The 458,308-nt window shown below is 70.5% G+C and carries 412 protein-coding genes, 5 tRNA genes, 3 rRNA genes, 1 other RNA gene, 2 pseudogenes and 3 riboswitches (1 of these 426 cut by a window edge); of the genes and pseudogenes, 202 read left to right on the top strand and 221 right to left on the bottom strand.

Annotated elements, in window-relative coordinates; all coding sequences use genetic code 11:
- Positions 1-77: 77 nt before the first annotated feature.
- The 4 genes from OG413_RS17090 to OG413_RS17075 all read right to left on the bottom strand — a co-directional run bounded on the left by OG413_RS17090 (position 78) and on the right by OG413_RS17075 (position 3,934).
- The gene (locus OG413_RS17090; protein WP_266806510.1) at positions 78-842 is read right to left on the bottom strand and encodes a GntR family transcriptional regulator; all 765 of its coding nucleotides are present in this window, start codon (positions 840-842) and stop codon (positions 78-80) included.
- Between the two features lie 129 nt (positions 843-971).
- On the bottom strand, positions 972-1,964 hold the full coding sequence (locus OG413_RS17085; protein WP_266806508.1) for a hypothetical protein: 993 nt from the start codon (positions 1,962-1,964) through the stop codon (positions 972-974).
- 131 nt (positions 1,965-2,095) lie between these two features.
- Positions 2,096-2,578 carry a hypothetical protein gene (locus tag OG413_RS17080; RefSeq protein WP_266806506.1) on the bottom strand — a complete coding sequence of 161 codons (483 nt, stop codon included), beginning with the start codon at positions 2,576-2,578 and terminating at the stop codon, positions 2,096-2,098.
- Positions 2,579-2,632: 54 nt separating this feature from the next.
- On the bottom strand, positions 2,633-3,934 hold the full coding sequence (locus OG413_RS17075; protein ID WP_266806504.1) for an ROK family transcriptional regulator: 1,302 nt from the start codon (positions 3,932-3,934) through the stop codon (positions 2,633-2,635).
- A 56-nt stretch (positions 3,935-3,990) separates the two neighbouring features.
- Here OG413_RS17075 and OG413_RS17070 point away from each other — a divergent pair, with 56 nt between their 5' ends.
- On the top strand, positions 3,991-5,115 hold the full coding sequence (locus OG413_RS17070; protein ID WP_266806502.1) for a Gfo/Idh/MocA family oxidoreductase: 1,125 nt from the start codon (positions 3,991-3,993) through the stop codon (positions 5,113-5,115).
- Positions 5,112-5,591, top strand: a complete 480-nt coding sequence (locus OG413_RS17065) for a heme-degrading domain-containing protein (RefSeq protein ID WP_266806500.1) — start codon at positions 5,112-5,114, stop codon at positions 5,589-5,591. The genes OG413_RS17070 and OG413_RS17065 overlap by 4 nt, the downstream gene beginning before the upstream one ends.
- Positions 5,592-5,719: 128 nt before the next feature.
- Here the strand turns inward: OG413_RS17065 and OG413_RS17060 are convergent, their stop codons facing one another.
- The 6 genes from OG413_RS17060 to OG413_RS17035 all read right to left on the bottom strand — a co-directional run bounded on the left by OG413_RS17060 (position 5,720) and on the right by OG413_RS17035 (position 10,649).
- Positions 5,720-6,580: a fumarylacetoacetate hydrolase family protein gene (locus OG413_RS17060; RefSeq protein WP_266806498.1), complete on the bottom strand. Its 861-nt coding sequence runs from the start codon at positions 6,578-6,580 to the stop codon at positions 5,720-5,722.
- A gap of 136 nt (positions 6,581-6,716) precedes the next feature.
- Positions 6,717-7,487 carry a YidC/Oxa1 family membrane protein insertase gene (locus OG413_RS17055; RefSeq protein ID WP_266806496.1) on the bottom strand — a complete coding sequence of 257 codons (771 nt, stop codon included), beginning with the start codon at positions 7,485-7,487 and terminating at the stop codon, positions 6,717-6,719.
- 100 nt (positions 7,488-7,587) lie between these two features.
- Complete coding sequence (locus OG413_RS17050; RefSeq protein WP_266806494.1) at positions 7,588-7,920, bottom strand: DUF6412 domain-containing protein; 333 nt, start codon at positions 7,918-7,920, stop codon at positions 7,588-7,590.
- Between the two features lie 163 nt (positions 7,921-8,083).
- Positions 8,084-9,586 carry a sodium:solute symporter gene (locus tag OG413_RS17045; protein WP_266806492.1) on the bottom strand — a complete coding sequence of 501 codons (1,503 nt, stop codon included), beginning with the start codon at positions 9,584-9,586 and terminating at the stop codon, positions 8,084-8,086.
- The gene (locus OG413_RS17040; protein WP_198953281.1) at positions 9,583-9,780 is read right to left on the bottom strand and encodes a DUF3311 domain-containing protein; all 198 of its coding nucleotides are present in this window, start codon (positions 9,778-9,780) and stop codon (positions 9,583-9,585) included. Before OG413_RS17040 ends, OG413_RS17045 begins: the two co-directional genes overlap by 4 nt.
- 134 nt (positions 9,781-9,914) lie before the next feature.
- The gene (locus OG413_RS17035) at positions 9,915-10,649 is read right to left on the bottom strand and encodes a class E sortase (RefSeq protein ID WP_266806490.1); all 735 of its coding nucleotides are present in this window, start codon (positions 10,647-10,649) and stop codon (positions 9,915-9,917) included.
- A 211-nt stretch (positions 10,650-10,860) separates the two neighbouring features.
- On the opposite strand from OG413_RS17035, the gene OG413_RS17030 reads away from it, so the two are divergent.
- Positions 10,861-11,868 (top strand): SEC-C domain-containing protein, encoded by a 1,008-nt coding sequence (locus OG413_RS17030; RefSeq protein ID WP_266806488.1) that lies wholly within the window; start codon positions 10,861-10,863, stop codon positions 11,866-11,868.
- 66 nt (positions 11,869-11,934) lie between these two features.
- Here OG413_RS17030 and OG413_RS17025 read toward each other — a convergent pair whose 3' ends face one another.
- Genes OG413_RS17025 through OG413_RS17015 form a run of 3 tightly spaced genes read right to left on the bottom strand, consistent with a single transcriptional unit; the run spans position 11,935 to position 16,813 of the window.
- A complete protein-coding gene (locus OG413_RS17025) occupies positions 11,935-13,539 on the bottom strand; it encodes an extracellular solute-binding protein (protein WP_266806486.1) in 1,605 nt (534 codons plus the stop codon).
- On the bottom strand, positions 13,536-16,307 hold the full coding sequence (locus OG413_RS17020; protein ID WP_266806485.1) for a VWA domain-containing protein: 2,772 nt from the start codon (positions 16,305-16,307) through the stop codon (positions 13,536-13,538). Before OG413_RS17020 ends, OG413_RS17025 begins: the two co-directional genes overlap by 4 nt.
- Before the next feature lie 5 nt (positions 16,308-16,312).
- A complete protein-coding gene (locus tag OG413_RS17015; protein WP_266806483.1) occupies positions 16,313-16,813 on the bottom strand; it encodes a hypothetical protein in 501 nt (166 codons plus the stop codon).
- Positions 16,814-17,095: 282 nt separating this feature from the next.
- Here OG413_RS17015 and OG413_RS17010 point away from each other — a divergent pair, with 282 nt between their 5' ends.
- From OG413_RS17010 to OG413_RS16990, 5 genes are all read left to right on the top strand, one after another.
- Positions 17,096-18,625 (top strand): ATP-binding protein, encoded by a 1,530-nt coding sequence (locus tag OG413_RS17010; RefSeq protein ID WP_266806481.1) that lies wholly within the window; start codon positions 17,096-17,098, stop codon positions 18,623-18,625.
- Between the two features lie 43 nt (positions 18,626-18,668).
- Complete coding sequence (locus tag OG413_RS17005; RefSeq protein WP_266806480.1) at positions 18,669-21,611, top strand: Z1 domain-containing protein; 2,943 nt, start codon at positions 18,669-18,671, stop codon at positions 21,609-21,611.
- Between the two features lie 13 nt (positions 21,612-21,624).
- Positions 21,625-22,077, top strand: a complete 453-nt coding sequence (locus OG413_RS17000; protein WP_266806479.1) for a very short patch repair endonuclease — start codon at positions 21,625-21,627, stop codon at positions 22,075-22,077.
- Complete coding sequence (locus tag OG413_RS16995; RefSeq protein ID WP_266806477.1) at positions 22,074-23,027, top strand: DNA cytosine methyltransferase; 954 nt, start codon at positions 22,074-22,076, stop codon at positions 23,025-23,027. The genes OG413_RS17000 and OG413_RS16995 overlap by 4 nt, the downstream gene beginning before the upstream one ends.
- 68 nt (positions 23,028-23,095) lie before the next feature.
- Positions 23,096-24,361, top strand: a complete 1,266-nt coding sequence (locus tag OG413_RS16990; protein WP_266806475.1) for a DNA cytosine methyltransferase — start codon at positions 23,096-23,098, stop codon at positions 24,359-24,361.
- Positions 24,362-24,380: 19 nt separating this feature from the next.
- Here the strand turns inward: OG413_RS16990 and OG413_RS16985 are convergent, their stop codons facing one another.
- The 3 genes from OG413_RS16985 to OG413_RS16975 are packed head-to-tail and all read right to left on the bottom strand — an operon-like array spanning position 24,381 to position 28,353.
- A complete protein-coding gene (locus OG413_RS16985; RefSeq protein ID WP_266806473.1) occupies positions 24,381-25,271 on the bottom strand; it encodes a DUF6339 family protein in 891 nt (296 codons plus the stop codon).
- Positions 25,268-26,260, bottom strand: coding sequence for a hypothetical protein (locus OG413_RS16980; protein ID WP_266806472.1), 993 nt, complete (start codon positions 26,258-26,260; stop codon positions 25,268-25,270). Before OG413_RS16980 ends, OG413_RS16985 begins: the two co-directional genes overlap by 4 nt.
- Positions 26,257-28,353 (bottom strand): helix-turn-helix transcriptional regulator, encoded by a 2,097-nt coding sequence (locus OG413_RS16975; RefSeq protein WP_266810202.1) that lies wholly within the window; start codon positions 28,351-28,353, stop codon positions 26,257-26,259. Before OG413_RS16975 ends, OG413_RS16980 begins: the two co-directional genes overlap by 4 nt.
- 640 nt (positions 28,354-28,993) lie before the next feature.
- Here OG413_RS16975 and OG413_RS16970 point away from each other — a divergent pair.
- The 5 genes from OG413_RS16970 (at position 28,994) to drmB (ending at position 41,200) form a co-directional block, all read left to right on the top strand.
- Entirely contained in the window at positions 28,994-29,341 is a 348-nt protein-coding gene (locus OG413_RS16970) for a hypothetical protein (protein ID WP_266806471.1), read from the top strand.
- 117 nt (positions 29,342-29,458) lie between these two features.
- The gene (locus OG413_RS16965) at positions 29,459-34,228 is read left to right on the top strand and encodes a DEAD/DEAH box helicase (protein ID WP_266806469.1); all 4,770 of its coding nucleotides are present in this window, start codon (positions 29,459-29,461) and stop codon (positions 34,226-34,228) included.
- Positions 34,225-36,138, top strand: a complete 1,914-nt coding sequence (locus tag OG413_RS16960) for a UvrD-helicase domain-containing protein (protein ID WP_266806468.1) — start codon at positions 34,225-34,227, stop codon at positions 36,136-36,138. The genes OG413_RS16965 and OG413_RS16960 overlap by 4 nt, the downstream gene beginning before the upstream one ends.
- Complete coding sequence (locus tag OG413_RS16955) at positions 36,135-39,359, top strand: helicase-related protein (RefSeq protein ID WP_266806466.1); 3,225 nt, start codon at positions 36,135-36,137, stop codon at positions 39,357-39,359. The genes OG413_RS16960 and OG413_RS16955 overlap by 4 nt, the downstream gene beginning before the upstream one ends.
- A complete protein-coding gene (gene drmB, locus OG413_RS16950; protein WP_266806464.1) occupies positions 39,356-41,200 on the top strand; it encodes a DUF1998 domain-containing protein in 1,845 nt (614 codons plus the stop codon). Before OG413_RS16955 ends, drmB begins: the two co-directional genes overlap by 4 nt.
- 8 nt (positions 41,201-41,208) lie before the next feature.
- Here the strand turns inward: drmB and OG413_RS16945 are convergent, their stop codons facing one another.
- Positions 41,209-41,865 carry an ATP-binding protein gene (locus OG413_RS16945; RefSeq protein WP_266806462.1) on the bottom strand — a complete coding sequence of 219 codons (657 nt, stop codon included), beginning with the start codon at positions 41,863-41,865 and terminating at the stop codon, positions 41,209-41,211.
- Positions 41,866-42,159: 294 nt separating this feature from the next.
- Positions 42,160-43,401: a helix-turn-helix domain-containing protein gene (locus tag OG413_RS16940; RefSeq protein ID WP_266806461.1), complete on the bottom strand. Its 1,242-nt coding sequence runs from the start codon at positions 43,399-43,401 to the stop codon at positions 42,160-42,162.
- Between the two features lie 252 nt (positions 43,402-43,653).
- Here OG413_RS16940 and OG413_RS16935 point away from each other — a divergent pair, with 252 nt between their 5' ends.
- From OG413_RS16935 to OG413_RS16925, 3 genes are all read left to right on the top strand, one after another.
- Complete coding sequence (locus OG413_RS16935; RefSeq protein ID WP_266806459.1) at positions 43,654-44,202, top strand: AAA family ATPase; 549 nt, start codon at positions 43,654-43,656, stop codon at positions 44,200-44,202.
- A gap of 71 nt (positions 44,203-44,273) precedes the next feature.
- Positions 44,274-44,801, top strand: coding sequence for a GNAT family N-acetyltransferase (locus tag OG413_RS16930; RefSeq protein WP_266806457.1), 528 nt, complete (start codon positions 44,274-44,276; stop codon positions 44,799-44,801).
- A gap of 164 nt (positions 44,802-44,965) precedes the next feature.
- On the top strand, positions 44,966-45,502 hold the full coding sequence (locus tag OG413_RS16925; protein WP_266806456.1) for a DUF6879 family protein: 537 nt from the start codon (positions 44,966-44,968) through the stop codon (positions 45,500-45,502).
- A 72-nt stretch (positions 45,503-45,574) separates the two neighbouring features.
- Here OG413_RS16925 and OG413_RS16920 read toward each other — a convergent pair whose 3' ends face one another.
- Positions 45,575-46,915 (bottom strand): tetratricopeptide repeat protein, encoded by a 1,341-nt coding sequence (locus tag OG413_RS16920; RefSeq protein WP_266806454.1) that lies wholly within the window; start codon positions 46,913-46,915, stop codon positions 45,575-45,577.
- A 592-nt stretch (positions 46,916-47,507) separates the two neighbouring features.
- Here OG413_RS16920 and OG413_RS16915 point away from each other — a divergent pair.
- Positions 47,508-48,005: a hypothetical protein gene (locus OG413_RS16915; protein ID WP_266806453.1), complete on the top strand. Its 498-nt coding sequence runs from the start codon at positions 47,508-47,510 to the stop codon at positions 48,003-48,005.
- Here OG413_RS16915 and OG413_RS16910 read toward each other — a convergent pair.
- The gene (locus tag OG413_RS16910) at positions 48,002-48,403 is read right to left on the bottom strand and encodes a hypothetical protein (protein ID WP_266806452.1); all 402 of its coding nucleotides are present in this window, start codon (positions 48,401-48,403) and stop codon (positions 48,002-48,004) included. The genes OG413_RS16915 and OG413_RS16910 overlap by 4 nt on opposite strands.
- A 98-nt stretch (positions 48,404-48,501) precedes the next feature.
- Here OG413_RS16910 and tgmC point away from each other — a divergent pair, with 98 nt between their 5' ends.
- From tgmC to OG413_RS16895, 3 genes are all read left to right on the top strand, one after another.
- Positions 48,502-49,638 (top strand): ATP-grasp peptide maturase system methyltransferase, encoded by a 1,137-nt coding sequence (tgmC, locus tag OG413_RS16905; RefSeq protein WP_266806450.1) that lies wholly within the window; start codon positions 48,502-48,504, stop codon positions 49,636-49,638.
- 161 nt (positions 49,639-49,799) lie between these two features.
- Positions 49,800-50,147 carry a DUF6879 family protein gene (locus OG413_RS16900; protein ID WP_266806449.1) on the top strand — a complete coding sequence of 116 codons (348 nt, stop codon included), beginning with the start codon at positions 49,800-49,802 and terminating at the stop codon, positions 50,145-50,147.
- A gap of 123 nt (positions 50,148-50,270) precedes the next feature.
- Positions 50,271-50,345: transfer RNA gene (locus OG413_RS16895), tRNA-Asp, on the top strand.
- Positions 50,346-50,683: 338 nt separating this feature from the next.
- Here the strand turns inward: OG413_RS16895 and OG413_RS16890 are convergent.
- The 3 genes from OG413_RS16890 to OG413_RS16880 all read right to left on the bottom strand — a co-directional run bounded on the left by OG413_RS16890 (position 50,684) and on the right by OG413_RS16880 (position 52,141).
- A complete protein-coding gene (locus OG413_RS16890; protein WP_266806447.1) occupies positions 50,684-51,082 on the bottom strand; it encodes a hypothetical protein in 399 nt (132 codons plus the stop codon).
- A 117-nt stretch (positions 51,083-51,199) separates the two neighbouring features.
- Positions 51,200-51,463, bottom strand: a complete 264-nt coding sequence (locus OG413_RS16885) for a hypothetical protein (protein WP_266806445.1) — start codon at positions 51,461-51,463, stop codon at positions 51,200-51,202.
- A gap of 54 nt (positions 51,464-51,517) precedes the next feature.
- On the bottom strand, positions 51,518-52,141 hold the full coding sequence (locus tag OG413_RS16880) for an RraA family protein (protein ID WP_266806444.1): 624 nt from the start codon (positions 52,139-52,141) through the stop codon (positions 51,518-51,520).
- A 234-nt stretch (positions 52,142-52,375) separates the two neighbouring features.
- On the opposite strand from OG413_RS16880, the gene OG413_RS16875 reads away from it, so the two are divergent.
- The 3 genes from OG413_RS16875 (at position 52,376) to OG413_RS16865 (ending at position 54,643) form a co-directional block, all read left to right on the top strand.
- Positions 52,376-52,687, top strand: a complete 312-nt coding sequence (locus OG413_RS16875) for a helix-turn-helix transcriptional regulator (RefSeq protein WP_073723648.1) — start codon at positions 52,376-52,378, stop codon at positions 52,685-52,687.
- Positions 52,688-52,785: 98 nt separating this feature from the next.
- A complete protein-coding gene (locus tag OG413_RS16870; protein WP_266806442.1) occupies positions 52,786-54,033 on the top strand; it encodes an MFS transporter in 1,248 nt (415 codons plus the stop codon).
- A gap of 61 nt (positions 54,034-54,094) precedes the next feature.
- Complete coding sequence (locus tag OG413_RS16865; RefSeq protein WP_266806440.1) at positions 54,095-54,643, top strand: NADPH-dependent FMN reductase; 549 nt, start codon at positions 54,095-54,097, stop codon at positions 54,641-54,643.
- A gap of 34 nt (positions 54,644-54,677) precedes the next feature.
- Here OG413_RS16865 and OG413_RS16860 read toward each other — a convergent pair whose 3' ends face one another.
- Both OG413_RS16860 and OG413_RS16855 read right to left on the bottom strand, forming a co-directional pair.
- Complete coding sequence (locus tag OG413_RS16860; RefSeq protein ID WP_266806438.1) at positions 54,678-55,646, bottom strand: serine hydrolase; 969 nt, start codon at positions 55,644-55,646, stop codon at positions 54,678-54,680.
- On the bottom strand, positions 55,643-56,599 hold the full coding sequence (locus OG413_RS16855) for a LysR family transcriptional regulator (protein WP_266806436.1): 957 nt from the start codon (positions 56,597-56,599) through the stop codon (positions 55,643-55,645). The genes OG413_RS16860 and OG413_RS16855 overlap by 4 nt, the downstream gene beginning before the upstream one ends.
- A gap of 222 nt (positions 56,600-56,821) precedes the next feature.
- Here OG413_RS16855 and bla point away from each other — a divergent pair, with 222 nt between their 5' ends.
- A complete protein-coding gene (gene bla, locus OG413_RS16850) occupies positions 56,822-57,796 on the top strand; it encodes a class A beta-lactamase (protein ID WP_266806434.1) in 975 nt (324 codons plus the stop codon).
- Between the two features lie 107 nt (positions 57,797-57,903).
- On the opposite strand, the gene OG413_RS16845 is transcribed toward bla, so the two are convergent.
- Positions 57,904-58,530, bottom strand: a complete 627-nt coding sequence (locus tag OG413_RS16845) for a TetR family transcriptional regulator (protein WP_266806433.1) — start codon at positions 58,528-58,530, stop codon at positions 57,904-57,906.
- 98 nt (positions 58,531-58,628) lie between these two features.
- Between OG413_RS16845 and OG413_RS16840 the strand changes: the two genes are divergently transcribed.
- Complete coding sequence (locus OG413_RS16840; protein ID WP_266806431.1) at positions 58,629-59,978, top strand: FAD-dependent monooxygenase; 1,350 nt, start codon at positions 58,629-58,631, stop codon at positions 59,976-59,978.
- A gap of 114 nt (positions 59,979-60,092) precedes the next feature.
- Here the strand turns inward: OG413_RS16840 and OG413_RS16835 are convergent, their stop codons facing one another.
- Positions 60,093-61,094: a phosphotransferase gene (locus tag OG413_RS16835; RefSeq protein ID WP_266806430.1), complete on the bottom strand. Its 1,002-nt coding sequence runs from the start codon at positions 61,092-61,094 to the stop codon at positions 60,093-60,095.
- 192 nt (positions 61,095-61,286) lie between these two features.
- Here OG413_RS16835 and OG413_RS16830 point away from each other — a divergent pair, with 192 nt between their 5' ends.
- Positions 61,287-61,589 carry a hypothetical protein gene (locus OG413_RS16830; RefSeq protein WP_266806428.1) on the top strand — a complete coding sequence of 101 codons (303 nt, stop codon included), beginning with the start codon at positions 61,287-61,289 and terminating at the stop codon, positions 61,587-61,589.
- A 76-nt stretch (positions 61,590-61,665) separates the two neighbouring features.
- On the opposite strand, the gene OG413_RS16825 is transcribed toward OG413_RS16830, so the two are convergent.
- Entirely contained in the window at positions 61,666-63,183 is a 1,518-nt protein-coding gene (locus tag OG413_RS16825) for a DUF445 domain-containing protein (RefSeq protein ID WP_266806426.1), read from the bottom strand.
- Positions 63,184-63,280: 97 nt separating this feature from the next.
- Between OG413_RS16825 and OG413_RS16820 the strand changes: the two genes are divergently transcribed.
- Complete coding sequence (locus OG413_RS16820; protein WP_266806424.1) at positions 63,281-64,543, top strand: SGNH/GDSL hydrolase family protein; 1,263 nt, start codon at positions 63,281-63,283, stop codon at positions 64,541-64,543.
- Positions 64,544-64,668: 125 nt separating this feature from the next.
- Here OG413_RS16820 and OG413_RS16815 read toward each other — a convergent pair whose 3' ends face one another.
- From OG413_RS16815 to OG413_RS16800, 4 genes are all read right to left on the bottom strand, one after another.
- A complete protein-coding gene (locus OG413_RS16815) occupies positions 64,669-65,367 on the bottom strand; it encodes a DUF1707 domain-containing protein (protein WP_266810200.1) in 699 nt (232 codons plus the stop codon).
- Positions 65,368-65,474: 107 nt separating this feature from the next.
- Positions 65,475-66,542 (bottom strand): ATP-binding cassette domain-containing protein, encoded by a 1,068-nt coding sequence (locus OG413_RS16810; protein WP_266810198.1) that lies wholly within the window; start codon positions 66,540-66,542, stop codon positions 65,475-65,477.
- Between the two features lie 68 nt (positions 66,543-66,610).
- The gene (locus OG413_RS16805) at positions 66,611-67,459 is read right to left on the bottom strand and encodes an ABC transporter permease (RefSeq protein ID WP_266810196.1); all 849 of its coding nucleotides are present in this window, start codon (positions 67,457-67,459) and stop codon (positions 66,611-66,613) included.
- A 112-nt stretch (positions 67,460-67,571) separates the two neighbouring features.
- On the bottom strand, positions 67,572-68,372 hold the full coding sequence (locus OG413_RS16800; RefSeq protein WP_266806422.1) for an ABC-2 family transporter protein: 801 nt from the start codon (positions 68,370-68,372) through the stop codon (positions 67,572-67,574).
- A 188-nt stretch (positions 68,373-68,560) separates the two neighbouring features.
- On the opposite strand from OG413_RS16800, the gene OG413_RS16795 reads away from it, so the two are divergent.
- Positions 68,561-70,951 carry a transglycosylase domain-containing protein gene (locus tag OG413_RS16795; protein WP_266806420.1) on the top strand — a complete coding sequence of 797 codons (2,391 nt, stop codon included), beginning with the start codon at positions 68,561-68,563 and terminating at the stop codon, positions 70,949-70,951.
- Between the two features lie 72 nt (positions 70,952-71,023).
- On the opposite strand, the gene OG413_RS16790 is transcribed toward OG413_RS16795, so the two are convergent.
- The 3 genes from OG413_RS16790 to OG413_RS16780 all read right to left on the bottom strand — a co-directional run bounded on the left by OG413_RS16790 (position 71,024) and on the right by OG413_RS16780 (position 72,261).
- Entirely contained in the window at positions 71,024-71,344 is a 321-nt protein-coding gene (locus OG413_RS16790) for a multidrug efflux SMR transporter (protein ID WP_266806418.1), read from the bottom strand.
- A 36-nt stretch (positions 71,345-71,380) separates the two neighbouring features.
- Positions 71,381-71,449, bottom strand: a riboswitch (guanidine-III (ykkC-III) riboswitch).
- A gap of 95 nt (positions 71,450-71,544) precedes the next feature.
- Positions 71,545-71,886 (bottom strand): co-chaperone GroES, encoded by a 342-nt coding sequence (locus tag OG413_RS16785; RefSeq protein WP_266806416.1) that lies wholly within the window; start codon positions 71,884-71,886, stop codon positions 71,545-71,547.
- 54 nt (positions 71,887-71,940) lie between these two features.
- Positions 71,941-72,261: a DUF3618 domain-containing protein gene (locus tag OG413_RS16780; RefSeq protein ID WP_266806414.1), complete on the bottom strand. Its 321-nt coding sequence runs from the start codon at positions 72,259-72,261 to the stop codon at positions 71,941-71,943.
- 128 nt (positions 72,262-72,389) lie between these two features.
- Here OG413_RS16780 and bcp point away from each other — a divergent pair, with 128 nt between their 5' ends.
- From bcp to OG413_RS16765, 3 genes are all read left to right on the top strand, one after another.
- Positions 72,390-72,857: a thioredoxin-dependent thiol peroxidase gene (gene bcp / locus OG413_RS16775; RefSeq protein WP_266806412.1), complete on the top strand. Its 468-nt coding sequence runs from the start codon at positions 72,390-72,392 to the stop codon at positions 72,855-72,857.
- A gap of 214 nt (positions 72,858-73,071) precedes the next feature.
- Entirely contained in the window at positions 73,072-74,568 is a 1,497-nt protein-coding gene (proP, locus tag OG413_RS16770; RefSeq protein WP_266806410.1) for a glycine betaine/L-proline transporter ProP, read from the top strand.
- A 34-nt stretch (positions 74,569-74,602) separates the two neighbouring features.
- Positions 74,603-74,686: transfer RNA gene (locus tag OG413_RS16765), tRNA-Leu, on the top strand.
- A 60-nt stretch (positions 74,687-74,746) separates the two neighbouring features.
- On the opposite strand, the gene rdgB is transcribed toward OG413_RS16765, so the two are convergent.
- From rdgB to OG413_RS16745, 4 genes are all read right to left on the bottom strand, one after another.
- Positions 74,747-75,349 (bottom strand): RdgB/HAM1 family non-canonical purine NTP pyrophosphatase, encoded by a 603-nt coding sequence (gene rdgB, locus OG413_RS16760; protein WP_266806408.1) that lies wholly within the window; start codon positions 75,347-75,349, stop codon positions 74,747-74,749.
- 51 nt (positions 75,350-75,400) lie between these two features.
- Entirely contained in the window at positions 75,401-75,790 is a 390-nt protein-coding gene (locus OG413_RS16755; RefSeq protein WP_266806407.1) for a hypothetical protein, read from the bottom strand.
- A gap of 128 nt (positions 75,791-75,918) precedes the next feature.
- Complete coding sequence (rph, locus tag OG413_RS16750) at positions 75,919-76,656, bottom strand: ribonuclease PH (protein ID WP_266806405.1); 738 nt, start codon at positions 76,654-76,656, stop codon at positions 75,919-75,921.
- A gap of 276 nt (positions 76,657-76,932) precedes the next feature.
- A complete protein-coding gene (locus OG413_RS16745; RefSeq protein WP_266806404.1) occupies positions 76,933-77,205 on the bottom strand; it encodes a PTS glucose/sucrose transporter subunit IIB in 273 nt (90 codons plus the stop codon).
- Between the two features lie 183 nt (positions 77,206-77,388).
- Between OG413_RS16745 and OG413_RS16740 the strand changes: the two genes are divergently transcribed.
- Together OG413_RS16740 and OG413_RS16735 are read left to right on the top strand one after the other, a co-directional pair.
- A complete protein-coding gene (locus OG413_RS16740) occupies positions 77,389-78,648 on the top strand; it encodes a PTS transporter subunit EIIC (RefSeq protein ID WP_266806402.1) in 1,260 nt (419 codons plus the stop codon).
- 264 nt (positions 78,649-78,912) lie between these two features.
- Positions 78,913-80,178 (top strand): PTS transporter subunit EIIC, encoded by a 1,266-nt coding sequence (locus tag OG413_RS16735; protein ID WP_266806401.1) that lies wholly within the window; start codon positions 78,913-78,915, stop codon positions 80,176-80,178.
- Between the two features lie 150 nt (positions 80,179-80,328).
- On the opposite strand, the pseudogene OG413_RS16730 reads toward OG413_RS16735, so the two are convergent.
- Positions 80,329-80,669: pseudogene (locus tag OG413_RS16730) on the bottom strand (GNAT family N-acetyltransferase).
- A 43-nt stretch (positions 80,670-80,712) separates the two neighbouring features.
- Positions 80,713-81,465, bottom strand: a complete 753-nt coding sequence (locus OG413_RS16725) for an MBL fold metallo-hydrolase (RefSeq protein ID WP_266806399.1) — start codon at positions 81,463-81,465, stop codon at positions 80,713-80,715.
- 200 nt (positions 81,466-81,665) lie between these two features.
- Here OG413_RS16725 and OG413_RS16720 point away from each other — a divergent pair, with 200 nt between their 5' ends.
- The gene (locus OG413_RS16720; protein WP_266806398.1) at positions 81,666-82,190 is read left to right on the top strand and encodes a type II toxin-antitoxin system PemK/MazF family toxin; all 525 of its coding nucleotides are present in this window, start codon (positions 81,666-81,668) and stop codon (positions 82,188-82,190) included.
- 184 nt (positions 82,191-82,374) lie between these two features.
- On the opposite strand, the gene OG413_RS16715 is transcribed toward OG413_RS16720, so the two are convergent.
- The 10 genes from OG413_RS16715 to clpS form a co-directional block, all read right to left on the bottom strand.
- Positions 82,375-83,325 (bottom strand): PLP-dependent cysteine synthase family protein, encoded by a 951-nt coding sequence (locus tag OG413_RS16715; protein ID WP_266806396.1) that lies wholly within the window; start codon positions 83,323-83,325, stop codon positions 82,375-82,377.
- Complete coding sequence (locus tag OG413_RS16710) at positions 83,325-83,603, bottom strand: MoaD/ThiS family protein (protein WP_266806394.1); 279 nt, start codon at positions 83,601-83,603, stop codon at positions 83,325-83,327. Before OG413_RS16710 ends, OG413_RS16715 begins: the two co-directional genes overlap by 1 nt.
- Positions 83,604-83,728: 125 nt before the next feature.
- A complete protein-coding gene (locus OG413_RS46935) occupies positions 83,729-83,830 on the bottom strand; it encodes a putative leader peptide (RefSeq protein ID WP_323137869.1) in 102 nt (33 codons plus the stop codon).
- A 44-nt stretch (positions 83,831-83,874) separates the two neighbouring features.
- Entirely contained in the window at positions 83,875-84,687 is an 813-nt protein-coding gene (locus OG413_RS16705) for an ABC transporter ATP-binding protein (protein ID WP_266806393.1), read from the bottom strand.
- On the bottom strand, positions 84,684-85,727 hold the full coding sequence (locus OG413_RS16700; protein WP_266806392.1) for an iron ABC transporter permease: 1,044 nt from the start codon (positions 85,725-85,727) through the stop codon (positions 84,684-84,686). The genes OG413_RS16705 and OG413_RS16700 overlap by 4 nt, the downstream gene beginning before the upstream one ends.
- Positions 85,724-86,752 carry an ABC transporter substrate-binding protein gene (locus tag OG413_RS16695; RefSeq protein ID WP_266806390.1) on the bottom strand — a complete coding sequence of 343 codons (1,029 nt, stop codon included), beginning with the start codon at positions 86,750-86,752 and terminating at the stop codon, positions 85,724-85,726. The genes OG413_RS16700 and OG413_RS16695 overlap by 4 nt, the downstream gene beginning before the upstream one ends.
- A 58-nt stretch (positions 86,753-86,810) precedes the next feature.
- Positions 86,811-86,895, bottom strand: a riboswitch (cobalamin riboswitch).
- Between the two features lie 162 nt (positions 86,896-87,057).
- Positions 87,058-87,480, bottom strand: coding sequence for a M67 family metallopeptidase (locus tag OG413_RS16690; RefSeq protein WP_266806388.1), 423 nt, complete (start codon positions 87,478-87,480; stop codon positions 87,058-87,060).
- Between the two features lie 95 nt (positions 87,481-87,575).
- A complete protein-coding gene (locus OG413_RS16685) occupies positions 87,576-89,006 on the bottom strand; it encodes an amino acid permease (RefSeq protein WP_266806386.1) in 1,431 nt (476 codons plus the stop codon).
- 365 nt (positions 89,007-89,371) lie between these two features.
- Positions 89,372-89,956, bottom strand: coding sequence for a DUF2017 domain-containing protein (locus tag OG413_RS16680; protein ID WP_266806384.1), 585 nt, complete (start codon positions 89,954-89,956; stop codon positions 89,372-89,374).
- A 70-nt stretch (positions 89,957-90,026) separates the two neighbouring features.
- Positions 90,027-90,335 (bottom strand): ATP-dependent Clp protease adapter ClpS, encoded by a 309-nt coding sequence (gene clpS / locus OG413_RS16675; RefSeq protein WP_266806382.1) that lies wholly within the window; start codon positions 90,333-90,335, stop codon positions 90,027-90,029.
- 89 nt (positions 90,336-90,424) lie between these two features.
- Here clpS and OG413_RS16670 point away from each other — a divergent pair, with 89 nt between their 5' ends.
- Both OG413_RS16670 and OG413_RS16665 read left to right on the top strand, forming a co-directional pair.
- On the top strand, positions 90,425-91,753 hold the full coding sequence (locus OG413_RS16670) for a nicotinate phosphoribosyltransferase (protein WP_266806380.1): 1,329 nt from the start codon (positions 90,425-90,427) through the stop codon (positions 91,751-91,753).
- A 210-nt stretch (positions 91,754-91,963) separates the two neighbouring features.
- Positions 91,964-92,560, top strand: a complete 597-nt coding sequence (locus OG413_RS16665) for an isochorismatase family protein (RefSeq protein WP_266806379.1) — start codon at positions 91,964-91,966, stop codon at positions 92,558-92,560.
- Between the two features lie 25 nt (positions 92,561-92,585).
- On the opposite strand, the gene OG413_RS16660 is transcribed toward OG413_RS16665, so the two are convergent.
- Together OG413_RS16660 and OG413_RS16655 are read right to left on the bottom strand one after the other, a co-directional pair.
- Positions 92,586-92,930 carry a hypothetical protein gene (locus OG413_RS16660; RefSeq protein ID WP_266806378.1) on the bottom strand — a complete coding sequence of 115 codons (345 nt, stop codon included), beginning with the start codon at positions 92,928-92,930 and terminating at the stop codon, positions 92,586-92,588.
- 124 nt (positions 92,931-93,054) lie between these two features.
- Entirely contained in the window at positions 93,055-95,454 is a 2,400-nt protein-coding gene (locus tag OG413_RS16655) for an immune inhibitor A domain-containing protein (protein WP_266806377.1), read from the bottom strand.
- A 393-nt stretch (positions 95,455-95,847) separates the two neighbouring features.
- Here OG413_RS16655 and OG413_RS16650 point away from each other — a divergent pair, with 393 nt between their 5' ends.
- Positions 95,848-96,162: a hypothetical protein gene (locus tag OG413_RS16650; protein ID WP_266806375.1), complete on the top strand. Its 315-nt coding sequence runs from the start codon at positions 95,848-95,850 to the stop codon at positions 96,160-96,162.
- A 65-nt stretch (positions 96,163-96,227) separates the two neighbouring features.
- On the opposite strand, the gene OG413_RS16645 is transcribed toward OG413_RS16650, so the two are convergent.
- Together OG413_RS16645 and OG413_RS16640 are read right to left on the bottom strand one after the other, a co-directional pair.
- Positions 96,228-96,893 (bottom strand): RDD family protein, encoded by a 666-nt coding sequence (locus tag OG413_RS16645; RefSeq protein WP_266806373.1) that lies wholly within the window; start codon positions 96,891-96,893, stop codon positions 96,228-96,230.
- Positions 96,894-97,063: 170 nt separating this feature from the next.
- Positions 97,064-98,830: an RDD family protein gene (locus OG413_RS16640; protein ID WP_266806371.1), complete on the bottom strand. Its 1,767-nt coding sequence runs from the start codon at positions 98,828-98,830 to the stop codon at positions 97,064-97,066.
- A gap of 248 nt (positions 98,831-99,078) precedes the next feature.
- Between OG413_RS16640 and OG413_RS16635 the strand changes: the two genes are divergently transcribed.
- Positions 99,079-99,561, top strand: a complete 483-nt coding sequence (locus OG413_RS16635) for an SsgA family sporulation/cell division regulator (protein WP_266806369.1) — start codon at positions 99,079-99,081, stop codon at positions 99,559-99,561.
- Between the two features lie 86 nt (positions 99,562-99,647).
- On the opposite strand, the gene OG413_RS16630 is transcribed toward OG413_RS16635, so the two are convergent.
- Positions 99,648-101,015: an FAD-binding oxidoreductase gene (locus OG413_RS16630; RefSeq protein WP_266806367.1), complete on the bottom strand. Its 1,368-nt coding sequence runs from the start codon at positions 101,013-101,015 to the stop codon at positions 99,648-99,650.
- Positions 101,016-101,112: 97 nt separating this feature from the next.
- Here OG413_RS16630 and OG413_RS16625 point away from each other — a divergent pair, with 97 nt between their 5' ends.
- Positions 101,113-102,828 (top strand): tetratricopeptide repeat protein, encoded by a 1,716-nt coding sequence (locus OG413_RS16625; RefSeq protein WP_266806365.1) that lies wholly within the window; start codon positions 101,113-101,115, stop codon positions 102,826-102,828.
- 78 nt (positions 102,829-102,906) lie between these two features.
- On the opposite strand, the gene OG413_RS16620 is transcribed toward OG413_RS16625, so the two are convergent.
- Both OG413_RS16620 and hppD read right to left on the bottom strand, forming a co-directional pair.
- Positions 102,907-104,307 carry an Nramp family divalent metal transporter gene (locus OG413_RS16620; RefSeq protein ID WP_266806364.1) on the bottom strand — a complete coding sequence of 467 codons (1,401 nt, stop codon included), beginning with the start codon at positions 104,305-104,307 and terminating at the stop codon, positions 102,907-102,909.
- 151 nt (positions 104,308-104,458) lie between these two features.
- Complete coding sequence (hppD, locus tag OG413_RS16615) at positions 104,459-105,604, bottom strand: 4-hydroxyphenylpyruvate dioxygenase (RefSeq protein WP_266806362.1); 1,146 nt, start codon at positions 105,602-105,604, stop codon at positions 104,459-104,461.
- 122 nt (positions 105,605-105,726) lie between these two features.
- Between hppD and OG413_RS16610 the strand changes: the two genes are divergently transcribed.
- The 8 genes from OG413_RS16610 to OG413_RS16575 all read left to right on the top strand — a co-directional run bounded on the left by OG413_RS16610 (position 105,727) and on the right by OG413_RS16575 (position 112,604).
- Positions 105,727-106,212 (top strand): Lrp/AsnC family transcriptional regulator, encoded by a 486-nt coding sequence (locus tag OG413_RS16610; protein WP_266806360.1) that lies wholly within the window; start codon positions 105,727-105,729, stop codon positions 106,210-106,212.
- Positions 106,213-106,215: 3 nt separating this feature from the next.
- Complete coding sequence (locus OG413_RS16605) at positions 106,216-106,863, top strand: ABC transporter permease (RefSeq protein ID WP_266806358.1); 648 nt, start codon at positions 106,216-106,218, stop codon at positions 106,861-106,863.
- Positions 106,864-106,984: 121 nt separating this feature from the next.
- The gene (locus tag OG413_RS16600; protein WP_266810194.1) at positions 106,985-108,184 is read left to right on the top strand and encodes an ABC transporter ATP-binding protein; all 1,200 of its coding nucleotides are present in this window, start codon (positions 106,985-106,987) and stop codon (positions 108,182-108,184) included.
- Positions 108,181-109,047 carry an ABC transporter permease gene (locus tag OG413_RS16595; RefSeq protein WP_266806357.1) on the top strand — a complete coding sequence of 289 codons (867 nt, stop codon included), beginning with the start codon at positions 108,181-108,183 and terminating at the stop codon, positions 109,045-109,047. Before OG413_RS16600 ends, OG413_RS16595 begins: the two co-directional genes overlap by 4 nt.
- Positions 109,047-110,021: a glycine betaine ABC transporter substrate-binding protein gene (locus tag OG413_RS16590; RefSeq protein WP_266810192.1), complete on the top strand. Its 975-nt coding sequence runs from the start codon at positions 109,047-109,049 to the stop codon at positions 110,019-110,021. Before OG413_RS16595 ends, OG413_RS16590 begins: the two co-directional genes overlap by 1 nt.
- Positions 110,022-110,123: 102 nt before the next feature.
- On the top strand, positions 110,124-110,738 hold the full coding sequence (locus OG413_RS16585) for a winged helix-turn-helix domain-containing protein (RefSeq protein ID WP_266806355.1): 615 nt from the start codon (positions 110,124-110,126) through the stop codon (positions 110,736-110,738).
- Between the two features lie 156 nt (positions 110,739-110,894).
- Positions 110,895-111,086 carry a hypothetical protein gene (locus OG413_RS16580; RefSeq protein ID WP_266806353.1) on the top strand — a complete coding sequence of 64 codons (192 nt, stop codon included), beginning with the start codon at positions 110,895-110,897 and terminating at the stop codon, positions 111,084-111,086.
- 21 nt (positions 111,087-111,107) lie between these two features.
- On the top strand, positions 111,108-112,604 hold the full coding sequence (locus tag OG413_RS16575) for an MFS transporter (protein ID WP_266806351.1): 1,497 nt from the start codon (positions 111,108-111,110) through the stop codon (positions 112,602-112,604).
- Here OG413_RS16575 and OG413_RS16570 read toward each other — a convergent pair.
- The 4 genes from OG413_RS16570 to OG413_RS16555 form a co-directional block, all read right to left on the bottom strand.
- Positions 112,543-113,331 carry a S16 family serine protease gene (locus OG413_RS16570; protein ID WP_266806349.1) on the bottom strand — a complete coding sequence of 263 codons (789 nt, stop codon included), beginning with the start codon at positions 113,329-113,331 and terminating at the stop codon, positions 112,543-112,545. The two genes, OG413_RS16575 and OG413_RS16570, sit on opposite strands and share 62 nt — an antisense overlap.
- Positions 113,332-113,391: 60 nt before the next feature.
- On the bottom strand, positions 113,392-114,036 hold the full coding sequence (locus OG413_RS16565) for an IclR family transcriptional regulator (protein ID WP_266806348.1): 645 nt from the start codon (positions 114,034-114,036) through the stop codon (positions 113,392-113,394).
- A 337-nt stretch (positions 114,037-114,373) separates the two neighbouring features.
- Positions 114,374-116,389: a hypothetical protein gene (locus tag OG413_RS16560; protein ID WP_266806346.1), complete on the bottom strand. Its 2,016-nt coding sequence runs from the start codon at positions 116,387-116,389 to the stop codon at positions 114,374-114,376.
- A gap of 215 nt (positions 116,390-116,604) precedes the next feature.
- Positions 116,605-118,149, bottom strand: coding sequence for a WxL domain-containing protein (locus OG413_RS16555; protein WP_266806344.1), 1,545 nt, complete (start codon positions 118,147-118,149; stop codon positions 116,605-116,607).
- Between the two features lie 427 nt (positions 118,150-118,576).
- Between OG413_RS16555 and OG413_RS16550 the strand changes: the two genes are divergently transcribed.
- Complete coding sequence (locus tag OG413_RS16550) at positions 118,577-119,143, top strand: hypothetical protein (protein WP_266806342.1); 567 nt, start codon at positions 118,577-118,579, stop codon at positions 119,141-119,143.
- Between the two features lie 169 nt (positions 119,144-119,312).
- On the opposite strand, the gene OG413_RS16545 is transcribed toward OG413_RS16550, so the two are convergent.
- From OG413_RS16545 to OG413_RS16530, 4 genes are all read right to left on the bottom strand, one after another.
- Positions 119,313-121,094 carry a DEAD/DEAH box helicase gene (locus tag OG413_RS16545; RefSeq protein ID WP_266806340.1) on the bottom strand — a complete coding sequence of 594 codons (1,782 nt, stop codon included), beginning with the start codon at positions 121,092-121,094 and terminating at the stop codon, positions 119,313-119,315.
- A 164-nt stretch (positions 121,095-121,258) separates the two neighbouring features.
- Positions 121,259-121,627, bottom strand: coding sequence for a type II toxin-antitoxin system death-on-curing family toxin (locus OG413_RS16540; RefSeq protein ID WP_266806338.1), 369 nt, complete (start codon positions 121,625-121,627; stop codon positions 121,259-121,261).
- Positions 121,627-121,824 carry an Arc family DNA-binding protein gene (locus OG413_RS16535; RefSeq protein ID WP_266806336.1) on the bottom strand — a complete coding sequence of 66 codons (198 nt, stop codon included), beginning with the start codon at positions 121,822-121,824 and terminating at the stop codon, positions 121,627-121,629. The genes OG413_RS16540 and OG413_RS16535 overlap by 1 nt, the downstream gene beginning before the upstream one ends.
- 35 nt (positions 121,825-121,859) lie before the next feature.
- Positions 121,860-123,365, bottom strand: coding sequence for an MFS transporter (locus OG413_RS16530; RefSeq protein ID WP_266806334.1), 1,506 nt, complete (start codon positions 123,363-123,365; stop codon positions 121,860-121,862).
- 210 nt (positions 123,366-123,575) lie between these two features.
- On the opposite strand from OG413_RS16530, the gene OG413_RS16525 reads away from it, so the two are divergent.
- Positions 123,576-123,650: transfer RNA gene (locus tag OG413_RS16525), tRNA-Cys, on the top strand.
- A 131-nt stretch (positions 123,651-123,781) separates the two neighbouring features.
- Here OG413_RS16525 and OG413_RS16520 read toward each other — a convergent pair.
- The 3 genes from OG413_RS16520 to OG413_RS16510 all read right to left on the bottom strand — a co-directional run bounded on the left by OG413_RS16520 (position 123,782) and on the right by OG413_RS16510 (position 127,303).
- A complete protein-coding gene (locus OG413_RS16520; protein ID WP_266806332.1) occupies positions 123,782-124,441 on the bottom strand; it encodes a hypothetical protein in 660 nt (219 codons plus the stop codon).
- A 67-nt stretch (positions 124,442-124,508) separates the two neighbouring features.
- On the bottom strand, positions 124,509-126,851 hold the full coding sequence (locus tag OG413_RS16515; protein ID WP_266806330.1) for a hypothetical protein: 2,343 nt from the start codon (positions 126,849-126,851) through the stop codon (positions 124,509-124,511).
- Between the two features lie 17 nt (positions 126,852-126,868).
- A complete protein-coding gene (locus OG413_RS16510; protein ID WP_266806328.1) occupies positions 126,869-127,303 on the bottom strand; it encodes a hypothetical protein in 435 nt (144 codons plus the stop codon).
- Between the two features lie 873 nt (positions 127,304-128,176).
- On the opposite strand from OG413_RS16510, the gene OG413_RS16505 reads away from it, so the two are divergent.
- Genes OG413_RS16505 through OG413_RS16495 form a run of 3 tightly spaced genes read left to right on the top strand, consistent with a single transcriptional unit; the run spans position 128,177 to position 129,822 of the window.
- Positions 128,177-128,416, top strand: a complete 240-nt coding sequence (locus tag OG413_RS16505; RefSeq protein ID WP_266806326.1) for a hypothetical protein — start codon at positions 128,177-128,179, stop codon at positions 128,414-128,416.
- Entirely contained in the window at positions 128,413-129,357 is a 945-nt protein-coding gene (locus tag OG413_RS16500; RefSeq protein ID WP_266806324.1) for a helix-turn-helix domain-containing protein, read from the top strand. The genes OG413_RS16505 and OG413_RS16500 overlap by 4 nt, the downstream gene beginning before the upstream one ends.
- Positions 129,358-129,384: 27 nt before the next feature.
- Positions 129,385-129,822 (top strand): SgcJ/EcaC family oxidoreductase, encoded by a 438-nt coding sequence (locus OG413_RS16495; RefSeq protein ID WP_266806322.1) that lies wholly within the window; start codon positions 129,385-129,387, stop codon positions 129,820-129,822.
- 437 nt (positions 129,823-130,259) lie between these two features.
- Here OG413_RS16495 and OG413_RS16490 read toward each other — a convergent pair whose 3' ends face one another.
- From OG413_RS16490 to OG413_RS16425, 14 genes are all read right to left on the bottom strand, one after another.
- Positions 130,260-130,580: a hypothetical protein gene (locus OG413_RS16490; RefSeq protein ID WP_266806320.1), complete on the bottom strand. Its 321-nt coding sequence runs from the start codon at positions 130,578-130,580 to the stop codon at positions 130,260-130,262.
- A 281-nt stretch (positions 130,581-130,861) separates the two neighbouring features.
- Entirely contained in the window at positions 130,862-131,005 is a 144-nt protein-coding gene (locus OG413_RS16485) for a hypothetical protein (RefSeq protein WP_266806318.1), read from the bottom strand.
- Between the two features lie 53 nt (positions 131,006-131,058).
- Entirely contained in the window at positions 131,059-132,366 is a 1,308-nt protein-coding gene (gene mycP, locus OG413_RS16480; protein ID WP_323137867.1) for a type VII secretion-associated serine protease mycosin, read from the bottom strand.
- A 135-nt stretch (positions 132,367-132,501) separates the two neighbouring features.
- Entirely contained in the window at positions 132,502-133,947 is a 1,446-nt protein-coding gene (locus tag OG413_RS16475; RefSeq protein ID WP_266806314.1) for a WXG100 family type VII secretion target, read from the bottom strand.
- Positions 133,948-133,994: 47 nt separating this feature from the next.
- Complete coding sequence (locus tag OG413_RS16470; protein WP_266806312.1) at positions 133,995-134,498, bottom strand: hypothetical protein; 504 nt, start codon at positions 134,496-134,498, stop codon at positions 133,995-133,997.
- A 117-nt stretch (positions 134,499-134,615) separates the two neighbouring features.
- Positions 134,616-136,964: a xanthine dehydrogenase family protein molybdopterin-binding subunit gene (locus OG413_RS16465; protein WP_266806310.1), complete on the bottom strand. Its 2,349-nt coding sequence runs from the start codon at positions 136,962-136,964 to the stop codon at positions 134,616-134,618.
- 97 nt (positions 136,965-137,061) lie between these two features.
- Positions 137,062-138,798 (bottom strand): (2Fe-2S)-binding protein, encoded by a 1,737-nt coding sequence (locus tag OG413_RS16460; protein ID WP_266806308.1) that lies wholly within the window; start codon positions 138,796-138,798, stop codon positions 137,062-137,064.
- The gene (locus OG413_RS16455) at positions 138,795-139,691 is read right to left on the bottom strand and encodes a xanthine dehydrogenase family protein subunit M (protein ID WP_266806306.1); all 897 of its coding nucleotides are present in this window, start codon (positions 139,689-139,691) and stop codon (positions 138,795-138,797) included. Before OG413_RS16455 ends, OG413_RS16460 begins: the two co-directional genes overlap by 4 nt.
- Before the next feature lie 407 nt (positions 139,692-140,098).
- On the bottom strand, positions 140,099-141,808 hold the full coding sequence (locus OG413_RS16450; RefSeq protein WP_266806304.1) for a beta-N-acetylhexosaminidase: 1,710 nt from the start codon (positions 141,806-141,808) through the stop codon (positions 140,099-140,101).
- 4 nt (positions 141,809-141,812) lie between these two features.
- Positions 141,813-142,700, bottom strand: a complete 888-nt coding sequence (locus tag OG413_RS16445; protein ID WP_266806302.1) for a carbohydrate ABC transporter permease — start codon at positions 142,698-142,700, stop codon at positions 141,813-141,815.
- Positions 142,697-143,683, bottom strand: coding sequence for a carbohydrate ABC transporter permease (locus OG413_RS16440; RefSeq protein ID WP_266806300.1), 987 nt, complete (start codon positions 143,681-143,683; stop codon positions 142,697-142,699). The genes OG413_RS16445 and OG413_RS16440 overlap by 4 nt, the downstream gene beginning before the upstream one ends.
- A 2-nt stretch (positions 143,684-143,685) precedes the next feature.
- The gene (locus OG413_RS16435; protein WP_266806298.1) at positions 143,686-144,990 is read right to left on the bottom strand and encodes an extracellular solute-binding protein; all 1,305 of its coding nucleotides are present in this window, start codon (positions 144,988-144,990) and stop codon (positions 143,686-143,688) included.
- A 256-nt stretch (positions 144,991-145,246) separates the two neighbouring features.
- Positions 145,247-145,540 (bottom strand): DUF3039 domain-containing protein, encoded by a 294-nt coding sequence (locus tag OG413_RS16430; RefSeq protein ID WP_073723799.1) that lies wholly within the window; start codon positions 145,538-145,540, stop codon positions 145,247-145,249.
- 30 nt (positions 145,541-145,570) lie between these two features.
- Positions 145,571-146,131: a YqgE/AlgH family protein gene (locus tag OG413_RS16425; RefSeq protein WP_266806295.1), complete on the bottom strand. Its 561-nt coding sequence runs from the start codon at positions 146,129-146,131 to the stop codon at positions 145,571-145,573.
- Between the two features lie 276 nt (positions 146,132-146,407).
- Between OG413_RS16425 and murA the strand changes: the two genes are divergently transcribed.
- Complete coding sequence (gene murA, locus OG413_RS16420; RefSeq protein WP_266806293.1) at positions 146,408-147,748, top strand: UDP-N-acetylglucosamine 1-carboxyvinyltransferase; 1,341 nt, start codon at positions 146,408-146,410, stop codon at positions 147,746-147,748.
- A gap of 436 nt (positions 147,749-148,184) precedes the next feature.
- Here the strand turns inward: murA and OG413_RS16415 are convergent, their stop codons facing one another.
- From OG413_RS16415 to OG413_RS16385, 7 genes are all read right to left on the bottom strand, one after another.
- Positions 148,185-148,466: an HU family DNA-binding protein gene (locus tag OG413_RS16415; RefSeq protein WP_003968811.1), complete on the bottom strand. Its 282-nt coding sequence runs from the start codon at positions 148,464-148,466 to the stop codon at positions 148,185-148,187.
- 376 nt (positions 148,467-148,842) lie between these two features.
- A complete protein-coding gene (locus OG413_RS16410; RefSeq protein ID WP_266806291.1) occupies positions 148,843-150,279 on the bottom strand; it encodes an NAD-dependent malic enzyme in 1,437 nt (478 codons plus the stop codon).
- Between the two features lie 450 nt (positions 150,280-150,729).
- On the bottom strand, positions 150,730-153,123 hold the full coding sequence (locus OG413_RS16405) for a UvrD-helicase domain-containing protein (RefSeq protein ID WP_266806289.1): 2,394 nt from the start codon (positions 153,121-153,123) through the stop codon (positions 150,730-150,732).
- A 280-nt stretch (positions 153,124-153,403) separates the two neighbouring features.
- Complete coding sequence (locus tag OG413_RS16400; protein WP_266806287.1) at positions 153,404-154,003, bottom strand: CGNR zinc finger domain-containing protein; 600 nt, start codon at positions 154,001-154,003, stop codon at positions 153,404-153,406.
- 108 nt (positions 154,004-154,111) lie between these two features.
- Positions 154,112-154,675, bottom strand: a complete 564-nt coding sequence (locus OG413_RS16395) for a GNAT family N-acetyltransferase (RefSeq protein ID WP_266806285.1) — start codon at positions 154,673-154,675, stop codon at positions 154,112-154,114.
- Positions 154,676-154,728: 53 nt separating this feature from the next.
- Positions 154,729-155,871 carry a uroporphyrinogen-III synthase gene (locus OG413_RS16390; protein ID WP_266806284.1) on the bottom strand — a complete coding sequence of 381 codons (1,143 nt, stop codon included), beginning with the start codon at positions 155,869-155,871 and terminating at the stop codon, positions 154,729-154,731.
- A 218-nt stretch (positions 155,872-156,089) separates the two neighbouring features.
- Positions 156,090-157,076, bottom strand: a complete 987-nt coding sequence (locus OG413_RS16385; RefSeq protein WP_266806282.1) for a LysR family transcriptional regulator — start codon at positions 157,074-157,076, stop codon at positions 156,090-156,092.
- Between the two features lie 84 nt (positions 157,077-157,160).
- Here OG413_RS16385 and OG413_RS16380 point away from each other — a divergent pair, with 84 nt between their 5' ends.
- Positions 157,161-158,540 (top strand): MFS transporter, encoded by a 1,380-nt coding sequence (locus OG413_RS16380; protein ID WP_266806280.1) that lies wholly within the window; start codon positions 157,161-157,163, stop codon positions 158,538-158,540.
- Between the two features lie 133 nt (positions 158,541-158,673).
- On the opposite strand, the gene ssrA is transcribed toward OG413_RS16380, so the two are convergent.
- The 5 genes from ssrA to ftsE all read right to left on the bottom strand — a co-directional run bounded on the left by ssrA (position 158,674) and on the right by ftsE (position 162,558).
- Positions 158,674-159,060, bottom strand: a transfer-messenger RNA (tmRNA) gene (gene ssrA, locus OG413_RS16375).
- Between the two features lie 86 nt (positions 159,061-159,146).
- Entirely contained in the window at positions 159,147-159,635 is a 489-nt protein-coding gene (smpB, locus tag OG413_RS16370) for an SsrA-binding protein SmpB (RefSeq protein WP_073723819.1), read from the bottom strand.
- An 18-nt stretch (positions 159,636-159,653) separates the two neighbouring features.
- Entirely contained in the window at positions 159,654-160,841 is a 1,188-nt protein-coding gene (locus tag OG413_RS16365; protein WP_266806276.1) for a S41 family peptidase, read from the bottom strand.
- Positions 160,842-160,909: 68 nt separating this feature from the next.
- Positions 160,910-161,827, bottom strand: a complete 918-nt coding sequence (gene ftsX, locus OG413_RS16360; RefSeq protein WP_266806275.1) for a permease-like cell division protein FtsX — start codon at positions 161,825-161,827, stop codon at positions 160,910-160,912.
- 41 nt (positions 161,828-161,868) lie between these two features.
- Positions 161,869-162,558, bottom strand: a complete 690-nt coding sequence (gene ftsE / locus OG413_RS16355) for a cell division ATP-binding protein FtsE (RefSeq protein WP_003968787.1) — start codon at positions 162,556-162,558, stop codon at positions 161,869-161,871.
- Between the two features lie 259 nt (positions 162,559-162,817).
- Here ftsE and OG413_RS16350 point away from each other — a divergent pair, with 259 nt between their 5' ends.
- Entirely contained in the window at positions 162,818-163,018 is a 201-nt protein-coding gene (locus tag OG413_RS16350) for a hypothetical protein (RefSeq protein ID WP_266806273.1), read from the top strand.
- Positions 163,019-163,180: 162 nt separating this feature from the next.
- On the opposite strand, the gene OG413_RS16345 is transcribed toward OG413_RS16350, so the two are convergent.
- From OG413_RS16345 to OG413_RS16330, 4 genes are all read right to left on the bottom strand, one after another.
- Positions 163,181-164,149, bottom strand: a complete 969-nt coding sequence (locus OG413_RS16345) for a hypothetical protein (RefSeq protein ID WP_266806271.1) — start codon at positions 164,147-164,149, stop codon at positions 163,181-163,183.
- A 352-nt stretch (positions 164,150-164,501) separates the two neighbouring features.
- Positions 164,502-165,608 carry a peptide chain release factor 2 gene (gene prfB, locus OG413_RS16340; protein WP_266806269.1) on the bottom strand — a complete coding sequence of 369 codons (1,107 nt, stop codon included), beginning with the start codon at positions 165,606-165,608 and terminating at the stop codon, positions 164,502-164,504.
- Positions 165,609-165,843: 235 nt separating this feature from the next.
- Positions 165,844-167,088 carry a serine/threonine-protein kinase gene (locus OG413_RS16335; RefSeq protein WP_266806267.1) on the bottom strand — a complete coding sequence of 415 codons (1,245 nt, stop codon included), beginning with the start codon at positions 167,086-167,088 and terminating at the stop codon, positions 165,844-165,846.
- Between the two features lie 146 nt (positions 167,089-167,234).
- Positions 167,235-168,932 carry a serine/threonine-protein kinase gene (locus tag OG413_RS16330; RefSeq protein ID WP_266806265.1) on the bottom strand — a complete coding sequence of 566 codons (1,698 nt, stop codon included), beginning with the start codon at positions 168,930-168,932 and terminating at the stop codon, positions 167,235-167,237.
- A 502-nt stretch (positions 168,933-169,434) separates the two neighbouring features.
- On the opposite strand from OG413_RS16330, the gene OG413_RS16325 reads away from it, so the two are divergent.
- From OG413_RS16325 to OG413_RS16305, 5 genes are all read left to right on the top strand, one after another.
- A complete protein-coding gene (locus OG413_RS16325; protein ID WP_266806264.1) occupies positions 169,435-173,145 on the top strand; it encodes an FHA domain-containing protein in 3,711 nt (1,236 codons plus the stop codon).
- A gap of 182 nt (positions 173,146-173,327) precedes the next feature.
- Complete coding sequence (locus OG413_RS16320) at positions 173,328-174,692, top strand: ABC transporter substrate-binding protein (protein ID WP_266806263.1); 1,365 nt, start codon at positions 173,328-173,330, stop codon at positions 174,690-174,692.
- A gap of 4 nt (positions 174,693-174,696) precedes the next feature.
- The gene (locus tag OG413_RS16315; protein ID WP_266810190.1) at positions 174,697-176,070 is read left to right on the top strand and encodes a carbohydrate ABC transporter permease; all 1,374 of its coding nucleotides are present in this window, start codon (positions 174,697-174,699) and stop codon (positions 176,068-176,070) included.
- Positions 176,071-176,170: 100 nt separating this feature from the next.
- Positions 176,171-177,052 carry a carbohydrate ABC transporter permease gene (locus tag OG413_RS16310; RefSeq protein ID WP_266806262.1) on the top strand — a complete coding sequence of 294 codons (882 nt, stop codon included), beginning with the start codon at positions 176,171-176,173 and terminating at the stop codon, positions 177,050-177,052.
- Positions 177,053-177,214: 162 nt separating this feature from the next.
- Positions 177,215-179,452, top strand: coding sequence for a bifunctional glycosyltransferase family 2 protein/CDP-glycerol:glycerophosphate glycerophosphotransferase (locus tag OG413_RS16305; protein ID WP_266806260.1), 2,238 nt, complete (start codon positions 177,215-177,217; stop codon positions 179,450-179,452).
- A 99-nt stretch (positions 179,453-179,551) separates the two neighbouring features.
- Here the strand turns inward: OG413_RS16305 and OG413_RS16300 are convergent, their stop codons facing one another.
- From OG413_RS16300 to OG413_RS16275, 6 genes are all read right to left on the bottom strand, one after another.
- Complete coding sequence (locus tag OG413_RS16300; protein WP_266806258.1) at positions 179,552-180,694, bottom strand: glycosyltransferase; 1,143 nt, start codon at positions 180,692-180,694, stop codon at positions 179,552-179,554.
- Complete coding sequence (locus OG413_RS16295) at positions 180,691-183,582, bottom strand: CDP-glycerol:glycerophosphate glycerophosphotransferase (RefSeq protein WP_266806256.1); 2,892 nt, start codon at positions 183,580-183,582, stop codon at positions 180,691-180,693. The genes OG413_RS16300 and OG413_RS16295 overlap by 4 nt, the downstream gene beginning before the upstream one ends.
- A complete protein-coding gene (locus tag OG413_RS16290) occupies positions 183,579-187,061 on the bottom strand; it encodes a bifunctional glycosyltransferase/CDP-glycerol:glycerophosphate glycerophosphotransferase (RefSeq protein WP_266806254.1) in 3,483 nt (1,160 codons plus the stop codon). Before OG413_RS16290 ends, OG413_RS16295 begins: the two co-directional genes overlap by 4 nt.
- 237 nt (positions 187,062-187,298) lie before the next feature.
- Positions 187,299-188,165: a TylF/MycF/NovP-related O-methyltransferase gene (locus tag OG413_RS16285; RefSeq protein WP_266806252.1), complete on the bottom strand. Its 867-nt coding sequence runs from the start codon at positions 188,163-188,165 to the stop codon at positions 187,299-187,301.
- A gap of 19 nt (positions 188,166-188,184) precedes the next feature.
- Entirely contained in the window at positions 188,185-189,027 is an 843-nt protein-coding gene (locus OG413_RS16280; RefSeq protein ID WP_266806250.1) for a class I SAM-dependent methyltransferase, read from the bottom strand.
- 182 nt (positions 189,028-189,209) lie between these two features.
- On the bottom strand, positions 189,210-191,318 hold the full coding sequence (locus OG413_RS16275; protein ID WP_266806248.1) for a CDP-glycerol:glycerophosphate glycerophosphotransferase: 2,109 nt from the start codon (positions 191,316-191,318) through the stop codon (positions 189,210-189,212).
- A gap of 102 nt (positions 191,319-191,420) precedes the next feature.
- Between OG413_RS16275 and OG413_RS16270 the strand changes: the two genes are divergently transcribed.
- On the top strand, positions 191,421-195,002 hold the full coding sequence (locus OG413_RS16270) for a CDP-glycerol glycerophosphotransferase family protein (RefSeq protein WP_266806246.1): 3,582 nt from the start codon (positions 191,421-191,423) through the stop codon (positions 195,000-195,002).
- A gap of 78 nt (positions 195,003-195,080) precedes the next feature.
- Here OG413_RS16270 and OG413_RS16265 read toward each other — a convergent pair whose 3' ends face one another.
- Positions 195,081-195,689 (bottom strand): TetR/AcrR family transcriptional regulator, encoded by a 609-nt coding sequence (locus OG413_RS16265; RefSeq protein WP_266806244.1) that lies wholly within the window; start codon positions 195,687-195,689, stop codon positions 195,081-195,083.
- A gap of 338 nt (positions 195,690-196,027) precedes the next feature.
- Between OG413_RS16265 and OG413_RS16260 the strand changes: the two genes are divergently transcribed.
- Positions 196,028-196,888: an ABC transporter permease gene (locus OG413_RS16260; protein WP_266810188.1), complete on the top strand. Its 861-nt coding sequence runs from the start codon at positions 196,028-196,030 to the stop codon at positions 196,886-196,888.
- 163 nt (positions 196,889-197,051) lie between these two features.
- Positions 197,052-197,777, top strand: coding sequence for an ABC transporter ATP-binding protein (locus OG413_RS16255; protein ID WP_266810187.1), 726 nt, complete (start codon positions 197,052-197,054; stop codon positions 197,775-197,777).
- Between the two features lie 70 nt (positions 197,778-197,847).
- On the opposite strand, the gene OG413_RS16250 is transcribed toward OG413_RS16255, so the two are convergent.
- From OG413_RS16250 to OG413_RS16240, 3 genes are all read right to left on the bottom strand, one after another.
- Positions 197,848-202,869, bottom strand: coding sequence for an NAD-glutamate dehydrogenase (locus OG413_RS16250; RefSeq protein ID WP_266806242.1), 5,022 nt, complete (start codon positions 202,867-202,869; stop codon positions 197,848-197,850).
- A gap of 549 nt (positions 202,870-203,418) precedes the next feature.
- Complete coding sequence (locus OG413_RS16245) at positions 203,419-204,090, bottom strand: HAD family hydrolase (RefSeq protein WP_266806240.1); 672 nt, start codon at positions 204,088-204,090, stop codon at positions 203,419-203,421.
- A 30-nt stretch (positions 204,091-204,120) separates the two neighbouring features.
- Positions 204,121-204,627: a hypothetical protein gene (locus OG413_RS16240; protein ID WP_266806239.1), complete on the bottom strand. Its 507-nt coding sequence runs from the start codon at positions 204,625-204,627 to the stop codon at positions 204,121-204,123.
- 275 nt (positions 204,628-204,902) lie between these two features.
- On the opposite strand from OG413_RS16240, the gene OG413_RS16235 reads away from it, so the two are divergent.
- The gene (locus tag OG413_RS16235) at positions 204,903-205,331 is read left to right on the top strand and encodes an Rv3235 family protein (RefSeq protein ID WP_266806237.1); all 429 of its coding nucleotides are present in this window, start codon (positions 204,903-204,905) and stop codon (positions 205,329-205,331) included.
- Positions 205,332-205,450: 119 nt separating this feature from the next.
- On the opposite strand, the gene secA is transcribed toward OG413_RS16235, so the two are convergent.
- The gene (gene secA / locus OG413_RS16230; RefSeq protein WP_266806236.1) at positions 205,451-208,282 is read right to left on the bottom strand and encodes a preprotein translocase subunit SecA; all 2,832 of its coding nucleotides are present in this window, start codon (positions 208,280-208,282) and stop codon (positions 205,451-205,453) included.
- A 240-nt stretch (positions 208,283-208,522) separates the two neighbouring features.
- On the opposite strand from secA, the gene OG413_RS16225 reads away from it, so the two are divergent.
- Entirely contained in the window at positions 208,523-209,098 is a 576-nt protein-coding gene (locus tag OG413_RS16225) for a GNAT family N-acetyltransferase (RefSeq protein WP_266806235.1), read from the top strand.
- Between the two features lie 181 nt (positions 209,099-209,279).
- Complete coding sequence (locus OG413_RS16220) at positions 209,280-210,470, top strand: winged helix-turn-helix domain-containing protein (RefSeq protein ID WP_266806234.1); 1,191 nt, start codon at positions 209,280-209,282, stop codon at positions 210,468-210,470.
- A 30-nt stretch (positions 210,471-210,500) separates the two neighbouring features.
- Here the strand turns inward: OG413_RS16220 and OG413_RS16215 are convergent, their stop codons facing one another.
- The 7 genes from OG413_RS16215 to mtnA form a co-directional block, all read right to left on the bottom strand.
- Complete coding sequence (locus OG413_RS16215) at positions 210,501-211,253, bottom strand: response regulator transcription factor (RefSeq protein ID WP_266806232.1); 753 nt, start codon at positions 211,251-211,253, stop codon at positions 210,501-210,503.
- 184 nt (positions 211,254-211,437) lie between these two features.
- Positions 211,438-212,127 (bottom strand): ribosome-associated translation inhibitor RaiA, encoded by a 690-nt coding sequence (raiA, locus tag OG413_RS16210; RefSeq protein ID WP_266806230.1) that lies wholly within the window; start codon positions 212,125-212,127, stop codon positions 211,438-211,440.
- A gap of 329 nt (positions 212,128-212,456) precedes the next feature.
- Positions 212,457-213,209, bottom strand: a complete 753-nt coding sequence (locus tag OG413_RS16205) for a ComF family protein (RefSeq protein WP_266806229.1) — start codon at positions 213,207-213,209, stop codon at positions 212,457-212,459.
- A gap of 110 nt (positions 213,210-213,319) precedes the next feature.
- Positions 213,320-215,140, bottom strand: coding sequence for an LpqB family beta-propeller domain-containing protein (locus OG413_RS16200; RefSeq protein ID WP_266810186.1), 1,821 nt, complete (start codon positions 215,138-215,140; stop codon positions 213,320-213,322).
- A 34-nt stretch (positions 215,141-215,174) separates the two neighbouring features.
- Positions 215,175-217,214: an MtrAB system histidine kinase MtrB gene (mtrB, locus tag OG413_RS16195; protein WP_266806227.1), complete on the bottom strand. Its 2,040-nt coding sequence runs from the start codon at positions 217,212-217,214 to the stop codon at positions 215,175-215,177.
- Position 217,215: 1 nt separating this feature from the next.
- Positions 217,216-217,905 (bottom strand): two-component system response regulator MtrA, encoded by a 690-nt coding sequence (mtrA, locus tag OG413_RS16190; protein ID WP_007448372.1) that lies wholly within the window; start codon positions 217,903-217,905, stop codon positions 217,216-217,218.
- Between the two features lie 4 nt (positions 217,906-217,909).
- Positions 217,910-219,055: an S-methyl-5-thioribose-1-phosphate isomerase gene (gene mtnA / locus OG413_RS16185; protein ID WP_266806226.1), complete on the bottom strand. Its 1,146-nt coding sequence runs from the start codon at positions 219,053-219,055 to the stop codon at positions 217,910-217,912.
- Between the two features lie 140 nt (positions 219,056-219,195).
- Here mtnA and OG413_RS16180 point away from each other — a divergent pair, with 140 nt between their 5' ends.
- From OG413_RS16180 to OG413_RS16160, 5 genes are read left to right on the top strand one after another with little or no spacing between them, the layout of a single operon-like run.
- On the top strand, positions 219,196-220,407 hold the full coding sequence (locus tag OG413_RS16180; protein WP_266806224.1) for a glycerophosphoryl diester phosphodiesterase membrane domain-containing protein: 1,212 nt from the start codon (positions 219,196-219,198) through the stop codon (positions 220,405-220,407).
- Between the two features lie 4 nt (positions 220,408-220,411).
- Positions 220,412-221,101 (top strand): DUF4129 domain-containing protein, encoded by a 690-nt coding sequence (locus OG413_RS16175; RefSeq protein WP_266806223.1) that lies wholly within the window; start codon positions 220,412-220,414, stop codon positions 221,099-221,101.
- Complete coding sequence (locus OG413_RS16170; RefSeq protein ID WP_266806222.1) at positions 221,098-222,345, top strand: DUF4350 domain-containing protein; 1,248 nt, start codon at positions 221,098-221,100, stop codon at positions 222,343-222,345. Before OG413_RS16175 ends, OG413_RS16170 begins: the two co-directional genes overlap by 4 nt.
- The gene (locus OG413_RS16165; protein WP_266806221.1) at positions 222,342-223,361 is read left to right on the top strand and encodes a MoxR family ATPase; all 1,020 of its coding nucleotides are present in this window, start codon (positions 222,342-222,344) and stop codon (positions 223,359-223,361) included. Before OG413_RS16170 ends, OG413_RS16165 begins: the two co-directional genes overlap by 4 nt.
- 13 nt (positions 223,362-223,374) lie before the next feature.
- The gene (locus OG413_RS16160) at positions 223,375-224,688 is read left to right on the top strand and encodes a DUF58 domain-containing protein (protein ID WP_266810184.1); all 1,314 of its coding nucleotides are present in this window, start codon (positions 223,375-223,377) and stop codon (positions 224,686-224,688) included.
- 112 nt (positions 224,689-224,800) lie between these two features.
- Here the strand turns inward: OG413_RS16160 and rrf are convergent.
- The 4 genes from rrf to OG413_RS16140 all read right to left on the bottom strand — a co-directional run bounded on the left by rrf (position 224,801) and on the right by OG413_RS16140 (position 231,668).
- A 5S ribosomal RNA gene (gene rrf, locus OG413_RS16155) occupies positions 224,801-224,917 on the bottom strand.
- Between the two features lie 79 nt (positions 224,918-224,996).
- Positions 224,997-228,121, bottom strand: a 23S ribosomal RNA gene (locus tag OG413_RS16150).
- 305 nt (positions 228,122-228,426) lie between these two features.
- Positions 228,427-229,952 (bottom strand): 16S ribosomal RNA (locus tag OG413_RS16145).
- The 16S, 23S and 5S rRNA genes sit together here, the layout of an rRNA operon.
- A gap of 708 nt (positions 229,953-230,660) precedes the next feature.
- Complete coding sequence (locus OG413_RS16140) at positions 230,661-231,668, bottom strand: stage II sporulation protein M (protein WP_266806220.1); 1,008 nt, start codon at positions 231,666-231,668, stop codon at positions 230,661-230,663.
- A gap of 117 nt (positions 231,669-231,785) precedes the next feature.
- On the opposite strand from OG413_RS16140, the gene OG413_RS16135 reads away from it, so the two are divergent.
- On the top strand, positions 231,786-232,730 hold the full coding sequence (locus OG413_RS16135; protein ID WP_266806219.1) for an RDD family protein: 945 nt from the start codon (positions 231,786-231,788) through the stop codon (positions 232,728-232,730).
- Between the two features lie 23 nt (positions 232,731-232,753).
- Here OG413_RS16135 and OG413_RS16130 read toward each other — a convergent pair whose 3' ends face one another.
- The 8 genes from OG413_RS16130 to OG413_RS16095 all read right to left on the bottom strand — a co-directional run bounded on the left by OG413_RS16130 (position 232,754) and on the right by OG413_RS16095 (position 241,285).
- On the bottom strand, positions 232,754-233,371 hold the full coding sequence (locus OG413_RS16130; protein WP_266806217.1) for a hypothetical protein: 618 nt from the start codon (positions 233,369-233,371) through the stop codon (positions 232,754-232,756).
- Positions 233,372-233,522: 151 nt separating this feature from the next.
- A complete protein-coding gene (gene ahcY, locus OG413_RS16125) occupies positions 233,523-234,980 on the bottom strand; it encodes an adenosylhomocysteinase (RefSeq protein WP_266806215.1) in 1,458 nt (485 codons plus the stop codon).
- Positions 234,981-235,242: 262 nt separating this feature from the next.
- Complete coding sequence (locus tag OG413_RS16120; RefSeq protein WP_266806214.1) at positions 235,243-236,229, bottom strand: cation diffusion facilitator family transporter; 987 nt, start codon at positions 236,227-236,229, stop codon at positions 235,243-235,245.
- A gap of 123 nt (positions 236,230-236,352) precedes the next feature.
- Complete coding sequence (manA, locus tag OG413_RS16115; protein WP_266806213.1) at positions 236,353-237,537, bottom strand: mannose-6-phosphate isomerase, class I; 1,185 nt, start codon at positions 237,535-237,537, stop codon at positions 236,353-236,355.
- Positions 237,538-237,629: 92 nt separating this feature from the next.
- Entirely contained in the window at positions 237,630-238,766 is a 1,137-nt protein-coding gene (locus OG413_RS16110) for an SIS domain-containing protein (protein ID WP_266806211.1), read from the bottom strand.
- 113 nt (positions 238,767-238,879) lie between these two features.
- The gene (locus tag OG413_RS16105; protein ID WP_030927015.1) at positions 238,880-239,062 is read right to left on the bottom strand and encodes a Trm112 family protein; all 183 of its coding nucleotides are present in this window, start codon (positions 239,060-239,062) and stop codon (positions 238,880-238,882) included.
- Positions 239,063-239,422: 360 nt separating this feature from the next.
- The gene (locus OG413_RS16100; RefSeq protein WP_266806208.1) at positions 239,423-240,793 is read right to left on the bottom strand and encodes a phosphomannomutase/phosphoglucomutase; all 1,371 of its coding nucleotides are present in this window, start codon (positions 240,791-240,793) and stop codon (positions 239,423-239,425) included.
- A gap of 57 nt (positions 240,794-240,850) precedes the next feature.
- Complete coding sequence (locus OG413_RS16095; RefSeq protein ID WP_266810182.1) at positions 240,851-241,285, bottom strand: DUF3499 domain-containing protein; 435 nt, start codon at positions 241,283-241,285, stop codon at positions 240,851-240,853.
- 269 nt (positions 241,286-241,554) lie between these two features.
- Between OG413_RS16095 and OG413_RS16090 the strand changes: the two genes are divergently transcribed.
- The gene (locus tag OG413_RS16090; RefSeq protein WP_266810180.1) at positions 241,555-241,983 is read left to right on the top strand and encodes a metallopeptidase family protein; all 429 of its coding nucleotides are present in this window, start codon (positions 241,555-241,557) and stop codon (positions 241,981-241,983) included.
- 118 nt (positions 241,984-242,101) lie between these two features.
- On the opposite strand, the gene OG413_RS16085 is transcribed toward OG413_RS16090, so the two are convergent.
- From OG413_RS16085 to OG413_RS16075, 3 genes are all read right to left on the bottom strand, one after another.
- Positions 242,102-243,661: a DUF5719 family protein gene (locus tag OG413_RS16085; protein WP_266806207.1), complete on the bottom strand. Its 1,560-nt coding sequence runs from the start codon at positions 243,659-243,661 to the stop codon at positions 242,102-242,104.
- Positions 243,658-247,584 carry a glycosyltransferase gene (locus OG413_RS16080; RefSeq protein WP_266806205.1) on the bottom strand — a complete coding sequence of 1,309 codons (3,927 nt, stop codon included), beginning with the start codon at positions 247,582-247,584 and terminating at the stop codon, positions 243,658-243,660. Before OG413_RS16080 ends, OG413_RS16085 begins: the two co-directional genes overlap by 4 nt.
- A 441-nt stretch (positions 247,585-248,025) precedes the next feature.
- Entirely contained in the window at positions 248,026-248,289 is a 264-nt protein-coding gene (locus tag OG413_RS16075) for a WhiB family transcriptional regulator (protein ID WP_014046372.1), read from the bottom strand.
- Between the two features lie 694 nt (positions 248,290-248,983).
- Here OG413_RS16075 and OG413_RS16070 point away from each other — a divergent pair.
- The 3 genes from OG413_RS16070 to OG413_RS16060 are packed head-to-tail and all read left to right on the top strand — an operon-like array spanning position 248,984 to position 251,773.
- A complete protein-coding gene (locus OG413_RS16070) occupies positions 248,984-249,484 on the top strand; it encodes a cysteine dioxygenase family protein (protein WP_266806200.1) in 501 nt (166 codons plus the stop codon).
- A 13-nt stretch (positions 249,485-249,497) separates the two neighbouring features.
- A complete protein-coding gene (gene cofD, locus OG413_RS16065) occupies positions 249,498-250,454 on the top strand; it encodes a 2-phospho-L-lactate transferase (RefSeq protein WP_266806198.1) in 957 nt (318 codons plus the stop codon).
- Positions 250,451-251,773, top strand: coding sequence for a coenzyme F420-0:L-glutamate ligase (locus tag OG413_RS16060; RefSeq protein WP_266806197.1), 1,323 nt, complete (start codon positions 250,451-250,453; stop codon positions 251,771-251,773). The genes cofD and OG413_RS16060 overlap by 4 nt, the downstream gene beginning before the upstream one ends.
- Before the next feature lie 454 nt (positions 251,774-252,227).
- Here the strand turns inward: OG413_RS16060 and OG413_RS16055 are convergent, their stop codons facing one another.
- From OG413_RS16055 to OG413_RS16045, 3 genes are all read right to left on the bottom strand, one after another.
- Positions 252,228-253,244: a DNA-3-methyladenine glycosylase gene (locus OG413_RS16055; RefSeq protein ID WP_266806196.1), complete on the bottom strand. Its 1,017-nt coding sequence runs from the start codon at positions 253,242-253,244 to the stop codon at positions 252,228-252,230.
- A gap of 61 nt (positions 253,245-253,305) precedes the next feature.
- On the bottom strand, positions 253,306-254,397 hold the full coding sequence (locus OG413_RS16050; protein WP_266806194.1) for an NDP-sugar synthase: 1,092 nt from the start codon (positions 254,395-254,397) through the stop codon (positions 253,306-253,308).
- 80 nt (positions 254,398-254,477) lie between these two features.
- On the bottom strand, positions 254,478-255,803 hold the full coding sequence (locus tag OG413_RS16045; RefSeq protein ID WP_266806192.1) for an N-acetylmuramoyl-L-alanine amidase: 1,326 nt from the start codon (positions 255,801-255,803) through the stop codon (positions 254,478-254,480).
- Between the two features lie 137 nt (positions 255,804-255,940).
- On the opposite strand from OG413_RS16045, the gene OG413_RS16040 reads away from it, so the two are divergent.
- The 4 genes from OG413_RS16040 to OG413_RS16025 all read left to right on the top strand — a co-directional run bounded on the left by OG413_RS16040 (position 255,941) and on the right by OG413_RS16025 (position 262,149).
- Complete coding sequence (locus OG413_RS16040) at positions 255,941-256,693, top strand: TIGR03089 family protein (protein WP_266806190.1); 753 nt, start codon at positions 255,941-255,943, stop codon at positions 256,691-256,693.
- Positions 256,694-256,868: 175 nt separating this feature from the next.
- On the top strand, positions 256,869-258,308 hold the full coding sequence (locus OG413_RS16035; protein ID WP_266806189.1) for an LCP family protein: 1,440 nt from the start codon (positions 256,869-256,871) through the stop codon (positions 258,306-258,308).
- 223 nt (positions 258,309-258,531) lie between these two features.
- The gene (locus tag OG413_RS16030; protein ID WP_266806188.1) at positions 258,532-260,319 is read left to right on the top strand and encodes an LCP family protein; all 1,788 of its coding nucleotides are present in this window, start codon (positions 258,532-258,534) and stop codon (positions 260,317-260,319) included.
- Between the two features lie 360 nt (positions 260,320-260,679).
- Positions 260,680-262,149 carry an LCP family protein gene (locus OG413_RS16025; RefSeq protein WP_323137915.1) on the top strand — a complete coding sequence of 490 codons (1,470 nt, stop codon included), beginning with the start codon at positions 260,680-260,682 and terminating at the stop codon, positions 262,147-262,149.
- Between the two features lie 180 nt (positions 262,150-262,329).
- On the opposite strand, the gene OG413_RS16020 is transcribed toward OG413_RS16025, so the two are convergent.
- Positions 262,330-263,352, bottom strand: a complete 1,023-nt coding sequence (locus tag OG413_RS16020; protein ID WP_266806185.1) for a glycosyltransferase family 2 protein — start codon at positions 263,350-263,352, stop codon at positions 262,330-262,332.
- Between the two features lie 295 nt (positions 263,353-263,647).
- Here OG413_RS16020 and OG413_RS16015 point away from each other — a divergent pair, with 295 nt between their 5' ends.
- Positions 263,648-265,021: an LCP family protein gene (locus tag OG413_RS16015; RefSeq protein ID WP_266810178.1), complete on the top strand. Its 1,374-nt coding sequence runs from the start codon at positions 263,648-263,650 to the stop codon at positions 265,019-265,021.
- 117 nt (positions 265,022-265,138) lie between these two features.
- Here the strand turns inward: OG413_RS16015 and OG413_RS16010 are convergent, their stop codons facing one another.
- The gene (locus OG413_RS16010) at positions 265,139-265,687 is read right to left on the bottom strand and encodes an acyl-CoA thioesterase (protein WP_266806183.1); all 549 of its coding nucleotides are present in this window, start codon (positions 265,685-265,687) and stop codon (positions 265,139-265,141) included.
- 118 nt (positions 265,688-265,805) lie between these two features.
- Between OG413_RS16010 and OG413_RS16005 the strand changes: the two genes are divergently transcribed.
- The gene (locus tag OG413_RS16005; RefSeq protein WP_266806181.1) at positions 265,806-267,098 is read left to right on the top strand and encodes an LCP family protein; all 1,293 of its coding nucleotides are present in this window, start codon (positions 265,806-265,808) and stop codon (positions 267,096-267,098) included.
- A gap of 160 nt (positions 267,099-267,258) precedes the next feature.
- On the opposite strand, the gene OG413_RS16000 is transcribed toward OG413_RS16005, so the two are convergent.
- Positions 267,259-268,416, bottom strand: coding sequence for an acyl-CoA dehydrogenase family protein (locus OG413_RS16000; protein ID WP_266806179.1), 1,158 nt, complete (start codon positions 268,414-268,416; stop codon positions 267,259-267,261).
- A 210-nt stretch (positions 268,417-268,626) separates the two neighbouring features.
- Between OG413_RS16000 and OG413_RS15995 the strand changes: the two genes are divergently transcribed.
- A complete protein-coding gene (locus tag OG413_RS15995; protein ID WP_266806178.1) occupies positions 268,627-269,970 on the top strand; it encodes a UDP-glucose/GDP-mannose dehydrogenase family protein in 1,344 nt (447 codons plus the stop codon).
- A 15-nt stretch (positions 269,971-269,985) separates the two neighbouring features.
- Here OG413_RS15995 and OG413_RS15990 read toward each other — a convergent pair whose 3' ends face one another.
- Positions 269,986-270,519: a CGNR zinc finger domain-containing protein gene (locus tag OG413_RS15990; protein WP_266806176.1), complete on the bottom strand. Its 534-nt coding sequence runs from the start codon at positions 270,517-270,519 to the stop codon at positions 269,986-269,988.
- Positions 270,520-270,615: 96 nt separating this feature from the next.
- Between OG413_RS15990 and OG413_RS15985 the strand changes: the two genes are divergently transcribed.
- Positions 270,616-270,987 (top strand): VOC family protein, encoded by a 372-nt coding sequence (locus OG413_RS15985; RefSeq protein WP_266806174.1) that lies wholly within the window; start codon positions 270,616-270,618, stop codon positions 270,985-270,987.
- A gap of 91 nt (positions 270,988-271,078) precedes the next feature.
- On the opposite strand, the gene OG413_RS15980 is transcribed toward OG413_RS15985, so the two are convergent.
- Genes OG413_RS15980 through OG413_RS15970 form a run of 3 tightly spaced genes read right to left on the bottom strand, consistent with a single transcriptional unit; the run spans position 271,079 to position 274,006 of the window.
- Positions 271,079-272,272: a dipeptidase gene (locus OG413_RS15980; protein WP_266806172.1), complete on the bottom strand. Its 1,194-nt coding sequence runs from the start codon at positions 272,270-272,272 to the stop codon at positions 271,079-271,081.
- A 7-nt stretch (positions 272,273-272,279) separates the two neighbouring features.
- A complete protein-coding gene (gene purE / locus OG413_RS15975) occupies positions 272,280-272,834 on the bottom strand; it encodes a 5-(carboxyamino)imidazole ribonucleotide mutase (RefSeq protein WP_266806170.1) in 555 nt (184 codons plus the stop codon).
- A complete protein-coding gene (locus tag OG413_RS15970) occupies positions 272,831-274,006 on the bottom strand; it encodes a 5-(carboxyamino)imidazole ribonucleotide synthase (RefSeq protein ID WP_266810177.1) in 1,176 nt (391 codons plus the stop codon). The genes purE and OG413_RS15970 overlap by 4 nt, the downstream gene beginning before the upstream one ends.
- A gap of 120 nt (positions 274,007-274,126) precedes the next feature.
- On the opposite strand from OG413_RS15970, the pseudogene OG413_RS15965 reads away from it, so the two are divergent.
- Positions 274,127-274,627, top strand: a pseudogene (locus tag OG413_RS15965) (GtrA family protein); the annotation flags it as partial.
- Positions 274,628-274,815: 188 nt separating this feature from the next.
- Here the strand turns inward: OG413_RS15965 and OG413_RS15960 are convergent.
- On the bottom strand, positions 274,816-276,081 hold the full coding sequence (locus OG413_RS15960; RefSeq protein ID WP_266806168.1) for an ATP-binding protein: 1,266 nt from the start codon (positions 276,079-276,081) through the stop codon (positions 274,816-274,818).
- 35 nt (positions 276,082-276,116) lie between these two features.
- On the bottom strand, positions 276,117-276,794 hold the full coding sequence (locus OG413_RS15955) for a response regulator transcription factor (protein WP_073726400.1): 678 nt from the start codon (positions 276,792-276,794) through the stop codon (positions 276,117-276,119).
- A gap of 495 nt (positions 276,795-277,289) precedes the next feature.
- On the opposite strand from OG413_RS15955, the gene OG413_RS15950 reads away from it, so the two are divergent.
- Positions 277,290-278,777: a peptide MFS transporter gene (locus OG413_RS15950; protein ID WP_266806165.1), complete on the top strand. Its 1,488-nt coding sequence runs from the start codon at positions 277,290-277,292 to the stop codon at positions 278,775-278,777.
- Between the two features lie 186 nt (positions 278,778-278,963).
- Here the strand turns inward: OG413_RS15950 and OG413_RS15945 are convergent, their stop codons facing one another.
- The 6 genes from OG413_RS15945 to OG413_RS15920 all read right to left on the bottom strand — a co-directional run bounded on the left by OG413_RS15945 (position 278,964) and on the right by OG413_RS15920 (position 284,590).
- Positions 278,964-280,340 (bottom strand): hypothetical protein, encoded by a 1,377-nt coding sequence (locus OG413_RS15945; protein ID WP_266810176.1) that lies wholly within the window; start codon positions 280,338-280,340, stop codon positions 278,964-278,966.
- Between the two features lie 14 nt (positions 280,341-280,354).
- Positions 280,355-281,428, bottom strand: coding sequence for a hypothetical protein (locus tag OG413_RS15940; RefSeq protein ID WP_266810174.1), 1,074 nt, complete (start codon positions 281,426-281,428; stop codon positions 280,355-280,357).
- A gap of 104 nt (positions 281,429-281,532) precedes the next feature.
- Positions 281,533-282,525: a hypothetical protein gene (locus tag OG413_RS15935; protein WP_266806163.1), complete on the bottom strand. Its 993-nt coding sequence runs from the start codon at positions 282,523-282,525 to the stop codon at positions 281,533-281,535.
- Positions 282,526-282,645: 120 nt separating this feature from the next.
- Complete coding sequence (locus OG413_RS15930) at positions 282,646-283,335, bottom strand: peptidase (RefSeq protein WP_266806161.1); 690 nt, start codon at positions 283,333-283,335, stop codon at positions 282,646-282,648.
- A 204-nt stretch (positions 283,336-283,539) separates the two neighbouring features.
- Complete coding sequence (locus OG413_RS15925; protein WP_266806159.1) at positions 283,540-284,031, bottom strand: ATP-binding protein; 492 nt, start codon at positions 284,029-284,031, stop codon at positions 283,540-283,542.
- Positions 284,032-284,221: 190 nt separating this feature from the next.
- Positions 284,222-284,590 carry an STAS domain-containing protein gene (locus OG413_RS15920; protein WP_266806157.1) on the bottom strand — a complete coding sequence of 123 codons (369 nt, stop codon included), beginning with the start codon at positions 284,588-284,590 and terminating at the stop codon, positions 284,222-284,224.
- A 285-nt stretch (positions 284,591-284,875) separates the two neighbouring features.
- Between OG413_RS15920 and OG413_RS15915 the strand changes: the two genes are divergently transcribed.
- On the top strand, positions 284,876-285,883 hold the full coding sequence (locus OG413_RS15915) for an RNA polymerase sigma factor SigF (RefSeq protein ID WP_266806155.1): 1,008 nt from the start codon (positions 284,876-284,878) through the stop codon (positions 285,881-285,883).
- Positions 285,884-286,039: 156 nt separating this feature from the next.
- Here the strand turns inward: OG413_RS15915 and hutI are convergent, their stop codons facing one another.
- From hutI to hutU, 4 genes are all read right to left on the bottom strand, one after another.
- Positions 286,040-287,212, bottom strand: a complete 1,173-nt coding sequence (gene hutI, locus OG413_RS15910) for an imidazolonepropionase (protein ID WP_266806154.1) — start codon at positions 287,210-287,212, stop codon at positions 286,040-286,042.
- A gap of 62 nt (positions 287,213-287,274) precedes the next feature.
- Complete coding sequence (locus OG413_RS15905) at positions 287,275-288,642, bottom strand: formimidoylglutamate deiminase (protein ID WP_266806152.1); 1,368 nt, start codon at positions 288,640-288,642, stop codon at positions 287,275-287,277.
- Entirely contained in the window at positions 288,633-289,862 is a 1,230-nt protein-coding gene (locus tag OG413_RS15900; protein WP_266806150.1) for an allantoate amidohydrolase, read from the bottom strand. The genes OG413_RS15905 and OG413_RS15900 overlap by 10 nt, the downstream gene beginning before the upstream one ends.
- Positions 289,863-289,990: 128 nt before the next feature.
- Positions 289,991-291,661, bottom strand: a complete 1,671-nt coding sequence (gene hutU, locus OG413_RS15895; protein WP_266806148.1) for a urocanate hydratase — start codon at positions 291,659-291,661, stop codon at positions 289,991-289,993.
- Positions 291,662-292,156: 495 nt separating this feature from the next.
- Here hutU and OG413_RS15890 point away from each other — a divergent pair, with 495 nt between their 5' ends.
- From OG413_RS15890 to OG413_RS15875, 4 genes are all read left to right on the top strand, one after another.
- Entirely contained in the window at positions 292,157-292,570 is a 414-nt protein-coding gene (locus OG413_RS15890) for a hypothetical protein (protein WP_266806146.1), read from the top strand.
- Positions 292,571-292,650: 80 nt separating this feature from the next.
- A complete protein-coding gene (locus tag OG413_RS15885) occupies positions 292,651-293,394 on the top strand; it encodes a transcriptional regulator (protein WP_266810172.1) in 744 nt (247 codons plus the stop codon).
- Positions 293,395-293,432: 38 nt separating this feature from the next.
- Positions 293,433-293,903: a roadblock/LC7 domain-containing protein gene (locus OG413_RS15880; protein ID WP_266806144.1), complete on the top strand. Its 471-nt coding sequence runs from the start codon at positions 293,433-293,435 to the stop codon at positions 293,901-293,903.
- 139 nt (positions 293,904-294,042) lie between these two features.
- Entirely contained in the window at positions 294,043-294,417 is a 375-nt protein-coding gene (locus OG413_RS15875; RefSeq protein WP_266806143.1) for a hypothetical protein, read from the top strand.
- A 25-nt stretch (positions 294,418-294,442) separates the two neighbouring features.
- Here the strand turns inward: OG413_RS15875 and OG413_RS15870 are convergent, their stop codons facing one another.
- Together OG413_RS15870 and OG413_RS15865 are read right to left on the bottom strand one after the other, a co-directional pair.
- Positions 294,443-295,009 (bottom strand): hypothetical protein, encoded by a 567-nt coding sequence (locus OG413_RS15870; RefSeq protein WP_266806141.1) that lies wholly within the window; start codon positions 295,007-295,009, stop codon positions 294,443-294,445.
- A 159-nt stretch (positions 295,010-295,168) separates the two neighbouring features.
- Positions 295,169-296,014 carry a MurR/RpiR family transcriptional regulator gene (locus tag OG413_RS15865; protein WP_266806139.1) on the bottom strand — a complete coding sequence of 282 codons (846 nt, stop codon included), beginning with the start codon at positions 296,012-296,014 and terminating at the stop codon, positions 295,169-295,171.
- A gap of 186 nt (positions 296,015-296,200) precedes the next feature.
- On the opposite strand from OG413_RS15865, the gene OG413_RS15860 reads away from it, so the two are divergent.
- The gene (locus OG413_RS15860; protein WP_266806137.1) at positions 296,201-296,620 is read left to right on the top strand and encodes a hypothetical protein; all 420 of its coding nucleotides are present in this window, start codon (positions 296,201-296,203) and stop codon (positions 296,618-296,620) included.
- 431 nt (positions 296,621-297,051) lie between these two features.
- Here the strand turns inward: OG413_RS15860 and OG413_RS15855 are convergent, their stop codons facing one another.
- The gene (locus tag OG413_RS15855; RefSeq protein WP_266806135.1) at positions 297,052-298,455 is read right to left on the bottom strand and encodes a cystathionine beta-synthase; all 1,404 of its coding nucleotides are present in this window, start codon (positions 298,453-298,455) and stop codon (positions 297,052-297,054) included.
- Positions 298,456-298,611: 156 nt separating this feature from the next.
- Here OG413_RS15855 and OG413_RS15850 point away from each other — a divergent pair, with 156 nt between their 5' ends.
- The 3 genes from OG413_RS15850 (at position 298,612) to OG413_RS15840 (ending at position 302,341) form a co-directional block, all read left to right on the top strand.
- Positions 298,612-299,619, top strand: a complete 1,008-nt coding sequence (locus OG413_RS15850; protein WP_266810170.1) for an SGNH/GDSL hydrolase family protein — start codon at positions 298,612-298,614, stop codon at positions 299,617-299,619.
- 184 nt (positions 299,620-299,803) lie between these two features.
- A complete protein-coding gene (locus OG413_RS15845; protein ID WP_266806134.1) occupies positions 299,804-301,024 on the top strand; it encodes an acetyl-CoA C-acetyltransferase in 1,221 nt (406 codons plus the stop codon).
- 429 nt (positions 301,025-301,453) lie between these two features.
- Positions 301,454-302,341: a hypothetical protein gene (locus OG413_RS15840; protein ID WP_266810168.1), complete on the top strand. Its 888-nt coding sequence runs from the start codon at positions 301,454-301,456 to the stop codon at positions 302,339-302,341.
- A 38-nt stretch (positions 302,342-302,379) separates the two neighbouring features.
- Here OG413_RS15840 and OG413_RS15835 read toward each other — a convergent pair whose 3' ends face one another.
- Positions 302,380-302,697, bottom strand: a complete 318-nt coding sequence (locus tag OG413_RS15835) for a hypothetical protein (RefSeq protein WP_266806133.1) — start codon at positions 302,695-302,697, stop codon at positions 302,380-302,382.
- A gap of 101 nt (positions 302,698-302,798) precedes the next feature.
- Here OG413_RS15835 and OG413_RS15830 point away from each other — a divergent pair, with 101 nt between their 5' ends.
- Complete coding sequence (locus tag OG413_RS15830; protein WP_266806132.1) at positions 302,799-303,029, top strand: DUF4287 domain-containing protein; 231 nt, start codon at positions 302,799-302,801, stop codon at positions 303,027-303,029.
- Positions 303,030-303,172: 143 nt separating this feature from the next.
- Here the strand turns inward: OG413_RS15830 and OG413_RS15825 are convergent, their stop codons facing one another.
- Together OG413_RS15825 and OG413_RS15820 are read right to left on the bottom strand one after the other, a co-directional pair.
- Positions 303,173-304,060, bottom strand: a complete 888-nt coding sequence (locus OG413_RS15825) for a Bax inhibitor-1/YccA family protein (protein ID WP_266806130.1) — start codon at positions 304,058-304,060, stop codon at positions 303,173-303,175.
- Between the two features lie 323 nt (positions 304,061-304,383).
- Positions 304,384-304,770, bottom strand: a complete 387-nt coding sequence (locus OG413_RS15820; RefSeq protein WP_266806128.1) for a helix-turn-helix transcriptional regulator — start codon at positions 304,768-304,770, stop codon at positions 304,384-304,386.
- Positions 304,771-304,945: 175 nt separating this feature from the next.
- Here OG413_RS15820 and OG413_RS15815 point away from each other — a divergent pair, with 175 nt between their 5' ends.
- The 22 genes from OG413_RS15815 (at position 304,946) to OG413_RS15715 (ending at position 314,998) form a co-directional block, all read left to right on the top strand.
- A complete protein-coding gene (locus tag OG413_RS15815; RefSeq protein WP_266806126.1) occupies positions 304,946-305,179 on the top strand; it encodes a helix-turn-helix domain-containing protein in 234 nt (77 codons plus the stop codon).
- Positions 305,176-305,430, top strand: coding sequence for a helix-turn-helix domain-containing protein (locus OG413_RS15810; protein WP_266806125.1), 255 nt, complete (start codon positions 305,176-305,178; stop codon positions 305,428-305,430). Before OG413_RS15815 ends, OG413_RS15810 begins: the two co-directional genes overlap by 4 nt.
- 92 nt (positions 305,431-305,522) lie before the next feature.
- The gene (locus tag OG413_RS15805; RefSeq protein ID WP_266806123.1) at positions 305,523-305,873 is read left to right on the top strand and encodes a hypothetical protein; all 351 of its coding nucleotides are present in this window, start codon (positions 305,523-305,525) and stop codon (positions 305,871-305,873) included.
- On the top strand, positions 305,870-306,472 hold the full coding sequence (locus OG413_RS15800) for a hypothetical protein (protein WP_266806121.1): 603 nt from the start codon (positions 305,870-305,872) through the stop codon (positions 306,470-306,472). The genes OG413_RS15805 and OG413_RS15800 overlap by 4 nt, the downstream gene beginning before the upstream one ends.
- Entirely contained in the window at positions 306,469-306,801 is a 333-nt protein-coding gene (locus OG413_RS15795) for a phiSA1p31-related protein (protein WP_266806119.1), read from the top strand. The genes OG413_RS15800 and OG413_RS15795 overlap by 4 nt, the downstream gene beginning before the upstream one ends.
- On the top strand, positions 306,798-307,472 hold the full coding sequence (locus OG413_RS15790) for a hypothetical protein (protein WP_266806118.1): 675 nt from the start codon (positions 306,798-306,800) through the stop codon (positions 307,470-307,472). The genes OG413_RS15795 and OG413_RS15790 overlap by 4 nt, the downstream gene beginning before the upstream one ends.
- Positions 307,472-307,813, top strand: a complete 342-nt coding sequence (locus OG413_RS15785) for a hypothetical protein (RefSeq protein WP_266806117.1) — start codon at positions 307,472-307,474, stop codon at positions 307,811-307,813. The genes OG413_RS15790 and OG413_RS15785 overlap by 1 nt, the downstream gene beginning before the upstream one ends.
- On the top strand, positions 307,806-308,048 hold the full coding sequence (locus OG413_RS15780) for a hypothetical protein (protein ID WP_266806116.1): 243 nt from the start codon (positions 307,806-307,808) through the stop codon (positions 308,046-308,048). The genes OG413_RS15785 and OG413_RS15780 overlap by 8 nt, the downstream gene beginning before the upstream one ends.
- Complete coding sequence (locus OG413_RS15775) at positions 308,045-308,260, top strand: hypothetical protein (RefSeq protein WP_266806115.1); 216 nt, start codon at positions 308,045-308,047, stop codon at positions 308,258-308,260. Before OG413_RS15780 ends, OG413_RS15775 begins: the two co-directional genes overlap by 4 nt.
- Positions 308,257-308,685 carry a hypothetical protein gene (locus OG413_RS15770; protein ID WP_266806113.1) on the top strand — a complete coding sequence of 143 codons (429 nt, stop codon included), beginning with the start codon at positions 308,257-308,259 and terminating at the stop codon, positions 308,683-308,685. Before OG413_RS15775 ends, OG413_RS15770 begins: the two co-directional genes overlap by 4 nt.
- On the top strand, positions 308,678-309,403 hold the full coding sequence (locus tag OG413_RS15765; RefSeq protein WP_266806112.1) for a hypothetical protein: 726 nt from the start codon (positions 308,678-308,680) through the stop codon (positions 309,401-309,403). Before OG413_RS15770 ends, OG413_RS15765 begins: the two co-directional genes overlap by 8 nt.
- A 24-nt stretch (positions 309,404-309,427) precedes the next feature.
- Positions 309,428-311,032, top strand: a complete 1,605-nt coding sequence (locus OG413_RS15760) for a hypothetical protein (RefSeq protein ID WP_266806110.1) — start codon at positions 309,428-309,430, stop codon at positions 311,030-311,032.
- A complete protein-coding gene (locus OG413_RS15755; RefSeq protein ID WP_266806109.1) occupies positions 311,029-311,343 on the top strand; it encodes a hypothetical protein in 315 nt (104 codons plus the stop codon). The genes OG413_RS15760 and OG413_RS15755 overlap by 4 nt, the downstream gene beginning before the upstream one ends.
- Positions 311,331-311,588, top strand: a complete 258-nt coding sequence (locus tag OG413_RS15750; protein WP_266806107.1) for a hypothetical protein — start codon at positions 311,331-311,333, stop codon at positions 311,586-311,588. Before OG413_RS15755 ends, OG413_RS15750 begins: the two co-directional genes overlap by 13 nt.
- Positions 311,585-311,980 carry a hypothetical protein gene (locus OG413_RS15745; protein WP_266806106.1) on the top strand — a complete coding sequence of 132 codons (396 nt, stop codon included), beginning with the start codon at positions 311,585-311,587 and terminating at the stop codon, positions 311,978-311,980. The genes OG413_RS15750 and OG413_RS15745 overlap by 4 nt, the downstream gene beginning before the upstream one ends.
- A complete protein-coding gene (locus tag OG413_RS15740; protein ID WP_266806104.1) occupies positions 311,977-312,213 on the top strand; it encodes a hypothetical protein in 237 nt (78 codons plus the stop codon). Before OG413_RS15745 ends, OG413_RS15740 begins: the two co-directional genes overlap by 4 nt.
- Entirely contained in the window at positions 312,210-312,344 is a 135-nt protein-coding gene (locus OG413_RS15735) for a hypothetical protein (RefSeq protein ID WP_266806103.1), read from the top strand. The genes OG413_RS15740 and OG413_RS15735 overlap by 4 nt, the downstream gene beginning before the upstream one ends.
- Positions 312,341-312,691, top strand: coding sequence for a hypothetical protein (locus OG413_RS15730; protein WP_266806101.1), 351 nt, complete (start codon positions 312,341-312,343; stop codon positions 312,689-312,691). The genes OG413_RS15735 and OG413_RS15730 overlap by 4 nt, the downstream gene beginning before the upstream one ends.
- Positions 312,684-312,869 (top strand): DUF6011 domain-containing protein, encoded by a 186-nt coding sequence (locus OG413_RS47120; RefSeq protein ID WP_353962289.1) that lies wholly within the window; start codon positions 312,684-312,686, stop codon positions 312,867-312,869. Before OG413_RS15730 ends, OG413_RS47120 begins: the two co-directional genes overlap by 8 nt.
- A gap of 25 nt (positions 312,870-312,894) precedes the next feature.
- The gene (locus OG413_RS15725) at positions 312,895-313,641 is read left to right on the top strand and encodes a hypothetical protein (RefSeq protein WP_266806099.1); all 747 of its coding nucleotides are present in this window, start codon (positions 312,895-312,897) and stop codon (positions 313,639-313,641) included.
- Positions 313,642-313,772: 131 nt separating this feature from the next.
- Complete coding sequence (locus OG413_RS15720; RefSeq protein ID WP_266806097.1) at positions 313,773-314,489, top strand: site-specific DNA-methyltransferase; 717 nt, start codon at positions 313,773-313,775, stop codon at positions 314,487-314,489.
- Positions 314,490-314,695: 206 nt separating this feature from the next.
- Positions 314,696-314,998, top strand: coding sequence for a hypothetical protein (locus OG413_RS15715; RefSeq protein WP_266806095.1), 303 nt, complete (start codon positions 314,696-314,698; stop codon positions 314,996-314,998).
- A gap of 276 nt (positions 314,999-315,274) precedes the next feature.
- Here OG413_RS15715 and OG413_RS15710 read toward each other — a convergent pair whose 3' ends face one another.
- The 5 genes from OG413_RS15710 to OG413_RS15690 all read right to left on the bottom strand — a co-directional run bounded on the left by OG413_RS15710 (position 315,275) and on the right by OG413_RS15690 (position 319,173).
- On the bottom strand, positions 315,275-316,282 hold the full coding sequence (locus tag OG413_RS15710; RefSeq protein ID WP_266806093.1) for a protein-L-isoaspartate O-methyltransferase: 1,008 nt from the start codon (positions 316,280-316,282) through the stop codon (positions 315,275-315,277).
- 84 nt (positions 316,283-316,366) lie between these two features.
- Positions 316,367-316,789 (bottom strand): lasso peptide biosynthesis B2 protein, encoded by a 423-nt coding sequence (locus tag OG413_RS15705; RefSeq protein WP_266806091.1) that lies wholly within the window; start codon positions 316,787-316,789, stop codon positions 316,367-316,369.
- Positions 316,786-317,076 (bottom strand): PqqD family peptide modification chaperone, encoded by a 291-nt coding sequence (locus OG413_RS15700; protein ID WP_266806089.1) that lies wholly within the window; start codon positions 317,074-317,076, stop codon positions 316,786-316,788. The genes OG413_RS15705 and OG413_RS15700 overlap by 4 nt, the downstream gene beginning before the upstream one ends.
- On the bottom strand, positions 317,060-318,892 hold the full coding sequence (locus tag OG413_RS15695) for an albusnodin/ikarugamycin family macrolactam cyclase (protein ID WP_266806087.1): 1,833 nt from the start codon (positions 318,890-318,892) through the stop codon (positions 317,060-317,062). The genes OG413_RS15700 and OG413_RS15695 overlap by 17 nt, the downstream gene beginning before the upstream one ends.
- Before the next feature lie 155 nt (positions 318,893-319,047).
- Positions 319,048-319,173, bottom strand: a complete 126-nt coding sequence (locus OG413_RS15690) for a hypothetical protein (protein WP_266806085.1) — start codon at positions 319,171-319,173, stop codon at positions 319,048-319,050.
- Between the two features lie 196 nt (positions 319,174-319,369).
- On the opposite strand from OG413_RS15690, the gene OG413_RS15685 reads away from it, so the two are divergent.
- Positions 319,370-320,740 (top strand): hypothetical protein, encoded by a 1,371-nt coding sequence (locus tag OG413_RS15685; RefSeq protein ID WP_266806084.1) that lies wholly within the window; start codon positions 319,370-319,372, stop codon positions 320,738-320,740.
- 252 nt (positions 320,741-320,992) lie between these two features.
- Here OG413_RS15685 and OG413_RS15680 read toward each other — a convergent pair whose 3' ends face one another.
- The gene (locus OG413_RS15680) at positions 320,993-321,448 is read right to left on the bottom strand and encodes a hypothetical protein (protein WP_266806082.1); all 456 of its coding nucleotides are present in this window, start codon (positions 321,446-321,448) and stop codon (positions 320,993-320,995) included.
- Positions 321,449-322,504: 1,056 nt separating this feature from the next.
- On the bottom strand, positions 322,505-322,813 hold the full coding sequence (locus OG413_RS15675) for a hypothetical protein (protein WP_266806080.1): 309 nt from the start codon (positions 322,811-322,813) through the stop codon (positions 322,505-322,507).
- Between the two features lie 190 nt (positions 322,814-323,003).
- On the opposite strand from OG413_RS15675, the gene OG413_RS15670 reads away from it, so the two are divergent.
- The 46 genes from OG413_RS15670 (at position 323,004) to OG413_RS15440 (ending at position 356,942) form a co-directional block, all read left to right on the top strand.
- Positions 323,004-323,348: a hypothetical protein gene (locus OG413_RS15670; protein ID WP_266806078.1), complete on the top strand. Its 345-nt coding sequence runs from the start codon at positions 323,004-323,006 to the stop codon at positions 323,346-323,348.
- Positions 323,348-323,632 carry a hypothetical protein gene (locus OG413_RS15665; RefSeq protein WP_266806076.1) on the top strand — a complete coding sequence of 95 codons (285 nt, stop codon included), beginning with the start codon at positions 323,348-323,350 and terminating at the stop codon, positions 323,630-323,632. Before OG413_RS15670 ends, OG413_RS15665 begins: the two co-directional genes overlap by 1 nt.
- Positions 323,632-323,790: a hypothetical protein gene (locus OG413_RS15660; RefSeq protein ID WP_266806074.1), complete on the top strand. Its 159-nt coding sequence runs from the start codon at positions 323,632-323,634 to the stop codon at positions 323,788-323,790. The genes OG413_RS15665 and OG413_RS15660 overlap by 1 nt, the downstream gene beginning before the upstream one ends.
- 60 nt (positions 323,791-323,850) lie before the next feature.
- The gene (locus tag OG413_RS15655; protein ID WP_266806072.1) at positions 323,851-325,254 is read left to right on the top strand and encodes a hypothetical protein; all 1,404 of its coding nucleotides are present in this window, start codon (positions 323,851-323,853) and stop codon (positions 325,252-325,254) included.
- Positions 325,251-325,889 carry a hypothetical protein gene (locus OG413_RS15650; RefSeq protein ID WP_266806071.1) on the top strand — a complete coding sequence of 213 codons (639 nt, stop codon included), beginning with the start codon at positions 325,251-325,253 and terminating at the stop codon, positions 325,887-325,889. The genes OG413_RS15655 and OG413_RS15650 overlap by 4 nt, the downstream gene beginning before the upstream one ends.
- A 12-nt stretch (positions 325,890-325,901) precedes the next feature.
- Entirely contained in the window at positions 325,902-326,351 is a 450-nt protein-coding gene (locus OG413_RS15645; RefSeq protein WP_266806070.1) for a hypothetical protein, read from the top strand.
- A 3-nt stretch (positions 326,352-326,354) separates the two neighbouring features.
- Positions 326,355-327,323 (top strand): hypothetical protein, encoded by a 969-nt coding sequence (locus OG413_RS15640; protein WP_266806068.1) that lies wholly within the window; start codon positions 326,355-326,357, stop codon positions 327,321-327,323.
- Positions 327,316-327,498, top strand: a complete 183-nt coding sequence (locus OG413_RS15635) for a hypothetical protein (protein WP_266806066.1) — start codon at positions 327,316-327,318, stop codon at positions 327,496-327,498. The genes OG413_RS15640 and OG413_RS15635 overlap by 8 nt, the downstream gene beginning before the upstream one ends.
- Before the next feature lies 1 nt (position 327,499).
- On the top strand, positions 327,500-327,712 hold the full coding sequence (locus tag OG413_RS15630; RefSeq protein ID WP_266806064.1) for a hypothetical protein: 213 nt from the start codon (positions 327,500-327,502) through the stop codon (positions 327,710-327,712).
- A 79-nt stretch (positions 327,713-327,791) separates the two neighbouring features.
- The gene (locus OG413_RS15625; RefSeq protein ID WP_266806063.1) at positions 327,792-327,914 is read left to right on the top strand and encodes a hypothetical protein; all 123 of its coding nucleotides are present in this window, start codon (positions 327,792-327,794) and stop codon (positions 327,912-327,914) included.
- Positions 327,915-327,919: 5 nt separating this feature from the next.
- Positions 327,920-328,621 (top strand): PP2C family serine/threonine-protein phosphatase, encoded by a 702-nt coding sequence (locus OG413_RS15620; RefSeq protein ID WP_266806061.1) that lies wholly within the window; start codon positions 327,920-327,922, stop codon positions 328,619-328,621.
- A 347-nt stretch (positions 328,622-328,968) separates the two neighbouring features.
- Positions 328,969-329,544 (top strand): DUF4352 domain-containing protein, encoded by a 576-nt coding sequence (locus tag OG413_RS15615; RefSeq protein WP_266806059.1) that lies wholly within the window; start codon positions 328,969-328,971, stop codon positions 329,542-329,544.
- Between the two features lie 176 nt (positions 329,545-329,720).
- Complete coding sequence (locus tag OG413_RS15610) at positions 329,721-330,254, top strand: hypothetical protein (RefSeq protein WP_266806057.1); 534 nt, start codon at positions 329,721-329,723, stop codon at positions 330,252-330,254.
- Positions 330,255-330,436: 182 nt separating this feature from the next.
- On the top strand, positions 330,437-330,745 hold the full coding sequence (locus OG413_RS15605) for a MerR family transcriptional regulator (protein ID WP_266806055.1): 309 nt from the start codon (positions 330,437-330,439) through the stop codon (positions 330,743-330,745).
- A 39-nt stretch (positions 330,746-330,784) separates the two neighbouring features.
- A complete protein-coding gene (locus OG413_RS15600; RefSeq protein ID WP_266806054.1) occupies positions 330,785-331,180 on the top strand; it encodes an HNH endonuclease in 396 nt (131 codons plus the stop codon).
- A 363-nt stretch (positions 331,181-331,543) separates the two neighbouring features.
- Positions 331,544-332,023, top strand: coding sequence for a phage terminase small subunit P27 family (locus OG413_RS15595; protein WP_266806053.1), 480 nt, complete (start codon positions 331,544-331,546; stop codon positions 332,021-332,023).
- Positions 331,995-333,752 carry a terminase large subunit gene (locus tag OG413_RS15590; RefSeq protein WP_266806051.1) on the top strand — a complete coding sequence of 586 codons (1,758 nt, stop codon included), beginning with the start codon at positions 331,995-331,997 and terminating at the stop codon, positions 333,750-333,752. The genes OG413_RS15595 and OG413_RS15590 overlap by 29 nt, the downstream gene beginning before the upstream one ends.
- A 26-nt stretch (positions 333,753-333,778) precedes the next feature.
- A complete protein-coding gene (locus OG413_RS15585; RefSeq protein WP_266806049.1) occupies positions 333,779-334,012 on the top strand; it encodes a hypothetical protein in 234 nt (77 codons plus the stop codon).
- Entirely contained in the window at positions 334,012-335,931 is a 1,920-nt protein-coding gene (locus OG413_RS15580) for a phage portal protein (RefSeq protein ID WP_266806047.1), read from the top strand. Before OG413_RS15585 ends, OG413_RS15580 begins: the two co-directional genes overlap by 1 nt.
- Positions 335,928-336,878: an HK97 family phage prohead protease gene (locus OG413_RS15575; RefSeq protein ID WP_266806045.1), complete on the top strand. Its 951-nt coding sequence runs from the start codon at positions 335,928-335,930 to the stop codon at positions 336,876-336,878. The genes OG413_RS15580 and OG413_RS15575 overlap by 4 nt, the downstream gene beginning before the upstream one ends.
- A gap of 9 nt (positions 336,879-336,887) precedes the next feature.
- A complete protein-coding gene (locus OG413_RS15570; RefSeq protein WP_266806043.1) occupies positions 336,888-338,216 on the top strand; it encodes a phage major capsid protein in 1,329 nt (442 codons plus the stop codon).
- A gap of 15 nt (positions 338,217-338,231) precedes the next feature.
- Positions 338,232-338,444 carry a hypothetical protein gene (locus OG413_RS15565; protein WP_266806042.1) on the top strand — a complete coding sequence of 71 codons (213 nt, stop codon included), beginning with the start codon at positions 338,232-338,234 and terminating at the stop codon, positions 338,442-338,444.
- Between the two features lie 116 nt (positions 338,445-338,560).
- A complete protein-coding gene (locus tag OG413_RS15560; protein WP_266806040.1) occupies positions 338,561-338,959 on the top strand; it encodes a hypothetical protein in 399 nt (132 codons plus the stop codon).
- The gene (locus tag OG413_RS15555) at positions 338,949-339,503 is read left to right on the top strand and encodes a mobile element protein (RefSeq protein WP_266806038.1); all 555 of its coding nucleotides are present in this window, start codon (positions 338,949-338,951) and stop codon (positions 339,501-339,503) included. The genes OG413_RS15560 and OG413_RS15555 overlap by 11 nt, the downstream gene beginning before the upstream one ends.
- Positions 339,503-339,853 carry a hypothetical protein gene (locus tag OG413_RS15550; protein WP_266806036.1) on the top strand — a complete coding sequence of 117 codons (351 nt, stop codon included), beginning with the start codon at positions 339,503-339,505 and terminating at the stop codon, positions 339,851-339,853. Before OG413_RS15555 ends, OG413_RS15550 begins: the two co-directional genes overlap by 1 nt.
- A gap of 13 nt (positions 339,854-339,866) precedes the next feature.
- Positions 339,867-340,151: a hypothetical protein gene (locus tag OG413_RS15545; protein WP_266806034.1), complete on the top strand. Its 285-nt coding sequence runs from the start codon at positions 339,867-339,869 to the stop codon at positions 340,149-340,151.
- Entirely contained in the window at positions 340,148-340,567 is a 420-nt protein-coding gene (locus tag OG413_RS15540; RefSeq protein ID WP_266806032.1) for a hypothetical protein, read from the top strand. The genes OG413_RS15545 and OG413_RS15540 overlap by 4 nt, the downstream gene beginning before the upstream one ends.
- 62 nt (positions 340,568-340,629) lie before the next feature.
- A complete protein-coding gene (locus OG413_RS15535; protein ID WP_266806030.1) occupies positions 340,630-341,400 on the top strand; it encodes a hypothetical protein in 771 nt (256 codons plus the stop codon).
- Between the two features lie 85 nt (positions 341,401-341,485).
- Positions 341,486-341,827 (top strand): hypothetical protein, encoded by a 342-nt coding sequence (locus OG413_RS15530; RefSeq protein ID WP_266806029.1) that lies wholly within the window; start codon positions 341,486-341,488, stop codon positions 341,825-341,827.
- Positions 341,824-342,183 (top strand): hypothetical protein, encoded by a 360-nt coding sequence (locus OG413_RS15525; RefSeq protein ID WP_266806028.1) that lies wholly within the window; start codon positions 341,824-341,826, stop codon positions 342,181-342,183. Before OG413_RS15530 ends, OG413_RS15525 begins: the two co-directional genes overlap by 4 nt.
- Positions 342,184-342,275: 92 nt before the next feature.
- Positions 342,276-342,608 carry a hypothetical protein gene (locus tag OG413_RS15520; RefSeq protein ID WP_266806026.1) on the top strand — a complete coding sequence of 111 codons (333 nt, stop codon included), beginning with the start codon at positions 342,276-342,278 and terminating at the stop codon, positions 342,606-342,608.
- 21 nt (positions 342,609-342,629) lie between these two features.
- Positions 342,630-347,015 carry a phage tail tape measure protein gene (locus OG413_RS15515; protein ID WP_266806025.1) on the top strand — a complete coding sequence of 1,462 codons (4,386 nt, stop codon included), beginning with the start codon at positions 342,630-342,632 and terminating at the stop codon, positions 347,013-347,015.
- Positions 347,015-349,246, top strand: coding sequence for a hypothetical protein (locus OG413_RS15510; protein ID WP_266806023.1), 2,232 nt, complete (start codon positions 347,015-347,017; stop codon positions 349,244-349,246). Before OG413_RS15515 ends, OG413_RS15510 begins: the two co-directional genes overlap by 1 nt.
- Before the next feature lie 12 nt (positions 349,247-349,258).
- On the top strand, positions 349,259-350,350 hold the full coding sequence (locus OG413_RS15505; RefSeq protein WP_266806021.1) for a DUF5047 domain-containing protein: 1,092 nt from the start codon (positions 349,259-349,261) through the stop codon (positions 350,348-350,350).
- The gene (locus tag OG413_RS15500; protein WP_266806019.1) at positions 350,347-350,892 is read left to right on the top strand and encodes an H-type lectin domain-containing protein; all 546 of its coding nucleotides are present in this window, start codon (positions 350,347-350,349) and stop codon (positions 350,890-350,892) included. Before OG413_RS15505 ends, OG413_RS15500 begins: the two co-directional genes overlap by 4 nt.
- Positions 350,893-350,935: 43 nt before the next feature.
- Positions 350,936-351,445, top strand: coding sequence for an H-type lectin domain-containing protein (locus OG413_RS15495; RefSeq protein WP_266806017.1), 510 nt, complete (start codon positions 350,936-350,938; stop codon positions 351,443-351,445).
- Between the two features lie 16 nt (positions 351,446-351,461).
- Positions 351,462-351,632 carry a hypothetical protein gene (locus tag OG413_RS15490; protein WP_266806015.1) on the top strand — a complete coding sequence of 57 codons (171 nt, stop codon included), beginning with the start codon at positions 351,462-351,464 and terminating at the stop codon, positions 351,630-351,632.
- Between the two features lie 64 nt (positions 351,633-351,696).
- Entirely contained in the window at positions 351,697-352,581 is an 885-nt protein-coding gene (locus tag OG413_RS15485; RefSeq protein ID WP_266806014.1) for a peptidoglycan-binding protein, read from the top strand.
- A 73-nt stretch (positions 352,582-352,654) separates the two neighbouring features.
- Complete coding sequence (locus OG413_RS15480) at positions 352,655-352,900, top strand: hypothetical protein (protein WP_266806012.1); 246 nt, start codon at positions 352,655-352,657, stop codon at positions 352,898-352,900.
- A 2-nt stretch (positions 352,901-352,902) separates the two neighbouring features.
- A complete protein-coding gene (locus OG413_RS15475) occupies positions 352,903-353,103 on the top strand; it encodes a hypothetical protein (protein ID WP_266806010.1) in 201 nt (66 codons plus the stop codon).
- A gap of 29 nt (positions 353,104-353,132) precedes the next feature.
- Positions 353,133-353,399 (top strand): hypothetical protein, encoded by a 267-nt coding sequence (locus OG413_RS15470; RefSeq protein ID WP_266806009.1) that lies wholly within the window; start codon positions 353,133-353,135, stop codon positions 353,397-353,399.
- 949 nt (positions 353,400-354,348) lie between these two features.
- The gene (locus OG413_RS15460; RefSeq protein WP_266806008.1) at positions 354,349-355,575 is read left to right on the top strand and encodes a helix-turn-helix domain-containing protein; all 1,227 of its coding nucleotides are present in this window, start codon (positions 354,349-354,351) and stop codon (positions 355,573-355,575) included.
- Positions 355,576-355,680: 105 nt separating this feature from the next.
- Positions 355,681-356,100: a hypothetical protein gene (locus OG413_RS15455; protein ID WP_266806006.1), complete on the top strand. Its 420-nt coding sequence runs from the start codon at positions 355,681-355,683 to the stop codon at positions 356,098-356,100.
- Positions 356,097-356,324 (top strand): hypothetical protein, encoded by a 228-nt coding sequence (locus tag OG413_RS15450; protein ID WP_266806004.1) that lies wholly within the window; start codon positions 356,097-356,099, stop codon positions 356,322-356,324. The genes OG413_RS15455 and OG413_RS15450 overlap by 4 nt, the downstream gene beginning before the upstream one ends.
- Before the next feature lie 151 nt (positions 356,325-356,475).
- Positions 356,476-356,643 (top strand): hypothetical protein, encoded by a 168-nt coding sequence (locus OG413_RS15445; RefSeq protein ID WP_266806002.1) that lies wholly within the window; start codon positions 356,476-356,478, stop codon positions 356,641-356,643.
- Entirely contained in the window at positions 356,640-356,942 is a 303-nt protein-coding gene (locus tag OG413_RS15440; protein WP_266806001.1) for a hypothetical protein, read from the top strand. Before OG413_RS15445 ends, OG413_RS15440 begins: the two co-directional genes overlap by 4 nt.
- 134 nt (positions 356,943-357,076) lie before the next feature.
- Here OG413_RS15440 and OG413_RS15435 read toward each other — a convergent pair whose 3' ends face one another.
- Together OG413_RS15435 and OG413_RS15430 are read right to left on the bottom strand one after the other, a co-directional pair.
- A complete protein-coding gene (locus OG413_RS15435; protein WP_266806000.1) occupies positions 357,077-357,316 on the bottom strand; it encodes a helix-turn-helix domain-containing protein in 240 nt (79 codons plus the stop codon).
- A gap of 307 nt (positions 357,317-357,623) precedes the next feature.
- Positions 357,624-358,577 carry a hypothetical protein gene (locus OG413_RS15430; RefSeq protein WP_266805998.1) on the bottom strand — a complete coding sequence of 318 codons (954 nt, stop codon included), beginning with the start codon at positions 358,575-358,577 and terminating at the stop codon, positions 357,624-357,626.
- Positions 358,578-358,731: 154 nt separating this feature from the next.
- Between OG413_RS15430 and OG413_RS15425 the strand changes: the two genes are divergently transcribed.
- Positions 358,732-358,920, top strand: a complete 189-nt coding sequence (locus OG413_RS15425; protein WP_266805997.1) for a hypothetical protein — start codon at positions 358,732-358,734, stop codon at positions 358,918-358,920.
- A 128-nt stretch (positions 358,921-359,048) separates the two neighbouring features.
- Positions 359,049-359,201 (top strand): hypothetical protein, encoded by a 153-nt coding sequence (locus OG413_RS15420; protein ID WP_266805995.1) that lies wholly within the window; start codon positions 359,049-359,051, stop codon positions 359,199-359,201.
- A 2-nt stretch (positions 359,202-359,203) separates the two neighbouring features.
- Here the strand turns inward: OG413_RS15420 and OG413_RS15415 are convergent, their stop codons facing one another.
- Complete coding sequence (locus OG413_RS15415; RefSeq protein WP_266805993.1) at positions 359,204-360,460, bottom strand: site-specific integrase; 1,257 nt, start codon at positions 360,458-360,460, stop codon at positions 359,204-359,206.
- A 101-nt stretch (positions 360,461-360,561) separates the two neighbouring features.
- A tRNA-Leu gene (locus OG413_RS15410) sits at positions 360,562-360,644 on the bottom strand.
- A 500-nt stretch (positions 360,645-361,144) separates the two neighbouring features.
- Between OG413_RS15410 and OG413_RS15405 the strand changes: the two genes are divergently transcribed.
- Both OG413_RS15405 and OG413_RS15400 read left to right on the top strand, forming a co-directional pair.
- Positions 361,145-361,915, top strand: coding sequence for an ABC transporter ATP-binding protein (locus OG413_RS15405; RefSeq protein WP_266805991.1), 771 nt, complete (start codon positions 361,145-361,147; stop codon positions 361,913-361,915).
- Positions 361,916-361,971: 56 nt separating this feature from the next.
- Positions 361,972-364,500 carry an ABC transporter permease gene (locus OG413_RS15400; RefSeq protein WP_266805989.1) on the top strand — a complete coding sequence of 843 codons (2,529 nt, stop codon included), beginning with the start codon at positions 361,972-361,974 and terminating at the stop codon, positions 364,498-364,500.
- Positions 364,501-364,595: 95 nt separating this feature from the next.
- Here OG413_RS15400 and OG413_RS15395 read toward each other — a convergent pair whose 3' ends face one another.
- From OG413_RS15395 to OG413_RS15330, 14 genes are all read right to left on the bottom strand, one after another.
- The gene (locus tag OG413_RS15395) at positions 364,596-365,900 is read right to left on the bottom strand and encodes a cyclopropane-fatty-acyl-phospholipid synthase family protein (protein ID WP_266805988.1); all 1,305 of its coding nucleotides are present in this window, start codon (positions 365,898-365,900) and stop codon (positions 364,596-364,598) included.
- Positions 365,901-366,275: 375 nt separating this feature from the next.
- Positions 366,276-367,667 (bottom strand): NAD(P)/FAD-dependent oxidoreductase, encoded by a 1,392-nt coding sequence (locus OG413_RS15390; RefSeq protein WP_266805987.1) that lies wholly within the window; start codon positions 367,665-367,667, stop codon positions 366,276-366,278.
- A 448-nt stretch (positions 367,668-368,115) separates the two neighbouring features.
- Positions 368,116-369,069, bottom strand: a complete 954-nt coding sequence (locus tag OG413_RS15385) for a Ppx/GppA phosphatase family protein (RefSeq protein WP_266805985.1) — start codon at positions 369,067-369,069, stop codon at positions 368,116-368,118.
- Positions 369,066-369,653 carry a DUF501 domain-containing protein gene (locus tag OG413_RS15380; RefSeq protein ID WP_266805983.1) on the bottom strand — a complete coding sequence of 196 codons (588 nt, stop codon included), beginning with the start codon at positions 369,651-369,653 and terminating at the stop codon, positions 369,066-369,068. The genes OG413_RS15385 and OG413_RS15380 overlap by 4 nt, the downstream gene beginning before the upstream one ends.
- 111 nt (positions 369,654-369,764) lie before the next feature.
- The gene (locus tag OG413_RS15375) at positions 369,765-370,235 is read right to left on the bottom strand and encodes a septum formation initiator family protein (protein WP_266805981.1); all 471 of its coding nucleotides are present in this window, start codon (positions 370,233-370,235) and stop codon (positions 369,765-369,767) included.
- Between the two features lie 125 nt (positions 370,236-370,360).
- Positions 370,361-371,641: a phosphopyruvate hydratase gene (gene eno / locus OG413_RS15370; protein WP_266805980.1), complete on the bottom strand. Its 1,281-nt coding sequence runs from the start codon at positions 371,639-371,641 to the stop codon at positions 370,361-370,363.
- Positions 371,642-371,962: 321 nt separating this feature from the next.
- Positions 371,963-372,694 (bottom strand): transglycosylase family protein, encoded by a 732-nt coding sequence (locus tag OG413_RS15365; protein WP_266805979.1) that lies wholly within the window; start codon positions 372,692-372,694, stop codon positions 371,963-371,965.
- A 3-nt stretch (positions 372,695-372,697) separates the two neighbouring features.
- Positions 372,698-372,877: riboswitch (cyclic di-AMP (ydaO/yuaA leader) on the bottom strand.
- Between the two features lie 290 nt (positions 372,878-373,167).
- Complete coding sequence (locus OG413_RS15360; protein ID WP_266805978.1) at positions 373,168-374,124, bottom strand: transglycosylase family protein; 957 nt, start codon at positions 374,122-374,124, stop codon at positions 373,168-373,170.
- 140 nt (positions 374,125-374,264) lie between these two features.
- Positions 374,265-375,734: a cytochrome P450 gene (locus OG413_RS15355; RefSeq protein WP_266805976.1), complete on the bottom strand. Its 1,470-nt coding sequence runs from the start codon at positions 375,732-375,734 to the stop codon at positions 374,265-374,267.
- Positions 375,731-378,199 carry a lipopolysaccharide assembly protein LapB gene (locus OG413_RS15350; RefSeq protein WP_266805974.1) on the bottom strand — a complete coding sequence of 823 codons (2,469 nt, stop codon included), beginning with the start codon at positions 378,197-378,199 and terminating at the stop codon, positions 375,731-375,733. The genes OG413_RS15355 and OG413_RS15350 overlap by 4 nt, the downstream gene beginning before the upstream one ends.
- 41 nt (positions 378,200-378,240) lie before the next feature.
- Complete coding sequence (locus tag OG413_RS15345; RefSeq protein WP_266805973.1) at positions 378,241-379,215, bottom strand: nucleoside triphosphate pyrophosphohydrolase; 975 nt, start codon at positions 379,213-379,215, stop codon at positions 378,241-378,243.
- A gap of 30 nt (positions 379,216-379,245) precedes the next feature.
- Complete coding sequence (locus OG413_RS15340; protein ID WP_266805972.1) at positions 379,246-379,902, bottom strand: SurA N-terminal domain-containing protein; 657 nt, start codon at positions 379,900-379,902, stop codon at positions 379,246-379,248.
- A 174-nt stretch (positions 379,903-380,076) separates the two neighbouring features.
- On the bottom strand, positions 380,077-380,460 hold the full coding sequence (locus OG413_RS15335; RefSeq protein ID WP_266810166.1) for a GtrA family protein: 384 nt from the start codon (positions 380,458-380,460) through the stop codon (positions 380,077-380,079).
- Positions 380,461-380,549: 89 nt separating this feature from the next.
- Entirely contained in the window at positions 380,550-381,530 is a 981-nt protein-coding gene (locus tag OG413_RS15330) for a glycosyltransferase family 2 protein (RefSeq protein WP_266805970.1), read from the bottom strand.
- Positions 381,531-381,653: 123 nt separating this feature from the next.
- Here OG413_RS15330 and OG413_RS15325 point away from each other — a divergent pair, with 123 nt between their 5' ends.
- The gene (locus OG413_RS15325; protein ID WP_266805968.1) at positions 381,654-384,347 is read left to right on the top strand and encodes a YfhO family protein; all 2,694 of its coding nucleotides are present in this window, start codon (positions 381,654-381,656) and stop codon (positions 384,345-384,347) included.
- Between the two features lie 56 nt (positions 384,348-384,403).
- Here the strand turns inward: OG413_RS15325 and OG413_RS15320 are convergent, their stop codons facing one another.
- Both OG413_RS15320 and OG413_RS15315 read right to left on the bottom strand, forming a co-directional pair.
- A complete protein-coding gene (locus OG413_RS15320; RefSeq protein ID WP_266805966.1) occupies positions 384,404-385,183 on the bottom strand; it encodes an HNH endonuclease family protein in 780 nt (259 codons plus the stop codon).
- A gap of 141 nt (positions 385,184-385,324) precedes the next feature.
- Complete coding sequence (locus tag OG413_RS15315) at positions 385,325-386,191, bottom strand: hypothetical protein (RefSeq protein WP_266805964.1); 867 nt, start codon at positions 386,189-386,191, stop codon at positions 385,325-385,327.
- 132 nt (positions 386,192-386,323) lie between these two features.
- Here OG413_RS15315 and OG413_RS15310 point away from each other — a divergent pair, with 132 nt between their 5' ends.
- Positions 386,324-386,905: a TetR/AcrR family transcriptional regulator gene (locus tag OG413_RS15310; RefSeq protein WP_266805962.1), complete on the top strand. Its 582-nt coding sequence runs from the start codon at positions 386,324-386,326 to the stop codon at positions 386,903-386,905.
- A gap of 16 nt (positions 386,906-386,921) precedes the next feature.
- On the opposite strand, the gene OG413_RS15305 is transcribed toward OG413_RS15310, so the two are convergent.
- Complete coding sequence (locus tag OG413_RS15305) at positions 386,922-387,701, bottom strand: GntR family transcriptional regulator (protein WP_266805961.1); 780 nt, start codon at positions 387,699-387,701, stop codon at positions 386,922-386,924.
- Positions 387,698-388,240, bottom strand: a complete 543-nt coding sequence (locus OG413_RS15300; protein WP_266805959.1) for a GntR family transcriptional regulator — start codon at positions 388,238-388,240, stop codon at positions 387,698-387,700. Before OG413_RS15300 ends, OG413_RS15305 begins: the two co-directional genes overlap by 4 nt.
- Positions 388,241-388,387: 147 nt before the next feature.
- Here OG413_RS15300 and OG413_RS15295 point away from each other — a divergent pair, with 147 nt between their 5' ends.
- A complete protein-coding gene (locus OG413_RS15295; protein ID WP_266805957.1) occupies positions 388,388-388,789 on the top strand; it encodes an ATP-binding protein in 402 nt (133 codons plus the stop codon).
- Positions 388,790-388,847: 58 nt separating this feature from the next.
- Here OG413_RS15295 and mfd read toward each other — a convergent pair whose 3' ends face one another.
- Entirely contained in the window at positions 388,848-392,378 is a 3,531-nt protein-coding gene (mfd, locus tag OG413_RS15290) for a transcription-repair coupling factor (RefSeq protein ID WP_266805955.1), read from the bottom strand.
- Positions 392,379-392,860: 482 nt separating this feature from the next.
- Here mfd and OG413_RS15285 point away from each other — a divergent pair, with 482 nt between their 5' ends.
- Positions 392,861-393,859 carry a helix-turn-helix transcriptional regulator gene (locus OG413_RS15285; RefSeq protein ID WP_266805954.1) on the top strand — a complete coding sequence of 333 codons (999 nt, stop codon included), beginning with the start codon at positions 392,861-392,863 and terminating at the stop codon, positions 393,857-393,859.
- Between the two features lie 72 nt (positions 393,860-393,931).
- Here the strand turns inward: OG413_RS15285 and OG413_RS15280 are convergent, their stop codons facing one another.
- Together OG413_RS15280 and OG413_RS15275 are read right to left on the bottom strand one after the other, a co-directional pair.
- Positions 393,932-394,180 carry a hypothetical protein gene (locus OG413_RS15280; protein WP_266805953.1) on the bottom strand — a complete coding sequence of 83 codons (249 nt, stop codon included), beginning with the start codon at positions 394,178-394,180 and terminating at the stop codon, positions 393,932-393,934.
- Positions 394,177-395,427 carry an amidohydrolase gene (locus tag OG413_RS15275; protein ID WP_266805952.1) on the bottom strand — a complete coding sequence of 417 codons (1,251 nt, stop codon included), beginning with the start codon at positions 395,425-395,427 and terminating at the stop codon, positions 394,177-394,179. The genes OG413_RS15280 and OG413_RS15275 overlap by 4 nt, the downstream gene beginning before the upstream one ends.
- A gap of 246 nt (positions 395,428-395,673) precedes the next feature.
- On the opposite strand from OG413_RS15275, the gene OG413_RS15270 reads away from it, so the two are divergent.
- Complete coding sequence (locus OG413_RS15270) at positions 395,674-395,850, top strand: thiazolylpeptide-type bacteriocin (RefSeq protein WP_073726004.1); 177 nt, start codon at positions 395,674-395,676, stop codon at positions 395,848-395,850.
- A gap of 101 nt (positions 395,851-395,951) precedes the next feature.
- Here the strand turns inward: OG413_RS15270 and OG413_RS15265 are convergent, their stop codons facing one another.
- The 13 genes from OG413_RS15265 to OG413_RS15205 form a co-directional block, all read right to left on the bottom strand.
- Positions 395,952-398,066, bottom strand: coding sequence for a TOMM precursor leader peptide-binding protein (locus OG413_RS15265; protein ID WP_266805950.1), 2,115 nt, complete (start codon positions 398,064-398,066; stop codon positions 395,952-395,954).
- Positions 398,063-398,818 (bottom strand): ABC transporter permease, encoded by a 756-nt coding sequence (locus OG413_RS15260; protein ID WP_266805948.1) that lies wholly within the window; start codon positions 398,816-398,818, stop codon positions 398,063-398,065. The genes OG413_RS15265 and OG413_RS15260 overlap by 4 nt, the downstream gene beginning before the upstream one ends.
- Before the next feature lie 108 nt (positions 398,819-398,926).
- Positions 398,927-399,916 (bottom strand): ABC transporter ATP-binding protein, encoded by a 990-nt coding sequence (locus tag OG413_RS15255; protein WP_266805947.1) that lies wholly within the window; start codon positions 399,914-399,916, stop codon positions 398,927-398,929.
- A 23-nt stretch (positions 399,917-399,939) separates the two neighbouring features.
- On the bottom strand, positions 399,940-401,064 hold the full coding sequence (locus OG413_RS15250) for a site-2 protease family protein (RefSeq protein ID WP_266805945.1): 1,125 nt from the start codon (positions 401,062-401,064) through the stop codon (positions 399,940-399,942).
- The gene (locus OG413_RS15245) at positions 401,061-402,071 is read right to left on the bottom strand and encodes a lantibiotic dehydratase C-terminal domain-containing protein (RefSeq protein ID WP_266810164.1); all 1,011 of its coding nucleotides are present in this window, start codon (positions 402,069-402,071) and stop codon (positions 401,061-401,063) included. Before OG413_RS15245 ends, OG413_RS15250 begins: the two co-directional genes overlap by 4 nt.
- A 113-nt stretch (positions 402,072-402,184) precedes the next feature.
- Positions 402,185-404,965, bottom strand: a complete 2,781-nt coding sequence (locus tag OG413_RS15240) for a lantibiotic dehydratase (RefSeq protein ID WP_266805943.1) — start codon at positions 404,963-404,965, stop codon at positions 402,185-402,187.
- 16 nt (positions 404,966-404,981) lie between these two features.
- Positions 404,982-406,574, bottom strand: coding sequence for a SagB family peptide dehydrogenase (locus OG413_RS15235; protein ID WP_266805941.1), 1,593 nt, complete (start codon positions 406,572-406,574; stop codon positions 404,982-404,984).
- A 14-nt stretch (positions 406,575-406,588) separates the two neighbouring features.
- Positions 406,589-408,796 (bottom strand): TOMM precursor leader peptide-binding protein, encoded by a 2,208-nt coding sequence (locus OG413_RS15230; RefSeq protein WP_266805939.1) that lies wholly within the window; start codon positions 408,794-408,796, stop codon positions 406,589-406,591.
- On the bottom strand, positions 408,786-411,143 hold the full coding sequence (locus OG413_RS15225) for a TOMM precursor leader peptide-binding protein (RefSeq protein WP_266805937.1): 2,358 nt from the start codon (positions 411,141-411,143) through the stop codon (positions 408,786-408,788). The genes OG413_RS15230 and OG413_RS15225 overlap by 11 nt, the downstream gene beginning before the upstream one ends.
- A 4-nt stretch (positions 411,144-411,147) precedes the next feature.
- On the bottom strand, positions 411,148-412,953 hold the full coding sequence (locus tag OG413_RS15220) for an AfsR/SARP family transcriptional regulator (protein ID WP_266805935.1): 1,806 nt from the start codon (positions 412,951-412,953) through the stop codon (positions 411,148-411,150).
- Between the two features lie 15 nt (positions 412,954-412,968).
- Positions 412,969-413,223: a hypothetical protein gene (locus tag OG413_RS15215; RefSeq protein WP_266805934.1), complete on the bottom strand. Its 255-nt coding sequence runs from the start codon at positions 413,221-413,223 to the stop codon at positions 412,969-412,971.
- Between the two features lie 356 nt (positions 413,224-413,579).
- Positions 413,580-416,162 (bottom strand): ABC transporter permease, encoded by a 2,583-nt coding sequence (locus tag OG413_RS15210; protein WP_266805933.1) that lies wholly within the window; start codon positions 416,160-416,162, stop codon positions 413,580-413,582.
- Positions 416,159-416,947 carry an ABC transporter ATP-binding protein gene (locus OG413_RS15205; protein ID WP_266805932.1) on the bottom strand — a complete coding sequence of 263 codons (789 nt, stop codon included), beginning with the start codon at positions 416,945-416,947 and terminating at the stop codon, positions 416,159-416,161. Before OG413_RS15205 ends, OG413_RS15210 begins: the two co-directional genes overlap by 4 nt.
- 689 nt (positions 416,948-417,636) lie before the next feature.
- On the opposite strand from OG413_RS15205, the gene OG413_RS15200 reads away from it, so the two are divergent.
- The 4 genes from OG413_RS15200 (at position 417,637) to OG413_RS15185 (ending at position 422,649) form a co-directional block, all read left to right on the top strand.
- Positions 417,637-419,103 (top strand): MFS transporter, encoded by a 1,467-nt coding sequence (locus OG413_RS15200; protein WP_266810162.1) that lies wholly within the window; start codon positions 417,637-417,639, stop codon positions 419,101-419,103.
- Between the two features lie 172 nt (positions 419,104-419,275).
- A complete protein-coding gene (locus OG413_RS15195) occupies positions 419,276-419,767 on the top strand; it encodes a DUF485 domain-containing protein (RefSeq protein ID WP_266805931.1) in 492 nt (163 codons plus the stop codon).
- Positions 419,764-421,401 carry a cation acetate symporter gene (locus OG413_RS15190; RefSeq protein ID WP_266805930.1) on the top strand — a complete coding sequence of 546 codons (1,638 nt, stop codon included), beginning with the start codon at positions 419,764-419,766 and terminating at the stop codon, positions 421,399-421,401. The genes OG413_RS15195 and OG413_RS15190 overlap by 4 nt, the downstream gene beginning before the upstream one ends.
- Before the next feature lie 429 nt (positions 421,402-421,830).
- A complete protein-coding gene (locus OG413_RS15185) occupies positions 421,831-422,649 on the top strand; it encodes an aminoglycoside phosphotransferase (RefSeq protein WP_266805929.1) in 819 nt (272 codons plus the stop codon).
- A gap of 188 nt (positions 422,650-422,837) precedes the next feature.
- On the opposite strand, the gene OG413_RS15180 is transcribed toward OG413_RS15185, so the two are convergent.
- Positions 422,838-423,047, bottom strand: coding sequence for a DUF397 domain-containing protein (locus tag OG413_RS15180; protein WP_266805928.1), 210 nt, complete (start codon positions 423,045-423,047; stop codon positions 422,838-422,840).
- A gap of 35 nt (positions 423,048-423,082) precedes the next feature.
- Positions 423,083-423,475, bottom strand: a complete 393-nt coding sequence (locus tag OG413_RS15175) for a hypothetical protein (protein ID WP_266805926.1) — start codon at positions 423,473-423,475, stop codon at positions 423,083-423,085.
- 329 nt (positions 423,476-423,804) lie between these two features.
- Here OG413_RS15175 and OG413_RS15170 point away from each other — a divergent pair, with 329 nt between their 5' ends.
- The 5 genes from OG413_RS15170 to OG413_RS15150 all read left to right on the top strand — a co-directional run bounded on the left by OG413_RS15170 (position 423,805) and on the right by OG413_RS15150 (position 427,010).
- Entirely contained in the window at positions 423,805-424,053 is a 249-nt protein-coding gene (locus OG413_RS15170; protein ID WP_266805924.1) for a hypothetical protein, read from the top strand.
- Positions 424,019-424,549, top strand: coding sequence for a DUF6879 family protein (locus tag OG413_RS15165; protein WP_266805923.1), 531 nt, complete (start codon positions 424,019-424,021; stop codon positions 424,547-424,549). Before OG413_RS15170 ends, OG413_RS15165 begins: the two co-directional genes overlap by 35 nt.
- Positions 424,550-424,580: 31 nt before the next feature.
- Positions 424,581-425,429: a helix-turn-helix transcriptional regulator gene (locus OG413_RS15160; protein WP_266805921.1), complete on the top strand. Its 849-nt coding sequence runs from the start codon at positions 424,581-424,583 to the stop codon at positions 425,427-425,429.
- A gap of 264 nt (positions 425,430-425,693) precedes the next feature.
- On the top strand, positions 425,694-425,837 hold the full coding sequence (locus tag OG413_RS15155) for a hypothetical protein (RefSeq protein WP_266805920.1): 144 nt from the start codon (positions 425,694-425,696) through the stop codon (positions 425,835-425,837).
- Positions 425,838-425,843: 6 nt separating this feature from the next.
- Positions 425,844-427,010, top strand: coding sequence for a protein-L-isoaspartate(D-aspartate) O-methyltransferase (locus OG413_RS15150; RefSeq protein WP_266805919.1), 1,167 nt, complete (start codon positions 425,844-425,846; stop codon positions 427,008-427,010).
- A gap of 343 nt (positions 427,011-427,353) precedes the next feature.
- Here the strand turns inward: OG413_RS15150 and OG413_RS15145 are convergent, their stop codons facing one another.
- The 3 genes from OG413_RS15145 to OG413_RS15135 form a co-directional block, all read right to left on the bottom strand.
- Positions 427,354-427,563, bottom strand: coding sequence for a DUF397 domain-containing protein (locus tag OG413_RS15145; RefSeq protein ID WP_266805918.1), 210 nt, complete (start codon positions 427,561-427,563; stop codon positions 427,354-427,356).
- A 235-nt stretch (positions 427,564-427,798) separates the two neighbouring features.
- The gene (locus OG413_RS15140; protein ID WP_266805917.1) at positions 427,799-428,008 is read right to left on the bottom strand and encodes a DUF397 domain-containing protein; all 210 of its coding nucleotides are present in this window, start codon (positions 428,006-428,008) and stop codon (positions 427,799-427,801) included.
- On the bottom strand, positions 428,005-428,847 hold the full coding sequence (locus tag OG413_RS15135) for a helix-turn-helix transcriptional regulator (RefSeq protein WP_266810160.1): 843 nt from the start codon (positions 428,845-428,847) through the stop codon (positions 428,005-428,007). Before OG413_RS15135 ends, OG413_RS15140 begins: the two co-directional genes overlap by 4 nt.
- 92 nt (positions 428,848-428,939) lie before the next feature.
- Between OG413_RS15135 and OG413_RS15130 the strand changes: the two genes are divergently transcribed.
- From OG413_RS15130 to OG413_RS15105, 6 genes are all read left to right on the top strand, one after another.
- Positions 428,940-429,173 (top strand): hypothetical protein, encoded by a 234-nt coding sequence (locus OG413_RS15130; RefSeq protein ID WP_266805916.1) that lies wholly within the window; start codon positions 428,940-428,942, stop codon positions 429,171-429,173.
- Entirely contained in the window at positions 429,170-429,862 is a 693-nt protein-coding gene (locus OG413_RS46930) for a hypothetical protein (RefSeq protein ID WP_323137861.1), read from the top strand. Before OG413_RS15130 ends, OG413_RS46930 begins: the two co-directional genes overlap by 4 nt.
- 34 nt (positions 429,863-429,896) lie before the next feature.
- Positions 429,897-430,505 (top strand): hypothetical protein, encoded by a 609-nt coding sequence (locus tag OG413_RS15120; protein WP_266805915.1) that lies wholly within the window; start codon positions 429,897-429,899, stop codon positions 430,503-430,505.
- A 289-nt stretch (positions 430,506-430,794) separates the two neighbouring features.
- Positions 430,795-431,490: a DUF433 domain-containing protein gene (locus OG413_RS15115; RefSeq protein ID WP_323137860.1), complete on the top strand. Its 696-nt coding sequence runs from the start codon at positions 430,795-430,797 to the stop codon at positions 431,488-431,490.
- Complete coding sequence (locus tag OG413_RS15110) at positions 431,480-431,875, top strand: toxin-antitoxin system, toxin component, PIN family protein (RefSeq protein WP_266805913.1); 396 nt, start codon at positions 431,480-431,482, stop codon at positions 431,873-431,875. Before OG413_RS15115 ends, OG413_RS15110 begins: the two co-directional genes overlap by 11 nt.
- A gap of 289 nt (positions 431,876-432,164) precedes the next feature.
- Entirely contained in the window at positions 432,165-433,235 is a 1,071-nt protein-coding gene (locus OG413_RS15105; RefSeq protein ID WP_266805912.1) for a hypothetical protein, read from the top strand.
- Positions 433,236-433,270: 35 nt separating this feature from the next.
- On the opposite strand, the gene OG413_RS15100 is transcribed toward OG413_RS15105, so the two are convergent.
- The 3 genes from OG413_RS15100 to OG413_RS15090 all read right to left on the bottom strand — a co-directional run bounded on the left by OG413_RS15100 (position 433,271) and on the right by OG413_RS15090 (position 437,937).
- Positions 433,271-434,185, bottom strand: a complete 915-nt coding sequence (locus tag OG413_RS15100; RefSeq protein ID WP_266805911.1) for a cellulose-binding protein — start codon at positions 434,183-434,185, stop codon at positions 433,271-433,273.
- Positions 434,186-434,377: 192 nt separating this feature from the next.
- The gene (locus tag OG413_RS15095) at positions 434,378-436,954 is read right to left on the bottom strand and encodes an SUKH-4 family immunity protein (protein WP_266805910.1); all 2,577 of its coding nucleotides are present in this window, start codon (positions 436,952-436,954) and stop codon (positions 434,378-434,380) included.
- A 5-nt stretch (positions 436,955-436,959) separates the two neighbouring features.
- On the bottom strand, positions 436,960-437,937 hold the full coding sequence (locus OG413_RS15090; RefSeq protein ID WP_266805909.1) for an SMI1/KNR4 family protein: 978 nt from the start codon (positions 437,935-437,937) through the stop codon (positions 436,960-436,962).
- Between the two features lie 247 nt (positions 437,938-438,184).
- Here OG413_RS15090 and OG413_RS15085 point away from each other — a divergent pair, with 247 nt between their 5' ends.
- Together OG413_RS15085 and OG413_RS15080 are read left to right on the top strand one after the other, a co-directional pair.
- A complete protein-coding gene (locus tag OG413_RS15085; RefSeq protein WP_266805908.1) occupies positions 438,185-438,709 on the top strand; it encodes a YwqJ-related putative deaminase in 525 nt (174 codons plus the stop codon).
- A gap of 10 nt (positions 438,710-438,719) precedes the next feature.
- Positions 438,720-439,217 carry an SUKH-3 domain-containing protein gene (locus OG413_RS15080; protein ID WP_266805907.1) on the top strand — a complete coding sequence of 166 codons (498 nt, stop codon included), beginning with the start codon at positions 438,720-438,722 and terminating at the stop codon, positions 439,215-439,217.
- A 302-nt stretch (positions 439,218-439,519) separates the two neighbouring features.
- Here OG413_RS15080 and OG413_RS15075 read toward each other — a convergent pair whose 3' ends face one another.
- Positions 439,520-440,836, bottom strand: coding sequence for a sensor histidine kinase (locus OG413_RS15075; protein WP_266805906.1), 1,317 nt, complete (start codon positions 440,834-440,836; stop codon positions 439,520-439,522).
- A gap of 228 nt (positions 440,837-441,064) precedes the next feature.
- Here OG413_RS15075 and OG413_RS15070 point away from each other — a divergent pair.
- The 6 genes from OG413_RS15070 (at position 441,065) to OG413_RS15045 (ending at position 445,914) form a co-directional block, all read left to right on the top strand.
- Positions 441,065-441,137 (top strand) — tRNA-Gln (locus OG413_RS15070).
- Positions 441,138-441,246: 109 nt separating this feature from the next.
- Positions 441,247-442,695, top strand: coding sequence for a bifunctional UDP-N-acetylglucosamine diphosphorylase/glucosamine-1-phosphate N-acetyltransferase GlmU (gene glmU / locus OG413_RS15065; protein WP_266805905.1), 1,449 nt, complete (start codon positions 441,247-441,249; stop codon positions 442,693-442,695).
- Between the two features lie 119 nt (positions 442,696-442,814).
- The gene (locus OG413_RS15060) at positions 442,815-443,792 is read left to right on the top strand and encodes a ribose-phosphate diphosphokinase (RefSeq protein WP_266805904.1); all 978 of its coding nucleotides are present in this window, start codon (positions 442,815-442,817) and stop codon (positions 443,790-443,792) included.
- A 200-nt stretch (positions 443,793-443,992) separates the two neighbouring features.
- The gene (locus OG413_RS15055; RefSeq protein WP_266805903.1) at positions 443,993-444,577 is read left to right on the top strand and encodes a 50S ribosomal protein L25/general stress protein Ctc; all 585 of its coding nucleotides are present in this window, start codon (positions 443,993-443,995) and stop codon (positions 444,575-444,577) included.
- Between the two features lie 153 nt (positions 444,578-444,730).
- Positions 444,731-445,324 (top strand): aminoacyl-tRNA hydrolase, encoded by a 594-nt coding sequence (pth, locus tag OG413_RS15050; protein WP_266805902.1) that lies wholly within the window; start codon positions 444,731-444,733, stop codon positions 445,322-445,324.
- Positions 445,325-445,443: 119 nt separating this feature from the next.
- Complete coding sequence (locus OG413_RS15045) at positions 445,444-445,914, top strand: hypothetical protein (RefSeq protein WP_266805901.1); 471 nt, start codon at positions 445,444-445,446, stop codon at positions 445,912-445,914.
- Between the two features lie 33 nt (positions 445,915-445,947).
- Here the strand turns inward: OG413_RS15045 and ppc are convergent, their stop codons facing one another.
- Positions 445,948-448,677: a phosphoenolpyruvate carboxylase gene (ppc, locus tag OG413_RS15040; RefSeq protein WP_266805900.1), complete on the bottom strand. Its 2,730-nt coding sequence runs from the start codon at positions 448,675-448,677 to the stop codon at positions 445,948-445,950.
- 337 nt (positions 448,678-449,014) lie between these two features.
- Here ppc and OG413_RS15035 point away from each other — a divergent pair, with 337 nt between their 5' ends.
- From OG413_RS15035 to OG413_RS15025, 3 genes are all read left to right on the top strand, one after another.
- On the top strand, positions 449,015-449,998 hold the full coding sequence (locus OG413_RS15035; protein WP_266805898.1) for a fatty acid desaturase: 984 nt from the start codon (positions 449,015-449,017) through the stop codon (positions 449,996-449,998).
- Entirely contained in the window at positions 449,995-450,681 is a 687-nt protein-coding gene (locus OG413_RS15030; RefSeq protein ID WP_266805896.1) for a TetR/AcrR family transcriptional regulator, read from the top strand. The genes OG413_RS15035 and OG413_RS15030 overlap by 4 nt, the downstream gene beginning before the upstream one ends.
- A gap of 89 nt (positions 450,682-450,770) precedes the next feature.
- Complete coding sequence (locus tag OG413_RS15025; protein WP_266810157.1) at positions 450,771-451,376, top strand: Uma2 family endonuclease; 606 nt, start codon at positions 450,771-450,773, stop codon at positions 451,374-451,376.
- Between the two features lie 25 nt (positions 451,377-451,401).
- Here the strand turns inward: OG413_RS15025 and OG413_RS15020 are convergent, their stop codons facing one another.
- Positions 451,402-452,298 carry a trans-aconitate 2-methyltransferase gene (locus OG413_RS15020; protein ID WP_266805895.1) on the bottom strand — a complete coding sequence of 299 codons (897 nt, stop codon included), beginning with the start codon at positions 452,296-452,298 and terminating at the stop codon, positions 451,402-451,404.
- Positions 452,299-452,386: 88 nt separating this feature from the next.
- Between OG413_RS15020 and OG413_RS15015 the strand changes: the two genes are divergently transcribed.
- Entirely contained in the window at positions 452,387-452,884 is a 498-nt protein-coding gene (locus OG413_RS15015) for a MarR family winged helix-turn-helix transcriptional regulator (RefSeq protein WP_266805894.1), read from the top strand.
- Here OG413_RS15015 and OG413_RS15010 read toward each other — a convergent pair.
- Complete coding sequence (locus tag OG413_RS15010; RefSeq protein ID WP_266805893.1) at positions 452,843-453,652, bottom strand: response regulator transcription factor; 810 nt, start codon at positions 453,650-453,652, stop codon at positions 452,843-452,845. The two genes, OG413_RS15015 and OG413_RS15010, sit on opposite strands and share 42 nt — an antisense overlap.
- A 306-nt stretch (positions 453,653-453,958) precedes the next feature.
- Here OG413_RS15010 and OG413_RS15005 point away from each other — a divergent pair, with 306 nt between their 5' ends.
- Positions 453,959-454,435 carry a GNAT family N-acetyltransferase gene (locus OG413_RS15005; protein ID WP_266805891.1) on the top strand — a complete coding sequence of 159 codons (477 nt, stop codon included), beginning with the start codon at positions 453,959-453,961 and terminating at the stop codon, positions 454,433-454,435.
- Here OG413_RS15005 and galK read toward each other — a convergent pair.
- From galK to OG413_RS14985, 4 genes are all read right to left on the bottom strand, one after another.
- A complete protein-coding gene (gene galK / locus OG413_RS15000; RefSeq protein ID WP_266805890.1) occupies positions 454,377-455,657 on the bottom strand; it encodes a galactokinase in 1,281 nt (426 codons plus the stop codon). The two genes, OG413_RS15005 and galK, sit on opposite strands and share 59 nt — an antisense overlap.
- The gene (gene galE / locus OG413_RS14995; protein ID WP_073725920.1) at positions 455,654-456,634 is read right to left on the bottom strand and encodes a UDP-glucose 4-epimerase GalE; all 981 of its coding nucleotides are present in this window, start codon (positions 456,632-456,634) and stop codon (positions 455,654-455,656) included. The genes galK and galE overlap by 4 nt, the downstream gene beginning before the upstream one ends.
- Positions 456,631-457,674 (bottom strand): galactose-1-phosphate uridylyltransferase, encoded by a 1,044-nt coding sequence (gene galT / locus OG413_RS14990; RefSeq protein WP_266805887.1) that lies wholly within the window; start codon positions 457,672-457,674, stop codon positions 456,631-456,633. The genes galE and galT overlap by 4 nt, the downstream gene beginning before the upstream one ends.
- Positions 457,675-457,912: 238 nt before the next feature.
- On the bottom strand, positions 457,913-458,308 hold the 3' portion of the coding sequence (locus OG413_RS14985; RefSeq protein ID WP_266805885.1) for a LuxR C-terminal-related transcriptional regulator. 303 nt of this gene lie beyond the right edge of the window; only the last 396 of its 699 coding nucleotides appear in the window; its start codon lies beyond the right edge, outside the window; it ends in the stop codon at positions 457,913-457,915.

The following is a 458,308-nucleotide window of genomic DNA, read 5'->3' as shown; positions in this document are numbered from 1 at the left end:
CAAGCTTGGCCTAGACCCGTTACGTTCCCGTTATCGATGTGAGTCGATCGCGTCGATCGCCGCTCGCGTGCGGCAGTTCAGCCGCGGCGGCCCAGGTGGGCGGTGAAGGAGAACCGGTCGCCGCGGAACAGGGTCCGCACCCGCTCCAGGGGGCGGCCGTCCGTGTCCCGCGAGAGCCGGTGGAGCAGCAGCATCGGCAGGGCGGGCGGCGTACCGATCAGCAGCGCCTCGCGCGGGGTCGCCAGCACCGTCTCGATCCGCTCGTCCGCGTCCCCGAAGGAGACCCCGAGCCGGTCGTGGAGGTAGGCGTAGAAGGAGGAGTCCGGGTCGAACCCCGTGTCCAGTTCCGGGGCGCGGGCGACGGAGACGTACGTGCTCTCCAGGCCGACCCGCTCGTCGTCGGCGAGCAGCACGCGCTCCAGGTGCCAGACGGGTTCGCCGCGCGGGACCCCGATCTCGGCCGCTATGGCCTCGGGGCAGGGGAAGCGGTCGAGGCCGATGAGGTGACGGCCGGGCTGCCGTCCCTGGCGGCGGACGCCCTCGGTGTAGCTGGCCAGCGAGAGGGGCTGCTCCAGCTTGGGACCGGCGACGACGGTGCCCCGGCCCTGCCGTCGCAGCCGCCCCTCCAGCAGGAGTTCGCGCAGCGCCTGACGCACGGTCTCGCGCGACACCTCGTGGCGCAGGGCGAGTTCCCGCTCCGTGGGCAGCAGGCCGCCCTCGCCCAACTCGTCCACCAGGAGGGAGATATGAGCCTTGACGGCGTAGTACTTGGGGATACGGCCGTGCTCCGGAATGCCGGAACGGATCGGTGCGCCAGGTGCCTGGTCGTTCAGGTAGTCCACGGCCCGATGGTGGCAGACACAGATGAACATCTCGGTGCCGGACCGCGCGCGGCGCGGGCTGTGGACCTGCGGATGTGTGGATGCACGGACCTGCGGACGCGGGGGTACGCGGCGCGGCGCCGTACGTCCTCAGCTCTGGTCGCGGCGCAGCCGGCGGACCCGGACGACCATGGCCGACCCGCCGACGAACAGCGCACCGGCGGTGATCCCGGCCCAGGCCGTCAGGTCCTGCCCGGTGCGGGCGAGCTCGGGCAGGGGGTTCCCGGCGGCGTCACGCAGCGGGGCGTCGGTGCCGGTCTCCGGGTCCGTACCCGTACCGGTACCGGTGCCCGCGTCGGCGTCCACGTCCACGTCCCCGTCCCCGTCCCCGCCGGAGTCTCGCGGTTCGCCGCCGTCGAGGTCGCCCTCGACGATGCGGAAGGGGTAGTCCTCCGACTCCCCCACCCAGCCCCCGTCGCCCTTGTCCCTGCCCGCGCCCTTGCCGGTGACCTTGCCCGTATGGCGCTGGACGACGGCGGCGTTGGCGGTGACCCTGCCGGGCCGGGTGTCGGAGGTGAAGGCCATCCGGACCTGGACGGTGACGGTACGTCCGGCGGGGACGGTGAAGCCGACGAACGCCTCGTCCGACTCACCGCCGCCGAAGACCCCGATCTGCTCGTCCCGGTCCGTGGTCTCCCAGGTGACCCGGTGTTCCGTGCCGGGGCCGGTGCCCTCGGAGAACTCCAGCTGGATCTGGTCCGCGGTCAGTTTCCGGTCCTGGTCGGTGAGGACCAGGACCGGGTGGATGGCGCGGCACGACTCGGAGGTGGTGTTGGTGAGATCGAGGTACCAGGTGCCGTAGCCGCCGCCGGAGGCGTAGGTGTCGGGGCCGCCGTGGATCCGGGTGTCGATGGGGAAGTCCTTGGCGTCCGGCGCGCCGCAGGTGGGCTGCTGGTCGGCGGCGAAGGCCGGGACGGCGGCGGGGGCGGTGACGGGCGCGGTGACTGGGACGGCCGCCGGGACCGGCTGGGCGGCGGCCGGAGTGCCGCCGAGGAGGGCGGCGGGCACGGCGAGACCCGCGGCCAGTCCGAAGGTGGTGAAGGCGCGGCCGTCGCGCAGCCGTGCGGGGGGATTGGGGGGCATAGGGGGACACCCTTTGCTGCTCGCGAACGACCGGGGCGGGGGCCACCGGCTGTGGACGGCGACGTTGCCACGCGCGCGCGGATGGTAGGGCGGCGACATGCCGGGCCGTCGCCCGTACGGCCCCGTGGCGGTCAGGCGAAGGCCGGGTCGGCGAGATCGAGGATGAGCAGGTTGCACCAGTCGTTGGTGAAGACGGCGGTCGTCCCTTCGTGGCGCACGCCGATGAAGGGGTTGGAACTCCACATGACGGCCACCCACCGCAAGGAGCGGTCGGCGTCGAGACGGGCGAGGTAGCCGACGTTGCCCATCCCGCTGCCACCGCCGGACAGCCATCCCGATCCGTCCGGCAACGGGCTCTCGAAGTAGGGGTCCGCCTCGGTGATGCCCTCCTCCTCGATGACCCGCGCCAGGTCGACCGGCTCCCCGAGGCGAAAGGGGATCGGCTGCCCGGCGTCCGGGTGGTAGGCGCCGGGACCCTCCACACGCACCTCCAGGGCGGTGTCGTCCGGCCGGTACAGCGCGTCGCCGTACGGCATCTCCCCGGCCGCCCACAGCCGCTCGATCACTCCCACAACCCCACCCCTCGGCCCGCTGTCGCTTCCGTCGTCCGTCATACGCCGTCCATCGGTCATCGGCCATCGGTCACCGGTCCGGTGACCGGTCGTCCGTCATGCGTCGCGCGTCCCGGACAGGTCCTGGCCGCCGGACGCCGGACCCATTCTCCCCACCCGCCCGAACAGCGGCGCGAGCACCAGTTGGGCGGCGCCCTCCGCGACCGGCCGGTCGCCTCCCCCGGCGACGGTGACCGGTACGGGCCGCCCGGTCCCCTCGCGCCGGGCGCGCTCCTCGATCACGGCACGCACCCCCCGTACGTACGCGTCCTCGTCGGCGGCCACGATGCGCCCGCCCAGCACCACCCGGTCGATGTCGAGCAGCCCGACCAGATTGGCGGCGCCGGTCCCCAGCACCCGTACGGCCTCCGCCCGGTCGCCCCGGGCCTCGGCGGCGAGGCAGAGCACCTCGACGCAGCCGCGCCCCCCGCAGCCGCACACGGGCCCGTCGAGCTGGAGGGTCTGGTGCCCGAACTCCCCTGCCCCGGTACGTGTCCCCCGGTGCAGCTCCCCGCCCAGGACGAGCCCCGCGCCGAGCCCGGTCCCCAGGTGCAGGTAGGCGAAGTCGCCCGCGTCGGGCGCTCTCAGGGCGAGGCCGAGGGCGGCGGCGTTGGTGTCCTTGTCCACGACCACGGGCAGCCCGGTCCGCGCGGCCAGGGCGTCCCGCAGCGGGTACCCGTCCCACTGCGGGAACCCCGTGACGCGGTGCAGCACCCCGTCGCGGTGGTCCAGGGGGCCGGGCAGGGCCACGCCCACCCCGAGCACCCGCCGCTCCGGCTCGACGGCGCCCGTCTCCCGTACGGCACCCGTCTCCCGTACCGCGTCCGCCCCTCCCCGTACCTCTTCCGACTTTCCCCGTACCTCTTCCGACTTTCCCCGTACCGCTTCCGCCCCTCGGACCGTGCGCGCCTCCCGTACCGCGCACACCTCCCGTACCGCGTCCGCCGCGTCCGTGAGCACCTGCTCGGCCGGGGCGCCGAGGTCCAGCGGCGCCTTCCGGGCGGCCACCGCCGTGCCGGTGAGGTCGACCAGGACGGCGGTCAGTTCGTCGCGGTCCAGGTGCAGCCCGACCGCGAATCCCGCCTCCGGGACCAGGCGCAGCAGGGTGCGGGGCTTGCCGCCCGTGGAGGCGCGGTGGCCCGCCCCGGTGACGAGGCCCTCCGCCCGCAGCCGGGCGGTGATCTTGCTGACGGCCTGCGGGGTGAGCCCGGTGCGCTCGGCGAGTTCGAGGCGGCTGATGCCGTCCCCGCCCGCCGCCCGCAGCAGGTCCAGCACCAGCGCGGCGTTGTGGTGGCGCAGCGTCGGTAGGTTGGCCCCGGCTCCGTTCCTGGCGTCGTTCCTGGTATCGCTCCTGTTCACCACCCCATTGTCCCAGTCGCTTGCACTTTGGCAACAGCGTTGCTTAAGTGGAATGCATGACTGCCCACGCTCCCCTTCGCGTCGCACTCGTCGGCTACGGTCTGGCCGGCTCCGTCTTCCACGCCCCGCTGATCGCCGCGACCGAGGGCCTGGTCCTCGACACGGTCGTCACGTCGAACGAGGAGCGGCAGGCGCAGGCCCGCGCCGAGTTCCCCGGGGTCCGGTTCGCCGCCTCGCCCGAGGAGCTCTGGGCGCGCGCGGACGAGCTGGACCTGATCGTGATCGCCACCCCGAACAAGACCCATGTCCCGATCGCGACGGCCGCGCTCACGGCCGGTCTGCCGGTGGTCGTGGACAAGCCGCTGGCCGGCAGCGCCGTCGAGGCACGGGAGCTGGCCGCGCTGGCGGAGGAGCGCGGACTGCTGCTCTCGGTCTTCCAGAACCGCCGCTGGGACAACGACTTCCGTACGCTCACGGCGCTGATCGCCGACGGCGAGCTGGGCGAGGTGCAGCGCTTCGAGTCACGCTTCGAGCGGTGGCGTCCGCATCCCAAGGGCGGCTGGCGCGAGTCGGGCGATCCGGAGGAGATCGGCGGGCTGCTGTACGACCTGGGCAGCCATGTGGTCGACCAGGCCCTCTTCCTGTTCGGCCCGGCCGTGCAGGTGTACGCGGAGGCCGACGTACGCCGTCCGGGTGCGTCCGCCGACGACGACACGTTCCTGGCGATCACGCATGCGAACGGGGTCCGCTCGCATCTGTACGTCAGTGCCACCGCGGCCCAGCTCGGCCCGCGGTTCCGGGTGCTCGGCTCGGACGCCGGTTATGTGAAGTACGGGCTGGACCCGCAGGAGGCGGCCCTGCGCGCGGGCCTGCGCCCGGCCGCCGGGGAACCCTGGGGCGAGGAGCCCGAGGAGCTGTGGGGCCGCGTCGGCTCCGGTGAGTCCCCGCTGACGGGCGGCGGCGCCCCGGTCCGTACGCTGCCGGGCGACTACCCCGCGTACTACGCCGCCGTGGCCGCCGCCGTACGCGGCACGGGCCCGAACCCGGTGACCGCGCTCCAGGCCGCCGCCGCGCTGGACGTCCTGGAGGCCGCCCGCCGTTCGGCCCGCGAGGGCGTCTCCGTGACCCTGCTGCCGCACCACGCCGAGAACGCGTTCACCGACGAGGGGCAACGCTCATGACCCACAGCGCTCCGACCATTTCGGAACTCATCTCCCAGGAACGCAGCCTGACGCTACCGCACTTCGGGTACGACGACGCGTACGCGCTCGGCGGCCTCCTGGTCTCCCTGGCACGCGAGCGGCACGCCCCGGTCGCGATCGACATCCGGCGCGGCGCCCAGCAGCTCTTCCATGCGGCGCTGCCCGGTTCCAGCGCGGACAACGACGCGTGGATCGACCGCAAGCGCAGGGTTGTCGAGCGGTACGGCGAGAGCTCCTACCTGGTCGGCACGCGGTTCCGGGCGAAGGGAACGACGTTCGAGGAGTCCTCGCGGCTGGACCCGGACGCGTACGCCGCGCACGGCGGTTCGTTCCCGATCTCGGTCGAGGGCGCGGGCGTGATCGGCTCGGTGACGGTCTCCGGCCTGCCCCAGGCCGAGGACCACGCGCTGGTGGTCGAGGCGCTGGAGCAGTTCGCCGCGACGCTGGGGTCCTGAATCCGCGGAGGCGCGAAAGCGGGCTCGGATACGCGCACGGGCGGAGACGGAGGAAGCGGGGGCGGGACGCCGCGATGCGCGGTGCCCCGCCCCCGCCGTACTCACCGGCCGATCAGTGGATCAGCGGATCAGGCGTCCTTCAGCTCCTGCCGCTGCCGTCCGAGCCCCTCGATCTCCAGCTCCACGACGTCACCCGCCCTGAGGTAGGGCTTCGGGTCGGGCTGCCCCAGGGCGACCCCGGCCGGCGTACCGGTGTTGATCACATCGCCCGGGTACAGCGTCATGAACTGGCTGAGATAGCGGACCACCTCGCCGACCGGGAAGATCTGGTCGGCGGTGGTGCCGTTCTGCTTCAGCTCGCCGTTGACCCAGAGACGCAGCAAAAGCGCCTGCGGGTCGGGCACCTCGTCGGCCGTCACCAGCCAGGGGCCCAGCGGGTTGAACGTCTCGCAGTTCTTGCCCTTGTCCCAGGTGCCGCCGCGCTCGATCTGGAACTCGCGCTCGGAGACGTCGTGCGCCGTGGCGTATCCGGCGACGTGCCCGAGCGCCTCCTCGGCGGAGTCCAGGTAGCGGGCGGTGCGCCCGATGACGACGGCGAGCTCGACCTCCCAGTCCGTCTTGCGGCTGCCGCGCGGCACCAGCACGGTGTCCTCGGGCCCCACGACGGTGTCCGGCGCCTTGAAGAACAGGATCGGTTCGGCGGGGATCGCCGCGCCGGTCTCGGTGGCGTGGTCGTGGTAGTTCAGCCCGATGCACACGATCTTGCCGATCCGGCCGAGCGGCGGGCCGACCCGCAGCCCTTCCGCGTCCAGTGCGGGCAGCCCGTCGGGGGCCGCCGCGGCGGCCCGTACCCGGGCGAGTGCCGACTCGTCGGCGAGCAGGTCGCCGTCGATGTCGGGGACGAGCCCCGACAGGTCGCGCAGGGTCCCGTCACGGTCAAGAAGCGCGGGGCGTTCCGCGCCCGCCGTACCGACTCGAAGCAGCTTCAACGGTCCAACTCCCCTTGGTCGAGATCGAGCCCGTCGGTGGGTTGCGGCCAGCGAAAGGCTTGGCCGATCCTCCAAGACATCGGATCACCCCGCAAGACCCTGTTCACACACTGGACCGGCGCATTCGCCCGGCGCCTCACGCCGCGGTGGCCACGGCGGCACCGGCGGCCGGCATGTCGCGGTAGAGGTAGGCCCTCTCCAGCGCGGTCCAGGTGGTGCTCGTGACCACGTACAGGGCGGCGGCGAGCGGGACGACCGCCACGGTGAAGAGCGTCGCGAAGGACATCAGCGGCATCAGCTTGGTCATCGCCCCCATGCCGGGTACCGGCTGTCCGTCGGGGCCGGTGGCGGGCGTCATCGGGTTCGCGGCCATCTGGCGCTTCGTCCGGCCGTAGTTGAAGGTGGCGACGGCCGCGACGATCGCGAAGAGCCCCAGGTAGACCAGGCCCCGCCCGCCGAACACCCCGCCGTCCGCGAGCGCGTCGTGCCAGCGGTCGCCCAGGGGCGCCCCGAGGAGGTTGTGGCCGAGGAGCGCGTTGGGGTCGCCGCCGATGCTCCTGCTGGAGAACAGGTGGTACAGCAGGAAGAACGCGGGCATCTGGAGCAGGCTCGGCAGGCAGCCGGAGAGCGGCGAGACCTTCTCCTTGGCGTGCAGCTCCATCAGGGCCTTCTGCATGCGCTCGGGGTTCTTGCCGTGCTTCTTGCGCAGGGCGGCGATCTGCGGCTGGAGCTTGGTCCGCGCCTTCTGCCCGCGCGCCGCGGCCCGCGACAGGGGGTGCACGGCGAGCCGTACGAGGGCGGTGAACAGGACGATCGCGGCGGCGGTGGCCGCGCCCTGGAAGAACGGCTGGAGCAGATCGGCCAGCGAGCCGACCAGGCTCGCGAAGGCGGACATGAAGGCGGACATGGGTGAGCCCTCCGGGGGTCTCGTCGTGCCGGGAAGAGAACGAACTCGGCATGACGACCCGCGCGGGGTGCGTGCTTTACGGAAAAGAGGAGAGCAAGCCCTACGCGGCGGCCGTCAGGAGGGCGCGGCCCGGAGCTCGGGGCCGGGTGCGGCCCCTGGCGTCGGGGTCCCGTTGGGGCAGGAACGCGGTGCGTTTCTCGCGGTCCCTGATGGCGGTACGGACCCTGGTGCGGGGCACCGGGGCGGCACATCGGGCGCTGATGACGGAGCAGGCGAGGAGCGCGGAGCCCGCCGCGGCGGTGGCGGCGAGCGCGACGGCTGCGGAGAGGCTGCCGCCCTCGGCGAGGAGGATCTCGGTGAGGAAGAGGACCACGAGCCCGACGGGCCGGAGCAGCCGGGCGAAGGCGCCGCTCAGACGGTTCGCGTCACGCATGGCCCCTCCTCGCTCGGCTCGACCGACCGGGTGTCCGGCCGGTGTCCGTCCTGTCGTTCCGCGCATCGGTCTCAGCGGACTCGTCGGACTCAATCGGTCTCACATCGGTTCGGACGCGCGTGCGCGCGTCCGGCCCTCCGTTCGTTATACACGATGGCCCCCGTCACACCGGAGCCGTACGGGGGACCGGCTCCTCGATCTCGTCCTTCGCCAGCACCTCGTCATCGGGCCGCTCGTCCTCGTCGCGCACCCCCGCGAACGTCACGGCCAGCGCGACGACGAGGTTCGCGGCGAGCGCGACCAGCCCGGCGTTCACCCCCCACACCGGATCGTTCCCGCTGAAGACGAGCACGCAGACCACGGCCACGCCGACGACCAGCCCGCTGAACGCCCCCCGGAAGGTCAGCCTCCGCCACACCAGCGCCAGCAGCACCATGGGGAGCAGCTGCGCCATCCCCTCGTAGGAGATGAGCGAGAGCCGTACGAGCGTGTTCGGCGCGGTGTACGTGAGCAGCAGCGCCAGGCCGCCCGCCACCACGACGACCACCTGCGCGGCGCCCTTCTGCCGTTGCTCCCAGCGGGGCACGAGCGAGAGCACGCTGCGCCCCCACATCGTGCCGATGACCAGCATGAAGACGGCCATGGGCACGATCGAGGACAGTGCGGCCGCGACCCCGATGATCCCGACCGCCCAGGCGGGCAGGGAGTCCACGACCAGCTTGAAGAGCGCGAGGTTCGATTCCGCGCCGACGAGCCCCGGCACCACGAACAGGGCGGCCATGCCGAGCAGCATCGGGACGAACAGGAGGATGTTGTAGGCGGGCAGATACATCGCGTTGCGGCGCAGGGCGTCCGCGTTGCGGGCGCCGAGGTACCCGGCGACGGTGGTCGGGAAGATGACCACGGTCAGCGAGTTCAGGAACGACGTGCTGATGAACCAGGCCTGTCCCAGTCCGCTGTCCCCGTGGCCGGGGAAGGTCAGCCACTCGCTCTTCTCGGTGACGAGCCGGTCGAGGAAGGGCCCGTAGCCGTCGAAGTAGTGCATCGGGACGTAGAGGGCGAGGAACCCCAGCGTGGCGATGACGAGGACGTCCTTCAGCACGGACACCCACGCGCTGCCGCGCAGCCCGCTGACCACGACGAAGCCGGTGGTGACGGCGAAGGCGACGAAGTAGGCCCAGTTCAGGCTGATCGCCCCGTACGAGATGGTCGAGACGACGACCCCCATGCCGGTGATCTGGAGCTGGATGTACGGCAGCAGGAAGGCGGTGGCCAGCACCGCGACCACCGCGCCGAGCCAGGGCCGCCCGAAGCGGTGCGCCACCATGTCGGTGATCCCGACGAGACCGTGCTTGCGCGCGTACGCCCAGAGCATCGGGCCGACGACGTAGCCGATGGCGTATCCGCAGGACATGTACGCGACGACGTACAGGACGGGTGCCCCGTAGTTGTATCCCCAGCCCGCGGCGCCCAGGTAGCTGAAGCTGGTGTAGCCCTCGCCCGCCATCAGCACCCAGATGAAGACGGGGCCGAGGCTGCGTCCGCCGACCGACCACTCGGCGAGTCCGCCCGTGCCGCCGCCGCGCCCGCGCATGGCGAGCAGTCCGAGGGCGACGGTCGCGACCATGAAGACGGCGAAGACGGAGGTCGCCACGGCGGCGTTCACCGGCGGTCCCCCCGCCTGGTCAGCCACACCGCGACGGGTGTCAGCAGGGTCGCCCCGAGCAGCCACACGAAGAGGAACGGCAGCCCGAACACCACGGGGCTGACCCGGTTCACGAAGGGCAGCGCCCCCAGGTACAGCACATAGGGGACCAGTAGCCACAACAACTGGGGACGTGTCTTGAGCACTCTGAGCACTCCGGGACCCTACCCCCGGCCCCCGCCGCTACCCCCGGCCCTCGCCGCTACCGCCGTCCTACCGCTGCCCGCGGCCCCCGGAGCGACTTCGGGTGCGCCGCTGCTTCGGGTGCGCCGCCATTTCGGGCTCGTCGCTACTTCGGGCTCGTCGCGGTGAGCTTGCCCCACACGATGAGCCGGTAGCGGGAGGTGAACTCGGGCGTGCACGTCGTCAGCGTCAGGTAGTAGCCCGGCGCGCTGTACCCGGCCGAGGTGCGCACATTGCTGCGTGGCACGGTGGCGATGACCCCGCTGTCCGACGGCGTCGTCCGCGCGAGGCTCTTGTCGACGGTGTACGTGTAGACGGCTTCGCGGGTCTCGACGGTGATCCGGTCGCCGCGGCGCAGCCGGTCGATGCGGCGGAAGGGTTCACCGTGGGTGTTGCGGTGCCCGGCGAGCGCGAAGTTGCCGGCCTGTCCGGGCTGCGCGGTGCGCGGGTAGTGCCCGACGTATCCCTTGTCGAGGACGCCGTACTTGCTGATGCCCTGGGCGACGGGTGCGGTGAGGCCGATGCGCGGGATGCGCAGGACGGCGTACGCCTGGTCCCAGCGCGGGGCGGAGGACGCGGAGTCGCGCGGGGTCCGTTCCGGCCGCGCGTCCGGGGAGGTGCCGGGTGAGGTGCCCGTCGACATGTCCGGCGCGGGCGGGGTCCCGGGGTCCGTGCCCGCACCGTCCGATGTTCCGCCCCAGCCCCGCTGGAGGGCCCGCACCTCACTCTCGGCACTCTCTCGGGCCTGCCGGTTGGTCCACCACAGCTGATGCGCGACGAGGAGCAGCAGGACGACACCGAGGGTGATCACCAACTCGGCGCCGGTCCACAGGCCACGCACAGCGGCCCGCCGCGCGCTCTTCCGCCCGTTTCCCCGCAGGCTCCGCCGCCCGTTCCACCGCGCGGCGACCCGTGGCCGTCCCCGCGCTTTTCCCTGCACCACGACCGGTATCCGCTCCCGCACGGGCCGCACGATAAGGGCAATCCCCGTAACCCACCAGGGTTCTCCCCGCCCTCCCTCCCGTTTGCCGCGCGGCAGTACCGTGTGGTTCATGCGCCCCGACACGCCTGCCGACCACACCACCGAAGCCGAGCGCCTGCTGCGCACCGCGGCGCAGTACCCCGAGGACCACGAACCGCTGATCCTCCAGGCCGCCGCCCACCTGGAGCTCGCCGGTGACCGCGCCCGCGCCAGCACCCTCTACGACGAACTGCTCGCCTCCCCCGACGCCACCGTCGACAACCCGCACCTGGTGAAGGCCCTCAAGGCGGCCAACCTCTGGGAGTACGGACACGAGGCCGAGGCCCGCGCGATCATCGCCGGCATCCGTGCCGCGAGCCCCCCGGACGCGGCCCCGTGGGACATCGCCGCCCAGACCCTGGAGGCCCACGACGAGCTGGAATCGGCCCACGACCTCTTCTCGACCGCGCTGACGCTGCTGCTGTCGCCGGGCGAGGAAGTCCCTTACGCCACCCAGTCCCTGCTGACCGGACGCCATCGCGTCCGCAGGCTGATGGGGGTCGAGCACGACCCCTGGGACGAACTGGCCGACGCCCTGCACACGGCCACCGTGCCGCTCGACGAACTCCACGACCCCAAGCGCCTGTGGGCTCTCGGCTCCTCCGACCCGGGCGAGCTGAAGGCCGAGATCACCCGGCTCCGCTCCGAACTGGGCACCCACCGGGCGGCGTTGTCACGCCCGTTCCCGGTCGCGGTCCTGCACTGGACCGAGAGCGAACTGCGTGAACTGCTCACCGCGTACCCGGTGTTGACGATCGAGTACGTCACCCATGCCGACCATCTGGACCAGCTGGAAGCCGCGTTGCGCGATCTGCACGCGACGGGCACCCCGAATCTGGGCATCGTCACGGGCACGGTTCCCTCGTACGAGGCGTTCGCCGCGTCGGAGGCCGCGTCCCCCGCCGATCCGGATCTGCTCCCCCAGTACGCCACGGTCCTCGCCGCACGCGGCCGTGCCGTGCCCTGGCCGCCGGCCCGCAGCGCGGCGTGCTGGTGCGGCTCGGGGAACGCGTACCGGGAGTGCCACGGGCGCGCCTGACCTGCGGCGTCCGACCTGCGGCGCGTCGGCACGGGCCCGCATCACGCGGCCCGCGTCACGCGGTCTCTACCGGCCCTCGAAGGCGACTTCGAGGGCCGCGTCGAGCTTTTCGGCCATCGCGTCGATGTCGGGCGAACCGTCGGCCAGCAGATCGTGCACCGTCGACTGGAGCACCTGCGTGAATGCCCCGTAGTACGGAGTACGAGGCCGCTGCACCGCCGTTTCCAGCGCCTCGCTCAGGGTCCGGGTGAACGCCGCCCGGTCGGACTCCGAAGGGATCTGCGCGCTGCCCTCCCCCGTCGCGGGCGCCCCCGGTGCGCTCCCGGCGGGCCGCAGGGCGGCGGCGACACCCGGCCAGCAGGGCCGGGACACCGCGGTGGGCTCGTAGGCCGAGGTGCGGGTCGCGGCGAACCCCGCGTCGAGCAGGCAGCGTTCGCTCTCCGGCGAGGTCAGGAACTTGATCAGCTCGCGGGCGTTGTCCGCCCGGGGCGAGTCGACGGTGACGGCGAGATTCTGGCCGCCGAGCACGGCGTGGCCGGGCAGGGCCGTGACGGAGTACTGCTCGGGCTTCAGCAGGCTCTGCAACGACCCGTAGGCGTACGGCCAGTGGCGCAGGTACGCGACATGACCGGCGGCGAAGTCGGCCAGCGTGGCGTTCTCGTCCGAGGAGAGCGCGGCGGGCAGCAGACGGTCGCTGTCGGTGTGCCGGAGCAGTTCGTTGAGCCCCTTCTTCAGCTCCTTCGGGTCGGAGCGGTAGCTGCCGTCCTCCTTCACGAGTTCGACGCCGACGGCGGCGAACGCCTCGATGGTGTTGACGGTCAGCCCCTCGTACTGCCGCAGCTGGGTGGTCCAGCCCGCCTGGCCTCTCTCCCGGTCGAGGATGCCGTTGTCGAGGGTGGTGATGGAGGAGTAGAGGCTGTCCCAGGTCCAGTCGCCGTTGGGCATCCGGTCCTCGGTGATCCCGCCGCTCTTGAGCAGGTCGCGGCGGTAGTAGAGCAGCCCGACATCGCTGTTGAAGGGCCGGGCGTAGGTACGGCCCTCCCACACGGTGGTGCCCCGCACCCGGGGGAGGAAGTCGGGGTCGGCGGCCTCGTCGTCGGGCAGAGCCTGGATGAGGCCCGCCTCTGCGAACTCGGGAATCCAGGTGATGTCGAGGTTGACCACGTCGTACGCGGCGCTGCCGGACTGGAGGGCGCCGAGGAGCTGGCTGCGCTGCTGGTCGGCACCGCCCGGCAGTTCGACGAGCTTGGCCCGCAGGTTCGGTTCGTCCCGGTGCTGCCGGTTCCACTCCTCGATGAGCTGTTGCCGTACGCCGCCGGAACCGGTCACGTCGAGCCCGCTGGCCACCACGATGGGCCCGACGGCCGTCGTACCGTCCGTCTTCCCGTTCGTGTCCGGGCCGGGGTCCGCGTCACCGGATCCCCCGGAGCAGGCCGGCGCGACGAGCGCGAGCAGAGCACCGAGGGCGAGGGCGCGCAGGCGGCGCCGGTGGCGGGAATGGCGTGCGCGCGGGCGCACGGCGGTGGGCGGGCGCGCGGTTGCGGCCGGGCGCACGACGGCGGGCGGGCCGAACGCGCTCGCCGTCCGCGTCGCGCTCCCCGCTCCGTTCCGCGCCGTGCACTCCGTCCCCTTGTCCGCCCCGCTCCCCGCCCCTGTGTCCATCGCGCTCATTCCGCGTCCCCCGTACCGGTCTTGGCGACCTCGGCCGTCAGCTCCGTGGCGATTCCGTCCGACGGGTCCAGGCAGCGTCCCCCGGTCGCCTCGGCGAGCCGCTGATTCAGCTGCCCCGGCGCACAGCCCCCGTTGCGCAGGGAAACCGCGACCACACGGACGGGCGGCCCCTGCCCCGCGGCCCTCACCACCGCGTCGATGTCCTTCCGCCGCAGCCCGGAGGAGTCCTCGTCATCGGTGACGAGGACGATGAGCCGGGGATCGGGGCCCGACGCACCCTCGCGGAGCTCGGCGAGCGCGTCGGTCAGCCCGGTGGCGATGTCCGCGTCCGCGTCCACGACCTTCGCGGCTCCCACGGCCTTCTGCGCGGTGGGCAGTCCGTGCCGCCCGAACGGAACCACGTCCGGATGGTCGTCCTTCTTCACCGGGGCGAGCGTCCACACCCCGTAGCGGTCCAGCGTGCCGAGCGAACGCATCGACCGGGTGACCAGCTCCTTGGCGCGGCCGGGCCCGGACCAGACCTGCTTGTCGGCCATGGACGTCGAGTTGTCCAGCAGATAGAGCACCCGGCCGGGTCCGAGGGCCTGCCGGTAGTCGCGCAGGGCGTCGGCGACCGAAGCCGCGGACGCGGCAGGGGCCGAGTCCGGGACCTCGATGCTCACCGCCCCCTCGTTGGCGGGCGCGCGCAGCGGCGAGGCCGTGCCGGGCGGCACCGGCTTGCCGTCCTCGACCCCGCGGAAACCGTCCTGCACGAAGAGCGCCTGGGCGGCGTCGTCCTTCACCAGCCAGTCGTGGAAGTCCCGCACCGCCCGCTCGCGCGCCTTCTCGTCCCGGTCGGCATCCGCCCAGGTGACCCGGACGAACGGCAGATCCAGCACCGGTACGTCGGTGGGGTAGCGGGCGGTACGGCGCTGAAGGGTGTCGCTCGCGCAGGAGGGGCGGGTCCCCTGCCCCGAGACCTTGGACGGCAGGTTGAACAGGGCCATGGTCTGCTCGGGCACCAGCACGGCGGCCCGGTCCTCCAGCTCGTTGCGGGTCCCGTCGGACAGCGCGCACATCAGTTCCTGCGCCGTGGTGGGCATCGGCCGGAGTTCGTCGGCCATCCCCGCCTCGATGACGGAGGGCTGCCCGGCTGAGGGCGAGGCGTAGAGGGCGGCCGTGGACAACAGGGCCCCGTCCGCCCCCTCCGGATCGGGCCGCAGCACCTGGATCGGCTTCTCTCCGTCCGGCCGGCCGTCCCGTAACCCGGCGATGAGCGTGCCGAGCGGGGCGGGAGTCCGCGCACCGGTCGCCGCGGGCTTGCCGTCGGGGACGGCGAGCACCATCGGGGTGAAGGCCAGCGGTCCCATCGGATCGAGCGACACCGTCTCGCGCGCGGACCCGGTCTGCCCGGCCTCCGCCCGCACCGGGGTGCTCCCGGCCGCCGGGATCCAGATGTCGGGCTGTGCGCCGAGGTCGCGCTGGGGCCGCGGGCAGTCGCCGGACGCGGGGCACGACGGGAGCGGCGACTGCCACAGGGAGGCGGACTGGAACGCGGCCACGGCGTCGGTGGACTTACCCGCGTAGACACCGATCCCGACGGTGCGGCAGCCCTCCGCGTCACGGTTCACATAGGCGTCGGCGGCCTTCTGCACGGTGGGCCGGAGGTCGGGATCGACGAGGACGCGCAGCTCCATGGGCGGGGCGCAGCCGCCGGTTTCGCCTCCCGGCAGTCCGTCCAGGGCGAGCCAGAGGACCGCTCCGGCACCGACCGCGAGGGCGAGAGCGACGGCGGCGACGCGATTCCGGCCGAGGGCGCGCAGCCGCTGACGTACCCGACCACGTCCCCCGGCCGGCTCGGTCACCACCGGCTCGACCGGCTCAACGGGCCCAGGCTCACCCGGTTCGTCCGGCGCCCCCGGCCCGTCGTCCTCGCGCACCACGGGGGACGGTGGCCGGGGCTGCGGCGGTTCAGGCTTCGCGCGCTCGCTCGCCGGTGTCAGGGCGAGCAGGACGTCACCGCCCTGCCGGCATTCCTTGGGAACCCACCGGTGACCGTCGACGGCTTTGAACGGCGCCATCTCCTTCCGTATCGCGGAGACGATCCGGGTGAAGCCGGCCGGTTCGCCGGCCACGGCCCAACCGGTCAGCAGCTTGTGGAGGGCGATGGTGAAGTCGGTGCCGTAGCTCGCGGCACCGGGCGGAATCTCCACCCCCTGTTCCGCCGCCATGAGAACGGCGAAGTTCTGCTGGGCTTCCGGATTGAAGTCCTGCGACGCGTTGCCCGCGAAGCAGCAGTCGAGGATCACGACGACCCGGTCGGCCTTCGCGTGCCGTAGCTCGGCCATCACTTCGTGCCAGGACAGGGCATCCACGAAGGGATGCTCCAGGTCCTGGGTGACGCGCGAGGTGCTGAACAGCAGATGCAGATCGCTGCCGTTGGTACGGACGATGCCGTGCCCGGCGAAGTACACGACGAGCAGCCCGGTCACGTCCTTCCGGGCAGCCCGCAGCGCGGCGTGCGCTTTGAGCGGATCCACCGACCGCGCCGCCCCCGAACGCCCCTCCCCATCCCTCTCGCCCTCCCCCTCGCCGAGGGCGGGAAAGGTGACGAGATCGGCCGTGTTGAACACCCCGGAGGACGGGTCGGTGAGCGCCTCGGCCATGAGCCGGAGGCTCTGCGCCACCGCGGGCAGGTCGATCTCGTGCTCGTACGAGTCCACGCCGATGAGCACCGCGCGATGCTCTTTGTCGCGGTTCTCCGCACCGCGGGTGTTGTACGGCGACACGACGCCTATACCCCCTCGGGCCGATCGTCGCCGCGCCCGGGTTGCCTCCCGCCGGGGGCCGGATCGCCGCCGGACTCCGGTGGTGTGTCCGTGTCCCGGTGCAGCGCGGGATCGCCCTCGAAGCCCTCCGCGTCGAGTCTGACGCGGGGCTCCTCCTCGGGGTTGGCGAGCCTGCGCCGGTTGCGGTGCCAGGTCCTGACCGAGTTCCAGGCGATCTCGGCGAGCGGCCGGGCGGACTCGGCGGCCACGATGAGCAGGATGTCCTGGACCGGGTCCCCGCCCATCGACTCGCTCTGAGTGCGCGAGACCCCACGCTCCACCCGAAGCTCGGCCCGCCCCCGCGCCTCGTTCAGCGCGGGCGCGCTCTTCAGCCAGGCGCACAACGCGGCAAGGTCCTCCTTGCGCTTGTGCGTACCGCTGACGGTGATCCGCAACGCCACGGTCGCGTCCCCGTCCGCGTCCCCGTCCTCCGTGGCCTGCCCGCCGACCCGCCCACTGTCCGCCATTCGCCCGCCCCCATCGGCCCCATTGCCGCCCGCAGTTCCGAGCCCCATCGAACAAGCCATTATTTCACGGCAGTTGACACAAGACACTCGTTTGTCCCGCACGGCGAAGGGCGGAGACGAGCCACCATCCGTCGCTCAAGGTGCACTTCCAGCCACCCGTCGCCGATTCAACGACAGGGATTCCCGGATGTCCGACCTTTGCCATACGATCACAATTCACCAATCGACCCAGGGCCGCATGCCTCCCACGCGGCCCCGCTCCGTGCGCGCGAGGAAGTCTTCATGCCGCCCTATCAGCCGTCCTCGGACTGGCAGTACGAGATCCCCACGGCAGGCAGCAAGCGGCTCCCGCCCGCCGCCCGTTACGTCGAATCGCTGACTCACCAGGGGTACGGATTCGAGGCGGCCATCGCCGACCTGGTCGACAACTCGATCGACGCGGGCGCCCGCAACGTCGTCATCAGCTTCCTCCGCGACGAGGACCGGCTCGTCGGCCTGCTCGTCGTCGACGACGGCTCCGGCATGAACGACGAGGCGCTCGACACCGCGATGACGGTCGGCGGCCGGCAGGAGTACGGGGACAACGCGCTCGGCCACTTCGGCGCGGGCCTCAAGGCCGCCTCCCTCTCGCACGCCGACTCGCTCACCGTGATCAGCCGCACCAAGCGCAGCCCGTCGGCCGGCCGCCGCTGGCTGACCGCCCGCGCCCGCGCCGACTTCACGTGCGACATCGTCGACCCCGGCTACTGCCAGGACCTCGTCGACCGGTACGACGGCCTGATCGAGTGGCACGGCACGATCGTCCGCTGGGACCGGGTCCGCGCCTTCGAGACGGTCACCACCGGCCAGGCCGACCGTTTCCTCAACGACGCGATCGAGAAGCTGGAGACCCATCTCGGACTCCACCTCCACCGCTTCCTCGCCCGCGAGGACTTCAACGTCGACATCGTCGTCGAGGACGTACGGACCACGGACGAACTGGACCACCGGGGGGTCGAGCCGATCGACCCGTTCGGCTACCGCGTCCCAGGCCGGCCCGGCTACCCCCGTACGTACACCGCTCCCGTCGAGGGCGCCGGCGAGGTGGCGCTGACCGCGCACATCTGGCCGCCGAAGTCCCCGCTGGTCAGCTACCGGGGCATCGGCCCGCTCGCCGAACGCCAGGGCTTCTACGTCTACCGCAACGACCGGCTCGTCCAGGCGGGCGGCTGGAACAGCACCCGCAGCGCCGAGGGACACCTCGCCCTGGCCCGTATCGCCGTCGATCTGCCGACCGAGCCGAACGACGTCTTCAGCCTCACCGTCAAGAAGGACGGGGTGACGGTCACCCCCGCCTTCGCGCGCGGCCTCGAACAGGCCGTCGACGGGACGGGCCGGAGCTTCGCCACGTACCTCCAGGAGGCGGAGACGACGTACCGGGAAGCGGCCCGGCGCGCCACGGAGCCGCAGCGCAAGGCGGTCCTCCCGGCCGGCAAGGGCCTGGATCCCCGGCTGAGGCGCACGCTGCGCGACGAGCTGCCGGAGCTGGAGGGCGAGGACCCGATCACGTTCCGCTGGGACGCGCTGCCCCCGGACGTGTTCTTCGAACTCGACCGCGAGAAGCGGGAGGTCAGGCTCAACAAGGAGTACCGGCAGGTGTTCAACGGCGGGCGGCGCGGCGGCCTGAACGACGCCCCGGTGGTGAAGAGCATGCTCTATCTGATGGTCAACGAGATCTTCCAGAAGGAGCGGGTCCGGGCCGTCCACACCGACAACGTGGCCCTGTGGAACAGCGTCCTGGTGACGGCCGCGCGCTGCGAACTCGCGCGCTGACCCGTCGCGTCCGGCCGTCCCCACCCGAGGAAGCGTCCCCACCATGACCGACCACCTGTTCAACCTGCACGGCGATGTCCTGGGCGCGATGCGCCGGGGCCCCAAGCACTTCGCCAAGCTGGCGTTCGTCCTCGCCGAGGCCGACGAACCCGCAGACACGGAGCTGAGCCACTTCAGGGACCGCCTCGTCGGCGCGGGCCCCGGCGACGAGCTCACCGCGCTCTGGCACCGCACCCTGACCGGCTGGGACCTGGCGGAACACGCCGACTGGTCGGCCTCCCCGGCCCGGACCGACGAGCGCCGCGCGGACACGTACACCCGGCTCGGCTTCGGCGCCGACCTGCGCAAGGCACTCGACCACGCGGTCCCGGTCTTCAAGGAGCCCGGCCCGACCGTCATCAGCACGACCCCCACGTCCTGGTACTCCCGCGACACCGCTGCCGCCCGTTCCTTCTACTGGGACACGTACGAGCAACTGCTTCGCCGCAAGGGCTGGCCGGACGCGGCGGTCGCCGGCCTGGACGAGGCGAGCCACGCCGTGGTCGAGCGCCTCGCCGACCCCACGCGCACCGACGCGTACGGCGCCCGCGGTCTGGTCGTCGGCTACGTGCAGTCGGGCAAGACCGCCAACTTCACCGGCGTCACGGCGAAGGCCATCGACGCGGGCTACCGCCTGGTCATCGTTCTCGGCGGCACCCTGAACCTGCTCCGCGGCCAGACCCAGCGCCGCCTGGACATGGAGCTGATCGGCCGGGAGAACATCCTGCGCGGCGCCGACCCCGCGGACACGGACGCCCTGATCGGCGTCGACTACCAGGACGACGAGGACTGGCCGGACAAGTTCGTCAGCCACGACGGTCGCCCGTCCACGCGGGGGTCCTTCGACATCGAGCGCCTCACCACGCGCGACGACGACTACAAGAGCCTGGCGACCGGAATCCGGGCCCTGGAGTTCGACAAGCAGAACCGCACGCAGCCGCTGTACGCGCCCGACAACCTGCACCGGGCGGCCGCCCGCGTGATGGTCGTCAAGAAGAACAAGTCCGTGCTGGCCAAGCTCATCACGGACCTCAAGAAGATCGGCCCGATGATCCTCTCCGAGATCCCGGCGCTGATCATCGACGACGAGTCCGACCAGGCCTCGGTCAACACGACGGACCCGAAGAAGTGGGAGGAGGGCAAGGTCGCCCGTACGGCCATCAACGGCCAGATCTCCCAGCTGCTCGGCCTGCTCCCCCGCGCCCAGTACGTCGGCTACACGGCGACCCCCTTCGCCAACGTCTTCGTCGACCCGGGCGACGGCGAGGACATCTTCCCGCGCGACTTCCTGATCTCGCTGCCGCGCCCGACCGGCTACATGGGCGTGCAGGACTTCCACGACCTGGACCGGACCGACGACTCCACCACCGGCCCCGCCGAGGAGTCCCACATCCGGGGCATCCGCGACGACGCCAGGGGCGACCGCCTCCAGGAAGCACTGGACGCCTTCCTCCTCACCGGAGCCCTGAAGTTGTACCGCGCGGCCAACGGCGTCCCCGAAGGCCCGTTCCGCCACCACACGATGCTGGTCCACGAGTCCGTACGCATGGCCGAGCACGCGGCCCTCGCCCTGCGCATCAGCACGCTGTGGCACAAGGCGGCCTACACCGGCCAGGAGGGCCACGACCGCCTCGCCGCCCTCCTCGCCTCCGACTTCCAACGCTTCGCCGCCGACGAACTGCCCACCCCCACGACATACGAGGAACTGAAACCGCACGTCTTCCGGGCCCGCCAGCTGATCAACTCCGGCGGCACCCCGGTGCTCGTCGTCAACGGCGACACCGAACGCGACTACGCCCAGCCCGACCTCGACTTCGACCGCACCCCGCACGTATGGAAGATCCTGGTCGGCGGCACGAAGCTGTCCCGGGGCTTCACAGTCGAGGGCCTGACGGTGACGTACTACCGCCGCAGGACCCAGCAGGCGGACACCCTGATGCAGATGGGCCGCTGGTTCGGCTTCCGCCCCGGCTACCGCGACCTGGTCCGGCTCTACATCGGCCGCGAGGAACCGATGGGCCGGACAAAGACGGTCGACCTGTACGAGGCGTTCGAGGCGATCTGCCGCGACGAGGAAACGTTCCGCGCCCAGCTCACCCGCTACGCCACCCTGATCGACGGCAAGCCCCAGGTAACCCCCGCCCAGATCCCGCCCCTGGTCTCCCAGCACCTCTCCTGGATCAAGCCGTCCGCCCGCAACAAGATGTTCAACGCGGAACTGGTGGAGATCCGCTCCCCCGGCGAATGGGTCGAACCGACGGCCTACCCGACGGTCCCCGCGGACCTGAGGCACAACGCGGAGGTGTGGCGGCCGGTGCTGGATGTCCTCGACCCCACACCCGTCACCATGGCCCACGGCCACCGTGACACCTTCGAGGCTCTGCACGGCACCCTCGACCACGAAGCCCTGCTCAAGGTCCTGTGCGATCTGCGGTGGTCCGCCCCCTCCCAGTTCTCGCCGCACCTGGAATCCCTCCTCACGGCCGGGGAACACGGTCCGGGTATCGACGACTGGCTGGTGATCACTCCGCAACAGACGTCGTCCCGTCGCGTCGCGGCCACGCTCCTCGGCTCCCGTCCCCTTTCCCTGGCACACCGCGTACGGCGTCGGGGCGACCTCTTCGGTGCCATCAGCGAACCGAAGCACCGTGGAACCGCGCTGCGGATCGCTCGCGCGAGGGACACGGAGAAGGGAACGGGGAACGAGATCGTGGAATCGCTCGTACGCGATCGACGCGGCGTGCTCGTCCTGTACCCCGTGGTGGAGGACAGGGCACCCCGTATCTCCGCCGCCGGAGCGATCGACCCCGAGCACCTCGTCATGGCCTTCTCCCTGGTCGCTCCGAGGTCGTCGACCGGCCCGCAGAGGAGTCTGGTGCGCTTCCGGACCGTCGACTCGACCCGAAGAGATTCCGCGATCATCGAACGCGGGACGGGCGGGGCGTAGGAGACTGGTGGTGATGAGCACGGCCAAACCTTCGTCCCCCGGCGTCTCCGCCCGGATGAGCCGCCAGGCGAGCCGCGACACCGCGCCCGAGGTCGCGGTGCGGAAGCTGCTGCACGCGGCGGGCTATCGCTTCCGGGTCAACGCGCGGGTGCCGGACATGCCCCGGCGGACCATGGACATCGCGTTCACCCGGGCCAAGGTGGCCGTGATGATCGACGGTTGCTTCTGGCACGGCTGCCCCGTGCACGCGACGCAGCCGAAGTCGAACGCCCAGTGGTGGCGGGACAAGCTCGACCGGAACATGGCGCGGGACCTGGAGACGACCGAGCATCTGACGGCGGCGGGCTGGACGGTGCTCCGATTCTGGGAGCACGAGCCTCCGTCCGGTGCCGCCGAGAAGGTGGCGACGGTCGTCGAGCGAGAACGACAGGCGCGGCAGACACGACACAAGGGTGGGGACCTATGAGCAAACTGCGATTCGTCGACGTGTGTGCGGGCGCGGGCGGATTGGCGCTGGGGCTGGAGGCAGCGGGCTTCGACCCCGTACTGCTTCTCGACCGGAAGGCGTTGGCCTGCGAGACCCTTCGTATGAATCGGCCGACGTGGAACGTCCAGGAGATGGACCTGCTGGACTTCGTCCCGGACGAGCATCAGCTGACCTACGACGTCGATCTGCTGTCGGCCGGACTGCCGCGCGTGAAGTCCAGCGCGACCGTGGCGAGGGCGGAGACGGAGGAGGAGCTGCGCCTGCTGGAGGCCGCGGTACTGCTCGCCCACTCCATCCAGCCGCGGGCCCTGCTCATCGAGAACGTGCCCGGCCTGGTCGATTCCCCGTCCTTCGAGACCATCCGGGAATTCATCCGCAAGGAACTGGAACACCTCGGGTACCGGTTCCGCTGGTTCGTCCTGAACGCGGCCGACTTCGGCGTGCCGCAGGACCGCAAGCAGGGCGTGCTCGTCGCGCTCAAGGAGCCGTACTTCGACGCGTTCCACCCGCCGACACCCACGGTCGACAGTCATGTCCCGGTCGGCAGCGCGCTGCACCGTTCCATGGCCGCTCGTGGTTGGTCCGGCGCGGACGCGTGGGCGGCACAGGCGCTGAGCGTCGCTCCCACCCTGGTGGGGGGATCGGACAAGCGGGGAGGCGCGGATCTGGGGCCCACGGGTACGAAGAAGGCCTGGGCCCGTATGGGGGTCAACGGTGGGGCGCTGGCCGACGAGGTACCCGGACCGGACGACGATGCCACAGGAATGATCAAGCTCACGGTCGAGCAGGCGGCCCTTCTGCAGGCGTTTCCCCCGAAATGGGAATTCGCCGGAAAGAAGACCGCGCGCTACCGGCAGATCGGCCACGCCTCTCCGCCACCCGTCGGGAACGCGCTGGGGCGGGCCATCGCGGCCGCCCTGGCCCCATGATCTCGACGGACAGCCAAACGTGAAGCACTGGGAAGAGTGATCTTGAACGCCGGCTACACTTTCACACCATGACCCGCCCAGCACACCCCTCACTTCCGCCTGCGAAATTCGGGATCGTCGATCTCTTCGCCGGGCCCGGTGGTCTCGACATCGCCGCCACGATCATGGAGGGCGAGGATGTGGCGAGCATCGGCGTCGAGTGGGACGACGCCACGCGCCGGACACGTGACGCGGCCGGTCTGCTGACCACCGAGATCAAGGACGTCGCCGCGCTGGGCCCGTGCCACCCCTCGGTCGTCGAGGCGACGGTGCTCACCGGCGGGCCGCCCTGCCAGTCCTTCTCCGTCGCGGGCAGCCGGAAGGGTCACGAGGCACTGGACGAAGTACTGAGCCTGGCCACGCGGTTGGCCGGCCACGAGGACTTCGCTTCTTTCGAGGCGGAGTGGAAAGCGGTCAAGGCCGAGACCGACCTCATGTCGGACGAGCGCACAGGGTTCGTGCTCCAGCCCCTGCGCTGGATCATGGAGGCCAAGCTCAAGCGCGGCCGACCGTACGAAGTGGTCGTTCTGGAGCAGGTACCCACCGTCCTGCCGGTGTGGAAGCACTACGTCGAGATCCTCAAGCGGACCGGATACGCGGCCGACGCCCTCGTCCTGCGCTCCGAAGAATTCGGTGTGCCGCAGGCCCGTCGACGGGCTGTACTGATCGCGCAGTACGACCCTGGGAACGAGCACCGGAAGGTGTGGTTCCCGGAGGCGACCCACCAGCGGTATGTGAAGGGCGCCCAGAGGCTGACGCCAACAGAAGGCCAGGAGGACGGCCATGACCTCACCCCCCAGGACAACGCTCTGTTCCAGGTCCGGACCGGCCCGCAAGTGGCCAAGTCCGTCAAGGCATGGGTGTCTATGGGAGACGCCCTCAAGGCGACACGTCCCGACGACTTCGTCATGGTCTCCAACTACGGCTCCGGCGGCGACCCCAAGAACCGAGGACTGCGCACCTCCGACGAACCTGCGCCGACGATCACCGGCAAGGTGCGACGCAACCGTCTCTATCTACTCAAGGGCGAGACGGGTGCGAAGGAGGTCGGTGAGGAACTGGAACGGCTGTCGTTCGAAGAGGCCGGGCTCCTCCAGTCCTTCCCCGCCGCGTACCCCTGGCGGTCCACCGATGTGGCCCAGCAGATCGGCAACGCCATCCCGCCCCGCCTCTCCCTCCACATCCTGAGCATGGCTCTCCTGCGCAAGGAGCCCAAGACGGACTGGTACGGCCAGCTCAAGAACTGGAAGCCGGAGGCCCCGTCCCCGGTCGAGGACCAGGCCGACAACTCCTGAGACCTTCGGCCCGTCCGTGTCAGGTCTCGTCGACGGTGGCCTTGCCGCGTACGGGGGCCTCGACGAAGAGGCTCGCGAACAGGTCGGCGAGTGCGGCCACGGACGCCTCGGGTGCTTTCTCCTCGGCGGGACCTTCCGGGAGCGTCCTGCGCGGCACGGCTGCCGCCCACTCGCCCGCCTCGATCCATGCCCGTAGCGGCCAGCCGTCCCGATCGGCGTCCGGGGCGATGAGGTCGTACATGAGTGTGGCCGCAGACGCGTTGATCGCCTTCCCCAACGCGTTGATCTCCCGCCCCGTCCCCACTGTGGCGCGCTCGATCAGGCGCACCATCGCCTGTGCCGTCGGCCGGTGATCGATCACGTCGAGCCTCAGGACGGTGTTGAACACATCCTGGTGCGCACAGACGGTCTCGACCGGTGCGTAGTCGGAACCGTCGCGGAACAGTTCGGCCGCCCACCACAGCCGGGCGAACGCCTGCGTGTACGCCGGTCCGCTGAACCGGGCGGCGGTGGCCTTCGGAAGCTCGCCGTCCTTCTTCGACTCGGACATGTGGCGCCAGACGACGTAGTCGGGGGCCACACCCAGCGCCAGGTAGTTCCAGAACCTCCGGTCGGCGGCCTCGCGACGGCTGAGCCGCAGCGTCGCATGGAGCCGAGGGGCCAGCCAGGCGTCGGCCGCCGTCGGCTTTCCGTCACCGAAGACGTGCATGGCGTCGTCGACCAGATCACGGACCGGCTCCAGCTCGGCACGGCTCGCCTCCGCGTACGGCAGGGGTTCGGTGACCTTGTTGAGCCCGATGGAGGGGACATCCTCCTTGCCGGTGAGCAGTCCTTCACCGATGTACCGCGCCGCGTTGAGATCGGCGAGCAGGGCCAACCGCTCGGGCAGGTAGTTCGGCTTCTCGGTCATGCGTCGGTCCCCCGGTGGATGCGTTCGAGGCCACGGATGGTGGCGGTCAGGGCCCTGGGCACTTCCGCCCTGCACGTCGCCGCGTAGTGGATGCGGGGTTGGAGGTCGGTCCAGCCGTCAGTTCCGGTGCGTCGCCGGTGGACCTCCCGCAGGGATTCCTCAAGGGGGCGGTCGGGCACGACATCGGGCAGCATCTCGCGGAGCACCTCACCCCGCCAGTCGCGCGGGAAGAGCGGCGTTCCGTCGTCCTCGATCTCCAGATCACCGATGGCGGTGTGGAAGACGGCTGTCCACACGTCCGTGCACATCTGCGCGATCAGAAGATCGCGGACCAGATTGTCGACCGAGGTGCCGTTTCCACCGACGAGTTCGGTGATGCCTTCGAAGTCGGTGTTCACGTGTACAGCGGGGAGGTCGCCGGATGTGTCGACGATCCACGGCACCTCCCGGAAGCGGCGCAGCCATTCCGGCCCTTCCCGGAATCCGACCGCATGGACTTCGAGTTCCCGCTCGCGCAGGGGCGCATCGGCCTTCAGGTCGATGATCCAGTCCTTGTCCGAGGTCGCGATCTCCCGTCCCGGCACACCGTCGACCGTGGCGACCACGTGGAGAGACATCGTGGCCCGGTCCAGATGGTCCTCACGCCACAGGTCCAGATGCCCCGTCCACCGACGACCTTCCTCGGTCACCGGCTTCAGGGACGCCGTGATCCTCGTGTTGGTCGCACCCTCGCTCAGCACGGCGACGACCGCCACATCGGACCAGGGGCCGCCGGGCTCGGTCGCCCTGCCGGGCACGGTGGCGGAGAGCTTCAGTCGGGCGCTCTCCCAGTCGTCCCGCCCGGCCACTCCCGGCGCGACCACCTGATCGACGGTCGAGAACGCGCTGGTGTCCAACGGTTCCCGGATCTCGCCCGGCCCACGCAGTTCGACAGCCTCGACCCGGAGCGACACGACACCGGGAAGTCGCTTGTACGGATAGACCCTCATGCCTGGCCCCCCTTGTCGGTACGCAGCTCCACGACGAGTCCGCTGAACACGGCCCGTACCGGATGGGTGGATACGTCGGTGGTTCCCCGGAAGGTCGCGCTGCGTGCGCCGGGCGCGATGTGGATCGCCCCGTCGATCACCTCGCAGTTGTGTACGGCGACGAGTTCGGACCAGCCCAGAACCGGTCGCGGCCCGGAGCGCACTTCCAGCTTCGCCACCGGGACGGGGCGCCAGGAGTCTCCTCCGAGAGGAACCTTGATCTCCCCCGTGACGCACCACGCGCCGTCGCCGTCGATCTGCGCGTCGAGCTCCTCCAGTGTCGGCGGACCCGCCGCCGACACGGGCCGGGCGGCCTTGCGGCCTCCCACGGCGAGCCGTTTGCGCAGCCTCTCCGAACCGCCCTTGCGCTTCTTGGTGGGAAGCGCAACCAGATCGCGCACGGCCTTGTTCGTCTCGGTGGTGAGAGCGCCAATGCGTCGGTACGCGGACGGCGAGTAAAGCATCCGCAGCTCTTCCGTCTGTCCCCACTTGTCGTGCTCGGGCGGTTCCGCGGCACGAAGGAACGCCTCCGCCTCGTCCGCGAAGGGCGCGTCGTCGCCCGCCGCCCGGCCCGCGAGCAGCACGGCCTGGAAGAGATTCGTTCCTACCGGCAGGTTGGGCACCCACCCGATCCTGACCGTCATGCGGTTGCCCCGCATGGTCGTCACCCGGTTCGACTTCCCGTCGCCGTCCTCGGCCTCGGTCACCAGAACGACGGCCCGGTGCTCCCCGTCGCTCCGTCCCCCGCGCCCCGGCACCACCAGGGGCACGGTGGTCATGGCCACCTGTCCGGACTCCGTCATCCGCTCCACGGTCGTGCCGTCCAGGAACGCCTGCAGCGCACGGGTCCGCGAAGGTTGGGTGTCACGGGGGTCGACGCGTGTCTCCGCGATGATCTCCTCCCCGTTGCGGAGCGTCCGGACGGAGGCCTCCAGCAACGGTCGCCCGGCTTCTCCACCGGTCATGGCCGCCCAGAAGTTCCGGCCGAGTGCCGCCCGGAGACGGTGGTGCATTCGATGCACGCTGTCGCTGTCCTCGACGTCGCTGTTCTCTGTTTCCTCGGCGAGGCTCGCCACGTCGTGGGCCCCGACGATCAGGAACGACGTGCCGGGTTCGGTGCTCTCCCTGGAGAGATGGAGCCGCTCGGCTCCGCCCTCGTCGGCCCACCATGAACGGGCGACGTTCGCATCGTCGGCGTCGGGATCGGGTCGACCGAACCAGGCCGGGCCGGCCCAGGGTGTTCCGTCGACCTCGCGCCAGGGCAGATCGAGTCGGCCGATGAGCCGCCGCTCGGTACGTCCCTCGTGCGGTTCCGACAGGGTGGAGTTCATGAGCACCAGGCCGAGTCGGCTGGTCGCCCAGAGCGTCGCCTTGCCCAGTCCGTACGAGCCACCGGCACCGCGCACGGACTTGTGGCTGTCGAGCTGACGACGCACGACTGCGGCGAAGCGTCCGGTCTCGTAGTCGTCGCCGGTCAGACCGGAGGCGTTGTAGTCGTCGATACGCAGGAGAACCAGTCGGTCGCGCTCGTGCATGTCACGCAGCCCGGCGGCGATCGTCCGGCCGACCTTCTGGTCCTGTGCGGAAGCCGCCCGGTAGTGCGGAAGGAGGTCGTCCCAGCGAATCTCGTCCTTGAACCGGGCCAGGGACTCTCCGGTCAGTTCGTGCAGCGTGTAGCGCACCCGCACGGGCCGGTCGAGATCCAGGCGTTCGTCCAAGCTGTTCTGGGTGGCCTCGCGGGCCAGCACTCCGACATCGGCCCGGAACGCGAAGGCCGCCGCGTTGCCGAACTCGCGTCCCCCGTCCGCGTATCCGGGACGGTGGTACCAGGAGACCGGCAGGCCGGCCAGGGTGTCGGTGGTGCGGGTGTGGATCGTCCCCAGGTCCGTCCCCAGCGCTTCGGCGATCTTGGCGATCGTCTCCTCGCGGGGAGTCGCCCGCCCGGTGATCCAGGCCGAGACGGCCGCTCGGGTCAGTCCGATCTCCTGAGCGAGATCGGCCTGGCTCATGTTCGACTGCTTCAGCTGTCGTGCGAGCCAGGGACCGAAGTCCATGCCGGTGTCCAACGTCACCACTCCTCAGCTCCTGCGCTGCCCAGGGAACCAACCGTACACCCTCATTTGACAACGACACGCGGGCGACAATCTTGTTTGACATCACTCGCGAGGCCCAGGAAGGTTCTCACCGCCCCATCGTTCAAATGCACCGATGCGTCACGTAGTCGAACTAATGCAAGGAATGCACCCCGAGGCCGATATGCGTCTCACGCCCGAAACGCACCACTCCTGATGCGCGACAAACGTACGACGAACACTCTTGCGGTAGACGGGAATAGCCCTGTAGCGTCGATGCGGGCGAAGCCTTGCCAGCCTCGATCGGCACCGAAAAGGCAGGTGCCTATTTTTGCGTACCCGGACACCAAAATCATGTCCGATCCGTAATTTCGGCCGAATCTTCGAAAACCCTTGCTCGATTCGGTGGAACGGGGTTTGATTCACGCAACATCCGCCACGGCGACGGCAACACCCTTCAACCGTTCGGCAGTTCCATAACCCCATTCCTTCGTTCCGCAGAATTCACGCCTCTCTCCTCTCGTGTGTATTCAGCCTCTCTGCACGTGCGCCATCTTCGATACCGTCCGACTTCGATCACGTACAAAGAAAAAAGAACCACGAGAGCAGGGGTAAAACAGCCATGTCCGAGGAAGAAATCCACCTTCTCAGCACGTACGAATCCATTCAGGACCCGCAGCTCCGGTCCGACTTCCTCGATGCCATCGGCACGACGCGCCCCCGCATCGAGCACCTTCGGCGCCTCCGTGACGCCGAGGCCGCCCGTAACGCGGCGAAGGACGCCCAGGAGTCGGAGTCGAACGGCTCCTCGACGCACGAACGCCGTCGGCAGTCGCGGCGTCGCCTTCGCCGCACGCCCCGTCACTCCGAGGTGAACGTCACCCGCCCGCCGAACAAGGGCGATATCCGGCGCATGCCCCCGCGTCGGCGTCGGCGCATCGTGCTCGTCATCATCATCGAACTGGACTGACCGAACACACCGTCGGACTCCGCGTCTATCGTTCATCTGACGGCCGGCCGCACCCCCGCAGCGGCCGGCCCCGGCTCCTCCCGGTGTTTCAGCTCACGGCCATGAAATGGGATCATTTTGAACCACCCAAACGTGACGGGCAGTTCGGGCGACTCGTCCGTCATCCAGACAATCATCGAGCAGTCGACGCGCGTCCTGGAGACGTACCGAGTCGATCCGGGACTGATTCTGGAACACGCCAACGGTGAGCGGCGGATCACTCAGGGCGGATACGGCGACCGGCAGTTGTTCGAACTCGTCCAGAATGCGGCCGACGAGATCGCCGACTCCCCGGGTGGGAAGGTGCATGTCGTTCTCACGAACACGCACCTCTACTGCGCGAACGAAGGAACAGCGGTCACGTCGCAGGGCGCGGAGACCATTCTCCGGATGGGTGTGTCGAAGAAGCGCGGGGGCCAGATCGGCCGATTCGGGGTCGGCGTGAAGTCGATTCTGGCCGTCACCGATACTCCTCAATTCTTCAGCACGTCCGGCTCGTTCGGATTCGACCGGGGATGGTCGTACGAGGAGATCAGGAAAGCGCGTGGCGGCACGGCCGGCGAGGAGTTCGAGGCGCCGGTCCTGCGGATGGCCCGTCCGCTGGACGTCGAGAGGGAGGGGGCGTCGGACTCGGTGCTGGCCGGACTGCTGAACTGGGCCACCACCGTGGTGCGACTTCCCCTGCTGCCGGGGGCCGCGGAACGACTCGGCCACGACATCCACACCTCCGCGAACAAGCCCGAGGTCCAGCGGGAGTTCCCCGCCCGGTTCCAGCTCTTCTCCCACCATGTGGGGACGGTGGTCCTGGAGGACCGTCGGTCCATGCCGCAGGTCCGCCGTGAGATCACGGTCGAGCACGAGGGCTTCGTCCACACCATCCACGAGACGCGGACCGGCAAGCCGGATGCGCAGTCCATCTGGAAGGTCTTCGCCCACGCCCACCGCCCCACCGAGGTGGCCAGGGCCAGCGCGGGCGAGATGCACGACCGGGGGACGATCGACATCGCGTGGGCCGTTCCCGAGTACACCGGTGACACCGTGCTCACCACTCCCAAGGGGCGTGGCCAGTTCTGGTCGTTCTTCCCGACCAAGTACCCGATGACCCTGGGCGGAATTCTCAACGGCGCCTGGAAGACGAACGAGGACAGACAGAACCTTCTGGACTCCAGCCCCTTCAACCAGGAGATCATCCAGGTCGCGGCACGACTGGTGGTCGAATCGCTTCCGCAGTTGGCTCCCGCCGAGGACCCGGGTGCCTATCTGCCACTCCTGCCCGGCCGGCCCAGGGATTCGGAGACCCTGAACTGGGCGGACAAGTATCTGACCGAACAGATCTGGAAGTTGACGGCCCAGCTTCCCTCCCTCCCCGATCAGGACGGTGTCCTGCGGGTCCCCCGGGATCTGCGGATCCACCCGGCCCCGATGAGGAAAGTCCCGCTCAAGCTCGACTGGCTCCGCATGTGGAACGCCCACCCGGGGCGCCCCTCGGATTGGATCCACCCCTCGGTGGAGGCCGCCGAGTTCCGCCCCGGCAAGGTGGGACACATCCTCGACGAGACCCGCCAGGTCCGGGCCACCGTCCGGGAATGGCTGGAGGCTCTGGTCACCGACGGCACGGCCGAGGCCTCCGCCGTCGCGATCCGTATCCTCGCCGCGATGATCCGTGAGGCGTCCCCGTTCGCGGCCGAGGCCCGAGCCGCGCGCATCGTGCTCACCGAGGAGAGCGGGATGGTGCCCGCCGTCGTGGGCAAGGTCTTCCATCGGGCCGTTCAGGACGGACTTCGGGACGGGACGACGTACGTCGATCAGAAGCTGTCCGAGGATCAGTCCCTGATCAGCGATCTCAACGAGATCGGCATCCGCGAGGCGGACTCCCGAGGTCGCTTCATCGGCGTCCTCGAACAGGGTTTTGACAATTACGGTCCGCAGGACTGGGCACGTTTCTGGGAGCTGTTCCACAGCGCCGGCGGCAGTCAGGTCAGTGGAGAGGTCAGCGCCCGCGTCCCCGACCCGATGGCGACCCTGTACGTACGGACGGTCGACGGTCGTTTCCACCCCATGCGGGACTGCCTGCTCCCGGGGGACGTGGTGCCCGGTGACGGAAGCCGGGACGGGTCGGTAGCCGTGGACCTGCGGTTCCATTCCGACGACAAGACGGTCTTCCACGAGTTCGGCCTGCGCGCACTGCCGACGACCGGTCACCGTCCGACGGACGAGCAGTGGTACGACGAGTACCGCACAGCCATGTACGAGAGCTACTGCCGGACGTTGAGCAGCAGCGCCGGCCGCCCTTCCCTCAGCCGACTCAAGGTGGAGGGCTCGCCCATAGGAGGGCCGCTGCACCTCTTGGAGCGACTGTCGGAGGAGGGCAGGGGTGCCTTCGTGAAGGCGCTGCCCGACGCGGGTGTCATCGACACCTGGACCATGCAGTTCGGCGTCCAGGTCTCCACACGCAAGACCGTCTACTCCCCCTTGCGGTGGATGCTCGCCCGACACGGCAGGGTCCCCACCTCGCAGGGTGTCGTGCCGCTCGCCGGCGCGGTGGGCCCGCAGCTCCGCGGCTACGCGGATGTCCTTCCCGTCGCGGACATCAGTGCGGAGAAGGCACGGAAGTTGCACCTCCCGACCGTGGTGGAGGACGTCCCCGCGAAGCAGTGGGCCCGTCTGCTCGAACAGCTCGGCACCAGCGACGACGACACTTTCGTCGGCCGTACGTACGTGATGCTGACCCGCCTCGAAGTCGACTTCCCCGAAGGGGAGCTGACCCGTTGCCGGGTCGGATCGGAGTGGTCCGCACGCGAGGACCACGAGATCGCGGTCGCGGCCACCGACGCGGAGTATCGCGCGCTTCGCGCGGAGCAGCTGCCCGCCCTGTTCGCCGGGAGCCCGGAGGACGCCGCTCTCCTGGTCAAGACCTGGGGCATGCTGCGCTACGCCGACGTGATCAGCAAGGAGATCCGTCATGTGGGAAGCGGAGAGCCCACGCTCCTGCAGGACGAATTCCCCACGCTACGTCAGCGCATGGGCAACTCGACAAGCAACTACAGGCTGCAGCCGTGCTCCGAGCTGGAGGAGCTGATCCGTACGCCGCAGGGCACCCGGCCCACCCCTCTGAAGAGTGCCCTCCAGGGCACCACCGTGCTCGTCCTGGAACCCGCGAACCGACTGGCCGCCCTGGTGGCGGTGGATCGTGAACTGCGCTGGGGGCTGAAGGAAGCGGGGTGCCGAGCGGTTCTCGACGCGCAGGAACGGCAGGAGGCCGATCAGCAGCTCCAGGCCGCCCTCCGCCGGGTCCGGGAGGCGGAGAGCGTCGAGGAGAAGCTGGAACTGCTCATCGGGGCGAACGCGTTGCGCGCGGGCCTGCCGCCGGGTCTGATGGACAGCGAGCGCGCCGAGCTGGGCGACGTCGAGCCCTCGGCCCGTCGCATCGCTCGGATGGCATACAACGCCCACGGCGACGGTGTCCTTCAGATGCACACCCGCGATCTCCAGGCCGCCTATCCGAGTCACGCCCCGTCGGGCTTCACCGGCTCCTCGTCCGCGGTGAGGTTCGTCTCGGAGTTCGGCTTCCCCGACTCCTTCGCCGGCACCAGAACCCCCTCTTTGCCTCCGAGGGTCGAGGTTCCGGGCCCCACGGAGTTCCCCCGTCTGCACGACTACCAGGAACGCCTGGCCACGAAGGTCTTCGCGATGCTGGACCGGTTCACCCCGCAGCGCGGGATGCTGTCGCTGCCCACCGGCGCGGGCAAGACCCGGGTGGCGGCCGAAGCGGTCATTCGTTGGGTCAAGCAGATGGGCGAACTGGAAGGTCCCATTCTCTGGATCGCCCAGACCGAGGAACTCTGTGAACAGGCCGTTCAGAGCTGGAGTTTCGTCTGGTCGAAGGTGGGAGCCGAATCCCCGCTGACGATCAGCAGGCTGTGGACGACCAACGAGGCGGGGCCGGTCGGCGACCGACCTCATCTCGTGGTCGCGACGGACGCGAAGCTCCGCAACTGCTTGGGCGAGGACACGTACGCCTGGCTCCGGCAGGCGTGTCTCGTGATCGTCGACGAGGCGCACGTGGCGATCTCTCCGCAGTACACGGAGATCCTCACGCACCTCGGTCTCACTTCGCGCGAGACACGGCGCCACCTGCTCGGACTCACCGCCACCCCGTTCCGCAACACCAACGACGAGGAGACCCGGCGCCTGGTCCAGCGTTTCGGTGCCCAGCGACTCGACGACGGGATCTTCGCCTCGGACGACGCGTACGCGGAGCTTCAGGAGCTCGGCATGCTGGCGAGGGTCACCCACCGCGAACTCCTGGGCGGCACCATCGTGTTGACCAACGACGAGAAGGAGCGGGCCGACCAGATGAGCCTGCTGTCGAAGGCCGCCGAACAGCGTCTCGCCGACGACCAAGACCGCAACAAGCGCATCCTCGAAGAGATCGAGGCCATGCCCGCCGACTGGCCGGTGCTGGTCTTCGCCACGTCCGTCGCTCACGCCAAGTTCCTCGCCGCGAAGCTCAAGGACCGAGGCATCACCGCCGCTTCGGTGGACTCCGCCACGGCGACGGGCGAACGCAGGAAGAGCATCGACGACTTCCGCCGGGGCCGTGTGCGGGTTCTCACCAACTACGGTGTCCTGACCCAGGGGTTCGACGCGCCGGCCACCCGCGCCGTCGTCATCACCCGCCCCACGTACAGCCCGAACGTGTACCAGCAGATGATCGGTCGTGGTCTGCGCGGTCCCGGTAACGGAGGCAAGGAGACCTGCCTCATCCTCAACGTCCGGGACAACATCACCAACTACGACAGGGCGCTCGCTTTCACGCAGTTCGAGCACCTGTGGAGGGCCAAGTGACCGACGCCTACCTCGACAGCCCGCCCCTCACCGAGGAGCAGCAGGCGGTGGTCGACCACCCCTGGGACACCAGGTTGTTGGTCACGGCGGGCGCCGGCGCCGGTAAGACACACACCCTGATTCGCCGTCTCGACGCCCTCATGAGTGACGAGGACGAGGCGCTGGAGGCCGGTGAGATCCTGGTCCTCAGCTTCTCCAGGGCGGCGGTCCGGGAGCTGCGCGAGCGGATCGCCGCGCACGCCACCGAGGCTCGTCGGGTCCGGGTCCAGACCTTCGACTCATGGGCGTACAGCGTGCTGCGGAGCGAGCAGCCGGACCGTGACTGGGGTGCTCTCCGTTTCGACGAGCGGATCAGGGAGACCACCGAGGCCATTCTGCGAGGAGCGGTGGAGGCGGGCGAACAGGGCGCACCCGCCCACGTGGTGATCGACGAGGTCCAGGACCTCGTCGGTGATCGGCGGGACATGGTGGAGTCCCTGCTGGACCGCTTCCAGGAGAGCTGCGGCTTCACCGTGGTGGGCGACGGGGCTCAGGCGATCTTCGGCTTCCAGGTGTCGGACGAGGATGCCCGTGCCGCCGAGACGAATTACTTCTTCGACTGGTTGCGCGCCTCCTATCCGGACGACCTGGTGGAGCTGCATCTCTCCACCAACTTCCGGGCGCGTACGGACGAGGCCCGCACCGCGCTGGCTCTCGGTGGCGCGCTCCGGCAGCTGCCCTCGGAGTCGACGGAGTCCGATGCCGCCGGTGAGGACTATCACCGGAAGCTGACCGACCTGCTTCGTTCGTGCCCCGATTTCGGTGATCCGGGGGCCCCGTTCACCGTCGAGTCGCTGCAGTCGTACCCGGGCACCTGCGCGATCCTCTGCAGGGACAATCGGCAGGCGCTCGTGCTGTCGGACAAGCTGTTCTCGCTCGGGGTCCGCCACCGTGTGCAGCGGGCCCTCCAGGATCGGCCCGTTCCCGCCTGGGTCGCCTCCGTCCTGCGCGGAACGGGCACCACCACGTTGACCGAGGAACGCTTCCTGGCGCTGCTCTCCGCGAGCCCGGTGGCGCCGGTCGGGGACCCTGCGAGGATCTGGCGTTCCCTGCGGGGCGCCGCCCGTGCCCCCAGGGGGCTGATGGATGTGTCGGCCGTGCGACGGCTGGTCGCCGAGGGGCGGTTCCCCGACGATCTGGCAGCCGTCGAACCCGCAGGCCTGATCGTGTCGACCGTGCACCGTGCCAAGGGTCTGGAATTCGATCGGGTGATCGTGCTCGACCCCGCCCCGATGGCAGAGCTGCGCAGGCAGCACACCCATGTCGACCCTGCGGCCGAGGCGCGTTCGCTCTACGTCGCGATGACCCGCCCTCGGGACGACCTGTTCCGTATCGAGGCGCCGGACACGGCGCTGATCCGTCGTGACAGGTCGACCGACCGTTGGTACCTGGGGGGCTGGAAGTCGTACGTCCGTGACGGCATCGCCGCCTCGGGGCGCGACGTGTGCCGGGAGCACCCGCCCGGAACGGACGGATTCTCCGACGACGCGGCGGCCGTGCAGGACTATGTGACGTCGGCGGTGTCCCCCGGAGACGCGCTGGTTCTCCGGGCCCAGCACGAGCTGCCCGTGGCCGCCGACCAGAGCCCCCCGTACACCGTCTTCCACCGGGACCGTCCGATCGCGGTCGTTTCGGAGCAGTTCCGCAGGGATCTCCACGCCTCCCTGAAGATCAGCAGGACTTGGGACGTCAACTGGCCGGTGGAGATCGAGGGGTTCACGGTGGACTGCCTGGAGAGTGTCGCCGGAAGCGTCGCCTCCGGCGCCCGCGCGGGACTGGGGGATCACGGCATCTGGACGGTGCCCCGTATGACAGGACTCGGTCGGTACAGGCGAGCCGGGAAGACCGTGCAGGAAGGCAACGACGTATGACCGACAACACGAACCCGCACTCCATGCACTACGAGCTGCGTGACGGCCTTGTCGCACAGCTCCGCAGGGACCTGCTCGGCCCCGGATCACCCGACGAGGTCCTGACGCAGGACCCGCCGATCACCACCTATCCGATCGGGGTGTTGTTCCCGCGCGCCTCGGACGACGACGCCGAGCGGGCCCTCGGCGAGGACACGGCCGAGAACGAGGGCCTGGACGACGCGCCGCTCGCGAGGAGGGGCAGGGACATCGAGGAGTCCGCGCCGGACCTCGATGTCGCGCACGTGGGCGACCGGCGCCCCTCGTCCATGGGTCTGACGTTCGCCGTCGACCCCTCCGTCTCGCGACGCCTCGTCGTGCGCACGGAAGCCGCCGTCTACGATCCGGTCGACGCCGACGGACGTCCTGTCGCCGCCGAGCGCGCCCAGGCCCGGACCGTCTCGGAGCAGAAGGAGCACTGGCGCAGGCGCCTGCTGACCCTGCGCCCGGAGACCATCGACGTGTCCGTGCCCCGTCGGTATCGGATCGACGATCTGCACGCCGGTGTCGCCATCGACGTCGTGGTCCGCCCCGTGGCTCCCGCGAGCGGGACCGTCACGGTGACGGTGACGTTGATCAACTCGCACCTGGTGGGGAAGAGGGCGCTGCAGGACGCCTTCTGTCTGTACCAGCCCCGCCTCACCGTCACGACGGAGTCCGGCGCCCGGGGCTTCGTCGAGCGCCCCTCCGAGCGGCGGGTGATCGACTCGGAGGTGGCGACGAGCAGGCTGCTGCACCGGCACGCCCCGACCTTCGCCGTGGGACACGGCTGCTCGGCCGAATGGGAATGGACGCCCCCGCCCATCGGCGAGCCCACCACGGAGCGCGCCGCCATCGACACCGTACGGACCGAGTTCGTCCCCGCGCACGATGTGCTGCTGACCGATTCCAACCCCGACATCGACGACTCCGCCCTCACGATGCAGGGGCTGGCGACCCGGCCCGAGAGCGAGATCCTGGCAGCGTTCAACGATCTGATGGCCGGATACGCCGAGTGGATCGACCGCAAGGAGGTGGAGGCGGAGGCTTTCCGCGACACACCGCACGAGGCACCGGCGCGGGCACAGATCGAGCACTGCCGTACGGCGCTGGCTCGGATGCGTCGGGGCGTCCGGGTCCTCGGCACCGACAACGAGGCGATGCGAGCGTTCCGGCTGGCCAATCGCGCGATGGCCCAGCAGCGCTCCCGCAGCGAGTGGGTGAAGAAGGGACGGGAGGGTGCCCCCGACGAGTCCGTCGGGCGATGGCGTCCGTTCCAGATCTCCTTCGTGCTTCTGTGCCTCGAAGGGATCGTGGACCCCGGTCACAGCGATCGCGCCGTCGCCGACCTTCTCTGGTTCCCCACCGGTGGTGGCAAGACCGAGGCGTACCTCGGTCTGATCGCCTTCACGACCTTCCTGCGGCGCATGCGGCTGAAGGAGCACGGAGGGGGTGTCACGGTCCTCATGCGCTACACGCTGCGGCTGCTCACCCTGCAGCAGTTCGAACGAGCCGCGGCTCTGATCTGTGCCATGGAGCGCATCCGCCTCGGCGACGAGAGGACGCTGGGGACGGAGCCCATCTCCATCGGCATGTGGGTCGGCCAGTCCGCCACCCCCAACAAACTGTCGGTGGCCGAGGAGAGCCTCACCGAGCTGCGGAAGGAGAAGGAACTCCAGGAGAAGAACCCCGTGCAGCTGCACGCGTGCCCGTGGTGCGGTACTCGCATCGACGCGCATCAGTACGAGGTCGACGAGCCGGCGAAGCGCATGCACGTGCGCTGCCCCGACACCTGGTGCGACTTCCACAACGGCCTTCCGGTCCATCTCATCGACGAAGCGGTCTACGACGCGCGCCCCACGCTCGTGATCGCCACGGTCGACAAGTTCGCCGCCATGCCGTGGCGGGAGCAGACGGCCGCGCTGTTCAATCGCGACCGGTCGGACGGGACCCCGCCCCCGGAGCTGATAGTCCAGGACGAGCTGCACCTCATCTCGGGCCCGCTCGGCACACTCACCGGCCTGTACGAGACGGCGGTGGATCTGTTGGCCGACGCGCCGAAGGTCATCGCGTCCACCGCGACGATCCGCCGCGCCTCGGACCAGGGCAAGAAGTTGTTCGCCCGCGAGGTCGCCCAGTTTCCGCCGGCGGGACTCGACGCCCGTGACTCCTGGTTCGCCGTGGAGACGCCCAAGGAGCGCAAGGCGAGTCGTCAGTACGTCGGCCTGCTCACTCCGAGTACGAGCCAGTCCACTCTCCTGATCCGTACCTACGCCAACCTGATGCACCGGGCGGCGCGGGCCGGGACCACCGACGAGGTGCGTGACGCCTACTGGACGCTCGTCGGCTATTTCAACAGCCTTCGGCTGTTGGCCGCCGCCGAGCTCCAGGTCCATGACGACGTCGACGCCTATCTCGGTTACCTGGCGGAGCGTGACGGCTGCGAGCGGCGAAAAATCCTGGAACAGACCGAGTTGACCAGCCGGGCGAACTCCAGCGAGGTGCCCAAGCGGCTCAAGCAGGTCGAGCGACGGCTGCCACACCCCGATGCCGTGGATGTCCTCCTGGCGACCAACATGATCTCGGTCGGCGTCGACGTGGACCGGCTCGGGCTGATGGCGGTCATGGGTCAGCCCCAGACCACGGCCGAGTACATTCAGGCGACGAGCCGCGTCGGCCGCCGCCATCCGGGGCTGGTGGCCGTGATGCTCAACTCGAATCGCTCTCGCGACCGTTCGCACTACGAGAGCTTCCAGCACTTCCACTCGGCTCTGTACCGCGAGGTCGAGTCGACCAGTGTCACGCCGTTCTCCTCCCGCGCCCGCGATCGGGGCCTGCACGCGGTGGTCGTCGCGCTCGCCCGGATCCTGATCCCGGCGGCCCGGCCCAACGACGGCGCCGGACGGATCGACGAGTTCCGCGACGAGCTGGACCGGATCGTCAGGACGGCGCTCCTGGACCGGGTCCAGGCGGTCGACCCGGACGAGTACACGGCGACGGCCGACGCGTTCGACGAGTTCGTCGAGTGGTGGTCCGAGGAGGCCGAGCTCCATGGCGGGCTCACCTACGAGCCCAGGCGGGGCCGGAGGACACCGTCCCTGCTGTGCGCGTTCGACGACGACAACGAGGGTGCGTGGCCCACCCTGTGGAGCCTGCGCGATGTCGACGCCGAGTCCGCTCTCTTCATGGAGGCAACCCGATGACCCCTCCCCCCTCCCGGCGCCGCCGGGCCGGTGCGCCCGAGCGCGGCTATCCCCGTCGGGGCTCCGTCCGCCGGGCGCAGATGATCACGACGTACGGTGTCGGTTCGCTCGTCGCCGTCGACAACGAGTCGTTCATAGTGACCGGCATCGACTCGTGGAACATCAGCGAGGCACCGACGATCTACGAGCACCGCCTGGCCCGGGTGCTCGGCGTGAAGTCGTTCCGCCTGCCTCCCGCATCGGACGACACGAGCAGGGACGGCGTGCACGTCCGCCGTTTTCCCCTGTGGCACTCGTGCCCGACCTGCCACACCTTGCAGCATGTGCGACTGTTCAACTCCCCGCCGGGCAAGAACGAATGCGGTGACTGCGAGGAGGACCTCGTCCCCTCGCGTTTCGTCATGGCGTGCGCGAAGGGCCACATCGACGATTTTCCGTACTGGAAGTGGGCGCACCGCAAGAACAGGCAGGAAGGCGCATCCGGCCTCTGCGGCGGCCGGATGCGGCTGCGGACCACCGGCGGGACGGCTTCGCTCCGCTCGATCCTGATCTCCTGCACCTGCGGGATCCCGGAGGTGTCCATGGAGGGCGCCTTCCGGAGCACCGCGTTGTCCGACCTGAAGGTGTTCTGCAGCGGTAAGCGCCCCTGGTTGAAGGACGCTCCGACGGATTCCTGCTCCGAGCGGCCGCGGACGCTCCAGCGCGGTTCGTCCGTCGCCTGGCAGCCCATCGTGCGAACGGCGCTGTCGATCCCCCCGTGGAGCGACGGGCACTTCACCCGGCTCGCCCCGCACATGGACGACCTGCGCAGCATGTACGAGGACGGAGACACATCCGGAATCAGGGGCTTCCTCAAGGCATTCACGCTCAGGGAGCCGTACGAGTTCTCGGCCGAGAAGGTCATCGCCCTCCTCGAAGCGGAGAACCACGGGGATGTGGCACCCGACCAGGAACAGGTCAAGGACGACGCCTACACGGCGCTTCGGAAGCAGGAGTACGAACGGCTGATCGCGGGCCGTGCCGAGAGCGAGACCGACCACGAGGACCAGTTCGTCTGCGAACCTCCCCGATCGTCCGCGTCCGCCCTGGCTCCCTACGGGCTGGAAGGTCCGATGCTGGTCAAGCGTCTGCGGGAGGTCCGTGCGCTCAAGGCGTTCTCGCGGGTCGACACACCCGAGACACGCACGGACGTCCAGGAGGCCGCGCTGTCCCTCGTCGGCATGGACTGGCTGCCCGCCATGGAGGTCCAGGGCGAAGGCGTCTTCCTGCGGCTCGACGAGCAGCGGCTGGATTCCTGGGCACGGAGCGTCGCGGTCGCGGCCAGAGTGGACCGAATCCACGCCAACCACCTGCGCATGATGCGGGAACGCGCCCAGGCCCCGGCAGATGTTCCCGAGTCGCCGGCCACCCCGCGCATGGTTCTCCTGCACACGTTGGCGCACGCGCTGATCAACGAGTGGAGCCTGGACGGCGGCTACCCCGCCGCGTCCCTGCGCGAGCGTCTGTACGCGGACGACGCCATGGCGGGATTCCTCGTCGCCACGGCGACGAGCGATTCCGCCGGAAGCCTCGGCGGCCTGGTCGCCCAGGGCGAACCGGACCACCTGGCCCTCTCCCTGCGGTCGGCACTCGTCCGGGCCCAGTGGTGTTCGGCCGATCCGCTCTGCGTGGAATCCGAGGCGAGCGGCGTCGGAGGCATCAACCTGGCGGCCTGCCACGCCTGCGTCCTCCTGCCCGAAACCAGCTGCGAACACAACAACGGCCTGCTCGACCGGGCGTTGTTGATCGGTACCCCGGAGGATCCGTCCATCGGATTCTTCAGCGAGGCGCTACGGTCCTGACCGCGCACTCACACGGCCTCACCCAGTTCGGCCTCGAAGTGCGTCTGCGCACGGTCCAGGGCGCTGTCCGGGTCGCAGCCGTGGGCGCGCAGCCAGTGGAGGAGGTCCGCGATGAGATCGATCGCGGACTCCTCCGCGGCTGCCACGCCGAGCCGCCCGTACGACAGGCCGTCCGGCCTCACGGCCATGCCCATCAGCCCGAGCAATGCCTCGGCCTTGGCGACGCGCGGCCCGTCGGCATGATCGATCGACGAACGCAGGCCGGTGGCCAGCTCGCACCAGGTGATCTTGGAGTCGTCGCGGAGGAGAACGCCCCATCGCTCGGCGACGGCGTCGATCAAGGTCAGCCCCCGCCCCCGCACCGCTCCGTCCCCCGCTGAGCAGAGGACGGGGAGCACCCGCGTATCGGGGTCGCTCACTTCGATACGCAAGCGGCTGCCGTTCATCGAGACAGTCAGGCACGCCGGGGTTCCCGGGCCCACATGCTTGATGACGTTCGCCGCCAGTTCCGAAACGCAGAGTTGCGCGTCCCTGATCACCGGGACCAGGCCCCACAGCCCCAAGTGCAGGCGAATCACTCGGCGCAGGCCGGCCAGTTCTTCGGGTTCCGCCAAGAAGGGCAGATCCCACGCCTTACGAACCACACCGAAGCGACAGCCATCCATCCCGATCACTACTCCCGTGACACCGCGGGCACCTGAGGTGTCCCGCCCAAAAGAGGGATTTCGACACGCCCCGAAGAGGCCGTATCTCCTTCGGGCACAGCGTCCGGTCCGGGTTCGTAGCGGCCCCGAGTCGCGAGGACGTGTACCGGCCGATGGAGAGCCTCACGTTCCGGGATGTGAATCCCCCGGATGCTCCCCACGCACACAACGCTAGGGTCACCAAGAGTGATCGACCAGACACGCAACGATGCACTTCCGTCGATGTATCGTCAGAAGTGCATCGTGGTCGTGCAGTTAGGCGAAGACGCCCAGGTGGGCGCCTACCTCCCGCATCTCCGTCGTGAGCGTCCGGCGCTTCTTCGTGATCTCCTCGAAGGTGATCGCGGCCGACGACTGGTGACGGAACCACTCGGGCGCCACGGCGTCGAGTCGGGCCAGCTCCTCCATGGCACCTGTCGGGTCGCCGGTGCGGACCTGAGCACGAGCCAGGTCGAGGTAGTACCGATTCCCGTCGTTGCTGCTCGGCTTCCCGAGCCGCTTCCAGCTCTTGGGCTGAAGGCTCTCCTCCTCGCCCGACTTACGGACGACCGATCGCGCGTCCCCGGCGATCATGAAGTCCTCAAGTTCCTTCATCGACGCCGTGACAGGACCGAACATCGACCAGTGCCGGAGCAGGTTCCTGTGCGTCACGCCGACGGCCTTGGCCGCCGTACCGGCAGCCCGGCGCAGCGTCCTGGCCTCCTCGGGACGGTTGTTCCGAGCAGCCGCCGCCGCAGCCTCCATGGCCAGACCTCCCCACGTCGCGTACTCGTCGGGCGAGGCTCCTTTGATCTTCGGCTCCACCAGATCCATGGTCGCGACGGCGATGTCCTCGGCCTCGTCGTAGCGCTCGGTACGCATGAGCATCCAGCACATACCGCCGACCCCGGACGCGGCCGTCAGCGGGGCCTCGGCCTCCCGTGCGTCCGCGATGGATTCCCGAATGGCGCTGTGCGCAAGGTCGTACTGGCGGATCTGCGTCAGGTAGCGGCCGACCAGTTGCAGCGCCTCCGATCGAGCCACCAGGGCATCGATGCGATCCTGGCCCGAGTCGTAGTACGCGACGGCATCGCTCACCGCGCGAATCAGGGCGGGCAGATCGGCTGCGATGCTCCTGTAGCTGTCGCCGAAGTACAGCACCGCCTGGTCGTGTGTCATGCGTCGCAGACGACGGAGGTCCGGTTCCTCACCGGTCGGCGCACGCATGGGAAGAAGGCCCATCGCGGGTGTGAGCGCGATGCGCAACTCCCGAAGATTCAAGCTGTTCGGATCGTCGTGCTTGACGGGTTCCGGTGTTCCGGCCGCCATCAGGTCCGACGTCTTGATCCCCAAGGTTCTGGCGATCTGGTGAAGCGTCTCCATCCGCACGCCGTCGGCGCCCTGCTCGATCCGTCGGATGGGACCGACCGAGAGTCCCGACCGATGCGCGAGCTGCTCTTGGCTGAGGCCGCTCGCCCGCCGGTATTTCCTCAGGTTGTCCGCGAGTTCGTCCGACATACGACACCACCCTTCGCCAACCAGCGTACGACTCGGGCCCGGACGCAACGGTCGCTCCAATCCCCCAGAGGCGCCCGGTGGCAGCTGGGTAGCGCGGCAGTCGGACATGCGCATGACTCAAAAAGGTGAGCCGAATGCGCCCAAGGACGACTACGGGGCGGCAGGGGTGTTCTGGTGTGGTGGGATCGGCCGCACGCTGCCTCCGAAGGTAGCCCCGTAACCTGCCGCCCTCCCCCTGAGCGAAAGGTCCGCATGGGCACCGAACTGAGTTCCGCAGTCGTCCTGATCACCGGTGTGATGGCTTCGGGGAAGTCGACCGTGGCCGGCCTCCTGGCCGAGCGGCTGCCTCGGGCCGCGCATGTGCGCGGTGACGTCTTCCGCCGGATGCTCACCTCCGGGCGGGAGGAAGTGATGCCGGAAGAGACCGCGGAGGCCAAGGCCCAACTGGAGCTCCGCTATCGCCTTTCCGCGCTCGTGGCCGACGAGTACGCGCGCGACGGGTGGACCGCGATCGTCCAGGACATCGTCCTCGGGAAAGACCTGGACCACTACATCGCCCGGGTGCGCACGCGTCCCCTGTACGTCATCGTGCTGGCCCCCTCCACCACGGCCGTGCGGAGCAGGGAGACCGGGCGCGAAAAGACCGGATACGGCCCCTGGACGGTCGACGCCCTCGACAGCATCCTCCGTGCGGAGACACCACGCATCGGTCTCTGGCTGGACACGTCGGAACAGACCCCGGAACAGACGGTCTCGGAGATCCTCGACAACTTGCCCGCCGCCCGCATCCAGACCGACTGACTGGCTCGCTCTGTGCGATGTGCCGCGGAATCCAATAGTGCGACGCGGCTCCGGGGGTCGAGAATCACCCAATGCATGAAGTGAAGTTGTCCGACGGGTTCATCACGCTGTCCGCCTTGCGCCTGGACGACGTGGAGGCACACCTCGGCGGGGAGGACGAACTGCTCGTTCGTTGGCTCAACGGCGGTCCCGGGACGCGCGAGGGCATCGAGGCGTACGTCCGGCACTGCCGGGACCAGTGGGACACCGCCGGGCCACTGCGCGCCTTCGGCATCCGGGTGGGCCCCGGTGAGGAACTCGCGGGAACGGTCGACTTGCGCTTCACGGGCGAGGGTCTGGCTCCCGGGCAGGTGAACATCGCGTACGGCCTCTATCCGTCCTGGAGAGGACGCGGCCTGGCCACCCGCGCCGTCCTCCTGGTGACCCAGTACGCGGCGGCTGAGGGCGGGGCGGAAGTGGTGATCCAGGTGGAGCCGGAGAACCCCGGATCTGCGGCGGTCGCCCGGCGGGCGGGGTTCACCCCCGACGGGGAGGTACTCACGAAGGACGGCACAACGCTCGACCGGTACGTCCGGGCCCTGCGCGCCGAGACCGAGTGACACCCGTCCCTGAACTGCGCGTACCCCGCCAGATCCATGGAAGTACGCGACTGAACTCCAGTCCCCTCTTGCAGCCGGTCAACACCCTCCGTAGCTTGCTGATCACAGCGACGGGAGAGGATCACACGCAATGATCCCGAAGAAGACCGTGAAGGAGGCCGCTCGTGTCCGTGAATGGCTCTAGTCCCGTGTTGCTCGAAGGCGAGGAGTGGCAAGCGTACTTCCGCGATTTCCAGCACTCCGCTTTCCGTCTCGAAGTTCAGCAGACCTACACCATGCCCGCCGAGGCCGAATCGGTCCGCGGCTTCCTCTCCGGGGAGCCCATTCCTCCAGGGTTCAACGCGTCGTGGCACGAGACCGTCCGGGGCCACGCGGCTGCCGGTCGCACCATGACGCGGGCGAAGGTGGTCCGGAGGCCGCTGACGGGCTACAGCCGCTACCTGTTCGAGTGGTGCATCCCCGGCAATGTCGCGGCAGGTGAGGACTACCGCATGGTTGACCTCACCGACTGTCCTGACCTTGGCCTACCGGATCAGGACTTCTGGCTGTTCGACGAATCGATCGTCGTCCACCTCAACTATCGAGCGGACGGGACCCAGTCAGGTCGTGAGCTGATCTCCGACCCGGACATCGGCGCGTATCAGGCTTGGCGCGATCTTGCTCTGGAACACGCTGTTCCCTTCCGCGATTTCTCGGTCTGAACACCGGGCACCCCTCTCGCATCGGGCTCAGGCGGGAGGTCCGGGAGCGTCATCCCCCTCATCGGCGGTCAATCAGCCGACGAGAGAGGGCGGTGCGATCCCGCGCGCCCGGTCATACAGGTCTCGGGCTGTCGGATTCTTCAGGTGCGGTCGCAGGAGACCGAACATCGTCCTGACGCGGTCGTCCGCACGCCCGGACTGAACCATGGGGTAGTCGTCCAGCGCCTGGCTCCAGGTGGCACAGGCCGCTTCCAGGTGGCCGATCTCCAGTTGTCGCTCGGCGAGGGTCGCCCTGTGCCGAACCCTCGCCCGGCGGTAGACGCCGAAGCGGAGCCTGTCGGACTGTTGCATGGCTTCGACGGCGCCGGAGACGTCGCCGAGCTCGTAACGTACCTGACTGATGTGGTAGTTGAGCGAGGACGGATCGTACGAGCCGAACGGTGCGCTGCGGGACTCGGCACGGTCCATGGCCGCCTCCGCTTCGCGGATGTACCGCATCGCGCCGACGCGGTCGCCGGTCTGAGCAGCGGTGTGGGCCTGCTGTCCGGCGAGGAAGGCACGCATACGCGGGCCGGCCTGGGGAGACGCGGCGGCAGCCGCATCGGCCAGCTGCATGGCTTTGGCGCCGTGGCCGAGGTCAACGGCTTGCACGCTCATTCCGCGCAGGGTGGTGCAGTACGTGAGGTGGTCCTCGGCCGCGCCCGCCAGTTCGAGAGCCTTGACGTAGTAGCGCTGCGCGAGCCCGTGGAGCCCCTCGTCAACGGCCATGTAGCCGGTCAGATAGAGGAGGTCCGAGGCGGCGGAGAGCATCGCTTGCCGAACCGGCTCGGGCGCGTCCGCGCGTAGATAGGCCGCCACCGTGTTGACCATGAACGATGCGGCCATGGGCCGCGCGTGACGACCGCCGAACTGGTCGTCGAGGTCCGATACCCGCTCGGTCATCGCAATGACCATGTCGACTTCGTTCATCCCTATCCGGGAGATCCGCCCGGCCTGGACCGCCTCCGCGCGCCCGATCACATCGGGCCATCCGGGAATCGTCAGGGCCACGGAGAAGAGACCGGCGCCCAGGACTCGGCGGCGAGAGGGGTCCATGTCCTGCCTGCCCAGGTCAATCATCCCTTCCACGGTATCCGCGGACCCGGGTGACACCGAGCGAGGGGCGGGGATGCCTGCTTCCGAAGAGGTCACCGGTCGGGCCAGCCTCCGCGAGAGCGCTTCGAGGATGCAGGCCCTGACGGGTTCACGCGGGACGGTGCCTCCGAGCCAGTGGCTCACCCCTGATTCGTCGTACCGCAATGGGGTGCCAGTCTCCGTACCGACACGGTTCACCGCACGTGCGAACTGGCTGTGCGTCCATCGAGTTTCCGCGAGCAGTCGGGCAAGCCCGGAGTTGGGCCCCTTTTTCGCCATGGTCCCCAACTCACCTCTCCATGAAGAACTTTCAAGGGTTTCAAGTCCCGCCCCAGTTCCCACGCTACCGCTGTGCGTGGTCAGACGGTTGCGTAGAGACAGGAAGGCCCGGCGAATCAGGTCGCTGAGCCTGTCTCCAAGGGGTCGAGCGACGAGAAGTGAAGCACGGGCGCTGCTTGCCCAGTTGACCGCAGAGCAAGGTGGCGACGGCGTCTTGCGAGTGGATACGGCGGAGGGCATCGACCTTGCGCCGGGTTCTATGGCCTACCCGCCGTGCCAATGTCCCCGACACCGTGACGACTCGGCCGAAGCGGATCCTGCGACATGGACGAACGCCGACGTCCGCTCCACGAACGACCGGGGCGAGGGCGACCCGTTGTGAGGCAGTCGCCGGTCTGCCCACATCACTGATGTCCCTTCCTGGCCCGACGGTTCCGGACGGCACCTCAGGCAGCCGGGTAGGACCGGCACCGCCCGCACCCACACAACAGAAGGAGAGTGCAGTGATGTCCGAATCCCTGGTACGTCCGGCCCCCGAGAAGGCTGCGACACGAGCCCGAGCGATTCTGTCCACTGTGGAAGCGGACCCGGAATGCCCCGGCTCCGTATCGCGTGCGCGAAGTACGACGAGGACTGGACCAGCTTCATGGGCTACGCCCTCGTGGAGAGCTTCGACATCGCGACCGACACGGAGCCGCTGTTTCCCGGGGCCTTGCACGCCATGGCCATCAAGTCCGCCGTGTATGAGCTCACGGGCGGCGACGAGTACGCCGCCGAGGTTCCAGTGGCCGTCCCGGTGGACGAAATGATCCACGCCCTGGCTGCGCAGTTCACCGTGCTCAGCCGTATTCAGAGCCGCACCGGCATCACGTTCGTCCATGCCACCGACCGGGAGTCGATCGGTGCCTGGGATCACGGCGACTACACCCACCAGGTCTATCGGGCCGCCTGGGGTCCGATGAACGAGCGCTACTGGTTCGGCAAGGCGGAGACCGAGAGGCGCCGGGCCGCCGTCATGGCGGTCTACGAGCCGATGGGCATCCTCGACGGCGGCAGGCGCTTCGTACCGGGCTCCATCAGCGTCGGCTAGTTGAGCGCGCGGCGCAGCGCCTTGGTCACGTCCGTCTCCGGGAAGGCTCGCGGAATCTCCCGGATGGCTTGGTCGATCAGCAGTTCCAGCATGCCCGGCGCTGCGCTGTGCATCAGTTCGCGAAGGTACGGGTCCAGGTCGGCCACATCGGCCGGCAGGACCAGCTCGGTCACCGCGGAGACTCCGTCGGTCTTGTACCGCCGGGGTGGCAGCCCAACCTTTTCGGGATGCACGCATACGGGCACGCCACTGACGGTGTAGCGGTGGCCGTCATCGGGGTCGAAGGGAAACTCCGGCGACGGCCGCTCCGCCACATCGAACTCTCCCCACGCGAAGTTCCGCGAGGGGCAGATACCGCACGCCCGGTGACCGTCTCCCGTGACGAAAGCCTCAACCATGGACGGAGGTTACTGAACTTGATGAGAGATGTCGCATTGGTCCCTGACAGGGTGTGAGTCCGGTTCGATTGCCACCGGACTCCGGAGAGGAAGAGGGCGTGAGCGACGACGACATGCTGAGGCGGCGGCTTGCCGGCCGGTTGGTGAACGGCGGGCATCTGCGTACGCGGCCCTGGCGTGAGGCCGTTGAGGCGGTTCCCCGGCATGAGTTTCTGCGGGGCGGCTTCTTCGAGCGCATCGACGGCAGGGGTCCCACCGCCTGGGCGCCGGTGATGTCGTACGAGCCCGGCTGGCTGGAGCGATGCTACGAGGACGAATCCCTGGTCACGCAGATCGCGGGCACCATCGCGCCGGAAGACCTGCGGGGCGAGATCATGCGGGCCCCGACGTCCTCCAGCACCATGCCCAGCCTGGTCGTGCGGATGCTCGAAGACCTCGATGTCTCAGAAGGTCAGCGCGTACTGGAAATCGGCACCGGTACCGGCTACTCCTCCGCTCTGCTCTGCCATCGGCTCGGAGACAGTCTGGTGACCACGGTCGAGGTCGACGAAGGTGTGTCCGCTCGCGCCGGGGCCGCACTCGGGGACTGTGGCCTGTTCCCGTACCGGGTTGTCGGTGACGGCCTCGAAGGGCACATGGGGTGCGCTCCCTACGACCGGGTGATCGCCACGTGTGGCGTGGTCACCCTGCCGTACAGCTGGATCGAGCAGACCCGGCCGGGAGGATCGGTCCTCGCCACTGTGGGCGGATGGATGTACTCCTCCGAACTCGCACGGCTCACCGTGCACGATGACGGCACCGCCTCCGGCCGTTTCCTCGGCGGCGGGGTCTCCTTCATGCTCGCCCGCCCCCAGACTCCGCCTCCGCTCGGGGTGCTCCCCGATCTCGACCGGGGAGACGAGCGACGGACGCTCATCGGGGCCGACATCCTCGGCAGCTGGAACGAGCGCTTTGTCGCCCAACTCGCCGCCGCTCGCGCCCAGTACGTCCGCCTCGACCGCAACGGCCGTACGGAGCATGTGCTGCTCGATGCCGAGGCGGGTTCGTGGGCTGTCCTGTGGGCGGACGGCAGCGACGGCTGGGCTGTGCGCCAGGGCGGGCCGGACCGTCTCTGGGACGCGGTGGAGGATCACGTCAGTCGCTGGTGTGCCGATGGCTCGCCGTCGTTGGAGCGGTTCGAGATCAACGTGACACCGAGTCGGCAGTCGATTACCTGGCCAGGTCGACAGAATTGAGGGGTACTCAGAGACTCGGAAGTGACGCGTTCGGACAGCTCTGCCGTCTACGACGTATCTGAGGAGCGGGAGGAGTCCGAGCGCTTCCTCGTGGGCGAGGAAATGGTGCCGGACTGGGATGACAACCCATGGGTCCGCTCGATGACGGACAAGGGCAAAAAGTGTCCCGCGTTCATGTGCTGCGCTCACCCCTGACCGACTATCTGCGCTACCAACTGGCCGCCTATCTCGGCAACACCAAGCCCGGCGAGTCCATCGGCATCATCGACTTGGCGGAACAGCCCCCACCGGGACTGCCCGACCACGACTTCTGGCTGTTCGGCAACCGGGAGGCGTACCGAATGCCCTGCACCGCCAACGGCGCCTTCATCGGGGGCGAACAGGCTCCCGCCCGCGATCTCGTCCAGTACCAGAGCTACCGTGAGCGCGCCCTTGCCGCCCCGCTGTGCCGTTCGTGGCCTACTGGGAGCGGCAGCACTGACCACGGGTTCGGTCGGGAAACTCTGTGACGCTTCGGCACGCATCCGGACTCACAGGCGACCTCATGGCCCGCCTGGCTTCCGTGTCCGCGCACCGGCCCCTCGAAAATCACTGGCCCAGTGGCGGGGCAGGCTGCATATGATCACTGCAAGGCGGGGTCGTAGCACAGAGGTAGTGCGCCTACACATCATGGAGGAGGACGCCGGTTCGAATCCGGTCGCCCCGCCCCTTCAACCTTTGGGAGCCGCGGTTCATCCGCCCGCCTTCGAGAGAGCCGACGAAGCCGCATCCCGCTGCCGCAGTCGCGCGGCTGCCAGCAAGGGCAGCACCAGCATTCCGGCTACTCGGAGTTCCCGCAGACCTCACACGAGTGGTCCCGGTGGCAGGCCCTCGGCGGCTCTGACCGTGGCGAAGCGTTCGCGCCAGGGGGTGCCCTCTGGGAAGTGGTGTGTGTCCGTGTCCTGGAGCCAGTTCTCGTACGCCGTCGCGCGGCGGCATTCGGGGCAGGACGTCTCGTCGCCCAGTGGCCGGAAGAGGTGTTCGTCTCCGTGGCCCTCGCAGGCGATCAGCTCGCGCGGACCGGTGCGGGTGCCGTGGCAGGCGATGCGGGCGGTGTGGGTGGTGCGAGTGGTGTCTGCGGGGGTTCCGGGCACTTCTGGGCCAGGCGGTAGCGCAGGAAGCCGACCGCGGAACGTACGCCGCCCTCCGGGCGCTCGGCCAGTAACGCCTGGCGCAGGTCGGCCTCGCCCAGGCCCCGTTCCAGCCACTTCACCGCCTCCACCGCCAGGGCACGCGCCTCGCGTACCCCCAGGTGCAGTTCCCGGCGGGTGTGGCGCAGCGAGAGCAGGATCTGCTCCGCGCGGGCCAGTTGAGCCGGGCTGGAGGAAGGCAGGCCCGGTGCGTGTGCGGCGGGCTGCGGCTCCGCCGCCTTCGCTTCGGAGGCCCGAAGAGGGCGCGATAACATGAAGCAGCATTACCCGGTGGTCCTGTTCCACTGGTCGGTGTAGGCCCTCGGTCGGTGTTGTCGCACCGTCGGGGGCCGCCCCATGCGCCCATTTGCGCACGGAGGGTGATTGCCCCGTCACCGTACCGCACCCGTCCCATCTCCCACCACACGAACGGGACTTACGCCAGCCAGAGCGAGCTGTGCCGGTGGTTCGCCGGTGGGGATCTCCACCACCTCAGCCGCTTCGACGCTGATGCCGCCGCCCACGTCCGCGTTCATCAGACCCAGGAGCCGCCCCACCTGCGTACGGAGCCGTTGCCTGGCCCGGCGTTCCTCCTGCGCCGACCACCGGGCCACCCCGCCGTCCCGGTTGTGCCGGGGGAAGCAGTAGACCCGCACCTCGCGGCGTACCGCGTGGGGTGTTGTCGCCGCGCTGTACGGGTGCTGGTTGCCTCAGGCCGTATAGCCGTTCTCCGAGAGGATCTTGTCGATACGGGCGCGGTGCGCCGCCTCCCACTCGTCCAGGGATTCGGCCGCCTCCTTCGCCAGCTTCGCCCGCGCGTCGCGCAGCACCTCGTCCCGGCGGGCGTGAGGGGTCACCACGACGCCCTCCTCGTCGGCCACCACGATGTCGCCGGGGTTCACGGTCGTGCCGCCGCAGCGCACCGGGGTGTTGAGCGGTTCCACCGCCTTCTTGGTGCCGGGAATGGGGATGACGCCCAACGCGAATACCGGGAAGCCCAGTTCGCGCACCTCGGACAGGTCGCGGATCACGCCGTCGAGCACGAACGCCGCGATCCCCCGGCGGTGCGCGACCGCGCACACGTTCCCGCCGGCCAGCGCATAGTCCATGTCGCCCGACTCCACGACGATGACCGAGCCCGGCTCCGCGCGGTGGATCGCCGCGTGCAGCATCAGGTTGTCGCCGGGAGGGCAGCGCACGGTGAAGGCCGGGCCCGCCACGCGCGGCACCGGCGACCACAGTGGGCGCATGTCGGCGTCCATGACCTGCCCGCGACCCAACAGGTCGGCGAGGGTGGTCGTGGGGATGTCCTTGAAGCCGGAGTCCTCGCGCATGCGCTTCCTTCGTCCGGGCCCTCCGCGTCAACGCGGGGGCCTGTAGTCGTCAGCCAGTTGGCAGCCCGCTGTCAGCCTGTTTCGTCAGCTCATTGTGCTTGCGGAACCTCGCGCGACGACAGAGCTGTACCTCAGCCCTCCCTTCCACCCGGCGCCGGAGCCGGTGATTTGACTTGCCCCTACATATCGAGAAAGCTAGATGTGTATCTCAGAGGGATTCACAGAGAGGCCCCCATGGACCCGCTGGCCGTGCACAAGGCCCTCGCCAACCCCGCCCGTCTGCAGTTCATGCAGTGGCTGCGCGACCCCGAGAAGTACTTCGACGAGGACTCCTACACGCAGCAGGGGCTGGGCTTCCACATCGGCGTATGCGTGGGTGACATCCAGAAGCGGGCCGGGCTCGCGCAGTCCGTCGTGTCCGGTTACCTCCAGACCCTCAGGGACGCGGGCCTCCTCACCTCGGAGCGCGTCGGCAAGTGGACGTACTACCGCCGCAACGAGCCGGTGATCGCCGAGTTCGCCGCCCATGTGCGTGACGAGCTGTAGCCGCCCCGCCCCCCGGGCTTGACCGCAGAGAACCGCGCCCCTCACAGGACACCCACGACTCAACGTATCTACTTTTCTAGATTTAAAGAAAGATCACCATGAGAAAAACCTCCGCCGCCGTCCTGGTGCTCGCCCTGGGCGTATTCGGGATCATCACCACCGAGATGGGCATCGTCGGGGTACTCCCCCGGCTCTCCGCCGAACTCGGCGTCCCGCCCTCCACCGTCGGCTGGCTCGTCGGGGCGTTCGCCCTGGTGATCGCCGTGACTGGACCCTTCACCACGCTGCTCGCCTCCGGGATCGACCGCAAGAAGGTCCTCGCCGCCTCGATCGCGGTGTTCGCCCTCTCCAACGCCGTCTACGCGCTCACCACCCAGTACGAGGTGATGCTCGCCTTCCGCATCATTCCGGCCGTCTTCCACCCGGTGTTCTTCTCGGTCGCGCTGGCCACGGCCGCGCGCATGGTCGTGACGAAGGACGGCGAGGACGGTGAGGACGGTAAGAACGCGAAGGCCGCCACCCGGGCGACGACGACCGTCTTCGCCGGTGTCACCGTCGGGTTCGCCTTCGGGGTGCCGCTGACCTCGTACCTCGCCGAACACCTCTCGCTCCCCGCCGCGTTCTGGTTCGGCGCGCTCGTCAATCTGATCGCGTTCCTGGGAATCCTGCGCCTGCTTCCGAACCTGCCGGTCGGGCAACGCGTCTCGTACGGAACCCAGTTGAGCGTGCTCAGGCAGCCCCGGATGTGGCTGACCATCGCGTCCGTCGTCCTGGTCTTCGCGGCGATGTTCTCCGTCTACGGCTACTTCGCCGAGTACCTGGGCCAGGTCACCGGCATGGACGGCTCCTGGGTCAGCGCCATGCTGATGGCGTTCGGCGTCGTGATGATCCTCGGCAACTTCGCCTTCGGCGGCCTGCTCCAGAGGAACCCCATCCGTACCGCCCTCGCCTATCCGGCCCTCTGCCTGCTGGTCTACGTACTCGTGTACGCGATCGGGCCACGGTTCGTCCCGATGGTTCTGGGCGTCCTGGTCTGGGGAGCCGTGCACTCCGGCGGGCTCATCGTCAGCCAGAGCTGGCTGGGACGGGACGCGCGGGACGCGCCCGAGTTCGGCAACAGCCTCTTCATCTCCTTCTCCAATCTTGGCATCACCCTCGGCACCGCGGTCGGCGGGTGGGTCCTGTCCGCCGCGGGAGCCCGCCGGCTGCCGTGGGTCGGAGCCGGGTTCGCCGTCGCCGCGCTGGTCGTCATGCTGGTCCGGCTGAGCCTGGACCATGCCGGACGGCGGACCCCGCAGTCCGGGGAGGTGGCCGCCTCTCACGCTGCCGTTCGCGCGGCCCCCTGACGGGGCACGCACCTGTCGGGGCGGAGCGGAACAGTCCGGTGCCGCTCGGAGTTGAGCGGTTATGCCAACACCACGCGTGATTCTCCTGCTGTCCGGAAGCGTGCGGGCCGGGTCCTCCAACGAGACCGTGCTGCGCACCGCCCAGGACGTGGCGCCCGCCTCCGTACGTACCGTCCTCTACGACGGACTCGGGGATCTGCCGCACTTCAACCCCGACGACGACACCGACCCGCTGCCGAAGCCGGTGGCCGAGCTCCGGGCCGCGATCGACGCCGCCGACGCCCTGCTGATCTGCTCCCCGGAGTACGCGGGGACGCTCCCCGGATCGTTCAAGAACCTGCTGGACTGGACCGTCGGCGGCACCGAGACCGGTGACAAGCCCGCCGCCTGGCTGAACGCCGCCGCACCCGGTCGCGGGGAGGGCGCCTCGGCGACGCTCCGTACCGTCCTCAGCTACACCGGCGCGACCATCGTGGACGCCGCCTGTGTACGGGTCGCGCTCGACCGGAACACCGTCGGCGCGGACGGGGTCAGCACCGATCCGGAGCTCCGCCGACAGCTGGGGGCGTCGCTCGACGCCCTGGTGGACGCGGCCGGTCCGGCGTCGTAGGTCCGGTCCCTCCGGCTGCCGGGGCGTCGGCTCCCTATGCGGCGCCCCGGCCGGTGGCGCGCGGACCGGGGGTGCGCAGGGTGTCCACGGCGATGCGGGCCGCTGTGCCGATGACGGCGTCGGCCGCCGGGAGGGTGGCGGCGGGGCTCGCGGCGCGGGTGAAGACCCCGACGGCGTAGCGGCCCCCGTCGGGGTACTCGACGACGCCGACCTCGTTGCGGACGGTGGGCGCGCTGCCGGTCTTTCCGGCGACCAGTACGTCGTCGAAGGGGAAGCCCGACGCCAGGCGGTGGGGCCACACCTGGAGGCCGAGCAGGCGGCGGATGGCGGCGCCGTGCTCGGGGGTGCATGCCTCGTCGCGCCAGATCGCGCCGAGCAGGCGGGTCATGTCGCGGGGGGTGCTGCGGTTGGTGCGCGCGGGGTCCACGGCGCGCAGGCGGGCGACGACCTGGGGGTCGGCCAGTGCCTGCGGGCCGCCGTTCCCGGCGTCCTCCCTGATGGTCGCGAGGAACTCCCGGAAGGTCTGGGTGGCGTGGGTACGGGTGAGGCCCAGCCGCCGCGTGGTGTCGTTGACTGCGTCCAGGCCGACGCGTTCCAGCAGGAGGTCGGCCGCCGTGTTGTCGCTGACGGCCACCATCAGGTAGGCCGCGTCGCGCAGGGAGAGCCGGGCCGCGTCGAGCATGGCGGCGAGACCGGTGGGCCCCGCCGTACGGCCGTCCGGCGGGCACTCGGTCTGCTCGGTCAGAACCAGCCGCCCGGCCTCCGCCTCCTGGTGGAGCGCGACGAGCAGGCAGAGCTTGTGGACGCTGGCCGTGACGACCGGCCGGTCCGCGCCCACGTCGATCTGGGCGCCGGAGTCGATGTCCACAGCGTGCAGCCAGCCGGTGACCCCGGCTTCGGCGAAAGCGGCGCGGATACGGTCGCGGGCCTGCGGGTGGGAGTAGGGGTGGGGGTTGGGATGGGATAGGGGGCTGGGGTGGTGTCTCGTGCGGGGATCGGTCATATCCAGTACTCCGCCGCCGGGCGCAGGTGCAGCGGGCCGGAGGTCAGGTCGGGGCCGGGAGCGGCCGTACGGGCCAGGGCATCGGTGACCGTATCGGCGAAGGCGCGGACGGCGGCGTCGCCGCGCCCCCGGGACCAGGCCGCGGAGTGGCGCAGGGCCAGCGGGGCGCCGCTCAGCGGGCGCCAGGTGAGGTCGGGGTCCCGGGCGTGGTGGGCGTCGCGCGTGCTGAAGGTGATGGCGCGCCAGGACAGGAGCAGGCCCCGCGTGAAGCTGGGGCCCTGGCCGTACCGGACGGCGGTGGGGGTGTAGCCGTGGCGGGCGCAGGTGGTCAGGAGGTCGTCGTGTACGGCCGGGGCCTGGGCACGGGGGAAGAGGACCAGGTCGTATCCGGCGAGCGCGGAGAGGGGAACCGTCTCGCGCCGCGCCACCGGGGCGTCGTGCGGCAGCAGGACGCCCAGTTCGTGGCGCAGGACGGGGCCCAGTTCCAGCCCGGACACATCGCTGGGGTGGCGGATGAGCCCGACGTCCAGGTCGTGCGAGGCGAGCCGGGCGAGCTGCTCGGCGGTCGACAGTTCGTGCAGCTCCAGCTCCACACCGGCCTGGCGCTCCTGGAAACCGGCCAGGGCGCCCGCCACGGTCTCGCCGGTGATGTCGGGCGGCAGCGCGGCGCGCAGGAGCCCGCTGTGGCCGTCCTGGATGCGGCGGGCCGTGGCCATCAACGCCTCGGACTGGTCCAGCAGCCGGCGGGCCTCGTCCAGCAGGAGCGTGCCGCCCTTGGTGATCGTCACCTGGCGGCTGGAGCGCTCGAAGAGGCGGACGCCCAGTTCCCGTTCCAGCCGCTGGATGCGCTGGGACAGCGGTGGCTGGGCCATGTCGAGACGCTGGGCGGCGCGGCCGAAATGTAACTCTTCCGCTACAGCGACGAAGCACCGCAAGTGCCGTATCAGGTCCACGACCAGCGACGATATCGCAAATCAATCGATCTGAGATCGATATCGGTCTTGGACCTCGTGGCAGCGGTGCTGTTTTTCTCCGGTCATGCCCGTCGTAGTTCATGACCGTCGTGCGTTTCTGCCGATGTGCTCCACGAACGACACGACGAGCGACATCGCGAACGACCCGACGAACGACTGTCGAACAACCCGACGAACGAACGAACGGAGAGCCGCCCACCCATGCGTACCCGTATCTCCCGCCGCGCCGCACTCACCGGACTGACCGGCCTTGCCGCCACCTTCCCCCTCATCGGCTGCGGAACGGCGACGTCCGATGCCTCTCTGGACGCCACGCCACGGTCCCCGTCCGGCTCCGGCTCCGGCTCGGGCACCCGTTCCGGCTCCCCGGCCCCGTCCGCCGCCCCCGACAAGCGCCGGACGGACCGCGCGTTCGCCGAACTGGAGCGGAAGTTCGACGCCCGGCTGGGCGTCTACGCGCTCGACACCGGCAACGGCCTGTTCGTCACCCACCGGCCCGACGAACGCTTCGCCTACGCGTCCACCTTCAAGGCGCTGCTCGCCGGCGCCGTACTCGACAGGAATTCCCTGAAGGAACTCGGTCGGCGGGTACGGATCGGCCGCGACGTCCCCGTCGGACACTCCCCCGTCACCGAACGGGCCGTCGGCTCCGAGCTGACCCTGCGGGAACTGTGCGACGCCGCCGTCCGCTACAGCGACAACGGCGCGGCCAACCTCCTCTTCCGCGAACTCGGCGGCCCCAGGGGCCTGCAGAGCGCCCTCGTCGCCATCGGTGACCGCGTCACCCGGTGCGACCGCTACGAGGTCGAGCTCAACGAAGCCGTCCCCGGCGACGTCCGCGACACCAGCACGGCGCGCGCCCTCGCCACCGACCTGCGCGCCTACGTCCTGGACGACGCGCTCCCCGCCGACAAGCAGGCCGTGCTGACCGACTGGCTCAAGCGCAACACCACCGGCGACACGACCATCCGCGCCGGTGCCCCGGCCGGCTGGCAGGTCGGCGACAAGACCGGCAGCGGCGGCTACGGCACACGCAACGACATCGCGATCGTCTGGCCCCCGGACGCCGCGCCGATCACCATCGCCGTCCTCTCCCGCCGCGACACCCGCGACGCCAAGACCGACGACGCCCTCATCGCCGGAGCCGCCGAGGTCGCCCTCAACGCCCTGGCCTGAGACCGGCCGGGGCGCGCTCCGGTGTCCCTGACTGCCCAGCTCCCCGGCCGCTCACGGCCCCACGGCCCACGGCCCACGGCCCACGCGGATGTGCGTGCGCGGTTACGTCATCGCGCGACCGGTGACGACGCGTACGGCCCCTCGGCGGTCAAGTAGCGCTGGACCGTGGGGGCCAGCCAGTCCATGACCTCCTCGCGGGTCATCGCGACGGCGACCGGGAACCGCAGCACGTAGCGGGTCAGCGCCATTCCGAGCATCTGGGAGGCGACCAGGGCGGCGCGGGCGGGGGCCGTGGTCGGGGCCGGGCAGATCCGGGCGGCCAGCGGCAGCAGCTGCTGCTTGAAGATCTCCTGCATGCGCTCCGCGCCCGCCGGGTTGGTCACCCCGACCCTGAGCAGTGCGGTCAGGACGCCGTTCTGCTCCCAGAGATCGACGAAGTGGCCCACGAGCGTGCGTCCTATCTCCGCCGTGGGGACCGCCGTCAGGTCGGGGATGCGCAGATCGACCGCGCAGGCCGCCGCGAAGAGCTTCTCCTTGTTGCCGTAGTAGCGCATCACCATCGAGGGGTCGATACGGGCGTCCTTGGCGATCGCCCTGATGGTGGCCCGCTCGTAACCGTCGGCCGCGAAACGTTCGAGCGCCGCGGTGAGGATGGTCGCGCGGGTGCTGTCGGAACGGCGGGACTGCGGCTCCTGCGGCTCCCGCGTCGGGTCCTGCTTCACGTCTCGGGTCATGCCAACAAACGTAGGCCAACACGCGTTGACAGTCCAGAGCGGCAGTTCTACGTTGACCACAAGCGTTGACCAACAAGCGTTGACTCCCGGAGGCCATCATGAACGGCACCGTCACCATCGTTGGATCAGGACCCACCGGACTACTGCTCGCGGGCGATCTCGCCGCCGCCGGTGTGTCCGTCACCGTCATCGAGAAGCGCCCGGCGGGCATCAGCAACCTGACCCGCGCCTTCGGCGTGCACGCCCGCACCATGGAACAGCTCGACGCGCGGGGCCTCGCCGACGCACTCGTCCCGACCGGCCGCAAGGTCACCGAACTCCGGTTCTTCGACTCGCTCGCCCTCGACTTCTCCGGACTCCACACCCGTTTCCCGTACTTGCTGGCCACGCCGCAGTTCGAGGTGGAGAAGCTCCTGCTGCGCCGCGCGGTCGAGCACGGCGTCACCTTCCGGCACGGGGCGCGGGTCACCGGTCTCTCGCAGGACGACGAGGGCGTCACGGTCGAGTTCGCCGGTCAGGACGGAACCACCGAAACCCTTTGCTCCGCCTACGTAGTGGGCACGGACGGCACCCACAGCGCCGTCCGGGAGGCGATCGGGCTGCCCTTCCCAGGCCACTCCGTGATCAAGTCGATCGTCCTCGCCGACGTCAGGCTGACCGAGGAGCCGGACCGCGCGGTGGCGGTCAACGGTTCGGAGCGGGCCATCGCCTTCGCCGCCCCCTTCAGCGACGGCTACTGGCGCGTGGGCGGCTGGCAGCGTACCCACGCCGATGTCGCCGACGACGAGCCCCTCGACCTGGCAGAGGTGCGCGCCGTCGTCGAGCAGGTCTTCGGCACCGACTTCGGCATGCACGACGCCCGTTGGACGTCCCGGTTCCACAGCGACGAGCGACAGGTCCCGACGTACCGGGTCGGCCGCGTGCTGCTCGCGGGGGACGCCGCGCACACCCACTCACCCGTGGGCGGCCAGGGCATGAACACCGGCCTCCAGGACGCGGCGAACCTGGGCTGGAAGCTCGCCGCCGTCGTCAACGGCCAGGAGGGAGAAGAGCTGTTGGACACCTATCAGGCGGAACGGCACCCGATCGGCCGGGACGTGATCCGCAGCAGCGGCGGCATGCTGCGCTTCGCGATGGCGCACACACCCGCCTGGCGCGCGCTGCGTACTGTCGCCTCCCTCACCGTCGGCCGACTGCCCGCCGCCGCCACCCGCCGCCTGCTCGGCAGGCTGAGCGGGATCGGCTACGCGTACGGACCGGGGGTCAGGCGCGTGCCCGACATCAGGCTCCAGGAGGGACGGCTGTACGAGGCGCTGCGCGCCGGGACGTTCGTACGTGTCGTGCCGCGCGGCCAGGAGGAGCCGGGCGACGAGCGCACCACCATCGTCCACTGGGCGAGCGACCGGCAGGACACGCTCCTGGTCCGCCCGGACGGCTACACCGCCTGAGGAAGCACCCCTGGACGATGGTGGGGCTGATGGCGCTGGTGGGGCTGGTGGGGCTGGTGGCGCCGATGGTGCTGGTGCTGGTGCGGCCACACTCTCCGTGAACCCCATGGGTCCTCAGACGTTCAGCCGTGCCACGGCTCCCGTCAGCCCCTCCCATGCCTGTTCGGTGTCCGGTGTCGCGGCGTGCGGTGCGCGGAACACGTCGAGGCAGGCGGCCACGTCGTCGAAGGCCCAGCGGAGCGCGTAGTAGGAGAGCCGGTCCCGGTCGGGGCGGTGGCCGGTCAACTCCTCGTAGCGGGCGAGGTCGTCCGGGTCCGGGGAGCAGAGCCAGAGGTCACGCTCGGGCACCGCGAGGGCGACCGTGTCCCAGTCGACCAGCAGATTCCGCCCGCCCGGGTCCAGGACGTTCCCCGGATGCGGTTCGCCGTGCGTCACGACCGGGGTGGGTGCCTGCCGGATCAGGCGCGCGGTCCGCTCGTCGAACTCCCCGAGCCGGTGGCGCAGACCGCGGGCGCTGTCCGTCAGCAGCGCGCGGCAGCGTTCGGCGTACGGACCGCTGTCCGGCGCGAAGGCGTCCGACGGCTCGCGCAGAGCCTCTTCCAGCGGGGCGCGGTCCGGAAGTCCCGGCCGGTGCACCGGCGTCACGGCGGGCGCGGGAGTGCGGTGCAGCACGGCCAGCCGTTCCACGAGCAGACGGCGGTGCTCCGGCGGCAGCTCCTGCCCGAAGTGACCCGCGGACGCGTCCAGGTACGGGAAGACGCTCACCGCGTACCGGTCCCCGAGCCGGCGCACGGTGGCGGCGGAGACGGCAGTGGAGGAGACGGTCCGCAGAGGCGCGACGACGAAGTCCAGACCGGCGTCCGCGTTCAGTGAGGCGGCCGTGTCCATCGCACGCCGCAGGCCCTCCCGGGCCGCGTCCACACCCGCACCGCAGTACGGCTTGTGCGCCAGGTCGGCCACCGTCACGAACCAGCGCCGCCCGTCGGCGGTCCGCGCGGTCCAGTGGTGATCGCCGAAGCCGACGGGCGCGTACGTCAGCGACGCGGGGGCCACCTCCCAGGCGGCGAGGGTGTCAGCGAGGGCGGACAAGTCGAGATCTGTGGGCTGATCCTTCATGCCGGCACCCTAACGATCCGCCGGATGCCCCCTTCCGGCCGTCGCGGGACCGGCCCCGCCCCTCGCCGACCCGCGTCCGAGGCGGCGCGTAGCCTCGGTGGCGAGACAGGACAACGAGCGTCCGGGCCTCCGGGCAACCGGACAACCGGACAACCGGGCAACCGGGCAACCGAACGAGCGAAGGTGGCGGCAATGGCGAAGGTTCCGGCAGCGGCAGTGGCTGCGAGCGGACTTGTCGGGGGTTACGGCGTCGCCCGGTGGACCAAGAAGCGGCCGCTGGGCGGGGTCGCGCTCGCCGCCGCCGGGTCCCTCGCCGCGTACGAGTGGAACCGGCAGGCGGGTCCGCGCGCCGCCGTCGGGCTGACTGTCGCGTATGTCGCCGCGTTCGCCGGATCGCACCCGCTCGCCAAGAAGGTCGGCGCCTGGCCCGCCGTGTTCGCCGTCGCGGGCGGCGTGGCCGCCGCGTCCTGGGCGGTCACCCGCCGCGCCGCCTGAGCGCCGCCTGAGGGACGCACCCCCCGAAGGGCCTCTCACGTCCGGACGTGAGAGGCCCTGATCCGGGCGGCGCCCCCTATGCCCCCACCGCCCGCGACACCGTATAGATGACCAGCCCCGCCAGCGCGCCGACCACCGTGCCGTTGATCCGGATGAACTGCAGGTCACGGCCGATGTGCGCCTCGATCTTCTTCGAGGTCTGGTCCGCGTCCCAGCCCGCCACCGTGTCGCTGATCAGTGACGTGATCTCCGCGCGGTACGTCGTGACGACATACGCCGCCGCGTCCTCCAGCCAACCGTCCAGCTTGGCCTGGAGACGCTCGTCCGTCGCCAGCCGGGCGCCCAGCGACATCAACGAGGCGCGGGCCCGCAGCCGCAGTTCGCTCTGCTCGTCCTCCGCCGCCGCCATGATCATCGTGCGTACGGAGGACCAGGCCGACGCGATGACGTCCTGGACCTCACGGCGGCCCAGCACCTCCGACTTCAGCCGCTCCACCCTGGCCCGGGTGTCGGAGTCCGTCTGGAGATCCGCCGCGAAATCGGTCAGGAACGTGTCGATCGAGCCGCGCGCCGGGTGCTCCGGCATGTCGCGCATCTCCGTGATGAAGCGCAGCAGCTCCTTGTAGACCCGCTCCCCCACCCGCTTGTCCACGAAGCGCGGTGTCCACCCCGGAGCCCCGCCCTGCACCGCGTCCATCACCGAGTCGCCGTGCTCCACCAGCCAGTCGTGCGCCCGTACGCAGACGAGGTCCACGACCCTGCGGTGCCCACCGTCCGCGACGACCTTCTCCAGCATCTTGCCGAGTCCGGGGCCGACCTCCACCGCGTCCGCCCGCCGGGTGATCGCCTCGCCGACCACCGCCTGGACGTCGGAGTCCCGCAGAACCGTCAGCGCACCGCGCAGCGCGGTCGCCAGCTCGGCGGTGACCCGGTCGGCGTGATCCGGCTCCGCGAGCCAGGCACCCACCCGCCGACCGACTCCCAGAGCGTGAATTCGGTCACGAACGACCCCTGAGGAGAGAAAGTTTTCCCCCACGAAGGAACCAAGTGACGCTCCGAGCTGATCCTTCTTGGTGGGAATGATGGCGGTGTGCGGAATGGGCAGGCCGAGCGGGCGCCGGAAGAGCGCCGTGACGGCGAACCAGTCCGCCAGCGCGCCCACCATTCCCGCTTCGGCAGCCGCCGCGACGTAGCCCGGCCAGCCGTCCACACCCGCGTTCTTCGCCCAGGTGGCGAGGACGTACACGAGCGCGACGAGCAGAAGGAGACCGGTGGCGGTGGTCTTCATACGGCGTACTCCGCGCCGCTTCTCCTCGTCGGCGGCGGTGTACGCGAACGAGGCGAGCGGCGACGCCGCCCGGCGCCCTGAACCGGACCCGGAACCGGAACCGTCGTCCGGGTCCGGCGGCGTGCCGGACCCGCCCTCCGCGGGCCCCTGCCCCTCGGGGACCTGCCCCTCGGGGACCTGCCCCTCCGGGACCTGCCGGCCCTGTGGGCCCTCCACTGACTTCTGCACCGCGTCCTGCTCTCCGGCTCCGGCCCGTTCCATCCGCTCCACCCGTCCGCGTACGCATCGCCCCCGCGCCGTACGCATTGTCCTTACCTCACCTACTCCCGGGCCGCACGTCGAGTTCCCCGCGGCCTGTCGCATCATGGGACCAGCCGGATCAGCACAAGGAGAAACACCGCACATGCCCAGGCGCCAGGGGTATGCCCTGCTCATCGCCCTTGTGGCGGGCACCGCCGCACTCGCCGCCGTCGTGGCCTTCGGTACGACGCTGCTCTCCGGCTCCCGGCCGTCGGCACCGGTCACCGGCCCCGAGGCGCACGCGGCGGCCCGTCATCCCGCCGCCCCGGCCAACTCCACCGGCAACTGGGTCGCCACCTGGACCAGCGCACCCGTCAGCGCCGAGCCGCGCACCGCGCGTGGCTTCCCCGGACGTACCATCCGCAACACCGTGCACACCAGCGTCGGCGGTGACGCGGCCCGCATCACCCTGTCCAACCTCTTCGGCGCGGCCCCCCTGGTCGTCGACCAGGCCACGGTCAACACCCGTCCGGTGACCTTCAAGGGCGTGTCCCGTGTCACCATCGCCGCGGGCGGACAGGTCGTCAGCGACCCCGTCGTGGTGCCCGTCGCCGCCGACGCCGACCTGCTGGTCACGCTGCGCACCCCGCACGGTGGCGGGCCCGTCACCTTCCACCCGAACGCGCACCAGACGTCCTACCTGGCCGACGAGCACGGCACCTGGAGCACCACCCGGTGGCGCTACCTCACCGCCGTGGACGTCCGCAACGAGCGCGCACCCGGCACGGTCGTCGTCCTCGGTGACTCGATCACCGCGGGCAGCGGCTCCACCACCGACGCCAACGCCCGCTGGACCGACGTCCTCGCCGACCGGCTGCGCGGCGACCGGCCGCGCGGCACGTACGGCGTCGCCAACCAGGGCATAGCCGGGAACCGGCTCCTGCGCGACGGCCTCACCGGCATCAGCGGCCAGGGCGGAACCGGCCGCTTCGAGCGCGACGTCCTGTCGGTCGCCGGAGCGAAGACCGTGTTCGTGGCGCTCGGCATCAACGACGTACAGCAGGCCCCGCAGGAGACGGACCCGCAGCGCATCCTGGACGGCTTCCGCACCCTCACCGAGCGGGCGCACGCCCGCGGGCTACGGGTCGTCGGGGCGACGCTGACCCCGTACGAGGGATACGCCACCTGGACGTCCGCGCGCAACGCCGTACGGCTGGCCGTCAACGAGCGGATCAGGGCGGGCGGGATCTTCGACGCGTACGTCGACTTCGACCGGGCCGTACGCGACCCGTACGCGCCCAACCGGCTCCTCCCGTCGTACGACTCCGGCGATCACCTGCACCTCAACGACGACGGCTACCGCACCCTCGGCCGGCACATCGACCTCAAGTCCCTGGTCGACGCCCCCAAGTCCGACACGTTCTGACCCGGCCCCGGCACGGGGCGGCCCCGCTCCCGGTACCAACACCCCCGGCACAGGCGTTCTCGGTCCGGGCGCCCCGGTGCCGGACGGCTCCGCTTCGGCGGGACCGTCCGGCACCGGGGACGGGCTCAGCCCAGTTCCTTGCGCCCGTCGCCCGCGTCCGGCTTCCCCAGCGCGTCCCGCTCCCGATCCCGCGCCAGCTCCGCGTCCCTGAGCCGCTGCCGGTCCGCCTTGGTCCGCTTGCGCTCCACGCCGACGCCACCCATCAGCGCGAAGCCGGTGATCCGCACCCGCGGGGCGTCCGGTGCGGGTGGACCCTCCTCGTTCGAGCTCTCGCCGAAGCCGCCCATGATGCCGATGCCCTTGACCTCGACGTTCAGCTCCGGCGGCGCCGTCACATGCATTCCGCCCATGACCGTGAAGCAGCGGATGACCACCTCGCGGTCCTCGAAGTTCGCCTCGCGCAGATCGATCTCACCGCCGCCCCACATCGCGAACGCCGTGAACTTCCGGCCCACCGTCCAGTGGCCCTTCCGGGTGAACCCGCTCCAGAACGCGAAGGCCCCGGTCGACGTGGCAGGGCCGCCGATCCGTGACGGCCAGCTCCCCGACCTGCCCGGCACCGAGGGTGTCGGCGCACCGGGCGGCGCGACCACGGTGCCCGGTGCCGGGAGATCCCGGACGATCGGTGCCAACTCCCCATGCGTACGGGCCTTGTAGGTCGCGTCGAGGCGCTGCTCGAACTCGTCCATGTCCAGCCGGCCCTCGGCCACCGCCTCACGCAGCAGCTCGGCGATGCGCTCACGCTCGGCGTCGGAGGCACGCATTTCCGGAAGTTCACTTGTCATACCGCGCAGCCTATTGAACGCACCGGCTCCCGTCACAGACGAGCAAGCCCACGCCCGCGCGCCGCGACCGGAACGCGTCGGCTCCGCTACGGGGCCGACGCGTACATCTTCGCGATCACGGCCTCGATGTCCGGCTCCCGCACCGACAGGTCGACCAGCGGATACTCCGCCGCGATCCGTGCCACCAGCGGGGCGGCCGACACCGAGGCCGGGAAGGACAGCCACTGCCGGGGCCCCTCCACCTTCACCACCCGGACCCCCGACCCCGGCCCCCCGGCCGCCGCAGCCGATCCGGGGTCCGTGCCCGAGTCCAGGTCGATCGGCGGGAGTTCACGTTCCAGATCGACCACCAGCGTGCGCTCGCTCTCCCCCACCTCGTGGAGCCCGGCGAGCGCCCCGTCATACATCAGCCGCCCGTGGTCGATCACCATGACCCGCTTGCACAGCTGCTCGATATCGGTCAGATCGTGCGTGGTGAGCAGAACGGTCGTGGACCGCTCCTCGTTCAGGTCCCGCAGGAACTGCCGGACCTTGGCCTTCGAGATCACGTCGAGCCCGATCGTCGGCTCGTCCAGATACAGCACCTCCGGATCGTGCAGCAGCGCCGCCGCGATGTCCCCGCGCATCCGCTGCCCCAGCGAGAGCTGACGTACCGGGACCTCCAACAGCTCGCCCAGGTCCAGCAGTTCGACACAGCGGTCCAGGTTCTCCCGGAAGCGGCGGTCGGGAATCCGGTACATCCGGTGCATCAGCCGGTACGAGTCCCGCAACGGCAGGTCCCACCACAGCGTCGTCCGCTGCCCGAACACCACCCCGATCCGGTGCGCCAGCCGCGTACGCTCCCGGGACGGATCGATGCCCGCGACCCGCAGACTGCCGCCGCTCGGAGTGAGAATCCCCGTCAGCATCTTGATCGTGGTCGACTTACCGGCCCCGTTCGGACCGATGTACCCGACCATCTCGCCGCGCGGCACCCGGAAGCTGATCCCGTCGACCGCCCGCACCTCGCGCCGCTCCCGGCGCAGGAAGCCCGTTCTGCGGCGTACGTCGAAGACCTTCTCGATGCCGTCGAGCACGATGAAATCCTCGTCCGCGCCGGTGCCGGTGCCGGTGGCTGTGCCCTTACCGATTCCGGTCCCCGTGTCCGTACACATATCCGTACCCGTGTCCGTGTCCGTGCCCATGTGCCGCGTCACCCTCTCCCTGTCCTCACGTCCGCCGGTCAATTTCCCGTGCTCCGGTAGGCGCGCAGCCCCGCCCGCCACGCCAGACCCGCCAGCACCCAGCACAGCGCCGCCACCACCGGCGGCAGGAACGCCACCCACTGCGGCAGGTCCAACGGGTAGTCCCGGCCCAGCACATACAGCGCGGGCAGCCAGCTGACGAAGGCCAGCGGCACCACGAACGTCACCCCGCGCACGAGATCCTTCGCGAAGATCGACGGCGGGTACTGGAGCAGCGTGGTCCCTCCGTACGTGAAGGAGTTCTGCACCTCGGAGGCGTCCTGCGCGAAGAACTGGAACGCCGCCCCCGCCACGAACACCGCACCGAAGATCGCCGCCCCGCTCAGCACCATCAGCGGCAGCATCAGCACCTTCAGCGGCGTCCACGCGATGTCCAGCGACGCCAGTGCGTACCCGAGCACCAGCAGCCCCTGCGTGACCCGCCCCAGCCTGCGCAGCGCGAACCGGTCCGCCGCCACCTGCGCCAGCACCGGAACCGGGCGTACCAGCAGGGTGTCCAGCGTCCCGTCCCGCACCCGCCTGCCCAGCCGGTCCATCGACCCCAGCACCAGATCGGACAGCCCGAACGCGGTCCCCGACACCCCGTACAGCAGGGCGATCTCGGGCAGCGAATAGCCGCCCAGCGAGTCGACGTGCGAGAACATCAGCATGATCGCGACGAAGTCGAAGGCCGTCGCCGCGAAGTTCCCGAACGTCGTCATGACGAACGAGGCCCGGTACGCCATCGTCGAGCGCAGCCACATCGCCACGATCAGCCCGTACGCCCGGAGCCCCTCGACCACCCGGGACCGCTCCCCGAACGCGATCGGGGGCGACTCCCACGGCACTTCCCCCGACGCCTCCCCCGACGCCTTGTCCAGCCCCTTGCCCGGTCCCTCCCCGGGTCCCCCGGCCAGTCCCCTGTCCGGCTCTCCCCCGGCATCCGCGGCCACCGTCGTCTCAACCACCCTGAACCACCACTCTTCTGGTCGCCACGCCCTGCAGGAGCCGCCCCGCCAGCAGCAGCGCCACCGCCCAGCCCGCCTGGAAGGCGTACGCCCGCACCAGCCCCCACCCCGTGTGCTTCCCGAGGAACACATCGGCCGGCACCTGGAGCAGCGACGACCACGGCAGTGCCCGCGCCACCTCGCCCAGTGCCCCGGGGAACAGATTCAGCGGCAGCAGCATCCCGGAGAAGAACAGCCCCGCCAGCCAGGTGATCTGCATCGCGCCCGCCCCGTCCATCAGCCAGAACGCCGACAGCGCGACCACGTAACGCACCGCGAAACTGACCACCACACCGAGCGCCACCGAGACGAGGAACGCCAGCCAGGTCCACGCCGAGCCGGGCAGCGCCAGATCGAAGGCGAACGCGCCGAGCGCCATCGGGACGATGCCGCGCCCCAGCAGGTGGAACGCCGCCCGGCCCAGATCCCCCGCCAGCCACCACAGCTGAAGGTCGGCGGGCCGGTACAGATCCACGGCGATGTCGCCGGTACGGATGCGCTCCATCAGCTCGTCCTCGAAGCCGCCGCCCATCATGGCGCAGGTCATCAGCAACGCCTGACCCAGCCACACATAGGTCAACGCCTGCGAGGTGTCGTAGCCGCCGAGCTGCGGGCGCTCGTCCCACAGCGCCGTATAGGTGTACGCCATGATGAAGCCGAAGACGGTGTTGGTGAACACGCCCGCCGCCGTCGCCATCCGGTACGTGGCATGGCGCCGGAACCCACCGGCCGCCACCACTGCGTAGAGCCGCACGTCGCCCTCTTCCCCCCGCCCCGGCAGGGACCCGGCCTGGCCCCGACACCAAAGCGCACGACCCTAGTGCACGCCGGTCGCCCACCGCGAGCGGTTATCCGGGACCGCCATTGAAGGATGATCCGAAGATTTCCTGGCGAAACGGGCACTATGGGAGAACTGACCGCGGCCGAGGAGTCTCCACCGACATGAGCGACGACCCACAGAACTGGGCCCCGCGGGACCACACGGACGCCGCGGCCACCCCCGACGACGGAAGTGGTGCGCCGGGCGCGAAGGGGAAGAAGGGGCGCAAGAAGCGCCCCAAGCGAACCGGACTGCGCCGCCTCATCCCTACGTGGCGCATGATCCTCGGCACCGTACTCGGCATCGCCCTGCTGCTCGTCGGCGGCTTCATCGCCGGGTACCAGCTCGTCGACATCCCGGCCGCCAACGCCAACGCCAACGCGCAGTCCAACGTCTACCTCTACCAGGACGGCAGCGTCATCGCGCGTGACGGCGAGGTCAACCGGGAGAAGGTCCAGCTCTCCCAGGTCCCCCTCACCGTCCAGCACGCCGTGCTCGCCGCCGAGGACCGCGACTTCTACTCCGAGCGCGCCGTGGACGTGAAGGCCATGGTCCGCGCCGCCTGGAACACCCTGACCGGCAAGGGCAAACAGGGCGGCTCGACCATCACCCAGCAGTACGTCAAGAACTACTACCTCGGCCAGGAACAGACCGTCGTCCGCAAGGCCAAGGAGTTCTTCATCGCGGTCAAGCTCAATCGCGAGGAGAGCAAGGACCAGATCTTCGAGGGCTACCTCAACACCAGCTACTTCGGCCGCAACGCCTACGGCATCCAGGCCGCCGCGCAGGCGTACTACAGCAAGAACGTCGAGGACCTCACCACCGGCGAGGGCGCCTACCTCGCCTCGCTGCTGAACGCGCCCAGCGCGTACGACGTCGTCGTCCACCCCGAGAACAAGGCCGCCGCCCTCGGCCGCTGGAACTACGTCCTGGACGGCATGGTGAAGGAGCAGTGGCTCGGCGCCGCCGAACGCGCCGCGACGAAGTTCCCCGTACCCGGCAAGGCCAAGCCCGCCACCGGGCTCTCCGGGCAGCGCGGCTATCTGGTCCAGGCCGTCGAGGACTACCTCACCGGCAACGGGATCATCGACGAGACGACCCTCGCCACCGGCGGCTACCGGATCACCACCACGCTGGAGAAGAAGAAGCAGAACGCCCTCGTCAAGGCCGTCGACACCCAGGTGATGTCCAGGACCAGCGGCGATCGGGAGGCCGACCGCAACGTGCGCGTCGGCGGCGCCTCCATCACGCCCGGCACCGGCGAGGTCGTCGCCATGTACGGCGGCATCGACTACACGAAGCAGTACGTCAACAACGCCACCCGACGCGACTACCAGGTCGGCTCCACCTTCAAGCCGTTCGTCTTCACCTCCGCCGTCGCCAACGACTCCACCACGCGGGACGGCCGGCGCATCACCCCCAACACGATCTACGACGGCACCAACAAGCGCACCGTCCAGGGCCCCGGCGGCTCCACCGGATACGCCCCGGCCAACGAGGACGACGTCAGCTACGGCCCCGTCACCGTCCGCACCGCCACCGACAAATCCATCAACGCCGTCTACGCGCAGATGGCCCAGGACGTCGGCCCCGGCAAGGTCAAGGACACCGCCATCGCCCTCGGCATCCCCGGGAACACCCCCGACCTCACCGCGTCACCCTCGATCGCGCTCGGCCCCGCGACCGCCAGCGTCCTCGACATGACCGAGGCGTACGCCACCCTCGCCAACCACGGGCGACACGGCGCGTACACCCTCGTCGAGAAGGTCAGCAAGGACGGCGCGGACGTCACCCTCCCCGGCCGGAACACCAAGCAGACCGTCATCCGCCAGGCCGCCGACACCACCACCTCGATCCTGCGCAGCGTCGTCGACGGCGGCACCGGCACCGCCGCCCAGGCCGCGGGCCGCCCCGCCGCGGGCAAGACCGGCACCGCCGAGGAGGACAAGGCCGCCTGGTTCGCCGGGTACACCCCCGACCTCGCGACCGTCATCGCGGTCATGGGCCAGGACCCCGACACCGGCGTACAGAAACCGCTCTACGGAGCGCTCGGGCTGCCCCGCGTCAACGGGGGCGGCGTTCCCGCCCAGACCTGGGCCGCCTACACGGCCGCCGCCCTGCGCTCCTCCGACGTACAGAACTTCGATCTCGAACTGGCGGACGGCGCCGACGAATCCGCACCGCCCACCACAGGCGCACCCGAATCCAGCGCACCGGCGGAGCCGAGCGACACCCCCTCCAGTCCGCCCCCGTCCAGCCCCTCCAGCCCGGCCCCCACCACCCCCGGCCCGACCGAAGGCGCGACGGACACCGGCGGGCAGACCAACGGCGGTACGGACACGGGCGGCACCGACGGCGGCACCACAGGGGGAACGGACGGCGGCACGGACACCGGCGGCGGCATTGGAGGCAATGGCGGCGGGACGGACGGGGGCGCCGGCACAGGCGGCGACGGGGGCGGCGACGGCGGCTTCACCGAAGGCGCCCGCGGCCCCCGCCCACGTGACCAGTGACCGGATCAGTGTCCGGTAACCGAGTCGCGCGACCGGTGACCCAGTCGCGCGACCAATGACCCGGTGACCGGATCAGTGTCCGGAGGTCGCCTTCAGTCCCACCACGGCGATCAGCAGCAGACACACGAAGAAGATCCGTGCGGCGGTCGCCGGTTCGTTCAGGACCAGCATGCCGACCACCGCGGCTCCGGCCGCACCGATACCGACCCACACGCCGTACGCCGTACCGATCGGGAGCGTCTTCGCCGCCTGGGACAGCAGCACCATGCTCGCCGCGATCCCGAGGCCGGTGAACACACTCGGCCACAGCCGGGTGAACCCGTCGGTGTACTTCATCCCGATCGCCCAGCCCACTTCCAGCAGACCGGCGATAATCAACAGAACCCAGGCCATGACGGCACCTCCGACGAATAACTCGCGAACAACACGGGTGCGTCGTCTTTGCCAGCCCGGTACGGCGCGTCTCGTCGGGGTCCCCCCACCGTAGCAAAGAACCGGCAAAGGGCCTGGTGACACCGGTCACCAGGCCCTTACCCACACCTCACACCACAGCGCGGGACGAAACACGGAACGAAACGCGCGACGGGACGCGGCTACAGATACAACCCTGTCGAATCCACCGAGCCCTCGAACCGGTCCGCGGCCACCGCGTGCAGATCACGCTCCCGCATCAGCACGTACGCCACGCCCCGCACCTCGACCTCTGCGCGGTCCTCGGGGTCGTACAGCACCCGGTCCCGCGGCTCGACCGTCCGCACGTTCTGACCGACGGCGACCACCACGGCCCACGCGAGCCGCCGGCCCACCGCGGCCGTCGCCGGAATCAGGATGCCGCCGCCGGAACGCCGCTCGCCCTCGGGCGTATCGCTCCGTACCAGCACGCGATCGTGCAGCATACGGATGGGCAGCTTGTCGTCGTGGGTGTTGTCGCTCACGACCCGAAACCTACCTGCCCCGCCCGGATCCGTACGCCTCCGGGGTGCGCCCGGTTACTTCTTCCCCCGCCGCGCCGACAGGGTGAGCAGGCCCACCACGCCGACCACCAGCAGCGCCGCCGGGATCACCCGCTCCAGACGCGGAGCACCGTCCTCCGACACGAACTGGGCCTTCACTTCCGACACCGAACGGTTCACCGCGACGAACGCACGGCCGGCCGTCCGGTCCACCGTCTGGGCGACCTTGGCCTTCGCGTCGCCGACGATCGTCTTCGGGTGCACCCGCACCCCGATCTCATCGAGCACCACCGCGAGCTGCTCGCGCCTGCTGATGATGTCCGCCTCGATCTGCGCAGGGCTCCTGGCATCCGACACTGCGCCGCCTCCGTGGTCCTCGTCCGGTAAACCGTCATCGACAGTCTGTCAGCTCGACCGCCCACATACCCGGCGGCACCCCTATTACGCTCGGTCCCATACACCCCACGTGCCACCTGAGGAGAACCATGAGCGAGCGACTCCAGCCCGGCGACACCGCCCCCGCCTTCACCCTCCCCGACGCCGACGGCAACGAGATCTCGCTCGCGGACCACAAGGGCCGCAAGGTCATCGTGTACTTCTACCCGGCCGCCCTCACGCCCGGCTGCACCAAGCAGGCCTGCGACTTCACCGACAACCTGGACCTCCTGGCCACTGCCGGATACGACGTCATCGGCGTCTCCCCCGACAAGCCGGAGAAGCTCGCCAAGTTCCGCGAGAAGGAGAACCTGAAGGTCACGCTGGTCGGCGACCCGTCCAAGGAGACCCTTGAGGCGTACGGCGCCTTCGGCGAGAAGAAGCTCTACGGCAAAGTGGTGACGGGCGTCATCCGTTCGACGATCGTCGTCGACGAAGAGGGCAAGGTGGAACACGCCTTCTACAACGTCAAGGCGACCGGCCATGTCGCCAAGATCATCAAGGACCTCGGTATCTGAACCGGGCGTCCCGACGGCCCCGGCAGCCCGGCACCGACGGCCCGCCCACCGACGGCCCCGGCAGCCCGATCACCGGCCGGCCGGGGCCGTTCCGGGTCTTCGCCGTGGCCGAAAATATGTGAGGGACATCGCAATCGGCCACTGAACCGGTTTGCAGCCGCCATGCCCGCGCAGAAGCCTTTCCTGGAACACCCTCCGAGGAAAGGACCCGGCCATGGCGGCCTCCGACCCCCACCAGGCGGCCGACCCCGAAGCGGTCAAACGTCACCCCGCGCTCTTCAGGGCCATCCGGAAGCGCCAGAATCCCAAGCTGCGCCGGACCGACATCACCGTCACCGACGACCAAGCGGTCAAGCGCGCGGTGAAGGCGGCCTCGCTCGGGAACGCCATGGAGTGGTTCGACTTCGGCATCTATTCCTACCTGGCCGTCACCATCGGGCATGTCTTCTTCCCGTCCGGGAACGACACCACCCAGCTGCTTTCCTCGTTCGCGACCTTCGCCGTGGCCTTCCTCGTTCGGCCACTCGGGGGAATGTTCTTCGGGCCCATGGGCGACAAGGTCGGCCGGAAAAAGGTTCTCGCCCTCACCATGATCCTGATGGCGGTCGGCACCTTCGCGATCGGCCTGATCCCCTCCCACGGCACGATCGGCGTCTGGGCCCCCGTCCTGCTGATCTTCTTCCGGATGCTCCAGGGCTTCTCCACGGGCGGTGAGTACGGCGGCGCGTCCACCTTCATCGCCGAGTACGCCCCCGACAAGCGCCGCGGCTTCTTCGGCAGCTTCCTGGAGTTCGGCACCCTCGCCGGATACGTCGGCGCCGCGGGTCTGGTGACCGCGCTCTACGCGCTCCTGGACACCGGTCAGATGGAGTCCTGGGGCTGGCGCATCCCGTTCCTGGTCGCGGGCCCCCTCGGCCTGGTCGGCCTCTACCTGCGACTGCGTCTCGACGAGACCCCGGCCTTCCAGAAGCTGGAGGGCGGCACCGCCCACGCGAGCGAGGCCGCGGACGGCGTCGAGTCCACCGCCAAGGGCGACCTCGCCAAGATCTTCCGGGAGTACTGGCCGACGCTGATTCTCTGCATCTGCCTGGTCGGCGCGTACAACATCACCGACTACATGCTGCTGTCCTACATGCCGACGTACCTCTCCGACGAGCTCGGCTACAGCGAGACCCATGGCCTGCTGATCCTGCTCGCCGTCATGGTCTTCCTGATGCTGATCATCAGCCAGGTCGGCAAGCTCTCCGACCGCTTCGGCCGCAAGCCGCTGCTGATGGCGGGCATGCTCGGCTTCCTCTTCCTCTCGCTGCCGGCGTTCCTGCTGATCCGCCAGGGCGGAATCCCCGCCATCACGATCGGCATGCTGATGCTGGGCCTTTCCCTGGTCTGCATGCTCGGCACGATGTCCGCCGCGCTGCCCGCGCTCTTCCCCACCAACGTCCGCTACGGCTCCCTGTCGGTGGGCTACAACCTCTCCGCGTCGATCTTCGGCGGCACCACCCCCCTGGTGATCACCGCGCTGATCAGCTGGAGCGGCTCGAACCTGATGCCCGCGTACTACGCGATGGCGGCCGCCCTGGTCGGCGTGATCGCCGTGGCCTGCATGAAGGAAACGGCCAACCAGCCCCTGGCCGGCTCCCCGCCCTCGGTGGAGACGGACGAGGAGGCCGCGGAAATCTGCGCGGCCCAGACACCGGAACCGAAGTTCTGATCGGTTCCGCGCCGAGTACGATGGCAGGCGGCCAGCGGCGGTGGTGCAGAGGTGACACAGCAGACTTAGGATCTGTGGCCCGTGAAACGGCTTGAGGGTTCGAATCCCTTCCGCCGCACCGAACGGACGGCCTGCGCGTCGATGGATCGACGCGCAGGCCGTTTCCGTGTCGGCGGGCTCAGCCCACCAACTCCCGTACCACCGGCACCAGCGCCCGGAACGCCTTGCCCCGATGGCTGATGGCGTTCTTCTCCGCCGGAGTGAGCTCGGCGCAGGTACGCCTCTCGCCCTCGGGCTGGAGGATCGGGTCGTAGCCGAAGCCGTTCGTCCCCGACGGGGTGTGGCGCAGGGTGCCCAGGAGACGGCCCTCGACCACGCGTTCCGTGCCGTCGGGGAGGGCCAGGGCCGCGGCGCAGGCGAAGTGGGCGGCACGGTGTTCGCCGTCGATGTCGGCGAGCTGGGCCAGGAGCAGGTCCAGGTTGGCCCGGTCGTCGCCGTGGGTGCCGGACCAGCGGGCCGAGAAGATGCCGGGGGCGCCGCCGAGGACGTCGACGCAGAGGCCGGAGTCGTCGGCGACGGCCGGGTGGCCGGTGGCCCTGGCCAGGGCATGGGCCTTCAGGAGGGCGTTCTCGGCGAAGGTGACGCCGGTTTCCTTGACGTCGGGGATGTCGGGGTACGCGTCCGCGCCGACGAGGTCGTGGGCCAGGCCCGCGTCGGCGAGGATCGCGTGGAGTTCGGTGATTTTCCCGGCGTTGCGGGTGGCGAGGATCAGGCGGGTCATGCCCCGATTATCGCCGTGCGCGGCCGGGAGCCCCGGCGGGGGCGCGGACGCCTACGGAGTGCAGACCTTGCCGATCTCGGTGGCGGCGTCGGTGACCGGGGCGATGTCCGGGGTGGCGTCGCCCTTCTCGATGGAGGCGCGGACGTTGCCGACGCCGGCCTGGAGGTCGTCGACGGCCTTTCCGAGGTCGGCGTTGTCGGTGGTGTCGCCGAGGTTCTTCAGTTCCTTGTCGATCTCGTCCAGCGCCTCGGACGCCTGCGTCGGGTCCTCGGAGGCGTTGGAGATGGCCTGCTGGAGGTTGTTCACGCTGGTGGCGATGGCGTCGGCGGTACGGACGCAGTCGATGGCCTTGTCGACGGCGCCGCAGCCGACCGCTGCGGTGAGGGTCAGCAGGGCGGCGGTGACGGCTATTGCGGTGCGGTGGTGGCGGCGCGAGGCCATGGTGCGGTCCCTCCCCGGGGGTCGATACGTGGACGGGCGCACGGTTCGACCCGTGCGCCCGTATACGTAACGACGCTGTGTGGTGCGTACTTGGTTGCTTCTTTACCCGGCGAGGGTGCCGGCCGGTCCTACCCGGGGAGGGTGCTGGCCAGTGCCTCGTTCTGGAGTGCGGCGAGGTCCACGCAGCCCGCGGTGGCGAGGTCGAGGAGGGCGCCCAGTTCCTTGCGGTCGAACGGTGCGGCCTCCGCCGTGCCCTGGACCTCGACGAAGCGGCCGTCGCCGGTGCAGACGACGTTCATGTCGGTGTCGGCGCGGACGTCCTCCTCGTAACAGAGGTCGAGGAGCGGGATGCCGTCGACAATGCCGACGCTGATCGCGGCGACGGTGTCGGTGAGCGGCTTCCGGCCGTTCTTGACGATCTTCTTGCCCTGGGCCCAGGCGACGGCGTCGGCGAGGGCGACATAGGCACCGGTGATCGCGGCGGTGCGGGTGCCGCCGTCGGCCTGGAGGACGTCGCAGTCCAGGACGATGGTGTTCTCGCCGAGGGCCTTGTAGTCGATGACCGCGCGCAGCGAGCGGCCGATGAGGCGGCTGATCTCGTGGGTGCGGCCGCCGATCTTGCCGCGGACCGCTTCGCGGTCGCCGCGGGTGTTGGTGGAGCGGGGCAGCATGGAGTACTCGGCGGTGACCCAGCCTTCGCCGCTGCCCTTGCGCCAGCGCGGGACGCCTTCGGTGACGGAGGCGGTGCAGAAGACTTTGGTGTCGCCGAAGGAGATGAGGACTGAGCCTTCGGCGTGCTTGCTCCAGCCGCGTTCGATGGTGACGGGGCGGAGCTGTTCGGGGGTGCGGCCGTCGATGCGAGACATGGCGTCGACTTTATCCGCTGGCGGCGGGGCTCCGTTCGGGTGGGAAGGAGCGGGGCGGGCGGGGACGGGCGGGCGGTGACGGGCCGGGACGGAGCCTTGTGCGGGAACGGCGCAGGCCCCGCTCCCTGGGAAGCGGGGCCTGCGGGCCGCGGACCCGGGTGGTCAGGGGTGGGGCCGTCGCGCGGTCGTGCTGTGGGCCGTTGGGCCCGATGAACTGTGAGCCGTTGGGCCGATGAACTGTGAGCTGTGAGCCGTCGGGTCAGCGGGTCACAGCGGTCACATCATGTCTTCGATGTCGGCGGCGATCGGGTCCGCGTCGGTCCCGATGACGACCTGGATCGCGGTGCCCATCTTCACGACGCCGTGGGCACCGGCCGCCTTGAGAGCCGCCTCGTCCACCTTGCTGGGGTCGTGGACCTCGGTGCGAAGGCGAGTGATGCAGCCTTCGATCTCGTCGATGTTCTCGATACCGCCGAGCCCGGCGACGATCTTCTCAGCCTTGCTGGCCATGTCCTTCTCCCTGGATTTCGCGTGCTTCGCGGCGCCCACCAATAGGTCCGCTTCGTCACGTTAACGCACGGTTGGCCCATCTTCGCGGGCGAGTAACCGAACTATCCCAAAGGATGACGATCACCGGCGCCCTGTCCTCCGGGCGGGCCCCGCACCGTGACGCAACTGGTCTACACCAGTTTGCAACGACCGCCAAACGTGGCTTGTTCCGGGAGGATGCCGATGAGTGCGAGCGCGGCTGCGGTACCGCAGCGAAAGTGGTGGAACGGACCGGTCCAGGGCCTCCAGAAGGTAGGGCGGAGCCTCCAGCTGCCGGTGGCCGTCCTCCCTGCCGCGGGCCTGCTGGTCAGCCTCGGCAACCTGTTCAGCTCGTATCTGCACGGCGCCTTCTGGGACAAGACCTCCAAGGTCCTGCTCAACGGCGGCAACTCCATCCTGGACGGCACCACCGGCCTGCCCCTGCTCTTCTGCATCGGTGTGGCCATCGGCTTCGCGAAGAAGGCGGACGGCTCGACGGCACTGGCCGCCGTGGTCGGCTTCCTCGTCTACCGGGGTGTGCTCGGCGCCTTCCCCGTCGACAACTCGGTGACCGACGTGCTGCCCAACGGCACTCCGCAGAACCCGGGCGTACTCGGCGGCATCCTCATCGGTCTGCTCACCGCCGTGGTCTGGCAGCGGTACCACCGCACCAAGCTGGTGGACTGGCTGGGCTTCTTCAACGGCCGCCGCCTGGTGCCGATCCTGATGGCGTTCCTCTGCGTGATCCTGGGCGTGCTGTTCGGCCTGCTGTGGCAGCCGGTCGGCGATGCGCTGACTTCATTCTCCAAGCAGCTGATCAACCTCGGCGCATGGGGCGCGGCCATCTTCGGCTTCGCGAACCGCCTGCTGATCCCGATCGGCATGCACCAGTTCCTGAACACCTTCTTCTGGTTCCAGGCGGGCGACTTCACCGCCGCGGACGGCGCGACGGTGCAGGGCGACATCTCCCGCTTCTTCGCCGGGGACCCGACGGCGGGACAGTTCACCTCCGGCTTCTTCCCGATCATGATGTTCGGCCTCCCCGCGGCGGCACTGGCCATCGCGCACACCGCGCGGCCGGAGCGGCGCAAGGAGGTGGCGGGCCTGATGCTGTCCGTGGCGCTGACCTCTTTCGTCACGGGTGTCACCGAGCCTCTGGAGTTCTCCTTCATGTTCGTCGCGCCGTTGCTGTACGGCGTGCACGCGGTCCTCACCGGTGTCTCGATGGGCGTCACCTGGGTGCTGGGGGTCCATGCGGGATTCAGCTTCTCGGCGGGCTTGATCGACTACGTGGTCAACTGGCATCTGGACACGAAACCGTGGCTGATCATCCCGATCGGACTGTGCTTCGCGGTGATCTACTACGTCATCTTCCGGTTCGCGATCACCAAGTTCAACCTTCAGACCCCCGGGCGCGAACCCAAGGAGCTGGAGAAGGAGATCGAGGAAGATCTCACCAAGTAGCAGCCCTACAACGGGACTTCGGTCCCGGTCACGCAAGGCCCTCGGACCATCCGGTTCGGGGGCCTTCGTCATGTCACCGAAAGTGCCTGATCTGCTACTGCGAAGAATTGGTTAATCGCAGGTTCCTTATCTAACCCTCACCATGCTAAAACTGGTCTACACCACTGAGTGGTCCAGACCACGTGGCCATCTGCCGCGTTGCTTCGAGTCGCCGCCTCCCTTCATCAATGACCCGGGCGGCACTGTGCCCCATGGAGGAAGTTGATGTCGACGGCTGACACCGCACCCGCGGTCACCAAGAAGAAGGGCGCAGGCGTGATGGCCGTCATGCAGCGCATCGGCCGCAGCCTCATGCTGCCGGTCGCGGTGCTGCCGGCGGGCGCGCTCCTGGTCCGGCTCGGCAACCCCGACATGCTCGGGCGGGACTCCTTCCCGGACTTCGTCGTCAAGTTCGCCGGCTTCATGGCGGCGGGCGGCAACGCGATCATCGACAACATGGCGCTGCTGTTCGCCGTCGGTATCGCGATCGGCTTCGCCAAGAAGTCGGACGGCTCGACCGCGCTCGCCGCGGTCACCGGCTATCTGGTCTTCAAGAACGTGCTCGCCACCTTCACCGACAGCAACCTGACCAAGGTCGCGACCGTCGTGGACAACAAGATCGTCATGGCCGACAAGCCGGTCGACGCCGGTGTGCTGGGCGGCGTGGTGATGGGCATAGTCGTCGCCCTGCTGTACCAGAAGTTCCACCGGACAAAGCTGCCCGACTGGGCGGGCTTCTTCAGCGGCCGCCGTCTGATCCCGATCCTCTCCTCCTTCGCGGGTCTGCTGATCGGCATCGTCTTCGGCTACATCTGGCCGGTGCTCGGTGCCGGGCTGCACAACTTCGGTGAGTGGCTGGTCGGTTCGGGCGCGGTGGGCGCGGGCATCTTCGGTGTCGCCAACCGCGCGCTGATCCCGGTCGGCATGCACCACCTGCTGAACTCGTACCCGTGGCTCCAGGCCGGTTCGTACGAGGGCAAGAGCGGCGACATCAGCCGCTTCCTGGCCGGTGACCCGACGGCCGGACAGTTCATGACCGGCTTCTTCCCGATCATGATGTTCGCCCTCCCGGCGGCCTGTCTCGCGATCGTCCACTGTGCCCGTCCGGAGCGCCGCAAGATCGTCGGCGGGATGATGTTCTCGCTGGCACTCACCGCCTTCGTGACGGGTGTGACCGAGCCGATCGAGTTCACGTTCATGTTCATCGCGCCGGTGCTGTACGCGATCCACGCGGTGCTGACCGGTGTCTCGATGGCCCTGACCTGGGGCCTGGGCATGAAGGACGGCTTCGGGTTCTCGGCAGGCTTGATCGACTTCCTCCTGAACCTCGGCATCGCGACGAAGCCCTGGCTGCTGGTGCTGGTCGGGCTCTGCTTCGCGGTCGTCTACTACGTGGTCTTCCGCTTCGCGATCACCAAGTTCAACCTGCCGACTCCGGGCCGTGAGTCGGACGAGGAGCTCGCCGAGATCCTCAAGGCCGAGGCGAAGTAGACCTCAGCCGTACGCCGACGTCGAAGCCCCCGCCCTCCCCTTGCTCGGGAGGGCGGGGGCTTCGCCACGTTCGCCCGCCGCCCCAGGTGGTAGGGCGGGGACGTCGGGCGGGGCCGGTCAGGTCGGGGACGGTCGGGCTGGGACAGCCGGTCAGGCGGGGACGGTCAGGCGGTAGATCTGCCGGGAGCCGCCCTCCGGGCCCGGGTCGGTGGCCTCACCGGCGCGGAACCCGAGGCTCTCGTAGAAGGCGCGGGCCCCGCTGTCGACGGCACCGGGGTGATCGGCCCCGAAGGTGACCACTTCGACGGTGCCGGGGCCCAGGTCAGTGGTGGCGTAGCGGTGGCGACGAGGGCCGCCGATGCACGGATGTGCCGCTCCACCGCGGTCCGGAATCCGGCGTCCTGGACCATCGGGCCGAACCAGTGTTCTACCTGTGACGCCAGGCCGAGGAATCCGTCGAGGTCCTGTTCCCGCGCGATTCCGACGATCATCCCGGCAGTCCGGCAGTCACCCGGCCGGGCGCGCCCACCGCTCTCAGATCTCGTAGACCGCACCGGGTACGGCCAGCTCCACGGGGCCCCGGTAGACGGCGCGGGCGTCGGCCATGTTGCGCGCGGCGTCGGTCCACGGCGGGATGTGCGTGAGGACGAGGCGTCCCGCCCGTGCGCGTGCGGCGCACTCTCCGGCCTCGCGGCCATTGAGGTGGAGGTCCGGGATGTCCTCCTTGCCGTGGACGAACGACGCCTCGCAGAGGAACAGGTCCGCGCCCTCGGCGAGTTCGTCCAGGGCCTCGCAGGTGCCCGTGTCACCGGAGTAGGTGAGGGTGCGGCCGCCGTGCTCGACGCGGATGCCGAAGGTCTCGACGGGGTGGCAGACCTTCTCCGTACGAATCGAGAAGGGGCCGATCTCGAAGGTGCCCGACTTGAGCGTGTGGAAGTCGAACACCTCGCTCATCGCCCGGTCGGACGGGGTGTCCGCATGGGCGGTGATCAGGCGTTGTTCGGTGCCGTCGGGGCCGTAGACCGGGATCGGGGCGGGGCGGCCGCCGTCGTGCCGGTAGTAGCGCACGACGAAGTAGGCGCACATGTCGATGCAGTGATCGGCATGGAGGTGACTGAGGAAGATCGCGTCGAGGTCGTACAGACCGACGTGGCGCTGGAGCTCGCCGAGGGCGCCGTTGCCCATGTCGAGGAGCAGCCGGAAGCCGTCGGCCTCTACGAGGTAGCTGGAGCACGCCGAACCCGCGGACGGGAAGGAGCCTGAGCAGCCGACGACGGTGAGCTTCATGGAACGTGAACCTCCGAGACGTGGGAACGGGGAGGGTTCGTGCGGTTCGTACGGTTCGTTGAGCGTAAGGCGCGAAACAGCTGGTCGCTCCTCTGCGGCCTGCCGTTGTGGGGGAACTCACCTGCTCTGTCACCGGTTCGATGGAAGGCCGCCGCGGGCCGGGGCCGGGCGTGCCGCGCGGGCGCCGGTACGGTCGGGGGATGAACACGACCTGGTGGGTGGCGCTGGTCGCCGTGGTTCTGCTCGCGCTCGTCGCCGCGGTGGTGGACGGGCGGGGCCGGTCGGGTCGTCGGCCGCGGCGGCGGGACCGCGGGGCCGGTCGCGGGGGCGGTCGCGCCGTCGGCCGTGGGGCGGAGCGGCCCGGTGGGCGGACCCGGCCGCCGGGGAAACCCTCGACGCCGGCTCGCGGGGGCGGTGGTACGCCGCGGCCGGGCGAGATCTGGTGGGCCGAGGTGCCGTACGAGGACGGGCCCGGGGCGAAGGACCGGCCGTGCCTGGTGCTGTCGGTACGGGGTGACCGGGCCGTCGTCGCCAAGATCACCAGCAAGCATCACGTCGAGCGGCCCGGGGTGATCGCGCTGCCGCCGGGGACGGTGGGCGATGTGCGGGGGCGGCAGAGCTTCCTGGAGACGGATGAGTTGCGGGATGTGGCGGTGCGGGGGTTCCGGCGGCGGGTGGGTGGGGTTGATCCGGGGGTGTGGGAGCGGGTGCGGGGGCTGGGGTGACGGGGGTGGGCGGGTGGGGGCGCCTGCGGCGGGCCTGTCCCCTACCCGCCCCTTCCCGAAACCGGGGGCGGAGCCCCCGGGCCCCCCTTTTTGTCCTCAATCGCCGGACGGGCTTGAGATGGTTGCCGGACGGGCTTGAGATGGTTGCCCGACGGGCTTGAGATGGCCCGACGGGCTGAAAACCTCAGGCCCAGAGTTGGCCGTGCAGGGTTTCGATGGCGGCTTCTGTGGTGGGGGCCGTGTAGACGCCCGTGGACAGGTACTTCCAGCCGCCGTCCGCGACGACGAACACGATGTCCGCGCTCCGGCCGGCCTTGACCGCCTTGAGGCCGACGCCGATCGCCGCGTGGAGGGCGGCGCCGGTGGAGACGCCCGCGAAGATGCCCTCCTGCTGGAGGAGTTCCCGGGTGCGGGTGACCGCGTCGGCCGAGCCGACCGAGAAGCGGGTGGTCAGCACCGAGGCGTCGTACAGCTCGGGGACGAAGCCCTCGTCCAGGTTGCGGAGGCCGTAGACGACATCGTCGTACCGCGGCTCGGCGGCGACGATCGTGATGTCCGGCTTGTGTTCGCGCAGGTAGCGGCCGACGCCCATGAGGGTGCCGGTGGTGCCGAGGCCCGCGACGAAGTGGGTGATGGACGGGAGGTCGGTGAGGATCTCCGGGCCGGTGGTGGCGTAGTGGGCGCCCGCGTTGTCCGGGTTGCCGTACTGGTAGAGCATGACCCAGTCGGGGTGCTCGGCCGACAGTTCCTTGGCGACGCGGACGGCGGTGTTGGAGCCGCCCGCGGCCGGGGAGGAGACGATCTCGGCGCCCCACATGGCCAGCAGGTCGCGCCGCTCCTGCGAGGTGTTCTCCGGCATGACGCACACGATGCGGTAGCCCTTGAGCTTGGCCGCCATGGCGAGCGAGATGCCGGTGTTGCCGCTGGTCGGTTCGAGGATCGTGCAACCGGGTGTCAGGCGGCCGTCCTTCTCCGCCTGTTCGACCATGTGGAGCGCGGGGCGGTCCTTGATCGAGCCGGTGGGGTTGCGGTCCTCCAGCTTGGCCCAGATGCGGACGTCGTCGGACGGCGACAGCCGGGGCAGACGCACCAGTGGTGTGTTGCCCACGGCCGCCAGCGGGGAGTCGTACCGCATCAGCGCATGCCACCGGCGACGGCCGGGAGGATGGTGACGTTGTCGCCGTCGCTGAGCTTGGTGCCGATGCCGTCGAGGAAGCGGACGTCCTCGTCGTTGAGGTAGACGTTCACGAAGCGGCGGAGCTCGCCGCCGTCGACGATGCGCTCACGGATGCCGTTGTGGCGGCTCTCCAGGTCGACGAAGAGGTCTGCGAGGGTCTCCCCGCTGCCCTCGACCGCCTTGGCGCCGTCGGTGTAGGTGCGAAGGATGGTGGGGATGCGGACCTCGATGGCCATGGCGTGGGCTCCTGTCGAATGCGGAGAGGTGGCGTGGGGCGCGCGTTTCTGCCCCCGCGCAGGGGGTGGGGCGTGTGGGTGGGCGCTCGGACCGCGGCTCAGGCCGTGCGGCTCACGGGCAGGCTTCAGCCCGGACAGATCGCGCTGGCAAGCCTGCACAGGTCGACGTGCAGCCGCGCGACGAGCAGCGTGCCCGGCGTCTTGATGCTCACGTCATGGGGAACCATGCGGTCATCGTATCGATTCCCGGCCGGGAATCCCGAGTGTGATCTCACATGGTGGAAGACAAGCGTTCACCATGCGGAACGCCGGGGCCGCCGGGGAGGTAGACGACCGTCGGGGCGCCCGTCGTGGGGTGGGTCGTGACCTCGGCCGTCACTCCGTAGACGTCGGCCAGCAGCTCGGGCGTGAGGACCTCGGCCGGGGTGCCCGAGGCGACGACCCGGCCGGCCTGGAGCACGTAGAGCCGGTCGCAGTAATACGCGGCGAGGTTCAGGTCGTGCAGGGCGAGGAGGTTCGTCGTGCCGAGTTCGCGGACCAGGGAGAGGATCTCCAGCTGGTAGCGGATGTCCAGGTGGTTGGTGGGCTCGTCCAGGACGATGAGCGACGGCTCCTGGACGAGGGTCCGGGCGACCAGTGCGCGCTGGCGTTCGCCGCCGGAGAGGGAGACGAAGGCACGGGGCGCGAGGCCGGCGATCCCCACCCGGTCGAGGGCCCGGGTGACCAGCTCGGCGTCGGCGGCGGTGTCCGCTTCCCAGAAGCGTTTGTGCGGGGCCCGGCCCATGGCCACGACCTGGGAGACGGTCAGTTCGAAGCCGGCCTGGCCGTCCTGCGGGACGGTGGCGATGCGGCGGGCGCGGGCCTTGACGGGGAGGGTGGCGAGGTCGTCGCCGTCGAGCAGCACCCGGCCGTGGGTGGGGCGGAGGGTTCCGTACACGCAGCGCAGGAGGGTCGTCTTGCCGCTGCCGTTCGGGCCGACGAGGCCGACCGTCTCACCGTCGGCGGCGGTCAGGTCGACGGCGTCGACGAGGTGGCGGCCGGCGCCGGTCCCGTACGAGAGGCCCTCGGTGCGCAGGGTGGTCATGCGGGTGCTCCTTCGGGGCGGCGGCGGAGCATCCAGAGGAAGAACGGGCCGCCGGTCAGGGCGGTGAGGACGCCGACCGGGATGTCCTGGGGTGCGGCGATCGTGCGCGCCGCCAGGTCGGCCAGGACCAGGAAGAGCGCGCCGCCGAGCGCGGCCACCGGGAGCAGGGCGCGGTGTCCGGCGCCGACGGCCATCCGGGCCATGTGCGGGACCATCAGGCCGACGAAGCCGATCGCTCCGCTGTACGCGACGAGGGCGCCGGTGAGCAGCGAGGCGAGGACGAAGACGCCGGCCCGGAAGCGTGCGGTGTCGAGGCCGAGGACGGTGGCGCCCTCCTCGCCGACGAGCAGCAGGTCGAGCGGGCGGGCGAGGGTGAGGAGCAGGGCCGTACCGGCGACGAGGACGGCCGACGGGAGCGCGAGCATGTCCCAGCGGGCGGCGCCGAGGCCGCCGAGGGTCCAGTAGAGGACTTCCTGGAGGTGGTCGGCGCGGGCCGAGGTGACCAGGATGAGGCTGGTGAGGGCGGACAGGATGTAGGAGACGGCGACTCCGGCGAGGACGAGCCGGTTGGTGGTGAGGCCGGATCCGCCGCGGGCCAGGGTGTAGACGAGCAGCAGTGAGGCGAGTGCGCCCACGAAGGCGGCGGCGGGGATGGTGACGGTGGTGGCGATGCCCGCGCCGACGCCGAGGACGATCACGAGGACCGCTCCGGTGGAGGCGCCGGAGGAGACGCCGAGGAGGAACGGGTCGGCGAGCGGGTTGCGTACGAGCGCCTGGAGGACGGTGCCGATCACGGCGAGTCCGGCGCCGACGACGATGCCGAGCAGGACCCGGGGCAGCCGGACGTCGAGGACGATCGTGCGGAACGGGCCCGGTCCGGCCCGCCCGGTCAGGATGTCCAGTACCTGGCCGGGCGGGATGCGGACGGAGCCGAGGGCGAGCGCGGCGAGTACGGCTGCGCCGAGGACGACGGCGAGGACGCCGGTGACCAGGGTGTAGCGCAGCAGCCGCCGCGGGGCGGCTGGAGTGCGGCAGCTCACGGCGCGGTGGTCGCCTCGCCGGGCGTGCCCTCGGGTATCTCCGGGTGCAGCTGTGCGGCGAGCTTGCCGACCGCCGCGGGGGCGCGGACACCGAGGACCGCGTCGGAGAGCGGGAGGACGGCGAACCGCTTGTTCTTGATCGCGGGGACGTCGGCGAGTGCCGGGTCCTCCAGGAGGCGCTTCTTCTTCTGGGCGACGGTGGTGGCGCCGTAGTCGTAGATGACGATGACGTCGGGATTGCGGGCGACGACGTTCTCCCAGGAGGCGTCGCCGAATGCCTTGTCGAGGTCGGCGAAGACGTTGCGGCCGCCGGCCCGGGTGATCAGCTCGTTGCCGATGCCCTTGCCGCCCGCGGTGAAGGCCGTCTTGTCGCCGCTGTCGTAGACGAAGACGGAGACCGGCTGGACGGACTTGAGCTTCTTCGCCGTGGCGGCGTTGGTGGCCTTGGCCTCGTCGATCCAGGTTTCGGCGCGGCGGGTGACGCCGAAGGTGTGGCCGACCTCGCGGACCTCCTCGTAGAGGGCGTCCATCGCGGTGTCGCCCTTGGAGCAGTACTCGGTGTTGAGCCGGGTGTCGATGCCGGACTTCTTGAGCGCCTCGCGGCTGCGGCCGTCGCCCGCGGCGAACGCGGTGGCGTATCCGCCGTAGACGAAGTCGGGGGTGGCGGCGAGGAGCTGCTCGTACGAGGGGTACTCCTTGGCGAGTACGGGGACGGCCCTGTACTGGTTCTCGTACTTCGGCAGGACCTTGTCGTCGAGGTAGGCGGTGCCGACCAGGGACTTGGCGAGGCCCAGTTCCAGCATCACTTCGGTGACGTGCTGGTTCATGGTGACGGCGCGCTTCGGCGGTGCCTTGTACGTCGTGGTGACACCGCAGTTGGTGACGGTGTACGGGAAGCCCGCGGACGACGCGGCTCCGTCGGCCGGGTCCTTGGAGCCGTTGTCGGCGTCCGTGGCGGAACAGGCGGTGAGGGCGAGCGGGAGCAGCACGGCGGCGGCTATGAGCGCGGGGGTGCGCCGGAACATGGCGGGGCCTCTCCGGGGGATTTCCGCGTCCCCTGGTCGGTGCGAGAAGGCGGCAGGCCAGTTCCTGACTGCCGAGCCCCGGTCCTCGTGGACGGGGTTCGGTCACAGTGGCGGGACCGTGCCGGACTCGCACCGGCTTCCTGGGTCCTGCCGCCTCGTTGGGTCTGGGTGCAGTGTGCCAGACCCGGCCGCGGCGCCGGTAAGGCGACCCTCAGTGGTCTCAGCGGCTCGCGGGCGCCGACAGCTCGCGGGCACCGGCAGATCGCATGTGCCGATAGGCCGCCGGCGTCAGCAGCTCGCGGGCGTCAGTAGGTCGCGATGACCTTGACGTCCTCCTCCGTGATCTCGCCGTCCACGATGCGGTACGAGCGGAACTGGAACGGGCCCGCCTCGTCGGTGTCCGCGGTGGAGACGAGGACGTAGTGGGCGCCGGGTTCGTTGGCGTACGTGACGTCGGTGCGGGAGGGGTACGCCTCGGTCGCCGTGTGCGAGTGGTAGACGATCACGGGCTCCTCGTCGCGGTCGTCCATCTCGCGGTAGAGCTTGAGGAGGTCGGCCGAGTCGAACTCGTAGAACGTGGGCGAGCGGGCGGCGTTGAGCATGGGGATGAACCGTTCGGCGCGCCCCGTTCCGGCCGGTCCCGCGACGACTCCGCACGCCTCGTCGGGGTGGTCGGCGCGGGAGTGGGCGACGATCTGGTCGAACAGGGCCTGGGTGATGGTCAGCATGGCGTCCAGGATAAGCAGCGGGCCCGTCCGTACCGAGGAGTGGTACGGACGGGCCCGCATGCTGGACGTTCCGGCCGTTGGGGCGGCCGGGCAGGTCACTTCTTGGCGAAGGCCGTGTTCTCCGGGTCGCGGGCCTTGAGCATCAGGTAGGAGACGCCGAGGATCAGGGCCCAGACCGGTGCGCAGTACAGCGAGACCCGGGCTTCCTTGTCGATGGCCATCATCACGATGACCATGCCGATGAAGGCGAGCGCGAACACGCTGGTGTACGGGGATCCGGGGGCCTTGAACGTGGACTGCGGGAGCACGCCCCGGTCGGCCAGGAAGCGGAAGCGGAGCTGGCTGAACAGGATCATGATCCAGGCCCACATGCCGGAGATGGTCGCGAAGGAGACGACGTAGTTGAACGCCTGCCCCGGCCACTGGTAGTTGATCCACACGCCGACGAGCATCAGCGCGGCCGAGAAGGTGGTGCCGATGAACGGCAGGCCGTTCCTCGTGAGCTTGGTGAAGGCCCGCGGGCCCTGCCCGTTGAGGGCGAGGTCACGCAGCATGCGGCCGGTGGAGTACATGCCGGAGTTGCAGGAGGAGAGCGCCGCGGTCAGGACGACGAAGTTGACGATCGCCGCCCCGACGCCGAGGCCCATCTCCTCGAACGCCTTCACGAACGGCGAGACGCCGGGCTTGAACGTGCTCCACGGCACCACCGAAAGGATCATGATCAGCGCGCCGACGTAGAAGACGGCGATGCGCCACGGCACGGTGTTGATCGCCTTGGGCAGGACGGTCTTGGGGTCCTTGGACTCGCCCGCGGTCACGCCGACGAGTTCGACGGCCAGGAAGGCGAACATCACGATCTGGAGGGTCATCAGCGTGCCGGTGATGCCCTGGGGGAAGAAGCCACCGTCGTTCCACAGATTGGCGACGGTCGCGGTGTCGGCGGCGTCGGAGAAGCCGATCGTGAGGACTCCGGCGCAGATGAGAATCATGCCGATGATCGCGGTGACCTTGACCATCGAGAACCAGAACTCCAGCTCACCGAAGAGCTTCACGGAGATCAGGTTGGCGCCGTACAGAATAATCGTGAAGACCAGTGCGGACAGCCACTGCGGAATGTTCCACCAGTACGTCATATAGGTGGCGGCGGCGGTGACCTCGGTGATTCCGGTGACGACCCAGAAGAGCCAGTACGTCCAGCCGGTGACGAATCCGAAGAACGGCCCGAGGAATTCACGGGCGTACTCCGAGAAGGAGCCGGACACCGGGCGGTACATGAGGAGTTCGCCGAGGGCCCGCATGATGAAGAAGATGACCAGGCCCGCGATCGCATAGGCCAGGATGAGGCTGGGACCGGCCCGGTCGATGGCCTTGCCCGCACCGAGGAAGAGCCCGGTCCCGATGGCGCCGCCGATGGCGATCATCTGGATCTGGCGGGCGCCCAGAGCGCGCTGGTATCCCTCGCCGCTGTTTCCGGCAGCTTCGGCCTCCTGGCCGGCGTGCCCCTTGTCGACCTCAGCCGATGTCATGGTGATGCGCCTTTCTCCACGCCGATCCGCGCCTTCGCAGGCTGCGGATCAGGTCCTGATCCCCCCGGATATGGATGGAGTGCCGCCGGCGTTCGGCCGACTTGTAGCGCCCCCGGGAACAGGGGTGGCGTCCCCGGGTGGTCGTGAAGATTTATCACGGGCCCCCGGGCGATCCACCGGACATTCTGTGGCGCACACCACAGGAAAAAGCGGACAAGAGTTTCCAGCCGCTGCAAAAAAGGCCGTTCAGGTGACGGGATCGTTATCCGGATTTGAGCGTCCGCTGAGCGAAGCCCCGCATCCGGCCGAAGGATGGCCCGCCATATCCGGCCAAGGGTGGCCAGCCATGGATTACGGGACGCCCGTCAGGACATCAGCGTCTCGACGAGCGTCTCCTGGAGCGCGCCCAGCCAGAGGTAGGCCATCACCATCGGCTTGCGCGGGTCGCTGTCGGGGAGGCGGTAGAGCGAGCCCTCCTGGCCCTCGTCCTCGTCGGACACCTCCAGACGGGTGCCGATGGTGAGCCGCAGGTCGTTGAGGGCGCCGAGCCAGTTGCGGCACTCCTCGGCGGTGAGCGCGAGGACGGCACCGCCGTTCCCGGAGGGCGTCAGCGCGTCCAGGGTCCGTACGACGGCGAGGGCGTCCTCGCGCTTGCGGGTGCGCAGGTCGTTCTCGGTGAAGCGGCGGAATTCGGCGGACGCCTCGCGCAGCTCCTTGTCCTCGTCCCCGTACGCCTCGGGGAAGAGCCGGGCCAGGGCGGGGTCGGCGGGCGGTTCGCTCGGACCCTCGGCGAAGAGGGCGGCGAGCGGGTCCTCACCCTCGGCGGGCTCGTTGCCCGGACCGATCAGTTCCAGCAGCTGGACGGCGAGGGAGCGCAGGATGGAGATCTCGACCTCGTCGAGCGCGACGGCCGCGCCGCCGCCGGGGGTGGCCTCGAAGTGGCCGGCCATGGATTCTCCGATGGTGGGTCGGGCGGGGCAGGGGCGGTACGGAAGCGGTGGTGGACGCGTGGCGCGGGGCCTAGTTGCGGTCCTGGGTCAGGGTGGCCCAGAGGCCGTAGCCGTGCATGGCCTGGACATCGCGCTCCATCTCCTCGCGGCTTCCGCTGGAGACGACGGCGCGGCCCTTCTGGTGCACGTCGAGCATGAGCTTGTGGGCCTTGTCCTTCGGATAGCCGAAGTACGCCTGGAAGACATAGGCCACATAGCTCATGAGGTTCACCGGGTCGTTGTGCACCAGCGTCACCCAGGGGACGTCCGGCTCGGGGACCGCGAAGGTCTCCTCGGCCGACTCTGGACGTTCGATCTCTACGGGGGCAGCAACGCTCACCTACCCCATGCTGCCACCCGGAGGGGGTCGGCGCACAAACGGACCCCACATCTCGTCACTTTGACGAAATAGGGGGTAGCATCCCAGCCATGAACTCAGCGGACCTTGGGCGACGGGTCGGTGTGCCGTCGACCGCACTCTTCACCGACCAGTACGAGCTGACCATGGTGCAGGCCGCCCTGAAGGCCGGCACCGCGGACCGGCGCTCCGTTTTCGAGGCCTTCACGCGGCGGCTGCCGGAGGGTCGGCGCTACGGCGTCGTCGCGGGCACCGGCCGGGTGCTCGACGCGGTGGAGAACTTCCACTTCGACGACGAGATGATCGCCTTCCTGCGCCAGCAGAAGATCGTCGACGAGCCCACACTCGAATGGCTGGCCGGTTACCGCTTCAGCGGCGACATCTGGGGCTACCCCGAGGGCGAGGTGTACTTCCCCGGCTCGCCGATCCTGCGGGTGGAGGGCTCCTTCGCCGAGTGCGTGCTGCTGGAGACGGTGATCCTGTCGATCCTCAACCACGACTCGGCGATCGCCGCCGCCGCCTCCCGGATGTCGGCCGCCGCGGGTGGCCGCGGGCTGATCGAGATGGGGGCCCGCCGAACGCACGAGCTGTCGGCCGTCGCCTCGGCGCGCGCCGCGTACGTGGGCGGCTTCGACACCACCTCGGACCTGGCCGCGGGCTTCCGCTACGGCATCCCGACCGTGGGGACGAGCGCGCACGCCTTCACCCTGCTCCACGACAGCGAGCGCGACGCGTTCCGGGCGCAGGTGGACTCGCTGGGCCGGAGCACGACGCTGCTGGTCGACACGTACGACGTGGCCGAGGCGGTCCGTACGGCGGTCGAGGTCGCCGGGCCCGAGCTCGGTGCGGTACGGATCGACTCCGGGGACCTGCTGCTGGTCGCGCACCGGGTACGGCAGCAGCTGGACGAGCTGGGCGCCACCGGGACGAAGATCGTGGTGACCTCGGACCTGGACGAGTACGCCATCGCCTCGCTGGCCGCAGCGCCGGTCGACGCCTACGGGGTGGGCACGCAGCTGGTCACCGGGAGCGGGCAGCCGACCTGTTCCATGGTCTACAAGCTGGTCGCCCGCGCCCGGTCCGCCGATCCCGCGGAGACGATGCGGCCGGTCGCGAAGAAGTCGCTCGGCGCGAAGTCGTCGGTGGGCGGACGCAAGTGGGCCGCGCGCCGGCTCGACGAGCACGGCGTGGCCGAGGCGGAGGTGGTCGGCACCGGCCCCGTGCCCGAGGAGCTGGCCGCACGGCAGCTGCTGGTGGAGCTGGTGCGGGGCGGCGAGGTCGTCGCCCGCGAACCGCTGGAGGCGGCCCGGGAGCGGCACGTCACGGCGCTCAAGGGGCTGCCGATGTCGGCGATCCAGCTGTCACGTGGCGAGCCGGTGCTTCCGACCGAATACGTGTGAGGCCGAATACGTGTGGGGGAACGGGGGCGGGGCAGTGGCGAGATGCGGCCGGAGCGTCCGGCGTGACAGGCAATGCCCGCGATCGCCGGGTGGGCTTGATTGTGCGGGCCAAGTCTCTACGCTCGGTGGCGTCCCGCTCCATGACATCCCCGTGAACCCCGTACGCTCACCGCCGAAGCGCCGCCTCTCCCCCACCTAAGGACACCCGCCATGCACCGCGCCTTGATCGTCGTGGACGTTCAGAACGACTTCTGCGAGGGCGGCAGCCTCGCGGTGGCGGGCGGCGCCGATGTCGCCGCCGCCATCACCGACCTGATCGGCGAGGCCCAGGCCGGCTACCGCCATGTGGTGGCCACCCGTGACCACCATGTCGACCCGGGTGACCACTTCTCCTCGCAGCCCGACTTCGAGCACTCCTGGCCGGTGCACTGCGTAGCCGGTACGGAGGGGGTGGGCTTCCACCCCAACTTCGCCCCCGCCGTCGCCTCGGGCGCCATCGACGCCGTCTTCGACAAGGGGGCGTACGCCGCGGCGTACAGCGGCTTCGAGGGGCTCGACGAGAACGGGGTCGGCCTCACCCAGTGGCTGCGCGACCGCTCCGTCACCGAGGTCGACGTGGTCGGCATCGCGACCGACCACTGCGTCCGGGCCACCGCCCTGGACGCCGCCCGCGAGGGCTTCACCACGCACGTACTCCTGGAGCTGACCGCCGGGGTCGCCGGGGCGACCACGGAGCGGGCGCTGGAGGAGCTCCGTACCGCGGGCGTGAAGCTCTCCGGCAAGCCGGTCGTCGCCGGTACCCCGTAGGGCGGGGCCACGCGCGCGGGCTGGGCTACGCGGCCGGGCGGGCCGGGCCCGCGTATCCGGCGGGGCCCAGCAGGGCCCGTATGGGGTGCCAGAGCTCCTGGCCGGTCTGGGGCGCCGCCCGCCACAGCAGGCCGTCCGGGTGGTGCAGTACCGCCGTGATCTCGTCCGGCGTGGGCGGCTGGGCATTGCCCCGGAGATAGACCGCGCGCAGCCCCAGGTTGCGCAGCCGGGTCAGGGCGCGCGCCCGGTTGGCGGCGTGCACGAGCACCCGTACCGGGGCTCCGGGCCCGGCTCCGTCCGCCGGACGGGTGAGGGTGAGTGCCACCACCACCGTGCCGTTGGGCAATCTGCAAAAACCTCCGCCGGCCATGCTCCGCGCTCCCCCATGAGACGTCGTGTCAATAAGGATATGAACAAGACGCACCTAAACACGAACGGCCGCCGCCCGCTAGAGGGCGACGGCCGATCATGCTTTGACCTGCGGTGATACCGGATTACTTGGTCGACGGACCAACCTTGACGGTCATCGTGGAGCCGCTGAGCGGCTCGCTGACGATCGAGATCCGGGTGTTGGTGTCAGAAACCTTGACGCTGCCCGTCGGGTTCTCCTCGTACCAGTACGTCCCCTTGCGGTCGTCGAAGACCGGGACGCCCAGCGACGGCTTGATCCGCAGCGGCACGTCGGCGTTGTGCAGCGTGAAGCCCTGGTTCGGCCACCAGCTGAACGGCGCGTCGAACGGCTGGATCTTGTTGCGCAGGACCGTGCCGTCCTTCCACTTCAGCGGCTTGGCGTGCGAGTCGATCGGCAGGATCAGACCCTGGCCCGGGTGGACGGAGGTGTTGTTGTCCTTCTGGGAGGTGTCCCAGAGCCACACCATCAGACCGTTCTGGTAGGCGTAGTGCTCCACCCAGTCCGGACGGGACTTCGAGAAGCCGAAGTTGTACGGGCCGACCTTGAGGGTCTTGTCGAACGACACGTACTGGCGGTTCTCGGCGATGTAGTACTGCGGGTAGTCGTTGGTGAACGACTCACCGATCCGCGAGAAGCCCTTGGCGGTCCAGCCGTTGTCGTCGGCCTCGGCGTTGTCCGTGAACAGCGCGGCACCGTCGGCGGTGACCGTGATGGCGTCGGCCGTGAAGCCCTTGCCGCCCGCGCCGCCGTCCGTCTGGTAGCGGAAGCGGAGGTCGATCTTCTTGCCCGCGTAGGCGTTCAGCGGGAAGGAGAGCTTCTTGATGGCGCCCGAGACACCGGTCAGGGCCGGCTTGTCGCTGGCGTCGCGCGGGAGCGCCTTGCCGTCGGCCGTGCCGTCGAGCGCGGTCCAGCTGGTGCCGCCGTTGTCCGACACCTCGGTGTAGAGGTAGTCGTAGTCGGCCTCGATGTCGTACCAGCCCGAAAGGTCCAGCGACGCGGCGGACTTGCCGGTCAGGTCGACCGAGCGGGTCAGGGTGTTCGCCAGGTTGTCACCCATGTCGCTCCACCACTGCTTCGAGCCCTCGGCGGGCTTGGTGACAGTCGTGGTGACGGCCTTCTCGGGCAGCTCGACGACGAGCGCCTGCTTGTTCTTGGTGTTGTACTCCGAGACGCCCAGCTTGTGGGTCGACTTCGTACCGGCCTTGGCCTTGTCGTAGTCGAGCCAGCCCAGCTGGAGCTTGTCCCACGAGGTCATGTCGCCCGGCAGGTTGCCGATCTCGCCGGTGCCGGTGCCGAGCCAGGAGCCCGCCGACATCAGGGACCAGAAGCCGACCGAGTTCTCGCCGTTGTTGGTGGTGTCGTAGAGGTCCGGCAGACCGAGGTCGTGGGCGTACTCGTGGGCGAAGACGCCCAGGCCGCCGTTCTCGGGCTGCGCGGTGTAGTCACCGACCCAGATGCCCGTGTCGCCGATCTCGGCGCCACCGGCCTTGTTGCCCGTCGGGCCCGTGGCCCCGGCGTTGGTGCCGTACGCGTACCAGCGGTGCGCCCAGATGGCGTTGGTGCCCTCGGCGCCGCCGCCCGCGGACTCGTCCTCACCGGCGTGGACCAGCTGGAAGTGGTCGATGTAGCCGTCGGGCTCGTTGAAGTTGCCGTCACCGTCGAAGTCGTAACGGTCCCACTGGTCGTACTCCGCCAGGTCGGCCTTGATCTGCTCCAGGGTGCGGCCCTTGGCCTTCTGGTCGGCGACCCAGGCGTTGACGCCGTCGCGCACGGTGTCCCAGACGTTGGCGCAGTTGCTCGCACCGCAGTAGTTGGAGCCGTAACGGGCCTCGTTGTACGGGACCTTCACCCAGTCCGAGACCTCGCCGTCGACCGAGTAGCGCCCGGAGGACGTCTTCTCGTAGTAGGTCTTGAGCGAGTTGACGCCCTTGCCCTCACCGAAGTAGAGCTCCTGGAAGTGCTTCTGGTTGTAGTCGGCCTTCCAGGCGGTGCTGTTGTCCTTCGCCGGGTCCGGCTTGGCTATCTTGTTGTGCGCCGGGCCGGGCGTGCCGCCGTACTTCGGGACGGGCGGCTTGGGGCCGTCACCGTCCGGGTCGACCATGGTCGTGTTGTCGACCTTGTCGCCGAACTCCACCAGGATGGTGAAGATCTTGTCGGTCTTCTCGCGGCCGAGCTCGACGTACTTGTTCTTGCCGAGCTTGACGACCTTGGAGCCGCCGCGGGTCGACACCTTCTTGTCGCCGGAGAGGACCTGCTCCAGCGCGGCCTGACGCTGGGCGTCCTGCTTCTCGCTGAAGGGGCCTTCCAGGTTGTGCTCCTGCCCCTTCGCCGACCCCGGATCGCGGCGGTCGACGATGGATGCGCCCGAGCCTGACGTCTTGTCATCTGCCTGGGCCGTGGCGAAGGCCGACGCGGTCGCGGCCGTCGCGGCCATGGCCACGACAACAGCGGTGGCGCGAAGCGCCCGTCTCTTAGTGGTCACTTGATGCAGTCCTCCCCGGCGTCCGCGACCGCGGCCAAGGGGGGTGAAGAAGGGCCGCGCGCGTTCAACGCGTCACAAGTGACGACATTTGATCGGAGTTACGAGAGAAAAGACAGACCTTGACTTGAACAGACCAAGTGCACTATGCAGGAGCACCTTTCCGGTATCCGGACGATCCACAACGGCAACGGGCGCGCCGACCCGTCCGGTTGGCGGGGCGCGTGACTCCGTGCGCCCCCTGTGCACCGACGCCGCGGGTTAGGCCGTGCTTACTACCGGCCCGGCTCGGGCATCCACCGTCGTAGAGTCGCTTGACCGGACGACCGTGCGACCGTGCCGGGCGATTCCGATTGAGCGACCGCCCCATCCGATGTCCCTAGGACGGATACCGCCATGCCGCGTCCGACTGCCGCACAGCTCGTCTACGGTTCGGTCACCGTCGTCTTCACGACCCTCGCCACGCTGCTGCTGTCCCGGACGGACACGGGCGTCGGCGTGGCCGTCATCTGCGCCGCCGCGCTCGCGCTCGGTCTGCTGGTGGCGGTGACCGTACCCGCCCCGCAGCGCGGGAAAACGGTGCGCGGGGCCCGGACGGCAGAAGCGCGCGCCACCGCCGCCCGTACGCGACAGGCCCTGGACGGGATCGGCGCGGGGATTCCCGCGGCCCACTCCTCCGAGAGCGCGGGGCAGCACTCGCTGCGCCGCTGAACCACCGCCGGGCGCCGGCCACCCGCTGCCGACCGCCGACGGCCCGTATCCGCGGCCGGGCCGCGTCACGGGACACTGACGACCACGGTCTTCGCCGCCTTGTCCTGGAGCCCCTGCCGGTAGGGCTTGTCGGTGAACATCAGCACGATGTTGATCAGCCACCACAGACACGGGCAGCACAGCAGCGCCGGGAGCCACAGCACCACGGCCCGCATCAGCGCCGAGTTGATGTCCGGCACCCGCCCGTCGTTGAGCATCGCGACGCGCAGCTTGAGCAGACGTTTGCCGAGGGTCCGGCCGTCCTTATGGGTGAAGTACGTGTCGTACGCGACGTAGACCACCAGCGCGATCAGCGACCACACCAGCTGATGCCCGCTGTACGAGTTGCTGACCGCGTCGCCGAATCCGTCGTCGCCGTTGTCCGACGTGACGTCGATCGCGCCGCCCCAGGGCAGCGAGATCAGATACAGCGGGATCGAGATGATGAGGAAGTCGATCAGCCGCGCCACGATCCGCTTGCCCGGCTGGGCGAGCGGCGGCATCCCGGCCAGCGGATCCACCCCGCCGAAGCCGCCGCCGTAGCCTCCCGGGTCGTACGGCGGTGGCGGGGGCGGCGGAGGGGCGCTGCCGTACGGCGAACCCGCTGACGGCGGCGGGGGCTCCTGCGGCTTCTTGAGGAACGGATCGTCGTCCTCGGGCGGCTGGCCGGGCGTCGGCTGGTCGTTGCTCATGGGGGCAGTGCACCCCGGCCCACCGGCGCCCGCAACGGCTCAGGTGCGTTCGGGGGACGGGGCGTCGGCCCACGAGCCTAAGGGCGACCGTTCGGTTCGGCGCGTTCGGTTCGGCCGGTCCGGTTCGCCCGGTCCGGGTCGCCCGGTCCGGGGCGGACAGTTCAGCCCGCTCAGCCCGCCACGAAGGTGCGGGCCGCCTTGTCGTGCCAGCACTGGCGCCAGGGGCGGTCGATCAGGCACCACAGCACGTTGACCACGCCGATGACGAGGATGCCCAGCACCCCGTAGACCAGCCAGCGGCGCAGGGCCGCTCCCATCGTGGGTGAGTCGTGGGACTCGATGTCACGCACGTCGAGGCCGAGGAGCTTCTTGCCGAGCGTACGGCCCCACTTGGCGGTGGGCAGCGCCTCCAGGACGAACCCGAGCACCAGGAACGCGCCGAGCACGGCCCCGAACAGCCCGGCGGTGGTGCCGTCCACGAGCCAGACCGTGACCGTCTCGCCGGACTGCTTCGCCGCGGTGATCTTCTCGTCGATGTGGTCCAACGCCCGGGTGACCAGCGGAAAGCTCACGGCACCGACGACCGCGCCGAGCACGAGGGTGTCGAGCAGCCGGGCGGCGAACCGCTTGCCGAGCCCGGCGGGCCTGGCCGACGTCTGTGCCCTGGCGAGCTGCTGGAAGGGGTCGTCGACCGGGGGCTTCCAGGGCACGACGGGCTGATCGGCCCCGACGGGACCCTGCTGCTGGGTCGGCATCTGCTGGACCGGCATCTGCTGGTGGGCCTGCTGCGGCGGGTGCTGATGCTGTGGCGGGAGCTGCGGCTGCTGCTGCGCCTGGTGTTGCTGTTGTTGCTGCGGCTGCTGTTGCTGTTGCTGTTGCTGTTGCTGCTGTTGCTGCTGTTCGGGCTGGGCCAGTTGGTGTGACTGCCGCGCCCAGGGCGCCGGGGATACGGGCACGGGCACGGGCACGGGGTTCAGTCCGGGCACCCGGACCGGGCCCTGGGTCGCGGCAGGCACCTGCGCGGACGGCAACGCGGGTGTCGGCGCCGGGGCGTGTACCTGGGGTTGGGGCTGGGCGGGCCGCGGGGCGTGCGGCGCCTGCGGGGTCAGCGGGATCCGGGGCGGACGCGGGGTCTGCGGTGCCTGTGACGCCTGCGGCCCCTGCGGCGTGGGGCCCGGGGTGAGCGCACGGATCGTCAGCGTGCCGTCGGCGGGCGCCGGTCCCGCGTCGCGCGGACGCGGCGTGCGGGCTTCACCGCCCGGCCCCACGGCGCGGATCGTCACCGTACCGTCGGTCGGCGGACGGTCCCCGTCACCGCGACGGCCACCGGTGTCACCGCTCTCCCGCGTCGCCGGAAGGGCACCGCGCGTCGGGTCCGGTGCGCCGGGCGTGCGCGGGTCCACCGGAGCCGGAGCCGGAGCCGGGGCCGGAGCCGGAGCTGAGGCCGGGACCGGAGCCGCAGCGGACGTGGCCGGAGCCGGAGCGTCCGGCTGCCCGGACACCGCTTCCGGGCCGCCCCAGGAGACGCGCCGGTCGCGCTCGCCGCCGAAGCCGGTCTGCCGTGAGGTGTCGGCCTGCCAGACGGAAGCGGGTTCCGGCTCCGGACGGCCGCCGCCGCCCTGCCCCTGCTCGCCCGGTCCGCCGGATCCGCCGGATCCGCCGGATCCGCCCGGCTCACTCTCCTCGTCGACCTCGTCGAAGAAGATCGGGCCGGTCTCCTCCACCGGGGCGGCGGACGCGGTGGCCGGCCGCGGGGCGGCCACCTCGCCCGAGGGCCGCGGCACGGATGCGGTCCCGCCCTGCTGGGGCGCGGGCCGACTCGTACCGGGAACCCAGGACGCGCCGTTCCAGTACCGGACATATCCGGGGATGGAGGGGTCGGGGTAGTAGCCCTCGTGGGGGCTGTCGTCACCGGGTGCCGGGGTTGGGGCGCTCATCACCGTGGTCCCGTATCTCTTCGAGGCCTCAGACCGTCCGGCACAGGGATGCGGACGGCCTCAATACAAGGGTCCACATCTATCAGACACCCACGTGTCCACGGGCCGGTCCCGCCGTTTGGGACCACTTTCCACGCCGTCCGAAGTTTTTTTGAAAAGTCGCGTAATGGATGGCGAGGAGGGCGCTCTCTCCTTGTGCGGGCCGGTCATGGGACCGGTCCACGAGCACCGGAAGGTCGTGCACCGACATGCTGAACGTCGTGGAACGCGAGCTGGAACTGAAGCTGGTCCTGTCGCCCGAGCGCTCCATCCCCGTACCCGCCCGGCTGGTGTACCGCGCGGATGACCCGTACGCCGTGCACATCGCCTTCCACATCGGCTCCGACTCCCCCGTGAACTGGACCTTCGCCCGGGAGCTGCTGGTGGAGGGGGTGTTCCGGCCGTGCGGGCACGGGGACGTACGCATCTGGCCGACCAAGATCGACGACCGTAACGTCATCTTCGTCGCCCTGACCTCGCCCGACGGCAACGCCCTGCTGGAGGTGCCGTCCGCCGCCGTGGCCGCGTGGGTGGAGCGGACGCTGCGGGTGGTGCCGCCGGGGACGGAGAGCGAGCGGCTCGGCATCGACGACGCGCTCGCCGAGCTGCTGGCGCCGCTGCCGGCCGACGACCTGTGGCTGAGCGACCCGTGGCCCTCGGACGAGTCCCCGTCGCAGGACGGTGAGGTGTGAGGGGCGCGCCTCGCGCGCCGCGCCCGGACGATTCTGCCGGGGTTCCAGAAGAGTTCGCGTGGGTTTCAGAGGAGTTCGCCGGGGTTTCAGAAGAGCTTGCCGGGGTTGAGGAGGCCGAGCGGGTCGAACGCCGCCTTGATGCCGCGCTGGAGCTCCACGCCGGTCTCGCCCAGTTCCCGGGCGAGCCACTCCTTCTTCAGGACGCCGACGCCGTGTTCGCCGGTGATGGTGCCGCCCAGTTCGAGGCCGAGCGCCATGATCTCGTCGAAGGACGCGCGGGCCCGGCGGGACTCGTCGGGGTCCAGGTGGTCGAAGCAGACGGTGGGATGGGTGTTGCCGTCGCCCGCGTGGGCGCAGACGCCGATGGTGAGGTCGAACTTCTCGGCGATGGCGGCGGTGCCCGCCAGCATCGCGCCGAGCTTCGAGCGCGGTACGCACACGTCGTCGATCATCGTGGCGGATTTGACGGCCTCCAGCGCGGTGAGCGCCATCCTGCGGGCCCGGAGCAGGAGTTCGGACTCGGCGGCGTCATCGGCGGGGACCACCTCGGTGGCGCCCGCGGCCGTGCACAGGTCACCGACGGCGGCCAGGTCGGATGCCGGGTCGGGCGTGTCGAAGGCACAGAGGAGCAACGCTTCGGTGGATTCGGGGAGGCCCATGTCGGCCATCGCGTTGACCGCGCGGACGGTCGTACGGTCCATCAGTTCGAGGAGTGACGGAGTGTGTCCGCGCTCCATGATCCGGCAGACCGCGTCGCAGGCGGCGGCCGCGGAGGGGAATTCGGCGGCGAGGACGAGCTGCCGCGGAGGCTTCGGCTTCAGCGCGAGGACGGCCTTGACGACGATCCCCAGGCTGCCCTCGGAGCCGACGAGGAGACGGGTGAGGTCGTATCCGGCGACTCCCTTGGCCGTGCGGCGGCCGGTGGTCAGGAGCCGCCCGTCGGCGAGGACGACATCGAGACCGAGGACGTATTCGGCGGTGACCCCGTACTTCACGCAGCACAGGCCGCCGGACGCGGTGCCGATGTTGCCGCCGATGGTGCACATCTCCCAGCTGGAGGGGTCCGGCGGGTAGTGGAGGCCGTGCTCGTTCACCGCGCGCGTCAGGACGGCGTTGATGACACCCGGCTCGACGACGGCGATCCGGTCGACCGGGCTGATCTCCAGGATCCGGTCCATCTTCACCAGGGAGAGCACGATGCAGCCCTCGGAGGCGTTGGCCGCGCCGGACAGGCCGGTACGGGCGCCCTGCGGGACGACCGGGACACGCAGCGCGGTGGCGGTGCGCATGACGTGCTGGACCTGCTCGACCGTGCGCGGCAGCACGACGACGGCCGGGGCACCCGCGTCGCAGAAGCTCGCCATGTCGTGGGCGTAGGAGGCGGTGACGTCCGGGTCGGTGATCAGTGCCTCGGCGGGCAGGCCCGCGCGCAGTTGTCCGAGGAGATCGCTCATGATCCAAGACTGGCACCCGGGGCCAATGGTGTGAACCCGTCTGCGACGGCGTTCCCAAGGAGCGGTGTGCTCTTCGTACTGACGCAGAGTGATCGCCATGGATGTCACGCCGCAGCAGGACCCGGAGCCCCGCCAGCCGCCCGAGCCGTCCCCTTACCCGCCGAAGCCCGAAGGCGCGAGGGATGTCCCTCCCCACTCCACGGATCCCGAAGGCGCGACCGCGGTCCCGCCGCCGCCTCCCACGCTCCGTACGACGCTGCGCAGGGCCGTGCTCGGCACGGTGGCCGCGGCCGTACTGGTCGCCGGTGCGGTGGTGGCCGTTCCGGACGGCGACCGGGACAGGGGCCCGAAGGTGCCGGGGCCGGTCGAGCGGGCCCGTGCGGCGGCGACCGAGGGCTCCCCGGCCTCGCTCTCCGACCTGACCGCGCTGATCGGGGACCGGCAGAAGTGGGTGGGCGAGCATCCGGCCGACGCACCGTCGTGGGCGCTGCTCGGTACGGCGTACGTGGAGTGGGGGCGGCGGTCCGCGGACGCGGCGTACTACGCGCGGGCCGAGGAGGCCCTGAAGCGGTCGCTGGAGGCCCAGCCCGGTGAACTCGGCAACGGGGACGCCTGGGTGGGCCTGGCCGCGCTCGCCAACGCGCGGCACGACTTCGTCGCGGCGAAGCGGTGGGGCGAGACGGTACGGGCGCGCGAGCCGAAGTCATGGAGCACGTACCCGGTCCTGATCGACGCGTACAACGGCCTGGGCGACTACAAGGCCGCGGGCAGGGCGACGGAGAAGTTCGGGCAGCTGCGCAAGGGCGTTCCGGCGCTGGCCCGGACGGCCGACATGTACCGCGCCCAGGGCTGGCGCGAGGACGCCCTGGCCACCGCCCGGGAGGCGTCGGACCGGGCCACCGCCCCCGCCGAGAAGGCGACGGCCCTGCACCGCCTCGGCGACCTGGCGTGGGAGCGCGGCGAACCGGAGGAGGCGGTGGCGCAGTACGACGCGGCGCTGCACACCGACGGCGGCCACCATGTCTCCCTGGCGGGCCGGGCCCGCGCCCTGACGGCCCTGGGCCGCACGGACGAGGCGCTGGCCGCGTACCAGGCGGTGGCGCAGAAGCTCCCCAGCCCGGAGTACGTCCTCGAACTGGGCGAGCTGTACGAGTCGTTGGGCCTGGACGGCGACGCCCGTACCCAGTACGCGAAGCTGCGCACGCTGCTGTCGCGGGCGAAGGACGCCGGGGTCAACGAGTCCCTGCTCCGGGCGCGTTACGAGAGTGACCACGGTGACGCGGACGCGGCGGTGGAGCTGTTGCGGGCGGAGTGGTCCCGGCAGCACCGCAGCGCGGCGGTGGCGGACGCGCTGGGCTGGGCGCTGCACCGGGCGGGCAGTTCGCAGGAGGGGCTGGAGTACGCGCGGCGGGCCGTCGACACGGGCATCCGCAACGCCTCGTACGCGTACCACCTGGGCACGATCGAACGGGAGCTGGCCAAGTACGGTTCGGCCCGCCGTCATCTGGAGGAGGCCCTGCGCACCAACCCGGCCTTCTCCCCGCTGGCCGTGCCCCGCGCCGAGGAGGCGCTGGCGGCCCTGGGCGAACCCGCGTCGGGCGGCCCGAAGGACATGCGGCCCGAACCGAAGCCGATGGCCGAGCCGCAGTCGCAGTCGCGGCCCGAGCCCGAGCCGACGAAGGCCGCCCCGTCGAAGACGGCGGCCCCGTCCCCCGCCCCGTCGAAGGCGAGGCGGGGCAGCCCCGAGCCGCAGCGGCCGGGCGCGGCGGGGCCGCCGCCCGCGTCACCGGCGAACCCGTCCGCGGCGGGGTGACCGGCGCACCACCCGCACCGCCGCGCACCGGCCGGTGCGGGTGCGGTCGACGGCGCCACGGGTGCTACGCGCGGCGCCCTACCAGGGAATCTCCCGCAGCTGCTGCACGCACAGCACGACGAACAACAGGCCGGCCGCCACGAGCATCACGTTGCTGAGGAGGCCGTTGCGCCATTCCCTCGGCGTACGCGAGGAGTTGAGCAGCCACACCAGCGTGAGCGCCAGGAACGGCATGAAGAACGCGCCGAGCACTCCGTACACCACGACCAGTCCGAACGGCTCGTCCAGCCAGAGCAGCGTCATCGGCGGGAACGTCAGCCACAGCAGATACGCCCGGAAGGGGAGGGAGCGCTCCTTCGTCCCGGCCGCCACCTCCTCCACCACCGTCCCCACCGCCTCGCTCGCGCCGTCCGCGGCTCCCGCGCGGTCGCGCCGGAAGCGGTCGACGAAGTCGGCGAACATCAGGCTCACGCCGTTCCAGACGCCGATGAGGGAGGAGAAGGACGTGGCGAAGAAGCCGATCAGGAAGAGCCTGGCGGTCGTCGCGCCGTAGCGGTCCTCAAGGATCACGCCGAGGTCGATCAGACCGCGGTCCCCCTTGGTGAGCGCGAGCTGGGAGGAGTGCAGCAGCTCCGCGCCGACGACCAGCATCGCCACGACGAAGATCCCGGTGGTGATGTAGGCGACCCGGTTGTCGAGGCGCATCACCTTCATCCAGGAGGAGTTGGTCCAGCCCTTGGCGTTCACCCAGTAGCCGTACGCCGCCATGGTGATCGTGCCGCCGACGCCGCCGATCAGCCCCAGGGTGTAGAGGAGCGAGCCGTCCGGGAGCACGGGTGCCAGCCCCGCGAAGGACGCGCCGACGTCGGGGCCGACGCGCGCCGCGACGTACACGACCACCACGAACATCACGCCGACGAGGACGGTCATGACCTTCTCGAAGACGGCGTACCGGTTGAACCAGACGAAGACCAGACCGATCAGGCCCGTGATGATCGCCCACGTCTTGAGGTTCGGACCGTCCGGGAACAGCGCGACGATGGGCAGGGCGGACGACGACATGGCCGTCGCGCCGTAGATGAAGCCCCAGATGACGACGTAGACCGCGAAGTAGACGGTGGTCCACGGGCCGAGGCTTCGCCACCCGTCGAAGAGGGTCCGCCCGGTGGCGAGATGCCAGCGGCCGGCCGCCTCGGCCAGGGAGATCTTGACGACGCAGCCGATGACGGCCGCCCACATCAGGGTGTAGCCGAACTTGCTGCCCGCGATCAGCGTCGCGACGAGGTCACCGGCTCCGACCCCGGTCGCCGCGACGACGATGCCGGGACCGATGTACGTCCAACTCGACTTGCGCGGCCGGGCCTGGAGAGTCTCGTTACCGCTGCCGGTATCGGTGTCGGTGTCGGTGCCCCTGCCGGTATCGGTATCGACACTGCTCTCGGTACCGCTGCCGATGCCGCTGTCGGTCGCTTCTGCCATCGCCGACGTCCTCCCGCTCGTCCCCGGATGTGATCCAACTCACCAAAGCGGGAGCGCGAGTGTTACGCAAGGGGGCCGGACGCGAAGGGCGGGGCACCCGGTCCTCCGGATGCCCCGCCCTCGTACCGCGGCCCTGCCGTTCGCCGTACGGTCAGAGGTTGCCGCGCTTCTCCTGCTCGCGCTCGATCGCCTCGAACAGGGCCTTGAAGTTGCCCTTGCCGAAGCCCATCGAGCCGTGCCGCTCGATCATCTCGAAGAAGACCGTCGGACGGTCCTGGACCGGCTTGGTGAAGATCTGGAGCAGATAGCCGTCCTCGTCGCGGTCGACCAGGATCTTCAGCTCGCGCAGCGTCTCCACCGGAACGCGCGTCTCGCCCGCCCACTCGCCGAGCGTGTCGTAGTACGAGTCGGGGGTGTCCAGGAACTGGACGCCGGCCGCGCGCATCGTACGGACCGAGGCGACGATGTCGTTCGTGGCGAGGGCGATGTGCTGGACGCCCGCGCCGCCGTAGAACTCCAGGTACTCGTCGATCTGCGACTTCTTCTTCGCGATCGCCGGTTCGTTGATCGGGAACTTGACCTTCAGGGTGCCGTCGGCGACGACCTTCGACATCAGGGCGGAGTACTCGGTGGCGATGTCGTCACCCACGAACTCCTTCATGTTGGTGAAGCCCATGACCTTGTTGTAGAAGGCGACCCACTCGTTCATCCGGCCGAGCTCGACGTTGCCCACGCAGTGGTCGATGGCCTGGAAGGTGCGCTTGGCCGGCGGCTCGACGATGGGGGAGGCCGCCACGTAACCGGGGAGGTACGGGCCGTCGTAACCGGAGCGCTCGACGAGGGTGTGGCGGGTCTTGCCGTACGTGGCGATGGCGGCCAGCACGACGGTGCCGTTCTCGTCCTTCACCTCGTGCGGCTCGGTGAGGCCGGTGGCGCCGTGCTCCACCGCGTAGGCGTACGCGGCGCGGGCGTCCGGGACCTCGATGGCGAGGTCGACCACGCCGTCGCCGTGCTCCGCGACATGGCCGTCGAGGAAGGTGCCCCATTCGGTGGACGCCCTGATGACGGACGTGAGGACGAAGCGGGCGGAGCCGTTGGTCAGGACGTAACTCGCGGTCTCGCGACTGCCGTTCTCCGGTCCGGAGTAGGCGACGAGCTTCATGCCGAAGGCGGTCGAGTAGTAGTGCGCGGCCTGCTTGGCGTTGCCCACGGCGAAGACGACCGCGTCCATTCCCTTGACCGGGAAGGGATCGGCCTGCCGGGCGGTGTCAGGGGTGGTGTGCAGAGTCTCAGTCATATTCGAAGGCTCCCCTCGCATCGCAAGGTGCGCAACAGTTCGCGCATTCACTGGGCACCCTGTGCAGCCCATGGGCACTATGGTCGGGCGTTCTGTACAGGATGACCATCGGAGGCAGCGGCATGGCGATCGACCGTCTGGACGGGCAGCTGATCGTGCTGCTGGCCCGCGAACCCCGGATCGGCGTGCTCGAAGCGTCCCGGCGGCTCGGCGTGGCGCGCGGCACCGTGCAGGCGCGCCTGGACCGCCTTCAGTCGAATGGCGTCATCCGGGGCTTCGGACCGGACGTCGACCCGGCGGCGCTCGGCTACCCCGTCACCGCGTTCGCGACGCTGGAGATCAAGCAGGGCCAAGGGGCCGATGTACGGGCCCATTTGGGCGGCGTGCCCGAAGTGCTCGAACTGCACACCACCACCGGGCACGGCGACATGTTCTGCCGTCTCGTCGCCCGCTCCAACGCCGATCTCCAACGGGTGATCGACCGGGTTGTCGGTTTTGATGGCATTGTCCGGGCCTCCACGGCCATCGTCATGGAAAACCCAGTGCCGCTGCGTATTCTCCCGCTCGTGGAGCAGGCTGCAAAGGACACTGTCCGAGCCGAGGAGTGACGTGTGAGCTTCTGGGAGTACCTGAGCAATCGGCACCAGCAACTGCTCACCGATGCGTTCCAGCACGTCAGCGCTGTTTTCCAGTGCATGGTCATCGCCACCGCGCTCGGGGTCCTGATCGGTGTGGTCACCTATCGCAGCGGCTGGGCGGGCTCGCTGGCCATCACCTCCACGGCGACGGTCCTCACCATCCCCTCCCTCGCCGCGATCGGTCTGCTGATCCCGCTGGTCGGGCTGGGCGTCGCCCCCACCGTCATCACCCTGACGATGTACGGGCTGCTGCCCATCGTCCGTAACTCCATCGTGGGGCTGCGCGGCGTCGATCCCTCGCTGGTCGACGCGGCGAAGGGCATCGGGATGTCGCGCCTCACCCGGCTGCGCAAGGTGGAGCTGCCGCTCGCCTGGCCGCCGATCCTCACCGGCATCCGGGTCTCCACGCAGATGCTGATGGGTATCGCCGCCATCGCCGCGTACGCCTCCGGGCCCGGTCTCGGCAATGAGATCTTCCGCGGTATCGCCTCGCTGGGCAGCGCCAACGCGATCAACCAGGTCCTCGCGGGCACGCTCGGCATCGTCGTTCTCGCCCTGCTCTTCGACGCCGCGTACGTGCTGCTCGGGCGGCTGACCATCCCCAGGGGGATCCGTGTCTGAGACCGACTCCGAGCCCCCCTTCGAGACCCCCTTCGGAGCCGACGGGTCCGATGAGTCCGACAGGAGGGACGGGCGCGACGGGAGGGGCGGGCGGGCCGCCACGGCCACCTCCGGGGCCACCATCCAGCTGGAGGAACTGACCAAGATCTATCCCGGCAACCCCAACCCGGCCGTCGAGAACGTCTCCATGGACATCAAGGCCGGCGAGACCGTGATCTTCGTGGGGCCGTCCGGCTGCGGCAAGTCCACCACCCTGAAGATGATCAACCGGCTGATCGAGCCGTCCTCCGGCCGGATCCGGATCGACGACGAGGACGTCACCGACATCGACCCGGTGAAGCTGCGCCGCAAGATCGGGTACGCGATCCAGTCGTCCGGGCTCTTCCCGCACATGACGGTCGCCGAGAACATAGCCCTCGTACCGAAGATGGTCGGCTGGTCCAAGTCCCGGGTGAAGGACCGGGTGGAGGAGATGCTCGATCTGGTGGGGCTGGACCCGCGCGAGTTCCACGGGCGCTACCCGCGCCAGCTGTCCGGCGGGCAGCAGCAGCGGGTGGGGGTCGCGCGGGCGCTGGCCGCCGATCCTCCGGTGCTGCTGATGGACGAGCCGTTCGGGGCGGTCGACCCGATCACCCGCGACCACCTCCAGGACGAGCTGATCCGGCTCCAGCACGAGCTGCACAAGACGATCGTCTTCGTCACCCACGACTTCGACGAGGCGATCAAGCTGGGCGACCGGATCGCGGTGCTGCGCGAGCGTTCGCACATCGCGCAGTTCGACACCCCGGAGGCGATCCTCACCAACCCGACCGACGACTTCGTCTCCGGGTTCGTGGGCGCGGGCGCGGCGCTCAAACGCCTCAACCTGACGCGCGTACGGGATGTGGGCATCGCCGACTTCCCGACGGTGACCGTCGACGACCCGCTCCAGTCGATCTTCAACAAGCTGCGCAGCGGCCCGCACAACGAGCTGTTGATGCTGGACCGCAGGAACCGCCCGTACAAGTGGCTGCGGCGCGGCGACCTGATGCGGGCCCGCGGCTCGCTGGCCCGCGCCGGGCAGCTGGTGCACGACACGGTGACCCGGGACGCCACCCTGCACGACGCGCTGGAGGCGGTGCTGACCGACAGCGGGGGGCGGGTCGCGGTGACCGGGCGGCGCGGCGAGTTCATCGGCGTCGTCGACATGCACACCCTCATGGACAACGTGCAGGAGCTCCTGGAGGCCGACCGGCTCACCGCCATGGAGCACCAGCACCAACTGGAGGACCTGCGCACCCACCAGACCGAGCAGGAGCTGGAGGGAGGTGGCGGCGCATGAGTCCCAGCCATCCGGGGTCTCCCGAGCCCGGCGCGTCCGAGACACGGCCACCGGGAGAACACGACGTCAAGGGGCACGCCTTCCGCGACGAGGAGTCGGAGCCCTCGCCCCCGCCCGCCGGTCCGCCGCGCCGGATCACCTGGCGCAAGCTGGTGGTGCTGCCGGCCGTGCTGGCGGTCGTCCTGGCGGTCACCTATATGTGGATCACCAACATCCCCCTCGACTCGATCGCGGAGAACTCGCTGTCCGGCGGCAATGTGCAGCTGCGGCTGTGGCAGCACGTCAGGCTGACGGCGATCTCCACGTTCTGGGTGCTGATCATCGCGATCCCGCTCGGCATCGCCCTGACCCGCCGCGGGCTCAGCAGAGGCGCCCCGGTGGTCACGGCATTCGCCAACATCGGGCAGGCCACCCCGGCGATCGGTCTGCTGGCGCTGCTGGTGATCTGGCTGGGCATCGGCCCGTCGACGGCGATCGTGGGCATGGTGATCTACGCGGTGCTGCCGGTGCTGTCCAATACGGTGGCCGGCCTCAAGGCGATCGATCCGACGCTCGTGGAGGCATCGCGCGGGATCGGGATGTCGGGGCTCGGGACGCTGCGGAAGGTGGAGCTGCCGCTCGCCGTTCCGCTGATCCTTGCGGGGGTGCGGACGGCACTGGTGCTCAATGTGGGGACGGCGACGCTGGCCACGTTCGGCGGGGGCGGCGGACTCGGTGACCTGATCACCTCGGGCATCCAGACGCAGCGGATGCCGGTGCTGGTGCTGGGGTCCGTGCTCACGGTGGTGCTGGCGCTGCTGGTGGACTGGCTGGCCTCGCTGGTGGAGCTGTCGCTCACGCCGCGCGGCCTGGAGGCGCCGTGATGCGCCGGCCCGGGGCCGGTCTGCCGGTCGTCCTGGCCCTGTCGCTGGTGCTCGCCGGGTGCGGGCTGAAGAGCGGCTCACCGATGGTGGACGACGTGGCGCCGGGGTCGGTCGGGCAGGGCGAGCCGCTCAAGGGCGCTTCCCTGACGGTCACCTCGAAGAACTTCAGCGAGAACATCATCCTGGGCCAGATGATCGGCCTGGTGTTCAAGGCGGCCGGTGCGGAGGTCCTGGACCGGACGAACCTGCCGGGCTCGATCAGTGCGCGCGAGGCGATCGTCAAGGGCGACGCCGATGCGATGTACGAGTACACGGGCACCGCCTGGATCACGTACCTCGGTCACGCCGAGCCGATCGTCGATCCGCTGAAGCAGTGGGAGGCGGTCCGGGACGAGGACCGGAAGAACGGGGTGACCTGGCTTCCGCAGTCCACCCTCAACAACACGTACGCCCTGGCCATCAGCAAGAAGAACAACACGAAGTACAAGCTGAAGACCCTCTCGGACGCCGCCGCGCTGGCGAAGAAGGACCCGAACGCGGTCTCGATCTGCGTGGAGAACGAATTCGCCGCCCGCGACGACGGGCTGCCCGGCATGGAGAAGGCGTACGGGATGTCGATCCCGGCCTCCCACATCCGGAAGATGGACGCCGGGATCATCTACACCCAGGTCTCCAAGTCCAGCTCCTGCCTGCTGGGCGAGGTGTTCACCACGGACGGCCGGATCAAGGCGATGGACCTGGACGTGCTCCAGGACGACAAGCACTTCTTCCCCAACTACAACGCGGCCCCCGTCATCCACACGGCGACCTTCGAGAAGTACCCGGAGATCGCGGGGCTGCTGGACCCGGTCAGCAGGAAGCTGACGACGGAGGTCGCGCAGAAGCTCAACGCGAAGGTGGACGTGGACGGGGATGACCCGCACGAGGTGGCGAAGGAGTGGCTGGTGGCGGAGGGGTTCATCAAGGAGGGGTGACGGGGGACGGGGAGGGGTGACGGGGAGGCCGGCTCCGAGTTCCAAAGAACACGCTGCAAAGAACCTGTTGCAAAGATGTCTTTGTAACTCTACAGTTGCGGCATGGCAGAGAACGAGGCCGACCAGGACGACCGGCCGGCCGGCACCCCGAAGATCCACAGAGTGGACGCCCGCACCCTGCGCGGGCTGGCCCACCCCCTGCGACTGCGACTGCTGAGCACCCTGCGGGAGTTCGGCCCGGCCACCGCGTCCGGCCTCGCGGACCGGCTCGGCGAATCCAGCGGCGCCACCAGCTACCACCTGCGCCAACTGGCCTCGTACGACTTCGTGGAGGACGCCCCGGAGCTCGGCAAGGGGCGCGAGCGGTGGTGGCGGGCCGTCCACCTGGGCACGGCGTTCGACAGGAGCGCGGACTTCCTCCGCGACCCGAACCCGGAGGTGCGCGAGGCCATCGGGGTGGTCCTGCGCGAGGTCACCACCTCGCACACGCGGGAACTCGACACCTGGCTCGGCACGATGCACGAATGGTCCGAGGAGTGGCAGCACAGCTGGGACGTCAGCGACTTCAAGGTGCGCCTCACGCCCGAGCTCTCCCTGGAACTGGCCGAGAAGATCCACGAACTCATCGAGAGCTACCGGGGCCGGGTCCCCGAAGGCACCGAGGGGTCGGCCAGCGTCCGCAGCCATGTGCACGTCTTCCCGCGCCGCGCCGACTGACCGACCCGGCCGACCCGGCCGACCCAGCCGCCGCACCACCGCACCGCCATGCCGCCGCACCGCCATGCCGCCATGCCGCCATGCCGACTGAACCGACCCAGCCACCACACCGCCTGAGTCGACCCTGCCGCCCCATCGACTGAAGGGATCACCGCCATGCACTCCGACATCCACACCCTCCTGCACACCTACCACTCCGCCGAACTGCACCGCGAGGCAGCGGTGATCCGGCCGGTCCGCCGCGGCCTGAAGTCCCAAGTGGGCTGGAAGATGGTCGAGTTCGGCCTCCGCCTGGTCCAGGAGCGCCCCGCCCCCGCGGTGGTGCGCCGCATGCCGCGTACCGCGTAACCATGACCGGGGGGAAAGAACATGGGTCACCGCACACCGCTCGTCGCCGTTCTCGCGGCCAACTCCATATCCATGGCTGGTACTTCGCTCACCCTGATCGGCGTCCCGTGGTTCGTCCTGGAAACCACGGGCAGCGCGGGGCGGGCGGGCGTCGTCGCCTTCTGCGCCACGCTGCCGATCGTCATCTCCGCGCTGATCGGCGGGCCGGTCATCGACCGGATCGGCCGACGCCGGGTCGCCGTCGCGTCCGACACCATCTGCGGCCTCGCCATCGCCACGATCCCGCTGCTGCACTACGCGGGGGCACTGGAATTCTGGACGCTCTGCGCGCTGATGGCGCTCAACGGCCTGGTCCACACACCCGGCAACACCGCGCGCTACGTCCTCGTACCCGACCTCGCCGAACACGCGGGAACCACGCTCGCCCGCGCCGCCAGCCTCTTCGACGCCGTGTCGCGCGGCGCCCGCATGGTCGGGGCGGCACTCGCCGGACTGCTGATCGCCCTGGTCGGGGCGGAGACCGTACTCCTGCTGGACGCGGCCACGTTCGGGCTGTCCGCGCTGCTGGTGGCCGCAGGGGTACGAGGGATCCGGGCGGCCGAACCCCGTAAGGCCGCGGCGCCGGTCTCACTGCGTACCTACCGCGCCGAACTGCGCGAGGGATACGCATACTTGCTCGGCAACCGGCTGCTGCTGGCCGTCGTGATCATGGTGATGTTCATGAACGGCACCGACCAGGGCTGGAACGCCGTCCTGCTGCCGGTGCACGCCGAGGGCGAGCTGGGCGGGGCCACCGACCTCGGGCTGCTCACGGCCCTGTTCGGCGCGGGCGGACTGACCGGGGCCCTGCTGTACGGGGCGGTGGGGCACCGGTTCTCCCGGCGGACCGTGTTCACCGTGTGCGTGATCCTGTGCGGGGCGCCGCGGTTCCTGGTCGCCGCGCTGACCGGGAGCACGCTGCCCCTCGCCGTGACGATGCTGCTGGGCGGGGTCGCGGGCGGCATGCTGAACCCCATCCTGACCACGATGACGTACGAACGCGTCCCCGAGCGGCTGCGCAGCAGGGTCTCCGGGGCGCTCACCGCGGGCTGCGAGCTCGCCATGCCGGTGGGCGGCCTCGCGGCGGGCCTGCTGGTGGAGGGCATGGGGGCGACGGGGGCACTGCTGGCGATGGGCGGGGTGTACTTCCTGGCGACGTTGAGCCCGCTGGTGTTCCCGGCGTGGCGGACGATGGAAGCACCGTCGGACTCCCCCGAGCCCGAGCGCGGTTCCGGGCGCGGTTCCGGGCGCGTCCCCGATCCCGTACCGGAGCCCGAGCGCGTCCCCGATCCCGTACCGGAGCCCGAGCGCGTCCCCGATCCCGTACCGGAGCCCGAGCGCGTCCCCGTATCCGAGCCCGTACCCACCCCGGCAGGGAAGGGCGGCGAGGTCAACGCGGACGGCAAGGTCGGCGCGGTCAGCAGCCCGGGACCTTCTCGCCCCGCTCCAGCGAGCGCAGCGAGTCCACGGCGTTCTTGAGCGTCGTGACGGGGATCAGCCGGAGCCCGTCGGGCCGCTCCGCCTTCGCCTGCTTGCACTCGGCCTTCGGCACCAGGAAGACCGTCGCCCCGTCGCGGCGGGCGGCCTGCGTCTTCAGCGACACCCCGCCGACCGCGCCGACCTTGCCGTCCGCGTTGATCGTGCCCGTACCCGCGATGGTGCGGCCGCCGGTCAGATCTCCGCCGGAGCCGTCGCCGTCCAGCTTGTCGATGATGCCGAGGGTGAGGAAGAGCCCGGCGCTGGGACCGCCGACATCGCCGAGGTCCACGCTGATCCTCATCGACCCGAGGTCCCGGCCGAGGTAGTTCAGGGCCGCGTCGACGGCGACGTTCTGCGACTCCTTCATGTCGTTCAGATTGTGCTGCTCGATCTCCTTCACGGAGCCGCTGCTCGGATAGACGGAATCCCGGGGCATCACGGCCCGGTCCGTCCTGAACCACCCGTCGAGCACGTCACCGATACCGACATCGGCGTTCGGCGAGGTCGCGAAGATGGTCGTCATCCGCAGCTGCCCCTCCGTGGTGCGGGTGGGGGCGCCGGTGATGGTGATCACGGGCTTGCCGTCGTTCTTCCCGAGGACGTTCGCGGTCGTGCCGGGCTGCGCCAGGGTGAACGGCAGCGGTGCGAAGGCGGCCGTACCGAACAGAGCGAGGACCGGCAGCGCGCAGAGGGCGAGAACAAGGGGGCGCGAGAGACGAGTGAGCACCCGCCCAATCTATCTGCCCGGCCCCCGGCCTCTCGGTCCACCCGCCACCCCCTCGGGGCGCTACCGCAGCGCGTCCGCCACTTCGCGGGCCGCGTCGAGGACCCGCGGGCCCACCCGTTCCGGTACGGCGTCGGCGAGCATCACCACTCCGACGCTGCCCTCCACGCCCGACACCCCGACCAGGGGGGCGGCCGCGCCGCTGGCGCCGGCCTCCAGCTCGCCGTGGGTGAGGGTGTAGCCGGGGTGGTCGGCGGGCGTCTTCTGCCGGGCGGTGAGTATGGCCCGGCCCGCGGCCCCCTTGTCCAGCGGGTGCCGGAAGCCGGCCCGGTAGGCCACGTGGTAGTCGGTCCAGGTCGGTTCGACGACGGCGACCGCGAGGGCGTCGCTGCCGTCGACGAGCGTGAGGTGGGCGGTGGCCCCTATGTCCTCGGCCAGGGAGCGCAGCGCGGGCAGCGCGGCTTCCCGGACGAGCGGGTGCACCTGACGGCCGAGGCGCAGCACCCCCAGGCCGACCCGGGCACGGCCGCCCAGGTCACGTCGTACCAGGGCGTGCTGCTCCAGGGTGGCGAGCAGGCGGTAGACCACGGTGCGGTTGACACCGAGTTTGTTGGACAACTCGGTGACGGTCAGACCGTGATCGGTGTCGGCGAGCAGTTTGAGGACGCGCAGTCCTCGGTCGAGCGTCTGGGAAGTCTCCGCGGTCACGACGCCCTCTCCTCTTTGGGTGAGCGACGGCGGCCGTCTCCCGGCGGTTGCGACGCCGGTCCCAGCGGCGACGCACGGAGAAGCCGCCGGTCTGGCAAGGCACCGGCTGCGCTCCGCGGCGGCATTGCCACGGCGCGTTCATATTGCGGGGGACAGTAGCGAGCCAGTCCGCTCAGCGGAAGACCTCGTCCAGAATCCGGTCTCCCGCCGGAACGCGACGGAGACCGGTCGAACATAACCGCCGGTCAGCGGGGCATCGTCCGAAAACCGAACATCTACGCGCGTCCAGGTCGGGCGACGCCCTCGCGACACTCCGTGCATCACTCGTAAACCGGCGTTAACCCACCGTAAACAAATGTTGGCTGATTTTCCCGTTCACCAGGACCTCGCAGACCCTGATCGACTTCGTCGCCGGGTCCCGGACGGTGAAGTTGAGGGCGAACGTGCCGTCGAGCCCGACGATCCGGGTGACGTACGCGTCCGAGGTCTGCTTCCCGTCCGCGGTACGCCCGGTCGCCACGACCGTCGCCACGGGTGCGAAGCCGCGTCCGGTCACCTGGACGACGGTGCCCACCGGCCCTTCGGGCGGGGAGAGTTGGAAGGAGGGCCCGGCCGGGACCGTGCCGTCCCGGACGGTGAAGGCCGCCGTCTCCGTCCTCGGGTTGACGAGGACCTCCCGCACCCGGATCGCGACGGTGTCGGCGGCGTTGACCGTGAACGTCTGCGAGAACGCCCCGTCCAGCCCGACCACCTTGGTCCGCACCGGGTCGGAGGTCTGCGATCCGTTGGCCCGCAGTCCCACGATCGAGACGGTGGCCACCTTGGCGAAGCCCTGCCCGAGGACGGTGACCGCGGTGCCCTTCGGGCCCGCCGACGGAGTGAGGGCGATGAAGGACGGGGCGACGGTCAGCGGGACGACGGCCTGCGCCGCACCCGCCGTGACCTGGAGCGCGTACACGGCCTTCGGGGTCGAGCCCGCCACGGTGACCGTGCCGGCCAGGGTGCCTTCGGCCGTGATACGGAGGGTGGAACCACTGATCCGCGCCGGGTCGCACCCGCTGCCGTCGGCCGCGCACAGTGCGGCGGCCGGGGTGGCGCCGGTGGGCCAGTCGCCCCCGCCGAGCGCGAGGGTCCCGCCGGGTTTCACCTTCCCGGCCCCGGCGGTGAGCGTGGCGGCGGTGTCGGTCACGGTGAACGGGCGGGTCAGGACCGTGGCGGGGTCGTTGCCCTCGTCGACCTGGATGGCGGCGACGGCGTCGGAGAGCACGGTGAAGTCGGCGGAGAACGTGCCGTCGGGCCCGCTCTTCACGTACACGGCCGTGTCGTCGAGCGTGGCGCCGGTCGCGTCGAGGCCGACGGTGTTGATCCACCGGTCCTGGAGGTAGTTGACGCCGCTCACCCGGACGACCGTGCCGACCGGGCCGCCGGTGCGCGACAGCGTGACCGCGCGCGGGCCGCTCGGGACGAACGCCCGGACGGTGAGGGACGCGGTCGCCTCCTTCGTGCCGTCGTTGACCTTCACCAGGTACGCCCCGTCCGGCACGGTGGCCGCGTCGGCGAGCACGGCGCTGCCGGTCAGCTGCCCGGAGCCGTTGACCGTGAGGGAGTGCGAGGCGAACGCCCCGGCGTCGCAGCCTCCTCCGCCGGATGCGCACAGGGACGGTATGGGGGTGCCGCCGACGGTCCACCGGCTGCCGGAGAGCGCGACGGGGGAACTGGGCCGGACCGGGCCGCCGGGCGCGATCAGGGTGGCGGGCTGTCCGGCGCCGCCCTCGACGGTGACGGTACCGATGGAGCCACTGCCGCTGACCACGTCGCAGGGGGTGCGATAGGTACCGCCCAGGACCTTCGTACGGGTCAGATTGCCCAGCGGGGTGAAGGAGACCGGCCCGCTCGCGGTGGCCGGGACGAGGAAGTCCCCCTCGTACGGCGGGATTTCGATGGGCTGCCCGGACGGGATGTCGAGGTTCACCTCGGGCCCGGTGACGGTGACCGTGCCGGTGGCGCCGCCCGACATCGCGAGGTCGATGCTGGGCGTGGTGGGCACGTCGTTCAGGCTCAGACCGCTGGTGGCGGGGGACGGCCCGAGGGTGACCCTGGCGTGCACCTTGCCGCCCGGTTCGACGACATCGGGGGTCAGTTCGACGTTCATCTGCTGCGGCCCGGTGGCCTCGCCCTGTCCTGCGGGCAGGGTGCAGTGGACGGTCGGGGTGACCGTACCGGCGTGGGCCGCCGGGGCCAGGGCGACGGCCCCGCCGGTCCAGACGAGGACGGCGCCCGCGGCGAGGGCGACGGCGCGGCGTAAGGACCGTCTTCGGTACGGATACGGATGCGTGGACGGATACGGGGACATGGGTCTCTCCTTCGGGCGGGGCGGGGCGGATGACGGGGAAGCGGTGCCGACAAGGGGCGCGGACCGGTGCAGGCGCGGACCGGGAAGAGCCCGCCCTGTCCATGGCGATACGGATCGGGCGGGCTCTTCGCGAACACCGGTTCTGGGAGCGGGACTTGGAGCGATGCTCGGAGCAGGACCCGGAGCAGGACCCGGAGCAGGGCTCAGAGCAGGGCTCAGAGCAGGGTGAGGGTGAGCGTGGCGCTGTAGTCCCCGGGCGGTGCGGACCCGGGGACCGTCAGGGTGAGATCGGCGTCGGCGTCGAAGCGTCCGCCGGTGAACGGCCGGGATCCGTCCGGGTTCATCCGGCACAGGCTCGCCGCGGCGCTGCCGAGCGATGCGGGCGACCCCGCCACCGGCGTACCGAGACTTCCGTCCTGCGCCCGGCACTTGGGGGCCCAACGGACCGCGCCGGCCGGGATCGTGGCCGAGTCGGAGCCGCTGACGCCGGTGCTGGTGAAGTCGGTGAGCGTGGCCGTCAGTGACCAGCCGCTGTTGACGCCGCGCGCGTCCTCCACCTCGACCCGGTTGAGACGGGCGCGCTGCACACCGCTGCCGGTGCCCAGGACCGTCGTACCGAAGTCGACGGTGTCGCCGTCCTGGACCATGCTCAACGTGCCGGCCCGGACGGAGGCGGTGAGCTTCTGCTCGGCCGTGCCGCCGTCCCCGCCGCCACCCGTGGTGACGGTGAAGGGTGCCGTCCGTACGGTGGCGGGGTCGTTGCCCTCGTCCGCCTGGATGGCGGCGACGGCTTCGGAGGTGACGGTGAAGTCGGCGGAGAAGGTGCCGTCCGTACCGCTCTTGACGTAGACGGCCGTGTCGTCGAGGACGCCACCCGCCGCGTCGAGGCCGATGACGTTGATCCAGCGGTCGGGGTTGTAGTTCTTGCCGCTGACGGTGACGACGCTGCCCACCGGGCCGCTGCCGCGCGACAGGGAGATCGCCCGGTCGCCCGCCGCGACGGCCTTGACGGTCAGCGGGGCGGTGGCCTCCTTCGTACCGTCGTTGACCTTCACCTCGTACGCCCCGTCAGGTACCGCCCCGGCCTCGGCGAGGGTCGCCGTGCCGCTCAGGGTCCCGTAGGAGTCGATACGGAGGGAGTGGGCCGGGAACTTCAGCGGATCGCAGCCACCGCCGCCGACCGCGCACAGCGAAGGCACCGGAGAGGCGTCCGGCGTCCACCCCGAACCACCCAGCCGTACAGCGGTGTTGGGACGCACGGGCTCGGCGGGAGCGCTCAGGGTGGCGGGCTCGCCGCCGTCGCCCTCGGCCGTGACCGTACCGAGGGGACCGGAGCCGCCGACCACGTCGCACGGGGTCTCGAAGACCGATCCGAAGAGCTTGGTCTGCGTCAGTGTGCGCAGCGGGGCGAACGAGATCTCGCCCGAGGCGTCCGCCGGGATCAGGAAGTCCCCCTCGTACGGCGGGATCTCGATCGGCTGCCCGGCCGGGATGTCCATGGTCAGCTCGGCACCCCGCACGGTGACGGTGCCGGTGGCCCCGCCCGTCATCGCGAGGTCGAGGCTCGGGATGGTGGCCACGTCCTCCAGAGCGATGCCGCTGGTGGCGGGCGACGGCCCAAGGGTGACCTTGGCGTGCACGGTGCCCCCGGGGGCGACGACGGCGGGGGTCAGCTCGACCGTCATCTCCTGGGGTCCGGTGGCCTCCCCCTGCCCGGCGGGCAGCACACAGTGCACGGTCGGCGTGACCGTACCGGCCACTCCGGCTCCGCCCCCTGGCCCTGCTCCTGGCCCCGCTCCGGCGGCACTGGCGGTGGCTCCGACACAGCTCAGCGACAGCACGAAGCAGGCGGCGAGCAGCCCGGCCCGGCCGGACCGGTGAGACCTGCCGGATCTTCGCCGGCGGGTCATTCGCGTCACCCGCGTCACTCGACTCATCAGCACCACATCCCTCCACACCCCATTGATTGCGCACATTGAGGAGGTCACGCGCAGAGAAGTCAAGAGAGAATTATTTGATCCTTTGGGAAATGCCCGGAAGGCATTTCCCCGAGCGAATTACCCGCTCCCGGCGTCTATTGACTTCTCCGATGGGCGCCGTTTCACTGCACCCGACATGCCGGGCCCGGCACCCAGATCGGCAATCGAAGCAGGTCTGCGGAATTCAACCGGAAGGAGTTCCTCCGTCATGTCGAACCCATCACGGGCAACAACCCCGCCGAGACGGCCGGGCCGAAGACACCTGTCCCTGCTGGCCGTCACCGCGGCCTGTTCCGTCGCGGCGACGCTCGCCCTGTCGACCACCTCGGCAGCCGTCACCCCGCTCACCGCGACCGCGACGTACGACTGCGGCAGCTGGGGCAGCGGATCGGCCACGCTGACGGCCGCCGACGGCACCTCGGGCAAGACCATCAAGATCACTTCCACGGCGATCACCATGCCGCCCGGCACGAGCGCGAACCCGAACAGCATCACCACGACGCTCAAGCTGAAGAAGACCTCGGGCGGCGTCACGAGCGAGGTGCGGTTCTCCGGGAAGACCAACCCCGGCATGAGCGGTGGCAGCCCGATCAGCCTGGGCCCGCTGAAGCTCACGACCGGCACTCTGGCCGCGGGCGACACGACGGACTCCGTGGTGCTGCCCGCGCCCCCGAGCACCACCAACTGGTCGCTGCAGATCGTCGCCTCGTCCCCGACCTCGGCGACGGTCCCGTGCGTGGCGACGGCGAACCAGTCGGCGGCGTTCGTCTGGTAGCCCCCGGAACCGGGACCGGGCCGGGCCAGGAGGCACACTCCTGACCCGGCCCGGAAGGGGTACGGGGAACGCTCCGGCCCCGGACCGAAAGGGGTACGGGGAACGGTCCGGCCCCCGGCCTCCGGCCCCGGCCGCCCCCGCTGACGTCACCCCGCCCCGCTCACGCCGCTCACGTCATGCGGGTGGCCCACTCCTGGACCTTCGTGATCCGCTGCTGGATCTGCCCGGCCGTGGCCTCCGCGCTCGGCGGTCCGCCGCACACCCGGCGCAGCTCGGTGTGGATCACTCCGTGCGGCTTGCCGCTCTGGTGGGTGTAGGCCGACACCATCGTGTTGAGCTGCTTGCGCAGCCCCAGCAGCTGCTTGTGCGTGACGACCGGGCGCGCGTCCGCGGGCTTCTCCAGGAGGTCGGCCTCCTCGGCCGGCTTCTGGCGGCTGTGTGCGATCTGCCGGCTCTGGCGCTTCTGGAGCAGCAGTTGCACCTGGTCGGGTTCGAGCAGCCCCGGAATGCCCAGGTAGTCCTGCTCCTCCGCGCTGCCGGGGTGGGCCTGCATGCCGAACTCGGCACCGTCGTACAGCACCCGGTCGAAGACCGCGTCGGACTCCAGCGCCTCGAAGGGCAGCTGCTCCTCGGTCTCCTCGTCCTCCAGCTTCTCGGCGTCGGCGAGGAGCTTGTCCTCCTCCGAGAACGGGTTCTCCTCGTCGCTGCCCTTCTTGGGCTTGTCGAGGACGTGGTCCCGCTCGACCTCCATCTCGTTGGCGAAGTCGAGGAGCATCGGAATGGTCGGTACGAAGACGGAGGCCGTCTCACCGCGCCTGCGGGAGCGCACGAAGCGTCCGACGGCCTGTGCGAAGAAGAGCGGCGTCGAGATGGTGGTGGCGTACACCCCCACGGCCAGGCGCGGCACGTCGACGCCCTCCGACACCATGCGGACCGCGACCATCCAGCGCGACCCGTCCTCGGTGAACCGGTCGATCTTCTTCGACGCGGCCTTCTCGTCGGAGAGGACCACGGTCGCCTTCTCACCGGTGACCTTCTTGAGGATCTTGGCGTACTCGCGCGCCGACTCCTGGTCGGTCGCGATGACGAGCCCGCCCGCGTCCGGAATCCCCTTGCGCACTTCGGTGAGCCGCTTGTCGGCGGCGGAGAGGACGTTCGGGATCCAGTCACCGGTGGGCGACAGCGCGGTGCGCCAGGCCTGCCCGATGGCGTCCCTGGTCATCGGCTCGCCGAGCCGTGCGGCGATCTCGTCCCCGGCCTTGGTGCGCCAGCGCATGTTGCCGCTGTAGCTGAGGAAGATGACGGGGCGGACGACGCCGTCGGCGAGGGCGTTCCCGTATCCGTAGGTGTAGTCGGCGGACGACCGGCGGATCCCGTCGTTCCCCTCCTCGTACGCGACGAAGGGGATCGGGTTGGTGTCCGACCGGAACGGCGTACCGGTCAGCGCGAGCCGCCGGGTGGCCGGGTCGAACGCCTCCTGGCACGCCTCGCCCCAGGACTTCGAGTCACCGGCGTGGTGGATCTCGTCGAGGATCACGAGGGTCTTGCGCTGCTCGCAGCGGTTGCGGTGCAGCATCGGGCGGACGCCGACACCGGCGTACGTGATGGCGACACCGTGGTAGTCCTTGCTGACGGGACCGGCGCTGTAGTCGGGGTCGAGCCTGATCCCTATCCGGGCGGCGGCTTCCGCCCACTGCTTCTTGAGGTGCTCGGTCGGCGCGACGACCGTGATCTGCTGGACGACATGGTGGTGCAGCAGCCACGAGGCGAGGGTCAGCGCGAAGGTGGTCTTCCCGGCGCCGGGCGTCGCGACGGCGAGGAAGTCGCGCGGCTGCTCCTGGATGTATCTCTCCATGGCGCCCTGCTGCCAGGCTCGCAGCTTGCCGGCGGTGCCCCAGGGGGCACGGCCGGGGAAGGCGGGTGAGAGGTGGTGGGAGGCGGTAGTAGTCACGGTCTCCGGTTCGGGGCTCTCGGGTACGTGGGGCGCTGTCCGTAATGAGCTCGCACGACCTCGTACGAGATACGACAACCGGGCCACCTTACCGGCGGCCCGGCCGGAACCCCGTACGAACGAGCCGTGGTTCGGGCCCGTTGAGACGCTCTTCACAGGAGCGCCTACACGGCGAACCCGGGCAGCTGTTCGGCGATCTTGGGCATGTCCAGGGCGCCCTGGCACACATCCAGCACGAACGTCTCCGCCTCGTCCACATCGAAGCTCGCGTTCAGCGGATGCCCGTTCATGTGCAGGAAGACCCAGGTCGCGTACCAGGCGATGCGCTTGTTGCCGTCCACCAGCGAGTGGTTGCGCGCCAGGGACTCCATCAGAGCCGCGGCCTTCTGCCACACGTCCGGATACGCGTCCTGGCCGAACACACTCGCCTGCGGCCTCGCCAGAGCCGAATCGAGCAGCCCGTAGTCGCGTACCTCGGCCGCTCCCAGTCGCTCCGCGAGGCTCAGCAGCTCGGGCAGCGTCAGGTACCGCATCAGGCGAGCCTCCGGTTGAGCTCCTCGCTCGCCTTCAGGACATGATCCGCAGCCTCATTGAAAAGCCGGGCGTGCTCGTTGATGGCGGTGATCACCGCCTCATGGGCGAACGACTGCATGCTCCGCCCCTCCGCCTCGGCGCGTGCGCGCAGCGCGTCCAGCTCTTCCTCGGTGAACCGCAGATTCAGACCAGCCATGGATCGATGGTACCGAGCGGTACCAGTCGGTGCCGCTACTTGACCCGCACGCGGGCCGCCACCCACGCCCCCACCAGCGCCACCCCCGCCATCGGCAGGAAGACCGCGGCGAACGCCCCCGGGTGCGAGCCGGACGCCCCCGACCCCACCGCCCCGTGCGCCGCCCCCATCGCCCCGCCGCCGAGCGCGGCGAAGGCGGCGCCCCCGGCGGCCAGCAGCAGGACGTTCGACAGACCGTCGGAGATCTGGAGCGCGGCGGAGTTGGACCCCGCCTCTTCGGGGGCCGACAGCTTCAGCAGCAGGACGCTCGTCGACGCGATGACCATGCCCATGCCGAAGCACCCGAAGGCCCACGCGACGGCGACGACCCAGACCGGCACGGCCTCGATCAGTACGGAGGGCGCGGCGGCGATCGACGCGGCGACCAGCACCATGCCGGTCACCATGAGCCGCTCCCGGTGCACCTCCAGGCGCGGCCGGGACTGCACGTACGAACCGAGCGCCCAGGTCGCACCGCCGACGGCGAGCGAGAGCCCGGCCATCGTCGGGGTCAGCCCGCGCTGGGTCACCAGCATCAGCGGTACGAAGGACTCGGCGGAGATGAACGAACCGGCGGAGATCCCCCGCAGCAGCACCACCGAAGGCAGTCCGCGCGCCGCGCGCACCGTGCCGTGCGGGAGCAGCCCGCGCACGGCCGGAACCAGCAGCGCGACCCCCGCGGCGGCGGGCAGCATGGCGAACCAGTTCAGCTCCTGCCCCGCGTACTGGAGCAGCCCCGCGCCCACCGAGATGCCGAGCGCGAGCCGGATGCGGCGGCGGTCGTACGGCGGGGCGGGCGCGTCCGGGTCCGCAGGGCCGGAGGCCATGCGACGGATCGCCGGGAGCGCCAGGGCGAGCGGGAAGACGATGAGTACGGGGATGCCGACGAAGACCCAGCGCCAGCCGAGGTGCTCGGTCACCGTTCCGGAGGCGAGCGGTCCGACGACGGAGGGGATCACCCAGCTCGCCGCGAAGGCGGCCATGATGGCGGGCCGGATCCTCTCCGGGTAGGCCCGCCCGATCACCACGTACAGGGCGACGATCACCAGTCCGCCGCCGAGCCCCTGGACGGCCCGGCCCGCGACGAACATCCACATGCCGCTCGCGGCGCCGGAGAGCAGCAGCCCGACCGCGAAGGCGCTGATTCCGGTGGCGAGCGGCCCGAGCGGGCCGCGCCGGTCGGCCCACTGCCCGGAGAGCACCATGGCGAACAGGCTGGTGGTGAAGTACGCGGAGAACGCGAACGCGTACAGCGGAATGCCGTTCAGCTCCCGCGCGGCGACCGGCATCGCGGTACCGACCGCGGTCGCCTCGAACGCGATCAGGAGCACGACGGAGACGATGCCGATGCTGAGCGCCCGGTAGGTCCGCCCGAGGACCCCTTCGCCTGCGTCGCCCGGGTCGCCGACGGCCACGTCGGATATCCGTTCCGGCATCGGGTCCGAGGTGGGGTGCTGCACAGGAGGCGCGACGTCGACGTCACGGGGTTCGGGGGCGGTCATGGCCCAAGCGTAAGGGGCAAGAAAACGTTTGAACCCTGTCGATGTACTGCCCCGGACTCATCCCTTGGTCGTAGGCCCGGCGGCTCCGGTCATGAACGGCGTATGGCAGTCGTATTGCGGCGCGCCCCAGCCCCTTGAGTTGCCGCCCCCGCCCGCCCTACGGTCGACAGCAGCAAGGGGAACACCCCGACGCACGACGCACCACACCCCGACCGTGTGCCCGAGAGGCTCAGGGGCTCGACTGCAACTCGAGTTACACCGGTTCGAATCCGGTCACGGTCTCCAGTTCCGCCGTACGCGATCCACGAGAAGAGGCCGCCCCGACCGGGGCGGCCTCTTCCGCGTGCGGGGCGTGGCGGGCCCTACAGCGGGCCGCAGCTCACCAGGGGGCGGGCTGCGGCCTGCGGGCGGACCGGCTACGGCAGGGGCTGAAGGTCCGGCTTCTCCGGCAGACCGCCGTTGTCCTCGCATCCGAGCTTCTTGGCCACGGCGAGCGACGCGGCATGGGCGAGAGTCAGGTTGGCGGCCAGATTCTCCGGGGCGGGCCCCCGGTCCTTCGCGTTCCCGAAGCCCCCCTTGATGCGCGCGGGCCGTTCCTTCGAGCCGTCGAGCTGCGGGCTGACGCATTCGAAGTTGATACGGGCCCCGACAGCCCCTGCCGTGGCCTCCTCGCCCATGGAGAACATGCGAGCGCCCCCGCGAAGGTCCGTGTCCCCCACATCCTGCGGCGCGTAGATCGAAAAATTGATCTTCACGTCGTCACGCCGGCCGGCGCCTTCCGCGCCCAGGACACAGAGGTCGGCGCCCGTCGCCCAGCTGCGGCCGGATTCGTGGCCCTTCTTGATCGCCTCGACCACCCGGTCGAGGCCCTTGCCGTCCGACCGGTCGAAGGACGTGGCGCCCGTGACGGTTTCGACGGTCTTCTCCAACGGACCGGCGAACACACCCCCGCACACTTCCCCGGCGCCCACGTACGGCGACTCCTCCTCCTCGGAACCGCACGCCACCGCGCCCGCCCCGACGGTCAGCACCAGCCCGATCACGGACAGCGCCCTCACCACTCGCACCCGATCCACGCCCTTTCTCACCGATCCTTCCGCCCCGGTCACAGCCCCAGGGATTACGGGACAGCCCTTACGGGCGTCAGCCGGGCTCGGGATCGTTGCCCTGCTGATTCTCGCGGTCGTTACCGGTCCCGTACCCGACCCGCATCGCTTCCTTGAGGTCCTGGCCCAGATCGCCGTCGGGATCGATGTGGTGCAGGGCCATGAACTGCTCCATGGGAGCCTCGGCCATCGATTCACCGCCTCTGTAGACAATTTTCCTCTGATCGTGGTTGAGCTCTTCGACCTTTTCCTTGCTCTTGTCCACAGAGTTGTCGGAGATGTCGCCGACGACCTGGCCGATGAGCTGTTCCGCGACCCCGCTCGCCGTGTCCGTCGCCAGCGGGATGAGAACGGCCGCTGTCCCCACCGCCGCGGTGACCGGCAGGAACGCGACACCGGCGGCGACCGCCGCACCGGCCCCGAACTCGACCCAGCCGGACCGCTTGGCCACGGCCTTCTCGTAGTCCTCGTGGGTCTTGAGGTTCGTCGCCTCGACCTGGTCGGCACGCGACTGGTCGAGCATGCCCTGCACCTCGGCGCCGACGTGCACGGCCGACCGGGCGGCGCCTTCCTTGATGTTCCCGTCCTGGTACTGCGCCTCCAGGACACTGGAGGTGTAGATCTGCTCGGCCTTGGAGACGGTGGCGTACGCGTCGGGGTGCTGACCCAGTGCGCTGAGGAAGCCGCGCGCGGCGTCCCGGCCGCCGTCCTTGCTGGCGAGGTCGGAGAAGTCGAGGTGTCCCTCGGGGTTCTTGGTCGGCGCGAACAGGCTGTCCGGGTTGTTCTTCTCCAGGGACCAGTTGATGTCGTCGATGTAGCCCGCGCCCATGTTCCCGAGGCTGTCGGCCATCGCCTCCTGCTGCTTGAGCAGGCCCGCGTCCGATCCGTACTTCTCCATCACCTGACGCATGACATCGGCGTTGTCCGCGTCCCGCACGATGGTGGCGTCCGGGCTGTCGTACGGATACCCGAGGGTCGCCGACTCCAGGGCGTGCCCCAGGGCGTCCGGCATGTAGTTGAGCGACCTCTTGAGCTCCTCCGGGTCGAGCGAGTCGACGTCTCCGTAGGACTCCCACTTCTCGTTCCCGAAGAAGTCGAGGTAGTTGTCGATCGCCTCGCCGTCCTTCTTGCCGAGGTCGGCCGTCGCGCCCTTGTTGACCGTGCCGTCCTCGTTGTACGCGGTCGGCGGATCGGTGAAGAAGTGCTTCGACGCGTCCGGGCTGTTCCCGAGGGCCTCCAGCATGGCGACCGACGGGTCGTAGCCGGAACCGTTCACTCCGGACGGGTTGAACGGGTTCTTGAAGGGGCTGTTCACCTGCTTGTTCTCGGCGAACATGTACGGGTCCTTCTGGTGCAGCTGCGCCACGTGCTCGGCGATCGGGTTGAGGAACTTCGCGTCGTAGTTCCCGTACCGCATGATGCCGCCGAGCAGCTGGTAGCCGAACGGCCCGTTGCTGTCGTACTTGGCCAGCGGGATGCGCTCGGTGCCGAGCTTGCGCAGCTCCGGCCCCCACTCGGCCGTGAACTTGGGGTCCTGCGAGGCGGTGGCCAGGTTGAGGCCCAGGTTCTTCTGGAGGTCCTGGACGTCCTTCAGGCGCTCCTTGTCGACCTTGCCGTAGTCGTACGTGTCGGTCGAGAGCTGCCCGAAGAACGCGAGGGCCTTCTCCGGGCCGAGCTTCTCGTAGAAGTTCTTCGAGAACTCCGGCGACTTGCTGTTGTCGTGCAGGAGTTCATTGAGCGCCGCAAGCTCGGTGTGATTGATGTCGCGGCCCTTGGAGACCAGGTCGGCGGCGCGGGCCGCTTCCTCCTGGTCGAGGTTCTGGTACTTCGGGGCGCTGAAGTCCTGACCCTCGGTGACGTTGGCCTCAAGGGCGTTCTTGAATGCCACGTCGGTGTCGTTGCAGTTGTCGACGATCAGGTCGATCTTCTTCTGCCACGCCTCGATGGACGCCCGCTGCTTGCTCAGGAGTAGGGGGTAATCCGGGTCGTGCCGCGCCGTTTTGTCATCCTCCAGCGGATGCCGGGCCGTCACCTTGCCCTGGGCGTCGACGTGGATGCCCGCGTCACGCCCCTCGACGTCCCGGATGTTCGCCAGGTCGTCCTTCGCCTTCTTGATGGCCGTGTGGGCGTCCTCCAGGATCAGCTTGACCCCCTTGGCCTCGGCGGCGGCGTCCTTGAACTCCTTGGCGGTCTTGCCGATGAACGCCTTGGTGATACCGGCGTTCTCGCCCTCCCACTCGGCCTTGTCCGCCTTGGTCTTCATCCCGTCATTGGCGTCCGTGGCCAGCTTGTCCAGCTTGGTGACCATCTCCGTCCAGTCGGTCACGGCCGTCTGGAGCTTGCCGATGGGCGCATCGACAATGTCTGCGTACTTCAGCACGTCAATTCCCCCGGGGATTACTTCAGATACTCATTGAGCTTGGAGACCGAGATCAGATCCCCGGCGATCTGGACATCGTCCTTCTGGAGCGAAGACGTCGTGTAATTGAGGTGATTCGAAATCTGCGCACACGCGTCGAGCAACGTCTTCAGATGCGTGTTCCACCGGTCATGGACCTTCAAAAGCCCCGACCCGCTCTCGAAGTTCCCGTTGGTGAGCGCGATGGCCGCGTCGAACGTGGAGGGGCGGGCATGATCACCGTCCTTCGACACCCGGGTCCGCAGACCGTACGCCTCGTGCCCGATAGCACCCAGGTTGTCCTTGTTCACCGCAAGATCCGCGGTAACCGGCCCGCCGGAACCTCCCGGCTCCGCCGGTACACCGTTCAGCCGCATATCGACCCGTTGCGTCGATTCGGCACGAAGCGTCGCCCATTCTGAGTCGAACGTCACGTAATCCCCCGTACTCAATCCCAGATGCCACCGAAGCCAGCCGCTCCGCTACCAATGACGCCCACGCTAGCGGCTCAGTTTCGGCCAAGTCACCTCAAGACGAGATCACTTTCCGCCCCAAACGCATAAAGCGAGGCAGACAGTTCCATTTCCGATGACCGTTCTACGGCGCGCCGCCTTCCCCCGGAGCGCACCGCTCCACCATTCCGCCCACACCGCGCTCACCACTCTCACCCGGAGCCCGGCCCAGCACCCGACCGAACACCACCCCGGCCCGCGCACCCCAGGCCGACCGACCACCCGGAAGCCCCCGGGCAGCCCGCCCTCGCCAGACCGGCGTCCCGCCCCGACCGGTCGGCCGCGTCCTCGCCCCGGCTGACCGGCTCGCGGACGCACGGCCCTCCGGGAAACCTGTACAACCGGCTGAGGCCACCCGGTCCGGGCCGGCCTCCCCGCCTTACGGACTCAGCCCCACAAGGCGTACGGCAAGGCCTGAAGGTCCGGATCCAGCTTCTCGGGCAACCCGCCGTTGTTCTCGCATTGAGCTTCTTGGCGAGGGCGAGGAATGCGGCATGAAGCACGGTCGGATTGGCCACCGGGTTCTCCACCGCGTCACCTCGGTTCGCGGCACCTCCCAATCCCCCGTGAATCCGTGCCGGCCAGTTCCTCGAACCGTCGAATTCCGGGCTGACCCACTCGAAACAGAGACCGGCCACACGGGTACGGGCCACCGCTTCCTTACCCAAGGGAAACAGTCGAGTTCCCTCGGGGAGGCATGGATGGTGGTGTACGTGGCAGCGGGCCGGTGCGGACAGCTGTCTCGGCAACCGTGGGGAACACGACCCGAGCTCGGGCTGTGTGATGATCGGAATCATGCAGCGCCCGGAGCACCGCAAAAAGGAAATCGACGGCCTCACACAGCGTGAGCTGCTGCGCCTGGCCTTCCGGGGCATGGCAATCCAGGCGTGGTCGGACGTGACGAACAACGCCGAACGGCGCGCGCCGGAGAAGGCGGGCCCGCGCCGCTGGGGCGTGGTTCGGGGCTCGCGGTTTCGCGACGGCGCCTGCGACAACGGCGTCCTGCTCCGCGTCGCGCGCGCTGACGTCGCATGATCAACGCCGACGCCTTTCTGGAGACTCTCGCGACAAGCGGCCTGCCGCCCCTGCGCGGCCGGCGGCACGTCGGCGACGACTTCCGCGCCGACGTCGTAACCCGCGATCTGGGGCCCCTGAGGCTGGCCGAGCTGGTGACCCCGGAGGGCGAGTGCTTCCGGGACGCGCGGTCCGCCCGCGACGCCGACAGCGAGCTGTGGCAGATCGAGCTGGTGACACGGGGATGGGTACGTGCCGAGCAGGGCGGCAGCACCGCTGTACTGGGGCCCGCCGACCTGGTCCTGATCGACCCGGTGCGGCCGGTCCGGTTCGCCAGCACCGCGACCACACACGTGACCATGCTGGTACCGCGGCGCTCACTGCGGCTCGGACCGGACGACGCCGCCCGGCTGGCCGGAGTGCGTATTCGCGGTGACTGCGGCCCCGGAGCCCTGGTGTCCTCGCTCGCACGGGACATGGCGCGATCCCTGGACGGGTTCCGTGCCGACGAGGCGGACAGGTCGGCGGCCGCGGTGATCGAGCTGATCTCGGTGGCGCTCTCGGCCCAGCTGGGCAATTCACGTCCGGTTGCCGACGAGGCGTTGCGCACCCGGATCGTCGGCTTCATCGAGGCGAGGCTGTCCGACCCGGATCTCGCCCCGGCGAAGGTGGCCGCGGCGCACCACATGTCCGTGCGCCGACTGCACAAGCTCTTCGAGAACCAGCCTCTGACGGTGGCGGCCCTGATTCGCCGGCGGCGCCTGGAGCGGTGCCGCGCGGACCTGGCCGGAACCAATCGCACGGTCGCAGCCGTCGCCGCCAACTGGGGGTTCGCCGATCCGGCGCACTTCAGCCGGCTGTTCAAGGCCACCTACGGGTACAAGGCGGTGGCGCTCACGTCCAACAACCGTGCGCAGATAGTCAATGCGTCCGCCGCCCGGCACGCAGAGGATGGTGACTGAAAGCGTAGAAAGCAGAAAGGCAATCACATGGAACAGTCGGTCGAATCGATGAGCGCCATCCCGGCCCGGATGAACGAGGGCTGGAATCACGGTGACGCCTCCGCGTTCGTCGCCGATTTCGCGGATGACGCCGAGCTCGTGGACTTCGAGGGAACCGTTCACAAGGGACGCGAGGCGGTAATCGCATTCAATCAGCCGCTCTTCGACACCGTACTGAAGGGTTCCCGGCTGGTGCGGAGCGAGGTGCTGTTCGCCCGGATCGTCCGCCCGGGATGGGGCGTGGTGCACCACCGCGTCGGCATGGTGATGCCGGGCGAGCAGGAGCCGCTGTCGAGCCGCTACTTCATGCAGCTGCTCGCGGTCGTATGGCAGACCGACCGCTGGCAGGTCGCGACGCTGCAGAACGCGCGCCTGATCTCGTTGGAGACCGCGATGGCCCTGGACGCCCAGGCCGCCGCCGGGTAAGGCACGATGCCCGGGTAGACGTGCACGAGATCGTCGGCCGGGTCGGCGAAGGGACTCCCGGCGTCACCCGGTCAATGGCGGTCGGCGGCGCCGGGCACCAATCCGGCCGCAAGCCGCGGACCGCTGGCTTCGGCAGGTTTCTCCTGCCCATCGAGACGGCCCCGCCCCTCGAAAAAGGTTCAGCGTCAGTCGTCCCGATCGATGTCAACCATCTCGGCCGGTCGCAGCCGGGCTCCCCGCTGCTCAACCGGCCGAGTAAAACACTCACCGGCCACCTGAACCGCTAGGTCACAACTGAGCCGAAGCACGATGGCTGTCACCGGGACGACACGCCGTCCGTCACCAGCAGCGCGCAAGCACGGACGCCCAACAGCCCCGGCGGATCGAACTGCGTCAGAACCCGTGCGCCGAGCCGTGGCGCGCCTCGCTTCAACCGGTCACAGACCGGTGACGTCCCGGGCCTTTTTCAGCACGGAGCCGAGCGCGTCCACTGCGGCGTCCTGCCGCCTCGCGCGCGCCGCCCGGTCCGCCGGTACCAGCCGCGCGGCAACCTGCACGGCATAGGCGTCCGGGTCGCCGAAAGCAGTCCGCGGGTGCTCTCCCGTATCCGCGCAGTGTGTCGTGACTTCCTTGACCGCCTGGAGCACCACTGCCCGGTCCACGCCCGGCTGCATGGCCAGCCGTACCTGGAAACGAGCCATCCACTTCTCGCGGTCCTTCTCCCTCGCCGCGTCCGTCGTCAGGTCCTTCGTCGCCACGTGCCCTCCTGGGTAATCGGCAGCTGTCCGTCAAGGGGTCAGACGCCTGGGTATCGACATGGGTTCCACAAGAAAGAACCTGATGAGTCCCAGGTGACTACGTGAGCCACACTGGCCCTACTGGCCCGGTCGACTGTCACAGAACGTCACAGGTCACGGGTTCTGGCACAGCTTCCAGCCCCGCCCCGCGCGGAGGCCCTGGTGACAGACCTCCTGCCTCAGTGACGGCTATCGCGCTTCAGCTCGTGTACATCGGTGGCCTACTCCGCAGCGGCGTCGAGCTACCTCTTGACCATGCCGACCTTGCCCCGCGCTGCGCCGGCGGCTTCGCCTTCCCAGTCGTAGTCCCACAGCCGCTTCTCGCCCGTGGTCTCGAACTTCCGCTCCGCCGCCTTGAACTTTCCCGGAAGATTGCGCCACTTCACAACACAGTCATTACGCGCGCATGTTGAACGTCCTGCAGATCCCGGACGCGAATTCAGGCGCGGGGCCCTTGGCCCGGAGCCCCGCCGTAGGGCGTGCTGGGGTCAGGCTGACTCTGAGGCGGCGTGTAGCCCGGGTACGGAGGTTGGGCCTGCGGCTGCTGCTGGTAAGCGGGCGACGCCTGCCCTGGGTACTGCGGTGGATACGGGGCAGCCGGCGGTGCCGCGGCTGCGTTTCGGCGACGCGACCGGACGGCCACCACCGCCACACCGGCCCCAACAAGAACGGCCGCACCTACGCCCAGGCCGATCCAAAGACCGGCGTTGCTGCCACCGTCCCCGTCAGCCGCCGGAGCGGCAGCGGCGGGGTCATCGTCGTTCTTCTCGGAACTCCCCGTGGCCTTCGAGGGCTTGGCAGAAGGAGCCGGACTCTCGGCAGCCGCAAGGTCGGGAAGCGGATACTCATCGGCGGGGCCAGGGTCGCCCGGGGTCTTCAGAGCGATGCGGGGTCGGACGATGCCATAGCCGATGGCATCGGTGCGCTCATCGCCACTGACCGGCCCACCGGCCGTGTTGAGCATGACGCGCAGGACCTGGTTATTGGTCCAGTCGGGGTGCTTGGACCAAATCAGGGCGGCGGAGGCGGAGGCAATGGCAGTTGCATCGCTGGTGCCATGTCCTTTACATACACCGGTTTCACCCGCACAGGCGTAGACGATTTCTTCACCGGGGGCAGAAAGGTCCACCTGTGATCCGAATTGTGACTCTTTCGTCTTCTTGAGGTCCTTGCCGATGGCGCCGACCCCGACCACTCCAGGTGTCCCAGCTGGATATTCCACAAAATTGCCAGAGTCGCCGCTGTTTCCAGCAGCTGCAAAGATCAACACATCCTTCTCTAGCGCATACTTCACAGCATCCGACACGGCCTGAGAATTATTTTTCCGCCCCAAGGACATGTTGATGACTTTAGCCCCGTGATCAACGGCATAACGAATGGCCTTGGGAGCCGTCCGGCTGAACTCCCGCTCGGATGCAGCTTGGTTGGCTGCATCCGTGGACTTCGGCATGCGAATCGGGAGAATCTTAACTCCAGGCGCAAGACCAAAGGCGCCATCCCCGCCATAGCTCTCACCCGTACCGGCGATAATGCCCGCCATGCCGGTGCCGTGGCCGTTGTAGTCGTCGAACTCATCTCCTGGAATATCTTTCTCCAGATTGAGTCCCTTGATTACCTGGCCTCGAAGGTCGCCATTGGTGGAATCCACTCCCGAGTCGATGACAGCAACAGTGATACCTTTCCCCGTGCTCACCTTCCACATCTCCTCAGCCTGCATGGCATCAAGATGCCACTGCTTGGAGCGCACAGATTCTGCGTGAGCCGGGGCGGTTGCAGCGCCTACCAGCAAAAGCCCGAGTGTGACGGAAACCGCGGTACGAAAGCAGGCCACTCCCGCACTACTACTGGTAAGCATCTGATCCCTTTTCCAGGTTATTACTGGTCAGTCGATAACCGGCGGAACAATACGGCGACCGCCCTGCTGCCAGGTCTCTTCGTCCTCAATGAGATAGTCAGGCCGCTCACTTCCTTCATCCCGACGTGAATCACCCGGACGCCGCGAAGCAGCGGCGCCACCGCGCCCGACTGGGCCAGTGCCGCGAGACCCTTCACCGGACGCGCCACCACGTACCAGTCCCGTGCCCCCGGGTGTGAACGGGCGAGCGTTGCCGTGCCCCGGCTGCTGTGGGCGGCCGCCTACCACTCCGCCGGTCTCACCAGCGAGACGGCGACCGCCGACAATTCCGCTCTGTCCGCCACCGGCGGCGCCGCCCATACCTGGGCCATGTCCCATCGGCGCACGGCCAGTGTGCGTTCCCTCGTTGCCGATCACGTTCCCGCGGGGAAGCCCGCCCATCGGCCGGCCTGAAGTCTGCGGCACAGGACGTCCACCGACGATGCCGGGGCCAGGGGGCCGGGCACCAGGACCACTGGGGTTAGTCGGCCCGGCAGTGGGCATGGGAGGTCGTATGCCACCCGGCAGCCCGCGCCCACTGCTCGTCGTGGGCGGAGCGATCAGGCTGACGTTGGGAAACGCCGTTGGAGACGGCGGGAAACCGGTCTCGGGCTTGACCGAGCTCGGAACGCTCGGTGTGGTGGTCGGCGGAAGCGTCGGAGTGTCCGGCAACGTGACCACTCCATCGATCTCCATATCGACCGGCTGTGAAACGGTGGGCCGAATCGGGACTCCAGGAGTGTCAGCGGAGGAAGCGTGCGCAGTCACACCACCCGAGCTGTCAAAACTCTGGCCTTGCGGGCCTGAGACATGTCCAGCACCGCCGACAGCCGCCCCTATGCCACGCCCAACATTCTCGCTCTGCCCACGCCCTTCCTCAGGTGGTGCAGAGATCGCCTCCGGCGGCGGCGGGAACACCGGCTTCTCCAGGCCCTTCATCTGCGATGACGAGAACGCATACGACTCCGCCAGCTTCCGCATCTGCGCGGCCGCTTCCTGGCGGTTAGCCTCCTTGTCCGCGATCAAGGTCGCCGCGGCCTCCTGCGCGACCAACGACGCGTCCGGGTCGTTGCGCGCTTCCTTGGCCGCTGCCAGGTTCGCCGCCGCGCCGGCGTGGGTTCGGGGGATCGCCACCTGTGCCGAGGCGATCGCTTCCGAGGCCCTGGTCAGCCACTTCGAGGCGTCGGCGCTGTAATCGCCCAGGCGCAGGGTCGAGTTGGCCAGGTCCGCGCTCCAGGTGCGGAAGGCATCGGCGCCCTCGCCCTTCCACTCCACCATCTGCGGGCGGATCTTCAGGTCGGCCGCGATCTTGCGGATCTCCGTAGCCGCGCTCAGCAGTCGGTCGGCCGCCCCCTGAACGGCCCCGCTGTTCGCCTGGTCCAGCCAGGCCAGCATCTGCTCATGCGACATGCCCTCGAACGACGTCGTTCCCATATCCAGCCCCCGCTATCCCCGTGTCATGCCATTGATCGTCGTTGTCATCAGATGCCGTCACCGGTGGACTCGGTGGACGTGGGCGCCGGTGTCGGCTTGCCATCCTGCTTCGACGGGTCGTAGGCACCGCCGTAGTGCTCCGTCGCGTCCTCGCTGATCGCCAGCATGCGGCGCCGGATGTCGATGTCGAGGTTCTCGTAGCCGTTGTGGGAGGCGAGTACCGCGATACCCATGCCCTCTATGGAGTCCGAGAGCAGCTTCGACAGGGTCTCCAGCTCGGTGATGACCGTGTTGTACGTCGTGTACAGGCCGGCGGCCTCGGCCCAGCTGGGGTCGCCGAACTCGGCCTTGCCGACCGGGTCTTCGCCCAGCTTGTTCGGGGCGGCTGAGGACGCCTTGAGGTCCGTCAGCAGCTCGTCGATCCGATCGCGGAACTTCGTGAATGACGACAGTTCGGTGACCAGTTCGCCGACCACGTTGTGCGCGGCCCCGATGATCGACCCGAACGGCATCGCCGCGAATCCCGCCACGGCAGCCTCATGCGGCTCCACAGCACCCTCCCCCGTTTACAGCTGGCTACAGCTCTGGGGATCACTTTAGTCAGCATGACTGACAACTCGCATCCCTGGGTTGCACGTGCAACGCGAATCACATCGTCAATTGGCCATTCAGGACCTGGGTGTTGCCACCGCCGCCTGCGGCCGGACGGGCAGGCGGTTGACGGGGCGGCCGGTTGCCGAACGGACGGCGGCGGCCACCGCTGCCGGGGAGGTCACGACGGGGACGGCCGAGACCGGCTTGGCGCCGAAGGGGGCCACGACGTCGCGTTCTTCGATCAGTTTGACGATGCGAATGTCTGGAGCGTCCAGAGAAGTCGGAAGCGCGTACCCCGTGAGGTCGGGATGGCGGATCAGGCCGCGGGCGGTGCGGAGATTCTCCGTGAGGGCCGCGCCGATGCCCTGGGTGATGCCCGCCTCGATACGGATGGCCAGCTGGGCGGGGTTGAGGATCCGGCCCACGTCCTGGGCGACCGCCATCTCGACCACTCGGATCGAGCCGAGCTCGATGTCGACGTCCACCACCGCGCGGATCGCGCAGAAGGCGAGGCCGACGAACGCGTCGCCCTGGCCGGAATCGTCGAGCGGTTCGGTGGGGTGGGGGCGGCACTGGGCAGTGGCCCAGAGTTCCTTGCCGTCCATGGCCTCCGTGACCGTCGTGGACAGGACACCGTCGTACGAGGTGATCTTGCCGTCGGCGATCTGGAGGAGCTCGGTGGACATCCCGAACTTGTGGGCCAGCGGCTGGAGGAGCTGGGTACGGACCATTTTGGCGGCCCGTTCCACCGCGCCACCCGAGACCCAGGTGTGGCGGCCGTGCGTCGCCGGGCCGGCCGGGGGCTGGTCGGTGTCGACCGAGGCGACGTGGACCTCTTCGATGCCCAGGGTCTCCTGGACGATCTGGCGGGCCAGCGTGGTGAATCCCTGGCCGGTTTCCACCGCCGCGCAGATGACCGTGGCGATGCCGTCGTGCACCCGGACCGTGGCCGTGGAGACCTCGTCCGTTCCCTCGGCGCCCAGCATGTGGACCATGCCCACCGCGTAACCGACACCGCGGCGTACGGCGCCGGGCTCGCCCGCGCCCTCAGGGCCGCCGGGGAGCAGCCAGTCGTCCTCAGGGGAGTCCTTGGGCAGCGCGGGCAGCGGGAAGTCCCGTACGGCGCCCAGGAGTTCCGCCACGGGGGCCGGGCAGGTCACCGTCTGGCCGGTGGGCAGGATGTCGCCGGTGGACAGGGCGTTGCGCAGACGCAGTTCCGCCGGGTCCAGGCCCAGCTTGGCGGCCAGCTTGTCCATCTGGCCCTCGTACGCGGCGCAGACCTGCATCGCGCCCTCGCCGCGCACATGGCCGGAGGGCGGGTTGTTCGTACGGACCGCCCAGCCCTCGATGAAGGCGTGCGGGACGACGTACGGGCCGCAGGCGAAGGCCACGGCCGCGGCCAGGGATTCGGACGAGGAGTCGGCGTACGCGCCCGCGTCCAGCAGGATCTGGGCCTCCACCTTGACCAGCCGGCCCTCCGCGTCCGCGTGGTGGCGGTAGCGCAGCAGCGTCGGGTGGCGATGTGCGTGGCCGAGGAAGGACTCCTCGCGGGTGGCGGCCAGTTTCACCGGGCAGCCGGTGCGCAGGGCGAGCAGGCCGAGCGGGATCTGGAAGCCCGGGTCCTCGCGGTCACCGGTCGCGCCGGGGACGCCCGTCACGACGATCTTCACCCGGTCCGCGGCCAGGCCGAAGCAGGCGGCGGCCAGGTCGCGGTCGGTGTGCGGGTCGGTGGACGCCGTGTAGATCTCCACGCCGCCGTCGGGCCGGGGCACGGCGAGTCCGGCCTCCGCGCCGATCGGGGCCGGGTCCTGGCGGCCGATGCGGTAGAGGCCCTCGACGATGACGTCGCCGGTGGCCTCCGCGTCGCCGTAGCGCAGCGGGATGTGGCGGATGAGGTTGCCGTCGGGGTGCAGGGGCTCCGCGGCGAACGCCTTCTCCGGGTCCGTGACCGGTTCCAGGACCTCGTACTCGACGGCGATCGCCGCAGCGGCCAGGCGCGCCGTGTCCGGGTGGTCCGCGGCGACCGCGGCGATCGGCTCACCGTGGTGGCGTACCAGGTCGGACGCGAACACCGGGCGGTCGACGACCTGTCGGCCGTATGCGCTGTCCCCCGGCACGTCCTCGTGCGTGACGACGGCGCGCACCCCCGGCATCTCCGCCGCGGCGGAGGTGTCGATGGACAGGATCCGGGCATGCGGGTGCGGCGAGCGCAGCACGGCCGCCCACAGCAGGCCCTCGGCCCACAGGTCGGCCGCGTACGGGAAGGTGCCCTCGGTCTTGGCGCGGGCGTCGGCGGGTGGGAGGGAGGCCCCGAGGCCGATCGCGGGCGGCTCCTCGTCCGGGCCGGGGCCGCTGCCCGCGACGTCGATCCTGGGCAGGCTGGTGCTGGTCGCGTTGGCCGCGGTGGCTGCGTCGCTGCTCACGCCGCCTCCTTGTCGTTCGCCCCGCTGCGGCGGCAGCGGATGGTGACCTGTGGTGTCGCGCCGTGGTGCTGCTGTGCGGCGGATCCGCGTGCGTGCCTCACAGCCCGCCTCCCTCGTGCGGGTGGGGCTGCTGGGCGCTGCCCGCTCCGGGCGCTGCCTGGTGCGGGATGCGCGCTTCGTCCTCGTCGTGCGCGTTGGTGGTCGCGGCCGCTTCGGCGCTCGCCTCACGGGTCGCGACGACCTCCGCCACCGCGTCGAGCACACCCCGGTAGCCGGAGCAGCGGCAGAGATTGCCGCAGAGTGCCTGACGCGTCTCCAGCTCGCTGGGGGCGTGGTTGCCCTCCAGGAGGTCGTGGACGGTCATGGCCATGCCGGGGATGCAGAAGCCGCACTGGACGGCGCCGCAGGCGGCGAGGGCCCGCTGGACGTCGGACGGCTCACCGTCGACAGCGAGACCTTCGACCGTACGGACCTCACTGCCCGCAGCCGTGGCCGCGGGGACCAGGCAGGAGGCGACGAGACGGCCGTCGACCTGGACGTTGCAGGCCCCGCATTCGCCCTGCGAGCAGCCGTCCTTGGCCCCGGCGAGGCCGAGGCGTTCGCGGAGGACGTAGAGCAGGGACTCGCCGATCCAGGCGTCGGTCACCGGGCGGTCGACGCCGTTGACGTGCAGGAGGTAGGAGGCGGCGGGGTGCTCACTGGGAACCTCGGTGATCGCTTCGGTGATCGCTTCGGTCGTCTCTCCGACCGTTTCGGTGACCAGGTCGGTGACCGAAACGGCGGCCTCTCCGGTGATCTCTCCGGCCACCGGTTCGGTGATCGCTTCGGCCGCCTCTTCGGTGACCGGTTCGGCGGTCTCCTCGACGAAGGCGGCGCCGGGTGCGGCGCCCGGTGCGTCCCCGAGAGCGGTTCCTCCGGCGTGCTCGGCGTGGCCCTCGGATTCGGCCGCGGAGGTCGTGTGATCGGCCTCGGCCGCCGTCTCCGCCACCTCCGGAGCGGGTTCCGGGGTCGCCCACGGTGCGGGTGCGCCGCCCGGCAGCGTGGCCGGGGGCGTGCTCTCCGCGTACCACTGGGACGCCTGTGCCGAGGCCATGAACTCGCCCGACTCGTCCGGAAGGTCGCCGTCCGCCACCGGGATCGTCCACTGGCCGGTGTGGCCCACGGCCTCGACGGGCGCCGGATCCGGCGCGCCCGCCTGCTCAGCAGCGGGCTCGCCCGTGATCTCGCTGAAGTTCCACTGGGCCGTCGAGTGCGACGTCTCCTGATACGGCGACATGTACGGGCGCGACAGGTCCTGCTGATCCGACAGGCCCTGCTGGGCGTGCACGTCCCGCTGAGCGTGCACGTCCCGCTGAGCGTGCACATCCTGCTGAGCGTGCATGCCCTGCTGGGTCCGCACGTCATGCTGAGCGTGCTCGTTTCGCTGACCGGGCAGGTCGTACTGCGGGGCGTGCGCGTTCCGCTGGCCCGGCAGGTCGTGCTGCTGGGCGTGCGCGTTCTGCTGGTTCGGGTCCGGCCAGTGCACCGCCCCGGGGGTCTCGTTCCGCGCCCGCGCCTCGGCCTGGGCCTGCTGGGTCTGCGTCTGCACGACCCAGCTGCCCGTCGCCGCCGGGTCCAGGCCCGCCGCCGGGGTCAGCGGCAGGATCATCGGCGGTACGTACCCGTGGCCGGGAGCGGCCAGCGGCGCGTTGGCCAGGTCCTCCGGCGGCAGGTGGACGAACGCGGTGGCGTCGGCGTCGTACTCACCGGTCTGCGGCGTCGGCTGCCAGGCGCCGTACCTCGGATCGGGCCCCTCGGGGTGGCCCTGGTGTTCGGGATGTTCCTCGTTGCTCACGACAGTGCCCTCCCCAGCGCGCGTCGGGCCAGCGCGGCAACGGTACGCCGCAGGTGCAGTACGGCCGGGGACAGCGGTGGTGCCTCTCCCCCGTCGGCCGGTGGTGCCTGGTCCGGGATGCAGGCCGCGGCGACGTACTCGCCGAAGGCGGCCAGCGCGTCGGGGGCCAGTCCGCGTTCGCCGTCCCAGTCGATCAGCGAGGCGATCCAGCGCTCGGCCTCCAGCGGCCGCAGCGGCATCGGCGCGATGGCGCCGACCGCGCAGCGCACGCCGCGCCGGGCCGGGTCCAGGACGATGGCGACGGAGGCCGTGGCGCGGCCCGGTCCGGTGCGGCCGGTCGCCTTCAGGAACACCTGGGGGGCGTGCAGCAGCGGTACGCGGACGAAACCGATCAGCTCGGCGGGTTGGAGCATCTCCCGGCCGGCCAGCAGGTGCGAGACCGGGATCTCGCGGCGGGCGCCGCCGGGACCCGCGATGACGAGTTCGGCCTCCAGGGCGGCCAGCACCGGCAGGGCGTCACCGGTCGGCGCGGAGGTGGCGATGTTGCCGCCGAGCGTCCCGGCGTTACGGATCTGGGGCGGACCCGCGGCGCGCGCGGAGGCGGCGAGCGCGGGGATGAGGGCGGCGAAGTCGGGCCGCCCCATGCGTGCGTGGGTGAGTCCGGCGCCGAGCAGCGCGTGACCGTCCTGGTAGTGCCAGCCGCGCAGCTCGCTGATCCGGCCGAGGCCGACCAGTCCGGAGGGGCGCAGCAGCCCCTTGTTGACGGCCGCCATGAGGTCCGTGCCACCGGCCACGGGGACGGCGGCAGGCATGGCGCCGAGTGCCGCCACGGCCTCGTCTAGCGAGGCCGGCAGCGTCACCGACTGCATCGCCTGCGGTGCGTGCGTGGTCAACCCAGCTGCCCCTTCCCGGTGTCCCGGCAGTCCCGCCTGTTCCGCCGTACGGTACGTGCTCACAGCCCGGACGTGGCAACTCTGGCACATCTTCCGACCGGACCGACGCGAGGGTCCACGAAGGACGCATCCGTCCCTGACCAGAGGGTAAATCCGCTTTCGCACCTCTTCGGCGCAGAGTGTGAATTGCCACTCTTCGGCGAGTCTTGTACGACTTATTCGGTTCGTTCCGCACATTCCGCACGACCCACGCCCGCGCGAATTCCCGCCTTCCGCACGCCTTCCGTACGCCCCGCCTTCCGCCCGTCCGCGCCCGTCCGCGCCCGCGCGGGTTCGCGCGGGCGCGGCGACGGCGCAGTGGCAGCGCAGTGGCAGCGCGATGGCCGGAACTCGCCCGGCGGGGCGGCTCACACGTTCGGGGGCGGGCCTTCCAGCGGGCGTCCGAGGATGCCGGGGCGCCGCTGCCACGGCAACGGCCCGCCCGGCGGGCGGTAGTCGACGCCGAGGGCGTCGAGTCGCGCGTAGTGCGTGGTCATGCGGCGCTCGAAGCCCGCGAAGTCCCGGTCGGCGGAGGCGGGCAGTGCCGACCAGGCGACCTCGGCGAAGGCCGCGAGCCTCGGGAAGACCTGGTAGTCGACGCGGGCCCGGTTCTGCATGACCTCGGTCCAGACATTGGCCTGGGTGCCCAGGATGTGACGGGCCGCCTCCTCGGAGAGTCCCGGCGGCACGGGTTCGAAGCGGTAGACGTCCTCCAGCGTGCGGACGAAGCCGATCGGCATCGGCTCGTCGGGGCCCGCGTGCTGACGGTGGTCCAGATACACCTGCTGCTCGGGGCACATCACGACGTCGTGCCCGGCCTCGGCGGCGGCGATGCCTCCCGCGTAGCCGCGCCAGGAGGAGACCGCGGCGCCCTGGGGGAGGCCGCCTTCGAGGATCTCGTCCCAGCCGATGAGGCGGCGGCCGCGCTCGGTGAGCCAGGTGTCGAAGTGTCCGATGAACCAGGCCTGGAGCCCGTCCTCGTCGGCCAGACCGAGTTCGGCGATCCGGGCCTGGGCGGTCGGGGACTTCCGCCACTGGTCCTTGAGGCACTCGTCGCCGCCGACGTGGATGAACGGCGAGGTGGTGGCGGGGAAGAGCTCCAGGATCTCCTCGAAGACGCCCTCGAAGAAGCGCAGGGTGTTGTCAGTGGGGGCGAGTACGTTCGGGTTGATGCCCCAGGTGTCCCAGACGGAGAGGGTGGTGGTGTCGATGACGTCGGTGTTGCCCAGTTCGGGGTACGCGCTGATGGCGGCCTGCGAGTGGCCGGGGATGTCGATCTCGGGGACGACGCTGATATGCCGCTCCGCGGCGTACGCGACGATCTCGCGGATGTCGTCCTGCGTGTAGTAGCCGCCGTACGGGGTCTCGTCCCACAGCTCGGAGGCCCGGTGCCCGTATTTGGTACGGGCCCGCCAGGCGCCGACCTCGGTGAGGCGCGGGTGGCGCTTGATCTCGACGCGCCAGCCCTGGTCGTCGGTGAGGTGGAAGTGGAAGACGTTCAGCTTGTGGGCCGCGAGGAGGTCGAGGTAGCGCAGGACGTCGTCCTTGGGCATGAAGTGCCGTGAGACGTCGAGCATGAGGCCGCGCCAGGCGAAGCGGGGAGCGTCCTCGATCTCCAGGGCGGGGATGCCCGGGTGCGCCTCCGCGGTCACCGGGGCGCGCCGGAAGGCGTCGGGGCCCAGCAGCTGGCGGAGCGTCTGCGCGCCCCAGAAGACACCCGCGGCGCTGCCTCCGGTGACGCGGATGCCGGATTCCGGGTCGACGGACAGCCGGTAGCCCTCGGGCGCCAGGTCCCGGTCGATGACCAATTCGACGGTGTTCCCGGCACCCGCTGCGCTCCCGGCATGTCCGGCGTTCCCGGCACCCGCCGTGTTCCCGGCACCCACCCCGCTCCCGGCGCCCGGCGCCAGGGGCAGGCCGAACGCGGCCCCGAGCGTGGCGCGCAGCCAGCGTTCCGTGTTCTCGGTGCCGGGGGCCGCGGCGATGGTGGTCGACCGGTCCGGTACGAATCCGCACCGCCCCGCTTCACCGATGCGTCCCGGCGCCGGGATCAGAGCCATGGGCGTGGGCGTGGGCATGACGTCAGTCCTTAACCGCTCCGCCCAGTCCCGAGACCAGGCGTCGCTGTACGAGTACGAAGAAGACCAGCACGGGAATGGTCATCACCGTCGAGGCTGCCATGATCCCTCCCCAGTCGTTCTCGTCGGGCTTGAAGAACACCAGCAGCGCCATCGGGAGCGTCGACTGGGAGGTGTCGCTGATGATGAACGACTTGGCGAAGAGGAAGTCGTTCCAGGTCGTGATGAAGGAGAAGACGCTCGTCGCCACGAGGCCGGGGAAGACCAGCGGGAAGAGGATCTGCCACAGGAAACGGGTGCGGCTCGCCCCGTCGATGTAGGCGGCCTCCTCCAGTGCCTCCGGGACCGCCTTGACGAAGCCGCGCAGCATCCAGATCGCGAACGGCAGCGAGAAGGCGAGGTGCGGAAGGATCAGCGAGCCCAGGGTGTTCAGCTGTCCGAAGTCCCGCATCAGGAAGAACAGCGGGATGGTCAGCGCCTCGACCGGCACCATCTGCGCGACCAGGAACATGATCAGCAGGGTGGTGCGGAACCGGAAACGGAATCTGGTCACGGCCGTGGCGGCCAGGAAGGCGATCAGCGCGGACGCGATGACGACCGTGCCCGCGACGAGCAGGCTGTTGAGGAAGTAGCGGCCGAAATCCTGCTGTTCGAAGACCCGGCGGAACGAGTCGAGCGACGGGGACAGGGTCCAGGGGCGGGCCTCGGTCGACTGGATCTCGCCCGCCGGTTTCACGGCGGAGAGCACCATCCAGTACAGCGGGAAGGCGACGGCCGCGGCGATCAGCAGTGCGGCGGCCTCGGCGGCCAGCCTGCCGGGCCGCCGGATGCGCAGGGCGGAGCGCAGCCGGCCGCCCGCGGTGGCAGCGGTACCGGTACCGGTCGGGCTCACAGTTCCTCCCCCTGGCGCCGTACCAGGCGCAGATAGACCAGCGTGACGGCCAGCAGGATCACCAGCATCACGACGCCGATCGCCGATCCGAGGCTGTACTGCGAGGACGCGAACGCCTTCTGGTACGCGTACACGTTGAGCACCAGGTTCTGGCCCGCGATGCCGCCGCCGTTGGTCATGACATAGATCTGGGTGAAGACCTTGAAGTCCCAGATGATCGACTGGATGGTGACGACGACGAGGATCGGGCGCAGCATCGGTGCCATGACGGACCGCCAGATCCGCCACTGGGAGGCACCGTCCAGCGACGCGGCCTCCAGCACCTCGGTGGGGATGGCCCGGATGCCCGCGTACACGGTCACCATGACGAACGGGAACGAGCACCAGAGGACTTCGAGGAGCACCAGGGCGAAGGCGCTGTAGCGCCCGTACGTCCAGGAGAAGTCGCCGAGCCCCAGCACCTTGTTGACCGGACCGAAGTCGGGGTCGAAGAGGAAGACCCAGACGGTGGAGCCGGTGATCGCGGGCGTCGCCCAGGCGCCCAGCGCGGCCACCATCAGCGCGAGCCGGGGCAGGGCGCGGATCCGGGTCAGCAGGACCGCGAGGGCGCAGCCGACCAGCAGGGTGGCCAGCACGCAGACCGCGGCGAAGACCACGGTGGCGAGGAGGACCTGCCAGAACTGGCTGTCGTTGAAGAGGGCCGCGTAGTTGCCCAGGCCCTTGAAGGTGGTCGGCTCGCCACCGCTGACCTGGGCCTGGGTGTACTCCAGGAAGGAGATCAGGCCGAGTTGGTAGATCGGGTAGACCAGCAGCCCGGCCAGCAGGACGAGCGCGGGCAGCAGGTAGAGCCAGGGGGTCCAGCCGGGGCGCCGCGCGGGTGAGCCGGAGCGGCGCCGCCGGGGCGGGCGGCCGGTGGCCGGGCCGTCGCGGCCGGGCGGACCGGCCGGGCCGGGAGTCTTGTACGCCGTCGTGTCCGCGGTCATCGTCAGCCCGCGGCAGCGAACGCCGCGTCCATCTTCTTCGCCGCGTCGTCCGAGGCCCGCGCCACGTCCTTGCGGCCGCTGACGACCTCCTGGAACATCGTCGGCAGGACCAGCGAGGCGTCGATCTGGGCCCAGCCCGCCGAGGCCGGTACGAACTTGGCGCCCGCGCCCAGCGTCTGGACGAACGGCGCGACGAACGGCTGCTTCTTCGCGGCGTTGGCCAGCACGTCGGTGTACGTGGGCAGGAAGCCCATCGCGTCGAACAGCTTCGCCTGGGTCTGCTTGCCGGTCAGCGACTTCAGCAGGTCGACGGCGAGGGTGCGGTGCGAACTGCTCTTGAGTACGCCGATGTTGTTGCCGCCCGCGAAGGCGGGGGCGATGGACCCCTCGGCCACGCCGGGCAGCGGAACCACGGCGTACTTGCCCTTGACCTCGCCGGCCTCGACCGCCGAGTGGGAGAAGTCGCCGCCGATCGCCATGGCCGCCTTGCCGGAGGCGAAGGCGGTGACGGTGGCGTTGCCGCCCATGGAGGCGCACTTGGCGGCCGGGCAGTTGGCGTCGCCGAAGAGCGAGGTGTACGCCTCGATGCCCTTGCGCGCCTTGTCGCTGTTGATGGCCGCCTTGTACGTACCGCCGCTCTCTCCGGCCAGTTCGCCGCCGTTCGCCCAGATGAACGGCATCGCCCCGTAGGTGTACGCGCCGCCGACCGCGAGGCCGTAGAGGTCCGGCTTCGCCTTGTGGATCTTCCTGGCGGTGGAGATCAGCTCCGCCTGGGACTTGGGGGCGTCGATGCCGAGGTCCTTGAAGACGTCGGTGCGGTAGTAGAGCGCGCGTACGCCGACGAAGAGCGGGGCCCCGTACACCTTGCCGCCGACGGTGACGGACTGCCTGGCCGTCGGGTCGGTGTCCTTGGCCTCGTCCCAGGCGGCGAACTCCTCGCTGACATCGGCCAGTCCGCCGTCCTTCACGTATCCGGCGGTGTCGGTGTTTCCGTACTCGATGAGGTCCGGGGCGCTCTTGGGGTCGTTGAAGGCCGCCTTGATCCGCTGGGCGCGGGTGTCGACGGGTATGTACTCGATCTCGACCTTCGCGTCCTTGTGGCTCTTCCTGAAGTCGGCCACGGCCGCGTCGACGACCTGTTCCTTGGGCTTGTTGCCGACCTCCTGGAACAGCCAGACGCGCAGCGTGCCGGACTTCTCGTCGCCCTTGGCGCTGGTGTCGGAGGTCTGCGGCGCACAGGCGGTGGCGGTGAGGCCCGCCAGCACAAGCGCCGCGGCCGGGGCGGCAATTCGGGCAGATAGCTTCATCCGGAACCCCTACAGATCGGTCGTTGCATCATGCGCAACGCGCGTTTCGTTCTGCACAACTGGCAGGAGGGTAGGTCCGGACCTGAGCGCCGACAAGTGGTCTCTACCACTCTGTGACCCACGGGTGCAGCCCGTGCAACGCGAAGCACCTCACAGAACTCTTTCCGGACACCCGCCGGGCATGCGAAAGCCCCCGGGGCGCGCATCTCTGCACACCCCGGGGGCCGGGTACCGGAGGGTCACATCCGGCTGCGGACTACTTCTTGTCCTTGCCGCCCTTGCCCTTGTCCTTGTCGCCGCCGGCGCCCATGGACTCGTAGATCTCCTTGCACATGGGGCAGACCGGATACTTCTTGGGGTCGCGCCCCGGAACCCAGACCTTGCCGCACAGTGCCACCACGGGAGTGCCCTCCAGGGCACTCGCCATGATCTTGTCCTTCTGGACGTAATGGGCGTAGCGCTCGTGGTCGCCGTCGCCGTTCGACACCTGTGGGGTCGGCTCTACGAGGGTCCCCGTACCTGCCCCGCGATCGGGCTCAAGAGTGCTCATAACCGCCAAGGGTACTGAAAGCCGCGGGTGTCAGTTCAGCGAAGGGTCGTCCGGATACGTCGCGATCATCGCCAGCTCACTGCGCTGGCGGCGCAGGACGGCCCGCCAGAGCTTCTCCGGGTGCGGCGAGGAGACGTCGCCGGGCTCCGACTCGACCACGTACCAGGCGCCGCCCGTCAGCTCGCTCTCCAGTTGACCGGGGCCCCATCCGGCGTACCCGGCGAAGATCCGCAGCGAGCCCAGCGCCGCGGCCAGCAGCTCCGGCGGGGCCTCCAGGTCCACCAGACCGATCGCCCCGTGCACCCGGCGCCAGCCGAGGGGGCCCTCGTCGCCGGGGATCACCGCCACGCCGAGCGCGGAGTCCAGCGATACGGGGCCGCCCTGGAAGACCACGTCCGGCTCACCGGTCAGACCGGCCCAGGACGCGAGGATGTCACCGACGCCGACAGGCGTCGGCCGGTTCAGGACCACGCCGAGTGAGCCCTCCTCGTCGTGGTCGAGAAGAAGCACCACCGCCCGGTCGAAATTCGGGTCCGCCAGGGCGGGTGTGGCCACGAGCAATCGCCCTGTGAGGGAGGACACCTCGGTCATGACAGAAATGATCCCGCATGTTCGGCCCCCTCGGGCACCGGATGGCGCGGCCGCCCACCCGCGGCGAGCGAGCGCAGCTCAGGGCGCACCGATGCACAAGGAGCGCACTGCGCGGCGACCGTTGCGGACGGTGACCCTCCGCAACATTCGGGGAGCGGAACGTGTTGTGGCGGATTCATGACGTTCGTACACCCCCCTTCGCCTTACGGAAGGGGGGTAGGAGGCCATTACCCTTTTCGTTGGCCCCCCGCCCGACCACTCCGGAACGCGAGATACATGACCGGCACAGACGATGTCCTGCTTGTCCACGGCGGCACCCCGCTGGAGGGCGAGATCCGCGTCCGAGGCGCCAAGAACCTGGTGCCGAAGGCAATGGTCGCCGCGCTGCTCGGCAGCGGGCCCAGCCGACTCCGCAATGTGCCCGACATCCGTGATGTACGGGTGGTCCGGGGACTGCTGCAGCTCCATGGCGTGACCGTGCGCCCCGGTGATGAACCGGGCGAACTGATTCTCGATCCGTCGCACGTCGAGAGCGCGAACGTCGCCGACATCGACGCCCACGCCGGCTCGTCGCGCATCCCGATCCTCTTCTGCGGCCCGCTGCTGCACCGGCTGGGCCATGCCTTCATCCCGGGCCTCGGCGGCTGTGACATCGGCGGCCGGCCGATCGACTTCCACTTCGAGGTGCTGCGCCAGTTCGGCGCGACCATCGAGAAGCGGGCGGACGGCCAGTATCTGGAGGCCCCGCAGCGACTGCGCGGCACGAAGATCCGGCTGCCGTACCCGTCGGTGGGCTCCACCGAGCAGGTGCTGCTGACGGCGGTGCTCGCCGAGGGCGTCACCGAGCTGTCCAACGCGGCCGTGGAGCCGGAGATCGAGGACCTCATCTGCGTACTGCAGAAGATGGGCGCGATCATCTCCGTGGACACCGACCGGACGATCCGGATCACGGGTGTCGACAGGCTCGACGGCTACACGCACCGGGCGATCCCGGACCGCCTGGAGGCGGCCTCCTGGGCGTCCGCGGCGCTGGCGACCGAGGGCAACATCTATGTGCGCGGCGCCCAGCAGCGCTCGATGATGACCTTCCTCAACACCTTCCGCCGGGTCGGCGGTGCCTTCGAGATCGACGACGAGGGCATCCGCTTCTGGCACCCCGGCGGCGCGCTGAACGCCATCGCGCTGGAGACCGACGTGCACCCCGGTTTCCAGACCGACTGGCAGCAGCCCCTGGTGGTGGCGCTGACGCAGGCCGCGGGCCTGTCCATCGTCCACGAGACGGTGTACGAGTCCCGGCTCGGCTTCACCTCGGCACTCAACCAGATGGGTGCGCACATCCAGCTCTACCGCGAATGCCTGGGCGGCTCCGACTGCCGCTTCGGCCAGCGCAACTTCCTCCACTCCGCGGTCGTCTCCGGGCCGACGAAGCTCCAGGGCGCGGATCTGGTCATCCCGGACCTGCGTGGCGGTTTCTCGTACCTGATCGCCGCGCTGGCGGCCCAGGGCACGTCCCGGGTGCACGGTATCGACCTGATCAACCGCGGCTACGAGAACTTCATGGACAAGCTCGAAAAGCTCGGCGCGAAGGTCGAACTGCCCGGCGGCTCGCTCGTCTGACGGTCGGCCACGGCCGCCCGCACCGTACTGCCGCACACAGCACGACAAGGTCCGCCCGTACGTACGCGGGCGAACAGCCCGCCGCCCCGGCCCCGTCACTCGGGACCGGGGCGGCGGGCTGTTCGCCGCGCGCCGCGGCTCGTGCGGCCCTTCGGGCGGCAGAACCCGTACGGCGCCGAGGCGGCCACGGGCCCGTGGGGCCTACAGGGCCGCTGTGCGCCCGTACAGGCCCGTACAGGCCAATACCGCGCTCGTGCCCGCTCGACCCCGCCGCACCGCCCGGAGAGCCCGCATGGGCCCACCGGACGGCGGGCCCGTGCGGGCACGGTGGGCCCGGCGGACCCTCTTCGGCACGGCGAAGGGCGGCCACCCCTGGTCGGGGGTGGCCGCCCTTCTCGTGTCCAGGGCCCGCCGTCCGAGACGGGCCGTAGGAGACTTACTTGCCCTTGGCGGCTTCCTTGAGCTTGGAGCCCGCGGAGACCTTCACGCTGTAGCCGGCCGGGATGTTGATCGGGTCGCCGGTCTGCGGGTTACGAGCGGTGCGAGCGGCACGGTGGGTGCGCTCGAAGGTCAGGAAGCCGGGGATGGTGACCTTCTCGTCGCCCTTGGCGACGATCTCACCGACGGTCTCGGCGAGCGCGGCCAGCACGGCGTCGGCGTCCTTGCGAGTCACCTCGGCGCGGTCGGCCAGGGCGGCCACCAGCTCACTGCGGTTCATGTTGTTACTCCCGTGTTCTTCTTGCCTGTGAGGCGTGAGATCGAAGCCGATGCTGCCAGGGCCCTCTGACAGTCCCCGGACCCGGGTCTGATGTCAGACCCTCGCGCCCGATTACGCATCCTGCCCCCACCTGCGGCGGGAAAGCCAATCCGGAACCCTCCGGGGTCACACGAAAGCCGCCACGGTTTGCTCGTGGTGACGTTCCGTCGACTGGCCTGAGCGGTCCGCAGCGGATGCCGGGCCGTGCGGGGCCCGCTGCCCGCCCACCCTAAAGGGACGTTTGGGGCGCCGCGACCCACGACGCGCCGTACGACGGCCCGCGTGAGGTACGGCACGTTCCGCGGGGACCGTGACCGGCACCCGCGGAACGTGTCTGTCATGCCAAGGTGGACGGGGTCGCCCCGTCGGCCCCCGCGGCCTTCGCGGCGGCCCGGACGGCTCCCGCGACGGCTCCCGCGACCTTGTCGTTGAAGACCGACGGGATGATGTAGTTCGCGTTCACCTCGTCCTCCGCGACGACGTCGGCGAGGGCACCGGCCGCCGCGAGCATCATCTCCGTGTTGACGGTGCGGGACTGAGCGTCCAGCAGACCGCGGAAGACACCCGGGAAGACCAGCACGTTGTTGATCTGGTTGGGGAAGTCGGAACGGCCGGTGGCCACGACCGCCGCCGTCTGACGGGCGATCGTGGGGTCCACCTCGGGATCCGGGTTCGCGAGCGCGAACACGATCGCGTCGTCCGCCATCGCCGCGACGTCGTCGCCGTTCAGGACGTTGGGGGCGGAGACGCCGATGAAGACGTCGGCGCCGACGACGGCCTCCTTGAGGGTGCCGGTGACGCCCTCGGGGTTGGTGTTGTCGGCGATCCAGCGCAGCGGCGAGTCGGGGTCGGCGGAGACCAGGTCCTCGCGGCCCGCGTGCACCACACCGTGGATGTCGGCGACGACCGCGTGCTTGACGCCCGCGGCGATGAGCAGCTTCAGGATGGCCGTACCGGCGGCTCCGGCGCCGGACATGACGACCCGTACGTCCCCGATTCCCTTGCCCACCACGCGCAGGGCGTTGGTCAGCGCGGCCAGGACGACGATCGCGGTGCCGTGCTGGTCGTCGTGGAAGACCGGGATGTCCAGGGCCTCGCGCAGCCGCGCCTCGATCTCGAAGCAGCGGGGTGCGGAGATGTCCTCCAGATTGATGCCCGCGAAGCCCGGGGCGATCGCCTTGACGATCTCGACGATGGCGTCGGTGTCCTGGGTGTCCAGGCAGATCGGCCAGGCGTCGATACCGGCGAAACGCTTGAAGAGGGCCGCCTTGCCCTCCATGACCGGCAGCGCGGCCATCGGGCCGATGTTGCCGAGGCCGAGCACCGCCGAGCCGTCCGTCACGACTGCGACGGAGTTGCGCTTGATGGTGAGGCGTCGGGCGTCCTCGGGGTTCTCGGCGATCGCCATGCACACCCGGGCGACACCCGGCGTGTAGATCATCGAGAGGTCGTCGCGGTTGCGGATGGGGTGCTTCGACTGCATCTCGATCTTGCCGCCGAGGTGCATCAGGAACGTACGGTCGGAGACCTTGCCCAGCACGACCCCCTCGATGTCGCGCAGACCTTCGACGATCTCGTCCGCGTGCGAGGTGGAGGAGGCCGCGATGGTGACGTCGATCCGCAGCTTCTCGTGGCCGGAAGCGGTCACGTCGAGGCCGGTGACAGACCCCCCGGAGGACTCCACGGCCGTGGTGAGCTGGGAGACTGCTGTGCCGCTCGCGGGCACCTCCAGCCTGACCGTCATCGAGTACGAGACGCTGGGCGCCGTTGCCATGGCCGAGTCCTTCGCTTTCCTTAGCTTCATTGCTACGCGGCCGGGGCAGTCGCCCCGTACACGCTTCCCGATCGTCGCACCTACTGACGGGTAGCCGGTAATGACCGCCACGTTTCGGAAAGTTTTTTCCACCATACGAGAAGTTGTCCTCCCGGCGGAACCCCCAGCCGCCCGGCAACACGACCTTGCCGCTTCCCGGCACGCTTCCCCAACAAGAACAGGCCCGCGCCACCATCAGGTGACGCGGGCCTGTCTTTTTCACTTAGGTGGCACCGACCCGCCATGCTCGCCTCGCGGCAAGTGGTCGCTCGAAGCGACGAAGGTTGGGCCCGGGGGCTTGGATCGAGCCGGTGCCAACACCAGGCTAACAAACACCCCCGAGAAGTGATTCCTTCACGACGGGTTGACCCGAAATCGAATCGTCCCCCCCGGCCCACCCGTCCGCCGGCCTCAGTCCCTCAGCAGGTCCGGAACACCGTCCTCGTCCGGCATGTCCCGCTCCCCCGACACCACCGTGAGCTGCTGCGTCGCCCGGGTCAGCGCCACGTACAGCACCCGCAGCCCGGCCGGGGACTCGTCGGCGATCTCCGCGGGGGAGACGACGACCGTGGCGTCGTACTCCAGGCCCTTCGCCTCCAGGCTCCCCAGCGCCACCACCCGCTCCCCCAGCTCCGCGAGCCAGGTACGGGCCTGGGCGCGGCGGTTCATCGCCACCACCACGCCGACCGTCCCGTCCACCTCGGCGAGCAGCCGCCGCGCCTCCTCGCGGACGGTGGCGGCCAGGTCGCCGTCCCGCACGGTCTCGAAGCGCGGCTTCACATCGGTCGAACGCACCGCCGAAGGTGACTCCGTCCCGGGCATCGCGAGCGCCAGCACCTTCGACGCGAGTTCGGCGATCTCGGCCGGGTTGCGGTAGTTGACCGTGAGGGTGAAGCGACGGCGCGGACGGCTGCCGAGCGCCTCGTCGCGGGCCGCCGCCGCCTCGTCCGGGTCGGACCAGGAGGACTGGGCCGGGTCGCCGACGATCGTCCAGGTGGCGTGCCGGCCCCGGCGGCCGACCATCCGCCACTGCATGGGGGTCAGGTCCTGCGCCTCGTCGACGATGACGTGCGCGTACTCGGTGCGCTCCGCCGCCAGCCGTTCGGCCCGCTCGCGCTGGGTCTCCTCACGCTGCGGCATCAGCTCCTCCAGCCCGGAGAGCTGGTCCAACGGGTCGAACTCGCGCTTCTTCTTCGGCCGGTACGGGGTGCCGAGCAGCGCCTGGAGCTCGTCCAGGATCGCCACGTCGTGCACGGACAGGGGGCCCTGCCCAGCGGCGTCGAGCCGCTTCAGCGAACGGGCCACCCGCCGTACCTCCCCCTGGTTGAGCACCCGCCGCGCCCAGCGGCCGAGCCGCTTCTCGTCGGCCATCGCGGCGAGCACCCCGCGCGGGGTGAGCTCGGGCCACCAGGCGTTCAGGAACACCAGGAACGGGGTCTCCGTGGAGACGTCCTCGTCGAAGGAGGAACGCAGCTCCGCCGCGAGCTCCGGGTCGGTGTAGCGGCCCCGGCCCGAGGACTTGGTCCACAGGGCGTCCAGCAGCAGCTTGCGGGCGCGCGGGCGCAGCAGGTTGACCGGTGCGGTGCCGCCCAGCACGTTGTGCCGGATGCGCTGGAGCTCGTCGGCGTTCAGCTCGACCCGGGCGCCGAAGGCGACCACCCGCAGCCGGTTCGGTGTGCCCTCGGGGCCGGCCGAGCCGTCCGAGCCGCCCGGCGCCTCCTCGCCGAAGGCGAGCTGACCCTCCTGGGGCGCCGAACGGGTGCCCGGTGTCTCCAGGGCGCCGCGCGCGGCCTTGCGCAGCACCTGGAGCATCCGGGAGGAGCCCTTGACGCGGGACACGGCCGGTTCGTCGTACGTGGTGGCCCCGGCGACGCCCGCCGCCTCGTCGGACAGCGAGCCGACCGCACGGATCGCGACCTGGCCCTCCTCGCCGAGCGAGGGCAGCACCCCTTCGGTGTACGCGACCAGGAGCGGGGTCGGCGAGACGATCAGGATGCCGCCCGCGTACCGCCGCCGGTCCTGGTAGAGCAGGTACGCCGCCCGGTGCAGGGCGACCGCGGTCTTCCCGGTGCCCGGTCCGCCGGTGACCTCCGTGACAGAGGCGGCGGGGGCCCGGATCACCATGTCCTGCTCGGCCTGGATGGAGGAGACGATGTCCCGCATGGTGTGGCTGCGGGCCTGGCCGAGCGCGGCCATCAGGGCGCCGTCGCCGATCACCGGCAGCTTGTCGCCGTCCAGGAACGCGGTCAGCTCGGGCCGCATCAGGTCGTCCTCGACCCCGAGGACCTTGCGGCCCTTGGAGCGGATGACCCGGCGGCGTACCACCCGGCCCGGTTCCTTCGGGGTCGAGCGGTAGAACGGCGCGGCGGCCGGGGCCCGCCAGTCGATCACCAGGGGCGCGTAGTCGGAGTCCAGGACTCCGATACGGCCGATGTGCAGCGTCTCCGCGATATCGGCGGTGGCGTCCTCGCGTACGGCGTCGTCGGCCGGCTCGACGGAGGTGAACGCGCCGTCCGGGCCGCGCTCACCGTCCTTGCCGAGCAGCAGATCGACCCGCCCGAAGAGGAAGTCCTCGAACTCGCTGTTCAGCCGGTTGAGGTGGACGCCGGCCCGGAAGACCTGGGCGTCCCGCTCGGCGAGCGCGCCGGGCGTGCCGACCTGCCCGCGTTTGACAGCGTCGTGCATGAGAAATTCCGCCTCGTGGATCTTCTCTTCGAGGCGGTGGTAAACCCGGTCCAGATGTTCCTGCTCGACTCCGATTTCCCGGTCCCGCAACGAATCGACAGCGGCATCCTGCGCGGCCACCGAGACCCCCTTCTGACGTGCACTGGGCAGCCGTCAACCTTATGCGAACCAGGGGCCTCGGCGCACCTGCCGTTCACATCGCGATGCCGCGTCGGGGCGGGCGGGGCCGGAGCGGGTGCCGGGGCCGTGGCCGGGGCACCCATGCCGTCCGGGGTGTGCGGCCGACCGGGGGTGCTCCGCGGGCGGGGGTGCTCCGCGGGCGGGGCACCCCGGCGCCCCGCCGGCGGGTCCCCGGCATTCCCCTGGCGGGTCCCCGGCACTCCACCCGCGGGGGTGTCCGTTACGCGTCGGTGCCGACCGCGGCCACCCGGCGCCGGTGCCTGGCGACCCGTTCCCGATTGCCGCAGACCTCGCTGGAGCACCAGCGCCGACGCCCGCCGCGCGAGGTGTCCAGGTAGAGGCGGCGGCAGGCGTCCCCCTCGCAACGCCGCAGCGTCGCACGGGCCGCCGGGTCCGTCAGCAGTTCCACGGCGTCCCTGGCCACGGCCGCCAGCAGCGCCCCGCAGCCGGGCTCTGCGCCCAGCGTCCGTACGAGGGTGCCGCCGCTGCCCCGCACGGCCCGCGGTGCGGGCGGCGCACCGGCCGCCAGCGCGTTGACCCGGTCCAGGGCCGCGTCGGCGCCGCGCCCCGCGAGTTCGGCGGTCAGCAGCCGGTCGATGCCCGCCCGCAGCTGCTGGAAGCGCGTCACCCAGGTGCCGTCCAGGGCGGTCAGCACGGTCCCCTGCGGGACCAGCCGGGCGGCCACCAGCCACTCGGCGAGCCGCTCGGGGCCGGCGAGCTGTTCGCACACACCGGACGTGGTGTACCCGGTCGCCACCAGATCGAGGCAGAGCCGGCCGGAGTCGAACCGCCAGCGGTTCGCGCCCATGCCCGTCGCCATGAGCCTGTCACCGCCTTCAGGTCACCGGTCGCCGTCGGGATGCCACCCCCAGAGTGCCCGTACTCGGGCCGGGCCGGAACCCCTGCCACCACGCGGGTACGGCGGGGATCAGGCTTGCGGCGGGCCGTCGTGCAGAATCCGCTGGAACAGCCGGTGGTCGCGCCACTGGCCGTTGATGTGGAGATAGCGCGGGGCGATGCCGAACTGCTCGAAGCCGCACTTGGCGAGGACCCGCTGCGAGGCCACGTTGTCGAGCATCGTTCCGGCCTCGATCCGGTGCAGCCCGAGCTCGTCCCGGGCGGCGTCGCAGACGGTGCGGACGGCGGCGGTCGCGAGGCCCTGGCCCGCCCGGTCGACGTCGACCCAGTAGCCGAGTGCCGCGCTGCGGAAGGGCCCGAGGACGATACCGGTCAGCGTGAAGGCACCGATCACCCGGTCCTCCCCGTCGGCCAGGACCCAGGGCATGGCGCGCCGGGCGTCCCGCTCCGCCAGCAGCCCGGCGAGACGTTCGGCCTGCCCCCGGGCCGTGTAGAAGGACTCGTGGCGGATCGGCTCCCAGGGGCTCATGTAGACACGGCTGCGGGTGAGCACGGCGGCGCAGGATTCGGCGTCGGTGAGCGCGGCGGGCCGCAGGATCACGTCCTGAGCGAGGGGATGGGTGGCGTTAATCATCCGATCACGTTATCCCCCCTCGCTTACCCCCGGCCTGCCCTCGCGCCCCCGGTCTACCCCGCGTACGTGGTGTCCGCCGACGGGTCCAACGCCAGCCGGTAGCCGCGCTTGACGACCGTCTGGATCAGCCCGGGTACGCCGAGCGCACCGCGCAGCCGGGCCATCGCCGTCTCCACCGCGTGTTCGTCGGAGCCGCTGCCGGGCAGCGCCCGCAGCAGGTCGGCACGGGCCACCACCCAGCCCGGCCTGCGGGCCAGTGAATGCAGCAGGGCCATGCCCGCGGGCGGCACCGGGCACAGTTCGTCGTCGACGAGCACGGCGTGCCCGCGGATCTCGACACGGTGTCCGGCGACCGGCAACGTACGCACCGTGGAAGGGAGTTGCGCGCAGAGCACCTGGACGAGCGGGCCGAGCCGGAAGCGTTCCGGCTGGATGGTGTCGATGCCCCGGGATTGCAGCGGAAGCGCGGTGACCGGGCCGACGCAGGCCACCAGGACGTCGTCGTGCAGGGCGCCCAGGATCTCCGGGAACAGGCCGCGGGTCTCGGCGCGGTTCAGGAACGCGGCGGCGGCGGGGGCACTGGTGAAGGTGATCGCGTCCAGGCCCCGGGCCGCGGTGACGTCGAGCATCCGGTCGAGCGGGGCGATGTCCTCCGGCGGCATCCAGCGGTATACGGGTACGCCGACGACTTCGGCGCCCCCGGACCGGAGCGACTCGATGAATCCGGGCAGCGGTTCGCCGTGCAGCTGGAGGGCGATGCGGCGGCCCTCGACGCCCTCGCCGAGGAGCCGGTCGAGCACTTCGGCCAACGATTCCGAGCCGGGTGACCACGCCTCGGTCAGCCCGGCCGCCCGGATGGCGCCCTTGACCTTCGGGCCGCGGGCCAGCAGTTCGGCACCCCGCAGCCGGTCCAGGAGCCGGTCCCCGACGCCCCAGCCGTCGGCGGCCTCCAGCCAGCCCCGGAAGCCGATCGCGGTGGTGGCGATCACGACGTCGGGGGCGTTCCCGATGAGTTGCTCGGTGGCGGCCAGGAGTTCGCTGTCGTCCGCGAGCGGCACGATCCTCAGCGCGGGGGCGTGCAGTACAGCGGCGCCCCTGCGCCGGAGGAGGGTGCCGAGCTCCTCCGCACGACGGGCGGCTGTCACCCCGACCGTGAAGCCCGCGAGAGGTCCGTGCGTTGCGTCGTCGTCCTGCATGGCGTGATACCCGGCTCTCGTGGTCCCGCTGGTGCTCGGTGGTGCGGAGGGCCGAGACTGCCAACCCCGCGTGTCAGCTTCGGTTCGCCCGTATTTCCCGGCTGTTACGTCGCTCGACGCCCAGGTGTCATCCTCACACCTCCGCGGCGCCGTGCCGCGGCTTCGCGGGCACGGCGGCGGCGCGGCGAAGGTATACCGCCCGATGGGGGTGTGCCGCTTCAGCGCCCGGTGGCCGACGGGGGTTCGCGCATCAGCGCCGCATCGCCCTCGGGCAGCCAGGAGCCGGGGGGCCGCACCATCCACCCCTCCGACGCGGCGAGTTGACCGGCCGCCGCCCGCAGGGCGTCCAGTCCCGGATGACGCAGACCCTCGCGCCAGACCATCATCAGCGGGGAGAGCGGCACGGGACCGACGAGCGGGCGCAGCACGGTGCCCGGCAGGGGCGGGAAGCCGACGACCGCGAGTACGGGGTTCCCCGTCTTGGCCATCACCCGTTGGAACTCGGCCACTCCGACGGCGAGCGGGGCGGGCGGCGCCAGTTCGATGCCGTACTCGCCGAAGAGCAGGGCGGCCAGGGCGGTCCACTCCCGGGTGCGTTCATTGCCGGCCCCCGCGTAGACGGTCTCCCCGGCCAGGTCGTCCAGCGCGACGGACTCCCGCGCGGCGAGGGGGTGGGCGACCGGGAGCAGGACGGCCATCGGCTCGTACCGCACGGGCTGTACCCGGAGCCGGGCCCGCACCGCGGGATCGATCCCGGCGGCCCGCCCGAACGAGACGTCGAGCCGTCCGGCGAGGATCTCGTCGGCCGCGCGGGTCAGCCCCGACTCGAAGCGCGCCATCAGCTCGCACGCCGGAGCGAGATCCCGCGCACGGGCCAGAACCCTGGCCGCGGTCATCCCGTCGGTGTTCAGATCGACGAGCAGCGGCCGGGCGGCCGGATCGGTGAAGGCTGCGGCGAGTTCGGCGTGCGCGTCGAGGACCCGCCGGGCGTACGGGAGCAGCCGTTCGCCGTCCGGGGTGAGCGAGACCTGGCGGGTGGTCCGGACGAACACCTCCGCGCCGAGCTCGCGCTCCAGGCGCCGGATGTCCCGGCTCAGCGCCTGCTGGGCGAGGAAGAGCCGGGCGGCGGCCCGGGTGAAGTGCAGTTCCTCCGCGACGGCGAGGAACGCGCGCAGGAGCCGGGGGTCGGTGTCGGGGACGCTCACCCCACAGAATTTACAACACGGGTGCGTGAATGGGTACGGAGTAGGTGTTGGACCGTACGGACCGGGCGCCATGAGGCTTGAGCCATGCCGATGCCCTCAGCCTCCCGCGAACGACCCGCCACGGGCCCGCTGCACACCGTCTGCGGCGACCTGCTGATCATCGCCCCGCGGAGGCCGGTGGCGCCGGTCCGGCCCGAGGCGGAGGCCGTCGCGAGACGTCCCGAGGCAGAGGCGGAGGCCGTGCCGAGTCGCCCCGTGGCGAGAGCCCCCGCGAAGCTCCCTCCCACCGCCAACCCCTATCGCCGTCTGCTCGCCACTCCCGGCGCGCGGGCCTTCACGGCGGGCAACCTCATCGCCCGGCTGCCCCAGGGGATGTTCAGCGTCAGCGCGGTCATCATGATCGCCGGGTCACGCGATTCGTACGCCCTGGCCGGGGCCGTCACCGCGACCGGCCTGGCCGCGACGGCGGTGGTCGCCCCCTGGACCGCGCGGCTCGTGGACCGCCACGGGCAGGCCCGGATCGCCGTGCCCGCCACCGTGATCGCCGTGCTCGGGTCCCTGGCCCTCCTGCTCTGCGTGCACTACGACGCCCCCGCCTGGACGCTCTTCGCCGCGTACGCCGCGACCGCGACCACCCCGAACACCGGCGGCATGTCCCGGGCCCGCTGGGCGCATCTGCACCGGGGCGATCCGGCGGCCCTGCACACCGCGAACTCCTTCGAGCAGTCCGTCGACGAACTCTGCTACATGCTCGGCCCGGTCATCGCCGCGTTCCTGTGCGCAGGGCTGTTCCCCGAGGCCGGCACGCTCGTCGGCGCGATCCTGCTGATGACCGGCATGCTGGTCTTCGCCGCCCAGCGCTCGACCGAACCGCCGGTCGCCCCCCGTACCGACGCGGCCTCTCCCCTCCGTACCCCCGGCATGCCCGCCCTACTCAGCGTCTTCCTCGCCACGGGAGCGGTGTTCGGGACCATGGAAGTCGTCTCGATCGCGCACGCCGGGGGCGCGATCCTCGCCCTTCAGGCGGGCGGCTCGTGCGTGGCGGGGCTGCTGTACGGATCCCTGCGGCCCGCCGCGAACGTCGGGCACCGGCTGCTGTTCTGCCTCGCGGGCATGACGGCGCTGATGTCGCTGCCGCTGCTGGCTGCCTCCACCACCGATTCCCTGCCCGTACTCGCCCTCTGCCTGCTGCTGGCGGGCGCGGCGACGGCACCCACCATGGTCACCGGCATGACCGTGGTCCAGCGCCTGACACCCGCGGCACAGCTGAACGAGGGCATGACGCTCGCGGTCACCGCGCTGCTGGGCGGCATCGGGGCGGGGGCGGCGGCCGGCGGCTGGCTGGTGGAGCACACCGGGACGGTGACCGGCTACGCGGCACCGATGAGCGCGGCGGGGCTGGCCCTGGTCATCGCGGCGGCGACGGCTGCGACGGCTGCGCGGCGCACCCGCCGAGCGGTGTGACCGGCGGGCCGCGCGAGACCGGGGGATCGATCGGGCCGCGCGGGACCGGGTCCGCGATGATCCGCCCGCGCCGCAGGGCATGAAAAAACCTCCGCCCCGCGAGTGAACTCGCGGGGCGGAGGCTTACATGGGGTGGTGGAGATGGCGGGAATCGAACCCGCGTCCAACGGTGCAGAACCAGGGCTTCTCCGAGTGCAGTTCGCTGCGCTTTTCTCGGCCCCGGAGGTCACACGAACAAGCCTCCGACAGGCCCAGTCACTGTTTGATTTCCTTCTAGGCCCCGTGACCGGGCTTAGAAGTTTAGATCCCTAGTTGATGCCAGGATCCGGGTCGGGATCACCCCCGGGCTGACACTCCGCAGAGTCTTCGCTAGCTGCTAATTAGGCAGCGAGGGCGAAGGCGGAGGAATCGCGCTTGGAATTGGCGATTATTGTTTGCGACATATGGTTTACGAGATCATTGCCGCTTCCTCGACTCGCTTCCCCTGCTTCGACATCCGCTGTCGAAACCGATCATCCCCATGTTGATTTTTCAAACGCGCACCCGCTGTGAGGTGCACGGCCCATCGTACGTGACCAACGCCGGGCGATGCCAGCGTATTCCTGCTCAGGCGCTCCGCTGACGCCTGCGGACCGCCGCGATCGCACGGTTCGTCTCCCTCGTGTCCTGCTTCTCGCGCAGTGTCTGACGCTTGTCGAACTCCTTCTTGCCCTTCGCGAGCGCGATCTCGACCTTCACCCGGCCGTCCTTGAAGTACAGGGCGAGCGGCACGATGGTGTGGCCCGTCTCCTGGGACTTCGACTCCAGCTTGTCGATCTCGGCCCGGTGCAGCAGCAGCTTGCGCTTGCGCTTGGCCGCGTGGTTGGTCCAGGTGCCCTGGACGTACTCGGGGACGTGGATGTTGTGCAGCCACGCCTCGTGGCCGTCGATCTGGACGAACCCGTCCACCAGCGAGGCCCGGCCCATCCGCAGGGACTTGACCTCGGTGCCCATGAGGACGAGCCCGCACTCGTAGGTGTCGAGGATGTGGTAGTCGTGCCGCGCCTTCTTGTTCTGCGCGATCATCTTGCGCCCGGTGTCTTTTTCCTTGGCCATAGTGCGGTCATTTTCGCACTACGACCCACCCCCGAGGCCACTCAATACTGTCTCGGCCCGTTCCTGGGCCCGTGCGTCGACCACGACGTCCGGTGTGATGCCCCGGCCGTCGACGTTGCGGCCCCCCGGTGTGCGGTAGTGCCCGACGGTCAGCTCGGCCACCGAACCCCCCGGAAGCTTGCTCGGCATCTGCACGGAGCCCTTGCCGAAAGTGGGCGAGCCGACGGTGACGGCGCGCCCCCGGTCCTGGAGGGCGCCGGTCAGCAGCTCGGCCGCGCTCATGGTGCCCCCGTCGACGAGAACCACGACGGGCCGGGCCGTATCGCCGCCGGTCTCCGCGTACAGGGCGCGCTGGTCGCCGTGCACGTCGTACGTGGCGACCAGACCGCCGTCCAGGAAGGCGGAGGCGGCGGCGGCCGCCTCGGTGACCAGGCCGCCGGAATTGGCGCGCAGGTCCAGCAGGATCCCGGCGTCGCCCGGTGCGGCGCGTACCGCGTCGCGGACCTCGCCGCCGGCCCCCTTGGTGAACGCGGCGACCTTGATCATGACCGCCGACGAGGGCTCGTCGCCCAGGCGCCGGACGGTGACCGCCTCGGTGGTGAGCCGGGCCCGGCCCAGGGTCGTGGTCCAGGCGCGCCCGCCCCGTTCGAGCCCGAGGACCACGGTGCTGCCCTCGGCCGCTCCCGTACCGTCCCCGCGCAGCAGGGCGACGACCTCGGCGACGGGACGCTCGGCGACCCGGGCGCCGTCGACCGTACGCAGGAGATCGCCCTTGCGGATACCGGCCCGGTCCGCGGGGCTGCCGCTCTGCACCCGGGCCACGGCGACCCGGCCGCCGGAGGTGCGCCGCGCGGAGAGCCCGACACCCGTGTACGAGCCGTCGAGGGCCTGCTCGAACTCCTCGTACTCCCGCTCGTCGTAGACCGCGCCCCAGCGGTCCCCGCTGCGGCTGACGGCTTCCTCGGCCGCGGCGGTGCCGGACTTCCCGTCCGCCTCGGCGTCGGCCGCTGCGTCCGCGATCTCGGCGCGGTCGACGGGGGCGAAGGTGGAGGCGATGGAGCGGGCCTGGATGTCCGGGCCCTGTTCCTCGTCGTACGGCAGGGACCCGGTGGCCGCGGCCGTGGCGAGGACGCATCCGAAGACCAATGTCAGAGCCGCCCCGCGGTAGAGACCGCGGGGCCCGAAGCGGTACGTGGGGCCCGACATGGCGTCGAGTCTAGGACAAGCCCCCTGTGGCGCACGGCTACTCGGCCGCACGCCCCAGGGGGCGCATGTCACACCTTGAGGTACTTGCGGAGCGCGAACAGCGCGGCAACGGCGGGCATCAGCAGCCCGATCGCGAGGACGAGCGGCAGCTTGGTCAGGACCGCGTCCCAGCCGATGAAGTCGATCAGGTTCAGCTTGTCCTTGAGCGCCAGTCCGCCGTCGATCAGGAAGTAACGGCCGCCCAGCAGCATGGCGCAGGCGAGCAGACCGCCGATCAGGCCGGCGACGGCCGCCTCCATGATGAACGGCATCTGGATGTAGAAGCCGGAGGCGCCGACGAGCCGCATGATGCCCGTCTCACGTCTGCGGCTGAACGCCGAGACCCGGACGGTGTTCACGATCAGGATCAGCGCGATGACCAGCATCAGCACCATCACGTATATCGCGACGACGTTCATGCCGTTCATCAGCCCGAAGAGGTTGTCCAGGATGCTGCGTTGGTCCTGGACGGACTGCACCCCGTCCCGCCCCGCGAAGGCCGTGGCGACGACCTTGTACTTCTTCGGGTCGTCGAGCTTGACCCGGAACGACTCCTGCATCTGGTCGGGCGTGATGTTGCCCGCCATCGGAGAGTCGCCGAACTGCTCCTGGTAGTGCTTGTACGCCTCGTCGACGGTCTCGAAGCTGACCTTCTGGACAGCGTCCATCTCTTCGAGATCGGACTTGATCTCCTTCTTCTGCTGCGGAGTGACCGCGCCCTTGGCGCACTTGGGCACGTCCTTGGCGTCGGACTTGTTGCAGAGGAAGATCGAGACGTTGACCTTGTCGTACCAGTAGTCCTTCATCGTGCTGACCTGCTCGCGCATGAGCAGCGCGCCGCCGAACAGGGCGAGCGAGAGGGCGACGGAGACCACGACCGCGAAGGTCATCGTGAGGTTGCGACGAAGACCGACGCCGATCTCCGACAGGACGAACTGGGCGCGCATGGCGTCCTTTCAGTACTCGATGCTCGGAGGGCGGGCCCTCTTCAGTGCTGGTATCCGTACACGCCGCGTGCCTGGTCGCGTACGAGACGGCCCTGCTCGAGCTCGATGACGCGCTTGCGCATCTGGTCGACGATGTTCTGGTCGTGCGTCGCCATGATCACAGTGGTGCCGGTCCGGTTGATCCGGTCCAGCAGCTTCATGATGCCGACGGAGGTCTGCGGGTCGAGGTTGCCGGTCGGCTCGTCCGCGATCAGCAGCATGGGGCGGTTCACGAACGCGCGGGCGATGGCCACGCGCTGCTGCTCACCGCCGGAGAGCTCACCGGGCATCCGCTCCTCCTTGCCGCCGAGGCCGACGAGGTCGAGGACCTGGGGCACGGCCTTGCGGATCTCGCCGCGGGGCTTGCCGATGACCTCCTGCGCGAAGGCCACGTTCTCGGCGACGGTCTTGTTGGGCAGGAGCCGGAAGTCCTGGAAGACCGTGCCCAGCTGGCGGCGCATCTGCGGCACCTTCCAGTTGGACAGCCGCGCGAGGTCCTTGCCGAGCACATGGACCATGCCCGTGCTGGCGCGCTCCTCGCGCAGGATCAGTCGCATGAAGGTCGACTTGCCGGAGCCGGAGGACCCCACCAGGAAGACGAACTCGCCCTTCTCGATGTCCAGCGAGACATCGCGCAGAGCCGGTCGGGTCTGCTTCGGGTAGGTCTTGGAGACGTTGTCGAATCGGATCACGGATGCACCACGGTCGGCCGGGAGTAGGTGAGCGTGACCATACGCGAACCGGGCTCACGCGTGCAGGCGGCGTCCGGCAATGGGTGATTTGTGGCAGAACCTCGGTCGGAACGAAACGGGTCGTGCCGGACCTTGTCCGGCGGGCCGCGCCGAAATCGGCGTGAGCTGGCACAGTGGTGGGGGGAACGGTTGCGTTTCCCGGAGCGTTGTGCGGAGAGGAAGCAGAAAGCGGCTCCGCCGCGCGGGAGGAGGAAAGCGCATGACCTATGACCGACTGGTGTGCGCGAACTGCGCGGCGCCTGTGAACGAGGGACGCTGCCGGGTGTGCCGGGCCGTGCGGCAGCAGCTGCAGGATGAGCAGGACCAGGGCCCGCTCGCCGGACTGAATCCGGCGATGCTGATCGCGCTGATGGTGATCCTGGTGGCCGCGCTCGCGCTGCTGGCGCACCAGGCCGCCTGACCCGTCCGGCGCCCCTGACCGGCCGCCTCCGTCCGCCGCGGGAGCCGGAGGGCTGATACGTCCACGTACGGGCCGCAGGACGGCCGTATGTGCCGGAGCACCGGAAAGGGCCCGGGAGGCCGTACGTGGCCTCCCGGGCCCTCTCTGCGCGTGTACGGGCCCTTAGGCGACCGTACGACCGCCGCCGACCAGGCGCGGCAGCAGGCGGAAGCCGATGCCACCGGCGATCATCGTCGCGGCGCCGACCAGCAGGAACGTGGTCTCGGCCGCACCGGTCTCGGCGAGCTCGTCCTTGCCCTTGCCCTGCTCGACCGGCTGGTTGCCGACGCTGTCCGTGTCGGTGTTGTCGGCGCACTCGGCACCGTCGAGGTCCACCGTGCAGGTACCGGCGTCGTCGCCACCGGTGGTCGAACCGGAGGTGGCGGAACCGGAGGTGCCATTGCTGGAACCACCGTTGTCGCCGCCGCCGTCAGTGGTGCCGCCGTTGTTGCCGGAACCACCGTTGTTGCCCGAGCCACCGTTATTACCGGTGCCGCCGTTGTTTCCGGTGCCGCCGTTGTTTCCGGTGCCGCCGTTGTTACCGGTGCCGCCGTTGTTGCCGGAACCACCGTTGTTTCCGGTGCCGCCGTTGTTGCCCGAGCCGCCATCGACGCCGCCGTCAGCACCTCCGTCAGCGCCGCCGTCGGAACCGCCATCAGCACCTCCGTCGACACCGCCGTCAGCACCTCCGTCAGCTCCACCATCGACGCCACCGTCAGCACCGCCATCGGCACCACCGTCAGCACCGCCGTCGGAGCCACCATCGGAACCGCCATCAGTGCCGCCATCGACGCCACCGTCGGCACCGCCATCGGAGCCACCGTCAGCACCGCCGTCGGAGCCACCGTCGGCACCGGCGTCAGCGCCGCCGATCGGGTTCTCACCGGACGTTCCGCCCTGGTCAGCACCGCCCGCCGGGTTCTCGTCGCCGTTCACTCCGGCCTTGGCGGTGACGCCGTCCTCGCCGTCAACACCGATCCCGATGCCGATGCCGACGGCCTGCGCCGCACCGGCCGCGGTCAGCGAGGCACCCGCGGCAATAACCGCACCAGCGGCTATCCGCGCGACGCGGATGCGCGTCTTCTTCGTCATCTGTTGCTACCCCCAGTAGCCGATCTCGTCAGTGGAGCAGCCAAATATGCGGGGCCACGGCCCTGCGGGGTTCGCTCTCGGCAGGGCCACATCGTGCCGTGGTCATCCCGCCCGCCCCCCGGTTCACACCCGTCCCAGACATACGCATGCTGCTCTAGCACCCTGGCCAGAGTTAAGGATTACGTCAAGGCCGTTCCGTGTAATACGCTCCGTTATGGGGCTTCTTGACGGCTATTCGGAATCACGACTGTGACGCGTTGGGCACGACTTCCCCGCAACTGCGCGCGGTCGCGCGCAACACGACTGAGCCCGGACAGCTACCTGTCCGGGCTCAACCGACTTACGACCGGGGTTACTTCTCCCGCTGCTTGCGCCAGCGGATGCCGGCTTCCAGGAAGCCGTCGATCTCTCCGTTGAAGACCGCTTCCGGGTTGCCGATCTCGAAGTCCGTACGGAGGTCCTTCACCATCTGGTAGGGGTGCAGGACGTACGAACGCATCTGGTTGCCCCAGGAGTTGCCGCCGTCGCCCTTGAGGGCGTTCATCTTGGCCTGGTCCTCCTGGCGGCGGCGCTCAAGGAGCTTCGCCTGGAGGACGTTCATCGCGGAGGCCTTGTTCTGGATCTGCGAGCGCTCGTTCTGGCAGGAGACGACGATGCCGGTCGGCAGGTGCGTCAGGCGCACGGCGGAGTCGGTGGTGTTGACGCCCTGGCCGCCGGGGCCGGAGGAGCGGTACACGTCGACGCGCAGCTCCGACTCGTCGATCTCGATGTGGTCGGTCTGCTCGACGACGGGGAGCACCTCGACGCCCGCGAAGGACGTCTGGCGGCGGCCCTGGTTGTCGAAGGGCGAGATCCGGACCAGGCGGTGGGTGCCCTGCTCGACGGAGAGGGTGCCGTAGGCGTACGGCACCTGGACGGCGAAGGTGGTCGACTTGATGCCGGCCTCTTCGGCGTACGACGTCTCGTAGACCTCGGTCTTGTAGCCGTGCCGCTCGGCCCAGCGGATGTACATGCGCTGGAGCTTCTCGGCGAAGTCGGCGGCGTCCACGCCGCCCGCCTCGGCCCGGATGTTGACGAGGGCCTCACGGGCGTCGTACTCGCCGGACAGAAGCGTGCGGACTTCCATCTCGTCCAGCGCCTTCTTGACGGACTCCAGCTCGGACTCGGCCTCGGCGAGGGCATCGGCGTCGCCCTCGTCCTCGGCGAGCTCGAAGAGGACTTCGAGGTCGTCGATGCGGCCGCGCAGGGTCTCGGCCTTGCGGACCTCGGCCTGGAGGTGCGAGAGCTTGCTGGTGATCTTCTGGGCCACGTCCGGGTCGTCCCAGAGGGACGGCGCCGCCGCCTGCTCCTCGAGCGCGGCGATGTCCGCCCTCAGCGCATCCAGGTCCAGGACGGCCTCGATCGACCCCATGGTCGAGGAGAGGGACTTCAGCTCTTCGGAAATATCGACGACTGCCACGGGTCCAGCGTAACGGCTGGGCGGATGAAGCTTGCCCTCGCCCGGAACCCGGTCCCGGTCCGGTCCGGGTTCGGACCCGGTCCGGACCCGTCGTGAACCCGGTCCGGGCCCGTGCCGAGCGGTGTGTGCCGGACCCGTGGGCGACTCCCGTGGGCTCCCCCGGGCGGTCCCCGAAGGCTCCGGGGCGGGCCCGCGCGGCCCGTCCCGGCGTCCCGGCGTCCCGGCGTACCGGCCCCTACGGGGACGAGGGGGCCGAGTTCTTGGTGTCCTGGGGGGTCGCGTCGGCGTCGTCGCCGCCCGCCGCCAGCCAGCCGCCCACGGCGACGGCCGCGCACAGGGCGACCGCGGCGGCGCCCAGCGTGATGCGGCGCTTACGGACAGCGGCGGATTTGTTGCGGGCCGATCCGGGGCGGGGGCGGCCCGGCGCCCGGGGGGCTCGGGCCGTGCCCAGCGGGCCGCCCGCCAGCTCGTCGGGGGCCGGGACGCGCATGCTCGTGTGGGTGTCGCGGTTGGAGTCCGGCGCGGAGCCGGGGACCAGCGGGACGGCGCCGCGGCGGCGGGGCTCCTCGGCGGGTGTGTACTGCTGCTCGTCGTAGGCCGGCGCCTGGGGTTCCGTCTCCTCGGCGTCCGGCTCGTCCACGTCGAGCGGGGGTATGCCCGCCAGCAGCGGAAGCAGTTCGCGCAGCCGGTGCGCGAGCTCCGAGGCACGCAGCCGGGAGGCCGGTGCCTTGGCCAGGCACTGGACCAGGAGCTGCCAGAGCTCCTCGGGGATGCCGGGGAGCGGGACGACCGTCTCGGTCACATGGCGGCGCAGGACCGCGCCGGGGTGGCCGCCCCCGAAGGGCGTGAACCCGGCGAGGAGTTCGTACAGCACCGTCGCGAGCGCGTAGATGTCCACGGCGGCGCGCGGCGGGAGGCCCTCGACGATCTCGGGGGCCAGATAGTCCGGCGTACCGATGATCTTGGTGGACTTGGTACGGCTCGGGGTGTCGATCAGCTTGGCGACGCCGAAGTCGGTGAGCAGGGCGGGGTGCGAACCGCCGGGGCCGAGCGGCCCCTCCATGTCGAGCAGGATGTTCTCCGGCTTGACGTCGCGGTGGACCACCCCGGCGGCGTGCGCGGCGGCGAGGCCGTCGGCGACGTCCGCGATGATCGCGACGGCGGCCTCGGGGGCGAGGCGGCGCTCGCGGTCGAGGCGGGTGCGCAGATCCGTGCCGCGTACGAGCGTCATGACCAGGGCCAGGTCGTTGCCGTCGACGACGAGGTCGCGGACGGCGACCACCTGGGGATGGTCGAGCCCGAGCAGGGCGGTGCGCTCCCGCACGAAGCGGCCCACGAGCTCCTGGTCGGACGCGAGGTCCTCGCGGAGCAGCTTGATGGCGACGGGGCCCTCGGGCCCCTCGCCGAGCCACACCGTGCCGGCGCTGCCGCGCCCCAGGATCTGGTGGGCGGTGTACCGGCTGCCGATATTCCGTGCCAAGACTGCTCCCTCAGCGGCTGGCGTTGGACCCCCGGTCGACAAAGTTACGCGGCGTTCGGGGTGTTGCGTGCCCTGGATGGCGCCAACCTTCACTTCTCCGGACCAAATAGGCCCGGAGAAGTCGACAAAGGTACAGAGTTGGCTGTTCAGGCGCCGCCGCTGCCGGAGCTGTCGCCGATCTTCGAGACCCAGCCGGTCACGGTACTGATCGCGTCACCGATCGCTTCCCAGTAGCCCTTGCCCTGGGCGACCCAGTCCTGAAGCGGTGTCAGCTCCCAGATCAGCCAGCCCGCGACGATCAGCAACACCACAGTGAACAGGCAGCCCTTGAGGCAGCCGAGACCCGGGATGCGCATGGGGTTGGCGCCGCGCTGCCTCGGCTGACGCGGCGCGGCCGGCTGCTGGGGCGGCGGCTGCGGCTGCTGCTGCTGCTGGGGCGCGTACTGCTGTTGCTGCGGAGGCGCGTACTGCTGTTGCTGAGGCCGTTGCGGCTGCTGGTAGCGCTGGGGCTGCTGCGGCGGCGGGTACTGCTGGTGCTGAGGCCGCTGCTGGTGCTGAGGCGCCTGCTGCCGCTGCGGAGGCTGCTGGGGCGGCTGCTGGCGCTGGGGCCGACGGCGCAGCGGGTCCTGCCCCGGGTCGAGGTACTGGACCTGCGTCTGGTCGTTGCGGTCACGCGCGGCCTGGAGCTGCCCCTGCCAGGGGTGCGGGCCGTCGGGCTGCGGAGGGCCGGCGGGGTGCTGCGGTACGGGCGGCATGACCGAGGTCGGGTCGGCGTCACCCGCACCCCCCTGGCCGAAGCCGCCCTGTCCCGGGGTCTGGCCGGAGGTCTGCTGCATGACGCTGGTCGGGGCGGCGGGATCGTACGAACCCGCGTTGCCCGGCAGCATCTGCGTGGGGTCGGCCGCCCCGGGGGTCTCCGGGACCGCGGCGGGCGCCGGGTCGGGGGCCAGCAGGGCGCCCACGCCGTCGGCGGCCGCGATCTGGGCCGAGTTGGCGTGTACGCCGATGCCCGCGGCGACGGTACGCAGTCCGCAGGCGAGGTTCTCGGCGCTGGGCCGCCGGTCGGGGTCCTTGCTCAGGCAACGCTCTATGACCGTCCACAGCGGTGCGGGGACGGTGCTGGGGCGGCGGGGCTCCTCGCTGAGGTGCCGGTGCAGGACTTCGAGGGCGGTGCCCCCGGCGAACGGCGGGCGTCCGGTGACCAGTTCGTACAGCAGGATGCCCGCGCCGTAGATGTCCACGGCGGAGGTCTGCGGGCGGCCCTCGGCGGACTCGGGCGCCACGTAGGCGGGGGTGCCGACGAACTCGTGGGTCCGGGTCAGCCCCGGGGAGTCGGCGAGGCGCGCGATGCCGAAGTCGGTGAGCATCGGGTGCATCTGGCCGTCGCGCTCGTCGACCAGCACGTTGGCGGGCTTGAGGTCGCGGTGGACGACGCCGTCGGCGTGGCTGGCGGCGAGCGCGTCCGCGATCTGGGCGGTGAGCAGTGCGGCGGCGACCGGGGTGAGCGGGCCGTTCTCGCGCAGATACCGGTGCAGGTCGGGACCGTCGATGAGATCCATCACCAGGGCGAGGAGATCACCCTCGACGACGAGGTCGCGGGTGCGCACGATGTTCGGGTGGGTGAGCCGCAGCAGCACGGAGCGCTCCCGCAGGAACCGCATCACCACATCGGCGTCGTTGGCGAGCTCCTCCTTGAGGACCTTGATCGCCACGGTCTCGCCGGGCTGACCCGCGACGGCCGCCTCGGCGCCCGCGGTCTCCCGCTGGCGGGCTCGCCAGACGGTGCCCGTGGCGCCGCGTCCGAGCGGCTCCTCGAGCAGGTACTTGCTGCCTACCGGCCGCACGTCATGCGCTCCCTGCTGATCGTGGTGCTGGCGGTCCCCCCGGGCCCGCCCGGATGTTCCGGCCCACTCTAGTGCCGTCGAAGCCGGCACCGGCCGGTCGTCTTCCGGTCTTGGTCCCGCCGCGCCGTCAAGCTGTGATGGCGGGTGTCCTGGCAGATGTCCTGCCGTGTCCGGAGGAAGACGCACACAGTGGACAGATGGTTGCCGAACAGACGTTCTACGAACGTGTCCCGTGTGCGCCCGAGAACTCCCCGGACGGCTCGAACCGGACCCAAGCAGGCATTTTTACGTCCACACTCAGCCATTCAAGATCATTTGAAGGTGGCCCCCGGGCGTGTTGTCAGTGGCAGGTGCGAGGATGCCTTCCAGCACGGAACCAAGGGGTCGGGAACCTCGCGGTCCGTGTCGACCTGTACCGGACGACGCGTCCGTGCCGGCCGGGGGGACATCACAGGGCGTTTCCCCTGCCGGGCACCCCGCGCAGAAGGGACCGCTGACGGCGATGCAGATCCGGCTGACCGTCCTCGCGCCGCGCAGCGGCCAGACCCCGGCACGCGCCTGCGACGTGCTCGTCACCGCCCCGGCCGGGACGGCGCTCGCCGCCGTCGCCTCCGGCCTGGCAGCGGCCGTCTCGGGGCCCGACAGCTCTCTGGGCGGCGGAGCGGTAGTGCTGTTCGCCGGACGGGAGCGGCTCGACGCGCACCGCATCGCCCTGGGCGATCCGCCCCTGGTGGACGGCGCGGTGCTCTCGCTCCAGATGCCAGGTGAGGACGAGGCGGCCGACGACGCCGTCCCCGCGCAGCTGCATGTGGTCGCGGGCCCCGACGCGGGCGGCGTCCACCTGCTGCACGGCGGGCAGATCCGGATCGGCCGCTCGGCCCACGCGGACGTCCCGCTCGACGACCCGGACGTGTCCCGGCTGCACTGCGCGGTGACGGTCTCCGAGGACGGCCGGGTCTCGGTCGCCGACCTGGGCTCCACGAACGGCACCTCGCTGGACGGTACGGAAGTCCGCGACCGCCCGGTCCCGCTCCTCCCGGGCGCACTGCTGCGGCTCGGCGAATCGACCCTCCGGCTCACCGCGGGCACCCGTACGGCGACCCTGGCGACCGCGCCGGACGGCGAGGGGCACCTGCGGGTGGCGCGGGCGGAACCCGACGCTCCGGAGGGCGGCCCCGCGGCCGGAGGCGGCTTCGCGGGCACCGCGGGCGGTTTCGGCGACGAGGACCCGTACGGCTCCGGGCACACGTACAGCCAGGCCCCCTCCCATGGTGATCCCGGGCCGCAGGGGCACGACGCCTACCGGCCGGACGCCGAACGGGACGGCGGGGCCCACGGGGACGGGCAGGACACCGCCCGGCACCACTCCACGCACGCGGGCGGCGCCCGGTACGGCGAGAGCGAGGCGCCCCGGCGCGGCGGCATAGGCGCCTGGGCCCGGCGGCTCACGGGCGGCAAGGGCGATCCGGCACAGGACCCGGACGCGGGCGCACCGGGGAGACAGGCACCCGACTCCCCGGACTGGGCGCGGTCCTCGCACGCGGGGCAGTCCTCCCACGGCGGGCACCCCGCATTCCCCGCTCCCTCCTCTTTCTCCCCGTCCTCCCCTTCTTCCTCCTCCCCCTCTCCCTTCTCCTCCGCGCCCGCGGGGACCTGGCCGGATCCGGCGGCCGTGCTGCTGACCGCGCTCGGCCCCGGCCCCCGGCTGTGGGAGCGCGACGCCGCGCACCCGGAGGCGCTCGTGGTGCGGCTGGGGACGACCGACCGGGCCGACCTCCCCGCCGTGCCGGTGACCGTGGGGCTGCGGGAGGCCGGTTCGCTCGGCCTCGCCGGGCCGCGTGAACGGCTGGCGGGTCTGGCCCGCTCGACCGTGGCGCAGCTCGCCGCGCTGCACTCCCCGTTCGACCTGGAGATCGTGCTGATCAGCACGGACCGGGCCCGTTCCGCGGACGAGCGGCGGCGGGAGTGGGCCTGGCTGGGGTGGCTGCCGCATCTGCGCCCGACGCACGGCCAGGACTGCCGGCTCCTCCTCGCGTACGACCGTGAGCAGGCCATGGCCCGCACGGCGGAGCTGGTCCGCCGCCTGGACGAGGGCCCGCTCGGCCCCGGCTGGCCGAGCATGGACCGGTCCGCGGTGGCCGAGGCCGCCCGCGCCCATACGGGTCCGCACACCGTGGTGATCGTCGACGGCGACCCCGGTTCCTCAGTGCTCCGCGAGACCACGGCCAGGCTGGCCGGTGCGGGGGCGGCCGCCGGAATCCATCTCATCTGCCTCGCCGAGACTCCGGCCGCGTCGCCCACCTCGCCGGTCACCGCGACCTACGAGACCGCGTGCCAGGCCTCGATCGCCTTCCGCGAGTGCGGGGCGGTGGCCATGCTGAGCGGCGACGTGGCGACGGCGCTGCGGTTGCTGCGCACGGCGGGCGGACAGGTCGCGGGGCATGGCACCGTCGCCGCGGTGGACGCGGTGTCGGCCGCCTGGGCCGAGCGGTTCGGGCGGGCCCTGGCGCCGTTGCGCGACGAGGGCTCGGCCGCACTGCCGGGCCGCCCGACGGCAGCGGCCCTGCCACCGTCCGCCCGGTTGCTCGACGAGCTGGGGCTCGCCCGCGCCACCCCGGCGTCGCTGATGGCGCGTTGGGCGTCCACGGCGGAGAGCCAGCCGGGCGCCACGGTCCGGCCCGCAGCCGCCGCGCCCCGGTCGGACGTCGACACCCCGGGCTCGGGCCGCACCCTCAGTACGGGCCCCCGCGTGGGCGCCCAGCGCACGGGCCACGACCCGTATCCCCGCGCCCCGGAACCGACGGACTCGGGACGCACTCCGTATCCGGGCACGGACGGCCGAGGCTCGGGCGGTACGCCGTATCCGGGCACGGACTCCCGTAACTCGGGGCGTACTCCGTACCCCGGCACGGACTCCCGCAGCTCGGGGCGCACCCCTTATCCCGGCACCGCCTCCGACCACACCCCGTACTTCGGCACCGACACCCGTGGCGCCGGGCGCACGCCCTACCCGGGTACGGACTCCCGAGGCTCGGGGCGCACGCCCTACCCCGGCAGCGCCGCCCCGCAGACCTCACCCCACACCGCACAGCAGACCGCACCGCAGACCGCCCAGCAGACCGCACCGCACGCCGCTCAGCAGACCGCGACAGGCACTGCCGTCTACGCCGGGCGGCCGGTGCTCGTGCTCGGGGCAGGGCCGCGCGGGGCCCTCAGCGTCGATCTGGCCGACGAAGGGCCGCACCTCCTCATCGAGGGACCGGCGGGCAGCGGGCGCACCGAGCTGCTGCGGGCCGTAGCCGCCTCGCTCGCCTCCGCCGCCCGCCCGGACCGGCTCGGCATCCTGCTGGTCGACGGGGCCGCGGGCGAGCACGGAGAGCGTGGCGAAGGACTGCGACCCTGCACGGAACTCCCGCACGTGTTCACTCACTTGATGGCATCGGACCCCGTACGGATGCGCGAGTTCGCGCAGGCCCTGGGCGGTGAACTGAAGCGGCGGGCCGAGCTGCTCGGACCGCTGGACTTCGCCGCGTGGCACGCACAGCACGAGGTCTCGCAGCGGCTCGTCGGCCAGCGTCCGCCCAGCGCCGCCGAACAGCGCGGCGATCTGGACTCCCCCGCCAGCGGCACCCTGCGGCTGCGGCCGCCCGCCGCCGCACGGGCCATGGAGCCGGGCCCCTCCCCGCTGCCCCGGCTCGTCGTCCTCGCCGACGACTTCGACGCCCTGGTAGCCCCGGCGCTCGGCAGCCCCGGCCGACCGGCCGCGGGTTCCGTCGTACGGGCGCTGGAGGCCGTCGCCAGGGACGGCGGACGGCTCGGCGTCCATCTGGTCGCCACCTCCGCCCGCCCGGACCGCACCGAGGACACCGAGCTGGCCCGCGGCGCCCGGCTGCGCATCGTGCTCGACGCGCCGGTCCTGCCGCCCTCTCCGGACGAACCGGCGCCGGGACGCGGGCGGTTGGGACACCCGGACGGCCGGGTCACCCCGTTCCAGGGCGGCCGGGTCACGGGCCGCATCCCCCGCACGGCGACCCTGCGCCCCACCGTCGTACCGCTGGAGTGGGAGCGGATGGGTGATCCGCCCACCCGCCGGCCGCTGCGGGAGCTCGGCAACGGGCCGACGGACCTGGCGCTGCTCGCCAGCGCGCTGGAGCGCGCGGCCCGTTCGGTGAACGCTGAACGACTCCCTCCGCTTATCCCGTTCTCTTCCTGAAAAAGCGGCGGAAACACCCCCTCCCCTGCATCGATTCGACGTCACGAGCCCGCAACGATAGGGCGGTTGGAACCCCGGACGGTATTGCGGCACCCGTGTGCCCGGCGTAGGACTGTCGACACGGACGACGTAGCCCGCGCACAGAGACGTGGTCGGGCGCGTACAGAAGAGACGGGGCAGTAATGGGCACAACCCTTCGGATACGTAGGGCCGCACTGGTGTTCACCGCGGTAGGCGCACTGGCGCTGACCGGCTGCGGTGACGACAACGGCGGGAAGGACAAAGCGGGCGACGGTCCCGCGAAGGGCAGCAAGAGCCCGTCGAGCGTCACGTTGCCGAAACTGAACGGTGAGAAGATCTCGGTCGCCGCGGTCTGGACCGGACCGGAACAGGCCAACTTCACCAAGGTGCTGGACGAGTTCGAGAAGCGCACGGGCGCGACGGTGACCTTCGTCCCGGCGCAGGACCCGATCGTCAACTTCCTCGGTACGAAGATCGCCGGAGGTCAGCCGCCGGACGTCGCGATGATCCCGCAGGTCGGCGCGGTCCAGCAGGCCGTGCAGAAGAAGTGGGCCAAGCCGGTCGGCGCCGAGGCGAAGGCCCAGCTCGCCAAGAACTACGCGAAGGTCTGGCAGGACCTCGGCGCGGTGGACGGCACCCAGTACGGCGTCTACTTCAAGGCCGCCAACAAGTCCCTGATCTGGTACAACACCAAGGCGTTCGAGAACGCGGGCGCGAGTGAGCCGAAGACCTGGAAGGACTTCCTGGCCACCGCCGAGACCGTTTCCGCCTCCGGTGTCACCCCGGTCTCGGTCGGCGGCGCGGACGGCTGGACCCTCACCGACTGGTTCGAGAACGTCTATCTCTCCCAGGCGGGCCCGGAGAAGTACGACAAGCTCGCCAAGCACGAGATCAAGTGGACCGACCCGTCCGTGAAGGACGCGCTCACCACGCTGGCCCAGCTCTTCGGCAAGCCGAACCTGATCACGGGCGGCGCCGACGGTGCGCTGCAGACCGAGTTCCCGGCGTCCGTCACACAGACGTTCACCGGTGGCGACCAGCCCAAGGGCGCCATGGTCTTCGAGGGCGACTTCGTCTCCATCAACATCGCGCAGACCAAGGCCAAGGTCGGTACGGACGCCAAGGTGTTCCCGTTCCCGGCGGTCGGCACGGACTCCCCCGTGGTCACCGGTGGCGACGCGGCCGTGGCCCTGAAGGACAGCAAGGGCGCTCAGGCACTGCTGACCTGGCTGGCCTCGACGGACGCGGCGCGGATATGGGCCGAGGCGGGCGGGTTCATCTCCCCGAACAAGGGACTGGACGCCGGCGCGTACCCCAACGAGGTGCAGCGCAAGATGGCCGAGGCACTGATCGCGGCCGGTGACGACGTCCGGTTCGACATGTCCGACCAGGCGCCGCAGTCGTTCGGCGGGACGCCCGGGAAGGGCGAGTGGAAGATCCTCCAGGACTTCCTGAAGAACCCGAAGGACATCGCGGGGACCCAGGCGAAACTGGAGTCCGACGCGGCCAAGGCGTACAAGAGCTGACGTGGTGACGACAGCTACCGCGGGGGGCGCCGGAGCGGCGCCCTCCGCCGACAAGAGTCCACACACCCCCCCACCGGACAAGCCGCGCCGGAGCGTGACCGGTACCCGCAGGCTCCTCGCGGCGGCGTTCCTGCTGCCCGCTCTGGTGCTGCTCGGCGCGCTCGTGGTCTATCCGATCGTGTACTCCGTCTACCGGTCGTTCTTCGACCAGGCGGGCACCGCGTTCGCCGGATTCGACAACTACAAGGCGCTGTTCTCGGACGGCACCATCCGCACGGCGGTGAAGAACAACGCGATCTGGGTCGTGCTCGCGCCGACGGTCTCCACCGCGCTGGGGCTGATATTCGCGGTGCTGACCGAGCGCATCCGCTGGGGCACGGCGTTCAAGCTGATCGTCTTCATGCCGATGGCGATCTCGATGCTCGCCGCGGGCATCATCTTCCGTCTGGTGTACGACCAGGCCCCGGAGCGCGGTGTCGCCAACGCCGTATGGGTCGGAGTGCACGACACGTTCAACGAGTCGGCGGGCTTCCCGAAGGCGCATCCGCTGCCCGTGCACCCGCTGAAGCCGGGCGGCGGCGGGTCGTTCATCACGAAGGACCCGGTACGGGCCGGCGAGCCGGCGTTGCTGCCGCTGGTCGGCGTGGCCCCGGCGAAGATGCCGGGCGACGCACAGCCCGCGAAGGCGCCCACGGCGTCTGGCGGGGAGATAACCGGAACCGCCTGGCTGGACTTCACCCGGGGCGGCGGCGGCAAACCCAATGTCGTCGACCCGAAGGAGCTCGGCCTCAAGGGCATCAAGGTCGAAGCGGTCAAGGACGGCAAGGTCATCGCCTCCGCGACAGCCGGAGCGAACGGCGTGTTCACACTGCCCGCCTCGGCCGACGGGGCCCAACTCAGGCTCCCGGCGGACAACTTCAGGGAGCCGTACAACGGTGTCGACTGGCTCGGCCCGTCCCTGGTGACGCCCGGGATCATCGGCAGTTACGTATGGATGTGGGCCGGGTTCGCGATGGTGCTCATCGCGGCGGGCCTGGCGGGACTGCCGCGCGAACTCCTCGAAGCGGCGCGGGTGGACGGTGCCAACGAGTGGCAGGTGTTCCGCCGGATCACCGTGCCGATGCTCGCCCCGGTCCTCGCGGTGGTGCTGGTCACGCTGATGATCAACGTCCTGAAGGTCTTCGACCTGGTCTTCATCATCGCGCCGGGCTCCTCCCAGGACGACGCGAATGTGCTGGCGCTCCAGCTGTACCGGTCCTCGTTCGGCACGGACGCGGACCTGGGCATCGGCAGCGCCATCGCCGTACTGCTGTTGCTGCTGGTCATCCCGGTGATGCTGTTCAACATCCGCCGGATACGGAAGGAGGGGCGCCGATGAAGGGTCCGGCCGACCTGACACCGCCCCCCGGCCGGGGGTACGGGGGTTGTCCCCCGGGAGAACACAGCAATATCCGCCGGATACGGAAGGAGGGGCGCCGATGAGCGGGACAACCACGGCCGTGAAGAAGAAGCAGTCCCTCGGCGCGCGGCTGGCGACGCGTGCGGGCGGCGGCGTCATGCGGGTCTTCCTCCTGCTGGTGGCCCTGTTCTGGCTGATGCCGACGATCGGCCTGCTGCTCTCCTCGCTGCGCGGGGCGGACGACATCGCGGCGACCGGCTGGTGGAAGGTCTTCACCGCCCCGTCCGAGATGACCTTCGACAACTACCAGCGCCTGCTGGACAATTCGACGATCACCGACTCCCTGTTCAGCACGGTGATGATCACGGTGCCGTCCACCGTCCTGGTGGTGGTGATCGGCTCGCTGGCCGGATACGCCTTCGCCTGGATGGACTTCCCCGGCCGCGACTGGTGGTTCCTGCTGGTCGTCGGGCTGCTGGTGGTGCCGGTACAGGTCGCCCTGATCCCGGTGTCCGAACTCTTCGGCACCATCGGGATCTTCGAGACGACGCTGGGCGTGGTCCTGTTCCACACGGCCTTCGGCCTGCCGTTCGCGATCTTCCTCCTGCGGAACTTCTTCGCGGAGATCCCTCGCGAACTGCTGGAGGCCGCACGGCTCGACGGGGCGGGCGAGATACGGCTGTTCACCCGGGTCGTGATGCCGCTGGGCGGACCGGCGATCGCCTCGCTCGGCATCTTCCAGTTCCTGTGGGTGTGGAACGACATGCTGGTCGCGCTGATCTTCGCGGACTCCGATTCGCCGCCGATCACCGTCGCCCTGCAGCAGCAGGTACGCCAGTTCGGCAACAACATCGACGTGCTGGCGCCCGGCGCCTTCGTGTCGATGGTGATCCCGCTGGCCGTGTTCTTCGCCTTCCAGCGGCAGTTCGTCTCCGGCGTCATGGCGGGCGCGGTGAAGTAACCTCCCCCGCACGGCTGTACGTCAACACGGAGCGGCCCGGTTCCCCGGAACCGGGCCGCTTCGCCGTGCTCGTCCCCCGAATGCCGCGTATGGCGTAACCAGGTCACTCCTTCGGCCGTTTGCGGGCCACCTGCAACCCCGCGAACGACCCCTGGATGTGTAGTGCCCCGGTTCAGTGTCATCGTCCCCGCGTACCGGGTCCAGGCGTATCTGCACGAGTGCCTGGACTCCGTGCTGAACCAGTCCTTCAAGGACTACGAGATCATCGTGGTGGACGACTGCTCACCGGACGCCTGCGGTCCGATCGCCGACGAGTACAGCGGCCGGGACCACCGCGTCACCGCGCTCCATCTGCCCCGCAACGCCGGTCTGGGACCGGCCCGCAACGCCGGTGTCTCCCGGGCCACCGGGGACTACCTGCTCTTCCTCGACGGCGATGACACGCTCGAACCGGAGTCCCTGCAGGCCATCGCCGACCGGCTCGACGCGACCGGCGGACCCGATGTGCTGGTCTACGACTACGCGCGTACGTACTGGTCGGGCGAGCGCGTCCGCAACGCGTACCCCGCCCCCCTCGCCGAGAGCGGCCCCGCCTCCTTCCGGCTCGCCGACCGCCCCGAGCTGCTCAAGGTCCTGATGGTGGTCTGGAACAAGGCGTACCGCCGCGAGTTCGTCCGGGCGGAGGGCTTCACCTTCCCGCCCGGCTACTACGAGGACACGCCCTGGACCTATCCGGTGCTGATGGCCGCCGGGTCGATCGCGGTCCTGGACCGGATCTGCGTCTCCTACCGGCAGCGGCGCCGAGGCAACATCCTCTCCACCACCAGCGAGCGGCACTTCGACGTCTTCGACCAGTACGACCGGGTCTTCGCGTTCATCGACGCGCGCCCCGAACTCGCCGTGTGGCGGCCGGTGATGTTCCGCCGGATGCTCGACCACTTCTCCACGCTGTTCACCTCGCACGGCAGGCTGCCGCGCGGCAGCCGCGCCGCGTTCTTCCGCCGCGCCCGCGAACACTGCCACCGCTACCGCACCCCCGGCGCCCCCGTGCCGCGCCGCGCCCGGCTGCGGCACGGCCTGTTCCGGCTCGGCGCCCACCGCACGTACCGGACGCTGTGGGCTGCGCAGCGGCTGCGCGGCAGGCTGCGGAGGGGCTCGGCGGCCGTGCGCCGGGTGGTGCGCGGGGCCGTGCTCCAGGCGCACTACCGCGTTCAGTTGCGGCTGCCGGTCCGGCCCCGGGACGCGGTGTTCGCCGCCTACTGGAACCGTGGGTACGCGTGCAGCCCGGCGGCCATCGAGGCGAAGGCCCGCGAGCTGGTCCCGGGGCTGCGGACCGCCTGGATCTGCCGTCCCGCCGACGCCCACACCGTGCCGACCGCCACCCGCAGGCTCGCCCCGGGCACCTTCGGCTACTGGACGGCGCTCGCCCGCTCGAAGTACCTCGTGAACAACGTCAACTTCGACCGGCGGCTGGTGAAGCGGCGCGGCCAGATCCTGCTGCAGACCCACCACGGGACCCCGCTGAAGACCATGGGCACCGATCTCCTGGACCGTCCGGCGGCGGCCCGCGGCACGGACTTCGAGCAACTGCTGCGCAACACCGACAAGTGGGACTTCTCCCTGTCGGCCAACCGGCACTCCACGCTCGTGTGGGAGCGGACCTACCCGTCCGCGTACACGACTCTGGAGTACGGCTCCCCGCGCAACGACGCCTACCACCGTACGAGCGCGTCCCAGGTGGCCCGGCTGCGCGAGTCGCTGTCGGTCCCGGCGGGCAGCACGGCCCTGCTGTACGCCCCGACGCACCGCGACTACCGGCTCGCCCAGCACCCCGCCCTCGACCTGGAACGGCTCCTGCGGGTCCTGGGACCGAAGTTCGTGATCCTGACCCGCTCGCACTATCTGTACGGCCCCGCCCCGGCGGGCAGCCGTACCGCGCATCCGCGGATCATCGACGTCACCGGCCATCCGTCGGTCGAGACGCTCGCCCTCGCCTCGGACGCGCTCATCACGGACTACTCGTCGCTGATGTTCGACTACGTCAATCTGGACCGGCCGGTCGTCATCCATCTCGACGACAGCCAGGCGTACGAGGCGGCCCGCGGCACCTACTTCGACCTGCCCTCCTTCCCGCCCGGCATCGTGGCGCACAGCCAGGACGAGCTGTTCGACGTCTTCTCCACGGACCACTGGCGCGGCGCCCGCTCCGCCGAGCTGCGGGCGGCGTTCCGGGCGAGGTTCTGTCCGTACGACGACGGGTACGCCGCCGAGCGGGTGGTGCGGCGGGTCTTCCTGGGCGAGACGGCCGGACTGCCGCTGCCGGTGCCGGTCAAGCAGCGGCGGCCCGCGAGCCGAGGGGTGCCCGCGCAGGGGACGGCCCGGGAGTTCCTCAGCAACTGAGGGGGGCCCGCACCCCGACGGCCGCCGGGCCCTTCCGGCCGCCGTCTCCTCCTGGTGCCTCTCCCCTGGTGCCTTCTCCTGGCGCCTCCTCCCGGCGCCTCAGCGCTCCAGGAACGCGAACAGCTCCTCCCAGCGCCGCAGGATCTCCGTCTCGGAGAACCGCTGCACATTGACCCGCGCCCGATTCCCCATCGCGTCCCGCAGCCGGGGGTTCCCGGTCAGCCGCAGCAGCCGGTCGGCGAGTTCGCCGCTGTCCCCGGCGGGCGCGAGCAGCCCGTCCTCACCGTCCCGTACGATCTCGCGCACCCCGGGCGCGCAGTCGAACGCGGCACACGGCACCCCGCTCGCCATCGCCTCCAGCAGCGCCAGCGGAAAGCCCTCGCCGCGCGAGGACTGGACGAAGACGGAGGCGTCCGCGAGGGCGCCCGCCACATCGTCCGTGCGGCCCATCCAGCGCACGGATCCGTCCAGCTCCAACGCGGTGCACCGCGCCTTCAGTTCGGCCTCGTCCTCGCCCGCTCCGTACACGCGCAGCTGCCAGTCGGGGCGTTCGGGGGCGACCCGTGCCCAGGTGTCCAGGAGCATGTCGATGCCCTTCTGGTCGCAGAGCCTGCCGATGCTCGCCACGGTCCTCGCGCTGCGCGGGGACGGCACCTCGGGCAGTGCGGACAGGGCGTTGGGCATGAAGCCGACGTTGTTCATGCCCTCGCCCGCCCAGATGTCGGCGTCCTCCTCGGTGAGGACGAGCCAGTGGTCGAGGTCGCTGTAGTGCTTCTTGATCCAGCGGTAGCGGTGGCTCGCGCGGGAGTAGTCGTAGGACTCGTGGCTCATCCCGATCACCCGCAGCCCGCTGGTGTCGGCCTCGCCGACCCACTCCATCGCCCATACCTGGGTGACGATCACCACGGCGCCGGGCCCCGCGTTACGGAACAGCTCCGAGAGCCGCCGCACCGCGCGCCGCTTCTCGGCCGCCCGGACCGCTTCCCTCCGCCGGGACGGGAGCCGGAAGCGGTCCCGGATGCCCCTAGGTGTCCAGGGGGTCGGCGGGTGGGCCGGGTACAGGGCGGTGACCGGGTAGTCGGGCGGCGTGGGCAGGGCCATCCTCAGCTCGGCGGCGTGGATGCCGACAGCGTGCACCCGGTGGCCCTGGCGGGCGAGGAGCCGGGCCGTCTGGTGCATCCAGCCGGTGACACCGCCGAGTTCGTCGGTGCTGTTGGAGACGATGAAGACGTCACGGCTCATCGACCGGCCTCCTGGTGGTCCGTGGTGTACCGGGCGAACACCCGGCCGACGACCTGCCGGGCGGCGTCGCCCCGGTCGTAGCCGCCGAACTCGGCGGCGAAGGCACTCCGCGCCCCGGCGTACTCCGTGTCGGTCTCCTTCAGCTTCGCCAGTACGGCGAACAGTTCGTCCTCCGTCTCCGCCACCGGGCCCGGCGCCTTCTTCCGGAGGTCGAAGTAGCTGCCCCGGGTGGCCGCGTAGGTGTCGAGGTCGGGGGCGAACAGGACGACCGGCCGGTCGAGCAGCACGAAGTCGAACATGATCGACGAGTAGTCGGTGATCAGCACATCGGCGAGCGCGAGGAGTTCGGCCGTGTCGTGATGGCGCGAGACATCCACGACGGTGCCGGGCGGGCAGCCGGGGAGCTTCGCGGCCTCCAGGTAGTGCGCCCGCACGAGCAGGGTGTACTCGTCGCCGAAGCGCTCGGTGAACCGCGCGATGTCCAACGGCAGGCGACGCTTCCGGTACGTTCCGGGGCCGCCCCGGAAGGTCGGCGCGTACATGATGACCTTCTTGTGGTCGGGCAGCCCGAGGGCCTCGGCGAGCGGCGGGCGCGGCAGCCTTCCCTCGGCCTCGTCGCGGGCCCGTTCCGCGAGCAGGACGTCGTTGCGCGGGTAGCCGGTCCGCAGCAGCCGTTCCTCGGGGAGCCGGTAGGCGCGGGCCAGGGTGCGCACATCGTGCTCGGAGCGGACGAGGAAGTGGTCGAAGCGGTGCACGGCCTGCTGGAGCCGGTGACGCAGGGGGGCGTTCTGCATCCGTACGCGGGTCTCGTCGAAGCCCATGCGCTTGTACGCGGAGCCGTGCCAGGTCTGGAGGTACGTGGTGCGGGCGGGCTTGCGCAGGTGCTGCGGGAAGCCCTGGTTGTCGACCCAGTACTCAGCACGGGCGAGCGCCCACAGATACCGCCACGACCAGCGCCGCACGAGCCGCGCGTCGCCCGGGAAGCCGGTCGGGGAGTCCTCGTAGGACCAGATGGAACGCAGCCTCAGTCCCTGCCTGCGGATCTCCTCGTGGACGGCGCGCGGGCTGTCGCCGTAGCACTTGCCCATGTGGCTCTCGAAGACGACCGACCCCCTGCGCATCGGCAGGCGGCGGAGCCAGGTGTTGTAGACGGGGGCCTTGAATCCCCGGGAGCGGTAGCGGTCGAGCCGCTTGCGCAGGGCACGCCGGAGGAACTTCGCGTTGCGGGCGGGGCGGAAGTGCGTGGCGTAGTGGACCAGGCGGCGCAGCAGGCGGGCGGGGCGGCGGCGGGCGAGGAGCCGGAGTGCCAGGTGGTCCTTGAGCGTGATGTAGGGCTGCCAGGTGTCCCCGGCGAGGCGGCCGAGCCGGGGCCGGGCCGGGAGTCGGTCGGTGCCGTCCGCCCCGCCCGCGAGGTCCTGCGGGGCGAAGAGGTCGCTGACGGACCGCGTGCCACCCGCCTCCACGGTCATCCGGGCGTCCCACACCGTGTCGCGTGCGCCGAGCGGTCGCAGGACTCCGGTGAGGTCCGCGCGGGTCCGCCAGGCGATCCCGGTCGGCTCGCGCCGCAGCTCGTCGACGGGGAAGGTGAAAGCGCGGAGGCCGTCCCGCACCCGGAACTCCAGGCGGGCCGTGAGGGCCAGTTCGGGATCGGGTCCGGCGTGCGCGGGCAGGACGAGGTGCCCTTCGAGCAACAGGTGACCCGCGTCGGCGGTGCACCGGGTGAGCCGGTTCATGAGGCGGAGTTCACCGAACACGCGGTGCTGGTGGCCGAGTTCGCTGACATCGACACGTACGGCCTCGGGGCCGGGACAGGGGTGGATGCCGGTGTCGGCCGCGTCCGTGCCGGTGCCGGCCGCGTTTGCGGCGGGGACCTTCCAGTGCACCCGTCCGTCCTCACCCGTGGTGAGCGGGGCAGCCACCGTGCCCGGCCGGCTCAGCGCGTACGCCGCCGTGAGCAGCCCCTCCGCGTCTCCCCGTGCCAGCAGATGTACGGCGACCTGTTCGAGCGGCGGCAGGTCCGCCGGGACCGGGCCGGTCAGGGCACGGGCCGCGGCCGCGGCGACCCGCTCCCGCTCGGCGGCCCGCAGTCGCGGGAACGTCCGGACCAGCGGCACCAGATGGTCGCGCGCGAACGCCCGTTCCCGCTCCTCCCGCAACCCGTGCGGCCCCCACCCCGCCAGCAGCTCGCCGACGCGGCGGTGCGCCCGCACCGACGCGGCGATGTCCCTGCCCCGGTCGGGCGCGGCCCGCCCGGTCACGATCATCCGGCGGACCAGGGCGATCCGGCCGACCGCGGCGGCGGCCACCGGGCCGAAGAGCACCTCGCTGTGGCCGAGGTCCTCCTCGTACCGCAGACCGTGCCGCTCCACGGCCTCCCGGCGCAGGCAGAATCCGGTCACCAGCGCGTCCCTGACGGTCAGTTCGGGTGCCTCGGTGAAGCGGCCGACGGTGCGGGAGCGCGCGTACAGCGCCTCCTGCCAGGGCGGTTCCTGCTCCTTGCCGCCCTCCGCGGTGATCCGGCTCCAGCGTCCGGCGACCAGATCGGCGCGGGTGCGCTCACCGGCCTCCCACAGGTTGCGGCAGGCGTGCCGCTGGAGCTGTTCGCCCGTACCGAGCACCAGGACGTACCGGCCGACGGCCGCGTCCAGACCGGCGTTGCGCAGCGCCCCGGTGGAGCGCTCACCCGGCTCGGCGACGATCAGACGGACCCGGTCCGGAGCGCTTCCGGCCAGCGCCTCGGCGGCGGCACGGGAGGCGGCGTCGCCGTCCGCCGCGAGGACCACGACGGCCTCGCTGGCGCGCAGGGACTGGCCGAGCACGGATCCCACGGAGGTCCGCAGCGCCGCCGCCCCGCCGCCCTCGGTGACCACACAGCTGAAGTCGATCACGCCTGCTCCCCCTTGAGCATCAGGTCGGCGACGCGGGCGGCCGCGGTGCCGTCGTCGAGGTCGCAGAACGCCTCGCGGAACCGGTCATAGGCACCCCGGTGGGCCGCGGTTGCGGACTCGGGATCGCGCAGGGCCTCCACCACGCCCTCCGCCGTGGGGATCAGTGGTCCGGGGGCCCGGCTCTCGAAGTCGAAGCAGAAGCCGCGCAGGGTGTCGCGGTAGTGCTCCAGGTCATGGGTGTGGAAGAGCATCGGCCGGCCGGTCTGCGCGAAGTCGAACATCAGGGAGGAGTAGTCGGTGACCAGACAGTCGCTGATCAGCATCAGTTCGGCGACGTCCGGATAGCGCGAGACATCGCGGACGAAATCGTCCTGCGGAACGCCGCCGCCGACGAGGTAGTGGCGCCGCACGAGGAGTACGTGATCGTCGCCGAGGGCCTGACGTACCAGGTCCGGGTCGAGGGGAAGGTCGGGCTCGTACCGGCCGCCCCGCTTGGGCCGGTCCTCCCGCCAGGTGGGCGCGTACAGGACGACCCGCTTGTCGTCGGGGATCGCGAGCCGTTCCCGTACGGAGGCGGCGACCTTCGCCCGGTCGGGCGCGTACAGGAGGTCGTTGCGCGGGTAGCCGCACTCCAGGACCTCGCCGGTGTGCCCGAAGGCGCGGCGCATGATGGGGGTGGAGAAGCTGTTCGGGGAGACGAGCACACTCCACTGGGCCGCGCGTGCGGGCATCGACGCCATGTAGGCGGCGTCGGCGTTCGGGGTGCCCGCGAGGTCGCGGCCGATGCGTTTGAGCGGGGTGCCGTGCCAGGTCTGGACGACGAACTGGCCCTCGGCCCGCTCGAACCACTCGGGCAGCTGCGTATTGGTGACGATCCAGCGGCTGCGCGCCAGGGCCTCGTGCCACTCGGCGCTGTGCAGGGTGACGGCACGGACCCCGGCGGGTACCGCGGCCTGCTGGTCGCGTACGACCCAGAGGTGTTCGATCCCTGCGTCGCGGCCGGCCAGCTCCTGATGGATCGCGCGGGGCGAGTCGGAGTACTGGCGCCCGTCGAAGCTGGAGTACAGGACGGCCGGGAGCAGTTCGGCGCCGCCCGCGCGCAGTACGGCGTACCGCTCGCGCTGCCGCCGCTGCCCGTACGCCCCCCGCTCCTGGACGGGCAGGGCGCTGCCGGACTCCAGGGCGAGCCGGTCGTGGAGGCGCCGCCGGAGGGTGAAGCGCCGCCCGCCCGCCTCGCGGTGGAGCGGGAGGGCGGTGTGCAGCGACGCCCGCACGCGGACCGGCCGGTACCGCTCCGGGTCGCTCTCGCCCGGCTCACGGAGGAAGAGGTCCCAGCGGCCCTCGGCGAGCGGGAGCGTACCGCCCATCCCCTCGACGGCGTCGGGCGCGAGCACGGCACGGAACCCGGAAGCGCCCGCGACGCCGCCCGCTCCCGCTCCCGCGCCCCTACCCGGCGTGTCGTGCACCGCGAGGACGGCCTCCTCCTGGTGTCCGCCGTGCCGCAGGACCAGCTGGAGGGCGCGGCCGGGCCGTTCCGGGTACGCGCCCTCGATGACGAGCTGCCCGGCATCCGACCAGGTGAGCGAGGTGACCACGGGCTGCACCGCCCGGTCGGTGAGGACCAGGTCGCCGGACGGATTGGCGGCCACGTAAAGCTCACGGCCGCCGGGCAGCGGATACCGCCCCTCAGCGCCGTCCGGCCGGGCCGCGACGGTCAACCGTCCCTTCCCTCCGACCAGTTGCACGCCCCAGGCGTCGTCGCACCCCCGGAAGGCGCTGAGCGGGATGTCGGCGACGCGCGAGGCGGGCGTTCCCCTCAGGGCGAATTCCCGCGTCTCCTTGGTGCGCCACTCCTGGATGCGCAGCGCGACCGGTCCGCCGTCGCCGAGGACCTTCACCTCCAGGCGCACGGCCCCGCCCACCGCACTCTGCCTGATGAGGAGGGCGTCGACGCGCTCGGTGCGCAGCTCCAGCTTGTTGCCGGACAGGACGGGGACGATACGGGTGCGCTCGTCGGTGTGGACGATGGCGGGCGGGGCCGGGTTGCCGAGCAGCCGCATCGGTCCGCGCCGGGGCCGCCCGCCGCCGAGAACGACCGACTCCAGCTTCCACGTGGTGCGGCCATCCCGGCCCGCCCCCTTGGCGGCGAGGCGGCGCGGGTCGATGACGGCTTCGAACCCGGAGCGCTCGTAGCGGTGCAGCGTACGGCCCGAGCGGGCGGCGGCCTCGTCCGTGGGCGCGGACCGCACCCGCAGCGGGATCAGCCGTCGCCCGGACCGCAGCCAGCCGGTCCCGGCCGACCGTCCGGGCGCGTTGCGGACGTAGGCGTAGCCGGTGAGGCGCAGCAGCCCGTCCTTCCACACCGCCTCGGTGAGATGGGCGTGCACGGGGAGGTCCGGAGCGGTCAGGGCGGTGACGGAGGGCGGCAACGGGCCCCGCACGGAGGGGTATTGGGCCCGTGGACGCAGAAGCCCACGGACATGGAAGGTGTCGCGGTCGGCCTTCTCGTCGGCGAGCAGGGCGAGGAGTTCCGGCATCCGGCGTTCGCGGATGAGCTGCCACTTGACCCGCAGATGCAACGGCAGCCCGGCGAGTACGGCCGGTTCGACGGTGGCGGCGAAGGCGTTGGCGTGTTCGAGGAAGGCTTCGTGGAACGCGGCGTCCCCCTCCGGCAGCGCCTCGATGAACAGCCACAGGTCCCCGGAGAGCGCGTGGGCGTCGTACTTCCGCTTGGCGTCGGGCAGCTCCCGTTCCGCGAGGAACCGGCTGACGGTGCTCACCGCGGTGACCCGGTCTCGGATACCCCTGGGCACGGCGCGACGGGTGGTGATCGAACCGTCGCGGTCCCGCCAGTGATAGACGGGCTCCTCGACGACATCGACCGCGCGGGCCAGGAAGTGCGCGGGCAGGACGACGGCGATGTCCTCGTACAGCACACCGGACGGGAAGGCGAAGGCGTGCTCGTCCCAGAAGGATCTGCGGAACACCTTGTTGCAGGCGATACGGTCGCCGAGCAGGATCCAGTCACGGGTGACATGGGTGCCGGGACGGGCCTTCTCCATCGGTTTGCGGAACATCGGGGACTGTTCGAGCGCCCCGTTCGCGCGCAGCCGGAGCACATTGCCGGTGGCGAAGTCGGAGCCGGAGCGGTCGAGTTCGGCGATCATCCGCTCGTACGCACCGGGCGGCACGATGTCGTCGCTGTCGACGAACGCCAGGAACTCCCCGCCGCTCCCGGCCTCACGGACCCCGGCGTTGCGTGCGGCGCCGAGTCCCCCGTTCTCCTGCCGGAGCAGCCGGAAGCGCGGGTCCCGCGCCGCGAACTCCTCCGCGACGCGCCCGCTGCCGTCGGTGGAGCCGTCATCGACCATGACGACTTCCAGGTCCGGCATGGTCTGTTCGGCGAGCGAGGTCAGGCAGGCACCGAGATACTCCTCGACGTTGTAGAGGGGGACGACGACGGTGAGACGGGGTGCCATCGCTGCGCACAATCCTTCCGGACGGACGACATCAAGTGGTCTACGGGGTAACAACCTTCACCGCGTGGCCGGGTCACCCGATCGGAGCCATACGGGTGACACGCCGAGGAGTGCACACCGGGGCCGGCGGCGGCACGGCGACGCGGCCGAGCCCCGCACCGGGAAGGGGACGGGGCTCGTTTCGACTGCGGGAATCGGTGCGGGAATCGGTGCGGAAATGGGTCAAGGGTCCGGACGTCAGGGCTTGACGGCGATCCGGCCCTCGTCCATGCGCAGCAGCAACAGCCGCTCGCCGGTCTTCTCCAGGAACTCGTCGACGGCCTGCCGCGATCCCTGCCAGTACCCGTAGTCGTCGATGAGCAGCACGCCTCCGCTCACCAGCCGCGAGTAGAGGTGCTCCAGCTCGTGCTGGGTCGACGCGTACCAGTCGGTGTCCAGGCGCAGGATCGAGATCTGCTCCGGCGCGTTCGCCGGGAGGGTGTCCTCGACCATGCCCTGCACGTAGTGGACGCGGTGCTTCGGGTACGGAACGGTCTCGAAGCCCGCCCGGACGTCCTCCAGCGAGGCCACCGCCCAGATCGGCCGGTCCTTGCCCTGGGCGTCGAGCAGCTCCTGCGCCGACCTGCCGTCGCGCCGCAGGTCCTCCGCCGTGGGCGGGGTCATGCCCTCGTACGTGTCGAAGAGGTAGAGCTCGCGCTCGGTCTCGCCGAGCGACAGCAGGGTCTTCGCGCAGGCCTGCATGGAACCGCCGCGCCACACGCCGCACTCGACGATGTCGCCGGGGATGTCGTGCCGGACGATGTGGCGGGTCGCCAGGATGAGGGCGTTGAGCCGCTCGGGCGAGGTCATCGAGTACGGCTTGACCGCACTGATGATGTCCTTCGCCTCGTCGTCGTAGTCCGCCGGGTACTGCGGTCCGGCCTTCGGCTTCGGCTTGGGGGCCGCCTCCGTGGGGGCCACGGCGGGGGCGGGTTCCGCAGGGGCGGTACGGGCGGCGGGCACTGTCGCGCGCCTGAGCTGATATCCGGTGAGCTGCTGAAGGACGCCGTTGACGGCGTTGCGCCAAGCCATGCCCCCGGACAGTACGCGCGGTTTGCGGCTCATGTCACTTTTCGTCAACCTGCTATTGATTTGCGCCTGTTGCCCCGGGGGTCGAGGAGCCGACCTCGGCCCGCACGGAAGCGTCCTCGGGTGCGGACTCGGGCGCGGCCTGGGGTGCGACCTGGGGTGCGACCTGGGCCGGTACGCCGTCGGGGAGAGCGTCGGGCAGGCTCTCCGGAGCCGCCTTGGGGCGCCCGCACCGCTCGCGGCCCGCCAGCGGGCTGGGCAGCGGGATGCCGTCGACGCCGCCGACCCGGTTGGCCCACCAGACGGCCAACTCCCGTACGGCGAACATGGTCATCCGGGGATAGCGCCGCGGCTTGCGGAAGACGCCCACGGAGTCGCCCCAGTAGGCGGCCTTCTTGTCGATGGCCCGGTAGTCGTGCCAGATGCCCTTCCGCGGCGGGAAGTCCGTATACGCCTCGCAGAGTTCGAGCCGGGAGTGCGCGGCCAGGGCGCGGAAGCCGTCGGGGTAGTAGCGCCAGCAGTCCTGGGCGTCGTGGGCGTGCCCGCGCGAGGGCGCGGTGATGAAGGCGTAACCGCCGGGCTTCAGGACCCGGGCGATCTCCAGCATCGTCGCCCAGAAGAACGGGATGTGCTCGAACGCCTGGCCGGAGAGCACGGCGTCGGCGCTGTTGGACTTGGCGGGGATGCGGTACGGCCTGGTCATCACGGCATCGACATTGGGGCCGTCGAGCACGTCGACGCCGAAGTAGTCGATGTCGTGGGCGGCGAGCAGCCCCTTGTGGGTACGGGTCTGCCGGTCGGAGACGCGCGAGCCGAGGTCGACGACGCGGTGCCTGCGCGACGTGGGCAGGTACTCCTCGACGCAGAGTTCCATCTGTTCATAGGCGGACCGGTGCATGGACGTTCTCCCAACGTTGCCGTGTGCGCGAGCTGTTGAGGACAACGACGGCGCGGGGCAGAGGGGTCGCGGCGGACGTGCCCGCTGAGCCGTTCGAGTGGCGCCGCACCCGCCCGGCACCACGCCCGGCCCACCCAGTACGGTCCCCGTCCCGGTCCACCCCGTACGGCCCCCGCCCCGCCTCACTCCGCCCCGAAGAACCGGCGCACCACGCGTTCCGCCGCGTGCCCGTCGTCGTACGGACAGAACCGCTTTCGGAACGCCGAGCGCAGGGCGGCCGACCGCTTCGCGCGCCACTCCCCCGTCCGCAGCACCTCCAGGAGTTCGCCCTGGGTGGTGGCGAGGGGCCCCGGGGTGTCGCCGGGGCGGCCGGAGAGCAGATCGATGTACGTCCCGCGCGAGGCCCGGTAGGCGTCCCAGTCGGGGGCATAACAGATGACCGGGCGGTCCAGGCAGGCGTAGTCGAACATCAGGGAGGAGTAGTCGGTGATCAACGCGTCGGCTGCCAGGCAGAGTTCCTCGACCACCGGGTGCCCCGTGACGTCGATGACCCGGCCCGCCGCCCCGATCCCGGCCGAACGCCCGTAGAAGTAGTGGGCCCGCACCAGCACGACGTAATCCGGGCCGAGTTCGCGGGAGAGCCGGTCAGGATCGAGCTGCGGGACAAAACCCCTGCGGTAGTCGCGGTGGGTCGGGGCGTAGAGGAGGGCGGTCTGTCCGGGGGCGATGCCGAGATCCGCGCGCAGCTTCGCGATGTGTTCCGGCGTCGCGGTGAAGAAGATGTCGTTGCGCGGATAGCCGAGGTTCAGATGCTCGTACGAGGACGGGTAGACCCGGTCCCAGATCTCGGTGGTGTGCGGGTTGGCGGAGAGGCTGAAGTCCCACTGGTCGGCGTGGGCGAGGACCTTCTCGAAGCTGATGCCATGGGTGAGGGCGGGGTAGGCCCGCTGGTCCAGGCCCATGGTCTTCAGCGGGGTCCCGTGGTGGGTCTGGAGGTAGCGCTGGCCGGGGCGTTTGGTGAAACCGCCGGGGAAGCTGGAGTTGTTGATCAGGTACGTGGCGGTGGCCATGGCCCGCCAGTAGGCGCGCGAGCCCTCGATGACGTACGGGATGCCCGGCGGGACGCGGTCGCGGTGGCGGGAGGAGACCACCCACAGGCCGCGGACGTGCGGGACGAGTTCGCGGGCCTTGGCGTGGATGGCGGCGGGGTTGCAGGCGACGCCCCGGTTCCAGTACGCCCCGTACACGGCGAGGTCCGGATCCAGCGGCCGGTGCAGATCGGCGCGGTAGACGGCCCGCATCACCCGCGTCCGCAGCGCCTTCCTGCTCCGCCCGTACGCCGCCCCGGCACCGGCGCGCCCGGCACCGGCCGCCTGCCGGGCGCGGTGGGCGGCGTACCCGCCGGGGAGCCCGGCGGCCCGGAAGAACGCCGCCCGGTCTCCGGGGCGGATCCGTCCGGGGTCGGCCAGGACGGCCAGCAGGTGTGCGGTGCGGGCCGGGTGGACGCGGGGGTCGCCGCCGGTCTCGGCGAGGAGGCGGGCGTACGCGTCGATGACCGCGAAGTGCCCGCGCCCCGGAGTGGTGACGAACGTGCCGGTGCGGCGCAGGCGGTGGCGGACGCAGACCCGGTCGAGGCGGGCGAGGGTGCCGGCGTCGGCCGCGAGGAGGAGCGCCCGGTGGACGGGGACGACCTCCTCGTACGGGCCGTCGGTGAAGCGGAGCCGGTGGGCGGTCCAGAACGCGCGGCGGAAGAGCTGGTTGCCGGGGGCGGGCGCCTCGTCCCGCGGCCGGGTGTCCTCCCACCAGTCGACGCGGTCGTGGCCGAGGCACAGGACGTCCGGAGCCAGCCCTTCCGCACCAAGGACGTCCGCACCGGGACCGTCCGCACTGACGCCGTCCGTGCTCAGCCGGTCCTTGGTCAGCCGGTCCGCCATCGCCTCCAGGGCGCCCGGCAGCAGCAGGTCGTCGGCGTCCAGGAAGAGGAGATAGTCGCCCCGCGCCTCGACGGCCCCGGCGTTGCGGGCCGCACCGGCGCCGGACAGCGCCCCGGCCTCCGCCCCGGCCTCCGATCCCCGGTGTCCGGCCGTCGCCGCCATGGTCAGCACCCGCACCCGGGGGTCGCGCCGGGCGTACTCCGCCGCGATGGCGGCGCTGCCGTCCACCGACCCGTCATCGACGACGATCAGCTCCCACGCGCGCTCCCGCGTCACCACCTGGCCGAGCACGGAGTCCAGAGCCGCCCTCAGATATCCCTGGGAACGGCGGACGGGCACGACGACAGTGAGGAACATGGCAGCCGAGCGTAATGGCGGCCGTGCGCGGACCGGCCCTCCCGTTCACCCGTTTGGGGCAGCGCCGGTGACCCGGGGGGCCCGCCCCGGTTGAGGCAGGGCATGAAGCCTCTCCTCAGCGTCGTCGTCCCGGTCCACAACGTCGAGGACTTCCTCGGCGCGTGCCTGCGGTCGGTGGCCGGGCAGACGTTGGACGCGATCGAGGTGGTGCTCGTCGACGACGGCTCGACGGACGGGAGCGGCCGGATCGCGGAGGAGTTCGCCGCCCGGGACAGCCGCTTCCGCTGCGTCCACCAGCCCAACGCGGGCCTGAGCGCGGCCCGTAACACCGGGGTCCGGCACACCACCCCGGGCGTCCCGTACCTGGCGTTCGCCGACAGCGACGACATCGTCGTGCACGACGCGTACGAACGGATGCTGGCCTCACTGGAGTCGACCGGTTCCGATCTGGTGACCGGCAACGTGTGGCGGCTGGACGAGCGGGGGCGGCAGCAGGCGTGGCAGTACCGCTGGCTGACCGGCACCCATCGCCGCACCCACATCACCCGCGATCCGCGTCTGCTCGCGGACCGGGTCGCCTGGAACAAGGTGTTCCGGCGCTCCTTCTGGGACCGGCACGCCTTCGCCTTCCCCGAGGGCAAGCTCTACGAGGACACCCCGGTGATGATCCCGGCGCACCACCTCGCCGGGTCCGTCGATGTGCTGCACGAGCACGTCTACTACTGGCGCGTGCGGGAGGGCTCGATCACCCGGCGGCGTACGGACGTGAAGGGTGTACGGGACCGGATCGCGGCGTGCGAGCAGGTCAGCGCGTTCCTGGCGGGCCGGGACGCGGCGCATCGGCGGGCCTACGACACGTCGTGCCTGCGCGACGACTTCGTGTACTTCATGGAGGGGCTGCCGAGGGGCGGCGCGGCGTACCGCGCGGCGTTCCTGGCGGACGCGGGCGCCTTCCTGGACCGCGCGGGGGACGGTGCCCTGGCGGGGCTGCCGGTGGAGCTGCGCGCCAAGTGGCGGCTGGTGCGGGAGCGCAGGATGGACGAGCTGCTGGCCGTGCTCGCCTTCGAGCGGACCAACGGCGCGGGAACGTTCGCGGTCGAGGGACTGCCGGGGCGGCGACGAGCGGCGTACCCCGGCGTCGGCGGCGCGGGCGCCCGTCTGTCCCGGACCGATCTGCCCGCGGTGGCACGGCTGTTGGACGCGTCCTGGGGTGCGGACGGAAAGCTCCGGCTGCGCGGGTACGCGTACATCCGCAACCTCGCGGCGGGGGCGGCCCGGCACTCGTTCAAGGCCGGGATGGTGCGCGCGGCCGGGGGCCGGCGGCTGCGGACCGTTCCCGTGCGGACCGTCCGGCTGCCCGAGGCGACCGCCGACTCGGCGCAGGAACTGCACTGTTACGACCACTCCGGCTTCGAGATGGTTCTCGACCCGCGCAGGCTGGGCTCGGGCAGCTGGCTGGTCGGGATCGTGGTCGCCGGTCACGGTACGGCCCGGCGGGTGGCCGTGCGCGCGGTGGACGCGGCCGCCGCGCAGCCCCTCGTCCATGAACTGGGCGAGGGGCGGCGGGCGGTACTCGGCTACCGGGACGGCCGCCTCCGGCTGACCGTGTCGCAACTGCCCGCGCTGGCCGAGGCACACGACGGCGACGGCAATGAGAACGGGGGCAGCAGCGGCGGCAATGAGAACAGTGGCAGCGGCGACGTGCTGGAGGTGACCGGCCGGCTGTACGGGGAGGCCCGCCCGACCGCCCTGCTCCTGACCCGCGACGGAGCCGGGACGACCGAGGCGCACGGTGCGGCCGGGGCGGAGGACACGGCGGGAGCGCACGGTGCGGCCGGGGCGGAGTGGACCTGTCCGGTGGTGTGCGGGGACGACGAGGGTGTGGCGGTCTTCTCGGCCCGGATTCCCCTCGCGGAGCTCGCCGCCGTGCCGCCCGCACCGCATCCGGCTCCCCGCGAGGTCGAACCCGGATCCGGTGCGCGCTGGCGGGCCCGGCTGCTCATGGCCGACGGGTCGCGGGTCCCGCTGGCCGCGGCCCCGGACCTGCCGCCTCCGGCCCTCGCCGACGCGGCGGGCGAACTGGTGCTGGACGTGAGCGGGCAGCCGTTCGTGGACGGGGCGGAACGGACGCCTGACGGCACACTGCGGATCACGGGGACAGGGACGGGAGCGGGGGCAGGAGCGGGGACGGGGACGGAAGCCGGGGCCGAGACGGAAGCCGAAGCGGAAGCCGAAGCCGGTGACGCCACCGCCGCCCCCTCCTCCCTCACCCTCCGGCACGAGACCCTGCGCGAGACCGTGGCCGTGCCCCTGGAACGGCAGGCGGGCCGCTTCACCGCGCTGCTCCCCGGCTCCCTCCCGGAGGGCCGGTGGGACCTGTACCTCGGCGGCACCCCGGTACGCCTCCTGGCCTCCCTCGCCACCCGCCTCCCCACCCGGAGGAGTGACGCGGAACCGGCCCTCGAACGGCGGCACGGCGACCGGCTGACGGTGCACGCGGGTCCCTCCCTCGCCCCCGCCGAGCGGGGCGCGTACCGCCAACGCCTCCTGCGCACCACGCACTACGAGGACCGGCGCACTCTCCCGCTCCGCGACGCCGTCCTCTACGCCGGCGGCGACTCCCCGCGCGCCGTCCACACCGAACTGGTACGCCGCGGCACCGGCACCGAACACCTCTACGTCACCGGCACCGCCCCGGGACGCACCGCCCATGTCCCGCCCGCCGCGCTCCCGGTCCTGGACCGCAGCGCCGACTGGTACGAGGCGCTGGCGCGGGCCCGCCGGATCGTCACGGACGGCCATCTGCCCGCCTGGTTCGAGCGGCGTCCGGGGCAGACGGTCGTCCAGACCTGGCACGGCACCCCGCTCGGCCGCTTCGGCACCGGCCTGACGGGCACCCTGTACGCCGACCACCACCACCTCGCCACCCTGCCGCACCGCTCGTCCCAGTGGTCGGTGCTGGTCTCCCCCAGCCGCTTCGCCACCCCGCTGCTGCGCGGCTCACTGGCGTACGGGGGTGAGGTCCTGGAGGCCGGCTCGCCCGCCAACGACCTGCTGTTCTCGCCCGACCGCGACAAGACCGCCGAACGGGTACGCCGGGGCCTCGGCGTCCCGGAGGGCCATCGCGTGGTGCTGTACGCACCGACGTACCGCGATCACCTGGCCCATCCGCCGGGCGCACTCCCGGCGCACTCCCCGTGCCTGTACCGCTGGGACCCGGCACTGGACCCGCAGGCCCTGGCGCGCTCGCTCGGCGACGGGCACACGGTGCTGGTCCGCAGGCATCCGCGGGTGACGGGCAGCGTGCCGGAGTCGCCCGGCGTACGCGATGTCTCCGGGCACCCGGACACCGCGGAGCTGCTCCTGATCGCCGATGTCCTGGTCACGGACTACGCGGGCCTGATGTTCGACTTCGCGCACACCGGCCGTCCGATGCTGTTCCACACGTACGACCTGGAGCACTACCGCGACACCGTGCGCGGCTTCTGCCTGGACTTCGAGACCAGGGCCCCGGGCCCGCTGCTCGTCACGACGGACGAGGTGGCCCAGGCGCTGCGGGACACCGGGGCGCTGACCGCTCGGCACGCGGACGCGTACGAGAGCTTCCGGCGCGACTACTGCGACCTGGACGACGGCGGGGCGGCGGCCCGGGTCGCGGACCGGCTGCTCACGGACGGGGGCTGACGGCCGCGCGCACCGGCGCACTCCCGGCGGTCGGCAACGCGGCGAGGCGGCGGCGACCGCCGGGCCGCCCGCCGGACCTCATACGTGGGTGAGCGCCGCGACCGCCGACGCGGCCAGATCGTCCAGGTACCCCTTGGGCAGGTCGCCGCGGACCACGACGAGCCGCCAGTACAGCGGGCCGACGATCAGGTCCAGGGCCCGGTCCGGATCGCTGCCCTCCGGCAGTTCGCCGCGGGCCACCGCCGCCCGGACGACGATCGCGGCGACGCCCTGCTGCTGGTCCAGCAGGGCGGCCTTGATCGCATCGGAGATCTCCGGATTGCGGGCCGCCTCGACCAGCAGATCGGGGATCACCTGCGAGGCCACGGGATGGCGCAGGGCGTACGCGGCCAGTTCGAGCACGGCGCGCACATCCCCGTACAGCGAACCGGTGTCCGGGGCGGGCAGACCCTGGGCGGCGACGGCCGCGACCAGGTCGAGGACGAGGTGGAGCTTGGACTTCCAGCGGCGGTAGACGGCGGTCTTGCCGACACCCGCGCGCCGGGCGATGCCCTCGATGGACATCCGGGCGAAGCCCACCGCGGCCAGCTCCTCGAAGACCGCGCCGCGGATGGCGTCGGTCACGTCCTCGCGCAGCACGGCGGCGCCTGCCGGGGCGCGGCGGCGGGTTCCCCGTTCGGTGGTCATGGCCCGAATGATAGTCCGTAACGACGAAACGGTTGCGTTGCGACGTCGGAGCGTCCTACTCTCAGCGTTACGACGATACGGTCCCGTCCCATCGGCCGTGACGTCCGCCCGAGCGCGCTTCCTCCGCACGCCCCTTCCGCACGCCCCGTTTCTCTTCCGGGCATCTCATCCGACGCCCACCCCAAGACGTTCCCCGGCCGTTTCACCCCCCTCCGTCGAAAGCGATCGTGGTGAGCCAGACAGCAGCTCCGCCGCCCCCGGTGGACACCGCACCCGCACCCCCCGCCACTCCGCAATCGCCCGCCCCGCCCGGCGCTCCCGTCTACGCACCCGGCGAACTGGCCGCGCTCGCCGCCCGGCACGGGCTCACCGTCAGCGGGGCCCGGCCGTCGCTGGGCGCGTACATCCGCCAGCTCTGGGGGCGCCGGCACTTCATCACGGCGTTCGCCACCGCCAAGCTGACCGCGCAGTACAGCCAGGCGAAACTCGGCCAGATCTGGCAGATCATGACCCCGCTGCTGAACGCGACGGTCTACTACTTCATCTTCGGCGTCCTGATGAACACGAAGCGCGGCGTCGACGACTTCGTCCCGTTCCTCGTCACCGGCGTCTTCATCTGGACCTTCACCAGCAGCTCGATCACGGCGGGCACGCGGGCCATCAGCGGCAACATCGGCCTCGTCCGCGCCCTGCACTTCCCGCGCGCCTCGCTGCCGGTGGCGCTGGCCCTGCAACAGCTCCAGCAGCTCCTGTTCTCGATGGGGGCGCTGTTCCTGATCCTGCTCGTGTTCGGCCAGTACCCGCGGCCGTCCTGGCTGCTCGCGATCCCGGCGCTGGCCTTGCAGGCCGTGTTCAACACCGGGGTGTCGATGATCGTGGCGCGGCTCGCCGCCAAGACCCCGGACATCGCGCAGCTGACGCCGTTCATCCTCCGTACGTGGATGTACTCCTCGGGCGTGATGTGGAGCCTGGACACCCTGCTCAAGGGCGACCGGGTCCCGCACTTCGTGATGGTGGCGCTGGAGTACAACCCGGCGGCCGTCTACATCGACCTGATGCGGTTCGCCCTCATCGACAGCTTCGCCGGGGCGCAGCTGCCCGCGCACGTCTGGGCCGTCGCGGCGGGCTGGGCGCTCGTGTGCGGGGTGGCCGGATTCGTGTACTTCTGGCAGGCGGAGGAGCAGTACGGACGTGGCTGACACACCTGGCGCGACCAGCGCACCCGAGACTCCCGGCACAACCGGCACTTCCGGCGCCCCCGGGACTCCCGGCACCCCCGGTACTACCAGCACCTCCGGCGCCCCCGAGGCCCCCGGCGCCCCTGACACCCGGGCCCCCACCGTCGTCGTCGACGGGGTCCACATCACGTACAAGGTCCACGGGGCCCGTACCGGACGGGGCAGCGCGACCTCGGCCCTGAGCCGCCTCACCTCACGCCGGCAGAGCCCCGGCGTGCGCGAGGTCCACGCCGTGAGGGGCGTCAGCTTCGCCGCGTACAAGGGCGAGGCCATCGGCCTGATCGGCTCCAACGGCTCCGGGAAGTCGACACTCCTGAAGGCCATCGCGGGCCTGCTGCCACCGACCCGGGGCCAGGTCCACACCCAGGGACAGCCCTCGCTGCTCGGCGTGAACGCGGCGCTGATGGGCGATCTGACCGGGGAGCGCAATGTCGTGCTCGGCGGGCTCGCGATGGGCATGACGCGCCGGCAGATCCGCGAGCGCTACGACGAGATCGTGGACTTCTCCGGCATCAACGAGAAGGGCGACTTCATCACCCTGCCGATGCGGACGTACTCCTCCGGCATGGGGGCCCGCCTGCGGTTCTCCATCGCGGCGGCCAAGAGCCACGACGTCCTGCTGATCGACGAGGCGCTGTCCACGGGCGACGCCAGATTCCAGCGCCGCAGCAAAGACCGGATCATGGAGCTCCGCGAGTCGGCGGGCACGGTCTTCCTGGTCAGCCACAGCAACAAGTCGATCACCGAGACATGTGACCGGGCGATCTGGCTGGAGGCGGGAACCCTCCGCATGGACGGCCCGGCGCAGCAGGTCGTCGCCGCCTACGAGAAGTTCACCAAGAAGAAGTAACCGGCCCCGTAGGGCGGTCGGGGACGAGCCGGTACTCGCACTCGTCCCCGACCGCCTACGGCGTCCGGCCCTACGCGTGCGTGCGCAACAGCGTCCGCATGGTCCGCATGGCCACCGACAGATTCGCCAGGTCGAACGCGTCCGAGCTCTGGATCTCATCCAGCGTGGACCGCGACCGGGTCAGGATCGCCGCGTTCTTCTCCTCCCACGCCGTGAACCGCTCCTGGGGCGTCGAGGTCCCGTTGCCCACGCTCAGCACGTCCGCGGTCAGCGCGGCATGCGCGGCGTACAGGTCCTCGCGGATGGAGGCACGGGCCATGGACTGCCAGCGGTCGGCCCGCGGCAGTTCGATGATCCGGTCCATCAGCTGGGTGATCCGCAGCCGGTCGGCGAGGTCGTAGTACACCTCGGCGACAGCCAGCGGCTCCTTGCCCGTGCGGTCCGCGATCGCCACGATGTCCAGCGCCGGGAAGGCGGAGGAGAACCCGGCGACCCGCAGCGCCAGCACATCCGGGACCCCCACCGAGGTGAGCTCGTCCAGGATCGACTGGTACCACTCCAGATCGGCGCCCTTGAGCATCTTGGGCAGCTCGCTCCAGACCTGCTCGACCCCGTCCCTGAAGAACTCGATGGTCTCCGCGATCTCGACCGGCTGCGGCCGGTTGCCGAGCAGCCAGCGCGAACCGCGCTCGATGAGGCGGCGCGAGTGCAGCCGGATCCGGGTCTGGACATCCGCCGCGACCCGGTTGTCGAGCGCCTCGACGGCGTCCCACACCTGGGCCAGACCGAAGATCTCCCGGGCCGCGGCCTGCGCCCGCACGATCTCCTCGATCGACGCCCCGGTCTCTTCCCGCAACCGGTGCAGGAAGGTCGAACCACCGGTGTTCACGGTGTCGTTGACCAGGACGGTCGTGATGATCTCGCGGCGCAGGGCGTGCGCGTCCACCGCCTCGGGGAAGCGCTCGCGCAGCTGCCGCGGGAAGTAGGCGTGCACCAGCTTCTGCAGATGCGGGTCGTCCGGCAGGCTGGTGGAGATCAGCTCGTCGGCCGCCGTGATCTTGGTGTAGGCGAGCAGCACGGCCAGCTCGGGCTGACTCAGCCCCTTGCCGCCGTTGAGGAGTTCGCGGATCTGCCGGTCGTTGGGCAGGAACTCCAGCGCCCGGTCCAGATGCCCGTCGCGGCCCAGCCGGCGCATGAAGCGCTGGTGGGCGTGGAGCAGGGACGGGGACTGGGCGGTGGCGTTGGCGAGTGCGGTGTTCTGCGCGTAGTTGTTGCGCAGCACCAGCTTGCCCACCTCGTCGGTCATCTCGGCGAGCAGCTTGTTGCGCTGCTTGACGGTCATGTCGCCGTCCCGGACCAGACCGTTGAGCAGGATCTTGATGTTCACCTCGTGGTCGGAGGTGTCCACACCGGCGCTGTTGTCGATCGCGTCGGTGTTGATCCGGCCGCCGGTGCGGGCGAACTCGATCCGGCCGAGCTGGGTGGCACCGAGGTTGCCGCCCTCGCCGACGACCTTGGCGCGCAGGTCCTCGCCGTTGACCCGGATCGCGTCGTTGGCCTTGTCGCCGACGTCCGTGTTCGACTCGGACGACGCCTTGATGTACGTACCGATGCCGCCGTTCCACAGCAGGTCGACCTGGGCCTTGAGGATGGTCTGCATCAGCTCGGCGGGCGTCATCTTGGCGACGGACGAGTCGATGCCGAGCGCCTCACGGATGTGCGCGTTGAGCGGGATCGACTTCGCCGTACGGGGGTGGACTCCGCCGCCCGCGGACAGCAGGTCCGCGCTGTAGTCGCCCCAGGAGCTGCGCGGCAGGTCGAACAGCCGGCGCCGCTCCGCGTACGAGGTGGTGGCGTCCGGCTTCGGGTCGATGAAGATGTGCCGGTGGTCGAAGGCCGCGACCAGCCGGATGTGCTCGGAGAGCAGCATGCCGTTGCCGAAGACGTCACCGGACATGTCGCCGACGCCGACGACGGTGAAGTCCTCGGTCTGGGTGTCGTGGCCCAGCTCGCGGAAGTGCCGCTTGACGGACTCCCAGGCGCCGCGGGCGGTGATGCCCATGCCCTTGTGGTCGTAACCGACGGAGCCGCCGGAGGCGAAGGCGTCGCCGAGCCAGAAGCCGTAGGCGACGGCGATCTCGTTGGCGATGTCGGAGAAGCTCGCGGTGCCCTTGTCGGCGGCGACGACGAGGTAGGTGTCGGCCTCGTCGTGGCGGACGACCTCGGCGGGCGGCACGACCTCGCCCGCGACCATGTTGTCGGTGATGTCGAGCAGCGCCGAGATGAACGTCCGGTACGAGGCGATGCCCTCGGTCAGCCAGGCGTCACGGTCGACCGCCGGGTCGGGGAGCTGCTTGGCGACGAAGCCGCCCTTGGCGCCGACCGGCACGATGACGGTGTTCTTCACCATCTGTGCCTTGACCAGGCCGAGGATCTCGGTCCGGAAGTCCTCCCGCCGGTCCGACCAGCGCAGCCCGCCGCGGGCGACCTTGCCGAAGCGCAGGTGGACGCCTTCGACGCGCGGCGAGTACACCCAGATCTCGAATGCCGGGCGGGGCGCGGGCAGGTCCGGGATGGCCTGCGGGTCGAACTTCATCGAGACGTACGCGTGCGGCTTGCCGCCCTCCGCCTTCTGGAAGAAGTTGGTGCGCAGCGTGGCCTTGATGACGGTGAGGAAGGACCGCAGGATCCGGTCCTCGTCGAGCGAGGCGACCTGGTCCAGGGCCCCTTCGAGCTCTTCGAGGAGCCCGTCGGTCAGCTCCGTACCGGCCCGCTGGCGTTCGGGGGACATCCGGGCCTCGAACAGCGAGACCAGCAGCCGGGTGGTGTGGACGTTGTTGCGGAGAGTGCTCTCCATGTAGTCCTGGCTGAAGGTCGATCCGGCCTGGCGCAGGTACTTCGCGTAGGCGCGCAGCACCATCGCCTGCCGCCAGGTCAGACCGGCTCCGAGCACCAGCGCGTTGAAGCCGTCGTTCTCCGCCCGGCCCTGCCACACGGCCGCGAAGGCGTCCTGGAAACGGTCGCGGGCGTCGTCGGCCAGATAGCTGCCGTTGCCCGTGGCCTGCGGCATCCGCAGCCCGAAGTCGTAGATCCAGGCGTGGGTGCGGTCCGAGCAGCGCAGCTCGTACGGACGTTCGTCGACGACCTCGACACCGAGCTGCTGGAGGGCCGGGAGGACGGCGGACAGGGAAACCTGCTCGCCGGTCCGGTAGATCTTGAAGCGGCGCTCGCCGGGACCGGCGCCCACGGGCTCGTACAGGCTGAGGGCGAAGTCCTTCTCGTTCCGCTTGAGCGCTTCGAGGTGGACCAGGTCGGCCACGGCGGCGCGCGGCGAGTGGTCGGCCTTGTAACCCTCGGGGAACGAGTGACCGTAGTGGCGCATCAGCTCGGCGGCGCGCTCCTCGCCGCACTCGGCGTTCAGCGCCTCCTGGAAGCCGTCGGCCCACGAACGGGCGGCCTCGACGAGGCGCCCCTCGATACGGTCGGCGTCGGCGTCGGTGAGGTGCGACAGCTCGGTGCCCGGCGGGACCCGGATGACGAAGTGGAGCCGGGAGAGGATCGACTCGGTGTTCCAGGCGGTGAAGTCGACGCTGGTGCCGCCCAGCTCCTCCTTGAGGATGTCGATCAGCCGGAGCCGTACACCGGTGGTGTAGCGGTCGCGCGGCAGGTAGACGATCGCGGAGTAGTAGCGGCCGTACTCGTCCTGGCGCAGGTACAGCCGCAGCCTGCGGCGCTCCTGGAGGTAGAGCACGGAGGTGACGATGGAGCGGAGCTGGTCGACGGGCGTCTGGAAGAGCTCGTCGCGCGGGTAGGTCTCCAGGATCTGGAGCAGGTCGCGGCCGTCGTGACTGTTGTACGTGAAGCCCGCGCCCTCCAGCACCTCGGCCACCTTGCGGCGGATGACGGGCACCCGGCGCACGGACTCGGTGTAGGCGGCGGACGAGAACAGCCCGAGGAAGCGGCGCTCGCCGACGACGTTGCCGTCGGCGTCGAACTTCTTCACCCCGACGTAGTCGAGGTAGCTGGGGCGGTGCACGGTCGCGCGGCTGTTGGCCTTCGTCAGGACGAGGAGCTTGTGCTCGCGGGCCTTGGCGCGGGCGTCGGCGGGCAGCCGGTCGAAGGACGGGCTGACGGGGTGCGCCTCGTCCTCGGTGTGGTGGGGGTCGGAGCGCAGGATGCCGAGACCGGTTCCGGGCACGGCGGCCAGGGCGTCGCTGTCCCGCAGCTCGTACTCGCGGTAGCCGAGGAAGGTGAAGTGGTCGGCCGCCAGCCAGCGCAGCAGCTCACGGGCCTCGTCGACCTCGTCGTCGGTGAGGTCGTCCAGCGGCTCACCGGGCAGGTCGTCGGCGATCCGCAGGGCGGCGTCGCGCATCTTGTCCCAGTCCTCGACGGTCTCCCGCACGTCGGACAGGACACGCAGCAGATCGGCGGTGATCTGCTTCAGGTCGGCGCGGTCGGTCTCGCGGTCGATCTCGACGTGGATCCAGGACTCGACGAGCGCGTCGTGCGGCAGCTCGGCCTTGGCGTCCCTGGCCCCCTTGGCGTTCTTGCGGCCCTGCGGGTTCGTCGCGACACCGTTGCCCTCGGTGAGGACCTCGATGAGCTTGCCGGTGAGGTCTCGGCGGACGATGACCTGCGGGTGGATCACGACATGGATGCCGCGGCCCTGCCGGGACAGCTCATTGGTGACGGAGTCGACCAGGAACGGCATGTCGTCGGTGACGACCTCGACGACGGAGTGGCTGGAGGTCCAGCCGTTCTCCTCGACGGTCGGGGTGTGCACCCGGACGTTCGCCGTGCCCTGGGGTCGGTTCTCGGCCAGCCGGTAATGGGAAGACGCGGCGCCGAAGACATCGACCGGATCCCGGCCGCTGATGTCCTCCGGTGCGGTGTGCAGGTAGTAGCGCTGGAGGTAGGAGAGCAACATGTCCTGGCCAGGGCGCTCACCCTGGTCGGCCCCGGTGCCGGCCGAGCCGGCACGCACCCTGGGGGTACCCCCTGGGCCACCGGCACCACCGCTCGGGCTGTTGTCAGCTACCTTGGCGGCCCGTGTGAGCAGTTCGGCCTTGGCTTCGTCCAGCTTGGTCTGCATGTCCTCTGGCTCCTGTCGCGCGCCGTTGCGTGACGTAGGTGAAAAAGACGACGTAACGCCACGACGCGGGGTATCCGGTCTGAGTCGACGCTATGCCGCTGGGAGAGATGCCCGGGACCTTATTGGCCATTTTCGGCAGCGGGTCCGGGCCAGGGGCTGTTCCGCGGGTCGTGGCCGGGGCCACGACCGCCGGACACCCCCTGGGGAGATCGCGGATCGCCCGGGTGCTGTGGCACTCCGGGCGCAGGCCGGGGGCTTCGCTGCCCCCGAGGCGTATCGCGCTGATCACGGCACCAGGCTATCTCCCTCCCACCCACAGCCGTCATGGGCTGTATGTGTACAAAAGATGGCCGCGAACTTTGACACTCTGGACAGTGCGCCGCGCACTCTTGGCGAACTACGCGCGGCGAGGCAGGCTCGCCGGGTCGTACGACGCCGACTTTCCGGTCCTGCGGTTCCGGTCCTGCGGTTCGGGTCCCGCGATTCCGGTCCTGCGGTTCCGGCCGGGAGTCCCGTCCTCAGCCGGAGAACACCCAGCCCGAGAACACCTCAGCCCGAGAACACCTCGGCCAGCGCCACCGCTTCCGCCAGGGTGTCCACCACCGGTACGCCCGCAGCCTCCAGGTTGCCCCGGCTGTGCGACCCGCCGGTGTAGAGCACCGCACGCGCACCCACGTGCGCCGCGGCCACCGCGTCGTCCACCGCGTCCCCGATGACGACCGAGTGCTCGGGGGATATCCCGTCCAGCGCGGCGAAGTGCCGCTCCATGTGCTGCGCCTTACTGCCGCCGGACGGCCCCGTACGACCGTCGACACGTACGAAGTGACGCTCGATGCCGTATCCGCGCACCACGGGGACCAGCTGCTCGTGCCCGTGCATGCTCAGCAGCGACTGACTGCGGCCCGCCAGCTGCCACTGTGCGAGCAGCTGCTCGACGCCTTCGGTGAGCCCGCAGGCGGGACGCCGCTCGGCGTAGTAGCGATGGAAGCTGCCGTCCATCCGCTCCCACTCGGCCTGGGTGGGCAGCCGGCCCATGAACCGCTCGTAGAAGCGGGGTATCGGGATGCAGTACATCTCGCGGTACTGCGCCAGCGTGATCGGCTCCAGCTCGACCTCGGCGAAGGCGGCGTTCGTCGCGTGGATGACGGCCTGGATGTCGTCGAGCAGCGTGCCGTTCCAGTCCCAGACCAGATGTGTGCGGTTCTTCCCCGGTGTCGCCATACGGAAAAAAATACTCGCCGGGTACGACAATCAGGCGATGAGGTGAGGAATCTCCTGGATGCCGAACCACAGCAGCTCGTGGTCCTCGGCACCGTCCACGGTGAACTGCGCGTCGTCGTCACCGAGGTCCGCCGCCCCCAGCGCCGCGGCGGCGGCGCTCACGTCCTTCTCCGCGTCATCGGCGTCCACATGCACGGCCGCCGCCTTCGCCAGGGCCATGGCGGAGGCGATCCGCACCTCGCCGAGGGCCGCCCCGTCCAGGCTGTGATCGGGGTCGGCGACGGCGTCCGCGTCCGGTACGTCGACGGCGACGACGACCCGTCGGCGGGGCTCGTCGGGGTTACCGGCGATCATCCGGAGCGAGGCGGAAGCGGCCCGGTTGAGCGCGGCGTACTCCAGCTCCTCGATGTCGTCGGAGACGTACCACTCACGCAGTTGCGGCGTCACCGCGTAGGCGGTCAGCGGTCCGGGGCCGACCTCGCCCGCCCTGTGCGCCGCTGCGAGACCGGAGAGGGTCAGAGGGACGTACACGCGCATGGCAGGCCGCTTTCGTAGTCGGAAACGCCTTCAGGATACGTGGACGTCCCCTTTCGGGTCCCAGTGATCGGCCTCGACCGTCCACCGGCAACGGCCCGTCACCCCCGTCGTACGCCTTGCGGCACAAGGCGCGTGCCACTGATAGGTGAACCAGCCGCCGCGCGTGCCCGTCCCCCGGGCCCCTTGCGGCGCTGACGACCGTCCCCGTAGAAGATCCCCAGCAGAAGTTACCGTCCGGTATTCGACCGGGCCCGGGTTCAACGGGGGCGATGAGTATGAGCACGGACAACAGGCGACCCACCGGCCGGCGCGACCAGCGCAGGCCCGGCACCGTACCTCCGCAGCGAACGCCGCTGCGGCCCCGGCAGCCGCACCGCCCGCACCATTGGTTCGCCGAACGCCTGCTCGCGGTCCTCAGCGGCCAGCGACCGGTGCACTGGATGCTCGGCCACACCATCGGCGAGGCCTACGACCAGCTGGCCGAGCTGGCGCCGGGCACCCCGCTGAGGGCCACCAGGGGCAGCCGTCCCGTCGTACGCCGCTGTCGCGGTGCCCAGCCCGCCACGGGTGTCGTCGAGGCGTTCGCGAGCATCACGGCGGGCGACCGGATCCAGGCCATGGCCTTCCGCCTGGAACAGGGCACCGACCTCCGCTGGCGATGCGCCGCGGTGGAACTCGGCGAATCGAGCCAGGCCGTCCATTGAGCGCGCCCCACGGTCTCGCCCGGACACACGCGGGGCCGGACACCACAAGGTGCCCGGCCCCGGCCGTCCTGCGCCCGGCCGCGGTACGGGTCCCCGAACCGCCGGCTCAGCGCCCCGCGCTACTTCTTGCGACGACGCCCTCCGGTGCCGCCGCCCTTCTGCGCCTTGCGCCGCTCCGCACGCGTCATCCCGTCCGCCTCGGACCGCGCGCCGTCACCGTCACCGTTGGAGAAGTCGCCCTCGACGACGCCGCCCTCCCCGTCCACCGTGGGAGCGGAGAAGTGCAGCCGGTCCGGCCGCTGCGGCGCGTCCAGGCCCTTGGCCCGGATCTCCGGACGGGAGACCGCCGCGACGGGCGCGTCCTCCTTGGACAGCGAGGTCGGCCCGGACGCGTCCTGCACCGGAACCTCTTCGACCTGCTGCTCGACCTGGACCTCCAGGTTGAACAGGTAGCCGACGGACTCCTCCTTGATGCCCTCCATCATGGCGTTGAACATGTCGAAGCCCTCGCGCTGGTACTCGACCAGCGGGTCCTTCTGCGCCATGGCCCGCAGGCCGATGCCCTCCTGGAGATAGTCCATCTCGTAGAGGTGCTCACGCCACTTGCGGTCCAGGACGGACAGCACCACGCGCCGCTCCAGCTCACGCATGATGTCGGAGCCGAGCGTCTTCTCGCGCTCCGCGTACTGGTCGTGAATGTCGTCCTTGACGGACTCGGCGATGAACTCCGCGGTGACGCCGGCCAGGTCCCCGGCGGCCTCCTCCAGCTCCACGACCGTGACCTTCACCGGGTAGAGCTGCTTGAAGGCGCCCCACAGCCGGTCGAGGTCCCACTCCTCGGCGAAGCCCTCGGCGGTCTCCTGCCGGATGTAGTCGTCGATCGTGTCGTCCATGAAGTGACGGATCTGGTCCTGGAGATCCTCACCCTCCAGAACACGACGGCGCTCACCGTAGATGACCTCGCGCTGCCGGTTGAGCACCTCGTCGTACTTCAGGACGTTCTTACGCGTCTCGAAGTTCTGCTGCTCGACCTGCGACTGGGCCGACGCGATGGCCCGGGTGACCATCTTGTTCTCGATCGGCACATCGTCCGGCACATTGGCCATCGACATGACGCGCTCGACCATCTGGGCCTTGAACAGGCGCATCAGGTCATCGCCCAGCGACAGGTAGAAACGGGACTCGCCCGGGTCGCCCTGGCGGCCGGAACGACCGCGCAGCTGGTTGTCGATACGGCGCGACTCGTGCCGCTCGGTGCCCAGCACGTACAGCCCGCCGAGATCCTTGACCTCTTCGAACTCGGCCTTCACGGCCTGCTCGGCCTTCTCCATCGCGGCGGGCAGCGCTGCCGCCCACTCCTCGACATGGTCGACCGGGTCGAGACCGCGCTGGCGCAGCTCCGCCTCGGCGAGGTCGTCCGGGTTGCCGCCGAGCTTGATGTCGGTGCCTCGGCCGGCCATGTTCGTGGCGACGGTCACCGCGCCCTTGCGGCCGGCCTGGGCGACGATCGTCGCCTCCCGGTCGTGCTGCTTGGCGTTGAGGACCTCGTGCTGGACGCCCCGCTTGGAGAGCTGCTGCGAGAGGTACTCGGACTTCTCGACCGAAGTGGTGCCGACCAGGATCGGCTGCCCCTTCTCGTGCTTCTCGGCGATGTCGTCGACGACCGCGGCGAACTTCGCGACCTCGGTGCGGTAGATCAGGTCCGACTGGTCGGCGCGGACCATCGGCCGGTTCGTCGGGATCGGCACGACGCCCAGCTTGTAGATCTGGTGGAACTCGGCGGCCTCGGTCATCGCCGTACCGGTCATGCCGGAGAGCTTGCCGTAGAGGCGGAAGAAGTTCTGCAGGGTGATCGTGGCGAGGGTCTGGTTCTCGTCCTTGATGTCCACCCCTTCCTTCGCCTCGATCGCCTGGTGCATGCCCTCGTTGTAGCGGCGGCCGGCGAGGATACGGCCGGTGTGCTCGTCGACGATCATGACTTCGCCGTCGATGACGACGTAGTCCTTGTCCTTCTTGAAGAGTTCCTTGGCCTTGATGGCGTTGTTGAGGTACCCCACGAGCGGCGTGTTCACCGACTCGTAGAGGTTCTCGATGCCGAGCCAGTCCTCGACCTTCGCCACACCGGGCTCGTGGATGGCGACGGTGCGCTTCTTCTCGTCGACCTCGTAGTCGCCGGTCTCCTCAAGCCCCTTCAGCGGGTTGCCCGCCTCACCGCGGGTGAGGCGCGTGACCAGCTTCGCGAAGTCGCCGTACCACTTGGTGGCCTGGTCGGCGGGGCCGGAGATGATCAGCGGCGTACGGGCCTCGTCGACGAGGATCGAGTCGACCTCGTCGACGATCGCGAAGTTGTGGCCGCGCTGGACGAGCTCGTCCTGGGACCACGCCATGTTGTCGCGGAGGTAATCGAAGCCGAACTCGTTGTTCGTGCCGTACGTGATGTCGCAGGCGTACTGCTCACGGCGCTGCGCCGGGGTCATGTTGGCGATGATGCAGCCGACCTCCAGGCCGAGGAACTTGTGCACCCGGCCCATCATCTCGGAGTCGCGCTCGGCCAAGTAGTCATTGACCGTGATCAGGTGCACGCCCTTGCCGGAGAGCGCGTTGAGATACGCGGGCAGGGTGCCGACGAGGGTCTTGCCCTCACCGGTCTTCATCTCGGCCACGTAGCCGAGGTGCAGGGCTGCGCCGCCCATCATCTGGACGTCGTAGTGGCGCTGTCCGAGGGCACGCTTGGCGGCCTCACGGACCGTCGCGAAGGCTTCGGGAAGCAGGTCGTCCAGGCTCTCGCCGTCCGCGTACCGTTCCTTGTACTCGTCGGTGAGCGCCCGCAGCTCGGCGTCGGAGAGGTTGACGAAGTCCTCTTCGATGGAGCTGACCTGGTCCGCGATGCGGTGCAGTTTGCGCAGGATCTTGCCTTCGCCTGCACGCATGAGCTTGTTGAAGACGGACACTGAGGCTGGTCTCCTTGCCGGTCGGGCCTGGCACTGGGTCGTGTAATGGACTCTGGCGCGGGCACGGCAGGTGGGCCCCACCGCAACGGCCATCGTAAGCGAGGACCCCACCGCGTCGGGAGGGCTGCCGCCGCGTTGGCCTCGCAGCGCCCTTCCAGGACAACGGCCGGAAGGCACGGAAGGTGCCGGGAAGCCCCAAAAGTGCTCGCATCACGCGGGCCGACTGACCAGAATCCTTCCATGGAGCCGATCACTCTCACCACGGAACGTCTGCTGCTGCGCCCCTTCGGCCGCGCGGACACGGACGGGGTGCACACCGCGTGCCAGGACCCGGACATCCAGCGCTGGACGGTCATCCCCTCCCCGTACCGGCACACGGACGCGGAACTGTTCACCGGAACGCTCTCGCCGACGGGCTGGCGGGACGACTCGATGTACAACTTCGCCCTGGTCCGCAAGGACAGCGGGCTGCTCATCGGCGCGCTCGGCATCGACCGCCGCAGCCTGCCGGGCACGTACGAGGTGGGCTTCTGGATGGCCAAGGAGCACCGCGGTCGCGGTTACGTGACCGAGGCGGTGCGCGGCTCGGCCCGCTGGGCGTTCACCTCGCTCGCGGCGGAGCGGCTGGAGTGGCGCGCCGAGGTCGGCAACGTCGCCTCGCGCGCGACCGCGCTGCGGGCCGGGTTCCACCTGGAGGGCGAGCAGCGCTCGGCGCTGCTCAACAAGGGGGTACGGCGCGACGCCTGGATCGCCGCGCTGCTGCCGTGCGACCTGGGGCTTCCCGGCGCCCACCCCTATCTGCCCGCGAAGCGCTGACCGGCGGAAGGCACCGCACCCGCCGGGAAACACGGGCCACCCGCCGGTCCGCCCGGGCGGTCCGTCCACGGAACATCCACCGGAACCGCACTCCCCGTTCTCACCGGAACCCCGGGCTCCGTTCCCACCGGAACCCCGCATCCCGCCATGGGTGTCAGTGCCGCCCTCTAGGGTTCGACGCATGACGCCCGTGCCGCCGCCCCCCGCAGTCGAACTCTCCGCCGACCAGGCCCGCCGGATCGCGCTGCGCGCCCAGGGGTTCCTCGGGGCCCCGGACCGCCGGGCCGGGGTGCCGGGCGTGCTGCGCCACCTCGGGGCCGTCCAGCTGGACACGATCTCGGTCCTGGCCCGCTCGCACGAGCTCATCCCGTACGCCCGCCTCGGCGCCGTCGGCCGACGCACGGTGGAGGAGGCGTACTGGTCGGGCGGCCGCGCCTTCGAGTACTGGTCGCACGCCGCTTGCATCCTGCCGGTCGAGGAGTGGCCGCACTTCGCGTTCCGCCGCCGCGCCTACCGCTCCCGTCCGCACTGGCACCACGACCTGCCCGACGGGGTGTACGACACGGTGATCAAGCAGCTGCGCGCCGAAGGCCCGCTGACGGCGACCGAGCTGGGCGGCGCGAAGAACGGCGGCGAGTGGTGGGACTGGTCGGCGTCGAAGGTCGCGGTCGAGCGGGCGCTGATGTACGGCGAGGTGGTGTGCACCGAGCGGCGCGGCTGGAAGCGGGTCTACGACCTCGCCGAGCGGGCGATCCCGGACACCCTGCTCCACGACGACCTGACCGATACGGAGTGCCGTCGCCGCCTGGTCGCTCTGGCGGGCCGGTCGCTGGGCGTCGGCACCCGGGCCGACATCGCGGACTACCACCGGCTCAAGGGTGAGGAGTTCGACGCCGTGGTGGCGGATTCCGGGCTGGTGCCGGTGTCGGTGGAGGGCTGGGCGAAGCCTGCCTGGGCGGACCCGGAGGCGCTGGCCTCGGAGCCGCGCGGACGGCACCGTACGACGCTGTTGTCGCCGTTCGACTCCCTGGTCTGGGAGCGGGCCCGCACGGAGCGGATCTTCGGTTTCACGCACCGCCTGGAGGCATACGTCCCCAAGCCCAAGCGCGTCCATGGCTACTTCGCGATGCCGCTGCTGGCGGGCGGGAAGCTGCAGGGCCGGGTCGACCCGGCCCGCGACGGCGACACGCTGGTCGCCCGGCAGGTGTCCCTGATGGGCCGCAAGGCCGTGGTGCCGATGGCCGAAGCCCTGGTGGAAGCGTCGGCATGGGTCGGCTGCACGAACGTCCGGCTGGACCGCGTGGACGCCCCGGAGCTGCGTGAACCGCTGATGGCGGAAATCGGCCAGGCGTTCTCACGGGCATTCCGCTGACGCCGACGGCCGGGGGGATCGCGGGACTTCCTACCTGATCTCCAGGATCTTCTCCCGCATGGCATAGACCACGGCTTCCATTCGGGAGTGCAGCTGCAACTTCTCCAGAATATTGCGGACGTGGTTCTTCACCGTGTTCTCGGAAATGAACAGCTCCTTGGCGATATCCCGGTTGTTCATCCCCGTCGCCACGAGTTTCAGGACTTCGAGTTCACGCTCGGTGAGCCGGGGCGCGGGGACGAGCCTGCGTTCGTCGGTGCGCTGGATCATCGACTTGAACTCGGTGAGGAGCTTGGACGCCATTGACGGGCTGATCTGGGACTGCCCGTCGGCCACCGCGCGGATCGCCGTGGCCACCTCGTCGGTGGAGATCTCCTTGAGGAGATATCCGGTGGCGCCCGCCTTGATCGCGTCGTAGAGGTCGGCCTCCTCGTCGCTGATCGTCAGCATGATGATCTTCGCGCTGGGCGCCACCTCCTTGATGGAGGTGCACGCCTCGATACCGCCCCGTTTGGGCATCCGCACATCCATCAGCACGATGTCCGGCAGCAGGTCCGCCGCCTTGTCGACGGCCTCCGCCCCGTCACCGGCCTCACCGACGACCTGGATGTCCTCCTCGTGCGCGAGGACGATTTCGAGGCCCCTGCGGAAGAGCGCGTGGTCATCGACCACGAGGACCCTGATGGGCTCCTTGCGGGACCCGCCGCCCGTGTCCGCACCGGTTTGCGCACCGGTGCCGTCGGAATCACTCGCATCGCGTACGGGCCCGAAGGTGTTCGCCATCGTTCCTCCCCCTGAAAGCCACGGCCTGAAGTCACAAACTGAACGCCAACGGCAGTTCACGGAACACCGATTGGCTTGGGACGCCATGCTTTCATGCCGGGACGTCGGCGCGGTGATCCTGTGGTCGCACGCGGGTGCCCCTGGGGGCGTACAGACGCTCCAGGGGCACCACGGAAGTGTGGCGTCAGCCGCCGAGCGCGCCACCCGCGCCGCCGGCCTCATCGGCGGCGAACGGGTCGGTCCTCAGGTGAATGACACCGTAGTCGTAGGCGTGTCGCCGGTAGACGACGCTGGGTTCCTTGCTCTCCGAGTCGACGAACAGATAGAAGTCGTGCCCGACCAGCTCCATCTCGTACAGCGCCTGGTCGAGCGTCATCGGTGCGGCGACGTGCGTCTTCTCGCGCATCACCAGCGGTCCCTCGCCCTGAACCTCCAGCGAACCGATCCTGGTGGTGGGTACGGGCGGCGCCGTCTCGTCGGCGACAAGTTCGCCGTCGCCGTTGAACGACGCGGCTCCCGGCACGATCTCGCCGACCTCGGCTGCCGACAGCCGACCGCTGCCACGACGGCTGTTGCGCTTGTCGTGCTGCTTGCGCAGCCGCGCCTCCAGCTTGCCGGTGGCCAGGTCGAGCGCTGCGTAAGGGTCGCCCGCCGCCGCTTCCGCCCGGATGACCGGCCCCCGGGAGCGGAGCGTGATCTCCACTCGGTCGGAACGGTCGGCCTGACGGGGATTCGGCTCCTTGGACACCTCGACGTCGAGGCTGATCACCTTGCCGTCGAACTTCTGGATCTTGTCCAGCTTCAGCTTCTCGGCCACGTGCTTGCGGAACCGCTCGGGCACCTCGGTCTTGCGGCCCTTGACGACGATGTCCACGCAGAACTCCGTTCCCGGATCGCTCCGCCTCGACGGCGGAGCATCTCCCTTTTGCACCAGGCCCCGGTTCTCTCCGGAGCCTCGGACTCGGTGACTCGCGCCTCCTCCTCCCCCGCCGGTGAGGTCACCGCCCCACCGACTCACGTGCTTTTGAACTACCGGTGAGTTGCCTGCCCGAAACCTGGTGGTGCATTCCTTGAGGTCTGGCATTAACCATCCCTCACAACCGAACATAGCCTGCCCACCACGATGTCGGCACCCGCTACTCGTCCGTACCTCCGGTCAGGGCTTTTTACCCACTCACTACCTGCAACGATGCAAGTTTCCTATCAGTTCCGGTTTATTTCGAAGGCGAGCGGAGAAGCTGAGACAACCGCCGCTTGGAGCGCCCCGGAACCCCTGTTTTCCCGCGCCGCTCCGGCCGCGGTTCTCCCTGCCGTACCGAGCGCGGATTCGACGGCCCGCGCCGCCTCGGCCAGCGACGCCCCGGTCGTCATGAGGTCGTCCACGAGCACCACCCGGCCGCACGCCAGAAGCCGCCCGCCACCGGCCACCACCTCCAGCGCACCCGCCAGGTTCACCTGCCGCTGCCGCGCCCCGAGCCCCGCCTGATCGGCCACCGGACGCCGCTGCCGCAGCACCGCGAGCACCCGCGAGGGTGTCCCCGCACGCCGTAGTTCCCCGGCCGCCGCCAGCGCGATCCGGCGCACCGGATCATGACCGCGCGCCCCGGTGGACCGTGGCGCCGACGGCACGGGCACCAGCAGCAGGGGACCCCCGTCGCCCAACGGGCCCTCCCCGGCCCTCACAGCGCCCGCCAGGGCCCCTCCGAGTACCCCGGCAAGCCCCAGTGCACCTCGCTCCTTGTGGGCCAGCAGCACCGCGCGTACCGCGTTCTCGTACGGGGCCGCGGCCTGTACGGCGGGCAGCCCACGAGGCTCGGGCGACGGCCGCACCCGGCACGGCCGCGCGTCGAGCAGCGCCGCCCCACAGTCCCCGCACAGCTCGGTACGGGGCCTGCCGCAGCCACCGCAGGCCACCGGCAGGACCAGGCCGGTGATCTCCCGCCACCACTCCCGCATGAGCCCACTGTGCACGGCTCCCGGAGACCGGACCACCCCTGTGGACAACCGCGGCCGCGCGCGACACGGCTGTGCACGACTCGGCTGTGGACAACACGGCTGTGGACGACTCAGCCGGGGTAGACGAGCGACATGCCTCCCTTGAGCACCGTCTGCCAGTTGTCGCCGGGCGACAGCTTCACGATCCCGTCGTCCACGGTCTCCGCCATCAGCGGAAGCAGCTCGTCGTCCGCCGCCGCGACCGCCTGAACCTGGTTCACCCCGGGCAGCACACCCGAGGACGACGTGGAGCCGTCCGCCTGTACGTAACGCACCTGCTGGACACCGCCGTCCTCCTTGCCGACCACCACGAGACGGCTGCGGCCCGACCAGGAGAGCGCGGTCACGTCCGTGAGCTGCGGTGCGGCCTGCCGCAGGTCCTCGACCGAGACCTTCGGCGCCGACTCGGGCCCGTGCCGTTCGATCCGGCCGATCTTCAGCGTCATCAGCCCGTCCTTCGACAGCAGCAGAGCGATCCGGACGCCGTCCGCCGACATCCGCACCTCCTCGATCCGCCCGCCGTCCAGACTCGGGACCGTCACCTCCTGCGGCTTGCCCTCGCCGTTCGCCAGCCGCAGCAGCCTGCGACTGTCGGGATCGCGGTCGGCGACCCACAGATCGCCCCGGCCGTCCCAGCTGGGACGCGACAGCCGGTCCTCGGCCTTCTTGGCCCTGCTGGTCACCGCCGGGCCGGCCAGTTCGCCGTCCGCGACCATGGAGGCCACGTACAGGTTCTGGTGGTTCGCCGAGACCGCGGCGGCGTGCTGCTCGTCACGGGCCACCCCGACGGCGCTCATCACCACCGTTCCGGTGCCGAGCGGGCCGGTCACCGGCTCGGGGTCACCGCTGCCCCTCGTGTTCCCGGGTATCCGCAGGACCCGTCCCTTGTCATCGATGAAGTACTGGCTGTCGGGCGCACCGGACCCGTTGTCGGAGGCGAACTCCTCCGCCTCGTCCGCGCCCAGGGAACACAGCCGGCCCCGGTCGCTCTCCAGTTCCACCTGCTCGACGCGCGCCGACGTCAGGTCCCGCAGGGTGAAGAGCACCTGCGCGGCCATCATGCGGCAGGCGCCCTGACCGGCCTTGTCGGCCTTCTGGTTGAGCGGCACCTTCAGAACGTTCTGGTCGTCGGGCGCCAGCGACGTGACGCCCTTCCGCAGCGCCGTACCGGTGGGGAAGCGGGAGTCGACCACCGGGCGCAGCCAGTTCGTCGGCCCGGCCAGAAGGGTCCGGACCGTCTGGGTCGCCGTGTCCATCCGGGTGACGGGATCGGTCCGGTTCCGTACGTACACCGGGTCGGCGACCAGCGCGGACTGCCCGTTCGTCCGGCCGGAGGCGAAGTAGTACTTGTTCACGGACCGGTAGAGCCGCTTGAAGTCGGACTGGCCCAGCACCAGGCCGTCCGGCACGATGTCGATGCGCCACTCACCCTTGCCGTCCGCCCCGTTCCCCCGGACGAGGTGCAGGGTCTGGGAGTAGTCGGTGGGCGCGAGCGGCTGGTAGGAGCTCTCCTCGTCGACCGCCGCGACCTTCTCGCCGGTCAGCCGGTAGGAGGTCTCCGTGCTCCGGCGCTCCTTGTCGTGGAGCGAGGGGCCGTTGCGGTTGGGGGCCTTGGCGAGCACCGTGGTGCCTTCGCTCGGCTTCCAGGTACGGGCCGCTTCCTCGGTCAGATACTTCCGGGTCGTCCGGAAGTCCGGATCGTCGCTGGTCATCGACTCCAGGAACCCGTCGACCACCTCACTGGGTGCCGCGCCCTCCCGCGGGGCCACCGCGTACACCTGCACCTGGGAATCACCCGGCTGCGAGGCGTCGACGGCCTTGACGTCCCCGGTGACCGGCATCGATCCGCACCCGGCCAGCAGCACGATGCCGCAGCCGAGCAGCGCGGACATCCGCACCGCGCGTCCCTGGCCGCCCTGACGACGGTCACTGCCCACGAGTCGTGTCCTCCTGGTCGGGATCCTGCGCTTCGGTTTCGGCACCGCCGCCCGGACGCTCCCCGGCCGGGCGCGCCACGACGCGTGCGCCGCTGCCGGGCAACGCGGCCGGATGGACGGAGGCCGGAGCCAGGCGTGCGGCCAAGGGGGCGCGCGCCGGCGCGGGCAGTGAGGGGCGTTCCGTCGAACCGGGCTGGCTCGGTACGGACACCCGCCGGTGCTCGCGTCCGGTCACCGGCGCCGCCTCCGCGCGCATCCGGCTTTCCCGGTTGCGCCGCGAGTCCTCCGGCTCCAGCGGTATCGGCGAACCGCGCAGCGGCTCGTCCGCCGTGCGCGGCAGGGTCAGCCGGAACTGCGATCCACCGCCCGGCTCGCCCCATGCCTGCAGCCAGCCTCCGTGCAGCCGGGCGTCCTCGACGGCGATCGACAGCCCCAGACCCGTACCGCCGGTCGTACGGGCACGCGCCGGATCGGCCCGCCAGAACCGGTTGAAGACCCTGGTCGCCTCGCCGGGCTTGAGCCCCACGCCGTAGTCCCGGACCGCCACGGCCACGGCGCCCTGGGCCACGCCCATCCGCACCACGACGTCCCGGCCCTCACCGTGCTCGACGGCGTTGACCACGAGATTGCGCAGCACGCGCTCGACGCGCCGGGCGTCGGCCTCCGCGATCACCGGCTGCTCGTCACCGACGACCCTGATCCGGGTGCCCTTGCGCTCGGCGAGCGGTTCGGCACCGCCGATGACCCGTCGTACGACCGCCCGCAGATCTATCGGCTCGGCCTCCAGCGCCGCCGCGCCCGCGTCGAACCGGCTGATCTCCAGCAGGTCGGCGAGCAGTGACTCGAAGCGGTCGAGCTGGTCCCCGAGCAATTCGGCGGAGCGCGCCGTCACGGGGTCGAAGTCGGCGCGCGCCTCATGGATGACGTCGGCGGCCATGCGCACGGTCGTCAGCGGGGTCCGCAGTTCGTGCGAGACGTCCGAGACGAACCGCCGCTGCATCCGGGAGAGCTCCTCCAGCTGCTGGATCTTCAGCTGGAGGTTCTGCGCCATCTTGTTGAAGGCCTCACCGAGCCGGGCGATGTCGTCCTCGCCGGTGACCTTCATCCGTTCCTGGAGGCGGCCGGCGGAGAGCCGCTCGACGATGCCTGCCGCCATCCGTACCGGCGTGACGACCTGCCGCACCACGAACCAGGCGATGGCTCCGAGCAGCACGACCACGAACAGTCCCGCGGTCGCCAAGGTCGTCTTGACCAGCGTCAGCGACTTCTCCTCCTGCGCCAGCGGGAAGAGGTAGTACAGCTCGTACGGATGATGGTCTACGTCGTAGAGCCGCTTGCCGACGACGAGTCCGGGCTGCGGATCCTTTTCGTACGAATAGCGGATCTCGGAGTACGTCTGGAACGCCCCGGGCCCCTCGTCCACGGCCTTGCGCAGGCGCTCCGGCACGCTGGATGCCTCCACGCTGCCCGAACCGCGCGGCGCGCGACTGGTCGCTCCCTCGGTCACGGAGTCCGCGCTGAGGGCCACCACGTTGAAGGCGTTCTTGCCGCCGCTGGCGAGCTGGTCGACGAGCTCGGTGCGCCAGGAGGTGTTGGCGGTCATGCCGTCGGCGCCGTCGGCGCCCTGTCCGCCCGGGGTCAGGGGAGCGTTGGCCTTCTCCTGGGCCGCGGCGAAACCACCGGCGGCCTGGGTCTGGGCGGCCTTGGCCTTCGCGTCGAGCAGCCCGTTGCGCACCTGCCCGATCACGACGAAGCCGAGCAGCAGCACCACCCCGAGGGACATCAGCAGGGTGCCCGCGACCACGCGGAACTGGAGGTTGCGCCGCCACAGCCGCACGGCGGGCAACAGCGGGCGCCGCATCCACCGCATCAGCAGCCGGGGTACGGGCCCGCCGGGCGCCCGGTCCTTGAACAACCGGCCGCCCCGCGGGAATCGGCCCGCCCAGGAACTCTTCCGTCCCGGACCGGCAGCCCGCCCCGCACGGACTCCCGGCTCCCCGGGCTTCGGAGCAGCGCTGCCTCGGGTCATGTCAGCTCGGTCCGGCCTTGTAACCGACGCCTCGGACGGTCACGACGATCTCCGGCCGCTCCGGGTCCTTCTCGACCTTGGAACGGAGACGCTGGACATGCACATTCACCAGACGGGTGTCGGCGGCGTGACGGTAACCCCAGACCTGCTCCAGCAGGACCTCACGGGTGAAGACCTGCCACGGCTTGCGGGCGAGCGCGACCAGCAGGTCGAACTCCAGCGGGGTGAGGGCGATGGACTGCCCTTCCCGCTTCACCGAGTGACCGGCCACATCGATGACCAGGTCACCGATGGTCAGCTGTTCCGGCGCGGGCTCTTCGGAACGCCGCAGACGTGCCCTGATCCGGGCAACCAACTCCTTCGGTTTGAACGGCTTGACGATGTAGTCGTCGGCCCCGGATTCCAGGCCCACCACCACATCGACGGTGTCGCTCTTGGCAGTGAGCATGACGATCGGCACACCGGACTCGGCCCTGATCAGCCTGCAGACCTCGATGCCGTCCCGTCCGGGCAGCATGAGATCCAGCAGAACCAGGTCCGGTTTGGCCTCACGAAATGCAGCAAGTGCCTTGTCGCCGTCCGCTACGAACGACGGCTCGAAACCTTCTCCACGCAGCACAATCCCGAGCATCTCGGCCAGTGCGGTGTCGTCGTCGACGACAAGGACGCGTCCCTTCATAATCGACATCATCCCATTAGCTAATCGTTACCTGCGATGACCTGGCACACAGCTCTGCCAGTCCGACCCCCGTGACCGGGGAAACTACGCCCTCCTCCGTGACGATCGCCGTGATCAATTCCGGCGGCGTGATGTCGAATGCCGGGTTGTACGCCACGGTTCCCAGGGGTGCCACGACCACGCCGCCCCCTCCTCCGTCGACCGACGCAGTCCGGGAAGATGTGACCTCCGTCACTTCTCTCCCGGAACGCTGCTCGACGATGATCGATGTGCCGTCCACGGTGTCCAGATCCACGGTCGTGGTCGGTGCCACCACGATGAACGGCACATGGTGATACTTCGCGAGCACCGCCAGCGGATAACTCCCCACCTTGTTGGCCACCGATCCGTCGGCCGCGATGCGGTCCGCCCCGATGAGTACGGCATCCACCTCCCCCGCGGCAAACAGCGAACCCGCCGCGTTGTCCGTAAGCAAGCTGTACGCCATCCCGTGCCGCGCCGCCTCGTACGCGGTCAGCCTGGCCCCCTGGAGCAGCGGGCGCGTCTCGTCCACCCAGAGCCGCCTCAGCCGGCCCTGCCGGTGAGCTCCCAGCGCCACCGCGAACGCCGTCCCCTCGCCCCCGGAGACGAGCGCCCCGGTGTTGCAATGGGTCAGCAGACGGTGCGCCCCACCCGGAAGAAGCTCCTCCAGGAGTGCCAGACCGTACCGCGCCATACGCCCACTGGCCTCGGCGTCCTCGCGGTGCAGAGCCCGCGCCTCGGCGAGCGCCGCCGCGGCCGCCCCCTGCGGACCGGCCCCCTTCTCGACGGCCGCCCAGTACGCCCCGGCCGTACGCCGCACCCCGTAACCGAGGTTCACAGCGGTGGGCCGCGCCCGCTCCAGCATCTCCGCGGCCTCCGCCACGTCGTAGCCCCGCACGGCGGCCAGCGCCACCCCGTAGCCCCCGGCAATCCCCAGGAGCGGCGCCCCCCGCACCGCCAGATTCTGAATCGCCCGAACCAACGCGGGCACATCGGTGCACACCAGGTCGACTTCCTCGGCAGGCAGCCGCGTCTGGTCGAGGAGCACCAGAACAGCACCTTCCGGAGGCTCGTCCCAGCGGAGTACGGGAAGCGCGGGGGGCTCGATGCCCGCCGGCGATTGCGCGTCCTGATCAGCCATCTGCCCAGTCTGCCCGGTGAGCCGCCCACAAATGAAGGCACGAAGGAGATACAGCGCCTGGTCCGCACCGGAGCCACGCGTGGCACGATGGCTGCCAACCTGCCGCACCGATGAGCGGACAGGACGGTGAAGGAGCCACAATGAACGACTCTCCGGGCTGGGCGTCGCCCGGATCTGCCCCCTCCGACGGTCAGGAGACGGGTATCCCCCGGCCTTCCCCGCCCGTGGACGGAAGCGGCCCAGCAGGGCAATGGTCCCCCGCGCAGCCGCCCCCCGGACAGTGGTCCCCACCGAGCGGCTCGGGCAACGGCCCCGGCGCACCACCTCCCGCCCCCGGCTGGGGTGGCAGGCCACCGGGTTCCGCGTGGGGCGGGCCGCCCATCGCGGCGAAGCCCGGCGTCATCCCGCTCCGCCCGCTGAGCGTCGGCGAGATCCTCGACGGCGCCATGTCCACGATGCGCGTCCACTGGCGCGCCGTGCTGGGCATCAGCCTCACCGTCTCCGTGGTCGCCCAGATCGCGATCATCCTGATCCAGCGCTACCTCCTGCCGGAGCCGGCATCCGTCGACCCGAACGCCACCGGCGCCGAAGCCCTCCGTCAGGCCACCGACTCCGCGCAGTCCACCCTGATAGCCAGCGGGCCGGCCACCCTCATCACGCTGATCGCCACGCTCTTCACCACGTCGGTACTCACCGTGGTGATCAGCCGCTCCGTGCTGGGCCGCCCGGTGACACTCTCCGGCGCCTGGTCCGAAGCGCGCCCGCAGGTCCTGCGACTCCTCGGCCTCACCGTGCTGCTCGCCCTGATGAGCGCCGGGATCATGGCGGTGGGACTTCTTCCCGGCCTGCTTCTGGGCTCCGGCGCGGGAGCGGCACTCGCCTTCCTCGGCTTCGCCGCCGCGTGCGTCGTGGTCCTCTGGCTGATGGTCCGCTTCGCACTCGCCGCACCGGCCCTGATGCTGGAGCGGCAGACCATCCCCACCGCCCTGCGCCGGTCGGCGAAACTGGTCCGGGGCGCCTGGTGGCGCACCTTCGGCATCCTGGCACTGACCTCCCTGTTCACTCTCATCCTGGCCATGGTCATCGGCATCCCGTTCGGCATCGCCGCGCTCGCCGCCGACGGAACCGGAATCGATGACCTCCTCAACGACAGCTCCGCCGGGTTCAGCTGGCCGTTCCTCGTCGTCTCGGGCATCGGCGAAGTGATCGTCTCGACGCTCACCTACCCCTTCACCGCAGGTGTGATGGCCCTCCTCTACGTGGACCAGCGCATCCGCCGCGAGGCGCTCGACCTCGACCTCGCACGGGCCGCGGGTCTGCCCGGCTACGACACCGCCCCCTCCAGGAGCTGATGCTGTGTCGGGGGCGGGGGGCACCACGGCGAGGCAGCACTTCATCCGGGCGGACGACATACCCGTGGACACTCCACGGGTCCCAGCCCGTGAAGCGGCAGAGCACGAGCTGTCCGAGCCGATGTACCACGAGAACGATCCGAACCTGCTCCAGCGCGGCCTCGACCGCTTCTGGGACTGGGTCGGCGGCCTCTTCGACGCCGCTGCCGACAGCGCACCCGGTGGCCCCGTCGGGCTCGCCGTACTCGTCCTGATCGTCCTCGGCCTGGTCGTCGCCCTGTGGTGGCGGCTGGGCACCCCGCAACGCTCCGCCCCTCCCGCGGACGCCCTCTTCGACGGCGTCGGCACACACAGCGCGGCCCAGCACCGCACCGCCGCCGAGACACACGCGGCAGCCCTACGCTGGACCGAAGCCGTCCAGGAACGCATGCGTGCCATCGTCCGGTCCCTGGAGGAGCGCGCCCTGCTCGACCCCCGCCCCGGCCGCACCGCGGACGAGGCCGCGGCCGAAGCCGGCCGTCCACTGCCCGAGCACGCCACCCGTCTGCGAGCCGCCGCCCGGGAGTTCGACGACGTCACATACGGCGGCCGCGCCGGGGACCAGCAGGCATACCTGACGCTGCGCACCCTCGACCTCGAACTCGACGACGCCAAACCCCTGTTGCCCGGCACCGCGCGAGGAGCCACCGGATGACCGCGGCCACCACCGCTTCCCCCACCTCGGCATCCCCCACCCCGCGCCAGGTCTGGAACCGCGCCCGAGGGCTGCTGCTCGGCGTCCTCATCCTCGTCATCGCCGGAATCACCCTCGCCGCCGTACGCTCCGGCGACCAGCACGGCCGGCTCGACCCCCGCTCCGCCGACCCGTTCGGCAGCCGTGCCGCGGCCGAACTCCTCAAGGACCGCGGTATATCCGTCACCGTCGCGACCACCCTCGACGAAGCCACCACCGCGGCAGGCCCCGACACCACCCTCCTGGTCGTCCGCCCCAATCTGCTGACCCCCTCGCAGCAACGCCGCCTCCACGCCGCGACCACGGCCTCCGCCGGCCGCACCGTCCTGCTCGCCCCCGGCCGGCCCGCCGTGAACGAACTGGCCCCCGGCGTACGCGCCCAGCCCTCCCACGAGGTGACCGGACGAGCACCGGCGTGCGCGCTCGCGGCCGCCCGCAGCGCCGGCACGGTGGACATGGGTGGCATCCGCTACACGGCGGACGGCCTCGACACCATCGCCTGCTACCCGAGCGGCGGTCTCCCCAGCCTCCTCGTCCTCAAGGCACCCCGCGACGGCGACACCGTCCTCCTCGGCTCCCCCGACTTCCTCCACAACGAGCGTCTCGGCCAACAGGGCAACGCCTCGCTCGCCCTGCAACTTCTCGGTTCCCGCCCACATCTTGTCTGGTACCTCCCCTCTCTGGCCGACCCCTCCGCCACCGAGGGCAACGGACAGGCTGACAGCGGCAACGGCAACGAGGCCGAAGACGGCGGCACCGGGAGCGAGGGCGGGAGCAGCTTCCTCGACCTGATCCTCTCCGGCTGGAGCTGGGGAATATTCCAACTCGCCCTCGCCGCCGTACTCGCCGCCCTCTGGCGAGCCCGCCGCCTCGGCCCCCTGGTCACCGAACGGCTCCCCGTGGCCATTCGCGCCTCCGAGTCCGCCGAAGGCCGTGCCCGCCTCTACCGCAAGGCCAACGCCCGAGACCGAGCAGCCGCCTCACTCCGACACGCGGCCCGCAACCGCATCGCCCCCTTCATCGGGGTGTCCACCCACGATGCTCATTCCCCCACCGTTCTGCTCCCCGCCCTCTCCGCCCGCCTCACCACCGCGGGCGACGACCGCAACACCCTGCTCTTCGGCCCGGTTCCCACCGATGACGCCGCACTCGTCCTCCTCGCCGACCAACTAGACGCCCTCGAAAGAGAGGTACGCACTTCATGAGCGCCCCGACCCCAGAGTCCGCCAGGCCCACCGAGACCGCCGAGACTCCCACGGCCCCCGCGCTCTCCGACGAAGCCCGCGCATCCCTGGAAGCCCTGCGCTCCGAGATCGCCAAGGCCGTGGTCGGTCAGGACCCGGCCGTCACCGGGCTCGTCGTCGCGCTGCTCTGCCGGGGCCACGTCCTCCTCGAAGGCGTCCCCGGCGTGGCGAAGACCCTTCTGGTCCGCGCCCTCGCCGCCTCTCTCGAACTCGACACCAAGCGGGTGCAGTTCACCCCCGACCTGATGCCGAGCGACATCACGGGCTCTCTCGTCTACGACGCCCGCACGGCAGAGTTCTCCTTCCAGCCCGGCCCGGTTTTCACCAATCTCCTGCTCGCCGACGAAATCAACCGCACCCCTCCCAAGACGCAGGCATCCCTCCTGGAGGCCATGGAGGAACGTCAGGTCACCGTCGACGGAACGCCCCGCCCACTGCCCGACCCATTCCTCGTCGCCGCCACACAGAACCCGGTCGAGTACGAGGGCACGTATCCGCTCCCCGAGGCCCAACTCGACCGCTTCCTTCTCAAGCTGACGGTGCCTCTGCCGTCGAGAGAGGACGAGATCAATGTCCTCACCCGTCATGCCGACGGCTTCAACCCGAGTGACCTGAAGTCAGCGGGCATACGCCCTGTCGCAGGCCCCGCCGACCTGGAAGCCGCCCGCTCGGCCGTCTCCAAGATCACGATCTCCCCGGAGATCGCCGGCTACGTCGTAGATATCTGCCGTGCCACGCGTGAATCCCCCTCACTCACCCTCGGCGTCTCCCCCCGAGGCGCCACCGCACTGCTCTCCACCGCTCGCGCCTGGGCCTGGCTGACCGGACGGGACTACGTCATCCCGGACGATGTAAAGGCCCTGGCTCTCCCCACGCTCCGTCATCGCATTCACCTGCGGCCCGAAGCGGAGATGGAGGGGGTCACCCCCGACTCCGTCATCACCTCGGTGCTCGCCCACGTCCCCGTACCCCGATGAGGCGATGACCACCATGGCCCTCACCGGTCGAACCGCGCTGCTGGCCGCACTGGGATCACTCCCTGTAGGCATCCTGGCCCCCAGCTGGACAGGGATGCTCGCGGTCAACGCACCGCTGTCTCTAGCAATTCTGTGCGACTACGCCCTGGCGGCGCCAGTGCGAACGCTTCGATTCACCCGATCTGGTGATACATCCGTTCGACTCGGTGACGCCGCAGAAGTGCAACTCACCGTAACCAACACCTCCCGTCGGCGCCTGCGGGCCCAGCTCCGCGACGCCTGGCCGCCCAGCAGCTGGCCCAAGGGCACCGAACAGTCGGCTTCCCGCCACACGTTCACGGTCCCCGCCGGTGAACGGCGCCGTCTCAGCACGTTCCTCCGCCCGACCCGACGCGGTGACCGCAGGGCCGAGCGCGTCACGGTCCGCTCGTACGGCCCGTTGGGCCTCGCCGCCCGTCAGGGCTACCACGAGGTGCCCTGGACGGTCCGTGTGCTGCCCCCGTTCACCAGCCGCAAGCACCTGCCGTCCCGGCTCGCCCGGCTCCGCGAACTCGACGGCCGCACCAGCGTCCTCACGCGCGGCGAAGGCACAGAGTTCGACAGTCTCAGGGCCTATGTACCCGGCGACGACACCCGCTCGATCGACTGGCGGGCCACGGCACGCCAGTCCGCCGTCGCGGTTCGTACCTGGCGCCCCGAGCGGGACCGCCACATCCTCATCGTCCTCGACACCGGCCGGACATCGGCGGGCCGGGTCGGGGACATCCCTCGCCTCGACGCCGCGATGGACGCGACCCTGCTCCTCACCGCTCTCGCCACCCGTGCGGGCGATCGTGTGAACGTGCTCGCCTACGACCGCCGCGTCCGCGCCCGGGTCCAAGGCCGCACGAACACCGGCGATGTCCTCGCCTCAGTGGTCAACGCCCTGGCTCCCCTGGAACCGGAACTCGTCGAGACGGACGCCCGTGGCCTCAGCACCGCCGCCCTGGCCGCCGCCCCCCAGCGTTCCCTGATAGTCATCCTGACCACCCTCGACGCCGCCCCCATCGAAGAGGGACTCCTTCCGGTGCTCCCCCAACTCACCCAGCGCCACACGGTTCTGGTGGCCGCGGTCGCCGACCCGCGCATCGAGACCATGGCGCGCGCCCGGGGCACAGTGGACGCGGTGTACGACGCCGCTGCCGGCGCACAGGCCCAGGCCGAGCGGCGCCGCACGGCGGACCGGCTCCGACGCCATGGCGTCACCGTCGTCGATGCCGCTCCCGATACGCTCGCCCCCGCGCTTTCCGACGCCTATCTGGCACTCAAGGCAGCCGGCCGACTCTGATCGCGGCAAGGAAACAGCCCACTCGTAACAGGAAGGTGCTCCCAGTATGAGTACGGGTGGTGAACGCAGAAAAGCCCCGTACCTTGCGGTACGGGGCTTTCCCGGAAAAATTGTTCGGCGGCGTCCTACTCTCCCACAGGGTCCCCCCTGCAGTACCATCGGCGCTGAAAGGCTTAGCTTCCGGGTTCGGAATGTAACCGGGCGTTTCCCTAACGCAATGACCACCGAAACACTATGAAATTAACCAACACCGGAACACAACACGGCCGTTCGTTATTTCAGAACTAACACAGTGGACGCGAGCAACTGAGGACAAGCCCTCGGCCTATTAGTACCAGTCAGCTCCACCCGTTACCGGGCTTCCACATCTGGCCTATCAACCCAGTCGTCTACTGGGAGCCTTAACCCCTCAAGAGGGTGGGAATACTCATCTCGAAGCAGGCTTCCCGCTTAGATGCTTTCAGCGGTTATCCTTTCCGAACGTAGCCAACCAGCCATGCCCTTGGCAGGACAACTGGCACACCAGAGGTTCGTCCGTCCCGGTCCTCTCGTACTAGGGACAGCCCTTCTCAATATTCCTACGCGCACAGCGGATAGGGACCGAACTGTCTCACGACGTTCTAAACCCAGCTCGCGTACCGCTTTAATGGGCGAACAGCCCAACCCTTGGGACCGACTCCAGCCCCAGGATGCGACGAGCCGACATCGAGGTGCCAAACCATCCCGTCGATATGGACTCTTGGGGAAGATCAGCCTGTTATCCCCGGGGTACCTTTTATCCGTTGAGCGACAGCGCTTCCACAAGCCACTGCCGGATCACTAGTCCCGACTTTCGTCCCTGCTCGACCCGTCGGTCTCACAGTCAAGCTCCCTTGTGCACTTACACTCAACACCTGATTGCCAACCAGGCTGAGGGAACCTTTGGGCGCCTCCGTTACTCTTTAGGAGGCAACCGCCCCAGTTAAACTACCCATCAGACACTGTCCCTGATCCGGATCACGGACCCAGGTTAGACATCCAGCACGACCAGAGTGGTATTTCAACGACGACTCCACAACCACTGGCGTGGCCGCTTCAAAGTCTCCCACCTATCCTACACAAGCCGAACCGAACACCAATATCAAACTATAGTAAAGGTCCCGGGGTCTTTCCGTCCTGCTGCGCGAAACGAGCATCTTTACTCGTAGTGCAATTTCACCGGGCCTATGGTTGAGACAGTCGAGAAGTCGTTACGCCATTCGTGCAGGTCGGAACTTACCCGACAAGGAATTTCGCTACCTTAGGATGGTTATAGTTACCACCGCCGTTTACTGGCGCTTAAGTTCTCAGCTTCGCACACCCGAAAGTGCACTAACCGGTCCCCTTAACGTTCCAGCACCGGGCAGGCGTCAGTCCGTATACATCGCCTTACGGCTTCGCACGGACCTGTGTTTTTAGTAAACAGTCGCTTCTCGCTGGTCTCTGCGGCCACCCCCAGCTCAGGAAGCAAGTTCCCTCACCGGTGATGGCCCCCTTCTCCCGAAGTTACGGGGGCATTTTGCCGAGTTCCTTAACCATAGTTCACCCGAACGCCTCGGTATTCTCTACCTGACTACCTGAGTCGGTTTAGGGTACGGGCCGCCATGAAACTCGCTAGAGGCTTTTCTCGACAGCATAGGATCATCCACTTCACCACAATCGGCTCGGCATCAGGTCTCACCCTTATATGTGTGACGGATTTACCTACCACACGGGCTACACCCTTACCCCGGGACTACCACCGCCCGGGCTGGACTACCTTCCTGCGTCACCCCATCGCTTACCTACTACAAGTCTGGTTCATCGGCTCCACCACTACCCTCAACTCCGAAGAGATCGGGCCGGCTTCACGGACTTAGCATCGCCTGATTCAGTACTGGGCGTTTCAAAGCGGGTACCGGAATATCAACCGGTTGTCCATCGACTACGCCTGTCGGCCTCGCCTTAGGTCCCGACTTACCCTGGGCAGATCAGCTTGACCCAGGAACCCTTAGTCAATCGGCGCACACGTTTCTCACGTGTGTATCGCTACTCATGCCTGCATTCTCACTCGTGAACCGTCCACAACTCGCTTCCGCGGCTGCTTCACCCGGCACACGACGCTCCCCTACCCATCCGTACTCCCGTTGGGGATATATGTACGAATGACACGACTTCGGCGGTACGCTTGAGCCCCGCTACATTGTCGGCGCGGAATCACTTGACCAGTGAGCTATTACGCACTCTTTCAAGGGTGGCTGCTTCTAAGCCAACCTCCTGGTTGTCTCTGCGACTCCACATCCTTTCCCACTTAGCGTACGCTTAGGGGCCTTAGTCGATGCTCTGGGCTGTTTCCCTCTCGACCATGGAGCTTATCCCCCACAGTCTCACTGCCGTGCTCTCACTTACCGGCATTCGGAGTTTGGCTAAGGTCAGTAACCCGGTAGGGCCCATCGCCTATCCAGTGCTCTACCTCCGGCAAGAAACACACGACGCTGCACCTAAATGCATTTCGGGGAGAACCAGCTATCACGGAGTTTGATTGGCCTTTCACCCCTAACCACAGGTCATCCCCCAGGTTTTCAACCCTGGTGGGTTCGGTCCTCCACGAAGTCTTACCTCCGCTTCAACCTGCCCATGGCTAGATCACTCCGCTTCGGGTCTTGAGCGCGCTACTAAACCGCCCTATTCGGACTCGCTTTCGCTACGGCTTCCCCACACGGGTTAACCTCGCAACACACCGCAAACTCGCAGGCTCATTCTTCAAAAGGCACGCAGTCACGACTGCATGTGCAAGCACACACAGCGACGCTCCCACGGCTTGTAGGCACACGGTTTCAGGTACTATTTCACTCCGCTCCCGCGGTACTTTTCACCATTCCCTCACGGTACTATCCGCTATCGGTCACCAGGGAATATTTAGGCTTAGCGGGTGGTCCCGCCAGATTCACACGGGATTTCTCGGGCCCCGTGCTACTTGGGTGTCTCTTAAACGAGCCGTTAATGTTTCAGCTACGGGGGTCTTACCCTCTACGCCGGACCTTTCGCATGTCCTTCGCCTACATCAACGGTTTCTGACTCGTCTCACAGCCGGCAGACCATGAAAAAGAGATCCCACAACCCCGAATGCGCAACCCCTGCCGGGTATCACACGCATACGGTTTGGCCTCATCCAGTTTCGCTCGCCACTACTCCCGGAATCACGGTTGTTTTCTCTTCCTGAGGGTACTGAGATGTTTCACTTCCCCTCGTTCCCTCCACACTGCCTATGTGTTCAGCAGCGGGTGACAGCCCATGACGGCTGCCGGGTTTCCCCATTCGGAAACCCCCGGATCAAAGCTTGGTTGACAGCTCCCCGGGGACTATCGTGGCCTCCCACGTCCTTCATCGGTTCCTGGTGCCAAGGCATCCACCGTGCGCCCTTAAAAACTTGGCCACAGATGCTCGCGTCCACTGTGCAGTTCTCAAACAACGACCAGCCACCCATCACCCCGTCATATACGACGAGTTCACTGGGGCCGGCAACCGAAGGACAGACTCAAACGAGCCCGTACCCTCAGATACCCAACAGCGTGCCCGACCCGACCGACCATTCCCCACGTTCCACGCCGAAGCAGTACTAGTGAAAAACAACCTGTCGTGCCGAGTAGTCAACGTTCCACCCATGAGCAACCAGCACCGAACATTCGCCGGTGTACTGGCCTCTGACCAAACCGAAGCCTGGTAAGAAGTGCTCCTTAGAAAGGAGGTGATCCAGCCGCACCTTCCGGTACGGCTACCTTGTTACGACTTCGTCCCAATCGCCAGTCCCACCTTCGACAGCTCCCTCCCACAAGGGGTTGGGCCACCGGCTTCGGGTGTTACCGACTTTCGTGACGTGACGGGCGGTGTGTACAAGGCCCGGGAACGTATTCACCGCAGCAATGCTGATCTGCGATTACTAGCAACTCCGACTTCATGGGGTCGAGTTGCAGACCCCAATCCGAACTGAGACCGGCTTTTTGAGATTCGCTCCGCCTCGCGGCATCGCAGCTCATTGTACCGGCCATTGTAGCACGTGTGCAGCCCAAGACATAAGGGGCATGATGACTTGACGTCGTCCCCACCTTCCTCCGAGTTGACCCCGGCAGTCTCCTGTGAGTCCCCATCACCCCGAAGGGCATGCTGGCAACACAGAACAAGGGTTGCGCTCGTTGCGGGACTTAACCCAACATCTCACGACACGAGCTGACGACAGCCATGCACCACCTGTATACCGACCACAAGGGGGGCACCATCTCTGATGCTTTCCGGTATATGTCAAGCCTTGGTAAGGTTCTTCGCGTTGCGTCGAATTAAGCCACATGCTCCGCTGCTTGTGCGGGCCCCCGTCAATTCCTTTGAGTTTTAGCCTTGCGGCCGTACTCCCCAGGCGGGGAACTTAATGCGTTAGCTGCGGCACCGACGACGTGGAATGTCGCCAACACCTAGTTCCCAACGTTTACGGCGTGGACTACCAGGGTATCTAATCCTGTTCGCTCCCCACGCTTTCGCTCCTCAGCGTCAGTAATGGCCCAGAGATCCGCCTTCGCCACCGGTGTTCCTCCTGATATCTGCGCATTTCACCGCTACACCAGGAATTCCGATCTCCCCTACCACACTCTAGCTAGCCCGTATCGAATGCAGACCCGGGGTTAAGCCCCGGGCTTTCACATCCGACGTGACAAGCCGCCTACGAGCTCTTTACGCCCAATAATTCCGGACAACGCTTGCGCCCTACGTATTACCGCGGCTGCTGGCACGTAGTTAGCCGGCGCTTCTTCTGCAGGTACCGTCACTCTCGCTTCTTCCCTGCTGAAAGAGGTTTACAACCCGAAGGCCGTCATCCCTCACGCGGCGTCGCTGCATCAGGCTTTCGCCCATTGTGCAATATTCCCCACTGCTGCCTCCCGTAGGAGTCTGGGCCGTGTCTCAGTCCCAGTGTGGCCGGTCGCCCTCTCAGGCCGGCTACCCGTCGTCGCCTTGGTAGGCCATTACCCCACCAACAAGCTGATAGGCCGCGGGCTCATCCTTCACCGCCGGAGCTTTTAACCCCCACCCATGCAGGCAGAAGTATTATCCGGTATTAGACCCCGTTTCCAGGGCTTGTCCCAGAGTGAAGGGCAGATTGCCCACGTGTTACTCACCCGTTCGCCACTAATCCACCCCGAAGGGCTTCATCGTTCGACTTGCATGTGTTAAGCACGCCGCCAGCGTTCGTCCTGAGCCAGGATCAAACTCTCCGTGAATGTTTTCCCGTAATCGGGACACACATCACGAGAGCGGAACGACCGGTCGGAATAAGACCAGTCGTTCACAGCGTCCTCGCTGTGTAATTGCCCACCGGAACCGTAAGGCCCGGTAGGACTTTCAAAGGAACCACCAACCTGCCGAAGCAGGCCGGGGTATCAACATATCTGGCGTTGACTTTTGGCACGCTGTTGAGTTCTCAAGGAACGGACGCTTCCTTCGGTCCCGTTTCACCGGGGCCCTCCGGGCGCTTCCCTTCGTGTTCTTGCGTTTCCGACTCTATCAGACTCTTTCGTGTCCGATTCCCGGTCGAAGCGGGTCAAGCAGTTTTCGCTTTCCAGTTCTTCGCTTTCGCGTTTCCCTTTCCGGCGGTTCCAACTTTACCAGACTCTTCTTCGTTCCGTTTCCGGTCCGAATTTGATTCCGGTGGCCTGTGGAGTGGCCTTTGCCTTTCGGCTGATTCGACCTTACCAGAAGCATTTGAGTCGAAAGAATCGACCGAAATGAGCTGGAAGATATAAGAGAATCGATTGGCTCTGCGGGAATTACATTCCCCGCCCAGAGCGAGATTGATACTAACCGCTGGGCCCGAACTTGTCCAGTTCGAGGCAACCGTTTAAATCTACCTCCCCACATCGACCGTGTCAACGGTTTTTGTGGGCGAGGAGGACACTAGCAGGTCAGCGGTGTGGGCCGCACATCAGTGGTCAGGCTGCGGAAGGGAGCTCGGCGCTGCGTTCGACCGCTTCCAGGTCGCCCGTGTCGCCGGCGCGTGCGGCTCGGCCTCCGAGTAGGTAGACGTACGCCAGAAACGCCAGCTCAGCGACGATGCCGATAGTGATCCGGCCCCAGGTGGGGAGGCCGGACGGGGTGACGAAGCCTTCTATGACGCCCGAGACGAAGAGGACCAGGGCCAGCCCGATGGCCATGCCGATGGCGGCGCGGCCCTGTTCGGCCAGAGCCGCGCGGCGGGTGCGGGGGCCCGGGTCTATGACTGTCCAGCCGAGGCGGAGTCCGGTGCCCGCGGCCACGAAGACGGCGGTCAGTTCGAGGAGGCCGTGCGGGAGAACGAGGCCGAGGAAGGTGTCCAGACGGCCCGCGGACGACATCAGGCCGATTCCGACGCCGAGGTTCAGCACGTTGAGGAAGAGGATCAGGATCACCGGTATACAGAGGAACGCTCCCAGCACCAGACACATGGCTGCGGCCTGGGCGTTGTTCGTCCACACCTGTGCGGCGAACGACGCGGCCGGGTGGCTGGAGTAGTACGTCTCGTACTCCCCTCCCGGGCGCGTCATGCTGCGCAGGTCGTCCGGGGCGGCGATCGCCGCCTGGACCTCCGGATGAGTGCCGATCCACCAGCCGATGAGGGCGGCCAGGAGTGTGGAGAGCACTGCCGTGGGGATCCACCAGCGGCGCGAGCGATAGACAGCGGCGGGGAAACCCGCGGTGAGGAATCGGGCCGCGTCGCGCCAGGAAGCCTTGCGGGTGCCGGTCACCGTCGAGCGTGCGCGCGCCACGAGCTGAGTGAGCCGGGCCGTCAGCAGGGGATCCGGGGCGCTGGACTGGATCAGAGAGAGATGGGTGGCCGTGCGCTGGTAGAGCGCGACGAGTTCGTCCGCCTCAGCGCCGGTCAGATGGCGCCCGCGGCGCAGGAGGTGGTCCAGGCGGTCCCACTCCGTGCGGTGGGCTGTGACGAAGACGTCGAGGTCCATGGTCGGCTGCGGCTCCAGGCATGGGTGCGTACGGGTCCGTACAACTGCGGCGCTGCTGGTCAGCTTGGCAGACTGTGCCCCGGTGGGGCAGGGAAGGTGGACGAAGGGTGGGTGGCGATGAATGAGCTCGTGACCGGAGACGCGGTCGTTCTGGGGTTGCGGCCGGCGAGGCTGCCGAGCCGGGCTCTGGCCTTGGCGATCGATCTGGTGGTCGTTGTCGCCGTGTTCATCCTGGTGTCCATCGGTTTGGGCATCGCCGCGGTCTCGTTGGACGAGGCGGCCGTCGCCGCGATCGGTGTAGCGGCTTTTCTTCTGGTACTGGTGGGCGGGCCGGTCGCGGTGGAGACCCTCAGCCATGGCCGTTCGCTGGGCAAGCTGGCGTGCGGGCTGAGAGTGGTCCGGGACGACGGTGGCCCGATCCGGTTCCGCCATGCCCTCGTCCGCGGGGCGATGGGGATGGTCGAGATTCTGATGACGTTCGGGGTCGTGGCCTGCCTCGCGTCCCTGATGTCCGCACGGGGGCGGCGGCTCGGTGATGTATTCGCGGGGACGCTCGTCGTGCGGGAACGGGTGCCGACGGGGCGCTCCGTCGTTGTTCCGCCGCCTCCGCCCTGGCTTGTCGGCCGATTCACGCAGCTGGATCTGTCAGCGGTACCGGACGGTCTCTGGCTCTCGATACGGCAGTACCTGACCCGCATGCAGCAGCTCGACGCGGACGTCGGCCGGTCGATCGCGGAGCGGCTGGCGGGCGAACTGGTGACGCTGACCGGGGTTCCGGCTCCGCACGGCGTTCCCGCGGCGGCGTATCTGGCCGCGGTGGTCGGCGAGCGGCAGGCACGGGACGCGCGCCGGGTGTTCAACGCCGCTCGGACCTCCGCTTCCCCACCGGTCTCCGCTCCCGCACCCACCGTTGTTCCCGCACCGGCCGTTGTTCCTGTGTCGGCCGTTGTTCCTGTGCCGTCTGTTCCGCCTGTGCCGACCTCGGACTCGCCGGCCTCAGCGGGTTTCGCGGACCGGGGTGCTGGCGGGGCGGCCTCGACCGGGTTCGCTCCGCCCGGCTGAGGGCTGTCCTGTGGTCCGGACGTTCAGCGGGACACGGGCGACGGGGGCGTTTCGAGGTGTTCGAGTTCGATGCCGGGTGCGGCGAGGACCACGTCGCCCGCGATGTGAACCGTGTGCTGCTCCCCCGTGTCCAGGGCGCTGACCTGGTACTCGTCCACGGTCAGGGGTCCGTTGTCAGTGGCGTGCGCTTCACTGTTCAGCAGTGACCAGGACTGGTCGACGGTACGGGGGGCGAGGACCGGGTCCGTAAAGGTGACCACACGGACGCGGGTCGCGGGGGAATCGGGGGTGAGGCGCAGAAGCCGGGTCAGGGCGACAAGGAATGCGGGGGAAGTGCCGGAGAAGGCGTGGGCGCGGACATTGCCTTCGGTGGCATGAGTGCCGGTGGGGTCGGTACGGACCCAGGTGACGCCTTCCAGGGCGGCGCCTCGGACCTGCCAGCTCGCGGCGTGGAGTTCGAGGCGGATGGGGCGGCCGAGTTCATCGAGGGCGAGATCGACGGAGCCGAGGTGATCACCGGAGGGGGCCGTGGTCTGGGAGACGTAACGCCAGCCGGAGGGGCCGGGGGCGCAATGGAAGTGTTCTTCTCCGAGGGGGGTGTGATCGTGAAGATCGTGGAGCGAATACCGGCCGCGGGGCATGGGGTCCTTCGGGTTCCTCGGGCTGTGCGGGTGCGGTACGGAGCAGGCCCCCGCCACGGGGGTGCGGGGGCCTGCGCTCGTACCTGCTGCTGAGGCTGCCGGGCCGCTCAGCGACCGTGGGTGAGGGCCCGCGGTCGCTGAGGAGGCTGGATCAGTAGCGGTAGTGGTCGGACTTGTACGGACCGTCGACCTCGACGCCGATGTAGGAGGCCTGCTCGGGACGCAGGGTCGTGAGCCTGACGCCGAGCGCGGCGAGGTGGAGGCGGGCGACCTTCTCGTCCAAGTGCTTGGGGAGCACGTAGACGTCGGTCGGGTACTCCTCGGGCTTGGTGAACAGCTCGATCTGGGCCAGGGTCTGGTCCGCGAACGAGTTGGACATCACGAACGAGGGGTGGCCGGTGGCGTTGCCCAGGTTCAGCAGGCGGCCCTCGGACAGCACGATGAGGACCTTGCCGTCGGGGAACGTCCAGGTGTGGACCTGCGGCTTGACCTCGTCCTTGACGACGCCGTCGATCTGCGCCAGGCCGGCCATGTCGATCTCGTTGTCGAAGTGGCCGATGTTCCCGACGATCGCCTGGTGCTTCATCTTGGCCATGTCCGAGGCCATGATGATGTCCTTGTTGCCCGTCGTGGTGACGAAGATGTCCGCCTGCTCCACGACGTCGTCGAGGGTGGCCACCTGGTAGCCGTCCATCGCCGCCTGCAGCGCGCAGATCGGGTCGATCTCGGTGATGATCACGCGGGCGCCCTGTCCGCGCAGGGACTCCGCGCAGCCCTTGCCCACGTCGCCGTAACCGCAGACGACGGCGGTCTTGCCGCCGATCAGGACGTCGGTGGCACGGTTGATGCCGTCGATCAGCGAGTGGCGGCAGCCGTACTTGTTGTCGAACTTCGACTTGGTGACAGCGTCGTTGACGTTGATCGCCGGGAACAGGAGGGTGCCGTCGCGGTGCATCTCGTACAGCCGGTGCACACCGGTCGTGGTCTCCTCGGTGACACCGCGGATCTCGGACGCCAGCTGGGTCCACTTCTGCGGGGCCTCGCCGAGGGTGCGGTTCAGCAGGGTGAGGATATAGGCGTACTCCTCGCTGTCCGCGGTCGACGGGTCCGGGGCCGCGCCGGCCTTCTCGAACTCGACGCCCTTGTGGACCAGGAGCGTGGCGTCACCGCCGTCGTCCAGGATCATGTTCGGGCCGCCGGTGGGGGTGTTCGGCCAGGTCAGGGCCTGCTCCGTGCACCACCAGTACTCCTCCAGCGACTCGCCCTTCCAGGCGAAGACCGGGACGCCGGCGGGGGCGTCGGGGGTGCCGTTCGGGCCGACCGCGATGGCCGCCGCGGCGTGGTCCTGGGTGGAGAAGATGTTGCAGGAGGCCCAGCGGACCTCGGCGCCCAGGGCGACGAGGGTCTCGATGAGCACGGCCGTCTGCACCGTCATGTGCAGCGAGCCGGTGATCCGGGCACCGGCCAGCGGCTGGGTGGCGGCGTACTCCTTGCGGATCGACATCAGGCCGGGCATCTCGTGCTCGGCGAGGGTGATCTCCTTGCGGCCGAAGGCGGCGAGGGAGAGGTCGGCGACCTTGAAGTCCTGGCGGTTGGTGACCGTCGTCATAACGGGCTGCTCCTCGTGATGGGTCGAGGTGGGCTGGGGCGGCTCTGCGTCTGCCGGGCACACGAATGCCCGAGCGTTCGGCAGTGCAGTCCGTCGGAGGCCCTCTGTCCCTCGGCCGGTCCGCAGTGGATGCGGACCGATCAACCGCCATCAGCAGCGACGTCTGTCTCTGCCACGAATCTACACCGAACGGCCCAGTGAGCCCCAGTCCGTTCAAGTGCGGAGGCGATCACCGGGCCGTCAGGGGCTGATCCTCAGTGGTTCAGTGGCCGGAATCCGCCGGGGCCGGACCGCCGCCGCCGGGGGCCTTGCCCGGGTTGGTACCGGACGCCGCGGCGGCTTCGTTGAAGATGTCCGGCTCCAGGTAGATGACCCGGGCGATCGGGACGGCCTCGCGGATCCGGATCTCGGCGGCGTTGATGGCGTTGGCGACCTCGGCCGCGGTGTTGTCGTGCTGGACCGCGATCTTGGCGGCGACCAGCAGTTCCTCGGGTCCGAGGTGGAGCGTACGCATGTGGATGATGCGGGTGACGGTGTCGCCGTCGACCACGGCGGCCTTGATCTTCTCGACCTCTTCGATGCCCGCGGACTCGCCGAGCAGCAGGGACTTCGTCTCTGCGGCGAGGACGATCGCGATGACGATCAGCAGGATGCCGATGCAGAGGGTGCCGATGCCGTCCCAGACGCCGTTGCCGGTGCCGAGGGCCAGGCCGACGCCGGCCAGGGCCAGGACCAGACCGACGAGCGCGCCGAGGTCCTCAAGGAGGACGACGGGAAGTTCGGGGGCCTTGGCCCGGCGGACGAACTCCGTCCAGGAGCGTGTACCCCGGGTCTGGTTGGACTCCCTGATCGCCGTACGGAAGGAGAAGCTCTCGGCGATGATCGCGAAGATCAGCACGCCGACCGGCCAGTACCACGCCTCGATCTCGTGGGGGTGCTTGATCTTCTCGTAGCCCTCGTAGACCGCGAACATGCCACCGACGGAGAAGAGGACGATGGAGACGAGGAAGGCGTAGATGTAGCGCTCGCGCCCGTACCCGAAGGGGTGCTGGGGAGTGGCTTCGCGCTGGGCCTTCTTGCCGCCGAGCAGCAGCAGGCCCTGGTTGCCGGAGTCGGCGAGCGAGTGGACGCTCTCCGCGAGCATCGACGACGAGCCACTGAAGAGGAACGCCACGAATTTGGCCACTGCGATCGCGAGGTTGGCGGCTAGCGCTGCCACGATCGCCTTGGTTCCGCCTGACGCGCTCATGAGTGCGTGGTGTCCCTTCCTCGGTGCGCGGCACGGACGGCCGCGGTACGGCCGCACATTGTTGCAGTCGGTTGTGCGGACGGTGGTGCAGTCGGTGGTGCAGTCGGTGGTGCGGACGGTACGTCAGGCCACCACGGTGGCACGGAAGAGTGTCCCGGTTCCGGACGCTTCCACCGTTTCACCCGCCGGGACGAAGACCGACTCCCCGGGAGTGAGGCCGAGGTCCCCGGCCTTCGGGGCGCCTGCCGTGCAGAGCAGGATCTGCGGGGTGGCGACCGTCAGATCGACGGGTGCGGCGCCTGCGGCGAGGTCGTAGCGCGACAGCCGGAACTCGTCGACGGGAGTCTCGTACGGCTCCTCGCCGGAGGGGGATGCCTCGGGGCGCAGTACACCGGGGTCGGTTGCTTCGAAACGGACGATGCGCAGGAGTTCGGGAACGTCGACGTGCTTGGGAGTGAGTCCGCAGCGCAGCACGTTGTCCGAGTTGGCCATGATCTCGACACCGAGGCCACCGAGGTAGGCGTGCGGGACCCCCGCGCCGAGGAACAGGGCCTCGCCCGGCTGGAGCTGTACGTAGTTCAGGAGCATCGCCGCGATGACGCCCGGGTCGCCGGGGAAGTGGTGCGCTATCCGCGCGTACGGGGCGTGGGCGCCGCCGAGCCGGTCGGCGGCGGCCGCCGCCTCGGTGACGGTCTCCGCCATCTCCACCGGGTCGGCGGTGAGGATCGCCGTGAGGACCTCGCGCAGGGCCGCCTCTTCGGGGCTGGCGCGGAGCAGGTCCACGTACGGCTTGAGGGCGTCGACCCCCAGTGCCTCCATCGCCTCGGCCGCCTCGGTGGGCCTGCGGAAGCCGCACAGTCCGTCGAAGGGGGTGAGCGCGCAGAGCAGTTCGGGCTTGTGGTTGGCGTCCTTGTACGTGCGGTGGGGGGCGTCGATCGGGACGTTCCGGCTCTCCTCGTCGGCGTACCCCCTTCTGGCCTGTTCGAGGTCGGGGTGGACCTGGAGGGAGAGGGGGGCGCCCGCCGCGAGCAGCTTGAGCAGGAAAGGGAGGCGGGGGCCGAACTTGGCGACGGCGGCCGGTCCCAATTCGCGTTCGGGGTCGGCCTCAATGATGTCGGTGAGGGGGGCGGTGAAGGGTGCGCCGGTGCCGGTGCCCGTGGGGCGGGTGATGCGGGAAGGGGCTCCCGGGTGGGCGCCCATCCACATCTCGGCCTGCGGCTCGCCGGTGGGAGCGATGCCGAGCAGGGCGGGGATGGCCGTGGTGGAACCCCAGGCGTAGGGGCGCACGGTGTTGGACAGCCGGTCCATGGGATTCGTCCTCGGGGGATGCGCGGGTGCGGAGGCGGGAGAGCCAGGCGGGGAGGCGTGGGGAGCGGAGGTGGGCTGGGGCGAGGCGCGCGTCAGGGGCTGGGGGCCGAAGCCAGTGACAGGTAGACCGCGGCGAAGTCCGTGATGGCGAGGAGTTCGGCGAGTGCTTCGAGCGCGCTGCCCTCGTCCGGTTCGAGTTCGCTGATGGCCGTGTCGTGGCCGAGTGCCAGTTCCCGTGCCGCCGGGTAGGCGCTCAGGCCGCCTGCGGGCCGGTCCCGGAGCAGGACGACCCTGGCCCGCAGGGGTTCCCGCTCGCTGACGCGGTCACGGAAGAAGTCGTCGGGGTCGGCTCCGGCGGCGAAGTCTCCGGCCAGCAGCGCACCGTGCGAGGGCAGCGCCTCGGGAAGTTCGGCGGCGAGGGCCGGGCGACCCGCGAGTTCGGACAGTACGGCGGCGAAACGGCGCCCGACGGGACCTGCGGCGTCGCCCTCCGTCCACACGAGCGGCAGCATGTCGGCGAGCTCGGCGGCGAGGGTCTTCGCCGGATTGCTGTACGTGGCGATGGCCGGGCCGCAGCGTTCGGCGGTGCGGTCCAGGCGGTCGGCGACCTTTTGCAGGTCCTCGGGCGGGGCGGTCACCAGCCCCACCCGGTCCAGGAGCGCCAGCAGCGGCGTGAGCAGCGCCCACAGGGTGCCCGGTCCGGCGGCCGAGGTCTCCGCGTCGTACTCGCCGTGCGGGGCGGCCGCCATCGGTACGACGAGGCCGTGGGCCCCGTCGACCGCTTCGCTCAGGGGGGAGCGGGTGGGGGCCACGGCGACCACGGTGCAGCCCCGGCGGTACGCCTGTTCGGCGAGCAGGGCGAGGCCCGGTTCGGAACCGTCGGCCGTGGCGATGAGCAGCAGGTCCACGGATCCGGCCCAGCCGGGGAGCGTCCAGCGCAGGGCGCCTGCGGCGGGGGCGACGCCGGAGGGGTGGATCCGGGCGACAGGTGCGGCGGCCCCCGCCAGCGCGCCGATCAGGTCGGCGACGCCGGACGCGGCGGTGCCGGGGCCGGCGACGAGGACGGCGCGGGGCCTGCCCTCCGGGTTCAGGTTGCCGATGCCTGCCTCGGCCGCGTGCCGGGCGGCGGTACGGACGCGGGCACCGGCCTCGGCGGCGCCCCGGAGCAGACCGCGGCGGTCGGCTCGGGCCAGATCTTCCGGGGCGTCGAGCAGCGACTCGTCGAGCATGGCGGTGGGCCTCCGATCACCGGTGGGGGTGCGGGGTGCGACGTGCGAGGTTCGGGTACGGGGTACGGCGGTTTTCGTCGGCCGCCCGTGCCGTGTACGCGCGTCACTCGCTGTCAGGCGGGGCGGCGGGCCTCGTCGACGAGCAGGACCGGGATGCCGTCCCGTACCGGGTAGGCCAGGCCGCAGTCGGTGCCGGTGCAGACCAGCTCCGGGCTGTCGGCGGCCGACCGGTCGTCGAGCGGGGAGTGACAGGCCGGGCAGGCGAGGATCTCCAGAAGGCCGGCTTCGAGCGGCATGGGGTGAGTCCCTTCGAGCGTTCGAACAAGCGGTTCGGGTTCGCGTGGATCAGGCGTCGTCAGCCTACCGCTGGGGTGGCGGGGGCGCGGCCCGGCCGGGGGTGGGGCGATGGCGGGGGGCGGATGCGGGTGGGCGGGGCCGTGGTGCGGGTGGGGCGCCTGCGGCGGGCTTGTCCCCTACCCGCCCCGTCCCGAAACCGGGGCGCTGCCCCGGACCCCGCTCCTGAAACGCCGGAGGGGCTGAGGTTGGGCGGCGCTGGCCCCAGACCCTGGTGCCCTCAAACGCCGCAGGGGCTGAAGGATGCCCTCAAGCGCCGGGCGGGCCGGCATGTGCCCGGAGAGACCAGGGAGCTGGGAAAGCTAGCCCCTGACCACCGACAGGACCTCGTCTCGTACCGCCGTCATCGTTTCTTCGTCCCTTGCCTCGACGTTCAGGCGCAGGAGCGGTTCCGTGTTGGAGGCGCGCAGGTTGAACCACCAGTCGGTGGACGTTGCCGTGAGGCCGTCGAGTTCGTCGAAGGTGACGTCGTCGCGGTTGCCGTACGCCGCCTTGATCGCGGCCAGGCGGCCCTGCTGGTCGTCGACCGTGGAGTTGATCTCGCCGGAGCCCGCGTACCGGTCGTACTGGGCGACCAGTTCGGAGAGCGGGCCCGCCTGGCCGCCCAGGGCGGCCAGGACGTGGAGGGCGGCGAGCATGCCCGTGTCGGCGTTCCAGAAGTCCCGGAAGTAGTAGTGCGCGGAGTGCTCTCCGCCGAAGATCGCGCCGTGCTCGGCCATCTCCGCCTTGATGAAGGAGTGGCCCACCCGAGTACGGACGGGGGTTCCGCCGTTCTCGCGGATCACTTCCGGGACCGACCAGGAGGTGATCAGGTTGTGGATCACGGTGCCCTTGCCGCCGTTGCGGGCCAGTTCGCGGGCCGCCACCAGGGCCGTGATCGCGGACGGGGAGACACCGGCGCCGCGCTCGTCGACCACGAAGCAGCGGTCCGCGTCCCCGTCGAAGGCGAGGCCGAGGTCGGCGCCCTCGGCCAGGACGCGTGCCTGGAGGTCGACGATGTTCTTCGGGTCGAGGGGGTTGGCCTCGTGGTTCGGGAAGGTGCCGTCCAGCTCGAAGTACATGGGTACGAGGTCGACCGGCAGGCCCGCGAAGACGGTCGGGACCGTGTGGCCGCCCATGCCGTTGCCCGCGTCCACGACGACCTTCAGGGGCCTGATCCGGTCGAGTTCGACCAGGCCCAGCAGGTGTGCGGCGTAATCGGTCAGGGTGTCGCGTTCGGTGACCGTTCCGGGGGTGGTGGTCGCGGGGGTGCGCGGGGCCCCGTGTTCCGACCACTGTTCGACCAGGGTGCGGATCTCGGTCAGCCCGGTGTCCTGGCCGACAGGGGCGGCTCCGGCCCGGCACATCTTGATGCCGTTGTACCGCGCCGGGTTGTGCGAAGCCGTGAACATCGCCCCCGGCAGGTCCAGTGCCCCCGACGCGTAGTACAGCTGGTCCGTCGAGCAGAGCCCGATCAGCGTCACGTCGGCGCCACGGGCCGTCGCGCCCCGGGCGAAGGCCCCGGCCAGGCCCGGCGACGACGGCCGCATGTCATGGCCGATCACGATCGCGTCCGCCGAGGTGACCTGGACGAACGCCGCACCGAACAGCTCGGCCAACGGCTCGTCCCACTGGTCGGGCACCACTCCGCGCACGTCGTACGCCTTCACGAGCTGCGACAGATCAGCAACCACGGCCGGTCCTCCTGGGGGTTTGGGCGGAACGCCCAAACTACCCGGCGGGCCGATACGTCAGGAGTCCGGGGAACGCAGCACCCGCAGGTGGCCGCGGCGTGCGACCTCGACCGGATCCGCGGAGCGTGGGCCCCGGCCCCCACCTCCGCCGCCAGGTCCGCGGTCGGTAGGCCGTGCCGCTTCCCGTACGGCGTTGGCGAGCGCTTCGAGATCGTCGCCGCTGGGCTGTGAGGGGGCGGAGCCGTCGGAGAGCCGCACCACCTCCCAGCCGCGTGGCGCGGTGAGCCGCTCACTGTGTTCGGCGCAGAGGTCGTAACAGTGGGGCTCGGCGTAGGTGGCGAGCGGGCCGAGGACCGCAGTCGAGTCGGCATAGACGTACGTCAGTGTCGCGACGGCAGGGCGGCCGCACGCGGTGCGCGAACAGCGACGTACAGGGCTCACGATGTTGGACGGTACCGCACTCTTGAGCGGGCTGCGACGACTCCCCTTCAGGTCACCCCACCGTGTCGCGCCGTGACCCCGGGCACAGCGTGCTTCCGGGTAACCGCCCTGACCTGGGCGGTGGCGGGAAAGCGCGTGCTACGACCGGAAGTCCCCGTTCGTCCGGGGAGCGGGAGCCGACGTCGGGCGCGGGGCCGCCGGTCGGGTTCGGGGCCTGAAACGGGCTCAACCTTGGCCGGAATGTTCAACCGCGGACAGGTGGCCGGGCCGCGACACGATCACCGACGGCTCACCCCGGTGAGGGCTACGCTGCGTCGGTGATGGACAGTCCCGTACCTCCCCCCGCGTCCGAACCGCGACCCCGTCGTCGCGACCGCCATGGCCGCGGCATGCGCGGGCCCGTCGCCCCGCCCCAGGTCCCCCTGTCCGCCAGCCGGAGCGAGACGTTCCGTGATCTCGTCCAGGACTCCGTCGAGCGGCTGGAGCGCCGATGGCCGCAGCTGGCCGAGGTGGACTTCGTGGTCCTCGACGTACCCGGCACACCGGGGGAGACCGTGCCGCTGGGCAGTGCGCTGTCCGCCGCCAAGGGGCGGCCCGCGCAGATCGTGGTCTACCGGCGCCCCGTCGAGATCCGCACCAAGAGCCGCGACGAACGTGCCCTGCTGGTGCACGAGGTCGTCGTGGAGCAGGTCGCGGAACTGCTGGGGCTGGCTCCCGAGTCGGTCGACCCCCGGTACGGGCAGGAGTGAGCCGCCCGTACGGGGGCCGGGAAAGCCGCCGGGAAAGCCCTCACGGGCGGAGCCCGGTGCCCCGCCCGTGAGCGTGTGAACGTCCCCGTGCCTCAGAGCGTGTGAACGCCCCCTTGCCTCAGTCGGACAGGACCGACAGGTCCTGCTTCGCCGACGGGACGACCACCGTTCCCCTGTCGTCCGGCAGCGTCTGCACCGTGAACATCGCCACGCCGCCCTCAGGAAGAGCGAGCGTGCGGGCGGCGTGCACCGGGCCGCCCGATTCCGTCTCGACCGTCAGCGCGTAGGTGCCCTTGAGCCCGGACGGCACCGGCGGGTCGACGGCGAGTGTCGTGCCGCCCTTGACCGTGTACGTCTTGACGACCTGTTCGCCGCCCTCGCTGCCCGCCGAAGCGGTGACCTTCACCTTCGCCGTCGCACCCGGTGCGGACAGGGAGAGCGTCGAGCCCTTGGCCCGGTTGTCGGCGACGCTCGCCCGCTCGCCCACCGGGCCGGTCGCCGGGATGAAGGCGATCTCCTGCTTGGCGCCGGTGCCGCGCACCACGCGCAACGCGGCCACGATCGGAGTGGCCCGGCTGCTCTGGACCGGCGTCAGCCGCAGGGATCCCGGTTCGCCCCGGGTCACGTCCTTCAGGTCGACGCTCGCGGTCATCCCGGACTTGATGTGCAGGGTGTCGTTCCCGGCCGGGGCGAACGCCGCGGTCTTGCCCAGCAGTTGCACCTTCACGTCCGCGTCGTCCTCGCCGGGGGCGAAGGCCACCAGCTGTACGGAGGTGGCGTCGGCCGGGATGCCGGGCATGACGAGGGTGCCCCTGGGGTCGGTGGCGGCCGACAGCCAGTCGCTGCCCGCCTTGTCGTCCGCGACGCCGACGACCGCTCCGACCCGTCCGGTGCGGGTGGTGACATGGGCGGTCACACTGTCCGCGGCCTCGCTGGTCAGGGTGGTGACGAGCATCGCGACGGTCGACCGGGGCGGGACCGTGATGCCCTCGCCGACATCGGACTTGAGGGCGCCCTCGGGGCCGTACAGCTCGATGTCGGCGACGGCGGCGCTGTCGTCCGGGTTGGTGAGGTGGATGTAGTCCTGCCGGGACTTCGCGGTGCTCACCGCGGGGAACCAGAAGTCCGTGTCCGGGGCGGTGCAGCTGACCCCGAGCAGCCCCCGGGCGTCCCCGGCGGCGACCGTGGTGGTCTGCTGGGCGGTCCAGCCGGGGGCTGTCCGGCCGTGGGCGGTGCCGACCAGGGCGGGCGCGTCGGAGCCCGAGGCCTCGGCGGTGACCGGTTTGCCGGGCTCCTTGACGGTGACGACCGGCTTCTCGGCCTTCTCCTTCGCCTTCTTCGCCGCCTCTTCGGCCTTCTTGATCTTCTTCGGGTCCTTCTCGGCCGCCGCGTCGTCCCCGTCCGCCGCGTCGTCCACGAACGGCACGGACGGCTTCAGTTCGGCGGTTCCCGCCCCGGCGGCACCCTTCCCCGCCGGGGTGAAGGACGTGTACAACGTGTCCGCGAGATCGGAGCCGCTGGGCGCCGGGCAGAGCAGGCTGGAGCGTTCGACGGGCAGCCGGGACGCGGGCTTCGCCTCCACCGCGTCGCCTTCACCGGGCGCGGTGAGCGCGGCGAACCCGGTGACGGCGGCGAGGGCGACGGTGCCCGCGATGAGGGACAGATGGGTGGACTTCACTCGGACTCGCCTCGCGATGCGTTACCGGTCTGCCACGGGGCCTGGCCCGGGGCCGGGTTGTCGACGTGCTCGTTGTACCGGCTGGGGTCGGGGTACTGGCTGGGGTCGTTGTACTGGCCGGCGTCGGGGTACTGGCCGTGGCCGGTGTTGTCGGGGTACTGGGGGTGGCCGGTGTGCCCGTTGGGGTCGGTCTGCTCGTGGTACGGCTGCTGCTGCTCCGCGTACGGGACCTGGCCCTGACCCTCGCCCTCGTACTGCGGGTAGGCCGTGGTGTTCTGCTGCTGGTACGGGTCGTACGCGGCGTTCTGCTGCTGGTACGGGTCGGCCTGGTACGGGTACTGCGTGTAGTCGGCGCCCTGGTACTGCTGGTGCTGCGCGTCCCACTCCCCCTCCCCGTACTGCTGCTGCGGCGGCACGGGCGCGTAGGTCCCGTCCCCCTGCTGGGCGTAGGCGGCCTGCCCGTCAGGGGAAGCGGCGTACGGGTCGGCGGCGTACGGGTCGGCGGTCTGCTGCGCGGGGATGTACTCCCCCGGCGCACCCGGCATCCCCGGCGCCTCCGGTTCCACCGTCACAGCCGGGCCGTCCGGGCCGACCGGGCCCGTTCCGCCGTCCTGACCGGTATCCGCCGTCTCCGCGTCGGCCTCCGCGGCCGCGCGCAGCCTGCGGGCGCGGCGTCCCTCGCCCTCGATCGGCTCCGCCGCGACGGCGACGGCCTCCTCGGGCAGGTCGTCGTCGATCTCCCGGCGGCGGCCCGGCAGGGCCAGGACCACCAGGACGACGGCGAGCGCCGCCTGCGCCCAGATCCACGCGGTGTGCGTGATCGGGGTGTCGTACGTGAGGTCCAGCCGGCCGCCGTCGGCGGGGAGCTCGAAGCCCTGGGCCCAGCCGTCGACGGTCTTCCGGGTCAGCGGCTTCCCGTCGAGCGTGGCCTGCCAGCCGGGGTCGGCCACGTCGGCGATCCGCAGCACGCGGCCCGCGTCGCCCGAGGGGATCTCGGAGTGCGCCTCCACAGCGAGCGAGCCGACGGGCAGCCGCTCGCCCTCGCCGGACGGGACGATCATGACCCGGGCGACCTGGCGGTCCACGCGCCACAGGGCACTGCCGTCCAGCTGGCTGAGCCGGCTCAGGCCGGGGGTCGAGTCGAGCACCCGGCTCATCTGCCGCGGTGCCCCGTCCCGTACGAGGACGTAGCGGATCGCGAAGCCGCTCAGCTGGCCGCCCTGGTCGGCGCCGGAGCCCGCGACCAGATTGGCGACGACCTTGTCGAGGTGGCTGTTGCCGTCGCCCGACTCCGTCAGCTCGGCGTCACCGAGCCGGGCACCCGAGCCGCGGGCCAGGGTGTAGTCGACGGACTCCGGCGACGTACCGCCGAGCACCAGGGTGCGCGGCTGGTCGCGGGTGGTGCTCTCCTCGGCGACGAACGCGGGCACCTGCACCGGGTCGCGCCGCTCCAGGGGGCCGGCGGCGCCACCGATCATCCAGCCGAAGGCGGCCAGTACGGGGGCCGCGGCGGCGGCCAGCGCGATCAGCGCGGCGACGGGCTGGCGCCAGCCGAAGCTGAGCGCGGCGACCCGCACCCGGGCGCCGTCGGCACCGAGGAGGGCGGCGGCGATCAGCGCGATGCCGTAGACGAGGGTGGCCGGTCCGGCCCAGCTGGAACCGTTGGTGATCCCCGCGAAGAGCAGGGCGACGAGCGCCACGGCCCAGGCGGTACGGATCGCGAACTGCCGCTCCCCGCGCAGCAGCGCGGCCAGCGCCGCCAGCACGATGCCCAGGAGCAGGATGCCGCCCGCGGCCTTGGGACCGCCGGGGCTGATCCCGAGCAGGTCGAGCGCGGAGGCCGTGCCCGAACCGATGTCCAGGCCCGCCTCCTTCAGGAAGCCGGAGGGGCTGGTCAGCAGGGACAGCGACCAGGGGGCGAGGATCAGCAGCGGGGTGCCGATCGCGGCGAGGAAGCGGAGCCCGTACGCCGTGATGTCGTTCCGGCGCAGGGCCAGTACTCCGAGGCCGAGGACCGCGGCGAGCGGCCAGACGACGGGCGTGAACGCCATCGTGACGGTGAGCAGCAGGGCGTAGGCCCAGGTGGCCCGCCAGCTGCCTCGCGGCGTGCCGGTTCCGGTTCCCGTGCCGGGGGCCGCGCGCAGTCCGTGTGCGGCGACGGCCGCGCGGGCGATCAGCGGGAGCAGGACGGCCAGTACGGCGGTGCCGAGGCGGCCGGTCGCCAGCGCTCCGGTCGCGGCGGGCAGGAAGGCGTACGCGATGCTCGCCCAGGCCCGCAGGAGCCGTGATTCGAGCAGCGGCCGGGAGGCGAAGTACGCGGTGAGGCCGGCGAGCGGGACCGAGCAGACCAGCAGCAGGGTGAGCGCGAAGCCGGTGGACCCGAGGAACAGTGCGGACAGGGCGGAGATCATGGCGAGGTACGGCGGTGCGCTCTGGGCCCCGCCGGTACCGAGCGGATGCCAGCCGTCCGCGTACCGTCCCCAGAGTTCGGAGACGTCACCGGGTGCGGGCAGCAGTGCGCCGCCCGCCAGTGCCCCGCCGCTCAGCAGGCTTCGGCAGGCGATGAGCGAGACGAGCAGGAGCAGCGCGAAGAGCACGGGGCCCGGTTTGCGGCCGACCCGCTTGAGCCGGGCGAACTGGTCGACCTCCATGAAGTCGGCGTCGTCCCCGCCCGGTCCGGATTCGACGGCACCGTGTCGTGAACCGCCGGAGTCGGCGTCGGAGCGGCTGCCGAAGTTGCCCGCGACCTGTTCGACGGTGGCGCGGACGGTCGCGCCGGACGGCGGGAAGAGGGAGCGCAGTTCGGCGGGGTCCACCTCGCCCTTGGCGCGGCTTCGGCGGGCGGCGATGATCCGCCCGGGTCGCAGCAGGGTGCCGAAGAGTCCGGCGACCTCGTCGAGCGCCTGGCCGGGCACCTTGCCGACCAGGTAGGCGAGGGTACGCAGCAGGGTGCCGACGACGAGCCGGAGCAGGACCCAGGGCAGCGCCTTGCCCGCGGCGTTGGCGAGCATGGTGTAGACCGCGCCCGCCTTGTCGACGCGGTGCGGGCTGGAGACCGAGCGGCCCGCGCAGTCGATGGGGCGGCGTTCCCTGGCGGATGCCTCGGCATGCCGCAGGACGGCGTCCGGTGCGACGAGCACCCGGTGTCCCGCCATGTGTGCGCGCCAGCAGAGGTCCACGTCGTCGCGCATCAGCGGGAGCCTGCGGTCGAAGCCGCCGAGCTCCTCCCACACGTCGCGGCGGATCAGCATGCCCGCGGAGGAGACGGAGAGCACGGTGCGGACCTGGTCGTGCTGGCCCTGGTCCTGCTCGCGGCGGTCCAGTCCGGTCCAGCGGCGCCCGCTGTTGGCGATCGAGACGCCGACTTCGAGAAGCTGCTTGCGGTCGTACCAGCCGCGCAGTTTGGGGCCGACGATCGCGGCGTGCCGGTCGGTGTCGACGACGCGCAGCATCGCGGCGAGCGCGTCGGGCTCGGGCGCGCAGTCGTCGTGCAGCAGCCAGAGCCACTGGACCGGTTCGCCGTGCGGCAGTTCCGGCAGGTCGTACGTGTCGTCCCGCCAGGTCCGGGTGACCGGGTCCCAGCCGCTTGGGCGCTTGAGGTAGGGCAGGTCGTCGGGGGTGAGGACACCGGCCGTGCGGGCCGCCTCGTCGACGGCGGTGCCGAAGCTCGTACGGCGCGCGAGGTGCAGGACGCGTTCGTCGCCGAGTGCTTCGGTGACCAGCCGGGCGGAGTCGTCGGCGCTGCCGGTGTCGGCGGCGACGACGTTCTGTACGGGGCGTTCCTGCCCGAGCAGCCCGGCGAGCACGTCGGGCAGCCAGCGTGCGCCGTCGTGGGAGACGAGCACGGCGGTGACGACATGCCGGGGGAACTCTGGGGCGGCGGCGGCCGCGTTCGGCGCCGCCGAGTGGCTGTGCACGGACATCGAGGTACGGGCCCTCCGGCCGGGTCCGGGGGGCGTCCCCCCGGGGGCTGCATCGGTGTACACGCGCGCCCCGGCGGGGCGTTGGCGCGTCTCGGACGGGGCCCCACACTAACGGTACGGGTGGGTGGGGGCGGCGCCGAGCGGTGGAACGGGGTGGACATACCGATGGCCCGCCGCCCGGACCCTGCGGGAGGGTCCGGGCGGCGGGCCATCGGCACGGCCGGGGTTGAGCGGTGGTGGTGCGGTGGTGATGGTGGTGCGGTGGTGGTGCGGTGGTGATGGTGCGGTGGTCGGGCGGTGGTTCGGAGCCTGACCGTCTTGCAACGCTCGCGTGGTCGGCCCGCGTGAACGGTCCGCCGGGGTGGGCGCGTCCGGTGGATGCGTCCGGTGTGCGCATCCAGTGGGCGCGTCCGGTGAGTGGTCGACTCCCGGGCCGCGGCCTCAGATGGCGGCCTTCTTGAGGCGCCTTCGCTCCCGCTCGGAAAGTCCGCCCCAGATACCGAAACGTTCGTCATTGGCAAGGGCGTACTCAAGGCATTCCGAACGGACTTCACAGGCGAGACAGACCTTCTTGGCCTCGCGGGTGGATCCGCCCTTCTCGGGAAAGAAGGACTCGGGATCGGTCTGGGCGCACAGCGCGCGCTCCTGCCAGCCGAGTTCCTCGTCCGCGTCCTCGACCAGCAGTTGCTGGAACAGCTCGGTCATGTGCGCCCCTCGTCTGTCTCTTGCGTCCCGTGATGCGGCCGTTACTGATTGCGGCCGAACGACACGAGTGAAATTACAAGTGTGTAGCTCCGGGCCAGTCAAGCGAGGATCTGCTATTGGCCCAGGTATTCACTCTGCGGAACCAAGCCTATGCAGAAAGTGTTGAAATCACCAAAAACCTGACATGTGCCACGGGCCCCTGCCACGCGCCTCCTCATCAGGTGAGACGAACAGGACGTCCTTGATGTTGCGATTCGATCACTGAAGCGATCAAGATCACAGTCAGGTCACGAGTTCTCAACGGCGTTTGAGAGTGCGATTGATGCGCCACATCTCCGCTACGACAGGTGCACAAACCTTTCTTCGCCCCCAGCAACCGGAAGGGGTGAAACATTGTCCCCCAAATCGGTCAATGGGTTGACAGAGGGCGATCGAGCCGGTCTCCTTGACTTCATGCCAGCGACCGCAGCGATGTACGCCACCCACGTCCGTGGGTTCCGCACCGCTGTCCAGGCCCGCTGTTGCTGTTCCAGCTGTCACAGCTGTTGATGCCGTAGCGCTCCAGCTCTGATCCAGCACTTCTCTCCCTCTCCTTCGTTCTTCTTTCGTTCTTCCCGACGGCTCCCCGAAGCCGTCTCCCGCTCATCGCGACTCCCCGCACGTGAACCCCCCATGCCGAGGAACCACCGCAGCCATGAACAGCGACAGCGACCTTCAGATCGCCGGCGACATCCTTGAGGTCCAGCACCTTCTTCAGCCGGCCCGCGAACATCCCTCCACCGTGGCCGAGTTCGCCGGACTCGCCCGCTCCATCGCCGCCGACCGCGCGCAGTGGGCGCCGCTCGTCCGCTTCGACACGTCCACCCGCTGGTACCACCGGCTGCGCACGGCTCCCGGCTACGAGGTGTGGTTGCTCAGCTGGGTGCCCGGCCAGGGCAGTGGGCGCCACGACCACGGCCCGTCCTCCGGCGTACTGACCGTCCTGGAAGGCGAGTTGACCGAGCACACCGACCGGGGAACCCGGGTCCTGGGCGCCGGTGCGCAGAGGGTCTTCGTCTCCGGTTACGTCCACGAAGCGGTCAACGATTCGCTCGAACCGGCCGTGAGTCTGCACATCTACTACCCGGGTCTGACCGAGATGCCGATGCACACGGCCCAATGCGCCCCGGCGGCCGTGAATGTCGTACCCGCCTGACAAACTGCCGTACATGCGCATTGTGGTTCTGGCCGGTGGTATCGGTGGTGCTCGTTTTCTGCGTGGCCTCAAGCAGGCCGCGCCCGACGCGGACATCACGGTGATCGGCAACACGGGTGATGACATCCATCTGTTCGGGCTGAAGGTATGTCCCGACCTCGACACCGTCATGTACACCCTCGGCGGTGGCATCAACGAGGAGCAGGGCTGGGGGCGTACCGACGAGAGCTTCCACGTCAAGGAGGAGCTCGCGGCGTACGGCGTGGGACCCGAATGGTTCGGGCTCGGCGACCGTGACTTCGCGACCCATATCGTCCGTACGCAGATGCTGGGCGCGGGCTATCCGCTGAGCGCGGTCACCGAGGCGCTCTGCGCCCGCTGGCAACCGGGGGTCCGGCTGCTGCCGATGTCCGACGACCGGGTCGAGACGCATGTGGCGGTCGATGTGGACGGCGAGACCAAGGCGATCCACTTCCAGGAGTACTGGGTCAAGCTGCGCGCCTCGGTCGAAGCGCAGGCGATCGTGCCGGTCGGTGCGGATCAGGCGAAACCGGCGCCCGGCGTGCTGGAGGCCATCGCTTCCGCCGATGTCATCGTCTTCCCGCCGTCCAACCCGGTGGTTTCGGTGGGGACGATCCTGGCGGTGCCCGGGATCCGGGAAGCGATCGCCGAGGCCGGAGTGCCGGTCGTCGGCCTCTCCCCCATCGTCGGGGACGCTCCCGTTCGGGGGATGGCGGACAAGGTGCTGGCCGCGGTGGGCGTCGAGTCGACGGCCGCGGCGGTGGCCCAGCACTACGGTTCGGGGCTGCTGGACGGCTGGCTGGTAGACACGGTGGACGCCGGAGCGGTCGACGAGGTCGAGGCGGCGGGGATCCGCTGCCGCGCGGTGCCGCTGATGATGACGGACGTGGACGCGACGGCCGAGATGGCCCGTCAGGCGCTGGCGCTGGCCGAGGAGGTACGGGCATGAGCCGGACCGGCGCCGACGCGCCCTCCTTCCGGGTGTGGGCACTGCCCGGGATGCCCGAGGTGCGGGCGGGGGACGACCTCGCGAAGCTGATCGCCGCCGTGGAGCCGGGGCTGGTGGACGGCGATGTCCTGCTCGTCACCTCGAAGATCGTCTCCAAGGCGGAGGGCCGCGTCGTCGAGGCGGCGGACCGGGAGGCGGCGATCGACTCCGAGACGGTACGGGTGGTGGCGCGGCGCGGCACGCTGCGGATCGTGGAGAACCGGCAGGGGCTGGTCATGGCCGCCGCCGGGGTCGATGCCTCGAACACGCCCGCCGGGACGGTTCTGCTGCTGCCCGAGGACCCCGATGCCTCGGCGCGGGCGATCCGGGACGGGCTGCGGGACACGCTCGGGGTGGAGATCGGGGTCGTCGTCACGGACACCTTCGGGCGGCCCTGGCGCAACGGGCTGACCGATGTCGCGATCGGGGCGGCCGGGGTCCGGGTGCTGGACGATCTGCGGGGCGGGACGGACGCGTACGGCAATCCCCTCAGCGCCACGGTCGTCGCGACCGCGGACGAGCTGGCCGCGGCCGGTGACCTGGTCAAGGGCAAGGCGGCGGGGCTGCCCGTCGCGGTGGTGCGGGGGCTGCCGCATGTGGTGGGCGGGTCCGGTGACGCGGATCCGGGGGCCCGCGCCATGGTGCGGGTCGCGGCCGACGACATGTTCCGGCTCGGGACGTCGGAGGCGGTGCGCGAGGCGGTGGGCCTGCGGCGTACGGTGCGCGAGTTCACGGACGATCCGGTGGATCCGGCGGCGGTACGGCGTGCCGTGGCCGCGGCGGTGACGGCTCCGGCGCCGCACCATACGACGCCGTGGCGGTTCGTCCTGCTGGAGTCGCCCGAGTCGCGGACCCGGCTGCTCGACGCGATGCGGGACGCGTGGATCGCGGATCTGCGGCGCGACGGCAGGAGCGAGGAGTCGATCGCGAAGCGGGTGCGGCGGGGCGACGTCCTGCGCAACGCGCCGTATCTGGCGGTGCCGTGCCTGGTGATGGACGGCTCCCACACGTACGGGGACGAGCGCCGGGACACGGCGGAGCGCGAGATGTTCGTGGTCGCCGCGGGAGCGGGCGTACAGAACTTCCTGGTGGCGCTGGCGGGTGAACGGCTCGGCTCGGCGTGGGTGTCCTCGACGATGTTCTGCCGGGATGTGGTGCGGGAGGTGCTGGAGCTGCCGGACTCCTGGGATCCGTTGGGAGCGGTGGCGGTGGGGCGCGCGGCGGGGGCGGTGCGGGAGCGGGGGGTTCGGGACGTGGGGGAGTTTGTCGCCGTGCGGTGAGTTTGGCGGGGGCGCCGTGGGGTGGGGTGGGGTGGGGTCGAGGTGGTGTGGGGGTGGGTGCCGCTGCGCGGGCTGGTCCCCTACCCGCCCCTTCCCGAAACCGGGGCTCTGCCCCGGACCCCGGTCACGCTTTTGCCCTCAAGCGCCGGGCGGGCTGGATATTCGGGGCTCCGCCCCGGGCCCCGCTCCTCAAGCGCCGGAGAGGCTGAAGAGCTGCCCTCAAACGCCGGGCGGGCTGAGAAGTGCGCCCGGCGTCGGGCGAGCTGAGAAGCGCGTCCGCCGTCGGGCGAGCTGAGAAGCGCGTCCGGCGCCCGGGCGGGCTGAGAGGTGCGTCCGGCGCCCGGGCGGGCTGAGAGGTGCGCTACCAGAAGCTGAGAAGTGCGTCCGTCGTCGGGCGGACTGATAGGTGCGCTACCAGGGGCTGAGAAGTGCGGCCGGCGGGTTGAGTGGTGGGCTACAAGGGGGCGATGTTGCGCGGGGTCATGCGGGGGGCGCGTCGTTTGGGGGTGTGGCCTGAGAGCAGGATCAGGCGGGTTGCTCGGTGGCGTTGGCCCTCGTAGGGGGTGAGCAGGGTCAGCATGGCGTCGTCGTCGGCGTCTCTGTTGTCCGCCAGGGCGTGGCCGACGATGCCTGGGAGGTGGAGGTCGCCCACGGTGACCGCGTCGGGGGAACCGTTCGAGCGCTGGAGGGTTTCGGCCGAGGTCCAGGGGCCGATGCCGGGGATCAGTTCCAGGCGGGTCTTCGCCTCGGGCAGTTCCATTCCCGCCGCCTCCTCCAGTCGGCGGGCCACCCGGACCGCGCGCAGGATGGTCGCGGAGCGCTTGTTGTCGACGCCCGCCCGGTGCCATTCCCAGGACGGGATCAGCGACCAGGTGCGCGGGTCCGGCATCACATGGAGGTCCAGGTCCGTGGCGGGGCCGGGCGCCGGGGTGCCGTGCTCGCGGACCAGGAGGCGCCAGGCGCGGTACGCCTCGTCCGTGGTGACCTTCTGCTCCAGGATCGACGGGATCAGGGATTCCAGGACCAGGCCCGTCCGCAGCAGCCGCAGGCCGGGACGGCGGTGCCGGGTCACGGCGAGCAGCCGGTGGCGCGGGACGAAGACGTCCGGGTCGTCCGTCGCGCCGAGGAGGACGGGGAGCTGGTCCAGGAGCCATTCCGCGCCCGGACCCCAGGCTGCCGCCTCGATCCGGCCGCCGCGCGCCGCGACACGGAGCGTGCCGGGGCCCGCCGGTGTGCGGGTGGCCCGCCAGAACGTGCCGTCCGCGACCATGCGGAACGTGGGGTCGGCGGGGCCCCGGCGCAGGGGGCCCAGGACGAGTCGCAGGTCCAGGGGGCCCGGTGGGGTCCACTCCCGGGTCCGCGCCTGTGCCACCCGCCCGGCCGGGGCGGCGGCGGCCGCCGCACACGCCGCCGGGGCAGCCTGATGCGGCACAGCCGGTCGCGCGGTGCGGGGGGCGAATCGTCCTGCCACTGGTGAGGCCCTCGGTGCTGGGTGGGTGGTGGTGCTTATCGAGGGTACGGCCGGGGGCGGGTCACTGGTCCGACGAGAAGCGGACCGACGCGTCCGGGAGGACCGCCCCGCACCAGATCCGTACCCCGTCGCGCAGCTCGTTGTCGGCACCCACCTGGGCCCCGTCGCCGATCACCGCGCCCGCCAGCACCGTACGGCTGCCGATCCGGGCACCGGCTCCGACCAGCGAGTCGGTGATGACCGCGCCCGGTTCCACGACCGCGCCGGACAGGATCGTGGAGCCGTCGATGCGGGCCCCCTCGCCGATCAGGGCACCGTCGCCGATGACCGTACCGCCGGTGAGTTTGGCGTCGGGGGCCACGGAGGCGGTGGGCAGGACGAGGCGGTCGCCGCAGCGGCCGGGGACGGCAGGGGACGGGGCGCGGCCGAGCACCAGGTCGGCGGAGCCGCGTACGAACGCCTGCGGGGTGCCGAGATCCAGCCAGTACGTGGAGTCGACCATGCCCTGGAGATGCGCGCCGGAGGCGAGCAGTCCGGGGAAGGTCTCGCGCTCCACGGAGACGGGGCGGCCGACCGGGATGGTGTCGATGACCGACCTGCGGAAGATGTACGCCCCCGCGTTGACCTGGTCGGTGACGATCTCTTCGGGAGTCTGCGGCTTCTCCAGGAAGGCCGTGACCCTGCCGGTGCCGTCGGTCGGTACGAGGCCGAAGGCACGCGGGTCCTCGACCCGGGTGAGGTGGAGGGAGACATCCGCCCCGGAGGTCGCGTGCGCGGTGACCAGGGCCCGGATGTCGAGTCCCGTCAGGATGTCGCCGTTGAAGATGAGGACCGGGTCGTCGGGGCCCGAGGTGAGCCGGGACGCCACATTGCGGATGGCGCCGCCGGTCCCCAGCGGTTCGCGCTCGGTGACGTACTCGATGTGGAGGCCGAGCGCGGAACCGTCGCCGAAGTACGGTTCGAAGACCTCCGCCAGGTAGGACGTCGCGAGCACGATGTGCTCGACTCCGGCCGCTCGGGCCCGTGCCAGCTGGTGCGTGAGGAACGGGACGCCCGCCGCCGGAACCATCGGCTTCGGGGTGTGCACAGTGAGCGGCCGCAGCCTGGTGCCCTTGCCACCGACCAGAAGAATCGCTTCTTTTGCCTCTGTCACAGCACCGTCTCTGCTTCCTGCTGGGGCCTGGCCTGGTTTCGGCTGGCCAGTGTATGCAGACCGGGTCGGATCGCCCCCGGTCAGCGGCCCTGCAGACGTGCGGAGGTGGTCCGTGCCGTGCCGAGCTTCTTGTAGAGACGCTTTCCGGGGCATTCGGTTGCGAATCCGTCCCGGTGGCCGGAAATGACGTTCAGTTTGACCTTCTTGCCCTTCTTGTACTTGTTGCTGCCGCCGGAGACCAGCGTGGTCTTGCCCTTGGGGTTGGCTCCGAACAGTCCGAGCTTCCAGGCGGTGAGTTTGGCGATGGAGTTCACCGCGGCGGCGGGCGGGTTCTTGGAGGTGAAGGTGCCGAGGACCACGACCCCCATGCTGTTGGTGTTGAAACCGAGCGTGTGCGCCCCGAGGACGGCCTTCGTCACGCCCCCGGCGCGCCCCTCGTAGATGTTTCCGCACTTGTCGACGGCGAAGTTGTAGCCGAAGTCGCGCCAGCCGCTGCTCCGGACGTGGTAGCGGTAGATGCCGCGCAGGACGGCGGGCGCCTGGGAGCAGCGGTAGTTGTTACCGGTGGCGCTGTGGTGCACGAAGGCGGCCTTGACCGTCTTCGTGTACGCGAACCGGCGCTCGCGGAGCTTCTCGTTCGCGCCCCAGCCCTTGCGCGTGATGATGCGCGGCCGCGGGCCGATGTACGGCTTCGCGCCTGCCGCGACGACCGCTTCCCGCGCCGAATCCTCCCGGCTCAGGGCGGGGATCACCGAGCCCGTCCCGACAGCCGAGCGGGCGCGTCCCGCGATGGGCTGCCGCGGGTCCTCGCCGGGGTCGACGAGTTCGAGGCGCAGGCCCCCGGGGAGTGCTACGGAGGTGGCCGACCGGTTCCGCGGGTCGACGGGCTCCGGGCTCACGCGCACCTCGACGCCGTCCGAGTCGCCGACCCAGAGCGGGGCGGTCGAGCCGCGGACCTTGCCCGCTTCGCGCTCGGCACTGCCCTCGTCGGCGGCGTGCTCGGTGTTGTGCGTCTCGACGTCCTGCCAGCCGGACCAGGTCGTGGTGCCGGTGGCGCGGGTGCGGATCTGGACCGTGCCGTGCAGTTCCGCGTCGGCGTCGTCCCAGACCACTCCGACCAGGGAGAAGGGCCGCGCGTCGCGCCGGGGCAGCCCCCGCGCGGCACCGGTCGTGGGTGCGCCGGTGGCCCGGGTGGTCGCGGGGGCGAGCGGGGACAGCGGCAGCGACTGCGTCGAACCCGGCAGTTCGGCAGCGGGCTCGGCGGCGGTGGCAGAGGTGACGGAGGCGGGTGCGCGGGCCGGGGAGGAAGCGGCGGAGGTGGTCGTGGAGGACGCGGGTGCGGCGAGCGGCAGGGTGAGCGCCGCCGCGCAGGTGACGCCGATCGATGTGGCGAGAAGAGTGCGCATACGGATGATCCTGGCCATATACGTACAACTACGGCCACCGGGACACGCACCCTGATGTGATGCCCCGTCTGCCGAACCGGTGTACGCGACGCTCGTCGCACCGCTTCCGCCCACCGCCGCCGCGTACCCTTGCGCGGATGAACTCCAGCGACCGTACCCCCGCCGACCTGCTGCGATCCGCACTCGCCTCGGACCCGACCAGCCCACTGGTCACTTTCTACGACGACGCCACCGGAGAGCGCGTCGAACTGTCCGTGGCCACCTTCGCCAATTGGGTGGCCAAGACCGCCAATCTGCTGCAGGGCGACCTGGCCGCGGAACCCGGCGACCGGCTCGCCCTGCTGCTTCCCGCGCACTGGCAGTCCGCGGTCTGGCTGCTCGCCTGCTCCTCGGTCGGCGTGGTCGCCGATGTGCAGGGCGACCCGGCCTCGGCCGACCTCGTCGTCAGCGGCCCGGACACGCTGGAGCGCGCCCGCGCCTGCCGCGGCGAACGCGTCGCGCTGGCGCTGCGCCCGCTCGGCGGGCGGTTCCCGCAGCCGCCCGAGGGCTTCATGGACTACGCGGTGGAAGTGCCCGCCCAGGGCGACCGCTTCGCTCCGTTCGCGCCGGTGGACCCGGACGCGCCCGCGCTCGCCGTGGGCGGGGTCGAGCTGACGGGGGCGCAACTCGTCGCCAAGGCGCGCGAGGACGCCGCCTCGCTGGGGCTCGCGCCCGGATCGCGGCTGCTCACGGGGCGTACGTACGACAGCTGGGAGGGGCTCGGTGCCGGGCTCTTCGCGCCGCTGGCCGCCGGAGGCTCCGTGGTCCTCTGCCGGCACCTCGGACAGCTCGGCGAGGACGGCCTGGCCAAGCGTGTGGAGAGCGAGCGGGTGACCAACACCGCAGTATGACAAGCACCCTGAGCGTCACTCGTCCGGCCCACAGCGGGCCGAGTCCCCCGGATTGGGCATCCGCTCAGGTACATGATCGGCGGTACAGACCACTCTCCCCGGATGCACAACCAAGCGTGAGGTTCAGCCGTCTACTCCTGCGACCGGCGGCCTATCGCGCCGCCGAACGTGAAGGATGGACGCAGACGTGACCGACAGCGCTGGCACGCCGGCCGACCAGGAACCCCCGGCCGAGAACAAGCCGCAGGACGGGTCGCGGGGCGGGTCGCAGGAAGACTCCCAGGGCGCCGCCGCCCAGGACGGGACGGGCAAGGCGGACGGGACCGACGGGACCGACGGGACCGACAAGGCGGGCGAGGCGAGCAGGGGTGCGGAGGGCGCCGAGCCCGAGCCCGGCCCCGACACCGGCACCGACACCGACAGCGGCGGGGTGCAGACCTGGGCCGACCGGCCCAAGGACGGCATCGCCAAGCGCAGGAGTCACTGGCTCCGTTGGACCGCCCTCGCCGCCTCGTTCCTCGTCCTGATCGCCGCGGGCGTCGGCTGGTGGCTGTACAAGAAGCTCGACGGCAACATCAGAACCGATACGAGCGTCGCCGCCGAGCTCAAGGCGTACGAGAAGGAACGGCCCACCCCGGTCGCGCAGGATGCCCAGAACATCCTGCTCATCGGCTCCGACAGCAGGTCCGGCGACAACCGCGAGTACGGCCGCGACGACGGCGGCAGCCAGCGCTCCGACACCACGATCCTGCTGCACCTCGCGGCGGACCGGAAGAGCGCCACCGCCGTGTCCGTCCCACGCGACCTGATGGCGGACATCCCGAGCTGCCGCACCGCGGACAAGAAGCACACCAGGGAACAGTTCGCCCAGTTCAACTCGGCCTTCGAGCTCGGCGGGACGGCGTGCACGATCCGCACCATAGAGCGGATGACCGGCATTCGCGTCGACCATCACATGGTCGTCGACTTCAACGGCTTCAAGGACATGGTCGACGCGGTGAACGGCGTCGAGATCTGCCTCAAGGAGCCGATCAACGATGCCGACGCACACCTCAAGCTCCCCGCGGGCCGACAGAAGCTCGACGGCGAGGAGGCGCTCGGATACGTACGCGCCCGCAAGTCCATCGGCAACGGCAGCGACACCGAGCGAATGGACCGCCAGCAGAGATTCCTGGGCGCCCTGGTGAACAAGATGCAGAGCAATGGCGTCCTGCTCAACCCGACCCGGCTGTACCCGGTGCTGGACGCGGCGACCAAGTCGCTCACGACGGACCCGGGGCTGGACTCGCTCAAGGACCTGTACGACCTGGTCCGCGGGATGCGCAACGTACCGACCGACAAGGTGCAGTTCCTGACGGTGCCCCGGCAGCCGTACAGCCAGAATGTGAACCGGGACGAACTCATCGAACCGGACGCGAGCAGGCTGTTCAAGCAACTGCGCGAGGACCGGCCGGTCACCGTGGTCCCGGCCGACGAACTCAAGGACAAGGGCGCCGGCAAGGCCACCGACGGGGGCGCTTCCGACGGGAAACCGGACGATCCCGACTCCGGAAGTCCGACCCCCGAGCCCACGTATTCGGGTTCGAGCGCGGCCGACGACCTGTGTAAGCAGTAAAGCAATTCCCAAGTCATACAGGGCAATCGACGCATAATGGGAAGAATGCCCAGTTGTAAGCAGCGTGGAATGTGTCACGCACGTCGCTCGACTCCGAACCGGGCGGATAGTGTGACGCGATCCGGTGCTACCGGCCATCAGGTCGTGCACTGCTGGAGCGAAAGAACGAGCGCCTTGTCGGGGGAGGCGCCTCGCGTGGCACCGACGGAGGACCCAAGCAACCGTGGATGCGCAAAGCCGTGGGCGGGCGGACGATATCGACCCCGCAGACCAGTGGGTACTGAACCCGCACACCGGCAACTACGAACTGCGACTGGACCAATCCGCAGGGGAGTCGTCCGGCACACCGCGGGTGGCGGGACCCCGCGGATCGGGCCGTGCGGACGGGTCCGCCCGGAGCGCCTCGCGTGACGGGTCGGGACGCCGGGGGCAGCGCGCGGGCGACGACACCGAACCGGCGGACGCTCCGCGCCGCGAGGTGCCGGGACAGCGCAGCCGCCGTTCGTCGCAGGGCGGCCGCGGTCAGGAGACCGCCGCGGCGGGCGCCGGCCGCCGCAAGCGCAAGTCCCCCAAGGCCCGCAGAAAGAAGGCACTGCTGTGGACGGGCGGGGTGATGGCGTTCGTCGTCGTCGCCGGCTCGGCCGGAGCGTACGCCCTCTACCAGCACTTCAACGGCAACCTCAACTCGGTCGACGTGGGTAACGCGGGCAGCAAGAACGTCATCGCCGACGGCCCGATGAACATCCTGATCATCGGCACCGACAAGCGCACCGGCAAGGGCAACGAGGGATACGGCGACAAGGGCAGCACCGGCCACGCCGACACCAACATCCTCTTCCACGTCTCCGACGACCGCACCAACGCGACGGCGATGAGCATCCCGCGTGACCTGATGACCCCGATCCCCGACTGCGAGACGAAGCAGGAGGACGGCTCGACCAAGGTCATCCCGGGCACCCCGAACGAACGCTTCAACACCAGCCTGGGCCAGGAAGGGCGCGACCCCGGCTGCACCATGCGGACGGTCAAGGAGATCACCGGCATACAGGTCGACCACTTCATGATGGTCGACTTCAACGCGGTCAAGGAGCTGTCCACCGCGGTCGGCGGCGTCAAGGTCTGCATGGCCAAGCCGATCGACGACCCGAAGTCGCACCTCAAGCTGCCCCAGGGCGAGTCGACGGTCCAGGGCGAGGAGGCACTCGCCCTGCTGCGCACCCGGCACAGTTTCGGCAATGAGAGCGACCTCGACCGGATCAAGGTGCAGCAGCAGTTCCTCGGCTCGATGATCCGGCAGATGAAGTCGGACGACACCCTGACCAGCGCCCCGAAGCTGTACAAGCTGGCGGACGCGGCCACCAAGGCGCTCACGGTCGACTCCGGCATCGGCAGCGTGAAGAAGCTGACGAGCCTCGCCCAGGAGATCGGCAAGGTCGACACCAAGAACATCACCTTCGTGACCATGCCGGTGATCGACAACCCGGCCGAGCCGACCCCGATCACCGTCGTACCGGCGCCCGAGAAGGCCGAGGCGCTGTTCGCGATGATGCGCTCGGACACCTCGCTCACCGAGGTCAAGAAGCAGAAGAAGGCCGCCAAGAGCAAGCAGGCGAAGCTCCTCAAGGGCCCGAAGGCCGATGCGGCCGACGTACGCGTGGATGTCCTCAACGGCGGCGACATCGCCGGGGCCGCGGGCTCCACGGTGACCTGGCTCCAGAACGACAAGGGCGTACTGAAGTCCACCAACAAGGCCAACGCCCCGGCCAAGATCGACAAGACGACGCTCGCGTACGCGCCCAATCAGGCCGACCAGGCGCGCGCGCTCGCCGAGATGATGGGGCTGCCCGCCGCGGCCCTGAAGAAGGGCACCACCGACGCCGAAGGACTGCAGGCGATGGTGCTGACCCTGGGGGCGGACTTCGAGGGCGCGGGGAAGCCCATCACCGGTCCGGCGAAGGCGCCGGCCGACATCCAGAGAGCAAGCGCCGACAAGGCGGAATGCGCCAAGTGACACCGGGTCACCGCGCTACAGCACGAGTCTGAGCAGCAGGGGGGTCCGGTGGGACGCAGCAGCACGCCCGGGGAGGGGACGCGACCACGCGTCCGGCACGCCGATCAACTCGGCTGGGACGAGAGTCTCTACGAGGGGGACGGCGAGAGCGGCAAGGGGAACAGGAGCGGCGGCAGGAGCCGGGGCCGGGGCACCGGCGGGGGTGAACGGCCCGGCGGGGGCGATGGTCCCGGCAGGGGCGACGGCTCCGGCGGCCATGGTCCCGGCGGAGGCGACAGTTCCGGCACGCCCGAGAGCGGGCACCGGCACGGAGGACCCAATCGCCGCAGCCGACGTGCGGCCAAAGGCGGCAAACGGCGCATACTGCGCTGGGTCGCGTCCGTGCTCGCGCTGCTGATACTCGGTACCGGTGGCGCCGGATACCTCTACTACCAGCACCTCAACGGAAACATCAAAAAAGAGGACCTGACGCTCGGCGACAAGAAGATGGCCGATCACAAGGCCAACGCCGCCGGTCAGACCCCGCTGAACATCCTGCTCATCGGTTCCGACGCGCGGGACTCCAAGGAGAACCAGAAGCTGGGCGGCGCGAAGGAGACCTTCGGCGCTCCGCCGCTCGCGGATGTGCAGATGCTGCTCCATCTCTCCGCGGACCGCAGCAATCTCTCGGTGGTCAGCATGCCGCGCGACACGATGCTGAAGATGCCCAAGTGCACCGACCCCAAGACGGACAAGGTGTATCCGGCCAGCACCGGGAACGTACAGACCAACGAGAGTCTGGGCCGCGGTGGCCCCGGCTGCACGGTGGCCACCTGGTACGAGCTCACCGGCATCACGATCGACCACTTCATGATGATCGACTTCGCGGGTGTGGTCTCGATGGCCGACGCGATCGGCGGCGTCCCGGTCTGCGTCGACGCCAACATCGAATCGCGCTCCAGCGACGGCAAGGGCTCGGGGCTGAAGCTGAAGAAGGGCACCACGTCCGTCAAGGGCAAGCAGGCCCTCCAGTGGCTGCGCACCCGGTACGGCTTCGAGGACAACACCGACCTCGGCCGCGCCAAGGCCCAGCACCAGTACATGAACTCGATGGTCCGCGAGCTGCGCAAGGGCACCAAGCTGACCGACCCCGCGAAGCTGATGAACCTCGCCGAGGCCGCCACGAACGCGCTGACGGTCGACAAGGGCCTCGACACGGTCAAGAAGCTGTACGACCTGGCCGAGGAGCTCAAGAAGGTCCCGACCAAGCGCATCACCATGTCGACCATGCCGAACGTGTACGGCACGGGGACGCTCAGCGGCCGGGTGTTCCCCAAGGCGGGCGACGCGGAGCAGCTGTTCCGGATGGTGCGCGAGGACATCCCGCTCGACGGCAAGGCGTCCAAGCGGAAGGCCACGGTCACCAAGGACCCGTCCGCCCCGGTCGGCGAGATCGCGGTCAGCGTGCGCAACGCGACCCGTACCGACACCCTCGGCCCGGCCGGGGGGCGCGCCGGTGCGGTGCAGAAGCAGCTCAAGGACGCGGGCTTCGCGAAGACCACGGTCGACTCGCAGAACGTGACCGGCGCCGCGCGGACCGGAATCCTGTACCCGAGCGCCGATATGGAGGGTGACGCGCAGGCGGTCGCCAAGGCGCTCGGCATCCCGGTCTCGCTGGTGAAGAAGTCGACCGATGTCTCGGGCATCTCGCTGGCGGTGGGAGCCGACTGGCGGGAGGACGGGGCCTACCCCGCGCCCAAGGGCCAGGAGAAGACCCCGGACTCGGCCGAGGCGCTCAACGGCGAGGAAGAGGCGTGCATGAAGGTCAACCCGAACTACGTCTGGTCCTGACCGGCCGGAACGGAACGACGGGAGGGGCCCCACCGCGATCGGTGGGGCCCCTACCGTCGTCAGCGGTGACGAAGCCCGCCGGGCCCGGTCAGCGGTGACGAAGTCCACCGAGCCCGGATCCCGGGCCCGGACCGGCCCCGGCCCGGCCCGGAGCGCGCCGCGGACAGGCCGCGCGCCGCGTCAGACCGTCTGCCGGGGTGCCGCCGGGCGGCGGCTGGCGATGACCTTCCTCGCCAGGGAGCGCGGGCTGGTGAGGAAGCCGTAGCCCCAGGACATGTGCATGGTGGCCAGCGCGAGGGGGATCTGCGCGCGGGCCTTCATCGGCAGTCCCTTCCCGGCGGGCAGCGACCCGGCGACGATGGCCGCCACGTAACCGGCCGGGACGACGAAGGCCCACGGGGTGACGGCGGCGCCCACCACGATGCCCGCCGCGATGGCGCAGACGGCGGTCGGCGGGGCCAGGTAGCGCAGGTTGATCGAGCCCGCGTGGTAGCGGGCGACGACGTGGCGCCAGCGGCCGTAGTCCTTGTACTGCTTGGCGAGCGCCTTGATGGAGGGGCGCGGGCGGTACTGGACCTTCAGCTCGGGCGAGAACCAGATCAGGCCGCCCGCCTCGCGGATACGGAAGTTCAGCTCCCAGTCCTGGGCGCGGATGAACTCCACGTTGTAGCCCTCCGCCCGCTCCAGGGCCTCGCGGCGGAAGACTCCCAGGTAGACCGTCTCGGCCGGGCCCGCCTGGCCGCCCGTGTGGAAGGCCGCGTTGCCGACGCCGATCTTCGAGGTCATCGCGGCGGCGACGGCGTCCTCCCAGGCGTTCTCGCCCTCGGCGTGCATGATGCCGCCGACGTTCTGCGCCCCGGTCTCCTCCAGCAGCCGGACCGCGGTCGCGATGTAGTTCGGCGAGAGCATCCCGTGCCCGTCGACGCGCACCACCACGGGGTGGCTGGATGCCTTGATCGCGGCGTTGAGGGCGGCGGGGGTGCGTCCGGTGGGGTTGGGGACGGTGTGGACCCGGGGGTCCTCCGCGACGAGTTCCGCGGCGATCTCGTCGGTGCGGTCCGTGGAGGGGCCGAGTGCGATCACGACCTCCATCTCACCGGCGTACTCCTGCTCCAGGATGTGCCGGATCGCGTTCCTGAGATGGCGTTCCTCGTTGAGTACCGGCATGATCACGGAGACGGCGGGGTGCTGCGCGGCAGGCATGTGGTCCTCGGGTGGTCCTGGGGGCGCCAGGGGTTCCGCACCCCGGGAGGCGTCGTTATTCGGCCGCCACGTTACCGCGAATGGGGGATAGCGGCGTGCCCCGCCGGGTTACGGCCCATTGTGCAGATCGTATGGGCCTATGGTGCGAACGGTCCCCCTTGCACCGCGGAGGTGTCCCCCCGTGCCCACGCCTCACCGATCGTCCCGATCGCCGCGCCCCCGCACCACTCCCCCGCAGCGCAGACCACCCGGGCCACCCCGGACCCGGAAGCAGGACGAGCGGCCCCGCTGGGGCATGCGGGTGGCCACGGGTCTCTCCGTGCTCGTGCTCGGCGCGGGCGGCATCGGCCATGCGGTGATGAGCGGTCTGGAAACCGGAATCGACCGCGTCGACCCCTTCAAGGACATGAAGAACCGGCCCGCGGCGGGGCACGGCATGAATCTGCTCCTGGTCGGGACCGACGGCCGGGACAAGATCACCGAGGCCGAGAAGACGAGGTACCGGCTGGGCGGCGCCCCCTGCCACTGCACCGACACGATCATGCTGGTCCATCTGTCGGCCGACAAGGAGCGGGCGAGCGTCGTCAGCCTCCCGCGCGACAGTTACGCCGAGATCCCCGCCCACACCGATCAGAACACGGGCACGCACCACGCCACCCACCCGGTGAAACTGAACGCCGCCTACGCGGAGGGCGGACCGAACCTGACCGTACGGACCGTCGAGCACATGACCGGTGTCAAGGTCGATCACTATCTGGAGGTCGACTTCACCAGCTTCATGAAGACGGTCGACGCCGTGGGCGGGGTGAAGATCTGTACGGCCGGGCCGATGAAGGACTCGTACACCGGTCTCGACCTGGCCGCGGGCACCCATGAACTGGACGGCGGCCAGGCCCTTCAGTACGTACGCTCCCGGCACATCGACGGGGCCTCCGACCTGGGCCGGATGCAGCGCCAGCAGAAGTTCATCGCGGCGCTGATCAAGCAGGCGACCAACAGCGGAGTGCTGCTGAACCCGGTGAAGTTCCAGCGGGTCTCCTCCTCGATGCTCGGCTCGGTCCGGGCCGACAAGGGGTTCGGTACGGAACAGATGCTGATGCTCGGCAAGGCGATGCGCGGCTTCAGCCCGGCCTCGTCGGAGTTCACCTCCGTACCGGTCGGGAACGTCAGCTTCCCGGTCAAGGGCATCGGTTCCACCGTGCAGTGGGACGCGAAGAAGTCGAAGAAGCTGTTCCGGGCGCTGCGCGAGGACAAGCCGCTCGCCGCGCGCAAGGTGGGCGGTCCGCAGCAGCCGAAGGGGGCGCTCGTCGATGTGGCGCCGCAGCAGATCCGGGTGCAGGTCTACAACGGGACCCCGAAGGACGGCTTCGGCAAGGAGATGGACGACGCGCTGCGCGCCACCGGCTTCGACACCACCCGCACCCCGCTCAACGGGGAGCTGCGCGACCTGAAGCGGACGCTGGTGACGTTCGACCCCCGGTGGGACCGGTCGGCGAGGTCCCTGGCCGCCGCACTGCCGGGGAGCGAGCTGAAGGCGGTGCCGGGGCAGGGCGGCACGATGAAGGTGACGGCGGGCTCGGACTTCGGCACGGTGCAGCGGGTACGGGCGGAAAACCCGCAGCAGGGCAAGTTCGGCGCGGTGACGGGGGACGAGGTCGTCTGCCCGTGACGGTGACGGCGGGCTGGTGCGGTGGCCGCGGACGTTCACCGGGTTACGCCGCCTACGGCGACGCCCTGTCCTCGATCGCCGGACGGGCTTGAAAGATCGAGCCCGTCGGCCATGCGCTCAGACGTCGATGCCGTCGGCCACGCGCCTCTCGCGCAGTTCCTTGATCGCGCGGCGCCGGGCCAGCCGGTGCGTACGCCGGATCTGGGCCTCCTGGTAGCGCCGCTTGTCGCGCTCCGTCTCGGGGATCACAGGCGGTACGGCGCGCGGCTTGCCGTCCCCGTCGACCGCCGCGAACACCAGATAGGCGCTGCCGACCTGCTGGGCGGGGGTCGACTCGTTCCAGCGCTCGGCCATCACCCGGACCCCGACCTCCATCGAGGAGCGGCCGGTCCAGTTCACCTGTGCGCGTACGTGAACGAGGTCGCCGACGCGGACCGGCTCCAGGAAGACCATCTCGTCCATCGACGCGGTCACGGCCGGTCCGCCGGAGTGCCGGCCGGCCACGGCGCCCGCCGCGTCATCGACCAGTTTCATGATCACGCCACCGTGCACCGTACCCAGCAGGTTGGTGTCGTTTCCGGTCATGATGTGGCTGAGGGTCGTCCGGGATGCCGCGGTCGACTTGCCCGGAATCTCGCCCTCCGGGCGCGGAGCCTGATCTGTCATGCCCTCCACCTTATGCGCGGGCTTGGGCAGCGCGGAATGCATCAGCTTCGCAACAGCCCTGGACCGATTTCCCTTACACCCTGTAATACCGATGGGCCGGGACGGCACACTGGTCGGCATGAACGATTGGCCCGATCGACGGACCGGCGACCGCAGCGACCGCTACGGGCAGGGCAGCTCAAGCCCCCAGCCCGAGAGTGCCCGCGCGATGCCGCACATCCAGCGTCGACCGGCCCCGCCGCGGGCACCGCAGGTACCGCCGCAGGGCCAGGGGTACGACGACCGCTACGGCGGCCGCGAAGGTGATTCCGCCTACGACAACGGTTACAACACGGGCCAGGTCTACGGCGGCGGCAACGGCTCCGGCCACGGCGGCGGACGGCGCGGCAGCGGTGGCGGGGGCGACGGCGGTTACGTCCAGGGCCGCCCCGCTCCCGACTGGCGTCGGCGGATCAAGATCGGCGCGCTGACCCTGGTGGTCGTCGTGCTCGCCGTCTCCATCTCCACGTACTTCTGGGCCGACTCCAAGCTGAAGCGCGAGGTCGACCTCTCCAAGGTCATCGAGCGGCCCGAGGGCGGCGACGGCACGAACTACCTGATCGTCGGCTCCGACAGCCGCGCGGGGATGACCGCCGAGGACAAGAAGAAGCTCCACACCGGTTCCGCCGAGGGCAAGCGGACCGACTCGATGATGATCCTGCACGACGGGTCCAACGGCCCGACGCTGGTCTCCCTGCCGCGTGACTCGAACGTCGAGATCCCCTCCTTCGTGGGCTCCGAGTCGGGCAAGAAGTACCCGGGCACGGGCCGCACGAAGAAGCTGAACGCCGCCTATGCCGAGGACGGCCCCGAACTGCTGGTCCGGACCGTCGAGTTCAACACCGGGCTACGCATCGACCACTACGTCGAGATCGGCTTCGGCGGCTTCGCCAAGATCGTGGACGCGATCGGCGGGGTGGAGCTGGACATCCCCAAGGCGTTCAAGGACAAGAAGTCCGGCGCCGACTTCCAGGCGGGCAAGCAGACGCTGAACGGCGAGCAGTCCCTCGCCTTCGTCCGCACCCGGTACGCGTTCGCGGGCAGCGACCTCGACCGTACGAAGAACCAGCAGAAGTTCCTCGCGGCGCTGGCGAGCCAGACGGCGACCCCGTCCACGATCATCAACCCGTTCAAGCTGTACCCGACGATGGGCGCGGGCCTGGACACCCTGATCGTCGACAAGGACATGTCGCTCTGGTCCCTGAGCCAGATGTTCTTCGCGATGAAGGGCGTCACGGGCGGCGACGGTACGTCGATGAACATCCCGATCTCGGGCAGCATCGGCGGGAACCTCGTCTGGGACAAGGAAAAGGTCAAGCAGCTCGTCCAGCAGCTGAAGAACGACGAGAAGGTCACCGTCACCGGTAACTGACGGCCGACGGCGCGGTGGGGGGCGGCTGACCGCCCTCCCGGACGCCGCCGACAGGAGAGGGGCGCCCCGTGGGGACGCCCCTCTCGCCGTGACTGCCCAGCGACTGCCCGAGTGCCGCGGCAGGAGTGCGCTGCGGCTGGAGTGCTACGGGGCAGGAGCGCTACGGCAGGTTGCGGGCCATCACGATCCGCTGGACCTGATTCGTGCCTTCATAGATCTGCGTGATCTTCGCGTCGCGCATCATCCGCTCCACCGGGTAGTCCCGCGTGTAGCCGTAGCCGCCGAGCAGCTGGACCGCGTCCGTGGTGACCTCCATCGCCACGTCGGAGGCGAAGCACTTGGCCGCGGCGCCGAAGAACGTGAGGTCGCTGTCGAGGCGCTCGGACTTCGCGGCCGCCGCGTAGGTGAGCTGCCGGGCGGCCTCCAGCTTCATCGCCATGTCGGCGAGCATGAACTGGACGCCCTGGAAGTCGGCGATCGGCTTGCCGAACTGCTTGCGCTCCTTGACGTAGCCCTTGGCGTAGTCCAGGGCGCCCTGGGCGATTCCGATGGCCTGGGCCGCGATCGTGATGCGGGTGTGGTCCAGGGTCTTCATCGCGGTGGCGAAGCCGGTGCCCTCCTCGCCGATCATGCGGTCGGCGGGGATCCGGACGTTGTCGAGGTAGACCTCGCGGGTCGGGGAGCCCTTGATGCCGAGCTTCCGCTCCGGGGCGCCGAAGGAGACACCCTCGTCCGACTTCTCGACGACGAACGCCGAGATGCCCTTGGAGCGCTTGGCCGGGTCGGTGACGGCCATGACCGTGTAGTACTCGGAGACGCCCGCGTTGGTGATCCAGCGCTTCACCCCGTTGAGGACCCAGAAGTCACCGTCGCGGACGGCCTTGGTCTTCATGCCCGCCGCGTCCGATCCCGCGTCCGGCTCGGAGAGGGCGTACGAGAACATCGCGTCGCCCTTGGCGAGCGGGCCCAGGTACCTCTTCTTCAGCGCCTCGGAGCCGGAGAGGATCACCGGGAGCGAGCCCAGCTTGTTCACGGCCGGGATGAGGGAGGAGGACGCGCAGGCGCGGGCCACCTCCTCGATCACGATGACCGTGGCCAGCGCGTCCGCACCGGCGCCGCCGTACTCCTCCGGGACGTGGACGGCGTGCAGGTCCGAGGCGACCAGAGCGTCCAGCGCCTCCTGCGGGAAGCGGCCCTCCTCGTCCACGGCTGCGGCGAACGGGGCGATCTTCGCCTCGGCGAGCGAACGGATCGTTTCGCGGAGCATGTCGTGCTCCTCGGCCGGACGGTACAGGTCGAATTCGGTCGAACCCGCCAAGACGCTCACTCCCCAAGGTGCTAACTACCGTTAAGTAACCCAATTTTAGTGGTCAGCCCGCTCGATGGACTACGCGCATGACACGTGAGCTTCACGACAGGGGTGGGGCACAGAGGGCATTCCAGGCAAAAGGAGACGGGCAATTCCGCGGCCGGAGGGCCCGACTATGCTCGGCTCCGCACGCCCGTCCGTATCTTCCAGGAGCACTTCATGGCCCTCAGGATCACTGTGATCGGCACCGGCTACCTCGGTGCCACCCATGCCGCGGCCATGGCGGAGCTGGGCTTCGAAGTCCTCGGCCTCGATGTCGTGCCGGAGAAGATCGAGCTGCTCTCGGCCGGCCGGGTGCCGATGTACGAACCGGGGCTCGAAGAGATCCTCCAGAAGCACGTCGAGGGCATCGAGGGCTCCACCGGCCGGCTGCGGTTCACCACCTCCTGGGAGGAGGTGGGCGCCTTCGGCGACGTGCACTTCGTCTGCGTGAACACTCCGCAGAAGCACGGCGAGTACGCCTGCGACATGAGCTATGTGGACAGTGCCTTCGAGTCGCTCGCGCCCCAGCTCACCCGGCCCGCCCTCGTCGTCGGGAAGTCGACCGTGCCGGTGGGCTCCGCCGCCCGGCTCGCGGCCCGGCTCGCGGAGCTGGCGCCGGTGGGCGCGGCTGCGGAGCTGGCCTGGAATCCGGAGTTCCTGCGCGAGGGCTTCGCCGTGAAGGACACCCTGCACCCCGACCGGATCGTGGTCGGCGTGGAGAGCGAGAGCGCCGAGAAGCTGCTGCGCGAGGTGTACGCGGTACCGGTCGCCGAGGGGTCGCCGTTCGTGGTGACCGACTTCCCGACCGCCGAACTGGTGAAGACCTCCGCCAACTCGTTCCTGGCGACCAAGATCTCGTTCATCAACGCCATGGCCGAGGTCTGCGAGGCCGCCGACGGCGATGTGGTGAAGCTGGCCGAGGCCATCGGGCACGACGAGCGGATCGGCAAGAAGTTCCTGCGGGCCGGGATCGGGTTCGGCGGCGGCTGTCTGCCCAAGGACATCCGGGCGTTCATGGCGCGCGCCGGTGAGCTGGGCGCGGACCAGGCGCTGACCTTCCTCCGCGAGGTCGACTCCATCAATATGCGGCGCCGCGGCCACATGGTGGAGCTCGCCCGGGAGGCGGTGGGCGGCGATTCCTTCCTGGGCAAGCGGGTGGCGGTGCTCGGCGCGACGTTCAAGCCGGACTCCGACGACGTACGCGACTCCCCCGCGCTGAACGTGGCCGGGCAGATCCACCTCCAGGGCGGCCAGGTCACGGTCTTCGACCCCAAGGGCATGGACAACGCCCGGCGGCTGTTCCCGACGCTCGGTTACGCGGACTCGGCGCTGGACGCGGTGCGCGGCGCGGATGTGGTGCTGCACCTCACGGAGTGGCGCGAGTTCCGCGAGCTGGACCCGGCGGTGCTGGGCGAGGCCGTGACCCACCGGATCATCCTGGACGGCCGCAACGCGCTGGACAGCGAGGTGTGGCGCGGGGCCGGCTGGACGTACCGGGCGATGGGCCGCCCGAGGGCCTGAACCGGCGGCACGGCCCTACGCGCGCCTGGCGCGGTAGGTACGCATCTTGGCGCGGGCCCCGCAGACCGACATGGAGCACCAGCGGCGCCGCCCCGCCGGGCTGCGGTCGTAGTAGACCCAGTGGCAGTCCTCCGCCTCGCACGCCTTGAGCCGCATCCAGGTCCCGTCGGCCACCGCGGCGGCGACGGACTGCGCGACACCGGCGGTGAGGGCGGCGAGGGCCGCGGAGTCCGGGGACTCGACGGCGGGCCGGAGCGCCGCCGCGCCCGTGGCGTCGACCGTCACCCGCAGGGGCGCGGCGGCCAGCAGTTCGTCGAGCGGGGGCGGCTCCGGGGCGCCTTCGGGCAGCCGGTGGCCCGCGTGGGCCAGACAGGCGCGGCGCAGCGCCTCGCGCAGGTCCCGGGCGCCGGGCGCCTCGGCCTCGGTGAGGCCGAACGTGGCGCGGCCGTCCGCCGTGTCGAGGGTGTCGACGCCGGTCTCGATGTTCAGCGTGTTGACCAGGTCCTCGATCAGGACGAGTGCTCCGGGTGCCGCTGCCCTCTCATTCATGGTTGCGACGTTACCCCCAATGCCGCAGCATGAAGTAACGGTTGCCGTCCAAGCCCGTCCGCCGGTAACTCCCTCGACGCCTGGAGGAGAAGCATCATGGCCATCGCCACGTTGGGCACCGTCGTACTGGACTGCCCCGATCCTGCCGCGCTCGCCGGTTTCTACGCCGCCGTGCTGGGCGGCACCTTCGAGCACCTTGAGGGCGACGGGGACGAGTGGGTGGAGCTCACCGGAGGTGCGGGCACCCCGCTCGCGTTCCAGGCCGCACCCGGCTACGTACCGCCGCGGTGGCCGAGTCCGGAGGGGTCCCAGCAGTTCCATCTGGACCTGACCGTGACGGACCTGGACGCGGCGGAGCGTGAGGTGCTCGCCCTGGGGGCGCGGGTGCTGGACGCGGCGGACCGAAAGCGGTCGTTCCGGGTGTACGCGGATCCCGCCGGTCACCCGTTCTGTCTCTGCGCGGGCTGACGGCTGAGGGGGCCGAGGGGTTGAGGGGCACACCCTCCCACCGTTTGCGGGGGTACGGACCCGATCCGGACCCGTACCCCGCAGAACAGAGTCAGACGACCGGGCCGTCCAGCTCGTCGATCGTGGCGTGGGACGGGCCGCGCCGGGTCTGGAGGTCCCGCGCGACAGCTTCCGCGTCGCGCAGTACCCGTACCGCGTTCCGCCAGGTCAGCTTGGCCAGGTCGGTGTCGGACCAGCCTCGGGCGAGGAGCTCGGCGATCAGGTTCGGGTAGCCGGAGACGTCCTCCAGGCCGCGCGGGAGGAACGCCGTGCCGTCGTAGTCGCCGCCGATGCCGATGTGATCGATACCGGCGACCGTCCGCATGTGGTCGAGGTGGTCGGCGATCGTCCCCACGGTGGCCACCGGGCGGGGGTAGGACGCCTCGAAGTCCTCGTGGACGCGCATGGCCTGCGGGGTGGTGTCGAGGTGGTGCATCCCGTGCTCGCGCATGTTCCGGTCGGCGGCCAGGGTCCAGTCGCCGGCTTCGGGCAGCACGAACTTCGGGACGAACGTCGCCATGGCGATGCCGCCGTTGCGCGGGAGCGCGGCCAGCACGTCGTCGGGGATGTTGCGCGGGTGGTCGCAGACCGTCCGGGCGGAGGAGTGCGAGAAGATCACCGGCGCGGTGCTGGTGGCGAGCGCGTCCCGCATCGTGGTGGCCGCGACATGGGAGAGGTCGACCAGCATGCCGACGCGGTTCATCTCCCGTACGACCTCGTGGCCGAACTCCGAGAGGCCGCCGATGCGCGGGGTGTCGGTCGCCGAGTCCGCCCAGTCGATGTTGTCGTTGTGGGTCAGCGTCATGTAGCGGACGCCGAGGGTGTGCAGGGCCCGCAGGGTGCCCAGCGAGTTGTTGATCGAGTGGCCGCCCTCGGCGCCCATCAGGGAGGCGATCCGGCGCTCGGCGCGGGCGAGCTCCATGTCGTCGGCACTCAGCGCGCGCCGCAGCTGCGTGGGGTAGCGGGCGATCAGCTCGGCGACCACGTCGATCTGTTCGAGGGTGGCGCTGACCGCCTGGTCGCCGCGCATGTCCGTGCGGACGTAGACCGACCAGAACTGGGCACCGACGCCACCGGCGCGCAGCCGGGGGATGTCGGTGTGCAGGAGACCGGTCTGGCTGACGGCGATGTCCCGTGCGTTCAGGTCGTAGCCGACCTGTTCGCGCAGTGCCCACGGCAGATCGTTGTGGCCGTCGACGACGGGGTGGGCGGCGAGGAGCTCCCGGGCCCGGTCCAGGTAGTCCATCGGGCGCCTACTTTCCGAAGCCGAAGGAGTCGGAGCCCTCGACCTTGGACCTCAGCCGCTTGCCCTTCTCGGTGGCCTGTTCGTTGAGTTCCCGCTGGAACTCCCGCATCCGGGCCAGCAGCTCGCTGTCGTGGGTGGCGAGGATCCGGGCTGCGAGCAGGCCCGCGTTGCGTGCGCCGGCGACCGAGACGGTGGCGACGGGGACCCCGGCGGGCATCTGCACGATGGAGAGCAGGCTGTCCATGCCGTCCAGGTACTTCAGCGGGACCGGTACGCCGATGACGGGCAGCGGGGTGACGGACGCCAGCATGCCGGGCAGGTGGGCCGCGCCGCCCGCGCCCGCGATGATCGCCTTCAGCCCGCGGCCGTCCGCCTGCTCGCCGTACGCGATCATTTCGCGCGGCATGCGGTGGGCGGAGACGACGTCGACCTCGTACGGGATCCCGAACTCGTCGAGCGCCTTCGCGGCCGCCTCCATCACGGGCCAGTCGGAGTCCGAGCCCATGACGATGCCGATGACGGGTGAGGTACCCGAGGAGGTTCCGGTGCGGGGGGAAGTCATTCGGTGATCGTTCCTCGCAGGTAGTCGGCCGCGTGCCGGGCGCGCTCCCGCACGTCCGCCAGATCGTCGCCGTAGGTGTTGACGTGTCCGACCTTGCGGCCGGGCTTCACGTCCTTGCCGTACATGTGGATCTTGAGCTGCGGATCGCGGGCCATGCAGTGCAGGTACGCCTGGTACATGTCCGGGTAGTCGCCGCCCAGGACGTTGCACATGACCGTCCAGGGGGCGCGCGGGCGCGGGTCGCCGAGCGGCAGGTCGAGGACGGCCCGTACGTGGTTGGCGAACTGCGAGGTGATCGCGCCGTCCTGGGTCCAGTGCCCGGAGTTGTGGGGGCGCATCGCCAGTTCGTTGACGAGGATGCCGGGCTTCCCGTCCGGTCCCCGGACCTCGAACAGCTCGACCGCGAGGTGGCCGACGACGCCGAGCTCGGCCGCGATCCGGAGGGCGAGCTGTTGGGCCTCGCCCGCCAGCTTCTCGTCGAGACCGGGGGCGGGGGCGATGACCGTGTCGCAGACACCGTCGGTCTGTATCGACTCCACGACCGGGTAGGCGACGGCCTGGCCGTGCGGCGAGCGGACGATGTTGGCCGCCAGCTCCCGTACGAAGTCGACCTTCTCCTCCGCCAGGACCGGGACCCCGGCCCGGAACGGTTCGGCGGCCTCCGCCTCGGAGCGGACCACCCACACGCCCTTGCCGTCGTAGCCGCCGCGCACGGTCTTCAGGACGACGGGGAAGCCCCCGGCCTCCTCGGCGAAGGCCGCGGCGTCGGCCGGGTCGCTCACGATGCGGTGGCGGGGGCAGGGCACACCGATCTCCATGAGCTTGGCGCGCATCACCCCCTTGTCCTGGGCGTGGACCAGGGCATCGGGGCCGGGGCGCACGGGGATGCCGTCCGCCTCCAGGGCCCGCAGATGCTCGGTCGGGACGTGCTCGTGATCGAAGGTGATCACATCGCAGCCCTGCGCGAAGGCACGCAGCGTCTCCAGGTCGCGATAGTCGCCGATGACGACTTCGCCGACCACCTGGGCGGCCGAGTCCTGAGGAGTGTCACTGAGGAGCTTGAATTTCAGGCCGAGGGGGATACCCGCCTCGTGGGTCATACGGGCGAGCTGACCGCCGCCGACCATGCCGACTACCGGGAACGTCACGCCTCCAGGGTATCCGCCGTCCAGGTGCTCCCCCGACGCCGTCCGGCTCCGCCCGGCTCCGTCTGCTCCTCATGGGCATCACACGGGAGGGCTGGTTAGCATGACGGGGTTGACCACACCTACGGACGGGGCTGAGCGATCACCATGAGCGAACGGGGCGCACTGCGGACCCGGCTTGATCTGCTGGCCCGGGAGGTCGCCAAGTTCGGCGCGGTCGGCGCGTTCGGCCTGCTGGTCAATATCGCGGTCTCCAACCTGATCTGGCGCACCACGGACATCCCGGTGGTGCGGGCGGGACTGATGGGGACCTGCGTCGCCATCCTCTTCAACTACGTGGGCTTCCGTTACTGGACCTACCGGGACCGCGACAAGACCGGCCGGACCCGCGAGCTGATGCTGTTCCTGCTGTTCAGCGCGGTGGGCGCGGTCATCGAGACCGGTGTGCTGTACCTGGCGACGTACGGCTTCGGCTGGAACAGCCCGGTCCAGAGCAATGTCTTCAAGATCCTCGGCATCGGGATCGCCACCCTGTTCCGCTTCTGGTCCTACCGCACCTGGGTGTTCAAGGCGCTGCCTGCCGAGGAGGCCGTGCTCAGCCCGGAGAAGTTTCTGGAGCAGCGAGGACCGTCCGACCCGATGACGCCGGCTGCCCCGGCTGCCCCGGCTGCCCCGGTGAAGACGTCCGGCTTGGTGACGCCCTCCGCCCCGGTGACGCCGTCCGGCCCCGTGGCACCCGGCTCGGTGACTCTGCCCCGCTGACGCTGTCCCGCCGACGTCCGGTCCGGATCGCTCCGGAACCCGTACGCGTACGCCGCTGAGGCCGCGCGGCGCGCTCAGCGGACCGGGCGCTCCGGATCCTTGCGGTTGAGCGCCACCCGGCTGAGGAAGAGCGCGAACACCGCGGGCTGCTGCTGGAGCAGTTCGAGCCGCCCGCCGTCCGCCTCCGCGAGGTCCCGGGCGACGGCCAGGCCGATCCCGGTGGAGTTGCGGCCGCTGATGGTCCGCTCGAAGATCCGCGCCCCGAGATCGGCGGGGACCCCGGGGCCCTCGTCCGTCACCTCGATGACCGCCTGGTTGCCGGTGACCCTGGTCCGCAGGGCGACGGTGCCGCCGCCGTGCATCAGGGAGTTCTCGATCAGCGCGGCCAGCACCTGGGCGACCGCGCCCGGGGTGCCGACGGCCCGCATGCCGTGCTTGCCCGAGCAGACGATGGCGCGGCCCGCGCTGCGGTAGGCCGGGCGCCACTCCTCGATCTGCTGCTTGACGACCTCGTCCAGGTCGAAGGCGACGGCGGAGCCGGTACGCGGGTCGCGGGAGTTGGTCAGCAGCCGCTCCACCACGTCCGTGAGCCGCTCGACCTGGGTGAGGGCGATGTTCGCCTCCTCCTTCACCGTGTCCGGGTCGTCGGTGACGGAGATCTCCTCGATCCGCATGGAGAGCGCGGTCAGCGGGGTGCGCAGCTGGTGCGAGGCATCGGCGGCCAGACGTCGCTCGGCGGTCAGCATCCGGGCGATACGTTCGGCCGAGGCGTCCAGGACGTCGGCGACGCGGTCCAGCTCCGGCACCCCGTAGCGCTTGTGGCGCGGGCGCGGGTCGCCGGAGCCGAGGCGTTCGGCGGTCTCGGCGAGGTCGGTGAGGGGCGAGGCCAGCTTGTTGGCCTGGCGTACGGCGAGGAGTACCGCGGAGACGATCGCGAGCAGCGCCACCGCGCCGATGATCAGCAGGGTCCGGCCGACCTCACGGGTGACGGCCGAGCTGGACTCCTCGACGGTGACCTTCTCGCCCCGCTCCCCCTCGGCCGAGCTGCGGATGACGTTGCCGGTGGGGCGCTCGCCGACCTCGATGGGAGCCCGGCCGCGGATCTCGACCAGGGCGTAGCGGCTGGAGTCGACCTGCTCGGCCAGTACCGGGGAGGTGATCCGCTCCTCGCCCAGCAGCCGGCTCTCCACGACGCTGATCAGCCGCAGTGCCTCGGTGTCGACGCTCTCCTGGGCGCTGGCGCTGATGGTGCGGGTCTCCACGATGACCAGGGAGACACCGAAGACGGCGATCACCACGAGTACCACGGCGAGCGTGGAGTTGATCAGTCGACGGCGCATGACTGCTTCGTTTCGTCAGCTCTTCCGGTTCCGCGTCAGCTCTTCTCGAACCGGAAGCCGACGCCCCGGACCGTCGCGATGTAGCGGGGGTTGGCCGCGTCGTCGCCGAGCTTCTTGCGGAGCCAGGAGATGTGCATGTCGAGCGTCTTGGTGGAGGACCACCAGGTGGTGTCCCAGACCTCGCGCATCAGCTGGTCGCGGGTGACGACCCGCCCGGCGTCCCGGACCAGGACCCGCAGCAGGTCGAACTCCTTCGCGGTGAGCTGGAGTTCCTCCTCGCCCATCCAGGCCCGGTGCGACTCGACGTCGATCCGGACGCCGTGGGTGGCGGGCTGCGGGGCGGGTTCGGTGGCGCCGCGGCGCAGCAGCGCGCGGACCCGGGCGAGGAGTTCGGCGAGGCGGAACGGCTTGGTGACGTAGTCGTCGGCCCCCGCGTCGAGGCCGACCACCGTGTCGACCTCGTCGGCGCGGGCCGTCAGCACCAGGATCGGCACGGTGTGGCCGTCGGCGCGGAGCCGTCGGGCGACTTCGAGGCCGTCCATCCCGGGCAGGCCCAGGTCGAGGACGACCAGGTCGACGCCCCCCTGGAGTCCGGCGTCGAGCGCGGTCGGACCGTCCTGGCGGACCTCGACCTCGTAACCCTCCCGACGCAGTGCGCGGGCCAGTGGCTCCGAGATGGATGCGTCGTCCTCGGCGAGCAGTACACGGGTCATGTGGTGATGGTAGACCGCGCAGGGCGCCCGGAGTGAGGCACTCGCCAACGCCTGCGGGTTTGGGCCACAAAACGGACTGACGCCTTTGAATGTGCGAGCTGATTCCTCCCTCACCTGTGATCCAGGTCTCATGTCCTTTCATATCTGGCCATGGCGTGTCGTATGGTGTCCCGACGCCTGTTGCACTACTCAAAGACCTTTGGGCAGCTTTAAGCGCCAAGGGTCTCTTTTGTGTGCGGGCCGGTTACCCGCCGGCCGTGACATGAGTGAATGACCTGTGGGCCGGGCCCGGAGCGCGACGACGCGCGCCGGGCGTGGATCCCGATGCGGTTCTTCCCCAGCCCGCGGCGCCGAGCTCTCCCCTACGGAGCCCGGCGTACGGGGCGAATCCCCTTTCAGGCGTCGGGGGTGGGGCTGCCCGTGTCGGTGCCGGCCACCCCCCACCGGGCGCGTCACGCTCACCAGGCGGCGCGTCCCGACCAGCAAGGATCGACCATGGCGTCCAGCCTGACGAAGGATTCGGCCAGTACGACTGGCGGAAAGACCTTCTTCGGCCACCCCCGCGGCCTGGCCACTCTCTTCATGACCGAGATGTGGGAGCGCTTCAGCTTCTACGGCATGCGGGCCCTGCTCCCGCTCTACCTCGTCTCCAGCTCCGGCCTGGACATGAACGCGGCGACCGCCACCGCGATCTACTCCATCTACATGGCGATGGTCTACCTGCTCGCCATGCCCGGCGGCTGGTTCGGCGACCGCGTCTGGGGGCCGCGCAAGACGGTCACCATCTCGGCCGGGGTCATCATGCTCGGCCACCTGACGCTGGCCCTGCCCGGCACCGGCACGTTCTTCGCCGGTCTGGCGCTGGTCGCGCTCGGTTCCGGTCTGCTGAAGGCCAACATCTCCACGATGGTCGGCCATCTCTACTCCGGCCCGGACGACCCGCGACGCGACGGTGGCTTCACCGTCTTCTACATGGGCATCAACCTCGGTGCCTTCGCCGCCCCGCTGATCATCGGCACGGTCGGCGAGAAGGTGAACTGGCACCTCGGTTTCGCCATCGCCGCGCTCGGCATGGCGCTGGGTCTGGCCCAGTTCCTCATCGGTACGCGCCACCTGGACGCCCGCTCCAGCGTCGTCCCGAAGCCGCTGTCGGCCCAGGAGCGCCGCTCCACCCTGCGCAAGGGTCTGCTCTGGCTGATCGTCGCCGTCGTCTTCTACGGCGTGCTGGTGGCCACGGACGTCTACACGCTGAACTGGGCGCTCGTCCCGATCACCATCGCCGGTCTGGTCATTCCGGTCGCCGTGCTGGCGCGCATAAAGCGGGACAAGGACCTCTCCGCCACCGAGCAGTCGAAGATGTCCGGCTACATCTGGTTCTTCGTGGCGGCGGCCGTCTTCTGGATGATCTACGACCAGGGCGGCTCGACGCTGTCGCTCTTCGGTAAGTCCTCGACCACGAACAGCCTGTTCGGTGTGGACTTCCCGACCTCCTGGTACCAGTCCGTCAACCCGGTCTTCATCATGGCGCTCGCGCCGGTGGTGGCCTGGATCTGGCTGGCCCTCAACCGGCGCGGCAAGGAGCCGAGCACGGTCGTCAAGTTCGGCTCGGGCCTGTTCCTGGTCGGGGTGTCGTTCCTCGTCTTCATGATGCCGCTGACGCTGGCCTCGGACGGCGACAAGGTCAGCCCGATGTGGCTGGTATCGATCTACTTCCTGCAGACCGTCGGTGAGCTGTGCCTCTCGCCGGTCGGCCTCTCGGTCACCACGAAGATGGCTCCGGCGAAGTACGGCAGCCAGATGATGGGTGTCTGGTTCCTGGCCGTCACCGCGGGCGACTGCACCACCAGCCTGCTGTCGCTGGCCGGGGTGGATCTGAACAGGACCGGGTTGGTGGGGCTGGAAGCGGCGCTCGCGATCGTGGCCGGGTTCTCGATCTGGATGTACCGCAAGAAGGTCACCACCCTCATGGGTGATGTGCGCTGACGCGTACTGACGCGCGCCATCCGTGAAGGGAAGGGCCGCCGCACCGGGAGAACGGTGCGGCGGCCCTTCGTCGTGCGGTGCGTCCCGTCGTTACGGTGCGTCCCGTCGTGCGGTGCGTCCCGTCGTTACGGTGCGTCCCATCGTGCGGTGCGTCCCGTCGTGCGGGCCGTCCCGTCGTGGGGTGCGTCAGCGAGTACCGCGCAGCCTGCGCCACGGGGTGAACGTGAACACCGCGCCGCCCAGCAGGATCGCCGTACCGGCGACCAGACCGAGTGCGCGCAGGGCTCCGTCGTCCTCGGCGCCGGTGGCGGCCAGACCGCCGCCGGAGTCCGTACCGCCGCCGGATGCCGCGGCGCCGCCGGAGCCCGCCGTGCCACCGCCCGACGCCCCGCCCGGCTGGGCGGAGGTGTCCAGTTCCAGCGAGGCGGCGACCCCCGCGGGCGGGGTGCAGGTCGTCGTCGTACCGGCGGCCAGCACGGTCAGTACGCCGGGGCTCAGCGTGGACTTCCCGCTCGCGCCCGGCTTGTACGTACCGGTGAGATCGGGGATCTCGATCGGTGCGCCGGTCTTGATGACCTCCTTGTTCAGCGGGCCCACGACATGGACGGTGCCCTTGTCCGCCCCGCCGAGCTTGACCTCCATGGAGGGCTTCACCTGGTTCGCGGGGATGTCGATCGGGCTGTCCATCACCGACTTGCTGAACTTCACGGTGAGGGCGTAACCGCCGCCGCTCTTCTTGGCGCTGATCTTCACGGGGGACGTGGCCTTCTTGTCCCCGATGGGCGTCTTGCAGGCGTACGCGACGGACACCTCCTTGCCGGGGAAGTCCGTCTGCCCCTCGCCGCCGCCGCTGGAGCCGCCGGACCCTCCGGAGCCGGAGCCCCCGGAGTCCGTGCCACCGGCCGACGTACCGCCCGCCGTCGTACCGCCGGATGTCGTGCCCCCTGCCGTCGTACCACCGGCGGTCGTACCACCGGCGGTCGTGCCACCGTTGGTCGTACCACCGGTCGTGGTGCCGCCGGTCGTGGTGCCGCCGCCGTCCGTCACCTTGATCGTGGCGCCGGGCTGGACAGCCTCCTTCGGGGCGCACTTGGTGTCCGTGGAGATCGGCTTCGACACGTTGATGCTGTACGCGTCCGGGGTCAGCGTGATCTCCCCGGCCTTGTCCAGCTTCAGCGTGCCCTTCATGTCGGGCAGCACCATGGGGCTGTTCTTCGGGATCGGCGGGTTCTGCCGCGGCCCTTCCAGCTTCAGTTCACCGCTCGCCGCACCGCCCACCTTGATGGTGCCGGTCGGCTTCACCGTGTCCTTGTCCAGGTCGAGGATGTCGGGATTCCTGGAAGCGGCCGCCACCGTCTTCCAGACGACCTCGATCTCGTCACCGACCTTCGCCTCGGCGGGCGCGGTCAGCTGCACCTTGGTGGTGCCCTGTACGGCGGGCAGCCCCGAAATGGGCGGCGGTATGCACTCCGTGCTGTACGAGACGTCGGCGGCCTGGGCCGGGCTCGCGGCCAGCAGAATGCCCGCGCCGCCGAGCATCAGCGCGACTCCGGCCGCGCTCATCCTCCGTTGCGTGCTCACGAATGTCCCTTCGTCGTGGGTCGGTTCTCTGACGGTGCGGAATCCGGGGTGAACCACGGCAGCGCGGCCGTGGTCGTGGCCGTGGCCGTCGCGCCTTCGGCCGGGGGCGCCTGCGGTGCCGTGCCGCCCCCGCGGCGCAGGCCGGGCGGTTTCGCGGTCGCCTCCGGCGCCTGCGGATGGCGGTGGCGCCCGGACCGGGTACCCGCCCGGTCCGGGCGGGGCCGTACCTTGTCGACGATCGCCATGCCGATACGGAAGACGGCGGCCGGGACGACGACGCACAGCAGGATCCAGAAGAGCGTCACGCCCCAGGGGCGGCCCACTCCCCAGGGCTGCTCGGCAAGCACTTTCGTGCCGTACCGCAGGGAGACCTGGTAGTCGCCGTGGGCGCCCGCCGCCAGTTCGACCGGGAGTTTGATCTGCGCCTTGCGGCCGGGCGCGACGGTGCCGCGCCACTGGTGTTCCTCCCACTGCGGGGCGTACACACCGTGCGCGGTGCCCACCTCGAAGACGGGGTCCGTGACCGGGGCCGAGCCGAGATTGCCGACGGTGACGACCAGCCGCCGCGAAGCCGGAGCGCCGAACCAGGTGAGCAGTGAACCGTCGCCCTCCAGCCGGGTGGTGGCCAGCACCGCGAGCTTCCCGCCGTCCGTCGGCCGCGGCAGCGGTGCCGTCGGGTGCCCGGCGACCGTGAACACCGCGTCGGCGACGGCCTGTTCCCCGGTGACCGTGACGACATGCACCACACACGGGCAGGGTTTCGGCGGCTCGGCCACCGGCATCTTCTTACTGAAGGCGCCGGTCTTGTCAGTGGTGACGGCCCTGCCGTCGGCGTTGGCGCAGGAGTTGGTGCCGCCGATCACGCCCTTGTCCGGCGTGGACTGCCCGCAGATCAGCAGCATCAGCAGGGTGTCGGCGCGCCAGCCACTGCCCTTGACGGTGATCTCGCCGCCCTTGCCCGCCTCCTTCTTGGACAGCGTGACGGCGGGTCGGCCGTCCGCCGCACGGGCGCCGGTGGAGCCCAGGAGCAGCAGCGCGGGCAGCAGGCAGAGAAGCAGCGCGACGAGCAGCTTCGGCAGCGGCGCGCGGAGCGGTGCGGTCAGCGGCGCGCGAAGCGGTACGGGGGGTCGGCGGTGGTTGCCGCGTCCTGGGGTCGCCGGTCCGGTCAGTTCCCTCACGTGTCCGCTCCCGCCTTCACCACGTGCCTTTCGTCGGAGTCCTGTCGATGTCCGTAACGAATCCGAATCCGAAGCCGGAGACGAAGCCGGTGACGGAGCCGGAGCCGGTACGCGCCTGCCGCGAGGACGCCCAGGACGAGCAGCGCACCGCCCGCCAACGGGGCTCCGGGGACGTACGTCGCCGAGGCCGACGCCTCGTCGCTCGCACCGCCCGCGGCCGTGACCCGCAGCCGGACGGTCGCGGAGTCGAGGGCGGGGGCGTCCCGCCAGGGTTCGGTGAGCTTCACCCGCTGTCCGGGGAGCAGTTCCAGCGGCAGGGCGCGGGCCTCGCGGCGCAGCAGCGCGCCGAAGACCCCGTCGGCGCTCACGGCCAAACGCGGCGCCAGGGTCGCATTGCCCCGGTTGACCAGCGTGTAGTGGATGGTCCGCCCGGACACCGCGACGTCTTCCACGGTGAGCGCCGCCAGCGTCGGCCCGCCGACCCTCAGCCGGATCGGGACGCCCACCGTACGGCCGCCGCTCTCCGCCACGATCGCCCCGGGGTGGTCGCCGGGCGCCGTGTCCGGGGGCACGGTGACGGCGAACGGCACCTCGGCGCGGGTGCGGCCGGGCACGGTCACCTTCCCCGAGGCGAGCCGCAGCCACGCCCCGGCCCCTGCCCCGGTGGAGCCCTTCGCCTCCCGTACGGCCGGGTCACCGCCCTGTCCCCGGTACGTGTCGGCGCCCCGCAGCCGTACGGTCAGCGGGGTACGGCCCGGGTTGGTCACCGAGAGCCGGTCCTGGAGGACCGTTCCGGGTACGCCCTCCAGGTAGAAGTACGGCCGCCCGCTGTCGCCGGTACGGGTGCCCCCGGCCGCCGGCCGCGCCACCCAGCCGGCGGAGGCCGTGGTGCCCGAGGAGCCGTCCGCCGCCGCCACCGGGCTGATGGAGCAGGCGCACAGCAGTACGGTGAGCGCCGCTCGGGCGGCGTACGCGGTCAACGGCGACATGGACGGCTCCCGCTCCCTTGATGCTCCCTGTACGGCATGTACGGCATGTACGGCCCGTCGACCCCTACGGCCCTGCACGACCCGCGTGTCTATCGGCGCGGGCGGCACGGAGGCGTGGGCTCAGCCCGTGGTCCGCTGCCCGCGCCGGGTCAGCCACAGCACCCCGGCCGCCCCGGTCAGCAGCACGGTGCCGCCGAGCGTGCCGAGCGCCGCCGCGGAGTCGAGCGGGCCGGTCTTCGGCAGTTCTCCGCCGCCCGCCGGAGTGGTCGCGGGGGTGCCGCCCGAGCCACCCGAGGATCCGCCCGGACCCCGCACATCGAGTTCGAGCGAAGGACCGGGGCTGTTCTTGGGCGTGCAGGTGGTGGTCGTACCGACCGCCTTGATGGTGAGCACCCCGGCGGTGAAGGTGACCTTGCCGCTCTTCTTCGGGGTGTACGTACCCGACAAGTCACTGATCTTGATGGGGGTGTTGGGCGGTATGGCCTCCGAGTTGGCCGGTCCGGTCACCTGGATCTGCCCCTGCTCGGCGCCGCCCAGCTTGATCACCGCGCTCGGCTTCATGGCCCCCTTGCCCAGTTCGACCGGGCTGGCGGAGACCCCCTTCTGGAAGGACATGGTGAGCTGGTAGCCGCTGCCGCTCTTGACGCCCTTGATATCGATGGGCGACACCGCGCCTTTGGGCCCGATGGGCGTCTGACACTGGTAGTTGACGTCCACGACCTCGGCATGCGCGGCGGGTGCGGCCATCAGCACCACCGAGCCCGCCAGCGCAGACGCCAGCGCCAGCGCTGTCCGCTTCTGGTTCGACACCTCGTGTTCCCCTCACGCCGGAAGTCGCCGCGCGCCATGCTCCGTACCGGCGCGATTTGCTGACGACACATCAGATTGGGCGCTCAAGGTACGCCCGGCGCCTTGTGGAGGGAAGACAAAAAGCGCGCCGATCCGGCGCGCTCTTGGGTGTTCATAGGTGTGGGCGGTGTGCGGGGAGGGGCGGGCGCGGTGAAGCGCCGCGAGTTACGCGGGAGCGGCGAGTTCCGCCCAGACGGTCTTGCCCGGCTCGTCGGGCGTACGCTGCACGCCCCAGTCCAGGCAGAGCCGCTGCACGATGAACATGCCGTGGCCACCGGGCCGTCCGGCCCGGTGCGGGGTGCGCGGTGCGGGCTGCCCGGCGCCGCGGTCGACGACCTCCACCCGCAGCACCTTCGCCATGCAGCCGATACGGAGCTCCTCGGGGCCCTCCGCGTGCAGGCAGGCGTTGGTGACCAGCTCGGAGACGACCAGCAGGACGTCCTCGGCGGCGGCACGGCGGTCGGCGGTGGACGCCGGGAGCCAGCCCCAGTCATGGAGCGCCTCCCGGGCGAAGTCGCGGGCCATCGGAACGATGCCGCTGGCCTGCCCCAGTGAGAGCGTGCGCCACTGCCGCTCCGCCGGAACGGGCGAGGATGCGCCCGCGCCGTCCGGCTCGCGGCCGAGGTCGCCCGGCGGATGCTGCCGGGTGGTGCTCATCAGCGCTTCACCTCACCGATTCACCGTGTCGCCATCGAACAGATACTGATCAGATTCAGAGTGTGCGGGCCGCTAGGACGCCGCCGGGATGTCTCCTGCCCGGCCGAATCGTGACAACACCCACTTCATCCATGCGATCGCGTGACACAGGCGACACTCAAGGCGCCCAGGGCCACGAAACGCGGCGCGGTCAGGTGTCCAGCGCCTCGGCGAGAGTGGCGTGGACGGTGAAAACCGCCTCGGCCCCGGTGATCTCGAAAACTCTCGCCACGACGGGCAGCATGCCGGCCAAATGGACCCCTCCCCCGGCCGCCTCAGCCTTGAGGCGGGCACCGAGCAGCACATTCAGCCCGGTGGAATCACAGAATTCGAGGCGCGAGCAGTCGACCACCAGGCGCGCACGCCCTTGCTCGACCGCGCTCTCCAAAGGTTCGCGCAGCAGATCGGCGGTGTGGTGATCGAGCTCACCCACCGGCGTCACAATCTCGCTGTGTCCCTCGGTCCGGGCCTCGACATGAAGCCGACCCCGGTTCGCACTGCCGACCGTCCCGCGGTCCATGCCCGTCCCTCTTCGCCGCTCGTCACTGTGCGCGTCACTGCCTGTGCGGCCGCATGCGTAGCTGCCGCCGACGTTCGTAAAACAGTACGCGTTCCGTACGCCACGCGGTAGTCGAAGAACTCAACAAAGCGGACATATGGCAGTAATTGGCGCTTGTAAGTCCCCGTACGAACCGGGTAAGGGTAGAGGGACACCAGAAACACGGCCGGCTTTGGAGGCGCCGCTTCACCGCAGGAACACGTATGGGCATCGGCAGCCATATGCCGAGAACGATGGAGGAGAAGCATGTCACCCCGGCTCGACGAACCGCGTACCCACAACGCGACGTCGATATGTCCTCAGGGACCGACCGATTCCGACTCCCCTGCCGCGAACGCCGTACCCGGCCCGCGCATCAGCACCACCAGCACCACCAGCACCACCCTCAGTACCACCAGCAGCACCGGCACCACCGCGGACAGCACCGCCGCGGACACCGGCGACACGGGGCTCGAAGGGCTTCCCGAGATCCCGCCCTACGCCGAAGTAGGGGCACTGGACGCCAGGGCGCTGTCGAAGACGCTCTTCGAGCGGCTCGAATCCCTCGAAGAGGGCACCCACGAGTACGCCTACGTCCGTAACACCCTGGTCGAACTCAACCTGGCCCTGGTCAAGTTCGCCGCCTCCCGGTTCCGCTCCCGCAGCGAACCGATGGAGGACATCGTCCAGGTCGGCACCATCGGCCTGATCAAGGCGATCGACCGGTTCGAGCTGAGCCGCGGCGTCGAGTTCCCGACGTTCGCGATGCCGACCATCGTCGGTGAGATCAAGCGTTTCTTCCGCGACACCAGCTGGTCCGTGCGCGTGCCGCGCCGCCTGCAGGAGCTGCGGCTCGACCTGGCCAAGGCGGGCGACGAGCTCGCCCAGAAGCTGGACCGCTCGCCCACCGTGACCGAGCTGGCCGAGCGCCTGGGCATCACCGCCGACGAGGTCGTCGAGGGCATGGCCGCGAGCAACGCGTACACCGCGAGTTCGCTGGACGCCAAGCCCGAGGAGGACGAGCACGAGGGCGCGCTCGCGGACCGCATCGGCTACGAGGACCACGGGCTCGAAGGCATCGAGTACGTCGAGTCCCTGAAGCCGCTCATCGCCGCGCTGCCTTCGCGGGACCGCATGATCCTCTCGCTCCGGTTCGTCTCCAATCTGACCCAGTCGGAGATCGGCGACGAGCTGGGCATCTCGCAGATGCATGTGTCCAGGCTGCTCTCGCGGACCCTGGTCAAGCTCCGGAAGGGCCTGACCCTGGAGGAATGACCGGTCCGCCCCCCCCGGCACCGGAGATCATCGCGGAAGGACCTGCCCCAGCCATGGGCGCGGGTCCTTCCGCATGTACGGCCCCGTCGCGCGGCCCCGTAGCGCGGTCAAGTGCCTTGCCGTACCGCCCGCCCCGTCGCGCGGCCCGTCGCGCGGTCAGACCGTGCGTTCGCCGCGCTGCCACACCGCGCCGACCAGCGGGACTCCCGGCCGGTAGGCGAGGTGGACATGGCTGGGAGCGTCGAGGAGTACGAGGTCGGCGCGGGCGCCGGGCGTGATGCGGCCGATGTCCGTACGGCGCAGTGCGGCGGCGCCGCCCGCGGTGGCGGACCAGAGGGCTTCATCGGGAGTCATGCCCATGTCGCGTACGGCGAGCGCGACGCAGAACGGCATGGAAGAGGTGAACGACGAGCCCGGATTGCAGTCCGTGGAGAGCGCGACGGTCGCGCCCGCGTCGAGGAGGCGGCGGGCGTCGGGCCAGCTCGCGCGGGTGGAGAACTCGGCGCCCGGGAGCAGGGTGGCGACCGTGTCGCCCTGGCCCAGGGCGTCGACGTCGGCGTCGGTGAGGTGGGTGCAGTGGTCGGCGGAGGCGGCGTCGAGTTCGACGGCGAGCTGGACGCCGGGGCCGTACGTCAGCTGATTGGCGTGGATGCGGGGGTGCAGGCCCTTGGCCCGGCCCGCGGTGAGGACGGCGCGGGCCTGGTCGCCGTCGAAGGCGCCCTTCTCGCAGAAGACGTCGATCCAACGGGCGTGCGGGGCGCAGGCGTTCAGCATCGGACCGGTGACGAGAGCGACGTAGCCGGCCGGGTCGTCGGCGTATTCGGGGGGCACGACGTGGGCGCCGAGGTAGGTGACCTCGTCGGTGTGGCGGGCGGCGATGCGCAGGGCGCGGGCCTCGTCCTCGACGGTGAGCCCGTAGCCGGACTTGGTCTCGAACGTGGTGGTGCCCTGGCGCAGGGCCTCGGCGAGGTAGCGGGCGACGTTGGCGGAGAGCTCGTCGTCGGAGGCGGCGCGGGTGGCGGCGACCGTGGTCCGGATGCCGCCCGCGGTGTAGGGGCGGCCCGACATCCGGGCGTTGAACTCCTGGGTGCGGTCGCCCGCGAAGAGGAGGTGGGAGTGGGAGTCGACGAAGCCGGGGATCACCGCTCGGCCGGCCGCGTCGAGGACGTTGTCAGTGGTGGGTGCTTTGCTTGATTCACCGGTCCAGACGATGCGGTCGCCCTCGATGACGACGGCCGCGTCCCGGATCAGGCCCAGGGGGGTCCCGTTTCCGAGGGAGGGGTCATTGGTGACCAGGCTGGCGATGTTGGTGATGGCGGTCGTCGTCATCTGGAGAGCGTTCTCCTTGAGTTCCGGCTTGGGTTCCGGCTTGGGTTCCGACGGTTCGGGGCTCAGCCGTGCAGGGCGGCGATGGCTGAGGCGAGTGCTCCGGGGACGTCCTCGATCCGTGCGTGCAGACCGTCCCGGACAATGTGCCGTCCCCCGACGACCGTATGGCGTACATCAGCGGCGGAGGCGGCGAATACGGCTGCTTCGGCTGCCATCCGGGGCACCGGCCCCGCTGTTCTGACGGAGTCCAGGGCGATGGTCGTGAGGTCGGCGGGCGCACCGGGTTCGAGGGTGCCCGCGTCCGGTCGGCCGAGTGCGGTGTGCCCTCCCGCGGAGGCGGCGCGGAGCAGGGCCGCCGCCGTCCAGTGGCCGCGTCGATGGGTGCGCAGGCGCTCGTTGAGCTCCATCGCGCGGGCCTCTTCGAACAGGTCGATGACGGCGTGGCTGTCGCTGCCGAGGGAGAGCGGCGAGCCCGCCCGCTGGAGGGCGGCGGCGGGACCGATGCCGTCGGCGAGGTCGCGTTCGGTGGTGGGGCACATGCAGGTGCCGGTGACGGAGGAGCCGATCAGCCCGATGTCCTCCTCGGTGAGATGCGTGTTGTGGACCCCGGTGGTGCGCGGGCCGAGGACCCCGTGGTCGGCGAGGAGCCGGGTGGGGGTGCGGCCGTGGGCGGCGCGGCAGGCATCGTTCTCCGCTGTCTGCTCGGAGAGATGGACGTGGAGCGGGGCCTGCCGTTCCTCGGCCCAGGCCGCGACGGTGGCCAGCTGCGGGGCCGGGACGGCCCGTACGGAGTGGATGGCGGCGCCGATCAGCGTGTGGTCGTCGCCCTTGAGGAGGGAGGCGCGCTCGGCCCAGGCGTCGGCGGTGGTGTCGGAGAAGCGCAGCTGGTGCCGGTTGGGCTTCTCGCCGAATCCGGCGGCGAGGTAGGCGGTGTCCAGCAGGGTGATGCGGATGCCCGCTTCGGCCGCGGCGGCGATGAGCGCCTCGCCCATCGCGTTCGGGTTGTCGTAGGGCGTGCCGCCGGGCGCGTGGTGCAGATAGTGGAATTCGCCGACGGAGGTGATGCCGGCCAGGGCCATTTCGGCGTACGTGGCACGGGCGAGGTCGAAATAGGTGTCGGGAGTGAGCCGGGCGGCGGCCTGGTACATCAGCTCGCGCCAGGTCCAGAAGGTGCCGGAGCCCACCTGGACGGTGGAGCGCAGGGCCCGGTGGAAGGCGTGCGAGTGGGTGTTGGCGAGGCCGGGGAGCGTCAGGCCGCGCAGCACCGTGGCGCCGGGCGGCGGTGTGTCGACGCCGGTGCGGACCCCGGCGATGCGGTCTCCGGCGACGTCCAGGGTGACGCCCGGCTCGACATGGGTGCCGAGCCAGGCGTGGGACATCCAGTACGTCGCGGTGACGGGCTTGCCGGTGGGCTCCGTTGTCAGCTGCACGCGAGACCTTCCAGTACGTCGGCGAGTGCGATCACCCCGGCCACGCAGTCGTCCTCGGCGGCGTGCTCGGCCGGCGAGTGCGAGATTCCGGTGGGGTTCCGTACGAACAGCATGGCGGTAGGTACCGAAGCGGACAAAATACCCGCGTCGTGTCCCGCGCCGGTGCCGAGGACGGGTACGGCGCGCCCCGTGTCACCGGCGCCGCCCCGCGCTCCGCGACCGCCTTCGAGGATCTTGGCGAGCTCGTCGCGCAGGGCGTGCTCGAACTCCACCACGGGCGTGAAGGACTCCCGTACGACATCGAGATCGATCCCGGCCCGTTCGGCGTACTCCCGGGCGGCGCGCTCGATGCCGGTGACGACGGCGTCGAGGGTGGCCTGGTCGGCGGCGCGCGAGTCGAGCCAGCCGCGTACGAGGGAGGGGATGGCGTTGACCCCGTTCGGCTCGACCGCGATCTTGCCGAACGTGGCGAGGGCGCCGGTCAGTTCCGCCTCGCGGCGGGCGGCCAGCACGGTCTCGGCGTACGTGAGCATGGGGTCGCGCCGGTCGACGAGGCGGGTGGTGCCCGCGTGGTTGGCCTCGCCCCGGAAGTCGAACCGCCAGCGCCCGTGGGGCCAGATGGCGGAGGCGATCCCGACCTGGTCACCGCTGAGGTCGAGGGCGCGTCCCTGTTCGACGTGGAGTTCGACGAACGCTCCGACGCGGGCGAGGCGTTCCGGATCGGGCCCGATGGCCTCGGGGTCGTATCCGGCGGCCTCCATGGCCTGCGGGAGGGTGATGCCGTCCGCGTCGCGGAGCCGGTGGGCGTCCTGCGCGGTCAGCCGCCCGGCGGTGAGCCGGGAGCCGACGCAGGCGAGGCCGAAGCGGGCGCCTTCCTCGTCACCGAAGTTGGTGATGGCCAGCGGCCGGATGGGCCGGGCTCCCCTGCGGCGGAGTTCATCGAGTGCGGCGAAGGAGGAGACGACGCCGAGGGGGCCGTCGAAGGCGCCCCCGTCCGGTACGGAGTCGAGGTGCGAACCGGTGACGACGGCGTCACCGGCCAGGGGGTCGCCGAGCCAGGCCCACTGGTTGCCGTTCCGGTCGACCTCATGGGTGAGCCCGCGGGCCTCGGCCTGCCGCCGGAACCAGGCCCGGCAGTCGGCGTCGGCCCCGGACCAGGCGTACCGCCGGTACCCGCCGCTGCCGGAGTCCCGCCCGAGGGGGGCGAGCTCGGCCCACATCTCGGTGAACGAGGCGGACGAGGTTGGGGAGTCAGGTGAGGTTGATGAATCCAGTGAGGTCGGTGAGGTCGGTGATGCCTGCGAGTGAGGCGAGGCGGGTGAGGGGGAGCCGTCGCCCCGGCGGCCGCTCACGCGTCCTCGCCCTCGCCCTCGCGCATCGGGATGCGGACGCCCTGCTCGTCGGCCACGCGCTCCGCGATGTCGTAGCCCGCGTCGACGTGCCGGATGACGCCCATGCCGGGGTCGTTGGTGAGTACGCGGCGGATCTTCTCGCCCGCGAGCTTCGTGCCGTCCGCGACGGAGACCTGGCCCGCGTGGAGGGAGCGGCCCATGCCGACGCCGCCACCGTGGTGGATGGAGACCCAGGAGGCGCCGGACGCGACGTTCACCATGGCGTTCAGCAGCGGCCAGTCGGCGATCGCGTCGGAGCCGTCGAGCATGGCCTCGGTCTCGCGGTACGGGGAGGCGACCGAGCCGCAGTCGAGGTGGTCGCGGCCGATCGCGAGGGGCGCGGCGAGGGTGCCGTTGCCGACCATGTCGTTGAACATGTCGCCCGCCTTGTCGCGCTCGCCCTGGCCGAGCCAGCAGATGCGCGCCGGGAGCCCCTGGAACTGGACCCGCTCGCCGGCCATCTTGATCCAGCGGTGCAGGGACTCGTTCTCCGGGAAGAGCTCCAGGATCGCCTTGTCCGTCTTGTGGATGTCGGACGCCTCGCCGGACAGCGCCGCCCAGCGGAACGGTCCCCTGCCCTCGCAGAAGAGCGGCCGAATGTACGCGGGCACGAAGCCCGGGAAGTCGAAGGCTCGCTCGTATCCGGCGAGTTGGGCCTCGCCCCGGATGGAGTTGCCGTAGTCGAAGACCTCCGCCCCGGCATCCATGAAGCCGACCATCGCCTCGACGTGCGCGGCCATCGACTCCCGCGCCCGCAGGGTGAAGTCGGCGGGCTTCTCGGCGGCGTACGAGGCCATGTCGTCGAAGTCGACGCCGAGCGGCAGATAGGCCAGCGGGTCGTGCGCGCTGGTCTGGTCGGTGACGATGTCGACCGGGGCGCCCTCGGCGAGCATGCGGGGCAGCAGCTCCGCCGCGTTGCCGAGCAGCCCGATGGAGAGCGGGCGCCGGGCGTCGCGCGCCTCGACTGCCAGCTGGAGGGCGTGCTCCAGGCTGTCCGCCCTCACGTCCAGGAAGCGGTGCTCGATCCGGCGCTCGATGGCGCGCGGGTCGCAGTCGATACAGATCGCGACGCCGTCGTTCATGGTGACGGCGAGCGGCTGGGCGCCGCCCATGCCGCCGAGCCCTGCGGTCAGGGTGATCGTCCCGGCGAGCGTCCCGCCGAACTTCTTCGCGGCGACGGCGGCGAACGTCTCGTACGTGCCCTGGAGGATGCCCTGCGTGCCGATGTAGATCCACGACCCGGCGGTCATCTGGCCGTACATGGTGAGCCCGAGCGCCTCCAGGCGGCGGAACTCCTCCCAGTTCGCCCAGTCCCCCACCAGATTGGAGTTGGCGATCAGGACGCGCGGCGCCCACTCGTGGGTCTGCATGACGCCGACCGGCCGCCCGGACTGGACGAGCATCGTCTCGTCCTGCTTGAGCGTGCGCAGCGTACGGACCATGGCGTCGAACGAGCGCCAGTCGCGGGCCGCCTTCCCCGTACCGCCGTAGACGACGAGCTTGTCGGGGTGCTCGGCGACCTCGGGGTCGAGGTTGTTCTGCAACATGCGCAGGGCGGCTTCCTGCTGCCATCCCAGGGCGCTCAGTTCGGTACCGCGCGGTGCCCGTACGGGGCGGGGTCCTGACATGGGGATGCCTCCTCGCGACTGTGAATTCTGTATTCACATCCTGGAGGTCTGAATACTTATAGTCAACAGGCGCGCGCCACGCCGCCGGGCAGACCTTTCCCCTCACGCACTCGGAGGAAGGCGTCACACACTCGGGGAAGACTTCCGTGACTCGTACCGGGACTCGGACGCCTACATCCGGGCCGGGGTCCTGCTGCTGATCGGCATCGACCTCCGGGCGGTCAACAAGGCGGTGATGACGGCCCGCGAGAAGACCTCCTGAGGGCTGTCCCGTACACAGCCCCGGTCACGGCCGCCCCTGCCGTGATCTCCTCCGCACGCCTGCTCACGCGCTCCCCTCGCACGCCTGGTCGCGCGCTCTCACGCGCCGGTTGTACGCCCCTATATACGCACCGGCGCATGTACCAAGCGAAAATGCCAGAACCTCCGCCTGCCGTAAGCACGTTGCGTAGCCTCGGGGTCACAGCCGAACGCCATGCCGGGAGGGGAGTGCGTGTGCCCGGAATCGACGAGTGCCTGCTCGAAGTCATGAGGCTGCCCGGCGCCCGCGGCGCCGCGGTGGTGGACTGGACGAGCGGTCTCGCCCTCGGCACCATCGGCGACTCGCCCAACGGCGATCACGAGGCCACCGCCGCCGAGACGGCCGAGGTGGCGAGGATGGCGGCCGAGCAGCCCGCCTTCGCTCTCCTCCCGTCGCAGGACGGCCCCGCGCAGCCGTCGGGATCACCGGGCACCCCGGTCGAGGACGTCATCATCACCACCCGCGCCGGGTACCACATCCTCCGGTTCGTCGAGACGGCGTTCGACAGCAGCGTCTTCCTGCATCTCTGGCTGGACCGTACGCAGGGCAACCTCGCCCTCGCCCGGATCCGGCTCGGCGAGATGGCCGAGCGGATGGTCCTGGCATGAGTGCCGGGGCGGCCGCCTCCGGTGCCACAGCCCCCTCCGGCTCCGAGGAGGACACGGCCGCGGGCCCCGTGCTCTCCCCGATGCTCCAGCGCCTCGCCGCCGAGCGGGCCACCGGCGCCCTGCTGCGCGATCGCGGCACGCTCTACCTCGCCGACGGCCAGGTGGTGCACGCCGAGAGCCCGGCCACCCCCGGTATCGACGTCCTGCTCACCACGGGCGGGACCCTGCGGCACGAGGGCTGGTGGGACGCGATCGCCCAGGCGGGTGCCGGGCAGCGGGTGGGCCGTTACCTCGTGGACAGCGGCCATGTGCCGGGCGGCGCACTGGAGTTGTGCCATCTGGGAGCGTTGTACGACGCGGCGTTCTTCGCGCTCGCCCCGACCGGGACCCCGGCCAGGTTCCGCTACGGCGTATCGCACTGGATCGGCCCCGTCCGCCCCGTACCGGTGGCGGCGGTGCAGCGCGAGACGCTGCGGCGCCGGGAGCTGCTGGACCGGATCTGGCCCGACTCGGTGATCGACAGCGCCCCGCTCGCCCGGACGGCGCACCCCGTGGACGCCCCGGTTCCGCCCCGTCAGCGCCGGGTCCTGGACCTGGTCGACGGAGTGCGTACGGCCTCGGACATCGCGCGGGAGCTGGGCCGTTCGACGTTCCACATCCTGGTCGGCCTGCGACGGCTCACGGCGGCCGGGCTGGTCGAGGCGGTCGGTCCGACCGCGGCGACGGCCGGCCTCGCGCCGGACCGGGTCACGCTGCCCGAGGTCACGGCCGACCCCGATGTCGCCCTGCTGCGCCGTCTCAGAGACGCATTGGAGGCCCTGTGATACGCGCGCTCAGACAGCGTGCCGGGAGGAGACAGCTGATGGTGCCCGAGGTCGACGTGCGCGATGTCCTCGCCGAACTTCAGCGATTACGGGCCCGGGTGCCCCACCTCGCCGGTGCGCTGGCGGCCAGCACCGACGGCCTGGTCCTGGCCCATGACACCCCCGGGGTGGAGGCCGAAGGCGTCGCCGCGCTGACGGCCGCCGCACTCGGCGTCGCGATCCGGATGACCGACGCCACCGGCCGGGGCGGCTTCCGCGAACTCCTGGTCCGCGGCGAGAACGGCTACATCGCCACGTACGCGGCCGGCTCCGCCGCCGTACTCACGCTGCTGGCCGAGGACCGCATCAACGTCGGCCGGCTCCATCTGGAGGGCCGCCGGGCGGGCGTCCGTATCGGTGAACTCGTCGACGCCGCCCTCGAACACACCGCCCGCCCCGCACCCCCGACGACGCGCGCCCCGGACCCGCGTACCGACGGGGGCGGCGCGCTGCCGCACCGCCCCACGTAGCAACGGCCCCCACCAGAACCTGTCGCACGACCCGCCACGCGACCCGCCACACAGCCCGTCACACGACCTGTCACACAGCCCGTCACAGAGAAACCGGAACCGGTCGCCCCGACCGGCCAGGGAAAGGGAACGAGCACTCATGGCCAACACCGAAGCGTCACTCCAGCAAGCGATGACGTCCATCGAGGGGGCCCTCGGTGTCGCACTCGTCGACTACACCAGCGGCATGGCCCTGGGCACCCTCGGCGGCAGCAAGGACTTCAACCTGGAGGTCGCGGCCGCGGGCAACACCGACGTCGTGCGCGCCAAGCTCCGCACCATGGAGCACCTGGGCATCAAGGACGAGATCGAGGACATACTGATCACCCTGAGCGGGCAGTACCACCTGATCCGGCTGCTCAAGGCCCGCGGCAGCAACGGCCTGTTCCTCTACCTGGTGCTGGACTCCGGCCGCGCCAACCTGGCGATGGCCCGCCATCTGCTGAAGCGGATCGAGGCGGACCTGGAGGTCTGACCCCGGCCGCCCGGCACCGGAGAACTCAGCGGCGGCGCCGCGCCCCGCCCGGCGCGGCGTCCCCCGCCACCGGCCCCGTCGTCCGGTACCCCTTCACCCGCCTGCCCGCGGGCCGTCCGCGCTCCACCCAGTCGGTGCGCACCCAGTACAGGACGTCGTCCCGGTGCTCGCGCCGGCCGATGCGTACGGCCTTGATCCAGAGACCGGCGCCCGCCCCGGCGAGCATGAGACCCCCGGCCCCGGGCAGCGCTAGCCCGGCGGCGAGTGCCGCCACGAACGCCCCGACCAGCCACCACCGGTGCCCGCGCCGCCAGTCGCGTACGGTCACGGCCCGGTCCTGGAGGAAGTCGGTGCGCCCGGCACGGGTGGCGCCCCGGGCCAGTTCCGCGTACCGCCCGCCGCGCAGCAGAGCGACTACGGCCGCGGTGACGAGGAACAGCGCGGCCCCGGCCAGGAGACCGATGCGGCGCCCGGTGAGCCCCGGCAGGAGCGCCCCGACCGCGGCGGCCAGCAGTCCGGGCCACCACAGCGGTGCGGCTCCGGCCCGTACGATCACGGCCACCCGTGCCAGTGACTGCGCTCCGCGCCCCATGTCCGTACCTCTCTCCGCGCCCGGCTGTGTGCTTCTGGGCGCGGAGATTAATGGCTGTAGATGAGTGACGTCTGAGAACCCGGGCGGGCCATGGGCGCGAGCGCGGTCACGGGCACGCGGACGGCCGCGAGCCGCTCCATGGCGGGCCGCTCCCCGGCGCTACTCCACGAACAGCCCGCGCGCCACGGCCCGCGCGTCGAACTCCTCCAGGCGCGCCTGCGCGTCCGGCAGCCCGTCGCACATCGCCTCCAGCAGCACGCGCCCCAGCAGCATCGGCGCGCACACGGTGTCGAAGGCGAGCCCGGACCCGACCGCCGCCGGAATCAGCAGATCGCTGTACCCGGCCACCGGGGCGAACGCCGAGTCCGCGACGGTCACCACGGTCAGCCCGAGCCCCTGGGCGTACGCGAGCGCGTCCACGACCTCCTTGGGGTGGCGCGGCAGCGCGAAGCACATCAGCGCGGAGGCCCCCGCCCGGCGGGCGGAGTCGATCCGGTCGTACAGCGTGCTGCCGCCCTCGTCGAGCACCCGGACGTCGGGGTGCACCTTGGCGGCGAAGTACCCGAAGCCGCGCGCCTGCGAGGACGCGGCCCGCAGCCCGAGCACGGGCAGGGGGCACGACCCGGCCAGCAGCTGCCCCGCCCGCTCCACGGGACCGGGGTCGGCGAGCAGTTCGGACAGCTGGCGCAGGTTCTCGATCTCGGCCCGGACCGCCTGCTGGTACTCGTTGTACGTGTCCTCGGCGTCGGCCCGCTGCCCGTCGGCGGGGGCGACCTCACGCAGGTGTCTGCGCAGCGCCGGATACCCGTCGAAGCCGAGCGCGACCGCGAACCGGGTGACGGACGGCTGGCTCACTCCGGCCAGTTCGGCCAGCTCGACGCTGGACAGGAACGGCGCGTCGGCCGCCCGGCGCACCATGCAGTGCGCGATACGCCGCTGGGTGGGCGTGAGCCGGTGCCCCTCGAAGAGCCGCTGCAACCGTGCAGCGGGGCTGCTCCCGCTCATGGTGTCCCCTCCGGAGTCCGTCACCGACGCATCCATTCAGTCAGTCTGCGGGCTGCATGTCCATATACAGGCCGCCGGGCCACCGGCCCACGGGGCGTCGGGCCGTGGGCCGGAACGCGACGCCGGGCCCAACCGGGGGGCTAGCCCTACTGCGCCGGGCCCCTCCGGCTTCGTACCGTGAGGAGCATGGAAGCCCGCGACCACGAGCTCAAGAAGGAGCTCGACGCCACCCTCCAGGCCCGCAGCGAACTGGGGCCGGAGTACGAGTCCGCGCTCATCGACTCGTTCCTGGAGAAGGTCGAGCAGCGTCTCGACACCACGCTCGACCGTCAGGTGCGGCGTCAGCTCGCCGAGCGGCAGATGTCCACGGCCCGGGGTGCCCGATCGCCCCGGACCGCGGAGAACTTCGGCGAGCGCTTCGGATTCGGGGTGATCTCGCTGGTCCTGGCCATCCCGCTCTCCGCGATCGGCGTCGCCAACGCGGGCATCAGGGGGCTCGTCGTGGCCTGGCTCGGGATCGTCGGCGTGAACGCGGTCCACGCGGCGCGGGGCAGCGGGCTGTTCCGGCAGGCCGACCGGCGGCCGAAGTCCGACTGGGACGACTGAGGCGGCTGGGACGGCCCGCGCAACAAGAAAACGACCGAGACGGCTGAGGCGACTGCCCGGCCCGCACACCATGCAGACGGCTCAGACGGTTGAGGGCGGCTGTCCGGCTCCGCGCGTGAATATGTCGCGGGGACCGCCGCACCCCCGGTTGCCCGGGGGGCGGGACGACGGCGGTCCCCGCGAGGGACGCGGTCCGGGTCAGGGCCGGGTGCCCGCGTCCTGGCGACGGTGGAGTTCCGGGAGCCGCTCCGTAATCCATGTCGCCGTATGTGGTGCCGACGGGTTTCCCTGCCGACACCCACCAATCTGCCGGAGTCGTGTTAAGCCGGTGCTGCGCGGACGTGACGCGCTCGTACCGTTTTCGCGAAGGCCCGGCTCACCTCGTCACGGCTCCGTGCCCCCGCGTCACGGCCATCAGCCCGTCACGGCTTTCACGGCTTCGCGCCCGCGTCCTTCGCCAGGAACGCCAGCAGGTCCTGCCGGCTGACGACGCCCTTCGGCTTGCCCTCGACCAGCACGATCGCCGCGTCCGCCCCGTCGGCGCCGCTGAGGGCGGCCATCAGGTCCTCGACCGGTTCGCCCGAGCCGACCTGCGGCAGCGGGGCCGACATGTGCTTCTCCAGCGGGTCGGTGAGCGAGGCGCGCTGGGTGAACAGGGCGTCCAGCAGCTGCCGTTCCACGACGGAGCCGATGACCTCGGCGGCCATCACGTCCGGGTGACCGGCGCCCGGCTTCACGATCGGCATCTGGGAGACGCCGTACTCGCGCAGCACCTCGATGGCCTCGCCGACCGTCTCCTCCGGGTGCATGTGGACGAGGGTCGGCAGCGGGCCGTCCTTGTGGTCCAGGACGGCGCCGACGCGGGCGGAGGGGCCCGTGTCGTCGAGGAAGCCGTAGTCGGCCATCCACTCGTCATTGAAAATTTTACTGAGGTAGCCGCGGCCGCTGTCGGGCAGCAGGACGACGACGACGTCGTCCGGGCCCAGCCGCCGCGCGACCTCCAGCGCCGCCACGACCGCCATGCCGCAGGAGCCGCCGACCAGCAGGCCCTCCTCCTTGGCGAGGCGACGGGTCATCTGGAAGGAGTCCTTGTCGGACACCGCGACGATCTCGTCGGTGACGGTGCGGTCGTACGCCGTCGGCCAGAAGTCCTCGCCGACACCCTCGACCAGGTACGGACGCCCGGAGCCGCCGGAGTAGACCGAGCCCTCCGGGTCCGCGCCGATGACCTTCACGCCGCCGTCGCTGATCTCCTTGAGATAGCGGCCGGTGCCGGTGATCGTGCCGCCGGTGCCGACGCCCGCGACGAAGTAGGTGATCCTCCCCTCCGTCTGCGTCCACAGCTCGGGACCGGTGGTCTCGTAGTGCGAGCGCGGATTGTTGGGGTTGGAGTACTGGTCGGGCTTCCAGGCTCCCGGCGTCTCGCGGACCAGGCGGTCGGAGACGTTGTAGTACGAGTCCGGGTGCTCGGGGTCAACGGCCGTGGGGCAGACGACGACCTCGGCGCCGTACGCCCGCAGCACGTTGATCTTGTCCGTGGACACCTTGTCCGGGCAGACGAAGATGCACTTGTACCCCTTCTGCTGGGCGACGATGGCGAGGCCGACGCCCGTGTTGCCACTGGTCGGCTCGACGATCGTGCCGCCGGGCCGCAGCTGCCCGCTCGCCTCGGCCGCCTCGATCATGCGCAGCGCGATGCGGTCCTTCACGGACCCGCCGGGATTGAAGTACTCGACCTTCGCCAGGACCGTCGCCTGGATACCTGCCGTGACGTTGCGCAGCCTCACCAGCGGGGTGTTGCCGACAAGACTGATCATCGAATCGTGGAATTGCACCGTGTACTCCGGGATCTCCGAGATGGTCCGGCCCAGAGTATGCGTACGGGGGCGAGATTGGGTGAAGCGATTGGACGCCGCCCTCCACGGGGCAGGTAGGTACGTGTACGGCGGTACGGCGAGGAGGAGGTGGACCGGACTGTGTCGAGAGCAAGGGTGGCACGGCGCATCGCGGCGGGTGCGGCCTACGGCGGCGGCAGCATCGGGCTGATCGGAGCCGCGGCCGTGGGCGTGATGCTGGCCGAGGTGCAGCTCGCCAAACGGCAGGTGGGCGGCGGTACGGCGCCGGTTCCGCCGAGCGCGGACGGGCGGTACGGGGTGGCGTTCGCCGGGCCTTCGGACCCGCTGAGGTTCGGGCTGCTCGGTGATTCGACGGCGGCCGGGCAGGGGGTGCGCCGGGCCGGGCAGACCCCGGGGGCGCTGCTCGCCTCGGGGCTGGCCGCGGTGGCCGAGCGCCCGGTGGATCTGCGGAACGTGGCCTTGCCGGGGGCCAGGTCCGACGATCTGGAGCGGCAGGTCTCGCTGCTGCTGGCCGACCCGGCACGTACGCCGGACGTCTGCGTGATCATGATCGGGGCGAACGACGTCACCCACCGGATGCCCGCCACCCAGTCGGTACGGTGTCTGACCACCGCCGTACGCAGGCTGCGGACGGCGGGCGCGGAGGTGGTGGTCGGGACCTGCCCGGACCTGGGCACGATCGAGCCGGTCTACCAGCCGCTGCGCTGGCTGGCCCGGCGGGTGAGCCGGCAGCTGGCCGCCGCGCAGACCATCGGCTCGGTGGAACAGGGCGGGCGTACGGTGTCGCTGGGGGACCTGCTGGGCCCGGAGTTCGAGGCGAACCCTCGGGAGCTGTTCGGCCCGGACAACTACCACCCCTCGGCGGAGGGGTACGCGACCGCGGCCATGGCGGTCCTGCCCACCCTGTGCGCGGTGCTGGGGTTGTGGCCGGAGACCGATCACCTCGACGGGTCGCGGCGCGAGGACATGCTGCCGGTGGCCAAGGCGGCCTCCCAGGCGGCCATGGAGGCCGGTACGGAGGTCACGGGGGCGCGGGCTCCCTGGGCCCTCCTCAAGCACCGCAGGCGGCGGCGTCTGCCCGCGGCCACGGAACCGCACCCCCACCCGCACCCCCACCCGGACACCGCGCACCGGCACGCGTAGCCGCGCGGGAGGGGGCGGCCGCCCGCGGGAGCGCCACCCCTCCCGGGCCTGAGCGAGCGCTTAGAAAAGAGTCCCGCATCACATGGTCTGCCGGGTGACCTCGGCGATACGTCCGGGTAACTTCCAAGACAGTTCCGCCAGTCCAGAAAGCCAGCCAGCCTTCCAGCCCTCATGGAGCCGCGTGATGCCCGAAGCCGTGATCGTCTCTGCTGCCCGTTCGCCGATCGGCCGGGCCTTCAAGGGGTCCCTGAAGGACCTGCGCGCGGACGACCTGACCGCGACCATCATCCGGACCGCGCTGGCCAAGGTTCCCGAGCTGGACCCGAGGGACATCGACGACCTGATGCTCGGCTGCGGTCTCCCCGGCGGCGAGCAGGGCAACAACCTGGGCCGCATCATCGCCGTACAGATGGGGATGGACCACCTTCCCGGCTGTACGGTCACCCGCTACTGCTCCTCCTCGCTCCAGACCAGCCGCATGGCGCTGCACGCGATCAAGGCGGGCGAGGGCGACGTCTTCATCTCGGCCGGCGTCGAGATGGTGTCCCGCTTCGCCAAGGGCAACTCCGACAGCTGGCCCGACACGCACAACCCGCTGTTCGCCGAGGCCGAGGCCCGCACCGCCGCCCGTGCCGAGGAGTCCGGCGCGAGCTGGCACGACCCGCGCGAGGACGGCCTGGTCCCGGACGCGTACATCGCGATGGGGCAGACCGCGGAGAACCTGGCCCGGACCAAGGGCATCACCCGCCAGGACATGGACGAGTTCGGCGTACGGTCGCAGAACCTCGCCGAGGAAGCCCTGAAGAACGGCTTCTGGGAGCGGGAGATCACCCCGGTCACCACCCCGGACGGCACGGTCGTCTCCAAGGACGACGGCCCGCGCGCGGGCGTCACCCTGGAGGGCGTGCAGGGCCTGAAGCCGGTCTTCCGCCCCGACGGCCTGGTCACCGCGGCCAACTGCTGCCCGCTCAACGACGGCGCCGCCGCTCTCGTGATCATGTCCGACACCAAGGCGCGCGAGCTGGGCCTGACCCCGCTGGCCCGGATCGTGTCGACCGGCGTCTCCGGCCTGTCCCCCGAGATCATGGGCTACGGCCCGGTCGAGGCCAGCAAGCAGGCGCTGAAGCGTGCCGGGCTGACCATCGACGACATCGACCTGGCCGAGATCAACGAGGCTTTCGCCGCCCAGGTCATCCCGTCCTACCGGGACCTCGGCCTGCCGCTGGACAAGGTCAACGTCAACGGTGGCGCCATCGCGGTCGGCCACCCGTTCGGCATGACCGGCGCCCGGATCACCGGCACGCTGATCAACAGCCTCCAGTTCCACGACAAGCAGTTCGGCCTGGAGACCATGTGCGTGGGCGGCGGCCAGGGAATGGCGATGGTCATCGAGCGGCTGAGCTGAGCCGCAGCGGAGGGTAGGGGTCGCCCGAGGCACGAGGGCGGCACCTGCCCGCAGCGCAGGCGAAGCGAACGCGACCAACAACAGCGAGCGGCTGAGCTGAGCCGCAGCGGAGGGTAGGGGTCGCCCGAGGCACGAGGGCGGCACCTGCCCGCAGCGCAGGCACCTGCCTCTGCCGAGCCCTTCCCTCTCCCTCGCAAGCCGGCCGTTGAACCGGGCCGAGCCCCGACCGTGACCGAATCTCCCCCAGGATGTGATCTGCGTCCCGGGGGAGAGTCATTTCCGCAGGTCACAGCCGTTATGGGGTTAAACCCCAGGCCCAAAGACCTGTCCATTTCGTGACGTAATGCACTGACAGCACGCGCGGGTAGCGGCCAAGCTGATGTAGGAAGTCGGGGGATCGATTGAAACCGGGAGTAGTCAGTGAGCGCCATGTCATTTGCCCTGTTGCTGACCACCGCCGCTGCCACGGCCGTCGGCGCCGCCGCCCTGCACGCCGCTCACGGGCTGCGCAAGCAGGTCGCGGCCCTGCGTACGGAGCTGGCCGAAGGCCGGATACACAGCGCGTCCGTGCCACCGCAGAGCCGCAGCACCCTCACTCCGGCCGAGGAGATACGCGCGGCCGTCACCGAAGCGCTCGCCGAGGAGCGGGAGCGTGAGCTGGCCGAGGCGCGGGCATTCTGGGCCGCCCAGGAAGCCCGTGACGCCGCCGACGCCCCGTCCCTGCTGGGCGGCCTGAACGCGCTCGGCGACGACTCCCCGTTCTTCTTCCCCCGTCAGGCGGACTTCGCCGGTCTCGACGCGATGGACCTGGAAGCCACCGAGGCGCTGGAGGAGCTGGCGTCGCTGAGCGAGCGGACCTCGGCCGAGCGCGAGTACGAGCACGAGCCCGCCGAACTCATCGATCTGCCCGAGATCGCCGAGTACGCGGAGTTCCCCGAGGACTCCCCCGAGCTGGCCGCCGCACGCCGCCGCCACCCCTCGCACCCCGACTTCGTCCCCGTACAGACACCCGTGGTCACCGACCACGAGCGGACCGTGAGCCGTCTTGAGGAGCTGGCCGACACGGCCACGGAGCTCACCGACGTACGCCCCGGCCCGCTCGGCACGCTCGATGTGTACGTCTTCGCCGACGGCACCACGCTCTGCATGACCCCGGGCCACCGTGAGACGGCCGAGCGCCTCGCCGACGCGCTGCGGGCGGGCCGGCGGCCGGTGCTGCTGGGCGGCTCCGGCGTCTCCGGCGCCTACGCGCTGACGTTCTCCTGCGGTGAGGACAACGTCTACATCCTCGCCGACCGCGTCATCGCCTCGTTCTAGCCGCTACGCGGTACGCCCCCACGGGCGCGGGTCTCCCCCTACGCGAAAGCCCGCGCCGCCGCCTGTTCCACGAATCGCACGGCCTCGTCCAGCTCCACGGACGGGGCCGTTACCAGTGCCGCCGCCAAATCACGTCCCGCGACAGTGAGTTGGTCGCCGACGACGAACATCCCGGCGTCCGGCACGATGCGCGGCTCCCGGTCGGGGCGCTCGATGCGCTGGGCCCGTACGGCCAGTTCCCTGGCCGCGGCCAGCGCCTCGGCGGCCGCGCCGCGCTGGAGCCGGCTCTGCGGAGCGGCCCGCAGACGGTCGGCGAATCGGTCCACGGCGGTGATCAGAGGCGTCGTATCGAGCACCCGCCCGACCCTACGCGCCCGCGCAGGACGGTTGCCAATGGGCGAACGCTCAGGCACGGTGTCGGGAAGGACCAGCAACGCGCACTGCGTCGGAGGCGCCGATGTCACCTGTCTTCTCCGAAGAAACCCATCGCAACCTGCTCTCCCGGATCCCTCAATGCACCGGTCGTGAGATCTCCGACTGGCTCCGCACCGTCGACGAAGGCCCCTCGCTCCTGCGGTTCGAGGAGAAGGTCAGCTGGCTGCGCGGCGAGCACGAACTCGCCTACGGCCACGCCAAGGCGATCATCCACGAGTACGACCTGAGAAGGGCCGCCCGCAAGCTTCTGTAGGCGTACGACGCCATGGAAAACGGAACGGCCCGCAGGCGGTGATGAGCCTGCGGGCCGTTCCGTTGCGCGGGTCGTGGCGCGGGCCGTCGTACCGGCCCGGTGCGGGCCGTCGTACCGGCCCTCCACGTCCTCTGCGCCTGCGGTCAGTCGTCCCCGTTGAGGATGGAGAGCAGACGCAGCATCTCCAGGTAGATCCACACCAGGGTCATGGTGAGGCCGAAGGCCGCCAGCCAGGACTCCTCGCGCGGTGCGCCGAACGCGACGCCGTCCTCGACCTGCTTGAAGTCCAGGGCCAGGAAGCACGCGCCGAGGATGATGCCGATGACACCGAAGAGGATGCCGAGGCCACCGCTGCGGAAGCCGAGGCCGTCACCGCCGCCGAACACCGAGAACAGCAGGTTGACCATCATCAGGAGCACGAAGCCCATGGCGGCGGCCATCACGAAGCCGTAGAACCGGCGGGTGACACGGATCCAGCGCATCTTGTACGCGATGAGCACACCGGCGAAGACACACATGGTGCCCATCACCGCCTGCATCACCGTGCCGGGGCCGATGTAGGTGCTCACGGCGCTGGAGATCACACCGAGGAAGACACCCTCGAACGCGGCGTACGCGAGGATCAGCGCCGGGACCGGCTTGCGCTTGAAGGACTGGACGAGCGACAGGACGAACGCCACGAGGGCGGCGCCGATCGCGATGCCGTAGGACTTGCCGAGGTTCGCCTCGTCGACCGGCAGCAGCGCCCAGGAGAGCGCGGCGGTGAGCACGACGGTGCCCAGCGTCATCGCCGTACGGGTGACGACGTCGTCGATCGTCATCGCGCCGGAGCGCGCGGGCGCCTGCGGGGCGCCGTACTGGACGTCCTGCTGCGCGTAGGGGTTCGTCGCGTACGGGTTGGCGGCGGTGCCCTGTGCGTACGGACTGGTTCCCGTCGCGGGGGCCCCGGCCTGCGGCGCCGCGTTGAAGCCTGCGGAACCGTTGTCGCGGCTGAACCCCCGTCGCGAGAAGACCGGGTTGCTGCTCCTCATTGCTCTCCTCCATGGCCACACCGCGTGGCCTCGCGACAAGAGTAATGGGTGGGCAAAGGAATCACCCTAGTGCCAGGGGAGGATCTTTATGAAAGTTGATCGCTGAAGTAGTCTCCGGGTCGACCGACACGATTCCCCGGGTCGACCGACGCGCCCACCGACAACGGTGATGGTGCCCGGAGCCGGACTCGAACCGGACCCACCGGGACTCCTGACCTGGGCTTTCGCCTCCGACCTGGGATGCAATCCCGGTTTCGAGCCGGTTCGAGGAGACTCCAAGCCGGTTCGAGGGGGCGCCGTGTTCCCACGGGAACACGGCGACCTCACTCGCCGTGCGCGTCTTCGGCCATCTCGTTGAGCCGCGCCAGGACCTGCTTCTGAACCCGTGGCGGCAGGCTTTCCAGGATCGTCACCACGGCTGCGGCCCGCGGGTCCGACAGGTCCGGCGCTCGGCCGCCGGCGGCTTCGGCAGCCGGGTCCGGGGTCGGCTTCCCGCCCTGCTCCACTCGATTGATGCTGCCCTGCATCCATCGCAACGCCTGCTCAAGCTTTCGGAGAGTCAACGGCGCGCCGGACGTCTGGCCCTTCCTCACGGCGCGCAGCGTCTCGTACGAAATGCCAGCGGCGGTGGCAACTTCCTTCCACGCCATTCCCAGCTGCAGGCGCCGGGCGTTCATCTCACCATCGAGCGGCGATAGCTGCTCCGGCACGGTCAACGCCTTTCGTAACGACGGCGGCACGCCTCCGTCCGGGCGACCGAACGCAGATTAGCGCAGATCAAGCCAGTTGGTTAGGGCGGCCTGACCGTCAAGAGCGACGTTCCAGACACGCAGATCCACACAACTCTGTTGCATTCTGTGTTTGGTCTGCCCTAATCTGCGCAGCATGGCACAAACGAACGCAGGGGCATTGCGACAGCAGCGCCTACGACTGGGGATGACGCTGGAAGACGTTGTGGCCAAGTGCGCCGAGGAAGGCGTGAAGGTCCACAACTCACAGCTCAGCCGCATCGAACGCGGCAAGGCACAGCCTCGCCCGCGTCTGCGAGCCGGTCTGGCCCGAGTCCTGGGCCTGGACGCCTTGGGGTTCGACGCGCAGGAGAGCGGGGCGGGGTCATGAGCCAGAACTACACCGTGGCCGAGGCGGCCGAATATCTGCGCTGCAGGCCGCACTTCCTCGAGGAGAACCTCAAGAAGCTGCCGCACCAGCGGATGGGGCGGGCGATCAGCTTCGACGAGTCGGAGCTTGAGGCGATCAAGGACATGTTCCGTGTCCGGCCCAAGTGCGCGCAGACCTCCGCCACCACGGCCCCGGCCTCGCTCACGCTCGCGAGCATCCGGCCCTCCAAGCAGACCCACAAGACCGGCTGACCGCCGCACATACGTCGGGGCCGCCCGGACCGGGCCTGGTCCATGGGCGACCCCTCAACCGGCACACCTCAACCCAACGAATCGAGGTAACCGTGTCCACCGAGACTATCGGCGCCACTCCCCAGCCCGCACCGGCGCCCGCGTGGCAGTCCGGCCTGCGGCTGGCGATGAACGCCACGTGGAAGGCTATCGGCGTCCCGTCGGCAGCCGGGCCGTTCCACGCTGGCCAGACGAGCTGGGGCAGCACCGGCGACTACGTCGGCGAGGTCCACTATCTGCTGCTCGCTCCGCTCCTGGAGATCGCCGCCGCGTACGACGTCCCGGTCGCCGAGACCCCGGCCGCTGGCGGCGGCACCACTTACAAGGTGGTCGCCCCGGTCGACGGCGTCAGCGTCACCATCTGGACCACCAACCCGGCCGATGCCCCGGCGGTGGCGGAATGAGTTTCCTCACGGACTCCTACCTGGCGTGGGACGAACTCGACCACAAGCCCGGCTGCGCCAAGCCGAGTTGGACCGTCGATATGCGGACCGAGTCCGGGGCGTACCGCAGCGTCACCGGCGGCACCTCGCACACCTGCCCCACCCAGGAGTGCGGGCACGCCGACCGGTATGACAGGACGTCCCTGCGGATCGTGTGCTCCTCCTGCGGCCTGGCCCGGATCATGTCCGGCGACGCCGACGGTATGCGCGGCACCAGCACGCAGGCGATCGGTTACGGGCAGCCGCCGAAGAAGGCCGGCGGTGTGTGGCTGTACCCGGGTGCCCCGCTCCTCTTCGGCTGGGGCCACGGTGAGGACAAGGAGCCCGAGGGCTACCTCGTCACCCGGGCCCGCGTCGACCGCGTCACCGTCGACAACGTCATCGGTTCCATCCTCAAGGACCGCGGACCGCGCCGGGGCGTGAAGTGGGCGGCCACCGCTGTCCCGGCCCCCGACGGCGAGTACGGATACGGGCTGATCCGCTGGGCCCGCATGGTGCAGGACCTGCGCTCGTTCACGGCCGCCGCCAAGTGGATTGCCGCTCAGGGCGGTGCCGCATGAGCACGACGCCCTTGACGGTCTGGCTCCTCGACGGCGTCGAGATCGACCTGACCCGTACGCAGATAGATGTGGACGGTGGCCGCTGGGTCTGGACCGGCGCCAGCACCGAGGCCGGTGAGCCCCTGATGCGGTGCGGCGACGACGGCCCTCTGCCGCTGTCCGAGGTGTACGCGACGTACGGCCCGCTCATCCCCGCCCCCGCCCCGATCACCCACGCCGACCGCTACGCCGCCTACACCGCGTGCCCGGCCGAGACCACCGCCAAGGAGAAGAGGACGCCGTCGACGTTCGCCGCTTTCCTCGGCGGTCTGTCCAGGAGGACGGTATGACGACCCGCACGAGGATCCTCGACGCGATCCTGGGCGTGCTGCCCGGTGCCCGTCCAGACGCCCGCATCACGGTGGAGCAGCCGCTGCAGCAGGGCGGCCGCGACACCTGGACCGGCATGGCCGCTTCTCTCGCCGATCGGATCGCCGACGCCATCGAGGAGGGGAAGGACACCCGGCCGGGCGAGTCCACCCCGACGGTGTCCGTCCGCGACGTTCGTACGACTGTTCTTGTCGCCCTGTCCCGGGCCCTGCGTGAGCAGCCCACCGGAGCCCGGGGCCTCGGGGGCCTGGAGGAGCTCGGCGAGGCCGTCGTCAGTGCGGACCTCGGCGAGATTGCGGCGCGGGCGGACGCACTCGCGAGCCTGGCGCACATCGATGACGCCCTGGGCTCCGCCGCCGCGCAGTCGCTGACGGTGTACCGGGCCGAGCACGAGACGATCCCGCTCGGCACGTACACCACCGAGGGCGCCGCACGGGCGCACGCCGAGTCCGCGCTGTCCTGCGAGTACGCGGCCGACCGCACGGTTATGTACGACTGGATCGGCGACGAGGACGACCCCGAGGCGCCGCGCGAGCTCGTCGCTCAGGTCGACGGCGGCGACGAGCAGTACACGGGGTACATCGTCGTCCCGGTCGCCGTCGCCGCGGCGTTCGCCCCGGATGCCGAGTGATGGCCGCCGCCGGGTTCAACGCCCCGCCGCGCACCAGGGGCAAGAAGACCAAGGACGAGTCCGACGCGGTGTACGGGATGCCGGAGCCCGGCCGGTCGGTCGCGATTCCGGGGCAGTGCGCGACGCCCCGGTGCGGTGCGAAGGCGGACAGCCTGGACGAGTCCTCCGCGGGCCTGTCCGGGTGGACCCGGGCTGGTGTGTACGGGTCGCGTGAGCCGGACCGGGTGTGGTGCAGCGGTCTGTGCGCCACGTTCGGGATCGCCCTCGCCGAGCTGCGCCTGACGACGAATGCCCGCCGCACGGCCGCCGCCGTGCGGGAGCGGGGGCAGGCCGATGCCTGACTGGCTGCCCGTCCTGTTCGTGGCCGTCGGCCTGGCCGTCGGCCTGCGGTGGCTGTCCGCCGCGCTCGGCCCCGCCCGGCAGGCCACGTCGCCCGCGCCCGGACGCGACACGGAGACCCGCCTGTTCGTGGCCTGTCACCGGCCGTCGTGCGGCCACCTGGAGTGGCCGCACGACGTCACCGGCGAGGGCCTGGTCTGCACCCACTGCCGCAAGCTCAACGCCCCTGCGTCATGAGCGGATCGCCCCGGCCGTGCGAGGACCTCGCCTCCGACCACGGCCTGGCCTACACCCGCCGGTACCTCACCGGCTGGAAATGCGACCGGCACACCCCCAGCGCCTGGCGTGGCCGGCCCGAGCCCCCACCGGGGCCGGGCTGGCCCGCCGGGGCCTACCTCAACCACCCCGACCGCAACCCGAACCTGCCCGTAGAGGAGCCGCCGTCATGACGACCGCCGCCCGCCCCACCCCGGCCCTGATGCCGTCCCGGCGCCCGGCCGCCCGCCCCGACACCCCGACTGTGGGGGCGCCCCCGAGGCCCTCGGCTCGCCGGGAGCCGTGGCAGCAGGCGATCCTCGCCAGTTCCCTCCCGGCGAACTTCCGTTTCGTGGCCGTTGCTTTGTCGACTCACGCGGACGGTACGGGCCACATCGCCCAGCAGCCCCGGGTCATCGGGCTTGTCCACAACACCGGGATCAACGCCCGGCAGGTTGCCGTCGCCCTCACCGCCCTGCGCGACCGCGGATTCCTCCGCCTGTCCCCGCCCGACGGCCGCTATGACACCGCCGACCTGATCCTCACCATGCCGCGGGGCGCGGCCGCCCGCGCCCGCCGCGCCCAGACCGCCACGGCCAGGAGCTCCGCCGATGCCTGAGAAGACGATCCAGCACTGGACCGAGTCGCTGGCCGACTCCGTGTACGCGCTGTACGAGACGGCCCGCGAGTACCAGACCGCCCATCGTGCTGCCCAAGTGGCCGTGCAGACGGTGGATGTCGACCGCCGCAAAGTCCACGAGGGGCGCGTCGCCCTGCGAGGGCTGCGTGGCCGTGCCGATGCCGACTACTACCGGACGCGGCGCACGTCCCCTCACGAGAAGGCCGTGTTCGGCCTCTACGGCCTCTACAGCCGGTCGGAATCGGAGCTGCGCCATCGGTACGACGAGGCGGCCCACCTCTTCGCGTCCGGCGCGGCCTGGGCGGTGGGGGCGGTCCAGAGCGGCGAGACCCCGGACGCGGTCGAGTTCAACACCGATGAGGACGGCACCCCGACGCGCCATCAGCTGAGCATCACCGGCCTGGGCCGCTATGCCGGGGCCGGGGAGCTCACGGCCGCGTACGACCAGTGGTACGCGCACATGTGTGCGGCGGAGTACGCCGAGGACCTGGCGGGCCGGGACTACGTCAGCGACCACGAGGCCGGACAGATGCACGACGCCATCGGCTCCGCCCTGGGCCTGGCTGACAGCGCGTTCGCTTACGGCCTCCTTGCTCAGCGCGCCGTCGGCTTCGTGCTCCTGGAGCCGCGCCGCGCCCGGCAGAGCGAGCTCGCCGCCGCCCGGGCCACCGCGCAATCCGCCCAGCTCAGCAACTGACCAACCCCGCATCCAGGAGACCCGTTGCCCACCGCCGTCGCGTACGCAGCAGCACCCGCTGCTGCTGCGCCGTGCCCGCCGCACGTCGCGGCATCGGCACGGCCGCGCGCCGGCGGTGGCCTGCGTATCCGGGTGCCCCTGCGCCTGGTTGTAGGCGCTCAGTACGCCGACGCGGCCCTGAGCGTCTACATCAAGATCGCAGCCCTCGCGATGCGCCCCGAGAACTGCCGCGCCGAAGTCGCCACGATCGCGACCTACCTCTGCCTGTCCAAGACGGCGGTGGAACGGGCGCTGACGCAGCTCACCACCGCCGGTACGGACGGCATCGCCGAGGTCATCACCGTCCGGCACACCTCCCGTGACGGTGAGGGCGAGTCCGCCGAGCGCTGGGTCCGCACCATGGACTCCGCTGAGCTGTTCGTGTGGCTGCCCGCCCGCGCCGCGACGTCGCTACCGCCCCGCCAGCTCCGCCTGTACGCGGTCATCAGCTACGCCCAGATCCGCCGCATGCCGCTGTCCCTGGCCGAGCTCCGCGCCGTCGTACGCCACCAGTACGGCGACAGCGCCGGTGAGCCGCTCGGCGAACGGCAGGTGATGCGGCTCCTCGACGGCCTGGAGGACACCGGCTGGATCACCGTCCACCGCCGCCAGGGGCCGCGCGGCCGCCACGCCTACGAGGCACACCAGCGGCCCCTGCACCCCGTCCTGGACGACGCCGCCGGGGAGCCGTCCACGCCCCCGGCCGCGGCTGCGCCCGCTCCGGCGGCTCCTGACATACATGACGGATCGGCTCCCCGCACAGCTGACGGTTCCCCGTCTAGGGAAGACCACAGGACTGACCGACCCGGACGAAAGAGCGGGCTGGGTGGTGGGATCCGCCGGAGGCGAAACACCGGTAGTTACGGGCCTGCCCCTGTGGATAACTCGGTTGCTGCGACGTTCCGGGGTGCGGCTCAAGGCGAAAAGCGCAGCAACAGCCAGGCTGGCACGTACCGCGGGCCGGGACTGCAGCTGTCGCCCCGGGTGTGGCAGGTTCTCGAGCCCGTACGGGCCGAACTTCCCGGCATCCGCACGTGGGTGCTGCGCCGCATCGGGCAGGAGATCGGTCTCCAGCTGTCCGCCGGGGCCGGGGCCGAGCGCCTCACTGCCCGCCTGCTGACCCGGTACTCCCGCCTGACCGCCGCCGAGGGCGCACGACGGGGCGACGTCGGCCGGTGGATCCTCGGCGCGGGACTGCCCCGTCACGGATGCCGCCTGCCGTCCTGCGAGTCCGGGACCACCTGGTCCACCGGCGACCGTTGCCACCTCTGCGCCGACATCGCCGCCGCTGAAGCCGAGCGCCTGGCCGTCGAGACCGCAGCCGAGCAGCCCGCCCCGCAGCCCGAGCCCGAACCGGCGGCCCCGGCGCGGCCGCCGACGCGGTGGCTTCCGTGGCCGCCGCCACCGAACCCCGGCCCCGAGCCCCCGGGCCCGGCCGAGCGGGAGCAGCTGCGCGCGGCCGCCACCCCGGCCGCCGTCCGCCAGGCGCTCGCCGAGCTCGGCGCACCGGCCGCGATCCGCCTCTACGGCAGGGCCCTTGTCCTGCCCCACCTCACCGACCCCGAGCACGACGGAGGAACCCCGGCATGAAGCCCGCCAGCCACCACATCGCCACCTGCCGCAGCTGCCGCGCCCCGATCTGCTGGGCCCTCACCACCGCCCACGGCCGCCGGCAGCCCGTCGACGCCGCGCCCGCCGCCGACGGAAACCTCGCCGTGATGCAGGGCCCGGACGGGCTGCTGTACGTCCGCAGCATCACGGCGGCCCGCCCCGACGCCCGCCCCGGTGAGTGGCGGGCTATGCCGCACCACGCCACGTGCACAGCACCGCCGCCCCGGCGCGGCAGCCGTACCGCCCAACGGTCCACGACAAGCGTGAGGCCGGTCCCGTGGCAGCGCTGACGGCCGAGGACACCGCCGCTCTGGAGCGCGCCGAGGCCGGCCGGGAGGAGTGGCCCGACGGTACGTACGCCGGGACCCGCGCCCCGGCCAGGGCCGGGCAGCCGGACCCGGACGCTGCCGACCACGTCCAGGAGCTCATCGAGGCGCTGGCGGGCTGGCGGGTCGGCACCCGCTCCACCCTCGCCACCCGCGCCGCGAACCCCCTGCCGCCCTCTCAGCTGATCACCGAAACGAGGACGCCGTGATCTCCGCCCGCCTCCGCTACACCGCCCTGTCCCTCCTCGCCCTGGCCGCGCTCGTCACCGGCGTGGCCCAGCTGCTGGACCACGCCTGGCCCGGTGCAGTTCTCGGCCTGTCCCTCACCGCCGAACTCCTCCTCGGGTGCCGGCGGATCCGGCGCACCGCCGAACACCACCAGGACGAGCAACGCCGCGAGCTCGAGGCCCTGCACGCCGAGACCCGGCCCGATCCCGCCGGGCGACGCGATGCCCAGCCGCCGGAGGCCATCACCGGGCGCCGCTCGCTCCTGTACAGCGAGTGTGTGCTGCGCCTCGCCAGCCACGCGGACGAGCACGGGACGCGCTGGTGGTGGATCGACTCCGAACTCCCGCCCCGCGCCCGGGCGCAGCAGCGGTGAGCCTCGCCCTGGTCATCTGCTGCGACGTCTCGCACGGCCCGTACGGCACCTGCGGGGTGTACCTGCCGACCGGCACCGCTGACGCGGCCGAGGCGTACGCCATTGCCGAGCGGGCCGGGTGGAGCACCGGCCCGGACCGCTGCCCCGGCCACACCTACCGCCCCCGCACCACCGGCCGCACCGTGCGCCGGCTCCGGCCCCGACCTGTCACCGAGGAGACCCCGACACCATGACCACCGACCACACCAGCCCGGCCCGCACGGTCGCCGAGGAACTCGCCGCCCAGGGCGAGCACGTCCACTACGTGAGCGAGGGGCAGGCCCTGTGCCTGTCGGGCCGCTGCATCACGGTGGTGGGCCCGTGACCACCGCCCCGTTCGCCCGCGGGTTCCGCCTTCATCTCTGGCACGGCCAGGCCCTCGACGGCGCCGAGCTCCCCAACGGCCGGGCGTTCGTCATGGACGACCCGATGTGGGGGCTCGGCAGCACCGCCCGCACCGTCGACCTCCTCCAGGCCGGATACCCCGACGCCCGGATCGAGTGGCCCGACGAGCAGCTGCACGACCGCCTCATCGAGCTGGTGACCCGCTGGCGCGCCGAGGGCCCTCCATCCGGTACGAGCGTCAGCCGGTGGTGGGACCAGCACCTCGCCGAGCTCGCCGCCGTCATCGACCCGGCCGACGACGAGAGCCAGGAGACGGACGGTGGCTGACTCCCGACGCTGCACCGTTTGTGGCCGGACCCTCCGCGACCCGGCATCCCGGGCGCGCGGCACGGGCCCGGTCTGCGCCCGCAAGACCCGTGCCGTACCCCGACAGGTTCCTTTCTCCCTGCCGCCGAGCCTGCGGACGCGTGCCCTGGCCGACGTCCCCGTCGGCCCCTGCCTCTGACCCACCGCACCACCCGGAGCACCACATGGACGACGTCTGCCTCACCTGCCACACCCGCATGCCGGACCGCTCCCAGCGCTCGGCATGCACGGGGTGCGAGTACCGGCTGCGGAGCTGGCTGCGCGATCTGCCCCACCACTACGTGATCCTGCAGGCCCTCCTGCACCCGGACACCGGCCCGGCCCGCCGAGGGGGCGGCGGCCGAGCCCATCCCCCACTCCCCGTACGGGTCGCCGCCCTGGACCTGCTCGGCCCCGGGCAGCCCGTCGTCCTCCCCGACCCCGACGGCGACCAGAGCGCCGGCATCCCCATGACCGCCCTGCTGATGGGCTGGGCGCGGTACCTCGCCCAGGAGTTCCCCGCCGTGAACCGGGACGACCGAGGACATGCGCGCGGCGTCACCACGTGCACCGGTGCCAGGCCCTGGCACCGGGCCGACGTCCCCGGCCTGTGCCGGTGGCTGACGGCCTATCTGCCGTACGCGGTCACCCGCCCGTGGATTGACGACCTTTACGAGCAGGTGCAGCACCTACTGAAGCGAGTGGAACGCGTCACCGACCTCAAGCCGCGCGTTCGCCCCATGGATGCCCCTTGCTCGCAGTGCGGCGCGTTCGGCCTGGTGGAGCACCAGGAGGAGCTGAACATCCTGTGCACCGTCTGCCCGGCCGTCCTCACCCCCGACGAGTACCTCGCCCACCGCGACCGCGTCATGCCCGCCCTCGCCGCCCTCGCCCTCCGCATCGCCGTCCCGCTCCCCAAGAAGGCCGCCTGACCCGCATGCTGCTGCGCCCCGCCCCAAGCCATGGGCGGGGGCGCAGCAGCATGCGGTGAACCGTAAGGACATAGAACATCTGTTCGGATCATGATCGGGGGAACCTGCCGTCAACCTGATCAGGAGCGACCGTGAGCACCTGGACCATCCACGAGGGCGACGCCCTCACCCTCCTGCCGACGCTGACCGAACCGGTCGACGCGGTGATCTGCGACCCGCCGTACAACAGCGGCGGCCGCACCAACGCCGAGCGGCGCGCCCAGGGCGCCCGCGACAAGTACGTCAGCGGCGACGCCCAGCACGCGCTCGCCGACTTCGACGGCGACACCCGCGACCAGCGCGGGTACACCTACTGGCTCGGCCAGATCCTTGCCGCCTCGTACACCCGCACCAGACCCGGCGGCAGCCTCCTGGTGTTCACCGACTGGGCGCAGCTCCCGGCGACCAGCGACGCGCTGCAGGCTGGCGGCTACACCTGGCGCGGGATCATTCCGTGGCGAAAGCCGATCAGCCGCCCGCTGAAGGACGGTTTCCGTCGCGAGTGCGAGTACGTCCTGTGGGGCAGCCGCGGGGACCCGCTCCGCCACGCCCCCACGATCTACCTGCCCGGCTGGCTCGAGGGCTCCCAGCCCCGGGGCAAGGTCCGCGTCCACATCACTCAGAAACCGGAATCGATCATGAGGCAGCTGGTCCAGATCGCCCCCGTCGGCGGCCTGATCCTGGACCCGTTCACCGGGTCCGGCACGACAGGGGCGGCCGCGCTCGCCGAGGGCAGGCGGTTCGTCGGCATCGAGCAGGCCCCCGCCTACGCTGCGGCCGCCCGGCAGCGCTTGGCCGACGCCGCCTGACGGTCAGCACAATGCGCCTAGCAGCGCGACGTTTGACGGCACCGGACAAAGATCACTCTGGATTGCGCCGCTTCGGGCCGTCCCATCGATTCGATGCGGACCCGCTGATAGACCACGCACACCAGTCATCAACGGAAGGTGTTGCAATGCGCAAGGCGATGGTCCTGGCCCCGATAGCACTTGGGCTCCTTGGAGCGCTTACTCTCGTGTCCCCCTCCGTCGCCGCAGCCCCACGAACGTCCGGAGAAGCCGCGTCGTGCGAGTACAACTGGACTCTCTCCAGCTCATGGGGTACGGCCAGTGGAAAGTGGTGTGACGGCAACACCGGCGTGGTGGGCACCGTGAAGGACACCGCGTCGGACGGCAAATGTCCGTACGTCCACGGCGTCACCAACAACAACAGATGGGTGGACAGCGACTGGGCGACCGGGAACGGCACCACTGCCAACGTCAACATCTGGGCTTCCGAGGGGTTCGCCAGTATCGAGATGGCCTACGTCAACTGCTGAGACCCGGCCTCATGGGACGGATCGGAGCGGACAGCGAGAGTTGCACCTCGCGTGCTCGCCCAGACGTCCTAACCCCGGCGTGATGCCTCACCAGGCCCTAGACGCCTTCCAGGGCCTGGTGGCGTACTGGACCGGCATTGCAAGGGCCGGGGTGCACCGCTCGGCGAGCGCCCCTTCGACCAGCTGGCAACCGAGGCTGCGACGTGACGGAGAGGGCATTGCCCGGAACGCCTTGAGTGTCCCGGGCAATGCGAGTGAGTGACAGCGGCTGCGGGGCTACCGGGAGAGCCGCAGGTCCCAGCTGTCGCCGGTGCGGACCAGGGTGGGGATGTAGGTGGCGGGTGCGGGGCGCCCGACCTCCTCCCACTGCGTTAGCCAGCCGCGGAGCACGGTCAGGGACGGGGAGTCGGGGGCGTCGGCGAGGATCGTGCCGTCCTGCTGGATGACGGCGGCCGTCGTGGTGGTGGTGTGGCCGATCGCCCACATGTCCGGTGTGAGCCCGGCCATGGTGAGGCGGTGGTCACCGCGGGTGGCGGCGAAGGTCCGCCAGGACGGCCAGTCGATCCCCTGGCCGTACGGCTCGGTGTGTGCGTTCTTCAGCAGCCGGTCCAGCGCGGTGCGGGCGCCGGTGCGGAGGTGGTCGTCCTCGCCTCGCCAGGCGATGGAGATCCAGGAGGGGCCAGGGACACGGTTCTCCCAGTCCACCCACCGGCCGGGAAGGTCAAGATCGCCCTTGGGTGAAGTCGTGGCCTCGATGTAGCCGCCGGTCGCCACCGACTCGACCTCGGGCTGGCCTTCGCGCACAACGATCTTCGCCACGACGGTCATGTTGGGCACGGCCGCGATCGGGAGTGGAGCCACGATGATCCCGCCGTCCACCATCTGATCCACCCATGCCCTGGGCAGGAGCGGAGGCGTGCACCAGGCCACCATCCGGTCGTACGGGACGCGGGAGGCGAAGCCAGCAGTACCGTCCGAGTCGTGACACTCGACGTTGCGGACGCCGCGCCCCTGGTGGATGACGGCCGCCCAGCGAGCCAGGTAGGCGTCGATGTCGAGGCTCGTGACCTGCCCCGAAGGGCCGACGAGCTGCGAGAGCAGGGCGCCGGAGTAGCCGGAACCGGTGCCGAACTCCACCACATTCATGCCCTCGTGCACGTCGAGCGTGGTCAACTCACGATGGATCACCACGGGGTTGGAGCGGTGGGGTGTAACGCCTCGTTCCTCGTGGTGGGTGTAGTGGCGCTCGGGGACGGTCTCGGCGGCTTCGGCGACGGTGGTCACGGTGTCACTCCTTCGAGGGGTGGGGTACACGTATGCGTCAACTGCTCCAGGCGGGTGAAGGGCACGCCAGGGTGAATACGCGGTTCAGATGGTCAGGGCGGTGTGGTGGTGCCAGCCAGCGGCGGTGTACTCCCCGACCGGGCCGGCATCGGGAAGGGCCGCCCAGGCGTGGTACTCGACCGGCGGCGGGGTGAAGCGCACGCCCAGGCACCAGTCGAGCCGCTGCCCGAGCAGCGAGGCGGCGAGGACCGCGCCGAGGGAGGTCTCCATGCAGGCGACACGTCCCGGCCACCAGCGACCGGCGTGCCGCACGGCCAGGACCAGCACCTCGCCCTGTGCCCGGCCCGCAGGGCGGCGACCCACGATGCGGGCCCAGCGGACCGCCCGCACGGTGTACCGGAACGGCAGCCGGAGGAGCAGCAGCGCAAGGAGGAGACCGGTGAGGGCGGCGACGCGCTCGCCGAATGTCCCGGTGCGGGCGGTGGACCAGGCTTCGTTGGTCGTCATCGGCCACGCCTCCACCACGGGCGGCGTACCGCTGGCCGGGCGGTGACACCTTGCTCGGTGAGCGCGGTCGTGACGGTGCGGATGTCGTTGGCGGCCTGGTCGCGGGAGATCCCGTGCCGCTCGGCGTACTGCTCGGCCGCCTGGCTCTCGGTGGTGCTGGAGAGCAGGAGCAGTACAGCGGACGCGGCGGTCGGTGTGAGGTAGCTCCAGCGGCCGGTGTGCTCGTCGAGGATCGCGCCGCCTTCGTCGGTGAGCACGGGATGGGTGTGTTCATGCAGCAACAGCACGAGAGTTCACCTCCCACCAGCTGGTCATCGCGGTGTCCACCTGGCGCAGCCACACTTCCGCGCTGACGGCCAGGTGCAGGGCGCCCTGGGCGGTGGGCTGGCCGGTCGCGGCTCGGGTGAGCATGTCGGCCACGGGTGCGTCGGTGATCAGCCCGGCGGCGGCCAGCCGGGAGGCGGGGCCGAAGAGGTCGCGCAGGACGGCGGCGTTCTCGCGCAGCCCCGCGTAGGACAGCGCGTTGAAGCCGCCCTTGGTGACCCGCTTCATGACGAAGTCAGGGAGGACATCAGTCCGGGTGAACGCCTCTGCGAGCAGGGGCTTGTACCGGCCGGGGGCGGCGCGCTGCTCTGCGGGGACGGCGAGACAGGCCCGGATGACCTCGTTGTCGAGGAACGGGGCGGCCAGTTCCACCCCGTAGCCCGCACGGGCGATCTCGCTCCACCCGGCAGTGTCCGCTCCGACCCGGGCCAGGTCCTGGCGGTCCGACCAGGCGGCGAGGGTGGACGGTGCGTCGAGATGGTCGGCCGCCGCGGTGTCGAGGGCGGCGGCGAGTTGGTGGCGCATGTCGGGCGCCATCCAGGCAGCTGTGGCCAGCAGGGGTGTCCAGGCGACCGGCTGCTGTGCCTGGGGAGTCCAGGGGCGCGGCGGGCGGCGGAGTTCGGCCGCGAGTTGCGCCCATGCCTCGGTCAAGGTGGAGCGGGAGGCGGGTCGGGCCCGGCGAAGCACTGTGAGCGCGGTGGTGTGCCGGAGCCGGGCGTGAGCCTGCGCGTGCTGCCAGGCTCGAAGCCGTTGGCCCGAGCGCAGCAGATCCGACAGGTAGGAGGAGGGCGCGGAGAGAACGGCGTCCCCGCCGGCACCGGTGAAGTGGACTCCGGCGGTCTGCTGCTCGATCACGGCATCCAGTACGGCCCGTTTGATGGAGGCCGTCACGACGTAGGCGTTCGGGGCGTCGGTGACCGGCAGCGATGCGAGATCGTCCAGGCCGTTGTAGTACACGGTGTCCGGACTGCCGGGTACCGCGTGGTAGGAGACTCCGGGAACCGTGGCTGCTGTCCGGGTCGCGTACGCCACGTCGTCATCGCGCAGCCGCTCGTCTGCGAAGGTCATCGCGGTCACCGGTGTGCGTTGTGCGGCGAGGCAGACCAAGGTCGTGGAGTCCAGGCCCGCGAGGTCCGCGCTCACCGGAAGGTCTCCCAGACGCGTAGCCACCGCAGCCGTCAGTGCCGCCCGTACGGTCGGCGCAGCACGACTCAGGTCCACCGGTTCGGCTTCGGCGGGCTCGTAGCGCACCGCCGCGGTGCGCTCCGGGGTGATCAGCAGCAGATGGCCGGTGGGCACGCGGTTCACCGTCCGGAACAGGCTCCTCGTGCCCAGGACATCGGGCTGCCCGAACGCCATCCGGGCGGCGAGGGAAACGGTGTCGACCGGTGCGCCGTCCAGTGCCGCGAGCGCGGTCGCGGAGGTCGACCACCACACGCCGGAGCGTTCCGGCCGCCAGTACACCGGGTGCTGTTCGGAGAGGTCACCGATCACCGCCAGGGTTTCGCCGCACCGTGCGACGGCCAGGTAGGAGCCGGGCCAGGTGGTCAGCGCCCTCCAGTCCCGAGAACGCACGGTGGCCAGCGCCCGCCAGAGCTGGTCGTCGTCTGCGCCGCACTCCCCGATGACCGCCAGCTCCGCCCGGCCGTCGCCCACCGCGCGCACACCGCCGCCCGGCCAGCCGACGGTCCATGCCGACTGCAGCACCGGCACCGGCTCCCCGCCGCGCGGCGCTCGGCTTCTCTTGCTCTGTCCGAACCATCCTGCACTCCACCGCATCTGCCGCATCTGCCTTGTCCCGTTCTCCTCGTGGGTGTGTCGATCGCCGGTACAAGAGCGGGCGCCGGGCCGCTCGGGGCCGTGCACGCAGCACGGCCCTTCGCGGCCCGACGCCCGGTCAGCCCTGGGACGCTGTCACGTCCGGCGGAACGCGGTCAGGCGTTCTTGTACTGGGTGTCGTCGGCCGTGTCGAAGCTGTTCGTGCCGAGGGTCACGGCGACGACCTCACCGGCGTCCAGGACGACGGGACGGATGTACTCGGGGGTGGTGTTCTGCTCCATGGTGATGACCTCCTGGTCACTGGATCTCCGGACGCTCGGGACTGAGCGTCGGCTGCACACAGCCAGGCGATGAACCCGGAACTCCCTTGTCGGGACGGCCGCTTGGCGTGATGAACAGTCAACCCGCAGTAGGGGTACGGCGGTACGGTGACGGGGAGGTCAAGCGGTATCACCGGTATCACGGGCGGGAATGGCCATGAGCACACCGAACCAGCGGCTCCGGGATCTCATCACCGAGTCGGATCTCACCTACGAAGCACTCGCCAAGGCCGTCCGGCAGGTCGCTGCCGAGTGCGGCGTCGAGCTAGGCACGAACAAGGGCATGATCCGGCACTGGCTCAATGGCGTCGTACCGCAGGAGACGACCGCCCGGTTCCTCGCCGTCGCCCTGTCCCGGCACACCGGCCGTCTGCTCACGCCGGCCGACCTCGGCCTGCCCAGCCCGAACGTGGCCGAGAATGACACCATGGGCTTGTCCCTCGGGGCAGACCCGATCGATGCCCTGTTGCCCATGTGGAGGGCCGAATTGGACCGGCGCACCTTCCTCACCTCCTCCGCCTACTCGGTGGCCGCCGCCGCCCTGCCCCTCGACTACGTGCAGGAAATGGCCGGACGGACTGCTGCCGCCCGCACCGGTCACATGGTCGGAATGGCCGAGGTGAGCGCAGTGAGGGACATGGTGAGGATGTTCTCCGAGATGGACGAACGCCACGGCGGCAGGCACGGACGCTCAGCACTCGTCCAGTACCTCCGTGATGACGTCGCCCCGCTGTGCCGCGCCCGTTTCCGCAACGAGGAGATGCGTCAGCACATGCTCTCCGCCGCCAGCAGAGGCGTTCACCTCCTGGGCTGGAAGTCCTACGACGCCGGACAGCAAGGGCTCGCCCAGCGGTACTACCTCCAGTCCTACGCACTGGCCGTCGAGTCCGGCATCACCGGGCACGACGGGTTCATCATGCGCACCATGGCCATGCAGGGCCTGAAGCTCCACCGCCCCGAACACTGCCAGGGCCTCGCCGAGACTGGACTGAACCGGGCCAAGGGCAAGGTCGACAACGCGACCATGGCCTTGTTCCGAGTCGTCCACGCTCACACCCTCGCCAAGGGGAACCAGCGGCGAGCGGCGATCGTCGAGGCCGACCAGGCCCGCGAACTCCTCGCTGCCGACAAGGGCGACGAGACCCCCTTCTGGGCGCTCGCCTGGGGACCACCCGCGGCGTCCGTCTACTCCCGCACTGCCAAGGTGTACGAAACACTGGGGGACTACAGTGCCGCCGCCAGCCAGTACGCCCGTGCGGCGACCGCCCGCCCCGCCACGACCTACGCGCGGATCGTCTCCCTCGACCTCGTTGCCGGCGCGGAGATGCAGCTGAAGCGCGGCCGGATCGAGGAGGCGTGCCAGACCTGGAGCCGGGCCATCGACCACATGGATGGCGTGCAGTCGGTACGCACTCGTAAGGCGGTCAAGAGCATGCGTAAAGACCTCGCGCGATTCCGCACCCGCGGACTGCGCTGCGCCGCCGACCTCGACGAACGCGCCCGCGACTTCCTCAGCGACCGCCCCTGACCCCACGCGCGTGCCCCGTACCGGAGCCGGGCACGCCGTGAGCGCATCCGCAGCGGGTGCCCCGTTCGTTCGTCCGGGTTGGATACCGCAGACCCAGGCGATTCAGCCCGAACAGCCTCGCCACCCGCGTCGCGGAAGCGCGACCCCGGGGCAGCCCCAGGGCCAAACTCCAAAGGCATGGAGCCGCCCCGGCGGTCGAGTTGGTGTGCGCTGCTCCGGTGGAACCTCGACTCCAGAACCGTCGTCCGGGCCTCACAAGGTCACCCGAGCCGACTTCTTCACGGCGTAGCAGCAGAGCTGGCTGCCGTACAGGTCGAGCGCGTCGTCGGGATCCTCGTCGTAGTGGAGGGCGACTTCCTCCCACTGATTCCATCCGTAGAGCCGTGCGAACTCCCGGTCGCCGTTGGTGCGCGGAGGGTCGGCTGCCGACTCCTGGTCGCGCCGCTGCAGCCATGCCTGCCATGCCCCGTTACCCGAGGGTCCAGCCGCACGGGCGTGCGCGGCTTCTCCGGGATGCTCCGCCGCGCCGTGGGGCGGCCGGGCGCGCAGGCGGGCCGCGATGAGTGCGGCAGGGCGGGCCGGCCGCCAGTCGATCCACCAGGCGGTCAGCTCGGCGGCGATGTCGTGGACGTCCAGGCCCTGGTCGATCAGCGGCCGCAGGGCGAACGCCAGTCGGCGCAGCCCTTCTCTCTGGGTCCATCCGACCAAGGGCCGCACGGTCCGGGCGACATGGATGTCCTGGGCGACCCGTTGCGGACTCCGGGGCTCCCGTACCCGCCGTGGTTCGTTACTGGTTGACGAGGACGGGTATGCGGTTGTGCGCGGCGCGCGCTTGCGCGCAGTGTCTTTCAACCCCCCACCTGCATAAGCCTTACGCACGTTGGGGTAATGACCAAGAGATTGGGGTGCACGCCCCGGGCAACGGGCCTTGGACGAAGCCGAGTTATCCACAGGGTGTGGCTGCTCCTGGGCTGCCGCGATTGCTCTCTTCCGGCCCTGCTCGGTGACGCCGGTGACCCGGGCGGTGAAGCCCTCACCGTCCAGCCGGTGACCGTGTGCCTCGTCGTAGGAGGCCGGGACGGTAGCCGCGTAGATCGTGGCCGTACCGGCGTAAGGCCGTCCGGGCAGTTTCAGGTTGGTGCGGGACCCGTGCCGCACCCATGCCAGCGCACCGAGCTCCCGCAGGGCGCGAACATGCCGCTTCACCGTGGCGGTGGAGATTCCACAGCGGCCGGCAGTGCCGGTCAGGTCGTACAGCACCGTCCCGGCCACGTAGTCCATGCGAGCGGCCAGATCCTGCGCAATGCGCAGGGTTGTCTCACCGGCGCGCGGGTGGAGGTGGGCCTCGACGAGCCAGACGACAGCGCGCAGCCACGCCTGCGGCTGGGCATGGCGGCCGCCCGTCGCAGCGACTTCCTGCAGCGGGCGCGGGACAGGTTTCCAGTCCTGATTCGGGCATAGCGAAGAGGCGCGGCACTCGGCCGCGCCGGAAGAACGGCGCATCACAGTCCGGAGTGAAGGCGGGACCACGGCACAGCGGCCGGCCCGCGGTATGGCTTACGGCAGAACGGTCAGCAGCCCGACGTCGGCGGGCAGGGGTGATCCGTGCCTCAAACCGGGGCGATAGATAGTGACCGCGGGCAGGCCAGCCCTACGATGCATGCGGGATCCCTCTCGTTGCTACTGGGCGGATTCCTTGGTCAACGGGCTGCGATCCCGTTGGTCCTCACGGCCGGGGCGGCTCCAACACCGCCCTGGCCGTTTCTATTCGGCGGGTGTACTGCCGCTCTTCTTCGGCGGCCGCTTGTCACCCCTGAGCCCCTTACCGATCTGCTGCGCGCGGGCAGGGGTCACCTGGCCGATGATGTTCGCGATCTCCGGCCACGTCTTGCCCTCGTCATCACGAAGGGCGCGGACACGGCGCTGCCGCAACTCGCGCAGGCGTGCGTGAAACTGGGGCCACTCCCGCAGCACGTCCGAGACAGCGGCCGTGCATGCCGCGTCGTCGCTCATGGCCTCCAGCGCCGCGATGGCTTCCTTCAACCTCGTCACCTCCTCGGCTTGTTGATCCATGTCGCCCTCTCCTCCTTCTACGGGAGCGCGACCCAGCAACGCAAACCCTAGGGCTTGCGTTGCCGCAAGGCAAGCCCTAGGGTTTCGGTTGTGGGTCCGGCTCTCTCGGCCTCACACCCAATGGAACGGCCCCGGCCGGAGTTCGCACCTCCGGCCGGGGCCAGCCATCCGCCCTGCATCACCAGGAGGAATGACTGTGACCGATCGTATCCGCGGCTCTGCCGTACCGGCAGCCCGCGCCGAGCTCGACGAAACGCTGCGCCGCATCCTCGCTACCCCGAGCCTGGCCGCGCAGCTGCTCCTCGCGGCCGCCGACCAGCTCACCACGAGCCGCCCCGAGCAGACGCTGACGATCAGCGGGTGGGGACGCACCCTCGCCCGCGCCGACCAGCGGGTGCTCAGCGGCTACCCGCAGTCCATCGCCCAGCACGCCGCCCGCCGCGCCATGCGCGCCCTGGACGCCGAGATGTGGGCCACCGCCCGCACCCGGGGCGAGTGGGCCATCTGCCTCCGCGCCGCGGCGAAGACCGTCTGATGGCCGGCCCCGAGCTCACCGAGCCGATGCGCGGCCTCCTGGCCGCCATCGCCGAAGCCCTGAACGTGCCTCTGCCCGGCCACGCCGACGCGGACGAGCAGGCGTACAACCGGCTCCTGGCCAAGCGCGCGGACCTCGCCCAGATCGCGACCAGCAGCGTCCTCCGGTTCGACGACACGCTGGCAGCCGCCGCCTGGCTCCGCGCGGAATGCGCGGACACACCGGTCACCTACACGGTGTACCGCCCCCGGACCGCAGAGCAGCAGCCGTCGGCGGGTGCGTGATGGCGAAGAAGCTCAAGCCCTCGGTCACGCCCGAGCGTCAGCCGGACAGCGTCATCGCGTCGCCCGCGACCGTCGCCGCCTGCCGCGCCGACTACGTACGTGGTGCCGACGCCCGCGCCGCCATGGCCAAACAGGCCGCCCGCGCCCGTCGTAGCTGACCATCCGACCGGCCGGGCCCACGACGCGGCCCGGCCCCTCGCCTGCTCCCAAGGAGCACTGTGCCAACCCACCCGCTCATCACCTGGGCGGTCGACCACCCCTGGCCGACCGCCAGCATCACCGCAGCCTCCGTCGCCATCCTCGGCGGCACCCTGTGGGGCATCGCCCGCATGGTCCGGTCGTGGACGTGGCCGCCGCTGCCCGTCCTCGTTGCCGGGGCCGGCGCCCTCGTCTGCACCGCCTACTCCGGAGACACGAGCTGGCGGTTCGCCGGGGAGCGCCTCGGCATGGCCGACAGCACAGAGCGCGCCCTGATGTTCGGCGCCGGGGAGCTCGCGCTCCTCGCCTGCGCCGTCATGGCCCGAGCCAACAAGGCCGCCACCGCGACCAAGGCCGCGGCGGGCTCCGCCGGTGTGCCCGGCGTCCTCGTCTGGGTCATCACCGGCGTCCAGGTCATCCCCTGCTACGCCACGTCCGGCATCGTGGGCGGCACCGTCCGCGCCGTCATCGGACCGGTCCTCGCCGGGCTGCTCTGGCACCTGGCCATGGGCCTGGAGATCCGCGTGGCCCGGCCCGATTCCCTGTCCACCGGCCTGCCCGCGATCATCGGTCGCGAGCTCCGCGAACGCCTGCTCTCGTACCTCGGGCTGGCGACGCGCGACCGTACCGCGGAGCAGATCACCCGCGACCGGGCCACCGCCCGCGCCGTACGCCTCGCCGCTGTCCTTGAGCTGCGCCCCAGCGGATGGCTGTCCGGGTACCGGCGTCGCAGCCTGGCCGCCGCCGTCGCCCGGTCCGGGGCCGGAACGAACGGCGAGCAGCGCCACCGTCTCCTCCAGCTCCTTGCGGCCCGCCGTACGTCCGGACAGCTCGCGACCGTACCCCTGGCCTCACCGTGGGCGGGTACCCCTGTACCCGAGATGCCGTACCCGCGTACCCCGCTCGGGGTGACGGGGGCGCAGCTCCGCACCATGGACCCGCTGGCCGTCGTCCATCTGGTCCGCGACGCGCACCCGGAGGACACCCCGGCCGAGGTCGCGGCCCTGTGCACGGAGTACGGGGTACCCGTCTCCGAGACGCAGGTTCGGGTAGCTCTCCGAGCGGGCAACTCCGTTGCTCCGGCGCTGACCAGGCTCGTACCCGACCCGCCCGAGGTTGTACCCGCGGACGTCCGGCTGCTGCCCGTCACCTGCCACCAGGCCGCCCCCCGCCCTACGCCCGTACTCGCGGCCGCAGGTACCCGTACCCGCACCGTCGTCCACGCCGAGGTACCCGTACCCGAGGACCCCGACGAGGACGTACCCGAGGGCGACCGCGACGTACCCGACCCCGACCCGCTCATCGAGCAGGTACGCGTCGACCACGGCACGCAGGTACCCGGCATCAAACCGCTTCGGCGGCAGTACGGCATCGGCCAGGCCCGCGCCCAGCGCATCCGCGACGCCCTCGGAGGAACCGCATGAACACCACCCCCGACGACGGCGAGCACCGGGTCAAGGAATGGCTCCGCCGCAAGATCGACGGCCCGCCGGTCGAGGAGCAGCCCCCGCTCATCGAGGTCCACGTCATCCCCACCCCGGACCCTGCGGACGACGAGGACGAGCCGGAGGACGACGCCTACGACGAACCGGAACCCAAGCGCCCCTGGTGGTACGTGCTGCCCGGACCCTTCGGCCGCCCCGCGCCGGAGGCCGCCGCCCCGCAGAGCACCGTCGCGACCGCGCCCGGCATCCACGTCACCGTTCACCAGCCTCCGCCCCCCGGCCCGCCACCCTGGCTCGCCGCGGACCCGGCCGCCGAGCGGGCCGCCGAGAAGCGGCACCGCCGCCGTATCTGGGTCGCCTACCACGCAGGAGCCGCCGGAGTGGGCTGGTACACCGGCCTCGCCGGCCTCATGCGCGACCTCCTCGACGACGTAGGACCCGCCGCACCCGCCGTCGGCATCGCCATGGGACTGGTCACCCACATCGTCGCCAGCTACCTCCCCGGCCTGCCCTACATGCCACCCGCGCTGCGCCCCGTCGTCATCTGGGCCGCCCGCATCCCCGTCTGCACCGCTGCCCTCGCCCTCGCGCTCCACGCGCCCGGCGCCCTCTAGGAGTCGACCGTCATGTATCTCGCAGCACCCGGCAGCACCAGCAGTGTCTTCGGCTTCCTCGGCTCCGGCGGCCTCGCGCTCTGCCTCACCGCCCTGCTCGTCTTCGGCATCATCGGCAAGGGCAGCGTCAAGCTCACCACCTTCAAGGCCGGCCTCGTCGCGCTCGCCACCGGATCCGCCTACAGCGCCGCCGGGAAAATCTGGGCCAACCCGCAACAGGTAGTCGAGCAGGGGTGGACCGGCCTCGGAGTCGGCGGCGGTCCCGGCCCCTTCGGAGAGGTCGGCATCGGCGCCGCCTGCCTGCTCCTCCTCATCCTCATGCTCGTGGCCCCGCTCAACCCCGTACGGGCCGCCATCCTCTGCCTCATCGCCTCGTTCACCTGGCCCAATGCCGGGACAGGAAGTGTCTGGGACACCCCCGGACAGCTCCTCGCCGCCCTCTTCCTGATCTTCGGGGCCTGACCCATGGAGACCTGGATCCGCTTCTGGACCGCCCTGTGGATCGGCTCCTCCCGCATCACCTACCGGACCGTCGATTGGCTCTGCAACGCCAAGACGACACCGCTGGCACCGGCCCCGGTGAAGCCCAAGGCGGAGGAACCGACCGGCGAGTCGGACACCGATGCGGGGGAGACCGAAGAGCAGCCCGCCGATACGGGGGAGCAGCCCAAGGCCACGGTGAAGCCCAAGAAGGTGCCGGCGAAGAAGGCCGCCACCAGCGTCGCCGAGGGCTCGGCACTGCTCCGCTGGGTCGGCCTCCTGATCACCGCGGCGGTTGCAAAGGGCCTGCCGTACACCACCACCATCGCCATCGGCCTGACCGCCGCCTGGGTGCTCACCGCCCTCGTCCTCGGCTACGCCGCAACCATGCCGCCCAAGGACGACGAGAAGAAGAAGGAGCAGCCCGCCAAGGACGACTCGAAGCAGCCCGAGGAGGTGCGGCACCCGTCCGGGACCATGACCCGCGACCACGTCGCGCTGCTGCTCCACACCGTCTACACCGAGGGCTCCGGCGTCCACCTCGCAGCCCTCGCCGGACACCTCCATAAGGCCGCATTTATGGGCCACCCGCGGCTCCGTGGGAGACCCGCGACGTGCGCGCCCTGCTCACCCGCCACGAGGTCCGTATCCGCCCCGGCGTACGGGTGCCCCCGGTGGGTGGCCGTGAGGGGGTCCACAAAGAGGACTTCCCTCCCCTTCCCCAACCCCCTTCTGAAGTCCCTGTTGTTGGCGTTGTTGTCCCAGGTCAGAGCAACAACAACAACGGAGGCAACAGCCCGGCCTACTCCTTCAAGGTGGTCGACGACCCCGCCAATCCGTCCCGCGCACGCGTCCACTTCACCGGCCACTGACGGCTGCCCGATCCGCCCGGCCCGACCGGGCGGTGAGGGGAGCCGGACAGCCCGGCCCCACCGAGGAGAACCGCATGGATGACGACGAGATGACCAACGCAGACGTGATGAGCGGCGAGGAGATGCGCGAGTACGACCAGGCCGCCGAGGCACTGCTCGACGCGCGGGACGAAGAACGCTGGGCCGCAGAGGAGGAGGCTGACCGGCCCGGCGATGACGAGCCCTGGGAAGGGCTCGCCGACGGCGAGGAACGCTGACGTGGCAGGCAGCAGGCACTTCCGCAGGGACCAACCCGCCGAGGAAGTACGCACGGAGATCACCGACGAGGCCGCCGCTTCCCGCCGAGCGCAGCGCGACCTCCAGGCCGCCGGGTCGCATCGCGCGGCTGAGTCGATGCGACAGGCCGCCGACGAGGCCCTCGACGAACTCGCCGACCTCAACGCCGGGCGCTGGAAACCCAAGCACGCCTGACCCGAACACCTGGGGCGGCTGACTCACTGCCAGGCGACCGGCCGCCCCAGCCCATCCCTCACGAGACAGGACCCACACCATGGCACTGAAGCAGACGATCAGCATCGACGACCTCGCCAAGCGCAACGCCGCGAGCCAGCAGAAGCGGGCCGCGGAAAAGGCCGGATCCGGCGCCAGCGGCCAGCAGCAGACGGGACGATGACCGACATGACGATCACCACTGCCACCGCCACCCGCGAAGGCACCGACCAGGACAACGCAGACGCTGGGGCGATCTACGCCGCTGCCGACGGGGCCGTCGCCGCCGCCGTCATCGACGGCGTCGGCCACACCCCCGGCACCTCCGCCATCGCGCCCGTCCTCGCAACCGTCGCCGCACGCGTCGCGGCGACCCGAGGCGCCCTCGCCGGACTCATGTCCGCCGCCCAGCTCGTGTCCGATCCCGGCCCCAACGACGACGAGCCCAACGCCGTCGCCGCCGTCGCGGTCACCTACCCCGACGGTGAAACCGTGGTCGCCTGGGTAGGCGACTGCGACGCCTACGGCTGGAACGGCCACACCCTCACCCGCTACACCACCCCGCACACCGTCGGCGAACAGCTCCGGCGTGGTGGCGTCGCGCCCGAGCTGGCCGAGGAGTACGACAACCGGATCAAGACGTCACTGGTGCACGCGGTCGTGGCAACCGTCTCCGAAGCCACCGTCCATGACCCCCTCGTGATCCTGACCAGCGACGGCGTGAGCGACCAGATCACCCCGACCGAACTGGAAGAGCTCGTCCGCACCCACCACGCCGCCCCGCAGGACCTGGCCCACGCACTGGTCACCGCCGCCTCCGAGGACGAGGACGGATACCGCGACGACGCCACCGTGGCCATCCTCCAGGTCAAGGTCAACGCTGCTCAGTAGCTGCCGTTGTCAGTCCCGGCCCGTACCGTGGCCGGCATCTATCCGCGCTGCTGGCTGCTGCGCGGATAGGCCCCGCGAGCCCCGCCCCCCGATGCGACCGGGGACGGGGCTCGCTCTCGTCCCGCGCGTTCTGCCCGGCCCCTGTCGTGGATGGCCTCACCTATGCCGCGCCGCCTGCAGTCGCTACGCCCTGCCTCGCTTCGGCCATGGCCACCGCACCCGCCACCAGCCAATCCGATGTATCTGCCACCAACTCACAACAGGCTGAACACAATCCCCGTGAAACCCTCACGCCACATACACGAGGGCGGCATGATGACCGCTCATCTGTACGCAAGGGGGACGCCATGCGTCGCACGACAACCGCCATTGCCGCCGTCGGCCTGCTATTCGCACTGGCCGCCTGCCAGGACACCATCACCACCGAACCGAGCAAGTCCTCGGCCGCCGAAGCGCCCGCCAAGAGCAGCGCCCCGGCCGCCGAGCCGGAGCCGCCCAAGGCGAAGGTCGCAAAGGTCGGTGACACCATCTCGCTGAAGGGCAACGAGGACGGCGAGAAGGTCGACGCCGTCCTCAAGAAGTGGGTCACCGACGCGAAGCCGGCCGACGACTTCAGCGAACCGCAGCCCGGGACGAAGTGGGTGGCCGCACAGTTCGAGCTCACCAACACCGGGAGCACCCCGTACGCCGACAGTCCGTCGAACGGGGCGCAGGTCGCTGACGGCGACGGGCAGCGCTTTCAGGCAACGTTCGCCGAGATCACCGCTGGGCCGGCCATGACGTCCAGCGCGAAGGTCCCTCCGGGCGAGAAGGCCCTCGGCTGGATTGTCTTTGAGGTGCCGAAGGCTTCGAAGATCAGCACCGTTCAGTTCGCCCTGAACAGCGGATTCGCCGAGCAGACCGGACAGTGGGCCGTCTCCTAACGCCCTGCAGTACCCAACGTCGGGGAGGTGCCAGCGGAGTGGCGGCCCTCCCTCTCACCCCCCAGGGACGGTACTGAATACCGCGTGGGGCGAGACCTGGTACCGTTCTGTTTGGTATTCCCGTGCACAACGCGAGGCAGATTCTCCGTCGGCCACCGACCATCGCAGAGGACTCCATGACTGATAGCGCTCCGATCCTCACGGCCGACGATTTTGTCGAGCAGTTGCTCGCACTCACACAGCGGTACACCGAGACGCAGGCGAAGCTCCGCAGTGTCGAGGATGACGTCAACACGCGCCTGGTCAAGGCGGGGATGCGGCGACGGCAGTGGAAGCAAGAGGAGCGCCGCACCCCCAGCTTGATCTTCGACGCGAAGGCAGATGGCTGCACGGTCGGTCACATCGCCATCATTCTCGACATGACTGAGTCCTACGTACGCCGTGTCCTTCGCGAGTACGTCCGATGCTCCTGGCGTCTCGATCTGTACGACAGTAAGGCCGGGCCCGGATGGCACGTTTGGGAGGCGGGCGAGGACGTGATGCCGGCCGTCGAGGACCCCGCTATTGCGACCGAGCTGGCTAGCCGCATCCTCACCGAAGCTGGCCGGGGACCACAGAAACATCGTGCCCGCCTGTTGATCTGGCGCGGCTCCGACGAACAGTCCGACGAGACTGCCGTCTACACCCACGAGCAGGAGGCCACCGCATGACCGAACGCACCTGTCGGCACCCTCCGGTGGCCTGCGCTGGATAGTGCCCTTGAGCCGGACCGCATTGCTTTGCTGGACATGATCGCGATTTAGCGCAACACTGCTGCCAGCAACACACGTGTGCTCATTCGGACCCCCGGACCATCTGGCCGGGGGTTTTCGCGTGCCCGGAGGAGGGGCTCATGACAACCACCATGTGGCTGACCACCACCCAGGCCGTCGACCACGCCGACCGTTCACGGCAGGCACTGACCGCCGGCGCTGCGCGCATCCGGGCGTCCACTCTTCGGTCCTGGGTCAACCGCGGGCACCTCACGGCCACAGGCATGTCAGAGGACAAGCGGCCCCTCTACCGCCTGGCCGACGTCGCCAAAGCTGAGAAAGCCACCCGCTCCCGCGCGCTGCGCCTCCTCGGCGTGAAGGCACACCCGTGTGGTGTCGCCCCCGACGAACAGGACCCGGCGCCCCGGCCGCCCCTCACCGGGACATAGGGGGCCTGGCCACCGAGTCGTCAGAGGAGGGGGTAGGACATGCCGGTCGCTCCACCATCACGGTGTACCGATCCGGAGTGCCACGCTCTTGCGACCCGGGGATCACGCTGCGATGAACACCAGCCGATCCCCTGGCGCGGCCGGCACGACAAGGCCGCCCGGTACGGCATCACCTCTGGTCAGTGGCGCGCGCTCAAGCGCAAGGTCACGCAGCGGGACAACGGCTGCTGCTACATGTGCGGCCTCGACCAGGACGACCTCGACGTGTCCGACCCTGACGTGCAGCTGCACGAGCTCGACCACATCATCCCGATGTTCGAAGGCGGATCGGCCACATCGCTGGACAACCTGGGACTTGCCTGTACGGCCTGCCACGACACCAAGAGCAAGGTCGAAGCACTCAGAGCCAACGCACGACGCCACACAGCCCGCTGACGCCACACCACGGAGGAACAGGCCAAGGCCCCGCTCACCACCGCACAAGCCCTCTCGCAGTACTACCGAGAGCTCACCCACGGAGGCGTCCCCCACGACACCGCCCACGAGCTGCTGGTCGACGCGGGACGACGGCTGCTCGACGTCGAGGATCTGGTTGTCCTGCGAACGAACTCGGGCGAACTCCTGCGCGTTGACGTCCCCGAGGCGTCCTCGGAGGGGCAGGGGAGTCAAAATCACCAGGTCAAAACCCTGGGGACCCGCCGCGGTTAACTCGGCACACGCGTGCTCAGAATTGTGAAATCGTGTGGGGCCCGGCGCCTCTCCGCCACTCATAGAACCGCAGGTCGCAGGGGGTGACGCATGGGGCGCACCGCGCAACCGGCGGCGCTGAGGCTGCTCTCGGGCCGGGCCGATGGGCGTGATTCGGGGGGCCGGCCGGTCAACCCCGGCCCCGGTTTCCGGCGCATCGCTCCGAACGCGCCGACGTGGCTGTCGAAGGAGGCCGCCGCCGAGTGGCGGCGCGTCGTGCCCGGCCTTCAGCGCCTGGACCTTCTCAAGCCCGAGGACCGGGCGGTCCTCGCCGCGTACTGCGAGACCTGGTCCGTGTTCGTGGCGGCGACCCGGGAGGTCACCAAGGACGGGATCACCAGCCTCGTCGTCTCCACCCGCCCCGACGGTTCGTCCACGGAGCGGACCGTGCCGAACCCGGCTGTGGCCATCGCGCGCAACGCCGGTCGGGAACTGCGCGGCTTCGCGTCGCAGTTCGGTCTGACACCGAGCACGGAGCAGGCCCTGGCGAGAGGGGCCGACGATGGCGAAGAGGACGACAACCCGTTCTGACCCGCCGGTGCCGGAGGCGTTCCAGGACGGGGAGCTTCTTGAACGCCTCAAGCTCTCGCCCGAGGTCGCTTGGTACCTGACGTCGCGCGGTATCCCGCTGCCTGACTGCCCGCCGCTGGTCCAGACGCCGAGCCCCGGTGAGGCGCCCGGCGCGGTGTTCGATCCCGAGCGGGTCGACAAGGTCATCAACGCTTTCTCCAAGTTGCGGCACACGCAGGGGCAGTGGGCGGGACGTCCGCTCGTGCCGGACCCGTGGCAGGTCGCGTACGTCCTGGCCCCGGTGTTCGGCTGGGTGTCCTGGGATCCGGATGCCGACGCGTATGTGCGGGTCGTCCGTGAGCTGTATGTCGACGTGCCCCGGAAGAACGGCAAGTCCACCTTGTCGGGTGGCATCGCGATCTACATGACGTGTGCCGACGGCGAGTCCGGCGCCCAGGTCGTCGCCGCGGCGACCAGCGAGCGGCAGGCCGGGTTCGTGTTCGCGCCGATCAAGCAGCTCGCCGAGCGGGCTCCTGCCCTCAAGGACCGCGTCCAGGCGCTGAAGAAGCGGATCGTTCACAAGCGCACCGGCTCGTACTTCGAGGTGATTGCCTCGGTCGCCGATGCCCAGCACGGTGCGAACCTGCACGCTGCGGTCGTGGACGAGCTCCACATCCACAAGGACCCCGAGCTGGTAGAGACGATCGAGACCGGTACCGGCTCGAGGACGCAGCCGCTGATCATCATCATCACGACGGCGGACTCCGGTAAGCGGGAGACGATCTACGACCGCAAGCGGCGGCGGGTTGAGCAGCTGGCCCGCAGGGTGTTCACCGCTCACACCGTGTACGGGGTGATCTGGGCTGCGGAGGCGAGTGACGATCCGCATGTCGAGGCGACGTGGCGCAAGGCGAACCCCGGTTACGGGATCTCGCCGACCCGGGCGTACATCCGGAGCAAGTCGCAGGAGGCGAAGCAGTCCCCCGCCGACCTGGCGAAGTTCCTCCGGCTGCACCTGGGTCTGCGTACGAAGCAGGACACCCGGTTTCTCACACTGGACGCGTGGGACCGCAACGCGGGCATGGTCGACGAGCAGGCCCTCCAGGGCCGCGACACGTGGGGCGGTCTGGACCTCGCGAGCACGTCCGACCTGTGTGCGCTGTGCTGGCTGTTCCCCGACGACGAGACCGGGCGGCTGGAGGCGCTGTGGCGGTACTGGACGCCGGAGGACAACCTCGAAGCTCTGGACAAGCGGACGGCTGGGGCAGCGTCTGTCTGGGTGCGTGAGGGGTGGCTGACGCTGACGCCCGGCAACGTTGCGGACTACGACTTCATCAAGGAACAGGTCCGCCGGGATCGCGACTTCTTCAAGGTGAAGTCGCTCGGCTATGACCCGTGGAACGCGTCGCAATTGACCAATGACCTGGTGTCCGAGCGGGCCCCGATGGTCAAGGTCCGCCAGGGCTTCCAGACGATAAGCCCCGTCCTGAAAGAGATCCAGCGGCTCACCCTGCAGGGCACCCCGCAGGCGCCGGCGCTGGTGCACGGCGGGAACCCGGTGACCCGGTGGTGCGTGGACAATCTGGCCGTCGCGATGGACCCGGCCGGGAACGTGAAGCCGGACAAGAAGAGCTCTGGCGACAAGATCGACGGCGTGTCCGCCCTGGCCACGGCCATGTCGGAGATCATCGCCCGCCCCCCGCGCCGGAAGTCCCGGTACGCGGACGAGGACGAAATCATGGTCGTGTAGCGGCCGCACATTCTGGGAGGTCGCTTGTGTTCGCATGGCTGGCGTGGCGCAGGCTGGCGGTCCGGCGGCGGGTCGTTGTGAACCTGGCCGACAAGGCGTTCAGCGGCGTCCTGTGGAAGCAGCGCGGGCCCCTGCTCGTGCTGCGCGACGTGCAGCTGCTCGAAGCGGGCCGCGCGCCGCACCCGGTGGACGGGGAGGTCGTCATCGAGCGGACGCGCGTGGAGTTTACCCAGGTCCTCGCCGAGGCAGGTAGCAGCTGATGGCCTTCGTGGTGAGTTCCGGTGAGCTCGCAACCACCGGCGCCGGGGTCACACCCGGGTGGGCGCCGCCCGCGCTGCGGGCCGCGCCGTGGGAGTACGCCGAGATCTGGCGCCGCCAGCCGCAGGTCCGCACGGTGATCGGGTTCCTGTCCAGGAACATCGCCAGCATCGGAATCCACACGTTCCGGCGTCTCTCTGACACCGACCGGGAACGGCTGCAGGATCACCCCTTCGCGCAGATCCTTGCCTCACCGATTGCGCAGCTGACGCAGTTCCGGTTCATCGAGCGCCTCGTCGCGGACATTGCGCTGTACGACGACGCGTACGGGATCAAGGTCAAAGTCGGTAACCGGCAGTGCATCCTGCCTGTCCCGCCGACGCTGATCCACCCGACCGGCGGGAACTGGCTGGCACCGGACCGCTACCAGACCCCGGGCGGGCGGGAGTTCGGGCCGGACGAAGTCGTCCACATCCACGGCTACACCCCGGGCAACCTCGTCTCCGGGTCATCACCGATCGACTCCCTGCGCGATCTGCTGCTGGAAGCCAGGGAGGCGGCGAAGAACCGGGCGGCGATGTGGAAGAGCGGCGCCCGGACAACGGGTGTCCTCGTCCGGCCGGCCGAGGCACCCGACTGGACGCCGGCGGACAAGCGCCGGTTCCGGGAGATGTGGCGCGGCTTCACCGACGGGGGCGGCGCCGAGGGCGGTACGCCGATCCTTGAGGACGGCATGGAGTACAAGGCCGTCGGCTTCAATCCGGAACAGGCGCAGTACATCGAGTCGCGGAAACTCACCCGCGAGGAGGTGTCCGCGGCGTACTACATTCCGCCGCCCCTGATCGGGATTCTCGATCACGCCACGTACTCCAACATCAAGGAGCAGCACGCCCACCTCTATCAGGACACTCTGGGCCCCTGGCTCGTGATGCTGGAGCAGGAGTTCGTCGCGCAGATCCTGCCGGACCTGCCGGGCGACAACACGGGGGTGTACTGCGAGTTCAACATCCAGAGCAAGATGCGCGGGTCCTTCGAGGAACAGGCGGCCGCGGCTTCCACCGCGACCGGCGGACCGTGGATGACACGGAACGAGATGCGCGGCCGGAACAACCTGCCCGCTGTGCCGGGCGGCGACGAACTGATCGTGCCGTTGAACGTGACCGAGGGCGGTCTCGCATCGCCCCGGGACACGGCCCCGAAGCAGCGGCCGCGGCCCCGCACGAAGAGTGCCCGGCCTGCCGGGCTGGATACGGCGGCCGCGGAGCGCGACGCCCTGTCGGTGGCGCTGGTCCGGTGGACGGAGCGCAGGACACAGGGCCTGTTGACGGCCGCCGGAGCGAAGGCGGACGCCCCGATGCCCGATCTGCTCGCGCTGTGGGCCGAAGGGCGGGAGGACCGGCTCGCGCAGCTGACGGCGCTCCTGGCCGATCACGGGTACCGGCTCGCGCAGATCGGTGCCTGGGACGTCCTGGACGAGTGGAACCCGGAAGCCGACGGGTGGTCGGCGGACATGATGCTCGCCTGGGTCCTGGCCGCCGCCGAACACCATGCCGAGCAGCACGACCAGGCGGCGGCCGACGCCATCGGCGCGGTCCAGTCCGCGGGCGGCGACCAGTGGCGCGAGGGCCTGCAGAGCGCGACAGCGGGGTGGGTCACGGCGGCCGCCGTGCGGGCCACCACCGCGTCCACCGAACTGCGGTCCTTCGGCGGTCACGACGCCGCCGGCGCATCCGGCCTGACCCGGAAGATCTGGCGAACGGGCGGCACCAACCCGCGCGCCTCGCACAAGGCGCTGAACGGCGAACAGGTCGATCTGGACGACGTGTTCGGCAACGGGCTGCGCTGGCCGGGCGACGGGTCCGGCGAAACGAAAGAGCTCGTGAACTGCAAATGCAGCCTCGACTACGCGAAGGAGGGATGACCGTGCGCACCAAGGACTTCACCGCACGCGTGAAGGCGGCGGGCACCGCCGACGGCCTGGCCGAGGGGCAGTTCGTCGCGCTCGTCTCGGTGTTCGGCAACGAGGACAGCGTCGGCGACGTGGTCCAGCCCGGAGCCTTCACCGAGACCCTGTCCGACTGGAAGACCAAGGGCGACCCGATCCCGGTGATCTGGGCACACCGGTGGGGTGATCCGTTCGCTCACGTCGGGACCGTGATCAAGGCGACCGAGACCCTCGAAGGTCTGGAGGTCATGGGCCAGATCGCCGACCTGACCGGTGACGACGCGAACCCCACCGCGCAGCAGGTGTACCGGCTGCTGAAGGGCCGCCGCGTCACACAGTTCAGCTTCGCGTACGACGAGCTCGAATCGGCGTGGGTGAAGGACGACGCGCACCGGTGGGGCGGCTACTTCGAGCTCCGCAAGCTCAAGTTGCACGAGGTCGGCCCGTGCCTCGTCGGCGCGAATCAGGAGACGGAACTCCTCGCCGCGAAGGCCGTGGGCCTCGCCCGGGGTGCGAAGGCCGGCCGCGTCCTGTCGCAGGCCAACTACGACTCCCTCGCGAAGGCGCACGAAGCCATCGGCGAGGTACTCGCGGCGGCGACGCCCGAGAAGAGCAGGACACCGGAGGAACCCGGCCGGCCGGGTCCGGCGGCCGACGGCGTGCAGCCGTCCGCCCAGCCGGACACCCCGCCCGCCAAGGGCACGCCCGAGGATGACGAGCTTGAGGCGCGGATCGCCCAGCTCGTGGCCGCTGAGCTCGCGAAGAGCGCACCGGCCGACCCCACCCCCAGCACGACCGACGAGACCACGCCGGACCTCCGCGAAGCGCCCTCCCCCGAGGACGCCGCCAAGGCCGCCGCCGCCTCCTCACGTCTGCGTACCGAGCTCGGGCTCCTGGAGCTCGACCTCTCGCTCACGGAATGAGGTAGAGACATGGCCGGCAAGACCCTGCAGGAGTGGATCGACGAGGCGAAGCACTGGGCGCTCAAGGCCCGGGACATCGCCGCGAAGTGCGAGAAGGAAGACCGCGACTTCACCGCCGAGGAGACGGCAGAGCTGCGGGAGCACATGGCCAAGGCGGTCGCGGCGAAGGCCGAGATCGAGAAGCTCAAGGGCAACGACGAGCTCCGCCGCACGCTGGCCGAGCTCGGCGACGACATCGCCCTCGACGCGAAGACCGACGATGACGGGACCCGGCGCACCGCGTCCGGGTTCCAGCTCCCGTCCCGGAAGAAGACCCTCGGCCAGGAGTTCATCGAGACTCCCGAGTACAAGGCGCTGATGGGGCAGGCGACCGACGGACGGTTCGGCGCGAAGCAGCGCGTACAGTCCGGGCTCGCCGGGTTCAAGTCGCTGGTCACGGGCGGTTCGGACACGAGCGCGGGCGCTTTCGTGGTCCCGGATCAGCTCGGTCTGCAGGTCGGGCTCGACAGCTTCAAGCGCCCGCTCCGGCTGCGGGATCTGGTGACCCCGGGTACGACCACGTCGGACAGTGTCGAGTACGTCCGGATGACGTCGTACACGAACAACGCCGCGCCGGTCCCCGAGGCGACCAGCTCGGCGAACCCGACCGCGCCGGGCGGCGCGGGCGCCCTGGTCCCGAACGCGGGCGGTGGGTACAAGCCCGAGTCCGGCCTCGCCGCCGTGAAGATCAACACGGCGGTCAAGACGATCGCGCACTGGATGCCGATCACGAAGCGCGCGATCTCGGACGCGGCGCAGGTCGTCACCCTCATCGACGCGTTCCTCCGGTACGGGCTGGAGGAGGAGCTCGAGGACCAGATGGTGCAGGGTGACGGCACCGGCGAGAACTTCGAGGGCGTCGCCAATGTCAGCGGGGTGCAGTCGCAGGCGTGGGACACCAATGCGTTCACGACCCTGCGCAAGGCGAAGACCAAGGTCCGTACGGTCGGCCGCAGCATCCCGAACGGCGTCCTCGTCAACCCGGTCGACCTCGAAACGCTCGATTTGCTGCAGGACAACGAGAACCGCTACTACTTCGGCGGCCCCGCCGGTGTCGGCTCCGCACAGACCGTGTGGAACATGCCGATCATCGAGACCGAGGCGGTCCCGGCCGGCACCGCGTACGTCGGCGACTGGCGCAAGGCGATCCTGTGGGACCGGCAGCAGGCCACGATCCAGATGACCGACTCCCACATGGACTTCTTCGTGCGGAACCTGGTCGTCATCCTCGCCGAGATGCGCGCGGCCTTCGGTGTGATCCAGCCGTCCGCGTTCGTCGAAGTCGACCTCGCAGCCTGACCGGAGGGCACTGACATGGCATACCTCAACCCGGTCGCAGGGAAGGCCCGCGAGGGCAAGCCCGCCGCGGCCGTCACGAACGCCGGCCCCGCGACCGCAGCGGCGGCCGCCGGGGCAGCCCCCACGAAGGCGGAGTACGACGCGCTGCTCGCCGACACCAACGCGCTGCGCACGAAGCTGAACCAGCTGCTGACGTCGCTGCGCGCCGGTGGCGTCATCGCGCCGTGAGGCTGCTCGTATCCCGGACCGCTGATGACCGGTGCCCCGCATGCGACGCGGAGAACGCCGCGTGCGGGGGCCCGTCGGACACGGTCCCCGTCGACTCACAGATCAAGGAGGGCACCGTGGGCGGCCCCCTGCACAAGTACCGCTACCGCTCCGAGCGGGGCGAGACGGTACTCAAGCTCAACGACGCCGACGCCGCACGGCTCGGCCTCGGAGAGGACGACATCATCGACACCGCCGCTGAGAGCAGCGACGTACAGACCCTCTCGCTCCCCGAGGACAACCCCGGTGCGGAGACAGCAGCACGGGACGAGGCGGCCGCCGGGACGCAGAAGAAGAAGGCGGCCAGCGCACCGAACAAGGCACGCCGCACGGCCGCGACCAAGGCGCCCGGCACCGGGTCGCCGCCGCGCAGGAGCGCACCGCCCGCAGTCGCCGACGCCCCGGGCCAGGGTGACGGCCAGCAGACAGCGCCACGGCAGGACGATGGGGACGGCGGGCCGGGCGGTGGCGACTGACGACTACCTCGCAGACCCCGAGGAACTCGCGATCCTGACCGGGAAACCGGCGACGGACCCCCGGCTCCTGCAGCACCTCAAGAACGCGACCCGCCGGTTCCGGGGCGCGGTCGGCCACAAGGTCAACCTCGTCGAGAACGACGAGGTCGTCCTCGACGGCCTCGGCCGCGCCTCGGTGCTGCTGCCGGTATGGCCGACGACCGCAGTCCACAGCGTCCGCCTGGACGGCGTGCTCCTGGCCGAAGGCGTCGGCTACCAGTGGTCGGACAGCGGGGTGCTGCGGCGCCTGGGATGCGACCGCTGGCCGGACCGGCTGCGCTGCCTGCGGGTCATCTACTCCCACGGCTGGGCCACCGTCCCCGAGGACATCGCCGAGGCGGTCCTCGACAAGGCCGCGACCATGGCGGCCGTCCCTCACGGGGTGGCGTCCAAGGCCGTCGGCGGGCAGTCCGTCACCTACGGCACCCAGGCCGCCGTCGGCGTGACCGACCAGTGGCAGAAGTGCGTCGACCGGTACCGGATCCGGACGGCAGGTGACGCCTGATGTGGTTCGACCAGGCAGCGGTCCGGGTCAGGGCCGGCCGGAAACCCGACCGGGGCAACCCGGGCGGAGTACCCGACTGGTCGCCGTCGGCGGTCGGCCTGGCGGACCTGCCGCCGCTGAACATCCAGCCCCGCGTCCAGGACGAGGGCACCGAAGCGGACCGCAGCCCGGTCATCACCGGCTGGCGGATCCAGGCAGACCACGGCGTCGACCTCGACGTCACCGCGCAGGACCGCATCGAGTGGGACGGCCTCCTCCTGGAGGTGGACGGCGAGATCGCCCGCTGGCCCGACCCCGTCGAAGGCGGCCTGGACCACGTCGAGTTCAACGTCGTGCGCGTCACCGGATAGATAGGAGGTCCCCGTGCTGGAACGTCTGGAGCTGGACACCCGGGGAATCCGCGAGCTCCTCGGTGGCGCGGAGGTCCGGCAGATGGTCGACGGCGTGGCCGTCGACGTGCAGGCCCGCGTACGGGCCCGGCTGCCCCCGGGCACCCCGGTCCGCGTCAAGCCGTACACCACCGACCGCGGGGCCGCGTCGGTCACGATCGCCGACGTGCGCGCGATGGCGTGGCAGGCCCGCGACGGTGTGCTGACCCGGGCGGCCGGGGAAGCCGGTATCGAGATCCGCGACTGGCGGGCGGGATGAAGACGCTCACCGGCTTTCCGGACGCGCAGGCCGCCGGGGCGTCCGTGCTGCGCGAGGCGCTGGCCGGGCGCCCGGAGGCGTACGCGGCCGGGGCGCTCGTCGGCACGAAGGTGCCGGGCGACCGGACACCCGAAGTGCCTCACCTCCCGTACGTCCTGGTCCGCAAGGACACCGATCTGCCGCACAGCAGCATGGCGAACGCCCGGGTAACACTGCGGTGCACCGTGTGGCACACCGGGGCGGACGAGGCGCACGACCTGGCGATGCTGTGCCAGGGCTTGTGGATCGTCCACTCCGGCCCGGTCATCCGCGGCATACGCCCCGCCACCGGTCCCCTTCCGGCCGTCGACCCCGCCACCGGGATAGAGCTCAGCACCGTCACCGTGCTGGCCAACATCAAGCCCGTGCTGCTCTGACGCACAGGCGAACCGCGGCATCCCCCCTTTCCCCTGATCCACCACACCGAAGGAGGCGCCGCATGTCTGGCGACCCCACCAAGGCAAATCTCTGGACGGACGCGGACGTGTACGTGTCCTTCGATCTGGCCGCGCCCCGTCCAGCCGACGCGAACACACCGTTCGGCCCTGCCTGGCATCTGGTCGGTCTCCTCGACGGCGACGAGGGATTCCCCGAGTCCCGCGAAGAGGACACCGACGACAAGTTCGCCTGGGGCGGCATCCTCGTCCGGACGAGCCGCAACCACTTCAAGCTGACCAAGACGTTCACAGCGCTCGAGGACAACGACACCACCCGGCGGTTGGTGTGGCCCGGCTCGACCGCAACGAAGATCCGCGTACCGAAGCCGGAGCAGGTCCTCGTCGCCTTCGAAACGCGGGAGGGGGAGAAGGTCCGCCGCCTCATCACCGCCCAGCACGCCGAGTGCTCGCTGGACGGCGATCACGGTGAGAACGAGGTCGACCTCGAGTCGGCCACGATCGTCGCGACGATCTTCCCGACCGGTTCCGGTGACCTCTTCGACCGGCAGTCCACCCCGGTACTGGAGTCCCTCGCAGTCACTCCTGCCACCGTGTCCGTCGCCGCCGGGGAGATCAGCGCCACCGTGGCCACCGCGACGTTCTCCGACGGATCCACCGCCGACGTCACCGCGGGCACCAGCTGGTCGTCGTCCGACCCGGCCAAGGCTTCCGTGAATTCCGGGTTCATCACCGGTATCGCAGCCGGCACATCGACGATCACCGCCTCCTACAACGGGCAGACCGACACCGTCGCCGTCACGGTCACCGCATGAGCCACCGGGGCGCGGAGGTTCGTCGCGGTTCGGCCGCGCCCCGGTGCCACCCCGCCCGAACCGCGACGAAGGGAACCGCGACGTCATGAGGCTCACCATCACCGACGCCGACATCGCCGCGAAGGCGGTAGAGCTCGGCGTCATCAAAGCCGGGGAAAACGTGCCACCGGCACAGCGCAGCAGGATCGCGGCCGCGCTCCTGCGGGAGCAGCTCCCGCGCACCAAGCGGGATGACGTGCCGGTGGCACAGAGCATCGTCGTCCAACCGGGCGGCGGCGTCGAGGTCGACGGCCGTCCCTTCCCGTGGGTGATCCAGGCCGAAACGATCGAGGTGACCCTCGACCCGTCCGGGTCCGGCCTGGTCCGCCTCACCATTCCCACGCTGTCCGTACAGATCACCAAGCCCGAGAGCGAGAACACACCATGAGCAGCACCCGAACCGCGACCGCCGACGACCAGGTCGCCGAGTTCAACCTGAACGCCGTGCAGGCCGAGACCAGCCTCGCCCCGTTCCGGTTCCTGTGGGCGTCCAAGGCGGACCCGAACCGCAGGCTGACCATGCAGCACATGGAGGGCCTGAACGTGTGGCCCCTGATGGCTGCGGCGGACAACGGGGACGCCGCAGCGATGGCGGGAATCTTCCGTGTCGCGCTGGGAGATGAGGAGTGGGAAGAGTTCCGTAGGACGCCGCTGCCGCAGTACAAGCTGAAGGCCCTGTTCAAGGCGTACCAGAAGCACAGCGGCCAGGAGCCGGGGGAATCGCTGGCCTCGTCCGACTCCTGAGGGAGCACGGCGAGGCCGTCCAGGCGGACCTGCGTGACTGCTACGGGGTACGGCTCTCCGATCTCTTCGCGCGGGATGCCACCGGCCGGCGGATGCTGACCTGGCGGGAGCTCGGCGGATACTTGCGCCAGCTCCCGCCGCGCGCCCGCACCCGCATCGCGATGGGCGACAAGGACGGCCTGTGGGGTCTGGCCGAGCACCTTCAAGGGCTCACGATCGACGAGCTGCGCATCGCGAACTGGCAGCGGTCCAACGAGGGCGTCAGGCAGTCGAAACAGTCGAAGCGGCCGACGCCCATCACCCGTCCCGGGACGGGGCCGAAGGCCGCCGACAAGAACAGTCCCCAGCGGATCGCCCGCCGCAACGCGGCCAAGGTCCGTGCTGCCCACAGGCGCAGTGCCATCGCGCGGGGCGAGATCACCTGACAACTGGATAGGGGGTGGCCTGTGGCGAACGTGGGCTACGCGACACTGCAGATCATTCCCTCGGTCCGGGGCATCGGGAACGAGCTGCGCCGCCAGCTGGTCGCACCGGCGGGAGATGCCGGAGACGCTGCCGGCAGCGCGGCGGGCGGCGGGTTCGCCGACGCGTTCAAGGGCGCCCTCGCGGCGATCGGTGTGGCCGAGATCGCGTCGAAGGTGGGCGAGCAGTTCGCCGACGCGTTCGGCCAGGCGCTCGAGCAGGGCAGCGTCACCAAGACTCTGAACGCGCAGCTCGGTTCGTCCGGTCCGACCGCGGCCCGTCAGGGCATGGCGGTCGGCCGGCTGTTCTCCACCGCGGTCACCGACAGCTTTGAGCAGGGCGCCGACGCGATCCGCGAGGTGGTGCGCGGCGGGCTGGTGTCCCCCAAGGCCACGGTCAAACAGCTCGACGTCATCGGTACCAAGATGGTCGACGTCTCCAAGACCTTCGGGTCGGACATGACCCTGCAGGGCCAGGCCGTGTCAGCGATGCTGAAGAACAAGCTGGCCCCGGACGCGACGGCCGCCCTGGACCTCATCACGGTCGGGTTTCAGAAGCTCGGGCCGAACGCGGAAGATCTCTTGGAGACCTTCCAGGAGTACCCGGTCCAGATGCGGAAGTTGGGCCTGGACGCGAAGACCGCGATGGGCCTCTTCTCGCAGGGGATTCTGGGAGGCGCCCGGGACACGGACATCATTGCGGACGGACTCAAGGAGTTCAGCATCCGCGCGGTCGACATGAGTACGACGTCGCAGGACGCGTACAAGTCCATCGGCCTGAATGCCAAACAGATGTCGCTGCAGATCGCTGCGGGCGGCAAGGGTGCGGCGGACGGCCTGCAGACCGTCCTCGACAGGCTCCGCGACATTGATGACCCGGTGAAGCGCGAAGCCGCCGCGGTCGGGCTCTTCGGCACGCAAGCCGAAGATCTTGGAGCGAGCCTCTTCAAGTTGGACCCGGGCAAGGCGCGGGGCGCCTTCGACAGTGTCGACGGCGCGGCCGCGCAGCTGGGCAAGACCCTGCGGTCCGGTCCGAACTACGAGATCAAGCTTTTCACCCGCACGGTGAAGCAGGGGCTCGTGAACTTCATCGGCGGGTCCGTCCTGCCGGTCCTCGCGGAGTGGGGTGCCGCGTTCACCCGCTACGTGCTGCCACCGATCACGGTTGTCGGCTCGGTGCTCGGCGCCGTCCTGCTGCCCGCCCTGAAGGGCCTGGGCACTGGCGTCTCCGCCACCATCAGCTGGCTCCGCGAATGGGGGATCTGGCTGACCCCGCTGGCCATCCTGATCGGCGGCCTGACCCTCGCCCTGAGTGCGCAGGCCATCACCACTGGCATCGTCATCGGTGTCATGACCGTCTACTCCCTGGCGGCCCGCGGTATTGCCCTCGTCACGCAGGGCTGGGCGGCGGCCCAGGCCATCCTCAACGCGGTCATGGCGCTCAACCCGTTCGTGCTGGTCGCCATCGCCGTCGTCGCTCTCGGGGCGGCCCTCGTCATCGCGTGGAAGCGCAGCGAGACGTTCCGCAGCATCGTCATGGCGGCGTGGGCCGGGATCCAGACGGCCGCGCTGTGGGCATGGAACAACGCGATCAAGCCCGTACTGGACGGGTTCATGACGGGGCTGCGCGCGCTGGGCACGGCTGCGGCCTGGCTGTGGTCGGTGCTCGGTCCCGTGTTCTCGTTCATCCGGACGGCGGCGAAGGTCCTGGCGACCATCGTGGTCGTGGCCGTGCTGCTGCCGATCATCGCTGCGGTCAAGGCACTCGGCGCGATCTTCGGATGGCTGTGGACGGCGGCGATCTCCCCTGCGATCGGGTGGGTCATCGGCGGGGCGAAGCTGCTGTGGGCTGGGGTGAAGGTCCAGTTCGACCTGTTCATGGTCGGGGTCCGGGCGCTCGGCGCGGTCGGCCTCTGGCTGTGGCGCAACGCGTTCTCGCCCGCGATCGGGTGGGTCATCGGCGGGGCGAAGCTGCTGTGGGCTGGGGTGAAGGTCCAGTTCGGTCTGGTGATGACCGGGATCCGGGCGTTGGGCGCGGTCGGTGTGTGGCTGTGGCGCACTGCTCTGCAGCCTGCGTTCCAGGGCATCGGGGCGGCCGCGACGTGGCTGTACCAGAAGGGGATCAAGCCCCCGCTCGACCGTGCGATCGGTGTGGCACGGTCGATGGGCAGTGCCTTCAAGTCCGGCGCTGAAGTGATCGGCGGCGCCTTCAAGTCGATCGCGGAGAAAGCGAAGACGCCGATCTCGTTCATCGTGAACACCGTCTACAACTCGGGGATCGTCCCGGTCTGGAACAAGGTGGCGGCCGCGTTCGGCGCGCCGAGCCTGGGCAGGGTCAAGGCGTTCGCGACCGGCGGCCGCGTGTTCGGCGCCGGTACGGAGACGTCTGACGATGTACCGGCATGGCTTTCGCACAACGAGCACGTGTGGACGGCAAAGGAGGTCAAGGGCGCGGGCGGACACGGCGCGGTCGCATCCATGCGGAAGTGGGCGGCTGCCGGCGGCGGTTCGGCAGCGCCCGGGTTCGCGAAGGGCGGCGGCCTCTTCGACTGGGTGAAGGGCGCCGCGTCGAAGGGCCTCGACTTCGCGAAGTCGGGCGTCAGCTGGCTGAAGGACGGCGTCAAGGCGTCGGCCGTGGCCGGGCTCAACTCGGTCGTCCGCCCACTGCTCAACAAGATCAGCGGCAGCGCGAGCCTGTACCGGGACATGGTTACCCGGATCCCCAAGAAGATGATCAGTTCGATCGTCGGCTACTCCGGCCAGGCCGACACCGAGCTGGAGAAGGCGGGCATCGGCGGGAAGGGATTCAAGGGTGCGCTCGCGTGGGCGCGCACGCAGGCGGGCAAGGCGTACCAGTGGGGCGGGAACGGCAACCCGAGCTGGGACTGCAGCGGCATCCTGTCCGCCGTCGAGTCCGTGATCCGTGGGCAGCAGCCGCACCGCCGGTGGGCGACCGGCGCTTTCAGCGGTTCGACGGCGCCCGCGGGCTGGGCGCTCAATGCCAGGTCGCCGTACATGATCGGGATCACGAACAGCGGGGTCGGCCATACCGCGGGCACGCTGAACGGGGTGAACATCGAGTCCCGGGGCGGCGACGGCGTGGTCGTCGGCAGCCGGGCCCGCTCGTATCTCGACCCGATGTTCACGCACACCTACGGGTTCAAGGGATACGCCAACGGCGGCAGCCCGCGGCCCGGTGAAATCGCGTGGGTCGGCGAGAACGGGCCGGAACTGATCCGTTTCTCGGGTGGCGAGATCGTTTACTCACACCCCGATTCCATGGCGATGGCGTCGGGCCTCGGCCCGACCCGCGGGTTCGCCAAGGGCACGTCCCCGGCTACCCGCAAGCGCGCCCGGGGCGAGATCCCCGGCGACCTGAAATCAGTCACGTCTGCTCTGGCCGGCACGGCGGGCGACCTGTCCAAGGCGCTCGGCGCCCTGGTGAAGGACGTCAAGGCGGCCGGTCTGTCGGGCAAGGCGCTGTCGGTCGCCGGCGGGAAGGCAGCTTCCAAGCTGCTCGGGCTCGCCAGGGCGCAGGACGCGATGCAGGCCCGGATCGCTGCGGCGAAGTCGGCGGCCGCCGACCAGAAGAAGACGGCCGCGGACTTCCTCGGTGTGGGGAACCTCGCCGAAGAGACGACCGTCAACGGGCTGATCGTCGGAATGCGGGACCGGCAGAAGACAGTCAAGACGTTCGAGACGCAGATCAAGGCCCTGTCGAAGAAGGGGCTTTCGCAGGATCTGATCAGTCAGCTCGTCGCGATGGGCCCCGACAGCCAGCTCGCGGGCGTCGTGGCGGGTGCGTCGAAGGGGCAGATCAAGACGCTCAACGGGCTCGCGAAGAGCGGCTCGTCGCTGTCGATGTCTTATGGCCGGACGATGGCTGACTCGATGTTCGACGCGGGGAAGGACGCGTCCAAGGGGTTCCTTGTCGGTCTGCAGTCGCAGGAAAAGGCCCTGCAGGTGCAGATGAACAAGTTGGGCAAGGGGATCGTTTCGGCGATCCGCGAGAGCCTCGACTCGCACAGCCCGGCACGCAAGACCATCGCGGTCGGCCAGGACACGGGCGAGGGACTGCTCATCGGTGTACTCGGCATGGTGCCGCGGGTGAAGGCTGCCGCGGCCCGGCTCGGTACGGCGGCCATCCCCTCGGCGACAGCCATGGCGGCGCAGCACGCGGCCGCCTCGGCCGCCGCGTCGGCGGGCTCGCGGACGGCACGCCCGTCTCAGCAGAGCGCGGGCACCGGCCTGGAAGGGCTGCTGGTAAAAGTTTTCGTCGGCTCGGAAGAGCTGTCCCGCCTTGCCCGGTCCGAGGTCTACAAGGCGACGGGTGAACTCGTCGCGATCATCGACGCAGGAGGAGGCGGCTGATGCCGATCCCGGGGAACATGCTGTCCGCGGTCGCGGAGATGGTCGACCCGAACACGTCCGGATGGACCGCCCTGCTGAACGCGACGGTCAGCCCCGCGACGGGCGGCCGCAACGGGGACGGCTGCCTGAGCGTGAAATCGGTCGCGTCCGGGGAGATGCGGGCCCGGACCACCTCGTCGTACCCGGTGACCGAAGGAACCGTCTACCAGGCACTCGGCGACGCCTCGGGGGCGACCGTGCCGGAGCGGATCGGAATCCGGTGGCTCACCGCCGCGAACACGGAGATCAGCATCACGTGGTCGCTGACCACGGCAACGGCCTCCACCTCCTGGCACCGCATCAGCGTGGCCGGCCCCGCCCCCGTCGGCGCCGTCCGCGCGCAGATCGTTGTCTCGGCGACCACCGGCGCCGCCCTCGTCGTGTCCTACTTCGAGAACTTCTACCTCGGCCTCCCGATCCGCACGACCGGCAACATGCTCTCGTTCGCCGCGGAGTCCCCGGAGACCGACACATCGGCCTGGGCGGCGGAGGCCAACGGCACGCTCGGCCGCCAGGCGCCCAACGTGTCCTGGGCCGTGACCTTCCTGACGATCGGCGGCCACGTCTGGGCACTCACCGCCACCGCTGCCGGCAACGCCTCGGCGCTCTGCACGGAGCGGGCCCCGGTCGTACCGGGCACGGACTACATGGCGGCCTGCTATCTCAACCCGCCCGCGTCCGGGAGCGCGGTGTGGATCGAACTCCGCTACTACGACGCGGCCGGAACACAGCTGACGACGGCCCGGTCCACGCTGGCAGCCCCGGGCACCGGCTTCTACCGGCAGCGTGCATCAGCCCCCGCACCGGCCGGAGCCGCCACGTGCTCGGTTGCCGTGGGAATCACCGGTGCCACCGCCGGGCAGGTCACCCGATTCGAGACCGTGTCCATCGGCCCGCCGCCCCAGCTCGTCGCCGGTACCGTCCTGCCGTACGCCGACGCGGGCTTCGAGATGGGGACCGGCGGCTGGACCCGGCAGTCCGGCGTGGCGACCCTGGCCCGGTCCACCCCGTGGGGCACAGGTGGCGAGGGCAGCTACTGCCTCGTCATCACGTCGGCGACCGCGACCACCAGCGTCATCCGCAGCCCCCGCTACCGGCTCACCGATCCAGGGCTGCCCCACCGGCTGCGTATCGTCGAGCAGAACGCCGTCGGCACCTGGCAGGTGGGGATGGCGATCCGCTGGTACGACGCGGCGAACAACGACCTGGGTACACACTCCTGGGTCCCTGTTGCGGTTCCCACCGCCGCCGGGTGGTGGGGCTTCACCCTCTCCTCCGATCCCCCGCCGGCCGGGGCGACGCAGGCGGCCGCGGAACTCACCCTGGTCGCCCTGTCGGCCGGGGCCTCGCTGCGCGTGGACATGGTCACGCTGTGGCAGGCCCTGCAGGCCATCGAATCCCAGGTGACCGAGGAGACCGGCTCAGCCACCCTGACGCTCCGGGATCTCCCGATCGGGGACCTGCTGCGGGTCTACCGCCTGGATACGGCCGGCAACCGGACGCTGGTACGCGGGCCGAACGGACTGTGGGACGGCACCGACCCGATCAACACCGACACCCTGCGGATCGAGGACTACGAGGCCCCGCTCGGCGTCCCGTTCGGGTACCGGGCGGAATTCATCGACCCCGTGACCGGCCTGATCGAATGGCGCGAGGCCGGGGCCAGGACCATCCCCTGGCCGGACATCAACCGGGCGTGGCTGAAGGACCCCGGCAACCCGCAGCGGAACCTGACCGTGACGGTCGCAGCTCAACCGTCCTGGACCCGGCCGATCGGCCAGGCCGAGTACACGGTCAAGAACCGCCGGAACAAGGTCATCCTGTCCGGCCTGCGCAACGGCCTCGAAGGGGAAGTCCAGGTATGGACGTCCTCCGACGCCGAACGGGAGCGCCTGAACTGGCTCCTGGATACCGGCGGCGTCCTGTTGTGGCAGACCGGTCCCGGCGCAGGAGTCGGCAACCTCTACCTGAACGTCAGCGCCTCCGGCGAGAGCCGCGAAGGTCCGGCACAGGACCCGGTCCGCGTGTGGACGCTCCCGGCGGTCGAGGCGGACATGCCGGTCACCACCGGCATCAACGGATCCGGCGGACGGACCTGGCAGGACATCTTGAGCGAGTTCGCGACCTGGCAGGACATCTTGAGCGCGTTCGCATCGTGGGAGGACGTCCTCCTCAACCGCCGCAAGACATAGGAAGGAGGCGACGTGTACCCCGTGACGGACCGGTTCCTGCCGCGGCTCGCCGAGTCCCATCGCCCCATCACCGAGGTATTGCTGATCACCACGGACGGCGGGGTCGTGCCCCTGGACCACACCGGCGGCAGCGTCAGCGTGGACCGCGGCCAGTCGATCCGCCGGACCTGCACGGTCACCGGATGCGACACCTCGGTCATCCCGCTCACCCCCGCCGACGAGCTCACGACCTACGGTGCCCGGCTGCGGATCAGCCGGGGCGTCGACTACGGCGACGGCACCCAGGAGCTCGTCCCCATCGGAGTCTTCCGACTGGACGAAGCAAGCGGCGACCCCTCACAGGGACCGGTCACCCTGACCGGCCGCGCCATCGAATGCATCATCGCCGACGACAAGTTCACGGCCCCCTACACCGCGGCGGGCACCGTCGTGAACGCGATCACGACCCTCGTCCGCCGCAGCATCCCCGACGCCGACGTCGTGTCCACCATCACCGACACCGCGATCGGCACGCGGACATGGGACGTCGAGGCCGACGCATGGGCAGCAGTGCAGGAGCTCGCGGCCGCCGCCGGAGCCGAATGCTTCACCACCGGTGACGGCACCTTCGTGATCTCCGTCCTGCCCGACATCCTGTCCACCGACCCGGCCTGGTCAGTGTCCGCCGGCGAGGGCGGCGTCTACGTACGCGGATCACGCGGCATGTCGAGCGCAGCCGTCTACAACGCGGTCCTGGCACGCGGCGACAACGCCGCCTCGGGCGGCGCTCCCGTGCAGTTCCTCGCACGCGACACGGATCCTGGCAGCCCCACGTACTGGAGCGGGCCGTTCGGCCACCGCCCCATGTTCTACAGCTCGTCGACGCTCACGTCCGCCGGTGCCTGCCAGGCCGCGGCCACCGTCAAGCTTCGCGCCGCCCGAGCCCCCAACGCGTCCGGCGACTTCAGCACGCTGCCGAATCCGGCCCTGGAGGCCGGTGACGTCCTGCGCGTGATCCACCCCGACGGCCTCAAGGAGCTCCACCAGGTGGCGAGTTTCGCCATACCGCTGGACGTCGGCGGGGACTTCCCCATCGCCACGATCAGCGCCAAGGAGGACGCGTGAAACGCACCGCGCACCGGGCGGCCCGCGACCTCGTCGGGGCACTACGACGGCAGACCGTCCGCGTCGGCTCCGACACCCCGGGCGTACGCGGAGCCGACTGGCGCATCGCCGTCGTCGCCACCGTCAACCCGGACAACACGGTCACCACGGAGGACGGCATCACCGTCCGCCGATGGGAGTGCTACCTCGCGCCCGCCGTCGGCGACATCATCGGCATCACCCAGTCCGGCGGCGGCTCCTGGGGAACGTGGGGCCGGTGGGCAACCGGCCCCGGCATCACCCGGTCCATCCAGTCCGGGACCGCACTCATGTCCTGGACAGCCGCTTCAGCGGTAACCGCCCCGGTCACGTTCCCGGCGCCGTTCGCCACCGTGCCGCGCGTCACCACGAACATCCAGTCCGGCGCCGCCGAAGTCGCCCGATGGGTCTCCCGCGCCTCGGCCGTCACGGCCACCGGCTTCACCGCGTACATGTCCGCCCCCGCCGCGACCAACACCACCGGGACGAACATCCCCCTGCAGTGGATCGCGACCACCCTCTGACCCGAGCCGCCCCCGTGCGGCCAATCCCACCTGGAGGCATGTTGTGTCCACCGACGACTACGGCCAGGGCGTCACCGTCGCCGAGCTGCTGGACGCGCCGAACGCCGAGACCCTCGCGAAGAACCTGGCGAACGGCATCGTTGCCCGCTCCGTCCTCGTGTTCGCGTCCGCCGCCGCGCGCTCCGCCGCACTCCTCGGTGCGGCCGCCCCCACCGACGGCATGCACACCTATCTCAAGGACACCCAGCGGCTGTACGAGTACCAGGGCACCGTGTGGCGCCAGGTTTCCTCGCTCACGCAGCAGGGCGCCGTGTCCATGAACTGGTCCAACGCCAACCAGGCCAGCGTCAGCGTCACGTTTCCCTTTGCGTTTCCCTCCGCGCCGCTGGTGTTCGTGAACCTGGCAACCGGCACCGGGGCCGTCTCGCGGTGGTCGGCCCGGGCCTATTCCATCGGCACGTCCAGCTTCACCATCCTGCTGTACGCCCCCGACCCGGCCATCCTCACCAGCGGCAGCAGCATCCCCGTCCAGTGGTTCGCCTCGCTCACCTGAACAGGAGACAACGCCCATGCCCACCACTCCCGCACCCGAACCGACCCCGGTACAGCACCGGCCGGACGACACCGCGGCGGATACCGGATCGCTCGTCGACATGGGTGTCGTCGAGGAACAGCCCGAACCGCCGGCGCCGGAAGAGCCGCCGGTCGAGGAACCCCCGGCCGACGAGCCAGGCTCGTAAGTGCCGGAACAACCTGCCCGCCCCGAGCCATCAGGCCGGGGCCTTTTGATGCCCGGAGGCATTCATGGCCACACCGCTCACCGCCGACCGGCTGCTCAAGACGCTCACGGACGAAGGGCTCACCGTCGTCCAGGTCGGCAACTGGCGTACCCACAACCGCAACCATAAGGGTCCCTGGGGGCCGGTGAACGGGGTGATGATCCACCACACGGTCACCCGGGGCACCGCCCACACGGTGGAGCTCTGCCGCGTCGGACACAGCGCTCTGCCAGGCCCGCTGTGTCACGGCGTCATTGCGAAGGACGGACGGGTGCACCTGGTCGGCTACGGCCGCACCAACCACGCGGGCCTGGGCGACGGCGACGTCCTCCAGGCGGTCATCGCCGAGAAGCCGCTCCCCACGGACGACGAGGCGAGCACCGACGGGAACCGGCACTTCTACGGCTTCGAGTGCGAGAACCTCGGCGACGGGAAGGACCCGTGGCCGGCGGCGCAGCTGCTCGCGATCGAGCAGGTGTCCGCCGCGATCTGCCGGGCCCACGACTGGTCACAGCGCTCGGTCATCGGGCACAAGGAGTGGCAGCCAGGCAAGGTCGACCCGCGCGGCTTCGAGATGGACTCGATGCGCGACCGGATCGCGAAGCGCCTCGATGCGCCGCGCCCGCCAGCCAAGCCGATGCCTCCCACGAAGCCGGTGGCGAAGTACGAGCCGTTCCCCGGTGCCGCGTTCTTCACGGCGGGCAGACGGAGCGCGGTCGTGACTGCGATGGGGAAGCGGCTGGTCGCGGAGGGGTGCGGCCGGTACACGGTCGGGCCGGGCCCGGCCTGGTCCGAGGCTGACCAGAAGTCGTACGCGGCCTGGCAGCGCAAGCTCGGCTTCTCCGGCGCCGGCGCCGACGGCATCCCAGGCAAAGCCTCGTGGGACCGGCTCAAAGTCCCCAACGTCTGACCCGCCCAACCCTTAACTTTCCGCCCGGAATTATTACGGGCCCTCTCTGACCTGCACGAAGGAAGGGAACACGATGACCCAGCACAGCGACGGCAATACCCCGCTGCGCCACCCCGCCACCGAGCACCTGCTCCGGTACTTCGAGTACGGGCACCTGCCCGCGCACCTCCAGGCGGTGAGCAAGCCGTGCGGCGACCTCGCCCAGGAGCTCGTTGCCGTCCTGCCGGACGGGCCCGAGCTGTCCGCCGGGCTCCGCAAGCTCTTGGAGGCGAAGGACTGCTTCGTCCGCGCCGCCCTTGATACCACCCCGGAGGACTGACCATGAAGATCAGCAGCGCAGCCAAGGCCGTCGTCGCGGGGCTTGCGGCCGGTGCGACCGCCGCCGCCACCGCCGTGCAGGACGGGGCGTTCACGACCGGGGAGGCTGTCACTGCGGTGCTCGCCGTCCTCTCCGCGCTGGGCATCACGTACGCCGTGCCCAACCGTCAGCCCGACTCGGTCACCCCGGGCCGGGGTCTCTGACCTGACCGCATAGTGCGCTGGAGGACCGTGTGGATGCTGCGATGCTCACCGCGCTGGGTGCACTGCTGGCCTCGCCGGTGGCAGCCGCAGCAGCCATCTACGGATCCCGGGGCGCGACTCGTGCGTCCCGGGAGGGCATGTTGATGAACGGCTACGACACTCTCACCGCGCGGCTCACCACCGAGCGGGACAAGGCCGAGGCGGACCAGGCCGCCGCCGAGCAGCGCGCGGCCGCCCTGGAACTGGAAGTGGCGCGGCTGCGGCTGCTGGTGACGCAGCTGGGAGGTACGCCGTGACGCGCACGCAGCACCTCCTGTACCGGCGCCGGTACCTGCTGTGGATCACGGCTGCGCTCCTGGCCCTCGGCGGCGGCCTGGCGGCGGCATTCCTTGAGATCAACCGGGCCGATGCGCGGGCTGGCGTCCTGGCCACGGAAGCGGACCGCCGCGGCGACGCCGTCAGCACCCTGGCCACCGATGTGCGGACGCTGCGCGCGCAGATCAAGGGTCAGGGCGGCACACCTGCTGTCCCGGATCCGGCGCAGGCGATAGACGACCTGCCCGCCCGAGCGGAGGTCCCGGTGCCGATTCCCGGTCCGGCGGGGCCGCGCGGTGTCCGGGGCATGCGGGGGCCAGCGGGTCCGGGGGCTACTCCGTCGCCGGGGCCGTCCGGTGCGGCTGGACAGGCAGGTGCCGACTCCACCGTGCCTGGTCCAGCTGGTCCGGCTGGTCCTGCTGGTACCGCGGGGAAGGACGGCGCGGACGGCAAGGACGGCGCCGCTGGCCGTGACGGTCAGACGTGCCCGGCTGGGTACAGTCTCCAGCCTCCGCCGGGTGATCCCGATGCACTGGTGTGCCGCCGTGATGGGGCGCCGCCTGCCCCGAGTACGTCGCCGTCGACGGTGGCCCTGGATCCGTCCCGACGGAAGTACCCGTGAGTCTGCGACGGTATGACCGTCGCCGGTAGGATCCGGGGCAGTGAAGGCACCAATTCTTGTGGTTTGGGTGCGTAAAGCCGCAGGTCATGAACTGTGCTCCCCGTATGCGCGGGAGTGGTCCCCAGCTCTACGACCTGATGGATGCCATCGGAGCCATGGTCCCCGCATTGCGGGGTTGCCCCCTTCGCCTTCGGGCGGAGGGGGCTGTTTCGTGCGTCCGGGAGACGAAAGTTTACGAACTGGACGCCGCATCGCTGCGGGAGTCCTCGTACGCTGAATGCCCTGGACACATTCGCACTGGGGGCAAGATGACCACGCACCACGTTGGCCAGCGCATCCGCGAGATCAGGAAGGTGCGGCAGCTAAGCGTTCGCCAGCTCGCCGACCGCGTCTCGATCTCAATCTCGCTCCTGGAGAAGATCGAGTCCGGGCACCGCTCACCATCCCCCGGCCTGATCGCGCAGCTGGCCCGCGCCCTGAAGGTCGGCCCGGACCGCATCACCGGCCAGCCCTTCATCAACGGCGCCGAGACCGAGGACCAGGTGCAGGCAGTCATCCCCGAACTGCGCCGCATCCTCCTCACCTACGACAACCCCGACGACCTGCTGACGGCCCCCCGCCCGCTCGCGGTCCTGGCCGCCGAGATGGACCACGTCGCACAGATGCGGCAGGACGGGCAGTACGTCGGCATGGGACCGCTCCTGCCCGGCCTTCTCGCCGAACTCACGCACACCGCGCTGTCGGCCCGAGGCAAGGACCAACAGCGCGCGTACTGGTGGCTGGCCCGAGGCTACCGAGCCACGAACAGCCTGGCCCACAAGCTCGGGTACCACGACCTCAGCCTCACCGCAGTGGAGCGGGTGCACTGGGCCGCCGACCGATCAGGCGACCCGCTCATGCAGGTCACCGCCGCGTATCTGAAGTCCGGTGCCATGGTCCGCATGGGCGCATTCGGCTCGGCCCGTCGCCTGCTGGAGGGACTGGAGCAGGAGGTGGAGCGCCTCGCCCCCGAGGCGTCGCTGTCCGAGGCACAGATCGCCGTGCAGGGTGCTGTACTCCTGAAGCTGGCCATCCTGGAGGCGCGGGACGGAAATGCGGAGCGGGCGAAGCAGCGTCTCGGCGAGGCTCGCGCGGCGGCCGGCCTGCTGCGCCAGGACACCACGCACTACGAGATGAGTTTCGGCCCGACCAACGTGCGCATCCACACCGTCGCAGCGCTCATCGACTCCGGCGACACCGAGCAGGCACTGGCGCGGCTGCGGGAGTGGGGGGCCGAGCAGGACCGGACCGAGTGGGAACTGCCGGAGGGGATCGCCGCCGAGCGCGCCAGCCATCACCACATCGATGTCGCAGCGGCCCGTCTTGCCGAGGGCGACAGGCGCGGTGCATACGCTGACCTGGCTGTGGCGCGCGGGATCTCGCCGGTGCACACGCGGTTCCACCCGACGGTCCGCCACACAGCAGCAGCTTTGGTCCGACTGGACCGCCAGCAGGATGACACGATCGCTGGGTTCGCCCGCTGGGCAGGAGTCTGATGGGCTGTCAAGCGATTCGGTAAAGAATCATCCCCACAAACTGTGGGTGGACCACACTTCACCAAGCGCGATGATCCCTTCACTCGACGAGTGAGGGGATCGTTCATGTCCGACGCTATCGGTGCCGCCGGGGCCTGGCTCGCAGAAGCCGACCCCGACGCCACCCACGCAGAGCGCTGGCTGCGCTCGGCCAAGATCGTGCTCTTACCGCTCGGCCGTCGCTGGTCCGCCGTGAAGGCCGCCCAGCATGACGGCCTGGCCGCAGCTGCTGGCGTGTCCGGCCCGGTCATTTACGACCCCGCTGACCGATGCGTGTACTTCCTCGTCCCCACCGCGACCGAGTGGGACTCTCCGGGAACAGAGCTGCTCGGAGACTCCTGCTGGCTCGCCGTGCCGGCGCCCTGGGTGGTCGAGCCGCCGGGCCCGCACTGGATTTCCGCCCCGGACGGTACCGGCACTCTCGTTGATCCGGCTGCGCTGCGGCTGGCCTTGGGCCCGCGCCTCGGAGCGGAGCACCTCGTATGAGCCACCAGACGTTCACCAAACATGCCCTACCGGCGGTCAGTGATCTGACCGAGCAGCAGCAGCGCGGTTGGCACTGCGTGTGGTGCCGGTCACCACTCGGCACCGACCTGGGCGTCGACCTCGGCGAACAGCGCGTCACCCCCGCCACCGGCGCCGCATACTCCTGGTTCCCCCGTGAATGCGTGGACGCCCTTGCGTGCTCAGGGCGGAGAGCAGCCCGATGATGGCATCGACGCAGCAGCGGACCGCAGTCCCGCCCCCGGAGCTTGCGTATCTGGCGTACCTCGGGCACACCCTCGCGTGCGACGCCTGCCGAACAGGCGCGCAGTGCGCGACCGTCATACAGCTCGGCCGCGCATGGAAGAAGGCACGCCGATGAACACGCCCATCGGGTACGGGTACTGCTGGGCCGAGAACCCCGGCACCTACGCCCGATGCACCCAGCAACCCGGCCACACCGGTCCCCACTACGACTGGCGTGCCCCCAGCGAGCACAGGGAATGGTCGAACACCCCGGACAGCGCCCGGAGGGACGACGAGTGAAGTGCCACCACAGCGGCGGTGTCCACGACTTCGCGATCGAGACCGACGGCATGGCCCGGTGCCCCGAACACGGGGGCACCCTCCTGTGGCACGGGGAACCGATCACCGACGCCGAACTGGCCGAGGCCGCAGCCGCCGGGGCCCTGCTCGATGACGTGCTCGACCTGGCGGAGCAGCTCCGCGGCGACACGCACAGCGCCCACTGCCGCGCGGCACAGCAACCCCACCTCGCCGACGGTCACGGCCACTGCCAGCGTCCCGACTGCGCCTGCCCCTGCCACACCTTGAACCCCGCCTGAACGGAACCACCATGGACAGCGCGACACTTCCCGCCTCGACCGCGAACGACGAAGGCGGGCAGGGATGCTCCGGATGCGGCACCACGAAAGGGGCGTGCCACGACCCGAACCGGCACGGACTCAGGTAACGGGGCCTACTCGCGTACGAGGTCAGCGAGCGGGACACCGATCGCGTCGGCGATGCGGATGAGAGTGTCCAGGCGCGGGCTGGCGTGGCCTTGCTCGATGCGGTTGTACGAGGCAAGGCCGATGTCGGCGCGGATCCCGACCGCTTCTTGGGTGAGGTTCGCGTGAAGCCGCGCAGCACGGATGCGGTCACCGACGGCCCGGCGGCGCGCAAGGACACGCTCCGGTGGTGTCGGCTGGTGGTGCACCTGCCCACGTTCGCGGGCCTCATGATCGTTTGTCTTTACTGTTGACCATAAAACCGTTGATCAAGCACGCTGTAGGTCCGGTGTCAGGAGGCGAAGCACGGTGACCACGGACCGCTGTTGGCGTGCGCGAACCAGCCAGCGAGTGATGGTGGACACGCGATCCGACAGAGTCGGCCGGCTCATCGAGAGGGACATTGAGGGCATGGTTCTCGAGCCACTCACGCCGGGGCCGGAGTGGTCCGTGCCGTCCCAATACGCGAGAGCCGCCACCCCCGAAGAAGTGGCGGCAGCGGTAGCGGAGGAGTAACTACCCCTCCGCCTGCCGACGACCCCACCAGGCCATCAGCTGGTACACCGTCTGCGCCCCAACGGCCGCTCGCGCGGCCGCCAGCTCCTTCGTCACGGTTCGCTCAGACAGGCCGAGCCGCGGCCCGACGCGGTGTTGCGCCTCGCCTTCCTCCAGCGCCCGCAGAATGGCCTTCTGGCGCTCGGTCAGCATGCCGCTGGACGCGTCCCCCTCCTGCCACCGAGTGCCGCGCGCCCAGAGCTGCTGGCACAGTGCGTGCGCCCATGCCACGGTGGCGCGGTCCGTCACGTGCCAGCCCGAGTCTCGATCGTCACCGGGCCGCACGCAGTTGTCGATGAACAGATGGGTGCCGTCGATGATGACTAAACGCGGGAAAGCTTCCTCAAGGGTGACCACCTCGGCCCCAGCCTCTACCGCCGCGGTCAGATGCCCGCTGGTCGCGGCGTGATCCCGCACAGCCACGTTGTAGAGGGACCTGACCGAGACGCCGCGCCCCCGTAGCTCCAGGACCCGCTCCATCCCGACGCGCATCACGTCTGGGTCCCGGTCGACAGGGGCGCCGGGCTGGGCCGTCCACATCTCCGAGGAAGCGGTCCGTAGCGCCTGCTGTATCCGGGCGTTCATCTCGTCGCGCGTCTGGAGCAGCTCGCTGACGGGCCCGCTGTACCAGCGGTGCTGGTCGTACGCCGGAGCGAGGCCCTCCACGGCCGGCAGTTCAGCCATGCACGCGACGGCGTGGGTGATGGCGGCCTGGGCCTGCGCCAGGACCCGCTGCGCGGCGGCCCGAGGGTCATGAGCGATGAACTGACCGGGCTGGTCAGGGTTGGGAGCGATCAGCCCGAGGTCGACCAGGCGTGCCGTGTCGTGGCCGTCCAGGGGTGCGCCGTCAGATGCAACCGCTCGGTAGGTTTCGCGGTCCGCCGAGGAGAGTGGGAGGTCCGGCAGGTCCGGCATTTGTTGCCCCTTCAACGCTGTACTAGATACCGCACGTGCCGTTTCTGGCACACCGTAACCCCTTTCATTAACAGGATCACCATGCGAACCTACGTTCAGTGACTTTCGCCCGTACGGGCGTTCGAATCGTAGAGTTTCCATGGAGGAGATTCACATGTCCATCACGCGCACGCTCAGACGCGCGGCAGCCGTAGCGCTGCTCGCGGCCCTCCCGGCTCTGGCCGCCCCCGCCGTCAGCGCGGCGCAGCCGGACCGCACGGTCGTCGTGGCGGACCCGGGCTGGGGCGTGGTGGTCGCGGAGTCCCAGCCGGATGCCGCCCTCATGGACCCGGGCTGGGGCTGACCGTCCCCCCGTACTCAGGGGTGCCGGAACGAGGAATCACAAACCGGGCCTTGCATGGGGTCCGGGGCGGCCCGGCGGACGATGGTGTCTGCCGGGCCGTTGCACCAAACCAACGGGGAAGGCACGACATGATCACGGTAATTGGGCTCCTCATCGTCGCGGGGCTCGTCGGCCTCTCGCTGCTCGCCCGAGGCCTGCGCGCTCAGGTGGAGGCGCTCAGGGAAGAGATCGCGCTGGCCCGGATCGAGGGCGTCCTCGGCAAGGACAGCCCGGTGCCGTGATCTCAGCCCACCTTGCGCAGCTGGGGCCGTCGCCCCGTGAGTGCGGTTTCGATGGTCAGCATGGCGTCGTCGTCCGCCTCCGGGAGGAGGTGCGAGTAGGTGTCGTTGGTGGTGGTGATGGACTCGTGGCCGAGTCGTCGTTGCACGTAGGTAAGTCCGTGGCCGGCGGAGATCAGGGCGCTGGCGTGCGAGTGGCGGAGGTCGTGGGGGGTGGGGTTCTTCTGCGGGGGCAGGAGGCCCTCCGCCTTGGCCCGCTTGACCGCGCGCTGCCACCTGTTGTGGAACGTCGAGTAGTGCAGCCGCTGGCCCTGGTCGCCGACGAACAGCAGCGCGTCGTGGCCCAGCCCATCGCCCAGCTCGATGAGGGCCTGATCCACCGTGGTACTGATGCGCAGGGTCCGTCGGCTCTTTTTCGTCTTGGGCTTCCCGATGTAGTACCCGCCGTCTCCGTCCTTCTTCCAGGCCCGCCGCACGCGAATCCGCCTGTGACCGCCCTCCGTGATGACGCACATCGGGGCCAGCGCCGTCAGCTCTCCCCACCGCATGCCCGTGCCGTACGCCACGACGGACAGCAGTTGGTCCTGGCGCTGATTCATGCACGAGATGAGGCCCTCCACCTCCTGGGGCGTCAGGAACTCGATGTCCTCGCCGTCCTCTGCCCCGTCATCGTCCGACCGCGGCAGCCGTGTGAGCTCGCAGGGGTTGCGGTTCCGCAGCGGCGGCTCGGAGCGGACCGCCTCACGCAGGATGCCGGACAGCAGGCCGTGCAGGTTGCGGATCGTCTTGGGGCTCATCGGCTTCATCTTCGGGGAGCCGTCCGGCATGCCGCCCCGGCGGACCAGCGTGGTCTCAAGTCGGCGCACCCAGGGGCGGATTGTGTCGCTGCTGAAGTGCTCGACGCTACGCACGTCGCACTCACCGAAGGTGGGGAAGATCCACTTTTCCAGCTCGCCCAGGCACGCCTTGCGGTAGTGCTCCTCGATGCCGGTCCGCTCGGCGATGATCCGGGTGGCGTAGTTCCGGAAGCGGTAGCGGTTCTCGTCCTGGCGCTCCTGGGTGATGTAGCCCTCACCCTTGACCCACCCCGGCGGCCAGTACTGTCCGGCCTCGTTGACCGCGTCGCGGAAAATGGCGGCCGCGGTTTCGTCGTCGAAGGTCTCCGACTGCCCAGGCGCTCCCCGGGTGCCACCCTCGCGCCATCTGACTTGGTAGCCGGTAACGTCACCGGCTGTGTTTTTTCGCTTCACGATGGATGCCATGGCGGCATAGTAGGGCTCGTGTTCCCCGCGTGTTCCCAGAACGCGGCAAGCCCATCACCGCCCAGCCGAGTATCAGCAGGTCAGAGCCGGTTTAGAAATTGTGCCCGGAGCCGGACTCGAACCGGCACGCCCCCGAGGGGCAGCGAGGTTTAAGCTCGCCGTGTCTGCGTTCCACCATCCGGGCGTGGCGCGCGGCTCCGCGTTGGCACATGACCCTATCCGGGCACGTCCCCCGATCAGCGGAACAGTGGCTCGATGTTGTCTTATTTTATTGACCGTTTGAGGGGTCGTCAGCACATCCTGGGCGGGCTGACCACACGCCCGCACGGGATGTCGGGCAAGAAGTCCACCGCGCGGGATTGACGGAAAGTCGCCGCACTCGTACGGCCCAATGCGCCAGGGGCGCGCCATGCTCCGCCAGGGCCGCGCCACCCCTCGGGACCGATGGCCGCCCCGGCCCGCTCCCGCGCCCGGCCCGCCCGCTCCCCCGCACCCGGTCCGCGGCCCCGCCCGTAGGCCGGGCTCAGGGTCGGTGTCATACCCCAGGAGGACGTCCCCACCCCGGCGATGCGACTCAAGAGGGCCCAAGGAACGGGCACGGGGGCTGACGTCCGGCGGCGATGGGGCCGTGACGATGGAGGAGTCCCGTTGGAACCCCGCATCACCCGAATCAGGAGCGTCCCTGTGACCACCACCTCCACCGTTCACCGCGCCACCGCGGTGGCTGCCCGCGCCACGGAGCTGTCGAAGGTCTACGGCCACGGTGAGACCCAGGTGGTCGCCCTGGACCGGGTCACCGTGGACTTCCCGCAGGGCGAGTTCACCGCGATCATGGGCCCCTCGGGCTCCGGCAAGTCCACGCTGATGCACTGCGTGGCCGGTCTCGACAGCTTCAGCAGCGGCTCCGTCCGCATCGGTGACACCGAGCTGGGTTCCCTCAAGGACAAGCAGCTCACGCAGTTGCGCCGGGACAAGATCGGCTTCATCTTCCAGGCGTTCAACCTGCTGCCGACGCTGACCGCGCTGGAGAACATCACCCTGCCGATGGACATCGCGGGCCGTAAGCCCGACGCCGCGTGGCTCCAGAAGGTCATCGACATGATCGGTCTCTCCGAGCGCCTGAAGCACCGGCCGACCGAGCTCTCCGGCGGCCAGCAGCAGCGCGTCGCGGTCGCCCGCGCCCTGGCCTCGCAGCCCGACATCATCTTCGGTGACGAGCCCACCGGAAACCTGGACTCCCGCTCCGGCGCCGAGGTCCTCGGCTTCCTGCGCAACTCGGTGCGCGAGCTCGGCCAGACCGTGGTGATGGTGACCCACGACCCGGTGGCCGCCTCCTACGCGGACCGTGTGATCTTCCTCGCGGACGGCGCGATCGTCGACCAGATGATGCACCCCACCGCGGACGGGGTCCTCGACCGGATGAAGGCGTTCGACGCGAAGGGCCGCACCAGCTGACGTAACCGGCTGCCGCCCCCCGTCCCCCTTCCGGAACCCATCCCAGGACTTCAGACATGTTCCGTACCGCCCTGCGCAATGTGCTCGCGCACAAGGCCAGGCTGCTGATGACCGTGCTCGCCGTCATGCTCGGCGTAGCCTTCGTCTCCGGCACCCTGGTCTTCACCGACACCCTCGGCAACGCCTTCCGCAACCAGTCGGCCAAGAGCTACGACAACGTCGCCGTCGCCGTCACCACCTACGCCGACCAGCGCGACGAGAAGACCCAAGGCATCGACGACGCCACCCTGGAGAAGATCCGGGCCCTGGACGGCGTGGCGAGCGCCACCGGCCGGGTCTCCGGCTTCGCCGGGGTCGCCGACCCGGACGGCAAGCTCATCGGCAACGGCTGGTCCAACACCGGCGGCAACTTCGCCCCCGGCAAGGACGGCAAGGACGCCGCGTACACCTTCACCGAGGGCACCGGCCCGGTGAAGGCCGGCACCATCGCCCTGGACAAGGACACCGCGAGCAAGGGCAAGTACCGCGTCGGAGACCCGGTGCGGGTCGCCACCAACGGGCCGGTGAAGGAGTACACCCTCGCCGGTGTCTTCACCACCGAGGACGGCGCGCTCAACGCGGGCGGCAGCCTGGTCCTGTTCGACACCGCGGTCGCGCAGAAGCTCTACCTCAAGCCCGGCGTCTTCCAGGACGTCACCGTGACCGCCGCGGCCGGCACATCGGACCAGAAGCTGCTGTCCGCCGTGGAACCGCTGCTGCCCAAGGACGCCTCCGCCCAGACCGGCGCCGCACTGGCCGACGAGCAGGCCGAGCAGATCGAGAGCGGCCTCGGGGCCCTCAACGGGATGCTGCTCGCCTTCGCGGGCATCGCCCTCTTCGTCGGTATCTTCCTGATCGCCAACACCTTCACCATGCTGGTGGCCCAGCGCACCAAGGAACTGGCCCTGATGCGGGCCGTCGGCGCCTCCCGCAGCCAGGTGAAGCGTTCCGTCCTGCTCGAAGCGGCCGTGGTCGGCGCGATCGCCTCGGTGATCGGCTTCGTGCTCGGTCTCGGCCTCGCCATCGGTCTGCGCTCCGCGATGAGCCTGCTCGGCGGGAAGATCCCGGCCGGCCCGCTGGTCGTCTCCCCCACCGCGGTCGCCGCGGCCTTCACCGTCGGCATTGTGATCACCGTGCTCGCCGCCTGGCTGCCCGCCCGTCGCGCCGCGAAGATCGCGCCGGTGGCGGCGATGAGCAGTGTGCACGCGGTGGCCACCACCAAGTCCCTGGTCGTACGGAACTCGATCGGCGGAGTCCTCGGCCTGATCGGCGCGGCGGCCATCGTCGCGGGCGCCTCGGCGGCCGGCACGAACGGCCGCTACACCGTCGCGGCCGGTGCCTTCTTCTCCCTGATCGCCGTCATCGTGCTCATCCCGCTCCTGTCGCGGCCGGTGATCGCCCTGGTACGGCCGCTGCTGATGAAGCTGTTCGGCGTCTCCGGCAAGCTGGCCGCGCAGAACGCGGTCCGTAACCCGCGACGTACCGGAGCCACGGCCTCCGCGCTGGCGATCGGGCTGACCCTCGTCACCGGGATCTCGGTGCTCGGCGTCACCCTCGGCCAGGCGGTCGACCGGATGACGACGGACAACGTCAAGGCCGACTACATGGTCTCGATGGCCAGCGGCGGCATGCTGGACCAGTCGGCGCTCAGCGCCCTGGAGAAGGCCGACGGGGTCTCCGCGATCTCCCCGCAGCAGGCCACCTCGCTGTGGGTCGGCGAGGACTACCACGGGGCCTCCGGGGTGACCCCCGGTGATGTGGAGAAGGTCTTCTCGCTGAAAACGGTCTCCGGCTCGCTGGGTTCGCTGAACGACGGCGAGATCGCGGTCGGCAGCAAGACCGCGAAGTCGAACGGCTGGAAGACCGGCGACACCCTTCCGGTGAAGTTCGATGACGAAAAGAAGGGGAAGCTGAAGATCGGCGCCCTCTACGAGGAGAACACCTTCCTCTCGCCGTTCCTGCTGCCGAAGGACATCGTCAACGCGCACACCCCGCAGGCGGACATCCGCGAGATCTGGCTCAAGATGGACGGCGGCGCCTCCGAGGCCAACGAGAAGTCCGTGGTGGACGCGCTGGGTGACAACCCGGCGATGAGCATCAAGGACCGGGCGGACATCCGGGACATGTTCGGCGGCTTCATCAACATCGCGCTGAACATCATGTACGGGCTGCTGGCGATGGCCCTGATCATCGCGGTGCTGGGTGTCATCAACACCCTGGCGATGTCGGTGTTCGAGCGTCAGCAGGAGATCGGCATGCTGCGGGCGATCGGCCTCGACAAGCGCCGGGTCAAGCGCATGATCCGCCTGGAGGCCGTGGTCATCTCGGTCTTCGGTGCGGTGATCGGTGTCGCGCTCGGTACGTTCCTGGGCTGGGCGATCGGCCAGACCGTGGCCGCCGAGATCCCGGACTACGCCCTGGTCATCCCGTGGGACCGCCTCGCGCTGTTCCTCGTGCTCGCCGGACTGGTGGGCGTGCTGGCCTCCCTGTGGCCGGCCCGCAGCGCCGCGAAGCTGAACATGCTGACGGCGATCAAGACCGAATAGCACGCGCCGGGGCCCGAAGGGGAGGGGGAGGGGCCGGTGACCGCCGCACGCGGTCACCGGCCCCTCCCCCTTTTCCTACGTCCCGTACGCGGGCCTCAGCCGGTCGCCGAAGCCGTCCAGGCGCGGGCGCGCAACGGCATACGGGCGCCGCCGCCCTCCGTCGGGCGCACCACGAGGATCTGGTTGACCCCGATCTTGTTGTGCTCGAAGGAGAGCGCGGAGGCGGCCATGTACAGCCGCCAGACCCTCGCCCGGCCGGGCGAGGTGGCCCGTACCGCCTGCTGCCAGTGCTGCTCCAGGTTGGCCACCCAGCGGCGCAGGGTGAGCGCGTAGTGCTCACGGATGGCCTCGACGTCGCGTACCTCGAACCCTGCCTCTTCGAGGGTGCCCACGGTCCGGCCCACCGGGGCGAGTTCGCCGTCGGGGAAGACGTACGCGTCGATGAACTCGTCGATGCGGTAGGCGTCCTCGTCCTTCTCGGGGCGGCGGGCGATCTGGTGGTTGAGGAGCCGGCCGCCGGGCTTGAGGAGCGCGTACAGGTCGTCGGCGTATTCGCGGTAGCGGACCGAGCCGACGTGTTCGGCCATCCCGATCGACGAGATGGCGTCGTACGGGCCGTCCCTGACGTCCCGGTAGTCCTGGACCCGGATCTCGATCCGGTCGGTCAGGCCCTCCTCCGCGATGCGCTTCCTGGCGTAGGCGGCCTGTTCGATGGAGAGGGTCACTCCGGTGACCCGGGCGCCGTACTCACGGGCCGCGTGGATGGCCATGGAGCCCCAGCCGCAGCCGACGTCCAGCAGGCGGTCGCCCTCCTTCAGCGCGAGCTTGCGGCAGACCAGGTCGAGCTTGTCGCGCTGGGCGTCCTCCAGGCTTCCGCCGTCCTCCCAGTAGGCGCAGGAGTAGACCATGGAGGGGCCGAGGACCAGTTCGTAGAAGTCGTTGCCCACGTCGTAGTGGTGACTGATGGCCTTCTTGTCGCGCCGCTTGGTGTGCATGGCGCCGGTGCGGCGGCGGACCTCCTCGGCGGGCGGGGCCGGCGGGGGCCAGGGGCCGGCCAGTTCGACGAGACCGCGCGCGAAGGCCCTGACCCTCGGGTCGCGGACCGGGTGTACGGAGTCCTTCGCGTCGGCTCCGCGCTCCCAGAGGAGGGCGGCGAGGTGGTCCAGTGTCTCGTACAGATTGCCGTCGACGTCGATCTCCCCGGCCACCCAGGCACGGGCCAGGCCCAGTTCGCCCGGTTTCCAGAGCAGGCGGCGCAGGGCGCGGCGGTGGCGGATCACGAGGGTGGGGGCACCCGGCGGTCCGGACTCGCTGCCGTCCCAGGCCCGGATGCGGACCGATAGGGGCTCTCCCAGCAACTCTTCGGCGAGAGCGGTCAGCCGCGATGCGGCGTCTGCCATGGCGCACACCTCCGTGGTGGTGTTTCCCAAATATGCCAAAATTCGCATAACCATGCCCATAACCCCGCCACGACACCTCGGTGGCGCGACGGGACACCTGCGTCAACTCTCTCCGGACCCCATGCCATCCCGCTACATGGCAATGGATCGGCAAAGCACATGTATCCGGCATGTATCAGCGGGGTTCGGGCCGCCGCCACCGGGAGACGCACGGAACCGGGGCGCGCACGAATACGCCGGGGAGCACACGGGCCCGGGGAGCACGGGGATACGCCGGGGAACGCGGATACGCCGAAGGGGCCGTCCGCACCACGGATGGCGGACGGCCCCTTCGGGCGTCGTACGGGAGGTTCCGGCGGACCGGAACGGATGGAGCTAGGAAGCCTTGGCCTTCTCGCCCTTGGCGTCCTGGGCCGCGGCGGCCGGAGCCGGAGCCGGCTTGGCGGCCTCGTAGAACTCCTCGCGCGGCGTCTCCATGGCGCCGAGCGAGACGACCTCGCGCTTGAGGAACATCGCCAGCGTCCAGTCGGCGAAGACCCGGATCTTACGGTTCCAGGTCGGCATCGCCATGCCGTGGTAGCCACGGTGCATGTACCAGGCGAGACGGCCCTTGACCTTGATCTTCACCTTGCCCATGACGATCATCGCGACGCCCTTGTGCAGGCCGAGACCGGCGACCGCACCCTTGTTGGCGTGGCTGTACTCCTTCTGCGGGAAGCCCCGCATACCGGAGATGACGTTGTCGCCGAGGACCTTGGCCTGACGCAGCGCGTGCTGGGCGTTGGGCGGGCACCAGGCGTTCGGGTTGCCGGCCTTGCGGCCGACCAGGTCCGGAACCTGGGCGTTGTCGCCCGCGGCCCAGATGTAGTCGGTGCCCTGCACCTGGAGCTTCTCGGAGGTGTCCACGTGACCACGCGGGCCGAGCGGCAGACCGAAGCGGGCGAGCGCCGGGTTCGGCTTCACACCGGCGGTCCACACGATGGTGTTGGCGTCGACCTCAAGGCCGTTCTTCAGCACGACGTGACCGTCGACGCAGGAGTCCATGGAGGTGGAGAGGTAGATCTCCACGCCACGGCCCTCAAGGTGCTCCTTGCCGTAGGCGCCCAGCTTCGGGCCGACCTCGGGAAGGATCTTGTCGGCGGCGTCGACGAGGATGAAGCGCATGTCCTCGCGCTTCACGTTCGTGTAGTACTTCGACGCGTCGCGGGCCATGTCCTCGACCTCGCCGATGGTCTCCGCGCCGGCGAAACCGCCACCCACGAAGACGAACGTGAGCGCCCTGCGGCGGACCTCGTCATCGGTCGTCGAGTCAGCCTTGTCCAGCTGCTCCAGCACATGGTTGCGCAGACCGATGGACTCCTCGATGCCCTTCATGCCGATGCCCTGCTCGGCGAGGCCGGGGATCGGGAAGGTGCGCGAGACCGCGCCCATGGCGATGACGAGGTAGTCGAAGGGCAGCTCGTAGGCCTCGCCGACGAGCGGCGCGACCGTGGCGACCTTGCGGTCCTGGTCAATGGTCGTGACTCGGCCGGTGAGGACCTCTGCCTTGGGCAGCACGCGTCGCAGCGGGACGACGACATGCCGAGGCGAGATGCTGCCGGCAGCAGCTTCGGGGAGGAAGGGCTGGTACGTCATGTACGAGCGCGGGTCGACGACCGTGACGGTCGCCTCTCCGTAGCGCATCTTCTTGAGAATGCGTCGAGCTGCGTACAGGCCTACGTACCCACCGCCTACAACGAGGATCCTGGGACGCTCCGTGGTGCTCATGCCATCGAGTATCCACCCCCCTCCGAGGGGGTGCTCGTGAGCCCCTTCACAAGGTATCGGGCCACCTCTGCTACACTTCGCCGCCCACGTGACCGAGGTCATGATGTCGCGGGGGAACCACCAGGCGGTGGCGAACGTTGTTCACCGCTTGTGAGCTGGCCCTTGGCCCTTGATGCCGGGCAAACCACCCCTCTGATTCATCCGCGCGCAACACGCCCGGAACGCGCCCCCACCCCCTCCGCGAGCCCCGCCGCGCGACCCACACGGCCCCTTGGGCGCCGAACTGCGCCCAACAGGGCCGAATTCCTTGTGAAGAAGTTCACGAACTTCGTCGCGGCGCGCCCCCGAAGGGGTCCTCCGGACCGCCCAGGGGGCCCGTCAGCAGCTCAAAGGTGCAGGCGACGGTGCGTTTGAGCCGCCGCCGGGCGACGGGCCGCGTACCGGGGTGTCAGTCGACGCGCGAGGCCGCCGACCAGGCGATCCCGTCCAGGATGTCGTGTTCGCTGACGACGACCTCCTGAGCCCCGGTCCGCTTCATCACGGCGAGCAGGACGAGCGCTCCGGAGGTGATCACGTCGACCCGGCCGGGGTGCATCGCGGGGATCGCGGCGCGCTCCTCGTGCGTCGAGGAGAGCAGGCGTCCGGTGATCTCCTGGACCTGCTCGAAGGAGACCCGGGAGTGGTGGATGGCCGCCGGGTCGTACTCCGTGAGTCCCAGCGCGATCGCGGCCACCGTGGTGACCGTGCCGGCCAGGCCGACGAGGGTGGCGGCCTCACCGAGCGGGACGGTCTCCTGCGCGAGGTCCAGCGCGGCGTCGATGTCCGCACGGATCGCGGTGACCGCGCCGAGCGTGGGCGGGTCGATGACGACTCCGTCGCGTACGAGATGGCGCTCCGTCATCCGTACGCAGCCGATGTCCACGGAACGGGCGGCACGGACCTCGTCGTCGCCGACGACGAACTCGGTCGAGCCGCCGCCGATGTCCACCACGAGATAGGGCTTGGCGAGCTGATCGCTGCCGGCCAGTTCCTTGGTGGCGCCGAGGAAGGAGAGCTCGGCCTCCTGGTCGCCACTGATCACCTCCGGCTCGACGCCCAGGATGTCCAGGACGCCGCGGACGAACTCGTCGCTGTTCTCGGCGTCGCGCGAGGCGGACGTGGCGACGAAGCGGACGCGTTCGGCGCCGAGCTCCTTGATCGCCGCCGCGTACTCGCGGCAGGCGGCGAAGGTGCGCTCCAGCGCCTCGGGGGCGAGCCGGCCGGTCCGGTCGACGCCCTGGCCGAGCCGGACGATCTGCATCCGCCGGTCGAGCTCGGCGATCTCCCCGGTGGCGGGGTCCGCGTCGGCGACGAGCAGCCGGATGGAGTTGGTCCCGCAGTCGATGGCGGCGACCCGGGTCACCGGCCCGCCCCCTCGTCGGTCGGCGCGTCGGAGGTCGGCGCGTCGGAGGTCGGCGCGTCGGAGGATGCCTCGCACGGCGTGACGCACGGGCCCTTCGCCCACCACTCGGGCAGCATCGCGATGGCCTCGTCGCCGAGCGGGTTCACTCCGGGGCCCGCGGCCAGTGAGTGGCCGACCAGGACGTGCAGGCACTTCACCCGGTCCGGCATGCCGCCCGCGCTCGGGAAGCCCTCCAGGACCTCGATGGCGTCACGGCGGGCGAGGTAGTCCTCGTGCGCCCCGCGGTAGGCCGCGGCCAGCTCGGGGTCGGACTGGAGCCGCTCGGTCATCTCCTTCATGACCCCGTTGGCCTCCAGCGTCCCGATCGCCGACGCCGCGCGCGGACAGGTCAGGTAGTACGTCGTCGGGAACGGCGTGCCGTCCTCCAGACGGGGCTGCGTCTCGACCACGTCCGGATTGCCGCACGGGCAGCGGTGCGCGATGGCCCGCAGCCCGCGCGGCGGGCGGCCGAGCTGCTGCTCGAACGCGGCGATGTCCGCGTCGGTGGGCGTGGTGGACTCGGTCTGCGGAGGGGGCGTTTCCATGCCTGCCTAGGTTCTGCTCGACGTTTGCTCGAAAGATGCTGCTCGGAAGGTGCGTGCTGCTCAAGGGTGCCGCTCGAAGCCGCCGCTCGGAAGCCGCGGCCCGGAAACGGGTCAGTCGCGGTCGGCGGTGTCCACGCCGTCCCAGAGGTTCGAGTGCCAGGGGCGGTCCGCCGCGCCCGGCTCTCCGCGGCGGTCCTCGGCCGCGTCGGGGTCGGCCACCGTGTAGCCGGTCTCCCCGGGGAGTACGTAATGGAGGTGCTCCCGGGCCAGCCGCCTGATGTACGCGTCGTCCTGGAGCCGCGCCTTCTCGTCGCGGAGTTCCTCGGTGCGCCGGCCCGCCTCCTGGGACATCCGCTCCTGATCGGCGATCTCGTCGCGCTGGGAGACGTACTGCCGCATGGGGTACGCGAGCGCGACCACCAGGGAGCAGACGATCAGGGCCAGGAACGCGGCCCGGCCGGTGAGCCGGGAGCGGTGCGCCTGGCGGCGGCTCTGGGACCGGTAGACGCGGGCCGCGGTCTGCTCACCGAGCAGTCGCAGCCTGGTCGCGGTGGAGAACCGGTCGCGGTCCTTCCCGGCCATGTCTCCCGCCTCCCCATTACGCACGTCCGTCCCCGCACACGGTACGGGACCGAGTGCGGGGACGGACGGAGGCTGGTGCCTCGAACCCCCGAAGGGCCGGTGACCGGCCCCCGGGTGCCGGGGTGTCAGCCCTTGAAGCGCGGGAAGGCCGAGCGGCCCGCGTACACCGCGGCGTCGTCGAGGATCTCCTCGATGCGCAGCAGCTGGTTGTACTTGGCGACGCGGTCCGAGCGGGCCGGGGCGCCGGTCTTGATCTGACCGCAGTTCACGGCGACGGCGAGGTCGGCGATGGTGACGTCCTCGGTCTCACCGGAACGGTGCGACATCATGCACTTGAAGCCGTTGCGCTGGGCCAGCTCGACGGCGTCCAGGGTCTCGGTCAGCGAACCGATCTGGTTGACCTTGACGAGCAGGGCGTTCGCGGAGCCCTCCTCGATGCCGCGGGCCAGGCGCTCCGGGTTGGTGACGAAGAGGTCGTCGCCGACGATCTGCACCTTGGCGCCGAGCTTGTCGGTGATGACCTTCCAGCCGGCCCAGTCGTCCTCGTACAGCGGGTCCTCGATGGAGACCAGCGGGTACGCGGAGACGAGCTCCTCGTAGTACTCGGTCATCTCGGCGGCCGAGCGGGACTTGCCCTCGAACTCGTACTTGCCGTCCTTGTAGAACTCCGACGCGGCGACGTCGAGCGCGAGCCCGATGTCGCGGCCGGGGACGTAACCGGCCTCCTTGATGGCCTCGACGATGAGGTCCAGGGCGGCGCGGTTGGACTCCAGGTTCGGGGCGAAGCCGCCCTCGTCGCCGAGTCCGGTGGACAGGCCCTTGGTCTTCAGGACCTTCTTCAGCGTGTGGTAGATCTCCGCGCCCCAGCGCAGGGCCTCGGAGAAGGACTCCGCGCCGATCGGGGCGATCATGAACTCCTGGATGTCCACGTTGGAGTCGGCGTGCGAGCCGCCGTTCAGGATGTTCATCATCGGAACGGGCAGCAGGTGCGCGTTCGGGCCGCCGAGGTAGCGGAAGAGCGGCAGGTCGGACGCCTCGGACGCGGCGTGGGCGACGGCCAGCGAGACGCCGAGGATGGCGTTGGCGCCGAGCGACGCCTTGTTCTCGGTGGCGTCCAGGTCGAACATCGCCTGGTCGATGAGGCGCTGCTCGGTGGCGTCGTAACCGACGAGCTCCGGGCCGATCTGCTCGATGACGGCGAGGACCGCCTTCTCGACGCCCTTGCCCTGGTAGCGGTTGGGGTCTCCGTCGCGAAGCTCAATGGCCTCGAACGCACCGGTGGAGGCGCCGGACGGAACAGCAGCACGTCCCGTGCTGCCGTCGTCGAGGCCAACCTCGACCTCGACCGTGGGGTTTCCCCGGGAGTCGAGGATTTCCCTGGCTACGACGACGTCGATGGACGGCACGAGGCATCTCCTTCTGGGATATGACACTGGTTGTGCAGGGTCACTGCGGCCTTGCGACACGAGCCTAACCGGCCCGGCCCGATCGGGCGGCCGACCGCCCGTCTCCTGGGACGAAAAAGGACCCAAGGCCGTGCAATACAGGACGAAGGTCCAGAAATTTACTGACCGGTAACTACAAGGGTTGAACGATTGCGGCGCGGGTCGCCGCACAAGAACCCCGGCCCGGCGCGCACGGGGGAGAGCGCGCCGGGCCGGGGAACCTGGACCGAGGGAGATGCCGCCGGACATCCCCCTCAGGGGGAGGAGAAGCCGTGTGCCGGACTACTTCAGGTGGAGCTGCTGACCCGGGAAGATCAGGTCGGCGTCCCTGACGATGTCGCCGTTGAGCTTGAACACCTTGTGCCAGCCGCCCTTGACGCCCTCCTCCTGAGCGATCTTGCTCAGGGTGTCGCCGGACTTCACCTTGTACTCGCCATCACCCTTGGCGACCTTCTGGCCGGTCGGGGTCGTGACGGTCTTCGGGGTCTCGGCCTTCGGGGCGGTGCGCTGCTCGCTGCGCGAGGTGGGCTGCTCGGCCTTGCGCTCCTGCTGCTTCGGCTGGGCCTGCTGCTGCGGCTGAGCCTGCTCCTGCTTGGCCGCGGTCTGGCCGGAGCCGGTGTCGACGCCCGGGTCCACACCGTCGTTGCTCAGGTTGCCGGCACCGGCACAGGCCCAGGCGCCGGGACCCTGCATGTCGAGAAGCTTCTCGGCGGTGGCGATCTGCTGGGACTTGGAGGCCAGGTCGGCACGGGGGGCGTACTGCGTACCGCCGGCGGCGGCCCAGCTGGACTGCGAGAACTGCAGACCGCCGTAGTAGCTGTTGCCGGTGTTGATGGACCAGTTGCCACCGGACTCGCACTGGGCGACGGCGTCCCACGTTTCGACGGAGGCGGCAGAGGCGCCGGTCGCACCCATCAGCGGGACGGCGACGGCGGCACCGGCGACACCGGCGAGCGTGGCGACACGGACGGCCTTGGACGGGCGGCGGTGCTTGCCCTTGCTGTGAAGCAGCATGGAACGTCTCCTCACCGACGCCTACGAGGTGAGCTGTCGGGTTCGGGCCAAGTGAGTTGCCCGGTCGCATGTCCTAGCACGCGACTTCACCCCAAGCCGGTCCTGATCCTCTCGTACGGGACGAGACGAACGGGCCCGGCGCTTACCTGGGTCCCCCGCTCCTGCCTACGGCGCTTTACGCGTCTGTTCCCTTCGACCGACGGCAGGATTCGGCGTGACGATCGACGGGGCCCGCGGTGCGAGCGGTTCCGACCGTAAACACAGGCAACCCCTACATTCAAAGATGGACATACCGGTCAATCAGCCCTTACTTGCCCTCACCGAAGGGACGTTTCCGCAGGTCGGGGGGGATGCGGGCGGATCCGGCGGACGGAACACGCCAGTTGAAGCAAAGAGACCCATGTCTCACTTATGCATAAGTGGACATAGGCCCCTGAACTACCCCAGTTTTCGGGGCGCTTTCCCGTATTGGATCAGTTGGCCGCAGCGCCCTCGGAGCGCTCGCCGAGGTCCAGATCCAGGTTCTGTCCGGGCAGGATCAGGTCCGGGTCCGAGCCGAGTGTGTCCTTGTTGGCCTCGTACAGCGCGGTCCATCCGCCGGAGAGTTTCTGTGCGTCAGCAATCGCCCAGAGACTGTCGCCCGGCCGGACGGTGTAGTCGCCGCCGGCCCGCTCCGTCGCGCCGTCGCGCGCCTCGCCGTCGCCCCGGGACGCGTGCCGGCCGGACTCGCGCCCGTCGTCACCGTCCGCCGCCCGGCTCTTCTCGGGAGCGGGCGTGCCCCGGTGCTTTCCGCCGCTGCGGTCCGTGTCCTTCGAGGCGTCAGGCGCGGCGGAGCCCTCCGGCGCCGATGAGTCCTCGGGCTTCGCGGAACCCTCGGGCTTCGCGGAGTCCTCGGGCGTCGTCGGAGAAGGGGTCCCGTCCGGGGTGGCAGGGGTGGTCGAGGGGTCGGCGGCCTCGCCGGGCGCGTCGCCCGCGTCCGCTTCGCCCGGCGAGGTCGCCGTGTCCGACGGATCGGCGGACGGCGTGCCGCCCGGGTCGACGCCCGGCAGGGCACCGTCCACCGCGAGTCCGGCGATCACCGCACAGCTGGGCCACGCCTTCGGGCCCTGGTCGTCCAGGACCTTCTCCGCGACGGAGATCTGCTGCGAACGGCTGGCGAGGTCGGCCCGGGGCGCGAACGCCGTGCCGCCGTAGGCCGACCAGGTGTCCTGCGAGAACTGGAGCCCACCGTAGAAGCTGTTGCCGAGGTCGGCACTCCACATGCCGCCGCTCTCGCACTCCGCGACCCGGTCCCAGGTCGAGGCGTCGGCGGCGTGTGCGCCGGTCGCGCCGAGCAGCGGAATCGCGATGGCCGATCCCGTCACGCCCGCGGCGACGACGATGGCGGGTGCCTGACGAGGGCGACGGTGCCTGCCGTTCGCGGAGCCCATGGGGTTTGCCTTCCGTGCGACTGACGAGTGGGTACTGAGTGGTTGACGAGTCACCTGACGCCCGACTGATGCGTCGAACGGTGAACCTAGCGGGACTCGAACGTGTGTCACAAGTCGATGCAGCGGAGATCACGTGAAAGTCACAGAGTTGACGCAGCGTCACCTTCGCCCAGTCGCCGCCCCGGCTCGAACTCCACGGGGAGCGTGCGCAATCCCCGCATGATGAGCCCGCCACGCCACCGCAAATCGGCGGGTTCTCCCGCAAGTCGCAGCCCCGGAAGGCGTCTCAGCAGCGTAGCGAGAGCGGCCTGTCCCTCCAGGCGGGCGAGCGGTGCCCCCAGGCAGTAGTGGATGCCGTGCCCGTATCCGAGGTGCTGATTGTCACTCCGTGCGAGGTCGAGCCGGTCCGGGTCCTCGAACCGTTCCGGGTCCCGGTCGGCCGCGGCGAGCACGACGAGCACGGGGTCGCCCGCGGCGATCTCCTGTCCGCCGAGCGTCAGCGCCTCGGTGGCGAAGCGCCAGGTGGCCAGCTCCACCGGTCCGTCGAACCGCAGCAGTTCCTCGATGCCCGTGGCCAGCAGGCCGATCTCCCCCGCGTCGAGCGAGCGCTCAAGGAGCGCGCGCTGTTCGGGGTGGCGCAGCAGGGCGTACGTGCCGTTGCCGATGAGGTTGACCGTGGTCTCGAATCCGGCGAAGAGGAGGATGAAGGCCATCGCCGCGGCCTCGTTCTCGGTGAGGTGCTCGCCGTGGTCACTGGCCCGGATCAGCCCCGAGAGCAGATCATCGCCGTCCCCCTCGTCCCCCAGGCCCTCCCGCTTCCGGTGGATCAGTTCCGCGAGATAGCCGCGCATCTTCTTGACCGACCGGGCGACCCCGCCGCGCGGGCCGCCGCCGTGGCGGATCATCATGCCCGCCCAGTCCCGGAAGTCGTCCTGGTCCTCGCGCGGGACCCCCAGCAGATCGCAGATGGCGTAGATGGGGAGCGGGAAGGCGAAGTCGTGGATGAGGTCCGCCTTCCCCTCCTCGATGAAGTCGTCGATGAGGCGGTCCGTCAGCTCCTGCACGCGGGGCGCGAACTCCGCGACCCGGCGCGGGGTGAACGCCTTGGACACGAGCCGGCGCAGCCGGGTGTGGTCCGGCGGGTCGATGTTCAGCAGATGCGTCATCAGCTCCGCCTTGCGCTCCCCCGGGATGCCCGTCTTCCCCTTGGCGTGCGCCGGCCCGGCGTGGTGCGCCGGGTTCTTGGAGAGCCGGGAGTCGGCGAGGGCCTGCTTGGCGTCCGCGTACCGCGTCACGAGCCAGGCGTCGACCCCGCTGGGCAGCGTCGTCCGGTGTACGGGGCTGTGCTCGCGGAGCCATGCGTAGGCGGGGTACGGGTCGGTGGCGAACTCCCAGGTGAAGAGTTCGGGGGCGGGGGACGGAGCGGGGGCGGGGGCGGGGGCGAGGGGGGCCTGCGCGGGAGTGGGAGCTGCGTCGGTCTGCGCGGGCGCGTCGGCGGAGGCACCGGGGGCGTGCGGGCAGACGGGGGCGGGGGCGTCGGCGTCGGCGTCGGCGGGAGCGGAGGCGGGGAAAGGGACGTCGGCGGGGGGCTCGGCGGGGCTGGCGTTCACCCCTCGACGTTATCCGGCGCGATCGGGCGGTTCCGTGCCAGCTCGGCAAGGATGTCCTCGGCCTCGTGGTGCCCGGCCTCGGCCGCCTTGTGGAACCACTCCTCGGCCTCCGCCTCCGCCCCCTGGTCCCACAGCATGGCCGCCAGCGCGGCGGCGGCGTAGTAACTGCCCCGTGCGTGCCCCACCTCGAACCAGCGCCGCGCCTCCTCGGTCTCGCCCCGGTCACGCAGGTCGTTGGCGAGGTTGGTGGCCGCGCTGACGCTGCCCGCTTCGGCCGCCGCCCGGTAGAGCGATTCGACCTCGGGGTCGTCGGGGTCCCGCTCCCTCAGGACCAGCGCGAGGCTGTTCGCCGCCCGGTAGTACATCGACCCGCTGGTCGTATGGGCCAGGGCCCTGCGGTACCAGCGCTCCGCCACCTCCAGTTCGTGCCACTCGTGGAACAGGCTGCCCAGGCTCCCCGCGGCCTCCTCGTGCCCCATCTCCACGGCCCTGACGTACCAGCGGCGCGCCTCATGGTTGTCCCCGACCCCTGTCGACAGTTCGCCCAGCCGGTGCGCAGCCGCGCCGTCGCCCGCCTCCGCGGCCCGGGTCAGCCAGTGCACCGAACGGTCGGCCAGGGCGGCGCCGAGCGCGCCCTGCGCCTCGACGTCGCCCGCACGGGCCGCCATCTCCAGATACGGAATCGCCGCCGCCCCGTCGCCCCGGGCGGCGAGCAGTCTCCCCATCGCACCGGCCGCCTCGGTGCTGCCCGCGTCCGCCGCCCCGCGGAACCAGCGCTCCGCGGCCGCCTCGTCGCCGAACTCCCGGTCGATGCGGCCGAGTGCCATCAGGACGTCCGGGTCGCCGGCCGCCCTGCGCTCCAGCACCGCGTGGGCCCGCTCGAAGACAACGGTCCGGAACCGGGCGACACCCCGTACCGCTTCCAGCGCGAGCAGCCACATCTCCAGGGGCACGGGAGAGGTGAAGCCCTGAGCCTGGTCCTCCGCGTCCGCGACCAGAGAGCCGTACGCCCGCCAGGTGTTCTCGCCCCGGCCCGGCACGAGCATTCCGGTCACCCCGTGCTGGATGCCGGTCGCCCAGGCCAGGGCGTCCTCGAAGCTCTCCCGCTCGGCCCGGACGTCATCGGGCCCGTACATCCGGTGCGCCGCGCGCAGCACATCCAGCGCCACCTCGCCCCGCGCCCCGCAGCGGGCCAGGTCGATCGCGGCGCGCACCAGCAGGTATCCGCGCGGGTGGGCGCCGGTGCGGCGGCCGGCGCGACGCCATTGGTCCGCGAGCTCCGGGCCGATGGCCAGGTACTCGGTGACGCCCCGGTCGCCGCGTTCGCCGCGCGCGCCCGACAGCCGGTGGTCGGAGAGGGGCCCGTCCAGCCGCGCCAGTTCGGCCGGGCTCCATTCGCAGCTCAGCTCGACCGGTTCGACACCGATCAGCAGCCGGGCGCTCGGGGAGGCGCCGAAGCGGTGTAGGTCGTACGCCTCGTCGCCCATCGTGGCGATCACCGGCGTGCTCTGCTGCACGAGTTCGGCCAGGACCGCCGCGGTCAGGCCCTTCTCTCCGAGGTGGCCCTCCAGGTCGTCGAGCCATACGACGGTGTTCTCGCCGCCCCGGCCGCGCAGCACGGCGGGCAGACCGCGCAGGTCCGTTCCGGGCGAGGGCGCGTAGATCCTCGTCTCACCGGAGAGGTTGCCGAACAGCGCCGCCCAGGCCGTCCTGGTCTTCCCCGAGAGCGGCTCGCCGGTCACCAGCACCAGCCCGCCGGACCGGGCGGCGTTCCGGACCAGGGCGCCCAGTCCCGCGTCGCAGTCCCGTTCCGTGTAGGCGGGGAGGACCGGCTCGTCGGAGAGCCTGCGGGTACGTCGTACGCCGAGCGCGACCGGGTCGGCCCGGTCGAGCCGCGGCCAGTGGGCGACCGCGGGCAGGGCGTGGTGCGGGCCGGGTCCGTAGTAGTTGTTGTTCTGTACGCCGTTGCCCTGGACGGGGCCGGTGAACTGGCCGTCCCGGAAGTCGGAGCGGTGGTCGCCGGGAGGTGTGTCGCCGGGCGGTGTGTCGCCGCCGGTGAAGTGCGCGTGAATGATCGCCCCGGTCACGATCGCCGAGCCGTGGAGCGTGTCTCCCGACGCGGAGTGCCGTAAGACGTCCTCGCGAACCGGTGCCGCGACGTCCGGGGCCGCCAGGTCCTCCGGGTAGTCCCGCAGAGTCGTCACCCACTCTGCCAGCTCGCCCAGGGCTTCGGGGTGGCTGGTCGCCAGGTCCCGGACTTCTCGGAACACCACGGTCCAGGCCGTCCTGGCCGAGTCCAGGTCATCGTCCAGCAGCGCCTTCTTGAACCTGTCGAGCTTGAGCACGAGGACGGTGAGCCGGCTCTCCGGCGCTTGGGCGACACCCGACTGGAGATGCCACCACGCATCGCCCGCCATCACCTGCATCAACTCATCTGCCAGCAGATCCAGTTCCCCGTCGTCCACGCCCTGTCCCCCACACCTCGAACGGCCCTGGCACCACCGTACTAACGGGCGTTGCGCTCCGCCGCCAGGATCGCGTCGCGGTAGGTGCGGGCGGCGGCGCGCAGGGCGGCCTCCGGGTCGGTGCCGTCGCGCTCGGCCCGCACGGCGAGGGCCAGCAGCTCGTAGCCGATGGAATCACCGGTGGGCAGGGCGACTTCGAGTCCCTCGGTACGGGTGCGGCTGCCGAGCTTGGCCGCCAGGGCCAGGCCGGGCTGGCCGAGCGGGACGCCGTCGGTGACCGAGTCGCGCTGCTTCTCGATCGCTTTGGTGCGCAACCAGTGCGCGCGGACGTCTTCGGGGGTCTCTGCGGTCTCGTCGCCGAAGACGTGCGGATGGCGGTGGATCAGCTTCTCCACGAGACCGGCCGCGACATCGTCGATGTCGAACGGCTCCTCGGGGTCCTCCTCGGCGATCCGCGCGTGGAAGACGACCTGGAGCAGGACGTCCCCCAGCTCCTCGCGCAGCTCGTCGCGGTCGCCGTCCTCGATCGCCTCGACCAGTTCGTACGCCTCCTCGATGACGTACTTGGCGAGGCCCCGGTGCGTCTTCTGCGAGGTCCAGGGGCACTCGCGCCTGATCCGGTCCATGACCTGGACCAGGTCCAGGAGCCGGGCACCCGGCAGGTCGTACGAACCGGGCAACAGCTCCAGGTCCGGCATCGCGACCCGGCCCGAACCGCCGAGGCGGGCCAGTCCGTCGGTGAGCGGCCGGTTGCCCTCGCCGCCCACCAGCACCACCACGCTCCGGCCGCCCGCGCAGTCGTCGACCAGTTCCCCGGCCGTCGGGGCGGCGTGCTCGACGGTGACGCCCGCCTCGCGCAGATACGGCAGCTGCGGGTGGGCCGGCTCGGAGCAGAGCACGCGGTCGGCGGCGTGCAGCGTCTGCCAGGCGGGCCAGGACAGCAGCCCGGGTGCCACCCGGTGGCTGGTGGTGAGCAGGACGATGCGGCCGGGGTCGCCGGGGGCTTCAGCGTTCACCCCTCGAACCTACCCCGGCCTCCGGACGGCTCAGGCGCCTGCCTGGGCGTCCTTCGGAGCGAACTCGGTGATCTGGGTGATCCAGGGTGCCTTGAAGTCGCCGAGCTGAAGCTTCTGGTCGTCCCAGGTGCCGAAGCGCGGGTTGACGTCGATGTCCAGCGCCGTCGATGCCTTGGTGAGCGCCTCGCCCACCACCTGCTGCCCGGCGGGGGTCCCGAGCTCGGCGCCGAGTGCCGCGCCCAGCTTCATCAGCTGGGCCTCACGGCGGATGTCGCCCTCGATCTGGTCCGGGGCGACCCAGCGCTGCTGGAGCCGCATCGCCTTCAGCTGCCGCTCGCCGCCGGACTCCGCGACGGCCGCCAGCCGCGTCTCCTGGATCTCCTTGCGGGTGACGCTCACCCCGGCGTCCTCGGCCGCGCGGTCCAGGATCCGGCCGAAGATCAGGCCGTGCAGCTTGGCCCGGCCGAGCTGGCCGGACTTGTCGACCAGCTGAGCCGCCTGCGGCGAGCTCTCCTGGGCGCTGCGGACGTCCGCGGCCTGGGCCTGGACCGCCGACACCTCGATCCGTTCCCCGCCGACAACGGCCGCGGCGCCCGGATGGGCCTGGCTACCGCAGGCGGAGAGGAGCGGCGCCGCGACGAGCAGTGCGGCGGAGACGGCGAGCGCGGTGCGACGGCGGCGGTGCAAAGGAGCCTCCCGGGGAGAGTTTGTGCATCAGTGCACAAAGCCTTGCGGTGATCGATGTTAGGCAGTGGACGTGGTTCGGGCCACCGATTCGACCAACGATTCGGGAGGAGTTGGGGATGTGGGGCGCGTGCGGAGTCGGTACGGGGGTCGGTGACAGGTTCCGTACGGGTTCGTTCAGGGCACCCGCTCGACCGCCCGGTCCACCGGATCCGGCCGCAGCATGATCGTGCGGGAGACCAGGAAGGTGATCGGGATGGCGGCCGCGGCGGCGATCAGCGGGGCGTAGCGGCTGCTGAATCCGGCCAGGTCGACCAGGACGTACACCCCGCCGGTCGTGATGAGGAAGTTCGCGGCGTTGGTGAGCGGGAAGAGCAGGAACTTCCGCCAGGTGGGGCGGGTGCGGTAGGTGAAGCGGGAGTTCAGGAAGAAGGACCCGGTCATGGAGAGCGCGAAGGCGAGAACGTGCGCGGCGATGTACGGCAGCCAGGTCAGCAGGGCCAGGTAGCAGGCGTAGTACGTGCCGGTGTTCACGACGCCGACCAGGGCGAATCTGGCCAGCTGCCCGATGACCGGCCTCGACGGCGGGGCATCGTTCACCGGGCGCGACTGCGGGGCATCGTTCACCGGCTCCGGCGGCGGGGCGTCGTTCACCGGCGTACGAGTCCCCGGGCCGGGTGCGGCTCCTGAGGCGGGCGCGGCCCCTGTGACGCGGAGATGTTGGACGCCTTCACCAGGAAGTGCGGGCGGCGCTTCACCTCGTAGTAGATGCGCCCCACGTATTCACCGACGACCCCCACCATCACCATCTGCACTCCGGCGAGCGCGGTGACCACGACGAGGAGCGTGACATAGCCGGGGGTGTCGACCCCTCTCACCAGGGCGACCCCAACGATCCAGGTGGCATGGGCGAGCGCGAGCGAGAGCAGCAGCAGGCCGAGGTAGAGGGCGGCACGCAAGGGTTTGTTGTTGAAGGAGAGCAGGCCGTCGAGGCCGTAGTTGAGGAGCTTTCCGAAGGTCCAGGCGGAACGGCCCTGTTCCCGCACGGCGTTCTCGTAACTGAACGTCGTCGTGCGGAATCCGACCCATGCGAACAGGCCCTTGGAGAAGCGGTTGTACTCGGTGAGTTCGAGAATGGCGTCGACGGTGCGTCTGGACAGCAGCCGGAAATCGCCGACGCCGTCGACGAGCTCCACATCCACGAGGCGGTTGATCAGCCAGTAGTAGGCGCGCGCCCCGACCGTCCGGGTGACGCGGTCGCCCTTGCGGGTACGGCGGGCGATCACCTGGTCGTTGCCGAGCGCGTGCTCCTCCAGCATGCGGCCGATCAGCTCCGGCGGGTGCTGGAGGTCGGCGTCCATGATGACGACGGCCTCGCCCTCGGCGTGCTGGAGGCCCGCGAGCATGGCCGCCTCCTTGCCGAAGTTACGGCTGAAGGAGAGAAAACGGGCCCGGGGGTCGACCGCGGCGAGCGTCTCCAGGATCGCCAGCGTTCCGTCCCGGCTTCCGTCGTCGACATAGACGAGCTGGAATTCATGCCCTAAGCGCGCTATTTCATCCGTGACACGCGCGTGGAAGCGTTCGAGGATTTCCTCCTCGTTGAAACACGGCACCACTATCGAGATCAGCACTCAAGCACATCACCGCGCCCAGGTGTCGGAACCCAATGCTCCGTATGACCAATGGGCGTCGCTTCAGTGAACTGGCCCAATTCGGAGGCGGGTTGCACGTGCGACGCTGACATATTTCTCCGTATGCCGAACTCCCGCCCCCACGCAGCGGCCTGCGCTCTCGCCTCGCTGGTCACTGTCGTCACTGTGTGCGCGGGCGACGCCGCGGCCCGCAGTTTCCCTTTCGGGCCGCGCACCCGCAGCGTCAATGACCTGGGCAATCAGTTCGTGCCGTTCCACACCCGGCTGTGGGACCTGCTGCACGGGCAGGCCGACGGCGGGGTGCTGCTCAACTGGCAGTCGGGTTTCGGGACGAGCTTCCTGCCGGACCTCGGCACGTATCTGACGAGCCCCTTCGCCCTGCTCGTCGGGGTCTTCCCGCGCGACCGCGTCGACCTGGCCGTCTACGCGGTGACCGTACTGAAGATGGCCTCGGCCGCCGCGGCGATGGCGTTCCTGCTGCTGACGCTGCGCGGCGGGCACCGCTGGGCGGCCGGGGTGCTCGGTGCCTCGTACGCGCTGTGCGGCTGGTCGGTCCTGGAGGCCACGTACAACCCGATGTGGCTGGACGGTCTCGTCGCCCTGCCGCTGCTGTGCCTCGCCGGGGAGTGGGCGCGGACGGGGCAGCACCGGGTGGCGGCGCCGCTGGTCGTGGCGGTGCTGTGGATCGCGAACTTCTATACGGCCTATATGGCGACGCTCGGGGCAGCGCTGGTGCTGGTGGTGCGGCTGGTGACCGAGTCGCCCGACCGCGGGGCGGCGGGGCGGGGGCTGCTGCGGGCCGCCGGGACGGTGGCGCTCGGGATCGGGCTCGCCGCGCCCGTGCTGCTTCCCGTCTACCTCGGCACGAAACACGCCTACCCCGGCTGGACCCGGCCGTTCGCCCCCGCCGCCTGGCCCGATGTCCTGGCCCGGCTGCTCCCGGCCACGTACGGATTCTTCACCCCCGCGCTCTTCCTGGGCACCGGAACCCTGCTGCTGGCCTGCGCGCTCGCCTTCCAACGATCCGTGCCGCGCCGCGAGCGGTGGGCCTGGGCGGGACTGGTGGCGGCCGTGGCCCTGTCCTTGCAGTGGGGGCCGACCCATCTGCTCTGGCACGCGTTCGCGACCCCCAACGGAAGCCCGTACCGGCAGACGTTCGTGCTGGCCGGAATCCTCGTGATCGCCGCCTGGATCTCGGTGTCGTACGACTGGCCGGGATGGCGCGCCCTGCTCGGCGGGGGCGCGGTCCTGGTGGCGGTCGGCGCCGGGGCGGCCTCCAGCGGCCTCGTCACCCGGTGGACGTATCCGCTGTTCGCCGCCGGTCTGCTGGCGGCGGGGGCCGCGCTCGCGCTGGTACGGCGGGGAGCCGGGCGGACCGGGCAGGGGCGCGGGCGTGGGTGGTACGCCGTTCCGGCCGTGCTTCTGCTGGTCATGGCGCAGGCCGGACAGGCCGCCGCCACGACGGCGTACGCCGACCGGCTGCGCCTCGCGCGGCTCGACGACTACGCCCCCTGGGGCGCACGGCAGAGCGCCCAGGCCGCGGCGGTGGACCGGGCCGACGGCTGGCCGCGCTACCGCACCGATCCGGGCCGCGAGCCGACCACCGCCAACGATCCGCTGGTGGTCGGCGGCCAGGGCGGCGCGTATTACAGCAGCCATACGCCGGATGTCCTGACCCGCACCGTGCGGGCCCTCGGCGGTGGCTGGACCTCACGCGGGCGCGCCGTCCAGAGCCTCGACAATCCGGTCACCGACGCGGTCTTCTCGGTCGGGGCGCGCCTGCGTACGCCCCCCGATCCGCACCAGCCGTGGAACGCGCGGGACGACCGGCCCCCGACGGTGACGCGGGCGCCGGTGCCGCCGCTGGTGACCGTACGCGGACCGGGGTCCGGGGCGCCGCCGGTGTACGGGCGCTCGCCGTTCCGGAATCAGGAGAAGCTGCTCGGCGCCTCCGTCTACGCGGTGCCGCCGACGACGTTGCGCGACGCGGCGGGGGGCCCGGCACCGGAGGCGGGAGCACCGGGCCGGGGAGCACCGGGCAGGGGGGCTTCGGCCTACCGCGTGGAGGGCGGGGTCACGTACACCCTGACCGCCGCCTGCCCGGCCGGTCGTGAGGTGTATCTGTGGGCGCCGGATCTGTTCGGGCGGGCCCGGCTGGCGGCTGCACGGGACACAGGGGATGCGAGGGACGCACGGGACCCACGGGGTCGGGTTTCGGAAGGGGTGCGGCTCCAGGGGCAGTTGCCCGCGAGGAGCGCGGCGATGGAACGCCTGGGCACGCCCGAGGGCGCATCACAACGAACCTCCAACGGCGCGTCCGTACAGGTCACGCTGGAGCCCGAGCGCGACGGGACCGTGCCGCACGCCGCCATCGGCTGTCTCGACCGGACCCGCCTGGCCACGGCCGTGACCGCGCTGACGCGCACCGGGGCGACCTCCGTCCACGTCACCGGCGACGGGGTACGGGCCGAACTGCCGCCCGGCACCACCGGAACCGCCGTCCTGGCCGCGCCGCGCATCGCCGGGTGGAGCTGTGGCGGACGGCCCGCCGACGCGTATCTGGGGCTGGTCGCCGTCCCCGTACCCGCCGGTGCCACCTCGGTCAGCTGTACGTTCCGGCCGCCGGGGCTGCGTGCGGGGGCGGCCGTCGGGGCCGCCGCACTGCTCGTCCTGGTGGCGGCGGCCGCCGCCGGGCGGCTGACCGGCCGCCGTACGACCCGGCCGCGCCGCCCCTGGGCCCGCCCCGCCGATCCGGTCCGGCGGAGCGAACCGGTCCGACCGGACCATCCGGCCTGACCCGCGCGATCCGCTCCGAGCCGCTCCGGCCCGGACACGCACCCGGCCGGTCCGGCTCAGCCGCCGCACTGGGTGAGCATGGCCTGCTTGTCGGCGGTGGTGACCGGCAGTTCGTACTTCAGCGAGACCTGTGCGAACCGCACCGCGTACGAGCAGCGGACCGGCTTGTACGGCGGCAGCCAGGAGGCGGGGCCCGAGTCGCGCTTGGCGTTGTTGGCGGGGCCGTCCACCGGGATGAGGTTGAGCGGATCGTTGGCGATCCGCTGCCTCTTGGCCTCGTCCCAGCGGGCGGCGCCCATCTGCCAGTCGTAGGACAGCGGCATCACATGGTCTATCTGCACCTTGGTGGCCTGCTGCTTGCGCCAGGCGATGGTCGACCCGGTGTACGGGTCCTTGAGGGTCATGGAGATGACCACGCAGTCGGAGCCCGAGCGGTGCTCGATGTCCTTGCCGTCGCGGGCGAGCAGGTCGTTGCGGGTGTCGCAGCCGTTGCGGGAGAGCGGGATGCCGTCGACCGAGTCCTTCCACGCATAGCCGAACTTGTCGCGCTCGTAACCGGTCTTGGGGCCGCGCCCCTTGGTGGACACCTGCTCGATGACCTTGCGGGCGGCGGCCCGGTCCGCGTCGGTGGTGAGGGGCGCCAGACCCGGCTTCGTGCCGTCGGGGTTGTCGAGCGGGCTGGCCCCGAAGCCGCCCGCCGACTGTCCGCTCCCACCCGAACCGCCGCCCGAACCGCCTTCGGCCGCAAGGTCGTCGGGGTCGCACCCAGCCAGGGCCAGCACGGCCACCGCGCTCAGTACGGGCAACACCACTCGGTACGTACGGGGAGATATCACGCGTAGCCATCCTGACGGGGAGAAAGCCGAACCCGAAAATCCTATGGACCTCTTCCCCGCCGACGCGCACTCATGACGACGGTTCGCTCAGGATGCGTCCCGAATCACACTTCCCCCGCGCGCTCACATCTCCCCGCCCGCTCACACCTTGCCGATACCCAGGGTGTTCTCGGCCGGCAGGAACCCGCTGCCGAGCGCCGTCACCCACAACGGCTCCAGCAGCGCCACGAGCCGGACCCGCTCCTCCTCGCCGAGAGCCCGCCAGGGCCCGGCCGCCAGTTCGTCGGTACGCCGCTCGACTCGCGCCCGCAGTGCCCGCCCGGCCTCGGTGGCCGTCCCGTCCGGATCCAACAGGCCGCGCCCTTCGAGCCGCTGACGGGCCGCCGCCCACTCCCCCGCACCCCACCCCCGGCTCTCGAACGTCTCCGGGCTCGCCGCGCCCACGGCGGCGAAGGACACCAGGCACTCGACCGGATCGAGATCCGCCTCCACCAGCGCCTGGAGGTGCCCGTCACCCCGGTGCTCGCGCAGGATCGTCGCCGCGTGCCAGAGCACCAGGTGCGGGGCATCCGGCCAGGGCAGCGCCGCGTCGGCCGCCGCCAGCGGGCGCCCGGTCACCTCGGCGGACAGCGCGGCCCGCCGGGCCGGTTCGGCCGCCGCCGCGAACTCCGGCCCGTCGAGCCGATCCCCGAACAGCGTCCGGTACGCGCGGTCGACCGCCCGCAGCCGGGCCGCGAGCACCGCGCCGGGCTCCGCGACGGACCAGACGGCGGGCACGAAGTCGCGCACCATGTCCGGGCTGTAGCTGTAGAAGGTTTCGGTGACCCTGTCCGCACCGGCCGCCCCGAGCGGCGCCGCGCGCCAGGCGAAGTAGCTCGGCCAGCGGTCCTCGGTGCCGTAACCGAGGGCGGCGGCCTCCTCGAAGGCCTCCGGCGCGTAGTAGAGGACGGCGTGCAGCGGTTCCAGCAGATGCCACATCTGACGTACGGGTCCCAGGTCCTCGGACATGTCCGCACCTTCCGTAGTGCTCGGCACCCGGCCACCGGCCAGGCATCTAGTCAGTGACTAGATCAGTGACACCCCCAGAGTGCGCCTCGCCAGTGAACTTGTCAATGACTAGATTCCGCGTACGGTGCTGGCATGAGCAGCGAACGCACCTATCACCACGGCGACCTGCGGCGCGCCATCCTGACCGCCGCCCTGGACGTCATCGCCACCGACGGCCCCGCCGCCCTGAGCCTGCGCGACCTGGCCCGCCGGGCGGGCGTCTCGCACGCCGCCCCGGCCCACCACTTCAAGGACCGCACCGGCCTGCTCACCGCGATCGCCACGGAGGGGTACGGGCTGTTCGCCGACGCACTGGCCGCCGCGCCGGACCTCCGGGAGCGGGGCGTGCGGTACGTACGGTTCGCGACGGAGCACCCCGCGCACTTCCAGGTGATGTTCCAGCCGGACCTCTACCGCGCCGACGCCCCGGACCTGCTCGCGGCAAAGGCCCGCGCCACCGAGGCACTGACCGAGGGCATCGCCGGGCTCCCCGCGTCGGGCCGGGGCGAGGACCCCCGACTCGCGGGCGTGGCCGCCTGGTCACTGGCCCACGGCTTCGCGACGTTGCTGCTCAGCGGCAACCTGACCGGCCCGATGGCCGAACAGCACCCGGAGGAGGTCTTCCGCGCCCTGACGGAACTGCTGTTCATTCCCGCGTCGACCGTGGACGAATAGCCGACCCGAGTGCCCGTCACTCGGGTACGAACGCGTACTGCACCTCGTACAGATGGCCCGCCTTCACCATCACCGTCGCCTCGATGGGCCGTTCGTCATCGCTGTAGACAACACGCAGGGTCCGCAGAACCGGCAGCCCGCCAGGCAGCCTGAGCGCCCGGTACTGCTCCTGGGTGGGAATGCGTGCGGAGACCCGGTCGACACTGAGACGCGGTGGATGTCCCAACTCCGCGAGGAGTGTGGGCGTTCCACCAGGGATCTTCCGACGCTCGGTGATCGCGGTGCCGCGCGCGATACCGAGGGGGTAGTACGACGAGACGAGTTCCGCAGGCTCGCCATCGATCGACAGCAGCTGACGTCGGAGAACCGCCGTGCCACGGGGTTCAAGCCTCAGCGCAGCAGTGACATCCGCCGGAGGCTCGACCTCGGCGACATCCAGAAGCGCGCTGTGGGCCCTGACCCCGGTCTTCGCGGCTTCGGCAAGCCGGCGATACGGCTCCCCGGGGCCGGCCGGAGCCATATAGGAGGCGGGACGGATCGTCTGTTGCCGGTGCTCGCGAACTGTGACCGCCGCTCCCGCTCTGCCGACCACCAGCCCTTCACCCTTGAGAAGTTGCAATGCCTTTTGCACCGTGGCGTTGGAGGCGGAGAACCGGGCCTTCAGCTGCACGGTGGAAGGCAGGCTGGCACCCGGCGCGAGATCGCCGGACATGATCTCGTCCCGTAGGTCGGCCGCGATCCGCTCATGAAGCGACCGGCGGTCCTCGGCTTCGTTCTCCGCTCGTGGCACAGTCATCCGATCCTGATCTCGTACCGCAGCCGCTGCCCTCGCGGCGGCATGACCATCACGTCGGCCTGAATCGGCCTGCCGTCACTGTCCAGGGTGAGTCGCGTCAGCTGAAGTACGGGCTCACCCGCCTCCAGCGCCAGGGCTTCCCGCTCACCGGCCGTCGGCATCCGGGCGGTCACGTCCTCCTGTGCGCGGACGCCGACATGCCCGAGATCGGCAAGCAGCCGGATGGCGCCGCCCGGAATCCTGCCCTTTCCGGCCAGTCCCGTGCCGCGTCCGATCCCCACGGGGTAGTACGTGTCGGTCAACTCGCACGGCTCGCCGTCGAGATACATGATCCGTCGACGCGCGACGACGTAATCGCCGCGCGCCAGTCCGAAGAGATCCGCCACTTGCTCCGGTGCGGCCACCTCCCCCGCCTGCACGATCCGCTGGCTGCCGCGACGCCCTTCGGCCGCCGCCTCCCTGCCCCACGCGTCACCCTGCCCCGGGGCGGATGGAGCCAGATACCGCGCGGAGGTACTGATCCCCTCACCGTCACCCATGGCTTTCCCTTTCACAGCCTGCCCGCAGGACCCCACCGATGCCCACGGTAGGTGAAGCGTTCGAACTCCCCAAGACTACCTTGCCGCTTTTCGTGAATAGCAGTACGATGTGCGCGTTACGGCCCACGCGCAAGGCGGTGAACCACCGTGTCTCTGTCGCAGCAACGGCGCTTCCCCCGACAACGCACATCTGTCGGTGCCTCACGCGACTTCGTCGTCAGCGTCCTCACGGAGTGGAGGCTCCTGTCCCTGATCGAAGACATAGCGCTCCGCGTCTCGGAACTCGCCACGAACGCGTTGCTCCACGGTGTGCCGCCGGGCAGGGAGTTCTCCGTACGCCTCCACGCCACAGAAGGGCTCGTACGACTCGAAGTGCGGGACAGCGGTTCGGGCCGTCCCGCGATCCGGCTGGCCGACGAAGGCGCCTGTACCGGACGCGGCTTATACCTGGTCAACGAACTGGCCGCCGATTTCGGGGTCGATGAGCACGTCGTCGGCAAGCCCGTGTGGCTCGCCTTCAAGGCCCCCTCGCCGCACCACCGCCTCTGACGGAAACGGCCCCGCCGGATGCTTGGCGGGGCCGTACTGCGATGCAAAGCGGCAGGCTCTACGACCCCAGGATCGTCGTCAGGAACTCCCCTGTCCACGACAGCAGTTCGCGGCCCACCACCGGCTTGCCGCCGATCCTGCCCGCCGTGGGGCGGGGGACCAGGATCTGGTGGGCGGCCGGTTTGACTACCGTCTTCGGGTGGAGCCGCTTCAGGCGCAGCTCCTGCGACTCGCGCAGTTCCACCGGGGCGAAGCGGATGTTCGAGCCCTGGAGGACGATCTCGCCGACTCCGCAAGCGCGGGCCAGCATGCGCAGGCCGGCGACCAGGAGGAGGTTCTCGACCGGTTCGGGGAGCTTGCCGTAGCGGTCGGTGAGTTCCTCGCGGACCGCCCTGATGTCGTCCTCCGTATTGGCGGAGGCGATGGCGCGGTACGCCTGGAGGCGCAGCCGCTCGCCGGGGGCGTAGTCGTGCGGGACGTGGGCGTCGACCGGGAGCTCGATCTTGACCTCCAGCGGCGGCTCCTCCTGCTCGCCGCCCTCCATCTGGGCCCGGTAGTCGGCGACCGCCTCGCCGACCATGCGGACGTACAGGTCGAAGCCGACGCCCGCGATGTGGCCGGACTGCTCGCCGCCGAGGAGGTTGCCCGCGCCGCGGATTTCGAGGTCCTTCATCGCCACGTACATGCCCGCGCCCATCTCGGTGTGCTGGGCGATCGTGGCGAGGCGCTCGTGGGCCGTTTCCGTGAGGGGCTTCTCCGGGGGGTACAGGAAGTAGGCGTAGCCGCGGTCGCGGCCCCGGCCCACCCGGCCGCGCAGCTGGTGGAGCTGGGAGAGGCCGAAGTTGTCGCCGCGCTCCACGATCAGGGTGTTGGCGTTGGAGATGTCGATGCCCGACTCGACGATCGTCGTGGAGACCAGGACGTCGAACTTCTTCTCCCAGAAGTCCACCACCACCTGTTCCAGGGCCTGTTCCGACATCTGGCCGTGCGCCGTGGCGATCCGGGCCTCGGGGACGATCTCGCGGAGCCTGGCGGCCGCCCGGTCGATGGACTCCACGCGGTTGTGGATGTAGAAGACCTGGCCCTCGCGCAGCAGTTCGCGCCGGATGGCCGCGCCGATCTGCTTCTCCTCGTACGGGCCGACGAAGGTCAGCACCGGGTGCCGCTCCTCCGGCGGGGTGGTGATCGTGGACATCTCGCGGATGCCCGTCACGGCCATTTCGAGCGTACGGGGAATGGGGGTCGCGGACATCGTCAGCACGTCGACGTTGGCGCGGAGCTTCTTCAGCTGCTCCTTGTGCTCGACGCCGAAGCGCTGCTCCTCGTCGACGATGACCAGCCCGAGGTCCTTGAACTTCGTGTCGGCGGAGAACAGCCGGTGCGTGCCGATGACCAGGTCGACGGCTCCGTCCTTCAGCCCCTCCAGAGTCGCCTTGGACTCCGTCTCCGACTGGAACCGGCTCAACGCCCGCACGCTGACCGGGAATTGGGAGTAGCGCTCGGTGAAGGTGCCGTAATGCTGCTGGACGAGGAGCGTGGTGGGCACCAGGACGGCCACCTGCTTGCCGTCCTGAACCGCCTTGAAGGCCGCGCGGACCGCGATCTCCGTCTTGCCGTAACCGACGTCGCCGCAGATCAGACGGTCCATCGGAACCGTCTTCTCCATGTCCTCCTTGACCTCGGCGATCGTGGACAGCTGGTCGGGCGTCTCCGCGTACGGGAAGGCGTCCTCCAGCTCGCGCTGCCAGGGGGTGTCCGCGCCGAACGCGTGGCCGGGGGCCGCCATCCGGGCCGAGTACAGCTTGATCAGGTCGGCGGCGATCTCCTTCACCGCCTTCTTGGCGCGCTGCTTGGTCTTGGTCCAGTCGGCGCCACCGAGCCGGTGCAGGGTGGGCGCCTCACCGCCGACGTACTTGGTGACCTGCTCCAGCTGGTCCGTCGGGATGTAGAGGCGGTCCCCCGGCTGCCCGCGCTTGGCGGGGGCGTACTCGACCAGGAGGTATTCGCGGGTGGCGCCCTGGACGGTGCGCTGCACCATCTCCACGTACCGGCCGACGCCGTGCTGCTCGTGGACGATGTAGTCGCCCGCCTCCAGCGTCAGCGGGTCGATGGTCTTCCTGCGGCGGGCCGGCATCCGGCCCAGGTCCTTGGTGGCCGTGCGCTGACCGGTCAGGTCCGTCTCGCTCAGCACGGCGAGCCGGAGCGCCGGGTCCACGAAGCCGTGGTCGATGGCCCCGCAGGAGACATGGACGACCGAGGGCGAGATCTCCGCCAGGTCCGGGTCCAGACGGGCCGGGATGCCCTCGCCGCCCAATACCTCGACCGTACGGGTGGCGAGGCCCTGGCCCTCGGTGACGTACACCGTCCTCCAGCCGTCGGCCAGCCAGCCCTTGGTGTCGGCCAGCGCCCGCGCGGTGTCGCCCCGGTACGACTCCGGGGCGTGCATCCCGAGCTTGAGGGTGTCCTCGTCCAGCTCGTCGTCGGCCGCGAACGGGGAGATGGACCACCACATCAGCGAGAGCTCGCGCGCCCGGTCCCGGACGTCCGCGATGCCCCAGAGCGAAGCCGCGCCCACGTCGATCGGGGCCTCGCCGCCGCCCGCCGTCGCCGCCCAGGACGCCTGAAGGAACTCCTGGCTGGTGGTGACCAGGTCGGCGGCCCGCGTACGGACCCGCTCCGGGTCGCAGACCAGCGCCATGGAGTCCTTCGGCAGGACGTCGAGCAGCAGTTCCATCTCGTCCACCAGCACCGGGGCGAGGGACTCCATGCCCTCGACCGCGATCCCCTCGGCGATCTTCCCCAGCAGTTCACCCAGCTCGGGGTGGGCCTCGGCGAGGGCCGCGGCCCGCTCCCGCACCTCGTCGGTGAGCAGCAGCTCCCGGCAGGGCGCCGCCCACAGGCCGTGTTCGGCGACCTCCAGCGAGCGCTGGTCGGCGATCTTGAAGTAGCGGATCTCCTCGACGTCGTCGCCCCAGAACTCCACCCGGAGGGGGTGTTCCTCGGTCGGCGGGAAAACGTCCAGAATTCCGCCCCGTACGGCGAACTCACCGCGCTTCTCGACCAGTTCGACCCGGGAGTACGCGGCTGCCGCGAGGGCCTCGACGATCTCGCCCAGATCGGCGTTCTGCCCGCTGGTCAGCGCCACCGGCTCCAGGTCGCCGAGCCCCTTGACCTGCGGTTGCAGTACGGAACGGACCGGGGCGACGACCACGCTGACCGGCCCCGTCTCCGGGTCGTCGGCCCGCGGGTGGGCGAGGCGGCGCAGCACGGCGAGGCGGCGGCCCACGGTGTCCGAGCGCGGCGAGAGCCGCTCATGGGGCAGGGTCTCCCAGGACGGGTACTCCGCGACGGTGTCCGGCGGCAGCAGGGTGCGCAGCGCGGCCGCCAGGTCCTCGGCCTCGCGGCCGGTCGCGGTGACGGCCAGCACGGTCCGGCCGGTCTGCCGGGCCAGGGCCGCCACGGCGAAGGGGCGGGCGGCGGCAGGCCCCACCAGGTCGACGTGCATGCGGTGGCCGTCCGCGGCGGCCTTCACCGCTTCGGCGAGAGCCGGGTCTCGTACGACGACATCCAGCAGACCGTGCAGGCTCATGAAGGGCTTCCGTCCGGGTAATGAGGGTTCGCTGACAGCCGGCTGCTGCCAGGGGCAACGCGAAGGGCCCGACACGCGTCCTGGGGCGCCCGCCGGATCTCAGCCGATCCGGGCCACGCCCCCAGCGGGCCGGGGGTTCCAGACTACGACCCGGCGGTGAGCACCGCGTGCCCGACGAGACGCCGGGGCGCCGCCACCGGCCGGAAGCCGCCCGTCGCGCCATCCGTGCCGCTCATCGCCGGTCGCACACCGTTCGTCTCCCATCCGCACACAGTTGCGTCCGGGATCCTCACAGGAGTGATCCCACCGTCTAGTCTTTGCCCGACCATTGCACAAACAGCTGTCCCAGCAGCACCACGGGCAGCGCGGCACGGCCGGCAGTACGCGTAGCAGCAGGGCAACCGGGAAACAGCCGTCGACCAGCACCGCAGGGCGATCCCCGGCGGCGCGCGGCCACACAGCACCAGGCAGCGGGGGCATACGTGGGCGAGAACGAAATGTCCGTATTCGGGGTCTCCGAGGCCGAGGAAGAGATCTACCGGCACTTCCTGCGCAATCCCGGCACCGCCACCGACGATCTCCACCTCCTGCTGCACTCCGGGCCCGAGGCGGCCCGCGCCTGCATCGACCGGCTCCAGGAGCTGGGGCTGCTCCATCCGGAGGGCACCGACCTGCGGATCTTCCCGACCGATCCCGAGGTCGCGCTGGCCCGGCTGGTCGACTTACGACTGCACGCCCTGCACCAGGAACTCCAGCGCGTCACCCGCTCCCGGCACGTCATCGACGGTCTACGCGCGGAGCAGGGGGCCCGGACGCCCCCGCCGCAGGGCATCGAGCAACTGGAAGGGCTGGCGCAGATACGTAACCGGATCGACGATCTCGCCTTCTTCGCCCGGGACGAGATCCTCTCCGTGGAGCCGTACACCAAGCTGTCGCCCGAGAACATCGCCCGCTCCCGGCCGCTGGACCTGCGCTGTCTGCGCCGCGGGGTCCGGATCCGCAACGTCGTCGCCAGGACCGCGCTCGACGATCCGCCCACGGCCGCGTATCTGCGGGAACTGGCCGCGCACGGGGCCGCGATCCGGGTGACGTCGGAGACCGCGGAACGGCTCCTCGTCTACGACCGCAGAGCCGCGCTCGTCCCGCTGGACCCGCGCAACACCGCACGGGGCGCGCTGCTCGCCCACCGCAGCGGTCTCGTCTCCAACATCATCGCCCTGTTCGAGAAGATCTGGGACGCGGCCGAGGATCTCGCACCGGCGGGCGGCACCCACGACGCCGCGGCGGGCACCGGGCTCTCCGGCATCGAGCAGCGGGTGCTGGTGTCGATGTGCACGGCGGGCAAGGACGAGTCGGGCGCCCGTGAGCTGGGGGTGTCGGTACGGACCTACCGGCGGCACGTCGCCGACCTGATGCACACACTCGGCGCGACGAGCCGGGCCCAGGCCGCCCTGCGGGCACGGGAACGCGGCTGGGTCTGAGGAGGGGACGGGGAGGGAGAGGGGGAGGGGGAAGCACCGGCACCGGCACCGGCACCGGCACCGGCACCGGGATCAGACTTCCCTGGTCCAGCCGTGCAGCGCCGCGTCGGACAGCACCCGCGCGAACGCCAGCCGCACCGCGGCCTCGTCCGTCCCCCCGCCCAGCTCGACCCGCAGCACCACCCGGTCCTGGCCGACCGCCCCGGGCGAGCAGGTCCAGTGCGCCGGGAGCATGCCCAGCAGTCGTACGACGGTGGTCTCCCCGGTCGGGGCGGTACGGTCGCGGCGCACGACGGCCACATCGGTCCAGCCGGGCCTCATAACGCCACCTCCCCGCCGCCGCCCGGCCCGGCTCCCAGCACCTGCCGGGCCGCCGACACCATCGCCCCGATCCCGGCGGGCAGCGCCGTCCGGACGTCGGGGGCGAACCCGGGGGCGTGGTTGGGCGGGACGGGTTCGCCCCCGGCGCGGGCCGTGCGCCACTGCCGGGCACCGGTCACACCGAGCATCCAGTACGCGGTCGGCGCGCCCCCTTCCGCGAACCACGGGAAGTCCTCCGTGGCGGTGGTGGTCCCGAAGTCCAGGACCCGGTCCGGTCCCAGCAGGCTCTCGTGGGCCCCGCGCACGGCGGCCGTCAGCACCGGGTCGGGGACGAGTACGGGCGAGCGCGCGGTCACCGTGATGTCCGGTTCCCGGGGACAGCCCGACGCCACGCACTCGGCCCGGACGATGCGTTCGGCGGCGGCCTCCATCCGGTCGAGCACGGGGCCGGAGAACGCCCTCATGCACAGGGACAGTTCGGCCGTGTCCGGGATGATGTTGCCCCGCTCCCCTGCCCGCATCGAGCCGACGGTCAGCACGGCCTGTTCGGCCGGGGAGGTCTCCCGGGCGACGACGGACTGGAGCCGCAGCACGATCGCGGCGGCCGTCAGGACCGGGTCGACGGCGAGGTGCGGGGTGGCCGCGTGACCGCCCCGGCCGTGCACGGTGACATCGACGCAGACGCTTCCCGCCATCAGGGGGGCGGGGCCGGGGGCCGGGTGGCCGAGCGTGCCCGCCGGGAGCGGTGCGGCGTGCTGGGCGAGGACCGCGTCCGGGGTGCCGAACCGCTCGTACAGACCGTCGTCCAGCATCGCCCGCGCCCCGGTCAGGGTCTCCTCGGCGGGCTGGCCCACCACCAGGACGGTGCCGCGCCAGGAGGTCCGGGCGGCGGCGAGTTCGGCCACCGCACCGGACAGCGCCGCCATGTGCAGATCGTGGCCGCAGGCGTGCATGACCCCGGGGACGGTGCTCGCGTACGCCAGGCCGGTGCGCTCGGTCACGGGCAGCGCGTCGAGTTCGGTACGGAGCATCACGGTCGGCCCCGGCCCGTTGCGCAGGACGCCGACGAGACCGTGGCCGCCGCCCACGGAACGGGTGACCGTACAGCCGTGTTCGGTCAGCCGGTCCGCGAGGCGGCCGGCCGTACGGTGCTCGGCTCCGGAGAGTTCGGGGTGGGCGTGCAGGTCGAGGTAGAGCTCGACCGCGGAGCGCAGCACCGCGTGCCGCACCGGCAGGGGTGTGGACATGGAGTCGGTCCTCTTTCCTTCGGACGTGCGAGCGGTACGTGTCTCCTTCGGACGTGCGAGCGGTCCGCGTCGTACGAGCCTGCGCCGACCGTCCTTCAGCACGCGGCCGTTCCGCTGTCACCGGATGCCAGCGGGGTGACAGCGAAAGCCGGGCCGATCTGACAGCGGCTGCCCCTGCAATGGACCCACCGCAGGGGAACAGTGCCGGAGCAGCCGGCCGGTCCCCGTGACACCAGGGAGAACACCATGGCCCCGAAGACTGAGCTCGCGACCCTCGCCGACGAGATCCTGGAGCTGGAGTCGGAGACCTTCGAGATCTCGGACTACTCGGACGCGGTCGAGGTCGTCCTCGCCGGTTCGACGTCGTCCTCGTCGACGTCCACCTGTTCCAGCACCACCAGCACCACCTCCTGCTGCGCCTGATCCCCCACCGGGACCGGCGCCCGCGATGCCGTTCCGGCAGCCCCCTCCGTCGGCGGAGGGGGCTGCCGGTCGTGCGGCTGCGGTGACCGGAACGGGTGCCGTCACGGGAACGGGTGCGGGACGGCCTTGATCTCCCCCTCCGGCAGGTCGTCGGGGCGGCGGCCCGCCGCCCGTAGCGCGGTACGCAGCCGGGGCATGCGCAACGCCCGCTGCCTGGTCCAGCCGAAGTCCAGCGGCAGCAGCCCCGGAACGGTGGTGGAGACCGTGTGCAGGCCCATCCGGTGCTGCTCGGGCGTGGTCTGGTCGACGGCGATCACGTCGTACCCCGCCGCGGTCAGCCGGTCGCGCAGCAGCCCCAGATCGTCCAGCAGGTCGCCCGTGCGGGGCCGCAGCGGCTGCCAGTCGGCGAACGTCTCGTCCAGCGGGGCGACGGCGGTGGGCTCCAGATATTCGCGGGCGTGCCCGGTCATCGAGGGCAGACCGTAGAGCTGGGCGTGGTCCTTGAGATGCAGCACCTTGGTGAAGTCCTGTGCCATCAGCTCCAGTTCGGGCAGGCGCTCGGCCACCTGGTAGGGCAGGTGCGGGATGTAGGTGAGGACTTCGGACAGGGCAGCCTCGACGGTGCCCTCCGGGTCGAAGCCCGCCGCCGCGCTGAACGAGAGGGTGCCGGGCCCGCCGTCCCGGCGCACCGCGAGCGCGGTGACGACCGGTACCGCCAGATCCATCCGCGTATCGAAGGCGTGCACGTCGTAGCCGTGCAGCGCGGCACGGTCGAGCATGGAGCGGACGGCCGGGGAACGGCAGGAGCCGAGGTCGATCTCCGCCAGCCGGGCACGCCCGTACCAGGCCAGCAGGAAGGCGTCCCGCTCGACGAGTTCCAGGAGCCCGAAGAGGATGGCCTCCTCCAGACTTCCGCCGGTGGCACAGCCGTTGGAGCACTCGAAGACGAAGTTGTCGGCCTCGACTCCGGCGCTGTAGTGCGCGAGCCGGGAGGGGACGAGGACGGGGCGGTCGTCCCGCAGCGAGTGGCCCCAGACCCAGGGGATCGCCCGGTCCGGGTCGAACGGGCTGACCAGGTGGTCCCGCGCGTAGGTCTCGGGGGCGTAGAAGCCGCAGTCCGCCGGGTTCAGCGCCCGGTCCGCGAGGTTGGTGTAGGAGTCGACGACGGGTGAGGTGCCGCGTCTGCGGTGGGTGCCCGCGTACCGTTCCAGGCCCTCCAGGTAGGCGAGGGTGCGACTGGTCGCGTACCGGTTGGCCTGGCCGCTCCAGGTGACGTCGTTGAGTCCGGCGTAACCGCGGACGAAGTGGGTTCCGGCGACCGGTGCGGTGGTGGTGGACGCCGGGTTGATCCAGGTGTCGGAGCCGAGTGCGCCGCAGACCGGGTTGGCGAGGGCGGCGGTCGGCAGGGGGTAGGAGTCGAGGGAGCGCAGCCGGTAGCCGTCCGGGTCGGGTTTGGGGGTGGGGGCCAGTTCCATCCGGGCGGCGGCCGCGGTGTCGGGCACCTCGTGCACACAGGCGGGGCAGAGCGGTTCGGGCAGCAGCGGGAAGGTGGCCGTCGCGAGCGTGCCGAGGTCGATCCGGGTGACCTGCGGCAGCGCGCGGTCCGCCTCGGTGGCCCCAGTGGCCCCAGTGGCCTCGGTGGCCTCGGTGGCCTCGGTGGCCTCGGTGGTGGCGCGGTCGGCGGGCGAAGCGGCGCTGTGGGCGATGCGGTCGGTGGCACGGTCGGTGGCCATAACGGCGCGGTACGTGGCCCAGACGGCGTCCAGCGCGTAGCCGGTGAGCACCGGCCAGTGGGTGGCGCCGTGCGGTTCATGGCCGAGTTCGAGCGCCTCGCGCTCGGAACGGCTGCGCAGCCGCTGCCAGCGCATGGCGAGGCACTGGCCGCAGGCGGTGGCGCCGGGCCCGCCGCCCCAGGGGCCGATCAGCACCGCGCGGGCGGTGAGCTGGACGTTCGCCGCCGGGCGGGCGGCGGCGTACGGGTCCGGGTGGCCGAAGCCGAGGGTGTCGGCGGCGCCGAGCGGGACGACGCGCGGGGCGGGCAGCGCGTGCGCGCCGGACGGGGAGACCGGGGAAGGCGGGGAGACCGAGGAAGGCGGGGAAGCCGGGGAAGCCGGGAATACGGGCAACCGGGCGTGGCGCTCCGCCAGTTCGGACTGGAGGTGGGTGCGTGCCGCGTCGAGCGGCGTCGCTGCCGCGGCCGCCGTCGTGGTCGTCATGACTTGTCGCTCCAGCGGAAGGTCTTCAGCGCGACCGCGCCGAGGACGAGCGCGAATCCGGCGAGCACCGCGCAGGCGATGCCAATGTCGGCGACGGAGCCGCGGCCGGTGACGGCGCCGGAGATCCCGTCGTTGAGGTAGCGCAGCGGCAGGACCCGGGAGAGGCTCTGCATCCAGCCCGGCATGGCGTCCAGCGGGAAGAACGAGCCGGACAGGAAGGCCATCGGGATCATCAGGCAGTTGGCGACGGCGGCGACCGCCTCCGGTGTCTTCGCGTAGCTGCCGACGATGACGCCCATCGCGAGGAACGCGGTGATGCCGAGCACCAGCACCGGCAGCGCGAGCGGCCAGCGGCCGTCCAGTTCGAGGCCGAACGAGGGCAGCAGGGCCACGGCGACGAACAGCACGGCCTGTACGGCTCCGATGCCGAGCGCCAGGACGTAGCGGGAGGCCAGCACCGAGGAGACCGGGGTGGGGGTCATCCGGATGAGCCGCAGGATGTCGTCGCGGCGCCACTGCATGAGGGTGAAGCCGACGCCGAAGACGGCGGCGTTGCCGACGCCCCAGGACAGCACGCCGGGGGCGATGTAGTTGATGTAGGGCTTGCCGCTCTCCTCGACCGTCTGGCCGTGGAAGATCAGCCCGAAGACCACCAGGAAGATCAGTGGGAAGGCGAAGGTGAAGAAGAGGGTCGTCCGGTCACGCGTGCAGGCCCGGTATCCGGCCTGGCTCAGCGCGGCGTATGCGCTCATCGGGGGTGACTCCGTATCGCTCTGGGGGGGGGAGGGAGGGGCGGCCGGGGCTGCTCTACGGCTGCGCGGCGTCTACGGCTGCGGGGCGGCTCCACGGCTGCGCGACGTTTACGGCTGCGGCGCACCGGTCAGGGCCAGATACACGTCTTCGAGGCTCGCGGTGCGCGTCTGTACGCCCTGGAGTCCGGCGATCGCGTCGACGGCGGCCAGCACCCGGCCCGATTCGAGGGTCTCCAGCACGATCGAGTCGGCCTCCTCCTCCGCCCGGTCGACGCCGGGGATGGCCCGCGCGGCGGCGAGTGTGAGCCGGCCCGCCGGGACCAGCAGGCGGGTGGTGGGGCTGCCCGCCGCGATCAGGCTGGCGGGGCTGTCGAGGGCGGCGACCTTCCCGTCGACCATGATCGCGACGCGGTCGCAGAGCGCCTCGGCCTCATCGAGGTGGTGGGTGGTGTAGACGATGGTGCGGCCCGCGCCCTTGAGGTCGCGGAGCACCTGCCACAGGGCGCGGCGGGCCTGCGGGTCGAGGGCGGCGGTCGGCTCGTCCAGGAAGATCAGTTCGGGGCCGTGGACCAGGGCGGAGGCGATGGCGAGCCGTTGGCGCTGGCCGCCGGAGAGGTCGTCCACCCGGGTGTCGCCCTGTTCGGTGAGCCCGACGGAGGCGAGTGCGCGCTCGGCCGCCGCCGCGTCGCAGCGGTAGAGGGCCGCCATGGTGCACAGGTGCTCGCGGGCCGTCAGCCGGACGAAGAACGCCGATGCCTGGGTCTGCACGCCGAGCCGGGGCAGCAGGGCGACATTGCGCGGCCAGGGGCTCGTGCCGAGGACGGTCACCGTTCCGGCGTCGGCCCTGCGCTGGCCCTCCATGATCTCGACGAGTGTCGTCTTGCCCGCGCCGTTGGGGCCGAGCAGACCGAAGAACTCCCCGCGTGCCACGGTGAAGGACACCCCGTCGACGGCCCGGGTGTCGCCGTACCTCTTGTGTACGCCGTCCAGGGCGACGGCCGGGGCGTCGGGAGCGGGGGCGGGAGCGGCGGCGCGGGCGGCGGGGGCGGCCGGGGCGTCGGGGGAATCCTTCGGGGGGCGGGGGGCGGTGGCGCTCATGGAACTCTCCTTGGGGAAATGCGTCAGGCCGTCAGCAGGTGGTGGGCGGCCGCCGCGACCGCCGCGACGAGCGCGGCGAGGACGAGCAACGAGCCGAGCCCGTAGGCGGTGTAGGCGATCCGGGCCCGGCGCGGGTAGTCGGCCGCCGCCGGGTCACGGCGGGTGACGAGCCGCAGATACGTACCGGCCGAGGCGGCGAGCCCGGTCGCTCCGGCCAGCTGGCTCGCGATCTTGTATCCGTCCAGCGGCGGGAAGGGTACGAGCATCGCGAACGCCTGGACGCTGCCGAGCAGCAGCAGGCCGGCCAGCGCGTCGTGCGTGGCGTCGTCGAGCGGGGCGAACAGCCACAGGGCGCAGAACGGCAGCAGGAAGACCAGGTTCATCACCGCGCCCGCGACCGCCGTGCCGATCCTTCGCCAACGACTGCCCAGGTAAAGATAGTTGTCCACCGTGCAATACATGATGACGACGGGCAGCCGCCAGCGCAGCCCGATCTCGGCGACGCGGCCCCCGTAGTGCCGGGCGACGACCCCGTGCGCCAGCTCGTGCAGGGCCGTGCTCATCCAGAGCAGGGTGGCGGCTCCGGTCAGCAGCACCGGGTTCGTGAACAACTCCCGTATGGCGATGAGCAGTTCGCCGACCCGCCAGGCCAGTACCACCTCCATGGCCACGACGAGGGCCAGCAGCGGTATCAGCCAGCCCGGAGCGAGCAGGAAGCCGACCGCCCGGTGCAGCCGGGCGGTGGTGGCGTCCGCGTCGGCGACCAGCCGGATGCTGCCGCGCAGAATCCCCCGTGCGGGCTGCGCACCGGACGCGGCATCTTCAGCTGAAGCGGGCGCGGGCGATCCGGCGAGCAGGCCGCGCGTGCCCAGCAACCGCAGGATCTGCTGCCAGTTGGCGTCCGCCAGCCTGCGCCCGTACTCGGCGGCGTACTCCTCCCCGATCTCCTTCAGGCTGCGCTCCCCGTCCATCCGGGCGATGAGGAAGTGCTCCTTGGTGCCGACCTTGAAGGAGGTGCCGCTGTCCGTGTCCTTGATGAGGTGCACGGTCGCGGAGCCGTACAGCAGCGCGTCGCTGAGCAGCACCCGGGGCCGGAGCGCGGGACGGTAGTCGGCCAGGGCCCCGGCCCCGGACCCGGGGGCGTTCACCCGGTCTCCCGCAGGGCGCGGCCCAGCACATGGCTGAGGTATGCCTCGTCCCTGATGGTGACGTGGAGACGGTTGTTGGTCATGTGCATGTACGGGGACAGGAGCAGCGGCAACGAGGCGGCCGGGTCGGTGACCAGCTCGTCGCGTTCACCGTCCCAGGACCGGAAGACGAGGTCGCCGTCGACGGTCAGCTTCCTGGCCCGGTCGCGCAGTTCGGCGCAGTGCTCGGCCCAGCCGCCCAGGAACCCGGGCAGGGCGGCCGGGCTCCGGTCCTCCCCCCGGACGGCCCCGGCGGTGGCGTCCATGATCCGCTCGAAGCGCGTGGTGAGTCCGGCGGCCATCGACGCGTAGTTGCGGTCGTACTCCTCGGTGCCGATGAAGCCGGTGCCGGGGAAGGCCCGGTGCCAGAACTCGTAGTAACTGTCCAGGTAGTCCGCCAGTTCCGCGCGGTCCGGGAGGAAGGTCGCGGACATGACCATCATCAGCTGGGCGGACGTGCCCAGCAGCACGGTGCGCAGGTGGAGGTTCTTGGAGCGGAAGGCGTCGATGACCAGGTCGCTGGAGTGCCGGAAGTGCCACTCGGCCAGCTCGATCCCGGCCGGACCGCCGTACTTCCCGTACTCCGGCTCGTACGGCTGCGCATGGCGCGAGTTGTTGGGGCGCAGGTTCATCCGGCCCTGGTCGTCCATGTAGTGACCGCGCTCGCTGCCGGGGAACTCGATCTCGAAGAGCGTGTTGTAGAAGTCGTTGAGGAAGCCGGAGTCCACCTCGTACAGCGCGGGCCGCTCGGCCAGGAAGGCGTCCACGGCCTGCTCGGCGCGGCGCGTCACCTCCGCACCGGCGGCCGGTGAGGAGGGCCTGAGCCGCAGGCGTACGTGCGGTCCCTCCAGCCAGTAGTTGATGAAGAAGTACCCGGCGAGAAGGCCGTCCGCCTCCAGTCCGTCGATCAGCGGGCGGACGCAGTGCAGGAGCAGCGGGCGCGGGTTGGCCGCGTAGAAGATGTGCATGGCCTGCCAGTCGCCGGGTCCGGGGGAGGTGACGGCGGTCTGCGGGGAGGCGGGCCCGGCGGCAGGCGAAGCGGTCGCGGCAGCGGCGGAAGGGGTCGCGGCGGTGGGGACGTTCATGAGGTCGGGGTCCTCCTTGGGACAGGTACGGCCGTCTCCACGGCCAGTTCGGCGACATGGCGGCCACGGGCGGACACGGCGTGCAGGGCGTCCTCGTCGGGCAGCATTTCCCGGAACACCGCGCGCGCCTGAGGGGACTTGAGCAGCGTCTCGAACGCCGACAGGGACAGCGGGCTGTCGAAGTCGAGGTACTGCGGCTTGGCCCCGGTCGCCCCCCGTGCCCCGCTGTCCGACACGGTCACGAACACCCGGTCGGGCAGGCCGTGCGCACGCCGGAAGCCGTGCCAGCCCAGGAACCAGCCGTCCTCGGCCGTCCCCGGCTTCCGCAGCGGCAGCACGGCGGCGGGCGCGCTCCAGCTGCGCCGGCTCAGTACGACACTGCCGTGGCGCACCCTCGGCCGTCCGGTCACCCCACCGGACGGCGCCCCCTCGGGGACGCCTCCCCACACGTTGACCGGGGCCATCGAGGTCGGGGAGAGCAGCAGCAGGGTACGGGGCAGTTCGGGCAGGGCCAGCGGTACGAGATAGCCGAGGTAGACCGGGATGACCTCGCGCCCCAGCCGGGTGGAGCGCAGGACCAGCCGGTCCCCGTCCGGGTCGTGGACGAGGTGGAGGTCTTCGAGGTCGAGCCGGAACTCCTCGGGCAGGGTGCCCCTCTCCCCCGGGCAGACGATCTCGTACCGGGTGAGGCGCCCGTGCAGGTTGAGGTTGCTGGTGACGGGGCCGCCGGTGATCTCGGCGAGGACGGCACCTTCGGGCACGATGTCGTCCGCGCCCGCCAGCAACTGCCCGTCGAGACCTTCGTGGAGGCTGCCGTCGAGACCGCCGTGGAGACCGCCGTCGCCGGGCATTCCGCCGGGTCCCTCACAGCCCCGAACGCCGTCGAAGAGGTGGGTGAACCGGCTGAACGGGAAGGACACACCGCCGTACGAACGGTTGAGGACGACCAGCGGGTCATCGGGCCGGTCCACGAGCTGGAGATGGTGGCTCATCGGCGCGAATCCGGGTGCGATCGCGCCCAGTTGGTCGGCCACGGCGTCGAGGAAGCCCTCGTCGACGCTCACCTCGGCGCAGCCGGGCCCCGTCGTCTCCCACAGGGCCCGCATCCGCTCCACGAACGTCTGCCGGGCCGCGTCCAGGGCCTTGAGCTGCGGCTGGCCGAGCCAGTTCACCTCCGGTACGTAGGTGCCTTCGGCGTCGAACGTGGTGTGCCCGGCGGTGAACGACATGTACTGGTCGAAGAAGTCCTCGTGGAAGTCGTGCACCAGCTTCAGCAGGTCGTCGCAGCGCCCGCCCCGCCCGTACCGGGCCAGGAAGAAGCCCTGGAAGGTGATCCGCTGCGGCAGCGTCAGGTCGAACGCGGGCAGAATCCGCTCCACCGCGCCCAGCGGCCGGGCCGCCAGCTCCTGCCAGGCCGCCGGGTCCAGCTCCACGCCCCGCCCCGCCGCCACGTCCTCGTACAGCAGGGTCTGCGGGACCTTGGCGCGTACGGCACCCAACTCCTCCTCCTGGACGCGGCACAGCTCGTCCCGCAACTCCCCCAGCAGCGCGCGGCGTTCCTCCGGGGAGGCGTCCGCGAACCGCTCGACGCGGGCGGCGGGCCCGTTCAGCCGGTCCGCGAGCCGGTCCGCCCAGGGCCGCCCGAGGCCCCGCAGCGAACCCTGGAACGCGCGCAGCGGGTCGGTGTCGTGCACCTCGGTCCGTAGGCACGGCACCTGGACCATGCCGAGGTCGAGGAGCGCCTGAAGGTACTGCGCGCACTCCTCCTCGGTGGCGTCCCGGTCCTTCGCGAGCCAGCCGGACAGCTCCCCGTAGCGGAGGGTCCCGCGCTCCTCGAACAGGCCGAGCAGGCGCTCCAGGGTGCCGCTGCGCCGCAGGAAGAACAGCCGGTCCTTCACCGCGTCGAACGTGACGGCGGTGTCGTCGTCGCCCGCCGTGACCCAGCGGCGCACATAGCGCACCCGGTCGTCGTCGCGGCCCCAGCCGGAGGCGAGGGCGACCGGCAGATCGGCGCGGCGCACCGGGTCGGCGATCACGGCGTCGGCGAGCCGGCCGAGGGCGACGACATTGAGCCGCACCTGTCCGTGCCAGTCCGCCCCGACCTGGACCCGCAGCCCGCCATCACCGCCCAGCGAGCCGAGAGCGACGCCGGTGAACGTGGAGAACGGGCTGGTCTTGCAGACCGTCCGGTAGAGGTAGGAGAGCAGCGAACGCTCGATCTTGCGCTGCTTCTTGTCGGGCGGGCCGTCCGCCGTACGGTGGATGAAGGCGTCGATCTGGGCGTCCAGGGTGGGCGAGGCCAGCAGCAGTGCCTTGCGCAGCCGGTCCTCCCCCGCCAGCCTGCGCAGTTCGGCGCGGCTGCGGCCCGTCTCGGCGGCGAGCAGGGCGGCGCCCGCGCTCCGGCGCTCGTCGAGCCCGCGACGGGCCTCCAGCCAGGCGGCGAGCGTGTCACCGGCGGCCGGGTCGAGGGAGCGGACCAGGGCGAGTGCGCGGTCGGCCGATTCGGTCTGCGGCAGCCGGTTGTTGAAGACGTCCCGGCGCAGTTTCAGCAGCGTGCGGCGCAGCGGCTCGTCGTCGCTGCCGCCGATCAGTTCGTGCAGCTGATCGCCGACCGTCCCCGCGGCGATGCTCAGCCGCTCGGTCCCGTCGAGGATGTCGTCGGCCCAGCGGCGGCTTTCGGGGCAGCGCAGGCCCCGCACGCTCTCGACCGGGAGCCCGGCGACGCGCAGCATGAACGCGGGCCGGATCACGGCGGGGTTCGTGGAATCGTGATGCATCGTCCGTACCCCCGGCTCAGGCGATCTCGTAGCGGAAGTCGGCGGGGGCGGGCCGTTCGTGGCCGATCATCATGATCAGCAGCGGCGCCTCGCCCGTCGCTTCCAGGCCCAGTTCCTCGATGTACGAGATGTTGTCGAAGCCGAGCGCCACACCGCAGCCGAGGTCCACGGCGGACGCCGCGGTGTACACGCTCTGCGCGACGGCGCCGATGGTGGCGTTGACCAGGCGGTATCCCCGGTCGCCGACCGCGTCCAGGACTGCGGTCGTACGGACCGTGGGCACCAGGACCGCGCCCGCCTGCTCCAGGTTGTAGTTGGAGAGGAAGTAGTTCTTCTGGAGGAACTCCCCCGGCCGGCCCTCCTTGACCAGCCGCAGGCTGTGCGCCTCGGGGTCGTACGCGTAACTGCCGGGCTCCACTCCCTCTACATGGCTGACGAACGCGTACAGCTTCGCCAGCCGGGTGCCGCCCGTGTCCCCGCCGATCCGGGACCCGGTGACGGCCGCCGCGAGGCACGTCGCCAACCGCGCCGCGCTCACCGGGCGTTGTGCGTCGAATCGGCCGAAGCTGCTGCGGCGGCGGCGCAGGGCGGTGCGTACGTCGGTGTCCAGCGGCAGCGCGGGGGCCAGTGCCACCTCGGGGAGCGCCGGGTCGGCGGGAGGCGCGGCGGCGGGGGCCAGCGCGTCGGGGGCGGGCCGGGCGGTGGCGTGGGCGGAGGTGGCCGCCTGCATCCGCTCCAGCGCGTCGAAGCCGAGGACGGTACGGGAGCGCTCGACGTCCTTGCGCCGGACCGGGGCGGCGGTGGCGGGCCGTTGGCCGACCGGGCCACTCGCCGCACCCGCCGCACCCGCCCACTTCAGCGGGACGACGGCGAAGATGCCCTCCTCCTTCGCGCTCACCCCGAGCAGCGAGGCGAGGCGTTCCTCGTCGAACCAGAGCGCGGGCTCGACACCGAGGCCCCGCGCACCGGCCCACATCCGCCAGGTCTGCACACAGGCGCCGACGTCCATGGAGACGGCGTGGAAGGAGAAGTTGTTGTACTTGAAGGAGTTCTGCCAGTACTTGACGCCGAGCACCAGGTACTGGTCGGTGGCGGGACCCGGCGCCCCGTCCCCCAGCGCGGCGCGCACCTCACCGGACACATCGCCGGTGAGCAGCCGCTGCATGGTGTGGTGCCGGGTGGAGTAGTAGTGCACCCCGGGCGGTACGGGGCCGCCGGGACCGGAGACCCAGTAGACGCTCACGGGGTACAGGCCGCCGCCGGACGCGGAGCCTCGGGACCAGTTGGCGAGCGGGTAGTGGGGCAGGGCGCTCAGGTCCGTGTTGGCCTGGACCCCGAGGCGGCGGCCGGTGAGCCCGTAGGAGTCACGGAGCATCCCGGAGAGGGCCGGCAGGTCGAACTCCCCTTCCGTACCGCCCTCCTGGGCCAGCCCGCGGCCGAGCGTCGCGTGGGCCGGGTAGTCCGTACCGGGCAGCGGCAGGCTGTCGGCACCCGGGTAGAACTTGGCCTTGCGCGGTCCGTCCGACCAGTTCGGTACGAAATCGGCGGGGTCCATCGGGACCCGGCCGCGCTGCATGATCGCGGCCGCGTATTCATGGGCGTACCCCATGGCGAGCTCCTTGGTCACGGGAAGGGGTGGGGTGCGGGGTTGAGGTCGGCGTCGGTGAGGTCGCCCGCGCGCAGTCCCGCCTCGCGCAGCGCGGTGCGCAGCCGGGGCATGCCGAGTGCCCGCTGTCTGCTCCAGCCGAAGTCGATGGGCAGCAGCCCCGGCACGATGACGGAGACGGTGGTCAGGCCCAGGGCGCGCTGTTCCGGCATGGTCTGGTCGACGACGATCACGTCGAACCCGGCCCCGGTGACGGCCTCCACGCACCGGTCCAGGTCCTCCCGCAGGTCGTCGGAGACGGGGATCGCCGGGTGCCGCCCGCCGTAGCCGCTCCGGTCACCGCGCCCGTTCCCGTTCCGATCACCGCCCCCGGCGGCGTTCAGGTCGCCGCCCGGGTTCCCGCGCCCTTCCCCGTCCCCGTACAGCTCGGTGAAGGACCGCTTGGGCGGGCGCGGCGCGCCCGGTTCGCCGAGCAGGAAGTGGGCGTGGTCGCCCATCTCCGGGATGCCGTAGGCCAGCGGGTGATCGTGCAGCGCCTCGACCTTGTCGAAGTCGTACGCCATGGCGCGCAGCCGTGTCTCGTCGCGTTCGGTACGTCCCTGGAGGTTCACCGCGTCCGTGGCGATCTCGCAGAGCGCGCCGGCCAGGGCCGCCTCCGGGTCGAGCCCGGCTCCCGCGCCGAAGCACATGCGGCCCCGCCCGCCGTCGGGGCGCACGGCGACACCCGTGACGACGGGGACGGGGAAGGAGATCCGGGTGTCGAAGAAGCGGGCCTCGTAGCCGTACATCTCCAGCCGGTCCACCATCTGCCGGGTGGCCGGGCGGCGGCTGGTGCGCGGGTCGATCTCGGGCAGGGCGGCCCGCCCGTACCAGGCCAGCAGGAACGCGTCGCGCTCCACGACCTCCATCAGCCCGAAGTAGACGGCCTCCTCCGGACAGCCGCCGGACGCGCAGCCGTTGGAGCTCTCCTGCACGAAGCGGTTCTCCAGGCCGGGTGCGTGGTAGTACGTGAGCACTTCCGGGACCAGGACCGTGCGGTGGTCGCGCAGGGAGTAGCCGCGCACCCAGGGGATCTCGCGGTCCGGGGTGAACGGGGTGACCCGGGGGTTGGCCCGGTGGAAGGCGTCCGAGTACAGCCCGCAGACCCGTGGGTCGAGCGCGTGCTCGCCGCGCCCGCGCAGGGCGTGCAGGGAGGCCCGCACCTGTGCGCGCTTGGCCCGCGAGCGCATGCCCGCGTATCGCTCAAGCCCTTCGAGGACCCCGATGCGCACGCTCTCGGCGAAGGTGTCGGCGTGGCCGCCCCAGAAGGTCTCGCGGAGGTACTCGCCCGAGCGCATCGAGAACCGGCCGATGGTGGCGGAGGTGGAGGTGGAGGAGACGTCCTGGACGACGGAGGGGCCCAGCGAGCCGCAGACCGGGTTGGCGTACGGCTCGACGGGCAGCTCGTAGTCGGCGATGTCCCGGACCCGGAAGCTGCCGGGCTTCCGCTTGGGGGCGGGCCGCAGGGTGAGTGCGGCGGCCTCGGCGGTGTCCGGCTCCGGCCGGCCGCAGACCGGGCACTCCGGATCGGGGACGAGCGGATAGCCGCGGACCGCCAGGGTCCGGAGGTCGACGAGATGGACGTAGGGGAAGGCGCCGGTCCGGGGTCCGGCGCCGCTCAGCCGGGCGGCGATGACACCCGCGAGGGCCTCGGCACCGAATGGGGTGACATAGGGGGACTCCCCGGCCGCGCGGGTGCCGGAGCCGAGTTCCAGCGCCTCGCGCAGGGCGACGGAACGGACGCCCTGCCAGCGCCGCTCCAGGCAGCGCGCGCAGGGCTGTTGGACCGTTACGCCGCTCCCCGCCGCCCCTGCCGATCCCCCGGCTCCCGCCACTCCCGCCACTCCCGCCGCCGTGGTCGGGAGTGCGGCGGGAAAGGGCCCGACGACGGCGTGCTGCCCGTAGTAGCGGACGGGCACGGCACGCACGGCATCCGTCGGTGCGAGGTCCGTCGGCAGACCGCCCGTCGGCGCGCTGTCCGTCGACGCGACGTCCGCGAAGGCGTCGCGTACGCCCAGCGGTGCGACGTCCAGCGGCGGCGGCTCGGCGGTGTGCCGGGCCAGCCGTTCCGCGAGGAATCCCGCGAGGCGCCGGGTGGACTCCGCCAGTACGGCGTCGGGCGCACGGGCGTCCGACGCGCCCGCGTCCGCGTCCGACGCGCCCGCGTCCGTGGTCTCAACGGGCATCGGGGCCGACCTCGCCGTCCACGGTGAGGAGCACCCGGGCGGTGCTGATGCCGCCCGCCGGGAGGTCCGCCGGGGTCGTCGGTACGTACAGGGCGTCGCGCCCGGCGTCCCGCAGCCGGTCGAGCACCGCCTCGAACGTGGTCGCCGCCCCGTCCGCCGCGACGGATTCCCCGGTCACCGCGACCGTCCCCGCGGCGAAGTCACCGAGCAGCGGATCACCCAGGTCCACCTCCGCACCCGGGTCCTCGGCGGCCAGCTGCACCTGACCGAGCAGATCCCGCAGGGCGGAACAGGCCGCCGCACGCCGCGACAGACCGGAACCGACCGCCCAACGCCCGCCCGTAACACCCGTGTTCGCCTCGCGGGCCAGCACCACGTGGGCCGACGTGCGGGCCCCCTCGCCGAGGTCGAGGAGCTCCACCGCGACGTCCAGGTTGGCCGCGGACTTCAGCAGGAACACCAGCTCCGGGTCGGCGCCGTCGACGGCCACGGGGCTCACCCGGGTGGCGCCCCGGACCGCCCGCAGCAGCGCGTCGTGGGCGAGCGCCGACATCAGGCCGCGCCCCGCCGCCTCCCGTGCGCTGCCGCCCGCGCCCGAACCCGCCGAGGTCGCCAGGTGCGGCCGGTCCCGGTTGTGGGCCCCGAAGGTGCGCACCGCGGCGGCGGGCACCCGGACCGGCTCCTTGCGGATCAGGGACGTGGCGGTGACCCAGGACCGCGGGCGGGCCCCGGTGCCTCCCCCGGTGGTCAGCGCGTCCGGGGCGAGCACGGGAACCGCCGCGCCCTCCCCGGCGACCGCATCCGCGTCGTCCTCGGCGGCCACCGGCACCACGTGCTCGACGTACACCTCCGCCGCCGCGTACAGCGCCCGCATCCGCGCGCCCGCCAGATGGTGCACGTCGAACGCGGCGATCCGGCGCCGCACCCCGGCCCCGAGCGCCACCTCGACCCGGCTGATCTTCAACGGGGTCTGGGTCAGCCCCTCGTCGTCGTACCGGCCGAAGATCCCGGTGAACGGGCGTACCAGGGCCGTGCTGATCCGGTTCAGGTCCTCGACCAGCGCCTCCGCGTCGCGGGCGGTCTCCACGGTCGGGGTGACGGGGAGCGCCAGACCCTCCGGCAGCGCGGCGGCGGGTTCGCGGGCGTCGAGGTCGGCGCAGCGGCGGCACCTGGGGTGGGGCTGGACCGGTTCGGCCATCACGTCGAGCGATTCCAGGTCCTGGACGAGGACCTGGCCGTCCGTCTCGGCGGGCAGGGCGCCGGTGGCGATGCGGAAGATCTCGTAACCGAGGAGGTTGCCGACCATCGCGGCGACCGGGCCGGACAGGGTGTCCGCCGAGGAGGTGACGGCGCCCGCGGCCTCGCCCCAGAGTTCGGCGGCGGGTCCGGGGGCCACGTTGCCGCCGAGCCGCAGGACGGCGCAGGACCAGCAGCCGGTGGAGGTGGCGGTGGCGAGCGGTCCGACGACGAGGCGGCGGCCGAACGACCAGGCGGGGATCAGGGTCCGGCCCTCGGGCACCCCGGCGGCGAGCAGCCGTTGGGTACGCGCCCCGGCCCCGGCGCCGGTCACCACGACGACGTCGTAACCGCCGAGCGCCGCCCAGCCGGCGTCCGTGCCCGAGGAACCGCGCCCGGCATCCGCGCCCGAGGCGACGAACCCGGCGTCCGCGCCCGAGCCGATGCGCTCGGCGTACGCGCCCGCCCCGGCCGCTTCGGCGGTGACGTCGTCGAAGCCCGTTGCCGTACCGATCCGGACGCACCCGTTGCGTATCAGGCTGAGCGCGCACCAGCGGGCGACCTCGTCGTCGCCGAGGACGGCGACCCGGGTGGCGCGGAAGCGGGCGAAGCGCTCCGGGGCGCCGTCGGCGTAGTGGTCGACGTACGCGATCTGGGCGGCGAACCGCTCGGCGACCGCGTCCGGCAGGGGCTCCGCCGTGCTGTCCGCCACGGGTATGTCGCGGGCGAACTCCCGTGCGTACAGCGTCTTGACGAGCTCGGCGGCCATCGCCCGCCGGCCCGGTCCGAAGCCCGCGCAGAGTTCGTCGAGCCGGTGGTGGCCGGTCAGGTGCGGGACGACGAGGGAGGCGAAGCGGTAGGCGGTGCGGCCGGTCAGATGGAAGCCGCCGTCGGCGTTGTGGAAGAGCACGCCGCCGGGGGTCTCGGTGAACAGCACGTCCTGGCGGATGCGCGGCCGGGTCCCGGCGAGGGAGTCGAACGCCCCGGTCGCGGCGGCTGCCGTACCGGCCGTCCCTGCGACTACGGCATCGGCTTCGACGGCGGCAGCTTCGGCGACAGCGGCTTCGACGGCGGCAGCTTCGGCGACAGCGGCTTCGGCACTCTCGGCCATGGGTTCACACCTTCTCTGTGCGGCGGATGCGGATCCGGGCGGTTCTTCGTATGTGGGCGCGGAGCAGTGCGTGGATGCGGTACGGGCCCGGCGGGCCGTCCTCCAGCAGTCCGGCGTCGGCCAGCCGCTCCAGTACGGCCTCGGTCTCCGGCGCCGCCCCGCTCCCCGGTGCGACGTCCTCGGCCCCGAAGGTGTCGAGCGGCCCCGCCCCGGCCCGGAGGAGCGCCTCGGACAGCCGGGGGTCGAGCCGGCCCAGCGCCCGGTCGAACAGGCCGGTGACGGACAGGCCGGGGGAATCGGTCAGGGTGAGCCGGGCGAGCGGGTCCTCGCCCAGCCAGTCGACGGCCTCGCCGAGCCCCAGCCCCGGCCGGGTCAGCAGCCGGGCGGTCAGGATGCGCAGAGCCACGGGGAAGTGCCCGCAGAGCGAGGCCAGTTGATGAGCCGCCTGTTGCTCCGCCTCGACGCGTTCGGCACCGAGTGCGGCCAGCAGCAAGGCGTACGACTCCGCCTCCGTGAAGGCGGAGAGCCGGTGCACCCAGCCGCCGTGGGTGGCGATGAGCCCGGCAAGGCCCATCCGGCTGGTGACGACGACGGCGATGTCGGGGCCGTCCGCCGGGAGCAGCAGCGGGCGCACCTGATCGGCGTCCACCACGTCGTCGAGGACGAGCAGGGCGCGTTCGCCCGCGCGCCCGGAGCGCAGGGCCGCCGACACCTCGGCCGCGACCTCGGCGACACGGCGCGGTTCGCCGTCCGGCCGGGTCATCGGCACGAGCAGCCGGCCGGCCGGGAAGGCGTCCCGCACGAGGTGGGCGACCCGGTGGGCGAGGGCCGACTTGCCGATGCCGGGTGCGCCCGACACCAGGACCGTGAGCGGCTGCCGGTCCTTCGCGCCGGGCTCGGCACCGGCGGTGAGGCGGGCGACCATGGCGGCCGTCTCGGCCTCGCGCCCGGTGAAGTTCGGCACGGTGGGCACGGGGCCGACGGCCGGGACGGGGACGGTCTCCCCTTCGATGACCCGGACGGCGGGGGCGGACGGGGACGGGGGCGGGGGCGCGGGCTCCCCCGTACCCAGGTCCTCACCGCGCAGGATCGCCAGTTCCAGCTGCTGGAGGGCGGGCGACGGGTTCACTCCCAGTTCGTCCAGGAGGAAGCCCTTGACCCTGCGGTACTCGGCCAGTGCCTGGGACTGCCGCCCGGTCCGGTAGAGCGCCTCGATCAGCTGCTCGTGGAACCGCTCGTGCCCCGGATATACGCGCGTAGCGGTCCACAGTTCGACCAGCGCCTCCCCGCAGCGACCCAGCCCCAGCAGCAGATCGCAGACCCGCTCCACGCTCCGCAGCCGCTCCTCCGCGAGCCGGGGCACCTCGTCCCGGTGCAGGACGTCGGAGCGCACGTTGGCGAGGAGGGAGCCCTGCCAGAGCGACAGCGCGTCCTTGAGCGTGTAGAGCTCGGCTTCCGGGTCGCCGGAGAGGGCCACGGACCGGCGTATCTGGTCGCGGAAACCGAGAAGGTCCAGGGAGTGCGGTGCGGCGGTGATCCGATAGCCACCGGGCACCGCCTCGATCGAGGTCTCGGTGACCCCGTGCTTGGTGAAGAGCCGGCGCAGCCGCAGGACGCAGGTCTGGAGCGCCGCCTTGGCGGTGGCGGGCTGCTCCTCGCCCCATACGGCCCGTTGCAAGTACTCGGCGGACACAACGGAGTTGGCGTGCAGAAGGAGGGCGGCGAGCAGGATCGTGGGCTTCGATGGCTGGAGTACGACGGTGTCGGGGCCGTCCGCGAGGGCCAGCGGCCCGAGGATCTGGAAGCGCATCACGGCTTCCCGCCCCTAGTCCCAGCCGTTGACCAGCTTGCACACCTGAACAGGCCCGGAGGGAACGGTCAGTCGGCCGAGGAACTCCTCCACCTGCGTACAGAGCATTCCGGCGGTGTGTTCGGGGAGGTGTTCCGGGGCGGTCGCCGGTGCGGGGGCCGCCGACGCGGCACCGGCGGAGAGGGCGAGCGAGACGAGCGCGAGAGTGGTGACGGCGACGGCGCCGCGCACCGGACCGCGCGGCTGCTGCGAAAGCGAAGACCTGGTCACGTTTCCCCTTCGGCTGTGGCGTCCTGCCGGGGGGTCCCGGCACGGATGAATATGCCAGCGGGGAGCGGAACGGGGCCTGGGCGGCGGTGACAGCTTGCTGCACGGGGCGCGGCAGCTTCGTGCAGGGGGCAGCTCCGCACAGGACGGCAGCTTTGTGCAGTGTGGCGGCTTCGTGCAGGGCGGCAACTTCGGACAGGGCGGGCCCGAGCCGTTCGCGTCCGAGCGCCCCGGAGCGTCCGGACGCGAACGGCCCCGGGGCGTTTGGAGGAACGCCCCGGGGCCAACACGCTCATTCTACGGTGACGGTCGCCTTCGGTCGCCCGTCCGGAGCCACCGTCGCCGTCAACTGTCAGCCGTCAGCCGTCCGTGGCGATGGCGTTCAGGACGTTCATCCGGCCCGCCCTGAAGGCCGGGACGAGTGCGGCGAACAGTCCGACGAACGCCGAGCCGACGAAGACGGTGAGGATGGTCGGCCACGGGATCTCCAGGACCCCCAGCCCCTCCAGCGCCAGCAGCTTCTGGGCGGAGGTGCCCCAGCCCATTCCCAGGCCGAGTCCGAGCAGGGCGCCGAAGAGGGCGATGACCACGGATTCCAGGCGGATCATCCGGCGCAGCTGACGGCGGGAGAGACCGATCGCCCGCATCAGGCCGATCTCCCGGGTCCGTTCGACCACGGACAGGGCCAGGGTGTTCACCACGCCGAGCACCGCCACGATGATCGCCAGGGCCAGCAGGCCGTACACGATGTTCAGCAGCTGGCCGATCTGGTCCTTCAGCTCCTGCTTGAAGTCCGCCTGGTTCTGCACCTTGTACTGCGGGTACGCGTCGAGCGAGGACTTGAGGGAGGTGTACGCCTCCTTCTCCTTGCCGTCCTGCGCCTTGGCGAACATGATCGCGTTCTTGGGCATCCTGTCGGCGGGAACGTAGCGTTCGGCAGTCGTGATGTTGGTGTACATCGCGCCCGTGTCGACGCTCGTGTCGTCGGAGGTGATCGCGGCGACCTTCAGCTTCGCCGTGTCGCCCGCCTTGAACGCGACCGTGATCTCGTCGCCGACCTCGACACCGTGCCGCTCGGCGTAGCCGTCACCGACCGACATGGCGTTCTTGCCGTACGCGGCGGCCAGGTCGCCGGAGACCGTCTCGCGGCGCAGGTCGTCCTTGTACGTCGGATCGGCGGCGACGATTCCCTCGTCCTCCGTGACGCCGTCGGGTGCGGTGATCTTTGCGCTGATGCTCTTGTATTCGGTGATGTGCTCGATGCCGGGGGCCGATTCCAGTGCCTTCGCGGCCTGGGGCACGATCAGCTGGCCGGTGGGCGACTGGACGATGAAGTCCGCGCCGACCGACTTGTCGAGTTCGTCGGTGGCCGAGGCCACCATGGAGGAGCCGACGACCGAGAGGCAGGCCACCAGCGCCAGGCCGATCATCAGGGCCGCGCCGGTCGCTCCCGTACGCCGGGGGTTGCGCAGGGCGTTGCGCTCCGCGAGCCGCCCGACCGGGCCGAACAGCCGCAGCACGGCCACGCTGAGCACCCGCACCACCAGGCCGGCCAGCAGCGGGCCGATCACGATGAAGCCGATCAGGGTGAGGACCACGCCGAGGCCGAGGAGGAGCGATCCGTCGCTCGCCCTGTCGGCCTGCGTCGTCGCCCACAGGGCCGCGCCGCCGGAGCCGGTGAGGACCAGGCCGATACCGGCCCTGATCCAGCCCGACTTCGCGTCGGCCGGGGTTCCGGCGTCGCGCAGTGCGGCCATCGGCGAGACCTTGCCCGCCCGGCGGGCCGGGACGTACGCGGCGAGGACGGTGACGACGATGCCGAGCGCGAGACCGAGCGCGGGGGTCGTCCAGGCGAGGGTGAGGTCGCCGGTGGACAGCTCCATGCCGATGGCGCCCATCGCCTTCATCAGCCCGACGGCGAGGCCGACTCCGGCGGCGACGCCGAGGAGCGATCCGACGATGCCGAGGAGTACCGCTTCCACCAGCACGGACCGGTTGACCTGCTTGCGGCTGGAGCCGATGGCCCGCATCAGACCGATCTCGCGGGTGCGCTGGGCGACGAGCATCGAGAAGGTGTTGACGATCAGGAAGATGCCGACGAGGAAGGCGATTCCGGCGAAGCCGAGCATCGCGTACTTCATGACGTCGAGGAAGGACCCCATGGAGTCCTTGTTGGCGTCGGCGGCCTCCTGCTGGGTCTGGAGCTTGTACGCGGCCGACCCGCCGAGCGCCGAGGCGACGTTCTTCTTCAACTGCTTGTCGCCGACGCCGGGTTCGGCGGTGACGGAGATGTGGGTGAAGGCACCGGGAGTGCCGAGCAGTTTCGTCTGGGCGGTCGCGGTGTCGAGGTAGACGATCGCGGCGCCCGGGTTGGTCACGGTGAAGGAGGCGATCCCGCTGATCCGTGCCGTGACGTCACCGGTGACGGTGATCGTGCGCAGTTCGTCGCCGAGCTTGAGGTCGCGCTTCTGGGCGGTGTCGGCGTCGACCATCACCTCGGTGGGGCCACGCGGGGCGTGGCCGGAGGTGATCTCCATGGAACGGAGGTCGTTCCGCGTCCAGTTGCCCGCCATCGTCGGGGCGCCGGTCTCCGAGCCCATGTTCTTGTTGTGGCGGTCGACGACGGTGACCGACATGCTGACGACGGCGCCCTCCGCCTCCTTCACCCCGTCGGCCCGAGCGACCCGCTGGACGACGGAGGCGGGCAGCGACTCGGGCTTCCCGTTCTCCGGCATGTCGGCGGAGCCCTTGGCCGCCTTCGGGCTGACGGTGACATCGGCCGAGGTCGCCGCGAAGAGCTTGTCGAAGGTGGTGTTCATCGTGTCGGTGAAGACGAGCGTGCCGCACACGAACGCCACCGACAGCATGACCGCGACGGCGGACAGCGCCATCCGTCCCTTGTGCGCGAGGAAGTTGCGCATCGAGGTCTTCCAGACGGTCATGACGTCCGCCCGCGTGCGTCGAAGTGCTTCATCCGGTCCAGGACCTGGTCCGCCGTCGGGTTGTACATCTCGTCGACGATGGAGCCGTCGGCGAGGTAGAGCACCCGGTCCGCGTAGGAGGCGGCCACCGGGTCGTGGGTGACCATGACGATGGTCTGGCCGAGATCGTCGACCGACCGGCGCAGGAAGGACAGCACTTCGGCACCGGCCCGCGAGTCCAGGTTCCCGGTGGGCTCGTCGCCGAAGATGATCTCGGGCTGCGAGGCCAGGGCGCGGGCCACCGCGACGCGCTGCTGCTGACCGCCGGAGAGCTCGGTCGGCCGGTGCTTCAGCCGCTCGGCGAGACCGACGGTCTCCACGACCTGCCGGAGCCACCCGGTGTCGGGCTTGCGGCCCGCGATGTCCATCGGCAGCGTGATGTTCTCGATCGCGTTGAGCGTCGGAAGCAGGTTGAACGCCTGGAAGATGAAGCCGATCCGGTCCCGTCTGAGCTGGGTGAGCTTCTTGTCCTTGAGCTTCGTGATCTCGGTCTCGTCGAGGTAGATCTCGCCGGAGGTCACGGTGTCGAGTCCGGCCAGGCAGTGCATCAGGGTCGACTTGCCGGAGCCGGACGGCCCCATGATCGCCGTGAACTGCCCGCGAGCGATGTCCACATCGACATGGTCGAGCGCGACGACCCGGGTCTCCCCCGACCCGTACGCCTTGACGACCTGCCTCGCTCGCGCAGCGACGGCCGTACGCCCTCCAGTGCCCCCGTGCCTGGGAATGGTTACAGCCGTTGTCACGGTAAGTCTCCTATGTCGGTCGATGACTGGACGTCTCTGCGTACGTTCCGAGTCTCGGGTGAGAGGGGGGTCCGGCGCGCTGGTGCCCAGCGCAGTCCTGAGGTGGGGTTATCCCCACCCTGCCCCGGTGTTCGGCCGCGATCGCGACGTAAAGAAAGGCTAAGGAACAGCCACCGACCGCCACGTCCTCCGCCGGGAGGAACGCCCCCTGGACAGAACTGAGGACCAACCCCTAGGGGTCTCCACCCCGCGACGGAGACCGACGTAGGGGGTCGCGAAACCGGCCGCGCGCGGGTCGGGCCGACCGCCCCGCCCTTCGCGCCCCTCCCGCCGGGCGGCACGTGGTGAGACAGTGGCCCAGGAAATACATGCATAGGGAAGGAAAATCTGTGGGCGGCGCGGACGGCGACATCGAAGCGATACCCGGGCCGACCGCGGTGACGTCCGGACCCGGAGCCGCGCACCCCGGCCCGGCCGCGAACGTCACGAAGCCCACGGAAGCAACTGCCGTCTCCGCGGCCCCGGAAGCCGCTGCCGCAACTCCAACCCCGAAACCAACAGCCGTCACCCCAACCGTCACACCGACCATCACACCGACCGTCACACCAGCCGCACCCACCACCGCAGCCGCAGAGACCGGGGCCTCGCCCACCACCCCGCGCGGCCGTCGCCCCGTAGTTGCGGCGCTGATGCTCGGCATGGCCCTGTCCGCCATCGACGGCACCATCGTCTCCACCGCCGTCCCCCAGATCGTCGGCGATCTCGGCGGGTTCGCCGTCTTCTCGTGGCTCTTCTCCGGCTATCTGCTGGCCGTGACCGTCACCCTCCCCGTGTACGGGAAGCTCTCCGACACCTTCGGCCGCAAGCCCGTCCTGGTCGCCGGCATCATCCTGTTCCTGGTCGGCTCGGTGCTCTGCGCCGCCGCGTGGAACATGGCCGCGCTGATCGCCTTCCGGGTCGTACAGGGTCTCGGCGGCGGCGCTCTCCAGGGCACGGTGCAGACGATCGCCGCCGACCTCTACCCGCTCAAGGAACGCCCCAAGATCCAGGCCAAGCTGTCCACCGTCTGGGCCACTTCGGCCGTCGCGGGACCGGCGATCGGTGGGCTGCTCGCCGCGTACGCCGACTGGCGGTGGATCTTCCTGATCAATCTGCCGGTCGGCGCGATCGCCCTCTGGCTGGTCGTCCGCCACCTCCACGAACCGTCCCGTCCGCGCCCCGCCGTCCGCCCCCGGATCGACTGGGCCGGCGCGCTGGCCGTCTTCGCGACGGGCGTCCTCCTGCTCACCGCGCTGGTCCAGGGCGGCGTCGCCTGGCCCTGGCTCTCCGCCCCCTCGCTGGGCCTGTTCGGGGTCAGTGCCGTACTCGCCGCGCTGACCGTCGCCATCGAGCGCCGGGCCGCCGATCCGATCATCCCGGGCTGGGTCTGGCGGCGGCGCACCATCGCCTCGGTCAATCTCGCCCTGGGCGCGATGGGGCTGCTGATGGTCGCGCCGACCGTCTTCCTCCCGACGTACGCCCAGTCCGTCCTGGGCCTCGGCCCGATCGCCGCCGGATTCGTCCTCTCCGTGATGACGCTGAGCTGGCCGGTCTCGGCGGCGCTGTCCAACCGGGTCTACAACCGCATCGGCTTCCGGCTCACCGCCATCATCGGCATGAGCGCCGCCCTGCTGATCCTGCTGGCCTTCCCGTTGCTGCCCTACCCCGGTGCGGCCTGGCAGCCCGCCCTGATCATGCTGCTGCTGGGCGCGGCGCTCGGGCTGTTCCAACTGCCGCTGATCGTGGGCGTCCAGTCGACCGTCGGGTGGTCGGAGCGCGGTACGACGACGGCGTCCGTCCTCTTCTGCCGCCAGGTCGGCCAGAGCATCGGCGCCGCGCTGTTCGGTGCCGTCGCCAACGGGGTACTGGCCTCCCGGCTGGCCGACGCCCCCGTCCCCGGGCTGCCGGGCGACCTGGACGCGATCTCGCACGCCCTGGACGACCCGGGTTCGCTGTCCGCCGCCGCGACGGACCACCTGCGCCGGGCGGTCGACGCCGCGGTCGACCATGTCTACCTCGGCGCCGCCGTGGCCGCCGGGCTCGCACTGCTGGTACTCGTCTTCCTCGCCCCGCGCCGCTTCCCGATCCTCGACGAGGGGTCGGAAAGCGTCCGTTAGGCATCCAGGAATAGGACAACTCCGGTACCGCCGAGGGTATTTCGGTATTACCCCTCCCCACCCGCCGTACCCGAAAGTAATCTACGCGCATCGACCGGGCGCACCAGCGCCTCCGCTTCTGCCTTGCACACCCCCAGGTCCCCCAGCCATGCAAGGAAGGGAGCAGTACCCGATGCCGAACAACGACCCGCACCCTCCCCCCTACCAACCCGACTACCTTCTCGCCTGGCAGAGTTCGCCTCCGCAGGCCCCTCCGGCGCCGTATCCGCCGCTGCTCCCGCCCCGGTGGTCCGCCCCGTGCGAGGACGATTCCGCTCCCGCCCCCGACCACCACGGTGATCTGCTCCGGCTGCGCGGCGCGTACCGCGTCCTGCGCCGGGCCGCCACTTTCACCGCGCTCGGCTATTTCACGCTGTTCCTGCTGCTTTCCGCCTACGCCCCCGATCTGATGGCCCACCCCGTCGGCGGTGGCGGTCTCAACATCGGCCTGCTGCTGGGTCTGTGCCAGCTCCCGGTCGCCGTCCTCGCCATCACCGTGTACGAACGCACAGCCGAGCGGACGGTGGACCCGCTCTCGGCCGACCTGCGCAACGGCGGCCGCCCCCCTGCCCATCCGCGCCCCCACCGGCGCCCCCGTAGACACGATGACCGGGCGGGACGATGACCGGATTCGAAGACTCCGCGCAGACCATGTCCCTGGTGGCGTTCATCGCCGTGGCCACGATCGCCCTGCTGCTCTGTGTGATGACCGTGCCGGACCGCGACGACCTCGACGCCTTCTACACGGGCTACCGCACGCTCTCCCCGCTGCGCAACGGCCTCGCCATCGCCGGTGACTACCTCTCGGCGGCCACCGTCCTCGGCGCCACCGGGCTCACCGCCCTCACCGGCCACGACGGACTCGTGGTCGCCCTGAGCACCGTCCTATCGCTCCTCCTGCTGATGTTCCTGCTGGCCGAACCCCTGCGCAACGCGGGCCGGTTCACCATCGGCGACATGCTCACCCGCCGGGCCCCCGGCCGCGCCGTCCGCATCACGGCCTGCGCGGTCACGCTCGCCGCACTCGTGCCCCTGATGGTCGTCCAGCTCGCCGGCAGCGGCAATCTGCTCGCCTTCATGCTGGGCTTCGACAGCTCCGGATTCCGCACCGGCTCCATCGTCGCGCTCGGCGTCATGATGATCGGGTACGCGGCGATCGGCGGCATGAAGGGCACCACCCTGATCCAGATCGTCAAGACGGTGGTGCTCCTCGGCGCCGCACTGCTCGTGTCCGTACTCGTGATGAACCGTTACGACTGGAGCCTGGGCGCCCTGCTCTCGGCCGCTCAGGCGGGCAGCGGAGCCGGGGCGGCCTATCTCCGCTCCGGGCTGCAGTTCGGCGGCAGCGACCTGGACATGATCAGCTCCGAACTGACCCTGGTGCTCGGTGTCGCGTGCCTGCCGCACATCACGATGCGGATGACGAGCGTCGGCAGCGCCCGCGCGGTCCGCCGCTCGATGTCCTGGGCGGTCTGCGTCGTCGCCGCGATCTGTCTGCTGCTCACCCTCAGCGGCTTCGGCGCGGCGGCCCTCGTCGGCTACGAGAACATCACCGCCGCCGGGGCGCAGGGCAACAGCGCGATCCTCCAGGTCAGCGGCGCGGTCGCGGGCGGTGGCGCGGCCGGGGCACTGGTCGTCACGACCATGACGACGGCGATCTTCCTGACGCTGCTCGCCTCGGTCGCCGGAATGATCCTGGCCTGCGCGAACTCGCTCGCCCACGATCTGTTCGCCCATGGACTGCGCGAACCGGGCAAGCCGCCGCTGAAGCAGCGCACCGAGATGAGTACGGCACAGGCCGCCGCGGTCGGCATCGGCCTGCTCACCATCGCCCTCGCGGTGCTCGCCCGGCACTGGAACCTCCAGTCGCTGGTGACGCTGTCCTTCTGCGTCGGCGCCTCCGCGCTGGCCCCGGCACTCATCTACAGCATGTTCTGGCGTCGCTTCACCCGGGTCGGCCTGCTCTGCACGCTCATCGGCGGCACGGTCAGCGTGCTGATCCTCTTCACGGGCACCAACCTGGTCTCCGGCTCGCCCGAAGCGGTCTTCCCGGACCTCGACTTCAACTGGTTCCCGTTCACCACGACCGGCCTCGTCTCGGTCCCGGCCGGATTCCTGGCGGGCTGGCTCGGCACCAGGTTCAGCCGCCGGGGGGTCGACGAGGAGCGCCGGCAGTACGAGGCCGTGGAGCCGCTGATCCTCGCGGGCGCCCCACCGGCGGAACCGCTCACGGCGGACGCGCTCACAGCGGACCGGTGAGACGGCCCACCACCGCCTCCGCCCCTGACCGCCGTCCTCCCATCCGCCGTACGGGCTCCGCCTCCCGTACGGCGGATGCCTCGCGAGCAGGGCCCCTGACCACGGCCTGCCCCCCGTCCACGGATAGGCGCGCGCCGATCACTGGTAGACGGCCGCTGACGGAGCGTCGGAACCGGTCACAACCCTTCGTTACGTGTTCGTCTGCCGTAGCAACACGAGGACTTGGTTGCCGTCCCTGGAACTTCACTGGTTCGGGCCCGTCCGGTCGGTACGGTCCCGGTCATGACGATCCTTGAGGCACGCAACCCGTCCCCTCGTCCGTCAACCAACCCCCCGCCGGGACTCCCCTCGACCAACCCGCCGACGAGGCCGGACAAGAACCCGCCATTCCCACCGAACGCCCCTCAGAGGCACGCGAGGTAGACGGCCGTGCGTGTCGCTCTGCGCTCCTACGAGGAACTGCCCGAACCCGTACGGCGGGCGGTCGCCGGCCAGGTCGGAGAGGGCAGTGCGGTGGCCGACATGGTCAACGCGACCAGCTCGGGCTTCGCCGCCCTGCTGACCGCCCCCGGCGGCGGGAGGGTCTTCGTCAAGGGGCTGCCCGAGGACCATGAGCGGACGGCCGAGCTGAACGTGGAGAGCGCGGTGGCGGCGTTCCTGCCCGACTTCGCACCACGTCTCCTGTGGCGGGTGGCAGCGGGCGGTTGGACGGTCCTCGGGTTCGAGGGGATCACCAGTACGTCACCGTGGGCCGACTTCTATGCGGACGACAGCCCCCATCTGGACTCCGTCACGACGGTCCTGCAGGAGCTGAGCACGACGTCCGCGCCGCCCGAGGCCCGGTTGAAGCCGGCGTGGGGGCGGTGGGAGGAGTACTGCGACCCTGTTGATGAGCCGCTGCTGACGGGGGACATGCTTGTGCACGGCGATCCGGCGGCGGTCAACTTCCTGCCCGGGACCGACCGGACGTGGCTGATCGACTGGGCGTGGGCGGCCCGGGGCCCCGGATGGGTGGACGCGGTCCTGTGGGGCCAGCGCCTCGTCCTGGACGGCGAGCAGACTCCCGAGCAGGCCGCCCGGTGGTGCCGGCGCATTCCCGCGTTCGCCGAGGCTCCCCGCGAGGGCGTGGTGGTGCTCGCCGAGGCCGACGCCCGTTCCTGGGAGGCCTGGCATGAGTACGGGACGCCCGGCCTGGAGCGCCACGTGAAGGCGGCACGGGCGTGGGCGGACTACTGGCAGACACCGTAGCCCCAGGTGAGGGGGACACGGGCGTGGGCCAGCCGGGCAGCCGGGCCGGTCCGGGCCGGGGCGTTGGCCATGCGGTCGGGAAGCTGGCTCCGTTTCAGGACCTCGATCGTCCGTGGGGCGTCGCCCCACTGGCCCAAGTGAGCAGGACGGCCAGGGGCTTGCACCCCGATCGGCAAACAACCAGGTGCTCAGACGGTGCCGAACTCTCCAGCTCTCACGCCCGCCACGAAGCACGCGAACGCGTCGGCACGAAGGTCCAGGGTGGGACCGCGCAGATCCTTGGAGTCACGTACGGGGACCACGCCACGCGGGACGGCGAGGTTGGCAGCGACCTCGACGCAGTCGCCGCCGTTGTTGCTGTACGAGGACGTGAACCAGCGGGGGGATTCGGTCGTCACGGGGAGCCCTTTCATCATCTGCGGATCATGACCACCTAGGCCGGTCGGGCGCAGCACCACCGACCACCATTGCCAGTAGGCCGCCAACGGGCGCGGAAGTGAAGTGCATTCCCAGTCCAGTTGCCCCGGCCGGACGGTCCCGGCGGACGGCATGAGCCGGCGATGCGCTCGGCGCTCAGGTGGGCCGTGGTGTGGTCTGGGTTGGATGCCTCGATCTCGGCGTTGAGGGCGAACGCGGCGGCCACGGCTTCAGCCACCACGGGAACGGAGCCGAGCAGGTCGCCTGCTTCGGCCACCGTGCCGGGCCACACCGTCCAAGCCCCGTCCAGGCGGGCGGAGCGGACGACGACCCACACCAGCGCTTCCCCGGGCGGGAGCCGACTCACCTCTTCCTCGGTGAGCCAGTGGGCGAGCTGGTCGCCGGACATACCGGCCACCTCCACGCCTGCCACAGCGGCGTACCGCAGGGCGGACCGCTCCACCGCCGCGGATCGCACCGGGCGGCATACGCCGTCGCACGTCTCATGCGCAATGGCGGCCAGGACCCGCGCCCGCCACCGGTCCGGAAACCCCGGGTCGTACAGCTGCTGATGGTGCAGGAGGGCGAGGAATCCCTCGGCCTTCCCTGCCGACAGGCTGTTCCCTTTTGCATGCTCTCGTATCTGAACTGCCCTGGCTGGCTAGCCTCTTGACCTAACCGGCCGAGAGGGTGATGGTCGTGCAGTCAGGTGTATCCCCCTCGCTGTGGTAGGTAGTCATGGCCTTGGTATTCATCGCGAAGGACCCCGATACGGACGAGCGGAACTGCCCGACCGTGTGGGTGGACGCGGAAGCGGAAGAGATGCTGTTCCAAGGGTGGAAGACTGACGAGGTGAGGCTGGCCGAGTGCTTGCTGACCGGCCCCATCCCCGACAGCGAAGCAGTGGTTCGGCTGCCCTTGCGTATGGTGACCGCTATCAGGAAGGCGTGCGATGAAGCAGAGCGGGCCGGCGTTCGACTTCGATGAGGTGCTGGCCCGTAGCACCCGCTCCGCCGTACATCTTGAGATGCGTGACTCGTACGCGGTCGACAATGAGACCGGCCGCTACGCCGAGTGGAAGGCGGGGAAGCGCCACGACCCGGACGACCGCTCGTCGTGGTGGCGCCCGTGGCACTCGCTCGTCGCTGAGACCGTGGCGCGAGGCGTCGTGGTGCGGCGGGCCCGGATCGTCTCCGAACCGGTTTCGGAGTACATCCGGTTCGAATACGACGGCACGTTCATGAACGTGGTGGCGGGCGAGCTCGTGCGCTGGCTCCCGCGACGGCAGGCGTCCGACCTGGCGTTGCCCGGTAACGACTTCTGGGTGTTCGACGGCGGGATCGTTCGCTTCGGCCACTTCTCAGGAGACGGCGAGTACCTCGGCGAGGCATGGACGGAAGCATCCGCCGTCGCCGAACTGTGCTCGTCTGCTTTTGAGGCGGTGTGGCGACGCGCCACGCCCCACGAGGATTTCAAGCTCTGACGACTCGAATCGCACCCTGGACAGCCGACCCATGCCCGTATCTCCATCGTCCAGCGCGCAGGCCGCCCGCGAGGCACTTGCCGCACGCCTCGGCGACCTGCGCCTGGGCGCGGGGCTCACAGGGCGTGAGCTGGCTTCCCGGGCCGGCTGGAGCGCGGCCAAAGCATCCCGGATCGGGAACGCCAAGACCACACCGTCGGACGCCGATATCAGGGCGTGGTGTGTGGCTTGCGACGCCGCGGACCAGACTGCCGACCTGATCGCGGCGAACCGTTCCACCGACTCCATGTACGTCGACTGGCGCAGGAAGCAGCGCACAGGGTTGCGCAGGCTCCAAGAATCTGCGGTGCCCTTGTTCGAGCGAACGCGGCGCTTCCGCGTCTATTGCTCCAACGTCGTCCCCGGTCTGGTCCAGACAGAGGGGTACGCACGGGCGCTCCTGACGTCGATCACGGAGTTCCGCCGGATTCCCCATGATGTGGATCAAGCAGTCGAGGCGCGCATGGCGCGCTCCCGCGTGATCCGTGAGGGGGACCACCGCTTCGCGCTGATCATCGAGGAAGACGTCTTGCACTACGGCTTCGGCGACGCCGGGGTCATGGCCGGCCAGCTCGGCTACCTGCTGGCAGTCATGTCGCTGCCGTCCGTCTCTCTGGGGATCATCCCTCGTACCACCCCCCGCCGCATGTGGCCGATGGAGACGTTCATGGTGTTCGATGACGAGCGGGCGGCCGTGGAACTGCTTTCGGCAGACGTAACAGTCACAACGCCATCCGAAGTCGCCTTGTACGTACGGGCCTTCGGCGAGCTTTCAGGGATGGCCGTCTACGGCGGACGTGCCCGTGCGCTGGTGACCGAGGCCATTACTTCACTCGGGTAACTCGCGTGCAATCTTGTGCAACAACGTAGCTAGCCCTCCTCTGCTCTTCCTAGCTTGGTCGTCGTCCGGCAGACAACACGGAAGAGTGCGGCATGGCAAGGGCAGCACGGCAGGAGACTGCATGGCCGGACCCGCTCGAACAGGTGCCCGCGCCCGGATGCAGGGTGTCATGGCGTAGGGCGCCTGGCAGGGGCGGGCAAGCCCCCACTCCTCACGGGGTGGGCAGTAAGCCAATGGTCACCACTTCACGAAGGAGACAGGGGCATGCCCAAGCACGGTGGCGGAACCGGAAGCGGCCAGGGTGGCAGTCAGCAGGACGACGGCAGCAGTGGCCGCGGACACGGTGGCGGCGGCTCGGACACGGGGAGCGGCGGCAACCCGTCTGACGGCTCCGGCCCGAAGAAGTAGGGGTATATGACGGCGCGCAAAGAGGAGGTGGGCCCTCAGGGGCTCGCCTCCGCGCTCGTTGCATCGGGCGCCCTGCATCCGGAATGGCTGCCTACGTTCTACTCAGTCCCTCGGGACGTATTCGTGCCCCCACGCATCTGGCCGGGCATCGCCGCAGGTACCCGTCAGAACGCCTTGGTGGACCGTGGCACGGACCCGGATGCCTGGTTCGAGGCCGTGTACTCGGACATTCCGCTGACGACACAGTGGGATGACGGACAGCATGCCGGCGACGGGATCGGGACTACCCCCAGTAGCTCCAATTCTCAGCCCCACATGGTCCTTTCGATGCTGGCCGACCTGGACGTGCAGGATGGCCACCGGGCCCTTGAGATCGGTACGGGTACGGGTTGGAACGCCGCCCTGCTCTCCTTCCGGCTTGGCTCCGAGAATGTCGTCTCGATCGAGTACGACCCTGAGGTGGCCAAGGGTGCGATTGCGAGCCTGCGCGATGCGGGCCTGTCCCCGCTGATCGTCGGGGGAGACGGGCGGCTCGGCTGTCCGGAGCATGCCCCGTACGACCGGATTATTGCCACCTGCTCAATCGGGGAGGTCCCTTACACCTGGGTCGAGCAGACCGTTCCCGGCGGGGTAATCGTCGCCCCATGGGGAACCGGCTACGGCGGCGAGGCGATCGCCCGGCTTACCGTGGACGAGGACGGTACGGCCAACGGCCACTTCACCCGCTCCAGCGCCTTTATGCGCCTACGGCAGCAGCGCTCGCAGCGTGCGCATCACGACGCCTATCTCAAGGGCCAGGAGTGGCCCGCAGGCGGCGTCAAAAGCACGGCGACGCTTTCTCCGGAAGACATCGACGGGTGGGTCGAACAGTTCGCGATCAGCTTGCGTGTACCCGGCACGTTCTGGTCTGTCGAGCCCGATGACGACGGAACCTATGTGGTGTGGTTCTACAGCGACGACGAACAGTCCTGGGCGTCCATCGATTACGAGCCAGGGGCGAGTAAGTATCTCGTGGTGCAGTCGGGGCCGCGCCGGCTGTGGGATGAGACAGAAGCCGCCTACCGGTGGTGGGAGCGGCAGGGCCGCCCGGATTTCGGGCGGTTCGGGCTGACCGTCGACAGCCGCGGTGACCATCCGTGGCTCGATACGCCGGACAACCCGCTTCAGGCGTGACATCAGAAGCCCCGTCTACCGACGTCCCGGCGTGATGTATGGCGGGGCTTCGCCACGCACCACATCAGTCCAATGACCTTCCGGCCACGAAGCTGCCAATGCCGGGTCTCGTGGTGATCAAGCAGGCCGACCGATGCCACGATGCGGCTTCGCCCCTACTCGCCGGAGGAGCTGGAGCGACGGCGCCCCTGTCCAGGCAGCCGGTCCGGGCCGGGGCGTTGGCCATGCGGTCGGGTAGCTGGCTCCGTTTCAGGACCTCGATCACCTGTGGGGCGTCGCCCCACTGGCCCAAGTGAGCAGGACGGCCAGGGGCTTGCACCCCGATCGGCAAACAACCAGGTGCTCAGACGGTGCCGAACTCTCCAGCCCTCACGCCCGCCACGAAGCACGCGAACGCGTCGGCACGAAGGTCCAGGGTGGGACCGCGCAGATCCTTGGAGTCACGTACGGGGACCACGCCACGCGGGACGGCGAGATTGACGGCAACCTCGACGCAGTCGCCGCCGTTGTTGCTGTACGAGGACGTGAACCAGCGGGGGGATTCGGTCGTCACGGGGAGCCCTTTCATCATCTGCGGATCATGACCACCTAGGCCGGTCGGGCGCAGCACCACCGACCACCATTGCCAGTAGGCCGCCAACGGGCGCGGAAGTGAAATGCATTCCCAGTCCAGTTGACCCGGCCGGACGGTCCCTGCGGACTTGCATGAGTTGGACACCGGAACAGCACGCAGCCCCACCATGCGAGACGCACGGCGGGGCTGTCCGGCTCGGTGAGGAACCGGGGGTTCAGACGGTGCCGAACTCTCCGGCCTTCACGCCCGCCACGAAGGAAGCGAACGCGTCAGCGCGAAGGCCCAGGGTGGGACCGCGCAGATCCTTGGAGTCACGTACGGGGACCATGCCGCGCGAGGCGGCGAGGTTGGCAGCGACCTCGACGCAGGCGCCGCCGTTGTCACTGTATGAAGACTTGAACCAATGGAGGGATTCTGTCGTCACGGGGTGCCCTTTCGTAACTGCTCGATCATGGCCACGGATGCCGCTTGTGAGAGCGCTTCAGCCTGCAACTGATGGTAGGCGGTCAACAGGGGCAATACGGAAGTGCTTTCCCGTTCGAGATGACCCCGTTGGGTTGACTCCGCGTACGACATGAGCTGACGGTCTGAAAGCGTCAGTATGTACAGCGGCAGGTTGAACGGGCGCCGCTCTCCCATATCGAACGGGGCAACCTGGAGCACAGTGTTCGACAGCTCAGCGAACTCCACCAATCGCGCCAACTGTGCGTCCGTCACGCCTAATCCGCCTACGGGCCGTCGGATACAGCTCTCGTCCAGCACCACCAGGACGAGTGGCGCGGCGGACTTCCGGACGAGCGCGGCTTGCCGTTCCGCAACGAGGCTGACCCGCTCACGCGCCTGCTCGGGGGTGATAGCTCCCCGCTTGACAGCGCTCTCGGCAAGGACCGTTGCGTACTCCGGAGTCTGGAGCAGACCGGGGAGGACGCCTACTTCATACAGTCGGATCTCTACTGCCCGGCCTTCGTACCCCACGTACTCCGGGAAGCCTTCCAGCAGGCTGCCATGGCTGATCTCGCGCCACTCGCGCTCGAACGAATCGGCTGTTCCTTCGGTCCCGAGTGCGCCATCAACACCGATCGAGAACCTGCGGGTTGGCGGTTTGCGGCCGTTCTCGACCCCCGAGACATGCCGCCCCGTGTAGCCGATCCGTACACCGAGGTCATCCTGCTTCCAGCCGCGCGCCTCTCGTGCGCTGCGTAGTCGTGCGCCGTACGCCGCCTCCGGTGACGACTCCGGGTTCAACTCCTTGATGTTTACCAATGTGTTCTCCGTTTCTGCCACGTTGAATACGGGCCGACCCTAGGTCACGCTGATGCTCCTTGGTAGCGGAATGACCACGGAGAGGAACGATCGTGTCTACGGAAAACGGTTCTCCGAACGGACGTACCCCCCACGTACCTGCCCCCGGCACCCTCGTACGGCCGGTCGTCCACGACGGCCTGTCCGTGCCGGAGCCGTGCCGGGGCTGCCAGGAGATCGACCACGCCGAGGCCGTGGCCGGTGCCGAGCGCGATGCCTCCAAACAGGCCGCCTGCCGGGCCTCGCGCCGGCGCCACGAGACGGCCGAGCACGGAGCGCCGTCATGAGGCCGGGGTTCGTGATGGTCCGGCTCGCCCTCGCCCTCGGAGCCGCCGGAATCCTCCTGCGCCGCTACCTCCCCCGGATCATCCGGGCACTCGCCCCACAACCACCACCGCCACAACCCCTGTTCGCCGAGCTGCAACGTATCGAGACCGACCCCGCCTATCGGGCCCTGTTCCTCGCCGGGCTGGACGCCGCGATCGCCCGGCACGACGCGGAACGCACCGCCCGGCTGCACGCGGTCGAAGGGGCGGCCGACCTTCTCCAGCGCCTGGTCCGCCCCGCCCCCGGCCCCCGCCACGGCGAACGCACCACCGCCACAGGCGCTGGCACGGACTACGTCGCCGAGGTCACCGTGAGCGCCGGGACGAGGCGCGCGGTCCCGATCGGCCGGGTCACCGTACCCAACCGCCGCCTCGCCCTGCGATGGCTCCGCAGACAGGCACTCCGCCTCGCGGACGGGCACGGACACCCCGAACCCCCCGACACCACCCCCTGGACACGGGCGAAGAACGACGTCCGGCCGGTCACCTTCCACAGCTCCGACGCCCCCGAAAACCTCCGCGCCTGGGCCACCGACGACCAACGCCAGACCGACGCACTACGCCACTTGGAAACCGGCCCCGGCACCCTGCTCACCGTCACCGACCCGGCCGTCGGACTGCACGTCACCCTCACCGGCCGACCCGCCTAGCCCGGCCTCCAGCACCCCCCACGAGGAGGAACCCATGCCTCTCCTGACCCCGTACGTCGCCTCACGGAGCACCGACAAAGGCATGCCGGAATCCACCCTGACCGTCGAATTCACCGCGAACGGCCCCCGGCTCACCTACCGGAACCCACGCCCCGAAGACCGCGACAACCACGGCAACCTCTGGGTACGCGTCGAGGAGTCCCCCGACCCCGGCCACGTCCAGTACGACTCCCTCCACTCCACCCGCCAACGCACCTGCATGGAACACCTCCTCTGCCAGATCTGCGCACAGCCCGCCGACCGCAACAAAGACGGCTGGCTCTTCATCGACTGGCAGCGCGAGGACTCACCCCCCACCTGGCCCGAGAAATCACTCACCACCATGCCCCCGCTCTGCACCGAACACGCCCGCATCTCCCTGCGGCAATGCCCCTTCCTCCGCCGCGGCGAACACGTCCTCCTACGCGTACGCAAACCCCACCTCTACGGGGTATCCGGCACCCTCTACCGCCTCACCACCACCGGCTGGGACTCCACCGAAAACGGACAACTCTCCCCCTACAGCAAACCCCGCCACCCCGGCATGCTCGCCTTCCTCCTCCTCCGCCAACTACGCGGAGTGAAAGTCGCCGAACTTCCGTAACCACCCTCTGCACCAACACCCAACAGGGGGAAGGCTGTTGCCCCGTCGCGCGAGAACCCAGTGGAGCCCTTGATCCTTCGCGGGCGCGTTCGGGCGGGACCGGTGAAACGGCTGACCACCGCCTTGGCGTATATCGTGCGCCCGATGAGGTTGCGGGGAACCGACCCCCATCGGGCGGCGGTTTCCCCGCCCACCGGATCCTCGTACGCGCGGGCCAGGCATGCCTCACCGTGACCGCCGCGCCCGCCTTGTTCCGGAATGTGTCTACGGTCAATGATGGCAAGGTGGTATGCAACGATGCGACGCTGCTACCAACGGGCGGCGGATCATGGTCGACAGGTTTACTGACGGGCTCCTGACACCCGCAGAGACGTCCACGTACCTTGAGATTCCGTATTCGACACTCACCGCCTGGTTGAAGGGAAGAGCCGCCGGCGCCCCGCTGGTCCATGCGGTCGAGACCGTGCGCAAGGGCCGGCCCTCCGTGCCGTTCATCGCCGTGGCCGAGGCGCACGTGCTCCGCTCCTTGCGCTCACTGGGCCTTCGGATGAGTGAGATCAGGGAAGCGGCGGGCGCGGTGCGGGATGCCTTCGACACTCCTTATGGCCTGGTCTCGAAGCGCATCGCGACAGACGGCGTGGACATCTTCGTCGAGCACGGTCTCGGAGACCTGCGCCGGGCGAGGGACGGCCAGGCCCCCATCCAAGAGGTGGTGGCCAGGTACCTCCGTCATCTGACATGGGATGCGGAGGACGACTTCCCTTCAAGCCTGCGGCTGAGCCAGTATGGAGACGCGGTTCCGGTCGTGATCGATCCCCGGTTCGGGCACGGTCTGCCCGTTGTCGCGGCCAACCGGGTCTCGGTGAAGGCAATTACCGACCTGCGGGAATCCGGGGAGACCGTCGAGGACATCGCCTACGACTTCGGCATGACCCCGGATCAGGTGGACGCTCTGTGTGAAGCCGTGGTGCACCTTGCGGCCTGAGTTCTTCCTCGACCGAAATCTGGGTCGCCGCGTCGCCGAGGAGTTACGGAGCCGAGGATGGGCCGTCCACCGCATCGGAGAGGTCTTCCCGGCGGACGGACAGCACATCCCCGACGAGGATTGGATCGCTCACGGCCTTCGCCAGTCCTGGGTCCCTTTGTCCAAGGACGGCCGCATCAAGACACGCGACCTCGAAATCCGCCCCGTCCTGGACCACGCGGCCGTGCTCTTCTACCTGGATGACCAGCAGCTCCGCAGCATCGAGATGATGCAACGACTCGATACGCACCTCGCCGCGATCTACCGGGCGGTCGAGAAAGGCGGTCCCGCCGCGTACGCCGTCCGGCACGACTGCATCGAGCCCTGGATCATCTGCGGGAACTGACCGACTCCTTGGCCGGCGTGGTGGACGAAGAGACCGTACGCGAGTCTCGGCTCACCGGGCCCCCGCCCGCCCGGACCCCGGTGGGCCACGGACCTCCCTTAAGAACCGGTGAAAAGAACTACCCCCCTCCCTCCCCTCCCAACTCATCACCCACAAGGGTGACTTGTTTGCCTGGACAGGGAAAGGCCGGTTACGTTCAGCGAAACAACCTCACACACCAAGACGGCCCCCGCCGGGACGGCAATCCCGAACGAGGGCCTGACCAATCAGGAAGAACAGACCCTTCCCCATGGCTGATTCGCAGTCTAACGCGCGCCTTCGCGCCGAATCCGGAGCTCCGACCTCCGGCGTGATCCACGTACGTACGCGCCTCACGGCCAACTTCACCGTGATGGCCAACTCCCTTGCTCAGCGCCCCGGAAGCGCCGTCACGGTCGGTGTCGCCGCGTACATCCTCTCCTTGCCGGACGGCGATCTGGTGAGCATCGAGGCGCTGTGCGCGCACTTCACCGAGGGCGAGATCCTGATCTCCCGCGCGCTGCGGGAGCTGGAGGACGCCGGATATCTGGTACGGCGCCGTGTGCGCGGGTCCGGCGGCCTGATCGGCACCCGTACGTACTTCCACGACGTGCCCGAGCGCGGGGACGACCGGGCCGCCCCGCCGCGTCCACGAAAGCCTGCGGTGCCGGTGCCGGTGCCAGCGCCGGAGCCGGACGACGTGGCCTTGCGAGATGCGCCGGAGGTGCGGGATGCGGCGCCGGAAGCTCCGGGAGTCCCGGATACTCCGGAAGCGGATGCCGCTGCCGGGACCGGCCCGGGTGGCGGCGCAACTCCCGCCCAGGACGGACCAGTTGCTCCCCCTCCCCCGCTCGCGCTTCCCGACGCCGACCCGCACGCCGTCGCCATCCTGGCCTCGCTGCGCATCGTCGACGCCCGGCTTGGCCTGTCCCGGCGCGAGGTGGCCGCGCTCGCCCCCGCTGTCGCCGACTGGCTCGCCCGGGGCATCGGCGCCGAGCAGATCACCGAGGCGCTCACCGTCGGGCTGCCCGCCCCGCTCCGGGCCCGCCCGGCCCGCATCCTGGCCTACCGGCTCGGCGAGACCCCCGTCGCCCTGCCCGCCGCACCCGCCGTACCCCTCGCCGACGCCCCGCCGGACCTCCTGCCCTGGCAGACCTGCGACGGCGGGTGCGAGCGCGCCTACCGTGCCGCCCGCCCCGGCAACTGCCTCGACTGCGACACCCCGGCCACGAGCGACGTGCCCGCCGTCGGCGACTCCATCAAGACCGTGCGCGCCGCCCTGACCGACAGAGCCGACCGGGCGCACCGACGCGGCAGAGGCCGCAGGTCCAGCGCCGCCTGAGCCCGCCCGGTCCCGCCTCCGAATCCGCCCCGCCCTCAGGCCTCCGTCGCCCGGTCGTCGTCCTGCGACGGAGCGACGCGACCGGTGAGCGCCGCGAGCGAGTTGCGTACGTGCGTCATGTGCGCCTGCACCTCCTCGCGGCCCTCGTCGTGCTCGCGCAGGACGCGCTCCGTCTCCCGGACCACGCGCTCCTCGCGCACCCCGGCCTCCGCGAGCAGTTCGGCGGCCCTCGCCTCCGCGTCCTCCTGGCCGTGCCGGGCGGCCTCCTCGGTCTCCGCGAGCGCCCGCTTCGCGTCGGCGAGCAGCGCCTCCGCACGGGCGGTCAGCTCCGCGTGCCGGGCTGCCAACGCGGCTTCCTCCGAAGCCAGTTCGGCCTCAGACACCTTCCGGCGCTCGGTGTGCTCCTGCTTCTGGTGGGCCAGCACGCTCGCCGTACGGCGCCGCGTCTCGCGCATCGCCGTATCGGCCGTCTCTCCGACCTCGGCGGCCTCCTGGCGGGCGTTGGAGACGGTGGCCTCGGCGGTGTCGCGCGCGGCATCGAGCACCTGATCCGCGTACGCCTCGGCCGCCGCCCATACCGTCCCGGAGTGCTCGCGGGCCGCGTCCCCGGCCGCCCGCCCCGCCGCCTGGGCCGCGTCGCGCCACTCCTGGCCCTCCGTCTGCGCGGCGTCGCGCATCGTCTCGGCCTCGCTCTCGGCGAGCGCCAGGATCTGCTGGGCCCGCTCACCCAGCTCCGCGTAGGTCTGCGGGGCGAGCGTGGCGACGGACTCGCCCAGCCGGGCCGACTCGGCGGCCAGCTCCTGTGCCAGGTCCGACAGCCGGGAGATCTCGGCCAGTGCCGCGTCCCGCTCCGCCGACAGAGCTGCCACGGTGCCGTCCACCTGATCAGGGCGGTAGCCACGTCCCCGTACGCCGACAAAGCCGTACGCGGATTCCGGTGCAGCACTCATCCTTGAAGCCTCTCTCCGACTCTCCGACACCAGCAATACGTCAAGGATGCGGCAATTGGTGAAGGAAGTCGGAATCGATCAACGCTTTCGGCGCGGAAGCGACCGGCATCACAGCGCGGAAAAGGGTGAGGCGCCCGTCCCCCGCGGGGGTCCGGGCGCCTCACGGCCGTCACCGAAGAAAGCCTGCACGGGTCAGAGCAGCCCGTCCCACATCTGCTCCAGCAGCACGGACCACCAGCTCTCCGGCGACGCGAGCGCCGCCGGGTCCAGCGCCACCAGCTGCGCCTGGAAGTCGACGGTCCAGCGGCCCGCCTGCTCCGGGTTGAGCCCGAAGCGCAACCGCCACATCCGGCCGAGCAGCGCCATCGAGCGCACGAACTCCGGCAGCCCGGTGTTCACGAACTGCGGCGGCACCGGCTGACCGCCCGGTCCGGCCTCCACCGGCACGGCCACGATGTTCGCCGTGCCGTACTGGACACAGATCGCCCGGCCGAAGTCGGTCCCCATCACGAGGTACGAGCCCGCGTCGGACGCGGGCCGCACCTGGCGCTGCGTGGCCAGCTCGGCCAGCGTGGGCACCACCGGCTGACCCGGCTGCGCCCAGAAGAACGGCCCGATTTCGGCGGGCAGCCCCGCCCACACCAGGGTCCGCGCCACAATCTCGGGCACTCCCTGCCGGGACACGGCCCGCTGGTCGAAGCGGAGCACGCCCTGCGGGCCGAAGGCCATCGCCAGCTCCTCCGCGACCGCCTCCGGCGGAATCGCCGGTGCGGGCGGCAGCTGCGGCAGCGGAGCCCGTACCGGCGCAGGGCGGGCCGGACCGTCGGCGACCTGGTGCAGCTCGCCCTGGTGGGTCAGCAGATGCTGCATGCCCTGCTGGCGGCTCGCGTGATCGGTGCCGTACGGGGCGACGCTGGTGATCCGCACCTGCGGCCAGGTCTCCCGGATCATCCGCGCGCAGTAACCGCCCGGCAGCTCACAGGACTCCAGCTCGGTGTGCAGCTCGATCACCTGCTGCGGCGGCACGTTCATGGCGCGCAGCTCGTGCAGCATCTGCCACTCCGGGTGCGGGGTGCCGGGTGCCGAGCGGCGGATCAGCTGCTGCTCGCTCCCGTCCGGGGCCCGGAACCGCAGGACGGCCTGGTAGCCCGGCCCGACGGTCGGCTGACCGGTGGGCTGCTGCGGATAGCCGTACGACGGAGGCGGAGGCGGCGGCGCGTGGGGATTCGGCGGTACGGGGCCGGGGACACCGCCCATCGGCATCCCGGGCGGACCGGGCGGACCGGGAGGCGTGGGGGCACCCGGCGCACCCGGAGGACCGGGCGGGCCGGGCGGCTGGGGCACCGGGGGGCCGACCTGTCCGGGGCTCGCCAGCATCGTCGCGGCATGGTGCACCCCGCCGCCGGGAGGGGCGGGGGGCGTGAGCGCACCCGGAGGACCGGGCGGGCCGGGGGGCTGCGGCGCACCGGCACCGGGCACGCCCGGCGGGCCGGGCGGCTGCGGAGCGGCGAGGCCGCCGGGGCCACCGAGGTTGCTCCCGTCCGCGAACATCGTCGCCGCGTGGTGCACCCCGCCACCGGGAGGCGTGGGCAGACCCGGAGGACCGGGCGGACCGGGGGGCATGGGCGCACCCGGCGCACCCGGAGGACCGGGCGGGCCGGGCGGCTGCGGCGCTCCGGGCGGGCCCTGCTGGGCGACGAGCTGAGTCGGCAGATAGCCGCCCGCCGGGGCACCGGGCGCACCCGGACCCGAGGGCGGCGGCGTCGCTCCGGAGCGCCCGCCGGGAGTCCCCGGGGCACCGGGCGGCGGCGGGGTGCCCGCACCGCTCCCGCGGGTGCCGCGCGGCTGCACCACGGCCTTGCTGGTGGCCGCGTCCGCGATGTCACCGGGGGTGGAGCCGGAACCGGGACCAGGGCCAGGACCGGGGCCCCGCTGCGGGTTCAGTGCGGGAGCGACGCTCGTACGCGGCAGGTGGCTGCCGCCGGACATCAGCGCCGTGGGCGCGTCGGCGGGCACGACCGGCGGTGGGGCCCCCTCGTCGTCGGCCCCCGAGAGCGGCGGCGCGAACACCGTCGCGGGCAGCGGAACCGCGCCCTCGTCGGACCCGCCGTTGGTGTCGGTACCGGCCCAGGGGGTGGACCCCACGGGCACGCCCGCGGACGACGCGGACGCGGGAACACCGTCGGATGCCGTCGGCTCGTAGTCAACGGGCCCGCCCTGGCCGCCTGCGGCCGGGGCAGCGGGAGAGGGCGCGGAGGGAGGAGAAGGAGGAGAGGGAACGGACGGGGCGGCAGATGCCACGGGCGTCCCCGGAACCGGCGTCGCCCCCGCACCCGTACTCGCGTCCGCCCCCCTACCCGTACCCGCGCCGCTGTCCCTGTCCGCGCGCCGGTCCGGAATCCCCAGCTTGTCCGCGGCCTCCTGGAGCCACTCCGGCGGGGTCAGCAGGAACGACGTCTGGTTCAGGTCGATGCGCTGCGGCGGCGCCGGAGCGACCGGCGCGTCGGACGGGGCGCCGTACTCCTCCTCGTACCGCCGGATCACCTCGCCCACCGGCAGTCCGGGCCACAACGTGGCCTCACCGCTGTCGCGGGCGATCACCAGCCGCTGACGGCCGCCGTCCGAGACGGGGCCCTCCGCCCGGTCCTCGGCCCACACCACGAAGCCCAGCTCGAACTCACGGACCCGCACCTCCCGGTGCTGGTACACGGCCACATCGCCGTTGACCCACTCGTCCGCCCGCTCCTGTGCCTGAGCGAAGGTCACCATCGTGCTCACCCCTCCACCGGGACGGCCTGCGCGAAGCCACCGTCCACCATCAGGTTCGCCACGGTCTCCAGCTCCGGCGGATTGCCCGCCAGCCGCTGGAGGAAGACGTCGAAGTCCGTACCGCAGGGCAGCAGCAGCCGTTCGGCACGCTCCCGCACGCTCCAGCCGTCCTGGTCCCTGGCGTCGTCGTACGGACAGAACCACACCGAACCGACGCCGTCGCCCCGTACCTTCACGGCGAGGATGCCGCCCTGGACGAAGCCGACACCCAGGTAGTCCTTGGTGAAGTGGTCCCGCAGGCATTTGTTGATGTACAGCAGGTCGTTCACCGCGGCCTCTTCCCGCACGGTGAAGAACGGCTGGTCCACCAGCAGACCGAGCTCCGCGTCCAGCGCGGCGCCCGCCGGGGCCGAACCGCCCGCCGCCTTGAGGAAGGAGCGGTACGCGCCCGGCAGCCGGTAGCCGAGGTCCTCCTCCACGCCCTGGATCTGCTGCTCGCTCACCGAGACGGCGTCCTTCGGCAGCCGGAAGTGCGCGGGCCGGGTCTCCTGCAACGGGCGGGTGCCGCGCCGGTTCTGGTCGACCGGAGTCGTGGCCAGGCCGGCGTGGTGGCGCAGCAGCGCCTTCACCTCGACCGGGACCAGTTCCATCCGCCTGCCGCCCGCCACGTGGTGCCAGGTCCAGCCGTGCGGCGTCGCCACCGCCGGGATCGTGTCCCACAGCTCATGGCCGCTCGCCGCCAGCGCCGCGTTCGCCGACACGTAGTCGGTGAGCCGCAGTTCGTCGATGCCGAACCCCTGCGGGGGATCGGCGATCTCGGCGGCGGCACGCGCGTACGGCGAGAGTTCCGGATGGCCGTTCCCGTCCACGCGCACACCTCTGGGGTGGCGGGACGCCCGGACCGGGTCCGGGAAGTGCACGACCTGCCCGGCGTAGGCCGCGTTCGGTGGCGCGGCTTGCTGCCCGAGCCGACCTGTCGTCATGGCGGTTGCCCCCTGCTGCGTCCGGTGTTCCGCACAGCCTATGCGGTGGGGCAACAGGGGGTCCCGCCCCTCCGACTCCGTCACGAACCGTCACATCCGTGTGACGGAAGAGCGAGGGAAGAGCGATGATCTCGCACCCTTTGTGCGACACGCAGACACGTTAAACCCACCCAGCTTCCCCACCACCCGGCACATTTGGCAGGCTGTCCCCGCAACTCGGGGGATTGCAGGGAGGGACGTCAGCACGATGCATACGGCACAAACGACCACATCCGGGGACCCGCGACTCAGCTGGAGCAGTACCGAGACCAGCCGCACCCCCCACCTGCACCACCGCCGCGACGGCATCCTGCCGGCCGTGGCCGCAGCGCTGTCCGTACGCGGAGAGACGCTCACCTGCACCGCGGGCAAAGGGGACCAGCCGCCCGCACTGCACCCACTTGTCCAGGACTTCCTCGACACCCTCACCAGCGGCCAGCGCGAACGCTTCACCGGCCGCTGCCCCGAGGCCATACTGCTGTCCCGGCAGCTCACCGCCGCCGAGGGCAGCCGCTCCAAGCGGGCCCAGCGCAAGCCGCTGACCAACGGCGAGGCCCGCCGCGCGCTGAAGCACTCACGGATCACCGCCCGCCGCATCCGCGAGGACGGCGACCCGCTGCACGGCAGCTACGCGCCGCCCTGCCGCTCCTGCACGGCGATGCTCGCCCACTTCGGCGTACGCCCCGTCGACCTCACCGCCACCGGCGCGGCGACCACCGCCGAGAAGGGCTGACCGCACGCAGATGCAAGGCCAGAATCAGCACACCTCCACCCGCTTCCCCGTCGCCGTCGACGCCGCCCTGCGCGACGCGGGCTGGCAGCCGGGGCGCTGGGACATCCGGCAGGCCGAGGAATGGGCGGACGCACTGCGTTCCCACGCCTCACCGGCCGGACATCAGCACGCCGTGTTCCCGGCGGCCGTCGAGGTCTGGGCGGAGTTCGGCGGGCTGCACATCACCGCGTCCGCGCCCGGCCGTCAGATCGCCCCGGCCCCGGTGCACATGGACCCGCTGAGCGGGCTCCATCTGGCCCGGACGCTGGGCGACCTCGGGCGGGCGCTGAAGACGGAGGTGAGCCCGCTCGGCGAGGAGGGCGAGGGTCAGGCCGTGCTCGCGATCGACAGCGAGGGCCGGGTCTACAGCATCGACCACACGGGCGACTGGTACCTCGGCGCCGACATCGACCAGGCCCTGGCCACCCTGGTGACCGGCGCCCAACCGTCCCGCCTGACCTCGGGCTGACCCCGGGCTGACCGCCAGGCCGGGCCGCCAGGCCGGGCCGCCAGGCCGGGCCGCCAGGCCGGGCCGCCAGGCCGGGCCGCCAGGCCGGGCCGCCAGGCCGGGCCGCCAGGCCGGGCCGCCAGGCCGGGCCGCCAGGCCGGGCCGCCAGGCCGGGCTGACGACTGGAACGGGCCGCCAGGCCGCCGGGTCGAGCTGATCGATCCCCGGCCGGTCCGCGGTCGACGGGCCGGTCCGACGCGGGCCTTCCCCAGCCCCGGTCCGCGGGCGTCCCTCCGCCCAGGCCCGACACGGGCGGGCGTCCCTCAGCCGCGGTCCGGCAGTACCGCCGACACCCGGAAGCCCCCCGCGTCCGTCGGGCCGGAGACGAACACGCCTCCGAGCCCCAGCACCCGCTCCCGCATCCCGACCAGCCCGTTGCCCCCGCTCGGCAGGCCCGCGTCCGCCGCGGCGCCGTCCGAGGGGCCGTTCTCGACCTGCATCGCGACCTCCTCGCCCCGGTGCGCGAGCCGTACCCAGGTCTTCGCCCCCGCCGCGTGCTTGTGCACGTTCGTCAGGGCTTCCTGCACCACCCGGTACGCGGTCTGCTCGACCTCGGGCGCGTACGAGCGCAGCTCACCGTCGACCGACAGCTCGACGGTCATCCCCGCCTCGCGGGACTGCGCGACGAGCACCTCCAGCTGGTGCAGGCGCGGCCCGTCCTCACTCGCGGCGGCGGCAGCGGCGGCGGCGGCCGCCCGGCCCACCTCGGCGAGCGGTACCCGGCCCGCCGTCGCGGGGGCGGCCGGCGCGTCCCCGCTGCGCAGGACACCGAGCATCTCGCGGAGCTCGGTCAGCGCCTGGCGGCCCATGTCGCCGACCAGCGCCGCGTTGCGTACGGCCTTCGCGGGGTCCTTCGGGGCGACCGCCTGGAGGGCCGCCGCGTGGACGACCATCAGGCTGACCCGGTGGGCGACCACGTCGTGCATCTCCCGGGCGATCCGGGTCCGCTCCTCGGTCCGCGCCCACTCGGCGCGTTCCTCGGCCCGGTCGGCGAGGAGGGACAGCTCCCGCTCCAGGGAGTCCGCCCGTTCGCGCAGGCTCTCCATGAGCCTGCGCCTGGCCCCTATGTAGAGGCCGAACAGCAGCGCGGGCGCCGTCAGCCCCAGCGACATGAAGCCGGACACCAGCGGTACGTACCAGTCGCCGGGCCCGATGTCGGCCTGCTCGGTGACGCTCTGGCGCAGCCGTACATAGGTGACGATGAACGTACCGAACAGCGACATGCCCGTCAGTACGACGGTGATCCTGCGCGGCACCTCGGACGCGGCCAGCGTGTAGAGGCCCACGAGGCCCATCAGGAAGCCCATCTCGGCCGGCGTCGTCGCGATCGACACCAGCACCACGGCGATCGGCCAGCGCCGCCGTACCACCAGAACCGAACCCGCGATCAGCCCGAACAGCACCCCGATCGGCACCGGCAGCCCGGTGTCCCGGGCGAAGTCCACCCCCTCCAGCGCACACTCCAGCGCCGATACCAGCGCCAGCCCCACGTCCAGGGCGACACTGCGTCGCCGTTCCCACCACCAGTAGCCGCGGGTGGTCGATCCCGCCGCTTCCCGGTCTGCCCCCGTTGCGGTCATGCCGTCCAGCCTACGGGCGGACGAACCTCATTTTGGGGTGACCGGGGCACCGCGGCGCAGAGTGCGAGCAAGAACACCGGCGACGGCTCACGCGGCCGGCTTGTCGCCCTTGTCGCCTTCGTGACCAAGAGCGACGAGATCTTTCGTCGCGTAGAAGGCGCTTGGTACGGCATAGTGTTGGGTGCCGATCCGGCGGGCCGACATATTGTCCGGTTTAGTCGGAATTGATCCCCCATGGTGTAATCAGGCAGCACTGCGGTTTTTGGTACCGTCTGTTCAGGTTCAAATCCTGATGGGGGAGCACACGTACACGGGCCCCGACCTCACCGGTCGGGGCCCGCGCTCGTTTCGTGCGGAAACACCCCCGGTATCCTGCGGATGTCCACCACCCGAAGCCGAAGGGCACATCCGTGAGCGCCAACAGCCCGGCAGCCGTCGTCGTCCTCGCAGCGGGTGAAGGCACCCGCATGAAGTCGAAGACTCCCAAGGTCCTGCACGAGATCTCCGGGCGCTCGCTCGTCGGACATGTCGTCGCCGCCTCCCTCGAACTGGACCCCCAGCACCTCGTCGTGGTCGTCGGCCACGCCGGCGAGCAGGTCACCGCGCACCTCTCCGCCGGTGACACTCCCGTACGGACCGCCTTCCAGGCGGAGCGCAACGGCACCGGCCACGCCGTCCGCATGGGGCTCCAGGAGCTCGGCGGTGCCGTCGAGGGCACCGTGATCGTCGTCTGCGGAGACACTCCGCTGCTCACCGGCGCGACGCTCACCGCGCTCGCCGCCACCCACGCCGCCGACGCCAACGCCGTCACCGTGCTGACCGCCGAGGTCCCGGACTCCACCGGCTACGGCCGCATCGTCCGCGACCCGGCCGACGGCGCGGTCACCGCGATCGTCGAGCACAAGGACGCCACCGCGGCGCAGCGCGCGATCGCGGAGATCAACTCCGGAGTGTTCGCCTTCGACGGCCGACTGCTCACGGACGCGCTCGGCAAGGTCCGTACGGACAACAGCCAGGGCGAGGAGTACCTCACCGACGTCCTGTCCATCCTGCGCGAGTCCGGGCACCGCGTCGGCGCCTGCGTCACCGCCGACCACCGCGAGATCCTCGGCATCAACAACCGGCTGCAGCTCGCCCAGGCCCGCACCCTGCTCAACGAGCGGCTGCTGGAGCGGGCGATGCTGGCGGGCGTGACGGTCATCGATCCGGCGTCGACGCTGATCGACGCCACGGTCACCTACGAGCCGGACGCGATCGTGCACCCCGGCACCCAGCTGCTGGGGGCGACCCACCTGGCGGAGGACGCCGAAGTCGGCCCGAACACCCGGCTGAAGGACACGGTCGTCCACGCGGGCGCGCGCGTGGACAACACCGTCGCGGACTCGGCCGAGGTCGGACCCGGGGCAACGGTGGGTCCGTACGCGTACCTGCGGCCCGGTACACGGCTCGGCGCGAAGTCCAAGGCCGGTACGTACGTGGAGCTGAAGAACTCCACGATCGGCGAGGGCACGAAGGTCCCGCACCTGAGTTACGTGGGCGACGCCACGATCGGCGACCACACCAACATCGGTGCGGCCAGCGTGTTCGTGAACTACGACGGGGTGGCGAAGCACCACACGACGATCGGCTCCCACTGCCGGACCGGGTCGGACAATATGTTTGTGGCGCCCGTCACGGTGGGGGACGGCGCCTACACCGCCGCCGGATCGGTCATCACCAAGGACGTGCCCGCGGGTTCGCTGGCCGTCGCGCGGGGCCAGCAGCGGAATATCGAGGGTTGGGTGGCCCGGAAGCGTCCGGGCAGCGCTGCCGCACAGGCGGCCCAGGCCGCGTCCGGGGAGACCGACGGCGAAAGCTGACCGGAAACAGGTGCGCCCGACACGGCGTACCGTGATAGATGCTCACCCATTTCGGCTGGCTCGTTGCACATCGGGACCCATGCGTGCAGCGCCAGATACACGTCTGAGGAGACTGTGCTGTGACCGGGATCAAGACGACCGGCGAGAAGAAACTGATGCTCTTCTCCGGCCGCGCCCACCCCGAGCTGGCCGAGGAGGTCGCACACCAGCTGGGTGTCGGTCTCGTGCCGACGAAGGCCTTCGATTTCGCCAACGGTGAGATCTACGTGCGTTTCCAGGAGTCCGCCCGCGGCGCCGACTGCTTCCTGATCCAGAGCCACACGGCTCCGATCAATAAGTGGATCATGGAGCAGCTGATCATGCTGGACGCGCTGAAGCGCGCTTCGGCCCGTTCCATCACCGTGATCGTGCCGTTCTACGGTTACGCCCGTCAGGACAAGAAGCACCGCGGCCGTGAGCCGATCTCGGCCCGTCTGATCGCGGACCTGATGAAGACGGCGGGTGCCGACCGCATCCTCACCGTCGATCTGCACACCGACCAGATCCAGGGCTTCTTCGACGGCCCGGTGGACCACCTGTTCGCGCTGCCGATCCTGGCCGACTACGTCGGCGCGAAGGTCGACCGCTCGAAGCTGACGATCGTCTCCCCGGACGCCGGCCGCGTGCGCGTCGCCGACCGCTGGTGCGACCGGCTGGACGCCCCGCTGGCGATCGTCCACAAGCGCCGCGACAAGGACGTGCCCAACCAGGTCAGCGTCCACGAGGTCGTCGGCAACGTCGAGGGCCGGGTCTGTGTCCTGGTCGACGACATGATCGACACCGGTGGCACGATCTGCGCCGCCGCCGACGCCCTGTTCGCGCACGGAGCCGAGGACGTCATAGTGACGGCGACCCACGGCGTGCTGTCCGGCCCCGCCGCGGACCGTCTGAAGAACTCCAAGGTCAGCGAATTCGTGTTCACGGACACGCTGCCGACGCCGGGCGAGCTGGAACTCGACAAGATCACGGTGCTGTCGATCGCGCCGACGATCGCGCGCGCGGTGCGCGAGGTCTTCGAGGACGGTTCGGTGACGAGCCTCTTCGAGGAGCAGGAGTAATCCCTGCTCAGGCCGTGCCTGTAAGGGTGCGGTAGATCCACTTTGGGGTGCGGCCTCCCCGCCGGGTAGACTCAGCGAGTTGCTCGGCGAGGGAGGCCGTACCTTTCGGTACGGCGGTCCGTTATCGACGCGCTCTTCGTAGCAGGCCTGTCGTGGGCCGGGTGACCATTCGAGTTTCGTCACTTACGAGGAGTGCAACCATGGCTGAGATCAAGCTCGCCGCTCAGGTCCGTACCGAGTTCGGCAAGGGCGCCGCCCGCCGCACCCGTCGTGCCAACCTGGTCCCCGCGGTCATCTACGGCCACGGCGCCGAGTCGGTCCACATCAACCTGCCGGCCCACGAGCTTCAGCTCGCGCTCCGCACCGCCAACGTCCTGATCGGTCTGGAGATCGACGGCAAGGACGCCCTGGTCATCCCGAAGGCCGTGCAGCGCAACGCCCTCAAGGGCAACATCGAGCACGTCGACCTGCTGACCGTCAAGCGCGGCGAGAAGGTCAACGTCGAGATCGCCGTGCACGTCGAGGGCGAGCTGGCCCCGGGCGGCAACCTGCTGGAGTACGTGCAGAACACCCTGCTCGTCGAGGCCGAGGCCACCCACATCCCCGAGTCCGTCACGGTCTCCATCGCGGGCCTGGACGCCGGTGACTCGATCCTGGCCAAGGACATCCCGCTGCCCGCCGGCTCCGTGCTGGCCGGCGACGAGGACGCCGTCGTGCTCCAGATCGTCGCCGCGCAGGCCGAGGAGCCGACCGCCGACGCCGAGGCCGCGACCACCGAGGCCTGAGCCTCGCCGCGTGCTGCTCCACCTGCTTGACTGACGGGGCGGCGGAACCCTTCCGGGGGTTTCCGCCGCCCCGTCGGCCTGTATCCGCCCCGCCCGCCCGTACCCGCCCTTCCGCCCGTACCCGCCCTTCCGTACCCGAGGAGAACCCGCGCGATGTCCGATGCCACCGACCCCTGGCTGATCGTGGGCCTGGGCAATCCCGGTCCGGAGTACGCGGCGAACCGGCACAACGTCGGCTTCCTTGTCGCCGACCTGCTGGCGGAGCGGATCGGCGGGAAGTTCAAGCGGGCCCAGAAGGCACAGGCCCAGGTCGTGGAGGGCCGGATCGGTCCGCCGGGACCGGAGAACCGCCGGGTGATCCTGGCGAAGCCGATGTCGTACATGAATCTGTCCGGCGGCCCGGTGACGGCGCTGCGCGACTTCTACAAGGTGCCCACGGACCACATCGTGGCCGTCCATGACGAGCTGGACATCGACTACGGCGCGCTGCGGGTGAAGCTCGGCGGCGGCGACAACGGGCACAACGGACTGAAGTCGATGACCAAGTCGATGGGCCCGGACTACCACCGGGTGCGGTTCGGGATCGGCCGGCCGCCGGGCCGGATGCAGGTGGCGGACTTCGTGCTGAAGGATTTCTCGTCCACGGAGCGCAAGGAACTGGCGTTCCTGGTGGACCGGGCGGCGGACTCGGTGGAGTGCCTGCTGGCGGAGGGGCTGGAGCGGGCGCAGAGTGCGTACAACTCCTGATATTCCCGCTGTTTCCACACCAATCGCCCGCCGGTCCCCCACCGATTCTCCGGTGGCTGTACGGCGATTTTCGGCCACAGGTTGACCCGGGGTACGGGTCTGGCCAAGGATCTGCCCCCATGAAGCGGAGCTCTTCCCACCGCACGTTGCTCATCGGCCGGGTGGCCGCCATGGGTCTCGTTGCCCTGTTGTTGCTGGTCGCGGGCGCGTGGTCGTCCTGGGACACCGCGCAGCACGTCGTCCTGAGCAAGGGCCGCGAGCACGGCACGATGACGGTCACCGGGTGCGGCGAGGAGGTGTGCACGGGCCTCTACGAACCGGACGCGAAGTCGCCGGACCGTACGCGGGTGACCGTCGAGAAGTCCGTCGCGGCGAAGAAGGGGGACCGCTTCCCCGTGGTCGTGAAGCCCGGTACCGATGAGGCCGTGCGCGTCGGCACACCGGGCTTCCTGCACGCCTGGATGCCGCTGGGCGGTTCGCTGCTGCTGGCCGCCCTGATCGTCGGCGGCGGGATGCGGCTGACCCGGACCGCGTGGGGTTTCGGACTGGCGGGCACGGCCCTGCTGGTCGCGACGTTCGTCGCGCTCTGACAGGACCGCACCCGCCGACGTCCGGCGGCCGGATCAGCCGGTGTTGCGCAGACCCGCCGCGACACCGTTCACGGTGAGCAGCAGGGCCCGCGCGAGCAGCGGGTCGGCCTCCTCGCCGCGCTCGGCGGCCTGCCGCTGGCGGGCCAGCAGCGAGACCTGGAGGTAGGAGATCGGGTCCAGGTAGGCGTCGCGGATGGCGAAGGTCTGCTGGAGCACCGGGCTGGTGCCGAGCAGTTCCGTGCCTCCGGTGACCTTGAGGACCTCGCTCACGGTGAGCGCGTGCTCGGCCTCGATGTCCGCGAAGACGTGCTTGAGCTCGTCGGGGACGAGCGTGTCGACGTAGTGGCGGGCGATGCGCAGGTCGGTCTTGGCCAGGGTCATCTCGACGTTGGACAGGAAGTTCTGGAAGAAGTGCCAGTGCTCGTGCATTTCGTCCAGGACGGTGTCGAGTCCGGCCTCGCGCAGCGCCTTGAGGCCCGAGCCGACGCCGTACCAGCCGGGCACGATCTGACGGGACTGGGTCCAGCCGAAGACCCACGGGATGGCCCGGAGTCCGTCCAGACCGGCGCCCGAGTCGGGGCGGCGGGAGGGGCGGGAGCCGAGGTGGAGTTCGGCGAGCTGGTCCACGGGGGTGGACGCGAAGAAGTACGCGGGCAGGTCCGGGTCCTCGACCAGCTTGCGGTACGCGTCGTGCGCGGCGTTGGAGACGGTGTCCATCGCGGCGTCCCAGCGGGCGAGCGCCTCGTCGGACTGGCGGGGCGCGGTGTGCAGCGCGGATGCCTGGAGGGTGGCGGCCACCGTCAGTTCCAGGTTCTCCCGGGCGAGCGCGGGGATGAGGTACTTGTCGGAGATGACCTCGCCCTGCTCGGTCACCTTGATCTCGCCCTCCAGCGTGCCCCACGGCTGCGCGAGGATCGCGTCGTGCGAGGGGCCGCCGCCGCGGCCGACGGTACCGCCGCGGCCGTGGAAGAGACGCAGGCGTACGCCGTAGCGGTGGGCGACGTCGCGCAGCCGGCGCTGGGCGCGGTGGATCTCCCACTGGGAAGTGGTGATGCCGCCGAACTTGGAGGAGTCGCTGTACCCGAGCATGACCTCCTGCACGTCGCCGCGCAGGGAGACGAGACGGCGGTAGGACGGGTCGGCGAGCATCTCGTCGAGGATGACGTCGGCGGCGCGGAGCTCGTCGGTGGTCTCCAGGAGCGGCACGATGCCGATCTTGGCCCAGCCGCCGTGCAGGTCGAGGAGACCCGCCTCGCGGGCGAGGACGGCGGCGGCGAAGACGTCGTCGGCACCCTGGCACATCGAGATGATGTAGGACTCGATGACCTCGGGGCCGAAGCGCTCGAACGCTTCCTTGATGGTGTGGAAGACGCCGAGGGTCTTCTCACCGGCGGCGTCCAGCGGGGCCGGGGTCGGGGCGAGCGGACGGCGGGAGCGGAGCTCCTTGGCGAGGAGCTTCTGCCGGTAGTCGCGCGGCATGTCGGCGTAGCGCCAGGACTCCTCGCCGAGCCGGTCGAAGAGCTGGCCGAGCGTGTGGTGGTGCGCGTCGGCGTGCTCGCGTACGTCCATGGTGGCCAGCTGGAGCCCGAACGCGGACAGCGTACGGATGGTGCGGTCCATCCGGCCGTCGGCGAAGAGGCCGCCGCGGTGTTCGCGCAGCGAGGTCTGGATGAGCGCGAGGTCGGCGATGAGTTCGGCGGTGCCGAGGTAGTCGCAGCCGGGGCGGTGGGGCGTGCCGGAGGCCAGACGCTCGCGGGTGTTGACGAGCTTCTGCCGGATGCAGGTGGCCTTGAGGCGGTAGGGCTCCTCGGCGTTCAGCCGCTTGTAGCGGGGGCTGATCTCGGGGAGGCGTTCCAGGTCGGTCTGGAGTGAGGTCAGCAGCTCGTCGGTGGCGCCGGTGTAGCGGATGGAGTTCGACAGGAGTCCGCGCAGGTAGTCGATCAGTTCCAGCGCGTCGGTGATGCCGTGCTCGTGCTGGAGGATCAGGACTTCCCAGGTGACGGCGGGCGTCACGTTGGGGTTTCCGTCGCGGTCGCCGCCGATCCAGGTGCCGAAGGTGAGGGGACGGGTGCCCGCGGGCAGTTCGACGCCGACGCGTTCCAGTTCGGCGGCAAGGTCCTCCAGGACGTCGCCGACGGCGTTGGCGTGGAGCTCGTCGAGGTAGTAGATGGCGTTGCGCGCCTCGTCGGCGGGCTCGGGCCGGACGACGCGCAGCTCGTCGGTCTGCCAGATGAGGTCGATGTTCTCGGCGAGCCGGAGGTCCTGGCGGCGCCGGTCGGCCTCGATGACGGGGGTTTCGAGCAGCTCGGCGATGCGGCGGAGCTTGTTGAGCACGGAGCGCCGGGCGGCTTCGGTGGGGTGTGCGGTGAAGACGGGCCGGACGTTGAGGTTCTTGACGGTCGCGCGCAGGTGCTCGGGGTCCGCGTCCTTCAGCCGGTCGGCGGTGCGGGCGAGGAGCCCGCCCTCCGCGGCGCGCCGGTCGCGCATCTCGTGGGCGCGGTGGACCTGCTCGGTGACATTGGCGAGGTGGAAGTAGGTGGAGAAGGCGCGCACGAGCTGTGCGGCGGTCTCCAGGTCCGTGTCGCCGAGGAGTTCGGCCGCGGCCTCGCCGTCGGTACGGGTCAGGGCGCGAACCCGCTCGACGAGGTCGAGGAGCTCCTGGCCTTCCTGACGTACGAGGGTCTCGCCCAGCAGGTCGCCGAGGCGTCGGATGTCCGCCCGTAGCTCGGCGCTGGCGGCAGGGGTCTGGTCGGCACTGCTCACAGTGTGCGGCTCCTTGCAGTGGTTGAGCACGGGATCCGGGGCCCTTCGGCGCCAGCGGTGCTGTCGCCACGCCCCGACGAGCGGGTGCGGACCGCGCTGTCCGACCCTCCCAGGATAGGTGTCGTCGCAGGCGGCGTCTCCGCTGCCCCGAGGGGCGCGGCCGATGCCGTCGGCACCGGTCCCCTACCCGGTGTGCGTACGGGGTATCGCACGGGACGGGCTGGACCGGCCTCTCGTGTTGTGGGCCCGGTCACTGCCATACTTACCAAGCCGTAGGTTACGGAAGCGTAGCCAGGGCCATCCGTCGTATATCTCCTCACCCCACAGAGGATTCCCCATGCCGACCAGCCCCGATGTGATCGACGATCCCCAGCCGGCCGCGGAGGGCCGCGCACTCCCTCCCGCCACGCTCGGCGGCGACAAGAAGCGGTCGGTCGAGCAGATCGCCCTGCTGCTGTTCATCGTGGTGCCGTTCCTGGCCCTGGTCGCGGCGGTGCCGCTGGCCTGGGGGCGCGGTGTCAGCTGGCTCGATCTGGGTCTGCTGGTGGCGATGTACTACCTCGGCTGCCACGGGATCACGATCGGCTTCCACCGCTACTTCACGCACGGCGCCTTCAAGGCGAAGCGTCCGCTGCGCCTCGCGATCGCCGTCGCCGGGTCGATGGCCGTGGAGGGTCCGCTGGTGCGCTGGGTGGCCGACCACCGCAGGCACCACCGGTTCTCCGACGCGGAGGGCGACCCGCACTCGCCGTGGCGGTTCGGCGAGAGCCTGCCGGCCCTGATGAAGGGCCTGTGGTGGGCCCACATCGGCTGGATGTTCGACGAGGAGCGGACGTCGCAGGAGAAGTACGCGCCGGACCTGGTCAGGGACCCGGCCCTGGTCGCGATCTCCCGGCACTTCCTCACCTTCACCATCGTCTCGCTGGCGATCCCGCCGCTGGTCGGCGGTCTGGTGACGATGTCCTGGTGGGGTGCGGCGACCGCGTTCTTCTGGGGTTCTCTGGTACGGGTGGCGCTGCTGCATCACGTCACCTGGTCGATCAACTCGATCTGCCACGCGGTCGGCAAGCGCCCCTTCAAGTCCCGCGACAAGTCCGGGAATGTGTGGTGGCTGGCGGTCCTGTCCTGCGGCGAGTCCTGGCACAACCTGCACCACGCGGACCCGACGAGCGCCCGGCACGGGGTGATGCGGGGCCAGGTCGACTCCAGTGCCCGGCTGATCCGCTGGTTCGAGCGGCTGGGCTGGGCGTACGACGTGCGGTGGCCGGACGCGGCCCGTATCGACTCCCGGCGCAAGCGTGTACCGGCCGACGCGGCATGATTGACGACGTGGCGACCGACGGAAGCACAAGCGGCGAGAAGAGCAGACCCTCCCCCACGCGCCGGACCCGACGGGTCCGGATGACCGGCAAGGAGCGGCGCGAACAGCTGCTGGACATCGGACGCACCCTGTTCGCCGACAAGGGTTTCGAAGGCACATCGGTGGAGGAGATCGCGGCCCGCGCCGGGGTCTCCAAGCCCGTCGTCTACGAGCACTTCGGCGGCAAGGAGGGCCTGTACGCCGTCGTGGTCGACCGTGAGATGCGCCAGCTGCTGGACATGGTGACGGGCGCCCTCACGGCGGGTCACCCGCGCGAACTCCTGGAGCAGGCGGCGTTCGCGCTGCTCGACTACATCGAGACGTACACCGATGGCTTCCGCATCCTGGTCCGCGATTCGCCCGTCGCCCAGTCGACGGGCACGTTCGCGTCCCTGATCAGCGATATCGCCACCCAGGTCGAGGACATCCTGGGCCTGGAGTTCAAGGCCCGCGGCTTCGAACCGAAGCTGGCCCCGCTGTACGCGCAGGCGCTGGTGGGCATGGTCGCGCTGACCGGCCAGTGGTGGCTGAACGTCCGCAAGCCGAAGAAGGCGGAGGTCGCCGCCCATCTGGTGAACCTGGCCTGGCACGGACTGGAGAACCTGGAGTCGAAACCCCGCCTGATAGGCCACCGGAAGAACTGAGCCGACGCGTCACTCGTTGCGGTGACGACTCGGGAAACCCACCCGTACTGTGGTCAACAGGGCCAAGAATCCCGCCCATGGGAGGAACCATGACCGCCGAGTCGACCGCCGCGCACAGTTCCCGCTGGCCGGTGCCGCCCCAGGGCGGCTACACCGTGGACGATCTGTTCACGTTGCCCGATCTCCCGCCGCACACGGAATTGCTCGACGGGAGCCTGGTCTTTGTGAGTCCACAGCGGATTTTCCACAGCCGCATGATCGACCTGCTGATGTACGGCCTGCGGGCCGGCGCTCCCCGTGAAGTGAAAGCCGTCCGGGAGATGACCGTCGTCCTCGACCGTCGCAACGGCCCCGAGCCCGACGTCTCCGTCATTCGCGCCGAGGCCGAAACCGGGAGCCTGGAGCAGACGTCCTACAACGCCGCCGACGTCCTTCTGGCCGTCGAAGTGGTCTCCCCCGACTCCGAGGCCCGCGACCGTGAGACGAAGCCGCAGAAGTACGCCGGGGCAGGCATCCCGAACTTCTGGCTGGTCGAGATGGCCGGAACCGACCGGCACCCGGTCGTGCGGGTCTACGAGCTGGACCCGGTGACGAAGGCGTACGCGCTGACCGGGATCCACCACGACCGCCTCAAGACCGGCGTCCCGTTCCCCATCGACATCGACATCACGCTGGACGCGCTCAATCAGCTCTGACACCCGTACACCGGCCGGCCGTAGGTCATCGGCTCCGCTTCCGCGCCACCGCGAAGATGCGGCGGAACGGGAACACCGTGCCGTGCGGGCCCGGCGGGTACGCGGCGCGGAGCAGGTCGCGGTATTCGGCGAGGAACGCGTCGTGGGCTTCCCGGTCGTCGGCGAGGGCGGTCAGGACCGGGCGCAGGGCGGTGCCCTTGACCCAGTCCAGGACCGGGTCGTCGCCGGGCAGGGTCTGGAGGTAGGTGGTCTCCCAGACATCCGCCTCGCAGCCCAGGTCCTGGAGCCGGGCGAGGTAGTCGGCGGGTGGGAGGACGGCGGCCGTGCGGTCGCCCACGCCGTGCAGCAGGGGGCGCCAGCGGTCGGATTCGCGGAGGGCGGCGAGCAGCGTGTGGCTGGGGGCGGTGAAGTTGCCGGGGACCTGGAAGGCGAACGTGCCGCCGGGGGCGAGGGCGTCCAGCCAGACCGGGAAGCGGTCGGCGTGGCCGGGGAGCCACTGGAGCAGGGCGTTGGAGACGATCAGGCCGTACGTCTCGGTGGGGGTCCAGGTCGCGGCGTCGGCCCGCGCGAAGTCGAGGAGGGGGCGGGCGTGGGCGGCGGCCCGTTCCAGCATCTGCGGGGAGTTGTCGTAGCCGGTGACGCGGGCCCGCGGCCAGCGGTCGGCGAGGAGTTCGGTGACGTTGCCCGCGCCGCAGCCGAGGTCGGCGATACGGGGCGCGGGGTGGCCGGGCAGGTCGCCGACGCGGGCCAGGAGGTCGCGGAACGGGCGGGTGCGGTGGTCCGCGTGGCGCAGGTACTGCTGCGGGTCCCAGGTGGGCGAAGGTGTGGGGGTGGAAGCGGGGGCTGTGGCGGGTCCGGGGATCGGTTCGGGGATCGGGTCCGGGAGGTATTCCGGGAGGGGTTCCGGGGTGGGGTCGGTCATGGGAACAGGATCGGCGGACAAGTATCTTGATGTCAAGACACTTGAATTCAAGAGACTTCATGTCGACAGACCCTCTACACTGATCGACATGGAGGACGAGGTCGACCGACTGGTCGCTGCATGGCGCCGAGAGCGCCCCGACCTCGACGTGGAACCGCTCGAGGTCCTCAGCCGCGTCTCCCGCCTGGCCCGCCACCTCGACCGGGCTCGCCGGATCGCGTTCTCCGAGCACCACCTGGAGCCGTGGGAGTTCGACGTCCTCACGTCGCTGCGCCGCGCGGGCGACCCGTACCAGCTCTCGCCCGGCCAGCTGCTGACCCAGACCCTGGTCACCTCGGGCACGATGACCAACCGCATCGACCGGCTGACCAAGAAGAACCTCGTCGAGCGGCTGCCCGACCCGAGCGACCGGCGCGGTGTGCTCGTCCGGCTGACCGCCGAGGGCCGCGACAAGGCCGACCAGTCACTGGCCGGACTGCTCGCCCAGGAGCGCGCCATCCTCGGCGAGCTGTCCCGTCACCAGCGGGCCGAACTCGCCGGGCTGCTACGCCAGTTGACCGCCCCGTTCGACAACGTCCCGGGCTAGGGCGACGGCGCCCCCGGTCAGTTCGGCGACGTTCCCGGACAGCTCGGCCGGGCCCACCCCGGCCCGTCTGGCCAGCGCCACGGCGGCGAGCGTCGAGTGCACGCCCAGCTTCCCCAGCACGTTCTGCATGTGCGTACGCACCGTGTGCGGGGACAGGAACAGCCGCTCGGCGACCGCCTTGCGGCCCAGCCCCGCCACCATGCAGCGCAGCACCTCGCGCTCGCGCGGGGTCAGCGCCTCCACCAGCCGTTCGCTCTCGGTACGGTGCTTGCGCGCCGCGGTGAGCTCCCGCAGGACACCGGTAAGCAGGGCGGGCGGCAGATGCGTCTCGTCCCGCAGCACGCCCCGTATCACCGCGAGCAGCCGTTGCAGCGAACAGTCCTTGGCCACCCAGCCCGAGGCCCCGGCCTGGAGCGCCCGCGCCGCCCGGTGGGGGTCGTCCCTCTCGGCGAGCACCACCGTACGGACCGACGGGCGGCCCGTACGGACCCCGGCGACCAGCGAGATGCCGTCGACCGGACCGTTCTCCCCGTGCTGCGGTACGGGGACGGGACGGGCTCCGTCCGTGGCCAGGATGCCCAGCTCGGCATCGATCAGCATCACGTCGTAACCGTGGCCCTCGGCCGCCGCGCGGTCCAGGCAGCGCAGCGCGGCCGGACCGCTGCCGGCCGCCGCCACATCGACGTCCGGTTCGGCCGCGAGCGCGGCGGCGAGCGACTCGGCGAAGATACGGTGATCGTCGACCACGAGAACCCGGATTCGCGCCACAGACATCCCCTTCGGCCGGGACGGGCCGGTACGGGTACGACACCCGGAACATCGAGGTGGTGGTCCACAGCCCCACGGCCGCCGCCGTGTACCGGCTGCCACCCCATCCGGGCGTCGTACCCGACTGTCTCGTCCCCTGAATCGACACCGGCCCCCACCGGTGCTGAGCATCAGCGTACGGGCGGGGGCCGACGGGGGAAGGTGATTCGCGGAACTGGTGGCCCACGGTGTTCCGCCGGTCGGTCCTGGACCGGCCGGCACATGGGGGCCGCCCCCCATGTGCCGGCCGGTCTTAGGGTGTGCTGCATGTTCCGTCTTGAGACAGAAGTAGACAGAGAACGTCGCATTCTGCTGAACGGGCGTCTGCGGGACGACAACAGAGCCGACTCACCGGAACTGCGCGCACTGCTCTCCACCCCCGCCGAGCACGAAGTCCCCCTGGAGGTATGGGTCCTGGACGAGCGGGGCGGGATCGTCGGCGGGCTGACCGGACGGACCTGGGCGTACTGGCTCCATGTGGAGCTGCTCTGGGTCGAGGCCACCCACCGCGGCATCGGCCTCGGTTCACGGCTGCTCGCCGAGGCCGAACGGGTGGCCCGTACGGAACGGTCCTGCACCGCCTCCCGGCTGGAGACCTGGGACTTCCAGGCCCCCGGCTTCTACCGGAGACACGGGTACGAAGAGGCCGGGCGGGTCGACAACTACCCGCCCGGCATCACCGAGTTCATCCTGACCAAGCAGCTCGGACGAGCCGGCGGGCGCCCGCCGACGGCACCGCGGTGAAGACGCCCGGGGCGGCGTAACCTGCCGAGGCGAACGCCTCCCGCACGGAGTCGGTGACCGCTTCGGCCCGCGCCCGGTCCACCAGCACGATCGCCGAGCCGCCGAAGCCGCCGCCGGTCATCCGGGCCCCGAGCGCCCCGGCCGCGTTCGCCGCCGAGACCACCAGATCCAGTTCCGGGCAGGAGACCCGCAGGTCGTCCCGGAGCGATTCGTGGCCCGCGTCGAGTACCGGGCCGACGGCGCGTACGTCGCCCGCGTCGAGCAGGGCGATGACCTGCTCGACACGCCGGTTGTCGCCGACCACATGGCGTACGCAGCGCACGACGGACTCGTCCGCCCCGGACGCGGCGAGGGTGTCGAGCGCGGCGCCCAGACCGTCGTACGGGAGATCGCGCAGGGTCCGTATGCCGAGGATCCGGGCGCCCTCCTCGCAGGCCGCACGGCGCTCGGCGTAGGCGCCGTCGCCGAGCGCGTGCTTGACCCGGGTGTCGACGACCAGCAGGGTCAGCCCCTGGGCGGCCAGGTCGAAGGGGACCTGGCGCCCGCTGAGGTCGCGGGTGTCCAGATACAGGGCGTGGCCCTCGGTGCAGCAGGCGGAGGCCATCTGGTCCATGACCCCGCAGGGCACGCCGACGAACGCGTTCTCGGCGCGCTGGCCGAGCACCGCGAGCTCGGAGGCGGTCAGGCCGAGCTCGAACAGGTCGTTCAGGGCGAGCGCGGTGACCACTTCGAGGGCGGCGGACGAGGAGAGCCCGGCGCCGGTGGGAACGGTGGAGGTCAGCTGGATGTCCGCGCCGGTGACCCGGTGGCCCGCCTCGCGCAGCGCCCAGACCACGCCTGCCGGGTAGGCGGCCCAGCCGTGGCCCGCGTGCGGGACCAGCTCGTCGACGCGGAGCTGGACGACGCCGCCGGGGACGTCGGTGGAGTGCAGCCGCAGCTCGCCGTCGGTCCGCCGGGCGACGGCCGCGCGCGCGGTGTGCGGGAGCGCGAGCGGCATCACGAAGCCGTCGTTGAAGTCGGTGTACTCACCGATCAGGTTCACCCGCCCGGGTGCCGCCCAGACCCCTTCGGGCGCGGTCCCGTACAGCTCGGTGAAGCCGGCGACCAGCTCGGTGTTGTCGGCATCGGCGGTGGTCACGGCCTCGGCGGCGACCGGCGCGGCGTCCTGCGCGGAGGGCTGTGCGGCGGCCTGCGCGGCGGCCTCGGTGGTGGCTTCCGTCATGGGGTGGTGGGCTCCTCTCGGCGGGCGAACGCCCAGGCGTCGGCGATGATTCCGGCCAGACCGGCGCGGGACGGCTGCCAGCCGAGGCGCTCCCTGGCGGCGGTGGCGGAGGCGACGAGCACGGCCGGGTCACCGGCGCGGCGCGGGGCCGCGGTCTCGGGGACGGGGTGGCCGGTGACCTGCCGGGCGGTCTCGACGACCTCGCGCACCGAGAAGCCGTTGCCGTTGCCGAGGTTGCAGATCAGGTGTTCGCCGGTGGTGGCCGCGCCGAGCGCCAGGAGGTGGGCCTCGGCGAGGTCGGCGACATGGATGTAGTCGCGGACGCAGGTGCCGTCCGGGGTCGGATAGTCGTCACCGTAGACGGAGATCGACTCGCGCTGCCCCAGGGCGACCTGGAGCACCAGCGGGATCAGGTGCGACTCGGGGGCGTGGCGCTCCCCGCAACTGCCGTACGCGCCCGCCACGTTGAAGTAGCGGAGCGAGACGGCGGCCAGGCCGTGCGCGGCCGCCTCGCCGCTGATCATGTGGTCGACGGCGAGCTTGGAGGCACCGTACGGGCTGGTGGGCGCGGTCGGGTCGGACTCCGTGATCGGGCTGGAGACCGGCTCGCCGTAGGTGGCCGCGGTGGAGGAGAAGACCAGGGTCCGCACCCCGGCGTCGCGCATCGCGGCGAGCAGGGCGAGGGTGCCGCCGACGTTGTTGACCCAGTACTTCTCCGGGTCGACGACGGACTCGCCGACCTGGGAGTACGCGGCGAAGTGCAGCACCCCGTCGTAGTCGGGGTTCAGCCACTTGGCCGCGTCCTGAATGCGGCCCTCGATGAACTCGGCCCCGTCCGGGACCCCCTCCCGGAACCCGGTGGACAGGTCATCCAGGACGGTCACCGCGTGTCCGGCCTCCAGGAGATGCGCGGCGACCACGCTGCCGACATATCCCGCGCCACCGGTCACCAGGTACTTCTTCTGGGGGTTGCTCACTCGCTCGCTACCTCTCGCAGTCGCTGGGCCGCGGCTTCCGGCGGCACGTCGTTGATGAACACACTCATGCCGGACTCGGAACCCGCGAGGAACTTCAGCTTGCCGGAGGTACGTCGAATGGTGAAAAGCTCCAGATGGAGTCCGAAGTCCTCCCGACCCGGGACCCCGAACGGCGCCTGGTGCCAGGCCGAGATGTACGGGGTCGGCGGTTCGCCGGGGCCGAAGATCCGGTCGAATCGCCTCAAGAGTTCCAGGTAGATCTGTGGGAACTCTGTGCGGGCGGCCCCGTCCAGCTCGCGGAGGTCGGGGACGCGGCGGCGCGGGTGGAGATGGACCTCGTACGGCCAGTGCGCCGCGTACGGCACGAAGGCGACCCAGTGCTCGCCGCTGAGCACGATGCGCGAGCCGTCCGCCTCCTCGCGGGCCACGACGTCCTCGAAGAGGTTGCGGCCGGTCTCCTCGCGGTGCCGGTGCGCGGAGCGCATCATCAGCTCGGTGCGCGGGGTGACGAAGGGGTAGCCGTAGATCTGGCCGTGCGGGTGGCCGAGGGTCACCCCGATCTCGGCGCCGCGGTTCTCGAAGCAGAAGACCTGGGCGACCTGGTCCAGCTCGGCGAGCACGGCGGTGCGGTCGGTCCAGGCCGCGAGGACCAGGGCGGCCTGTTCCTCGGTGAGGTCGGCGAAGGACGCCCGGTGGTCGGAGGTGAAGCAGACGACCTCGCAGCGGCCGGAGTCACCCGCGAGGGAGGGGAAGCGGTTCTCGAAGACGGCGACGTCGTAGTGGTCGTCGGGGATCTCGCTGAGCCGCCCGTCCCGCGAGGGGCAGAGCGGGCACTCGTCCGCGGGCGGGTGGTACGTACGCCCCTGCCGGTGCGAGGCGATAGCCACCGAGTCGCCGAGGAGCGGGTCGCGGCGGATGCGGGACGAGGTCGCGACCGGGTCGAGGGGGCGGCGGTCGACGGCTTCGCGGACGGTGTCGTCCGCGGCGTCGTAATAGATCAGCTCACGGCCGTCGGCGAGGGTCGTAACCGTTTTCTTCACCAGGTTCCTCCAAACATAACCACACATAATTAATCACAAGCAAACATGCTCGTCAATGATGTGGCGTCCGGTCGGCGACCAGGGGTGTGGCAGCCAGGGTTGCGGCGGAACAAGGGTGCGGCAGCCCGGGGTTCGGGGCGGACAGCAGAGTTCGGCGAGGAGGTGCGCGGGTGCACCTCCTCGCCGGCTCGATCACAAACGAACAGGGAGCCCCAAGGATCACGCGGCCGGCGGGGACTCAGCCGAGCGTGCCCGGCCCCCGCGGCGCGCCCTCGGCCGCCCGGTCCAGCAGTCCCGTACGGGCCGCGAGGGCCGCGGCCTCCAGCCGGGAGCCCACACCGAGCTTCATCAGCAGCCGCTGCACATGCGTACGCGCGGTGCTCGACGCGATCCCCATCCCGGCGGCGATCAGCCGGGTGTCCTCGCCCTCCGCGACCCGGACCAGCACCTCCGCCTCGCGCGGCGTGAGCATCTGCAACAGCCGGCGGCCCTCGTCGTCCGGCTGGACCGCCGGGTTGAGCAGTTCGGCGAAGGCTGCCCTGAGCAGCTGCGGGGCGATGGCGCTCTCTCCGGCGCGGGCCTTGGCCATGGCCCGTTCCACGCCCTCGATCCGCTCGTCGTGCCGCACGTATCC

The sequence above is a fragment of the Streptomyces sp. NBC_01433 genome (assembly GCF_026340105.1).
Lineage (GTDB): Bacteria > Actinomycetota > Actinomycetes > Streptomycetales > Streptomycetaceae > Streptomyces.
The sequence above is the reverse complement of the archived record's forward strand: the minus strand, read 5'-3'. Positions and strand labels throughout refer to the sequence as shown.

What these genes read in the sequence shown, in the direction of transcription:
- OG413_RS17085 (WP_266806508.1), bottom strand. Translation starts at nt 1,964, where the DNA reads ATGCCCCCCAATCCCCCCGCACGGCTGCGCGACGGCCGCGCCTTCACC.
- OG413_RS17080 (WP_266806506.1), bottom strand. Translation starts at nt 2,578, where the DNA reads ATGACGGACGACGGAAGCGACAGCGGGCCGAGGGGTGGGGTTGTGGGA.
- OG413_RS17070 (WP_266806502.1), top strand. Translation starts at nt 3,991, where the DNA reads ATGACTGCCCACGCTCCCCTTCGCGTCGCACTCGTCGGCTACGGTCTG.
- OG413_RS17065 (WP_266806500.1), top strand. Translation starts at nt 5,112, where the DNA reads ATGACCCACAGCGCTCCGACCATTTCGGAACTCATCTCCCAGGAACGC.
- OG413_RS17055 (WP_266806496.1), bottom strand. Translation starts at nt 7,487, where the DNA reads ATGTCCGCCTTCATGTCCGCCTTCGCGAGCCTGGTCGGCTCGCTGGCC.
- OG413_RS17050 (WP_266806494.1), bottom strand. Translation starts at nt 7,920, where the DNA reads ATGCGTGACGCGAACCGTCTGAGCGGCGCCTTCGCCCGGCTGCTCCGG.
- OG413_RS17030 (WP_266806488.1), top strand. Translation starts at nt 10,861, where the DNA reads ATGCGCCCCGACACGCCTGCCGACCACACCACCGAAGCCGAGCGCCTG.
- OG413_RS17025 (WP_266806486.1), bottom strand. Translation starts at nt 13,539, where the DNA reads ATGAGCGCGATGGACACAGGGGCGGGGAGCGGGGCGGACAAGGGGACG.
- OG413_RS17015 (WP_266806483.1), bottom strand. Translation starts at nt 16,813, where the DNA reads ATGGCGGACAGTGGGCGGGTCGGCGGGCAGGCCACGGAGGACGGGGAC.
- OG413_RS17010 (WP_266806481.1), top strand. Translation starts at nt 17,096, where the DNA reads ATGCCGCCCTATCAGCCGTCCTCGGACTGGCAGTACGAGATCCCCACG.
- OG413_RS17005 (WP_266806480.1), top strand. Translation starts at nt 18,669, where the DNA reads ATGACCGACCACCTGTTCAACCTGCACGGCGATGTCCTGGGCGCGATG.
- OG413_RS17000 (WP_266806479.1), top strand. Translation starts at nt 21,625, where the DNA reads ATGAGCACGGCCAAACCTTCGTCCCCCGGCGTCTCCGCCCGGATGAGC.
- OG413_RS16995 (WP_266806477.1), top strand. Translation starts at nt 22,074, where the DNA reads ATGAGCAAACTGCGATTCGTCGACGTGTGTGCGGGCGCGGGCGGATTG.
- OG413_RS16990 (WP_266806475.1), top strand. Translation starts at nt 23,096, where the DNA reads ATGACCCGCCCAGCACACCCCTCACTTCCGCCTGCGAAATTCGGGATC.
- OG413_RS16985 (WP_266806473.1), bottom strand. Translation starts at nt 25,271, where the DNA reads ATGACCGAGAAGCCGAACTACCTGCCCGAGCGGTTGGCCCTGCTCGCC.
- OG413_RS16980 (WP_266806472.1), bottom strand. Translation starts at nt 26,260, where the DNA reads ATGAGGGTCTATCCGTACAAGCGACTTCCCGGTGTCGTGTCGCTCCGG.
- OG413_RS16975 (WP_266810202.1), bottom strand. Translation starts at nt 28,353, where the DNA reads ATGGACTTCGGTCCCTGGCTCGCACGACAGCTGAAGCAGTCGAACATG.
- OG413_RS16970 (WP_266806471.1), top strand. Translation starts at nt 28,994, where the DNA reads ATGTCCGAGGAAGAAATCCACCTTCTCAGCACGTACGAATCCATTCAG.
- OG413_RS16955 (WP_266806466.1), top strand. Translation starts at nt 36,135, where the DNA reads ATGACCGACAACACGAACCCGCACTCCATGCACTACGAGCTGCGTGAC.
- drmB (WP_266806464.1), top strand. Translation starts at nt 39,356, where the DNA reads ATGACCCCTCCCCCCTCCCGGCGCCGCCGGGCCGGTGCGCCCGAGCGC.
- OG413_RS16945 (WP_266806462.1), bottom strand. Translation starts at nt 41,865, where the DNA reads ATGGATGGCTGTCGCTTCGGTGTGGTTCGTAAGGCGTGGGATCTGCCC.
- OG413_RS16940 (WP_266806461.1), bottom strand. Translation starts at nt 43,401, where the DNA reads ATGTCGGACGAACTCGCGGACAACCTGAGGAAATACCGGCGGGCGAGC.
- OG413_RS16935 (WP_266806459.1), top strand. Translation starts at nt 43,654, where the DNA reads ATGGGCACCGAACTGAGTTCCGCAGTCGTCCTGATCACCGGTGTGATG.
- OG413_RS16930 (WP_266806457.1), top strand. Translation starts at nt 44,274, where the DNA reads ATGCATGAAGTGAAGTTGTCCGACGGGTTCATCACGCTGTCCGCCTTG.
- OG413_RS16920 (WP_266806454.1), bottom strand. Translation starts at nt 46,915, where the DNA reads ATGGCGAAAAAGGGGCCCAACTCCGGGCTTGCCCGACTGCTCGCGGAA.
- OG413_RS16915 (WP_266806453.1), top strand. Translation starts at nt 47,508, where the DNA reads ATGCCCCGGCTCCGTATCGCGTGCGCGAAGTACGACGAGGACTGGACC.
- OG413_RS16910 (WP_266806452.1), bottom strand. Translation starts at nt 48,403, where the DNA reads ATGGTTGAGGCTTTCGTCACGGGAGACGGTCACCGGGCGTGCGGTATC.
- OG413_RS16890 (WP_266806447.1), bottom strand. Translation starts at nt 51,082, where the DNA reads ATGTTATCGCGCCCTCTTCGGGCCTCCGAAGCGAAGGCGGCGGAGCCG.
- OG413_RS16880 (WP_266806444.1), bottom strand. Translation starts at nt 52,141, where the DNA reads ATGCGCGAGGACTCCGGCTTCAAGGACATCCCCACGACCACCCTCGCC.
- OG413_RS16875 (WP_073723648.1), top strand. Translation starts at nt 52,376, where the DNA reads ATGGACCCGCTGGCCGTGCACAAGGCCCTCGCCAACCCCGCCCGTCTG.
- OG413_RS16870 (WP_266806442.1), top strand. Translation starts at nt 52,786, where the DNA reads ATGAGAAAAACCTCCGCCGCCGTCCTGGTGCTCGCCCTGGGCGTATTC.
- OG413_RS16865 (WP_266806440.1), top strand. Translation starts at nt 54,095, where the DNA reads ATGCCAACACCACGCGTGATTCTCCTGCTGTCCGGAAGCGTGCGGGCC.
- OG413_RS16860 (WP_266806438.1), bottom strand. Translation starts at nt 55,646, where the DNA reads ATGACCGATCCCCGCACGAGACACCACCCCAGCCCCCTATCCCATCCC.
- bla (WP_266806434.1), top strand. Translation starts at nt 56,822, where the DNA reads ATGCGTACCCGTATCTCCCGCCGCGCCGCACTCACCGGACTGACCGGC.
- OG413_RS16845 (WP_266806433.1), bottom strand. Translation starts at nt 58,530, where the DNA reads ATGACCCGAGACGTGAAGCAGGACCCGACGCGGGAGCCGCAGGAGCCG.
- OG413_RS16840 (WP_266806431.1), top strand. Translation starts at nt 58,629, where the DNA reads ATGAACGGCACCGTCACCATCGTTGGATCAGGACCCACCGGACTACTG.
- OG413_RS16835 (WP_266806430.1), bottom strand. Translation starts at nt 61,094, where the DNA reads ATGAAGGATCAGCCCACAGATCTCGACTTGTCCGCCCTCGCTGACACC.
- OG413_RS16830 (WP_266806428.1), top strand. Translation starts at nt 61,287, where the DNA reads ATGGCGAAGGTTCCGGCAGCGGCAGTGGCTGCGAGCGGACTTGTCGGG.
- OG413_RS16825 (WP_266806426.1), bottom strand. Translation starts at nt 63,183, where the DNA reads ATGCGTACGGCGCGGGGGCGATGCGTACGCGGACGGGTGGAGCGGATG.
- OG413_RS16820 (WP_266806424.1), top strand. Translation starts at nt 63,281, where the DNA reads ATGCCCAGGCGCCAGGGGTATGCCCTGCTCATCGCCCTTGTGGCGGGC.
- OG413_RS16815 (WP_266810200.1), bottom strand. Translation starts at nt 65,367, where the DNA reads ATGCGTGCCTCCGACGCCGAGCGTGAGCGCATCGCCGAGCTGCTGCGT.
- OG413_RS16810 (WP_266810198.1), bottom strand. Translation starts at nt 66,542, where the DNA reads ATGTGTACGGACACGGGGACCGGAATCGGTAAGGGCACAGCCACCGGC.
- OG413_RS16795 (WP_266806420.1), top strand. Translation starts at nt 68,561, where the DNA reads ATGAGCGACGACCCACAGAACTGGGCCCCGCGGGACCACACGGACGCC.
- OG413_RS16790 (WP_266806418.1), bottom strand. Translation starts at nt 71,344, where the DNA reads ATGGCCTGGGTTCTGTTGATTATCGCCGGTCTGCTGGAAGTGGGCTGG.
- bcp (WP_266806412.1), top strand. Translation starts at nt 72,390, where the DNA reads ATGAGCGAGCGACTCCAGCCCGGCGACACCGCCCCCGCCTTCACCCTC.
- proP (WP_266806410.1), top strand. Translation starts at nt 73,072, where the DNA reads ATGGCGGCCTCCGACCCCCACCAGGCGGCCGACCCCGAAGCGGTCAAA.
- rdgB (WP_266806408.1), bottom strand. Translation starts at nt 75,349, where the DNA reads ATGACCCGCCTGATCCTCGCCACCCGCAACGCCGGGAAAATCACCGAA.
- OG413_RS16755 (WP_266806407.1), bottom strand. Translation starts at nt 75,790, where the DNA reads ATGGCCTCGCGCCGCCACCACCGCACCGCAATAGCCGTCACCGCCGCC.
- rph (WP_266806405.1), bottom strand. Translation starts at nt 76,656, where the DNA reads ATGTCTCGCATCGACGGCCGCACCCCCGAACAGCTCCGCCCCGTCACC.
- OG413_RS16740 (WP_266806402.1), top strand. Translation starts at nt 77,389, where the DNA reads ATGAGTGCGAGCGCGGCTGCGGTACCGCAGCGAAAGTGGTGGAACGGA.
- OG413_RS16735 (WP_266806401.1), top strand. Translation starts at nt 78,913, where the DNA reads ATGTCGACGGCTGACACCGCACCCGCGGTCACCAAGAAGAAGGGCGCA.
- OG413_RS16725 (WP_266806399.1), bottom strand. Translation starts at nt 81,465, where the DNA reads ATGAAGCTCACCGTCGTCGGCTGCTCAGGCTCCTTCCCGTCCGCGGGT.
- OG413_RS16720 (WP_266806398.1), top strand. Translation starts at nt 81,666, where the DNA reads ATGAACACGACCTGGTGGGTGGCGCTGGTCGCCGTGGTTCTGCTCGCG.
- OG413_RS16715 (WP_266806396.1), bottom strand. Translation starts at nt 83,325, where the DNA reads ATGCGGTACGACTCCCCGCTGGCGGCCGTGGGCAACACACCACTGGTG.
- OG413_RS16710 (WP_266806394.1), bottom strand. Translation starts at nt 83,603, where the DNA reads ATGGCCATCGAGGTCCGCATCCCCACCATCCTTCGCACCTACACCGAC.
- OG413_RS46935 (WP_323137869.1), bottom strand. Translation starts at nt 83,830, where the DNA reads ATGGTTCCCCATGACGTGAGCATCAAGACGCCGGGCACGCTGCTCGTC.
- OG413_RS16705 (WP_266806393.1), bottom strand. Translation starts at nt 84,687, where the DNA reads ATGACCACCCTGCGCACCGAGGGCCTCTCGTACGGGACCGGCGCCGGC.
- OG413_RS16695 (WP_266806390.1), bottom strand. Translation starts at nt 86,752, where the DNA reads ATGTTCCGGCGCACCCCCGCGCTCATAGCCGCCGCCGTGCTGCTCCCG.
- OG413_RS16690 (WP_266806388.1), bottom strand. Translation starts at nt 87,480, where the DNA reads ATGCTGACCATCACCCAGGCCCTGTTCGACCAGATCGTCGCCCACTCC.
- OG413_RS16685 (WP_266806386.1), bottom strand. Translation starts at nt 89,006, where the DNA reads ATGACATCGGCTGAGGTCGACAAGGGGCACGCCGGCCAGGAGGCCGAA.
- OG413_RS16680 (WP_266806384.1), bottom strand. Translation starts at nt 89,956, where the DNA reads ATGGCCGGCCACTTCGAGGCCACCCCCGGCGGCGGCGCGGCCGTCGCG.
- OG413_RS16670 (WP_266806380.1), top strand. Translation starts at nt 90,425, where the DNA reads ATGAACTCAGCGGACCTTGGGCGACGGGTCGGTGTGCCGTCGACCGCA.
- OG413_RS16665 (WP_266806379.1), top strand. Translation starts at nt 91,964, where the DNA reads ATGCACCGCGCCTTGATCGTCGTGGACGTTCAGAACGACTTCTGCGAG.
- OG413_RS16660 (WP_266806378.1), bottom strand. Translation starts at nt 92,930, where the DNA reads ATGGCCGGCGGAGGTTTTTGCAGATTGCCCAACGGCACGGTGGTGGTG.
- OG413_RS16650 (WP_266806375.1), top strand. Translation starts at nt 95,848, where the DNA reads ATGCCGCGTCCGACTGCCGCACAGCTCGTCTACGGTTCGGTCACCGTC.
- OG413_RS16645 (WP_266806373.1), bottom strand. Translation starts at nt 96,893, where the DNA reads ATGAGCAACGACCAGCCGACGCCCGGCCAGCCGCCCGAGGACGACGAT.
- OG413_RS16640 (WP_266806371.1), bottom strand. Translation starts at nt 98,830, where the DNA reads ATGAGCGCCCCAACCCCGGCACCCGGTGACGACAGCCCCCACGAGGGC.
- OG413_RS16635 (WP_266806369.1), top strand. Translation starts at nt 99,079, where the DNA reads ATGCTGAACGTCGTGGAACGCGAGCTGGAACTGAAGCTGGTCCTGTCG.
- OG413_RS16630 (WP_266806367.1), bottom strand. Translation starts at nt 101,015, where the DNA reads ATGAGCGATCTCCTCGGACAACTGCGCGCGGGCCTGCCCGCCGAGGCA.
- OG413_RS16625 (WP_266806365.1), top strand. Translation starts at nt 101,113, where the DNA reads ATGGATGTCACGCCGCAGCAGGACCCGGAGCCCCGCCAGCCGCCCGAG.
- OG413_RS16620 (WP_266806364.1), bottom strand. Translation starts at nt 104,307, where the DNA reads ATGGCAGAAGCGACCGACAGCGGCATCGGCAGCGGTACCGAGAGCAGT.
- hppD (WP_266806362.1), bottom strand. Translation starts at nt 105,604, where the DNA reads ATGACTGAGACTCTGCACACCACCCCTGACACCGCCCGGCAGGCCGAT.
- OG413_RS16610 (WP_266806360.1), top strand. Translation starts at nt 105,727, where the DNA reads ATGGCGATCGACCGTCTGGACGGGCAGCTGATCGTGCTGCTGGCCCGC.
- OG413_RS16595 (WP_266806357.1), top strand. Translation starts at nt 108,181, where the DNA reads ATGAGTCCCAGCCATCCGGGGTCTCCCGAGCCCGGCGCGTCCGAGACA.
- OG413_RS16590 (WP_266810192.1), top strand. Translation starts at nt 109,047, where the DNA reads ATGCGCCGGCCCGGGGCCGGTCTGCCGGTCGTCCTGGCCCTGTCGCTG.
- OG413_RS16585 (WP_266806355.1), top strand. Translation starts at nt 110,124, where the DNA reads ATGGCAGAGAACGAGGCCGACCAGGACGACCGGCCGGCCGGCACCCCG.
- OG413_RS16580 (WP_266806353.1), top strand. Translation starts at nt 110,895, where the DNA reads ATGCACTCCGACATCCACACCCTCCTGCACACCTACCACTCCGCCGAA.
- OG413_RS16575 (WP_266806351.1), top strand. Translation starts at nt 111,108, where the DNA reads ATGGGTCACCGCACACCGCTCGTCGCCGTTCTCGCGGCCAACTCCATA.
- OG413_RS16560 (WP_266806346.1), bottom strand. Translation starts at nt 116,389, where the DNA reads ATGTCCCCGTATCCGTCCACGCATCCGTATCCGTACCGAAGACGGTCC.
- OG413_RS16550 (WP_266806342.1), top strand. Translation starts at nt 118,577, where the DNA reads ATGTCGAACCCATCACGGGCAACAACCCCGCCGAGACGGCCGGGCCGA.
- OG413_RS16540 (WP_266806338.1), bottom strand. Translation starts at nt 121,627, where the DNA reads ATGCGGTACCTGACGCTGCCCGAGCTGCTGAGCCTCGCGGAGCGACTG.
- OG413_RS16535 (WP_266806336.1), bottom strand. Translation starts at nt 121,824, where the DNA reads ATGGCTGGTCTGAATCTGCGGTTCACCGAGGAAGAGCTGGACGCGCTG.
- OG413_RS16530 (WP_266806334.1), bottom strand. Translation starts at nt 123,365, where the DNA reads ATGACCGCCCCCGAACCCCGTGACGTCGACGTCGCGCCTCCTGTGCAG.
- OG413_RS16505 (WP_266806326.1), top strand. Translation starts at nt 128,177, where the DNA reads ATGCAGCGCCCGGAGCACCGCAAAAAGGAAATCGACGGCCTCACACAG.
- OG413_RS16500 (WP_266806324.1), top strand. Translation starts at nt 128,413, where the DNA reads ATGATCAACGCCGACGCCTTTCTGGAGACTCTCGCGACAAGCGGCCTG.
- OG413_RS16495 (WP_266806322.1), top strand. Translation starts at nt 129,385, where the DNA reads ATGGAACAGTCGGTCGAATCGATGAGCGCCATCCCGGCCCGGATGAAC.
- OG413_RS16475 (WP_266806314.1), bottom strand. Translation starts at nt 133,947, where the DNA reads ATGGGAACGACGTCGTTCGAGGGCATGTCGCATGAGCAGATGCTGGCC.
- OG413_RS16450 (WP_266806304.1), bottom strand. Translation starts at nt 141,808, where the DNA reads ATGCCCACGCCCACGCCCATGGCTCTGATCCCGGCGCCGGGACGCATC.
- OG413_RS16440 (WP_266806300.1), bottom strand. Translation starts at nt 143,683, where the DNA reads ATGACCGCGGACACGACGGCGTACAAGACTCCCGGCCCGGCCGGTCCG.
- OG413_RS16435 (WP_266806298.1), bottom strand. Translation starts at nt 144,990, where the DNA reads ATGAAGCTATCTGCCCGAATTGCCGCCCCGGCCGCGGCGCTTGTGCTG.
- OG413_RS16430 (WP_073723799.1), bottom strand. Translation starts at nt 145,540, where the DNA reads ATGAGCACTCTTGAGCCCGATCGCGGGGCAGGTACGGGGACCCTCGTA.
- OG413_RS16425 (WP_266806295.1), bottom strand. Translation starts at nt 146,131, where the DNA reads ATGACCGAGGTGTCCTCCCTCACAGGGCGATTGCTCGTGGCCACACCC.
- murA (WP_266806293.1), top strand. Translation starts at nt 146,408, where the DNA reads ATGACCGGCACAGACGATGTCCTGCTTGTCCACGGCGGCACCCCGCTG.
- OG413_RS16415 (WP_003968811.1), bottom strand. Translation starts at nt 148,466, where the DNA reads ATGAACCGCAGTGAGCTGGTGGCCGCCCTGGCCGACCGCGCCGAGGTG.
- OG413_RS16410 (WP_266806291.1), bottom strand. Translation starts at nt 150,279, where the DNA reads ATGGCAACGGCGCCCAGCGTCTCGTACTCGATGACGGTCAGGCTGGAG.
- OG413_RS16400 (WP_266806287.1), bottom strand. Translation starts at nt 154,003, where the DNA reads ATGGCGACGGGCATGGGCGCGAACCGCTGGCGGTTCGACTCCGGCCGG.
- OG413_RS16395 (WP_266806285.1), bottom strand. Translation starts at nt 154,675, where the DNA reads ATGATTAACGCCACCCATCCCCTCGCTCAGGACGTGATCCTGCGGCCC.
- OG413_RS16390 (WP_266806284.1), bottom strand. Translation starts at nt 155,871, where the DNA reads ATGCAGGACGACGACGCAACGCACGGACCTCTCGCGGGCTTCACGGTC.
- OG413_RS16380 (WP_266806280.1), top strand. Translation starts at nt 157,161, where the DNA reads ATGCCGATGCCCTCAGCCTCCCGCGAACGACCCGCCACGGGCCCGCTG.
- smpB (WP_073723819.1), bottom strand. Translation starts at nt 159,635, where the DNA reads ATGGCCAAGGAAAAAGACACCGGGCGCAAGATGATCGCGCAGAACAAG.
- OG413_RS16365 (WP_266806276.1), bottom strand. Translation starts at nt 160,841, where the DNA reads ATGTCGGGCCCCACGTACCGCTTCGGGCCCCGCGGTCTCTACCGCGGG.
- ftsX (WP_266806275.1), bottom strand. Translation starts at nt 161,827, where the DNA reads ATGCGCGCCCAGTTCGTCCTGTCGGAGATCGGCGTCGGTCTTCGTCGC.
- OG413_RS16350 (WP_266806273.1), top strand. Translation starts at nt 162,818, where the DNA reads ATGACCTATGACCGACTGGTGTGCGCGAACTGCGCGGCGCCTGTGAAC.
- OG413_RS16345 (WP_266806271.1), bottom strand. Translation starts at nt 164,149, where the DNA reads ATGACGAAGAAGACGCGCATCCGCGTCGCGCGGATAGCCGCTGGTGCG.
- OG413_RS16325 (WP_266806264.1), top strand. Translation starts at nt 169,435, where the DNA reads ATGCAGATCCGGCTGACCGTCCTCGCGCCGCGCAGCGGCCAGACCCCG.
- OG413_RS16320 (WP_266806263.1), top strand. Translation starts at nt 173,328, where the DNA reads ATGGGCACAACCCTTCGGATACGTAGGGCCGCACTGGTGTTCACCGCG.
- OG413_RS16310 (WP_266806262.1), top strand. Translation starts at nt 176,171, where the DNA reads ATGAGCGGGACAACCACGGCCGTGAAGAAGAAGCAGTCCCTCGGCGCG.
- OG413_RS16300 (WP_266806258.1), bottom strand. Translation starts at nt 180,694, where the DNA reads ATGAGCCGTGACGTCTTCATCGTCTCCAACAGCACCGACGAACTCGGC.
- OG413_RS16290 (WP_266806254.1), bottom strand. Translation starts at nt 187,061, where the DNA reads ATGGCACCCCGTCTCACCGTCGTCGTCCCCCTCTACAACGTCGAGGAG.
- OG413_RS16285 (WP_266806252.1), bottom strand. Translation starts at nt 188,165, where the DNA reads ATGAGCCGCAAACCGCGCGTACTGTCCGGGGGCATGGCTTGGCGCAAC.
- OG413_RS16280 (WP_266806250.1), bottom strand. Translation starts at nt 189,027, where the DNA reads ATGCACCGGTCCGCCTATGAACAGATGGAACTCTGCGTCGAGGAGTAC.
- OG413_RS16275 (WP_266806248.1), bottom strand. Translation starts at nt 191,318, where the DNA reads ATGTTCCTCACTGTCGTCGTGCCCGTCCGCCGTTCCCAGGGATATCTG.
- OG413_RS16270 (WP_266806246.1), top strand. Translation starts at nt 191,421, where the DNA reads ATGAAGCCTCTCCTCAGCGTCGTCGTCCCGGTCCACAACGTCGAGGAC.
- OG413_RS16265 (WP_266806244.1), bottom strand. Translation starts at nt 195,689, where the DNA reads ATGACCACCGAACGGGGAACCCGCCGCCGCGCCCCGGCAGGCGCCGCC.
- OG413_RS16250 (WP_266806242.1), bottom strand. Translation starts at nt 202,869, where the DNA reads ATGCAGACCAAGCTGGACGAAGCCAAGGCCGAACTGCTCACACGGGCC.
- OG413_RS16245 (WP_266806240.1), bottom strand. Translation starts at nt 204,090, where the DNA reads ATGGCGACACCGGGGAAGAACCGCACACATCTGGTCTGGGACTGGAAC.
- OG413_RS16240 (WP_266806239.1), bottom strand. Translation starts at nt 204,627, where the DNA reads ATGCGCGTGTACGTCCCTCTGACCCTCTCCGGTCTCGCAGCGGCGCAC.
- OG413_RS16235 (WP_266806237.1), top strand. Translation starts at nt 204,903, where the DNA reads ATGAGCACGGACAACAGGCGACCCACCGGCCGGCGCGACCAGCGCAGG.
- OG413_RS16225 (WP_266806235.1), top strand. Translation starts at nt 208,523, where the DNA reads ATGGAGCCGATCACTCTCACCACGGAACGTCTGCTGCTGCGCCCCTTC.
- OG413_RS16220 (WP_266806234.1), top strand. Translation starts at nt 209,280, where the DNA reads ATGACGCCCGTGCCGCCGCCCCCCGCAGTCGAACTCTCCGCCGACCAG.
- OG413_RS16215 (WP_266806232.1), bottom strand. Translation starts at nt 211,253, where the DNA reads ATGGCGAACACCTTCGGGCCCGTACGCGATGCGAGTGATTCCGACGGC.
- OG413_RS16205 (WP_266806229.1), bottom strand. Translation starts at nt 213,209, where the DNA reads ATGCGGGAGTGGTGGCGGGAGATCACCGGCCTGGTCCTGCCGGTGGCC.
- OG413_RS16200 (WP_266810186.1), bottom strand. Translation starts at nt 215,140, where the DNA reads ATGTCCGCGCTGCTCGGCTGCGGCATCGTGCTGCTGGCCGGGTGCGGA.
- mtrB (WP_266806227.1), bottom strand. Translation starts at nt 217,214, where the DNA reads ATGACCCGAGGCAGCGCTGCTCCGAAGCCCGGGGAGCCGGGAGTCCGT.
- mtrA (WP_007448372.1), bottom strand. Translation starts at nt 217,905, where the DNA reads ATGATGTCGATTATGAAGGGACGCGTCCTTGTCGTCGACGACGACACC.
- mtnA (WP_266806226.1), bottom strand. Translation starts at nt 219,055, where the DNA reads ATGGCTGATCAGGACGCGCAATCGCCGGCGGGCATCGAGCCCCCCGCG.
- OG413_RS16180 (WP_266806224.1), top strand. Translation starts at nt 219,196, where the DNA reads ATGAACGACTCTCCGGGCTGGGCGTCGCCCGGATCTGCCCCCTCCGAC.
- OG413_RS16170 (WP_266806222.1), top strand. Translation starts at nt 221,098, where the DNA reads ATGACCGCGGCCACCACCGCTTCCCCCACCTCGGCATCCCCCACCCCG.
- OG413_RS16165 (WP_266806221.1), top strand. Translation starts at nt 222,342, where the DNA reads ATGAGCGCCCCGACCCCAGAGTCCGCCAGGCCCACCGAGACCGCCGAG.
- OG413_RS16160 (WP_266810184.1), top strand. Translation starts at nt 223,375, where the DNA reads ATGGCCCTCACCGGTCGAACCGCGCTGCTGGCCGCACTGGGATCACTC.
- OG413_RS16140 (WP_266806220.1), bottom strand. Translation starts at nt 231,668, where the DNA reads ATGGACCTCGACGTCTTCGTCACAGCCCACCGCACGGAGTGGGACCGC.
- OG413_RS16135 (WP_266806219.1), top strand. Translation starts at nt 231,786, where the DNA reads ATGAATGAGCTCGTGACCGGAGACGCGGTCGTTCTGGGGTTGCGGCCG.
- OG413_RS16130 (WP_266806217.1), bottom strand. Translation starts at nt 233,371, where the DNA reads ATGCCCCGCGGCCGGTATTCGCTCCACGATCTTCACGATCACACCCCC.
- ahcY (WP_266806215.1), bottom strand. Translation starts at nt 234,980, where the DNA reads ATGACGACGGTCACCAACCGCCAGGACTTCAAGGTCGCCGACCTCTCC.
- OG413_RS16120 (WP_266806214.1), bottom strand. Translation starts at nt 236,229, where the DNA reads ATGAGCGCGTCAGGCGGAACCAAGGCGATCGTGGCAGCGCTAGCCGCC.
- manA (WP_266806213.1), bottom strand. Translation starts at nt 237,537, where the DNA reads ATGGACCGGCTGTCCAACACCGTGCGCCCCTACGCCTGGGGTTCCACC.
- OG413_RS16110 (WP_266806211.1), bottom strand. Translation starts at nt 238,766, where the DNA reads ATGCTCGACGAGTCGCTGCTCGACGCCCCGGAAGATCTGGCCCGAGCC.
- OG413_RS16105 (WP_030927015.1), bottom strand. Translation starts at nt 239,062, where the DNA reads ATGCCGCTCGAAGCCGGCCTTCTGGAGATCCTCGCCTGCCCGGCCTGT.
- OG413_RS16090 (WP_266810180.1), top strand. Translation starts at nt 241,555, where the DNA reads ATGGACAGTCCCGTACCTCCCCCCGCGTCCGAACCGCGACCCCGTCGT.
- OG413_RS16080 (WP_266806205.1), bottom strand. Translation starts at nt 247,584, where the DNA reads ATGTCCGTGCACAGCCACTCGGCGGCGCCGAACGCGGCCGCCGCCGCC.
- OG413_RS16075 (WP_014046372.1), bottom strand. Translation starts at nt 248,289, where the DNA reads ATGACCGAGCTGTTCCAGCAACTGCTGGTCGAGGACGCGGACGAGGAA.
- OG413_RS16070 (WP_266806200.1), top strand. Translation starts at nt 248,984, where the DNA reads ATGAACAGCGACAGCGACCTTCAGATCGCCGGCGACATCCTTGAGGTC.
- cofD (WP_266806198.1), top strand. Translation starts at nt 249,498, where the DNA reads ATGCGCATTGTGGTTCTGGCCGGTGGTATCGGTGGTGCTCGTTTTCTG.
- OG413_RS16060 (WP_266806197.1), top strand. Translation starts at nt 250,451, where the DNA reads ATGAGCCGGACCGGCGCCGACGCGCCCTCCTTCCGGGTGTGGGCACTG.
- OG413_RS16045 (WP_266806192.1), bottom strand. Translation starts at nt 255,803, where the DNA reads ATGCGCACTCTTCTCGCCACATCGATCGGCGTCACCTGCGCGGCGGCG.
- OG413_RS16040 (WP_266806190.1), top strand. Translation starts at nt 255,941, where the DNA reads ATGAACTCCAGCGACCGTACCCCCGCCGACCTGCTGCGATCCGCACTC.
- OG413_RS16035 (WP_266806189.1), top strand. Translation starts at nt 256,869, where the DNA reads ATGGACGCAGACGTGACCGACAGCGCTGGCACGCCGGCCGACCAGGAA.
- OG413_RS16020 (WP_266806185.1), bottom strand. Translation starts at nt 263,352, where the DNA reads ATGCCTGCCGCGCAGCACCCCGCCGTCTCCGTGATCATGCCGGTACTC.
- OG413_RS16015 (WP_266810178.1), top strand. Translation starts at nt 263,648, where the DNA reads ATGCGGGTGGCCACGGGTCTCTCCGTGCTCGTGCTCGGCGCGGGCGGC.
- OG413_RS16010 (WP_266806183.1), bottom strand. Translation starts at nt 265,687, where the DNA reads ATGACAGATCAGGCTCCGCGCCCGGAGGGCGAGATTCCGGGCAAGTCG.
- OG413_RS16005 (WP_266806181.1), top strand. Translation starts at nt 265,806, where the DNA reads ATGAACGATTGGCCCGATCGACGGACCGGCGACCGCAGCGACCGCTAC.
- OG413_RS15995 (WP_266806178.1), top strand. Translation starts at nt 268,627, where the DNA reads ATGGCCCTCAGGATCACTGTGATCGGCACCGGCTACCTCGGTGCCACC.
- OG413_RS15990 (WP_266806176.1), bottom strand. Translation starts at nt 270,519, where the DNA reads ATGAATGAGAGGGCAGCGGCACCCGGAGCACTCGTCCTGATCGAGGAC.
- OG413_RS15985 (WP_266806174.1), top strand. Translation starts at nt 270,616, where the DNA reads ATGGCCATCGCCACGTTGGGCACCGTCGTACTGGACTGCCCCGATCCT.
- OG413_RS15980 (WP_266806172.1), bottom strand. Translation starts at nt 272,272, where the DNA reads ATGGACTACCTGGACCGGGCCCGGGAGCTCCTCGCCGCCCACCCCGTC.
- purE (WP_266806170.1), bottom strand. Translation starts at nt 272,834, where the DNA reads ATGACTTCCCCCCGCACCGGAACCTCCTCGGGTACCTCACCCGTCATC.
- OG413_RS15960 (WP_266806168.1), bottom strand. Translation starts at nt 276,081, where the DNA reads ATGCGCCGTCGACTGATCAACTCCACGCTCGCCGTGGTACTCGTGGTG.
- OG413_RS15955 (WP_073726400.1), bottom strand. Translation starts at nt 276,794, where the DNA reads ATGACCCGTGTACTGCTCGCCGAGGACGACGCATCCATCTCGGAGCCA.
- OG413_RS15950 (WP_266806165.1), top strand. Translation starts at nt 277,290, where the DNA reads ATGGCGTCCAGCCTGACGAAGGATTCGGCCAGTACGACTGGCGGAAAG.
- OG413_RS15945 (WP_266810176.1), bottom strand. Translation starts at nt 280,340, where the DNA reads ATGAGCGCGGCCGGAGTCGCGCTGATGCTCGGCGGCGCGGGCATTCTG.
- OG413_RS15935 (WP_266806163.1), bottom strand. Translation starts at nt 282,525, where the DNA reads ATGTCGCCGTTGACCGCGTACGCCGCCCGAGCGGCGCTCACCGTACTG.
- OG413_RS15925 (WP_266806159.1), bottom strand. Translation starts at nt 284,031, where the DNA reads ATGAGCACCACCCGGCAGCATCCGCCGGGCGACCTCGGCCGCGAGCCG.
- OG413_RS15920 (WP_266806157.1), bottom strand. Translation starts at nt 284,590, where the DNA reads ATGGACCGCGGGACGGTCGGCAGTGCGAACCGGGGTCGGCTTCATGTC.
- OG413_RS15915 (WP_266806155.1), top strand. Translation starts at nt 284,876, where the DNA reads ATGTCACCCCGGCTCGACGAACCGCGTACCCACAACGCGACGTCGATA.
- hutI (WP_266806154.1), bottom strand. Translation starts at nt 287,212, where the DNA reads ATGACGACGACCGCCATCACCAACATCGCCAGCCTGGTCACCAATGAC.
- OG413_RS15900 (WP_266806150.1), bottom strand. Translation starts at nt 289,862, where the DNA reads ATGTGGGCCGAGCTCGCCCCCCTCGGGCGGGACTCCGGCAGCGGCGGG.
- hutU (WP_266806148.1), bottom strand. Translation starts at nt 291,661, where the DNA reads ATGTCAGGACCCCGCCCCGTACGGGCACCGCGCGGTACCGAACTGAGC.
- OG413_RS15885 (WP_266810172.1), top strand. Translation starts at nt 292,651, where the DNA reads ATGCTCCAGCGCCTCGCCGCCGAGCGGGCCACCGGCGCCCTGCTGCGC.
- OG413_RS15880 (WP_266806144.1), top strand. Translation starts at nt 293,433, where the DNA reads ATGGTGCCCGAGGTCGACGTGCGCGATGTCCTCGCCGAACTTCAGCGA.
- OG413_RS15875 (WP_266806143.1), top strand. Translation starts at nt 294,043, where the DNA reads ATGGCCAACACCGAAGCGTCACTCCAGCAAGCGATGACGTCCATCGAG.
- OG413_RS15870 (WP_266806141.1), bottom strand. Translation starts at nt 295,009, where the DNA reads ATGGGGCGCGGAGCGCAGTCACTGGCACGGGTGGCCGTGATCGTACGG.
- OG413_RS15865 (WP_266806139.1), bottom strand. Translation starts at nt 296,014, where the DNA reads ATGAGCGGGAGCAGCCCCGCTGCACGGTTGCAGCGGCTCTTCGAGGGG.
- OG413_RS15860 (WP_266806137.1), top strand. Translation starts at nt 296,201, where the DNA reads ATGGAAGCCCGCGACCACGAGCTCAAGAAGGAGCTCGACGCCACCCTC.
- OG413_RS15845 (WP_266806134.1), top strand. Translation starts at nt 299,804, where the DNA reads ATGCCCGAAGCCGTGATCGTCTCTGCTGCCCGTTCGCCGATCGGCCGG.
- OG413_RS15840 (WP_266810168.1), top strand. Translation starts at nt 301,454, where the DNA reads ATGTCATTTGCCCTGTTGCTGACCACCGCCGCTGCCACGGCCGTCGGC.
- OG413_RS15830 (WP_266806132.1), top strand. Translation starts at nt 302,799, where the DNA reads ATGTCACCTGTCTTCTCCGAAGAAACCCATCGCAACCTGCTCTCCCGG.
- OG413_RS15825 (WP_266806130.1), bottom strand. Translation starts at nt 304,060, where the DNA reads ATGAGGAGCAGCAACCCGGTCTTCTCGCGACGGGGGTTCAGCCGCGAC.
- OG413_RS15815 (WP_266806126.1), top strand. Translation starts at nt 304,946, where the DNA reads ATGGCACAAACGAACGCAGGGGCATTGCGACAGCAGCGCCTACGACTG.
- OG413_RS15810 (WP_266806125.1), top strand. Translation starts at nt 305,176, where the DNA reads ATGAGCCAGAACTACACCGTGGCCGAGGCGGCCGAATATCTGCGCTGC.
- OG413_RS15800 (WP_266806121.1), top strand. Translation starts at nt 305,870, where the DNA reads ATGAGTTTCCTCACGGACTCCTACCTGGCGTGGGACGAACTCGACCAC.
- OG413_RS15795 (WP_266806119.1), top strand. Translation starts at nt 306,469, where the DNA reads ATGAGCACGACGCCCTTGACGGTCTGGCTCCTCGACGGCGTCGAGATC.
- OG413_RS15790 (WP_266806118.1), top strand. Translation starts at nt 306,798, where the DNA reads ATGACGACCCGCACGAGGATCCTCGACGCGATCCTGGGCGTGCTGCCC.
- OG413_RS15785 (WP_266806117.1), top strand. Translation starts at nt 307,472, where the DNA reads ATGGCCGCCGCCGGGTTCAACGCCCCGCCGCGCACCAGGGGCAAGAAG.
- OG413_RS15780 (WP_266806116.1), top strand. Translation starts at nt 307,806, where the DNA reads ATGCCTGACTGGCTGCCCGTCCTGTTCGTGGCCGTCGGCCTGGCCGTC.
- OG413_RS15775 (WP_266806115.1), top strand. Translation starts at nt 308,045, where the DNA reads ATGAGCGGATCGCCCCGGCCGTGCGAGGACCTCGCCTCCGACCACGGC.
- OG413_RS15770 (WP_266806113.1), top strand. Translation starts at nt 308,257, where the DNA reads ATGACGACCGCCGCCCGCCCCACCCCGGCCCTGATGCCGTCCCGGCGC.
- OG413_RS15765 (WP_266806112.1), top strand. Translation starts at nt 308,678, where the DNA reads ATGCCTGAGAAGACGATCCAGCACTGGACCGAGTCGCTGGCCGACTCC.
- OG413_RS15755 (WP_266806109.1), top strand. Translation starts at nt 311,029, where the DNA reads ATGAAGCCCGCCAGCCACCACATCGCCACCTGCCGCAGCTGCCGCGCC.
- OG413_RS15735 (WP_266806103.1), top strand. Translation starts at nt 312,210, where the DNA reads ATGACCACCGACCACACCAGCCCGGCCCGCACGGTCGCCGAGGAACTC.
- OG413_RS15725 (WP_266806099.1), top strand. Translation starts at nt 312,895, where the DNA reads ATGGACGACGTCTGCCTCACCTGCCACACCCGCATGCCGGACCGCTCC.
- OG413_RS15705 (WP_266806091.1), bottom strand. Translation starts at nt 316,789, where the DNA reads ATGACGACCAACGAAGCCTGGTCCACCGCCCGCACCGGGACATTCGGC.
- OG413_RS15695 (WP_266806087.1), bottom strand. Translation starts at nt 318,892, where the DNA reads ATGCGGTGGAGTGCAGGATGGTTCGGACAGAGCAAGAGAAGCCGAGCG.
- OG413_RS15690 (WP_266806085.1), bottom strand. Translation starts at nt 319,173, where the DNA reads ATGGAGCAGAACACCACCCCCGAGTACATCCGTCCCGTCGTCCTGGAC.
- OG413_RS15685 (WP_266806084.1), top strand. Translation starts at nt 319,370, where the DNA reads ATGAGCACACCGAACCAGCGGCTCCGGGATCTCATCACCGAGTCGGAT.
- OG413_RS15675 (WP_266806080.1), bottom strand. Translation starts at nt 322,813, where the DNA reads ATGGATCAACAAGCCGAGGAGGTGACGAGGTTGAAGGAAGCCATCGCG.
- OG413_RS15670 (WP_266806078.1), top strand. Translation starts at nt 323,004, where the DNA reads ATGACTGTGACCGATCGTATCCGCGGCTCTGCCGTACCGGCAGCCCGC.
- OG413_RS15665 (WP_266806076.1), top strand. Translation starts at nt 323,348, where the DNA reads ATGGCCGGCCCCGAGCTCACCGAGCCGATGCGCGGCCTCCTGGCCGCC.
- OG413_RS15660 (WP_266806074.1), top strand. Translation starts at nt 323,632, where the DNA reads ATGGCGAAGAAGCTCAAGCCCTCGGTCACGCCCGAGCGTCAGCCGGAC.
- OG413_RS15650 (WP_266806071.1), top strand. Translation starts at nt 325,251, where the DNA reads ATGAACACCACCCCCGACGACGGCGAGCACCGGGTCAAGGAATGGCTC.
- OG413_RS15645 (WP_266806070.1), top strand. Translation starts at nt 325,902, where the DNA reads ATGTATCTCGCAGCACCCGGCAGCACCAGCAGTGTCTTCGGCTTCCTC.
- OG413_RS15640 (WP_266806068.1), top strand. Translation starts at nt 326,355, where the DNA reads ATGGAGACCTGGATCCGCTTCTGGACCGCCCTGTGGATCGGCTCCTCC.
- OG413_RS15635 (WP_266806066.1), top strand. Translation starts at nt 327,316, where the DNA reads ATGGATGACGACGAGATGACCAACGCAGACGTGATGAGCGGCGAGGAG.
- OG413_RS15625 (WP_266806063.1), top strand. Translation starts at nt 327,792, where the DNA reads ATGGCACTGAAGCAGACGATCAGCATCGACGACCTCGCCAAGCGCAAC.
- OG413_RS15620 (WP_266806061.1), top strand. Translation starts at nt 327,920, where the DNA reads ATGACGATCACCACTGCCACCGCCACCCGCGAAGGCACCGACCAGGAC.
- OG413_RS15615 (WP_266806059.1), top strand. Translation starts at nt 328,969, where the DNA reads ATGCGTCGCACGACAACCGCCATTGCCGCCGTCGGCCTGCTATTCGCA.
- OG413_RS15610 (WP_266806057.1), top strand. Translation starts at nt 329,721, where the DNA reads ATGACTGATAGCGCTCCGATCCTCACGGCCGACGATTTTGTCGAGCAG.
- OG413_RS15605 (WP_266806055.1), top strand. Translation starts at nt 330,437, where the DNA reads ATGACAACCACCATGTGGCTGACCACCACCCAGGCCGTCGACCACGCC.
- OG413_RS15600 (WP_266806054.1), top strand. Translation starts at nt 330,785, where the DNA reads ATGCCGGTCGCTCCACCATCACGGTGTACCGATCCGGAGTGCCACGCT.
- OG413_RS15595 (WP_266806053.1), top strand. Translation starts at nt 331,544, where the DNA reads ATGGGGCGCACCGCGCAACCGGCGGCGCTGAGGCTGCTCTCGGGCCGG.
- OG413_RS15590 (WP_266806051.1), top strand. Translation starts at nt 331,995, where the DNA reads ATGGCGAAGAGGACGACAACCCGTTCTGACCCGCCGGTGCCGGAGGCG.
- OG413_RS15580 (WP_266806047.1), top strand. Translation starts at nt 334,012, where the DNA reads ATGGCCTTCGTGGTGAGTTCCGGTGAGCTCGCAACCACCGGCGCCGGG.
- OG413_RS15575 (WP_266806045.1), top strand. Translation starts at nt 335,928, where the DNA reads ATGACCGTGCGCACCAAGGACTTCACCGCACGCGTGAAGGCGGCGGGC.
- OG413_RS15570 (WP_266806043.1), top strand. Translation starts at nt 336,888, where the DNA reads ATGGCCGGCAAGACCCTGCAGGAGTGGATCGACGAGGCGAAGCACTGG.
- OG413_RS15565 (WP_266806042.1), top strand. Translation starts at nt 338,232, where the DNA reads ATGGCATACCTCAACCCGGTCGCAGGGAAGGCCCGCGAGGGCAAGCCC.
- OG413_RS15550 (WP_266806036.1), top strand. Translation starts at nt 339,503, where the DNA reads ATGTGGTTCGACCAGGCAGCGGTCCGGGTCAGGGCCGGCCGGAAACCC.
- OG413_RS15540 (WP_266806032.1), top strand. Translation starts at nt 340,148, where the DNA reads ATGAAGACGCTCACCGGCTTTCCGGACGCGCAGGCCGCCGGGGCGTCC.
- OG413_RS15535 (WP_266806030.1), top strand. Translation starts at nt 340,630, where the DNA reads ATGTCTGGCGACCCCACCAAGGCAAATCTCTGGACGGACGCGGACGTG.
- OG413_RS15530 (WP_266806029.1), top strand. Translation starts at nt 341,486, where the DNA reads ATGAGGCTCACCATCACCGACGCCGACATCGCCGCGAAGGCGGTAGAG.
- OG413_RS15525 (WP_266806028.1), top strand. Translation starts at nt 341,824, where the DNA reads ATGAGCAGCACCCGAACCGCGACCGCCGACGACCAGGTCGCCGAGTTC.
- OG413_RS15520 (WP_266806026.1), top strand. Translation starts at nt 342,276, where the DNA reads ATGCTGACCTGGCGGGAGCTCGGCGGATACTTGCGCCAGCTCCCGCCG.
- OG413_RS15510 (WP_266806023.1), top strand. Translation starts at nt 347,015, where the DNA reads ATGCCGATCCCGGGGAACATGCTGTCCGCGGTCGCGGAGATGGTCGAC.
- OG413_RS15490 (WP_266806015.1), top strand. Translation starts at nt 351,462, where the DNA reads ATGCCCACCACTCCCGCACCCGAACCGACCCCGGTACAGCACCGGCCG.
- OG413_RS15485 (WP_266806014.1), top strand. Translation starts at nt 351,697, where the DNA reads ATGGCCACACCGCTCACCGCCGACCGGCTGCTCAAGACGCTCACGGAC.
- OG413_RS15480 (WP_266806012.1), top strand. Translation starts at nt 352,655, where the DNA reads ATGACCCAGCACAGCGACGGCAATACCCCGCTGCGCCACCCCGCCACC.
- OG413_RS15475 (WP_266806010.1), top strand. Translation starts at nt 352,903, where the DNA reads ATGAAGATCAGCAGCGCAGCCAAGGCCGTCGTCGCGGGGCTTGCGGCC.
- OG413_RS15460 (WP_266806008.1), top strand. Translation starts at nt 354,349, where the DNA reads ATGACCACGCACCACGTTGGCCAGCGCATCCGCGAGATCAGGAAGGTG.
- OG413_RS15455 (WP_266806006.1), top strand. Translation starts at nt 355,681, where the DNA reads ATGTCCGACGCTATCGGTGCCGCCGGGGCCTGGCTCGCAGAAGCCGAC.
- OG413_RS15450 (WP_266806004.1), top strand. Translation starts at nt 356,097, where the DNA reads ATGAGCCACCAGACGTTCACCAAACATGCCCTACCGGCGGTCAGTGAT.
- OG413_RS15445 (WP_266806002.1), top strand. Translation starts at nt 356,476, where the DNA reads ATGAACACGCCCATCGGGTACGGGTACTGCTGGGCCGAGAACCCCGGC.
- OG413_RS15430 (WP_266805998.1), bottom strand. Translation starts at nt 358,577, where the DNA reads ATGCCGGACCTGCCGGACCTCCCACTCTCCTCGGCGGACCGCGAAACC.
- OG413_RS15425 (WP_266805997.1), top strand. Translation starts at nt 358,732, where the DNA reads ATGTCCATCACGCGCACGCTCAGACGCGCGGCAGCCGTAGCGCTGCTC.
- OG413_RS15420 (WP_266805995.1), top strand. Translation starts at nt 359,049, where the DNA reads ATGATCACGGTAATTGGGCTCCTCATCGTCGCGGGGCTCGTCGGCCTC.
- OG413_RS15415 (WP_266805993.1), bottom strand. Translation starts at nt 360,460, where the DNA reads ATGGCATCCATCGTGAAGCGAAAAAACACAGCCGGTGACGTTACCGGC.
- OG413_RS15400 (WP_266805989.1), top strand. Translation starts at nt 361,972, where the DNA reads ATGTTCCGTACCGCCCTGCGCAATGTGCTCGCGCACAAGGCCAGGCTG.
- OG413_RS15395 (WP_266805988.1), bottom strand. Translation starts at nt 365,900, where the DNA reads ATGGCAGACGCCGCATCGCGGCTGACCGCTCTCGCCGAAGAGTTGCTG.
- OG413_RS15390 (WP_266805987.1), bottom strand. Translation starts at nt 367,667, where the DNA reads ATGAGCACCACGGAGCGTCCCAGGATCCTCGTTGTAGGCGGTGGGTAC.
- OG413_RS15380 (WP_266805983.1), bottom strand. Translation starts at nt 369,653, where the DNA reads ATGGAAACGCCCCCTCCGCAGACCGAGTCCACCACGCCCACCGACGCG.
- OG413_RS15375 (WP_266805981.1), bottom strand. Translation starts at nt 370,235, where the DNA reads ATGGCCGGGAAGGACCGCGACCGGTTCTCCACCGCGACCAGGCTGCGA.
- OG413_RS15365 (WP_266805979.1), bottom strand. Translation starts at nt 372,694, where the DNA reads ATGCTGCTTCACAGCAAGGGCAAGCACCGCCGCCCGTCCAAGGCCGTC.
- OG413_RS15360 (WP_266805978.1), bottom strand. Translation starts at nt 374,124, where the DNA reads ATGGGCTCCGCGAACGGCAGGCACCGTCGCCCTCGTCAGGCACCCGCC.
- OG413_RS15325 (WP_266805968.1), top strand. Translation starts at nt 381,654, where the DNA reads ATGCCGAACTCCCGCCCCCACGCAGCGGCCTGCGCTCTCGCCTCGCTG.
- OG413_RS15315 (WP_266805964.1), bottom strand. Translation starts at nt 386,191, where the DNA reads ATGTCCGAGGACCTGGGACCCGTACGTCAGATGTGGCATCTGCTGGAA.
- OG413_RS15310 (WP_266805962.1), top strand. Translation starts at nt 386,324, where the DNA reads ATGAGCAGCGAACGCACCTATCACCACGGCGACCTGCGGCGCGCCATC.
- OG413_RS15305 (WP_266805961.1), bottom strand. Translation starts at nt 387,701, where the DNA reads ATGACTGTGCCACGAGCGGAGAACGAAGCCGAGGACCGCCGGTCGCTT.
- OG413_RS15300 (WP_266805959.1), bottom strand. Translation starts at nt 388,240, where the DNA reads ATGGGTGACGGTGAGGGGATCAGTACCTCCGCGCGGTATCTGGCTCCA.
- mfd (WP_266805955.1), bottom strand. Translation starts at nt 392,378, where the DNA reads ATGAGCCTGCACGGTCTGCTGGATGTCGTCGTACGAGACCCGGCTCTC.
- OG413_RS15280 (WP_266805953.1), bottom strand. Translation starts at nt 394,180, where the DNA reads ATGAGGCCCGGCTGGACCGATGTGGCCGTCGTGCGCCGCGACCGTACC.
- OG413_RS15275 (WP_266805952.1), bottom strand. Translation starts at nt 395,427, where the DNA reads ATGTCCACACCCCTGCCGGTGCGGCACGCGGTGCTGCGCTCCGCGGTC.
- OG413_RS15270 (WP_073726004.1), top strand. Translation starts at nt 395,674, where the DNA reads ATGGCCCCGAAGACTGAGCTCGCGACCCTCGCCGACGAGATCCTGGAG.
- OG413_RS15265 (WP_266805950.1), bottom strand. Translation starts at nt 398,066, where the DNA reads ATGACGACCACGACGGCGGCCGCGGCAGCGACGCCGCTCGACGCGGCA.
- OG413_RS15260 (WP_266805948.1), bottom strand. Translation starts at nt 398,818, where the DNA reads ATGAGCGCATACGCCGCGCTGAGCCAGGCCGGATACCGGGCCTGCACG.
- OG413_RS15255 (WP_266805947.1), bottom strand. Translation starts at nt 399,916, where the DNA reads ATGAGCGCCACCGCCCCCCGCCCCCCGAAGGATTCCCCCGACGCCCCG.
- OG413_RS15245 (WP_266810164.1), bottom strand. Translation starts at nt 402,071, where the DNA reads ATGCACATCTTCTACGCGGCCAACCCGCGCCCGCTGCTCCTGCACTGC.
- OG413_RS15240 (WP_266805943.1), bottom strand. Translation starts at nt 404,965, where the DNA reads ATGCATCACGATTCCACGAACCCCGCCGTGATCCGGCCCGCGTTCATG.
- OG413_RS15235 (WP_266805941.1), bottom strand. Translation starts at nt 406,574, where the DNA reads ATGGGGTACGCCCATGAATACGCGGCCGCGATCATGCAGCGCGGCCGG.
- OG413_RS15230 (WP_266805939.1), bottom strand. Translation starts at nt 408,796, where the DNA reads ATGCCCGTTGAGACCACGGACGCGGGCGCGTCGGACGCGGACGCGGGC.
- OG413_RS15225 (WP_266805937.1), bottom strand. Translation starts at nt 411,143, where the DNA reads ATGGCCGAGAGTGCCGAAGCCGCTGTCGCCGAAGCTGCCGCCGTCGAA.
- OG413_RS15220 (WP_266805935.1), bottom strand. Translation starts at nt 412,953, where the DNA reads ATGCGCTTCCAGATCCTCGGGCCGCTGGCCCTCGCGGACGGCCCCGAC.
- OG413_RS15210 (WP_266805933.1), bottom strand. Translation starts at nt 416,162, where the DNA reads ATGACCGTCTGGAAGACCTCGATGCGCAACTTCCTCGCGCACAAGGGA.
- OG413_RS15200 (WP_266810162.1), top strand. Translation starts at nt 417,637, where the DNA reads ATGCTCGGCATGGCCCTGTCCGCCATCGACGGCACCATCGTCTCCACC.
- OG413_RS15195 (WP_266805931.1), top strand. Translation starts at nt 419,276, where the DNA reads ATGCCGAACAACGACCCGCACCCTCCCCCCTACCAACCCGACTACCTT.
- OG413_RS15190 (WP_266805930.1), top strand. Translation starts at nt 419,764, where the DNA reads ATGACCGGATTCGAAGACTCCGCGCAGACCATGTCCCTGGTGGCGTTC.
- OG413_RS15175 (WP_266805926.1), bottom strand. Translation starts at nt 423,475, where the DNA reads ATGTCCGGCGACCAGCTCGCCCACTGGCTCACCGAGGAAGAGGTGAGT.
- OG413_RS15170 (WP_266805924.1), top strand. Translation starts at nt 423,805, where the DNA reads ATGGCCTTGGTATTCATCGCGAAGGACCCCGATACGGACGAGCGGAAC.
- OG413_RS15165 (WP_266805923.1), top strand. Translation starts at nt 424,019, where the DNA reads ATGAAGCAGAGCGGGCCGGCGTTCGACTTCGATGAGGTGCTGGCCCGT.
- OG413_RS15160 (WP_266805921.1), top strand. Translation starts at nt 424,581, where the DNA reads ATGCCCGTATCTCCATCGTCCAGCGCGCAGGCCGCCCGCGAGGCACTT.
- OG413_RS15155 (WP_266805920.1), top strand. Translation starts at nt 425,694, where the DNA reads ATGCCCAAGCACGGTGGCGGAACCGGAAGCGGCCAGGGTGGCAGTCAG.
- OG413_RS15150 (WP_266805919.1), top strand. Translation starts at nt 425,844, where the DNA reads ATGACGGCGCGCAAAGAGGAGGTGGGCCCTCAGGGGCTCGCCTCCGCG.
- OG413_RS46930 (WP_323137861.1), top strand. Translation starts at nt 429,170, where the DNA reads ATGAGGCCGGGGTTCGTGATGGTCCGGCTCGCCCTCGCCCTCGGAGCC.
- OG413_RS15120 (WP_266805915.1), top strand. Translation starts at nt 429,897, where the DNA reads ATGCCTCTCCTGACCCCGTACGTCGCCTCACGGAGCACCGACAAAGGC.
- OG413_RS15115 (WP_323137860.1), top strand. Translation starts at nt 430,795, where the DNA reads ATGCAACGATGCGACGCTGCTACCAACGGGCGGCGGATCATGGTCGAC.
- OG413_RS15105 (WP_266805912.1), top strand. Translation starts at nt 432,165, where the DNA reads ATGGCTGATTCGCAGTCTAACGCGCGCCTTCGCGCCGAATCCGGAGCT.
- OG413_RS15100 (WP_266805911.1), bottom strand. Translation starts at nt 434,185, where the DNA reads ATGAGTGCTGCACCGGAATCCGCGTACGGCTTTGTCGGCGTACGGGGA.
- OG413_RS15095 (WP_266805910.1), bottom strand. Translation starts at nt 436,954, where the DNA reads ATGGTGACCTTCGCTCAGGCACAGGAGCGGGCGGACGAGTGGGTCAAC.
- OG413_RS15090 (WP_266805909.1), bottom strand. Translation starts at nt 437,937, where the DNA reads ATGACGACAGGTCGGCTCGGGCAGCAAGCCGCGCCACCGAACGCGGCC.
- OG413_RS15085 (WP_266805908.1), top strand. Translation starts at nt 438,185, where the DNA reads ATGCATACGGCACAAACGACCACATCCGGGGACCCGCGACTCAGCTGG.
- OG413_RS15080 (WP_266805907.1), top strand. Translation starts at nt 438,720, where the DNA reads ATGCAAGGCCAGAATCAGCACACCTCCACCCGCTTCCCCGTCGCCGTC.
- OG413_RS15075 (WP_266805906.1), bottom strand. Translation starts at nt 440,836, where the DNA reads ATGACCGCAACGGGGGCAGACCGGGAAGCGGCGGGATCGACCACCCGC.
- OG413_RS15055 (WP_266805903.1), top strand. Translation starts at nt 443,993, where the DNA reads ATGGCTGAGATCAAGCTCGCCGCTCAGGTCCGTACCGAGTTCGGCAAG.
- pth (WP_266805902.1), top strand. Translation starts at nt 444,731, where the DNA reads ATGTCCGATGCCACCGACCCCTGGCTGATCGTGGGCCTGGGCAATCCC.
- OG413_RS15045 (WP_266805901.1), top strand. Translation starts at nt 445,444, where the DNA reads ATGAAGCGGAGCTCTTCCCACCGCACGTTGCTCATCGGCCGGGTGGCC.
- OG413_RS15035 (WP_266805898.1), top strand. Translation starts at nt 449,015, where the DNA reads ATGCCGACCAGCCCCGATGTGATCGACGATCCCCAGCCGGCCGCGGAG.
- OG413_RS15030 (WP_266805896.1), top strand. Translation starts at nt 449,995, where the DNA reads ATGATTGACGACGTGGCGACCGACGGAAGCACAAGCGGCGAGAAGAGC.
- OG413_RS15025 (WP_266810157.1), top strand. Translation starts at nt 450,771, where the DNA reads ATGACCGCCGAGTCGACCGCCGCGCACAGTTCCCGCTGGCCGGTGCCG.
- OG413_RS15020 (WP_266805895.1), bottom strand. Translation starts at nt 452,298, where the DNA reads ATGACCGACCCCACCCCGGAACCCCTCCCGGAATACCTCCCGGACCCG.
- OG413_RS15015 (WP_266805894.1), top strand. Translation starts at nt 452,387, where the DNA reads ATGGAGGACGAGGTCGACCGACTGGTCGCTGCATGGCGCCGAGAGCGC.
- OG413_RS15005 (WP_266805891.1), top strand. Translation starts at nt 453,959, where the DNA reads ATGTTCCGTCTTGAGACAGAAGTAGACAGAGAACGTCGCATTCTGCTG.
- galK (WP_266805890.1), bottom strand. Translation starts at nt 455,657, where the DNA reads ATGACGGAAGCCACCACCGAGGCCGCCGCGCAGGCCGCCGCACAGCCC.